Below are 453,483 nucleotides of genomic sequence, written 5' to 3'. Positions count from 1 at the left end.
GGCCCATTACCTGCCTGCGTACGCCGGCAACCTCGACATCATGACCAGCGCCGCCCTCAAGACCGCCGAGCGCATGGCCGAGCGGCACCTCGCCGCGTAAGGAGAAGCACATGTTTGACAAGTCCAAGAAGATCTACATTTCCGACGTCACCCTGCGTGACGGGATGCACGCGATCCGCCACCAGTATTCGCTGGAGCAGGCGGTGCAAATCGCCATGGCGCTCGACGAAGCCCGGGTGGACAGCATCGAGGTGGCCCACGGCGACGGCCTGCAGGGCTCGAGCTTCAACTACGGCTTCGGCGCCCACACCGATCTGGAGTGGATCGAAGCGGTGGCCGGCGTGCTCAAGCACGCCAAGGTCGCCACCCTGCTGTTGCCTGGCATCGGCACCATCCACGACCTGAAGAACGCCTACGACGCCGGCGCGCGCGTGGTGCGCGTGGCCACCCACTGCACCGAGGCCGACATCTCCAGGCAGCACATCGAGTATGCGCGCGAACTGGGCATGGACACGGTTGGCTTTCTGATGATGAGTCACATGACCACGCCGCAGAACCTGGCGCAGGAAGCGAAGAAAATGGAAAGCTACGGCGCCACCACGATCTACGTGGTCGACTCGGGCGGGGCGATGAACATGTACGACATCGCCGACCGTTTCAAGGCGTTCAAGGACGTGCTCAAGCCCGAGACCCACACCGGCATGCACGCGCACCACAACCTGTCGCTGGGCGTGGCCAACTCGATCGTGGCGATCGAAAACGGCTGCGACCGCATCGACGCCAGCCTGACCGGCATGGGCGCCGGCGCCGGCAATGCGCCGCTGGAGGTGTTCATCGCGGCGGTGGACCGCATGGGACTGAACCACGGCTGCGACGTGAAGAAGCTGATCGACGCCGCCGAAGACATCGTGCGCCCGATCCAGGAGCGCCCGGTGCGGGTCGACCGCGAAACGCTGGCGCTCGGCTACGCGGGCGTGTATTCGAGCTTCCTGCGCCACTCGGAAACGGCGGCGTCCAGGTACGGCCTGCCCGCCTTCGACATCCTGGTCGAACTGGGCAAGCGGCGCATGGTCGGCGGGCAGGAGGACATGATCGTGGACGTGGCCCTGGACATGCTCAAGCAGCGCGCATCGCAGGGCGCATGAATCACGTCGGCCCCAGTGCGGGCATTAACGCAGAAAGGAACACCAAGATGGCGGCAAACGCAATCACGTTGAGCGAGGCATCGACCAGCAAGCTGGCGCGCATCAAGCATGGCGATGTGGAGTTGAACATCCACTACAACGATGTCGGCAGCGGCGCCGAGACGGTCGTGATGCTGCACGGCTCCGGCCCGGGCGCGACCGGCTGGGCCAACTTCCACCGCAATATCGAGCCGCTGGTCGGCGCCGGCTACCGGGTCATCCTGATGGATTGCCCGGGCTGGGGCAAGAGCGACTCGATCGTCAACACCGGTTCGCGTTCGGAGCTGAACGCGAGCATCCTCAAGGGCCTGGTCGATGCGCTGGAGCTCGGGCGCGTGCACATCCTGGGCAATTCGATGGGCGCCCACAGCGCGGTGGCGTTCGCGCTCGCGCATCCGGACCGCATCGGCAAGCTGGTGCTGATGGGCGGCGGCACCAGCGGCGCCAGCCTGTACGCGCCGATGCCCACCGAAGGCATCAAGCAGCTCAATGGCGTGTATCGCGAACCGACCATCGAGAACCTGAAACGGCTGATGAACGTGTTCGTGCACGACGCCAGCGCGATCACGGACGACCTGATGCAACAGCGCCTGGACAATATCCTGGCGCGCCGCGACCACCTGGAGAACTTCGTGAAGAGCCTTGCGGCCAATCCGAAGCAGTTCACCGACTACAGCGCGCGCCTTGGCGAAATCAGCGCCCAAACGCTCGTGATCTGGGGGCGCGACGACCGTTTCGTGCCGATGGACACCGGGTTGCGGCTGATCGCCGGCATTCCGAACGCGCAGATGCACATCTTCAGCCGCTGCGGGCACTGGGCCCAATGGGAACATGCGGAGGCGTTCAACCGCATGGTGCTGGACTTCCTGGCACACTGACGCAGGATCGTAGGGTGGGCAGCTTGTCTGCCCACGCGTTCAGGCGGCTTTGACTGACGCCGCGATCGGCTCAAGCTGGTTGAACGCGTGGGCAGAATCTGCCCACCCTACCAAACCGCTTTCCGCCAGCCTCAGATCGTCAGGCCGCCCGTCACTTCCAGCGTGGCGCCGTTGACGTAGCTGGCTTCGTCCGACAGCAGGAACACCACCGCCGACGCGATTTCGCCCGGCTTGCCCAGGCGTTTTTGCGGGACCTTCTGCACCATCTCGTCCATCACGTGCTGCGGCACGTCCTTGATGATCGCGGTGCTGATGAAGCCCGGGCACACGGCGTTGCAGCGCACGCCCTTGCGGCCCAGCTCGCGCGACCAGGTTTTGGTCATGCCCAGCACACCAGCCTTGGCGGCGGCGTAGTTGGTTTGCCCGAAATTGCCCGACAGGCCGACAATCGACGAGATGTTGACGATCGCGCCGGCGCTGGAGATCAGCGCGTCCACCGTGCTGCGGGTGCAGTTGAACACGCCTTTCAGGTTGACGTCGATCACCCGGTCCCACTGCTCTTCGCTCATCTTGGTGAGCTGGGCGTCGGCCACGATGCCGGCGTTGTTGACCAGTCCGTCGATGCGGCCGAACGCGCCCAGGGTACCGGCGGCCGCTTCGCGCACGGCATCCATGTCTGCCACGTTGACCGTGAACCCGGCCACCTTCGCCTGCGGCGCATCGCTGCGCACGGTGTCGATGGCGGCCGTGACCGCATCCTCGCGCAGGTCCCAGATCGCCACATGCGCACCGCTTGCCGCGCAGCGCTGGGCGATGGCCAGGCCGATGCCTTGGGCGCCACCAGTGACGACGATTACCTTTCCAGACAAATCCATTCGAACCTCCACTTTTTCATCGTTTGATGAATTTAATCCAGAGATCTTACACTCAACTGTCACCCTGAACAAGGCAGCGGGAACGGCTGGCGCCCGGCATTTGCCGGCCGGGCAGGCATGCGCCAACCCGGCCGTTCTGCATCATCAGACCCTGGATGCGGCGCCCGAGTTCGCGGGCGCCGGCGCTCAACGAACCTCTGCCGGAACCTGCACCCAGCCGCCGGGGCAGGATGCAATATAGGGGTAGTAAGCGCCGGTGCCCGGGCAGAAATACCAGAACTGGGGCACGGCCGCCACGCCCGGGGGCGGACTTGGCGCCAGCAGCGGGGGAATGTAGGGATTGGGATAGGGATAGACCGGCACACCGTAGGGGTACCAGGTGCCGCCGACCACCCACCACCAGCCGTCGTGGCCGGAGTGCGGGCCGTGGTACCAGTGTCCGCCGCTCCACACATGGCGGTCGTGATCGTTGAAGTGGCGGATGTCGCCGTGCCACGCCGGACCCGGGCCGTGGCCGCCATGCCAGCCGGACGCGCCGCCATGCCAGCCGGGCGCGCCACCGTGCGGGCCGGGGTTACCCCCGTGGCCCGGGGAATGCTGGGCCCAGGCGGGCGCCAGCAGGATGGTGAACAGTTGTGCGGCACACACCAGCCGGAGCAAGGCCGGGCGGCGATCCGCACGGGGCGTGACAGAGTCCTTCATCGGTGCTCCCCGACCACAGGAACAAGCTACATGCTCGCTCGCGCGCGGTGCGGGACACTGCGCTCGATCAAGCGCAGGCGCGAAACAAACCGCGGATCAGAACTCTTCCCAGTCATCCTCGCCGGCCGGGACCGAGGCCGGCTTGCGTGCTGCCGGGCGGGCGGCAGCCGGTGCGGCCGGCTTGGCGGCCGGCTTGGCGGCGCGCGCCACCGGCACCAGCGCCGTGCTGGTCGCTGCAGGGCGGCTGCTTGCCGCCGGCGCCTGCGCCAGCGATGCGTGCAGCTGGAAGGTGCCCACGGCGCGCGCGAGGCGGTCCGCCTCTTCCTGCAGCGACTGGGCCGCGGCCGACGCTTCCTCGACCAGCGCCGCGTTCTGCGAGGTCGCCTGGTCCATCTGCACGATCGCCTGGTTCACCTGCTCGATGCCCGAGGTCTGTTCCTGGCTGGCGGCGGTGATCTCGGCCATGATGTCGGTCACGCGGCTGACGCTCTGCACGATCTCGGCCATCGTGGCGCCGGCCTGATCCACCAGCATCGAGCCGGTGCGCACCTTGTCCACCGAGTCGTCGATCAGGCCCTTGATTTCCTTGGCCGCCGCGGCGCTGCGCTGGGCCAGGTTGCGCACCTCGCCGGCCACCACCGCGAAGCCGCGGCCCTGCTCGCCCGCACGGGCCGCCTCGACCGCCGCGTTCAGCGCCAGGATGTTGGTCTGGAAGGCGATGCCGTCGATGACGGCAATGATGTCCACGATCTTCTTGGCCGACTCGTTGATCGCGCCCATGGTCTCGACCACCTCCGACACCACGGCGCCGCCCTTGCCCGCCACTTCCGAGGCCGACACCGCCAGCACGTTGGCCTGGCGCGCGTTCTCGGCGTTCTGCTTCACGGTCGAGGTCAGTTCTTCCATCGACGAGGCGGTCTCTTCCAGCGAGCTGGCCTGCTGCTCGGTGCGCGAGGACAGGTCCAGGTTGCCGGCGGCGATCTGGCCGGCGGCGGTGGCAATGGTATCGGTGCCGCCGCGCACGTGGCCGACGATCTTGACCAGCCCTTCGTTCATGTCCTTGAGCGCCTGCATCAGGCGGCCGGTCTCGTCCTTGGAGCGGACGTCGATGTCCTGGGTCAGGTCGCCGGCCGCCACCGCGTGGGCGATGCGCACGGCTTCTTCCAGCGGGTTGACGATGCCGCGGATCAGCATGGCGCCGACCACGCCGGCCAGCACCAGGCCAAAGGCCATGCCGGTCAGGCAAACCACCCGCACCAGTTCATACATCGAGCGCGAGTTTTCGTTGAGCTTCTCGGCCTCGTCCATCTGCAGCTTGATCAGCGCGTTGATTTCCTTGCGGATGGCCTGGAACTGCTTGTCCACGTTGCCCTGGACGAGGGCGGTGGCGGCCTGCATGTCGCCGGCACGCACCGCGGCCACGGCCGGGTTCAGGCCGGTTTCGAGGAACTGCGCGCGCGCCTTGGTGAAGCGGTCGGCAATCTGCACCTCTTCCGGCGTCAGCTTGGTCGCCATGTAGGCCTTCCACTGCTCGTCGATGACGGCGCGGTTGTGCTCGATCTCAGCCAGCAGGTTCGGCACGTCCTTGGCGTCGGCGGTGACGGCCTTGGCCACCGCCAGCTGGTTCAGGTTGAAGGCACGGACGACGCGGTCGAGCTGACCCAGGCACACCAGGCGATCGTTGTACATCGAGGTCATGTCGGCATTCGCATGGCCGAGGCTGACCAGGCCGACCACGGCGCCCACGATCAGCTCGAGTCCGAGCAGAACGATGACGAAGATGAGCCGGGTCTTGATCGTGAGGTTCTTGAACATCTGCTGCTCTTTTCCTGTTGGGTTGAATTTCCGTTACCGCAATGCAATCCGGACGATTATAGGAATAACGGATGTCCCGTGGAAACAAAGTGAAGACTTGGCCGCAGAATTTCACGAATTCGTTGTGCTGTGCACACACAGCGACGGTTTTATCGCCAAACTTGATGCGCAGCAAGGAAACGCTGCGCACCGGGAGCCACTCAGTAGCTTGCGGCGGGCAGTGCCCGGGCGGGTGCGCGCGCGCCGACGGCCAGCGGCGAGCGCGCCTGCCCGCCCGCGGCCTGCAGGCGGAAGGTGTCCACCGCGCGCGCCAGCCGGTCCGACTCGTCGCGCAGGGCCTGGGCCGCCGCCGTGGCCTGCTCGACCAGCGCGGCATTCTGCTGGGTGGCCTGGTCCATCTGCGAGATCGCCTTGTTCACCTGCTCGATGCCGGCGGTCTGCTCCTGGCTGGCGGCGCTGATCTCGGCCATGATGTCGGTCACGCGGCTGACGCCCTGGACGATGTCGGCCATGGTGTCGCCGGCCTGGTCCACCAGGGTCGAGCCGGCGCGGATCTTGTCCACCGAATCGTCGATCAGCGCCTTGATTTCCTTGGCCGCGGCGGCGCTGCGCTGGGCCAGGCTGCGCACCTCGCCGGCGACGACGGCAAAGCCGCGCCCCTGCTCGCCGGCGCGGGCGGCCTCGACGGCGGCGTTCAGCGCCAGGATGTTGGTCTGGAAGGCAATACCGTCGATGACGGCGATGATGTCCACGATCTGCCGCGCCGATTCGTTGATCGCGCCCATCGTCTGCACCACCTCGGCAACCACCGCCCCGCCCTTGCCCGCCACCTCCGAGGCCGACACCGCCAGCACGTTAGCCTGGCGCGCGTTCTCGGCGTTCTGCTTCACGGTCGAGGTCAGCTCCTCCATCGACGACGCGGTTTCCTCGAGCGAGCTGGCCTGGTGTTCGGTGCGCGCCGACAGGTCCACGTTGCCGGCCGCGATCTGCCCGGCGGCGGTGGCGATGGTGTCGGTGCCGGCCCGCACCTGGCCGACGATCGTCGCCAGGCCTTCGTTCATGTCCTTCAGCGCCTGCATCAGGCGCCCGGTTTCGTCCTTCGACGTGACCTCGATGCGCTCGGTCAGGTCGCCGGCCGCCACGCTGTCGGCGATGCGAACGGCTTCGTTCAGCGGATTGACGATGCCCCGAATCAGGATCACGCCGATGACGGCGGCCATGGCCAGCCCCAGCAGCAAGCCGCTGATGCACACCACGCGCACCAGCTGGTAGGTGGACTGCGAATGGTTGCGGTTGGCGCTGGCCACGTCCAGCTGCAGCTGGATCAGGTCGTTGATGTCCTGGCGCACCGGCGCGAACAGGGCCGGCATGCGCTTGTGCACCAGCTCGGCCGCCTCGGCGATGTTGCGGGCGCGCACGGCTTCCACCGCCGGCTTCAGCCCTTCCTTGACGAACGCGGTGCGCGCCGCGATGAATCGGTCGGCCAGCGCCTTTTCCTCTGGCGTCATCTCGGTCGCGGCAAACTGGGTCCAGATCTTGCCGATTTCGACGATGTTGCTGTCCACCTCGTTCATCAGCGCGTCCACGTCCACCCCGTCCGACGAGATCGCCTTGGCCACGTTCAGCTGGTTGATGGTCAGCATGCGCACGATGCGGTCGAGCTGGCCCAGCGGGACCAGCCGGTTGTCGTACATCGAGGTCATCGAGCCGTTGGCCGAGCCCAGGTTGTAAATACCGATGGCCGCACCAACGATCAGTTCGGCGGCGAGGAAGGCGATCAGGAAGACCAGCCGCGATCGAATCGAGAAGTTTTTCAGCATGGGATAGGTGGAAAGTTAAACATGGGAGCTGCCCAGCATTGGCGCGGCCGATCTTGTCAGCCCCGTGTAAGCAAATCAATCAGGCAAGCTGGAAAGCGATGTAAGGAAAGTGCGCGAGGTGTCGTAGGGAATTCCTTAGCCGGGTGCCCGCGGCGCTGCAACGCTGCCGCTTTGCCTATAAAATGCTGCGACTGAATTTCTTGAGCGCAAGCCAACCACCGAGGTACCCATGAATCTTCCGCTGATCGTCAACGTGGCCGTCGCGCTCGCCGCCTGCGTGCTGCTGTACTGGCTGCAGGCCAGCCACGTGTCCTTCACCAGGCGCGTCTTTACCGGGCTTGGCCTGGGCGTGCTGTTGGGCGCCGGGATGCAGGCCGTGTACGGGGCGGGCGCACCGGTGCTGGCCGAGACCGGCGCCTACCTGGACATCGCCGGCGAAGGCTATGTGCGCCTGCTGCAGATGATCATCATGCCGCTCATCATGGTCTCGATCATCCAGGCCATCCTCAAGCTGCGCGATGCCGGCTCGCTGGGGAAGATCAGCGTGCTCACGATCGGCACACTGATGGTGACCACGGCAATCGCGGCCGCCATCGGCATTCTGATGGCGAAAACCTTCGGCCTGACCGCGGCCGGACTGGCCTCGTCGGCGGCCGAAGTGGCGCGCGGCCATTACCTCGAGGGCAAGCTGGCCACCGCCCAGCAAATCTCGCTGCCGAGCATGATCCTGTCGTTCATTCCGGCCAACCCCTTCCTCGACCTGACCGGCGCGCGCCAGACCTCGACCATTGCGGTGGTGCTGTTCGCGGTGTTCATCGGCGTCTCGGCCACCGGCATTGCGGGCAAGAAGCCGGAAGTGTTCGAGTCGTTCAGCCAGTTCGTGCACGTCGCGCACGTGATCGTGATGCGGATGGTGACCCTGGTGCTGCGCCTGACGCCGTTCGGGGTGTTCGCGCTGATGGCCAAGATGGTGTCGAACTCGAGCGTGCAGGACATCCTGAACCTGATCAGCTTCGTGCTGGCCTCGTACAGCGCGCTGGCGCTGATGCTGTGCGTGCACCTGCTGATCGTCACCGGGGTCGGCCTGAACCCGCGCCGTTACTTCCGCAAGATCTTCCCGGTGCTGGCCTTCGCCTTCACCTCGCGCACCTCGGCCGGCGCGATCCCGATGAGCGTGCAGACCCAGACCGCGCGCCTGGGCACGCCAGAAGGCATCGCCAACTTCGCCGCCTCGTTCGGCTCGATGATGGGCCAGAACGGCTGCGCCGGCATCTACCCGGCCATGCTGGCGGTGATGATCGCGCCCACCGTCGGCATCGACCCGATGGCGCCGGCCTTCCTGCTGCAGCTGCTGGCGGTGGTGACCTTTGGCTCGGTGGGCGTGGCCGGCGTGGGCGGCGGCGCCACCTTTGCCGCCCTGATCGTGCTGTCGGCCATGAACCTGCCGGTGGCGCTGGCCGGCCTGTTGATCTCGATCGAGCCGCTGATCGACATGGGCCGCACCGCGATCAACGTCAGCGGCTCGATCGCGGCCGGCACCTTTGCCAGCCGCGTGCTGGGCGAAACCGACCTGCAGGTGTTTAACAGCGACGCCGAGGTCAATCTCGACGGCGACGAGCAGGTCGCCTGAGCAGGGATGCCAGCGCCAGCAGGCCGCAACCGGCCGCCAGCGTTGCCGCCTGCTGCGGCGCCGGCACGGCCGACACCAGGTCCAGCCGCACCGCGTAACATTGCCCGTCCTTGCAGGCGCGGCCCGCGACCTGGCCGAGGTCGTTGATGCCGGTCGCGTCCTCGACGACCCAGCCGGTGGCCGGGTCGATCAGCGCATTCAGGTCGGTGAACAGGCCATGCTCGTACAGGAAGCCGTGCGTGCCGTCGCCAAGCTGGCCTCGCCCGACGACTTGCCCCAGGTTGTTGACGTCGCCGGCCCAGCTCCACAGGTCCGGGCCGAAGCTGCCCAGCCGCGCCAGCTTGCCGTCCTGGTACAGGAACGCCTGCCCATAGTAGAAATAGGGCTCGCTCAGGTGGAAGTTGACGACCGTGCCGACCACCTGATCGATGGCATTGATGGCGCTGGCGTAACTGGTCTCCCCCTCGGCGAAGCCGTCATTGCCCAGGTCGGTCATCACGCCGTTGCGGTACAGGATGGGGTTGGACGGCCAGTTCGGCGGGCCGCCCCCGTCCGCCGGTGAGCCGTAGCCGACGACGTGGCCGGCGTCGTTGATGTCCATTCCATAGCTGTACCTGATGCCGGTGCTGGGAACGGTGCCCAGGTCGGTGAACGTGCCGCCCGCCAGCATGTAGGCGTGCCACTCCCCGCCGTCGCCCACATCGGGTATCCAGGCCGTGCCGGTGACCGCGCCCGCGTTGTTAATGCCCTGCACATCGCGCAAATTGGGCCCCTGCACCTGGGCGATCGCGCCGCCGCTGTAAATGAACGGCGCCCACGAGGCGTCGGCGGTGGAGGAGCGGCCGACCACCTGGCCATAGTCGTTCATGCGCGCCGCCTCGCTGCTGCTGCCGCCAAGCGTGCCGATGTCGGTGAGCGTGCCGCCGGAAAACAGGAACGCGTGCGAACCGCCGGAGACGAGCATTGTGCCCGCCACCTGGCCATAGGCATTGATGTCGCTGGCCCAGCTCCCGGCCGGGGCGATCGGCGTGACCGTGTAGCGCGGGTCGGCCAGCGCCAGCAGTGGCACCGTGAGCGCCACGAAGGTGGCGATGGAAAATGATGTTTTGTTTCGCATGATCTTGCCTCCGGATGGGTTGGCCAGCGCTGCTCGCACGTTCCACGAGTGCCAGACTAGGCCAGCCGCGGCGCGCCGGGCTGAGCCTGATCAGGCGTTCTGCTCAGGCCCGCGCTTTCCGTGCGCGGACGCACGTTGTGCCGCGTTTTTGCGACATTGCACTTGCCCGCGACACACAAATAAACCCGGCTGCAACGCTGTTCCGTAACCACAGGAATCGTGCGCGAACGGGCTGACGAATCCGTCTATGATGACGCCGTGTCAATATTTGTCGCGGGCGGGTGATGGAGCAAAAGTGGCCTCAGGAAATCTGGCTGGTGCGGCACGGACAAAGTGCGGGCAACGTCGCGCGCGACGCGGCCGAGGCCGCGGCCGGGCTGCACATCCAGATCGCCGAACGCGACGTGGACGTGCCGCTGTCGGCGCTGGGCGTGCGCCAGTCCGCGGCGCTGGCCACGTGGTTTGCCGCCCTGCCCGCCGCGCGCCAGCCGAACGTGGTGCTGCACTCGCCCTACGTGCGCGCGCGCCAGACCGCGCTCGCGGTGCTCGAGCGGCTCGACCGCAGCGAGCTGCTGGCGGTGCAGGTGGACGAGCGCCTGCGCGAAAAGGAATTCGGCATCCTCGACCGCCTGACCACGCACGGCATCAAGCACAAGTACCCGGAGCTGTACGAGCAGCGCCAGCACGTGGGCAAGTTCTATTTCCGCCCGCCCGGCGGCGAGAGCTGGTGCGACGTGATCCTGCGCCTGCGCAGCGTGCTCGACACGCTCACCCGCGAATACTGCCGCGAGCGGGTGCTGATCGTCGCGCACCAGGTCATCGTCAACTGCTTCCGCTACCTGATCGAGCGGCTCGACGAAGCGGCCATCCTCGAGGCCGACCGCGCCGGCGACGTACCCAACTGCTCGGTCACCGCGTACCGCTTCGACCCGGCGCTGGGCAAGCGCGGCAAGCTGGCGCTGCAGCTGCTGAACTTCGTCGCCCCGCTCGAGGCGGCCGGCGCCCCGGTCACCGTTGGCAAGGACGTGCCCACCGCGGCCAAGGCCTGAACCGATGAGCCACCTGGCCGCCGCACCGCTGGTGCACCAACTCGACGAACGCGCGCTGCGCGCGTGGCCGCTGCCGATGCCCGGCAGCGACGCCGACAAGGAAGCGCGCGGGCACGTGCTGGTGCTGGGCGGCTCGCGCGAGATGCCGGGCGCGGTCATATTGGCCGCCACCGCCGCGCTGCGCGCCGGCGCCGGCAAGCTCACCATCGCCACCGGCAAGAGCGTGGCGCAGCTGGTCGCGCTGGCGATCCCCGAGGCGCGCGTGCTGGGCCTGGCCGAAAACGAGGCCGGCGGCTTTGCGCTGGACGCCGTGGCGCGGCTCGATCCGCTGGCCGACCGCGTCAGCGCGGTGCTGATCGGCCCCGGCATGCAGGACGAGGCCGCCACAGCCACGCTGGTGCACGCGCTGCTGCCGCGGCTGGACGACAGCGCCACCGCGCTGGTGCTGGACGCCTGCGCCATGGGCACGCTGCTGCATGCGGCACCGGGCGCGACGCCGTTTCGCTTCGCCCAGCCGGTGGTGCTCACCCCGCACGCGGGCGAAATGGCGCACCTGACCGGCGCCACCAAGGAAGAGGTGTGCGCCGCACCGGCGCGCTACGCGCAACAGGCGGCCGCGCGCTGGAACGCGGTGGTCGCGCTCAAAGGCGCGGTGACCTGGATCGCCGAGCCGGGCGGGCAATGCTGGCGCCACGAAGGCGGCAACGTCGGGCTGGCCAGCTCCGGTTCCGGGGACGTGCTGGCGGGAATCATCGGCGGCTGCGCGGCGCGCGGGGCGCCGCTGGCGCAGGCCACCTGCTGGGGCGTGGCGATGCATGCGCGCGCCGGCGAGCGGCTGGCGGCGCGCTGCGGCACGCTCGGCTATCTGGCGCGGGAACTGTGCAACGAGATTCCCGCGCTGCTGGACATTGCCGCCGGCCGCAGGGCCGGCGGCGCAACGGCCATCCGGCACGCGCCGGGGGGATGAAGGTCAGGATCAGCTCCTGACCTTCATCAAGTTCCGCTGACTGTATGGCGGATTCAAGCAGGTAGTGCGCAATTTGACGAACTGGCAGCAGCGTCGCCAGTCTAATGTTGACAGTCGGATTCGTGCACTGCGACGGGGCCGCGTATTGCGTCGGTTCCCTGAGGGTCCCACCACCCGGCCGCATCAAGCCTGGGGCGGGGCTGAACTGGCGCCGCTGTGGTCCAGCGCCTCACCTGGGCGCGGCGGCACAAGATAGACGTGAACGAGGAGTATAAACAATGAAAGCATTAACCTACGCACCTAAATTCCTGGTAACCGCAGCCCTGATGGCAAGCCTGGGCGTGTTGGGCGCTTGCAAAAAGAATGAGCCGACCAGCACCACCACCACCACCGACACCACCGCCACCACGCCGAGCACCACCTCCGGCACCAGTGGCACCACGGGCGGCACCACCGGCGGCACCGGCACCACCGGCGACACCGGCACCGCAACCGGCACTGCTGGCGGCACCAGCGGTACCGGCGCCACGGGCGGCACCACGGGCGGCACCAGCGGCGGCACCACGGGCGGCACGTCGGGCACCAGCGGCGAAACCGGCACCAGCAGCAGCACCACCACCACCACCACGACCACGCCGCCGGCCGGTGGCACGTCGGGTTCGTCTGGCGGCGGCCGCTAAGGCCCCGCGCAAAAGGCCAGAGCCCGCGGGGCGGGCTCTGGGGCCGGCGCAGGCCGGCACGAACTTGTTGTTGGGCAGCGGACGCGATGCAGCGCCGCTGTGCCGACGCCTTGGGGCACCAGCCTGGGCTGGCTGCTCGGCTTTGCCGTTTGCGCTGTCCGGTCACGCCGGACAAACGCGCCAGCCGCGCAGTGCGCACGGCGCGCACACCCGCTATCGGTCCCTGTTGCCTCGGAACCCAGACTGCACACCGCATGCCAGCCCCGCAGGGCTGGCCATGCCAGACCGGCTTACGCCGCCTGCGGCGCCGTGCGTCCGGTGAGCTTGCGCCCGCCCTGCACCAGCAGGCGGAACACCAGGCGCACGAAGGTCAGCGTCAGGATCGCTTCGACGAAGGTCGCCACGAACGCCGGCAGCACATGCCAGCGCACGGCGCGGCGCTGGAACTTGGCGAACATGCGGTCACGCGCGATCTCAATGCTGTCGTAGAAGGTGGGCACCACCAGCAGCGTCAGCATGGTCGAGGTGATCGTGCCACCGATGATCGCGATCGCGAGCGGCTGGTAGAACTGGCCGGACTCGCCGTAGGCCATCGCCACCGGCAGCATGCCGGCGATCAGCGCGAAGGTCGTCATCAGGATCGGGCGCAGGCGCGAGCGGCCGGCCGCCATCAGCGCTTCCTCGCGGTCGATGCCGGCGGCCTCGCGTGAGCGGGTTGCATCCAGCAGCAGGATCGCGTTCTTCGCCACCAGGCCCATCAGCATGATGATGCCGATCAGGCTCATCAGGTTAATGGTCCCGTGGGTCAGCAGCAGCGCCAGCACCACGCCGATCAGCGACAGCGGCAGCGACATCATCACCGCCAGCGGCGCCGTGAACGAGCCGAACTGCATCACCAGGATCAGGTACATCAGGCCAATGCCCGACACCAGCGCGATCACCATCTGGGTGAACAGTTCCTGCTGGTCGCGGCCGGCGCCGCCCAGCGACAGACCGTAGCCCGGCGGGAAGTCCATCTGCTTGGCCAGCTTCATCGCGTCGGCCGTCACTTCGCCGTTCGAGCGGCCCTGCACGTTGGCCGACACCGTGATCACGCGCTTGCCGTTCTTGTGCTCGATCGCGGACGGGCCCTTGCCCATCGTGATTTTGGCGATCTGGTCGAGCGGCACCATCATGCTCGAACCGGGCACCGCGATCGGCAGGCGCTCGATGTTCTCGGTGGTCACGCGATCAAGCGGGTCCAGGCGCACCGCCACGTCGCGCGTTTCGCCGCCCGGGTCAACCCAGTCGCCCACCTCGATGCCGGCGAAGGCCACGCGCAGCGCTTGCGCCGCGTCGTTGACCGAGACCCCCATCGAGTTGGCCAGGCCCCGGTCCAGCTCGATCTGCAGCTCGTCCTTCGGATCCTGCTGCGACAGGCTCACGTCCACCGCGCCCGGCACCTGGCGCAGCTTCTCCATGTATTTGCCGGTCAGTTCGGTCAGCTTGCGCGAATCCGGGCCGGTGAACTCGATCTGGACCGGCTTGCCGCCGCCGTTGTTCAGGTCGTCCTGCACCACGTACTCGGCGCCCACCAGGCGGCTGACCTTCTGGCGCAGCTCGATCGCGATCTCCGAGCCGGTACGCTTGCGGGTCTGGCGCATGCCGATGTCCACATAGATGCGTCCACCGGAGGGGGCGATGTTGCTGTTGGTTTCCTTCACTTCCGGAATCGTGCGTGCCAGCGCGGCCGCTTCTTCCATCTTCAGCTTGGCGTATTCGAGCGAGGACGAGGCCGGGGTGCGCACGTCGATCGCCAGGTTGCTGCCGTCCATCTTGGGCAGGAAGGCCGAGCCGCCGAACTTGGCGTGCAGCGCGATCGCACCGATGAAGCTGGCCACGGCAATCGCGCTCATCCAGCGGCGGTGGTGCAGCGCCCAGGCAATCACGTTGCCGTAGCGGTCGGCCTGGCGGTCGAACCACTCGTTAAAGCGCTGCAGCACCTTGGAAATGCCGGTCTTGGGCGCATGGTGGTAGCCCGGCGGGTCGCCCCAGAAGGCCGACAGCAGCGGGTCGAGCGTGAACGAGATGAACAGCGACACCGCCACCGAGCACGCCACGGTCAGCGCGAACGGACGGAACCACTCGCCGGCCACGCCCGGCATGAACGCCACCGGGATGAACACGGCCATGATCGAGAAGGTGGTCGAGGCCACCGCCATGCCGATTTCGGCGGTGCCGTCGAGCGCCGCGGTGCGGCGGTCCTTGCCGCTTTCCATGTGGCGCACGATGTTCTCGCGCACCACGATCGCGTCGTCGATCAGCACGCCGATCGCCAGCGACAGGCCGAGCAGCGTCATGAAGTTCAGCGTGAAGCCGCACAGCCACACGGCGATGAACGCGGCCATCACCGAGGTCGGCAGCGACAGCGCGGTGATCAGGGTCGAACGCCACGAATTGAGGAAGGCGTACACCACGAACACGGTCAGCACGGCGCCGAACACCAGCGACTCGATCACGTTGTTCAGGCTGCGCTGGGCGTCCTTGCCGCCGTCGCGCACCACTTCCAGGTTGGTCCCGGGCGGCAGGTCTTTCTTGATCTCATCGACCATGGCGCGCACCTTGGTCGCGATCGCCACGGTGGAGGCGTCGCGCGAGCGCGACACGTGGATGCCGACGTTCGACTTGCCGCTACGGATCGACATGCTGTTGATGTCGGCGTAGCCATCCTTGATGTCGGCCACCTGGTTCAGGCGCACGATGGTGTCGCCGTTGCGCTTGACCACCACTTGCGAGAAATCCTCGGGTCGCTCGATGCGGCCGACCAGGCGGATGCTCTTCTCGTCCAGCGAGCCGCGCACCTTGCCCACCGGGGCGTTGGTGTTCTGGCTGCGCAGCGCGTTGACCACCTCGCCCACCGACACGTTGTATTCGCGCAGGCGCTGGGCGTGCAGCAGCACCGACAGCTCGCGCTTGAGCGAACCGGTCACCTGCACCGTGGACACGCCATCGATGCCGCGGAACTTGTCGGCCAGCACGTCCTCGGCCAGGCGCGAGATCTCGGCATGCGACAGGGTCGAGGACGACAGCGCCATCGACATCACCGGCATGGCCGACATGTCAAAGCGCGACAGGATCGGCTCGCGCATGTCCACCGGCAGCTTGTAGCGCACCGAGGCGATCGCGTTGCGGATGTCGTCCGAGGCTTCGATCAGGTTGCGCTTGAAGTCGAATTCAAGCCAGAACTGGGCCTGGCTCTCGTTCACGTCCACGCTGATATCGGTCACGCCCTGGATGCTCTGCATCGACTTTTCCAGGCGGTTGACCACCTCGCGCTCGACCGTATCGGGCGAAGCGCCGGGGTACGGGATCGTCACGATGATGAGCGGACGCTCCACGTCCGGGTTCTGGTTCACGCGCAGCTTGTTGAGCGCGAGCAGGCCCAGGCACATCATCGCCAGGATCAGCACGACCGTGGCGACTGGCTTCTTGACACTGAAATTGGACAGGAACATGGCTTACTTCCCCTGCACCGGGTTGCCTGCGCTGGCCACCTTGGCCACCGCCAGCTCCACCGGCTGGCCATCCTTCAGGCTCGAACCAGGGTTGCGCAGCACCGCGTCGCCGCTCTTCAGGCCACCCTTGATCTCCAGCTTGCCGGTGCGCTGGTCGCGCGCGCCCAGCAGCACGTCCACCTTGGCGATGCTCTTGCCGTTCAGGCGCCATGCATAGGTCTTGTCGCCGGCGCGCACCAGGGCGCTTTCCGGCAGCATCAGCGCGTCGGTGGTCTCGGCGTCGATGCGGCCTTCGGCGTACAGGCCGGACACGCGCGGCTGCGCGCTTTGGCCGGCAAAGCTGACCAGCACCTCGACCTGGCGCGTCACGTCGTTGGCGGCCGGGTCGATGCGCTTGACGGTGCCGGCAAACGGCTGGTCGCCGTAGCCGTTGATGCGAAACGCCACCTGCTGGCCCACCTTCACCTGGCTGATCTTGTCAGCCGACACGCGGCCCTCGAAGCGCATGCTGCTCGGGTCGATCACCTTCAGCAGTTCCTTGCCGATCGAGGCGGTGTCACCGTTCGACACCTTGCGGTCGGACACGATGCCGTCGAACGGCGCGCGCACCACGGTGCGGCCGAGCTGCTGGCGCGCCGACACCTCGCGCGCGCGGGCGGCCGACAGGTCGCTCTGGGCGTTGTTGCGGCGCACTTCGGCGTCGTCGAAGGCCTGCTGCGACACCATGCCCGAGGCGCGCAGCGTCTTCAGGCGCTCGACCTGGCGGCTGGCCTGGTCGAATGCCTGGCTCGAGGCGCGCACCGCTTCCTGGGCCGACAGCAGGCTGTCGCGGATCGAGGTCTCGTCCAGCTTGACCAGCACGTCGCCCTTCTTGACCGGCTCGCCATTCTCCTTGAGCACCTGCAACACCACCGCCTGCACCTCGGCGCGCAGGTCGGCGCGGCGCTCGGGCTGGATCGAGCCGGTGATGACCGGGCCGGACACCAGCGAGTTGCTCTGCACCGTCAGCAAGTCCTCCTGCGAGACCAACAGCTGGACCGGCTTCGCATCCTTGCCGTTGGCCGCCTGGGCCGGTTGCGCGGGCCCCTTGCTGCAGGCGGCGAGCGCCGCTCCCATGGCAAGGACGAGAATAGTTTTACGCAGCATTGTCAATCTCCGAGGAATGGACTTTTGGGTTCTTCTGAATATGCGAATAAATACAGCCAGCGCGCAGTATCCTAGAGGCCGCTACAAGCGTCAATTGAAGACGCCGCCGGTTGCCGGAATCGATGGATGAACTGCGTTATAAGGCGACGAACTGCATCCCGGCCGGGATGAAATGCAGGGAAAACTGTCCGGGGTGTCCGCCCCGTCCGCGGACAACCGGCGACGTAGGGTGGGCGGGTCCCCCGCCCACGCGTTCACATCGCGCTTGCCATGATTGAACGCGTGGGCAGGAAACCTGCCCACCCTACCGAGCTGCTCATTTAAACAGGGCGTGGATGAGGAAACCCATCGCGATGCCGGTACAGATACCGCCGCCGATTTCGACCAGCGTGTGCCCCATCCGTTCGCGCAGCCGGGTATGACCGGCGTCATCCCTTGCCAGCCGGTTGATGGCCGCTGCCTGGCGCCCGACGTGCTGGCGCAGGCTGTTGGCGTCGATCATCACAATAAAGGCCAGCGTCACCGCCACCCCGAACGCCGGATGACCGATCCCCTCGCGCAGCGCGATCAGGGTCGCCATGCTGGTGACTACCGAGCTATGGTTGCTCGGAAACCCCCCATTGCCCACCAGGTTGAACGCCCAGCGGCGCTGGCGCGCGCTGTTGATCAGGAATTTGATCGGACCGACCACCACCCAGGTCAGCAGCGGAGTTACCAGATATGCGAAATCCATGCTTGTTCCAGAAAATGTTGAGCGCGCGGCATTATCTCAGAACCCGGCCCCCGCGGCGACCTTCCTTGCGCCACCCGCCGATGGGAGCCAGTAATATTCCTTCCATTGCGAAGGGAGAGCTGATGCAACATTTCAGGCTGTCGTTCATCGTCACCGTGGTGCTGCTGGGGCTGGCGGGCTGGTGGGGCTACCTGCAGGGCGGCGTGCCGGGCTTGCTGCGCGCGCTGTGGATCGCGGCCGTGCTTGGCGTGCTCGAGGTGTCGCTGTCGTTCGACAACGCGGTGGTCAACGCAACCGTGCTGCGCGGCTGGAATGCGTTCTGGCAGCGTTTGTTCCTGACAGTGGGCATCGTCGTGGCCGTGTTCGGCATGCGCCTCGTGTTTCCCCTGGCCATCGTCGCGGTGGCCACCGGGCTCGGGCTGATCGACGTCTGGCACATGGCCGTGGCCACCCCGGACATCTATGCGCGTCACCTGGCTGCGCGCCATGCCGAGGTGGCGGTGTTCGGCGGCGCCTTCCTGCTGCTGGTCTTCCTCAACTTTTTGTTCGACGGTGACAAGGAACTGCACTGGCTCGGCAAGATCGAGGAAAAGATCGGCAAGTACGGCAGCGAGGGCCTGGCCGTGCTGATCGCGCTCTTGGCCGCGTTCGGGGCCATGAACCTGGTCGGGCCGGCGGACCAGCTGCCGGTGCTCATCGCCGGCGTGGTCGGGGTGGCCGTGTACGTGGGCGTGGACTGGATCAGCGGGCTGCTCGAGGAGGAAGAGCACGACCCGGCCATCGGCCAGATCATCGCGCGCGGCAGCATCGGCGGCTTCCTGTACCTGGAGGTGCTGGACGCCTCGTTCAGCTTCGACGGCGTGATCGGCGCGTTTGCCATCTCCAACGACGTGGTCATCATCATGCTGGGGCTGGCCATCGGCGCCATGTTCGTGCGCTCGCTCACCGTGTTCCTGGTCCGGCGCGGCACGCTCGACCAGTTCGTGTTCCTCGAGCACGGCGCGCACTATGCCATCGGCATCCTGGCCCTGATCATGTTTCTCAGCGTGCAGTACGAGATCCCCGAATGGTTCACCGGCCTGTCCGGCGTCGTGTTCATCCTCGTGTCGTTGTGGTCGTCGATCCGCTACCGCAAGCGGATGGCGCGCGCAAACGAGGGCAAGCCGGAGCTGGCCTAGCTCATCCGAGAAAGGAAAGTCCCATGGCGATCAGCCTGAAAAAAGGCGGCAATGTCAGCCTGACCAAGGAAGATCCGGGCGTCAAGCGCGTGATCCTCGGCCTGAACTGGGAGCCGCGCGAGGCCGGCAGCATCGGCGTGGACCTGGACGGCAGCGCGTTCATGCTGCGCGCGGACGGCAAGGTGCGCGACGACGGCGACTTCGTCTTCTACAACAACCTGCGCTCGGAGGACGGCTCGGTCGAGCGCACCACCGACAGCCGCATCGACGTGGCCAGCGGCGACGACGAGCGGCTCGAAGTGGACCTGGCCCACGTGCCGCCGGACATCGCCCGCATCGCGGTGGCGGTCACCATCCACGACCCGGACACGCCCGGACAGACGCTGGGCATGGTCAACCACGCCTTCCTGCGCTGCCTGAACGCCGACACCGAGCGCGAGATCGCCCGCTACGAGCTGCCCGAGGACTGCGCCGACCAGCCCTCGATGGTGGTGGGCGAACTGGTGCGCAGCAACGGCGACTGGCAGTTCCGGGCGGTCGGCCAGGGCTACCGCGGCGGCCTGGCGCCGCTGGCGCGCGCGTATGGCGTGAACGCGTAACAGTTTGACAATCGAGGCGTCCGTGGCAGAATGGACGCGCTTGACCCCGGCGGTGCGGCGCGCCCACCGCCCAACCTGTTACGCCACCCGATTATGCCGATGACCCTGCCAAAGCGCGCCAGCGCGATCCTGCTGTCCCTGCTCGTTGCACTTGCCCTGCTGTTTGCCCTGTATGTCTGGATCGCGCTGTCGTGGTCGTACTCGGAGGGCGAGCGCGCCGGCTACCTGCAGAAGCTGTCGAAAAAAGGCTGGCTGTGCAAGACCTGGGAAGGCGAGATCCTGCTGTCCAGCATGCCCGGCGCCATTCCCGAGCGCTTCGCCTTCACCGTGCGCGACCCGGCCGTGGTACAGCAGATGCTGCCGCTGATGGGCCAGCGCGTGCAGATCAGCTACGCCCAGCACAAGGGCGTGCCCACCACCTGCTTTGGCGAGACCGAATATTTCGTCGAAAAAGTGAGCGGCGGCGGCCAGCGTCCTGCGGGCGCCGGTAATATGTAGCGCGGATCAAACCGGCCTCATCCATTCGAGCGTCATATCACAACATCATGAACCGTTCAGCTGGATACACCTGAGCGCGATCAAACGCGCCCGTCCGCCCTTCCCCTACGCTTCAGGCAAACAAGCGTTCACGGGAGCCTCACATGGATCGACGGGCGTTTATTCGCAGCGCAATGTTCTACACGGTCGCGAGCGCCACTGGCGGCCTGGCGGGCTGCCACGCGGGCGGCAATGACGGCGATGGCGATGGCGGGGGCGGCACGCCGCCACCGCCGGTCAACACCGCCTTCCCGCAGGGCGTGGCCAGCGGCGACCCCAGGGAAGCGAGCATCGTGTTCTGGACCCGCTACCCGGGCACCGGCGCGGCCGGCCCGCGCGCGATCCGGCTCGAGCTCTCGCTGTCCGACACCTTCTCGAGCACCGTGGCCAGCGTGGGGCTGTCCGCCCTGCCCGCGTGGGATTACACGGTGCGCGCCAAGGTCACGGGCCTGGCGCCCGGCACCCAGTACTACTACCGTTTCGTGGCCGGGCGCGACACCAGCCCGGTGGGCATGGCGCGCACTGCGCCGGCGGCAACGAGCACCCCGCAGTCGCTGCGCTTTGCCTGGCTGTCGTGCCAGGACTGGAGCTACAACCACTGGGGCGCGTTCACGCTGCTGGCGCAAGAGCAGCTCGACTTCGTGGTGCACGTGGGCGACTACATCTACGAAGCGGTGGACACCTCTTTCCACCGCGGCCAGGCCGAGCCGGCGCACGGCTACATCACGCTGCCCAATGGCGTGCCCAACCCCGGCAGCACGGCGGGCATCCACGCCACCAGCCTGGAAGACTACCGCACCCTGTACCGCACCTACCGCGGCGACACCCGGCTGCAGGAGGTGCACCGCCGCTTCGCCATGATCGGCGTGTGGGACGACCACGAATTCTCGGACGACTGCTGGCAGGACCACCAGACCTACGACAACAGCAACACGCGCGAGACCCAGCGCCGGCGCAATGCCAACCAGGCCTGGGCCGAATACATGCCGGTGGACTTCGGCGACGTCTCGTTCGACCTGTCCAACCCGGCCTACGACAACATCCGCCTGTACCGCGACTTCCGCTTCGGCACCCTGCTGCACCTGGTGATGACGGACGAGCGCCTGTACCGCGACGACCAGGTGGTGGCCGAGTCGCTGGTGGCCGAGATGCTGGGCCACGACCCGGTGCATGGCGACGACCACATCGGCGCGCGCAGCCTGGTGATCCGCGACGTGCTGCTGGGGGCGGAGCGGGCCGACACCATCGCGCTGGGCCATGTGCCGTCGATCCTCGGCCAGACCCAAGCTGCGTGGTGGAAAAACACCCTGCGCGCCTCGACCGCGCGCTGGAAGGTATGGGGCAACGAGGTCACGCTCAACCGCATGTGGCTGGACCTGCGCGGCAAGGTCCCGGCGCCCTACGACCAGCTGTACGTGCTCAATGCCGACGTGTGGGACGGCTACCCGTCCGCCCGCGCCGAGCTGATGAGCTACCTGAAGGCGCAGAACATTCGCAACGTGGTGGCGGTGTCGGGCGACCTTCACGCCTTCCAGTGCGGCGTGGTGCGCGACAACCCCGACCCCGCGGTGGGCACGCCGGTGATGGTCGATTTCGTCGGCGCGGGCGTGAGCAGCCTGTCGTACTACCACGAGATCCTGCAGCAACTCGGCAAGCTCGGTTCGTCCGCACTCACCGACCTGGCCGCGATCCCGCGCGCGCTCGACCGGCTGCTGCTGGACCACAACCCGGACCTCGTCTATGGCGACCACGACGCGCAGGGCTACGCGGTGGCCACGGTGACGGCGGACAGCTTCGCGGTGGTGTTCAACAAGGTCAAGCCGCTCAATGACAACGGCACGGCGCCGTCGAACCCGCTGGACAAGCAAACGCGGATCACGCTGGCATCGGGATCGGTAGCGCCGGGCGTGGAAGAAAGTCCTGGTTGACCTGCCTCGGTACGGCGAACTAATTGGGTTGTCAGGCCCGTCATGATCTGCACATAAAGAAGCGAACTCGAACGGAATTCGATCTCATCTGGCTGCTTCTCGCAGTTGCTGGGCATCAGACGAAATGCCAAAATAGCAACCACGGCATTGAAGAGGGAGAGAATTTGGGGAAATTTGTCGAAGTTCCCGTTCGTTTCACGGGCCAGGTCACATTGGAGGCAAGCCCCGACATCTTGCCTGTAGAACTGTCCGGCAAAGACATAACGAACGAACTGTGGCGGCTTGCCGGTGCTTTCGACGGCTCGACCTTGCGTGTGAGGAAGGCGGCCTCCTACTCTCGGTCATGCACAACGTTGAGTTTTACTTGAAGAAAGCTTATCGAGGGCAAGGGATTGGAGCGTTTTCTCTCGCGATCGAAGCGATGGCAGCCTCACAACTGGGATTCGCCAAAATTGTCGCGAATGCTGCAAATCACCCCGACGTGGGTTGGGTTGTCTGGCCCAAGCTAGGATACGATGCAGTCGTGGAGCCCGATATTTTGCTAAAAATGAAGGCGGAGCTTGATGCTGCTGGCGTGAACTACGTCGCTGGCCAGTTCCGGATCTCTGATTTGTGGGATAGTGGCCACTACGATCTATGGGAGCGGTTCGGTTGCGGGTGTATCATGGAGTTTGACTTGTCCAGCGAAGAAAGTTGGTCAATGAGGCGTATCGCCGAAGTCATTAGTAACGAGGAGGTGTGATGGCTACGATAAGTTACGGCAAGGGCAAGAACTTGCAGCCAACATCATCGAAAGCGCTCAAGGCCGCTTTGGACGAGAGCACCCGCAATGGCAAGGTCGAGATGCCTGACATTAAGCAGGGAAACAAGACGCCGAATGCAGTGACGGACCTGGGCGCCGACAAAGGTCCCCGTATCTGGTACGTCAAACAGATGCAGCTACGCCAGGGCGTCGTCGCACAATTGAACCAAAAGCCTGCTGCATATCGAGTGCGAAAGTTGAGCGCCGCCGCGAAAGGGATGCAAAAAGTGCGTGTCACGATCGATGCGCCAGACGTCCTTGAGTTCTTCTCAGTCAAGAAGACGAAATCGCATTCGTTCTGAGCGTTCCTACGCTACCCCGGCGCCTTCGGCAGTCGCGACGTCAACTGTCGCTTTAGCTGCGATTGACGGCGCCGGCTCTCCTTTCTCGACCGGCAAGTCGCCGACCTGACGGGGACGAGCGAGAAAGGCTTTCTTGTCCGAATAGCTTGTCGTTTTTCTCCAGCTAGCCGCCCCCCCGAGTCAACTCCGCCGTTGAATGACGGTCGCCAGCCGCTTGGCCGCCTGCGCCGCCGACGGCTGCTTGATCCGGTCGATCACTTCGCGGGTCAGGTCTTCCGACACGGCGCGCTGCTCGGCCTCGGCCTTGCGCTCGCCCAGCGCCTCCTTGGTCGCGGCCAGCTCGGCCACCTGGTCGTCATAGCGGCGGCTCTCGAACTCGGCCAGCTCCTGCTTGGCCTGCGCCATGTCGGCCGTGGCCTGCGCGACCTTGCGCTGCATTTCGGCGTGCGCCTGCGCCTTCTCCAGCAGCGCGCGCTGCGCCTCGCGCTTGTCGATGGCCGCCTGCGCCGCGGCCTGCCCGGCCAGTTCCTGCTGGCGCGCCATCAGCGCCTCTTCTTCCAGCGCTTGCGCCCGTGCCTCGGCGGCGCGCGCGCACGCCAGTTCCGACGCCAGCTTGGCCGCTGCCGCCTGGTTGGCGCGCGCCTCGGCCTCGGCCTGTTCGCGCTGCGCCGTCATCTTCTGCTCGGCCAGCAGCAGCGCTTCGCGCGCCGCCTGCGTCGCCGCGCGTTCGGCCGCGATCGCGTCGTCGAGCAGCGCCAGCTTCTGCTGCTCGGCTGCCGCGCGCTCGGCCTGCACCCGCGCCAGTTCGGCCGCGCGCTGCGCCTGTGCCTGCACGATGGCGGCCGCTGCTTCCTCTTGCTCGGCCTCCTCCAGCGCCTTGGCCGCCGCCACCCGCGTGGCTTCGACTGCCGCCCGCTTCGCTTCTTCGAGGCGACGCTCGGACTGGGCCTTCTCGCGCAAGAGCGCAGTCTCTTCCTGCTCGGCCTGCGCACGCGCCTGCGCCGCGGCGGTGGTCTGGCGCTCGACCTCCAGCTTTTCCTGCAGCTGCGCCAGCGCCGCGGCCTCGGCCTGGGCCCGCTCGCGCTCGGCCTCGACCAGCCGCTCGGCCTCCTCGGCACGGCGCGTCGCCGCCTCGGCCGCCAGCCGCTGCTGCTCGACCTGCTGCGCCATCGCCGCCAGCGCACGCGCTTCGGCATCGTTCTCGGCGGCGCGCGCGTCGGCCTCTTGCTGGGCCAGCGCCGCGCGCTCCTCGGCCAGCTGGCGCTGGCGCTTCTGTTCCTCGGCTTCGCGCTGGGCCGCCTGCGCCGCCGCCTCGTCGGCCGCGGCACGTTCCTTGGCCTGCTGCGCGGCGACCGTCTCGGCGGCCAGCTTGGCCTCCACCTGCATGCCCGCCTCTTCCTCCGCGCGCGCGCGCTCGAACGCCACCTCGCGCAGCTTGCGGTCGGCCTCGATGCGGGCCTCGGTCGCGGCCAGGATGCGCGCTTCCGCTTCGCGCCGCGCTTCGGCTGCGGCCAGCGCGGTCTTTTCCAGGCGCTCGCGGTGCAGCGCGGCGTCGCGCAGTTCTTTCTCGGTCTGCAGGCGCATGCGCAGCGATTGCGCGGCGATGCGCTCGGACTCGGCCTGCGCCAGCGCGGTCGCCTCGCGTTCCTGTTCGATGTGTGCCAGCGCCCTGGCTTCCTCCAGCGCGCGCGCCTCGGCGCCGGCGCGGGCAAAGCTCGAGGCCAGCGCGATCTGGTCCGCGCGCTCGCGCTGGCGGGCCAGCTCCAGCGCCTCGGCTTCGGCCTCGGCCAGCTTCTCGGCGGTCTGGCGCGCCTCCTTCTCGGCGCGCTCGCGTTCGCGCGCCAGGATCGCCACGCGCGCGTCGGCACTGGCGCTGTGCAGCACTTCTTCCTTCGCCGCGTGCACCGCGGCCACCCGTTCGGCCGCCTGCAGGCGCGCCTGCTCGGTCTGGTGCAGCAGCTCGTCGGCCGCCTGCGCGGCCCTGGCCGCCAGTGCGGCTTCGGCTTCGATCTGTTCGGCGGCGCGGCGGCGCGCCTCTTCCTCGCTGCGGGCGCGCGCTTCGGCGGCCAGGCGGATGTGGGTGTCGGCCTCCATGCGCGCGCGCAGTTCGGCGGTTTCGGCGCGCACCGCTTCCAGCCGCTCGGCGGCGGCCTTGGCGGCGGCGCGCAGGGCGTCCACGCGGTCGCGGTTGGCCTCGATCGCCTCTTCCGATGCCTGCACGCTGGCCAGCGCGGCGGCGGCGGCCTCGGCGTCCATCGCCGCGCGCTGCTCGGCCAGCTGGCGCGCCTGCGCCTCGGCCGCGGCGCGGCTGCCGGCGGCGCAATTGGCCTTGGCCTCGGCCTCGACGCGGGCGATGGCCAGCTTGATGTCGTCCATCGCCAGCGGCGCGCGGGTTTCGTGCGCCACGACCGGGCCGTCGGCGGTGGGCGGCAGGTCGATGATCAGGTCGGCGTCGTTCGGCTGGTTCGGCTCAGGGTGCATCAGGGGTCTCGTTGGCGCGCTGGAGGGGGTCTCGCGTCGATTATCCGCCCCCGCCGCGGCCTTCAGCGCCCAAAGGAGACGCGGAAAACCCGCTCAATTCCGGTGTTCAAAAGCAGGAATTGTCAGACCGGCCACAGGGGTGGTTCATCCATCAACGCGACCTGTTCGCGCAGTTCCAGGATGCGGTCCTGCCAGTAACGCTGGGTGTTAAACCACGGGAATGCCACCGGGAACGCCGGGTCGGACCAGCGCATCGCCAGCCAGCCCGAGTAGTGGATCAGGCGCAGCGTGCGCAGCGCCTCGACCAGGTACAGCTCGCGCGGGTCGAAGTCGCAGAAATCCTCGTAGCCGGCCAGCACGTCGGCCATCTGGCGCACCATCTCGCTGCGCTCGCCCGACAGCAGCATCCACAGGTCCTGCACCGCCGGCCCCATGCGGCTGTCATCGAAGTCCACGAAGTGCGGCCCGTCGCCCGTCCACAGCACGTTGCCCGAGTGACAATCGCCGTGCAGCCGCAGCAGTTGCACGTCACCGGCGCGCTCGTAGCAGCGCGCCACGCCATCCAGCGCCTGGTCCACCACGCTCCGGTAGGTGGCCAGCAGGTCGGGCGGAATGAAGCCGTGCTGCAGCAGGTAATCGCGCGGTTGGCGCCCGAAGGTGTCCGGGTCGATGGCCGGGCGCTGCCGGTACGGCGCCACGCCGCCCAGCGCATGGATGCGGCCGATGAAACGCCCGATCCATTCCAGCGTCTTCGGGTCCGACAGCTCCGGCGCGCGCCCGCCCCGGCTGGGGAAAACGGCAAACAGGAAGCCGTCGAACGCGTGCAGCGTCTTGCCGTCCAGCACCCGCGCCGGCACCACTGGCACCTCGCGCTCGGCCAGTTCGGCCACGAACGCGTGCTCTTCCAGAATCTGCGCCTCGCTCCAGCGTCCCGGCCGGTAGAACTTGACCACCACCGGCGCGCCCTCGTCGCGCCCGACCTGGTAGACCCGGTTCTCGTAGCTGTTCAGCGCCAGCAGGCGGCCGTCGCCGTGCAGGCCGACGCTCTCGACGGCGTCCAGCACCCGGTCCGGGTCGAGGCGTTGATAGGGGTGCAGCAAGGGCGATTCCTGGTTGTCGCGGGTAGGTTCCATGGGCGCCATTGTAAGTCCGGCAGCACATTTTCGTGCGCCCGCGAGCTCGCAGGCGTTAAACTGGCGGCTTCACCGCAACAAGAGCATTTCATGCACCTCGACCAGCCCCTGACCGAAAAAGAATTCGACGAACTCGACCGCTTCCTGCTGTCCGACCGCAGCCCGGAAGACGCGATGACCATGGACACCCTGAACGGCTACCTGACCGCGATCGCGATCGGGCCCGAGACCATCATGCCGGCCGAATGGCTGCCGCGCGTGTGGGGCGAGGAAGGCGTCGCGCCGAAATGGAAGAACAACAAGGAAGAAGAGCACATCGTCAACCTGATCATGCGCTTCATGAACGAGGTGCTGGTCACGTTCGAGGTCGCGCCCAAGGAATTCGAGCCGCTGTACTGCGAGCACGAAGTCGGTGGCCAGACGCTGATCGACGCCGAGGCCTGGTGCTGGGGCTTCTGGGAAGGCATGGAGCTGCGCCCCGGCGCGTGGGACGAGATCTGGGACTCGGAAGTGGCCGACCTGATGCGCCCGATCTACCTGCTGGGCGCCGACGAGATCGACGAAGAGGAGCTGCCCGAGGTCGAGGACCCGGTCAAGGCGCACAAGCTGGCGCTCGAGATCGAGGCCAACCTGCCGGCCATCCACCGGTTCTGGCTGGCGCGCAGGAAGCCGGCGGTGGAAACCGTCAAGCGCGATGAAGCCAAGGTCGGACGCAACGACGACTGCCCCTGCGGCAGCGGCAAGAAGTACAAGAAGTGCTGCGGCGCTGACGCGTGACCTGTAGGGTGGGCGGGTTTCCCGCCCACGCGTTCAACCGGCGCTTGCGGGCCAAATCGCTGCACGAAGCCGCAAACCTTGCTTGAACGCGTGGGCAGGAAGACCTGCCCACCCTACCCGCCTCAAGCGGCCCTCAGCCGCACCTCATACATCGCCGCCAGCAGATCCGACTGGCTCACGATCCCGACGAATACCCCGTCCGCATCGACCACCGGAATGTGGTGCAGCCCGCTGTTGGCCATCAGCGGCACCAGTTCCGCGATCGGCTCGTCCGCGCGCACGGTCTTCACGTCGGTGGTCATGATCTGCGCCACCACCTCCGGCCGGTCCGCGCGGTAGCCGAACACGAGGCCCGCCAGCTCGCCCAGGCGCTCGCCCACCGTGCGGTATTCGTCCAGCCCCGCGTGATGCAGGAAATCGCTCTGCCCCACGATCCCCGCCACGCGCCGGTCGCGCCGCAGCACCGGCAGCGCGTGCACACGGTGGCGCCGCAGCAGCCGCCAGGCCAGCGCCAGCGGCGCCGAGGGCTCGATCGTCACCACGTCCCTGGACATGATCTCGCCGCAGGTGATGACGCCGAAACGCCGCCCGTAGGCACGCATCTCGGTCTCGAACAGGATGTGCTCCAGGTCGTCGCGGCTCACGTCCAGCACCTGGCCGTAGCGCGCCAGCGCCGCATCCAGGTCTTCCTTGGCAAAGCCCAGGCGCGCGGTGGGCACGGGGTCGCGCGTGGCATGGGTGTTGGTCATGCTGGAGCGCTGCGGGTGCGGATAGCGGCGCCCGGTCAGGTTGTTGAACGCCAGCGCCACCAGCACCAGCAGCAGCGAATTGAGCATCACCACCGCCAGGTAGGTGCCGGGATGCGCGGCAAAGCCCCACAGCACCGCGTTGAGCGCCACCGCGGCGCCGGGGGGGTGCAGGCAGCGCAGGTAGAACATCACGCCGATCGCTACGCCGCCCGCCAGCGGCGCAGCCAGCAGCGGCGAACCGATCAGGTGGGCGCAAAAAATGCCCACCAGCGCCGACACAAGATTGCCGGCCAGGATAGACCACGGCTGCGCCAGCGGGCTGGCCGGCAGGCAGAACAGCAGCACGGCCGACGCCCCCATCGGAGCGATCAGGTAGGCGCCTTTGCCACCCAACACCATGTGGCTGAGCGCACCGGTCAGCAGCAGCCCGAGCAGCGCGCCGGATGCCGCCCTGCCCCGTTCGGTGGTGCTCGCCGTATTCGGCTGCGGCCAGAATTCGCGCAGCCAGTCTTTCCCCAATACCGCCATCGGCGAAACCGCTTCCAAAATTTCCAGAGGCGCAATTAGACCACAGCCGCGCTGGGCTTGCAGGAGCCACCCCATTCGGGGGGCAAGCGGCGCCGCGCCTGTTCATGTACGATACTCAACAGTGCAAAAAATGCACCGCAACAACAGTGCTGCCGCGTGCAGCGACAAACCCATCGCTCGACAGGATAAGAACATGACCAGCAAATTCAACAAGCACGTCCTCGCCTCCCTTGTGGCCGCCGCTGCGGTGGCCTGCGCCGCCGGCCCGGCCTTCGCCGCCGCGCCGATGGCCAAGACCCCTGCGCCCGGCTACTTCCGGGTGATGCTGGGCAACTTCGAAATCACCCCGCTGTCGGACGGCACCGTGGATCTGCCGGTAGACCAGCTGCTGCACCAGAAGCCCGAGCAGACCCGCGCCGAGCTGGCCAAGTCCTTCCTCAAGGTACCGCTGGAAACCTCGGACAACGCCTACCTGGTCAACACCGGCAGCAAGCTGGTGCTGATCGACACCGGCGCGGGCGCGCTGTTCGGCCCGACCCTGGGCAAGCTGGTGGCCAACCTGAAGGCCGCCGGCTACCAGCCCGAGCAGGTGGACGAGATCTATATCACCCACTTCCACGGCGACCACGTGGGCGGGCTGGCCAGCAACGGCCAGGCCGTATTCCCCAACGCCATCGTGCGCGCGGCCAAGCACGAAGCCGACTTCTGGCTCAGCGAAGAGGTCATGAACAAGGCCCCGGCCGACAAGAAGGGCTACTTCCAGGCCGCCCAGGGTGTGCTGGCGCCGTACGTCAAGGCAGGCAAGCTGCAGACCTTCGACGGCGACGTCGAGCTGGTGCCGGGCGTGCGCGCCAACACCGGCCACGGCCACACGCCGGGCCACACCACCTACACCGTGGAAAGCCAGGGCCAGAAGCTCGTGCTGATCGGCGACCTGATCCACGTGGCCGGCGTGCAGATGGCGCACCCGGAAGTGACGATCGGCTTTGACAGCGACGAGAAGACCGCCGCCGCCGAGCGCAAGAAAACCTTCGATGCGGCAGCCAAGGGCGGCTACCTGATCGGCGGCGCGCACCTGCAATTCCCCGGCATGGGCCACCTGCGCACCGAGGGCAAGGGCTACCGCTATGTGCCGGTGAACTTCACCCAGATGCGCTAAGCAGCATCACGTTAGGGTGGCGGGTTTCCCGCCCACGCGTTCAAGCGGCGTTCGTGTCATTGCACGCTGTGGTTGAACGCATGGGCAGACAGTCTGCCCACCCTACGGTTCCGCCAACAGCACCTCCTCCTGAACTGCCTCAAGTTGCCCCCACCGGGCGACACAGCGCGCCCGCGCCACCCGCTCTAACTGCCAGAACAACAGGCACACCCGTCCGTCGTGGCGCCCGAGATTGCAGATCAGGAGCAGTGATGACTTTCCAACCAAGAATCTGGTGCGCCCGCTTGTGCGCACTCGCCGTGTCCTGCGCATGGGCATCGTCCGGGCATGCCGGCAACAGCGGCCAGGCCCCGGCCGCCGCACAGCCATCGCCGCAGGTCGCGGCCGATGGCCTGCCGGCGCAGATGCAAGGACCGGCAAAGCGGCTCGAAGCCGTGCTCAAAGCCCAGGGCTATGAGGTCGCGCGCGGCGCCACCAAGCTGTTCACCATCGCCGATTGCAGGTACCCGATCGCGGTGATCGGCAACTGCCTCGGCAATAACCCGGCCGCGCCCTACGTGATCCCCACGGTGCCGCTGTGGTCGGACGAGTACGTGGACAACAGCATGCGCAACCTGCTCGGCCCCTTGCCGGACAAGACCTGGGGCACCCACCGCTTCGACAAGCGCGAGGCGGTGCTGGTGGTGGGCCAGCTGCCGCCGCCCGCCAGATACTTCGGCCTGCAAACCTACGTGTTCACCCGCGAAACCCAGGTCAATACCGCCGATCCGATCTACCGCAGCGTGACCGACCCGTACATGCACCAGATCCTGTTCGGCACCTCGGCCGAGCCGTCGCGCCTGGTCATGTTCGCCAGCCTCGGCAACAGCAACAACGACGTGGTCATCAAGCGCCAGTCGGGGGCGGCCTTCAACCAGCGGCGCGCCTTCGTCGTCTCGAGCGACGCCGCGCTGTCGCGCGAACTGACCGCGGCGCTGGTGCGCGCCGGCCTGTGCGACAAGGACAATGTGTTCGCCGAACCGGTGTCCGCGCAGGTCGCGCGGCTCGGGCTGGACCGCGAGGCGGACGATTTCATGACCGTCATCCGCTATGCCCAGCCACTGGACGAGAAGGCCGGCGACCGCTGGCGCCACCGTCCGCCGCTCCTGGTGCTGCGTGTGCGCGACAAGGGAGCCCACGCCAGCGAGCCGTGGCCCAAGCCGGTCTATGACCCGAAGACGGCGCGCCCCGAACTGGCGCTGGCCGGCGACCTGGCAGGACTGGTGACGGCCATCAAGCAGCGCTGGGGGCAACCGTCGGCGCCGAGCACCTCGTTCGAGAGCTTGCAGACCTCGGTCGACCTGATCGGGCAGCACTGCCTGCTGCGGCCGATGAACTGCCTGGGCGACACGCAAGATGCCGACTACCAGGTCAGCCCCACGCTGGTGCCGGACGATCGCCATGTCATCGCGGTGACCGGCACGCTTGGCACCCGGACCGGCAATGCCACCTACGTCGGCCTGTCGGTCAACTGGCTCTCAGTGCTGCAGGGCGTGAGCAACCTGTCGGACCGCGACCTGGCCGGCAGCGCCCGGCCATTCGCGGCGGCGGTCGCCGACAGCGGCAAGTTCTACGTCCAGTATTTTGCGCGCGACTGCAGCGGCATCCGGCCATGCCAGACGATCACCGAGCAAATGGTGCCGCGTGGCGAAGCGGTCAAGGTCATCCAGCGCAACTACGTGGTGCCGGGATCGGCGCGCGGGGCCGATCCGACCCAGGTGCTCAACCCGGTGGCGATCGTGCTCGACCGGGCGGCAATGGCGCGCTGATCGGCGCGCGCGCGGCATCAGCCGGGCGCGTTCGCGCAGGCCACGATCTCGTCCAGCACCTGCGCCAGCCGGTCCATGTCCACCGGCTTGACCAGGTGGTAGCGAAAGCCCGAGGCAAAGGCCTGCTCGCGGTCCTGCTCCTGCCCGTAACCGGTGACGGCGATCAGCACGCTGTCCGCCGTTTCCGGTTGCGCGCGCAGGCGCCGCGCCAGCTCGTTGCCGTCCATGTCGGGCAGGCCGATGTCGAGCAGGCAGGCGTCCGGCCGCTCGGCATGCGCGCGGGCCAGCGCCTTGCGCGAGTCGTGCTCCACCAGCACCTCGTGGCCGCAGGCCTCGAGCAGCATGCCCAGGGTCAGTGCCGCGTCCGCGTTGTCGTCCACCACCAGGAGCTTGAGCGCGCCGCGCGCGCGCTGCGGGCGCGGCGCCTGGCGCCGTTCCTGGCTGGGTGGCGGCTGGACCGCCGGCAGCGCGATCACGAAGGTGCTGCCCTGGCCCGGTCCCGCGCTTTCGCAGGTCACCGAGCCGCCGTGCAGCTCGACCAGGTGCTTGACCAGCGCCAGCCCCAACCCCAGTCCGCCGAGCGCGCGGTCGGACGAGCGCTGCGCCTGCGTGAACAGGTCGAACACCCGCGCGGTCAGCTCCGGCTCCATGCCGATGCCTTCGTCGCGCACCGTCAGCACCAGTTGCCCGTCGCGGCGCGTCGCGCTCACGTCGATGCGGCGGCCGTCGGGCGTGTACTTGGCCGCGTTGCCAAGCACGTTGGCCAGCACCTGCACCAGCCGCGCCTTGTCGCCCATGACGCTGATGGCCTCGTCCTGCACGGTGACCGACAGCTGCTGGCCGCGCGCGCGCACCAGCGGCAGCACCTGTTCGACCGCCTCGTCCACGATGGTGTGCGCCGACACCGGCCCCCTGTCCAGCGTGACCAGCCCGCGCGTCACGCGCGACACGTCCAGCAGGTCGTCCACCAGGCTGATCATGTGCCTGACCTGGCGCCCGATGATGGTGCTGGAGCGGCGCACGCGCTCCTCGTCGAGCCGGCCCAGGTTCAGCAGTTCGGCCGCCGCCGAGATCGGCGCGAGCGGGTTGCGCAGCTCGTGGGCCAGCATCGCCAGGAACTCGTCCTTGCGGCGGTCGGCCTCGCGCAGCTTTTCTTCGGCCAGCTTGCGGTCGGTGATATCGCGGAAGAACGACACGATGCCGTCCTGCGTCGGGTAGCCGCGCACGTCGGACCAGACCACGGTGCCGTCCTGGCGCGTGTGGCGGTACTCGGCGCTGCCCGGTTGGCCGGTGTCCATCACGCGCTGGTACATCCTGCCGGCTTCCGAGTCGCGCGCCTCGGGGAACAGCTCCCAGTGGTTGTGCCCGATCACCTCGGACGCGGCCAGGCCCGCCATGCGCTGGCCCTCGGCGTTCATCTGCAAGATGCGCCAGTCGCGGTCGATCAGCAGGAAGCCCTCGGCAATGGTGTCGAAGATGTACTGGCTGCGGTCGCGCTCCGTGCGCAACTCGGTCTGCGCGCGCGCCGTCTCCAGCGCCGCCCAGGTGCGTTCGGCCGTGCTGCGGGTATAGGCCAGTTCCTGCTCGGTCCAGCGCCAGGGTTCACGCCGGTTCAGGCTCAGGAACGCGGTCAGGCGCCCGGCCTTCACCAAGGGCATCGTCAACACCGAGCGGATCTGGTCCTGCTCCCAGGCGTCGATCGACGCCGCGGTGCGCGGGTCGTGCCGCACGTCGTCCACCAGCACCGCTTCGCCGCGGCTGAGCGCATCGCCGATCGCGGGGCCGAACGCGTCGAGCCGGAACTCCTGGCGTCCCGCGTCGGGCAGCCCCGGCCGCGCAAAGTAGAACGGGATGTGGAAGGTGCCGCGCTCGGCGTCCACCTCGCCGTACACCACCCGGTCCACGCCAAGATGCTCGCCCAGCAGGCGGCTGGCGGTTTCCAGCACCTGCTCGGGCGTGGTCAGGGCCAGCAAGGCGTCCGACAGCTCCAGCTCGAACGCCGCCCGCCGTTCGCCCATCACCCGCTCGGTGGTCTCGATGACGGTGCAGTACATGCCGCCCACGGTGCCGTCGGCGCCGTGCAGGGGCGAATACGAAAACGTGAAATAACTTTGCTCGGGATAGCCGCGCCGCACCACCTTCAGCGGCAGGTCCTCGAAATAAGCCGACTTGCCCGACAGCGCGCGGTCCACGATCGGCGCGATGTCAGCCCAGATTTCAGCCCAGATCGCCTGGAACGACTGGCCCAGCGCGGCCGGGTGCTTGTCGCCCATGATGCGCGCGTAGGCGTCGTTGTAGAGGAACCCCAGTCCGCTGCCCCAGGCGATGAACATCGGGAACGCCGAGTCCAGCACCATGCCAAGCGCGGTGCACAGCGGCGCCGGCCAGGCATCGGGGTCCCCAAGCGGGGACAGGCTCCAGTCGACGGCACGCAGCCTGGCCCGGACCTCCCCGTCCCCTTCGAAGCACAGCTCGCTTTGTGAAATCTGTGACATGGGGCGATTGTCGCACAATTTCTGTTTCCGTCATGCACGATGGGCATGACCCCGGCGAGACGCTTTACAGCTTGATGAAATGCTCCCGGTAGTAGCGCAGTTCTTCCACCGATTCCAGGATGTCGGCCAGCGCGGTGTGCTTCTGGTGCTTCTTGAAACCGGCGGCCAGCTCCGGCTTCCAGCGGCGGCACAGTTCCTTGAGGGTGGACACGTCCAGGTTACGGTAATGGAAGAACGCTTCCAGCTTGGGCATGCCGCGCGCCATGAAGCGGCGGTCCTGGCAGATGGTGTTGCCGCACATTGGCGACTTGCCGGCCGGGACGAAGGTCTTCAGGAACGCGATCAGCGCCGCTTCGGCGTCGGCTTCAGTCACGGTTGACGCACGTACCCGGTCGATCAGGCCCGAGCGCCCGTGCGTGCCCTTGTTCCACGAGTCCATCTTGTCCAGCACCTCGTCGCTCTGGTGGATCGCGAACACCGGGCCTTCGGCCAGCACGTTCAGGTGCGGGTCGGTGACCACGACCGCAACCTCGATGATGCGGTCGTTGTCCGGGTCCAGGCCCGTCATCTCCATGTCCACCCACACCAGGTTGAACTCGTTGGGACGCTGGGCAGGGACTGCTTCGAAATCGGTGGCTTGTGACATAATTCTCTCTTCTTGCCTAATCAATCCTGCATTTTCTCACAGGCACACAATGTCTTCACTCGCGTTTTCGCTGTTGTTCGTGATTTTTTTCTTGCTCACGCTGGGCCTGCGCTTCTGGCTTGCCTCGCGCCATATCCGGCATATCGCGAACAATCGCAACGCGGTCCCGCCCGACTTTGCCGCCAAGGTGGCACTGGCCGCGCACCAGAAGGCGGCCGACTACACCATCGCCAAGACCCGCTTTGGCCTGGCGGCGCTGTTCTGGAATGCGCTGGTGCTGGTTGGCTTTACCCTGCTGGGCGGCCTGCAGGCGCTGTCCACCTGGGTGCTGCACCTGACGGGTCCCGGCATGCTACACCAGATAGGGCTGGTGGTCGCCTTCACCGTCGTCTCCGGTGTGCTCGACCTGCCGTTCAACTGGTACCGCCAGTTCGTGATCGAAGAGCGCTTCGGCTTTAACAAAATGACCCCGGGCCTGTGGATCGTCGACGGCATCAAGGGCGCGCTGCTGGGCGCCGTGATCGGCCTGCCGCTGCTCTGGGTGGTGCTCACCCTCATGGCAAAGACGGGCGACCTGTGGTGGCTGTGGGCATGGGTGGTCTGGAGCGCGTTCCAGCTGCTGCTGATGGTGCTCTACCCCACCGTGATCGCCCCGCTCTTCAACAAGTTCACGCCGCTCGCGGACGAAAGCCTGAAGGGCCGCATCGAGGGCCTGATGGCGCGCGTGGGCTTTGCCGCCAAGGGCCTGTTCGTGATGGACGGCTCCAAGCGCAGCGCGCACGGCAACGCCTACTTCTCCGGCTTTGGCGTCAACAAGCGCATCGTCTTCTTCGACACCCTGCTCGAGCGCCTGGCGCCGCAGGAGATCGAGGCGGTGCTGGCGCACGAGCTGGGGCACTTCAAGCTCAAGCACATCGTCAAGCGCATCGTGGTGCTGTTCGCGGTGTCGCTGGCCATGCTCGCGCTGCTTGGCTACCTGAAGAACCAGGCCTGGTTCTACACCGGCCTTGGCGTGGAGCCGCTGATGGGCGACGCCAACGACGCCATGGCGCTGATCCTGTTCATGCTGGTGCTGCCGGTGTTCACCTTCGTGCTCTCGCCGATCAACTCGATCACCTCGCGCAAGCACGAATTCGAGGCCGACGCCTTCGCCGCGCGCCACACCGACTACCGCGACCTGGTCTCGGCGCTGGTCAAGATGTACGAGGATAACGCCTCGACGCTGACGCCCGACCCGCTGCACTCGGCCTTCTACGATTCGCACCCGCCGGCCTCGGTGCGCGTGCGCCACCTGAACCTGGCGGCGGGGGCGGCATGAACCTGGCCGACCAACGCTGCGTGCACGGCGCGCAAGCCCTCGACCAGGCGGCCATCGCCACGCTGCTCCCCCAGGTGCCCGGCTGGGCCGTACAGGGCAAGCAGCTGGTGCGCTCGTTCGAGTTCAACAACTACCACCAGACCATCGAATTCGTGAACGCGCTGGCGTGGATGATCCACGCGCAGGACCATCACCCGGAGCTGACCGTGCGCTACCGCCACTGCATCGTTGCGTACAGCACGCACACGGCCGGCAACAACATCTCGGAAAACGACTTCATCTGCGCCGCCAGGGCCAACCGGATCTACGACGAGCGGGCCGGCGCATGAAGGAACTGCTCGGCACCATCATCGCGGCGCACGGCCGCCATTACGTGGCCGACGTCGACGGCCGCATCCTCCAGTGCGTCACGCGCGGCAAGAAGACCAACGTGGCAGTCGGCGACATCGTCCACCTGAAGCAAACCTCGGAAGACCAGGCGGTGATCGAGAAGATCGACGAGCGCAAGAGCCTGCTCTACCGCTCGGACCAGTACAAGTCCAAGCTGCTGGCCGCCAACGTGACGCGCCTGTTCATCGTCGTGGCCACCGAACCCAGTTTCGCGGACGACCTGGTCTCGCGCGCGCTGGTGGCGGCAGAAAGCGCGGGCGTAAAAGCCCACCTCATCCTGAACAAGACCGACGTCGAGGAACTGCTGCCGCGCGCCCGCGAGCGCGCCGCGGTCTATGCCAGCCTGGGCTACCCGGTGCACGAGGTATCGGCCAAGCGCGAGCCGCAGCGCACCGTCGAGATCCTGGCGCCGCTGCTGGCGGGCGAATCGTCGATCTTCATCGGCCAGTCGGGCATGGGCAAGTCCTCGCTGGTGAACCTGCTGGTGCCGGACGCCGACATCGCCGTGCGCGAGATCTCGGCAGCGCTTGACACCGGCAAGCACACCACCACCTTCACGCGCCTGTACAAGCTGCCGGGCGGCGGCGCGATCATCGACTCGCCCGGCTTCCAGGAATTCGGCCTGTACCACCTGACCGAGGGCATGCTCGAGCGCGCCTTCGTCGAGTTCGCGCCCTACCTGGGTGGGTGCAAGTTCTACAACTGCCGCCACCTGGCCGAGCCGCAGTGCGCGGTGCTGCAGGCGGTCGAGGATGGCAAGATCGCGCCCATGCGCCACGCGCTGTACGCGCAGCTCGTGCACGAGTCGTCGCAGACGTTGTATTAACAGCCTGTATAGACAAGAGAATCGGCGCCCCGCAAAACGCGCTTTCCCTAAGGGCAAGCAAAACCCCCTATAATCGAAGGTCGAACGTACTACAAGTTACGCTATGCCAGGCAATAAACCCATCAAGCACTTCCTGCAGTTCTCCGATTTCAGCCGCGACGAATACGAGTACCTGATCGAGCGCGCCACGGTCATCAAGCGCAAATTCAAGAACTACGAGGTGTATCACCCGCTGGTCGACCGCACGCTGGTGATGGTGTTCGAAAAGAGCTCGACGCGTACGCGCCTGTCGTTCGAGGCCGGCATGCACCAGCTGGGCGGGGCCGCGATCTACCTGAACACCCGCGACAGCCAGCTTGGCCGCGGCGAGCCGATCGAGGACGCCGGCCAGGTCATGAGCCGCATGTGCGACATCATCATGGTGCGCACCTTCGGCCAGGACATCATCGAGCGCTTCGCCGCCTACTCGCGCGTGCCGGTGATTAACGGCCTGACCAACGAACACCACCCATGCCAGGTGCTGGCCGACATCTTCACCTTCCACGAGCACCGCGGCTCGATCGCCGGCAAGACGGTGGCCTGGATCGGCGACGCCAACAACATGCTGTATTCGTGGCTGCAGGCGGCCGAGGTGTTCGGCTTCCACCTGAACGTGGCCACGGCCAAGGGCTACGAGCTGGACCCGAAACTGGTCACGACGAAGCGCTACACCCTGTTCGACAACCCGTCCGACGCCTGCGCCGGCGCGCACCTGGTCAACACCGACGTGTGGACCAGCATGGGCTACGAGAAGGAAAACGCCGAGCGCCTGAAGGCCTTCGACGGCTTCATCGTGGACGGCGCCAAGATGGCGCGCGCCGCGCCCGACGCCCTGTTCATGCACTGCCTGCCCGCCCACCGCGGCGAGGAAGTGGCGGCCGAAGTGATCGACGGCCCGCAGTCGGTGGTCTGGGACGAAGCCGAGAACCGCCTGCACGTGCAGAAAGCGCTGATCGAATACCTGCTGCTTGGCCGGATCGAAGATAAATAAAATACGAGACATAAGCACTCGTCGTCCCCGCGCAGGCGGGGACCCATGCTGAGCCGGCACGCACGCGGCCTATGGGTTCCCGCCTTCGCGGGAACGACGGCGAATTTAAACACTAGCGACTAGCGGAAAATCCACATGAGCGACATTAAAAAAGTAGTCCTCGCCTACTCCGGCGGCCTCGATACCTCGGTCATCCTCAAATGGCTGCAGGATAACTACAAGTGCGAAATCGTCACCTTCACCGCCGACCTGGGCCAGGGCGAAGAACTGGAGCCGGCACGCGCCAAGGCGCTCAAGTTCGGCATCAAGCCCGAGAACATCTACATCGACGACGTGCGCGAAGAGTTCGTGCGCGACTTCGTGTTCCCGATGTTCCGCGCCAACACCGTGTACGAAGGCGAATACCTGCTGGGCACCTCGATCGCCCGCCCGTTGATCGCCAAGCGCCTGATCGAGATCGCCAACCAGACCGGCGCGGACGCCATCTCGCACGGCGCCACCGGCAAGGGCAATGACCAGGTGCGCTTCGAGCTGGGCGCCTACGCGCTCAAACCGGACGTCAAGATCATCGCCCCGTGGCGTGAATGGGACCTGCTCTCGCGCGAGAAGCTGCTCAAGTACGCCGAGGACGCCGGCATCGAAATCGACATGAAGCACAAGAACGGCGGCGCGCCGTACTCGATGGACGCCAACCTGCTGCACATCTCGTTCGAAGGCCGCCACCTGGAGAACCCGAGCGCCGAAGCCGAGGAATCGATGTGGCGCTGGACCGTGAGCCCGGAAAAAGCGCCGGACGCACCCGAGTACCTCGACATCGAATTCGAAAAGGGCGACATCGTGGCCCTGAACGGCAAGCGCATGACCCCGGCCGCCGTCCTGACCGAGCTGAACCGCCTGGGCGGCAAGCACGGCATCGGCCGGCTGGACCTGGTGGAGAACCGCTACGTCGGCATGAAGTCGCGCGGCTGCTATGAAACGCCGGGCGGCACCATCATGCTCAAGGCGCACCGCGCAATCGAGTCGATCACGCTGGACCGCGAAGTGGCGCACCTGAAGGACGACCTCATGCCGCGCTACGCCAGCATGATCTACAACGGCTACTGGTGGAGCCCGGAGCGCGTTGCGCTGCAGACCCTGATCGACCACACCCAGCAGACCGTGAACGGCCAGGTGCGCGTGAAGCTCTACAAGGGCAACGTGATCGTGGTCTCGCGCGACTCGAAGACCGACTCGCTGTTCGACATGAACATCGCCACCTTCGACGAGGACGGCGGCGCCTACAACCAGGCCGACGCCGGCGGCTTCATCAAGCTCAACGCCCTGCGCATGCGCATCGCCGCCAAAGCCCGCGCCAAGCGCGGCCAATAAGCCTCGGCTGCACCGCGAAAAACCGCCTGCGGGCGGTTTTTTTTCGTCCACGATTCCGGCCCCCCAACGCAGCCGCACGTCGCGCCCTTGCAACGGGACGACGTGCCTGCCTTCGCTCCGCCAACAAAATTCGTTGACTTTATGTTCGATTAAGCTTAGCTTGTCTGTATCGTTTTACTGTAACGATACAGAAACATGGTGATCAGACCCCCACCGGCGTCTTTTCGGCTACGCGCGCGCCAGCAAAATTTTTTTCGCGATTTACTGAAACGATACAGTAAATCGTAGCAGTTCCGATAAAATATAAAATCAAGGAGACATGATGACTGGTAAAAATAGTCCGGGCATGCCGCGCATCGGCCGCCTGCGCCCCATCGCATCCGCCGCCGCCCTGCTGCTGCTCGGCGGCTACTCGCCCGCGCAAGCCCAGCAGCAGGACGCGAGCGCGACCGACCAGCCCAAACTGGAAACGGTGGTGGTCTCGGCCAACCGCCGCATCGAGAAGCTGGAAGACGTGCCCGCCTCGATCACGGTGCTGGGCGAGGAGACCATGCAGCGCAATAACGTGCGCGAGTTCGTGGACGTCGTCAACCTGTCGCCTGCCCTGTCGGTATCGGTCGGCACCCAGGTGGGCACCAACAGCATCAACATGCGCGGCATCGGCACCACCTCCAACAACCTGGGCATCGAGGGCGACGTCGCCATCATCGTGGACGATTTGCCGTATTCGCAGGCGCAGCAGGCGTTCAAGGACATGTCCGACATGGCCCGGGTGGAGGTGCTCAAGGGCCCGCAATCGACCCTGTTCGGCAAGAGCTCGATCGCCGGCGCGGTGGTCATGTCCACCAAGCCGATCGGCGCCGGGCCGATGAAGACCCGCGTCAGCGTGTATGACACCAGCGACCACGAATACCGCGTCAACGCCTCGCTCAGCGGGCGCCTGACCGACCGCGTGGGCCTGCGCCTGTTCGCGGCCAAGACCAACTTCCCCGGCCTGCTGCACAACCTGACCAACGACAGCATGCAGAACGGCTCCGGCAGCAAGACCTTCCTGGCCAAGCTGTCGTGGCAGGTCACGCCCGACCTGGACGTGCTGCTCTCGCCGCACTTCGACCACTCGCTCTCGACCGGCAATACGCCTGCCGTCACCTACATCGACCCGGGCGTGGGCTACCTGTTCAACAAGAACTACACGGCGCTGTCCAACACCGCCGTGCTGCGCGACATTCACATCAGCCGCTGGAACCGCGAGATCCGCAACGATTCACCATCGGGACTGGAGTCCACCGACCGTGGACTGGGCTTGCGCGTGAATTACGCCTTCCCGGGCGACTCGCTGCTGGCCGGCCACTCGCTCACGTCGATCACCTCGCTGGACAACAACCTGTCGAACGACTTCCGCGACAACGACAACATCGACCTGATCTCGACCTTTTACCAGGTCGACGCCAGCGGCAAGCCTTCCGGCATCGCCGACCCGCCGGAAATCAACGGCACCACCGACAGCAAGACCTCGACCCAGGAGCTGCGCCTGACTTCGCCGGACGGCAAGCCGTTCCGCTACATCGTCGGGCTGTGGGCCGCGCGCAATACGGTGTACCGCACCTACTACCGCGGCAACGCGTTCGTGAAGGAGACCAACTTCACGAACTACGACACCAACTCGGGCAGCCTGACGCACGCCATCTACGCCAACAGCAACTGGGACTTCGCCGACAACCAGAGCCTGACGGCCGGCGTGCGCTTCAACCGCGAGTCGAACGACTATTCGTTCCACACCATCGACAGCCTGTCGTCCACCGCGCCGACCAACAAGCACACCGGCGAGTACTACTACGTGGCGCCGCAGCATAAGGAAAACGCGGTCACCGGCAAGGTAGGCTATACCTACCACTTCACGCCCGACGTGATGGTCTACGGCACCGCCTCCACCGGCAGCAAGGGCGTCGCCTACGACATGACCAGCGGCGCGAACAATCCCAACGTGTTCGCCCACCTGCCGCTGGCCTCCGAAAAGGCCAACAGCTACGAGGCCGGCTTCAAGGCCAACCTGCTGAACAACCGCGCGACCATCAACGCGGCCATCTTCCAGACGCGCTTTCGCGACTACCAGACCTCGGCCACCGAGCGCTTCTCGGACGGCAGCCAGGCCAGCGTGTTGTACAGCATCCCGTCGATCCAGACGCGCGGCTTCGAGGCCGACACCCAGCTGCTGGTGGCGCGCGCGCTGCTGCTGAACGCGAACCTGGCCTACACCCGCGCCACCGTGCGTTCGTGGGACCAGGGCCCGTGCTACAGCGGCGCCACCGACTGCAAGATCCCGAACCGCCTGGTGCCGGGCGCCTTCCTGCGCGACGCCAGCGGCGGCACCATGCCGAATGCGCCGAAATGGAAGCTGAGCATGGGCGGCGAATATACGCTGCCGCAGTTCGCCTCGCTGCCGTACGTCGCCGCGATCAACGCCCAATGGCGCACGCAGTCAACGGTGATGGGCGCGATCAGCCAGGACCCGAGCCTGCGCCGCCCCGGCTACGGCATCTTCGACCTGGGCGCCTCGGTCAGCGGCGGCAAGGGCAAGTGGAAACTCGCGTTCGGCGCCAAGAACCTGTTCGACCACCACTACGCTTCGGGGAACGTCGGCACCTTCCTGAACTTCAAGCGAGCCAGCGGCGGCGATGTCAAATCCTACGGGTGGCAACCTGCCCGTGACGCGTTCCGATACACCTACGTCCGCCTGGACGTGGGGTTCTGAGCGCGCGATCTTTAACAAGGAAATCATGAGCGAACCGAAAATTCAGGACGTAGCAAGGCTGGCCGGGGTATCGACCACCAGCATTTCGAATTTTCTGAACAACCGCATGGAGCAGATGCGGCCGGCCACCCAGCGCAAGATCCAGCAGGCGATCGAGCAGCTGGGCTACCGTCCCAACAGCGCCGCGCGCCAGCTGAAAACCGGCGTCGCCTCCATGGTCGGCCTGCTGGTGCCGTCGCTGGCCAACCAGTTCTTCGGTTCGCTCGCCAGCGCGGTGGAAAAGGCGGCCGCCCGCCACCACTGCCACGTGATGACCTTCAGTACCTTCCGTGATCCGGACCGCGAACGCGCCGTGATGGCGGACCTGCTGTCCTACGGCGCGCAGGGCATCATCACCGGTTCGGCGCTGAACGACACCGAGCACCTGGTGGCGATGACCGCGCGCTGCCCGGTGGTGGCGTTCGACATCAAGCGCTCCGACGACAGCCACGAGCGCATCACCACCATCTCGATCGACAACGTGGCGGCGACCACCAAGGCGGTCGAGCACCTGGCGGCGCTGGGCCACCGCTCGGTGGCGCTGGTCACGCCGCCGCCCTACACGCTCAACCGGCTGGACCGCCTGACCGGTTTCCAGCAGGCGGTGGCGGCGGCCGGCATCACCGGCGAGCTGGTGATCGTGGACGCCAGCGAAGCGCCGAGCGATCCGCACGGCGACACCCAGCTGTTCGACCTGGGATGCAAGGCGGCCGCCAAGCTGCTGGCGGCGCCTTCCCGGCCGACGGCGGCGGTGGCCATCAACGACATGATGGCCATCGGCCTGGGCGTGGGCCTGAAGCAGCTCGGCCTGCATCTGCCAAGGGACTTCTCGCTGATCGGCATCGACGACATCTTCTTCTCCGCCGCGCACGACCCGGCGCTGACCACGCTGCGCCAGCCGATCCAGGCCATGGCCGATGCGGCGGTCCAGCGCATCCTTGCGCCGGGTGCTGCCGACACGGTCGGCAGCGAGTTGTTCGCGCCGGAGCTGATCGTCAGGGCGTCCACCGCGGCGCCACCGCAATGAACAACCACCCACTCAACTGAAAAGACAAACAACTATGGAACTGATCGGAAAACGTGCCCTTGTAATGGGCGGTGCATCGGGCATCGGCAAAGCCAGCTCCCTGGCGCTGGCGCAGGCCGGCGCCGACGTGGTGCTGACCTATTGGAGCAGCGCCGACGAAGCGCGGCAAGTGGTGGCCGACATCCGCGCCATGGGCCGCCGCGCCCAGGCTATCAAGGCCGACCTCTCCGACCCGGCCGTGGCCGAGCAGGTGTTCGCGGAAGCGGAAGGCGCGATCGGCGACATCGACATCCTGTTCGCCAACATCGGCGGCCTGATCCAGCGTTCGCGCGTGGCCGACATGCCGCTCTCGCTCTGGAACGAGGCCATGAACCTGAACCTGACCAGCACCTTCCTGATCTGCCAGGCCGCGCTCAAGCGCATGGAGCCGCGCAAGCGCGGCACCATCATCACCATGTCCTCGCTGGCCGCGTTCGATGGCGGCGGCCCGGGTTCGGCCCACTACGCCGCATCCAAGGCGGCGGTCGCCACCTTCACCGGCGCGCTGGCCAAGGAGGTCGGACCGCTGGGCATCCGCGTCAATGGCGTAGCGCCCGGCCTGATCGCCACCCGCTTCCACGACACCTTCAACACGCCCGAAAACCGCAAGGCCATCGCCGAGCGCACCCCGGCGCGGCGCGAGGGCCAGCCTGAAGACGTGGCCAACGTCGTCGTCTTCCTGGCGTCCGAGCGTGCCGCCTTCCTCGCCGGGGAAATCATCCAGGTCAACGGCGGCCTGGGCCTGTACTGATCCAAGCGGAGCGTACTCCATGAACGAACATCTGACACGGCGCCGCTTCCTCGGCGCCGCAGCCCTCGCCTTGCCCGCGTTTTCCGGCAGCGGCGCCTTTGCGCAGGATGCGCGCGAATCGCTAGGCACCATGCAAGGCAAGCCCATGTCCGGCCCGCATCCGCTGGAAACGCTGATGAAGGCCCACCCGGCCACCATGCGCGAGGAGCTGCACGGCGTGCACCCGCGTGTGTACACCACCAGGGCGGGGCTGGAAGAGCTGCGCCAGCGCGCCCGCGGCAGCCACCGAGCGCAATGGCAACAGGCGCTGGCGGGGCTGACCGCATTGCGCGAAGACCCAGCCCCCGCTCCGGCACAAAAGCGCCGCGCGCAGAACAACACGGCGATCGGCATCATGGGCGCGGCGCTGGCCTGGCAGATCGAGGGCGATGCGCGCTACCTGGCAGCGGCCAAGCGCTACATGGACGCGGCGGTCAGCTACCAGGTCTGGGGCTACACCTACAGCAAGCCCGACATCGACCTGGCCGCCGGCCACCTGCTGTACGGCCTGGGGGCCGCCTACGACCTGCTGTACGACGCGCTCACCGAGGAAGAACGCAAGCGCTACCGCGACAAGCTGGTGCGCCAGGCCACCATCCTGGCCAACCACTTCATGCCCAAACCGGGCAAGTCCTACTCGTACAGCCAGAACCACTGCTTCATCCCGGTCGCGGGCCTGGCGGTGGCAGCCTACGCGCTGTGGGACGAAGTGCCGCAGGCTGCAAGCTGGGCCGCGCTGTCGCGCGCCATCTTCAGCCGCGTGCTGGAAGTGGCCTCGCCGGACGGTTACTTCTACGAAGGCGTGGAGTACTGGATCTTCTCGATGCCGTGGATTGTCCACGCGCTGGACGCCTTTGCCCATGCGGCGGGCGACGACATGTACGACACGCCGGCCCTGCGCAGGGCGCACCTGTACATCGCCCATTCGCTCACGCCAAACGGCCAGGACGTGTTCGATTTCGGCGATGTGTTCGAAGGCCCGGTCACGCGCTCGCGCATGGGCGAGGAGCCGGTCCGCACCCACCCCGGCGGCAAGCTCAATTCCAATTTCAACCTGCTGTACCGGCTGGCCGCGCGCTTCGGGAACCCGGAAGCGCAAGGCGTCGCCGACTGGATGGCTTCACTTGGCCATGTGTGCGCGGAAGACTTCTGGACCTTGCTGTGGCGCGACAGCGCGCTGCGCAGCACGCCGATATCGGCGGTGAAGCCCTACCACCACTTCGACGACCTGGGCACGGTGTACTGGCGCAGCGACTGGACCGACAAGGCCACCGCCTTCGCCTTTCGCGCCGGTCCGCCGGAAGGCCACCATGTCGCCACCATCCTGCCCAAGCTGCCGGACTGGCACCTGGAGATGGGCCACTCGCATCCCGATGCCGGCAGCTTCATCCTGTACGGCGGCGGCACCTACCTGACCGGGCCGATGGGCTACGCGGGCATCCCGAGCACCAAGCTCAATAATGCCCCGCTCATCGACGACAAGGGCCAGGCCAACGAAGGCGGCGGGCATGACGCCTTCCGCGATTACCCGTACGCGCGGCTGGACAGCATTCGCATCACCGAGGCCAGGCTGGGGCGCGAGCGCGCCGACATCACGGCCGAACTGGCAGGCGCCTACAAGCCCGAACTGGGCGTGGAGAAGCTGCAGCGCCGCTTCAGCTATGCCAACAAGGCCTGGACCGTGCGCGACACGCTGGTTGCCAGCAAGCCGGTGGCGCTGACCGCGCAGGTGCACGGCGACCGCGCCATCCGCAAATCGGGCGAGCATGGCTTCGTGGTCGAGGGCGAGCCAAGCTCGCTCAAGGTGCAGGCCCAGGCTGCCGCGCTGAAGGCCGACATCGTGCCGGGCGTGGTGATCGCGGCCGGGCCTCCGGGCCATGTGGACCAGGGGCCGCGCGAAGAACGGGGCATGGTGCTGCGCCTGTCGCTCCCTGCCAGCAAACGGGCCAGCCTGACCACCCGGCTGTCGTTCTGAAAGGTGGGCATGCGCGTACCCGACGTTATCACCGTGGGCGAAGCAATGACCCTGCTGATCGCCCGCGAGCCCGGCCCGCTGGAGACAGTGCGCGAGTTCGAACGCGCCACGGCGGGGGCCGAACTGAATGTGGCGGTCGGCCTCTCCCGGCTGGGCTTTCGAGTCGGCTACATCAGCCGCCTGGGTGCGGACAGCCTGGGCCGCAACCTGCGCCACTTCATGGAAGCGGAAGGGCTGGACCTGCGCTGGCTCCGGACCGACGAACATTATCCGACCGGCTTCATGCTCAAGCAGATGGTCAGCGACGGCAGCGATCCGCAGGTCGAGTACTTCCGGCGCGGCTCGGCGGCCAGCCACCTGTCGCCGGCCGACCTGCCGGCGGCGGACAGCGAGGCTCGCCAGGCCCGGCTGGTCCACCTGACCGGCATCTCGCCGGCGCTGTCCTCCAGTTGCCGTGAACTGGTGTTTGCGCTGGCGCGGCAGGCGCGCGCGGAAGGCCGCATCGTCAGCTTCGACCCCAACCTGCGGCCACGCCTGTGGCCCTCGCAGGCGGTGATGATCGAAACCCTGGAGGCGCTGGCCGCACACGCGGACCTGGTGATGCCCGGCTTGTCGGAAGGCCGTCTGCTGACCGGCCGCGAACACCCGGACGACATCGCCCGGTTCTACCTGGCGCGCGGCGCGCGCATGGTGGTAATCAAGCTGGGACCGGAAGGCGCCTACGTCGCCACCGATGGCTACACCGGCCTCGTGCCCGGCATGCCGGTGCAAAACGTGGTGGACACCGTGGGCGCCGGCGACGGCTTTGCGGTGGGTGTCATCAGCGGCCTGCTCGACGGGCTGCCAATCGAGGCGGCAGCGGCCCGCGGCAACGCGATCGGCGCGCGGGTGGTGCAGTTCCGCGGCGATTGCGACGGCCTGCCCACCAGGCGGCAGCTGGGCCTGTAGCAACTACAAGAATCAAGAACAGATGGAGACCAGGCATGAATACAAACACGATCAAGGGCCTGAGATGGCTGGTGATCACGCTCGTGGCCATTGCCACGATCATCAACTACATCGACCGCTCCGCCCTGGCCGTCATGTGGCCCGGCATCGCGTCGGACCTGGGCATGGACAAGCGCGACTACGCCAACATCCTGTCGGTATTCCTGGTCGGTTACGCGGTCGGCCAGTCGCTGTTCGGCAAACTGTTTGACGCGCTGGGCACGCGTATCGGCTTCCTGCTGTCGATTCTGCTCTGGTCCGGCGCCATCGCCCTGCACTTCATGGCGCGCTCGGCGATGTCGTTCGGCTTCTTCCGCGTGCTGCTGGGCGTGGGCGAAGCGGGCAACTGGCCCGGCGCCACCAAGGCCATCGCCGAATGGTTCCCCGTGCGCGAACGGGCGCTGGGACAAGGCATCTTCGGAGCCGGCGCCTCGCTCGGTTCCGTCATCGCGCCGCCGCTGGTCGCTGCCCTGTATGCCTGGGTAGGCTGGAAGAGTACCTTCCTCCTGACCGGCGCGCTGGGCTTCATCTGGATCGTGCCCTGGCTGATCCTGTACAAATCCGGCCCCGGCGCCCATCCGTGGATCAGTGCGGAAGAACGCGCCTACATCCTGGATGGGCAGCGCGCCGCCACGCCGCAGGCCGCCCGCCAACACGACTACGTGCCGACGCTGGGCCAGCTGCTGCGCCACCGCCAGAGCTGGGGCGTGATCGCCGCGCGCTTCTTCATCGATCCCGTGTGGTGGCTGTTCGTCAGCTGGCTGCCCTTGTACCTGAACGAACGCTTCCACTTCGACGTCAAGCAGATCGGCATGTTCGGCTGGGTGCCGTATGTCGGCGCCGCGTTGGGCGCCCTGCTGGGGGGCTGGGTGTGCGGGCGCCTGCTCGAGCGCGGCTGGTCCGTCAACCGTGCGCGCAAGCTGGTGATTGCCTCGGGCCTCTTCATCATGCTGCCCGCCCTGCTGCTGAGCGCCGCCGCAGAGACGCCCCTGCTGGCCGTGCTGTCGATCGGCGTAATCCTGTTCGGCTTCCAGGCCGCGATCACCAACATCCAGACTTTGCCAAGCGATTTCTTCTCCGGGAAAACCGTCGGCACGCTGGCCGGTTTGAGCGGCACGTCGGCGGTCCTGGGCGTCATCATCTGCATGCAGCTGGTGCCGGAGCTGACCGCGGGCGGCAACTACACGCCGTTTTTCGTGCTGGGAGCGCTGCTGCTGCCCCTGGTTTTCATATCGCTCTGGCTGGGCGGCACTGTCGCCCGCGTCCAGGCACCTTGAGGAGCCAAGAATGAAGAGGACCTTCACCACCGCCCTGCTGCTGGCCATTGCATTGGCCGTCGGCCCCACGTACGCGCAAGTCCCGTCCAGGCTCAGCGCCTCGGAAGCCTTCGAAAAGCAGGACAACGGCGTGTTCCTGAAAAAGCACGCCAGCTTCCTCGAGCGCGGCAAGAGCCCGGTCGGCCTGCTGTTCATCGGCGACTCCATCACCGAGCGCTGGCGCGTCGCGCCGCACATCTGGGACCACTATTACGGCAAGTACCAGCCAGCCAATTTCGGCATCGGCGGCGACCGCACGCAAAACGTGATCTGGCAGATCGAACACGGCGAGCTCGATGGCCTGTCGCCCAAGGTCACGGTACTGATGCTGGGAACGAACAACAGTCTCGATTACACGGCCGACGAAATCGCCGCCGCCGACCGCAAGATCGTCGGCATGATCCGCGCCAGGCTGCCGGACACGAAGATCCTCATCCTTGGCGTCTTCCCGCGCGGCCCACGCAATGCCAAGGGAGGCCCGATCACGCCGGAGGCGGTCGAAGAGGCGGCCAAGCGCATGAAGACCATCGCGGCAGTCAACCAGCAGCTGGCCAGCCTGGACGACGGCAGGACTATTCGCTACCTCGACATCACACCGGTCTTCCTGGGCCAGGATGGACGCATCCCGAACTCCATCATGCCGGACCAGCTGCATCCGGGTCCCGCAGGCTACCAGCTGTGGGCCGACGCCATGCAGCCGCTGCTTGAAAGCATGCTCAAATGAAGGCGGTCGCCTGCGCGCTCCTGTCCTGCGCAGTGAGCGCTGCCGCGCAGGATTACACCCCGCAGTCCACGCTGGAACGCCTGTTTGACCTGGAAGGCAAGCCACCCTACCGCGCGCCGGGCACACTGGTATTTAGCGCGCTCGAGTCGAAATACGACTCCGGTCACGGGCACGGCTACCGCAACGAACTGAAGATCGCCGACCGCCTGCGCCACAGCGCCGCCCAAACGCGCGAACACTTCTCTGCCCGCGTCACGCCATCGCTGCCGGACGGCGCCAAGTCCATCGTCGCCCAGTACCACGCAGTGGGTCTGGACACCATCCTGAAAGTCTATGTGCAAGACACGGCCGAGCGCAAAGGCCTGGATGGAAAGGCCAACAACGGCGTGTTCGACATCATCGCGCGCATCACAGGCGCCGCTGGCAAGGAGACGGCGACCGCGCTGGGCACGGTCCGTTCGGGCGAAAGCTTCGATATCGACATTGCACTGAACGCCGGCCAGGCGCAGGTCAGCGTCACCACGGCGGCAGACGGCACCCGGCAGACCGAGCCCACGCAAGTGAAGCAGGACAGCCGCGCCATCTACTTCAAGTTCGGCGACTACCTGCAGGCGCTGGACCCCGCCACGCAAGCCCATACCATCGAGGCGGCCAGATGGGACCAGTACTACCAGCAGCAGCACATCACGGCCGAGCACATCACCTTCAGCCACACCGTCTTCGAACGCAGGGAACAACCATGAACACGACCGTATCGCGCGAAACGCTGACGGCCCTGGCGACGATCGCCACGTCCACCCTCACCACCCTGCTGTACAAGCGCGGCTTGCGCAACGTCTTCGTGCAGGGCGCGCGTCCGCTCAGGACCGGCCAGCGCATGGTCGGCCCGGCCTACACGCTGCGCTACATCCCCGCGCGCGAGGACCTGGACGGTGTGGATGCCTTCCTCGACCCGCGCCATCCGCAGCGCGTGGCGGTGGAGGAAATTCCGGAAGGCGCCGTGCTGGTGATGGACTGCCGGGGCGACACGACGGTGGCGTCGGCCGGCAGCATCCTCGCCACCCGCATGCAGGTGCGCGGCGTGGCCGGCATCGTCACCGACGGCGGCCTGCGCGACGCGACCAGCATCGCCGCCCTGGAGATACCCGCATGGTGCTCCGGCCCCTCCGCGCCGACCAACCTCATACGCCACCATGCGCTTGACATCAATGCGCCGATCGGCTGCGGCGGCGTACCCATCTATCCCGGCGATATCATGGTCGGCGACGATGACGGCGTGGTCTGCATTCCGGCCCACCTGGCGGCCGACATCGCGCGCGACGCCGTCGAGATGAACCGCTACGAGGAGTTCGTGCTCGAGCGCGTGAGAAGCGGGGCCAGCGTCATCGGGCTCTATCCCCTCACCACGGAGGAAAACCGCGCGCTGTACGAGGACTGGCTCAGGCAGGCATCCTGAGGCGCAAGGACAGCTCGCCAGGATTGCGTGCCAACGCCTGGCTTGTGTAAGATCGGCCCACCATGAGCAACCAGGCCGACAATCCCTGCCTGTCGTGCGGCGCCTGCTGCATGACCTACCGCGTCTCGTTCTACTGGGCCGAAGCGGACGAGCGCGGCCTGCCCTCGTCCATGGTCGAACACGTCACCCCGCACATCTCGTGCATGGCCGGCACCAACGCCAGCAGCCCGCGCTGCGTTGCGCTGGGCGCCGGCACTGGGGGCCCGATGGCCTGCGGCGTGTACCAACAGCGGCCGGGCCCGTGCCGCGAGGTGCAGCCGGGTGACGACAAATGCCAGCGGGCCCGCGCCCGCCACGGCCTGGCGCCCCTGGACGGCGCGATTTAACACCGAGCTTACAAAGTCGGCCGCGCCACCGCATATTTGTTGTGCCGTCGCCGCATCGAATGCTTGAGCTGTGCCCGAAAACTGGTACAGTCGCAGGATTCACGACGGAGCATCCATGCCGAAAAACCTGAGTATCAAGAATAAGCTGACCTTTGGCCTGGGCGCGATGGTCGCCAGCATTCTCTTCCTCCTGGCGCTCGCGCTGCACAACTTCCGCAGCCTGTCCGAAGCCGACGACTGGAACCGCCACACGCTCGAAGTGCTGCTCGAAGCGAACCACGTCGCCACCTCCGTACTGCAGGTACAGACCTCCACCCGCGGCTTCCTGCTCACCAGCGACGAAAGCCTGGTCGAGCCGATCACGGCGGAATACCGCAAGGCGATCGACCACCTGTCCCGCGCCATTGCCCTCACCGCCGATAACCCGGGCCAGCAGGCGCGCCTGAAGCAGCTGCAGCCGGTGCTGGACAAATGGATGGACGACGCCATCCTGCCGCAGATCGAGCGCACCCGCTCCGCGGCCAAGGCCGGCCGCTTGCCGGACGCCTCCGGCACCTACAACGCGGTGCTGTCCGGCGCGCGCACGGTCGCCTCGTTACGCGAAATCATCCGCCAGGTCGAGACCGAGGAGCAGCGCCTGATGGCGATCCGCACCCGCAACGCAGAGGAAGTCGAAGCGCAGATGGCGCTGTCCCTGTGGCTCGGCGGCGCCGTGACGATCGTGCTCGCCGTGCTGATCGCATGGGGCCTGCTGCGCGCCCTCGCCCTGCCGCTGCAGCGCCTGACCAGCGCCGCGCGCGAAATCGCCGCCGGCAACCAGGCGGCGCGCGCCGAGGTGAGCTCCAACGACGAACTGGGCCAGGTCGCGCTTGAATTCAACCGCATGGCGCAGGCCATCGAGGACAGCCAGGCCAAGGAACAGGCCAGCACGCGCGAACTGCGCGCCAAGGTCGATGCGCTGCTTGGCGCCGTCTCGCGCGCCGCGTCGGGCGACCTGACCGGGGGCACGGCGATCCGCGGCAGCGACGCCATCGGGCGTTTGGGCGAAGGCCTGGACACCATGTTCAACAACCTGCGCAGCCTGATCAACAATGTGCAGGCCGCCGGCATCCAGGTCACCACCTCGGCTACCCAGATCGCCGCCGCCGCGCGCCAGCAGGAAGCGACCGGCGTCGAACAGGCCCAGACCAGCGTCGAGATCCTGTCCACCACGCGCGAGATCGAGGCCAACACCTCGCAGCTGCTGCGCACGATGGAAGAAGCCACCACCGTGGCCGAATCGACCACCAGCGCCACCGCCGGCGCCCAGGACAACCTGCAGCGCATGGACCAGACCATGCAGAACATGGTGGCGGCAACCGATTCGATCACCGCCAAGCTGGCCGCACTGTCCGAAAAGGCGAACAACATCAACAGCGTGCTCACCACCATCACCAAGGTGGCGGACCAGACCAACATCCTGTCGCTGAACGCCGCGATCGAGGCCGAGCGCGCGGGCGAGGCCGGGCGCGGCTTTGCCGTGGTGGCCACCGAGATCCGGCGCCTGGCCGACCAGACCTCGGTGTCGACCTGGGACATCGAACAGATGCTCAAGGAGATGCAGTCGGCGGTATCGGCCAGCGTCATGGGCATGGACAAGTTCTCGGAGGAGATCCGCCGCAGCGTCGGCGAAGCGCGCCAGGTGGCCCTCCAGCTTGGCTCGGTGATGGAACAGGTGCGCCAGCTCACGCCGCGCTTTGACCTGGTGCTGCAGGGGATGCAATCGCAGGCGGTGGGCGCGCAGCAGATCACCGAAACCATGATGCAGCTGTCGGACGCCACCCAGCAGACGGTCGATTCGCTCAAGGCCACCAGCGAGGCGGTGCACGAGCTGCAATACGCCGCCGGCGAATTGCAGTCGTCGGTCGCGAATTTTTCGGTGAACGCCTGAGCAACCGATGAAGGTACTGGTGTTCCACATTGGCCGCGAGCGCTTCGGGCTGCCCCTGGCGCTGGTGACGCGCGTGCTGCCGGTGGCGCAGCTGGCGCGCCTGCCGCTCGCGCCGGACTACGTGCCGGGCCTGCTGGACCTGCACGGCGAGCCGGTCCCGGTGGTGGACCTGTCGCGCCTTGCCGGCCACACGCCGGACGCGGTGCGCTACGACACGCGCTTCCTGCTGGTCGATTACCCGCCGCCGGGCGGCGCCATGAAAAAGCTGGCGCTCAAGGCTGAATGCGTGTCCGGCGTCGAGGCGCTGGACGAGGCCCGCCTTGCGCCCAGCGGCGTGGCGGCCGCGCCCTTTCTCGGCGTGGTCGCCAGCGGCGAGCGCGGCATGCTGCAACTGGTGGACATCGACGCGCTGCTGCCCGACCACGTGCGCGCCCTGTTGTTCCAGGCCGAGGGAGATGCCGCATGAACGCGCACGACATCCTGCTGCGCGAGACCGGGCTGGACCTGGACGCGGCCACGCTCGAGCGCGCGCTGCGCGAGCGCATGGAATGCCTGGGCATCGCTGGCCGCGCCGAGTACCTGGCACTGCTGGCCGGGCCCGAACTGCACGAGCTTGCCGAGCTGGTGGTGGTCCCGGAATCGTGGATGTTCCGCGACCCGGCCGCGTTCAAGGCCGCGGTGTCGCACGTGACCGCCCAGCTGGCACGCCACCCGGGCCACGTGGCGCGCATCCTGTCCGTCCCCTGCGCCGGCGGCGAGGAGCCGTATTCGATGGCGATGGCGCTGCACGACGCTGGCGTGCCGCCCGCATCCTGGCGCATCGACGCAATCGACCTGTCGGCGGCCTCGGTTGCCCGGGCCCGCGCCGGCCACTACACGCGCAACGCTTTCCGCGGCGCCGGCCTTGGCTTCCGGGACCGCCACTTCAGCCAGGACGGCGGCGGCTACCTGCTGCGCGAGGATATCCGCGCCCATGTCCACATCAGCCAGGGCAATTTGTTCGCGCTGGACATGGCGGCCAACGCCGGGCGCTACGACGTCGTGTTCTGCCGCAACCTGCTGATCTACTTCGACGACGCCGGCATTGCCCGCGCTGCCAATATCCTGGGCCGGCTGCTGTCGCATGCCGGCATGCTGCTTGCCGGCCCGGCGGAAGCACCGGTGCTGTGCCGGCACGGTTTTGCGCAATTGCCGCTGGCGGGCGCGTTCGCGCTGCACAAACAGGGCTGCCCGCCCGCGATTGCGGCGGCGGCCCGTCCCAGGCAGGGCTTGCGGACCATCGCGCCGGTTCCGCTCAAGGCTGCGCCGCGCCCCGCGGCGCCGCCCCTGCCCGCAGCCGCTCCCGCGACCCCAGAGCTGCTCGCGCTCGCGCGCCGGCAGGCCGACGGCGGCCAGCTGCGCGAGGCCGCCGCCACGTGCCAGGCCTTGATCGCGCGCGCCCCGGACGAGCCGGACGCGCACTTCATCCTTGGCCTGGTGAGCCAGTGCCAGCGCGATGCGCGCAGCGCCGAGCGCCACTTGCGCCAATGCCTGTATCTGGCCCCGCGCCATTACGATGCGCTGTGCGCGCTTGCGCTGTTGGCCGAGGAGGCGGGCGAGCCGGCGCAGGCGGCCATCTACCGCCAGCGCGCGGCGCGCTCGCATGCTGGCGCTGACGGGAGCCGGGCAGCATGAACGGCGCCGCCTACCCCGAACACGGCTGCTGGAACCGCGTGGGCGTCGCGGGCGACCGCAGCTGCCCCGAACTGGCGCATCACGCCCACTGCCGCAACTGCCCCGCGTATGCCGAGGCGGCCCAGCGCACCATGCAGCTGCCGGTGGAACCGAGCTACCGCGCGTTCTGGGCCGAACAGCTGCGCCGGCCGCCGGCCCAGGCGCAGAGCGGCAACGCCAGCGCGATCGTGCTGCGCATCGGCCACGAATGGCTCGCCCTGCCTTCGGCCATGGTGCTGTCGGTGGCGCCGCTCGCGCCCGCCCACCGGCTGCCGCACCGCAGCGCCGCCGCTCTGCTGGGCGTGGCCAATGTCGGAGGACGCCTGCTGCCGGCGCTCTCGCTTGCCCCCCTGCTGGGCATCGACGGCGCCACTGCCCCGGAAATTTGCGGCCGCCACGTGTTCGCGCGCTTGCTGATCGTCGATGCGAACGGCCAGGCTTGCGCCGTGCCGGTGGACGAACTGCATGGCATGGTGCGTTACGCCAGCGCGCAACTGGCCGCGCCGGCGGCCACGGTCGAGCGCCCGAGGCCCGCGCACCTGGACGGGGTGCTGGCGTACGATGGCTTGCAGGTGGGCGTACTCAATGGCGAGCAGGTCGCCGCACGCTTGTGGGGGCTGCTGAAATGAGCCCGGACCAGGACCTGAGCGCCTTTTCGCTGTTCGACCTGTTCCGGATGGAGGCCGAGGCCCAGGCCCGCGCGCTCACCGACGGGCTGCTTGCGCTCGAACGCGGCGCGGGTCCCGGCGCGCTCGAACCGCTGATGCGCGCGGCCCATTCGATCAAGGGCGCCGCCGCAATCGTCGGGCTCGATCCGGCCGTGCAACTGGCGCATGCGATGGAAGACGCGCTGCTCGCGTTGAGCCACCAGCAAGTCGTGCCGTCCGGCCGCATCGACGCGCTGCTGGCCGGCGTGGACTTGCTGCTTGGCCTGGCCCAGGTGGACGAAGCCCAGGCGCAGGACTGGCTGGCGGCCAACGAGACCGCGATCGAGCACGCCATCGGCGCGATCGCGCGCGGCGAGACACCCGGCGCCGCCCCGGTCCCAGGCACGGCGCCTGCCGCCCCCCTGCCCCCGGCGCCGCCGGCGCCCGCCGACACGGCCGACGAGCTGCTGGCCCTGGCCAGCCAAAGCCGCCTGCAGGCGCGCCAGCTGCAGCCCTGGATCGATTCGCTGCATCGCTACAAGCGCAGCCAGGCCGGGATGCTGGCCCTGATCGAACAGCTGCATGAAGCCGCGGCCGCCCACGGCGATCCCCGGCTGCTCGCGCTGTCCTCGGCCGCGCTGACCCAGGCGCAGCCGCTCAAGGGCGTCCTGCTGCGCCACATCGCCGAGGCCGAGCAGTACGAGCGCAACGCCAGCGCCGTGTCCACCCGCCTGGTGGACGAGGTGCTGGCGTTGCGCATGTGCCACTTCGGCGACGGCACCCGCGCGTTTGCGCGGCTGGTGCGCGACCTTGCGCGCAGCCTTGGCAAAGAGGCGCGGCTCGAGATCACCGGCGACACCACGCTGGTCGACCGCACCGTCCTGCCCCGCATCGAGAACGCGCTCAACCAGGTGCTGCGCAACGCGCTCGACCACGGGCTGGAATTGCCTGACGAGCGCATGGCGGCCGGCAAGCCGCCCGAAGGCGTGATCCGCATCGATGCGCGTCATCGCGGCGGCATGCTCGTGATCTCGATCGCGGACGACGGCCGCGGGGTGGACCCGGAACGCATCCGCGCCGCCGCCGTGCGCCACCAGCGCGCCACGCCCGCCATCGCCGTCGCGCTGTCGGATGCCGAGCTGATGGAGTTCCTGTTCCTGCCCGGCTTCAGCCTGAAGGAAAGCGCGAACGAACTGTCCGGCCGCGGCGTGGGCCTGGACGTGGTGCACGAGCTGGCGGTCGCGCTCAACGGGTCGCTGCGCGCGCAGTCGCAGCCGGGCCAGGGCTTCGGCCTCGTGCTCACGCTGCCGCTCACGCAGTCGATCGTGCGCGCACTCATCGTCGAGGTGCAGGGTGAACCCTACGCGCTGCCGATCGCGCGCGTCGAGCGCGTGCTCAAGCTGCCGCAGGCGGCGCTGTCCACGCTCGGCGGCAACCAGTTCTTCGAACTCGACGGCCAGCACGTGGGCGTGGTGGCGGCAGCCCAGGTGCTGGCGCTCGGCGCGCCCGAGCCGGCGGACGAGCTCGCGCTGGTGGTCATCGGCACCGGCCGCGAACGCTACGCGCTGGCGGTGGACGCGATCCTGGGCGAGCAGAGCCTCACCGCCCAGCCGCTCGAACCGGTCTTCGGCACCCTGCGCGACATCGCCGCCGGCGCGCTGCTCGACGACGGCGCCCCGGTGCTGATCCTCGACCTGCCCTCGCTGCTGGTCTCGATCGGCAAGCTGCTGTCCGAAGGGGCGCTGCAGCGCGTGGAGCAGCCGCGCGGGAACAAGGCCGGGGTGCGACGCATCCTGGTGGTGGACGATTCGCTCACCGTGCGCGAAATGGAGCGCAAACTGCTCGCGGCGCGCGGCTACCACGTGGACGTGGCGCTGGACGGCATGGACGGCTGGAACATGCTGCGCAGCGCCGACTACGACCTGCTGGTGAGCGACATCGACATGCCGCGCATGGACGGCATCGAACTGGTCACGCTGGTGCGCGCCGACCCGCGCCTGCAGCGCATGCCGGTGATGATCGTCTCGTACAAGGACCGTCCCGAGGACCGCGCGCGCGGCCTGCAGGCCGGAGCCGACTACTATCTGGCCAAGGGCAGCTTCCACGACAGCGCCCTGCTCGACGCCGTGTCCGACCTGATCGGCCCGCCCTGGCGATGAGGATCGCCATCGCCAACGATTCGCGCGCCTCGGCCGAGGCGCTGCGCCGGGTGATCGCCGCCGGAACCGGCCACGAGATAACGTGGATCGCGCGCGACGGCAACGAGGCGCTGCGCCTGTGCCTCGAGGACCGCCCCGACCTGCTGCTGATGGACCTGTTCATGCCGGGCCTGGACGGCATCGAGGCGACGCGCGCAATCATGCGCCGCGCGCCGTGCGCCATCCTGGTCGTGACCGCCGACCCCAAGGACCACGTGGGCCAGGTGTTCCGCGCGCTCGGCGCGGGCGCGCTCGGCGTGACCGCCACGCCAGTGCTGCCGGGGCGCGCGGACGGCGCCGAGCTGCTCGACAGGATCCGCACCATCGGCAAGCTGATCGGGAAGCCCTCGCGCCAGGCGCTGCTGCCGGAAACGGCCAACGGCGTGCGCCGGCTGGTGGCGATCGGCGCCTCCACCGGCGGCCCGCTGGCGATCAGCACCCTGCTCGGCCAATGGCAGGCGCCGGCGGACGTGGCGGTGGTCGTGGTGCAGCACATCGACGCCGCGTTCGCCGGCCAGTTCGTCCACTGGCTCGGCAACCAGCTGGCGATGAAGGTGCGCGCCGCCGAGGAAGGCGACCTGCTGGCCGGCGGCCAGGTGCTGGTCGCGCGCACCAACGACCACCTGCTGCTGTCGCCCGAGCTGCGCCTGCGCTACCACGTCGAACCGCGCGACCTGGTGTACCGGCCGTCGGTGGACGTGTTCTTCGACTCCGTGGCGCAGCACTGGCCGCACGAGGCCATGGCTTTTCTCCTGACCGGCATCGGCCGCGATGGCGCCGCCGGCCTGCTCGCGCTGCGCCGCGCCGGCAAGCACACCATCGCGCAGGACCAGGCCACGAGCGCGGTGTACGGCATGCCGCGCGCCGCCGCCGAACTGGGCGCAGCCGCCCAGATCCTGCCGGTCGGGCACATGAACAGCCTGTTGCAGGCTACAATGCCCGGCCCAGCCTGAAACGATGCGCACCCGCGATACCGTAATGATCGACGCCACCCCACCACAACCCCACGAGCAAGCCGCCAAGGTGCGGGTGCTGCTGGTCGACGACCAGCTCATCATCGTCGAGGCGCTGCGCCGCATGCTCGCCGGCCAGCCCGACATCGAGTTTCACTACGTGACCGACGGCGCCAGGGCGCACGCCACCGCGCGCGAGGTGGCGCCCACCGTGATCCTGCAGGACCTGGTGGTGCCCGGCACCGACGGCTTCGACGTGATCCGTGCCTACCGCGAGGACCCCGTGCTGCGCCATGTCCCGGTGATCGTGCTGTCCGCGCGCGAGGACGCCAAGCTCAAGGCCCACGGGTTCGCGGTCGGCGCCAACGACTACCTGGTCAAGCTGCCCGACCGGATCGAGCTGCTGGCGCGCCTGCGCTACCACTCGGCCGGCTACGTCAGCCGGCTGGAGCGCAACGACGCCTTCCGCCGCCTGGCCGAAAGCCAGGCCGAACTGGAGCGCGCCAACGCGGCGCTGCGCAAGCTGGCCGCGCTGGACGGCCTGACCGGCATCGCCAACCGCCGCCGCTTCGACGAGACCATCGCGGCCGAGTGGCAGCGCGCGCTGCGCAGCAAGATGCCGCTGTCGCTGCTGCTGTGCGACATCGACAACTTCAAGCTGTACAACGACGCGCTGGGCCACCCGGCGGGCGACCTGTGCCTGCAACAGACGGCGGGCGCGCTGGTGGGCTGCCTGAAGCGCCCGGCCGACCTGGCTGCACGTTACGGCGGCGAAGAATTCGCCGTGCTGCTGCCGGACACGAACATCGACGGCGCCGCCCGCCTTGCCGAGAGCTGCCGCGCGCGTGTCGAGCGGCTGGGGCTCGACCATCCGGGGGCAGAGTGCGGCATGGTCACGCTGTCGATCGGCGTGGCCAGCATGGTGCCCGCCAGCGACAGCACCCCCGCCGAGCTGCTCGCCAACGCCGACAAGGCGCTGTATGCGGCCAAGGCGCGTGGCCGCAACCGCGTGATCGCCGCCGCGCACTGACGGCGCCGGCCAGAACGACAACGACAACGAGAGACACCCATGCACAAACCATTCATCCGCGCCGCCTGCTACGCGCTGGGCGCATCGCTGGCCCTCGCCGTCCCCGCCGCGCAGGCCCAGGCCGCCGACCCGGTCCACGTCCTGGTCAGCCAGCTGGACCTGGAACAGTACAAGGCCACGATCAAGGGGCTGACCCGGTTCGGCGACCGCCGCCAGGGCACGCAGCGCAACCGCGATGCGCTCGACTGGATCGAGGCGCAGCTCAAGTCCTACGGCTGCGCCAACATCGAACGGCTGGCCTACGACTTCACGCAACCGGCGCCGCGCCCGGCCAACGCCGCGCCGCGTCCGCAGCCGGAGGGTGGCCGTGGCGGCCCGGCCGGCCAGGGCGGCAGCACGCTGTTCGGCAACCGCGCGCCGACGGGCGTCAACAATGATCCCATGCTGCAGGCGGACGAACGCATCCGCGCGCTCGACGCGGAACCGGCGCCGGCCGGCACATCGAAGCGCCACGACATCTACTGCACCAAGGTTGGCAAGACGCACCCGGAAGAGATGTACATCGTCAGCGCGCACATGGATGGCATGGGCTTTGGCGAGGCGGCCAACGACGACGGCTCGGGCACCGCGCTGGTGATGGAACTGGCGCGCATTTTCAGCGCCGCCGGCGTGGAGACCGAGCGCTCGATCCGCTTCGCGCTGTGGAATAACGAAGAGACGGGCCTGAACGGCTCGCGCGCCTACGTGGAACAGCGCCGCGACTTGCAGGGCCTGGAATCGCCCAAGGGTTCGGGCAAGTATCCGGAACCAAAATGGCTGGGCCTGATCCAGCACGACATGATGTTGTGGGACCACGGCATGCCGGTGCCCAAGCGCGACCCGCAAGGCCGCCCGGTGCTCGATGCGAAGGGCCAGCCTGTGTTCGAGTCGCCGAAAGAGCAGCGGCTGGAGGCGGACGTGAACATCGAGTTCCAGTCCAACTCGAAGCTGGCCGATGGGTCGGCGAAGCTGGCGTGGTTCTTCCATGCCGCCAACGGCAAGTACGCGACCAATTACCCGGCCGTGGTGGGACCGCACATGACCAACACCGACTCCACTCCGTTCATGGACCTGGTGCCGTCAATTTCGCTGCGCGAGAACGAGCGCGGCATGCACATCGGCGCCGGCTGGGACCCGAACTGGCACCAGCCGAGCGACGTGTTCACCACGTACTCGGACAAGGACTTTCTGCTCGGCCTGAACGCGGCGCAGACGACGCTGGCGGCCGTGGCCCAGCTGGCCGGGGCCAAGGTCAGCAAATAGACTACGTCGTTCCGGCGAGCGCCGGGACGACGGCATGAATCAAAGATTGCGCAGGTCCGCCACCGGCTTGCTGCCAAAGCTGGCCGACAGCAGGTAATCGACGACGCCACGCGCGCACTCTTGCGGCGACGTGAGCTGTCCGGCCGCCTTCAGCTGCACGAACCGCTCGCGCATCGGGAAGTTGGCTTCGGGCGTGGCGCGGATCTCGGCCTGCATGCCGGTGTCGATCACGCCCGGCGCCAGGCTGCACATGCGCACGCTGCTGTCGCCATCGAGCTCGGTGGCTTGCGCATGCATGTCCAGCGCGGCCTTGGTCGCGCAGTACACGCTCCAGCCGGGATAGGCGTTGCGCCCCGCTCCGCTCGAGATGTGCACGATCCGCTTCTCGACACCCGCGGCGGCGCGCACCACGGCAGCTGCCAGCGCCATTGGCGCGGCCACGTTCAGCGACACCGCGCGCATCACCGCCTGCGGGTCCTGCCCGGAGAGCGGCCCGACCGGGCTGACCACACCGGCGTTGTTGACCAGCAGCGCAGTGCCGCAGCCCTGCAGGTAGGCCTGCAACGCATTGGACGACAGCCACGCGCCCAGCGCATCGGCGTCGGCCAGGTCGAACAGCATTTGCTCCAGCAGGTCGGGGAAATCGGCAGCCAGCGCATCCGAGCGCCCGCGCGCGATCCCGAGCACGGGCACGCCGCGCCCGAGCAGCTCGCGCGCGATCGCCGCGCCCAGCCCCTTGGTGTGTCCGGTGACAATCGCTTTCACGCCCTCTTCTCCTCTAGACGAAGACCGGTTCCGCTTCGAGCTGCACGCCGTAACGCGCCAGCACATCGGCCTGGATCGCGCGCGCCAGCCGCACCACGTCGTCCCCGGTCGCCCCGCCGTTGTTGACCAGCACCAGCGCCTGCTTCGGATAAACGCCGGCCGCCCCCATGTTCCTGCCCTTCCACCCGCACTGGTCGATCAGCCAGCCGGCGGCCAGTTTTTCGCTGCCGTCCGGCTGCCGGTGGTGGACCAGGTTCGGGAACGCCTGCAGCAGCCGTTCGCACTGCGCGCCCGGCACCACCGGGTTCTTGAAGAAGCTGCCCGCGTTGCCGATCACGGCCGGATCGGGCAGCTTGCGGCGGCGGATCGCGATCACCGCGTCGGCCACCTGGCGCGGGCTCGGCGCCGCGATGCCGGCCAGTTCGTTGGCCAGCTCGGCGTATTTCACGTTCGGCTGCCACGCCGTGGGCAGCGCAAAGGTGACGTCCAGCACGATCAGTCCCGCCCCTTCCGCATGCTTGAACACGCTGTCGCGGTAGCCGAAACGGCAGTCGGCCGCGCGCAGGGTGCGCGTTTGCCCGCTTGCGGTGTCGAACACCGTCAGCGCATGGAACAGGTCCTTGATTTCCGCGCCATACGCACCAATGTTCTGTATTGGCGCCGCGCCCACCGTGCCCGGGATCAGCGACAGGTTCTCGAGCCCGCCCAGGCCCTGCGCCAGCGTCCACTGGACGAAATCATGCCAGTTTTCGCCGGCGGCGGCGCGCACCAGGGTGCAGCCGTCTTCCTCGCCGGCAATCTCGCGGCCGCTGAGGGCCATGTGCAGCACCAGGCCGTCGAAGTCGCGGGTGAACAGCAGGTTGCTGCCGCCGCCGAGCACCAGCCGCGGCAGCGCGGCAAGGTCTGGATCGGCCAGCGCGGCGGCCAGTTGCGGCACCTCGGTCACCCGCAGGTAACGCCGGGCGCGCGCGGCAATGCCGAAGGTGTTCAGGGAAGCGAGCGAAAAGTCGGATGCAATGGGAAGGTCTGGCATGGAATTCGGGATGAAGCGACCGCAAGTGCATCCGATTATAGTGGCAAAAGCGTGCCCGTCCGGCAAAAAAGCCAGCCGCGTTCAAGGCTTGGCGGCGGGTTGTCCGTTAGAATATCGCCATTCATAAATTTGCAAGAGGATTCCCACCATGCCATCTTTTGATGTCGTTTGCGAAGCAAACATGGTCGAAGTGAAGAACGCGGTCGAGCAGACGGACAAGGAAATCACCACCCGCTTCGACCTGAAGGGCACCGGCGCCAGGATCGAGCAGAAGGACCGCGAGCTGACCGTCACCGGCGACTCCGAATTCCAGCTCGGCCAGGTCAAGGACATTCTGGTCAACAAAATGACCAAGCGTAAGGTCGACGTGCGCTTCCTGGACGAAGGCAAGGTCGAGAAGATCGGCGGCGACAAGGTCAAGCAGGTGATCAAGGTGCGTAACGGTATCGAAACCGAGGACGCCAAGAAGATCACCAAGCTGATCAAGGAAAGCAAGATGAAGGTGCAGGCCAGCATCCAGGGCGAATCGGTGCGGGTCTCGGGCGCCAAGCGCGACGACCTGCAGGCCGCGATTGCCATGCTGCGCAAGGATGTGACCGACCTGCCGCTGGAATTCAACAACTTCCGCGATTAGCGATTAAAAGAACGGTCGTTCGCTCAAAACCCTGTCGTTAAAGGGTCACGGCCGCGTTTTGCCCTCTTGCCTTGGGGTAGAATGATGGCCGCGTAAATTTCACCGGCGGGACCTCAAGGACCAAGGGGCAGTTAAGGATAGCAATGAAACGTGTTGATGATTTTCGCCTGCGTTTGGGCAACAAGGAATATGTGCCCATCATGATCGGCGGAATGGGCGTGGACATCTCGACCTCGGAACTGGCGCTGGAAGCGGCGCGCCTGGGCGGTATCGGCCACATTTCCGATGCCATGGTGCCGGACGTGTCGGACCGCAAGTTCGACACCACCTTCGTCAAGGACAAGACCAAGCTCTACAAGTTCAACATCAACAACATGGACAAATCGGTGGTCCAGTTCGACCTGGACCGCCTGGCCGAGGCCACGCGCCTGCACGTGGGCGCGACCATGGAAGCGAAGAAAGGCGACGGCCTGATCTTCGTGAACTGCATGGAAAAGCTGACCATGAACGCACCCAAGGAGACGCTGCGCACGCGCCTGGCCTCCGCGCTGGACGCGGGCATCGACGGCATCACCATGTCGGCCGGCCTGCACCTGGGTTCGTTCGAGCTGATCAAGGATCACCCGCGCTTCCGTGACGCCCAGCTGGGCATCATCGTGTCGTCGGTGCGCGCGCTGCAGCTGTTCCTGAAGAAGGTCGCGCGCCTGAACCGCCTGCCCGACTTCGTGATCGTCGAAGGCCCGCTCGCTGGCGGCCACCTGGGCTTCGGCATGGACTGGGCCCAGTACGACCTGCACACCATCATGGACGAGATCCATGCTTTCCTTGCCAAGGAAGAGCTGTCGATTCCGCTGATCGCAGCGGGCGGCATCTTCACCGGCACCGATGCCGTGGGCTTCCTGGAAAAAGGCGCCGGCGGCGTGCAGGTGGCCACCCGCTTCACCGTCACCCACGAGTGCGGCCTGCCGTACAACGTCAAGCAGGAGTACTTCAAGGCCAGCGAGGAAGACATCATCGTCAACGGCGTGTCGCCGACCGGCTACCCGATGCGCATGCTGCGCCAGACGCCGGCGATCGGCTCGGGCATCCGCCCCGGCTGCGAGTCGTACGGTTACCTGCTGGACGCGACCGGCAACTGCGCCTACATCAACTCGTACAACCGCGAGGTGCTGGCGCATCCGGGCGAGAAGAACATCTCGGTGATGGACAAGACCTGCCTGTGCACGCACATGCGCAACTTCAACTGCTGGACCTGCGGCTCGACCACCTACCGCCTGAAGGACACGACCCACAAGCTGGCCGACGGCAGCTACCAGGTCTTGTCGGCAGAGCACGTGTTCAAGGACTACCAGTTCAGCATCAACAACGAGGTCGCCCTGCCCCCGCGCGAAGACGCCGCGGCGGCCTGAGCCCGCTGCCCCTGACGACATGGCCACGCTTGCGTGGCCATTTTTTTTGGGCACTGCCGTTCCGCATCAGTAGCTCGGTCTTTTTTACCGGCTTTTCCACAACAGGAGGAACGCCGCGGCAACCCCGGTGTCCAAGTGCAAGCGCGGGCACTTCGCCGGAGGGAGATCGCATGTTCAGCACGGAGCCGAGGGAGCGAACCTCCTTTCTCGTCGACCAGGCCGGGAAAATCGTCAGCTGGAACGCGAACTGCGCGGCATTGTTCGGCCTGGCGGCCAGCCAGGCCATCGGGCAAACCGTGTGCACGCTGCTCGATCCGGCCTCGCGCGGCGAATGGTCCGAGCGTTGGGCGCAGCTGGTCGCGGCGGGCCACCCGGGCGAACTCACGGTCCGCATGCCGGCCTGCGGCGGGCCGGTCAGCCTGAACCTTGCCCCGCAATACGGCGCCGCCGCCGCGTTCGAGGGCTGTGTAGCCAGCGTCACCTCGGTCGGGACGCACGAATCGGAAGCGGAGCGCGTGGCCCGCACGCCGATGAGCACGATTGTGGAGATGTTCCCCGGCACTTTCTACGCCCTCAACCGCGACCGCCGCTTTGTGCTGTGGAACCGCAACCTCGAACGCCTGGCCGAGATGACGCCGGACGAACTGGCCGCAGCCAACGCGCTCGAGTTCTTCGACGTCAAGGAGCGTCCCCGCATTGCCGAAGCAATCCGGCAGGTATTCGATGATGGCAAGGAAATCCAGATCGAGGCCGACCACGTGACCCGCAGCGGCCGCGAGATCCCGATGCTGCTGTGCGGCACGCGGGTGCCCTGCATCGGCGGCGACTACCTGTTCGGCATGGGCCTGGACATCACCGACCAGCGCCAGCAGGAGCAGCAGCTGCGCCTGCGCGAACGGGCGCTGCATGCGGCCAGCAACGGCATCGTCATCACCGGCTGCGAGCGCCGCGACCACCCGATCGAGTACGTCAACCCGGCCTTCGAGCGCATCACCGGCTACAGCGCAGCCGAGGTGATGGGGCGCGACCCGCGCTTCATGGCCGTTCCCGACACGGACAGCAACGAGCGCAACCAGGTGCGCGAAGCGCTCGACGGGCGCCGCGCCGTCAACGTAGTGTTTCGCAACAGGCGCAAGAACGGCGAACTGTTCTGGAACGACCTGAACATCACGCCGGTGACCGACGAAACCGGGCACGTGACCCATTTCATTGGTGTCATGAACGACGTAACGGCCACCAAGCAGCGCACCGCGCACCTGGAGCACGAGGTCAACCACGATCCCCTTACCGGCCTGGCCAACCGCAACCTGCTGTGGGACCGGCTGGAACAGTCGCTGCACCTGGCGCAGCGCCACAAATCGCTGGTGGCCGTGGTGCTGATCGACCTGAACAACTTCAAGAGCGTCAACGACACCTTCGGCCACGAGGCCGGCGACGTGGTGCTCAAGGTCGTCGCCAAGCGCCTGCAGGCCTCGGTGCGCGACAGCGACACGGTGTCGCGCCTGTCCGGCGACGAGTTCGTGCTGGTGCTGGTCAACCAGCCCTCGCTGCGCTACGCCCTGCGCATGATCGAGCGCGTGCGCAGCGCCCTGACGATGCCGGTCTCGTTCAACCGCAAGGAAATTCCCGTCGGCGCCAGCCTGGGGGTGTCGGTGTACCCGCACGACGGCGTCACCGCGGCCGACCTGGTGCGCGCGTCCGACGTGGCGATGTACCACGCCAAGGCCAGCGGCCGCAACGAGGTTGCGTTCTTCTCGGCCGACATGAAATCGACCACCGAGGCCAAGCAGCGCCTGGAACACGGCATGCGCGAGGCGCTCGAGCGCGACGAGCTGTTTCTGGTCTACCAGCCGCGCGTCGATCTGCGCTCGGGCAAGGTGCGCGGCTTCGAGGCGCTGCTGCGCTGGCGCCATCCGGAAAACGGGGTGCTGCTGCCGTCCGCGTTCTTGGCCGAGGCCGAGGAAAGCGGCACCATCGTCCCGATCGGCAACCGCGTGCTGGACCAGGCCTGCGCGTTTCTCGACCGGCTCAAGCAGCTCGGTTATGACGAGTTGCCGCTGTCGGTGAACGTGTCGCAGCGCGAGTACTGCCAGCACGACTTCGTGGCCGGCATCGGCGAGCGGCTGCGGCGCTTCGGGCTGTCGCCGCACAACCTGGAAGTGGAGCTGCGCGAGGAGGCGCTGATCCGCAACCCCGGCCTGGGGCGCGACGTGGCCGCGCAGTTGCGCTCGCTGGGCACGCCGCTGACGGTCGATGCGTTTGGTCACGGCATTTCCGACCTGGCCTTCCTGCAGCAGCTGGACGTGGCGCAGGTCAAGCTGGCACGCTCGACCGTGCATGCGGCGGCGGGTGGCAAGCCGGCCGGCAAGCTGGCCAAGACCCTGATCGACATCGGCCACAACCTGGAGATGGCGGTGATCGGCGAGGCGGTGGAGACGCGCGCGCAGATGGAGTTCCTGGCGTCCAACGGCTGCGACCAGATCCAGGGCACGTGGTTCAGCGAACCGCTGCCGGAAGAGCAGGCCTGCGAGCTATTGAAGACGCGGCAATTTGCGTAGACAGCGCATCGCGGCAGCAGGCCGGGATCCATGCGGAGCGTCAGAAGCCCCGAAACACGGCCTGCCCCATTCTTGTGCCGAGGGCCTGTAAGCTCAGCATGGGGCCCGGCTTTCGCCGGGACGACGCGTAGGTTGGCCGGTCGGTCACCCTTCGCTGGTAATCCGCTGGATCAGCGCCCCCAGCACTTCTTCGGCAATCTCGTTGGACACCTGGCAGGTGCCGGCATTCTCGTGCCCGCCCCCGCCGTATTCAAGCATCAGCGCGCCGATGTTGGTCCGGGACGTGTGGTTCAGGATCGACTTGCCGGTCGCGAACACGGTATTCTGGTTCTTCAGTCCCGACAGCACGTGGATCGAAATGTTCGCCTCGGGGAACAGCGCGTAGATCAGGAAGCGGTTGCCGGCGTAGATGGTTTCCTCCGCGCGCAGGTCGAGCACCACCAGGTTCCTGTGCACGGTGGCGCAGCGGCGAATCTGTTCCTGGCAGCGCGCGTTGTGCTCCATGTACATGTTGCTGCGCTCGCGCACGTCCGGCAACTGCATGATGGCATCGATCGACAGGTGCCTGCAGTGGTCGATCAGGTCCATCATCAACTGATAGTTGGAGATGTGGAAGTTCCTGAACCGCCCCAGCCCGGTGCGCGCGTCCATCAGGAAGTTCAGCAAGTCCCAGCCCTTCGGGTCCAGCACCTCGGCGCGCGTAAATTGGGCCGAGTCGCCCTTGTCCACAGCCGCCATCATCTCCTTCCACGCCGCCGGGAACGCCCTGGCCCCACCGTAGTAGTCGTACACCACGCGCGCGGCCGACGGTGCCGTGGGATCGATCACATGGTTCTGGTGGCGGGCGCTATTGCGTATCGTTTCGGACAGGTGGTGGTCGAACACCAGGTGCGCGCCGGCCACGTACGGCAGGTTGGTCGTGATGTCGCGCGGGCCGATTGCGATTTTCCCGTCCTGCATGTCCTTCGGATGCACAAACAGGATGTCGTCGATCAGGTCCAGGTGCTTGAGCAGGACCGCACAGACCAGCCCGTCAAAATCGCTGCGGGTCACAAGGCGGAATTTGGGGGAAACGGCAGTCATCGGCAAACCCTTTCATCGAAAACGAAGCTGGGGGCTGGCGTGGCCAGGACACGTTTCCCCATCATACCTTGCAAAGTTTCCGTTTTACAGGTTTTGCTCGCCCGTTTGCTCGACAGCAATCCGTCCGTGCATTCCAGACCGTGATTCCTGCAGGCTGTCGCACAAGGCTTGGGTTCCGGGCGCGGCAGGCATACAGTTGCATTGTCCCAACAATTGTTCCAGAACCGGCGAACCCGGCTGGGGCGTGGCGGCAACGGCGGGTTACACTGGCCGGTTGCAAGAACACTATGATACGACGACCTTGAACATGCAAGCACGGCAATCCACACCGCAAACGATTTCGAGCATCCTGTCCTGGCTCTACCGTGCCTTCGACCGCGTCGCGACCTGGGTCAGCCAGCTGTCGTGGTGGAAATTCTTCCTGGTTGCCGCGCTCACGCTGATCGCCGCCGCCATCGTTCAGGAAGAGCTGTTCTCGAGCTCGTCGGACGAGGAAATCGTGCGCACCGAACGCCATCCCGGCAAAAAGGCGCAGCAGCCGAGCATCCTGATCGACGACAGCGGCATCCATTTCAACCCGACCAAGAGCCGCCCCGGCGAGCCGGAGGTGCCTGGCGCCGCGCAGTCCGGGCCGGGCGCGGCCCCGGCGCCGGACCTGCCCAAGAAGGGCAACGGCAAGCCCACGGTGCACACCGAGAACGGCGACGAGGTCCACATCGACCTGCCGCCGCAGATCGGCCAGGAGCTGTCCGACGCGATCGAGCAGGCCGTGGACGACGCGGCCGAGGCCAAGGTCAGCCGCTACCACAAGCAGGCCTCGACCTGGTTCACCAGCTTCGTGTGGCTGCTGATGCTGGCCCTGTTCGGCACCAAGGCGCTGGTGGGCGGCAAGAAGCGCGCCGAACTGGCAACCCAGACCGCCACCGCCGCGGCCGAGCGCGAATCGATGCAGCGCCAGCTGTCGGAAGCAAAGATGCAGATGATGCAAGCCCAGGTCGAGCCGCACTTCCTGTTCAATACCCTCGCCTCGGTCGAGCACCTGATCGAGACCAACCCGCCGCGCGCCTCGGCCATGCAGCGCAGCCTGATCCAGTACTTGCGCGCCGTGCTGCCGCAAATGCGCGACTCGAACCTGACCACCAACCTCGGGCGCGAGGTGGACATGGTCACCGCCTACCTTGCCCTGCTCAAGATGCGCATGGAAGAGCGCCTGACGGTCGCCATCGACATTCCCGAGGGCCTGCGCACCGCCGCCTTTCCGCCGATGATGCTGCAGTCTCTGGTCGAGAACGCGATCAAGCACGGGCTGGAATGCAAGCCGGAGGGCGGCACGCTGAAGGTGATGGCCGAGGTGGCCCACAACAAGCTGCGCGTGACGGTGGCCGACAACGGCGTGGGCTTTGGCGTCATGCCCAGCAACGGCACCGGCCTGGGCCTGACCAACATCCGCGAACGCCTCAAGCTGCTGCACGGCGAGGCGGGCCAGCTGCTGATCGCGGCCAACAGCCCGACCGGCGTGATCGCTACCATCGAAATTCCCTACCAGCTCGCCGCCGCGAAGTGATATACGGCATCATCTATTGCACGGCACGCCATTTTTATTGAATAATTAACACTCGACTGATTCGACCGGACTCCAACCATGCCTACCGCGATTATTGCCGACGACGAACGACTGATGCGCGACCAGCTGCGCATGCGCCTTTCCGAAGTGTGGCCGGAGCTGGAAATCCTGGGCGAGGCCAAGAACGGCGAAGAGGCAGTGGAGCTGGTGGCCAAGCTCAAGCCCGACCTGACCTTCCTCGACATCCGCATGCCCGGCAAGACCGGCATGGAGGCAGCGCGCGAAATCGGCGACCAGAGCCACATCGTGTTCGTGACGGCCTACGACCAGTACGCGGTCGAGGCGTTCGAGCGCGGCGCCGTGGACTACCTGCTCAAGCCCACCGAGACCGAGCGCCTGAAGGTGACGGTGGACCGCCTGAAGGAACGCCTGGCCGGGCCCAGGGAGCAGGTCAACGACAGCGTCACCGCGCTGTTGTCGCAGATCGCCGAGAAGGTGGCCGCGCCCAAGCAAAAATACCTGCAATGGATCCAGGCCAGCATCGGCCAGGACCTGCGCATGATCCCGGTCGAGGAGATCCTGTTCTTCCGCTCCGATGAAAAATACACCTGCGTGCAGACCGAAAAGTTTGAAGCGCTGATCAGGAAGCCCGTGCGCGACCTGGCCGAAGAGCTGGACCCGTCGCTGTTCTGGCAGATCCACCGCGCCACCCTGGTCAACGTGAACGCGATCGAGGGCGTCACGCGCGATATCCGCGGCCGCCACCTGGTCATGGTCAAGGGGCGTCCGGAGCGGCTGGAAGTGAGCCGCAGCTTCCTGCACCTGTTCAAGCAGATGTAGGCGAAGGGGCGCCCTGCCCCTTTGTCGCGCATCAATCACTATTGCCTGCCGCCGCCTTAATGTAGAGGTTGCGTCCGCGTTAGCGGGCCAACAACAGGCATTTCACATGAACAAGAAACCCGGAGCCCGTTCTCGTGGGTGGGGCGTGGCCATGTTCGTGCTCGGCTGTGTCGGTGGAGCGTGGTTTGCGCGCCAGGAACGTCGCTCCGGGCCCCGGTTTTCGGCCCACAGCGAGGAAATCGTCAACAACGCCAGCGAGGCCATCATCACGGTGGACGAGGACAACCAGATTGTGCTCGCCAACCCGTCGGCCGCCGGCATGTTTTTGTCCAGCACATGGGAAATGCGCGGCCAGCCCCTGACCCGCTACCTGCACCCGCCAACCGGCGCCAGCGGGGTGGTCACCACCTGGTTCCGCGCCAGCGGCGGCCGGGCCGGCCGGCGCGGCAGCGATTGCGCGGCCACCGGGGTGCGCGGCAGCGGCCAGCTGTTCCCGATCGAAGGTTCCATCTCCACCAGCTACCGCAACGGCCGGCCGCTGCACACCATCATCCTGCGCGACGTGACCGAGCGCCACATGGTCCAGCAAAAGCTGTCGCGCTCGCGCGACCAGCTGCGCCAGCTGTCGGCGGCGCTGCAGACCATCCGCGAGGAAGAACGCGCCTACATCGCGCGCGAGCTGCACGACGACCTGGGCCAGATCCTGGCCTCGCTGCGCATGGACCTGACGCTGTTGCAGCAGGCGGACGGCAACACGCCCGATTCGCTCAAGCTCATGGCCGGCATGGAAAACAACCTGCTGACCGCCATCACGTCGCTGCGCCGCATTGCCACCAACCTGCGCCCGCGCGCGCTCGACGAAGGTGGCCTCTACTTTGCGCTGCAGGGCCTGCGCGACGATTTCGTCGAGCGCCACGGCATTCCGGCCGCGCTGTTCGCGGACGAAGCGGAGCTGCGGCTGGACGACGCTGCCAGCACGGCGATCTTTCGCATCGTGCAAGAGGCGCTGACCAACATCGCGCGCCATGCCAACGCCCACAACGTGACCATGAACCTGTACCGCCTGAACGGGGAACTCCTCATCCAGATCCGCGACGACGGCCGCGGCATTCGCACCGAGGACATGGAAAAGGCCGAATCGCTGGGCCTGATCGGCATGCGCGAGCGCGTGTGGGCCATGAACGGTGAAATCACCATCACCAGCGACGAGCCGCCCGGCACCCGGATCGAGATCGTGCTGCCGCTGGCGGGCCATACGGTGGATTAGGCTCTGCTTTGTCCGTTTCCGCACTGAACGAATTAGCGCCCCGGTGGTATGCTCGGGGTTCTGAATGACGCTTCCCCGCCGCAAATGACCACCCCTGACACCGCGACCACAGCGGTACCGAAGAAAAGACGCCAGACCGCGCGCTTGTCGCTGGCCGCATGGAAGCAGTTCGTCAACGTGGCAAAACCGTATTGGCTCGGGGACGAATGGCGGACGGCGTGGTTCATGCTCTTGCTCCTGATCGTCCTGATGCTGGTCGATACCAAGCTGGCCGTCATGCTCAACAACCAGGCCGGCGAAATGACCTCGGCGCTGGCGGCCAAGGAGGGCGACCGCTTCTGGCACGCGGTGCGCGCCTGCCTGCTCACCCTGGCCTTCGCGGTGCCGACCTATGCCTTCTACTACTACATGCGCGACCTGTTCGCGAACCAGTGGCGGCGCTGGCTGACCGGACGTTTCCTCGATGGCTACCTGAGAGGGCGTAAATACTACGAACTCGGATACGACAGCGAGATCGACAACCCGGACCAGCGCATCAGCGAAGACATCAACACCTTCACCGGCCGCTCCATCCACTTCCTGCTGATCTTCCTGGGATCCATCATGCAGCTGGTGGCCTTCAGCGCCGTGCTGTGGTCGATTTCGCATTTGCTGGTTGGTGTGCTGACGGTGTATGCACTGGTGGGCACCGCCATTGCCCTGTACGCATTCGGCAACCCGCTGATCCACCTGAACTTCTGGCAACTACGGCGCGAGGCGGACTTCCGCTTCAGCCTGATGCGCCTGCGCGAGAACGCCGAATCCATCGCCTTCTACCGTGGCGAAGCCCAGGAGCGGGCGCACATCGACGGCACGTTCCACAAGGTGATCCACAATTTTGCCCAGTTGATTAAAAAGCAGCGTGACCTGAACTTGTTCCAGCGCGGGTTCAGCCAGCTCACGTTGGTACTGCCGGGCATGATCCTCGCCAGCGACGTGCTGTCGGGCGAACTGGAAGTGGGCCGGGCGGTGCAGGCCGCAGGTGCATTCACCGCCGTGCTCGGCGCCGTGGGCGTCATTGTCGATAACTTCGAAAGCCTGAGCCGTTTCGTCGCTGGCATCGGCCGCCTGCAAGCCTTGTCCGACCTCCTGCTCTCCCCCGCGGTGCCCGCGACCGTGGCCGACAACAAGCACCCGCACATCCAGCGGCGTCCGGGCACGCACCTGTCGCTGGAATCGCTGACCCTGTATCCGCCGCAGTACGAACGGGTGCTCATCAAGGACCTGGACCTGGCCATGAAGCCGGGCGATGCGCTGCTGATCACCGGCGACAGCGGTTGTGGCAAAAGCTCGCTGCTGCGCGCGATTGCGGGGCTGTGGAACACCGGCAGCGGCGTGATCTGGCACCCGCCAATGGAAGATTTCTTCTTTCTTCCGCAGCAGCCCTATCTGCAGCCTGGCACCCTGCGCAGCCAGCTCATCTATCCAAGCGCGCGCTCCCACCTCAGCGACGAGCAGCTGCTGGAGATCCTGGAACAGGTGCATCTGCCGCGACTGGCCGACCAGGTGGGTGGGCTGGACGCCGTGCGTGACTGGGAAAAGCTGTTGTCGGTCGGCGAACAGCAGCGCCTGGCCTTTGGCCGCGTGTTGGTGCACCAGCCCAGCATCATCATCCTGGACGAAGCGACCAGCGCGCTCGACAGCGGCAATGAGGCCTCGCTCTACGGACGCCTGCGCGCCAGCGGCGCCACCCTGATCAGCATTGCCCACCGCGCCGCCGTGCTGCGCCACCATACCCATGTGTTGCGGTTCGTGGGCGATGGCGCATGGCAGGTGCATGATGCAAGAGGTTATCAATTTGACGAGCCGTTCGAGGCAGTGGCGGCTACAACGGACCACGGCGCGTAGTTGATCATCGGCCGGCCTCTGCCAGTTCGCCTGCCGCTCCGGTATCATTCTGGGATGAATGCAATTTCTTTCCAACCGTTTGTCATTGGTGTCGCTGGCGGAAGCGGCAGTGGCAAGTCAACGGTGTCCCAGCAAGTGCTGGCTTCGTTCGGCGCTGATATGGTCTCGGTCGTCATGCAGGACGATTACTACTGCGACCAATCCGGCCTGCCCCCGGAAGTGCGCCGCAAGCAGAACTACGACCATCCGCAGGCCTTCGACTGGCCACTGCTGGTGCAGCACGTAGAGGCCCTGCGCAATGGCCGGGCGATCGACATGCCGGTGTACGACTTCACGAGCGACAACCGCTCCAGCAAGACCATTCTGGTCAAACCTGCCCCGGTCATCGTGATCGAAGGCTTGTTTGCCTTGTACGACGCGGACTTGCGCAACATGATGTCGCTGAAGATTTTTGTCGACACCGCCCCCGACGTGCGCTTCATCCGCCGCATGCAAAGGGATATTGCCGAACGCGGCCGCTCGCTGGAGAGCATCGTCAACCAGTACATGGAAACGGTACGCCCGATGCACAAGCAATTCATCGAGCCAACCAAGCGCTACGCCGACGTCATTTTGCCGCACGGCGCGAATGACCCGGCAGTCGATGTGATCACCACCAAGGTAGCGAGCGTGATTGGCCAGTTGCAGCGGCGCTGATCGATCCGCAACTCTTGTCCTGTACGCCTGTGACCGCGATTCAAATCTACAGTAACAGGCGCCGGGTATTCGACGGTGCTGGAAGGCGGGGTCAGAGCTCGTAATTCTCGCCGCCGCGCATCGCCCCTTCGACCATCTTGCGGTTCAGGGTCGGCGCCAGCAGTTCGATGAAGGTGTAGATGTAGCTGCGCAAGTAAGCGCCCTGCTTCACCGCCACGCGCGAAACGTTCATGCCGAACAAATGCCCAACCGGAATCGCGCGCAGGTTGCGGTCGCGCTCGGGGTCGAAAGCCATGCCGGCGATGATGCCGATGCCCATGCCCAGCTCCACGTAGGTCTTGATGACGTCCGCGTCGATCGCTTCCAGCAGCACGTCCGGTTTCAGGTTGCGCAGGCCGAAGGCGTGGTCGATGCGGCTGCGGCCGGCAAAGGCCGAGTCGTAGGTGATGACCGGGTAGCTTGCGATTTCTTCCAGCGACACCGCCTGCGACTTGAGCAAGGGGTGCTCCGGCGGCACCACCACCACGTGCTCCCACTGGTAGGCCGGCAGCGTGATCAGCCCGTCCACGGCCGCGATCGATTCGGTCGCAATGGCCATGTCGGCCTGGTCGTTCTTTACCATCTCCGCGATCTGGCGCGGGTTACCTTGCAACAAAGACAAGCGCACCTTGGGATAGCGGGCCATGAATGCCTGCACGACCTTGGGCAGGATGTAGCGTGCCTGCGTGTGCGTGGTGGCAATGGTAAAGCTGCCGCTGTCCTGGGCCGCATACTCCTTGCCGATGCGCTTGAGGCTGTCGATCTCCTGCATGATCAGCTCGACCGACTGCAGCACCAGCCGCCCCGGCTCGGTCAGCCCGCGAATGCGCTTGCCGTGGCGCGTAAAGATGTCCACCCCCAGCTCTTCCTCGAGCTCGATGATCGCCTTGGACACGCCCGGCTGGGATGTGAACAATGCCTTGGCGGCGTCGGTGAGGTTGAAGTTCTGGCGTACGGCCTCGCGGACGAAGCGAAGTTGGTGGAGGTTCATTGCCGGGTGGATTGATTTGTAGGCTTATGCACATTGTAGCTTGCTTATGCCGAAAGCGAATATAAGCAAATAAATTCTCAGTAGTTGGGAATATAGGAGTGCGTCCGTACCATTGAGCTTAAGTTAACAGCCCCGGCTTTGGCGTGGGCTCAAGGATCGCTCCATGTACCAATACGACCACTACGACCGCCTCATTTACCGCGAACGCATCGCGCAGTACCGCGACCAGGTGCGCCGCCGCCTCGCCGACGAACTGACCGAGGAGGAATTCCTCCCGCTGCGCCTGCAAAACGGCCTGTACATGCAGCGCCATGCCTACATGCTGCGCATCGCGATTCCCTACGGGCTGCTGGCATCGAAGCAGCTGCGCATGCTGGCCCACATCGCGCGCAAGTACGACCGCGGCTACGGCCACTTCACCACCCGCACCAATATCCAGTTCAACTGGATGGAGCTGGAGCGCACCCCGGATATCCTGGAGCACCTGGCCTCGGTCGAGATGCATTCGATCCAGACCTCGGGCAACTGCATCCGCAACACCACTACCGACGAGTTTGCCGGGGTGGCCGCCGACGAGATCGTCGATCCGCGCCCGTACTGCGAGATCATCCGCCAGTGGAGCACCTTCCACCCGGAATTCATCGGCCTGCCGCGCAAGTTCAAGATCGCCGTCAACGGCGCCCTGCAGGATCGCGCGGCCATCGCGATCCACGACATCGGCCTGACCATCCTCAAGAACGAGCAGGGCGAGATCGGTTTCCGCGTCGCCGTCGGTGGCGGCCTGGGCCGCACGCCGATCCTGGCCAGCGTGATCAAGGACTTCCTGCCGTGGCAGCACCTGCTGACCTATATCCAGGCGATCATGCGCGTGTACAACGAGCACGGCCGTCGCGACAACAAGCACAAGGCCCGCATCAAGATCCTGGTCAAGGCGCTGGGCGCCGAGGAATTCGCGCGCCAGGTGGAGGCCGAGTGGGCCGACCTGAAGGGCAACGAAGAGACCCTGACCCAGGAAGAGTTCGACCGCGTGGCCGCCTGGTTCGCGCCGCCGGCCTACGACAAGCTGGACGACATCGACCCCGCGCTGGCGCACCCTGGCAACAAGGCCTTCGCCAATTGGCTCGCCCGCAACGTCAAGCCGCACAAGGTGCCGGGCTACGCCGCCGTGGTGCTCTCGCTCAAGAAGCCGGGCCTGCCGCCGGGCGACGCGACCGCCGAGCAGATGGACTTTGTGGCCGACATGGCCGACCGCTACAGCTTTGGCGAGCTGCGCGTGACGCACGAGCAGAACCTGGTGCTGGCCGACGTCAAGCAATCCGAGCTGTTCGAGGTGTGGCAGCAAGTCAAGGCCCAGGGCCTCGCGACGCCGAACATTGGCCTGCTCACCGACATCATCTCCTGCCCCGGCGGCGACTTCTGCTCGCTGGCCAACGCCAAGTCGATCCCGATCGCCACCGCGATTGCCGAGCGTTTCGAGGACCTGGACTTCCAGCACGACATCGGCGAGTTCGAGCTGAACATCTCGGGCTGCATCAATGCCTGCGGCCACCACCACGTCGGCCACATCGGCATCCTGGGCGTGGACAAGGACGGCAGCGAGTGGTACCAGGTGTCGCTGGGCGGCGCCCAAGGCGACGAGGCGGCGCTGGGCAAGATCATCGGCCCGTCGTTCGCCGCCGCGCAAATGCCGGAAGTGGTGGACCGCCTGCTCAAGGTGTACCTGCGCGAGCGCCACGACGGCGAGCGCTTCGTGGACACCGTGCAGCGCCTGGGCATCGGCCCGTTCAAAGATTTCGTGTACGCCACGCCGATCGAGGCGGGCGAACTGGTTGGGGAAGACGAATATGCTTGAAGTACGCAAACAGATCATCAAGAACCACGCCGTTGTCGACGACGACTGGAGCGTGCTGCGCCTGGATGAAGGCGACACGCCCGAAACCGTGGTGGTCGCGCAAGGCAAGATCATCGTGCCGCTGACCGTGTGGCAGGCCCAGCGCGAGCAGCTGGCGGCGCGCGAGCACATCGCCGTGTGGCTGGCCTCGCACGAGCGCGCGGAGAGCCTGCGCGACGAGCTGGACCGTTTTGCGCTCATCGCCGTTGACTTTCCCAAGTTCAGCGACGGCCGCGGCTATTCGATCGCTTACAATCTGCGCAAACGGCTCGGTTACAAGGGCGAACTGCGCGCGATCGGCGACGTGCTGCGCGACCAGCTGTTCCAGATGCTGCGCACCGGCTTCGATGCCTTCTCCACCCGCCCGGACCGCAACATTCACGACGCACTGAAAGGCCTGACCGTGTTTTCCGAGACCTACCAGGCATCGACCGACACCGCGCTGCCGCTGTTTCGCCGGGTCCAGCGCGGCCTGCCGCCGGAGCCGGACGTCGCTTACGGTATTTAGAGGAGCATCCATGACCCAGCTGGCCGACCTGACCGCCGCCACCCGCGCCACGCTCGCACGCGTGGCTGCCGAATTCTCGCCCGCCGTGTTCGCATCGAGCCTGGCGCTGGAAGACATGGTGCTGACCGACCTGATCCTGCGCGCGGGCCTGCCGATCGGCATTTTCTCGCTCGACACCGGCCGCCTGCACCCGGAAACGCTGGCCGTGCTGGACGCGGTCAAGGCCACCTACGACCATGAGATCGCGGTCTACCGCCCCGATCCGGCGGCGGTGGAAGCCTACGTCTCCGCCAAGGGCCTGAACGCGTTCTACGACAGCGTCGAGCTGCGCCGCGAATGCTGCCACATCCGCAAGGTGGAACCGCTCGGCCGCGCACTGGCCGGCAAGCGGGCCTGGATCACCGGCCAACGCCGCGCCCAGTCGGCCACCCGCGCCGACCTGGCGGTGCAGGAAGACGATCCGGCGCACGGCATGGTCAAGTTCAATCCGCTGGCGGACTGGTCGGAAGAAGACGTCTGGAACTATATCCGCAGCAACAACGTACCGTACAATGTCCTGCACGACCAGGGCTATCCGTCGATCGGCTGCGCGCCCTGCACGCGCGCGATCCAGCCTGGCGAGGATATCCGCGCCGGCCGCTGGTGGTGGGAAAACCCCGAATCGAAGGAATGCGGGCTGCACGTCGTTGACGGCAAGCTCGTTCGCATCAAATCCGTGGCCGCCTAGCCACAACAAGACAAAGCCAAGCTGCCATGACCAACTTTAGCGATACCCCGCGCCTCGTCCCCGAAGTGAACGACGCGCACCTCGACGCGCTCGAATCGGAAGCGATCCACATCCTGCGTGAAGTGGCGGCCGAATGCGCCAACCCTGCCCTGCTGTTCTCGGGCGGCAAAGACTCGGTGGTGCTGCTGCGCCTGGCCGAGAAAGCTTTCCGCCCAGGCAAGTTCCCGTTCCCGCTGGTGCACATCGACACCGGCCACAACTTCGACGAAGTGATCGAATTCCGCGACGCCCGCGTGGCCGAATTGGGCGAGCGCCTGATCGTCGGCAGCGTCGAGGACTCGATCCGGCGCGGCACGGTGCGCCTGCGCAATCCGGATACCGACTCGCGCAACGCGGCCCAGGCCGTGACCCTGCTCGAAACCATCGCCGAACACGGCTTTGACGCCTGCATCGGCGGCGCCCGCCGCGACGAGGAAAAGGCGCGCGCCAAGGAGCGCATCTTCTCGTTCCGCGACGAGTTCGGCCAGTGGGACCCGAAGGCCCAGCGCCCCGAGCTGTGGAGCCTGTACAACACCCGCGTGCACCCGGGCGAGAACATGCGCGTGTTCCCGATCTCGAACTGGACCGAGCTGGACGTGTGGCAGTACATCGGCCGCGAACGGCTGGCCCTGCCCTCGATCTACTTTGCGCACGAGCGCCCGGTGGTCGAGCGCAATGGCCTGCTGGTGCCGGTCACCCGCCTGACGCCGCCGCGCGACGGCGAGACCGTGGACAGCCGCACCGTACGCTTCCGCACCGTGGGCGACATTTCGTGCACCTGCCCGGTGGCGTCAAACGCCAGCAGCGTGGACGCGATCATCGCCGAGACCGCCGTCACCCAGATCACCGAACGCGGGGCCACCCGGATGGACGACCAGACCTCCGAAGCCTCGATGGAAAAACGCAAGAAAGCAGGATACTTCTGATGAACGCCATCACCGACAAACTGGCCGCGCCGGGCCTGTTGCGCTTCATTACCGCCGGCTCGGTGGATGACGGCAAGAGCACGCTGATCGGCCGCCTGCTGTACGACAGCAAGGGCATCTTCGCCGACCAGCTGGCCGCCGTGTCGCGCTCCAAGCACAAGCGCACGGTGGGCGACACGATCGACCTGTCGCTTCTCACCGACGGTCTGGAAGCCGAGCGCGAACAGGGCATCACGATCGACGTGGCCTACCGCTACTTCGCCACCCCGCGCCGCAAGTTCATCATCGCCGACACCCCGGGCCACGAGCAGTACACCCGCAACATGGTCACCGGCGCCTCGACCGCCGACGCGGTCGTGATCCTGGTGGACGTATCGAAGGTCAAGCTGCGCGAGGATGGCGGCGTGGACTTGCTGGTGCAGACCAAGCGCCACTCCACCATTGCGCACCTGCTGCGCATCGAGCATGTGATCGTCGCCGTCAACAAGATGGACCTGGTGGGCTACGACCAGGCCGTGTACGAGCGCATCGTCAAGGCCTACCGCGAATTTGCGGACACGCTGGGCTTGGCCAGCGTGACCACGATCCCGCTGTCGGCGCTGGCCGGCGACAATGTCGTCGAAGGCAGCGAGAACATGCCCTGGTACGAAGGCCCCACGCTGATCGAGCTGCTCGAGACCCTGCCCGTGTACAACGACGCGCACGCCGCGCCGCTGCGCTTCCCGGTGCAGCTGGTGGCGCGCCACAACGGACACGAGGCCAACGACTTCCGCGGCTACATGGGCCGCATCGAGGCGGGCCGCGTGTCGGTGGGCGACAAGCTGCTGGTGCAGCCATCCGGCCAGACCGCCACGGTCAAGGAGATCGTCACCTTCGACGGCAACCTGCAGACGGCCAGCGCCGGCCAGTCGGTCACGCTGCTGCTGGAAGAATACGTGGACGTCTCGCGCGGCGACATGCTGGTGGCAGCCGACCAGCCAGCCACCCTGCTCAAGCAGGTGGTGGCGGACGTGTGCTGGATGGCCGACGAGCCGCTCGACCTGCGCCGCAAATACTGGATCAAGCACGGTACGCGCCAGTGCGCGGCCAAGGTCACCAAAGTGGACACGCTGCTGGACGTGAACACCCAGGAACGCCGCCCGGCCGAGGGCCTGAAGCTGAACGACATCGCGCGCATTGGCCTGACGGTCCAGCAGCCGCTGGCCGCCGACGCCTATGACGACATCCGCGCCACCGGCGCCTTTATCCTGATCGACGAAGTCACCCACCAGACCGTGGCTGCGGGTATGATTCGTATCGACGGATAAAGGATCACTGCATGGCCGCGACAGGCAAGGTTTACCTCATCGGCGCCGGGCCCGGCGCGCCCGACCTCATCACCGTGCGCGGCGCGCGCCTGCTCGCGCAGGCGAACGTGGTGCTGTACGACGCGCTGGTGACGCCGGAGATGCTGGAGCTGTGCCCGCAGGCTGAAAAAATCGCGGTCGGCAAGCGTTCCGGCCAGCGCTCCACCGCGCAGGAAGTCATCAACCGCCTGCTCGTCGAGTGCGCGCACCGGCACGCGATCGTGGTGCGCCTCAAGGGTGGCGACCCCATGCTGTTCGGCCGCGCCGACGAAGAGCTGCGTGCGCTGGAAGAAGCCGACATCGCGGTCGAGATCGTCCCCGGCATCACCACCGCGCTGGCCGCCGCCGCGGCCACCAAACAGCCGCTGACCAAGCGCGGTGTCGCCCGCAGCGTCGCGTTCTTCACGTCCAGCACTGCCCCGGAACAGGCCGACCTCGAAGGTTTGCCGCACACCGACACCATGGTGCAGTACATGGGCGGGCGCGAAGCCATCCAGACGGCGGAACGGCTGCTGGCACAGGGCCGCCCCGCCGACACGCCGGTGGTCATCATCGAAAACTGCAGCCGCGACAACGAGCGCATCACGCGCATCACGCTGGCCGCGCTGGCGCATGGGCTGGACCAGGCGCACGGCCCGGTGCTGGTGATGATTGGCCAAGCGCTGCGCATGCGCACGCACCAGCCGCACGGCTGAACGGCCCGCGCGCTACCGGCCGTAGCGCCGGTCGTGCTCCTCGATTTCCCACTCCAGCCGGTCGGCTGCCAGGTAGGTGTCCGCGGCGATGCGGTTCAGGTTTTCGATCGACGCGCGCAGCATGGCGCCGGCACGGCCGCGGCACTCGCGCGTGTACCACAGCGCAAGGTCGCGCCGGATGCCGTTCAGGTCGGCCTTGAGGTCGGCCAGCATGCCGCGCAGGCTGCGGTCTGCATCCACCGCTGCTCCGGCCTGCTGCGACAGCACATGCGCCGACATGCGGCCGATTTTGCCCTGCATGCGTGTGAGGCGGCGCGCCAGCGCGTCGATGCGGCGCGCGCAGCGCAGCTCGACGAACAGTGCCGACGGCGACAGCGTGCGGCGCATGACGGCCAGGGTCTTGGATCGTTGCAGCGATTGCATGGCGGCGGCAACGAGCTGCTTGATCGACGCAGTCAGCATGATGGATGGCCCGGGTAAGGATCCGAGAACGCCCGGCGCGATGGGCAGCGCCCGGCAAACGTGCATTGCAGTGTGTGCGCGTTCGGCAGGAGTGTCAAACGTCCTGCACGTCCAAATTCATGATCGCGCACAAGCTACGTGCAGATTCACCGAAGCTCAGCCCCAGGGCGTGAACAGGATGCCATCCTGGATGCTGCCGATCACCTGCGCCTGGTTCTCGAGGCTTTCGCTGAAGTGCGCCAGCACCTCGGCGCGCGTGGCGCCGTACTGCTGCAGCGAGGCCATCCAGAAGTCATAACCACCCTGCTCCGCCGGACGGTGCAGCACGTTCTGGTACAGCGCCTGCACGAACTGGCTGTCGCTCGCGTTGGCCCCGTAGCGGCTCGCAAATTCCAGGCTGCCGACGAACTCCTGCGACACCTGGTTCAGGCTCGCGCCGTTATCGAGCATCTTGATCCAGTAGCCCAGCCCCGCCAGGTCCGGTGCGCGGTCGAACGTAGCCTGGTACAGGCGGTATGCCTCGCCGGCCGTGCCGTTGATGTCCAGCGCCAGCGACGCGTCGCTGAACTGCAGGCGCTCCACGTTGACCAGGGCATCCTGGATACCGTTGCCGCTGACGGTGAAGCCGTTCGCGCCCGCCGTGACCGTGATCCCGGCGTGCGGGGTTTGGTACACGACCGTGTCCAGGCCGGCGCCGCCGTCGATCGCATGGCTGCCGCCGTTCGATGCGAACACGTTGGCCGCGCCGGTGCCCGTCACAAGCTCGGGCGCTGGCGCCGGCACCGTCACGCTGCCGCCACCGCCTGTGCCGGAACCGCCGCTGCCGCTGCCGGTCGAACCGGAACCGGTGCTGCCGCCGCTCGACCCGGAGCCGCTGCCGACGGTGTCGCCGCCGCCCGACCCGGTCGAACCGCCCGAGCCCGTGCTCGCCCCGCCGCTGCCGGCCAGTACGCGCGCCTCGATGGTGGAGCCGCCATCCTGCGTGTCCACCCAGGCCGTCGCCACGCCGCCGTTGCCGAGGACCGCCAGCGCCGGGCTGGCCTGGTCGCCGACCGACAGCTGGTTGACCTGGAATTCCTGCGCATCGGCAGGCACGCCGTCCGCGCCAAAGCGGCGCCCGAACACGCCGTTGGCATCGCCGTCGCCGCCCTGTGCCTGCCAGCCGATCACGAAGCCGCCATCGGGCAGCGCCGCCACCGACGCGTCGAAGCGGCCGGTGCCGCCCTGGGCGTTGGCCTGCTCCAGCTGGCCGAGCGCGTGACCCGCATTGTCGTAGCGCTGGAAGAAGATGTCGCTCACCGCAATGCCGAGCGGGTCGTTGCGGTAGCTGTCCCACGCGACGACAAAGCCGCCGCCGGAGAGCGCCGCCACGTGCGGCAGCGGTGCCGCTGTCGAAATGCTGGCGGCCGCGCCGTCGCCGGCCACCTGGATCGCCGTGCCAGGGCTGCTGCCCAGCGCCGCATACACGTTGCCGTCGCCGATCTCGCCCCACGCCACCACGTAGTCGCCGTTGTGCAGCGCCGTCACGCTCGGGCTGTAGGCGGTGCCGAGCAGGCCGGTCACCTGTTCCGCGCCGATCGGGCTACCAAGCGCGCTTTCATGCAGCAGGTGCACCTGGCCGCCGCTGCGCCAGCCGAGCACGAAGGATCCGTCCGCCAGCGCCGTCACGGCCGGCATCGAGGCGTCGCCCGGCGCGCCGGCGGCCAGCTGCTGGCCCACGCTGCCGTTGGCTTCGACGATGCGGTAAGCGACCGCGCTCGCGCCATCCTGCTGCACCGTGTACGCCACCACAAAGCGGCCGTCGGCCAGCGCAGCTACTGCCGGCTGGGCCTCGGCCGCGCTATCGGCGGTGGCGCTGACCGCGAACGGCCCGGCGCTGGCCGTGCCACTGGCGTCGCGCACCTGGGCCCAGATCGCGTTGCCGCTGCCTTGCCACGCGGTGACAAAGCCGCCGCCAGGCAGGGCCGCGATCGCCGGGCTGGCCTGTGCGCCACTGGCCGCGCCGAGCGTCAGGTCAGCGCCGAACGCGGGCAGCGCCTGCGTCGTGCCCTGCATGACCGTGAACACGAGGGTGTCGGTCACGCCCGTGTTCGGGTACGGATTGCCGCTGGGGTCGATCTGGTAGCGGTCGTAGTAGTGCATGGTCACGCTGAGCGCGCCACCCGCCTCCGGCATGGCGCCCGGATTGGCGATCACCAGTTCCGCCGCGCCGGTATTGGGGTCCGTCGTCACGCCGAACAGGCCCGCCTGCGACTGGTCCTGGATCACCCAGCGGCCGCCGTCGGGCGCGCCGGTGTCGATGGGGTGCAAGGCCGCCACCGCGTCGCCTGCCTGCTGGCTCGTGAACACGTAGTTGTGCTCGTACGTCATGCCCACCGGCTGGTTGTCCGGCACCACGCCGGCGTTGCTGCTCACGATGCTGCCATCGGCCAGCTTCCAGTGCATGACGAAGGCTTCCGGGGTGCCGTCGTCGCCCGGCGTCTGGTCCACGAAGCGCCACAGGGTGCCGGCGGCCGGCACGTAGACGCCATCGGTGTCCGACTGCATGGCGTAGGTGGTCCAGCTCCTGCCACCATCCACGCTGTACTGGAAATTGCCGCGGTCAAGCTGCGGTCCGGTGCTGCTGTCAAACGAAAAAGCGACGGCGCTGATGGCCGACGCGCCGATGCTGGCGCCGTTGTAGGTCCAGGTAGTGCTGGTCCATCCGGGGCGGACGTAGATGCTGGTCGATGGGGTGGTCATGTTGCTTCTCTGCTGCCGGGACGATCGCGGCGCGGACGCGCCAGCGGATCGAAAGGTGGAATAAACGCAGAGAAATAATGCCCAACGTCAACTCGGCACGCAACGAAGAAATGCCGTAACGGCGGGCTTTACGCCAAAAACCAACGGAAAATTATCAGGCTGTTTAGCCAGTTCGGCATCTCGGATAACAGGCCTGCAACGAGAAAGTTGCGAACCTGATCAGCCCAGCGTGGAAATGCAGTACTCGGCCATGGCCGCGAGCACCGCTTCGTCTTCGCCGACCGGCCCGGCCACCTTGATCCGCAGGCCAGGATGCGCGCTGCGCAGCCGCTCGACAAGCGCCGGCAGGTCGCGCTGCAGGTGCCCGCCTCTACCCAGAAACACCGGCACCACCGTCACCTCATCGACGCCGCGCGCGGCCAGCGCCGCCACCTCGTCCGGCAGGCTTGGGCTCATCAGTTCGAGGTAGGCCAGCGACACGCTGCGATCGGGCAGGCGCGCCGCCGCCAGCGCGCGCAGGCGCTCGAACGGCGCGGCCCAACCGGGGGCGCGGGCGCCGTGCGCGAACAGGACCAGGGCGCGCGCCATCAGTGCCGCTCCACCCACCACAGCGCGCCCACCGTCAACGCCATGAACAGCAGGCTCGGCGCAATCGCGGTGAGGAAGGCCGGCCATGTGGACAGCAGGCCGATATGCGAGACCAGCGCGTTGATCAGGATGAACGACACCCCGATCATGATGCCGATGAAGATCTTGAGGCTGACGCCACCGCTGCGGGTGTGCAGGTAGGCAAACGGCAGCGCCAGCAGCATCAGCACGAAGATCGCCAGCGGGTCGATCAGCTTTTTCCAGAACGCGATCTTGAAGCGCTCGGTCTCCTGGCGGTTCTCGGCCAGGTGGCGCGTGTACACCGCCAGTTCGTTGGCCGACATCCGGTCCGGGTCCGAGCGCGACACCGACAGGATCTTGGGCGTGATCTCGGACTGCAGGTCGAGCGTGTCCAGGTGCTGCGTCGACACCGACGCCGTGTCCTGTCCAAAGCTGCTCTGGACCGTCATTCCGGGCGGCAGCGGCGCGCCCGGTTCCGGCAACTCGCGCGAGTTGTCAAAGCGCGTTTCCGTCACGTCGGCGAGCTGCCAGGTGTTATTGCCGCTGAAGGTGCCGGTCGCCGCGGTGATCAGCGAGCGCATCCGCATGTTCAGGTCGAATTCGTACAGGCGGATATCGACCAGCTTGCCGTCCGGCTGGATCTGGCGCACGTTGAAAAAGCGCGAGCCGATCGTGGGGCCCTTGACGCCCTCGGCATGCACGATGTCCTTGGTCCACATGCCCGACCGGAACTCGGCCGAAACCGTGCCGCCCTTGGCCGCCAGCCGCAGCCGCTCGGCCAGGGGGGCGGTGCGCGGGGTGATGACTTCGCCGAACAGGAAAGTGATCGCCACGAACACGACACCGGTCTTGAACAGCATGCCGGCCGCCATGCGCGTGGACATCGACGACGCGCGCATGATCGTGAACTCGGAGCTCTGCGCAAATTGCGCCATCGTGTAGATGGTGCCGATCAGCGCCGCCACCGGCATCACCTCGTACACGTGCCCCGGCACCTGCAGCAGCACATACAGGAAGGCGTGCTGGATCATGTAGGTGCCCTTGCCGACCGAAGGCAGCTCCTGCACCAGGTCCATGAAGGCGGTCAGGGCCAGGAAGGCCACCAGCACGAAGGCCACGGCCTGCGTGATGTTGATCGCGAAGTAACGTTGCAGAATCTTCATTATGCCCCCGCCTTGCCGCTCTTGCCCAGGTAGCGGCGGCGCTTGAGCGCATTCCACAGCATCAGCGGGTGGTAACGGTGGTTCACGTTCAGGCGCCAGGCGAACAGCGCCAGCGCGGCCAGCAGCGCGGCCAGGTGCAGCGGCCACCATGCCATGCCGAACTGCAGCTTGCCGGATTTGACGCTGGCTTCCACCACCTTGGTCAGGTTGCTGTAGGTGAAAAAGATCAGCAAGGCCAGGATCAGGTTGGCCGAGCTGCCCGCGCGCGGGTTGACGAAACCCAGCGGAATGGCCAGCAGCATCAGCACCACCACCATGATCGGCGCCGACAGCCGGTACAGCAATTCGGCCATCGTGTCCGGCCGGTGCGGGGCCGCCAGCAACGCCGGCGTGGACATTTCCTCGACCTTGAATCCACTACCCAGCACCGGCGCCTTGGTCGCCACCCGCATGCTGTAACGCTCGAATTCCATCGACTGGAAATCGGGCCGGCCTGGCGTGCCCTGGTAGCGCCGGCCGTTTTTCAACACCAGGAACTGGCCGCCCTTGCCATCCGATTCGATCACCCCCTGTTTGGCCACCACGATCGAATTGGCGTTGTTTTCGATGCTGTTGACGAAGACGTTTTGCACCACGGCCGAACCGGCGGCGCTGCCTTCGACGAAAAACACGCGGTTGGCCGATGCCGATTCGCGGAACTGGCCCGGCGCCACCCGCTTGAGGTCTTCGCGCTTCTGGAAACGCTCGGTATATTCGGTGCGCTTCTGGCTGGCCCACGGAGTGGCCACGAAGGACAGGCCGCCCACCAGCAGCACCAGCGGCAGGCCGAAGGTCAGGACCGGCCGCACCCAGCGCACCAGCGACTGGCCGGAGGCGAACCACACCACCATTTCGGAATCGCGGTAACTGCGCGTGATCGCCACCAGCACGGAAATAAAGCTGGTGAGAATGATCACAGTTGGCAGATAATTCAGGACTGAGAACGCGATCAGCGCCACGACATCGCTCGACGCCACCTGGCCCCCCGCGGCTTTGCTGAGGATGAACATCAGGTTCCAGGTGACGAAAATCGTGAACAGCACCGTGAAGGTTGCGCCGGCCGCACTGGCCATTTCACGTCGAAGGGCGCGTTGGAAAATCATTCGCTCGTTATAATTGCAGGTTAGGCGGTCGCGTCACGAAAAACACTTGGAGAACCAAATGGACTTTAGCATAAAAGCATTCGACACAAAAAACACCCTGGCCACTGCCAAAACCGGCGTCGTCGCGGTGGCGGTGTTCGAAAACAAAAAACTGTCGCAGGCTGCGAAAGCCCTCGATCAACAAGGTGAAATCGCGGCCGCGCTCAAGTCGGGCGACATCAGCGGCAAGCCCGGTTCCACCCTGCTGCTGCGCGGCGTGGCCGGCAATGCGGCGCAACGCGTGCTGCTGGTGGGCATGGGCGCCGACGAGACGGTCAGCGAAAAGAACTTCGCCACCGCCGTTGGCGCGACCATGAAAGCCTTCGGCAGCATCGGCGCGGCGGACGGCATTATCGCATTCCCGCTCACCTCCGTGAAAGGGCGCGACATCAATTGGGCGCTGCGCACGATCGTGCTGGCCGGTTTCGAGGCCGACTTCCGCACCGACGCGCAAAAGAGCAAGAAGGACCCGGCGCCCGCCGGCGTGCGCAAGCTCACCATCGCTGCCGACGCGGCACCGGCCCAGCTCAAGGCCGTGCTGGCCCAGTCGGTCGCGATCGGCAACGGCATGAACCTGACCAAGGAACTGGGCAACCTGTCGCCGAACGTCTGCACCCCGACCTACCTGGCCAACACCGCCCGCAAGATGGCTGGCGAGTTCGGCTTTGACGTCGAGATCCTGGAGCGCAAGCAGCTCGAGGCGCTGAAGATGGGCAGCCTGCTGTCGGTGGCCAAGGGCAGCGACGAGCCGCCCAAGTTCATCGTGCTCAAGCACAACGGCGGCAAGAAGAACGACGCCCCAGTGGTGCTGGTCGGCAAAGGCATTACCTTCGACACCGGCGGCATTTCGCTCAAGCCGGGTCCGAACATGGACGAAATGAAGTACGACATGTGCGGCGCCGGCTCGGTGCTGGGCACCTTCCGCGCGATCGGCGAGATGGGCCTGAAGCTGAACGTGGTCGGCATCGTCGCAGCGTGCGAGAACATGCCGTCGGGCCACGCGTCCAAGCCGGGCGACATCGTCACCTCGATGAGCGGCACCACCATCGAGATCCTGAACACCGACGCCGAAGGCCGCCTGATCCTGGCCGACGCCCTCACCTACGCCGAGCGCTTCAAGCCGGCCGCGGTGGTGGACATTGCGACCCTGACCGGCGCCTGCATCGTCTCGCTGGGCCACCACAAGTCGGGCCTGTTCACGCGCCACGACGACGCCCACGACGCGCTGGCGGACGAGCTGGTCAGCGCCGGCAAGCAGGCTGGCGACACCGCCTGGCGTCTGCCGATCGGCGAGGAGTACAACGAGCAGCTCAAGTCGAACTTTGCCGACCTGGCAAACATCGGCACCCCGGGCGGGGCGTCGATCACGGCAGCGTGCTTCCTGGAGAACTTCACCCGCAAGTACACCTGGGCGCACCTGGACATCGCCGGCACCGCCTGGAAGAGCGGCGCGCAGAAAGGCGCCACCGGCCGCCCGGTGCCGCTGTTGACCACCTTCCTGATCAACCGCGTTTGATCGAGCGCCAACCTCAAAACCGTCGTCCCGGCGCAGGCCGGGACCCATACTGAGCATCCCGCCTCGCGGCCTTGTTTGACTCAGCATGGGTCCCGGCTTTCGCCGGGACGACGTTGATTGGGGCTAGAAAACGCGGTTCCCGGGAGCTTCGACGGTGGCCGGATCCTTCACCGCCACCTGCTTGGGTATCACCACCGTCAGCACCGGCGGATAGGCAAACCCTGCCCCCGAATACGTATCCATCACATACCCCAACCCGCCCGTGGTGAGCACGGTGGTGATGAGGTCATGCGCATCGTAGCGCGCCTCGGCGTATTCGACCGCGCGCCCGACACCCTCGCGCCCGCAATCGATGGTCAGCGCCAGCGGATAGCGCGCCACCGTCACCCGGCCCGGCGCCACCACAAACCAGCGGCCCTTGGCATTGGACAGCGTGCAGCCGACACCGGCAATTTCGCGGTGATCCTGCACGGTGTGCACTTCGACGATCTGGTCGGTCGAATCTTCCGTGAGCGTGGCGCAACCGCCCAGCCCGGCGAGCGTCGCCGCTGCCACTATCTTGCCAATACGCGACATGTGAGGTACCCGAGAATGCATCCTGTTCTGTTAACGACAGGATACACGGGTTCATGAGGGCGCTTAACCGGCGCCGGGTTCACCGACCGGTGCAAAGCGGGGGACCTGGCGCCCGTCCACCTCGACCAGCTCAAAAAAGACGTGCTTCGGACGAATCCAGACCGTGCCATTGGCGGCGCGGTACACGATCATCGGCGTGTGGTCGGACTCCAGCAGCGCTTCGTGCAGCACCTCGTAGAGTCCGCCCTTGTAATGCCGATATTGCATCAGGCCTTTTCGGTGGCCAGTGCGCGCTGCCGGGTGCGCAGGTTCAGGATAACCTTGCGCGCGCCGGCCAGGCCGGCGCCTTCGTCCAGGGTGTTGATGGCGTCGAGGACTTCGTTCAGTACCCGCTCGCGCAGTGCGGCCTCTTCCGGACCAACCGGGGCCTTGGCAACAAATCTGGGCGCCTCCGCCGCCTGTGCGCCGTGCGACAGGGCGGCTTGCCAGATCATCCAGCGGCGCTGGGTCTCGTACACCAGGTATTCGTCGGGCTTGTCTTCGCGGCGGCGGACAATGTGGCCGTCGCGCTGGGCCCAGGCTTCAAATGCGCTACGCATGTCTTTCCTTTGCTAACTGGATACGGGAATTTTGCTCTACGGCAATAGTAGTGCAAAAGTTACCGTACTGCAACTTCTGTGTGCGAAAAAAGTACGATAAGCGATGCCAACCGGACACAGTTCAAACTGTTACACTTCGCTACAATTCACGCTCACTCAGGCGGCGCGTGTGGATTTTTTTACTATTTGAACATTAGCATTTAACCACATTGGTTGTCATTTTATAAAAATGTGTGCGAATTTGGAAGATTTTTGTGTTGCGCGAATGGTAGCCAGCGCTGATACTGCGCCCACTCCAAAACAACGCGCCGACCTATGAAAATCGCAACGTGGAATGTCAATTCGCTCAAGGTGCGCCTGCCGCACCTGCTGCAGTGGCTGGGCGAAAACCCGGTTGATGTGCTCTGCATTCAAGAGACCAAGCTGACCGACGATAAGTTCCCGGAGAAAGAAATTAACGAAGCCGGCTACCAGGTCGTATTTACGGGGCAAAAGACGTACAACGGCGTGGCGATCCTGTCGCGCCACCCGATCGCCGACGTGGTGCGCAACAACCCGCGCTTTCCGGACGAGCAGCAGCGCATCATCGCCGCCACCATCGAGGGCATGCGCGTCGTGTGTGCCTACGTGCCGAACGGCCAGAGCGTAGGCTCGGATAAATATGCCTACAAGCTCTCGTGGCTGGCGGCGCTGCGCGACTGGCTGGCGGAAGAAATGCAGGTCCACGAGCAGCTCGCGCTACTGGGGGACTACAACATCGCCCCGGAGGACCGCGACGTGCACGACCCCGTGGCCTGGGCCGAACAGGTGCACTGCTCGACCCCGGAACGCGCCGCGCTCAACGCGCTGGTCGGGCTTGGCCTGTGCGACTCGTTCCGGCTGTTCGAACAGCCCGACAAGTCGTACAGCTGGTGGGATTACCGGCAGCTCGCGTTCCGCCGCAATTGCGGCCTGCGCATCGACCACATCCTGCTCTCCCCGGCGCTGGCGAAGCGCTGCGTGGGCTGCGCGATCGATCGCGGCCCGCGCAAGTGGGAACAGCCGTCGGACCATGCGCCGGTAATCGCGACCCTGAACTGAGCTCAAGCCGATTTAACGTAGGGTGGGCAGATTTCTGCCCACCCTACAACCTCTAGCGCAACAACTCAGGGACCTGGTGCGCCTCGAGCGGTCGCGCGAACAGGAAGCCCTGCGCCAACTCGCAGCCGTGCTCGCGCAGCAGCTGCAGCTGGGCCTCGGTCTCCACGCCTTCGGCCACCACCGATAGTTGCAGGCTGTTCGCCAGCGCCATCACGGCCGCCACGATCGCGCGGTCCTCGGCGCTGGCTTCGAGCTCGCGCACGAAGGCGCGGTCCACCTTGATCTTGTGGACCGGGAAGCGCTTCAGGTAGGCCAGGCTCGAATAGCCGGTGCCGAAGTCGTCGATCGACAGGCGCACGCCCATCGCGTTGATCTGCTCAAGCACTTCGAGCGTGTGGCCACCCGACTGCATGAGCGTGGTCTCGGTGATTTCCAGCTCCAGCAGCGCCGGGTCGATCCCGGTCTCCTCGACGATCCGCCGCACCGTGCCGGCCAGCCCGCGCTGGGCGAACTGGCGCCCCGACAGGTTGACCGCGACCGGTACCGCCGGCAGCCCCTGGCGCTGCCACGCCACCGCCTGTTCGCAGGCGCTGCGCAGCACCCACTCGCCCACCGCGATGATCATGCCGCTCTCTTCCAGGATGGGAATGAACTCATCCGGCCCGACCAGGCCCAGTCCAGGCCTGCGCCAGCGCAGCAGCGCCTCCAGCGCATGCACGCGGCGCGTGCCGGCCTCGATGACGGGCTGGTAAAAGAGCTCGAACTGGTTCGCGGCCAGCGCGACGCGCAGGCTGCTCTCGAGCTCGAAGTGGCGCGCGGCCGACTCGTTCATGCGCTCGGTGAAGAACTGCCAGGTGTTGCGGCCTGCCCCTTTGGCGTGGTACATCGCCGCGTCGGCATTGCGCATCAGGGTCGCCACGTCCTGTCCATGATCGGGGTACAGGCAGATGCCGATCGACGGCGAAATGTGCAGGATCCGGCCCTCGTGCGGGATCGGGGCTGACAGCACCTCGATGATCTTTTCCGCCACCTGGGTGCAGTCGCGCGGGCCCTCGATCCCGGGGACCAGCACCACGAACTCGTCGCCGCCCAGCCGCGCCACCGTGTCGCTGGCGCGCACCGCGCGGCACAGGCGGTTGGCCACCTCCTTGAGCAGGTGGTCGCCGGCCAGGTGGCCGAGCGAATCGTTGATGGTCTTGAAGCGGTCCAGGTCGATGAACATCACCGCCAGCTTGCGGTCGTTGCGCTGGCTCGACAGCATCGCCCGGTCCAGCCGGTCCGACAGCAGCGAGCGGTTCGGCAGCCCGGTCAGGCTGTCGTGGTAGGCCATGTGGTGCACGCGCGCCTCGGCCTGGCGGCGCTCGACGATTTCAGCCTGCAAGAGCGCGTTGGCGCCCGCCAGTTCGGCGGTGCGTTCCAGCACGCGCAGCTCGAGTTCGTCGCGCGCGCGGGCCACCGCCTGCGCCGCCTCGCGCCGCGCGGTCACGTCGTCCACCAGCCACACGCTGCGCCCCTGCCGCTGGGCCAGGTCGAACAGCCGCCCCGACAGCCGCGCCCAGAAGCGCGTGCCGTCCGCCCGCACCACCTCGTGTTCGGCCATGTGCACGCGCCCGGCCAGGAAGTTGCGCGCGGTTTCGCGGCGCGCGGCCATCCAGCTCGCGCTGTCCGGATACAGCTCGGCGACGGGGATGCCGTTGATGCCGCCCGGCGGATAGCCGAACAGCTCCTCCATCTTGGCATTGCAGTGCAGCGTGCGGCCACGCTCGACCACCGCGATGCCCAGCACCGCGTTGTCCAGGATCGCCTGGTTCTCCAGCAGCGCGTTGCGCAGCGTCTCTTCGGCACGCTTGTTGCGCGTGCGGTCTTCGATGATCCAGATATTGCCCAGCGCCGGGTCGTCGCGCCGGACCGGGTGGCCGATCAGCTGCACCCACATCGGGCTGCCGTCGGCGCGCACCATCCAGGCCTCGGCCTGGAAGCTCTCGCCGCGCGCCAGCAGGTCGGCCGCGGCGTCGCCGATTTCGTGGTAGTGCTCGTCGCTGCCGTAGAGCGAGCGCACCGGCATGCCGAGCGCTTGTTCGGTGCCGAAGCCGAACATTTGCGCAAAGCCGCGGTTGTAACGCACGACGCGGCGATCCCGCGTAAACAAGATGCCGATGCCGGCGTTGTTCATGATCGCCCGGACCTCGATCTCGGCCGCGCGCGCCGCGCTGACATCCTCGACCATCCAGACGGTGCCGGCGGCGCGCCGCCCTGGCTCGACCGATTTGGCGCGCACCCTGCCCCAGAATGTCGAACCGTCGCGCCGGCGCAGGCGCTGCTCGGCCTTTTCGAACAGGCGCCCGTCGTGCAGCGCTGGCGCCGCCTCGGCCAGAAAGTCGTGGTAGTGCTCTTCGGAGGCGAACAGGCACGCGCCGCTGGTGTTGACCAGTTCCTCGGGGGCGTAGCCAAACATCTGGGCCATGCGCGGATTGCAGCGTTTGACCACGCCGGGCTGGGTGAACATGATGCCCATCGGCGCGTGCTCGAAGATGGCGGCGTGTTCGAGCAAGCCGGGATGCAGCATGCTCTCCCCTTCCTCGATCATGTTTGCCGGCTCGCGCGTTCCTCGATCCATGTCACCCGTTCTGTGCCGCAGCCTCTAGCCGGGCTGCTCGAATTGATCTGGATCATAAACCACAATCTCGCGTCCCGGGCAAAAAAACTGAACGGGGCGCCGGCGCTACCCATGCGGCATCAAATCACGTACATACCGACGTAATCGTTGACCGCCATGCGCTCGAGCGCTTCCTGATCCAGCGACGCGGCGAGGATCGCCTCCTGCTGCCGCGGCGGGAAGCGGCGCGCAAGGTTGGCGCGGAACTTCGCAAGCAGCAGCGGCAGGCCTTCGGCACGGCGCCGCGCGTGGCCCAGCGGGTACTCGACCAGCACCTCGTCAAAGCGCGTGCCGTCGCCAAATTCGACCGTGACGCCGTTCGGGATCGCGCGCCGCGCCGGGTCGTGGTACGCGGCAGTGAACGCCGGCTCCTCGACGCACGCGATCTTCGCGCGCAGCGCGTCGATGCGCGGGTCGGCGGCGACATCATCCTCGTAGTCGGCCGCCGTGAGCCTGCCGTGGATCAGCGGCAGCGCCACCATGTACTGGATGCAGTGGTCACGGTCGGCGGGATTGTCGAGTGGGCCGTGCTTGTCGATGATGCGCATGCAGGCCTCGTGGGTGCGAATGGTGATGTGGGCAATGTCGTCGCTGCGCTTGCCGGTCCTGGCCATCGCGGCGTAGATGGTCATCGCCGCCTCCACCGCCGTCTGGGCATGGAACTCGGCGGGGTACGAAATCTTGAAGAGCACGTTCTCCATCACGTACGAGCCGTACGGCCGCTGGAAGCGCAGCGGCTGGCCCTTGAACAACACATCGCAGAAGCCCCAGGTGCGGGCAGTGAGCGCGCTCGGGTAGCCCATCTCGCCCTTTTCGGCGATGAGGGCAAGGCGCACGCCGCGGCTGGTCGCGTCGCCCGCCGCCCACGACTTGCGCGAGCCGGTGTTGGGGGCCTGGCGGTAGGTGCGCAGCGCCTGGCCGTCGACCCAGGCCTGCGACACCGCCGCCAGCATCTCGTTGCGAGACAGTCCAAGCAGCTGCGCCACCACCGCGCAGGTGGCCACCTTGACCAGCACCACGTGGTCCAGGCCGACCTTGTTGAACGAATTTTCGAGCGCGATGCAGCCCTGGATCTCGTGCGCCTTGATCATGGCCGTCAGCACGGCGCGCATCGGGAGCGGCGGCTTGCCGTTGGCGGCCGCGCGCCGCGACAGCCAGTCCGCCACCGCGAGGATGCCGCCCAGGTTGTCCGACGGATGGCCCCATTCGGCAGCCAGCCAGGTGTCGTTGAAGTCGAGCCAGCGCACCATGGCGCCGATGTTGAAAGCCGCCTGCACCGGGTCCAGTTCGAACTGCGTGCCGGGCACGCGGGCGCCGTGCGGCACCACGGTGCCGTGCACGATCGGGCCGAGGAGCTTGGTGCAGGCCGGGTAGCCCAGCGCCTCCAGGCCGCAGCCGAGGGTATCGAGCAGGCAGTGGCGGGCGGTGTCGTACGCGAGCGGCGAAGTGATTTCATAGTCGCGCACATAGTCGACGATGTCGGCAATGACCTCGTCGTAGGGGTGGCCGATGTTGGCAGCTTCGGGCATGGCAAACCTCCACAAGCATGAACGCTGCCCATTCTACTCGCGCCGGTAGGGTGGGCAGCTTGACTGCCCACGCGTTCAAGCGGCTGGCGTGCACTCGCACGGCCAATCACGCCCGCATTGGACGCGTGGGCAGGAGACCTGCCCACCCTGCGATCTACCTCAGAACGCGTCGCCCGGAACGCGCACCCAGCCTTCCATCAGCACGCGCGCGCTGCGGCTCATGATCGCCTTGGTGACGCTCCACTCGCCGTTCGCCTGGTTCGCCTCGGCGCCAACACGCAGCGTGCCGGACGGGTGGCCGAAGCGCACCGCGTTGCGTTCGCCGCCGCCGGCAGCCAGGTTCACCAGCGTGCCGGGAATCGCGGCAGCAGTGCCGATCGCAACCGCCGCCGTGCCCATCATCGCATGGTGCAGCTTACCCATCGACATGGCGCGCACCAGCAGGTCGATATCGCCAGCCTTGACCGGCTTGCCGCTCGATGCCACATAGTCGGCCGGCTTGGCCACGAACGCGACCTTGGGCGTGTGCTGGCGCTTTGCGGCCTCGTCCACATGCTTGATCAGGCCCATGCGCACGGCGCCATGCGCGCGGATGGTCTCGAACATGGCAAGCGCCTTCGGGTCGCCGTTGATCGCTTCCTGCAGCTCCGTACCGGTGTAGCCGATCGCCTCGGCGTTCACAAAAATGGTCGGGATGCCGGCATTGATCATGGTCGCCTTGAGCGTGCCCACGCCCGGCACTTCCAGGTCATCGACCAGGTTCCCGGTCGGGAACATCGAACCGCCGGCGCCCTCTTCCTCGGCCGCCGGGTCCATGAACTCGAGCTGCACTTCGGCGGCCGGGAAGGTCACGCCATCGAGTTCGAAGTCGCCGGTTTCCTGCACCGCGCCGCCGGTCATCGGCACATGCGCGATGATGGTCTTGCCGATGTTGGCCTGCCAGATGCGCACCGTGGCCACGCCATCGGGCGGAATGTTGGCCAGGTCGACCAGGCCATTGGCGATCGCAAACGGGCCGACCGCCGCTGACAGGTTGCCGCAGTTGCCGCTCCAGTCCACGAACGGCTTGTCGATCGAGACCTGGCCGAACAGGTAGTCCACGTCATGGTCCGGCCGGGTGCTCTTCGAGACGATCACGGTCTTGCTGGTGCTCGAGGTGGCGCCGCCCATACCGTCGATCTGCTTGCCGTACGGGTCGGGGCTGCCGATCACGCGCATGAGCAGCTTGTCGCGCGCCTCGCCCGGCACCTGCGCGCGCTCCGGCAGGTCCTGCAGGCGGAAGAACACGCCCTTGCTGGTGCCGCCACGGATGTAGGTGGCGGGGATTTTGATTTGTGCTGCGTGTGCCATATTGTTAGCTCCAATCCGTCGTTCCGGCGAACGCCGGAACCCATGCTGAGCGCGGAGAATCGCTGACGCAAACTCTAACGCAAACTCAGCATGGGTCCCGGCTTGCGCCGGGACGACGGTACAGGTTGCGGGTTAAGCGGCGACCTTCGACGACGCAAGGAAGTCCTGCGCAAAGCGCTGCAGCACGCCGCCCGCTTCGTAGATCGACACTTCCTCGGCCGTATCGAGCCTGCAGGTCACCGGCACTTCGACGGTCTCGCCATTCTTGCGGTGGATGACCAGCGTGAGCGTTGCACGCGGCGTGCGCTCGCCGACCACGTCAAAGGTCTCGGTGCCGTCGATACCCAGAGTGATGCGGTTGGTGCCCGGCTTGAACTCCAGCGGCAGCACGCCCATGCCGACCAGGTTGGTGCGGTGGATGCGCTCGAAGCCCTCGGCCACGATCGCTTCCACGCCCGCCAGGCGCACGCCCTTGGCCGCCCAGTCGCGCGACGAGCCCTGGCCGTAGTCGGCGCCGGCAATGATGATCAGCGGCTGCTTGCGCTCCATGTAGGTCTCGATCGCTTCCCACATGCGCGTGACTTTGCCTTCCGGCTCGACGCGCGCCAGCGAACCCTTCTTGACCTGCCCGTCCACCACGGCCATTTCGTTGATGAGGGTCGGGTTGGCAAAGGTCGCGCGCTGCGCGGTCAGGTGGTCGCCGCGGTGCGTCGCGTACGAGTTGAAGTCTTCTTCCGGCAGGCCCATCTTGGCCAGGTACTCGCCCGCCGCGCTGCTGGCCAAAATGGCGTTGGACGGCGACAGGTGGTCGGTGGTGATGTTGTCGCCCAAAACCGCCAGCGGGCGCATGGCCTTGAGCGTGCGCTCGCCGGCCAGCGCGCCTTCCCAGTACGGCGGACGACGGATGTAGGTGCTCATGGGGCGCCAGTCGTACAGCGGGCTGACCTGCTCGACGCTCTCTTCCTGTTTGGCGAACATCGGCACGTACACCTTGCGGAACTGCTCGGGCTTGACGCTCTTCTCGATCACCGCGTCGATCTCCTCGTCCGTCGGCCAGATGTCGGCCAACGTGACCGGCTTGCCCTGTGCGTCCGTGCCCAGCACGTCCTTCTCGATGTCGAAGCGCACCGTGCCCGCAATCGCGTAGGCGATCACCAGCGGCGGCGAGGCCAGGAAGGCCTGCTTGGCGTACGGGTGGATGCGGCCGTCGAAGTTGCGGTTGCCCGACAGGACAGCGGTGGCGTACAGGTCACGCTCGATGATCTCCTGCTGGATCTTCGGATCGAGCGCGCCGCTCATGCCGTTGCAGGTGGTGCAGGCAAAGGCCACAACGCCAAAGCCCAGCTTTTCCAGCTCCGGCAGCAGCCCGGCTTCTTCCAGGTACAGCGACACCGCTTTGGATCCCGGCGCAAGCGAGCTCTTGACCCAGGGCTGGCGCACCAGGCCGCGCTGGTTGGCATTACGCGCCAGCAGGCCGGCGGCGATCATGTTGCGCGGGTTGTTGGTGTTGGTGCAGCTGGTGATAGCGGCGATGATGACGGCGCCGTCGGGCATCTGCCCCGGCTCGTGCGCCACGTTGCCGTTGGCGATACCGCGCGCGGCCAGCTCGCTGGTCGGCACGCGCTTGTGCGGGTTGGACGGGCCGGCGATGTTGCGCACCACGGTGGACAGGTCGAACTTGAGCACGCGCTCGTACTCGGTGTTTTTCAGCGTGTCGGCCCACAGGCCGGTTTCCTTGGCGTAGGTCTCGACCAGCGCCACCTGCTCGTCGTCGCGGCCAGTGAGCTTGAGGTACTTGATGGTCTGCTCGTCGATGTAGAACATCGCGGCGGTCGCGCCGAATTCCGGCGCCATGTTCGAGATGGTCGCGCGGTCGCCCAGCGTCAGGCTGTCTGCGCCCTCGCCGTAGAACTCCAGGTAGGCCGAGACGACCTTTTCCTTGCGCAGGAACTCGGTCAGCGCCAGCACCACGTCGGTGGCGGTGATGCCCGGCTGCCGCTTGCCCGACAGCTCGACGCCGACGATATCCGGCAGGCGCATGTACGAGGCACGGCCGAGCATCACGCTCTCCGCCTCCAGGCCGCCCACGCCGACCGCAATCACGCCCAGCGCGTCCACCATCGGGGTGTGCGAGTCGGTGCCGACCAGCGTGTCCGGGAACGCCACGCCATCCTTCACCTGGATCACGGGGCTCATGCGCTCCAGGTTAATCTGGTGCAGGATGCCGTTCCCCGGCGGGATCACGTCGACGTTCTTGAACGCCTTCTTGGTCCAGTTGATGAAATCGAAGCGGTCTTCGTTGCGGCGATCCTCGATCGCGCGGTTCTTGGCGAAGGCATCCGGGTCGAAGCCGCCGCACTCCACCGCCAGCGAGTGGTCCACCACCAGCTGCGTCGGCACCACCGGGTTGACCAGCGCCGGGTTGCCGCCTTCGGCAGCGATGGCGTCGCGCAGGCCGGCCAGGTCCACCAGCGCGGTCTGGCCCAGGATGTCGTGGCAGACCACGCGCGCCGGGAACCACGGGAAGTCGAGATCGCGCTTGCGCTCGATGAGCTGTTTGAGCGACGGCACCAGTGCCTGCGGCTCGCAGCGGCGCACCAGGTTCTCGGCCAGCACGCGCGACGTGTACGGCAGCTTGTCGTAGGCGCCCGGCTCGATCGCATCGACCGCAGCGCGCGCATCGAAGTAATGCAGGTTGGTACCGTGCAGGGGTTTGAGGTAGGAGCTATTCATTGTTCGAGTGATCCAGTATGAGTTGCCTGTGCTGTTTGCCGTAATAACGGCCCTCGTGCAGCAAGGCGTCGGGTTCGAGTCCGAATAATTTGAAACCGAAGGCTTCGTACAGGCGTTCCGCGCGCGCGTTCCCATCGGTGAGCGCGAGCGTGATTTGACGGATGGTGCCTAGCGAGCGCGCGAAGTCGACCAGGTGCGCGATCAGCAACCGGCCAACGCCGCGCGACTGCCGGCTGCTGTCCACGATCAGGCTGTTCAAACTGGCCGAATGGCGCAGCCGACTGCCCTCCTGCGTACGTAGCGCGATCGTTCCCACGAGTTCATCGCCATCGAAGGCGCCGAACCAGTAGTCGCCGGCCTTCGCCAGGCGCGCGGCGTGCCACGCTTCGTCCTGCCGCAACGCATCCTCGTAGGCCGGGCCATGCATCAGCTGGAAGTTGCGCAGGCTGGCCAGACGCAGCACGCGGTATCGCGTGGCGTCAGATGCGCCCAGCGGGCGCACCACGATTCCTTCGGCTCCGGGCGTCACTTGCGCTCGGCCAGCGGCACGAACTTCAGGTCTTCCGGACCGACGTAGTTCGCGCTCGGACGGATGATCTTGTTGTCGATGCGCTGCTCGATGATGTGCGCTGCCCAGCCGGAGGTGCGCGAGATCACGAACAGCGGCGTGAACATCGCGGTCGGCACGCCCATCATGTGGTACGACACGGCCGAGAACCAGTCCAGGTTCGGGAACATCTTCTTCACTTCCCACATCACCGACTCCAGGCGCTCGGCGATGTCGAACATCTTCATCGAGCCGGCCTGCTGCGACAGCGTGCGCGCCACTTCCTTGATGACCTTGTTGCGCGGGTCGGAAATCGTGTACACCGGATGGCCGAAGCCGATCACCACTTCCTTGTTCGCCACACGGTTGCGGATGTCGGCTTCCGCCTCGTCCGGGTTCTCGTAGCGCTTCTGGATGTCCAGCGCCACTTCGTTGGCGCCGCCGTGTTTCGGGCCGCGCAGCGCGCCGATCGCGCCGGTGATGGCCGAGTAGATGTCCGAGCCGGTGCCGGCGATCACGCGCGAGGTGAAGGTCGAGGCGTTGAACTCGTGTTCGGCGTACAGGATCAGCGAGGTGTGCATCGCCTTGACCCATTCATCCGACGGCTTTTCGCCGTGCAGCAGATGCAGGAAGTGGCCGCCGATCGAGTCGTCGTCGGTTTCCACGTCGATGCGCTTGCCGTTGTGGCTGAAGTGGTACCAGTACAGCAGCATCGAGCCGAACGATGCCATCAGGCGGTCGGCGATGTCGCGCGCGCCGGCGATGTTGTGGTCGTCCTTCTCGGGCAGCACGCAGCCCAGGGTGGACACGCCGGTGCGCATCACGTCCATCGGGTGGCTCGATGCCGGCAGCGCCTCGAGCGCGGCCTTGACGGCTTGCGGCAGGCCGCGCAGCGCCTTGAGCTTGAGCTTGTAGCCCTTCAGTTCGGCGGCGGTCGGCAGCTTGCCGTGCACGAGCAGGTAGGCGATTTCTTCGAATTCGCAGGTGTCGGCGACGTCGAGGATGTCGTAGCCGCGGTAGTGCAGGTCGTTACCCGAGCGGCCCACCGAGCACAGCGCGGTGTTGCCGGCAGCGACGCCGGACAGGGCAACGGATTTCTTGGGCTTGAAGGTTGGGGTTTCGGACGTGGTTTGGTTGGTCATTGCGGATCTCCTTAGTTATGTGTTGCGTAGGGTGGGCAGATTCTCTGCCCACGCGTTCAACGCCCGGCGCCGCTGTGGCAGCGCAAACCGGAGTTGGACGCGTGGGCAGGAGGACCTGCCCACCCTACGGCTTATTTCGATTTGGCTTGTGCAAACAGCGCATCGAGCTTCTGCTCGTAGCTGTGATAGTCGATGCGGTCGTACAGTTCGGCGCGAGTCTGCATGGTATCGACCACGTTCTTTTGCGTGCCGTCGCGGCGGATCGCGTTGTACACGTTCTCGGCCGCCTTGTTCATCGCGCGGAACGCCGACAGCGGGTACAGCACGATATCCACGTCCGCGCCCCTCAGTTCTTCGGTGGTGAACAGCGGGGTCGCGCCAAATTCGGTGATGTTGGCCAGGATCGGCACCTTCACCGCCTTCTTGAATTGCGCATACATCTCAAGGCTGGTGATCGCCTCGGGGAAGATCATGTCCGCGCCCGCCTCGACGCAGGCCACGGCGCGCTCCACGGCCGCGTCCAGCCCTTCGACGGCCAGCGCGTCGGTGCGCGCCATGATCACGAAGTTCTCGTCGGTGCGGGCGTCGGCGGCGGCCTTGATGCGGTCCACCATCTCCTGCTTGGTCACGATTTCCTTGTTCGGGCGGTGGCCGCAGCGCTTGGCGCCAACCTGGTCCTCGATGTGCACGGCGGCGGCGCCGAACTTGATCATCGAGCGCACGGTGCGCGCCACGTTGAAGGCCGAGGCGCCAAAGCCGGTGTCCACGTCCACCAGCAGCGGCAGGTCGCACACGTCGGTGATGCGGCGCACATCGGTCAGCACGTCGTCCAGGTTCGAGATGCCCAGGTCCGGCAGGCCGAGCGAACCGGCGGCAACCCCGCCACCGGACAGGTAGATGGCCTTGAAGCCGGCACGCTTGGCCAGCAGCGCATGGTTGGCGTTGATCGCGCCGATGACCTGCAGCGGCGATTCTTCCTGGACTGCGCGACGGAACAGCGCGCCTGGTGTTGGTTTCATGTGTAATCCCTTCAGCTGTTTCAAGGTATGGGTGATGGCCACAGTTATGCAAGGCCCATGCCAGCGGGCGCCGGCCTGCGGAAATGCGTTGATTTTCAACGGTTCAGGCAGGGAGCGGCGCGCGCCAGCAGCCGTGCCCCCGCTAAGCCGGCGTCGCACGCGTTTCATGCTGAAACATGACTGCAACGCACGGCGGAACACTCGGAATATTGCCGCGCACGATTGAGACCCCGGTTTGACACGACTTAATACATGAGCAACACTAAATTTCCAGGCCCATCCACTGAAAAATGGACTACCAGCGCGACATTCACAAGTTCTTCAAATCAAGTGCCCCGCACCGCCTCAGCTACCGCCCGGACATCGACGGCCTGCGCGCGGTGGCGGTTTGCCTTGTCGTGCTGTTCCATGCGTGGCCCAACTGGCTGCGGTCCGGCTTCATCGGCGTGGACGTGTTTTTCGTCATCTCGGGCTTCCTGATCACGTCCATCATCCTGGATGACCTGGAACGCGGCAGCTTCAGCATCCGCGAGTTCTATGTGCGCCGCATCCGGCGCATTTTTCCGGCTCTGATCACGGTGGTGGCCGCAACGCTGCTGTTCGGCTGGTACGTGCTGCTGCACCACGAGTTCGCCCAACTGGGCAAGCACATCACCGCCGCCGCCACCTTCTTGTCCAACCTCGTGCTGTGGAACGAGTCCGGGTATTTCGACAACGACCACGCCACCAAGCCGCTGCTGCATTTGTGGTCGTTGGGCGTGGAGGAGCAGTTCTATCTCGTCTGGCCGGTGATGCTGGCCCTGTGCTTCCGCAGGCGCGGCGGCATCCTGGCGTTCCTGACCCTCACCCTCGGTGCCTCGTTCCTGTACGGGCTGTACGCCACCTACAACGCGCCGGCCGAAGCCTACTATTCGCCGGTCACGCGCTTCTGGGAGCTGGCGTCCGGGGGCCTGGTGGCCTACCTGCTGTCCGGGCGCGAACAGCCGATGCCGGCGCGCGCGTTGCTGTCGGCGGGCGGCATCGTCCTGCTCGCACTCGGCTGCGTGTTCATCGACGGGCAGACCGCCTTTCCCGGCGCATGGGCGCTGCTGCCGGTCGCCGGCACCAGCGCGCTGATCATGGCCGGCAACGAGGGCTGGATCAACCGCCGCCTGCTCGGCAATCCGTTGATGGCCAGGATCGGCCTGGTCAGCTACCCGTTCTACCTCTGGCACTGGCCCCTGCTTTCGTTCGGCTACATCATCGAAGGCGAAAAGCCGTCGGCACAGGCAAAGGCCATGCTCGTGCTCGCGTCCTTCCTGCTGGCCGTGCTCACCTGGCGCCTGATCGAGCGGCCGATCCAGAAAAGCCCGAAACGCGTGCGCGCGATCCAGGCGCTGGTGACGGCGATGGTTTGCTTTGGCCTGGCCGGCGCGCTGGCAAACAGCGGTCTGCTGCGCGAGCGCATTCCCGGCAACGGCACGGACAAGTACCTGCGCGCGCTGAACGACCTGGGTTTCCCGCAACCGGCCATGAAATCGCTGCGGTATCACGGCTCGCTGTTCCACACGCTGGCAGGGAACGGTCACGGCACCACGGTGCTGGTGGGCGACTCGGTGATGGAGCAATATGCGCCGCTGGTGGCGGAAGGATTGCGAACCTCGCGCTTTGACCGCAAGTCCGTCATTTTTGCCACGGCCGGCGGCTGCCCGCCGATCCGGGGCGCGGTGCGCCTGCCCAAGATCCGTTTCCCGACTTGCACGCAGACGGTGATCGACGCCTACGACCTGGCGGCCTCGCCAGAGGTGGACACCGTGGTCATCGCCGCCGCCTGGTACGGCTATTTCACGCCTTACCAGGATGAAGTCGAGATGCCGGTGGGCGACAAGCTCGAACAATTCCCGTCCGCGCCCGCGCACGAGGCGGCATACGCGTCGATGCTGCAGGCGATCCGCATGCTGCGCGAAAAAGGCAAGCGCGTGTACCTGGTGCTGCAGCCACCCACCGGCGACAAATTCGATCCGCGCTCGATGATCACCGGCTCGCGTTTCAACGAAATGATGCCGCGTACCGACATGCCGCCCTTCCTGGTCAGCGAGTTCCGGCAAGTGAATGCCGAGCCGATCGCACGGCTGAAGGGGATCGCAAGTCAGACCGGCACGATCGTCGTGGATCCAGTGGACTACCTGTGCAAGGACGGCACCTGCCCCGTGCTGAGCCAGTCCGGCGAGCCGATCTACACAGACCCAGTGCACATGCGGCCGTACTTCGTGCGCACCGTGCGCTACCTCGACGCCGCGCTCTCCAGCCCGGTGCGCCAGGCGCAGGCGCGCTGAAAACAAAAGCGCAATCGCTCGTCCAACAAACGTATTGGCGAACGACGAGGGCGAGCGAACGAATGTCCGTCAGAGACGATCGATGCCAGAGGCCATTCACTTGCTAACCTAAAACGTGCTACGGGACAGGCCCTTACTACCGGACATCTGATACCCGACGTCAGGGCTGAGCGCACGGGAGCGCACCCCGCCTTCATTGTTCGTCTCCCCCAAGGTTCGCAGGCCGTAAAATGCGGGTTTGAACTTTCTCCCTCAGCGTCCGGAATGGAAACTATCGACCAGCGTTACCTCGTCCAGCAAAACAAACTTGGCGAAGACGGCAAGAAACCGCCCGTCTTCGCCAAGGTAATGCGCAGCAAGGAAGGCAAATTCGAAGGTGTGTCCTTTATCAAAAACAAGGAAAAAGCGACCGTGATGACGGTCGCCGAAGCCCAGGAAGTCATCCTCTGGGCTGCAAAGAAGAAAAGCAACGCGCACGAGTATGCGACCAAGATCATTTGCGTCGGCCAATAGTCGGAGCCCGGTTTCCGACGTTTGGCGAGGTGCGTCGTGACGATAGCAATTGATCCAGGCGAGGTCGAGTTCAGCGCCATCCGCGCGCAAGGCCCGGGCGGACAGAACGTCAATAAGGTCTCGTGCGCGGTGCAAGCCCGTTTCGATATCGCCGCGTCCTCACTGCCGCCGCCAGTCAAGGCGCGCCTGCTGGAACTGCGCGACGCGCGCATCACGCAAGGCGGCGTGGTGGTGATCAAGGCGCAGAAGTCGCGCAGCCTGGAGCAAAACAAGGAAGACGCGCTGCGACGCCTGCAGGCGCTCGTCGACACGGCGGCCGAGGTGCCGCTCGTGCGTCGGCCGACCCGGCCCACGCGTGCGTCGCAGCGGCGTCGGCTCGACGCGAAAACGCGCAGCGGTCAGGTCAAAGCGCTGCGCGGCAAGGTTAACGAATAATATTCTCGGGCAATTCATGAAGAGTAGTTCAAACAGCGGTCTGGTCTATTCCACGGATGGCGGGCGCATGTGTCCCGAATGCCGCCGGCCCATGGTGGAGTGCATGTGCAAGGCGAGGACCGCGGCCACAGGCGATGGCGTGGTGCGCGTGACGCGCCAGACCAAGGGGCGAGGCGGCAAGACAGTAACGCTCGTCAAAGGGCTCGCGCTCGATCCCACCGCATTGGCTCTGCTACGCAAGCAGTTGTGCACGGCATGCGGTTCGGGCGGAACCGTGAAGGATGGTGTGATTGAAGTGCAGGGCGACCACTGCGATCTGGTCATGGAGACGCTCAGACGGCACGGCCATCATCCGAAGCGTGCAGGTGGCTAAAGCTCTACAAGGCCGAATGTCTGCGATCGGCCAGAAGCGCACTTACACAAGCAAGGCACAGTAGCAAGCTCGTATTGCTATGCATTCTGAAGCACGGCGCTCCCGGTTGCAGTGCCCTCCTTCTACAAGGCCAACAACGAGTCCGGAAACGACCTGATTGAGGCCACTTGTAACATCAAAGCCGCAAAAGCAAAAAGCCCCGCTTGCGCGGGGCCTGGCTTTGGAGGAAGCCGAAACTTAGTGGGCGCTGGCGGCCGCGGCGCCGATGCCGGTCTCCGAACGCATTTCCTGCGCTTCGTAGCCGGCGCGGTCCACACGCGCACGCTCGCTCTTGTCGGTGATCGAGAACAGCCAGATGCCGACGAAACCGACGATCATCGAGAACAGAGCCGGCGAGGTGTACGGGAAGATCGGGGCTGCGTGGCCCAGCACGTCCACCCACACCGACTTGGACACGACCGTCAGGCCAACCGCGGTGCTCAAGCCCAGGAAGCCGCCGATGGTGGCGCCACGGGTGGTGCAGTCCTTCCACAGCACCGACATGAACAGCACCGGGAAGTTGGCCGAGGCCGCAATCGCAAAGGCCAGCGACACCATGAACGCGATGTTCTGCTTCTCGAACGCGATGCCCAGGCCAACGGCGATGATGCCCAGCGTAATGGTGGTCAGTTTCGAGACCCTGAGCTCATCGGCGTTGGTTGCCTTGCCCTTCTTGATGACGGTTGCGTACAGGTCGTGCGAGACGGCGGTGGCGCCGGACAGGGTCAGGCCAGCGACGACGGCCAGGATGGTCGCGAACGCCACGGCCGACATGAAGCCGAGGAACGCGTTGCCGCCCACGGCGTTGGCCAGGTGCACCGCAGCCATGTTGTTACCGCCCAGCAGCTTACCGGCAGCATCCTTGAAGTCCGGGTTGGTGCCAACCAGCACGATCGCGCCGAAGCCGATGATGAAGGTCAGGATGTAGAAGTAGCCGATCCAGGTGGTTGCCCACAGCACCGACTTGCGCGCTTCCTTGGCGCTCGGCACGGTGAAGAAACGCATCAGGATGTGCGGCAGGCCGGCGGTGCCGAACATGAGCGCCATGCCGAACGAGATCGCCGAGATCGGGTCCTTGATGAAGGTGCCCGGGCCCATGATCGCGGAACCCTTCTTGTGCACTTCGACGGCCTTGGAGAACAGTGCCTCCGGGCTGAAGCCGTAGTTGGCCAGCACCATCAGGGCCATGAACGAGGCGCCGCCCAGCAGCAGCACGGCCTTGATGATCTGCACCCAGGTGGTGGCGGTCATGCCGCCGAACAGCACGTACACCATCATCAGCGTGCCAACCAGCACGACGGCGATCCAGTAGTCCAGGCCGAACAGCAGCTTGATCAGCTGGCCGGCGCCGACCATCTGCGCGATCAGGTAGAACGCCACCACGACCAGCGTGCCGCAAGCCGAGAACACGCGGATCGGGGTCTGCTTGAATCGGTACGCCGCCACGTCGGCGAAGGTGTAGCGGCCCAGGTTGCGCAGGCGCTCGGCCATCAGGAAGGTGATGACCGGCCAGCCGACCAGAAAGCCGATCGCGTAGATCAGGCCGTCGTAGCCGTCCGCGAACACGGCGGCGGAAATGCCCAGGAACGAGGCGGCCGACATGTAGTCGCCCGCGATTGCCAGGCCGTTCTGGAAGCCCGTGATGCCGCCGCCGGCGGTGTAGAAGTCGGCCGCGGAGCGGGTGCGCTTGGCGGCCCACTTGGTAATGAACAGGGTCAGGATCACGAAACCGGCGAACAGCGTGATCGCGGTCCAGTTGGTGGCCTGCTTTTGCGCCTGGCCCAGGTCGGGCGAGGCGAAGGCAACACCGGCGGCGCCCAGCAGCGCGAGCGCGGCCAGGCCGCGTTTGAGGACGGCGGCGTTCATGCTTTCACCTTTGCGCGAATGGCGGCAGTCAGCTCGTCGTACTCATTGTTGGCACGGCGCACGTAAATACCGGTGATGATGACAGTGAACAGGATGACGAACAGGCCAGCCGGGATGCCCCAGGTCATGACTCCTTCACCGATCTTGCCGCCCATCAGCTCCTTGTTGAATGCGATCAGCAGGATGTAGCCGTAGTAAACGGCCATCATGCCCCAAGTGAGGGTCCAGCCGAAGCGCGAGCGCTTGCTCACCAGCTTCTGGTAGTTCGGGTCGCCCTTGATGGTTTGCACCAGGTTTTCCACTTATGTCTCCTATTCATTATCTTTATTTCTGCCAGTTGGCGAATGAATCCTACGGAGGACTTCTTACCCCTCGCTTACGCTCGCTTACGGCAGGCTTACGTAAACTAAACGTTCTCCGGCGTTTCACTGAAACACTCGCGCTGAAAAATGAACTACACTTGAAACATGACCACCTCGCTCCGCTCCCCCACCGACGCTACCGACAAGCCGGTCATCTGGACCGTCTCGGTATCCCGGCTGGCTGACCTGTTCCGCGACATCACGCTCGAATTCGACCACCTGGCCACGATCGAGCCAATCGCGCTTGGCTTCGACGAGGCCGCGCGCCACATCCGCGAGCGCATGGCCACCGAGCGCTGCGACGTGGTCATCGCCGCCGGGTCGAACGCGGCCTACCTGAAAGGCCGGGTGTCGGTGCCGGTGGTGGCGGCCAAGGCCAGCGGCTTCGACGTGATGCAAGCGCTCACGCGCGCGCGCCGCGTGTCCGACAAGATCGCCGTCATCACCTACCAGGAAATGCCGCAGCTGGCCGAATTCGCGGCCACCTTCGGGCTGTCGATCGCGCAGCGCACCTACACCACCGACGAGGATGCGCGCGCCAGCATCAGCGAGCTGAAGGCGGCCGGCGTGAAGGTGATCGTGGGCGCCGGCCTGATCACCGACCTGGCCGAGGAAGCCGGGCTGACCGCCGTGTTCATGTACTCGGCCGCATCGATCCGCCAGGCCTTCGAGGATGCGCTGGAGATGGCGCGCCTGACGCAGCTGGAAGCGTCGCGCCGCCAGAAGGCGCAGGTGCCCGAGACGCTGCGCGCGCGCCGCGGCCTGGCCGACCTGCGCGGCGAATCGGCCGCAATGGAACGGCTGCGCCAGTCGGTGGTGCTGTACGCGCGCTCGCCGGCCACCGTGCTGATCCAGGGAGAGACAGGCAGCGGCAAGGAACTGGTGGCGCAGGCGATCCACCGCGAGGCGCCGCGCAGCCTGGGCGCCAACCGGCCTTTCGTGGCGGTCAACTGCGGCGCGATCGCGGAGTCGCTGCTCGAATCGGAACTGTTCGGGCACGAGGAAGGCGCCTTCACCGGCGCGCGCCGCGGCGGCCATGCCGGGCTGTTCGAGGCGGCCAACAAGGGCACCCTGTTCCTGGACGAGATCGGCGAGATGCCGCTGGCGCTGCAGACGCGCCTGTTGCGGGTGCTGGAAGAGCGCGAGGTGATGCGGGTCGGCGGCACGCGCCCGGTGCCGATCGACGTGCGCGTCATCAGCGCCACCCACTGCGACCTGGAAGCGCGCGTGCGCGAAGGACGCTTTCGCGCCGACCTGTTCTACCGGCTGGCTGTGCTGCGGCTGTCACTGCCGCCGCTGCGCGAACGGACCGGCGACATCGTCGGACTGGCCGAGTGGTCGCTCAAGAACGCGCTGGCCTCGCTGGGCACGCGGCCGCACCCGAACCTGCGGGCCGAGCTGAACGCGTGTGCGCCGCTGCTGGAGCACTACCGCTGGCCAGGCAACGTACGCGAACTGCGCAACCTGATGGAACGGCTGGCGCTGTTCCTGGCGGCCGAGCCGCTGCAGGCGCTCACGCCGAGCTTCTTGCTGTCGATCGCGCCCGAGCTGGCCCGGGCCGAGGCGCCGGCGAGCGGGCCGATCACGGTGTCGCCGGCCCTGGACCACGAGACCGCGGCCGAGGTGCTGGCGCGCTTTGGCGGCCAGCGCGAGGCCGCCGCGCGCTATCTTGGCATCAGCCGCACCACGCTGTGGCGGCGGTTGCGGGATGGGACTTAGACCGCCAACATCAGCCTGTCACCACCATCCTTCGCACGTCGTCCCGGCGAAAGCCGGGACCCATAGACCGCCTGCCGACACCGGCGCGGCAGCGTCACCCGCTCACTCAGCATGGGTCCCGGCGTTCGCCGGGACGACGGTTTACGGAGTGCCTATGGGCAAGCGCCGCATAGTCCATCCACGTCAATACCCCACCCCACCAACGGCGCACAATCCCCCAATTAGCGGCGCGTCCGTCGCCGCCCTGGAGGAGATATGCCACAACAAGCAGCATTGTTCTCGCTCATCGGCAACACGCCCCTGGTCGAGGTCACCCGCATGGACACTGGCCCGTGCCAGCTGTTCCTCAAGCTCGAGTCGCAAAACCCGGGCGGCTCGATCAAGGACCGCATCGGCCGCGCCATGATCGAACAGGCCGAGGCCGACGGCAAGCTGGGCCCAGGCGGCACCGTGGTCGAGGCCACCGCCGGCAATACCGGCATCGGCCTTGCGCTCGTCGCCCGCATCAAAGGCTACCGGGTGGTGCTCGTGGTGCCGGACAAAATGGCCGCCGAAAAGGTGCTGCACCTGAAGGCGCTCGGCGCCGAAATCCACCTCACCCGCTCGGACGTGGGCAAGGGCCATCCCGAGTACTACCAGGACTATGCGGCGCGGCTGGCGCGCGAGATCCCGGGTGCCTGGTACGCGGACCAGTTCAACAACCCGGCCAACCCGCGCGCGCACGAAACCACGACCGGCCCCGAGCTGTGGGAACAGTCCGGGCATGACCTGGACGCGATCGTCGTGGGCGTCGGCTCGGGCGGCACGCTCACCGGCCTGTCGCACTACTTCAGCCGCGTGCAGCCGCACACGGAATTCGTGCTGGCCGACCCGCGCGGCTCAATTTTGGCCGAGTACGTCAACACCGGGCGCTTGTCCAAAGTGTCCGGATCGTGGGCGGTGGAAGGCATCGGCGAGGACTTCATTCCGGCCAACGCCGACCTGTCGCGCGTGCGCACCGCCTACACCATCAGCGACGAAGAAAGCTTCCACACGGCGCGCGCGCTGCTGCGCAGCGAGGGCATTCTGGCCGGCTCGTCCACCGGCACCCTGCTCGCCGCGGCGCTCAAGTACTGCCGCGCGCAGACCATGCCCAAGCGCGTGGCCACCTTCGTGTGCGACACCGGCACCCGCTACCTGACCAAGGTGTACAGCGACGGCTGGATGGTGGACCAGGGCCTGCTCGAGCGGCCCAGGATGGGCGACCTGCGCGACCTGATCGGCCGCCGCTACGACGCCGGCGAGGTCGTCACGGTGGCGCCGTCGGACACCCTGCTTACTGCGTTCAGCCGCATGCGCAGCGCCGACCTGGCCCAGCTTCCGGTCATCGAGAACGGGCGGCTGGCCGGCCTGATCGACGAGTCCGACCTGCTGCTGCACGTGACCAGCGAGGCCGGCCACTTCGGCGCGCCGGTGTCGAGCACCATGACCGCGCAGCTGCGTACGCTGCGGCCATCGGCCAGCATGCAGGAGCTGCGCGACATCCTCGACCACGGGCTCACGGCGGTCGTCTGCGAGGGGGACCGTTTCTATGGCCTGATCACGCGCTACGACCTTCTCAACCACTTGCGCAGGACGCTATCGTGACCGATCGACCGCAACAGCACATCGCCACCCGCGTCATCCACGCGGGCCAGGCGCCCGATCCTTCCACCGGCGCGGTCATGCCGCCGATCTACGCAACCTCGACCTTCGCGCAAGAGAGCCCCGGCGTGCACAAGGGGCTCGACTATGGCCGCTCACACAACCCAACCCGCTGGGCGCTGGAGCGCTGCGTGGCCGACCTCGAAGGCGGCAGCGCGGCGTTCGCGTTCGCCTCGGGGCTTGCCGCAATCTCGGCGGTGCTGGCGCTGCTGCCGGCCGGCTCGCACGTGGTGGCCGGCGACGACATGTATGGCGGCACCTACCGCCTGTTCGAACGCGTGCTGCGCAGCAGTTCGGGACACACGTTCAGCTACGCCAACCTGGCCGACACCGCCTCGCTCACGCGGGCACTGCGTCCAGAGTCGAAGCTCGTGTGGATCGAGTCGCCCACCAACCCCATGCTCAAGCTGGCCGACCTGGCCGCCATTGCATCGCTGTGCCGCGAGCGCGGCATCCTGGCCGCGTGCGACAACACCTTTGCCAGCCCGATCGTGCAGCGTCCGCTGGAACTGGGCATGGACATCGTGGTGCACTCGACCACCAAGTACATGAACGGACACTCGGACGTGATCGGCGGCGTGGCGGTGGTGGGAGCCGAGCCGCGGCACGCGGCCCTGCGCGAGCAGCTCGGCTTCATCCAGAACGCCGTGGGCGCGATCCAGGGGCCGTTCGACAGCTTCCTGGTCCTGCGTGGCATCAAGACCCTCGCGCTGCGAATCGAACGCAGCTGCGCCAACGCGCTGGAACTGGCGCAATGGCTGGAACGCGAGCCCCAGGTGCGCAAGGTGTTTTACCCGGGCCTGGCATCGCACCCGCAACACGCGCTGGCACAGCGCCAGATGAACGGCTACGGCGGCATCATCTCCATCGAGCTGAACACCGACCTGGCCGGGGCGCGGCGCTTTCTCGAGCAGTGCGAAGTGTTCACGCTGGCCGAAAGCCTGGGCGGGGTTGAAAGCCTGATAGAGCATCCCGCGCTGATGACCCACGCAACCATCCCGCCGCAGCAGCGGGCCGAGCTGGGCATCAGCGACACGCTCATCAGGCTGTCTGTGGGCATCGAGCATGTGGATGACCAGCGCGCGGACCTGCGCCGCGCCCTGGCTGCCATCTGAAACCGCGGCCGATCAGGCCTCGGCCATCCCGCGGCCTGGGCGCAGGCTGGCTGCGGTGAGCGTGGCCTGCGCCACGGCCCGCGACGCGCGCGGCGCCGGGGCCCGCGTCACGGCCTGGCGGTCGAAAGGGATCGCGAACGAGCGCTCCCTTCCAGTGGCCGCGCCGCTTGCGGCATGTTCGACCGTGAAGGTACCGACCAGTGCGGCAAGCTGGTGCGCCTGCTCACGCAGCGCATCGGCAGCAGACGTCGCCTGTTCGACCAGCGCCGCATTCTGGCGCGTGGCGTCGTCCATTCCGGCGATCGCTTCGCCCACCTGGGCAATACCCGCCGCCTGCTCCGAGCTGGCGTTGTTGATCGCGCCGAGCAGACTTGTCAGGCGCCGCACGCTGCCGACGATGTCGCGCATGGTGTCGCCCGCCGCGTTCGCAATCCCGGCGCCTGACTCGATTTCGTTGGCCGAATCGGTGATCAGCTTCTTGATGTCCTTGGCCGCCGCTGCCGAACGCTGTGCCAGCGAGCGCACCTCGCCGGCCACCACCGCGAAGCCGCGCCCCTCCTCGCCCGCCCGTGCCGCCTCGACCGCAGCGTTCAGCGCCAGGATATTGGTCTGGAATGCGATCCCGTCGATCACGGCGATGATGTCGACGATGCGGTCGGCCGAGGCGCGGATCGACGCCATCTTGCTGACCATCTGCGCCATCGCCTCGCCGCCCGCCAGTGCAACCGATTGGGCGGACTGCGCCAGCTTGCTCGCCTCGCTCGCGCTGTCGCTGTTCTGGCGCACGGTCGAGGTGAGCTCTTCCATCGAAGAGGCAGTTTCCTCGATCGCGCCGGCCTGGTGTTCGGTGCGCCGCGACAGATCATGGTTACCCTCCGCAATCTGCGCCGAGGCAGCGTCGATCGCGAGCGCGCCGTCCATCACGCGCGCCACCGTATCGGACATGCTGGCGGTCATGCGGTTGAGCGCGTCGAACAGGCGGCCGATTTCGTCATCGCGCTGGTGTTCGATCGTGGCGCGCAAGTCGCCGGCGGCCACCTGCTCGGCCAGCTCGACACCTCGGCGCAACGGGCGCACGATGTGGCGAACCAGCAGCCAGGCCAGCAGGCCGCCGCCGCAGACCGCGAGTGCGCCAAGCGCCATGATCAGTACCAGGCTGGCGCCGAATGCCTGTTCCGACTCGGTCTGCATCGCGCGGGCGCGGGTGGTCTGGAAGGCCAGCAGGCGCGACATGGCGTCCGCGTAGTGCCGGAACGCCGGTTCGAGACGGCCGCCCACCAACTGCTCGACTTCCATCACCTTGCCCATGTCCTTGGCGTCGAACACCGCGCGGCGCACGGCTGCCAGCGCCGCTTTGCGCTCCAGGACAGTCTTCATCAGTTGGCGCTCGGCGTCCTGCATGGGCAGCGCGGCGACCGCCTTCTCGATCTCGGCGGCGCGCTTTTCCCCGCGGGCCAGCTCGGCCTGGTAGTAGTCGCCCAGCTCCAGGCTGTCGCTGCGTGCGATCGAAACGGCCAGCAGCTTGTTGAGCTGTGCTACAGCGAGCATCTCGGAGGTCAGCTGCTCCTTCGCCAGCTTGTCGCGCACGAGATCGGAGGCGATCGCGTCCGCCGTGTACATGCGCCAGATCGACACGCCGGAGATCACGGTGATGACTGCCAGGAGAATGGCAAACGCACCGACGATGATGGTGCCGGCTTGAACTTTGGGTAGGCGCATGTTCAGGAACTCGTTGTCTGGTTGCGCCGATTATGGCGAGCCAATATGACAAGCGTGTTACCTGGACGGTTTGCTGCGCTGGCTCATGCGGTGTTTGCAGCTGTGCTGCCCACGCGGTGATACGCGCCGCCGGTTGAACGCGTGGGCAGCAAAGCTGCCCACCCTACGGATCGTGGTGATCTCAGCGCCGGATCGGCGGGATCTCCACCGGCTTGTGCGGCGTGACCGGTTCTTCCTTGAGCTTCTTCTCCAACATCTGGATCGCCACTTCGAGCTGCCGGTCGCGCCCATTGAAGGTCTCGAACGGCAGGTTGTCCACCTCCACGTCCGGCGACACGCCCACGCCTTCGATCAGCCACTTGCCGTCCGCCGCGTACTGGGTGAACTCGGCCACGCGCGCCATGCCGTTATCGAGCAGGCCGTTGCCGTCGCTGAGCCACACGCCGGCGCCGGCGGTGCGCTTGCCGACCAGCGGCGCGAGCTTGAGCGCCTTGACGCCGGCCGCGAAGGTCTCGCCGTCCGAGTAGGTCAGCTCGTCCACCAGCACGACGAGGTGGCCGCGGAAGGTGTTCTGCATATTCGGCGACGGCTGGCTGCCGTGCGAGGTCCAGAACGCCCACGCCTTGCGCAGCAGCTTTTCGATGATCCAGCTGTCGATGTTGCCGCCATTGTTGCGGCGTACGTCGATGATCAGGCCATCCTTGTTGACGTTGGCGTAGAAGTCGCGAGCGAAGGCGTCGATGTCGCGCGCCACCATCGCGCGCAGGTGCAGGTAGCCGATCTTGCCCTTCGATGCCTCGTCCACCTGGCGCGCGCGGCTTTGTTCCCAGTCGGCGTAGCGCAGGCTGGCCTGGCGCGCCATCGGCACCGGCGTCACGATCACGGCGCGCGGCTGCTTTGCGCCCGGGCTCTTCACCTGCAGCAGGACCTGGCGGCCGGCCTGGTTGAGCAGCAGGTCGGCGATGTCGCGCGCCTCGGCCAGCGACTTGCCGTTGACGGCAACGATGATGTCGCCCTCCTGCACGTTCACGTCGGGCGCGGCGAGCGGGCCGCGTTCTTCCGGCAGCTCGGGCTCGCTGCGGTACACGCGGTCCACGCGGTAGCCGTCGGCCACGCGCGAGAGCACCGCGCCAAGGCCGGCGGGCACGCCTTCTGCCGGAGGACGGCGCAGGTCGCCCGGACGGATCTGCGAGTGCAGCGCGCCGACCTCGCTCACCATCATGCCCAGCACGTCATCCAGCTCGGCGCGGTCGGTAACGCGCTCGACCAGCGGCGCGTAGCGCTTGCGCACGCCGTTCCAGTCCACGCCGCGCATCCTGGTGTCGTACAAGAAGTCGCGGTGCATACGCCAGGCGTCGTTGAACATCTGGGTCCACTCCATGCGCGGGTTCGACACGATGGTCCAGTCGTCGATCTTGATCTTCGCCTTCGACAGGTCGGCCGGCGCCTTGGCTCCCGCCTCCACCATCAGCATCTCGCCCGGGCCGGACGGCGCCGCGGTGCGGTAGAACACGTGCTTGTTGTCGGCGGTGAGGCCGAATTCGCGCACGTTGGGCGCGAAGGTTTCCAGCTGCGGCGAGGTGCGGCTGATCGCCAGCGTCCTGAGCGTGCCCTTGCGCGGCTCGTCGGACTCGAGCAAGTACAGGCGCTTCTCGTCCACCGCCAGCGCGCGGTAGTTGCCCGGCGCGACCGGCACCTCGTACAGGCGGTCCTTCAGGCCCGCGTACATCACCGCCGGAATCGACGGCTTCTTGTCGGCGGGCCTGGCCACGGCCTTGTCCGCGCCCCTGGCGTCGGCGATCGCCGCGGCGACTACCTTCTCAGCCACCGCAACGGTCTCGGACGACTTGCTGTCGGCGGCCGGCTTGTCATCGGGCCGCGAGAGCTCGTCGTCCGGCTTGAACGGGAAGCGCGTACCGCTTTGCAGCGCCAGCGCGAACACGCCCACGCGCTTGTCGAACACCGGGCCCATGTTGCGGTCGCCCCAGGGCGAGGCGTTACCCAGGTTGAAGTGGCGCGCCGACAGGAAGTACAGCCACTTCCCGTCCGGCGAAAACGCCGGCGAGCTGGCGGCATAGCGGTCGGTGGTCACGAACACAAGCTGCTTGCTGTCCAGGTTGAACATGCCGATCTGGTTGCGCTGTTCGGTGCTGCCCACGCGCACGAACGCAAGGTTGCGGCTGTCCGGCGACCATACCACCTGGTCGGAACGGTCGATGCCCAGCTTGCCCGCGTCGTCGATCACGAAGTTCGCCCTGGTGGCCAGGTCGAGCAGCCAGGTGCGGCCGTGCTTGTCGGTGTGCGCCAGCCATTTGCCGTCCGGGGACGGGTACAGCGCCCAGCGGTGGTTGCCGACGCCGTCGCCGGTCAGCATTTCGCCGTGGCCCGAGCCGTCGGCGGCGTAGCGCCAGATCTCGTTCTCGCCGCTGGTGTCGGCGATCGCGTAGATCCACTTGTCGTCGTGGCTGAACACCGCGCCGCGCGCCCGCGCGCCTTCCGGCACCGCGATTTCGACGCGCCGCTGGCTGCCAGTACCGGCCACGGTCACGCGGCCGCGCGCGGTCAGCACGATGCGCTCGGCCTTGCTGGCCACCTCGATACCGGTCAGCGCGTCCAGCGGCGAGCGCACCAGGCGCGTGCGCAGCTGGTCGAAGTCCGATACCAGGCTGGCCTTGACCAGCTTGTCGCTGCCTGATGCGATGTCGTACACGTACAGGTCCGCGCCCAGCTGGTAGGCGATGCGGCCGTCGCCCAGCGATGCGTTCCTGACGTCCCATTCCTTGTGGTGCGTGAGCAGCTTGCGGTCGCTCCCGTCCGGAAGCGCCGACCACAGGTTGTCGCTGCCGCCGTCGTCGCTGATGAAGTACAGGCGGCCGTTCCACCACATGGGGCGCTTGTTGTTGGCCATGTCGCCCTTGAACAGCAGCTCGGCCTCGCGTTTGGCGGACAGGTCGAAGCGCCACAGCTGGGCATGGGCGCCGCCACGGTAGGCCTTCACGTTATCGTTGGTCATGGCCAGGCCCATGCGCGTGAAGTACACGGTGCGGCCGGCGTCGTCGAGCACGGCATCGTTGGCGTCGGCCAGCGGCAGCACGCGCCGCTTCATCGACTGCGGTTCGATCGCGGCGATCACCCGGTGCTTGGCCGGGCCGGTGGTGTTCTCGGTGCTCACCAGGACCTCGCCCTGCGGCGTCCAGCCCAGCACCAGCACGTTGCCGTTCTCGAAGGTCAGGCGCTTGGGCAGGCCGCCGTCCAGCGGCATCGCATAGGCTTCCTGCGCCCCTTCGTACGAGGCGGTGAAGGCGACCAGCTTGCCGTCCTGCGAAATGGCGGCGTTGGTTTCCGCGGCCGGGTGCGTGGTCAGGCGCTGCGCCTTGCCGCCCTCGACCGAGGTGCGCCATATATCGCCTTCGGCAGTGAACACAAGCGCGTCGCCGCGGATGGCGGGGAAGCGAAGATAAGGATCGGCGGCGCTTGCCTGGCTGCCGGCCAGGGCCAGCGACAGTGCGAGGATGGTGCGGGACACGTTCATGTTTCAGTGCAAGATGGGTTGCGCGAAGGCATGAGTTTGCCACAGGCACCATCCGGGTGGCAGGCCCGGAAACGCATTTGTTGGCCATGAGCCCCGAAGGTCTTGGTGTCCTGACATCTACCAGAAATTTGACCGGAGTCATGTTTTTTCTGTTACAAACCTGACTAGACTGACGCCGGCCTGTCAAGGTGACCATTAATGAAAAGAAACGAGTTACGCAAAGTCCTCATCCTGGATGCGAGCGCCGTCGACGCCGCTCGGATGACCTCGGTGATGGAAAGGGATGGATTTGCCTTCGAAGCCAAGCGCGTTGAAGACAGAGCCTCTTTCCAGCAAGCCCTCGAAGGATTCGCGCCGGATCTCGTCCTGGTCGAGCACGGAACACCCGGACTTGACGGGAGGGCCGCCATCGAACTGGCCAGGAAGACCTGTCCCGAGGCGCCGGTCGTTGTCGTCTCGTGCGCGCTGGGCGACGAGCTGGCGACCGAGTTGCTGAAAACCGGGGCGAAGGACTACGTACTCAAATCCAACCTTGGCCGGCTGGTGCCTGTCATCACCCGCGCCCTCAACGAGGAATACGCGATCCGCGAGCGCAAGCGTATCGAGCGGGAACTGAGGGAATCGCATGCGCTCCTGAAAGGGCTCTGCAACGCGATCCCGGTCGGCGTGGTGGTGCGGGACCAGGATGGGGTGATCACCTTCGTCAACAACGAGGCCGAGCGCCTGATCGGGATGAGTTGGCAGGAGCTGATCGGGCAGCGTTCGAAAGTCGCCGAACGCCACGCCACCGATGAGCAAGGACATCCATTGGCCGAGGCGGACATGCCCCACATGACTGTCCTGCGGACCGGCGAACCGGTGCGGGGGTTCCGGATGGAAACCGACGGGCCGGGACACAGGCTGAAACTGCTGGTCAACGCCGCGCCGCTGCAGTTCAAGGACCGCCAGGTCGTATCGGTGGTGACGACGCTGGAAGACGCGACCCAGCTTGGCGACACGCTGCAGCTGCTGGCGCGCCGCGAACAGGAGCTGCACCTGGCGCTTCGGGCCGCACGGATGATCACCTGGGTGCTGATGGTGCCCGGCAGGGAAATATCGCATTCGGAGGAAGCCGCGGAGTTCTTTGAACGGCCTGCCGGCTTTACGGTTCCAAGCCTTGAGCGCTTCCTGGAGATCGTCCACCCGGACGACCGCGAGGAAGTGACGGCATCGCTCGCGCTCGCCATTGCCGAAGGCCCGCAATACAAGTCGGAATGCCGCGTCCAGATGGGCGATGGCAGGTGGCGCTGGTTCTCGATCCAGGGCGACGTGGTGCGCGATGCGGCAGGAACGGCCCTGAAGCTGGTCGGCGTCATTTGGGACAGCCACGAGCGCAAGGAAGACGACATCGCCCTGCGTCGCGCGAACCGGGCATTGCAGGTCATTTCCGCCGTCAACGATGAGCTCATCCACGCAAGCGATGTGCAGGCGCTGCTCGACAGCGTGTGCCGGGTCACCGTGGAAACCGGCGGCTACGCGCTCGCATGGGTCGGCAAACTGGAACACGCCCCCGTCAAACGCGCCCGGCTGGTCTCGCAGTACGGGTGCGCAGGCAACATGGACGACCTCGATATCCGATGGGACGATTCGATCTACGGGCAAGGCCCCACCGGGCAAGCGATCAAGACGCGCCAGGCGCAGGTCGTCAACCAGATTCCCGGCGCGGCCAGTTTTGAACCGTGGCGGGCCGCCGTCGCCGACCGCTTTGGGTCCGGCATTTGGCTTCCCCTGATCCACCAGGACGACGTGCTCGGCACCCTGACCATCTACGCGCGGGAGCAGAACGCCTTTTCACCGACCGAGGTTACGCTGCTGAAGGACCTGGCCGATGACCTGGCATACGGGATGGCCAGCATCGCCGCCAGGACGGAGCGCGACCGCATTCGCATCGAGAACGATAAGTATCAAGCCCAATTGCAGCGCAGCCTGGTCGCGTCCATCCAGACGCTGTCCACCATGCTGGAAATGCGCGATGCCTACACCGCGGGCCACCAGCACCGCGTGGCCATGCTGTCCGAGGCGATCGCCCGCGAACTGGGACTGGACGAACACCGGATCGAAGGGCTGCGCCTTGCCGCCAGCGTGCATGACGTCGGCAAGATCCGGGTCCCCTCGGAAATCCTGAACAAGCCCGGGCGGCTGGAAGACGTCGAGTTCAGCCTGATCAAGCTGCACCCCAAGACCGGCTATGAAATCCTGAAGGATGTCGAGTTCCCGTGGCCGATCGCCCGCATCGTGCTGGAACACCACGAGCGGATGGATGGGACGGGTTATCCGAGGGGGCTGCGGGGCGATGAAACCCTGTTGGAGTCGCGCATCGTGATGGTGGCCGACGTGGTGGAGGCGATGACCTCGCACCGGCCCTATCGGCCGGGCCTCGGCCTGGCGGCGGCGCTGGCGGAGATCCAGGCAAATCGCGGCAGCTGGTATGACCCGACCGTGGTGGACGCCTGCCTGGCGGTGTTCAAGTCAGGAAAATTCAGCTTCGAGGCAGGCCTGGCTACGCCGCCTGATTTGGGTCATCCGTCGTAGGGCGGGCAGGTTTCTGCCCACGCGTTCAGCTATTGCATGCGTATCGCGACGCAGGCACCGTCTGAACGCGTGGGCGGGAAACCCGCCCACCCTACGTCGTTCGGGCGAAAAAAAGCCCGCCATGTTTTTGGCGGGCTCCTGTGGGCAGACAGCCGCTTACTCGATCTCGACCGTTTCGGCCGGGGCCGGCGGCGGCAGTGCGTCGCCTTCCGGGAACTCGAGGATCACGTTGTCCTTGTCGTCCATGTCCACCGTGACCCGTCCACCGTTGACCAGGCGGCCGAACAGCAGCTCGTCGGCCAGCGCCTTGCGGATCATGTCCTGGATCAGGCGGGACATCGGCCGCGCGCCCATCTGCGGGTCGAAGCCTTTCTTGGCCAGGAACTTGCGCAGCTTTTCGCTGAATACCGCCTCGACCTTCTTCTCGTGCAGTTGCTCTTCCAGCTGCATCAGGAATTTGTCGACGACGCGCAGGATGATCTCCTCGTCCAGCGCCTTGAAGCTGATGATCGCATCCAGGCGGTTGCGGAACTCCGGCGTGAACATGCGCTTGATGTCGGCCATCTCGTCGCCCTGCGCACGCGCATCCACGAAGCCCACCGAACGTTTCGTCAGGCTCTCGGCGCCCGCGTTGGTGGTCATGATGATGATCACGTTGCGGAAGTCCGCCTTGCGGCCGTTGTTGTCGGTCAGCGTGCCGTGATCCATCACCTGCAGCAGGATGTTGAAAATGTCCGGGTGGGCCTTTTCAATCTCGTCCAGCAGCAGCACCGCATGCGGCTTCTTGGTGATGGCTTCGGTCAACAGGCCGCCCTGGTCGAAGCCGACGTAGCCCGGCGGCGCACCGATCAGGCGCGACACCGCATGACGCTCCATGTATTCCGACATGTCGAAGCGCACCAGCTCGATGCCCAGTATAAAGGCGAGCTGCTTGGCGACCTCGGTCTTGCCCACGCCGGTAGGACCGGAGAACAGGAACGAACCGATCGGCTTGTCGGTCTTGCCCAGGCCGGCGCGCGCCATCTTGATGGCCGAGGCCAGCGCGTCGATCGCCGGGTCTTGCCCGAACACGACGTTGCGCAGGTCGCGGTCGATCGTCTGCAGCTTGCTGCGGTCGTCCTGGTTGACCGTCTGCGGGGGAATCCGCGCGATTTTCGCGATGATGTCCTCGATCTCGGTCTTGCCGATGGTCTTTTTCTGCTTGGACTTCGGCAGGATGCGCTGCGCCGCGCCCGCTTCGTCGATCACGTCGATCGCCTTGTCCGGCAGGTGGCGGTCGTTGATGAAGCGCGCCGCCAGCTCGGCCGCGGTGGACAGCGCCGACGACGAGTACTTCACGCCGTGGTGCTCTTCGAAGCGCGATTTCAGGCCGCGCAGGATCGCCACGGTCTGCTCGACCGACGGCTCGTTCACGTCCACTTTCTGGAAGCGGCGCGACAATGCATGGTCTTTTTCGAACACGCCGCGAAATTCCGTGAACGTGGTCGCGCCGATGCACTTGAGCTGGCCGTTGGCCAGGGCCGGCTTGAGCAGGTTGGACGCGTCCAGCGTGCCGCCCGAGGCCGAGCCGGCGCCGATGATCGTGTGGATCTCGTCGATGAACAGGATGCCGTTGGGCGTGTCCTTGAGCTGCTTGAGCACGGCCTTCAGGCGCTGCTCGAAGTCGCCGCGGTACTTGGTGCCGGCCAGCAGCGCGCCCATGTCCAGCGAATACACGACGGCATTGCCCAGGATGTCGGGCACGTCTTCCTGGACGATGCGCCATGCCAGGCCCTCCGCGATCGCGGTCTTGCCCACGCCGGCCTCGCCGACCAGCAGCGGGTTGTTCTTGCGGCGGCGGCACAGGATCTGGATCACGCGGTCCACTTCGTCCTCGCGCCCGATCAGCGGGTCGATCTTGCCGTCGGCTGCAGCCTTGTTCAGGTTCTGGGTGAACTGGTCGAGCGGGCTTTCCTTGGTCTGCCCTTCGACCTGCGCTTCTTCCACGCCCTCGGACGCTTTTTGGGTGTCGAGCTGCTGGTCCTTGCGCACGCCGTGCGAGATGAAATTGACCACGTCCAGGCGCGTCACGCCCTGTTGGTGCAGGTAGTACACCGCATGCGAGTCCTTCTCGCCGAAGATGGCAACGAGCACGTTGGCGCCGGTGACTTCCTTCTTGCCGTTCGAGGCCGACTGCACGTGCATGATCGCGCGCTGGATCACGCGCTGAAAGCCGAGCGTCGGCTGGGTGTCCACCTCGCCGGTGCCGGGCACGGTCGGAGTATTGTCACCGATAAAATTGGTCAAGGTCTTGCGCAGGTCTTCGATGTTGACCGCGCAGGCACGCAGGACTTCGGCGGCCGACGGATTGTCGAGCAGCGCCAGCAGCAGGTGCTCGACGGTGATGAACTCGTGCCGAGCCTGCCGCGCTTCGACAAAGGCCATATGTAAGGATACTTCCAGTTCCTGCGCAATCATACTTCCTCCATCACGCATTGCAGGGGATGCCCCGCCTTGCGCGCATGTGTTAAAACAAACTCCACTTTGGTACACGCTACGTCTTTGGAAAACACGCCGCACACGCCCTTGCCGTGGCGGTGTACGGAAAGCATGATTTGCGTTGCGGTTTCGCGATCCTTGTTGAAATACTCCTGGATGATCGCGACCACGAACTCCATCGGTGTGTAATCGTCATTGAGCAGCGCCACCTGGTACAGAGGGGGCGGCTTGAGTGTCTGCCGCTCTAGCAGTTGTTCAGTATCGTGCTTGGTTGCCATGGACGTATTCTAATGCTTTCAAGGATGGTGCAAAGTGTAAACATCAGGAACGTTCTCGTTTGCTTTCCATCTTACGCGTTTTCCGATCACTGCGCAGATGGCGACCCGATTGCCGAAATCAAGAGGCCGTTCACGCCCCTGCCGCACCCCTCCCGCATGGCCATGTGGAAAAATTTGCAACACGCGTTCAAAAGCGCTTGACTTCTCAGATTGTTGCAACAACAATGCAGACATTGACAGGTACTATGTACTTGTTGATAAGAGTGAGCAGGCTGAGGAGGGGGCAAGAAGCTTCTTGCTTTTATGGCTCGTGTGATTTGTTTTTATCTGAAAGTTCTTTTATGGCAACTGGTACTGTAAAGTGGTTCAATGATTCCAAAGGTTTTGGCTTCATCACTCCTGATGATGGCGGTGAGGATCTGTTCGCACACTTCTCCGCAATCAATATGGCCGGTTTTAAGACCCTTAAAGAAGGTCAAAAAGTCCAATTCGAAGTCACGCAAGGCCCTAAAGGCAAGCAAGCTTCCAATATCCAGGGCGTGTAATTCCATCAGGAAGCAAAAAACCCCGCACCAGCGGGGTTTTTTTTCGCCCTTCCCCACCGCAAGCCTACTCGTCCACCGTGTCCAGGTCGGCGATCAGGCCGGCTTCGTCGAATCGTACCACCCACCGCAGCGAGTCGTCCTTGCCGTGCAGCGAACGATAGGTGCGTTGGCGGTTGTCGCTCGAGGTTTGCAGCAGCACAAGCTTCGACAGCGGCGGCAGCGCTCCCAGCTGCAGCGCCAGCATCCCTTCCAGTTCCGCCAGATCGGACTTGAGTTCGCCGCCGAACAGTGCCGGGTCGACCCTGCCCTCGGCGAACTGGGCAAACGCGCGGCGGAAGGCGGCGGTGCGCGCCGGGTCGGCGTCGGCGATGCCGGGTTCGGTCAGGAACGGTGCGGCCGGCAAGACCATGCCGGCGACGCCGCGCGCCAGCACCGGCATCAGCTTGCGCTGGTTGGTGAGCACGATCACGCCCAGCTTTTGCTCGGGGTAGTAGCGCAGGTCCGCCAGTGCCGGCCCGCCGCTGTGGCCGACCTCGCGCAGACCGCGAAAATCGGCGCGGGTCCAGCCCACCGCGAAGGGCGCGTTCTTGCCGCTCATCAGTTGCGTCGGGGTCCACATTTGTTCCAGCAGGCTCGCGCCGAGCAGCTTGCCGCTGCCGATCCCCCGCAGGAACTGCGCCATGTCGTGGACGCTGGAGAATGCGCCGCCGGCGGCAAAGGTGTAGGCCGGGTACAGGTAGCGGTAGCCGTATTGGGCGCCGTCCTTCCACTGGTAGGTAGTCACGCGCCCCGGCACCAGCTCGGTCTGGACGATATCTTTGTTTGGCGAGAACGTGAAACGGGCAAACCGCGTGTCTTCCATCCTCATGGGCCGGGCCAGGCGCTCGGCGAACAGTTGTTCGAGCTTCTTGCCGGTGACCTTCTCAATAATATAGGCGACGATCGAAAAATCGACCGAGCCGTAGGCCGCCACCTCGCCGGGCGCGGCGGCCAGCTTCTGCTTGCTGGCGTATTCGACGGCGGCGCGCGGCGTGGCCAGTTCGGGCGGCGCGGCTACGCGCGGAAGGCCGGAGGTGTGCGAAACGAGATGGCGCAGCGTCATCGTGCTCCACTCGGCCGGCGCATCCTCTATATAGCGCGAGACCGGTGCATCGAGCTCGATCCGGCCCTCGCCCACCAGCTGCATCAGCACCGTGGAAGTGAGCAGCTTGGTGGTGGAGGCGATCTGGAATGCCGAATGCGGGCCCGCCGGCACGCCCTGCTCCACGTCCGCCGTCCCGTAGGACGCCAGTTTGACGATCTTCCCGTCGCGCACCACGGCCACCGCAGCCGCCGGGATGTGGGCGCGTTCCATCTGGGCGCGCATGTACTGGTCGATGCGGTCAGGCGCGGCCAGCGCGGAACCGCAGGACAGAAGCGCGCCGGCAATGACGAGGTCTCGGGCATGACGCATAGCGTTTCCTTATCAAAAAGTAACAATACGCGTATTTATAGAACAAAAAGTCTAGTTGTGCACGCGATTTTCGATGCATACGCGTTTCGTCCCGCCAAAAGAAAAAAGCCCCGCCCCTTGTGCAGGGGCGGGGCTCTTCCGGGGCCGTCCGGTAACCGGCCTGGAAGCCTTACATGTTCTCGATCATGACCTGGCCAAAGCCAGAGCACGACACCTGGGTCGCGCCCTCCATCAGGCGCGCGAAGTCGTAGGTGACGCGCTTGGACAGGATCGCCTTTTCCATGGAGCTGATGACCAGGTCGGCCGCTTCGGTCCAGCCCATGTGGCGCAGCATCATTTCGGCGGACAGGATCAGCGAACCGGGGTTCACGTAATCCTTGCCGGCGTACTTGGGAGCGGTGCCGTGGGTCGCCTCGAACATCGCCACCGAGTCCGACATGTTGGCGCCCGGCGCGATGCCGATGCCGCCCACCTGCGCGGCCAGCGCGTCCGAGATGTAGTCGCCGTTCAGGTTCAGGGTCGCGATCACCGAATACTCGGCCGGGCGCAGCAGGATCTGCTGCAGGAACGCGTCCGCGATCGAATCCTTGACGATGATGTCGCGCCCGGTCCTGGGATTCTTGAACTTGCACCATGGGCCGCCATCGATCATCGCGGCGCCGAACTCGCGCTGCGCCAGCGCGTAGCCCCAGTCGCGGAAACCGCCTTCGGTGTACTTCATGATGTTGCCCTTGTGAACCAGGGTCACCGATGGCTTGTCGTGGTCGATGGCGTACTGCAGCGCCTTGCGCACCAGCCGCTCGGTGCCTTCGCGCGAGACCGGCTTGACGCCGATGCCCGAGCTCTCCGGAAAGCGGATCTTCTTCACGCCCATTTCCTTGACCAGGAAATCGATCAGCTTGCGCGCGCCTTCCGACTCCGCGGCCCATTCGATGCCGGCGTAGATGTCTTCCGAGTTTTCGCGGAAGATCACCATGTCGGTCTTTTCCGGCTGCTTGAGTGGCGACGGCACGCCCTGGAAGTAGCGCACCGGGCGCAGGCAGACGTACAGGTCGAGGTCCTGGCGCAGCGCCACGTTGAGCGAACGGATGCCGCCGCCCACCGGGGTGGTCAGCGGGCCCTTGATCGACACCACGTATTCCTTCAGCACGTCCAGCGTTTCGCCCGGCAGCCACATGTCCGGGCCGTAGACCCGGGTCGCCTTCTCGCCGGCGAAAATCTCCATCCAGCTGATCTTGCGCTGGCCGCCATAGGCCTTCTGCACGGCCGCGTCCACCACCTTCAGCATCACCGGGGTGATGTCCACGCCGGTGCCGTCCCCTTCAATATAGGGAACGATCGGGGTGTCTGGTACATTCAGCGAAAAATCCGGGTTGACGGTGATCTTCCGGCCCTCGGCTGGCACTTTGATATGTTGGTACATCGTGTTCTCCCCCAATGCGTGGCAGGCGGCAATGACGCGGCCCGGGCGGTCCGGCATGGTCTGCGATCTGGATTACAATGTCGGTCTTCTATAAGACACAAGACGTAGCGTTTATTTATTATGCACCAGTATCCGGGCAGGCGCTACGCTGTCGCTGCATTTGCCTCCGGTTTCGGACCTTTCCCATGCCCCTGATCCTCTTTAACAAGCCGTTCCAGGTCCTGTGCCAGTTTACGCCGCAAGCGGGCCGCGAGTCACTCGCCGACTACCTGGACATTCCCAACATCTACCCGGCAGGGCGGCTGGACGCGGACAGCGAGGGCCTGATGCTGCTGACCGACGACGGCAGGCTGCAGCACAAGATCGCGCATCCCGACCACAAGGAAGCCAAGACCTACCTGGTGCAGGTGGACGGTCTTGTGGATGGGGCGGCGCTGACGCGTCTGCAGGCGCCGCTCGACCTGGGCGACTTCGTGACCAGGCCCTGCCGGGCGGTGCGCATCGAGGAGCCGCAATGGCTGTGGCCGCGCAACCCGCCGATCCGCGAACGCAAGGACAAGCCGACGAGCTGGATCGCCATCACACTGGAGGAAGGCAAGAACCGCCAGGTGCGCCGCATGACCGCCGCCGTCGGGCTGCCGACCCTGCGCCTGGTGCGCACCAGCATCGGGCCGTTCTCGCTGGCGACCCATCCCCTGATGCCGGGCGAGTGGATGGAGCTGCCGGCCGACGCGGTGGCGGGCGGCTCGGGCCGAAACGCTTAATCCAGATTAAGTTTTTTGCGGTGCGGCAGAAAAAATCTGTCAACCCGGAAAAAATTCGGCGCGTTAATGGCCCAGATTCATTTGAATCTCACTTAACCGAAAGGAAACCAAAATGTCCAAGATCGTCGCTGCCCTGGTTGCTTCCCTGTTCGCCGTTTCCGCGTTCGCACAGACCCCGGCTGCCACCCCGGCCGCTTCGGCTCCGGCTGCTGCTGTGGCCACCGACGCTGCTGCCGCTCCGGCCAAAGCTCCGAAGAAAGCCAAGAAAGCGAAGAAAGCCAAGAAAGCTGCCGCTGCAGAAGCTGCTTCGACCGAAGCTGCTCCGGCAACCAAGTAAGCAGTTTGGTTCCAGACCAAAGGCAGGCTCGTCCTGCCTTTTTTTTCGTCCGTTAGCGGTAGTGGTAGCGGCAGGAGAGGACGATCAGGTCCTCGGCGGTAACGCGATAGACCAGCCTGTGTTGTTCATCGATACGCCTTGACCAGCAACCAGCCAGGCTGCCCTTCAGCGGCTCGGGCTTTCCCATTCCTTCAAATGGCGTGCGCGCAGCGGCCTCGACCAACTGGTTCAGGCGCTTGAGCGTTTTCCTGTCCTGCGTTTGCCAGTAGAGATAGTCGGCCCAGGCTTCATCCGTGAACTTCAGGTTTCGCATCCGGCTCCTCGGCGTCGCGCACGTCGACCAGCTCCCGGCGCTTTGCCTGGCCCGCATTCGCCTGGACGATCGACTTGCCCAGGTGCGCGGCGTTCGCCGGGGAACTGAGCAAGTGTACGGTTTCGATGAGACTGTTGTACTGATCCAGGGACATCACAACTGCGTCCGGGGCGTCACGACGTGCGATCACCGTCACGTCGGCATCCTCCACAACCTGATCGATGACGGCACGCAGGTTGTTCCGTGCATCTGAAAAGCTGACGATCCTCATGCGGCACCTCGTGAACTTGTCCAATTCATTGTACAAGTATCGGTCGAGGATTGCTTATGCGGGATCGAGCTGCAAGCAGGTGGACCTGTTCAGGCCAAGCGGACACTCTCTGGACGCGAGGGCGGGAAACTTGCCTACCCCGCGACAACATATAAAAAGAGGTTCGTCCGGTAGCGGTATTGATAGCGGCACGACCCAGCGATCATATCCTTGTCGGTGACACGATAAATCAGCCTGAGTTGTTCATCGACGGGTCGTGACCAGCAACCCGCCAGGCTGCCCGTCAGCGGCTCCGGCTTCCACATGCCTGCAGATGGCGTTGATGCAGCAGTCTCGACCAGGTGTCCAAGCTGCTTGTCCAAAAGCCCAGGCGCTTGTGTGCCGTCAACCTGTCTTCGCTCCTGCTGAGCAAAAATGCCTTAGCAGCTTGCTTAACCTCACCAGGAGATCCGCATGGCAATCGACGCATATTTGCAAATTGAAGGCATCAAGGGCGAGTCGATGGACGACAAACACAAGGACTGGATCGAATGCGTGGACGTTCACTTTGGTGTGGAGCAACCGCGCAGTCCGGTGGTTTCGACCAGCGGTGGTCATACCTCGGCGCGGGCGGAGTTTGATGAGATCGTGGTAGCCAAGCTGACGGACCTGTCAACTCCGGTCTTGCTGCAGCACTGTGCGATGGGCAAGACCATTCCGAAGGCAAAATTCGAGTTCTTCCGCGCGGACGGCAACGGAGAGAGGGTCAAGTATTTCGAAATGGTGCTTGAAAATGTATTAATCGGTTCTGTCAAACCGGGCCTTGCCGCTACTGGAGGAATGCAAGAGCACTTGCAATTCAAGTTCGCCAAGGTGACGTGGAAGTATACCCAGCAGAAAATTACCGGTGGCGTTGGTGGTAGCACTATGGGCGGCTGGGACCTGTCGGCCAACAAGGTGGTTGCTTGAGGCTCGGACCATGTCGGACTTCTACAAGTACTTCAAGGAGAACATGGATGCGCTCAATTTGCCTGCACCAGAGAGTTTGTTCGGCTCGACACAAACCGCGCTCGGCACCATAAACGCCATGCTCATCTTTCATGACAAGTTCGGGCCTCGCGTAACCGTTCTGGAAATGATCGGCGCCGGAACGAACCTGGAGCGCCTTGCCACCGTGGGCGCGATGCAAGTCGCTTACTATGCGGGAGCGGCAATAGGTAGCTTGGCCGTAGCAACTGGCCGAACCCTGGCCGGTGGCACGTCGTTAAGCGATGTCTTGTTCGAGGCTTCCCGATTTGGACTTAAACGTCCGTGGCTTGCACCGCTTCTCCACCGCATGCCAGGCATTTACGATGCTCGTGTGTCCCGCCGACGTTACTACAAGCACTACGGAGTTGCCCAATGAAAGATTCGCTCCTGCTCCTGGCTACTGGGCTGGGTTTGGCTCTGACGTCATGGGCATTTTGGAAATACGGCAGCAGTAATGCCGTGTCCGTTTTCGTTACCGTTGGCTTCGTGTGTGTAGTGGCTGACAACGTGAAGCTTCGGCGACAGTTGCGGGAGATGCGCCGTCGCGGTTAAAAAAACCCGCCGGACCGATTGGTCGGGCGGGTTTTGTGTTTGCCTTGCGGCAGTGACGCGATCAGGCTGCCAGCGAAGCCAGGGCGGCGTTGAAGGTCTTGCTCGGACGCATCACTGCCTTCACCTTGGCATCGTCGGCCTTGTAGTAGCCGCCGATGTCCACCGGCTTGCCCTGCACTTCCAGCAGCTCGGCGACGATCTTCTGCTCGTTCTCGGCCAGGGTCTTGGCCAGCGGCGCGAAGTGGGCTGCCAGCGCGGCGTCCTCGGTCTGGGCGGCCAGTTCCTGGGCCCAGTACATGGCCAGGTAGAACTGGCTGCCGCGGTTGTCGAGCTCGCCGGTCTTGGGCGACGGCGACTTGCGGTTGTCCAGCAGCTTGCCGGTGGCGGCATCGAGCGTCTTCGACAGCAGCTTGGCGCGGGCGTTGCCGGTCTTGATCCCCAGGTCTTCCAGCGAGACGGCCAGCGCCAGGAATTCACCCAGCGAGTCCCAGCGCAGGTGGTTCTCCTGCACCAGCTGCTGCACGTGCTTCGGTGCCGAGCCGCCGGCGCCGGTTTCGTACATGCCGCCGCCTGCCATCAGCGGGACGATCGACAGCATCTTGGCGCTGGTGCCCAGTTCCATGATCGGGAACAGGTCGGTCAGGTAGTCGCGCAGGATGTTGCCGGTGACCGAGATGGTGTCCAGGCCGCGGATCACGCGCTCGAGCGTGTAGCGCATCGCGCGCACCTGCGACATGATCTGGATGTCCAGGCCGGTGGTGTCGTGATCCTTCAGGTAGGTCTTGACCTTCTTGATCAGCTCGTTCTCGTGCGGACGGTACGGGTCCAGCCAGAACACGGCCGGCATGCCCGACTGGCGGCAACGGGTGACGGCCAGCTTGACCCAGTCGCGGATCGGGGCGTCCTTCACCTGGCACATGCGCCACAGGTCGCCCTTCTCGACGTTCTGCGACATCAGCACTTCGCCGGTGGCGATGTCGGTGATGTTGGCCACGCCGTCTTCCGGGATCTCGAAGGTCTTGTCGTGCGAGCCGTATTCCTCGGCCTGCTGCGCCATCAGGCCCACGTTCGGCACGGTGCCCATGGTGCGCGGGTCGAATGCGCCGTGCCACTTGCAGAAGTTGATCATCTCCTGGTAGATACGGGCGAAGGTGCTCTCAGGCATGACTGCCTTGACTTCCTTCAGGCGGCCATCGGCGCCGTACATCTTGCCGCCGGCGCGGATCATGGCCGGCATCGATGCGTCAACGATCACATCGTTGGGCGAGTGGAAGTTGGTGATGCCCTTGGCCGAGTCCACCATGGCCAGTTCCGGACGGTGCTCCTGGCAGGCGTGCAGGTCACGGATGATTTCTTCGCGCTGCGAGTCCGGCAGGGTCGCGATCTTGTTGTACAGGTCCGCCATGCCGTTGTTGACGTTCACGCCCAGGCTGTCGAACAGCGCGCCGTGCTTCTCGAACGCTTCCTTGTAGAAGGTGCGCACGCAGTGGCCGAACACGATCGGGTGCGAGACCTTCATCATGGTGGCCTTCACGTGCAGCGAGAACATCACGCCGCTGTTCTTGGCGTCTTCGATCTGCTCTTCGTAGAACGCGAGCAGCGCCTTGCGGCTCATGAACATCGAGTCGATGATTTCTCCGTCCAGCAGCGAGAGCTTCGGCTTGAGCACGATCGCCTGGCCGCTCTTGGTGACCAGTTCCATCTTGACGTCGCGTGCGCGGTCGAGCGTCATCGACTTTTCGCCATGGTAGAAGTCGCCATGGGTCATGTGCGAGACGTGGGTGCGCGAAGCCGGCGACCACGGGGCCATCGAGTGCGGGTTCTTGCGGGCGTATTCCTTGACCGCCTTCGGCGCGCGGCGGTCCGAGTTACCTTCGCGCAGGACCGGGTTCACGGACGAGCCGATGCACTTGCCGTAGCGGGCCTTGATCGCCTTTTCTTCGTCGGTCTTCGGGTCGGCCGGATAGTCGGGGATGTTGTAGCCCTTCGATTGCAGTTCCTTGACCGCATTCACGAGCTGGCTCACCGAGGCGCTGATGTTCGGCAGCTTGATGATGTTTGCGTCGGCCTCGAGCGTCTTCTTGCCCAGTTCGGTGAGCGCATCCGGCACGCGCTGCTCCGGGGTCAGGTAGTCGGCGAAGTTGGCCAGGATACGGGCGGCCACCGAGATGTCGGTCTCCTGGATGCGGATGCCAGCGGGCTTCGTGAAGGTGCTGACGACCGGCAGGAATGCGTGCGTCGCCAACAGCGGCGCCTCGTCAGTTAACGTGTAGATGATGGTCGGTTCACTGCTCATGCGCTTTTCCTTCACGATTCGTAACACTGAATAGATAGTAGCCCGGACGCGGGTCCAGGCATGATGCTCTGCTTGCGGCCAAGTCTTCTATAAGACATAAGACAGGCGGTTCCGCATTATGCACCAGTATTTCGTATGGCGCTACAGGTTTGAGGGGTAATAGTAGGCTGGAAAACGTTCAAAGGGAAGGATTTCGGCACCGGCGGCACAAGCGAAAAAACCCGCCGGACTTCAGAGTCGGGCGGGTCTTCCACGTACTGCTTCTGGCGGCCAGGAAGGCCGCCGCAACGCTTGTCGCTTAGGCCGACAGCGCTTTCAGGGCAGCAGCCAGGCGGCTCTTGTGGCGAGCGGCCTTGTTCTTGTGGATGATTTTCTTGTCAGCGATGCTGTCGATGGTCGACACGGACTGCTGGAAGATCTGGGTAGCGGCAGCTTTGTCGCCAGCCTGGATGGCCTTGCGGACAGCCTTGATTGCGGTGCGCAGGGTCGAGCGCTGGGCCGAGTTGTGCGCGTTTGCCTTAACTGCTTGACGAGCGCGTTTGCGCGCTTGTGCGGTATTTGCCATGGAATTTCCTAAATCGGGGTCAAGTTGCGTTTGCAAACAGGTCGATCGGGCGCATTCCGGTGCCCTGCCGACCATTTAACGTCTGCCAACAGAATTCAGTACAGCCCACGAGTATAGCGGATTATTCCCGACAGGGCAATTTAAAAATCAACTATTTATCCCTGGGCACCCTCGTCCGCTGGGGTTGCCGGGCTATAATTCCGGCCCATGAACCTGCTTAAGACTCTTGCGGCGATCTCCAGCATGACCATGCTGTCCCGCATCACCGGTCTGCTGCGCGAAAGCCTGTTCGCCCGCGCATTCGGCCAGTCCGCCTACACCGACGCCTTCATCGTCGCCTTCCGCATTCCCAACCTGTTGCGCCGCCTGTTCGCCGAAGGCGCGTTCTCGCAGGCTTTCGTGCCGATCCTGTCGGAATACAAGAACCAGCACGGCGAAACCGCCACCAAGGGGCTGGTCGACCACGTGGCCAACTCGCTGGTGTGGGCCACCGTCATCACGAGCATCGTGGGCATCATCGGCAGCCCGGTGCTGCTGATATTCATTGCCAGCGGCATGCGCGACAACCCGCAAGCCTTCGACGCCTCGGTGCTGATGACGCGGATGATGTTCCCGTACATCGCCTGCATGTCCTTCGTTGCGCTGGCCGGCGGCGTGCTCAATACCTGGCGCCAGTTCAAGATCCCGGCCTTCACGCCGGTGCTGCTGAACCTGGCCTCGATCTTCGGCGCGCTGGTGCTGGTGCACTTCTTCCATACCCCGATCTACGCGATGGCGGTGGCGACCATGATCGGCGGCCTGCTGCAGGTCGGTATCCAGATCCCGGCGCTGATGAAGATCGGGATGCTGCCGCGCCTGTCGGCCAATCCGTTCGCCGGCCTGCACGATCCGGGCGTGCGGCGCATCCTGCAGAAGATGGGGCCGGCCGTGTTCGCGGTCTCGGCGGCGCAGATCAGCCTGTTGATTAATACCAGCATTGCCACCAACCTGGGCGAAGGCGCCGTCTCGGCATTGCAGTATGCGGACCGGCTGATGGAGTTCCCGACTGGCCTGCTGGGCGTGGCGCTGGGCACCCTGCTGCTGCCGAACCTGTCCAAGGCCAGCGTCGAGGGCGACACCGCCGAATACTCGGCGCTGCTGAACTGGGGCCTGCGCCTGACCTTCCTGCTGGCGCTGCCGGCCGCGGTGGGGCTGGCGGTGATGGCCAAGCCGCTGATCGCCGCCCTCTTCAACTACGGCAAATTCAATGCCGGCGCGGTGGAGAGCTCGGCCGCGCCGCTGATGGCCTACGCCGCCGGACTGCTGGGCATCATCCTGGTCAAGACGCTGGCGCCGGCGTTCTACGCCCGGCAGGACATCCGCACCCCGGTGAAGATCGCGGTGGGCGTGCTGGTGGCCACCCAGCTGATGAACCTCGTGTTCGTGCCGATCCTGGGCGTGGCCGGCCTGGCGCTGTCGATCGGCATGGGCGCCTGCCTGAACGCGGGATTCCTGTACACCGGGCTGCGCCGCCGCGGCATCTACAACCCGCATGCGGGGTGGACCAGCTTTTTTCTTCGGCTGGTCGTTGCGGTGGCGGTGATGGGCGCGGTGACCTGGTTCGTGCAGTCGCAGCTGGACTGGACCGCCATGCGCGCGCACCCGTGGCTGCGCGTGGGCGCGGTGCTGGGCATTATCTGCGTGGCCGGGGCCACGTATTTCGCGGTGCTGCTCGCGCTTGGGTTCAAGCTGCGCGACTTCAAGCGCAGCGCCAAGTAGCCCTTACTGCCCGTCGGATTGGGCCGGGGGCGGCTGTTCGACGTCCTTCGGCGGCTCGGGCACAGCGGCGGGCTCCGCCACCGGCGCGGCTTGTGCGGGTGCGGCCTCCTGCGGCCTGGCTGTTGCGAGCGGCTGGCCCTGCGGCATAAGGCCCAGCCCGGCCGCCGTGAACTTCCAGTCCGAGATGTGCTCCTTGCCGGCAAAGCCAGCGAAACGCTCATCGAAATTGGCGATCTTCAGCGGTCTGGCCTTCGACAGGCTGTACACCGCGACCACGCCCTTCTCGCCGTTCGCATAGACGATGCCCCACTGCGTCTTGCCGGTGATGGGATCGACAAAGATCTTGCGCAGGTGGCGGCGTGGGTTGGGAAAGCGCGGGTCGCGCAGCAGGTCCTGCAGGGCCGGCGGCTGGGTGGGCTGGCCGCGCGGCGTGGCGGCGGCATAGCTTTGCAGCGCAGCGCTGAAGGCAGCCCCGGTCTCGAGCAGCTCTTCTTCGGCGGCGGCGCGGCGCAGCAGCGCGTCGGCCTTGAGCGTGAGCGCGCCCACCATGCCGATGATCGTCACCAGCACGATGAGCCCAAGGTAGGTAAAGCCGTGCTGGCGGCGCATCACCACTCCTGGTAGGGCTTTCCGTTGCGCCCAGTGCCTGGCGCGCCGCTGTGCAGGTCGGCCACCCCGCCCTGGCTTGCTTCCTCCGGCGGCACGATGATCCAGGTCTCGCTGCTGCCGGTGATCGGGTCGGCCGGCAGCGCCGGCAAGTACTTCTTGTCCACCAGTTGCTGCAGCGAGTCCGGGTAGCGGCCGGTATCGGCGTGGTACTGGTCGATCACGGCGCGGGTGTTGCGCAGGTTGTCGGCCAGGATGGTGTCCTTGGCGCTGTCGATGCTGGGGAAGTAGCGCGGCATCGCCAGCGTGAGCAGCAGCGCGACGATGGCCAGCACCACCAAGAGTTCGATCAGGGTGAATCCACGCTTGTTCATGCTTGCTTACCAGCGGTTGTACGGTACGCCATTGAGACCGGCCCTGGTCGAGAGCGAGTAGACGTCGTACACGTCCTCGCCCTCTTTCGGCTCGTCGGGCTCGCTGGCGTAGCTGCGCTTGCCCCAGGTCTGCGCGTCGGGCAGGCTGGGGTCGGCGTTGAACGGATCGCGCGGCAGGCGGCGCAGGAAGTAGATCTTGGCCTGCTTGGGGCTGCGCTGGTCGCGCACGCCTTCCACCAGCAGCTCCAGGCGCGGCGGGTAGCCGGTGGCGCCGGCCAGCCTGGCGATGCGGCCCTCGTCGCTGGCACGCTTGTAGGCGTCGATCGCCTGGCGAATCTCGCGCAGGTCGCGGCGCAGCTCCTGCTCGTGCCGGCGCTGCGTGGCCACCTGCGCCACCGGCACCACCAGGGTGCCCAGCATGGCAAGGATGGCCAGCGTGGCCAGCAGCTCGATGAGCGTGAAGCCGTTTGCGCGCACGATGATCACTTCACGTCGGCTGCATTCGGCGCGGGCATCTGCGAGACGGGGACCTCCGGCACCGGCGCCGGTTGCGCCGCGCCCGCTGCGCCGCCGGCGGGCCCACGCGGCGCTGGCGCAGGAATCGGGCGGGATGCCGGCACCGCGGCCGGCACCGACGTGGTGACTTCCGGACGATTGCGGAAGCTCGCATCGGTGCCGGCGGCGAAGATGGTGGCGTCCGACGGCGGGCGCACGATGTTGCGCACCAGGTGGGGCGTGATCGACAGGACGATCTCGGTCTTGTCGCTGGAGTCGTTGGTGCTGCCGAACAGGCGGCCGAGCAGCGGCACGTCGCCCAGCAGCGGCAGCTTGCGCCCGCTCTTGCGATCTTCGTTGCGGATCAGGCCCGCCAGCACCTGGTTCTCGCCGTCCTTCAGCTGCAGCAGCGTGGCAGCCGAGCGCTTGCCGATGCGGTACACGGTGCTGCCGGACTTGGTCGACATGGAGTCGATCACGTTGCTCACTTCCAGCGAGATCTTGATCGCCACTTCGTTATCCAGGTGGATGGTCGGCTCCACGTTCAGCGTCAGGCCGACGTCGGCATAAGTCACCGATTCGGAAGCGAAGCCGCCCACGCCGGGCGACACCGTGGTGGTAATGATCGGCAGCTTTTCGCCAATGACGACGTTGGCCTTCTCCTTGTTGCGCACGCGGATGCGCGGGTTGGCCAGGACGTTCGAGTCGCCGTCATCGTTGCGCGCGTTGAGCGTGGCTGAAATGCCGGCCACGCCGATGGTGCTGCCGTTGAGCGCACGCAGCTCGTCCACCGTGATCACCCGGCCGTCGCGTGACGACAGCGGCGCCAGCGACAAGCTGTTCGGCCACGCCACGCCCAGCTCGGTGATGCGGCTGCGCTGCACTTCCATCACCTCCACGTCGAGCATGACCTCCGGTTCCGGCACGTCCAGCAACGCGACCATGCGCGCGGCCAGCTTGATCGCGTCGGGCGAATCGCGCACGATCACCAGGTTGAGCTTTTCGTCCACCACGATGTCGCGCGACTTGAGGATTGGCTTGAGGCTCGCCGCCACGCTCTTGGCCTCGGCATACGCGAGGTAGAAGGTCTTCACGGCCAGCTCCTGGTATTCCTTCACCTTGGCCTGGTTGTTCGGGTAGATCAGGATCGTGTTGCGATCCATGACCTGGCGCTCGAGCTGGTTGGTCATCAAGAGGTAGTACACGGCCGCCTCCACCGTGCTGTCCTTCAGGAAGATCGAGGTGCGCGCGTCGGAACGCACGTCCTTGTCGAACACGAAGTTCAGGCCCGAGTGGCGGGCGATGACCTCGAACACCTGGCGCAACGGGGCGTCGCGGAACTCGAGGCTGATCGGCTTCCTGTACACGGCGGCGAGCCCGGCTTCGGCTGGCGGCACCGCCGTCGCGTCCTTCACCTTGTCCATCAGTGCGAGCGCGCCCGGATGATCGGGCCGCTCGGCGAGGATGTCTTCCAGCTTGCTGCGCGCGCTGTCGTAGTCCTTCCTGGCCATGGCCTCGGCAGCGGCGGCCAGGCCCAGATCCTGGCGCCGCGCGCCTTCCACGCGACGCACGCCGGCGCGGGCGCGCTCGTTGGCTGGCGCGAACGCGAGCACGCGCTGGTAGCTTTGCTGGGCCTCCTTCAGCTTGCCGGCCGCGAGCGCGCGGTCGGCCTGTTCCAGCAGGCGCACGGTGGCCGCATCCCGTGTGTGCAGGTAAGTGAGCTTGTACATGGCGTTGGTGGGATCGGCGGCCACGGCCTCGCGATACTTGAGCAGCGCCTCCTCCACCTGGTCGCGCGCGATCAGGTCATTGCCCTCGCGGTAGGCGCGCTGCGCGGCGCAGCCGGCCAGCACGAGCGCGGCCAGCAGCAGTGCGAAGTAGCGAAAAACAGGATTACGAGCCATTTAATCGAACACTCCAATGTTGACCTGCTGGGCCTGGTTCAGCGGCAGGTAGGTCAGGGTCATCAGCGGGGGCCGGATCGCGTCCACGCGGTAGGCGCCGTCGATCACATCCTTGTCGCGCACCAGATAGGTCTGCTCGCCACGCGCGAGGTACACCTCCCATTTGCCCTCGTCCAGCGACTTGCCGATCACGGTGAACGGCAAGGGCGGCGCCTGCGGCGGGGGCGGCGGGGGCGCCTGCGCCGGCGGAGGTGGCGGCGGTGTCCAGTTGCGCGAGCCGAAGGCGTCGCTGGCGCCGGCGTTGAAGGATTCGCTGGCGCTCCCGATCAGGACGTCGCGCGGCTGCAGCTGCATGATCGCCACTTCGGCCGTGGCCGGACGCGCGGCCCGGCTGGCGACCGGCGCCGCGGTGGCGCGTGCCGCCGGTTCCACCACGTCCGCCGGCGGGCTGCTGTCGCCGAACAGCGCCAGTGCGCCAGCGCCAATGAGCGCGGCGGCGAGGATGGCATGGCGCGGGTTCATCGTCCCTCCCCTTCCGGCGCCTCGCCCAGGTACAGCGTAAAGCGCAGCCGCGCCTCGACATTCGGGTCGCCGACCGCGTCGCGATGAAAACCGATGTCGTCGAGCGATGCGAACGGGATCGCCTGCAGCGACTGGAGCGCAAAATCCCAGATGGCGGCGTAACTGCCCTTGACCGGGAGCGTGACCTGGTAGCTCCACACCCTGGCGTTCGGGTCGAACACCTCGCGGTATTCGCCCTTGCTGAGCACAAGGCCCGCCTTCGACGCGAGGGCGAACAGGGTTCTGACCTGCTCCCCCACATGCCGGCGCTCGCCCAGCGAATGGTAGAACAGCACCATGTTGTCGTTGGCGGGCGCCGGCGCCGCTTTCGGCGCCGGCTTGGGCAGCACGGCCATGCGCTCGGCCAGCTGCTGCCTGCGCTCGACCACGTCGATCGCCTGCGCGAGCCACGCCAGCGCCGCGGCACACGCGAGCAGCAGCACGATGGACACAATGCCAACGGGGCCGATACGGGCAAACAGCAGCCGCGCGCGCAAGCCAAGGCCGGCCATGTCGATGCGGGTCATGGTTGCCTCCACTGCGCGTCGAGCTGGAAGCGGATCGGATGGTTCGGGTCCTGGTCATTGATCTCATGCCGCGTGAGCACCACGGCCACGAACCATTCCTGGGCCTGCATCTGTTCGACGCAGGCGATCATGTCGTCGCTGTTCCTGGTCTCTGCCGTGATGTGCAGCACGCGCTTGCGGGCGTCCGGATCGAGTGCCAGCAACGCAATCGCTGGCGGCGTAGCGGCAGCCACCGCGTCGTGCAAGCCGCGCCAAGGCAGGTTCAGCTGCATGACCGCCGCGTTGATGGCGGCGGCGCGCTCCGGCGTCACCTGGGGCACGCGGGCCGCCGTTTGCAATGGCGCGGGCGACTGCTGGCGTGCGTGCAGGGACGCGGCCAGCAATTCGTAGCGGCGAAGCGCATCGACGTACTTGACGGTGGCGACAGCGACCACGGGCAGCAGGCAAAGCGCCGCCAGCGCCGCGACGCGCGCAATGCGCGGAGTACGGTACACGGCGCGGCGCAGGCTCGGCGCGGCCAGGTCGATGTCCATCTTCCTCATCCTGCGCTCCCGATGCAGGCAATGCGCGCCAGGTCGGATCTGCTACCTGTCCCGCGGTCCAGCAGCGTGCAGACATACTTGAGCTGCCCCTCGTGGCTGGCCCAGCTGTCCGGGGCCGGCCCGCACACCTGCAACCGCTCGGGCCGATCGATGCCGACACGCAGGGCCTCGCGCGCCACATGGCTGTCCAACCAGTCGCGGCCAGCGCCGTGCGGCACGAGCGCCGAGCGCACCGCCGCCAGGGCCGCGTTCTGGTACAGGGCCAGGGTGAGCACCGGTCCCTGCAGCAGGCCGAACCAGGCGCCCGGCGTGCGTACGCGCCGCCACTGGTTGAGCGCGGCGACGAATTGCGGGACGACTTCCACCACGTGGCCGCCGTAGTCACGCACCGCCGCCTCGACCGGGTCGAGCAGCGATTGCGGCGCAGCCACCGCAAGGAACGGGCCGGACAAGTCCCAGTCCGCGGTGATCCTCCACCCGGCCGTGCCGGATCCAAACAAGTGCTGGAAGCGCATGGCTGCCGCCGCCAGCAGGTCCGACATGCGCGCGCAGCCGGCGGGCGGCGCCACCTGCCACATCCGCACCAGGTCGTCGGCCAGCACGATCGACACCGTTGACGCGGTCGGCGCGGCCGCTGTCAGCAGTTCGCGTACGGCGGCCGCGATCTCGGCATCGCCGGCAGCGGCGAGCCTGCGCTCGGCCAGCAGCTCGGCAAGGCCTGGACGCCAGGCACGCTTACGCGCGAGCGCCACGCCGCCACGTGCAACGCCGATGCAAAGGTGTTGTCCGAGGCCCTTAAGCATTGAGCGTCACCCGTTTGATTTCGTCGAGCGTGGTGGCGCCGCGCCGCACCAGGTCGAGCGCGGCCAGGCGCAGGCTGCGCGTGCCGTTGGCCTGCGCGGCCGCCTTGATGCGGCGGATCGGCTGCTTGTCCACGATCAGCTCGCGGATCTCGTCGTTCAGCGTCAGGATTTCGGCAATCGAGCGGCGGCCCTTGTAGCCGGTGCCGCGGCAGTCGCCGCAGCCGGTCCCGCGCATGAAGCGAAAGTCCGCCACATCGGCACGTGCGAGCCGCACGCTGGCCAGCTCGGCATCGGTCGGCATGTACTGGGCGGCGCAGTGCGGGCAGTTCATGCGCACCAGACGCTGCGCCCAGATGCCGTTGAGCGCCGAGACGAACGCGTACGGGTCGATGCCCATGTGGGTGAAGCGGCCGAACACGTCGAACACGTTGTTCGCGTGGACCGTGGTCAGCACCAGGTGGCCGGTGAGCGCGGACTGCACCGCGATCTCGGCAGTCTCGCGGTCGCGGATTTCGCCGACCATGATCTTGTCCGGGTCGTGGCGCAGGATCGAGCGCAGTCCCTTGGCGAAGGTCAGCCCCTTCTTTTCGTTGACCGGGATTTGCAGGATGCCGGGCAGCTGGTACTCGACCGGGTCTTCGATGGTAATGATCTTTTCGCGCCCGGTGTGGATCTCGGTGAGCGCGGCGTACAGCGTGGTGGTCTTGCCCGAGCCGGTCGGCCCGGTCACGAGCAGCATGCCGTACGGCTCCTGCGCAAGCGTGCGCAGGCTGGCCAGCGATGCCTCGTCAAAGCCCAGCGCCTCCAGCGTGAGCGAGCCGTAGGCCTCGATCATGGCGCGCTTGTCGAGGATACGAATGACCGCGTCTTCGCCGTGAATGCTCGGCATGATCGACACGCGCAGGTCGATCTCGCGCCCGCCCGATTCGACGCGGAAGCTGCCGTCCTGCGGCACGCGGCGCTCCGCGATGTCCAGTTCGGCCAGCACCTTCAGGCGCGAGATGATGTGCTCGGCCAGCTCCACGCCGCCCACCGTGGTCACGTGGTCGAGCACGCCGTCCACACGGTACTTGACGGCGATGCCGCCGGCGGTGCTTTCGAGGTGGATGTCCGAGGCGCCGGCCTTGAGCGCGTCGTACAGGGTGGAGTTGACCAGCTTGACCGCCGGGCTCGCGGCCTCGGACACCGAGGCGAACGACAGCACCTGTGCCACATTGCCGTCGCGGCGCGCGTCGAGGTCGCCGCCGTCGAGCGTGTCCACGGCACGTGCGGACTCCTCCTGCTTGGACAGGTAGGCCTGGATGTCGGCCTGTAGCGCCAGGCGCAAGTGCAGCGGATCGCCCGCGCTGGCGCCGGCCTGGGCCGACAGCCAGGTTTGCAGATCGAGGTCGAACGGGTCGGCGATCACGCCGGTGAGCCTGCCTTGCGCGTCGCGCAGCAGCACGCAGTGGCGTGCCAGCGCCGGCGCCAACGGCAGCAGGTCGAATGCCGGCTGTTGGCCAAACATCTCGGCCGTTTCCATCACCGTGAGGCCGAACGGCTCGGCCAGCGCGCGCACCAGCTGGCGCGGCTCCATGCCGCTGGCCGCCAGCAGCTCCACCACCAGCGGGCGCTGCGACTGGCGGCTGCTGGCGCGGGCGCGCTCGATCAGCGAAAGGTCGAGGAGCGGGCTCACGACATGTCCCCCGCAAGGTCGAAGATCGGCATGTACAGCAAAATGACGATCGCGCCTACGACCAGGCCGATCGCGGCCATCAGCAGCGGCTCGAAGGTGCGGGTGAAGCGGTCGATCCAGCGGCTGATTTCGCCATCGTAGAATGCGGCGGACTGCGTGAGCATGGGCCCCATTTCGCCGGTACGCTCGCCCACGCGCAGCATGCGCAGCGAGATCGGCGTGGTCAGGCCATTCGATTCAAAAGCCTCGGAAAGCGGGCGGCCTTCGCGGATCACGCCCCGCGCCGCGGCCAGCGACTGGGCCACCTGCCGCGACACCATCGGCTGGACGGTCTCGATGGCGTTCACGATGGTGATGCCGCCTTCGGTCAGCATGCCAAGCGTGAGGTACAGGCGCGAGAGCTCGTAAATGCGCACACGCTCGCCCACACCGGGCACGCGCGCGAGAAGACGGCCGACACCGCCTTGGCGCAGCACGCGGCGCAGGCCCAGCGCGGCCGCCGTCACGACGCACACGGCAGCCACCGCCACGCCGGCGCCATGCCGCGCCGCGAACTGGCCCCAGTCGAGCATCAGCTGCGACATCCACGGCAGGTTGCGGCCAGCGCCCTGGTACACCTCGGCAAAGCGCGGCACCACGTACATGATCAGGAAGGCGCTCACGCCCGCGCCAACGCCCATCAGGATCAGCGGGTAGATCGATGCGCTGACCACCTTGGATCGCACCAGGTCCACGCGCTGCTGGTATTCGATGTAGCGCGCCAGTGCGCGCGGCAGGTCGCTGGTGCCTTCGGCGGCGCGCACGATGCCCACGTAAAGCGGTGGGAACAGGTCGGGCTGCGCGGCCAGCACGCTGGAAAAGCGCTTCCCTTCGCGCAGGCCGGCGAGCAGCCGTTCGAGCACCCCACGCGAGGCTGGGTTGGCTTCCTTTTCGAGCAGCGCCTCCAGCCCCTCGACAATGCCAAGACCGGCATTGAGCAACGCCAGCAGCTCCTGGCTGAACAGCACGAGCGACAGCTTGCGGCCGCGCGGGCGGGTCAAGCCGGCGGCGCGGGCCGGCTCGATGGCGCTGACGAACAGGCCGCGCGCCTCCACCTGGCGGCGCGCGTCGGCCTCGTCGAGCGCGTCAACGACGACGCTGGCGATGGACATGTCTGGGGCAAGGGTGCGCACTGCAAACTGCATCGGTGCTACAGCCTCACTGCGAGCTGATGTCGGCGTCCTCGCCGGAGCCGCCCGGCTGGCCGTCCTTGCCAGTCGAGATGATGTCGTACTCGCCCTTGCTGCCGGGTGCGCGGTATTGGTACGGGCGGCCCCATGGATCGAGCGGCACGCCCTTCTTCAGGTACGGCCCGTTCCATTTGCCGGCGGCGCTCGCGGGCGCGGCGATCAGGGCGGCCAGCCCCTCCTCGGTGGTCGGGTAGCGGCCGACGTCCAGCCGGTAGGTATCCAGCGACTTTTCGAACGACTCGATCTGCGCCCTGGCAATGGTGACTTCGGACTTGCCCAACTGCGAGAAATACTTGGGACCGACGTAGGCGGCCAGCAGGCCAATGATCACAATGACCACCAGCAATTCGAGCAAGGTGAAGCCGGGCTGCGCGCGGCGGCGGGCGGCAATGGTCGGCATGGCGACTCCTGAATGTTGCTTAAATGAAAAAAACCGAAAGGCTATCACGGCCTGTGACGCCGAGGAAGGCAGCAACGGCAGTTGCGGCCTCAGCTGACTACGAATACCCCAGTTGTGGGGGAAAATAGTTGAGCAACCGCAAATTCTCGCCGCGCTCACGCTGGATGAGCAGCATATTTACAAATGACGACAATCGGTGAAAGGACGAGAAACTTGCGGTCCGCCGCCCTGCGGGGCACGCGGCACGCAAGGAAAACAGGCAGGCACGGGCTCGATTGTTAAAGAACCGTCGCCAGGATGCCACATTGACGTTCAGTTATCTGATTCCGGCTGGAAAACAATTTCCTCAGATCATCGTTCAAAATCCACGATCTGCCGCTATCTGTATTTCAATTGTTCAATATTTCCGTTAAATTAACGAAATAATGGTTGAGCTGCGGAAAATTTCCTGACTACAATGAGCCTCGTTACTGACGAGTTCGCCTCACTGACATCATGAAATTCCTAGCCCACTCCCTTGCTGCCGCCGCCCTTGCCACCCTGCTGACCGCCTGCGGTGGCTCGGACCCCGCCACCGAAACCACCATCGTCCAGACCGCCGCCGCCGTGCAAGCCGTGGAGGTGCCCGCCCAGACCGCCGTCCAGGGCACGCCGCCAGTGTATGGCCCGAACCAGCCGCAGCCGGACTGCGCACCGGAAGGCTGCCGCGGCCTGCGCATCATCGACGCCAATGCCGAGGCTTACCGCCTGGAAGCAATGCAGCGCAAGCAGCTCGAATCGGCCCAGCCAGAAGCATAAACCCCCTCAGCGCCGCCGATACGGCGCGGCCAGCGGTTCGCCGACGAATACCCCCTGCGTCGGCCACGCCACACTCTTCCAATATGCCTCGATCGCGGTGTTGCCCTGCACGTAGTGCTTGAGCAGCACCGCCGGATTGGGGAATTTCTGCCAGTAGTTGCAGGGCTCGGTCACCGTGCCGTAGCTGGCCGTCGCGCCGGCCTGCAGCCAGCGCAGGATGCTCATCTGCCCTTCCCCCAGCAAGTCGCCGCCAAGCGAAGTCAGGTGGTCGGCCAGTGCGCCCGGCAGGAACCGGATCGTATCGAGCTTGTCCACCTGCGCCACGCCGGTCTGGTAGATCATCACGTCGTTCACGCCTTCGAGGGCATCGGCCTGCAGGCGGCGCGTGGCCAGCTTGCGGGAATCGAAGCGGCCCTCGGGCGGAAAGAACGTGGCGCGCGAGTTGCGCGCCTTTTCGGACGTGGTCAGGTAGTAGGCCGTGGCCGGGCGCAGCTTGAAGCCGCTGGCCACGCCGCGGTCGATCAGCGCCTTGGCCTGCTCCACCGATTCGGTCGGCAGCAGCATCGACAGGCGCATGTCCAGGTCGGTGTACGGGCGCGGCGACGTGGAGTTGAAGTAGGGGCTGGGACGGCCGGCGCCGCAGGTGTTCTCGCACTGGGCCGCGTCGTAGCCGAGGGTGTAGGCGGCCGTGATCGAGTTGCAGCGCACCGCATACGGCGCGGTCCAGATCATCAGCACGGCCTGCACATCCTTGCCGAGCTTGCCGTCGATTTCTTCCTTCAATTCCGCGAAGCGCTCCGGGCTGATCTGGCGCGGCTTGCCGGGAATCCTGACGTGCACCACGTTGGCTGCCGGGATGTTGCGGCGCTTGCGGTAGTAGGCGCCGACCGCCACGCTATTGGGCTCGTCGTCGTTGATGACGATGGCCAGTTGCTTCGGCTGCAGCGCCGCGGCGGCGACGAATTGGGCGCGGGCGCCGCCGGCGCAGGAGAACAGGGCAAGGGACAGGATCAGGCAAGTGCGCAGGGTTGGGGTCATGGGCAGTTCTGGTCGCTGGACGAAAAAACGGAAGCGAGCGCTTCCGTTTCATCATGCCACAGCTTGCGGCAAAACCATTACACGCCGGAGTGCCTGCGGCGCCTTGCAAGCGTCGCGATCAATCCCAGGCCAGCCAGCAGCATGCCGGCCGACGCCGGTTCGGGAATCGGCGAGACGGCGAACAGCTGCAGCGCGTCGACGTGGAAGAACTGGCCGCCGACCGAGCGGTCGATGATGCTCTTGCCCTCGTCCAGCGGGTTGCCGTAGCTGACCTGCCAGGACAAGGCGGCATCGAGCCGGTCGTTGACGAACAAGTCCGGACCGGCGCCGAAGGTGGGGCCGTGGTCGGCCGCATTGAAGGTCTGGCGCGACCCCTGGCTGGGCAGCACATAGGTGGCCGGCACCTGACGATACACGGCCGGATCGGTCATGTTGAAAAGGAAGGCAGTGCGTTGCGAGTCAGGCATGGTCACGTGCCAGCCATCGCTGCTGGACCAGCTTTGCGGGTTGTAGCCGCCAATCAGCCACGATCCGCCGGCGGTGTTGCTGACCTGGAGCAGCGTGAAGGTCGGCCCCTTGCCGTCCACGGCGCTGTGGAAATCGAGCGAGGTGTTGCCCGGGTTGCCGGTGAAGATGGCGGTGAAGGCCATGTCGCCCGCGCCCAGCCAGCGTTCGAGCTGCGCCTCGCGGCTCGGGTCGAGCAGGCTGGGGCCGGTGATGCCGGTTTGGGCGGCGGCGCCGCCGCAGGCCAGCGCCATCGCGGCGGCGGCAAGAATCGTCTTCATGATGGGCCTCCCATCGGATCTCGACGATTTCATTGTATCGCCGCGACGGCGGCCGCACCGCACGCTTGGCCGGCGAGCCGGCGAAGACTCAAGCGCGCTTGTAGATGTCCTCGAAGCGCACGATGTCGTCTTCGCCCAGGTAACTGCCCGATTGCACCTCGATGATGTGCAGCGGCACCTTGCCCGGGTTTTCCAGACGGTGGTTCATGCCGATCGGGATGTAGGTCGATTCGTTCTCGGACAGCAGGCTGACCGTCTCGCCACAGGTCACGCGCGCCGTGCCCGAGACCACCACCCAGTGCTCGGCACGGTGGTGGTGCATTTGCAGCGATAGCTTTTCGCCCGGCTTGACCGTGATGCGCTTGACCTGGAAGCGCTCGCCCGCGTCGATGCCCTCGTAGTGGCCCCACGGGCGGTACACGCGGGTGTGGTGCAGGTGCTCGGTGCGCGCCTGCGACTTGAGGTGGTCCACCACCTGCTTGACGCGCTGCACCTGGTCCTTGTGGGCGACCAGCACCGCATCCGGCGTTTCCACCACCACCAGGTCCTTGACGCCGACCACCGCCACGATGCGGCTTTCGGCGCGCACCAGCGAATTGGTCACGTTATCCAGGTACACGTCGCCGCGCTGGGCGTTGCCGTCCGCATCGCGCTGCTGCACTTCCCACAGCGCCGACCACGAGCCGACGTCGTTCCAGCCGATGTCGGCCGGCACCACGACGGCGTCGCGCGTGCGCTCCATCACCGCGTAGTCGATCGAGTCGGACGGGCTGCTGGTGAAGGCCGATTCGTCCAGGCGGCAGAAATCGAGGTCGCGATAGCCGGTGCGCACCGCGGCTTCGGCCGCCGCCGCGATTTCCGGCTTGAAGCGCTCCAGCTCGACCAGGTAGCGCGATGCCTGGAACATGAACATGCCGCTGTTCCAGTAGTAGCCGCCGTCGGCCAGGAAGGCCTCGGCCGTGTCGCGGTCGGGCTTCTCGACGAAGCGTTCCACCGTGTAGCAGTCGTCCACCAGCGGCAGCGGCTCGCCGCGGCGAATGTAGCCGTAGCCGGTTTCCGGGGCGTTGGGCACGATGCCGAAGGTGGCCAGCGAACCGCGCTGCACCAGCGGCCAGGCGCGGCTGACCGCGGCCTGGAAGGCGTCGCGGTCCTCGACCACATGGTCCGCCGGCAACACCAGCATGACCGCATCGGGGTCGATCGACTGCAGGTAATGGGCGGCGGCAGCCACCGCCGGGGCGGTGTTGCGGCCCACCGGCTCGAGCAGAATGCCCAGCGGCGTGACGCCGATTTCGCGCATTTGCTCGGCCACCAGGAAGCGGTGATCGTTGCCGCACACCACGAGCGGGGCCATCAGCCCGGCCCAGCCAGCCACCCTCAGGGCGGTTTCCTGCAGCATGGTCTTGTCCGAGACGAGCGGCAGCAGTTGCTTGGGCAATACTGCGCGCGACAGGGGCCACAGGCGGGTTCCGGCGCCGCCGGAGAGGATGACTGGGTAGATTTTCATGCGGTTGCTTTCTCTAAACTTGCAGAATCGTTGGCGACTTCCTTGCGGCTCATGCGGCGCCGGTCGCGCGCATTGAGCCATTCCTCGGAGCGGTATTCGGACGCGTGCTTCATCTGGCCCGCGCGGTCCACGCTGTAATCTTTAAACACGATCATCTCGTGCAGCGTGACATCGTTCAACACGCGAGTATATTCGAACAACACGCTGCGCACGATTTCCGCGCCTTCACAGATGTGGCTGCCATGGCCGATCCAGGTCGGCCCGACGATGGTCACGCCCGGTTCGATCCTGACGCCCGAACCGATGTACACCGGCCCCTCGATGCGGGTGCCATGCCAGTCGATGCTGGTGTTCAGGCCGACCCACAGGCCCGGTTCGATCTGGATGCCGGGCACGTCGAAATTGTTGATCTCGCCAGTGAGCACGTTCTGCAGCACTTCCCAGTAATCGCCCACGCTGCCGATGTCGAGCCAGTTGAACGGGCGCTTTTGCGCGTAGAACGGCAGGCCCTTTTCGGCCAGCAAGGGGAACAGCTCGGAGCCGATGTCGAACGGCACGCCGGACGGGATCATGTCGATGACTTCGGGCTCGAAAATGTAGATGCCGGTGCTGATGAAATTGGACAACGCTTCTTCCTGCTTCGGCTTTTCCTGGAACCGGGTGATGCGGCCGTCCTCGTCCGCGACCACCACGCCGTAGGACGACACCTTGTCCCACGGCACCTCGCGCGTGATCACGGAGGCCAGCGCGCCCTTGCGGCGGTGCTCGAGCAGCGCGGCCTTCAGGTCCAGGTCGATCAGCGCGTCGCCGCACAGCACGATGGTGGTGTCGTCGAAGAAGCCGCCGAAGTCCTGGATCTTCTTCATGCCGCCGGCCGAACCGATGGGCTCGGCCACGACTTCGCCGCTGTCGGTGGTGTAGCCCTCGAACGAGTAGCCGATCTGCACACCGAACTGGTGGCCCTCGCCGAAATACTCCTCGATCTTTTCGTGCAGGTGGCTGACGTTGACCATGATCTCGGTGACACCATACTTGTGCAGGTGTTCGACCAGGTAGGCCATCACGGGTTTGCCCAGCAGGGGAATCATCGGTTTCGGCAGGTCGTAAGTGAGCGGGCGCACACGGGTGCCCTTGCCTGCCGCAAGAATCATTGCTTTCATTAGACCGTCCTCATGACCATTACTTCGGTGTTGTCTGGTAGTGCCAAACGTCGGCACACATTTGCGCGATATCGCGCTCGGCGGTCCAGCCCAACTCGTCGCGGGCGCGGCTCGGATCGGCGTAGCACTTCGCGATATCGCCCGGACGACGGTCAACGATTTGATAGGGAATCTTGCGGCCTGAAGCTTGTTCGAAAGCGCGCACCATCTCCAGCACGCTGTTGCCGCGCCCGGTCCCCAGATTGTAGGTAACTATGCCAGGACGTGTCGCCAGCTTGTCGAGCGTCTTCACGTGACCGATGGCCAGGTCCACCACGTGGATGTAGTCGCGCATGCCGGTGCCGTCCGGCGTCGGGTAATCGCCGCCGTACACGTTCAGCTTCTCGCGCACGCCGGTCGCCACTTGCGCGATGTACGGCACCAGGTTGTTCGGGATGCCGCTCGGCTCCTCGCCGATCAGGCCGCTCTCGTGCGCGCCCACCGGGTTGAAGTAGCGCAGCAGCGCGATCTGCCAGTCGGGCTCGGCCTTGTGCAGGTCGCGCAGGATGTCCTCGATCATCAGCTTGCTGCGTCCGTAGGGGTTGGTGGCCGACAGCGGGAAGTCCTCGCGGATCGGCACCGAGGCCGGGTCGCCATACACCGTGGCGGACGAGCTGAACACGATGGTCTTCACGCCGTACTTGCCCATGGTTTCGAACAGCACCACGCTGCCCGAGACGTTGTTGTCGTAGTAGCGCAGCGGCTGCTCCACCGATTCGCCCACGGCCTTCAGGCCGGCGAAGTGGATGACGGCATCGATCGGGTACTTGCGAAACACCGCTTCGAGCCCCAAGCGGTCGCGGATGTCGACCTGTTCGAAGACGATGCTCTTGCCGGTGATCTTCTCGACGCGGTCCTTGACCGAGGCCTGGGCGTTGCACAGGTTGTCCACGACCACGACCTCGTGATTGGCGTTGAGCAGTTCGACGCAGGTGTGCGAGCCGATATAGCCCATGCCGCCGGTGACCAGAATTTTCATGTGATTCTCTCTTTTCTGAATTTGGGTAGGGTGGGCAGGTTGCCTGCCCACGCGTGCAAACCATGCATAAATGGCCTGTGCGGCGACGCGAGCCGCCGTGGAACGCGTGGGCGGGAAACCCGCCCACCCTACGGAATGCAGGCGGCTACGGTTTTCGCGCCGCCTCCTTGATGAACAGCCAGATGAAGGCCATGTCGTCGATGAAGTAGCGGCGGAACATGCGGCGCGGCTCCTGCAGGAAGCGGTAGAACCATTCCAGGCCCGACTTCTGCATCCACACGGGCGCGCGCTTGACGCGTCCAATGGCCACGTCGAAGGTGCCGCCGACACCCATCGCGAACGGGATCTTCATCTCGGCCTGGTAGCGGCCGAGAAATTGCTCCTTCTTCGGCGAGCTGATCGCAACGAACAGCAAATCGGCCCTACTGTCGCGGATCTGGCGCGCGACGTCAAGCTCTTCGGCCTCGCCCTTCCAGTAGCCGTTGCGGTAGCCGGCCAGCACCAGGCGCGGATACTTGCGCTGGTAGGTGTCGGCGACCTTGCTCACGACTTCCTCGCGCGCGCCCAGCAGGAACACGCGCCAGCCCTTTTCGCCGGCGCGCCGCATCAGCGCCTCGAACAGGTCGACGCCGGCGACGCGCTCCTTGAGCGGCTTGCCGAGCAGGCGCGAGGCCCACACCACGGGCATGCCGTCGGCGTTGATGAGCGCGCATTCGTTGATGATCTGCCGCAGCCCGGGGTCGCGGCTGGCCTTGACCAGCTTGTCCACGTTCACCACCACATGCTGGTGCGGCTGGCCGGACTGGATGAACTGCTCGATGCGGCCGAGCGTTTCCTCCATCGACAGGTTGTCGACCTGGCAGCCCATCAACGTGATGCGCTCTCCCATCAGACCTCCCCGGCCAGGATGGCGACGATGCGTTCGGCGGCCTTGCCGTCCCACAGGTGGGGGCGGCGGCCCTGCTTGCCTTCGCCGCGCAGCACCTTGCGCGCTTCCCGCACGATGGTGGCCGGGTCGGTGCCGGCCAGCACGTTGGAGCCCTCGTCCACCGTGACCGGGCGCTCGGTGTTCTCGCGTATCGTCACGCACGGCACGCCCAGCGCGGTGGTCTCTTCCTGCAGGCCGCCGCTGTCGGTGAGCACCACCGCCGCGTCTTTCCACAGGTTGAGGAAGGCCATGTAGGCCTGGGGGCCGGCGAGCGTGATGTCGGGACCCAGGTCGATGCCGAACCTGTCGATGTTGGCGCGGGTGCGCGGGTGCACCGGGAACACCAGCGGCAGCTCGGCGGCAATCTCCCTGAGGGCGCCGGCGATGCGGGTGAAGGTGGCGGCGTCGTCCACGTTGCTGGGGCGGTGCAGCGTGACCACGCCGTAGCGGCCACCCTGCTCCGCCTGGCGGGCCTTGAAGGCGCTGGTCTCGAAACCTGAGGTGTCCGAGCGGGACAGTTTGTCGGCCTGGAACAGCACGTTGTCCACCATGACGTGGCCAACGTAGTGGATGGCGGCTTCAGGCTTGCCCTCGCGGCGCAGGTGCTCCACTGCCGACGGCTCGGTAACGAAGAACCAGTCCGAGATGCTGTCCGTGACCAGGCGGTTGATTTCCTCGGGCATGGCCATGTCGCCGCTGCGCAGGCCCGCCTCGACGTGGGCGACGGGGATGTTCAGCTTTTTGGCGACGATCGAACAGGCCAGCGTGGAGTTGACGTCGCCCACCACCAGCACCGCGCCGGGGCGCTCGGCCGTGCACAATTCCTCGAAGCCGACCATGATCCTGGCGGTCTGATGCGCGTGGCTGCCGCCGCCGGCAGCCATGAAGACGTCGGGCTGCGGGATGCCCAGCTCTTCGAAAAACACGTCGTTCATGTCGCGGTCGTAGTGCTGCCCGGTGTGGATGATCTTGAAGGTCAGCCTGTCCTGCGCCTGGAGGGCACGGACGATCGGCGCGATCTTCATGAAGTTGGGACGCGCACCGGCGACGAGGTAGAGTAGCTTGTTATCGTTTGACATTTTCTAGATGAAGTTGATGGTGAAGCGGCATTCAACCGGCACTGCGGACGATACCGTTGTGATACGAAGTACGTCGCACGGTTCCTTTGCCTCATAGCTACGCGAGATCCAGCCGAGCGGCGGATGCTCGGCCGCGCGCACCAGTTCGAGCTTCAGGTCGGCGCCCACGGCCTGCATCTGCAGCGTGAAGCCCTTGCCGCGCGCGGACAGGCCGGTGCTGGTCAGGCGCACGTTCAGTTCCGGCGCAAAATGCCAGAACAATTCGACCTCGTGCGGCCGGCGCGCCGCCACTTCGTCGCGCACCACCAGCGTGTGGCTGGCGCCGTCGAAGCGCACGCTGCGCACGTGGCGCACCGGGTCGGCCAGGCGCTGGTAGCCGTCGTGCGAGCCGCGGAAATCGAAGTCGTGCGGCGACTGCGGCATGCGCTCGATCGCGGCGCCGGCCTTCTTCAGCCACATGAAGCGCCCGCCGGAAACGGACTGGTCCAGGCCGTCGATGCGCACCGTGTTGTGCGCCGCCGTGCCGCGAAAATAATCGCGCCACTTCTGCGCCTGCCAGTACGAATAGGTGCCGGGATCGACCAGGCACTCTTCGCCAGCCACCGACAGCGTGAGCGCGAGCGCGTCGGCGTGGCCGTGGGCGGCAATGCCCAGGTAGCCGAGCGGGCCGCAGTCGAGCATGCCCTTGATTTCGCGCGCGGTGCCGAAGTTGGCCCCGAACAGCAGGTAGCCGCCGTCGGGGAAGGCCCAGCCGGTTTCGGTCTCGTGCGCGTCCGCGTCCGGGCGCGGGCCGGGCAGCGCGTGCAGCAGCCAGCGCGCGCCGGGATGCGCGTGGCTGCCGCCGCCGAACACCGCGTCGCCCAGCGCCAGCAGCTGGGCGGCACGACTGGCGCCAGTGGCGTCGAGCCGGAACACGGCGCCGTCATCGGCGTCGCCCACCATCGGCACGTGGCCGCCCACGTCCATCACCGAACGCAGGAAGCGCAGCGCGCGCTGCAGCACGCCCCAGTAGTTGCGCGAGAACGGCTCGCCGCTGGCCTGGCCGAGCAGGCCCGCGACGAACAGGAATTCGCTCGAAAAGACGTGGTAGGCGAAGGCCTGCTCGCGGTTGACACCGTCGCGCGCAAACTGGGCCTGGGCCTGCGTTTCGAGCTCGCGCCGCGCCTGCTCGCGCCAGCCGTGCGATGCGCGCCAGCACGGCCAGGTGCTCGACGCCACGTACAGGCCCGCCAGTTCGCCGATCAGGTGGTTGTTGGCCGACGAGTGGCGCGACAGGTGGCGCGCGATGCTGCGGCAGTGGGCGTGGATGCTGGCCAGCCAGTCGGCGCGCAGGCGCTCGCCCTCCTCGCCCGCGAACAGCGGCCCGGCCTCGCCGCCGCACAGTTGCCAGGCCAGGCTCCAGTTGATCAGGCGAATGCCCAGCTCCAGCGAACTGGTCCAGTTGGGGCCGGTCGATGGCGGGCACTGGTCGAGCCAGCTCCTGAGCTGGGCGGCCAGCGCCCTGGCCCAGCGCTCTTCGCCGGTGAGCGCCCAGGCCTGGGCCAGCCGCACCAGGTGCAGGTGGCGGTTCAGTTCCCAGATGTGCTTGATGTCGCCCACCTTGTCGCGGTCGGTCACCTGCAGGTCGCCGGCGAAGACGGCCGGCGCGGTAACGCCGCTGTCGGGGTCGCGGTTCCAGGCGGGCGGCGCGCCGACGTCGAAGCGGCGGTCGGCGAACAGCAGCACGTGGCCGGCGAGAATGCGCTCGGCATCGTCCAGCAGCGCCGCGCGCTCGGCCGCATCGAGCGCGGGCGCGCCCTGCAGGCGCAAGGTCAGCGCACGCGGCAGCGGCGGCGGCGCGCCCGCGTCGATGCGCTTGCCCAGTCTGGTCACCGCCGCCTGTTGCACCCGGTAGCCCACCTCGGCCACGGACATGCATCGCAAACGGTTCACCAGCCACGTCATGCGTGCCATACCGCTCATCCTGCCCCCTCGAGTTGATGATAGATCGCGCCCAGGCGCGCGCCGACCGCGTCCAGGCTGTAGTGTTGTTCGACCGTTGCGCGCGCGCGCCGTCCCAGTTGCGCGCACAGCGCGGGATCGTCGAGCAGGCGCGCCAGCGCGGCAGCCAGTGCGTCGGTGTTGCCGGCCGGGATCAGCATCCCGCTCGCGCCGTCCGCCACCGCCTCGGGAATCGCGCCGACGCGGGTGGCGACCACGGCGCGGCCGGCAGCCATCGCTTCGAGCAAGGCCATCGGCAAGCCTTCGGCGTAGGACGGCAGGCAGAACAGCTGAGCGCGCGCCAGCTCGGCGGCGCGGGCCTCGGGGCCGATCCAGCCGGGCAGCTCGACCCTGTCGGCAATGCCCAGCTCGGCTGCGCGCCGGCGTGCGCCGTCGAGGTCGCCGTTGCCGCCCAGCACCAGCCGCAATGCCGGAAAGCGCGGCGCCAGCAGCGCGCAGGCGTGCAGCAGCTCGTTCACGCCCTTGGCTTCTTCTACGCGGCCGAGAAACAGGATGCGGCCGGGCTCGGCCCTGCCCTGGGACACGCGCGGCAGCGGCACCGAGTTGGGCAGCACCGCCACGCAGGCGCGCGGCGCAAACTCGCGCAGGAAGGCAGCCCAGCCTTCGGACAGGGCGATGACGACGGAACTGCGCTCGAGCGTGTGGCGGATCCAGCGCCGCATCAACGGACCGGAATGTTCAGTGGCAAATTCGCGAAAGCCGCCGCCATGCAGGTGGAAGATGGTCTTGCAGCCCGCCGCGCGGGCGATGGCCAGCAGCAGCGACTTGCGCAGGAAGCTGGCGTTGGAGGCCGAGTGCACGTGCACGATGGCCGGGCGCTGGCACAGGCAGATGCGGCCGGCCTGCCAGAACCCGGACAGGGCGCGGCGCGCCTTGGCCATGCCGGAACCGTCGGCGTGGGTGGCGACGTAGCGCACGCGCTCGCGTTCGAACAGGCCGCCCTCGCGCAGCACACTCACCACGGCGGCGACACCGCCCTGCCCCTCGAGCGAGGTGCCGAGCATGAGGACGCGCGCCCGGTCCTTCACGCCTGTCCTTTCGTCACCGCCATCTTGCGCATGGTCTGCATGTCAAGACTCTTATAAATTCAGCAATGTTTCGATGTTACATTACTGTTAAAACAGGGCGCGCACGCTTCACATCAGCGCGCAAAGAAGCGGCTAGGGTGCGGCCTCCTCGACCTCGACGAATTCGAACTTGCCGTTGGGGCCGCGCGGGATCGCGTCCACCTGTTCAACGGCGACCCGCACGCCGGGCACGCGCAGCAGGAACTTGTGGATGAGCGCCGCCTCGTCCGCGCGCGAGAAGCCGGCGGCAGGCACGACGCGCAACACGAAGCGGCCGGCGCCCAGGTAGCGCACCTGCCCTTCCACCACGCGCCGGTCATGGCCCTGGAACACGCGGTCCAGGCGCGCAATCATGCGGCCGTCCGGCAGGGTGACGACCTTTTCCTGGCGACCAATGATCGCCTCGATGGTGGGGAACAGGCGGCCGCAGGGACAGGGTTCGCCGGAACCGGGCACCACCGTGTCGCCGGTGCGGTAATGCTGCAGCGGCATGGCCGCGTTGTTGAGGGTGGTGCCGACCAGTTCGGCCGTGCCGTCGCCGCGCTCGAGCAACGCCACGCCGCTGTAGTCGGTCAGCACGTGGTAGCGGCCGTGCTCGCAGCTGCCGATCGCCGCCACCCGCTCGGCCTGGCCGTACCAGTCGTACACGCGGGTGCCGAAGGCCTGCTCGACCGCGGCGCGCACCGCCGGCTCCAGCGTTTCCGACGAAGTCATGATGCCCTTGAGCGAAGGCCCGCAGTAGCGGCGCCCGGCCGCGTTGAGCCAGGCTGCCAGCGCCCCGATCGACGACGGATACGCCTGCACCAGCACCGGATCGAAGCGTTCGAGCGCGTCGATGTAGCGGCCGATGGTGTCGCTGGACAGGTGGTACGAGGACATCATCAGCGCGTTGCCGATCCAGTCGCGGCACCAGTAGCGGCCGTCGTGCGGGAAGTCGGAGCAGACGATGTCACCGCGAATCCATGCGCGCCGCTGGCCGTGGCGAAAGCCGATCCAGCGCAATTGCCGATAGACGAAAGCTTCCTCGCGGATGATGTTGCCGAGCGATTGCACGAGCGTGAGCGGCGAACCCGAGGTGCCGCTGGTGCGGATGGTGGCGCGCAGCAGCGAGCCCGGCCCGCGCGGGCGCACGAAGCGATCAGGCTGCTGGCGCAGCTGGGCCTTGGCCAGCAGCGGCGTGCCCGGCGCGACCGCCGCCAGCCGGGTGCCGTCGGCATCGACCCGCATCCCGAGCCGGCGCGCGCGCGCCGCGATGTAGCGCGCCAGCGCTTGCGCGTCGTGCTCGTTGGCCGCCAGGCGCGGGTACACGAACAGCCGGCCCCACAGATTGCGCGCCAGTTCCCGGCCCAGCGAGCGCAGCGACAACCGGAGGGAATACGACCACATGGCGCCGCCCTGGGGCAATCAGGCGTTGCGGGACAGGATGTGCTGGTAGGCCTCGGCCACGCGCTGGCCAAGGATGCCGTAGGTGCGGTTCGCGCGCACCCAGGCCGGCCCGCGCGCGGCAAAGGCGGCGGCCAGTTCCTTGTCGCGCAGCAGGCGCAAGGTGGCCTCGGCGAAGTCGTGCGCCTGCATCGGCACGCACAGCCCGGCGCCGCTGTCGTCGATGACGAGCTGCTGGTCGGGGATGTCGTTGGCCACGCTGGGGATGCCCAGCGCCAGGTATTCGACCAGCTTGGTGGGCGAGGACACGTCGTACAGGGTGCCGCGCGGGATCGGCGACAGCCCGACCTCGGCGCGCACCGCGTAGCCGAGCGCGGCGCCCTGCGGCAGCCAGCCGGTGAGCAGCACGTGCTGCGACAAGCCGCGGCGCCCGATCTCGCCGCGCATCCATGCCATTTCGTCATTGGACGGCGCGTCGCCGGCGATGACCAGCAGCACCTCGGGCATGCGCTCGCGCAGCTGCGCGGCCACGTCGAACAGGAACTCGGAGCGGCGCGCCCTGGCCACGCGCCCGAGGTAGATCACCACCCGGCGGCCATTCAGGCGCGCGTCGTCTACCGGGCGGATGCGCGCGCGGTCGAACAGCGCCGCGTCCACGCCCATCGGCACGGCCGTCATGCGGGCCCGGTCGAAGCCCTTGGCGGCCAGCCAGCTTGCCATCGACTCGCTCTGCACGAAGATGTGGCGCGCGCCCGGCAGCACCAGCCGGTAGATGACCAGGCGCGACAGCGCGGCACGCAGCGCGTGGGCCAGCCACAGCAGGCGGTTGCCGCGCGCCAGGTCGTCGCGGCGCGCCTCGAAGCCTTCGACGATCGGGAACGACATCCAGTACACGAAGGGCACGCCGAGCAGCGCGGCGGCCATGCGCCCGAGCAGGCCGCTGGCGATCTTGTCGCGCACCTGGATACAGTCGGGCCGGGCGCGGCGCCAGGCGCGCACCAGGCCAAACAGATCCCATAGCGGCGCCAGCACGCTGGCAAAGCGGCTGGCCAGGCTGCCGACGACGTGCATGCCGCCGGCGTGCCACGGCTGCGGCGCGTTGGAGCCGGACTGGCCGACGAGTTCGGTGGCGATGCCGTAGCGCGGCATTTCGGCGCCGAACAGCGTGAGCACGTCGGCGCGGATTGGCGGCAGCGGGTCGCGTACGATGAAAGCGATGGAAAGCGGCTTGCTGTGCATGTCACCCCTGGCTGGTTGCCCTGCCCCGATTCTAGCGTACCGGACCGCGCGCACGTTTCAACAACTGCAACTGGAACCGCGCTTGTCCATGCTACGCGTGCAGGGGTTCTTCGCGTCTGATGCGCGACAAGATCGGCTCAGGCGGGACGCTTGCGGCTGTCCAGCAGGGTGCGCAGGCGCGGCAGCAGGCCGGCGCTGGCTCGGCTGTCGAGCTTGCGGCAGAAGTGGGCTCGGGCGGCGGCGATGCGCTCGAAGTCGTCTTCGTCGAGGATCTTGGGATTGCGTGCGCCCCGTTCCGGCCACTGAATGTGGCGGAAGTTTTCACCCAGCACGCGCTCGCGCAGTGGCGAGTTCATCACCAGGGTCTGGAAGAACATTTCGTCTGGGCAAAGGACCGTGCGGAAGAAACGCAGCAGGCGGCGGTCCTGCCCGGCCCGCTCGACCAGCATGGCGACGCATGCGCGCGACAGCGCCCACCAGGACGAGCCGCCCCAGGGCTCCAGTCCGCGCGGCAGGCGGCGCTGGCGGCCCAGCAGGCGCAGCACGCGGTTGGCCAGGCCGCAGGCCAGGCGCTCGGGCAGGCTGCCCCCTTCGCGGTAGAAATACTGGTAGCGAAAGGCAACCGGCCAGCCTTCCTGATGCACCGGCATGGCGTCCAGCAGCTCGCGCCCGGCCAGCCGGGCCAGCTCCTGCTTCAGGCGCCCGTTGGGCAGCAAGGGGAAATCCTGCGCGCTCAGGAATACCACCTTGTCGAAATCCGGTACTTCGGCCAGCACCTGGCGCAGCGAGTTCAGGGTCGCCTCGACCTGGCTGAAGCCGCCCCAGCGCACGTCCACGCGCTGCCGGACGAGACGCGCGGCCGGATGCACCCGGGCCGGGTCGATCGCGCACTTGCGGTCGAGGTGGACGTAGATCAGGAAGTCGTCGTCGCGCAGTTGTTCGACCAGGGCGTTGAGCTGGTCGAGGTCCTTGTGGGCGTGGATCAGGAAGACTTCTTTCATCGGTGGCGCGGCATCGGCGTTTGCTTGAACAAAAAAAAATCCTCCGCGGCAGCCGCCGGCGGAGGACTTTGCCGCTGTGCACCGAGTCTAGCACGGTGCCCAGCGGGGCTGGCGCGCGCCAGCGCATCACGTCAGTTCAGGGTCACGCTCTGGCTGCCCACGGTCACGGTCTTGACGCCATTGGTGACGCTGATGCCCACGCCCGGACGGCGGCAGCCGACGTCCAGCAGCACCAGGAACTCGGCGGCGCTGTTGGCCGCGCCCTTCAGGTAGAACGCGCCGTGGTCCTCGGTCACGCCGGACTTGGGCGCGGGGCCGGTCCACTTGCCGAAGGTGGCGCTGTTGTTCAGCGAGCGCACGCACACCGACTGGTTGCCTGCCGCGATCTTCACCGACAGCGGGCTTTCGACCGTCATCACGCTGGGCGCGTGCAGGTTGAACTCATAGGTGTGGGCGGCGGTCGCGGACAGCCTGTCGCGCACCAGGATCGCGTCGTTGGCGCCGCGCAGGTGCCAGACCTGGCGCTTGGCCATCGTCAGCACGCCGGCGTAGGCCGGGGTGGCGTCGCCCTCGGAGTAATCGTAGGCCGCGTTGACCGCAAAGCCGGTGATCCTGGCGTTGTGCTGCAACTGTTCGCGGTAGCCGGCCACGTTCTGGCCCTGCCCGCCGTCGAAGGTGATGGCGTTGGACGAGCGCGTGGTGCGGTACCAGTCGGTCCACAGCGGCGAGCCGTACCAGTCGTACCAGCCGGCCTTGACCAGCAGCGGCTGGCCGGCCACCGACAGCAGCAGGCCGTTCTGGTCGCCGTGGCTGTGGTTGAACGAGCCGTACGGGCTGGACTTGAAGTACAGCGACACGCGCGAGGGGCTGGTGATGTCGCTGTGCATGGAGGCCCAGCCGATGCTCGGGAAATACGCCGAGTTGCCCGGCGCGATCTTGGTCGGGTTGGTCACCAGCGGGTACGGCAGCTGCAGGTAGGACAGCGCGTCCTCGAAGCCCGGGAGCTGGCTCATGTACCACGAAGCGCGCGGATTGACCAGGCGCGAGGCGAACGCGCGCCAGACGCGGTAGTCCGGCTCGGTGTCGTCGCCGTCGCCGAACGCGTGCACCTTCGAACCTGGCGGCACGAACTGCATCGCGTAGTCGAGGAAGCCGATGGCCCACGGCTTGGCGTACAGGTTCACGCCGGACACCTGCGACAGCGGGTCCCACAGCGAGATCGAGTAGCCGGCCGTGTATTCGGCGTAGGCGGTGCCCTGGGCGTAGCCGCCTTCCGGGCCGCTCCACGGCTCGGGAATGTTGGCATAGGCGCGGAACGAGAAGTCGAACCACTTCGGCGCGTCGGCGATGTCGCCCAGCGACAGGGTCGAGATCAGGGTCAGGAACACCATCGCGGTGTTGCCGTGCGAGTCGAACGGGTACTGGTCCAGACGCCCGCTGCCGCCGGACAGGTCGTCATAGATCACGCCGGTGCGCACCTTGACGATGTTCAGCCACTTGGCCTTGCGGGTGGCGTCCAGGTCGCCGGCCAGCAGGTCCACCGACTTGATCAGCGACAGCGCGATCTGGCGCGTGGCCTGGTCCTGGTTGGTGTAGCTGGTGGGGCCGTTCGGGTCCAGGCCGGCGAGCTGGTCGCCGCGCTTGAGCGCTTCGTTCAGGAAGATCGGGTCGCGCTTGACGCGCCACATCAGGCTGGCGGCCTCGAGCTGGCGGCTGGCCTCGTTGATGCGCTGGCGGATGTCGGTCAGCTGGGCGGCCATGGCGGCCGTCAGCGGGGTGCCGATCACCACCGGCCAGCGCGCGTCCGACAGGTCGGGCAGCGCGCCGATCTGCAGCTTGACCTCGTTGGTCAGGCGGCTGGCAAACGGGTCCAGGTCGGTGTGCTTCTGGGCGCTCCAGTCCGAGTACGGACTGAACGAGGACGGCAGCATGCGCGGGTGCGCCTTGGCCGTGATGCGGGCGCGCAGGGTCGCGTTGTCGGGCACCTCCCACACCACCGAGCGGCTGGTGATCGAGAACGCGCGCGGGGTGCTCCAGTCGGTGGTGTTGACCGGGCGCACGCGCCAGGTGTAGTTGCCCAGCGCCAGGGCCTTGGTCGGCAGGTACCAGTTGCGCGTGACCACGGCCTTGGTGGCGGTGCCGCCGACCGGGGTGATTTCGACTTCGTACTGCGCCGGCGCGGTGGGGTGACGCGCCCACGCGAAGCCGGGCGGGTTCTGCGGCTGCACCTGGTTGTTGGACGGGGCCGGCTGGACAACCAGCGGGTCAGTGGACTGGGCCCAGTCGGCGTGCGCGTTCATCGACAGCAGCAGCGACGCCAACGCCACAGCATGGGCCAGGCCTTTCCGGGGAAATTTCATGTGGATACTCCGAGAATCGTTTTGACTGGGCTGGCGGCCAGCGTGCCGGCGGGCGGCACGAATTTGCAATTGACCGCAGCGAACCGGAAGTAGCGCGGCGGCCGTCACCAACGAAAATGATGGTACAGCAAACCCAGTTGATTGGCGGAAAATTCCCCTTAGAAATCAAAGATTTTTCACAGATATCGCACAAATCCCACGCAAAGAAAACAACATTGTTCGGGCAATATTTTCAGTTCGACAAAGCTTGTTTTTGAACCGAAAAGACAAGCTGACAACAAACAGATATTTAACAATCGCGTTGCAGCTCGCGCATGCGCTTCATGTAGCGCAGGCAGTAGATGCCGAAGGCCAGCGGCGCATGGCGCAGGTAGCGGCGGCGCACCCGGAACTCTTCCTGGCGAGCCTTGATCTTGTTGGCCGAGGACACGCTGCCGGCGTGGTCGCGGAAGATCGTCAGCGCGCGGTCGATTGCCGCTGGACGCGCCACGCGGCCCAGGCGCAGCCACAGGTCCACGTCCATCGCATACTTGAGGTTCTCGTCGAACATGCCGACCCGGCGGAACGCGTCGCGCCGCACGAACACGGCCGGGTGCGCCACCCAGGCGCGGCCGGCGGCGAACGAGCGGTAGCTGTACGGCGGCATCGGATACGGCGGCACCAGCTCGCCGTCGCGCAGCACCTGCACCTTGCCAAACACCCAATCGACCTGCTCGCGCTCGAAGCGCTCGGCCACGGTGGCCAGCACGTCGTCGCTGGCGTAGTAGTCGTCCGAGTGCAGGTGCGCGACCACCTCGCCGCGCGCGGCCTCGATGCCCTGGTTCATGGCGCGGCTGATGCCGCCGCCGACGTCGCGCAGCACGCGCTTGTTGCCGGAATAGGCGGCGATCATGTCGAGCGTGGCGTCGGTCGAGCCGCCATCCACGAAAATGTGTTCGACATCCTGGCAGGTCTGGCGCTGCACCGACGCAAGGGTGTCGGCCAGCGTGGCGGCGCTGTTCCAGGTGCAGGTGACGATGGTGAATTTGGGCTTAGCCGGCATAGCACTCCAGTATCTTGGGGATGGTCTGGTACACGTCCATCGGGAATTGGTCGGGAAGCGGCGCCGTGTGCGGCGCGCGCGCGAGCTGCCCGACCAGGTGCGCGACCAGCTCGGGCATGGTGGCGGCCAGCTGCAACTGGCCGGGATAGCAGGCGCAGGCCGCCAGTTCCGGCGTGCCGCCGCGCGCCAGCGCCAGACAGGGCTTGCCCAGCGCGAGCGCCTCGATGACGGTGGTGCCGCAGGGCTCCTCCCACACCGACGGCACCACGCACAGGTGGGCGCGGGCGGCGCGGCGCACCACTTCGTCGTAGGGCCGCCAGCCGAGAAAGCGGATCGCCGGCCCCGCATGGCGCTGTTCCAGGCCGGCCTTGAGCGGGCCGTCGCCGACGATGGCGACGCGACTGCCGGCAGGCAAGTGGCCATCGAGCCAGGACAGGAACTCGCCAAAGCCCTTGCCGGCGTCGATGCGCCCGGCCAGCAGCACTTCGCCCTGCCGCACCTGCCCTGCCGGCACGGCGCGCGCCTTCAAATAGGGATAGCTGACGAAGTTGTGGATCACGCAGGCGCGCGACAGGTCGGCGCCGGGCACCGCGCGCAGGAAGGCGCGGCGCAGGAAATCGGACACAAAAATGGTCTTGTGGCGCGCAAATGCCTCGGCCGTCTCCAGACGATAGCGCCGCACCGCGCGGCCGGACAAGGCGCGCCGCAGCGGGCCAGGGCCGGGATGGATGCAGCCGGCGCACTCGCGCGCAGCGAGCGCCGCGCACGGCTGGCCGTCCTTGAAGCGCAGCGCGATCAGGCATTCGCTGCCCTGGTCGTGGCGGGTCTGCACGAAGTTCAAGGTGCCCGGCAGGTAGCGCCCGGTCATGGGCAGGTGGCCGTGGTAATGCACCACGTCGTAGCGGCCTGCCACGCGCTCGATGGCGCGCGCGATGCGGTGCGCGAACCACGGGCGCTTGAGCGGGTTGAAAAAGCCCAGCTGCGCTTCTTTCCAGCCGGGACGGCGGAACGCAAAACCGGGCAGCACGCGGCCGCGAAAGCCGATTTGCGCGGCGCTGCCCGGGCCGTGGCGGTCACTCCGGCCCATGATGTCCACCGTGTGTCCCAGTTCGAGCAGTGCATTGGCCAGGGTCACGACGTGCTGTCCCAGTCCGCCGATCCGCTCCCCCGGCAAGTCCTCGCTGACCATCAGGATGTTCACGCTGGCCTCTCGACAGCAAGCTTCTCAGCTTGGACAGGGCCAGCGCCTTGTCGTTCCGGTCGAGGACAAACAGGGCGCCGCCAGCGGCCAGCAGCACGCCGGTCAATAGCACGAGCAACACCAGGTCAAGCACGCCCGGCCGCGCCAGCGGGCGCAGCAGCATGGCCGCCAGCGCCACCAGACCCACGCCGAACAGGCTGGGCAGGTAGGCCTGCTTGAGCAGATCGGACAGGCGGCTGGGCACGGTGCGCCCGTGCACCACCACCAGCAGGCCGGCACTGAGCACGGTGGAGGTGGCCAGGTGGCCCCAGGCCGCGCCGTCGATGCCAAAGCGCGTCACGCCCAGCCAGACCAGCAGCGTGCCCAGCACCGCGCGCGCCAGCGCAAACATGCCGGAGATGCGCGGGTGGCCCATGCCGTCGTTGACCAGGGTAGGCAGGTTGGTGAGCGAATCGATGAACTGTGACAGCGCGATCAACTGCAGCACCAGCGCGCCGTTGCGGGCAAAGTCGGCATTCATCCAGTACAACAGGATCGGCTGGGCGAACACCGCCACCAGCACCAGCACCGAGGCGTTGATGAACACGATGTAGCGGTTGGCCTTGAGGTAGATGCGGTTCAGGCGCTCGTGTTCGCCGCGCGCGGCCAGGCTGCTGGCGGCCGGAAAGAACACGCCGGCCAGCCGGTACGTCAGGCTCAGGATGCGGTTGGCCAGCGTGGCGGCCACCGTATACCAGGCCAGCGGGGCCACGCCGGCCAGCGCGCCGACGATCAGCTTGTCGGCGTGGGCATAGGTGAGCGTGGCAAAGCGCGAGAAGAACGAGTAGGCGGAAAAGCCGAGCAGCTCGCGCTTCAGGCGCGCGGTGGGCATGCGCCAGGCCAGGTCGGGCACCAGGTTGCCGATCGCTTGCCACAGCATCAGGCAATTGAGCGCGCTGGCGGCAACCCGCACCAGGATCACTTCCACCAGGCCATAGCCGAACATCAGCACCAGCACGGTGGAGAGCGGCACCAGGATCCCGAACAGCACCTCGAAGCGGCTCGAGATGTCAAAGCGCATCAGCGCCTGCGGCACGCTGGAGAGGTAGTTGTCGAGCTGGGTAATGAAAAAGCCGAGCGCGGCCACTTTGAGCGTGGTCACGGCTTCCTCGTGCAGCGCGGGCGGCACCGCGTAGAGACGGGTGACAAAGGCCTCGGCGCCGAAATACAGCGCCAGCGCGCCGGCCAGGCCCAGCGCCGCATACACCAGCACGCCGAAGGTGATGGTCTCGCTGATGCGCTCGCGCTCGGCGCTGGCGTTGTACTGGGCGATGTACTTGACCGAGCCGGCCGTCACGTTGATGTCGAGCACCGCAAAATAGCCGACGATCGCGGTCACCAGCGAGTACAGGCCGTAGCCGGCATCGCCCAGCCCCTTTACCACCAGCGGCACGGTGAGCAGCGCCACCGCCGCGGGGACCACGGCGCCGGCCAGGTTGGACAGCGCGTTCTTCGCCAGGTCCAGCTTCATGCGGGCACCAGCCTGAGGCGCCGCCCGCTGGTTGCCGGCACGGGCGTGGCCGGCTGGAACACGCCCGCCGCCAGGTAAGGCAGCGCCAGGCAGATCGCAATCATCTGGGTACCGCGCACCTGCGGGATCGGGGTGCCGATCAGCATTTCGGGGATCAGGAAAGCGATCCCCGCGACGCCGGCGGTGGCCAGCGGCAGGTGCTCCGGCGGCAGACTCTTCAATGCGCGGCGGGCGAACACGATGAAGGCCGTGACCAGCCCGGCCAGCAGCACCAGCCCGGGCAAGCCGGTCTTGAGGGCGATGTGCAGCACGCCGCTGTGCACGAACGTGCCGCCGTCGGCATTGTTCTGCCAGCCGATGCGCTCGTAGCCGGTGTAGCGCCCCCAGGCGCCGATCCCGGTGAACGGCTTGGACAGGAAGTCGGCCAGCGCCAGCTTGAGCTCGAGCACGCGCTCGCTCTCGGCGCCGGTGCGACCCGATTGCATGTCGTACAGCAGGCGCGACACCACGCCGTGCGCGCCTTTGGTCTGGCCGAGCCGCTTGGACGCGGCGTACAGCAGGCCGGCGCCGATCAGCGGGCCGACGAACACGGCCACCTTGAGCCGGCGCTCGCGCGGAAAGCGCAGCATCACCACCGCCGCCGCCAGCGCAAAGCCGAGCCAGCCCGAGCGGCGCATCGCCAGCATCACGCACAGCGCGGTGGCGCAGACGGTGGCCCACTGGACGGCAAACCAGAACTGCGACTGGCGCAATCGCCCGGCCTGGCCCAGGCGCACCGCCGCCACGGCGAACGCCAGCGTGCAGACCAGGCTGTCGTTGATGTCGAAGAAGGTGAGCTTGATCGGCACCTCGTTCATGTTGGCATACACGTTGTTGGGGTCGCCACCGAACGCGGCCCAGCGCACCAGCCCGAACAGCGCGCGCGCCAGCCCGACCAGCACGATGAAGTCGCCCAGCTCGCGCGTCTGCTCCGGCGTGCGGAACGACAGCAGCAGCAGCGCCACGAGCGGCCCCATCCACACGACGTTGGAGAAGCCGGCCACCGACAGCGCGTCCACCACCTTCACGCCGGAGAACACGGCGGCCGTGGCGTGCGCCACCAGCAGCAAGAACCAGCCCCAGAACCAGGGCTTGAGGTTGCACGGCGGCTCGCGGTAGCCCTGGTAGCCGGCCGACACGCGCGCGCAGCACCAGGCCCCCAGCACGTAATAGAACACCAGCGGGAACACCAGCACCCCGGAGCCGCGCACGTACACGCTGGACATCACCGGGCTGGTGATGATGCTGCCGTAGCTGGTCGAATTCATGGTGAAGAACACCGCCAGGTACGGGTAGGCCAGAAAGCGCGGCTGCACCACGCCCACGCCGATGCCCACCACCATCAGGAGCGCGATCAGCACGACGATGATGAACGGCAGCGAGGTGTAGATGGCGATCAGGAGCGTGTCCAGGTTCATGATCAGCCCTGTTTGCCGCTGGCGCCGAGCAGGCGCGCCCGGTCGCGCGCGGCCATGGCGCCCAGCATGTCGTTGACGAAGCGGTCCTGCACCTTGTAGGCCTCGGTGGCGCCGGGCTGGATGGTGGACACGCGCACCAGCATGCCGTCGGGGATCTTGCCGGACAGGCCGTAGGCGAGCCGCTGCAGCTTTTGCTCGATGCCCGACAGGACCGCCTTGTCGCCGATCGTGACCCAGTAGGTGATCGGCTCGTTGCGCTGGTCCTGGCGCGCCACCAGGCGCTTGACCGGCAGCGCGCCAAAGCGGGTGGGCAGCGTGCCGCTTTGCTCCTTGACCATCTGGAAGCCCTGGGCCACGTAGCACACCTCGGGCAGGTGCAGCTGCAGCGCCTTGCTCTGGTCGCCGCCGTAGGCGATCGACAGCATCACGCGCTGGCCCTCGGCGTTCACGTAGGTGCGCGCCAGGGTCTGGTCGTAGATCTTCTCGAGCACGGTCTGCTGCTCGGGGTTCGGTTTGAGCGGCACCATGCTGTCGTCCACGCTCCAGCCGCCAAAGCGCTTGGGCACCATCGCCTCAAGACTGAATTGGTCGGCGGCGCTGGCCACGTGGACGGTCGGCGTGAGCGCCCCGGTCAGGGCCGAGGTCAGCGCCATGGCGGCGCCGAGCACGCAGCTGGCGACGAAGCGGCGGTTCATGCCGGCACCTTGTCGCGCACGAGCGCAGCGTCGCGCCGCCGCAGGTACCACTGCAGGCTTGAGTCGACCGACAGGATCAGCGTGAGCGCGGTGAGGAACAGCACCATGCCGGCAAAGCCGTGCAGGAAGCCCTGCCCTGCGGCGTCGCCGAAGTAGTAGGTGATGAGCGTGAGCGCGATCACGCGTATCACGTTGGCCGAGAACGAAATCGGGATGATGAACAGCGCCAGCCCGACGTTGCGGAAGGCCGACGGGTGGCGCATGAAGTTCAGGTAGAACAACCCGAGCGCCTCCAGCGTGAGCAAAGTTTGCAGGCCGGCGCAGGCGTCGGCCACCAGCAGCTGGTACTGGCCGATCTGCAGGATCACCCCGGTGCGGCTGATCGGGTAGCCGGCGGCAAACAGCAGGTGCTCGGTGGCCCACGATACCGCCATCTTCATCGGCAGCGTGACGGCGGCCACGAATTCGCTGGGCAGCGGCACCATGAAGATCATGAAGAAGAACGGGAACCACAGCACGGCCAGCGCGCGCGCGCCGCGCTTGACCAGCAGCACGGCGGCCATCACGGCGATGATCGAGCCGATCTCGAGCATGAGGATGTGCTGCGAGCGCCCCAGCAGGTGCGCCGCCAGGCCAATGGCCAGCACCGGCCAGCCGGCCCAGCTCGCGCGCGGCGGCGTGGTCGCGGCCAGCACCTCGGGCCACTTGCGGAGAATGAGCCACAGCGCCAGGCCGAAGATGATCGGGCCGTGGCCCTGCTCCTCGCCGATCCAGGCCCCGGTGAACAGGTCGTAGAAAGTGGGCACGAACAGGATCGCCAGCCCGGCGAACACCGGCCACCACTCGGGCAGCACGGCGCGCGCGGCCGGCGCCAGCGACATGCGGGGGCGCACCTGGACGTTCATTCAGAACTCCACCACCACCGAGCCGAGCACCTCGGCGCCGGCGTCCACCAGCTGCTCGACCGCGCGGGTGATGGCGGCGACCCGGGTGCGGTGCTTGCGCGCCACCAGCAGCACGCCGCCGGCGCGCCCGGCCACCGCCAGCGCGTCGGCGCCGCGCGCGAACGGCGGCAGGTCGTACAGCACCACGTCGTAGCGGCTTTCGAGCTGGGTGTTGAGGTTGCGGAAGGCTTCGCGCGCCAGCAGTTCCTGCGGGTTGGGCGGCAGCGTCCCGGACGGCATCACCGACAGGTCGACGAAGGCCGGGATGCGCGCGATCACGTCCAGGTCGGCGCGCCCGGCCAGCAGGTCGGACAGGCCCTGGCGCGGCTTCAGGCCGAAGGTTTCCTGTTGCTGCGGGCCGCGCAGGTTGGCGTCCACCAGCAGGGTCTGCTCGCCCAGCTGCGAGAACACCACCGCCAGGTTGGACGCGAACAGGCTGGCGCCGTCGTCCTCGTCCATGCCGACGATGGCCAGCGCACGCCGGCCGCGCGCAAACCAGCGCAGCATCAGCTGGCTGCGCACCGCGCGCAGCGACTCGACCTGGGGCGCGAACGGCTCGTAGGCCGCCACCAGCCGCGGCGACAGGGTGGCCTGGCCCTTCTGCAGATACGGATAGGCGAACTGGCGCGCCAGCGCCTGGGCGATGTCGTCCTCGGAAACCAGCCCGAGGCGCACGGCCGCCTCGCCGAAGCGCAGGCCGAGCTCCTTCTGGGTGCGCAGCACGCGCTCGGCGTTCTCGGGCGTCAGCTTGCCCGAGTCGAGCAGCAAGGCGCCCATGCGCGATTCGGCGGCGGAATGGTCGGCCGACAGCGCCGACAGCACGGGTGAGTTCATGGTCGTGTCCCTTTGGTTAGTTCAGGCGCAGCAGGCGGCGCGGCGCCATCAGGGCGGCCAGCCGGCCGCCCTGGCCGCGTCCGGGCTTCCATTCGATGGTGCCGAGCACGGGAATGCCCAGCATGTCCTTTAGGTCCGAGCTCGAGCGGATCGGGCGGTTGAGCAGCTCGAGCAGCATCGCCAGCCCCACGCCGAGGATGGTTCCCAGCATGATCGACACCAGCGTGTTGAGCAGCACGCGCGGGCCGGACGGGTCCACCGGCGCCACCGCCGGGTTCAGGATCGCCACGTCGGACTGCTCGGACTGGGCCTCGATGCGGGTCTGCGAGAAGCGCTGGCTGGCGGCGTCGAACGCGCGCTGGGCCGAGTCCAGGTCCTTGAGCAGCACGCCGAGCTCGTCGCGTGCACGGTTCAGTTCGAGCACGCGGGTCTTCTGGGCCGCCACCGCATTCTTCAGGTCGGCTTCGCGCTGGCGCAGCACGGCCGCATTGTTGCCCACGCTCCTGGTGACGTTGCCCATCGCGGTGTTGAGCTCGGCGCGCAGCTTGTCCACCTCGGCGCGCGCGGCCTGGTATTGCGGGTGGTTGCGCCCGTAGCGGGCCGAGGTGTCGGCCAGCTTGCCCTCGGCGCTGGCCAGGCCCACGCGCAGGTTCTGCACCAGCGCGTTGTTGGCGACATCGGGCGAGTTGGCGCCGGCGCCGGCCACGTGCTCGCGCGAGTTGGCCTCCATCGCGGCGGCCTGCGCGGCCACCAGCTGCGCCGACAAATCGTTCAGGCGCTGCAGCTCCACGTCCACCCGGTTCATGTCCAGGCTGACGATGCCCTTTTCCTGCTGGTACTTGGACAGGCGCGCCTGGGCCGCCTCGAGGTTGTCGCGCAGCTGCTTGGTCTGCTCGTTGAAGTAGGACGAGGTCTTCTTCATCGGCTCGGTCTTGAGCTGCACCGTCAGCTTCTGGTATTCCTCGGCAAAAGCGTTGGCCACGGCCGCCGCGAACGCCGGGTCGCTGCCCTTGAAGCTGACCTCCACCACCGACGACTCGCGCGCCGGCACGATGTCGAGCTTGCGCAGCAGCAGGTCGGCCAGCCAGTCGCGCACGTCGCCACGGCCGTTGGTGGCGTCGTTGAACTGCTGCACCACGGCCGGGCTTTGGGCCAGGTGCAGCGCATCGACCACGTGCCGCGCCACGTTCTTGCTGCCGATGATGTCGATCTGAGTGGCCATGTAGCCGGGCATCAGCTGGCTCGGCACGGCCATCCCGGTCAGCGGATCGATCCCCTTGTAGTTGAGCAGGACCGAGGCCGTGGCCTTGTAGGTCTTCGGCTGGATCAGGCTCCAGCCAAGGGCCAGCGCGACCGTGGCGGCAAGGGTCCACAGGATGATCTTTTTCCTGGCGTACAGGATCAGCAAGAATTGACGGACGTTCATGGCACGCTTCCTTTATCGGGGGAACAAGAAAACGCTCAGAACCAGCTCTCGCGCACCGTGATCACGTCGTCGGTCTGCACCAGGTCGCTGGCCTTGACGTCGATGGTCTGCACCTGGCCGCTGGGGTCGCGCCGGGTGATGCGCCAGCCGTTGCTGCTGCCGCGCGCGGTCAGGCCGCCGCCGGCCGACACCGCCTGCTGCACGGTCATGCCGCGCTCGACGCGGAACGCGCCCGGCCGCTGCACCTCGCCCATCACGTAGGCACGCGGCGCGCGCTGCACATAGATCACGTCGCCGCCGGTCACTTCGTAGTCGCGGTCCAGCTCGCCCTTGCGCACCATGTCCACGATGTCGATGGTCTCGCGCGTGGTCTTGCCGTCGCGGGTGCGCACCAGGTCCACGGTGTCGCCGCCGTCCACGGCAATGCCGCCGGCCAGCGCCAGCAGGTCGAGCACCTTGCGCTTGCCCTCGACCGGATAGCGGCCCGGGCGGTTGACCTGGCCCAGCACCGACACCTGGTTGCTGGTGAGCGTGGTGATCAGGAGATTGACCTGGGCCTTCTTGAGGTAGCCGCCCTTCTCCAGCGCGTCGCCGATCTTCTTCTCGGCCGCGGCCACCGACAGCCCGCCCACCTTCACCGGACCCAGCAAGGGCACGGTCATCGCGCCGGTTTCGGACACCCGGGTCTCGACCGACATGTCAGGGCTGCCGTACACCGACATCTTGACCACGTCGCCCGGCCCCAGCAGCACCTCGGCGGCCACACCCAGGCCCGCCGCCGTGGCCAGCACGGCCGCCATCATCCATCGCACCATTCGTTTCATGTTCACTCCCTCTCGTTCGGTTTCAAATCACTGCCATCACTTCAGTCCGGCCACGCCACGGTCGAGCGCAGCCTTGTCCACCCCGGCCTGGCCGGCGGCCGGCGCACCCTGCGCCGCGGCGCCAGGCGCCGGCGCCGCCTGCGCTGTGCCGGCCACCGACTGCGCCGGGTTGGCCGCCGGGGCGTTCGGGTCCAGCGCCAGGTCCTTGTTCAGGTATTCGATCCTGGCGTTGGTGCGCAGCCGCTTGATCTCGGCGGCGGCCAGTTCCTTGTTCTTCTCGCCCGCCAGCGCCTGCTCGATCTGCGGGCCGGCCACGTCCAGCGTCACCGGCGCGTCCTTGACGTCGGCGATCGAGATCAGCATCGCGCGGTCGCCCTCGTTGACCACGAAGATCTGGCCCTTGGGCAGCGACAGCAGCTTTTGCGACACCTGCGGCGGCAGGTCGCTGCTGGTGCGCGAGACCTGGCTCTTCGCGTACTTGACCTTGTGCGCGTCCAGCCACACCGCCACCTCCTCGAGCGACCTGGCGCCGTCGGCTGCCTTGCGCAGGTCCGGCGTGAGGCTGGCGGCCGGGATCACCAGCTCGTTCATGTCAAAGCGCTTGCGGTTGGTGAAGAACTCGGGATGCTTGTTGAAGTACTCCTCGACCTCGGTGCTGTTCGGGCGCTGGGTGGCGCCGACCTTCTTGGCCATGTAGGCCTGGGCGATGATCAGGGCGCGCGCACGGTCGATCGCCTGCATCACCTTGGGGTCGCGGTCGAGCTTTTCCTTGGCCGCTTCGTTTTCCAGCAGCTGGCGGTCGATCAGCGCTTGCAACAGTTGCTTGCTGGCGGCCTGCTGCTGGCTGGCCGGCACGCCGGCGCGCGCCAGTTCCTCGTTCAGCTGCAGCACCGTGATTTCGCTGCCGTCCACGCGCGCGAGCGCCTGCCCGGGCTTGGACTCCTTGGCCTTGTCGCCGCAGCCGGCCAGCAGCGCCGCCAGCAGCACCAGCGCCGTGCCGGCGGCGCGCTTGTGGGTGGATTTGGACGTGTTGTTCATGGTGGACAGGGTGTTGTTGTTCAAGATTTTTTCCTCGGACGGTGCGGGCCCGATCAGGCCGCGCTGTTGGGTCGGGAGACATTCATCATTCTGGGATGGGCGCGATTGAGCCTCTGTTCGTGAACTAACGTTGATGAGTCCGCTTCGGTCTGCAACGCCTGGAACGCGGCGTAGGTGCGGCGCAATCCTTCCGGCAACGGCGTGCTGGCCTGCCAGCCGAGCGCCCTGAGCTTGGACACGTCCAGCAGCTTCCTCGGCGTGCCGTCCGGCTTGCTGGTATCGAACACGATGCGCCCGCGGTAGCCGACCGTCTGGCCCACCAGCCGGGCCAGCTCGGCGATGGTGACGTCCTCGCCGGTGCCCACGTTGATGTGCGAGTGCATCGGGTCGGTGGAGGCGGCGTAGGTGCCGTGGTCCAGGCTCATCACGTGCACACAGGCGGCCGCCATGTCGTCCACGAACAGGAATTCGCGCATCGGCTTGCCGCTGCCCCAGATCACCACCTCGGGCGCGTCCTCTTCCATGGCCTCGTGGAAGCGCCGCATCAGGGCCGGGATTACGTGGCTGTTCTCGGGGTGGTAGTTGTCGCCGGGCCCGTACAGGTTGGTCGGCATCACGCTGCGGTAGTCGGTGCCGTACTGCCGGTTGTAGCTCTCGCACAGCTTGATGCCGGCGATCTTGGCCATCGCGTACGGCTCGTTGGTTGGCTCGAGCATGCCGCTCATCAGGTATTCCTCGCGGATCGGCTGCGGCGCCAGGCGCGGGTAGATGCAGGAGGAACCGAGAAACAGCAGCTTGTGCACGCCGGCGCGCCAGGCCTCATGCACCACGTTGGCCTGCACCATCATGTTGTCGTAGATGAATTCGGCCGGGTAGGTGTTGTTGGCGTGGATGCCGCCCACCTTGGCCGCGGCCAGGTACACCTGGTCGATGCGCTCAGTGCGGAAGAACTCGCGCACCTGGGCCTGGTCGGTCAGCTCGAGCTGGGCATGGCTGCGGGTAACGATGTTGGTGTGGCCGCGCGCGGCGAGCGCGCGCACGATGGCTGCGCCGACCAGCCCCTTGTGGCCGGCGACGTAGATGCGGGGCTGTGAGGTATTCAACACTTCACTCCAGAGAAATTGCAACGTCGTAACCATGCGATTTGAGCAGCTTGTGGCGGCGCGCCGTGTCCAGGTCGCACTGCACCATCTCCTGCACCATCGCCTCGAAACTGATGCGCGGCTCCCAGCCCAGGCGGCGCTGCGCCTTGCCGGGGTCACCCAGCAGCGTCTCGACCTCCGTTGGGCGGAAGTATTGGGGATCGACCGCGACGATCGGTTGCCCTACCGCAACCCCTGGCGCTTTATCCCCCTTGATGGACGCGATAACGCCACGTTCGTTGACGCCGCTCCCCTGCCAGGCCAGTTCGATGCCCAGCTCGCGCGCGGCAACTTCGACGAAATGGCGCACCGAATACTGGCGCCCGGTGGCGATCACGAAGTCCTCGGGCGCGTCCTGCTGCAGCATCAGCCACTGCATGTGCACGTAGTCCTTGGCATGGCCCCAGTCGCGCAACGCGTCCAGGTTGCCGAGGAATAGCTGCTGTTCCAGCCCTTGCGCGATGTTGGCCAGCGCGCGCGTGATCTTGCGCGTGACAAAGGTCTCGCCGCGGCGCGGGGATTCGTGGTTGAACAGGATGCCGTTGCAGGCATACATGCCGTAGGCCTCGCGGTAGTTGACCGTGATCCAGTACGCGTACAGTTTGGCCACCGCGTACGGGCTCCTGGGATAGAACGGCGTGTTCTCGCGCTGCGGGGTCTCCTGCACCAGGCCATACAGCTCGGAGGTGGAGGCCTGGTAGAAGCGCGTCTTCTTTTCCAGGCCCAGGAAGCGGACTGCCTCCAGCAGCCGCAGCGTGCCCAGCGCGTCGACGTCGGCGGTGTACTCGGGCGACTCGAACGACACCGCCACGTGGCTCATCGCGCCCAGGTTGTACACCTCGTCCGGCTGCACCTGCTGGATGATGCGGGTGAGGTTGGAGGTGTCGCTCAGGTCGCCGTAGTGGAGGAAGAAATTCTTGTCCGCGGCCTGCGGCGACTGGTAGATGTGGTCGATGCGGTCCGTGTTGAACAGCGAGGCGCGGCGCTTGATGCCGTGGACCTCGTAGCCCTTCTCCAGCAACAACTCGGCGAGGTAGGAACCGTCCTGCCCGGTCACCCCGGTGATCAACGCTTTCTTCATGTTCTCGATCCTTGTTGGGCCCGGGAAAGTGCGCCGGAGCCTGCCTTTAAATATTGCAAACTCAACAAAATTCTACGCAGCGTGGAGTGCTCTGCAACCGATAATCCAATCGTGCGCGCCCTCTTTAAGCCGGTCTTAAGCCGGCAACTCAGCCATCAAACTCAGAAAGCGTTTTCACGCGTCAACACCACCTTGACCGTCTTCAGAATGATCCACAGGTCGAGCCACACCGACCAATTGCGCAGGTAGTCCAGGTCGTACTGGATGCGCGCCTCCATACGGTCGAGCGTTGCGGTTTCGCCGCGCAGGCCGTTGACCTGGGCCCAGCCGGTGATGCCGGGCTTGACCTTGTGGCGCAGCATGTATCCCTTGATCAGCTTGCGGTATTGCTCGTTGTGCGCGACCGCGTGCGGGCGCGGGCCGACAATGCTCATCCGTCCCTGCAGCACGTTGATGAATTGCGGCAGCTCGTCGAGCGAGGTGCGGCGCAGGAAGGCCCCGATCGGCGTCACGCGCTGGTCGCCGCGACTGGCCTGCACCACCTTGTCGCCATCATCCAGCACCGTCATCGAGCGGAACTTGTAGACGATGATTTCCTCGCCATACAGGCCATAGCGGCGCTGGCGGAAGATCACCGGACCGGGCGAAGTCACCCGCACCGCCAGCGCGACCGCCAGCATCAGCGGCGCCAGCAGCAGCAGGATGATGGACGCGAGCACGATGTCGCTGCCGCGCTTGACCATGCTGTTCAGGCCCATGAACGGCGTCTCGCAGATCGCGATCACCGGCATGCCGCCGACGGTATCGAAGCGCGCCTGCATCAGGTCGAAGATGTACACGTCCGGCAAAAAATAGACCGATGCGGTGGTATCCTGCAGCTCGTCGATCAGCTTGCGGATGCGCGGCTGGGCCGAGATCGGCTGGCTGATGAAAATCATCTTGATGTTGTGCTGGCGCACGTAGGCGACGATGTCGCCCATCTTGCCCAGCATCGGGTGGGTGAGCTTGGGCGGGTGGCGCTCGTCGCCGCGGTCGTCGAAGAAGCCGTGGACCTGCATGAACAGGTTCGGGTGCTCGTCGCACACGCGCGCAAAGCGCAGGCCCAGGTCGTTGGCGCCCACCACCAGCACGCTCCTGATCTCCTTGCGCTTGTCGGGCGAGCCGGCGCGGCGCACGGCGATGTGGCTGGTGAGCAGGATCAGCGGCACCGCCACCATCCAGGTGCCGACCACGCGCTCGTCGTAGTAGTACTTCAGGCCGCTGGACGAGCCCAGGAACCACAGCACCGCGATGGTCACGCACCAGCCGAAGATGGTGTCGCGCGCGTAGGCCAGCATGCGGCCGCTGCGCCAGGTGCGGTAGGGGTCGATGTGCTGGTACACCGCCGTCGAGATGAAGAAGGCCAGGATCATCAACACCAGCGAGTAGCCCGAAAACGGCTCGCCGAACAGCAGCGAACACAGGTACAGCGAGCCCATGATGATCAGCGGGTCGAGCACGCGCTGGAAGAACGAAATGATCGGGATGTCGTTGACCGTCATGTTCGTCGTCCGGGTGTCATCCTCAGAACTGCGCGCTTGCGTTGAGGGTAATCATGTTCGAGGTATAGCTGCCGGTCCCGAGCGCGATCGAGCCGCTGCGCGACTGGTGCACGAAGGCCGCCGCCACCTGTACCGCCGGCCGCACGGTCCAGGTGGCGCGCACGGTGGCGGTGCGCAGCGAATCGCTGATGTCCGACGGCGCCACCACGCCCTGGCGCGGGTCGTATTGGCGGTGCTCGTACACGGCGCTGCCCTCCACCTTGAGCTTGGCGGTGGCGTCCCAGATCGCGCCCACGCTGCCGCCCTTGTTGAGGGTGTAGGCCACCAGCGTGCTTTCCAGCGGAGCAAAGTCGCGCCAGATGGCGGCGTTGTAGCCGATCTTGCCGCGCGGCGTGTAGAGCAGCGTGATGCGGCCGTTGGCGCCCTTGGTGGTGCCGCTGCCGAACGAGGGCTGGTCGCGCTTGGCGTAGCCGGCCAGCGCCTGCACCGTGGTCGAGCCGGTGATGATCCAGTTCAGGCGTGCCTTGATCTCGTCCTGGGTGAAATCGTTGTTGACAATGAAAAAGCCGACCGGACGACCATACGGGTAGCGCCCCTTGATCTTGCGCAGCACCAGGCCGACCGTGTTGCCGTTGGCCGGCACGTAGTCGCCTTCCAGCTCGGTCGTATCCTCGGTGCGGTTGTTAAACAGCTGGCTGGTGAGCTCGTAGCTCCACTTCTCGCGCGAGAACGCGGCGCGCGCGCGCCAGCTTGGATGGAAGCTCCACGCGCCATCGACGAAGTTGCGCTTTTGCACGCGCAGGTTGCGCTGGTTGGTGTAGAAGTCGGTGTAAGGTGCCAGCACCTTGGTGTAGGTGCTGCCAGCCTGCCCGGACAGGTGGTTGCCAAGCTGCCAGTACCACGTTGCCGCCAAATCCTTGCCCTGGTAATTCAGCTGCTTGAAATGGGAAAAGCGCACGTCCGACAACTTGGCAACGGCAGTGATGCGCTGCCGGCTGTAGGTATTATCGAAGAGGAAACCCGCGTCGCCCTGCCACCACGAGTCGCCACGCGTGTTGTCGAACGCGGGCGCATTGTCGGGCACGCGCAGCAGGTTGTCGTCATGGCCGTAGCCGACCCCGGCGTACAGATGCCATGCATCAAGTGGCCCGGCCAGGACCGGGGCGGCAAACAGAGCGCCGACGATGAGCGCCAAGGGACGGAGAGGCAACATGTTATTTGTCTTATCGAATCTCATTAGCTGAAAAAAATCACCAGAACGACCAGTTACCGGTCGCCACTACCCACATGCCGAGCATGCCGTTCGTCACCGCATGGGCGGCGATCGGCGACCACAGCGTGCGCTGCCGCTGGTAGAGCCAGCCGTAGGCGAGACCGGCAACAATTCCCGCCAACCACAGGTTGTGCTCAAAGCCGAACAGGACGCTTGTGATAACGAAGCTCTTCAGTCCCAGTTGTGATGGATCAACGGATTGGAAATCCGGGGATGCGATCCACCGCATCAGGAACGAACGCCAGAACAATTCCTCCATGACCGGCACCACCAGCGCCGCCCCGGCGATGCGCACCGCGGCCAGCAGCCAGTCGATGCGGCCATCCGCGCGCGGGTCGTAGCCTTCGGGCGAACCGACGATCATCCAGCCGGCGTCCAGGTTGATCCACAACACCAGCACCAGCGCGCCCGTGGCCACGGCCACCAGCGCCCCCTTCGGACTGAGGCTGGCATGCCTGAGTTCCGCGTAATGCCGCCAGAACACAGCCAGCAGCAGCGCCACCACCGCCACCTTGGCCGGGTACAGCCAGCGCAGCCCGTCAGGCGCGTAGCCCAGCCGTTCCAGCATGTCGCCGGCAAAGATGAACCCGACGTAGGCCAGGAACGGCAGGATGCGCATCCACGCAGCCCGGCTGAGCATGGGAGCATCGACTGGAGCAGGCCGGGGGCCGGAAGCGAACCTCGTGTCGTCGTGCTCGGTCATGTCTCTCCAGGGGCAGTCGAACTGTCTTGATGGAACCGTCCTGACGGCAAATAGTCGTCGGGCCGGTGCCTCGCTCAACTCAACTTTACGCGCCTGCCGCGCACGTTCTGTGCGCTAAATGACATAAGCCTGCTTTTAGTCGAGTCCGCTTGGGATAGGGTTTTCGGTGGGAAAAAGTAGTGTTGCGAAACCATCGGCGGGATGGCTTGTCTGAACCGGGACAGGCGCCCCGGCGCGATGGAAGGAGACCAGATGAACCGCTACTACACCGAGCGTCCCGCATCGGGGGCGGGTTACGTGCTTAGCGCGTTTGCGCTGGGCGCGCTGGCGATGTACCTGCTGGACCCGGTCCAGGGCCGGCGCCGGCGCGCGCTGATCCGCGACAAGGCCTACAGCGCGGGCATCAAGACGCGCAAGATCGCGGATGCGGCTTCGACCGACATCAGCAACCGCGCGCGTGGCGCCGTGGCCGAGCTGCGGCGGGTGGCGCGTGGCATGGGGGTGTGGCCCGAGCAGGGTCGGGAGATGGGGTGGCCGGATGGGCCGGGTTGACTATCCCATGACCCCGTCGTTCCGGCGAGAGCCGGAACCCATGCTGAGGCGGTGTCGTCCGCGCGTCACCCAGCAGGCTCGGCATGGGTCCCGGCTGGCGCCGGGACGACGACGGTGAGGTATAAGGCCTAGCCTTCGCCGCGCGCGCGTGCCTCGATCTGTTCCCAGCGCTCGAGCGCCTCGAGCAGTTGCTCCTCGATCTCGGCGTAGCGCGCTGTCATGCGCTTGGCGTCGGCCGGATTGGTCTTGTAGAAGTCCGGCCCGTTCAGCTGCGCGGTAATGGCCGATTGCTCGTCCTCCAGGCTGGCAATCAGCTGCGGCAGTTCTTCCAGCTCGCGCTGCTCCTTGTAGCTGAGCTTGACCTTCTTGCCAGGCCCGTTCTGGGCCGCCTGCGGCGCCTCGGTCGGCTTGGGCTGGCTCTGCTTGGGCGCCGGCGCGGCAGCAGGCGCTTCGCTGCGCGCGCGCTCCCAATCGCTGTAGCCGCCCACGTACTCGCGCCACACGCCTTGGCCTTCGGCCACGATCACCTGCGTGACCACGTTATCGAGGAAGGTACGGTCGTGGCTGACGAGGAACACGGTGCCGGTGTAGTCCTCCAGCAGTTCTTCCAGCAGCTCGAGCGTGTCGATGTCCAGGTCGTTGGTCGGCTCGTCCAGCACCAGGCAGTTGGCCGGCTTGGCGAACAGGCGCGCCAGCAACAGGCGATTGCGTTCGCCGCCGGACAGCGACTTCACCGGCGAGCGCGCGCGTTCGGGCGCGAACAGGAAGTCGCCCAGGTAGCTCATCACATGCTTCTTCTGCCCGTTGATCTCGACCCAGTCGCTGCCCGGCGAAATCGTGTCCGCCAGCGACGCCTCTTCATTGAGCTGGGCGCGCATCTGGTCGAAGTAGGCCACGTTCAGGCGCGTGCCCAGCTGCACCTTGCCGCTGTCGGCCGGCTCCTCGCCCAGGATGATCTTCAGGAGGGTGGTCTTGCCGGCGCCATTCGGCCCGATCAGGCCCACCTTGTCGCCGCGCAGGATCGTGGTGCTGAAATTCTTGATGATGAGCTTCTCGCCAAACGACTTGGAGACATTTTCCAGTTCCGCCACAATCTTGCCGGAGCGCTCGCCGGCAGCCACGTCCAGCCGCACCTGGCCCTGCTGGTCGCGGCGCGCCACGCGCTGTTCGCGCAGCGCCTCCAGCCGGCGCACGCGGCCCTCGTTGCGGGTACGGCGCGCCTCCACGCCCTTGCGGATCCACACCTCTTCCTGCGCCAGGAACTTGTCGAACTTGGCGTTCTCCACTTCCTCGACGGCGAGCAGCTCGCGCTTGCGCTCCTGGTATTTTGAGAAATTGCCCGGGAACGAAAGCAGCTTGCCGCGATCGAGCTCGATGATGCGGGTGGCCACGTTGTCCAGGAAGCTGCGGTCGTGCGTGATGAACAGCACGGAGCCGCGGAAATCGCGCAGCAGTGCCTCCAGCCACTTGATCGAAGTGAAGTCGAGGTGGTTGGTCGGCTCGTCCAGCAGCAGCACGTCCGGCGCGGAGACCAGCGCCACGGCCAGCGCCACGCGCTTTTGCATGCCGCCCGACAGCGTGCCCATCTTCGCGTCGCGCGCCAGGCCCAGGCGGTCCAGCGTGGTATCGACCTTGTTGGTGAGGTTCCAGGCGTCGGTCGCATCTAACCGGGCTTGGAGCACGTGCATGCGCTCCATCAGCGCCTCGTCGTTGCCCTGCCCGAACTGCCCGGTCAGCGACTCGTACTCGGCCAGCATCGCCTGCTGCTCGCCCATACCGGCGGCCACCGCGTCGAACACGGTGTCGTCCGGGTTGAACACGGGCTCCTGTTCCACATACGCGATGTTGATGCCTTGCTGCATGACCAGCAGGCCATCGTCGAGTTTGGAGCGGCCCGACAGGATCTTCAGGAGCGAGGACTTGCCGGTGCCGTTGCGGCCGATGAGGCCGACGCGCTCGCCCGCTTCGAGCGAAAAATCGGCGTGGTCTAGCAGTGCGACGTGGCCAAAGGCGAGCTGGGCGGAACTGAGGGAGATGACTGCCATAACGTTTACAAGGCGCGGGCGCGCGCGGCTGGAAAACCAAAGAAGCAGCATTGTACCGGTAGTCAAGCCGCTGGGCCTACCGCGATGGGACCAAGGGCCGATTGCGGCCGGGCCGCGTGGGCGTCACACTGCTGACGTCCTATCTGGCGAGGCCATCATGAATCAGCGATTGCTATTGGGGCTCGTGCCCGTTTTCCTGTCCAGCGGCTGCGCCTCCGGGCCGCCCTTTGTCGACAAGATGGAGCCGGAAGCGGTGGCCGCGGCCGAGCGCCGGGGCCAGTTCCAGCTCGATTGCCCGCAAGCGACGGGACAGGTGATCCACCGGCAGGAGCTGCAGCCGCTGGCGTTTGGCGGTTACGTGCGCGCCCAGTATTCGGTGGGCGTATCCGGTTGCGGCAAGCGGATGGTGGTCGAGATCCTGTGCTCGGAGAACAATAACCAGTGCGTCCAGCGGGGCTGACCCGCGCATTTTCCATTGTGCCGGCCCCTCGGCTATAATTGCGGCAGTTCACGATCCCGGGCTGCCACGCAGCGTCCGCTCGCCGAACCGCAGGCCCGTCCTGCCCAGCGCGCCGCGCCTTGCGGCCGCTCGCGTCCTCCCCGTAGCACAATGGATAGTGCACATGCCTCCTAAGCGTGGGATACTGGTTCGATTCCAGTCGGGGGGACCAACCCTTCGCTCCAGGTCGTCTCGCGGTGGTCTCACCGCATCTCAAAATACACCTCCTCTGCTCTGACGCAAACGCCGGCGTCGCCTCAACCAAGCTCATCCTTCATGTTGGCATGTGCGGCGTTCAGTTCGGTCCCCGACGGCGCCGTCGACCAACAGGGGACACGACATGGCCCTGACAGATGTGTTCGTTCGACAATCAAAGTGGTCGGGGGCAAAAGCCAATTGCGTTCGAGAATGCGCGAACTCACGAGCGAGGCGCGTCTTCAAAACGTCAATCTCAATCTGCCACACCCCCTGTCACTCCTGGCGCTTGCCTACTTGGGAGAAGGCTGCACCCCGGACCAACTATGTGAACAGGTGCGTGCCGACATTAAACTGCAAACGGGGCTTTAGAAAGCCGAGCACGCGGGTGCTCGGCTTTCGGTCACGCAGTCGAGTCTATTTGGGCGACCGCTCGGCCGGAAGCGTTGGCCTTTTCCCACGGGTCGCCAACAAGACACAGACCATCAAAATGCAGAATATGACCGGCCACGCGATCGCGCTCGGGACTTGTGGGAACAGCGCATGGTGCACTATCCCAAGGATGATGGCGAAGACACAAAGCGCACGCCCCGCGGGTGTACGCAACCATGCGCTAACACCATCCGCGTGTTTTCTGGCATAGAACGGGCTCACCGCGGTGAACATATGCCGTGCGATTCCGGGCTGTCCACGCTTGATCTCTACGAAGTTCACAGGCCACCCAGTCGGGGCGGTGTCCGCCGCCACCGATCCTGCCTCTTGTATGACCTGAACAAGGTCACCTTCGCCCTCCAAACCGACGACCAGCGCGGGCTTGTCGCTCGCGGACGGGTCATGCATCAAGCAGAGATACGCACCCTTAACGCTAGCATGCCTCGCCATTAGTTTTGCCAGCGCGGTCACCATGGCCGCGGGGTACTCGGCCGGCTGCCCCAGCAGAACCTTCCTCGGTTCGTGCACCTCGTCGACCGCCAGCGTGGAGTTCACGCCGGTTCTCAGCAGCGCTGCGATTTCGTGTGGAGCAAACTCCTTCGCATAGTCCGACGCTGGGTTGATGACCAAACGCGCGCCACTCGTCATCTCAAAAAATGCCCTTGCCGGCATCGCCAGGTACTGCGCTGGCTCTTTTAACGCGCGCTGCAGCGCTTCCATGCTCGCAAAAAAAGGGATCACCGCCGTCCCATCTGCTTTCTTCCACTGCGCAAGCGAAAGGGTTGCGCCGGCGGGCAGCGTTTGCCCTCCCTCACCAGGAGCGTTGGATGACCCGAGTACATAGATCTCGGACTCGAGGAGTATCCGATAAAACTCCGGGCGCGCGGCCGGGTCAGCGGCCGCTGTGGCGAGTGCTGATTCTAGTCGTTCCATGGGGAGCGGCTCCTGTGGTTGAGATATAGCCTGGGGAACGGAGAACGGCCCGCGAGGATTGGGCGCCGGTTAATCCACCATAGCCGGCAGACTGCCAATTAGCTTGCACCCGCACTCGGTTGTGCAGCCCTCAACCGCAACCGGGATGCCGCCGGCCGTAAATGTGCTGTGGGCCGTTATGATCTTGTTTACACCGTGCGGCTTCCCGCCCGGGTACGACTCGGGGCAATCGACTTTATCGCCGAGCCTGGCAATGGAACGCCCCCTGATGTCGTGTGTAGGCGAGCCACTGATGACAGTACCACCGTGATCGGTCCTATCACCGACCGTAATTATTTTCAGCGTCATTCGAGTACGCTCCCTTTGTATCCTAATCCGTCCCTTCAGCCGCATTACCAGTCTTTAAGCAATACCGGCTTCCCGGTACTTCTCTCCAATCTAATCGGGTAGCAAATCATTGTCACGATTGTTTGGACGAATATCTCAACGCCCCAAAGCGTGATAGGAACAGCAAAAAAGCCCAGCACTAAGAACAGCCCGTGGCCGTCACCGAAAATCGGGCTCAATATTCTATTTAAGACAAGGACGAACGGAGCCACGACCATTGCTGCGTAAACATGGTACGACCTGAAGGGGTTACGGTCCGTACGGGCTCGCTCCAAGAGCCCGACAGCCTCTCTACTAAAAGTGATCGATCGACCCTCATCGCAATACATTCGGGCGAGCAGGCCCTTATTACCGCTCAACGCCTTTTCTATGTCTCGGAAAATCGCAAAAGCGCGATGAATTAATAATGACGTAATCCCAACCAACGCGATAACGCGCGCCCAAGAACTCATCGGCGCGAACAGCGGATAGAAATATAACATCGCGAAGCCGAACACCCAAAACATACTAAACAGCATGAACATCGCGAGTAGACCATTCCCAAGAACCCGGTCGGTGTTCCTAAAGGGCAAATAGACCAGCCACACAAGCCCAGAAAGAACGAGATTCAATCCCAACGACGCCTTCCATACAGCAGACGAACAATTAAATGAATCGGTTCCGGCCCAAATGAGTGCAGTGCCAAGCATAGAAATAAAAAGCCCGCCGAGCGAAGCGAACCTAACTAGCACTCTCAAGTGTCCTCCTGGTTGCGCCAGATCTCCTTCCGTCTTCGGCTTTCCCATTTTTCACCTCATGATTGGAAGCACTGGAACAAGTTCATAACGCTGATATCGAACGTCCTTGCTCACCTCAGCAAGATAGCGAGCGGTATCCCGAAATGTTTTCGAACACCAGGTCGTTGAATCAGCTTCGCCCAGCGCACGGCTAATCGCTTTATCGCCTTTCTCGACGGCATATGTCCATGCCGCAGCGACTGCAAGTGTGCCAAGCACTACCAATACCACTGGCGCCGCAATACTTACACCGATGAGCGCCAATCCGGAAAACAAGGCAGCCACGGTGGCAGTTGTTAGAGCCGCCACTAGTCCAGCTTTCATGAGGTCGATCCCGACTTTTGCAAACAGGTCAACAAAGTCTTTTTTTGGCTTTCCGTCCGCCCCAATCTGCGAATAGTCTTTATACCATTCTGCCACGTCAATTGCTATTGTGAAACCAATGGTGATAGCTCCTCCCTTTAATACCATCTTGCCTTCTTCTTTTGCAAAAACCTTAATGGAATCTTTGGCTGCACCTTTAGCCGCGTCCCAAGCCTGCGTGGCCCCGCCAGCCCCACCAGTAATTTTTACAATCTTCGGATGGCTCAGGCCGTATCGCGATGCCGAAACCACCTCACGAATTCTGTTGTTACCGTTGAAAATCATATACACTTTCGGGCCGGCTCGGTGTACGACTCGCTGCAAGTGAAATCTGCAACCGACAAGCTCTTTAACCCAAGCATGATTGTCTAACGCGTATCCCCCTACGCCTGCGAGCTGCCCTATTATCCAGTTTCTCGTAACGATATCTTCGCTGTCTACGTGCAAGGACTCTGCGCCACTTTCAAAGAACTCAAGTATGTATTGCGGGGCGCCGCGCGGCGATACCTCATGCACATGAAGTGAATGCGCAGAATCGTCCATGCTTCCGTGACGCGACTGGCTGTGTGACTCCGGTGCTGTTGGCGCCGCGGGAGAATGGGCGAGTGCGATAATGATTGGGGCAGGTTTCTCTTTCGGATCCTCAGTGTGGCGATGAGTATCCCATTCATTGGGCTTTACTTCAGAGATGACATGGCCATCACATTTAAGGACGAGGGCGCCGCGGAAGCCCCTGCTTACCCATACGTGCATTCGCTCGCCATCTTTGAAAGTTACCTTATCACGGCGCGCGGCATAGACGAGCTTCTTATCCCTGGGATTATAAAAATCCGACTCAGTGGTCTCGAGGGTGTAGGTCTTTCCGTTCCCAAGTTTGATATCGAAAATCACATCCCGGTGCTTACGTAATATAACCTTGAGCTTATCGGTTCCGCCGCCGAGCCAGCACTGGACCGTTTCCCCGGGTAGGTCGATACAATGTTCTTGCACAGCCATCTCGTCATCTGCGTGCTTAACCTCGGTTGGCATCCTTTACCTCGACTATTTTCGTTTGATCTGTTCAGCTCTGAACGAGCCCCTGGAGACGTCGCTAATGGTGGCTTTCCCTTCCGCATCCAACGTCCTGTCATGCATTTGCCCGTCCCAGGCATGTGCTTGAATCGGATCATGCTGCAGGGGGTTGCCGTCAGCATCGACGTACTCCAGATGCAAATCGCGCTTGACGGAGACATCAACTGCATTGCTGTTCAGGCTAGGAGCCGCCATACCTTTTGCTGCAGGGAGGTGGTGGGAAGCGGCATGAGCGACGAAAGTGCCGTTGGTGCCAAATTCGATTCCACCTGCATTGAATTTCGCGTAGCTGCCGCCGCCGTTGATGACAATGTCCTCTTTGGCGCTAATGACGATTCGGTTTGCCGTCTGGGTAATGCTGAGCTTGGCCAGCAGGTTGATACTGTCGGTGAGAGCCTTGACGTCCACATCGCCTGCAGCGGCGATCAGCTTCATGCCGGCCTTTTGCACGAACAGCCGGAACGTCTGCCGGACGCTCGCGAAGAAGCCGTCGCCAGCGGCGATGGAAACGCTCCTGCCCGTGGTGATCGCCGTGTTCAGATCACTGGCGAAGTGGGTGGACTGAGCAGTGGTGGTCGCAATGCCGGCGGGGCTCGCAAGGATTAGCTGTGGTTCGGCCAACTCCGGCGAGCTGGCCTTGTTTGCGCCGGCATCCTTGCCCCGGGTCGCATCGATCTGGGCCTTGAGCGCCTTTGCAACGTCCGACTGTTGTCCCAGCTTCTCTTGGGCGCCATTCTGCTCGGCCAGCTCGGCTTGGCCTTCCTGCATTTCTCGAGCAGCGGTGAGACGTTGAATCGTTTCGCCCATATCCTTGATGTGGCCACGAGCGGAGGTCCGCGCCTCAGTCGTGATCAGCATGCCTTGTGCGGCGCGCGCCACGCCGTGTCCGTCCGTGCGGAGCTCCCAGCCTTCGCCCCGTGCATCCTTGCGCCCGGTCGTGTCCTCGATCCGCGTGATGTGCCCGAGCGAGAGCTGGCTGCACTGGTGGTCGCTCTTGAGCTGCGCCTGGATCTGCTGGTTGGTGTCGTCCAGGATGAGATGGTTACCCCGTGCGCCGCCTCCGGCCAGCTCCCTGCTGCGCAGACCACTCAGCGCTGCTTGCCCCGGCAGGTTCCAGGGCGGCATGTGGCGGCCGTTGTAGAGCGCGCCGAGTATCAGTGGGTGGTCGATGTTCCCGTCCGGGTAGACGACCGCTACCTCCTCGCCCACCCGCGGCAGCCGGACCTGGCCGAACTGGTTGCCCGCGGCCGGCACCATCACCCGCATCCACGGCGAGCTGTTCTCGTCGTAGTTGCCCAGCCGGTCCCAATGGAACTGCACCTTTACGCGCCCCAGGCCATCGGTGTGGATTTCCGACCCGGCCGGCCCGACGACGGTCGCGGTCTGCACGCCCGGGTTGGCGCACGGTTCGCTGTTGTAGCTGGGCCCGGGCCGCCAGTGGATGTCCTTGCGTATGCAGGTAAAACTGTTCTCGTAGTGCGACGGCGCACCGCGACCGGCCAGGTAGTTGTTGCTGGCCTCGTGATCGACAGCGAGGATCAGGTAGTCGCGGTCGGCGATGCTGCGCCGCGGCTCGGGATCGTACTCCACCGACCGCGGATCGGCACTGAAATGGCCACCGAGCTTGAACGTGCGGCCCGGCTGCACCGTCCGGTCGTTCCCGGCCGCTTCAAAGTACTGCGTGTCCTTGTCCTGCTCCACCATGCGCTGCTGCGCGAGCTTCTCGCCATCGATCCGAGTGCGAAAGCCGTAGGCGCCAGTGTTCTCGTAGACCTCGTGCGGGAAGAAATCGCCCTGCTGGTTGGCCGAGCCAACGCTCGCGCGCTGGGGAACCGGGTTCTTGTAGTCGAAGCTGGCCAGCGTGGTCTTGCCCGAACCAAGGCGCCGCACCGCAGTCCACTCGCGGATGCCGTCGTCCTCGAGCGCCCCGCCCTTGTCGCGGAACGGGATCACGTCCGCGTCGTCATGCCGGGTCGCGTCAATCGGCTCGGCCAGCACGCTCCTGTCCGACAAGACGAGCCTGTGGCCGTCGAAGCGGTGTTCGTACCAGTAATGCAGTCCGCGCACCTCCCAGCGCCGGTGCAGGTGGTTGTAGTCGCTCTCGTTGTGCTGGTTGGCGACGGTCAGTCTCGGGTCGTCGTCGAACGTGTTCATGTGCCAGTCGGCCTGGCGGTAGTGCGTCAGCGTCGCCTCGGTGATCTCTCGCACGCTCTTGCCGTGGAAAGACACGTTGTCCTTGCGTAGCCGCGCGAATGCGAGCCACGGTTCCAGCACCATGTGGTAGAACGCGAAGCCGCCGTCGGTGCGCACGAACCTGAATTCGGTCACGTAGCCGTTGAAGTACCGCAGCGAGCCGTCCTCGCGCACCAGCGAGATGGTCACCATCCGCGCCATCATCTTCTTCAGCGGAATGCGCGCATCGTCGGACAGCACCTCCACGTCGAACCTGAAGTCGCGCGAGAGCTCCTCGTGCGCGTGCAGTGTGTTCACGAGCAGGGTGGCAGTGTGCGGCCCGTCCTGGAAGGGGAACTCGAGCCGCATAAAGCGGTTGTGCTGCGAGTCGCCGCTAAACGCCGACAGCGCGGCTCCGGCCGCAATTACCTGGCTCCCGCTCATTACCTGCCTCCACTGGTCGCCCGGTGTGGGCGTAGCGTAAAAGGAAAATTGTGCAGCAGCTACGTTACCGCGCTGTGCTGGCAGCAACCTTGACAGCAGTCAACGCGCGCCGAGCAATCGGAAGTCTCCGACAGCGCTGACTGAGCTTGATCAGTATCAATCCGCCTGTGCTGGCAGCGCCTACAGTTTTGCTCGTATTGCCTCTTTGTCACAACCCGACACGAGGCGGAACGTGCTCAGGCCCTTTGCGTGCTGCCATTTCCTGGCACGGATCAGCGCGGCACGCCGGCACGAAGACGCAGCATCGAGCCGATTTCGGGACATTGCGTAACGCCGGCGGTCCCGGTCAGGAAGGTGTCCCAACCAAGCCGCCTGCGATCGGCGCGCGTCGAGAGCGTCATGCGCTTGACGCAGCTGGGCGCCAGCAACAGGCGAATTTCATAACGCAAGGTGGGCGTGGCGAACAGTGTCACCATCTCTTCCATCGCTCGCCGCGCAGCGCCGCCAGGCAGGAACTCAGCAAGCTGCGCTTCCTCGAGCGGCCCCACATGCAGCCGAACGCGCAGGTCGTGGCGCCACAGCCGCACGCCGAGCGCCGTGCCTGCGCCTAGCGTCGGATTGGTGGTGCCGAGTGTGCTGCGGCGGTTCTCGGGTATCGGATCCCAGCTGCCGACGAACTGCTCCAGCTGGATCGGCACACCGAAGTAGTCGGCCAGAACCCGCTCGACCGTGGCGGCGGACACTGGCCGTGTTCTCAAGAGCGATGCGTAATAGGCCTTGGTTTCAGCCCGTACCCGGCCACTGGCCAATCCGTTCGCGGCATGCGTCCTGACGCCAGCGAGCGCCATCAGCATCGGCAGCAGCCGGTCCTGGCCGCGAACGTCGATCCCATGCTCGACCCGGTACTTCCCCCAGGCCTCGTAGAATAACCCGACCAGCCGGTTCGAGAAGACGTCCATCAGTTCGCGCTGGCTCGCATCGCCGTCCATCGACTGCCGCGCCGCGAGCCGCTCCGTGTCATGCAGCGGCAGCGTGCCGGTAGCGCCGAGCAAACCAACGAATGCGGGAGTGATCCGGATCTTGCGCACCTGGCCGCTTTGCATCGCACGCACGCCATCGCGCTTGTCCAGCGGCGCCTTCGGCTCGACCTCGACCGCGTGGACTTCGCTCGCCGGGAACGCCAGGGACAGGCTGTTTTGAAAGCGCAGCACTTCCTTGAACGCGCGTTCGTAGGGAACGCCGTGGCGCCGGAGGACGCCCAACAGCAGATTCACAAGCTGCACGAACTGGAACCGCTGCGGTTCATCCAGCAGCAGATCGATTACAGCAGACTCATACGTCCGCTTCTGGGCTGGCATCGGAACAGTTCCTTTCCGCTCTGGTGCGACAGGACGACGAGTTCGACAAAGCTGTTCACGTAGGCGAACAGGCTGAAGAAGTGATCGAGGACCTGCGCGAACAGGTGCAGGCCAGCGCCCACAAAGGCCTCCTCGTCCAGCGTGAGGCGTACCTCGGTGCCGTGCGCGAGCGATGCCCCTCGCTTGTACCGAATCCACGCGGTGGTCTCGTTCTGCTCGAGGTCGACGATGCCGCCGATCTGCCGCCGCGACACTGGGGTCTGCGCGAGATCATAAAGGGCGAGCATCTCACGCAGTCCCGCAGCCCCTTCCTGGAATAGTGAGTGGTGATTGAGGGCGAGGTGCGAGATCAGGCGCCAGTCGGTATCGGGTCCCTTCTCCAGCCTGAGTGGACGCGTGGGCCTGCGCAAGAAGCGGATAAGGTCACTGCGCGCGGCGCCTGGCAAAAACAGATCGCCCTCGGGCGCGCCGACCTTGACCGAACATGGCAGGTCACGGTTCGTGCAGCTTAGCTCGACCGAGAGGGAATTTCGTTCAATCTGTTGAGGTTCGCAGTCCGAGTTCACGAGCGTGATCGACTTCTCGTGACCCGGACTGGTCAAGGCTAGCGTTTCGTCATGGCGCATCAGCCAGTAGCGCCCTTTGGGCACATCCACTTCCTCGCCGTGCCGCAGCGAGTAAAAGGGGCAGAACTCGACGGCAGTGGCCCTGCCGCTTCCATCCTGGCGAACCATGTGCACCTTGTCGACCGAGTACACCTCGAACGCCTGCGGACAACCATTGTGGGCCAGCAGCGTGTAGTCGGCGGACATCTGCTCATACGTGATCGGCACGCCCGGCTGGCTGAACAGGTTCACCACCGGTGTGCAGCCCAGCAGCAGGTTCTCCGCCGAGAGGCTAGCCAGCATGCGCGCCTTGTCGCAGTCGGGTCGCACGTCGGCGACCGCAAGGCGCAACGTGACGCGGTTGCAGTCTTCGGGCACACGCGCCAGCACTGCCGCCAAGTCGATGTCGAAGAAGTTGAATTTTTCGGGGAACGCAAAATATTCGGCGAAGATGCGATATGCCGCATGCGACTGCGCCTTGAACGGGATCAGCCCTTCGTCATCCGCAAAGCCGACCGGCTTGATCGGCACTTCCACCAACCGCTGCCACGCACCGTCCTCGCCCACCTGCACGTACGCGCCGGCGGTGTGCATGAACAACACGTCGCGCAGGGTGGCACAGAAAGACGAGTCGCCGTCGACGTACAGCCGCACCGTGCCCGGCTCCTTTGCGGACAACGGCATGCCCGGCTTGATGGACTCCAGGACTAGCGTGAGCGATGATGTCGTCCCCTGCGGCAGGCGCGTTCCGACCGGCGCGCAAATCATCGATTCGAAGCTCGCCGATGCCACCATCACGCCGCCAGGCGCAACGTCATACACTGTCTTGAAGGTGCACGGTACGCCGCGTACCGGCGCGGTCTCGAGCTGCGTCCCGCGCGGCGCCACGGCGATCGCTGCTGCCTGGCCGTCCGCGTCCGGTTCGCCAACGAACCGCGCGATCGCGCACGATGGAAACGGCCTCAAGAAGTGGGGGAACAGCAGGTTGAGCAGCGCTTCGGTAAATTCAGGATACGAGTCGTCCAGCCGCTTGGTGACGCGGGCGCAGAGCAGTGCTACCGCCTGGATCAGCCGCTCGACGTGCGGGTCGTCGCACGCTTCGCCCCCCATCTGCAGCTTGGCCGCTACTTTCGGATAGCGCTGCGCATACTCCCGGCACAGGGACCTGAGGATCACGAGCTCGTGCTCGTACTTCGCAAACAATTCGTCCATGAGAGCGGCGGCCTCGTGTTCTAGTTGGTCCCCTCGACCGAGTACTGCTGCAGAGAGGGGCGAAAGACGGCATTGAAGGACATCGCTCCGGCTTGCGGTGCGCTTTTGAGCTGCGCCGTGATCAGGAAATCGACGCGGTTGATCGCGCCCCTTTTCTGGCACAGCGTCACGGCTACTCTCTGCAGGCGGGGCTCATGGCGCTCGATGGCAACCCGCACCGCAGTGCAGATTTGCTGCTGGTCGGTGTCACTGGTCATGCACATGCCCGCGAAGTCGATCAGGCCGTAGTTGACGATGGAGCCCGCCACCGCTGGGTAGGACGCGAGGTCGGACGGCATCAGCGCCGAGCGGGTGTTGAGAAGCGCTTCCAGGTCGCGCGTGATGCTCCGCCTGCACACCTCCAGCGCGCGCGCCTGTGCTGCGGTCCTGCTGGAAGGAGGCCGTTCGTCATCGTCATCCAGCCTGTCGAACAGGCCCGGTGAAAAGCCGTGCATGCATCCTCCTTGCGATCGTCCACGGCGATTATCGATGGCTTGTTGATCCGCAATTTTGCGCGCTCGCAATAACTGCAAACAGGAACGGAAAAGCGGGTTGATCTGAGCAACATCAATGGTGAGATGGCCGCGTGAAGCCATGCTTTTGGGAATCTGTGCGGCAAACAACACGACGGAGGAAATCATGAGCGCGTCCAAAATCCTGTGGTCGGAAGGCCTGACGTTGGGCCCGCAGCACTTCCAGCGTCAGGACATTTACCACGAGGCGCGGCTGCGCCATATGGCCAAGGCGCTCAACCCGCATTTTTGGGGCATTTGTTCGGTTCAGTGGAACCTCGATGCCCTCGGGCACGGACGCCTGAGCGCCGACGCGATGTCGGTCATTTTCCCGGATGGCGAGATCTACGATGCGCCCGGATCCGACCTGCTGCCCGATCCCGTTGACCTGTCGCGCCTGCCGCCAGAGACACAGACGTTCACGTTCTACATGTCGCTGGCGGTGGTCAAGCCGCACGGGGGGAATGTCGCCGACGACGGGCGCTACGTCCGCTGCGAGTCGGAGGTGCTCGACCTGTACAGCGAGGCGCTGGCGATCGAGGTGCCGTTCCTGAAGACCAAGGCCCGGCTGGTGTCGCAACTCGGGCCGCGCGATCCGCATACCAGCCTCCCGGTGGTCCAGATCCGGCGCACCGCGGAAGGCGGGTTCGAGATCGAACCTTCCTTCATACCCCCGAGCGTGGCAATCACGCCCGTGCTCAAGCGCATGGCAGATGGCTTGATCAGCGCACTAACCGCGAAGATCGAAACGCTGCAGCGCATGCACCGGAAGACCAACGCCGACGTGTACGAGGTATCGACCGGGGATATCTCATCGTGGTGGATGCTCAACATCGTGAGCACCGCGAACGCCTTGCTGATGCACGCCACGCGGTCGGCCGGGCATCACCCGGAAGCGCTGTACGAGAAGCTGTTGGCCCTGGCCGGCGGGCTCATGACATTCTCGGACAGGTACAAGACCGCCGACCTGCCGGCCTACCGGCACGACGCGCTCGGTGATGTCTTCGGCAAGTTGGAGGTCATCATCCGCGACCTGGTCGATACCGTCATCGCGGCGAAGTACTTCCTGATCCCGCTGGCCGCCGACAAGAACCGCCGCTCGTTCTACCGGGGATCACTCGATACTTCCCGTGTGACGCGCGACACCCAGCTGGTCCTGGCCGTCAACGCCGACATGCCGCCGCTGGAACTGGTGGCCGCGGTGCCGGCGCGGCTCAAGCTCGGCGCTCCCGACGACCTGGACAAGATCATCGGCTCGGCGCTGCCGGGTGTGCCGCTCACACACATGCCGCAGGTGCCGCCCGCGGTGCCGGTGCGGCCTAACACCTACTACTTCTCGGTGTCAACAAAGAGCACCCTGTACGAAAACGCGCTGAAGACAGGCGCTATCGCCGTTTACGTCCCCGATGGGATTCCGGGATTGCAGATTGAGCTGATTGCGATTACCTGATAGGCACTGGCGCCCTTCTGATCACTTCCAACGTCCATACCGGACCGGATGCCGGGGTCGCTTCCGGCGGTGCGTGCTCGTCTAATCCTGCCGTTCAACGGGCGGACCGGCGCTGACAGCCGTGTTGGCTTTCATCATCCCATAACGCCCCGGCTGAAGGTTGGGAGCAAAGGTCACGGCATACAGCTTCGGACCATCTACCCAGAGCACTTCCTCGATACGTCGTCCTTGATCGTCGGTGAACACCGTCGAGATTGCGGGCTTGGTGTCATCACTCTACAGTTCGATTCCAGTCGGGGGGACCAACTCTTCGCTTCAGGTCGTCTCGCGGTGTCGCACCGCATCGCCAAGAAGGTACGGCGGCCGCGTCAATGCCCCGCGGCAGCAAGCGGGGCAGTTCCCTGAAGTCGACGCTGCAGCAGGTCCTGGGCCACCGCGAGTGCCTTGTCCGGCGCCGATGCGATATCCGGGATGACGCCCACGCCCTCCCAGTTGGTATGGGTAATTGGACTGATGCTGCGTCGGCCAGGTATCACGGCAAAAAAATGATCGCCAAGGCGATAAGGGCGCGCAGGGTGGGCTCCGCCCCAAGTCCGCTCGCCGATCACCGTGGCGCGTTTCAGTGCCTGCATTGTGTAAGCGAAATCTTCTCCGGCAGACATCGTGTTCGGGCCGGCCAGGATAACGACCGGCTTCTTGCTGCCATAGCGTTTGCCGTCAACTTTATCTCGGGTCCAATGCTGCATACTGACGCCGGTATCGCGATCCCAGATGTCGTTCAGGCGAGTACGCTGGTCAACGAAATAGCTGACCAGTAAGGCTACGGATTCCGGCGCGCCGCCGTGGTTGTCGCGCAGGTCCACGATGAGGCCATCTGTGTCAGCGAGTTGATCCATCGCTTCGCCGTACTTTTCTGCCATGATGAAATCAGGAGGGAAACCGGAAACCTTCAGGTAGCCGATGTTGGGGCTCAGACGATCGACCTTTTCCACGCGCTGGTGTGCCATGCGGCGCATGATCAGCCGCATGACGATGTTGGTGCGTTGCTCCCACTCCGCTTGCGACGCCGGTGGCGGCCCTCCCGCAGTGTCCGACGGAACCGGCTTGGGACTGAACCTCACCCCCATATGCAGGTCATGCGCTACCTCGCGAATATCGTCCGTGAGCTGTTTTGCCAGCTGATTGCCGTCCGTCACCCCATCGTACTTGCCCTCGTGCTGGCGCTGACGCAGGACCGCTTCAATTTGCTTGGCCTTGTCGGGAAAGACATAGTGCTCGTTCAGCCTCGCCACCAGCGTATCGATCGCCTCCACCCGCATTGCGCTGTTGACGACAATCTTTGGCTGCGGCATCTGTTGTTCCCACAACGGCCGCCACAAGGGCATGGTCGCATATGCGCCGATCACGGTCAGCACCAGCAAAGACGGTATGACAATCCATTTCTTTTTCATTTTTTTCCTCTGATTGTGGCACACGGGTTTTGATGTTTGATGGATATATCAGAAACGAACACTTCATCAATGAGGCAACGAAGTGGATTCAGCATAGCACAGAAATTGCTAGATCATAGCAATTATGATTTCCTATTAAGTGCACATCGCTCGAAGGATGATGTGGATCGCCAGAAGCCGCGTGCGTTTCAATTCTGAATCCCTAACCTGGATTATGTTTTTTGCACCGCGGCAACGTTACCATTAGGTCATGGTTTCCCGTCGCCTTACCCGTCAACTCGTCTGCTGGCTGCTCTGCCTGTACGCAGCCGCGCTGTCGATTGCGGCGGCGGCCCCGGTTGTGCTGCCGGCGACCGGGCACCAGGCGACGATGGGAATGCACTGCCACGAGCAGCCGTCGCCCGTCAAACAGCACCACGCCGCCTGCAGCGACAGCTGCCTGCTGGGCTGCCTGCTCGCCACCGCTGTCGGCGCGCCATATGCCGAAATGCGCATCGCGGGCGCCGCATGCCCCGCACCGCTGCACGGCCTTCTCCCTCCTTCCCAGACTGCCCTGCCGGCAGTCGCACTCTGTGCTCCCCTGCCGCCACGCGGCCCGCCAAGCCTGTCCTGATTGCCCACAACCTTACGACTCACCCGATGCTTGCCGTCCCCACGCGGCACGGCACGCATCCGCACAAGCAAACAGGATTAGAAATGAAAGCGACGTTGAATAAACGGCTGCTGGCGGTCGCCATTGCAGCTACCCTCCCCTGCCATGCCGCCTTTGCCGGCAGCGATCCAGCGGGCCTGCCCAAAGTCACCATCACCGGCACCAAGGCCGACGTAACGCAAGTCGATGTCAGCCGCGCGGGCTTCCCCACCGATACCGCGGGCCTGCTGCAGCAAGTGCCTGGCATGAGCATCGTCACCGGCGGCGGCGTCTCCGGCCTGCCTTCGATGCGCGGCCTGGCGGACGACCGCCTGCGCATCCAGGTCGATGGCATGGACATCGTCTCGGCCTGCGCCAACCACATGAACCCGGCCCTGTCGTACATCGCGCCGTCGCAGGTGGACTCGGTCCAGGTGCAGGCCGGGATCACGCCGGTGAGCGCCGGCGGCGACAGCATCGGCGGCACCATCCGCGTACGCTCGGCAGATCCGCGCTTTGCCGCTCCAGGCGCCGAACTGCTGAAGGACGGCCAGGCCTCCTTCTTCTACCGCTCCAACGGCAACGTGCGTGATGCCAGCGTATCCGCCACGCTCGCCACCGAGCGCTTCTCCGCCACCTACAACGGCGAGGCGGTCAAATCCGGCAACTACCACGCGGGTGGCGACTTCAAGCCAGCCACGCTGTCCACTCTCCCGCGCGCGCTGCCGCTCGATGAAGTGGGCTCCTCTGCCTACGAATCGCGCAACCAGTCGGTGACCCTCGCCGTGCGTAGCGAACAGCGGCTGATCGAACTGCGCATGGGCATGCAGCACATCCCGTACGAAGGTTTTGCGAACCAGCGCATGGACCTGACGCGCAACGACAGCCAGCAGTTCAACCTGCGCCTGCAGGAGCGCCGCGACTGGGGCACGCTTGAAGCGCGCGCCTACCACGAGCACACGCGCCACGGCATGAACTTCGGCGACGACAAGCTGTACTGGTACGGCGCCAAGTCCGACATCCCCGGCATGCCGATGGATACGGAAGGACGCAACACCGGTGTGTCGACGAAGGCCAGCGTGCGGCTTTCGGACCCGGACCTGCTGCGCATCGGCGCCGAGTACCAGCGCTACCGCCTGAACGACTGGTGGGCGCCGTCCGGCGGCGGCATGGCGCCGGACACCTTCTGGAACATCCGCGACGGCCAGCGCGACCGTCTCGCGGCCTACGCTGAATGGGACCGCCGCTGGAGCCCCGAGTGGTTCAGCCAGTTCGGCATCCGTGGCGAGAACGTGACCAGCGACGCCGGCGCGGTGCAGGGCTACAACGCCTCGTACGCGGCCGACGCAAAGGCGTTCAACGCCCAGGACCGTCACCGCGAAGACCACAATCTCGACCTGACCGCGCAGGCGCGCTACGCGCCGCACCGCGAGGCCACCTACAAGTTCGGCTACGCCCGCAAGACGCGCTCGCCCAACCTGTACGAGCGCTACAGCTGGTCCACCGGCGGGATGGCGATGAACATGGTGAACATCGCCGGCGACGGCAACGGCTACGTGGGCGACGTCAACCTGCGCCCGGAAGTGGCGCACACGGTCACCGCCAGCGCCGACTGGCACGACGAGGCGCAGGAACGCTGGTTCATCACGGTCGCGCCCTACTACACCTATGTGAAGGACTACGTGGACGCGCGCTGCCTCACGGCGCAATGCGCGCGCAACGCGTTTGTCTTCCTGCGCTTTGCGAACCAGGATGCGCGGCTGTACGGCGCCGAGTTCTCGGGCCGCGCGCTGCTGGCCCGCGGCGCCTACGGCAACCTGAGCGCCAGCGGCCTCGTGAACTACGTGGTCGGCAAAAACAAGACCACGGGCGACAACCTGTACAACATCGCGCCGCTCAACGCGCGCCTGTCGCTGGTACACCAGCTGGGCGCGTGGGGCAACACGGTGGAGCTGCAGGCGACGGCGGCCAAGGACCGCGTCTCGCAGCTGCGCAATGAGCTCAAGACGGGAGGCTTTGCCCTGCTCAACCTGCGCACCAGCTACGCGTGGAAGCACGTGCAGCTCGATGCGGGCGTAGAGAACCTGTTCGATCGCCGCTACGACCTGCCGCTCGGCGGCGCCTACGTGGGCCAGGGCCGCACGATGTCGCAATCGGGCACGCCGTACGGGATCGCGGTGCCGGGCATGGGCCGCTCGGTGTACGCAGGCCTCACGTTCAAGCTCTGACGCGCTTGTGCCGGGCTGGCAGCCGCCGGCCCGGTTAATCGGCGGGAATGTGGATCTTCGCCTTGATGTGCTTGAGGCTCGCGACCATCGTGAAGGTCATGATGACCAGCAGCGACCACGAGCTCCATTTGCTCAGGTGGACAATCGACCACGCGCCCATCTGGTTGGGGTAGCGCCACACGCCCCAGAAGGTGCCGATGTTCTCGGCCAGCCAGATGAAAAAGCCGATGAGCACGAACGCCAGCATCAACGGCATCTGGCGGTCTCGGTCGAGCGGCCGGAAAATCACCGTGGTGCGCGAATACAGCCCGAGCACGCAGGCGGCCAGGTACCAGCGATAGTCACCGATATAGTGGTGGGTGAAGAAGTTCGCGTAGATGAGGATCGCGATGACCGCCGCCATCCAGTATGGCGGATGGTGGCGCACGCGCAGGTCGAACAGCCGCCAGGCCTGCACGATGTAGCTGCCGATGGCCGCGTACATGAAGCCTGCGAACAAGGGCACGCCCAGCACCTTGGTGTAGGCGAAGTCGGGGTAGCTCCAGGACTTGATGCCGCCGGAGACCTTGAAAGCTTCGAGCGCGAAGCCGACCACGTGGAACAGGCACACGGCCTTCAGTTCGTCCATCGTTTCAAGGCCGGCGCGCACCATCCACACCTGGATGGCGATGGCTACCACCAGCAGCAGGTCGTAGCGCGGGATGCCTGCGACGCCGCCGCACGGCACCAGCAGCACCGCCGCGAAAAACAAGGCCACGAACAGGCACGAACGCGCTTCCTTGATCCCGAAGTATAAAAACTCGATGGCGGCGCGCCGCAGGCTGCCCATCTGGCGCGGCCGGTCATCCATCAGGAAGGTGTCGAAGGCGGCGAGCATGACTGGTGTTCAGGCCGCAATCAATCCCACGCCGCCGGATCGACCACGCCCGCGGCACGGAAAGCCGGTTTGCCGAACAGGTAGCCCTGCATCAGGCTCACGCCCGCATCGGACAGGAAGTCGCGCTCCGCACGGGTCTCGATGCCCTCGGCGAGCACGCGGATATCGAGCTCGCTGCAGATCGCCAGCACGCCCTTGACGATCGCCTGCTTCGCCTTGCTGGTGTCGATGCCGCGCACCAGCCCCATGTCCAGCTTGATGATGTCGGGCTGGTACTCGGACAGCAAATCAAGCCCCGCATAGCCCGCGCCGAAGTCGTCGATGGCGGTGCAAAAGCCGAAGCGGTGGTATTCGCGGAAGATGTTCACCAGGTGCGGCCGGTCCTGCACCTTTTCACCTTCGGTCACCTCGAAGATGATGCGCTCGATCGGGAAGCCGTACTCGCGGGCCGCCGCGAAAGTGCTCTGGATGCAGGCGGCCGGCTGGTACACGGCATTGGGCAGGAAGTTGATCGACAAGTGCTCGCGGATGCCCAGCTCCGCCGCGCCCTTGATCGCCTGCACGCGGCAGGCCTGGTCGAACTGGTAGCGGTTTTCGTCCGTGACGCGCGACAGCACCGACCACGCGCCCTCGCCGTTCGGGCCGCGCACCAGGGCCTCGTGCGCGAAGATCGTGCGCGCCTTGACGTCGACGATGGGCTGGTAAGCAAACGCGAACTCGAAGTCGAGTGGCTGCGCGGTCTTGCATTTGCCGCAGGCGCGGTGTTCTGGCGGGACGTCTGGCTGGACAGGGATCATAAACGAGAGAGTCGGGAAAATGGCCCAGTATGCGCTAACTCCGAAGAGCCAGCCACACATTTGCCGGCCGCGCTCAGTTCCTGTCGTTGGCGTCAAGCTGGCGCTTCATCTGCGACAGCAGCTCGATCAGCCGGGCCTTGTCGTCGCCCGGCACGCCCTCCAGCAGTTCCTCGATCCAGCGCTCGTGCACCGCGGCCATCTCGCCGAACGCGCGGCGGCCTTCTTCGGTGAGCCTGACCGCGTAGGCGCGCCGGTCCCTCGGATCGGGCACGCGCACGACCAGCTTTTCCTGCTCCAGCTGGTCGGTGATGCCGGTGACGTTGCCGCCGGTGACCATCATGCGCTTGGAAAGCTCGCCCATGCGCAGCCCGTCGGGGTGGCGTTCGAGCTGCGCCATCAGGTCAAAGCGCGGCAGGGTGATGCCGAAGCTGGCGCGCAGCCGGCTGCGGATCTCGTTCTCGATGCGCACGGTACAGGACAGCATGCGCAGCCACAGTTTGAGCGACTGGTGGTGTTCATGGGTGAGGCGGCTGGCCAGGTCCAGTGCGCCGTCATCGTCATCCCGTTCGTCGTCCGCCATCTCGCCTCACTCGAGTGCCTCAGCCCGTAGTTTGAAACGCTGCAGCTTGCCGGTCTCGGTGCGCGGCAGCGTATCCCTGAATTTTACAGAACGCGGGTACTTGTAGGGCGCGATCTGCTGTTTGACGAAGTCCTGCAGGCCGCACACCAGCGCGTCGGACGGCTCGAACCCGGCCTTGAGCACCACATGCGCCTCGACCAGCTGTCCGCGTTCCTCGTCGGGGCGGCCGATCACGCCGCATTCGGCCACCGCGGGATGGCGCAGCAGCGCTTCTTCGACCTCGGGGCCGGCGATGTTGTAGCCGGCCGAGATGATCATGTCGTCGGTGCGCGAGCGGTAGTAGAAGTAGCCGTCGGCGTCCATCTCGTAGGCGTCGCCGGTCAGGTTCCAGCCGTCGCGCACGTACTCGCGCTGGCGCGGGTCGGCCAGGTAGCGGCAGCCGGTTGGCCCCTTGATCGCCAGGCGCCCGATCACGCCGGGGCCCACGCGCTTGCCGTCCTTGTCCAGGATGCAGGCCTGGTAGCCGGGCACCGGCTTGCCGGTCGCGCCGGGCCGAATGTCCGCGCCCGCCGCCGAGATGAAGATGTGGAGGATCTCGGTGGCGCCGATCCCGTCGATCATGTCCAGGCCGCTCGCCTCGCGCCAGGCATCGCGGGTGGCCAAGGGAAGCGCCTCGCCGGCCGACACGGTGCGCGTCAGGCTGGTCAGGTCATGGCGCGCGGCCAGCGGCGCCATCTGGCGGTAGAAGGTGGGCGCGGTGAAGCACACGGTGGCGCGGTGCTGCTCGATTGCCGCCAGCAGGGATTCGGGCGTGAGCTTTTCCAGCAGGATCGCGCTCGCCCCCACGCGCAGCGGGAACAGCAGCAGCCCGCCCAGGCCAAACGTGAACGCGAGCGGCGGCGTGCCGATGAAAACGTCATCCACTTGCGAGCGCAGCACGTGCGGCGGAAAGCAGTCGCAAATGGCCAGCACGTCGCGGTGGAAGTGCATGGTCCCCTTGGGCACGCCGGTGGTGCCAGAGGTGAAGCTGATCAGGCAAACGTCGTCGGCCGAGGTGTCGACCGCATCGAACGGCTCGCCGTGCGGCCGCATCAGCGCATCCAGCCCTTGCGCATCGGTCTGGTCGCCGAACAGCAGCACCGGCGGGCATTGGTCCAGGGCGTCCAGTTCGGCGCGCAAGGCGGTGGCGCACAGGACCGCGTCTACCCTGGCCTTGTCGATGATCTTGCCCAGCTCGGCGGCGCGCAGCAGCGGCATGGTCGGCACGGCGATCAGGCCGGCCTTCTGCACGGCCAGGATGCAGGCGGCCATCATCGGGCAGTTGGCGCCGCGCAGCAGGACGCGGTTGCCGGTGACGAGCTTGAGGTCGCGCCGCAGGACGTGGGCGATGCGGTCGATGCGGTCAACCAGGTCGCGATAGGTCCAGCGCTCGTTGGCGCCCACCAGCGCGGTGCGCTCGCCCCACCCTTTGGCGATGGCGGCATCGACCAGTTCGGCCACGCAGTTCAGGCGTTCGGGGTACTGCAGGCCGGGCAGGTCGAACAGGAATTCGGGCCACTCGTCAAACGGCGGCAGGTTGGCGCGGGCAAAGCCGTCCACGTAGGCGGAGGGACTCAAGTCTGCAGCGGTCAAGCGTGTCATGGACGCCCCGTGAAAAAGTATCGGCCGAGAACCCGGAAGATACTTTAAATCTAAACAATCGGCTCAGCAAGGGGGATTTGTGTGGGGGGGCTGTAGGGTGGGCGGATTTCCGCCCACGCGTTCAACCTCCGCTTGATTGGCCTGGTGCGCAGGTCTGGGCAGAGCGTTTGAACGCGTGGGCAGGCAAGCTGCCCACCCTACCGATCAGCGGGTGCCGAGTGGGCAATTGCTACCCGTGCGACGAATCACGAGGCGGCCAGCGCGCGCGCCAGCTCGCTCTGGCGCAGCGCGCTCTGGCGGGCCTTGTCCAGCGCGGGCTCGACTTCGCATGGCAACAGCGGGGCGTCCTGCGCTTCGAGTGCCTCGAACGCGGCGGCGGCCCCCAGCAGCCCGAGCGTGCTGCAGCCTTCGCGCAGGCGCGCCAGTTGCGCGCGCGCTTCCGCGGTTTCGCCGCAAGCGAGCAGCTGCTCGATCAAGGGGCTGGCGGCCACCAGCTGCTTGTGCAGGCCGCCCAGATAGAGCAGCAACCGGTTGGCGTCGATGCCAAGCCGGCGCACGGTTTGCGCAGCCGGCTCATCGCCGCCGTCGGCCGGTTCCTGCAGGCCGGCCAGCAATGCGCGCACTTCTTCCACCTGGAACGGCTTGACCAGGTAGGCGTTGGCGCCCATGTCGCTGGCCTGGTCGGCGACGCTGCGCTCGCTGGCGGCGGAGGCCAGCACGAAAGGCATGTGCGCAAGCTGCGGATCGGCCTTCACGCGTGCCAGCAGTTCCATGCCCGACAGGTGCGGCATGCGCAGGTCGCAGAAGGTGATCGCGGGCCGCAGACCGCGTTCGAGCTGGCGCCAGGCGTCCTCGCCGTCCTCGGCTTCGTGGACCTCGAAATGTCCGCTGGTGTCGACCAGGTGCATGAGCACCATGCGCGACACGACGTCGTCGTCCACCACCAAGACCTTCATCCGATCGCTCATGCGCGTCTCCCGCTTTCTGTCACACCATTATACCGGCTGGCCCCACCGCAGCCGGGCACCTCACGTGCATGCCCCGGCAAACGCGTCGAGCATGTCGGCCAGCTGCGGTAAGGCGGCGTCCAGCGCCGTCCAGTCACCGTGGTCGGCGGCCGCCTCCAGTTCCGCGCACAGCTGGTTGAGCGCGATCTCGCCCAGGTAGGCGGCACTGCCGCGCAGGCCGTGCAGCAGGAGCGCGCAGGCTTCGCCGTCGCGGCGCGCCAGCGCCTCGTTCAGCTCGCCGCGGCGGCGCGGCAAATCGGCGGCAAACGCGGCGCGCACGCGCTCGCGCAGGTCGCCGCCGCCCTTCGGTCCGTGTCCGGCCGCCTCGGCCAGCGGCGCAGGTCCGGTGAACACGCCGAACATGGCATCCAGTTCCGCCGTGCTGGGCGGCTTGGCTGCCGCCGGCGACAGCGGGTCGAGCGCGATCCCGCGCGCAAGCTGCACGCCGATCGCGCGCGTCAGCTTGGCGTGCAGCGAGTCCTCGTCGATCGGCTTGCTCAGGAAGCCGTCCATGCCGCTGGCAAGATAGCGCGAACGGTCTTCCTCGCTCGCGTTGGCGGTCAGCGCGACGATCATCACCTGCGGGTCGAGCACCGGGCTGCCCGGCTCGCCGCCGGCGCGGATCAGGCGCGCGGCCGTGATGCCGTCCATCTCGGGCATGCGGCCGTCCATCAGGATCAGGTCATAGCGCTTGCGCGTGCACGCATCCAGCGCCTGGCGCCCGTTTTCGGCGATATCGACGTCGTGCCCCAGCTCCTCGAGCATGGTGCGGATGATGATCTGGTTGGTCGGGAAGTCTTCGGCGCACAGCACCCTGAGCTTGTGCGTGTGCGGCACGCGCGGGGCGCGCGGCTCCTGCGGCGGGCGCACCCCGTCGGCCAGCGGCAGCACGAAGGTGAAGGTGCTGCCCTCCCCTTCGGTGCTCTCGACGCTGATCCAGCCGCCCATCAGCTGCACCAGCTGGCGGCAGATGGCCAGGCCCAGTCCGGTGCCGCCATAGCGGCGGGTGGTGGTGCTGTCGGCCTGTTCGAACTTCTGGAAGATGCGCGGCAGCGCTTCGGCGGCGATGCCGATGCCGGTGTCCTGCACCGAGAACCGGATCATGTTGCGGCCCTGCGCGTCGGCCACCTGGTCTTCCGGCCGGCGCTCGACGCACAGCCTGACCATGCCCTCGTTGGTGAACTTGAAGGCGTTGCCGACCAGGTTGACCAGCACCTGGCGCAGCCGCGTCGGGTCGCCCACCACGAAGCGCGGCAGGCCAGGCGCCATCTCGATCGCAAAGTCCACGCCGCACACGGCGGCCTGCTCCTCGAACAGGCTGACCACGTTCTCGATGGTGGCGTCGAGCGCGAAGTCGATGTTCTCGATGGTGAGCTTGCCGGCCTCGATCTTGGAAAAGTCGAGCAGGTCGTTGATGATCGACAGCAGCGACTGCGCGTTGGCCTGCCCGCGCACGATCTGCTCGCGCGTGGCGTCCTTGAGCTGGGCGTCGCGCAGCGCAAAGCCGAGCATGCCGATCACGCCGGCCAGCGGGGTGCGCATCTCGTGGCTCATGTTGGCCAGGAATTCGGACTTCTGGCGCGTCGCATCCTCGGCGCGCTGCTTGGCCAGCCGCAGCCGCTCCTCGTTCTCGTGCAGCGCGCGGTTGGCCTGGGCCAGCTCGTGGGTATTCTGGCGCACCTGCTGTTCCTGCTCGCGCAGCTCCTCGGTCTGGCGTTCGAGCAGGCGGTTCTGCAGTTCGATCTCCTCGGTACGCGCGCTGACCTGGCGTTCCAGCAGCTCCTTCTGGCGGCGCAGGCCCGACAGGCGCGCGAGGATGATGCCGTAGGTGACGCCCGCCAGCAGGATCACGCCCAGGACGCGGAACCACCAGGTCTTCCAGTACGGCGGCTCGATGATGATTTCGAGGGAGGCCGGGGTGTCGCTCCAGACCCCGTCCTTGTTCGCGGCACGCACCCGGAACACGTAGTAGCCGGGGTCCAGGTTGGTGTAGGTCGCATAGCGCTTGCCGGCATCGGTGCTGACCCAGTCCTGGTCGAAGTTCTCCAGCCTGTAGGCGAAGCGGTTGCGCTGCGGAGCGGCGAAGTGCAGCGCCGAGAATTCGAGCGAGAAGATCGATTCGCCGGCCGACAGCGTGATGCGCCTGGCCTGCTCGATCGGGCCGGACAGCAGGCCCGGATGGACCTGCGCGATCGGCTGGTTGAATATCTGGAAGCCCGTGATGACGGCGCGCGGCGCGACGCTGTTGTCGTGGATCTCACGCGGGTTGAACGCGGTCATGCCGTTGAAGCCGCCGAAGTACAGCGTCCCGTCGGGCATCGCCAGCGCGGACCCGTCGAAGTAGGCGCCGTCCGTCGTGCCGTCGGCCGCACCGTAATTGCGCCAGGCGCCGGTGGCCGGGTCCAGGCACGACAGGCCGATGCTGGTGCTGGCCCAGATGCGGCCGTCCTGATCTTCCAGCATGGCCGCCACGTCGTCGTTGGCCAGGCCTTCGTTGGACGTGTAGCGCACGAAGCTGATCTTGCCGTCCTTGCCCTCGACCATGCGGTTCAGCCCCACCGCGGTGCCGACCCACAGGTTGCCCTTGCGGTCTTCCAGCAGATAGTGGACTTCGTCGTGCGAGAGCGTGGACGGGTCGGCGTCATCGTGGCGGAAGTGGCGGAACTTGCCGGTGGCGCGGTCGAGCAGGCTCAGGCCGCCGAACGAGCCGACCCAGAACCTGCCGCGGCTGTCCTCCAGCACCGGGCGCACGGTGTTGTCCGACAGCGTGGCCGGGTCGGACGGGTCGCGCCGGTAGGTGGTCAGCTTGCCGCTGGCCGGGTCGAGCCGGTGCAGGCCGCCGGTCGTCGAGATCCAGATGATGCCCTCGCGGTCGGTGCGCATGAACCGCACCGTGTTGGCATTGGTATTGCCCGGCACCAGCACATGCCGGGTGAAGCGACCGGTGGCCGGGTCGAAGCGCGTGACGCCGGTGTTCGCGCCGATCCACAACACGCCGTTCTTTTCGACCGCCAGCGCGTTGCCCGCCTGGTCGATCAGGCTGTTCCGGTTGTTCGGCTGGTGCCGGTACACCTGGGTGGTCACGCCGCTCGACGGGTCGTACAGGTTGATGCCATCGTTGGTGGCCATCCAGAGCTTGCCGTCCGGCCCCGCCGCCAGCGCGCGCACCTTGTTGTCGCCCGGGGTCACCCTGGCGTCCGGCTCGCGCAGGATGCGCGCGAAACCGCCACTGCCCAGGTCCACGCGCGACACGCCGCCGTACCAGGTGCCGACCCAGAGCGTGCCCACACGGTCGCGGTACAGCGCGGGCACGCGGTCGTCGGCCAGGCTGTGGCGGTCGGTGACCAGATGCGGGTAGTGGGCAAAGCTGGAGCTGCGCCAGCGCCAGCGATACAGGCCATGTTCGCGCGAACCGATCCACAGCATGCCGTCCTCGTCGCGGTACAGCGAGTCGATCTCGCCCGGCTTGAGCCCTTCGGCCGGCCCGAACAGGTGGCGCTCGCCGCGCGGCGCCTGCGCCCAGCGCACCAGGCCGCCGGCGCTGCCGACCCACAGGCCATGGTCGCGGTCCAGCAGCAGCGCCTGGATCGTCTCGTAGGCGCGGCCGAACGGCGAGCGATAGTGTTCGAAGCTGGCGGCGCCCGGCGCCATGCTGTCCAGCCCGGCCGCGGTGCCGACCCACAGCCGCCCGCCGGCATCGAGCGCAAGCGCGTTGACCAGGTCGTCGGACAGGCTGGACGCGTCGCCCGGCACGCGGTGCCAGGTGCGGAACTTGCCGGTCGCCGGGTCGAAGTGCTGCAGGCCGTCGCCGGTGCCGAGCCACATGCCGCCCTTGCCGTCGTCAAGGATCTTCATGATGCGGCGGTTGGCGTTGCCCTGCCGTCCCGGCTCGTTTGGCGCGACATGGGTGAAGGTCTGGGTCGCCGGTTCGAAGCGATCCAGGCCGCCGTCGGTGCCGATCCACAGCTGGCCCTTGCGATCCACGAACAGTGCGCGCACATAGTTGTGGGCGAGCGTGCGCGGGTCGCCAACCACGTTGCGGTAGTTGGTCATCCGGTAGCCGTCAAAACGCGACAGGCCGGTCTGGGTGCCGAACCACATGAAGCCATCGGCGTCCTGCACGATCGCGAGCACCGTTTCCTGCACCAGGCCGTCGTCGACCGACAGGTGCTCGAAGCGCAGCGTGGGCGCGGGCGCGGCATGCACGCTCGCGCCGAGCAAAACGGCCAGCGCCAGCAGAAGGAGGCGGACCAGGGTTCTCATGATGCGAAGAAGGCCAGCACGTCGTCGCGCCGGGCAAAGGTGTCGCGCCGGCCCAGTTCGACCAGTTCACGGGTGTAGCTGCGTTCGAACAGCAGGTAGGACGACAGCGCCGAGCCGCGCGCCTCGGTCGCGCCGATCCCGGACAGCAGCGTGCGCACCGGTCCCGGCAAGCTTTTGGTGTGGCGTGCGGCGATGTCGTCCAGCCGTTCCGATGGCGCGATGACCAGGAGGCGCACCTGGCGCAGCGGGGTATTCTGGTGGTGCTCGCGCGGCACCATCGACAGGGTCTGGTTGATGCGGTTCAGGCGCTCGACGTCCACCGCCAGGCTGTCGAGGAAGATCGAGGACAGCGCGTGGCCGGCGATCTGCGCCAGGCTCGGGTAGCGCGTCGACGGCGCGGTGGCGCGCGGCGCCTCGCTCATGCGGCCGGCGCCGACCACCAGCACGCGCGAGGCGCCCAGGTGGATCGCCGGCGAAATCGGCGCCAGCTGGCGCATCGAGCCATCGCCGCAGTATTCAAGGCGCCCCGCCAGGTACAGCGGCACGGCCGGGAAGACGAACGGGATCGCGGACGAGGCCAGCAGGTGCTCGACGCCGATCTGGTCGGCCATCGCCACCCGCTGGCTGCGCTGCCACGGCGCGATCTCGGCCGCGCTCTGGTAGAAGGTGATGTGGTGGCCCAGCGTGTACGACGAGGCGGTGACGGCCAGCGCGTGCAGGCGGCCCGAGGCCAGCGCCGCGTCCAGCCGCGGCAGGTCGAGCATGCGGTGCAGCAGGCCCACCAGCGGCGTGTTGTCGAGCAGGGAACTGGGCGGGGCGGCGTGCCACTTGCGCAGCATCCAGCCGAACGACAGCAGCGACAGCCAGCGCGCGCCGGAGCGCAGCACGCCCAGCGGGTCGGCGCGGTACACCTGGTCGGCCGTCACGTTCAGCCACACCTCGAGCAGCTTGCCCACGCCCTCGGCGAAATCGTCCGCGCGGCACGCCAGCGCAGTGGCGTTGAGCGCGCCGGCCGACGTGCCGCAGACGATGTCGAACGGGTTGTGCGCGGCCTTGCGACCCGCGTCGGCCAGGATGCTGCCCACCGCATCCAGCACCCCGGCCTGGTAGGCGGCGCGCGCGCCGCCACCGGTCAGGATCAACCCGGTCTTTTGTTCGATTTCCATCCAACAAGATTAGCAAAGTCTGCCGCTCTTGGGGTGGAATTTCGGCCTCAATCCCCCTTGGCGATGCCTTCGCGGCGCGGATCGGCGCCGCCATACCACAGCGGCACGCCGTGCACGTCGATGCGCTCGATGCCGTGCAGGCCCGAGTTCTGCTCGGTGATGCGGATTGCATGGCCTCTGGCCTTCAGCGCCTCGATCTCGGCGGCCGGAAAACGCCCCACTTCCAGCTCGGTGGGACCATTGCGGCTGCCGAAGTTGGGCAGCGAAATGGCCTGCTGCACGTTCAGGCCCCAATCGAGGGTACCGACCAATACCTTGGCCACGTAGTTGATGATCGCCGGGCCGCCGGGCGAGCCGACGGTGAGCACCAGCTTGCCGGTCTTCTTGTCGAACACCACGGTGGGCGACATGGCGCTGCGTGGCCGCTTGCCCGCTTCGACCCGATTGGCGATCGGGCCGTTGGCGTCGCGCGAGTCGAATGAGAAGTCGGTCAGCTGGTTGTTGAGGATGAAGCCATCGACCATCTGGCGCGAGCCGAAGGCGTCTTCGACCGTGGTGGTCATCGCAAGGCCCGCGCCGTACTGGTCCACCACCGACATGTGCGAAGTCGAATGCGCCTCGATCGAGTTGTCCGTGCCCCAGGCCACGTCCATGCCGGGCGGGTGGCCGGCCGGGGCCACGCCCATCGACTTGGCGCCCACCAGCGCGGCGCGCTGGGCCAGGTAGGTCTTGTCCAGCAGGCTCGGGATGCCGCGCCCCGGCAGCGGCACGAAGTCGGTGTCGGCGGCGTAGCGGTCGCGGTCGGCGTAGGCCAGACGGCCCACTTCCGAGAACACGTGCACGGCATCCACGCCCGGCACGCCGTTCACCGGCGCCAGCGCCTTCATGTTCCTGGTCTCGAACATGCCCAGCATCTGCGCCACCGCGATGCCGCCCGAGGACGGGGGCGGCATGCCGCACACGGTCCACACGCGGTAGTCGCTGCACACCGGCTCGCGCACCTTGGGGCGGTAGCTGGCGATGTCCTGCGCGGTCAACAGGCCCGGGTTGGTCGGATGCGCATGCACCTTGGCGTCGATGTCGCGCGCAATGTGCCCGTTATAGAAGGCGTCGGCGCCGCCGTCGGCGATCTCGCGCAGGGTGCTGGCCAGCTTGGGGTTCTTGAGGATGTGCCCGACCGGCCAGGGCTGGCCGGCGGCGTCGTAGAAGTAGGCGCGCGCGTCCGGGTCCTTGCGGATGTATGGGTCCAGCGCCAGCAGGCGGTGCAGGCGCTCGCTCACCGCAAAGCCGTTCGCGGCAAGATCGATCGCGGGCTGGAACAGCGTCTTCCACGGCAGCTTGCCGTGCTGTTTGTGGGCCAGTTCGAGCATGCGCAGCACGCCCGGCGCACCGGTCGAGCGGCCGCCGACGATGCCTTCGGTGCGCGACATCGGCTTGCCGTCCGGGCGCTGGAACAGGTGCTCGTCGGCTTTGGACGGCGCGGTCTCGCGGCCGTCGAACGCCTGCACCTTCTTGCCATCGTAGTAGACGAGGAAGGCGCCGCCGCCAATGCCGGACGACTGCGGCTCGGCCAGGGTCAGCACCATCTGCGTGGCGATGGCGGCGTCGATCGCGGTGCCGCCTTTTTTCAGCATCTGGTAGCCGGCGTCCACCGCGAGCGGGTTGGCGGCCGCCACCATGTACTTGCTCGCCGGCCACCCTGCCTTCTCCTGGTAGCCGGTCGCCGCTTCGGGCGCCCGCTGCAAGGTATCTTGTGAATAGGCCGGGGCGAGGAACGCGCCGCCAAGGGCGGCAACAAGCGCGAGCAGTCTGAACTTTGACACAAGGATCTCCACAATCAAAAAGGGCGCGCGGCCTGCGCCGGGCGCCCGATACCATGTGGCATCCTACAACAAATCAAAGTGTCAATACGGCATCTTTATTTCGGCTGCATGCGGATGGCGCCGTCCAGGCGGATCGTCTCGCCGTTGAGCATGACGTTTTCGATGATGCTCTTGGCCAGTTGGGCGTACTCGGCCGGCATGCCAAGGCGCGGCGGGAACGGCACCATTTTGCCCAGCGAATCGCGCACTTCCTGCGGCATGCCCATCAGCATCGGGGTCTCGAAGATGCCCGGAGCGATGGTCATCACGCGGATGCCGTTGCGCGACAGGTCGCGCGCCATCGGCAGGGTCATGCCGGCCACGGCAGCCTTGGATGCGCCGTAGGCAGCCTGGCCGATCTGGCCGTCGAATGCCGCCACCGAGGCGGTGTTGATGATGACGCCGCGCTCGCCGGTGTCCACCGCATCGGTCTTGCTCATCGCGTCGGCGGCCAGGCGGCACATGTTGAAGGTGCCGACCAGGTTGATGTTCACGGTGCGCTGGAACACGTCCAGCGGGTGCGGGCCGTCCTTGCCGACCGTCTTGACCGCGGGCGCCACGCCAGCGCAGTTGACCAGGCCGCGCAGCGTGCCCAGCGCCAGCGCTGCCTCGACCACGGCCTTGCCGTCGGCTTCCGAGGTGACGTCGCACTTGACGAATTTGCCGCCCAGTTCCTTGGCCAGCGCTTCGCCCGCCTCGACCTGCACGTCGGCCAGCACCACCTTGCCGCCGGCTGCCACCAGCATGCGCGCGGTGGCCGCGCCGAGACCGGACGCGCCGCCGGTGACGATGAACACGTTGTTTTGAATTTGCATGGTTTTCCCCTTTTGAGTTTGCATTTAACGTTTACGTAAACGTCAACCTCAACGATTGTAGCGAACTTTTGAAGGAAAAAACCACGACCAGGTTAAAAGCATTGCATTGTCGTGCCGTTCCGGTTGCACAGCCGCCCCTTGCTGTCGAGGGCGGCGTTGCCCACGCCGGTCTGGTAGCTGTTGCCGGACGCGTCGGTGCACTGGTTGCCGGTGCAGGTGTTGATCGGGGCCGGTGGCGGCAGGTTGGCCGGCATCGGCGTTTGCGGTGCGGCCGGATGCAGCACCGGGCCGTATGCCTGCGGCGCGGTGGGCGCGGGCATGCTGCCGATGATGGCGGGCACGGCGCGGCGCCTGGGCGGCGCCTTCTTGTCATCCTTGCGCGGCGCCGTGTCTTGCGGGCGGTCCTGCGGCTGGCCCTTCACCGGTTGCTCGCCGGGCTTGCGCTGCGGCTGCTGCGCGGCGTTGCCGGCCTGCTCTTCCTGGGCCTGCGGCGTGCCGTCGCGTTGTTCCTGCGCGGTCCGCGCGGCCTCGTGCGACTGCTGGGCAGCCGCTCCGCCGGCGGCCAGCGCGCCCAGCAGCGCCAGCAGTCCGGCCAGGGGTTGTGCATGCTGTTTCATGTGCCACCTCATGCGAATCGGTTAGAACAGGCACATTATCCGCTGGCGTACAGCCGTCAAGCGCACGCGAGCATTGCAATGGCCGCGCTGACGTGTTGTCATCTACGCGTCAGCTTGGCACGCTAACCTCTCGGGATCGAATTATAAAATTCAGGAGACACAATGCAGACTGCTCAAGAACTCTACCAGTCCAAACGCGGCACGGCGCACGATGCGCTCAATCACCTGCGCGACGGCGACATGATCATCGTGCCGACCGGCGTCGGCGAGCCGCCTGCCCTGCTTGCGGCCCTGTCGGAAGAACGCCGGCGCTTCAACGACATCAAGGTGTCGCAGATCCTGGCCATGCGCAAGTACGGCTACTTCGACCCGGAGACCGCGCACCATGTGCGCCACTCGGCCCTGTTCCTGGGCGGCGCCTCGCGCGCGGGCGGCCAGGCCGGCTGGTGCGAGTACATCCCGAATTATTTTTCCGAGATCCCGACCCTGATCGAGCGCGGCCTGATGCCGTCCGACGTGGTGTTCGCGATGGCTTCGCCGATGAGCCCGCACGGTTTCTTCTCGCTGAGCCTGGGCTGCGACTACACGATGGCCGCGGTGGCCAAGGCGCGCGTGGTGGTGCTGGAGGTGAACCCCAACGTGCCGTTCGCGCACGGCCAGTGCCATGTGCATGTGTCGCAGGTGACTGCACTGGTCGAGACCGAGGATCCGATCATGGAGGTGGGCCTGCCCACCATCGGCCCGGTGCAGGAAGCGATCGGCAAATACGTGGCGGACATGATCGAGGACGGTTCGACGCTGCAGATCGGCTACGGCGGCATTCCCGACGCGGTGGTGATGCAGCTGACCAACAAGCGCGACCTGGGCGTGCACACCGAGATGATCGGCGACGGCATCCTCAAGCTGGTCGAATGCGGCGCGATCAACAACAGCAAGAAGACGCTGGTGCCGGGCAAGATGGTGGCGACCTTTGCGCTGGGCTCGCGCAAGCTGTACGACTTCATGCACAACAACCCGATGATCGAAATGCATCCGTCGGATTTCACCAACGACCCCTACATCGCGGGCCAGAACGACAAGCTGGTATCGATCAACGCCAGCCTGCAGGTGGACCTGCTGGGCCAGTGCGGCAGCGAGAGCATCGGCCACCTGCCCTACTCCGGCACCGGCGGCCAGGTCGATTTCGTGCGCGCGGCCAACCGCTCGCGCGGCGGCAAGTCGTTCATCGTGCTGCCGTCCACCGCCAAGGACGGCGCAATCTCGCGCATCGTGCCTTCGCTCACGGCCGGCACGCACTGCACGACCAGCAAGAACGACGTCAACTACGTGGTGACCGAATACGGCGTGGCCCAGCTGCGCGGCAAGTCGGCGCGCGAGCGCGCCAACGCGCTGATCGCGATCGCGCATCCGGATTTCCGCGGCTGGCTGCGCGAGGAAGCGCAAAAGATATGCATGCTTTGAACGCGTAGCGCATCACGAAACAGTACCTCCCGCACGTCGTCCCGGCGCACGCCGGGACGACGGCGGTTACGTTCCGTCCCGCGGGCCGTTTGCCGCAGGCGGCGGCGCGATCGTGAACGAGGCCAGGTCGGCCAGTCCCATTTCCCCCTCCAGCTCCGCAATATGCTTGAGCGCATCCTCGAACCCATCGTGGCCGAACACCTGCTGTTCGATGTGTTCGAACCGCTCGCCCATTTCCTTGAACGCTGACGCGGACAGCGAATCCTTCCAGGCCGTGAACACCTCGGTATCCTCGCGCGCGGCGTGGTGCGCGTACATGATGGCAAAGTCGTGCAGCGCGCGCCCGAGCGGGCGGGCCGCCAGCGGGTCGATGCGCCCGCGCCGCGTGGTGTCGATGACATAGGCGGTCAGCTCGCGGCCGCGCTCGTGCTGCTGTTGGAGCACGTCCGGCAGCCGCGCCACCCGCCCTTTCAGCTTGCGTACGGCCGGGAAGATGATCTGCTCTTCCAGGCGGCGCTCGTGGTAATCCTCGCCAAACGAACGGAACAGCGAGGCGGTGCGCGCCAGCACGGTCGCCGGCACCGGCCCCTTTTCCCGCAGCAGCCGCTCGGATGCGGCCTCGTAGATGAGGAGCGCGCGCCGCAGCACCCCGTGCTCGCGCATCAGGTCTTCGGTAGCCGACACCTGCCTGCCGCCTTCTTCCGCTCGCGCGGGCGCCGGGACATACACAGCCACCACCGCGCCGCCAGCCTGCGCTGCCGTGCGGATAAACTCACGCCGGTTCGCCATCACCGCCTCCTTTGTCCATGCCAGGCGACTGTACAGCGAACGGCAAAAAGGCAGCGCCCGCCTACTCGGGCGGACGGCCCTCGTGCATCGCCCCCTTGAGCTGCTGGCGCAGCTGCGGCGTGTCCTCGTGCCCGTGCACCTTCACGGCGTGCTGGGCGGCCACGTCGAGCAGCTCGCTTTCGCTGTCGGCCGCGATGGTGACGCTGCACTTCTTCTCGCTCGGAAACTCGCGGCAGTCGATGTATTTGCGTGCCATGATGCCCTCCTGTCAGGCCGGTTCCGCAAGCGCAGTATAGGTCCCGGCGGCGCGACTTCAAGCATCAGGGAGAAACGATGAACGAAGCAGTGACAATCGACGAGCACGATCACCTGCGCGGCCCACGCGAGGCGCAAGTCGTGATCGTGGAGTACGGCGACTTCCAGTGCCCGTTCACCGCGCGTGCGTACGCGGCACTGGACGACCTGGGCGAGCGCCTTGGCGACGACCTGTGCCTGGCCTACCGGCACTTCCCGCTGCCCAAGCATCCGTTCGCCGAACTGGCGGCGGAGGCGGCCGAAGCGGCGGCGGCGCAGGGCAAGTTCTGGGAGATGCACGACGCCCTGTTCGAGCACCAGGACAAGATCAACCCCGAAACGCTGGTCGTGCTGGCCGAGAGCATCGACCTGGACATCAACCGTTTTCGGGACGAGATGCTGGCGCGGCATTACCGGCCGCGGGTGCTGGGCGATGCGGCGCGCGCGCGGCGCGAAGGAGTGGACCAGACGCCGACCCTGTTCATCAACGGGGAGCGCTACCGGGGCGACTCGGACGAGCTGTCGCTGGCCAAAGGGATCGAGCAGGCGCTGGCACGCAGGTAGCGTGGGCGGGTTTCCCGCCCACGCGCTCAACTGGTGCGTGCACGGCCGACAAGGCAACGCCCCTGCCGGCTGGACGCGTGGGCAGCGGAGCTGCCCACCCTACGGATCAGTGCGCGGGTTCAGCAGCCGGCGCAGCCAATACCGCCGTTTCCGGCTTGGCCACCGGCGCCACCTGCGCCGCACGCACCGCGGCCGGCGCGTGCGCCATCTCGGGCGACTTGATCGCGATCCAGCCCGCCGCCGGCAGCAAGGGCACCAGCAGCAACGCGACGATGTTGATGATCTTGATGAGCGGGTTCACCGCTGGCCCCGCCGTGTCCTTGTACGGGTCGCCCACGGTGTCGCCGGTCACGGCCGCCTTGTGCGACTCGGAACCCTTGCCGCCGTAGTTGCCGTCCTCGATATACTTCTTGGCGTTATCCCACGCGCCGCCGCCGGTGGTCATCGAGATCGCAACGAACAGGCCGGTGATGATCGTGCCCATCAAGAGCCCGCCCAGCGCGGCCGGCCCGAGCAGCATGCCGACCAAAATCGGCACCGCGACCGGCAGCAGCGACGGCAGCACCATTTCCTTGATGGCCGAGGCGGTCAGCATGTCCACCGCCTTGTCGTATTCGGGCTTGCCGGTGCCGGCCATGATGCCGATGATTTCCTTGAACTGGCGGCGCACCTCGATCACCACCGCGCCCGCCGCGCGGCCCACCGCTTCCATCGCCAGCGCGCCGAACAGGTAGGGAATCAGGCCGCCGATGAACAGGCCCACGATCACCATCGGGTTGGACAGCTCGAACACGATCGTCTTGCCGGTCGACTCGAGCGCGTGGGTGTAGTCGGCAAACAGCACCAGCGCGGCCAGGCCCGCCGAGCCAATCGCATAGCCCTTGGTGACGGCCTTGGTGGTGTTGCCCACCGCGTCGAGCGGGTCGGTGATGGCGCGCACGGACTCGGGCATGCCGCTCATCTCGGCAATGCCGCCGGCGTTGTCGGTGATGGGACCGTAGGCGTCGAGCGCGACGATGATGCCAGCCATCGACAGCATCGAGGTGGCGGCCACGGCAATGCCGTACAGCTCGCCCAGCTGGTAGGCCAGCAGGATCGCGGCGCACACCACCAGCACAGGATAGGCGGTGGACTTCATCGACACACCCAGGCCGGCGATGATGTTGGTGCCGTGGCCGGTTGTCGAGGCCTCGGCAATGTGGCGCACCGGCTTGAAGTCGGTGCCGGTGTAGTACTCGGTGATGTAGACCATGAGGCCGGTGAGCACGATGCCGACCACCGCGCAGCCCATCATGCGCATGCGCATGGCTTCGTCCTGCCACAGCATCCAGGTGACGACCGCAAAGCCGATCAGGGACAGGCCGGCGGCCCACCACAGCCCGGTGTACAGCGCGGACATGATCTTTTTGCCCGGCTTGGCCTTGACCATCGAGCAGCCGACGATCGAGCCCAGGATCGACACCGCGCCCAGCAGCATCGGGTACAGGATCGCCTCGTTGGAGGCGCCGGTGACCATCAACGCGCCCAGCAGCATGGTGGCGATCAGCGTGACCACGTAGGTCTCGAACAGGTCGGCCGCCATGCCGGCGCAGTCGCCCACGTTGTCGCCCACGTTGTCGGCGATCACGGCCGGGTTGCGCGGGTCATCCTCGGGAATGCCGGCCTCCACCTTGCCGACCAGGTCGGCGCCCACGTCGGCGCCCTTGGTGAAGATGCCGCCGCCCAGGCGGGCGAAAATGGAAATGAGGGACGCGCCGAAGGCCAGGCCGACCAGCGGCTTGATCACGTCATGGCGGGTCACGTTGGGGTCGGTGGCCTGCGCGATCAGCATCCAGTAGAACAGCGTCACGCCCAAGAGGCCCAGGCCGACCACCAGCATGCCGGTGATCGCGCCACCCTTGAACGCGACGTCGAGCGCCTCGTTCATGCCCTTGGAGGCGGCCTGCGCGGTGCGCACGTTGGCGCGCACCGACACGTTCATGCCGATGAAGCCACAGGCGCCGGAGAGCACGGCGCCGATGAAGAAGCCGAGCGCGGTCTGGCCGCCCAACAGCGCATAGATCGCCACCAGCAGCACCACGCCGACAATGCCGATGGTGCGGTACTGGCGTGCCAGGTAGGCCGACGCGCCTTCCTGGATCGCCTGCGAGATTTCCTGCATGCGGGCGTTGCCGCCGTCCTGGCGCAGGATCCAGCTGCGCGACCAGAGCCCATAAAGCACCGCGATGACGCCACAAGCAACCGCAAAACCTAAAAGATTTGCTGCCATTTCGTCCCCTTAGTTCTTTTATCAAGTAACACAAACACACACTTCGACAGACCGCTGCCTCTCTTTCCAGGACCGGCGGCCAACCTTACTGCGTACTGCAACACTTTGATGTCAAAACACTGGTGCGACGGATGGCAGCGGCGTCATCCGGACAAAAAAAAGCGGACAGGTTGTCCGCTTTTTGTTCGCTTACTCGGAAAGCGCGGCAAAAGCCGCGTCGCGTACCTGTTCGACCGGGCCGACGCCCGAGATCTTGCGGTACTTGGGCGCGCCGGGCTGGCCCGATTGCGCCCACTTGTTGTAGTAGCCCAGCAGCACCTCGGTTTGGGTGTGGTAGACCTGCAGGCGCTTCTTGACGGTCTCTTCCTTGTCGTCGTCGCGCTGCACCAGCGGTTCGCCGGTGAGGTCGTCCACGCCATCGACCTTGGGCGGGTTGAACTTGGTGTGGTACACGCGGCCCGACGCCGGGTGGCTGCGGCGGCCGCTCATGCGCTCGATGATCAGGTCGTCGGGCACGTCGATTTCAAGCACGTAGTCGATCGCCACGCCGCTGTCCTTCATGGCGTCGGCCTGGGCGATGGTACGCGGGAAGCCGTCGAACAGGTAGCCGTTGGCGCAATCCGCCTCTTGCAGGCGCGCTTTCACCAGGCCGATGATGATGTCGTCCGACACCAGCTGGCCGGCGTCCATCACCTTTTTGGCAGCCAGGCCCAGCTCGGTGCCGGCCTTGATCGCGGCGCGCAGCATGTCGCCGGTGGAGATCTGCGGGATGTTGTATTTTTCCTTGATAAAGTTCGCCTGGGTGCCTTTGCCGGCGCCGGGAGCCCCTAACAGAATGAGACGCATGAAGATTCCTAAAACGGATTTGAAAAACGGTTAGCTTGTCGCCGCATGGGCGTGATGCATATTTGAATACTTGATACGAAACTTACCACAAAAGTCAGCGAATGAGCACTAGACCACGGTCGGGCATTTTTACTTTTGAGATGCCGCAGGCGTGCTCGAATGTGACTGGAAGTGGCTCAGGATGCAAACTGCAGCCGTACCCGCGCCAGGTCCTCCGGCGTGTCCACCCCGGCCGGCGGGGCGCTCGCGGTCACGTGCACCGCGATCGGATAACCGTGCCAGAGCACGCGCAACTGTTCGAGCGCCTCGATGCGCTCCAGCGGAGCTGGCTCGAGCTTGGGATAGGCCTGCAGAAAAGCGTTGCTGTACGCATACAATCCGATGTGGCGCAGCGGCGCGTAGCCGGGCGGCAGCGCCTCGCGGCTGGCGGCAAAACCGTCGCGATGCCAGGGGATGGTGGCACGCGAGAAGTACAGCGCGCGGCCGGCCTTGTCCAAGACCACCTTGACCACGTTCGGGTTGAACACATCGGCCACGTCGACGATCGGGTGGGCGCAGGTGGCCATCGGCACGTCGGCCGAAATGCGCGCGGCGCAGGCGGCCAGGAGGGCCGGATCGATCAGCGGTTCGTCGCCCTGCAGGTTGACCACCACCGCGTCGGGCGCGAGGCCGATTTTCGCGGCCACCTCGGCGATGCGGTCGCTGCCGGATTCGTGGTCGGCTCGCGTCATGCAGGCCTCTACCCCATGCGCCTCGCATGCGGCGAGGATGTCGGCATGGTCGGTGGCCACGATGACGCGCGCGGCGCCGGAATCGCGTGCGCGTTCGGCCACGCGCACCACCATCGGTTTACCGCCAAGATCCGCCAGCGGCTTGTTCGGCAGCCGGGTCGAGGCCAGGCGCGCCGGGATGATGACGGTGAAACTCATTGTGGCTCGACCCGCCTTGCCTGGTCGGCCCACATGATCGGAATGCCGTCGCGGATCGGATAGGCCAGGCGGTCGGCGCGGCAGATCAGCTCTTGCGCCTTTTTGTCGTATTCGAGCGGTCCCTTGCACAGCGGGCAGACCAGGATATCAAGCAGTCGGGCATCCACGACATTTCTCCACAATTTGTTCGGCCAGCGCGGCATCGATATGCGCCGCCACCGGCACGACCCACAGGCGCGGGTCGTTCTTCAGGTTTTCAATCTGCCCACATTTTACTGCATCCTTCTCGGTGATCAGGATGACATCGGCGCGCACGCCATCGAAAGGCGCATCGCGAAAGTCGTGATGGTCGGGCAGCGGCAGTTCAATGATGGCCAGGCCCGCCGCGCGCAGCATGGCGAAGAAGCGGCCTGGGTTGCCGATGCCGGCGGCGGCGACGATGCGTTGGCCGGACAGCCGGGCCAGCGGCACGCGTTGCGCGGGGTTGGCCAGCTGCTCGGCATACTCGCCCACCAGGCGCATGCGGTGCGGGGCGCCGCCGACGGCGGTCGCCAGCTGTGGCGTGATCTCGGGCGCGTTCACGACCGTGAAATCGCGGCGGCGGGCGCGCGGCTCGCGCAAGGGACCGGCGGGCAGCAGCCAGCCGTTGCCCACGCCGCGGCCATCGAACAGCACGATTTCGATGTCGCGCGCGAGCGCATAGTGCTGCAGGCCGTCGTCGGCAATCAGGACGTCCACCTCGGGGTGGGCCGTCAGCAGTGCCCTTCCCGCCAGCGCGCGTGCGCGGCCGACCACGACCGGGCACCCGGCGCGGCGTGCGATCAGCAGCGGCTCGTCGCCGGCGTCCAGAGCGTCCGATTGCGGCGTCACTTCGCGCGCGTGTTCGGCGCTGGCGCCGTGCCCGCGCGAGATCACGCCAGGCGTGAAGCCGGCGGCGCGCAGCGTCTCGACCAGCCAGATGGTGAGCGGGGTCTTGCCGGTGCCGCCGATGAAGATGTTGCCGACCACGATGACCGGCACCGGAAGGCGCTCGGATTTGAACAGGCCTGCGCCGTACAGGCCCGCGCGCGTGGCGGCGATGGCGCCGAACAGCTGCGAGACGGGCCACAGTGCGCAGGCGAGCGGGCCGCGGTGCAGCCAGGCGCGGGTCAGCATCGATTCAAGCGACATGGGAATCGCCTGATGCAGCAAAACCGTCGTCCCGGCGAAAGCCGGGACCCATGCTGAGGTACCGAAGTCGCACACTCAGCATGGGTCCCGGCGTTCGCCGGGACGACGGGTGGCTGGAGGTCACGGCTACTGCTTCCCGCCCGTCTGCGCCGCAAACGTCAGCTTGTCGTACCCGGCCACGCGCGCCGCCTCCAGCACGTTGATCACCATCTGGTGCATGGCGAACTGGTCGGCATTGACGATGACCACCGGGCTTTGCGCCGGCTGCGCCAGCGGCTTGCCGTCCGGGCCGGTCGCTGCCGCGTGCTTCAGGTCCTCGGCCAGTCCCTGCACGCTGTGAAAGGACACCGGCACGCCGTTGACGGTGTAGTTGCCCTTGGCGTCCACGGTCACGTTGATCTCGAACGGCTTGTCCACCGCCTTCTCGGCCTCGGCCGTGGGCAGCGTGATCTGCAGCTCGGTGAACTTGCTGTAGGTGGTGGTGACCATCAGGAAGATCAGCACCACCAGCAGCACGTCGATGAACGGAATCAGGTTGATCTCGGGGTCCTCGCGCTTGCGGCCCCGGCGAAAGTCCATCATTTGCGGGCACCGTGCACGACATCGACAAACTTCACCGCCTGCAGCTCCATGTCCATGATGAAGGTGTCCACCAGCGCGCGGAAGTGACGGTAGAACACCAGCGCCGGCATGGCGATCGCCAGGCCAAAGCCGGTGTTGTACAGCGCCACCGAAATGCCGTGCGCCAGCTGGGCCGGGTTGGTGCCGGTCGCGTTCTGGGCGCCGAAGATCTCGATCATGCCGACCACCGTACCGAACAGGCCCATCAGCGGGGCGAGCGAGGCGATCGTGCCCAGCGTGGTGAGGAAACGTTCGAGCATGTGCGCCACGCCCCTGCCCGCTTCCTCGATCGATTCCTTCATCACGTCGCGCGGCGCGTCGACGTTGCGCAGTGCCGCTGCCAGCACCGTGCCCAGCGGCGAGTTCTGTTCCAGGCGCTGCACCACCTCGGGCGTTACCTTGCCGTTGTGATAGACGCGGATCACTTCATCGAGCAGCGCGCGCGGCAGGATCTTTTCGCGGCGCAGGTAGATCAGGCGCTCGATGATCAGCGCCAGTGCAACGATCGAGGCAATCAACAACAGCCAGATGGGCCAGCCTGCGGCTTGGAGAATGGCGAGCAAAACGAACTCCTGAGGGGTAAAAAATCCAATTCGGCAATGTAACGTGTTGCCCGCGCGGGAGCAAGACCAGTTCTGCACATCTTTTGTGGATAAGACTGTGACCAAGAACGTGCCATGCGCCAAGCATATTGATTCTTAAAGGAAAATTCTGCGTGCTCGAAATGGAGGCAGGGTCTGGAACGGGAAACGGAACATGCTTTCCGCCCTGCCGGCGGGGTCGCCCGCGGATTTTCCGGTGCGCTGGCGCGGGTCAGAAGTTCTCAGTTGCAAACAACTTCTGTGGATAATGTTGTGAGCAAGGACCGCCGCACAATTGCATCTCCTTGATTTCTCAGGAAAATTCGTTCTCGCCCAAAAATATGGCAGGATTTTTTATCTCCCCCGGGCAGTTTTCAGTTCGCAGGTTTCTCACAATTTTTGTGGACAAGATTGTGAGCAAGGCCCCGCACACGATTCCAAGTTGTTGATTTCTCGCAATAAATCCTTTGAGCTGAAATTTGTGGCAGGATGGCTGGCTGAGCGTTTTCCACCAAAACCGCGGCTTTCTCACAATTTTTGTGGAAAAGACTGTGAGCAAGGACATTGAGCAGGATCAAAGTGTCTGATTCCAAAAGGAAAAACAGCCGCGCTCAAAATTTGTGCAAGCGGCAGTTTTCCACAGTTCGCAGCCTTTCCCATCACCTTTCCCGGCCATATCCATGCTGTTTTTCAAGGCAACCTGGATAACTCATCCCGGTTTTCACACATTCTGTGGAAAAGGATGTGAGCAAGGATTAAGTTCGCGTGACAAGCCATTGATTCAAAAGGAAGAAGTGGCGCAGGCCCAAATTTTGGGCACGTCCCAGGCTGGCTGGCGCCGATGCAGCGGCGCGGCCGCTGTGGACCCTCCCGCGCAACAGCGACGGCGGGCCTGCGCTGCATTCCCCTCTGTACAGACAGGGCTTTTGCACATCTTTTGTGGACAAGATTGTGAGCAACAACCGATGCGTTAGGGCAAGCTCTTGATTCAGTTAGGAAATTTCTCCATGCCCCGTTTTTAGGCATCATGCATGGCGCTGCTCACTTTTTGCGCAAGTCAGGGGTAGCGCACCGGCCGGCCGACCGTCTCCGGTAGCGGAATGAACTCGGTCTCGCCCGGCACCGGCGGAAAAGCCATCTTGCGCCAGTCCTCGCGCGCCTGTTCGATGCGCTCCTCGGAACTGGCCACGAAATTCCAGGACAGGTAGCGCGGGCCATCCATCGGTTCGCCGCCCAGCAGCATGACCCGTGCGGCTTTGCCGCCATGCGCGGCCAGCGTGACCGCGGCCTTCGGCTTGAGCACCAAGAGTTGCCCCGCCGCGAACACGCCGTCGCGCCCCAGATCGAGTTCGCCCTCGACGACGTACAGCGCCTGCTCGCTGTACTCGGCCGGCATGGCGATGCGTGCGCCCGGCTGCAGGTTCAGGTCCACGTAGAACATGTCCGACAGCGTCGGCACCGGCGAGCGCTGCCCGAAAAAGCTGCCGGCAACGATGCGCGCGCTGGCGCCCTCGCCTTCGACCACCGGCAACTCGTGCGCGCCGGTGTGCGAGAACGTGGGCGCGGTTTCCTCGTGCTGGCGCGGCAGCGCCACCCAGCATTGCAGGCCAAACAGCGAGGATCCCGCACCGCGCAGCTCCTGCGCGGTGCGCTCGGAATGGACGATGCCGCGGCCGGCCGTCATCCAGTTCACTTCGCCGGGGCGGATCGGCTGCACGCTGCCCAGGCTGTCGCGGTGCAGGATCTCGCCCTCGAACAAATAGGTGACGGTCGCCAGGCAAATGTGCGGATGCGGACGCACGTCCAGGCCGCGGCCGGGCTGGAACACGTGCGGCCCCATCTGGTCGAGGAACACGAACGGCCCCACCATGCGCTTGTCGCGGCTGGGCAAGGCGCGCCGCACCTTGAACTGATCGCCCAGGTCGTGCACAGGTGGTACCACCACCACGTCGAGTGCGCTTTCATTGTCCATGCCAGCTCCCTTGTATTGTTGGATGATGTAGCAATGTACCGCGAAAACCGGACAGCGCGCTGCCGGCCAAAAAATCCTTGCCGGTTCGGCCCGGATATGACATAAGCACCAGCAAACCATTCGCCCGATACCCATGCAGACGCCCCACGATTCCGACCCCGCCTACGCCGCACCGCAGGTGCTTTCCGTCACCGCGCTCAACCAGCAGGTTGCGCGCCTGCTCGAGCGCAGCTTCCCGCTGGTGTGGATCGGCGGCGAAATTTCCAACTTCACGCGCGCCGCCTCCGGGCACTGGTACTTCACGCTCAAGGACGACGCGGCCCAGGTGCGCGCCGTGATGTTCCGCGGCCGCGCCCAGTTCGCCGGCTTCATCCCGCGCGAGGGCGACAAGGTCGAGGTGCGCGCGCTGGTCACGCTGTACGGCGCGCGCGGCGACTACCAGATCAATGTCGAGGCGATCCGGCGCGCGGGCGTGGGCGAGCTGTACGAAAAATTCCTGCGCCTGAAGGAAAAGCTGGCGGCGCAAGGGCTGTTCGACCAGGACCGCAAGCGCGCGCTGCCGCTCTTCACGCGCAGCATCGGCATCGTCACCAGCCCGCAGGCCGCCGCGCTGCGCGACGTGCTGACCGCGCTGCGCCGCCGCGCGCCGCACGTGAACATCGTGCTCTACCCGGCGCCGGTGCAGGGCCAGTTCGCCGCCGACAAGATCGCGGAAAGCATCATGACCGCCTCGCGCCGCGCCGAGGTGGATGTGCTGCTGGTGTGCCGCGGCGGCGGCTCGATCGAGGACCTGTGGTGCTTTAACGAAGAGTGCGTGGCGCGCGCCATTGCGGCCTGCGCGATTCCCGTGATCTCGGGCGTGGGCCACGAGACCGATTTCACCATCGCCGACTTTGCGGCCGACCTGCGCGCGGCCACGCCCACCGCCGCCGCCGAGCTGGCGGCCACCCCGCGCGCCGACTGGATGGCGTCGCTTGCGGCCGACGCCGGCGACCTGCGGCGCGCCATGCAGCGCATCCTGTCCGAGGCCAACCAGGGCCTGGACAGCTACAGCCGGCGCCTCTTGAGCCCGTCGGCGCAGATCGCGCACCAGCGCCTGAAGCTGCGCTCGATGGCGGCGGCGATGACGCATGCGCTGCACGTGCCGATGAACCGCCAGGGGCTGCAACTGGCCCAGCTGCGCCAGCGCTGGGCGCGCCACCGGCCGGACGTGCGCGCGCTGCGCGAAAAGATCGTGTCCGAACAGCGCCACCTGAACACCAGCATCTGCAACCAGGTCCGGCAGCGGCGCGAGCTGCTGGCCGCGCTGGCCGCGCAGCTGGAACTGCTCAATCCGCAGCGCACGCTCGAACGCGGCTACGCGATCGTGCGCGACGCCAAGGGCCGCATCCTGCGCGACCCGGCCAACATCAAGGTACGCGAAACGCTCACCGTGCGGCTGGCCGACGGCAGTGCCGAGGTCGGCGTGGCCAGCGTGCAGAGCCTGTTGTAGGGAGGGCAGATTCTGCCCACGCGCCCAAACCGTGCATGCGTGACCCCGAACGCCCACCCTGCCCATCCGTTTCCGGCGCGAAGCAAATATGCAACGTTTTCCCATCCGGTTTAGAATATGCCCCGTTTCGGGAGAACCGACTCGTTTCCAACCAATCAAGGACAAGACATGGAACATACTCTGCCGCCGCTTCCTTACGCGAAAAACGCACTCGCCCCGACGATGTCGGAAGAAACGCTGGAATACCACTACGGTAAGCACCACCAGGCGTATGTCACCAACCTGAACAACCTGATCAAGGGCACCGAGTTCGAGAACCTGTCGCTGGAAGAAATCATCAAGAAGTCCTCGGGCGGCGTGTTCAACAACTCGGCCCAGGTCTGGAACCACACCTTCTTCTGGAACTGCATGAAGCCCAACGGCGGCGGCGCGCCGACCGGCCAGGTCGCCGACGCGATCAACGCCAAGTGGGGCTCGTTCGACAAGTTCAAGGAAGAATTCCAGAAGTCGGCCGTGGGCAACTTCGGTTCGGGCTGGACCTGGCTGGTGAAAAAGCCGGACGGCACCGTTGACATCGTCAACACCTCGAACGCCGGCACCCCGCTGACCACCGACAACAAGCCGCTGCTGACCGTGGACGTCTGGGAGCACGCCTACTACATCGACTACCGCAACGCGCGTCCGAAGTTCGTCGAAAGCTGGTGGAACATCGTCAACTGGGACTTCGTGAACCAGAACATGGCCTAAGCTTCGCCGCCGCAGCAGCACCTCGCATACGGCCCGCCTCGGCGGGCCGTGTCGTTTCCGCAGCCCGGCGCGCCAAGCCGCTCACTTCACGTACACTGGCAGCACGTTTGGCCAGATGGCCCGTTTGTCGCGGGCCGCATGCATCCGGGGTGCGAGATGGTGTTTGCAGGCGAACCGCTCGACGTGCTCCCCTTGTGGGCGCTTCTCATCGCGATCATGCTGCTGGTGCTGGTGTCGATCGAAGGCGGCTACCGGCTCGGCAAATTCGTTGGGCGACCCGAACAGGAGAAGGACACTGCGCTCGGGGAAATGGTCGGCGCCACGCTGGGTTTGCTGGCCTTCCTGCTCGCCTTTACCTTCGGCCTGGCGGCCTCGCGCTTCGACACCCGCAGGGAGCTCGTGCTGGACGAAGCCAACGCAATCGGCACAACCTATCTGCGCGCCGCCATGCTGCCCGAAGGCGGCGACGAGCTGCGCGCGCTGCTGCGCCAGTACGTGGACCTGCGGCTGGCCGCGACCGATCCGCATCAGATGCAGCAACTGATCCACCGCTCCGAGCTGCTGCAAACCCGCCTGTGGGAACGGAGCATTCCCATCGCCGCCAGGCACCCCGATTCCATCGTGGCCGGGCTGTTTGTGCAATCGCTCAACGAGATGATCGACATCCATGCCAAGCGGCTGGCCCACGGGCGAAACCGCATTGCGCCGGCGATCTGGGCCGCGCTGTATGGCGTCACCGTGTTGTCGTTCGCGGCGCTGGGCTACCACGCGGGCCTTGCGCGCGGGCGCAGGTCGCCCGCGGTCTTGCCGGTCGCCTTCACGTTCGCCGTCGTGATCGGCCTGATCGCGGACCTGGACCGTCCGCGCGAAGGCGTGCTGACCGTGAGCCAGCAGCCGCTGCTCGACTTGCGCCAGTCGATGAACCCGCCGCCCTGATCCGGGCGCACCCGGTTCATGTTACGCTTGTCACGTTAGCGGCCCGCCCAAGCGCGGGCCGTGTGATTTTTTGTGGAGAAGACGGTATGGTCATTGTGACGCACGGGGGCAAGTTTCACGCGGACGACGCATGGGCAGTGGCGACACTGGCTGTGCTGTTTCCCGATGCGGACGTCGTGCGCACGCGCGACCCGGCCACCGTTGCGGGCGCCGACTTTGCAATCGACGTGGGCGGCATCTGGGACCCCGCCACCGGCCGCTTCGACCATCACCAGAAAGGGTTTTCCGCAACCCGCCAGGACGGCGTGCCCTACGCCAGCGCCGGCCTGGTCTGGAAAGAGTACGGCGCCCGCTGCGTGGTCGCGTTGGCCGCGGCCCACGCCGGCCAGCAACTGTCCGCCGAGACGGCACAACAGATCGCCTACGCCATCGATGCCGACATCGTCCAATACCTCGACCTGGCCGACGTCGGCGCGGCGAAGAGCGCGCCTGGCGGCTACGGGCTGTCGGCGGTGATTTCCGGTTTCAATCCGAACTGGCTGGACGAACAGCGGCTCGGCTACGGCGAGGCGGCCGAGGCGTTCCGGATGAGCCAGTTCAGGCGCGCGATGGCGGTGCTGGTCGACGTGATGGTCAATGCCGTCAAGTACCGGGTCGGCGCGGCGCTCGCGGTCGACCAGGTGCGCCAGGCGCAGGTGCTGGAAGACGGCAGGCTGCTGTTCGTTGCCAACAGCGCGCTGCCGTGGGCCACCGTCGTGCGCAAGGAAATGCCGAAGGTGCTGTTCGTCATCAGCCACAACCTCAGCGAGCAGCGCTACATGCTGCACACGGTGCCGGCAACTGCCGATACCTTCGAGGCGCGCGCCGACCTGCCCGCGCCGTGGGCCGGTCTGCGCGGCGCCGAGCTCGCGGCGGTGACCGGCGTGCCCGATGCCGGCTTCTGCCACAACGGCCGGTTCATTGCCGCGGCCGGCTCGTATGCGGGCATCCTGGCCATGGCCCGTCAGGCCTTACAGAGCGTGCCGGACGCACAGTGACGAGCATTGATCCTTCGCTGAACAGGCCGCCTGAATACGTTGCACACTTCGTCCGGCCCGAGGTCGGGCCAGCGAGCGAACTCATGCACGGCGGGTATTGACGCCCGCAAATGTGTCTTAAAACTGTAACGCTTTGTCCAAGGCGGTCGGCAAATGCGCTTTTTGGTTATTGCTCGCATACAATGACAGGTTCAAGGAGGAGAGCATGTATCGAGTGATGTTGGTCGAGGACGACGCGCGGCTTGCCGAGCTCGTTACTGAATACCTGTCCGGCTACGAATTTGCCGTTGAAGTCGTCACGCGTGGCGATCAGGCGGTCGAGCGCTTCAAGGCGATCGCGCCGGACGTGGTGGTGCTCGACCTCATGCTGCCGGGCCTGGACGGAATGGTGGTGTGCCGCCAGATCCGCGACCAGTCCGAGGTGCCGATCCTGATCCTGACCGCGCGCGAGGATTCGTACGATGAGGTGTCCGGCCTGGAACAGGGCGCGGACGATTTCGTCAACAAGCCGGTGCAGCCGCGCGTGCTGCTGGCGCGCCTGCGCGCCCTGCTGCGGCGCGCCCAGGGCAAGACCAGCGTGGACGCGCGCGTGCTCGAATTCGGCACCCTGCGCATCTCAACCACCGACCGCAGCGTCGCCTGGCGCGGCCAGCCGTGCGTGCTGTCCAATACCGAGTACAAGCTGCTGCTGGTGCTGGCCGAATCGGCCGGCCGTGTGCTGTCGCGCGATGCGCTGCTCAAGAAAATGCGCGGGATCGAGTTCGATGGCCTGGACCGCAGCATCGACAACTCCATCTCCAAGCTGCGCCGCAAGTTCGAAGACGCCGACTCCGAGAAGATCAAGACGGTGTGGGGCGAAGGCTACCTGTTCTCGCCCTCGGCGTGGAACTGAAGGCGCCGAGGGCGCATTCCCAGGGTGGGCTCCTGAGCCCGCCACACTCAAGGGTTCATTCAAACAGCGGCGTGATCGCCACCGGTGCGCTGGCGGTGAGCACTTGCGCGCGCTCGGCGCCAAAGCGGTAGGTCACCCCAGGGAACAATGGGCCGCCGTCGGCGAAGGCCGGCGCCTCGCTGGCGGCCATCATGGCGCTGCTGCCATCGGCCCTGCGCAGGCGCGCGAGCGTGCCCGCGGCCTTGCGGTCGAACACGAAACGCACGCCGGCGCACTGACGCGAGCGCATCGTGCCGTCCACGTAGCGGGCGTAGCCGAGCGCCTGCTCGCAGGCCGCGCGCAGGTCGGCCGTGTCGTAGGCGCCGTCGGGGCGCACGTTGATCGACACCCGCGGGCGCAGCGCGAACTGGGCGTCCTTGCGCGGCAGCGCCAGCACCGCGTTTTCGTCGTACGCGGCCTTGAGCAGCGGGAACACGGCGCGCCCGGTCGGGTCAAGCGCGATCTTCAGGTGGGTGGACTTGCCGTCCAGGTCCAGTTCGGCGGCCTCGCCTTCCCTGGGCACCACCTGCACCTGGTTCTGGACCAGGTTCTTGGCGCCGCCGTATTTTTCGAAACTGACCATCGCCCGGTAGGCGTCGCGATAGCTGACCCACTCGCCTTCCAGCGTGCCGGCTGCCGCCAGGCGGGTAGCCTGGAGCAGGACGAGCAACGCGAGAAGGTGGCGGGAGCGGCGCATGGTCAGAACCGGTAGGCGATGGCGGTCGAGGCCGTCACATTGGTGGGCCGCTCGACGAGCGGGCTGTCCTTGGCGGCGCCCAGCAGGCGCGTGGCCTGCAGGTTGGTGGTCAGCATCCACGACGGCGTCAGCGACCAGTTCCAGCGCACGCCCACGCGCGCCAGTTCCAGGCCGCCGGCGGGCGTGTAGGCGCGGTTGCCGCTGCGTACCGCCTCGGGTACGGTCACGCCGAAAAACGCCTGGTTGTAGTCGCGGTTGACCAGCCTGAGGCCGGCCGAGAACGACAGGCTGTGGTGCGGCGCGATATCGGTGGACAGGCGCTGCACGCCCAAGTCCACGCTGCCGCCGTGGCGCTCGTTGCCGGCGCCCCACAGCAGGCTGCTGGTCAGGCGCCACTGCGGCGCCAAATAGTAGTTGAAGAAAGCGCCGCCCAGAACGCGTGCGCCGATCTTGTCCATGCCGGCCAGGCGGTTGCCGGCCTCGGCCATGCGCGAGGGCGACGGCGGCAACAGCGAGCTGCTGCCAAGGCCGAGCGCGTCATCGATCCCGGTCGGGCCCTTGCTCGAGCCATTTTCGCTGCGCCCCGGCTGGTACTGCAGCAGCGGACCGACCTCGAACGACGGTTCGCTGGTCAGGTGCATGCCAACGCTGGTGCCGGAGATGAATATGCCATTGCTCCACTGAACCTGCAGCACCGGCACCGCGGAGGTCTTGTGCCGCTCTGAGCCGTCGTAGCGCGGAGCCACCTGCACGCCAAGCCCTGCGTACATATCCCGGCTGCCGTCGGGCATCGGATTGATGGCCGGCGTCTGGGCACAGGCGGCGCCGCTTACGGTAGCCAGCGCCAGGGCAAGGAGCTTGTTCATGATAGCTATTTTGAAAGTTGGCTTAACCTAATTTTACCTATTGGCAAGCTTTCTTTCTCAAAAACTTTGCTCGGGGCCCGGAAATTCGGCGACTTCCCGGACAAACTCGACCGGCATGTCGCTGCGCGGGGCGGCAACGATCCAGGCCGGGCTGGTGATGTTTTTCGTGCAAACCGAGGCCGGGCCAGGCACGGTGTCGGTGTAACGCACGGTAATCTTGCTGCCGTTACTGCTGATGCTCTGGATGTCCGTCGTGTAGCATCCGCCGCCGCTTTGGCCGAGGAAGACGCCGACCACCATCCGGGTGCCGAAGTCCACCTGCGGCAGCGCCCGCGAGCTGCCGGCGTGTTGGGCCCACAACGCGGCCCAGCCGGCAGCATCCTTGATGACGACCCTGCGCGGCACGGACACCAGCGAATAGGCCGTGCGGTCCAGCTCCGTGGTCAGCAGGCGCTCGGTGGCATGGCGCACGAAGTCGGCGGGCGCGTCATTGCGATCCAGCACCACCAGTTCCATCGGCGCGGTAACCAGCGGCGGGCACGGCCAATTGGACACGGAGGCGTCCTCGACATCGACCAGCATCCGGCCGTCCTGGGAGCCGATGCGTACCACGCCCATGCTGTTCATGCAGTTGTGGCGGTCGCCCATGAAGACGCCCACCACCATGCTGGTCGAAAAATCCACTGTCGGCATGCCCGGCACCGGGGCGGGCTTCGAAACGTGCTGGCTCCACAGCTGCTCGAAGCCGGCCTGGTCGCGCACCACCACGCTCTGCGCCACGGTCACCCCCGATGTGAACTGGCGCGCCAGCACTCGGAACGGCAAGGCGCTGCCCGACTTGGGCAGGAACGGGATGAACTCGACCTTGTGGCTGGCGTCCAGCCCGAGCGTGGGCGTGCCGATGTTCTTCTGGATCGTCTCGAACAGCGCGCGCATGGCCTCGTTGGCGCAGAAGGTCTTCATGCCGGCCAGCGTGTCGGTAGCCTCGCACAGCACGGTTTGCGGGTTGGCGCCGAACAGGCGCTGGCTGTAGCCATTGTCGGGGCAGGTGCCGGCGCGGTCCCAGAACACCTGCTTGCCGTCGATCAGGTACAGCCGGTTGCGCAGGTCGCCGCACGGTTCCTGCTGGGCCAACCGGACGAAGTCCGCGACCACCGGGGCCTCGCTCGGGCCGCCGCTGCCGGCCTGCCCTGCCTGCCGGGCGGGCGCGTCGGACGCGCCGCCGCCGCAGCTGGCCAGCGCCAGCACGGTGACCAGCGATCCAACCCAACCATGCACCCTGTGCAGACCCATTCCAGCCCCTTGGGGATGCACGTCGTCCACCGTGGACGGCACCCCGCTCGAATAAAAAGACCCACCGACACTCGCGCACCAGGTGGGCAAACGGAAAACCTGATGATGAAAAATCTTACGGCGGCGCCGGGGCGAAATCCGCCTATACATGTCGGGTAATTGTCGTCAATTTGTAGCCCGGATGCTGCAATGCGCAAAGGCCGGCAAAGCCGGCCTCGCTGACCTGAACCACTGGCCATCCCTTGCCACCGGAGCCCCCCCCGGCGGCCCGCGGGGATGGGCCGCGCCCGGTCAATGGCCCAGCTGGCCCGGGCGCATAGTTTCTTTTGTAAATACCACCGGCAGGTCGCTGCGGTCGATCACGAACAGCTGCGACGGATAGGCCACCGTGGCGATGCACATCACGCCCATCGGCGGCAGCATGTGGGTGTAACTCACCCGGATCTGCTTGCCGTCGTTGGTGGCGCCGTCCAGGCGCAGGCTTTCGCAGCTCATGACCGGGCCCAGGAACACTCCCACGACCATCTGCTTGCTGAAGTCCACGGCCGGCAACGCCTTGTCCTTGCCCGCGTGCTCGGACCACAGGGCGGCCCAGCTGGCGGCGTCCTTGACCACGACTTCACGTGCATTCTGCACGCCTGAATTGCCGACGAAGTCGATCAGCTTGACCGGGACGGCATTGGCGTCGTGCGCCACGAATTCCACCGGCGCGTCGCTGCGGGCCACCGTCACCAGGTGCATCTGGTGCTCGACGACTGCGATGCAGGCCGTGTCCGGGGGCGCGTGGCGCCGCTCGTAGTCGACCGTCACCTTGGTCTTGGTCGCGAGGACGTCGACGATCGCCACGCCGCCGCAGGCCACGCTGCTGTCGCCCAGGAAGACCCCGATGACCATGTTCTGGCTAAAGTCCACCGCCGGCATCGGCGGCACCACGCTGTTGTTGGCATAGTTATCGGCCCACAACTGCGCAAAGCTGGACTGGTCACGGATCACGACGTTGAGCGAGCGGGTGATCGCGGAATTCGATTCCTTGGCCAGGGTGGTGAACGGCATGGCGGTGCCGAGCACCGGGCCGTTGTACTGGAACGGGATCGGCTCGACCTTGTGGCTGGCGTCCAGGCCCAGGTTGGGCGCTTCCAGGTTCTTCTGGACGGTGTCGAACAGCGCACGCGCGGTGTCGTTGGCGCAGCTGGTCTGCGGGCCGGCGATCGAGTCGCTGGTCGAGCACAACAGCGCATCCGGGGTGGCGCCGAACAGCTTGCGCGAATAGCTGTTGTCCGGGCAGCGGGCCGAAGCGCGGTCCCAGAACACTTGCTTGCCGTCGATCAGCCACAGGCGGTTCTTCTGGTCGGCGCAGGTTTCGCCCTGCGCCAGCTTGATGAAAGCGGCCGTATCCAGCGCCTGCGGGACCGGCACATTTTCCTTTTGCGACGCAATCTGCACGTCCTTGGCGTCGCCGCCACCGCCGCATCCGGCCAGCAGCAGCGCCAACAGAGCCGGTACCGCCCCGAAAATTCGTTTGTTCATGCTCATCTCTATCCTTGTTGCCCGTGCCAAGGCCGGGTGATTGAACACAAGCGGCCCGTCCAGCCCGGCCGCAAACCAATGTCGCAATGGTAGGCAGCGCACGATTCAAAATCCCCTCGAAGATGTCGGGGAATTGTCCGCAATTTGTATATTGTCGCCATGACAGCATTGCTCCTATACAATTCGGGGATGTACTTGCTTCAACAGATTGGCGACACCATGCAGGGCGGGGCGTTGGCGTGAACCGGATCTTCTTCCGCTTCTTCGTGCTGGTCATGCTCTCGATCACGGCGGCGACCTTCGTGATCTACCTGGCGATCAGCCGCCTGTTCGGCGACCCGGTCGAGGACATCGCGCGCCGCCAGGCCGCCGCGCCGATCGTGCTGCTGCAGGACTATGTGGACCAGGCTGGCGCGGACGAATGGCTCACGCGCCTGAACAAGGTGCGCGAGGTGTCCGAGGTGCGTTACGACCTGATCGACCTGGACGAAGCGCGCCACTCGGTGGCGCCCGGCCAGGTGGCGGACCTGGAGCGCGGCGATGTGGTGCTGGTGCCGGGCGAGAAGACCCTGTACCGGCGCGTGGACCTCAAGGGCGAGCGCTACATCGGCAGCGACCATGACGTGATCCGCGCCAGCAACCTGCCGATCGACCTGGGCGTGCCGGTCAAGATGGAAATCGTGCGCTTCGTGATCGTCGCGCTGGCGCTCCTGGCGCCGATCGCGCTGTGGTCGCGCTCGCACTGGCAGGGACTGCAGGCGCTGTCGCGGGTGGCCGACGAAATCGGGGCCGGCAAGCTGACCGCGCGCGCGCGCATGAAGCCGTCGGCCAGCATCTACCCGCTGGCCGAGCGCATCAACGACATGGCCGGGCGCATCCAGTCGCTGCTCGAATCGCAGCGCAACCTGCTGCACTCGGTATCGCACGAACTGCGCACGCCGATCGCGCGGCTCGAATTCGGCATGGAGCTGCTCGCCGCTCAGGCCGACGACCCGGCCCTGAAGAAGCGGGTGGCGGCGATGGAAGCCGACCTGGCCGAACTGAATTCACTGGTCAACGAACTGCTGGGCATGGCGCGGCTGGATAGCGTGCAGTCGCTGCAACTGGCCCCGTTCGCGGTCGCGCCGATGCTGCGCGAGTGCGTCGACGCGCTGCCGCCGTCCGCGCACAGCGTCGAATGCAGCGCGGACGACAGCCTGGGCAGCGTGGACGCGGACCGCCGCCTGCTCGCGCGCGCGGTCGGGAACCTGGTGCGCAACGCCCAAAAGTATGCCACGCGCCGTATCGCGCTGTCGGCCAGCCGGCCGGCCGCGGGCGGGCTCGAGATCGTGGTCGAGGACGACGGGCCGGGAATTCCGCCGGAGGAGCGCGAGCGGATTTTCGAACCGTTCTACCGGCTCGACCGCAGCCGCGACCGGGCCACCGGCGGCTTTGGGCTGGGCCTGTCGATCGCGCACAAGGCGGTGGCGCTGCACGGCGGCTCGCTGCGGGTGGAAGACGCGCTGCTGGGCGGCGCACGCTTCGTGGTGACGCTGCCGCCGGAGCGGGTGCTGTAGCGGGGTTTCGTAGGGTGGGCGGGTTTCCCGCCCACGCGTTCAGGGAACGCAGGCGCTGTCTGAACGCGTGGGCAGGATCTGCCCACCCTGCGGCGGTACGACAGGCATGGGCAGGCAAAAAAAATCCCGCGGCGGCGTCTGCCACAGCGGGACCACGATCGGTTCGGCCCGCTTACTTCTTGTCCGGTTTCGGCGGCGAGACGTGGGTCACCCCATACCACAGGTGCTCCCACCAGTGGTCGCGCGAATGCACCATCACCAGGCACTGGCGGTCGATCTCGCCCTTGAACAGCGGGTCCGGGCACTTGTTGGTCATGAGCGCGTAGCGCTGGTTTTCCGCGTTGACCAGGGCGATGCACAGCCAGACGACCGCGAACGCGAGCACCACCACCAGCGTCCACGCCAGCTGGTTCACGTTGCTGGTCTCAAACAGGTCCTCGTCGAGGGGCCGCGACCCGTCGTAGATCTTGAGGATTTCCCGTTCAGCGTCACTCATTTCGATTTCTGTACCTTTGCCACCAGTGCGTCAACCACCTGCAGCGTCGCCTGGAACAGCTGCGGCTCGCTCGAAGCCTGCACCGTGCTGCCCACCTGCGCGGGCGAGGTCACGTACTTGCCGTCCACAACGATCGTCGGCACGCTGTCGATCTTGTAGTTGTTGCTGACGATAGCGGGCAAGCGGCGCAGCATGGTCATCACGCCAAACGAATTCCAGGTTTCCATGAACTTGGCCTTGTCGATACCCGGCAGCTTGGTCGCCACGTCGAGGATCATCTGCTCGGTGAACCGCTCCGACCGCTGCTTCCTGACCATGTCGCCGATGACGTCCATGACCTTGGCTTGGTATTCCTCGCTCTTGCCCATCGCTTGCAGCGTCAGGAACAGATGCGCCTCGGGATCGCTGGCCCCCTGGTACGGCATGTGAATACGCTTGAAGATGATGTTGCCGTCCTGCTTTTTGACCCATTGCTCGAGGATAGGTTCCAGCGCATGGCAGTGTGGGCAGTGGTACATGAAGAACTCGATGACCTCGACCTTCTTGCCAGCAGTCTGCGCCGGTTGCGGCGTGGCCAGTACGGTGTATTCAGCACCCTGCTTCGGGTCGGTGGGCGAGGCAAAAGCAGTGGTGACGGCCAGGCTGGCGGCGACAAGGGCGAAACGCAAGGAGCGCATAAGTATCCTTATTGAAATGGTTAAGCGAACGAACGCGAGATTACCACTTTTTGGGTCGGCGGCAGCGGCCAAAGCCGGCTTTTTTACATTTGGTTGCGCCACTTAAGCCTGGTTTAAGGCCGGCGGCGACGCGCCTGGTCGAGCACCTCGCACAGCCGGGCCGCGCCATCGGCGGTGCGCGGGCCCGGGCGGGTCAGCAGCTCGCCATCGAGCGTGAACAGGTTGCCGCGCCGGACCGCGGTCAGCGCGCCGTACGGCTTCCACATGCCCACCCCGCGGTCGCCCGGCGCGTGCTCGTCGCCGGCGATGATCGCTTCCGGGTCCTGCGCCAGCACCGCTTCCACGCTCACCTCGGGCGCGATCACCGGCAACTTGCCGAATACATTGTGCCCGCCGCAGGTGCGGATCGCGTCGCTCACGATCTGCTGGTCGTTGAGGGTGTAGAGCGGCCGGTCCCAGACCTGGTAGAACACGCGCACCGGCGCGGCGCGGCCGTAGCGGCGGGCCAGCAGCGCGATTTTGGCGCGATAGTCGCGCGCCGCAGCCTGCGCCTTGTCGCCGGTGCCCAGCAGCGCGCCGAAGCGCTCGATGCTGGTGGCGACCTGCTCGAGCTTCTTCGGCTCGCTGTGAAAGACCGGGATGCCAAGCCGCGCCAGCTGCTCGATCTGGCGCGCGGTGTTGCCGCTCTCCCAGACGATGATGAGGTCGGGCTTGAGCGCGAGCACGCGCTCCAGGTCGATCTGGCTGTTAGATCCGACCGACGGGATCGACTTCGCCTCGGGCGGGTAATCGCTGTAGTTCATGGCGCCCACGATGCGCCCTCCCCCGCCGGCCGCGAACAGCAGCTCGGTCAGGTTGGGCGCCATCGAGATCACGCGCTGCGCCGGGCGCGCCAGCGTGACCCTGGCGCCGGTGTCGTCCACCACGCTCACTTGCGCGCGCGCGGCGCCGGCGGCCAGCAGCAGCGCCAGCAGGATCTTCTTCATGTGTTCCTCGCTTCGGGAATGAAAATGGTGCGTCCCTGGTGCGGCACCGCCACCACCGGATGGCCCAGGCAGGCGGTCAGGAGCTCGGGACGCATCACCTCGGCCACCGGGCCGGCGCGCCAGCGGCCGTCCTTGAGCAGCAGCAGCGCGTGGGTCGATCCGGCCCAGGCCTGGTTCAGGTCGTGGCCGACCTGGACCACGATCCGGTCCTGCTCGCGGCACAGCAGCGCCAGCAGATCGGTCACGCCGACCGCGTGCGCCAGGTCGAGCGCGCTGGTGGGTTCGTCGAGCAGCAGCAGCGGCGTGTCCTGCGCCAGCAGTGCCGCCAGCGCCACGCGCTGGCGCTCGCCGCCCGAGAGCGTGCGCACGTCGCGCTCGGCCAGGTGCGCCACGTCCAGCAGCGCCAGCGCGCGCCCGGCCGCGTCGATGTCTTCCGCGCTCTCCCAGTCACGTCCGCCCTGGTACGGGTGGCGCGCCACGAGCACGGTATCGATCACGCTGTAGGCGAACGCATCGCCGCGCGCCTGCGGCAGCCAGGCTCGCTCGCGCGCCAGTTCGCCCAGCTTCCACTCCGTCAGCGGCCGGCCGTTCAGGCGCACCTGCCCGCCGTCGGGCGCGCGCAGGCCCGCCAGCGCGCGCAGCAAGGTGCTTTTGCCGGCGCCGTTGGGGCCGATCACGGACCAGGCCTGGCCCGGTTGCGCGCGCCAGTTGAGGTTCTCCAGCAGCAGGCGGCCGCCGGCCTTGAGCGACAGGTTGACGGTCTCGATCATGGCCGGCGCAGGTGCAGCCGGTGCAGCTGCAGCAAAAAGACGGGGACGCCGATCAGCGAGGTGATGACCCCGACCGGCAACTGCTGCGGCGCGAGGACGGTGCGCGCCAGCGTGTCGGCGACGACAAGGAAGCTGCCGCCGGCCAGCGCGGCGGCCGGCAGCAGCAGCCGGTGGTCCGCGCCAAGCGCCAGCCGGCAGGCGTGCGGCACCACCAGGCCAACGAAGCCGATGCTGCCGCCGGTGGTCACGGCGCTGGCGGTGAGCATGCCCGAGCAGGCGAACAGGAAGCGCCGCAGCCCGCCCACGTCCACCCCGAGCGCGGCTGCGCCGTCGGCGTGCAGCGCCATCACGTTGAGCGCGCGCGCGCGGCGCTGCGCCAGCGCAAGCGCGCCGAAGAGCACCAGCCAGGGCAGCACGCGCCAGCTGGCGCCGCCCAGGTCGCCGATCATCCAGAACACCATGCCGCGCAGGCGCGATTCCGGCGCGATCGACAGCAGCAGCGTGACCAGCGCCATGCTGCCCGAGGCCAGCACCACGCCGGTGAGCAGCAGGATGCCGCTGTCGCCGGCCACGTCGCGCTGGGCCGCGCCGCCCAGGTCGCGCCGCGCGAGCGCGTACAGCAGCAGCGAGATGCCGGCCGCGCCGACAAGCGCGCCCAGGTCCACCGCCCACAGCGCCGCGCCGACGAACAGCGCGCCCAGGGCGCCGACCGCCGCCCCGCTGGAGATGCCGAGCACGTAGGGGTCGGCCAGGGGATTGCGCACCAGCGCCTGCATCATCACCCCGGCCAGCGACAGCGCGGCGCCGGTCGCGAACGCGCTGCTGGCGCGGCCCAGGCGCAGGTCGAGCAGGCTGGCGGCCATTCCCTCGACCTTGCCGGTGACCACGCCCAGCAGGGCCGCAGGCAGCTCGGACAGCGGCAGCGCGACCGAACCGGCGATGCCGGCCAGCGCCAGCGACGCGACCGCGCAGGCGGCCAGCAGCGCCAGCACCATGCGCTGGCGCCGCGCCCGTTCGGATGCACGCTGGGTGGGCATGACGACCTTAGAAGTCGTAACGCGCCGACAGCTTCAGCTGGCGGCCGTCGCTCGGGTAGATGCCGGACTGGCAGCCGAACGCATTGCTGTAGTACTTGCGGTCAGCCAGGTTGCTGCCTGCCAGCGCCAGTTCCCACGGACCGAGCTTGCGCGCGTAACGGGCGTCCAGCGTCGCGTAGGACGGGATGCGCGCGGCACAGCTGTTGGTGAAGTCGTTGCCAAAGCGCTGGCTCGACACCCACTGCGCACCCAGGTCCGCAGTTTGCCCGTCGCCCGGCACCCAGGCCAGGCGCGCCGAGATCACGTTGCGCGGCACCAGCACCATTTCACGGCCGTCGTTGGGGCCGTCGGTGAAGGTCGCGTTCACGTGCTGCAGGTGCGCGCTGGCGCGCCAGCCGGCCGCAATCACGGTTTGCGCATCGATCTCGACACCCTGGCGGCGGGTCGGGTCGAGGTTGGTGTTGGTACCCCAGCCGATGGTCGGGTCGAAGAAGATCTCGTTCTTCAGCTGGTGGCGGAACAGGCGCACGGCCAGTTCGTTGGCCGCGCTGCCGAAGGTCGCGCCCAGCTCCAGGTCATGCGAAGTCTGCGCCTTGAGCACGCTCGCGCTGGCGCGGTAGCTGTTCTCGTCCACGTTGGGCATGCGGTAGCTCTGCCCTGCCTTGGCATGCAGGCCCACGCCCGGCAGCACGCTGTAGCTGGCTTGCGCGTCCCATGCGTTCTGCGCCTGCGCGCTGCTCTCCTTGGCGCTGGACATGCCCAGCGGGTCCACGTAATCCTTGTCGAACACTTCGCGGCGCGCGCCCACGGCCAGGCGGCCGTTGTGCTGCGGATCCCAGCGGATCTCATCGCGCACGTAGATGGCCTTGGAGTCCTGGCTGGCGTCGGCCAGCGAAAAATCGGACGCGGTCTTGCGGTTCCAGCGGATCAGGTCCACGCCGGCGACCAGCTCGTTGCGCATGCCGGCCAGGTCGGACAGCTGGCGCACGCGCGGCGAAAACTGGGTCTGGCGGCTGTCGTACTTCACGCGCGAAAAGCCCGACACGCCGCCGTAGTTGTATTCATACGCGGCCTTGACGGTCTTCTCGCGGTGCGACAGTTCGGCGGCCAGCTCGGTGTCGCCGATGCGGTGCTCGGCGAACGCGGTCACGCGGTCGGTATCGAGCGAGCCGAAATCGTTGGGCGTGCCGCTTTGGCGCGGATCGGCCTTGAACTGGGCCTCGGTGAGCGAACCGGGCAGGCGCGACTCCTGGCGCGCGGACTCGACGCGCACGCCGAAGCGGCCGCCCTCATAGGCGTACTGCGCGCCGCCGGCGAAATTGGCCTGCGTGAAGCGGCTGTTGGCGCGGTAGTTGTCGGACTCCTGCTTGCCGGCGGCGCCGTCGAGCGTCAGCTTGCCCAGGCCCGCCGACAGGTTGACGCGCAGGTCATGCGCGTCGAACTGGCCGGCGGTCGCCGTGCCCGAGCCGTGCACGCCCTGGCGCGCGCCGGTCCGGGTGAAGACCTGGATCACGCCGCCGGTCGCGCCGTCGCCGTACAGCACGCTGCTGCCGCCGCGCGTGATCTCGATGCGCTCGACGCTGTCCACCGGGATCGTGGACAGCACCGCGCTGGCCAGTTCGTTCTCGGACAGGCGCACGCCATCGACCATCACCACCAGGTTCTCGCTGCTGTTGGCGCCAAAGCCGCGCAGGTCGAGCGCAAAGTCGGGCGAGCCGTCCAGGCTCTGGCGGCCATACACGCCGCCGATCTTGCGGATCGCTTCGTTGACGTTGCCCGCGCCGGCGCGGCGAATGTCCGCGGCGGTGATCACGGTGGCGCCGATCGGCGCGAGCGCCGGATCGCTGGCAAAGCGCGCGCCGGACACGAAGACCGAAGGCACGCCTTGTTCCTGCGCGAAGGCGCTGGCAGCATTGAGGCAAAGAGAGATGGCGCAGGCAAGCGCGAGCGGTTTGACAGCCGGTGCGGCGCACGGGGCAACACGAATACTCATAGCGATTTCAATGAAAAGAGATGCATCCTCTCTGCGTCCCCGCAGAGGCGGATTCAACGAAAGACGCGCGTGGCGCGCTTCCACCTGTCCTGGCCGGTATCCGGGCTCGCAAGTCAGACCGCCTCACCTTCCTATGCAAACGCACAGTGGTGTACGAGACGGCCAGTCGCCGGCGTGCGGCGACGCTTGTTTACCGTTGCGGGGGCAGCACACGTTGGCCGCCTGCGGGTGGCAGGGGCTTCGTGTTTCCCGTTTAACTGCACGCGTGGCCACGCGTGCGGGCACCAGAACAGCGAGATTATAAGCCTAACAAGGCACATGCCGTCGGCGGACGGCGGTTTTCCCCAACCAGGTCAAGTCATTGCCAGTTTGTTATCAATGCGGCTATAGTTGCCGGAATAAGAACAATGACCTGGACTGGAGGATGCATGAGGAGAAGCACACACCTGCCGCTGGCGGCCCTGCTGCTGGCGTCCGCCCTTGCGGCTGCGGCCGTGGTGCATGAAACGGGGACGCCGGCGCAGCCGGCCGGCGCGCCCCTTGACGCCATCGCGCTCGCCGCGCCGGGCGCTTCCTCGGTCGCGGCGCCCAGCGCGCCCAACGCCTGGGGCGGCCCGCGCACCGGGGCCGAGCCCACCCTGTCGGACCGGGTGGTGCGCTACGACATCGACGCCACCCTCGATCCCGAGCGCCACATCGTCGCGGGCAAGGAGAAGCTCACCTGGCGCAACCGCAGCCAGTCCGAGGTCAGGAGCGTGTACCTGCACCTGTACATGAACGCGTTCGAAGGCAGGAACAGCACGTTCTTCACCGAGATGCGCAACCTGGACACGGGCTTTCGCACCGACGTGCAGCCCAAGAAAGGCGAATGGGGCCACATTGCGCTGGACGCCGTGGCGCAGGGCGGCGCCAGGGTGGCGTGGCAGTTCGTCCATCCCGACAACGGCCCGGCCAGCGACCACACCGTGGTGCGGCTGGACCTGCCGCAGCCGGTGAAAGCCGGCGCTTCGACCACGCTGGACATCGACTTCACCACCCAGCTGCCGCGCGTGATTGCGCGCACCGGCTACTTCGGCAGCTTCCACCTGGTGGGCCAGTGGTTCCCGAAAATCGGCGTGCTGGAACTGCCGGGCGAACGCGGCGCCACCGCGCCCCGCTGGAACGTGCACGAGTTTCACCTGACCTCGGAGTTCTACGCCGACTTCGGCAGCTACGACGTGCGCATCACCGCGCCGAAGGAGTACGTGGTGGGCGCCACCGGCGAGCTGCAGGGCGCGCCCGTCGACAAGGACGGCATGCGCACCCACCGCTACGTGCAGGACGACGTGCACGACTTCGCCTGGACCGCCGACAAGCGCAGCGCCACGCCGCTGGAAGACAGCTGGACCGGCCCGGGCAGCCCCAGGGTCGCGATCAGGGTGCTCTACCCGCCCGAATACGCGGCCAGCGCGGCGCCGGCGCTGAAGGCGGCCAAGGACTCGCTCACCTATTTTTCGACCACGCTCGGCCCCTACCCGTACAAGACGCTGACCGTGGTGATCCCGCCGTATAACGCGACCGAGGCAGGCGGCATGGAATACCCGACCTTCTTCACCGCCGAGGGCTACGCCGGGGTCGAGCCGGACACTTTTGCCGCGGGCGCGCTCGACTTCGTGACCATCCACGAGTTCGGCCACGGCTACTTCTACGGCATCCTGGCCTCCAATGAGTTCGAGGAGCCGATGCTGGACGAAGGCCTGAACGAGTACTGGGACATGCGCATGGTGCGCGAGCGCGGCCAGGCGATGCACCTGACCACGCCGCTGCTCAAGGCGCTCGGCTTCGCCCCCAGGTTCAAGCCGTTCGACTACGAGCGCGGCATCGCGACGACCGCGGAGCCGGCCGACGCGCTGGGCCGCAACGCGTGGGACCGGCTGCATGGCATCGGGCCGGTCTACCATCGCACCGCGACCATGATGCGCGACCTGGAGGAGCGCATCGGCAAGCCGGCGCTCGAGCGCGCATTCAAGGAATACTACCGGCGCTGGAAGTTCCGCCACCCCAGCATCGCCGATCTGCGCGAGACGCTGGCCGAAGCAAGCGGCCAGCGCGAGGCCGTCGAGCAGGTATTCGCGCAGCAGGTGTACGGCGTGACCAAAATCGACGACCGCGTCACCAGCCTGGCAAGCGAAGAGGAATTGCCGCAGCCGGGGACGCGCAGCGTCGCCGGCAAATGGCTCGAATCGACCGGCCATGACGTGGACAAGCAGGTCGAGGACGAGCGCCGCGCGTGGAAAAAGTCGCACCCGGGCGCGAAGGAAGGGACAGGCCCGTTCCCGTTCCGTACCACCGTCACCGTGCGCAGGTACGCCGCCACCGTGCCGCAAACCCTGCTCGTCAAGTTCGCGGACGGCAGCAGCGAAACCGTGCAGTGGAACGCCGACGAGAAGTGGCACAGGTTCACGTGGGTCAAGCCGGCGAAGGCGGTATCGGCCGAACTCGATCCGCAGCGCCGCCACTACCTGGACGCCAGCAAGCTCGATGACAGCCGCACCACCAGGGCCGACGGCAGCGCATCGCGCCGCTGGAGCAGCGAGTTTGCGGCGCTTGTCCAATTCCTCCTTTCCCTGATCGCGACCGTATGATGAACACTGCCATCCAATCCGCTCCGACTGCCGCCGCGCCTGTGGCCGGCTACCGCGCCGCGACCGCCGTGCGCGCCGCGCGCTCTGCCCTGCAGTGGCGTTTGCTGGCGTGGTGGGCCGGCCTGCTGCTGGTGCCGGCCGCCGTGTCCACCCTGCCCGTGTGGCAGCTGCTCTCGGCTGCGCTCGACCACTCGGTGCACGCGTCCGAGCTCGCCGCCGGCCTCGACCTGACCGTGATCGAAGACCTGATGACGGCCAACTCGCGCGCCGGCACCGGCATCGGCAACGGCAACCTGCTGGCCCTGCTGCTCACGCTGCTGCTCTCGCCGCTGCTGTCGGGCATGGCGATGCACGCCGCGCGCGCACCGCAGCAGCCCGGCTTTGGCGCGCTGCTCGCGGGCGGGGTGCAGGAATACATGCGCCTGCTGCGCATGCTGGTGTGGGCCGTGGTGCCGCTCGCACTCATGGGCGGCCTGGCCGGCATCGCCTTCACCGCCGCAAAGAAATATGGCGAGAGCGCGATCCTGGAATCGTCGGCGAACCACGCGCAAATGACCGCGATCGCGGTGGCCGCGCTGCTGTTCGCGCTGGCCGATGCCAGCCTGGACGCCGGCCGCGCGGTGCTCGCCAGCGACCGGCGCCGCAGGTCGGCGGTCAAGGCATGGTGGCAGGGCTTGAAGCTGCTGCTGCGCCGCCCGCTGGCCACGCTCGGCAGCTACCTCGGCATCACCGTCGCGGGCCTGGCGCTGGCCGCGCTGCTGGCCATCGCGCGGCTGAACGTGCCGCCGCTGGGGATCGGCGGCTTCATCGGCGCCTTCGTGCTGACCCAGCTTGCGGTGGTGGCGATCGCATGGATGCGCTGCGCGCGCCTGTTCGCCATGCTCGAGCTGGTGCGCGACAAGCGCGGCTGAAAACGCGGCAGGGAAAAGCGGCGCGGCAGGTCTTGGGCTAAGATGAGGGTGCAACCAAAGGAGCCAAGCACATGACCACCCGCTTTCCCACCTATTTCGTGTCCCACGGCGGCGGCCCGTGGCCGTGGATGAAGGACCAGTTCGGCCACGCCTACGACAAGCTCGAGGCCTCGCTCGTGGACATCAAGCGCCAGGTCGGCGCGCGGCCGAAAGCCGTGCTGGTGGTGACCAGCCACTGGGAGGCGGCGGGCTATCTGGCCTCGTCCGGCGACGCGCCGGGCATGATCTACGACTACGGCGGCTTCCCGCCGCACACCTACCAGATCCGCTACCCGGCGCCGGGACAGCCGCAACTGGCCGAACGGGCGGCGGCGCTGCTGGCGGCCAGCGGCCTGACCAGCGGGGTCGATCCGCAGCGCGGCTTCGACCACGGCACCTTCTCGATGCTGTACCCGATTTATCCCGAGGCGGACATGCCGGTGGTGCAGGTGTCGATCCGCCACGGCTACGACCCGCTCGAACACATCCAGGCCGGGCGCGCGCTGGCGCCGCTCAGGGATGAGGGCGTGCTGATCATCGGCAGCGGGCTGTCGTTCCACAACCTGCGCCAGTTCGGGCCAAGCGGCCAGGCGGCGTCGCACGCGTTCGACGGCTGGCTGCGCCATGCGATGCTCGACTTGCCGCCGCAAGAGCGCAGCGCCGCGCTGCTGCACTGGAACGAGGCGCCGGGCGCGCGCGCGGCGCACCCGCGCGAGGATCACCTGATGCCGCTGATGGTGGCGCTCGGCGCGGCCGAGCAGGAGCCGGCGGCGCTGGTGTACCACGAAGATGACTTCTTCGGGAGCCTGGCGGTGTCGAGCTTCAGGTTTGGCGCGGCGACGGCGTAGGAACTGCCACCGGCCACGGCGCGTCCTTGCGCCCCCGCTCGCAAGCGCGGCTGCGCGCATTGCCCGTTATGGACACGCTCCGTCCTGCGCAGTAGCCGCCGCAGCCGGGGTGGCGCCCAGCTGCTGCATGATCGAGGCAAGATCGATCCACACGTTCTCGCGCCGGATCAGACCGCTTGGATCCATGTCGAACACGTGCAGCAGGCGAAAGCTCAAGCGGCGGCCGCTGCCGGGAATGCCGAACGGCGTTCCCGGCGCAGTCCCTTCCCACAGGCTCTCGTCGACGACAAAGTCCGGCCCGTAGTAGCGTCGCAGCGACGTCACCTTCTCGCCGGAAAGGTCAGCAAACAGCGCGTCGTAGAAACCGCGTGCCTGCGCCCTGCCATGCAGCGGACCGGTGGGCGAGCCCACCACGTCATGCTCGACCTCCGGGACCATCGTACTGAGCACGCCCTCGACGTCGTCCTCCGCCTCGAAGCGGAAATGGCGATCAATCATCCGATCGAACTGCTCCCTGGTAGTCTGTTCCATGGTGCTCCTCTCTTGACGTGAATGAAGTATAATGAGACTGTACTCTATTTATGAGACGCTTGTCTCATTATGAACTTATGAATTCGAATACGTCAAGTGGGGACAGTGTTCCCGCAGCGGCCGGGGAAGGCCGCGCCAATCAACGCCGGCGCACGCGGCGCGCGCTCATCGAGGCGGCGCTCGCGCTCTGCGAGGGCGGCCGCAAGCCCAGCTTCCCCGAAGTGGCCGAGCGCGCAATGGTGTCCCGTGCCACGGCTTATCGCTACTACTCTTCGGTGGAGGACCTGATCAGCGACGCGATGTTCGAACGGGCAGTGCCCGCGCTGGAAAGCTTCTGCAGTCCCGGGCAAGACGATCCGGCCGAGATGGCCGCCCGCGCGGCGCGCACCATGAACAAGCTGTTGCTCGACGATGAGGTGGGACTGCACGCGGTCGAGCGTTCGTTCATGTCCGCATGGTTGGACAACCCGCAGCAATCGCGCCCGCCACGGCCTGCGCGGCGAATGCAGTACATCGGTCCGATCGTCGATTCATTGAAGGGCGAGTTGACGCCGGCGGCGCGCCGCCGGCTGGCCCATGCGTTGGCCACGGTGATGGGAACGGAGGCGGCGCTGTCGCTACGCGATGTGGCCGGCGCCAGTGTCGATGAGGCGCTCGCGGCCTGTGGCTGGGCCGCGCAGGCCCTGGTACGGCAGGCGCTTGCCGAAGCCCGCGAGCGATCCGGCAAGCGCTAGCGAACATCCGCCACCGCGGGGATGCTGGTCAAGGCGCGGGCGCGCCGGGGCCAACGGCTATTCCTGCACCGACCCGCGCTTGCCGCGCGCCGCATCGGCCGCGCGCTGGGCCGCCTTTTCGGCCGCGATGCGCTCCTGCTCCGCCACCTCTTGCTGGTGGCGCGCCAGTGCCACGGCGCGGGTTTCCGGCGTCTCCAGGCTGATGCGCCCGAGCGCCCCGGTGCGGTAGTCCTGCAGCAGCGTGTGCGATGCCTTCTCGTAGTCGAACTCTCCGCCGCGCACGCGAAAACCGCGCCGCGCGGCCACGCCTTCGATCACGGCCACGTTGTCCATGCCCTCGGTCTTCAGGCCATAGCGCGCCGCCAGCAGCTGCGGATAGCGCGCCAGCAGCACCCCGGCCAGGAACTCGGCCACCTCTTCCTCGATCAGCGCGTTCGAGCCGATCGCGTGGCTGGCCGCCAGCATCAGGCCGTCGCTGGCCATCTCGATCTTCGGCCACAGCATGCCCGGCGTATCGACCAGCACGATGTTCTGCCCCAGGTAGAGCTTCTGCTGCGCTTTCGTCACGGCCGGTTCGTCGCCCACCTTGGCCACCCGCTTCTTGAGCAGCGCGTTCATCAGCGTCGATTTGCCGACGTTGGGGATCCCCATGATCATGATGCGCAGCGGCTTTTCGGCCGTGCCGCGGTGCGGGGCCAGCTTCTTGCACATGTCGGGGATGCGCGCGACGTCGGCCGGCTTCTTGGTCGTCATCGCGTACGCGGTCACGCCATCCTGGGCGTCGTAGAAAGCGCTCCACGCGGCGGTGACCACCGGGTCGGCCAGGTCGGCCTTGTTGAGCACCTTCAGGCAAGGCCGGCTGCGCTGCTTGCGCAGCTCCTCGACCATCGGGTTGCGGCTTGCTTCGGGCAGGCGCGCGTCGAGCACCTCGATCACCAGGTCGGTGCTGGCCATCTGCTCCTGCGCCTGCCTGCGCGCGGCGTTCATATGACCCGGAAACCATTGTATCGACATGCTGTGCTCTCGCTTCTTCGTTCAAACCGCTATTTTACGATGCCCGGACGGCCTCGTCGCCCCGGCATCGCCTTGCCCTGGTTGCTAAGGAGTAAGGTTTCTCCTTGATCTTGGGCAAAAACATCCTATGCTTAAAAGGCAAACTGGACTTACCGCCCGACCGGGTGCCTCGCCAAGGAGAGCAAAATGGAAATGTTCAGGAACATGGAAGTGGTGCTGATGCTCTGTTTCGGCCTCATTTGCGCGGCGGCGCTGGTGGTGCAGCCCCGCGGCGACGGCGAGGCGGCCCGGGCGCAGGCGGGCCTGGACGGCGCCCAGGTGCCCGTGGTGATCGTCACCGGCAAGCGGCTGTCGCCGGCACAAAAGGCTTCGCTCGACCGCTGACGACGGCGGCGCCGCGCGCGCACGCCGCGCGCACCCGGGAGCGGGCGCCCTGCCCGCCCCGTCAGTCCAGTTCGGCCAGCGCCTTCAGGTGCGCGACAACGCTGCGGCCCAGCGCCGACAGGTTGTAGCCGCCCTCCAGGCAGCTGACGATGCGCCCCTGCGCGTGCTCCTTTGCCACCTGCATCACCTGGCGCGTAATCCACGCATAGTCCGCCTCCACCAGCGCCATGCCGCCCATGTCGTCGTCGCGGTGCGCGTCAAAGCCCGCCGAGAAGAAGATCATTTGCGGACGGAACGCATGCAGCGCCGGCAGCCACTGCTCCTGCACCACCTTGCGCACCGCCTCGCCGGTGCTGCGCGCCGGCAACGGCACGTTGACGCAGGTGGGGGTGATCGGCTCGGGTTCGGTGTACGGATAGAACGGGTGCTCGAAAAAACTGGCCATCAGCACGCGTGGGTCGCCCTGGAAGGATTCGGCGGTGCCGTTGCCGTGGTGGACGTCGAAATCGACGATGGCCACCCGCTCCAGCCCCCGCACGTCGAGCGCGTGGCGCGCCGCGATGGCGACGTTGTTGAACAGGCAGAAGCCCATCGACGCGCCCGGCCGTGCGTGGTGGCCCGGCGGGCGCACCGAGCAGAAGGCGTTGGCGATCTCGCGATCGATCACCGCGTCGGTCGCCGCCACGGCCGCCCCGGCGGCACGCAGCGCGGCCTGGTAACTGTCGTGGCACAGCGCCGTGTCGGCGTCGATCGGGTAGTAGTTGCCGGGCGGCGGCGTGTGGTCGCGCACCATCGCGATGAGGTCATCGGTGTGGTTGCGGCGGATCGCCTCCAGGCTGGCCAGCGGCGCGCTGCGCTGCTCGAACAGGCCCTCCAGGCGCGCCAGGATGATCTGGTCGTCGATCGCCTGCAGGCGGCCCGGGCACTCCGGGTGCCAGTCTCCCATTTCGTGGCGCAGGCAGTCGGGGTGGCTGTAAATTGCTGTGCTCATCGTGTGGTGCCGCGCCCCGTGCTCATCCATGTGCACGGGAACAACGGTTCTCGCATAGAATCTGTCGGAACGGGCATGACAGAAAGGCTAAAAATATTGCTACCAGCAGTAATCTACCATGCCGCATCCTGCCCTGGCACATTGGCAGCAGCCCACTTTGGATCGACGGAACCGATACATGTTCAATAAATTGCATGCTTGTGCGACGCAAATCAGCCAGATCGTGGTAGGCAAGGACCAGCAGGTGCGGCTGGCACTGACCTGCCTGCTGGCGGGCGGCCACCTGCTGATTGAGGACCTGCCCGGCGTGGGCAAGACCACGCTGGCGCATGCGCTGGCGCTGTCGCTGGGCCTGAAGTTCAACCGCGTGCAGTTCACCAGCGACCTGCTGCCGGCCGACGTGGCCGGCATTTCGGTGTACGAGCGCGAAAAGAACGGCTTCGTGTTCCACCCGGGCCCGATCTTCACCCAGGTGCTGCTGGCCGACGAGATCAACCGCGCCACGCCCAAGACCCAGTCGGGCCTGCTGGAAGCGATGGAGGAGCGCCAGGTCACCGCCGACGGCGTCACGCGCGCGCTGCCCGAGCCGTTCTTCGTGATCGCCACCCAGAACCCGGCGCACCAGGTCGGCACCTTCCCGCTGCCCGAGTCGCAGCTGGACCGCTTTTTGATGTGCCTGTCGCTGGGCTACCCGGACGCGCAGGCCGAGCGTGCGCTCCTGATGGGCGAGGACCGCAGGAGCATGCTCAAGTCGATCGCGCCGGCGATGCACCCCGAGGAGCTGGCCGCGGCCCAGCAATCGCTGCGCGAGCTGCACACCTCCAGCAGCCTGATCGACTACGTTCAGGCGCTGGCGCAGGCATCGCGCCAGGGCGGCCTGTTCGCCGAAGGGCTGTCGCCGCGCGGCGCGATCGCGCTGCTGCAGGCCGGCCGCGCCTGGGCCGCGATGGAGGGCCGCGACCACGTGATCCCCGAGGACATCCAGGCCGTGCTGGTGCCGGTCTGCGCGCACCGCCTGCGGCCGCTCAAGTCGGCGCATGGCATGGCGCTGGCCAGCCGCGACCTGGTGCTGCAGCTGCAAAAGTCGGTGCCGGTGTAAAGCCCCCATGACGGCCGAAACCTGGCTACGCAAGAAGGCCGGCGCCTGGGCCGCGCGCACGACCAGCCGCGACGCCGGCGAAGTGTTCCTTGGCCAGCGCCGCGTGTACATCGTGCCCAGCGGCGCCGGCGTCGGCTTTGCCGCGCTGTTGCTGGTGCTGTTGATCGGCTCGATCAACTACAGCCTGGGCCTGGGCTTTGCGCTCACCTTCACCGCCGGCGCGTGCGCGCTGGTGGACATGATCTCCACCTGGCGCAACCTGGCGCACCTGCACCTGGCCGCCGGCCGCGCGCCCAGCGTGTTCGCGGGCGAGGAGGCGCAGTTCGAGCTGCTGCTGGTGAACCGCACCGGGCGCGAGCGCTACGCGATCGGCGTCGAATTTGACGGCAGCGGCACGGCCGCGCACATGGCCGACGTGCCGGCACGCGGCACCGCCCGTGTGACCCTGTCGATGCCAACCGAGCGGCGTGGCTGGCTGCGCTCGCCGCGGGTGCGGCTGTCCACCCGTTTTCCGCTCGGGCTGTTCCGCGCCTGGTGCTACTGGCAGCCGGAACTCAAGGCGCTGGTCTACCCTGCCCCGGAGGCCGTTGCGCCGCCGCTGCCGACCTCGGGCGCCGGACGCGGCGAAGGGCCGGGCCGCGGCGGCGAGGACGACTTCGCCGGCGTGCGCAGCTACCAGGCCGGCGACCCGCTGCGGCGCCTGGCCTGGCGCCAGATCGCGCGGCTCGACCAGGAACTGGGCGGGCAGCTCGCCACCAAGCATTTCGAGGGTGGCGCGGCCGAACAGCTGGTGATCGACTTTGCGCTGCTGGCGCCCCAGCTCGACCTGGAACTGCGCCTGTCGCGCATGGCGCGCTGGGTGCTGGATGCCGAACAGCGCGCCCTGCCCTACGCGTTTCACCTGGGCGCCGAGCAGTTCGACGCGGCGCTCGGCGCGGCCCACCAGGCGGCCTGCCTGCACGCGCTGGCGCTGTTCGGGGGCGGGCGATGAAGCTGCCGACGCTGGCGACGCCGCTCCCGCGCGACAAGGCCGACACGCTGCTGCTCCTGCTCTCGGCCGTGCTGGTGCTGGCGCCGCACACGCTGCACCTGCCGCTGTGGGTCACGCTGCTGTGCGCAGCCACGCTGGCCTGGCGTGCCGCGATCACGCTGCAGGGGCGGCGCATGCCGTCCTCGCTGCTGTTGCTGCCAGTGGCGGCGCTGGCGATGGCCGGCGTCATGCACAGCTACCACACGCTGCTCGGGCGCGACGCCGGGGTCGCCATGCTGGTGCTGCTGGTCGCGTTCAAGACGCTCGAGATGCACGCCCGGCGCGACCTGTACGTGGTGGTGTTCCTGTGCTTTTTCCTGGTGCTGACGAACTTCTTTTATTCGCAGGCGATCGGCACCGCGCTGATGATGATCGCGTCGGTGGTGGCGCTGCTGACCACCCAGCTGTCGTTCCAGTTCACCGGCAAGGTGCCGCCGCTGTCGGCGCGGCTGCTGATGGGCGGGCGCATGCTGGGCCTGGCCGCGCCGCTTGCGCTCTTGCTGTTCGTGCTGTTCCCGCGCGTGCAGGGGCCGCTATGGGGCATGCCGGGCGATGGCCATGCCAGCGGCCACGGCGGCCTGTCGGACCGCATGGCGCCGGGCCAGATCTCGCACCTGGCGCAGTCCGAGGACACGGCCTTCCGCGTCAAATTCGACGGTCCCGTGCCGGACCAGACGCAGCTTTACTGGCGCGGCCCGGTGCTGGGCGACTTCGACGGCCAGGTCTGGACCCGGGTGCGGTCGCGGCCGGCGCCGGCGCGCTCGCTCGCGCTATCGGTGCGCGGGCGGCCGGTGCGCTACCAGGTCACGCTCGAGCCCTCCAGCGCGCGCTGGCTGTTCGCGCTCGAGATGCCGGATCGCGTGCCCCCGCTCGATGGCAACCTCGCCTTCGTCAGCGCCGAATTCGAGCTGACCGCCGCCTACCCGCTCGAGCAGCGGGTGCGCTACGAGCTGTCCTCGTTCACTCAGTACAGCCTGCAGGCGGGCGAACAGGCCGGCAGGGACGGCGAGTGGCTGCTGCTGCCCTACGGGACCAACCCGCGCGCGCTGGCCGAAGGACAGGCGCTGCGCGCCGAACCCGATCCGCAACAGCGCGTGGCGACGGTGCTGCGCCGCTTTGCGCGCCAAAACTTCGTGTACACGCTCGACCCGCCGCGGCTGGGCGCCGACTCGATCGACGAATTCCTGTACCAGACCCGCGCCGGCTTTTGCGAGCACTACGCCGGCGCGTTCGTGTTCCTGATGCGCGCGGCGGGCGTGCCGGCGCGCGTGGTGACCGGCTACCAGGGCGGCGAGATGAACCCGATCGACGGCTACCTGACGGTGCGCCAGTCCGACGCGCACGCGTGGGCCGAGGTATGGCTGGCCGGGCGCGGCTGGGTGCGCGTGGACCCGACCGCGGCGGTGGCGCCGGAGCGCGTGCGCCGCAGCCTGGCACGGGCGCTGCCGCCGCCGCCCCCGTTCGGGATCGAGGGCCTGGGCCGCCTGATGCAGCTGGACGCCGGCGGCAGCAGCTGGCTGGCGCAGCTGCGCTACGCGGTGAGCGCGGTGAACAACGGCTGGAACCAGTGGGTGCTCAACTACACGCCCGAACGCCAGCGCAGCCTGCTGCAAAACCTGCAATCGGGCCTGCTCGACTGGCGCACTGCTGGCGCGTTCGCGCTCGTGTGCGCGGCGCTGTTTTTCGGCGGGCTGTGGCGCCGGCGCCGCCGCCAGGACCCGGTCGATGCGCTATACTCGGCGCTGTGCAAGCGGCTCGGCCAGCTGGGCCTTGCGCGCGCGATCGACGAAGGCCCGAGCGCCTTTGCCGAGCGCGTGGCCGCCTCCAGCCTGGCGCCCCGCTACCGGGCCGCCGCCGGCGAATTTTTGCGCCGCTACAGCATCTTCCGCTACGGCCGCCATGCGGCCGACGCCAACCTCGTCCCGACACTCAAACGCCTACTCTCGCAGCTCAGATGAAACCGAACGTCCCGCTTTGCCTCGCCCTGCTCGCCCTGGTGGCTGCCAACGCGGGGGCGGTGGCAAAGGACAGCCGCGCGCACCCGCGCGCCAGCGCACAGCACGCCCGCCACGCCAAGCCCGCCCCCGCGATCAGGAAGCCCGCCATCGACTACGAGGGCGAACAGGTCAATTTCAGCGACTGGCAAGCGGTGCGCGAGTTCGAGGACGAGATGGTGGCACGGCACGGATTCGAGCGCGCCAGCCTGGACGCCCTGGTGCGCCAGATGCGCTATGTCGAATCGGCCGTCACCCTGATCAAGCCGGCGCCGCCGGGCAAGCCGAAGAACTGGCACGCCTACCGCGAGCGCTTCATCGAGCCGATCCGCATCAACGCCGGGGTGCGCTTCTGGGACGAGAACGCCGACACGCTGGCGCGCGCCCAGGCCCAATACGGCGTGCCGGCCGAGATCCTGGTGGGCCTGTTGGGCATCGAAACCCTGTATGGCCGCGACACCGGGCGCTTTCGCGTGCTCGATGCGCTTGCCACGCTCGCCTTTGCCTATCCCGAGGCGCCCAACCGGGTCGAGCGCATGGCGTTCTTCCGCAGCGAGCTCGAAAACACGCTGCTGTTCGCGCGCGAGGCCGGGATCGACCCGCTGTCGCTGTCCGGCTCGTTCGCGGGGGCGGTGGGGATGCCCCAGTTCATGCCCGGCAATATCCTGAAGTACGGCGTGGACTTCGACGGCGACGGCCGCATCGACCTGCGCGGCTCGGCGGCCGATGCGATCGGCAGCGTGGCCAACTACCTCGCCCGCCACGGCTGGGACCGCAACGCGGGCGGTCCGCCGGCGATCCCGGCCGAGGTCTCGCCGAGCCGCGCGTGGGAGTCCATGCTCGGTGGCCCGCTGGCGGCGCGCTACAAGCCTTCCGAGCTGGCCGCAGCCGGCGTCAGCATGCAGCTTGCATTACCCGATGACCGACTGTATGGCCTCGTGGACCTGCAGAACGGCGCCGAGCCGACCGAGTACTGGGTGGCCAACGATAACTTCTTTGCTATCACAAACTACAATCGGAGTTTCTTCTACGCCATGTCCGTGATCGAGCTGGGACGTGCCGTAAGGGTTGCCAGAGGTACATAACCGTTGCCGATGCGGAAAGATTTGTAATGATTTGTAACTACAATGTTTCCTGCATAACTCAAAACTCTGGCTTCGCGACACGGATACTACCGGGGAGTACCCTTCCAATGGCCTGAGCATTCTCTAGTGAAATTTCCCTCGCGCCTGAATACTCCCGCCTTTGTTGCCTCTAATGAATTAACTTTTTGAAACGTGCGGCGGTTTCAACGGGATTGCCATACACTTTCATTTACAAAAAAAACAATTATTTTTTCGGTGACTTTGTGAGAGAATTGCATTGCGGCCATTGTTGCGCTAAGACAACGAGACGAGACGATGCTTCATTTTTTTCAACAGTAATCGGACGTTGAAAACCGGAAATTAGTTGTACAATTGAATAGAACTCTTTCAAAAGTGTTACCGGAAGTCGAAACGCCGCCAGCGAGTTCCGCAACCCCAAAATAGGAATGAACGAATCATGACAAACCAAGTCGGCATTGATATGAATAGCGATTCCGAGTCGGATGAGCTGCTGCAGTACAACCCCAACCGCCTGCTGGACACGCTGATCGAGAACCTGCGCCTGAAAAACGACGCTGCCCTGTCGCGCGCGCTGGAAGTGGCACCGCCGGTGATTTCGAAGATCCGCCACCACCGCCTGCCGGTCGGCGCATCGCTGCTGATCCGCATGCACGAAGTCAGCGACCTGTCGATCCGCGACCTGCGCTACCTGATGGGCGACCGCCGCGCCAAGTTCCGCATCAGCGACAAGCAGTTCAAGCCGAAGGAAGGCGCCAAGCCGGCCAGCGGCAACGACGAGCAGGTTTGATCGCCGTGCGCGCCGCCCGGCGCCGCATGACGCGGCGCCATGCGGTGCAATGGCGTTAAGACATCCCGGCCGCCGGCCAGGATGATGATGGTTTAGGCAGGAAACACGCCGGTGGACAGATACCGGTCCCCGCGATCGCAGACGACGAACACGATCGTCGCGTTCTCCACGGTATGGGCGACCCGCAGTGCGACTTCGCACGCGCCCGCGGCCGAGATGCCGCAGAAAATCCCCTCTTCGGCCGCCAGGCGGCGCGCCATGTGCTCGGCGGCAGCCTGGCTGACGTTTTCCATTTGGTCCACACGCGACTTATCGAAAATCCTGGGCAGGTAGGCTTCCGGCCACTTGCGGATGCCCGGAATCGACGATCCCTCTTCCGGCTGGGCGCCAATGATGCGCACCGCCTCGCTTTTCTCCTTCAGGAACTGCGACACGCCCATGATGGTGCCGGTGGTGCCCATGGCGGACACGAAGTGCGTGATGCGCCCGCCGGTATCGCGCCAGATTTCGGGGCCGGTGGTCTCGTAGTGGGCGCGCGGGTTGTCGAAGTTGGAGAACTGGTCGAGGATGACGCCCTGGCCGTCGCGCTGCATCTGCTCGGCCATGTCGCGCGCGTATTCCATGCCGCCGGTCTTGGGCGTGAGGATGATCTGCGCGCCGTACGCGGCCATGCTCTGGCGGCGCTCAACCGACAGGTTGTCGGGCATCAGCAGGATCATCTTGTAGCCGCGGATCGCCGCTGCCATGGCCAGCGCGATGCCGGTATTGCCGCTGGTCGCCTCGATCAGGGTGTCGCCCGGCTTGATCTGGCCGCGCTCCTCGGCGCCCCTGAGCATCGAGATCGCGGCGCGGTCCTTCACCGAGCCGGCCGGATTGTTGCCCTCCAGCTTGCCTAGGATGACGTTGTTGCGCGCGGCGATCTCGGCGCCGGGCAGGCGCACCAGTTGCACCAGCGGGGTATTGCCGATCGTGTCTTCGATGGTCTTGTATGCCATTGCTTGCTCTCTTTGCGTGTCTTGCGGGGTCTGCAAGAAGCCATTCTAATCCGAGACGCAAGATGGCGTATGAGAGGGGTCACGGCCGGCATGGATATACGCGGCCGTTTCGTAGGGTGGGCAGATTTCTGCCCACGCGTTCAACGCCCGGTTGAGCAGACGCAGCGGCGACATACGCCACGCTTGAAACGCGTGGGCAGGAAACCTGCCCACCCTACGGATGCCGATTACCGCTTCGGCATCGGGTAGGTCGCCGGCGACACGTTGCCGTCCTTGTCCACCGCCTGCACGCCGAAGAAGTAGTTGTCCTTCGACAGCTTCAGGCTGGCCTCGGTGACGTTGCCGACGAACTTGGCGCCCTGCCAGAACGGCGCGGTGGTTTCGCGCCACACGATGCGGTAGCCGGCCAGGTCCGGTTCCTTGTTCGGCTCCCACACCAGGGTGGTGTCGTTTTCCAGCTTGTCGGTGCGCGCGCCGACCTTCTGCGGCACGGCCGGGGCCAGCGCCAGCGAGGCCAGCGTGGCCGCGTTCACCTTGGCCACCTTGGCGATGTAGTTATAGTCGTTGAACTCCGGCAGGTCGCCATACACCTTGCCGTTCACGGTGCGCAGGTCCTGGTGCTGGTGGTCGAAATTCTCGTTCGGCTCGGTGAAGCGCACGGCCGCATAGCCATTCGACAGGAACGGGCTGTGGTCGCCGCCGCGCAGGTAGCGGTCGGTGCGGTAGATGACGTTGACCTTGAAGCCCTTCACGTAACGCTCGCCCTGCTCCTTGATGTGGCGCGCGAGCTGGCGGCTGATGGTGTCGTTCTCGCCGCCGGTGGACACCAGCGTGCGCATCGCGTCGCTCATCTCCTTGGCCGGCGGCACCCCCTGTGCGAACAGGCGCACCTGGGTGTCGTCCTTGCGGCCGTCGTCGGCGTGCGAGCTGCCGATGATGTCGTTGTCCAGCATGCCGGCGATGTTCCAGCCGTTCTTCTTCGCTTCCGACGCGTAGTGGTTCGCACCCAGGAGGCCCTGCTCTTCGCCGGCGACCGCCATGAACACCAGGGTCGCGTCGAAGTTGTGCTTGGCCATCACGCAGGCCATCTCCATCACCGCCGCGGTGCCGGATGCGTCGTCGTTGGCGCCCGGTGCGTCGTCGGTGAAGTTCATCACGTCGGTCACGCGCGAATCGTAGTGACCGCTCACCACATACATGCGTTCCTTCGATTCGGCTTGCACGCCCGGCAGCGTCGCGACCACGTTGACCAGCTCGGTCGGGCGCGAAATGCGCGGGCCGCCCTGGTCCATGTAGCTGTCGAACGCGACCTGCATGCGGGTGCCGGCGCCGCAGCGCTCCAGCTCGCTCTTGATCCAGCGGCGCGCAGCGCCGATGCCGCGCGTGTCCGAGGTGGTGTCGGACATCGTGTGGCGGGTGCCGAAGCTGACCAGCTTGCGCACGTACGCCTCGATGCGCTTGGGCGAGATCTCGGAGACGATTTTGTCGATGTCGGCCTGGTGGCGGGTGACGTCGGGCGCTTTGGCGTCGGCAGCGAATGCCGAACCGGCAGCGGCGGCGATCAGGCCGGCCAGCAGGGTCCTGGAAAGGCGGGCGTGGGGCATGAGTATCCTTGTTATCGTTGCGCTTCAATCAAGCCGCAATATCTTCTCATGCAACATGGCAACCCGGATGTCATTACACGCAAAAAAACATATGCATGAATGACAAGATGGTGGGCCGCGGGATCAGGTGGCGGCCCGGGTGCTGCGGAAAAAAGACGCGTCCGGCGCAGGGCCGGACGGCAGGCGGGGGCCAAGCGGCCGCCACGCGGTCTTACATGGCGGCCTTGGCGTCGGCCGGCTTCTTGGCTTCAGGCTTGGCGGGCTTGGCGGCCTTCTCGGTTTTCTCGGTCTTGGCGGTCTTGGTCTCGGTGGTCATCGGCGCACCCTCTTTCGACTTGCCGTTCACCTGCAGCCCGGCGGCGGACAGCTTGGCGGCGTTCTTGTCGCCCACGCCCTTCACGCGCTTCTGGAAATCGGCCCAGTCCTTGAACTCGCCGCCCTTGGTGCGTTCGTCGATGATCTTCTTCGACATTGCCGGGCCCACGCCCTTGACCGAATCCAGCGCGGCGGCATCGGCCTTGTTGACGTCAACCTGGGCAAAAGCGAAGCTCATCGTCGCGACCAGCGTTGCGACTGCCAGCATCAGTTTCTTGATCATTGATTGTCTCCCTGTCGGTAGCGGGACGGCGGGTGCCGGTCCACCGGTACTTAACGAGGCGGACGCGAGCGGCGTTGACAGGGGTTCGCTTGAGCGGGCTCAAGCGATGCCGGGCGGACAGAAGAGTTGCCGAAGAGCAGTGCCAACGCAAAAAACGCCAACACCATCAGCACGTCGTCCCCGCGAAGGCGGGGACCCATGGACAAGTTAAGCAGTGGAAACTTTTGCAGCGGATCTGCACACTCAGCATGGGTCCCCGCCTTCGCGGGGACGACGGTTCAACTGGTGACTAAGAAAGAACCTGCTGCAACTGATTTCGCAGCTCAGCCAAACAACTCCTCGCGCGTGACCGTCGCCGTACCCAGCTTGCCGACCACGATGCCGCCAGCCCGGTTGGCGGTAGCCAGCGCCTCGGCCATCGGCGCGCCGGCGCCCAGCATCACGGCCATGGTCGCGATCACGGTGTCGCCCGCGCCGGACACGTCGTACACCTCGCGCGCGTTGGCGTGCACGTGCAGGATCTCGTCGGCCGTGTACAGGCTCATGCCCTCTTCCGAGCGCGTCAGGAGCAGCGCCTTGAGCCCCAGCTCCTCGCGCAGCGCCTGCGCCTTGGCCGCGAGCTGCTCCTCGCTCTTCCAGCTGCCCACCACGCGCCGCAGCTCGGCCTTGTTGGGCGTGACCAGCGTGGCGCCGGCGTAGGGCGTGAAGTCCTCGCCCTTCGGGTCGACCATCACGATCTTGCCGGCCGCATTGGCCTCCTGGATCATCTCGGCCACGTTCACCAGGCTGCCCTTGCCGTAGTCGGAGAAGATCACCACGTCGCATTGCGGCAGCAGCGCGCGGAACTGCGTCAGCTTGGACTTGAGCACCGTATCGCTGGGCGCGTCCTCGAAGTCGATGCGCACCATCTGCTGCTGGCGCCCGATCACGCGCAGCTTGATGATCGTGGAGTTCCCGGCGTCGCGCTGCAGGTAGCTGTGGATCGACGACTCGGCCAGCAGGCGCTCGACCTGCTCGCCCGCTTCGTCGGCGCCCACCACGCCCAACAGGCCGCAGTTGGCGCCCAGCGCGGCCGCGTTGCGCGCCACGTTGGCGGCCCCGCCCAGGCGCTCTTCGCGTTTTTCGATGCGCACCACCGGCACCGGCGCCTCGGGCGAAATGCGCGAGACGTCGCCGAACCAGTAACGGTCGAGCATGACGTCGCCCACCACCAGCACGCGCACGTCGGACAGCTGTGGCGCGCTGGCCTGCCGGTAGGCGTCGGTATCGAGCAGGCGGCTTGGGATCACGGTCGTCATTTGCGGGTCAGGATGGAACGGCCGATGCCGTGGTATTCGATGCCCTGCTCGGTCATCAGGCGCGGGTCGAACAGGTTGCGCCCGTCGATGATCACCGGCTGCACGAGGCGCGTCTTGATCTCTTCGAAGTCCGGGCTGCGGAACGCCTTCCACTCGGTGACGATCACCAGTGCCTGGGCGCCGTCCAGCGCATCCATCGGCGCATCGACGAAGCGGATGCGCGACAGCTTCTCCGGCGCCAGGTCCAGCGCCAGCACCCGCTTCGCTTCCGGCATGGCCACCGGGTCGTACACGGACACGGTGGCGCCACGCTCGACCAGCTCGGCCAGCAGCACGCGCGAGGGCGCCTCGCGCATGTCGTCGGTGTTCGGCTTGAACGCCAGGCCCCACACCGCGAAGTGCTTGCCCGCCAGGTCGGCGCCGAAGCGCGTCACCACCTTCTCGCCCAGCACGCGCTTCTGGCGGTCGTTGACCGCTTCCACCGCGCGCAGGATCAGGAGCTCACGGTCGTACTGGCGCGCGGTGCGCTCCAGCGCCTGCACGTCCTTGGGGAAGCACGAGCCGCCGTAGCCGGCGCCGGCGTACAGGAAGCTGTAGCCGATGCGCGGGTCCGAGCCGATGCCCTGGCGTACCGCCTCGATGTCCGCGCCCACCTGGTCGGCCAGGTTGGCCAGCTCGTTCATGAACGAGATGCGGGTCGCCAGCATGGCGTTGGCCGCGTACTTGGTGAATTCGGCCGAGCGCACGTCCATCCAGTAGGTGCGCTCGTGATTGCGGTTGAACGGCGCGTACAGCAGCTTCATCATGTCGCGCGCGCGCAGGCCGGCGTGGGTGTCGTCGTGGCCGATCACGATGCGGTCCGGGCGCATGAAGTCCTCGACCGCCGCGCCCTCTTTGAGGAATTCGGGATTGGAGACCACCGAGAACTCGGTGTTGTCGCCGCGCGCGGCCAGCTCTTCGCGCACCGCGGCGGCCACGCGGTCGGCAGTGCCCACCGGGACCGTGGACTTGTCCACGATGACCTTGAAGCCGGTCATGTGGCGGCCGATGTTGCGCGCGGCGGCCAGCACGTACTGCAGGTCGGCCGAGCCGTCTTCGTCGGGCGGCGTGCCCACGGCGATGAACTGCAGCACCCCGTGCGCCACGCTCGCGGCCACGTCGGTGGAGAAGCGGATACGGCCGGCGGCGCGGTTGCGGGCCACGATTTCTTCCAGGCCCGGCTCATGGATCGGGATGCCCCCGCTGTTGAGCAGGTCGATTTTCTTCTGGTCGACGTCCAGGCAAAATACGTCGTTGCCCAGTTCGGCGAGGCAGGCGCCGGTGACCAGGCCCACATAGCCTGTGCCGATGATGGTGATCTTCATTGTTTAGTTCATGACGTTGAGTTCTTCGGTGCGACGCGGCGGGTAGGTTTCCCACCGGTTGCAGCCCGGGCACTGCCAGTAGAACTGGCGCGCCTTGAAACCGCAGTGGCTGCACTGGTAGCGTGCCAGCTTCTGCGTGTAGCCGTGGACGAGGTTCTTGACCATCGACAGCTCTTCCCAGACGTGCGCCGGTGCGTCCATCAGGCGCGCTTCGAGCAGCTTGTCCAGGCCGAGCAAGGTCGGATTGCGACGTAGTTCCTCGACCACAAGTTCTTTGGCAGCTTCCACGCCGTCCAGTTCAATCACGGCCTTGAAAACGACCTCGACCAGATCAATGGATGACGCTTCGGCCAGGTAGGAGCGCAGCAGGTTGACCCCTTCCTGCGCCCGGCCGACCTTGCGGTAGCCGTCCATCAGGCGCGCGGCGACCAGCGCCACGTGCGGCACGCTCTGCTGCTCCACCCGGCGCCAGGCCTTGAGCGCGGCTTCCACATCGCCGTCGGCCAGCAGCGCGTCGCCGTACAGGATCATCGCGCGCACGCTCTTGCGGTCCGAATGCAGGGCTTTCTCGAGCAGCGCCACCGCTTCCTTGGTGTCCATGTGCACCAATGCGTCCTGGGCCAGCTCGCAATAGAACTGGGCAATTTCGCGGTGCATGGCGCCGGCGCCGGATTCCTGCAGGCCCACCGCCGCCTCGATCGCGCGGCGCCACTCCTTTTCGCGCTGGAAGATTTCCAGCAGCGCACGGCGCGCCTGCACGGCATACTGCGTGTCCACCAGCAGGTTGAAGGTTTCCTCGGCGCGGTCGAGCAAGCCGGCCTTCAGGTAGTCCATGCCCAGCTCGTACTGGGCGTGCACCTGCTGCTCGAGCGGCAGGTCGGGACGCGACAGCAGGTTCTGGTGCACGCGGATGGCGCGCTCGGTCTCGCCGCGGCGGCGGAACAGGTTGCCCAGCGCAAAGTGCATGTCGGCCGTTTCCGGGTCGAGCTTGACGATTTCGATAAAGGCGTCGATCGCCTTGTCAGGCTGCTCGTTGAGCAGGAAATTCAAGCCCTTGAAGTACCCGCGCGGCAGGCTGCGCGATTCGGACACCAGTTGTTTGATATCGACCCGGGCCGCGATCCAGCCGAGGGCGAAAAAGACGGGGATGCCGAGCAGCCACCAGATTTCAAATTCCATGCGTTTGTGTTCTTGTGTTTGTGGCGTGTCAGCGCGTGTTCACGGCATCCGGCTGCGGCTGGCTGCTGGCGGTGCCGGCGGCGCTTTGCAGGGCCTGGATGGTGTTCTTGTGCTGCGAGGTCTGGCGGCGCTGGCGGAACACGGTGGGCGTGAGCGCCAGGATGCCCAGCGCGGCGCCGGCCACGAAGAAGGCCAGCAGCATCAGCACCAGCGGGCCGCGCAGCTCGTAATTCAGGAAAAAGTGGAGATCGACTTCCTGCGTGTTCTTCAGGGCGAACCCGAAAAACAGGACGAACAGGATAAATCCAATGATCGTGGTGACAAGTTTCATCAACGGGTCCTGTCGGGTGGTTCAGCAAACATGGCAGTGTCGCATATCTGAGACGATATATCAAAAATGGGGCGCGTCAGGGGCCCCACCCCCGTCGTCCCGGCGAAAGCCGGGACCCATCCCGAGCGTCCGAAGCCGACCAACTCGGCGAAGCCGCACCGCAAGCAACGTCGTCCCCGCGGATGCGGGGCCCATAGACCGCATCCGGTAGCCACGCCGCGTGCAAGCCGGCTCAGCATGGGTCCCGGCCTGCGCCGGGACGACGGTTTTCGGGCTAACGAAGAATATCTTGGGCCAACAATAAAAAAACGGCATCCTGGGATGCCGTTTTCGGTCTGCGCGCGGCAGACGACTCAGTCTTCGATGATCGGTTGCCCGACCATCGCGTCCACCCGCTCACGCAACTGCTTGCCCGGCTTGAAGTGGGGCACCCGTTTTTCGGGCACCATCACCTTGTCGCCGGACTTGGGGTTGCGTCCGATGCGCGGCGGCCGGCTGTTCAGCGCAAAGCTGCCGAAACCGCGGATCTCGATGCGCTGGCCGGTAGCTAGCGCGTTGGTCATCGCATCGAGGATGGTCTTGACAGCAAACTCCGCATCCTTCGCCACCAGCTGCGAATATCTCTCAGCCAGGCGGGCAATCAGCTCGGACTTGGTCATCTGTTCGCCTTAAGGCAAATTAGCCCTTGTTTTCCATCTTGGCTTTCAGCAGCGCGCCCAGGCTGGTGGTGCCCGATGCGGCGCTGGTGTCAGCAGCCAGCTTCTGCATGGCTTCCTGGGTGTCGGCGCTGTCCTTGGCCTTGATCGACAGCTGGATGCTGCGCGATTTGCGGTCCACGTTGATGATCATCGCTTCGACCTTGTCGCCCACTTTCAGGTGGGTGCCGGCATCTTCCACGCGGTCGCGCGAGATTTCCGACGCACGCAGGTAGCCTTCGACTTCGTCGTTCAGCGCGATCACGGCGCCTTTCGGCTCAACCGCTTTGACCGTGCCGGTGACCAGCGAACCCTTGTCGTTCAGGGCAGCGAAGTTGTTGAACGGGTCGCCTTCGAGCTGCTTGACGCCCAGCGAGACACGCTCGCGCTCGACGTCGATGGCCAGCACGACAGCTTCCAGCTCGTCGCCCTTCTTGAACTTGCGCACGGCTTCTTCGCCCGGCTCGGTCCACGACAGGTCCGACAGGTGCACCAGGCCGTCGATGTTGCCCGGCAGGCCGATGAACACGCCGAAGTCGGTGATCGACTTGATCAGGCCCTTGACCTTGTCGCCCTTCTTGTGGGTCATGCCGAACTCGTCCCACGGATTCGGTTTGCACTGCTTCATGCCCAGCGAGATGCGACGACGCTCTTCGTCGATTTCCAGGACCATGACTTCGACTTCGTCGCCCAGCTGCACGACTTTGTTCGGGGCCACGTTCTTGTTGGTCCAGTCCATCTCGGACACGTGCACCAGGCCTTCGATGCCCTGCTCCACTTCCACGAACGCACCGTAGTCGGTCAGGTTGGTGACCTTGCCGAACAGGCGGGTGCCTTGCGGGTAGCGACGCGACAGGCCGGTCCACGGATCGTCGCCCAGTTGCTTGACGCCCAGCGAGACGCGGTTCTTTTCCTGATCGTACTTGAGGACCTTGGCGGTGATCTCCTGGCCAACCGAGAGAACCTCGGACGGGTGACGCACACGGCGCCATGCCAGGTCGGTGATGTGCAGCAGGCCGTCGATGCCGCCCAGGTCAACGAACGCACCGTAGTCGGTGATGTTCTTGACGACGCCGGTGACGACGGTGCCTTCCTTCAGGGTTTCCATCAGCTTGGCGCGCTCTTCGCCCATCGAGGCTTCGATCACGGCGCGGCGCGACAGCACCACGTTGTTGCGCTTGCGGTCCAGCTTGATGACCTTGAATTCCAGGGTCTTGCCCTCGAACGGGGTGGTGTCCTTGACCGGACGGGTGTCAACCAGCGAACCCGGCAGGAATGCGCGGATGCCGTTGGTCAGGACGGTCAGGCCGCCTTTGACTTTACCGTTCACGGTACCGGTGACGATTTCACCGGATTCCATTGCTTTTTCCAGGGCCAGCCACGATGCCAGGCGCTTGGCCTTGTCACGCGACAGGATGGTATCGCCGAAACCGTTTTCCAGCGATTCGATGGCCACGGAAACGAAGTCGCCTACTTTGACTTCCAGTTCGCCCTGGTCATTCTTGAATTCGTCGATGGGGATGAAAGCTTCCGACTTCAGGCCGGCGTTGACGATCACGAAGTTGTGGTCGAGACGCACGACTTCGGCGGAGATCACTTCGCCCGAACGCATGTCCTGGCGCGACAGGGATTCCTCGAAGAGGGCGGCAAAGCTTTCCATACCAGAAGCTTGGGTGGTTGCAGTAGACATGTAAAAAGGTACTTTAAGGTTAGCCAGCAGGCCGGCAATATGCGGCACTGAACTGGGTCAGGGTTAAACAACACCTGCGGGGTTCCGCAGGCACCAAAACAGCGCTTGTGGCGCGAAAACATCCAACTACTTAAGCCGACGTGGTGGCGCAGAAGCAGCCCCCACTTTTACCAGCGTCGTCCCGGCGCAGGCCGGGATCCATGCTGAGCTTACCGACGCCGCCCGGCGGAATCACCGCCAGCGCTTCTGCGACCTCAGCATGGGTCTCCGCCTGCGCGGAGACGACAAGCGCCACTGAGCGGGCTTCCCCCTCAGCGGCGAATTATTGTTTTTCGGCGTACCACCGCAACACCTGCTCCACCGCCTGTTCGGCCGTGATGTTGGAGGAATCGAGGATATACGCATCTGCCGCCGGCGCCAGTGGCGCAACGGCGCGTTTGGTATCGCGCTCGTCGCGTGCCTGCAAATCGGCCAGCAGATCGTCCATATTAGCAGAAAACCCTTTGCCAATCAATTGCTTATACCTGCGTTCGGCGCGCGCAGCAACACTTGCGGTCAAGAACACCTTCAGTTTGGCGGTCGGAAAGATCACGGTGCCCATGTCGCGCCCGTCGGCGACCAGCCCCGGCGCCGTCCGGAAGCGCAGCTGCAGGCCAAACAGCGCCTGGCGCACGGCCGGCAGCGCGGCGATCCTGGACGCGGTATTGCCCACCTCCTCGACGCGGATCGCCTGGGTCACGTTCTCCTGCCCCAGGAACACGTCGTGGCCGACAAAACTGCAGTTCAGGTGCTCGGCCACCTTGGCCAGCGCGTGCTCGTCGGACATGTCGATCGCGCGGCGGATCGCCGACAGCGCGGTCAGGCGGTACAGCGCGCCCGAATCGAGCAGGTGGAAACTGAGCCGTTCGGCCACCTTGGCCGCCACCGTGCCTTTGCCGGACGCGGTCGGGCCATCGATGGCGATCACCGGGATGTTGGAGTTGGGCATTTGTTTTTGTCGGTTCAAGGACGCGGGTCAACGCATCAAAATAACTCGTTTTTCGCGATCTTCGAAAACGTTTCGAAATATTCGGGGAAGGTCTTCGCCACGCACTTGGGATCGTTGATGCGGATCGCATTGCCGCGCCGCGCCTTGCCGTCCAGGGTGGCAAGCGAGAAGCACATCGCCATCCGGTGGTCGTCGTAAGTGTCGATCGTGGCCGGCCGGATCTCGTCGGGCGGCGTAATGCGGATGTAGTCCGCGCCCTCTTCCACGATCGCGCCCAGCTTGCGCAGCTCGGTCGCCATCGCCGCCAGACGGTCGGTCTCCTTCACGCGCCAGCTGGCGATGTTGCGCAGCGTGCTGGTGCCGTCCGCGTACAGCGCGGCCACCGCGATCGTCATCGCCGCGTCGGGAATGTGGTTGAAGTCCGCGTCGATCGCCTTGAGCACGCCGTTCGATTGCGCCTCGATCCAGTTCTCGCCGCGCGTGATGGTCGCCCCCATCTTCTCCAGAGCGTCGGCAAAGCGCACGTCGCCCTGGATGCTGTCGCGGCCCACGCCAACGACACGCACCGGGCCGCCGGCAATCGCGCCGGCCGCCAGGAAGTACGACGCCGACGACGCGTCGCCTTCGACGTGGATGCTGCCCGGACTCTTGTAGCGCTGGCCCGGCTGCACGGTGAACGACTGCCAGCCGTCCTGCTCGACGGTCACGCCAAAGCGGCGCATGAGGTTCAGCGTGATCTCGATGTAGGGCTTGGAGATCAGTTCGCCGACCACGTCGATGCTGACGGCGCGGTCCCTGGCCATCAGCGGCGCGGCCATCAGGAGCGCAGTCAGGAACTGGCTCGACACGTTGCCGCGCACGGACAGCCGCTCGGCCTCGATATGGCCGCGACGGATGTGCAGCGGCGGATAGCCCGGCGTGCCGGTGTACTCGATGCGCGCGCCGACGGCGTTGAGCGCATCGACCAGGTCGCCGATCGGGCGCTCGTGCATGCGCGAGACGCCGTGCAGCTTGTAGTCGCCGCCGATCACCGCCAGCGCCGCCGTCAGCGGCCGGATCGCGGTGCCCGCGTTGCCCATGAAGAGGTCGGCCTCGTGCACCGGCAGCACGCCGGCGCCGCCATGCACGAAATTGGTCCGCTCGTCGACCTCGTCCCACTTGATGCCCAGTGAGCGCAGCGCGCCCAGCATGACCATGGTGTCGTCCGACGCCAGCAGGTCGTGGATGGTGGTGTTGCCCTCGCTGAGCGCGGCCAGCAGCAGCGTGCGGTTGGAGATGCTTTTCGAACCCGGCAGGCGCACCGTGCCTTCCACGTGCATCACCGGCGGCAGGTCGAGGTGCTCGGGGTAGTGTTTTTGCTGCGTCATTTAGTTTCCTGATTCTTGAGCAGGGCGCGGCTCGGCGGCCTCGATCGCCTCGATCCAGTTGCGGCGCGCGCGCTGGGCATTGGCGTACACGCCTTCCAGCGCGGCCGCATCGCTGGCCGCGAGCATGGCCCGCAGCTTGGTCAATTGTGCCAGATACGCGTCCAGCTCCACGAGCAGCGCGTCACGGTTGGCCATGCTGATGTCGCGCCACATCTCCGGCGACGAGCCGGCGATGCGGGTAAAGTCGCGAAAACCGCTGGCCGCATACTGGAACAGCAGGTCGGCGTGCGGCTTGGCGGCGATGTCGTCCACCAGCGCGTAGGCCAGCAGGTGCGGCAGGTGGCTCACGGCGGCGAACACCTTGTCGTGCTCTTCAGGCGCCAAGCGGTGGATGATCGCGCCGCACAGGCGCCAGGCCTGGGCCACGCGCTCGACCGACGCGGCCTGGTTTTCCGGCAGCGCCGTGATCACGGTCTTCTTGCCGCGGTACAGGCCGGCCAGCGCCGCGTCCGGTCCGTTGGACTCGCGGCCGGCGATCGGGTGGCCCGGCACGAACTGGGCGATGCGCTCGCCGAGCACCGCGCGCGCGGCGGCGACCACGTCGGACTTGGTGCTGCCCGCGTCCGTGATGATCGTGTGCGGCTCCAGCCACGGCAGCAGCGTCGCCAGGATCGGGCCGGTCTGCGCGACCGGGGCGGCGATGAGCACCAGGTCGGCGCCTTGCATCGCCGCTTGCGCCGACTGCGCCACCGCATCGATGATGCCCAGCTCCTTTGCGCGCGCCAGCACGCCGGGCGAGCGGCCCATGCCGACCACGGTCCGGACCGCGCCGGCCTGCTTGAGCGCCAGCGCGAACGAGCCACCGATCAGGCCAACGCCAACGATGACAATCTTATCGAACATTCAGCCCAGCGCCCTCTTCAGCGCCGCGATGAAGGTCGCGTTCTCGTCCGGCAGGCCGATCGAGATGCGCAGCCATTGCGGCAGGCCGTAGTTGCCGACCGGGCGCACGATCACGCCCTGCTTGAGCAGCACCAGGTTCACGCGCGCGCCCGCGCCGTCGTCGTTGCCGACCTTGACCAGCACGAAGTTGCCGTACGACGGCACGTATTCCAGCCCCAGCTCGTCGAACGCGGCGGTGAGCTGCTTGTAGCCCTCGGCGTTGTTCTGCGCGCCCTTGGCCAGGAACTCCTTGTCGTTCAGCGCCGCGACCGCGGCAGCCTGCGCCAGCGAGTTCACGTTGAACGGCTGGCGAATGCGGTTCATCAGGTCCGTCACGGCCGGCTGGGCGATGGCAAAGCCCACGCGCAGGCCCGCCAGGCCATACGCCTTGGAGAAGGTGCGCGAGACGATCAGGTTCGGGAACTTGCGCACCCACTGCGACGACTCGAACTGGTTTTCCGGCGCGAGGTATTCGTTGTAGGCCTCATCGAGCACCACGATCACGTTGGCTGGCACCCTGGCCAGGAAGGCTTCGATGCGCGCGGCCGGGATGAAGGTGCCGGTCGGGTTGTTCGGGTTGGCGATGTACACGAGCCTGGTGTCGGCCTCGATGGCGTCGGCCATGGCGTCCAGGTCGTGGCCGTACTCGGCCGCCGGCACCACGATGGCGCGGCCGCCCACGCCTTGCGTGGCCAGCGCGTACACCGCGAACGAGTACTGCGAGAACACCACCGACTCGCCCTTTTGCACGAACGCGTGCGCGGCGATCTCGAGGATGTCGTTGCTGCCGTTGCCCAGCGTGATCCAGTCGGCCGGCACGTCGTAGCGCTTGGACAGCGCGGCCTTGAGTTCGAAACCGTTCGCGTCCGGGTAACGCCCCAGTTCGGCCGCGGCTTGCGCCATCGCTTGCTTGCTCGACTCCGGAATGCCGAACGGGTTCTCATTCGATGCGAGCTTGACGATATTGGCCTCGTCGAGCCCGAACTCGCGGGCGACTTCAGCGATGGGTTTGCCGGCCTGGTAAGGGGCGATGGCGCGAACGTAATCTGGACCGAATTGCGACATAAGTACTCTCGAATGATGGTTTAAAGGCTGACCGGGTAGGAACCGAGGACCTTGAAGAAGGCGGCGTTCTGCTTCAGTTCCTCGAGCGCCCTGGCGACGTTGGCGTCCTGCACATGGCCCTCGACGTCCACGTAGAAGTAGTACTCCCAGGTGCCGATGCGCGCCGGGCGCGACTCGAAGCGCGTCATCGACACGCCGTGCTTTGCCACCGGTGCGAGCAGGTCGTACACGGCGCCGGCCTTGTTGGGCACGGCCAGCACCAGCGAGGTGTGGTCGCGGCCGGACGGGTTGGTGTGCAGCTTGCCGATCACCACAAAGCGGGTGCGGTTGTGCGGGTCGTCCTGGATGTGCGCCTCGACCACGCCGAGCTTGTACTGCTCGCCCGCCATTTCACTGGCGATGGCGGCGATGCTCGGGTCCTGGCTGGCCATGCGGGCCGCCTCGGCGTTCGATGCCACGGCGCGGCGCTCGATGTCCGGGTGGTGCAGGTTGAGCCAGACCTGGCACTGCGCCAGCGCCTGCGAATGCGCGCACACGACGGTGACGCCTTCCATGGTGCCGGTTCGGGTCATCAGGCTGTGGTGCACGGGAATCGACACTTCGCCGCTGATGACGGTGGTGGTACCAAGCAGCAGGTCGAGCGTGCGGTTGATCGCGCCTTCGGACGAATTTTCGACCGGGACCACGCCAAAGTCGGCGGTGCCGGCCTCGGTAGCGCGGAACACCTCGTCGATCGAGGCGCAGGGCATGCCCTCGATGGCGCTGCCGAACTGCTTGTACACGGCTTCTTCGCTGAAGGTGCCGGCCGGGCCGAGGTAGGCCACGGTCACGCGTTTTTCCAGCGCGCGGCAGGCGGACATGATCTCGCGAAAGATGGTCTGCACGTCGCCGTTCTTGAGCGGGCCGGGATTGCGGTCGGCCACGCCGCGCAGCACCTGCGCTTCGCGCTCGGGGCGGAACACGGGGGCGTTGGTTTCGGCCTTCACGTGGCCGACTTCCTGCGCCACGCGGCCACGGCGCGACAGCAGTTCCAGGATTTGCGCGTCGATCTCGTCGATCTGCTGGCGCAGGGGTTTCAGTTTGTCTGTCATCGTTCTGCTTGTCTTATCGATCGTTTGGCGTGCGTTGACCGCGTGGGCAGGAAACCTGCCCACCCTACAAGACACGCTGCGGCCCGCGTAGGGTGGGCAGCTTCGCTGCCCACGCGTCCAACCAGCTCTCGCGTACCGCGCGGCTCAACGCCCCGCAAACTCGTTCAAATAATCGACCAGGGCTTGCACACCCTCGATCGGCATCGCGTTGTAGATCGATGCCCGCATACCGCCGACGGACTTGTGGCCCTTCAGTTGCAGCAGCCCGCGCGCCTTCGCGCCGGCCAGGAATTGTTCGTTCAGTGATTCGTCGCGCAGGTAGAACGGCACGTTCATGCGCGACCTGTACTCTTTGGCCACCCGATTCTGGTAAAAATCGTCGGCGTCCAGCGCCTCGTACAGCAGGCGCGCTTTCTCGATATTGCGCTGTTCCATCGCGGCCACCCCGCCCTGGCGCTTGAGCCAGTCGAACACCAGGCCCGCGATGTAGATCGCGTAGGTCGGCGGGGTGTTGTACATCGACTCGTGTTCGGCCACCGTCTTCCAGTGGAAGGCCGAGGGGCAGATCGGCAGCGCGTGCTCGAGCAGGTCCTCGCGCACGATCACCAGCGTCAAGCCGGCCGGGCCGATGTTCTTTTGCGCGCCGGCGAAGATCACGCCGTACCTGGACACGTCGATCACGCGCGACAGGATGTGCGAGGACATGTCGGCCACGATCGGCACGTCGGCCGACACCTCGGGCACGAAGTTGTACTCGACGCCGTCGATGGTCTCGTTGGTGCAGATGTGCAGGTAGGCCGCATCTTGGGTGAGCTTCCACGACGCTTGCGGCGGCACGGCGGTGAAGCCGTTGTCCTTGGCGCTGGCGGCCACGTTCACGTTGGCGTAGCGGGCCGCTTCCTTGAGCGACTTGCCCGACCACGAACCGGTGTGCACGAAGTCGATGGTGGCCGGCTGCGCGCGCCGCCCGGCCAGGTTGAGCGGCACGATCGCGTTCTGGCCCAGGCCACCGCCCTGCTGGAACAGGATCTTGTAGTTCGGCGGGACGTTCAGCAGTTCGCGCAGGTCGGCCACCGCCTGCTTGTAGATCGAGATGAATTCGGGACCGCGGTGGCTCATCTCCATCACCGACATGCCGCTGCCGTGCCAGTCGAGCATTTCGGACGCGGCTTGTTGAAGGACTTCGCGCGGCAGCACGGCGGGGCCGGCGGAGAAGTTGAAGATGGGAGTGGCGGTCATGGTTTCTACGGTGTTGATGTCGGGCTATGCGATTGATTGTCGCACAAACCTGCACCCTCTACCGTCGCCCCCGCGGAGGCGGGGGCCCATAGACGGTGCGAGTATTCGGGCTGTCCATGGGTTACCGCCTGCGCGGGAACGACGGGGTAAGGCAAACAATGGAGGTTACTGGTCGCCCTGCTCGGTCGGTGCGTCGCCTTCGGCTTCTTCCTCGACGTCGCTCTCCATCACGCGCTGCAGGCCGGACAGCCTGGTGCCGTCCTCCACCGCGATCAGGGTCACGCCCTGGGTGGCGCGGCCCATCTCGCGGATCTCGGACACGCGGGTGCGGATCAGCACACCGCCGGTCGTGATCAGCATGATCTCGTCCTTCTCCTGCACCAGCGTGGCGGCGACGACCTTGCCGTTGCGCTCGCTGGTCTGGATCGCGATCATGCCCTTGGTGCCGCGGCCGTGGCGGGTGTATTCCAGGATCGGGGTGCGTTTGCCGAAGCCGTTCTCGGTGGCGGTGAGCACCGACTGCTGCTCGTTCTCTGCCACCAGCAGCGCGATGACCTGCTGACCATCTTCCAGGTTCATGCCGCGCACGCCGCGCGCGTTGCGGCCCATCGGGCGCACGTCGTTCTCGTCGAAGCGCACGGCCTTGCCGGCATCCGAGAACAGCATCACGTCGTGCTCGCCGTCGGTCAGCGCGGCGCCGATCAGGAAGTCGCCTTCATCCAGGTCCACCGCGATGATGCCGGCCTTGCGCGGGTTGGAGAAGTCCTTCAGCGGGGTCTTCTTCACGGTGCCCAGCGAGGTGGCCATGAACACGTAATGGTCTTCAGGGAACTTGCTGTTCGGGCCAGACAGCGGCAGGACGACGGTGATCTTCTCGTTGTCCTGCAGCGGGAACATGTTCACGATCGGCTTGCCGCGCGAATTGCGCGAGCCCTGCGGCACTTCCCACACCTTCAGCCAGTACATGCGGCCGCGGTTGGAGAAGCACAGGATGTAGTCGTGCGTGTTGGCGATGAACAGCTGGTCGATCCAGTCGTCCTCTTTGGTCGCCATCGCTTGCTTGCCGCGCCCGCCGCGCTTCTGCGCGCGGTATTCGGACACCGGCTGCGCCTTCATGTAACCCGAGTGCGAGAGGGTCACCACCATGTCCTGCGGGGTGATCAGGTCTTCGGTCTCGAGGTCGGTGGCGTTGTGCTCGATGGTCGAGCGGCGGGTGTCCTTGCCGTTCTCGGTGTAGTCCGTCTTGATCTGGGTGAGCTCGTCGCTGATGATCGTGGTCACGCGCTCGGGCTTGGCCAGGATGTCGAGCAGGTCGGCGATGTGCTCCATCACTTCCTTGTACTCGTTGACGATCTTGTCCTGCTCAAGGCCCGTCAGGCGCTGCAGACGCATCTGCAGGATTTCCTGGGCCTGCTCGTCGGACAGCTTGTACAGGCCGTCCGGCTGCATGCCGTAGTGCTTGGGCAGGTGCTCGGGGCGGAACGCCTCGATGCCGCCGGCGGCGCCGGTCTCGGTGCGGGTGAGCATGTTGCGCACCAGGGAAGAATCCCAGGCGCGCTGCATCAGCTCGGTCTTGGCGATCGGCGGCGTCGGCGCGGCCTTGATGATCGCGATGAAGTCGTCGATGTTGGCCAGCGCCACCGCCAGGCCTTCCAGCATGTGGCCGCGCTCGCGCGCCTTGCGTAGCTCGAACACGGTGCGGCGGGTAACCACTTCCCGGCGGTGCGACAGGAAGCACTCGATCATCTGCTTCAGGTTGAGCAGCTTCGGCTGGCCGTTGACCAGCGCCACCATGTTCATGCCGAAGGTATCCTGCAGCTGGGTCTGCTTGTACAGGTTGTTCAGCACCACCTCGGGCACTTCGCCGCGCTTCAGTTCGATCACCACGCGCATGCCCGACTTGTCGGACTCGTCGCGGATGTCGGAGATGCCTTCGAGCTTTTTCTCGCGCACGTTTTCGGCGATGCGCTCGAGCAGCGATTTCTTGTTCACCTGGTACGGCAGCTCGTCCACGATGATCGCGGTGCGGTTGCCGTCGCGGCCCACTTCCTCGAAGTGGGTCTTGGCGCGCATCACCACACGGCCGCGGCCGGTGCGGTAGCCGTCGCGCACGCCCGAGACGCCGTAGATGATGCCGGCGGTCGGGAAGTCCGGCGCCGGGATCAGTTCGATCAGCTCGTCCACCGAGCAGTCCGGCGTGCGCAGCACGTGCAGCGCGCCGTTGATGACCTCTGCCAGGTTGTGCGGAGGAATATTCGTCGCCATGCCCACGGCAATGCCCGACGAACCGTTGATCAAGAGGTTGGGGATCTTGGTCGGCAGGACGGTCGGTTCCTTTTCCTTGCCGTCATAGTTGGGCTGGAAGTCGACCGTGTCCTTGTCGATGTCGGCCAGGATCTCGTTGGAGATGCGATCCAGGCGGCACTCGGTGTAACGCATTGCCGCGGCGCTGTCGCCGTCGATCGAGCCGAAGTTGCCCTGCCCGTCCACCAGCGTGTATCGCAGCGAAAAGTCCTGCGCCATGCGCACCAGCGTGTCGTAGATCGAGGCGTCGCCGTGCGGGTGGTACTTACCCATGGTGTCGCCCACCACGCGCGCGCACTTCACATACGGGCGGTTGTACACCGTATTGCTTTCATGCATCGAATACAGCACGCGCCGGTGCACCGGCTTCAAGCCGTCACGCACGTCCGGAAGGGCGCGCCCCACGATCACGCTCATTGCGTAATCGAGGTAGCTCTTGCGCATCTCTTCTTCGAGGGAAATCGGGACTGTTTCTTTTGCGAATTGATCCATTGGAAGGGTCGACTGCTTTCAGGCTGTGGTTATGAGTTACAAGCGTTCGATTCTACCACGCGCGCTATGGCAACTGCGCAATTCGCTCAGGGCAGCAGCCGGCACAGCACGACGCGCGGGCGAGTTGTCAAGCACCCCCGCGCACGAGTCCGCCATGTTGCGAGGAAACAACGCAGCCGTACTTATGCGCTGGGTTTGATTTAGCGCGAGGCGTGCTGCTCTGGCCGATATGGCAAAATGGCCGAGAACTTAATTGCTTGTTTCACAATGCGAAACAAACACAACAGGCATGGTGTTACCATCCTGAACATGTACGCACCAGTTTTGTGCGGTTTCGCGGGATATCACCGAAAGGAAGAAAAACATGAAAAAAATTGCAACCCTCGTGCTCGCAGCTTCGGCGGCGCTGGCTGGCAGTGCGCTGGCCCAGAACAGCCCGCCGTACGCCCCGCTGACGACCGACATCCAGGCACCGAAGCCATACAGCGCTTACGTGCAGGATGCCCGCGGCGTGATCGCACGCGATCCTTTCGGCCTGTGCTGGCGCACCGGTTACTGGACCCCGGCCGACGCCGTGCCGGGTTGCGACGCGCCGATCTGCGTGCCGCCGGAAAAACTCGAAAACGGCAAGTGCGTCGCCCCGCCGCCGCCGCCGGTTGAAGCTCCGGCCCCTGCCCCGGCTCCGGCCCCGGCACCGGCTCCGGTCCCGACCTCCGAGAAAGTCAGCTACCAGGCTGATGCGTTCTTCGATTTCGACAAAGCCGTGCTCAAGCCGGCCGGCAAGCAGTCGCTGGACGAACTGACCAGCAAGCTGGGCGACATGAACCTGGAAGTGATCATCGCCGTCGGCCACACCGACTCGATCGGTACCGATGCCTACAACCAGAAGCTGTCGGTGCGCCGCGCCGAAGCGGTCAAGGCCTACCTGAAGTCGAAGGGCGTGGACCAGGCCCGCATCTACACCGAAGGCAAGGGCGAGAAGCAGCCGGTCGCCGACAACAAGACCGCCGCCGGCCGTGCCAAGAACCGCCGCGTGGAGATCGAAGTGGTGGGCACCCGCACGGTGACCAAGCCGGCACAGCCGAAGTAATCTGGCTGCATGCCCAACAACCCCGCTGCGGCGGGGTTTTTTTATGACCAAGAATTTTCAATCCGTCGTCCCCGCGGAGGCGGGGACCCATGGACCGTTAGCGTTGTCGCTACAGCTTTAGTAGTGCCATTTTCAAGCTCAGCATGGGTCCCCGCCTTCGCGGGGACGCTGCGGAGCTACGCTCCTTCGCGGTTTCCCGCTATTATTCCGACCTATGACTACGAACGTCGACCAACTCGAAATCAACAAATTCAGCGAACTGGCTCATCGCTGGTGGGATCCCACCTCCGAATTCCGTCCGCTGCACGAAATCAACCCGCTACGCCTTGAATGGATCAACTCGCTGGCCCCGCTTGCCGGCAAGAACGTGATCGACATCGGCTGCGGCGGCGGCGTGCTGACCGAAGCAATGGCGCGCAAGGGCGCCAAAGTCACCGGCATCGACCTGTCCAAGAAGGCCCTGAAAGTGGCCGACCTGCACAGCCTGGAATCGGGGATCGAGGTGCGCTACAAGCTCATCTCCGCCGAGGAAATGGCCGCGCAGGAACCAGGCCAGTTCGACGTCGTCACCTGCATGGAAATGCTCGAACACGTGCCGGACCCGGCATCGGTGGTGCGTGCCGCGGCCGCGCTGGTCAAGCCGGGTGGCAAGGTGTTCTTCTCCACGCTTAACCGCAACCTGAAGTCTTACCTGTTCGCGGTGGTCGGCGCGGAATATGTGCTGCGCATGCTGCCGCGCGGCACCCACGACTACGGCAAATTCATCACCCCGGCGGAACTGTCGCAATTCGTGCGCAGCGCCGGCCTGCAGGTGGACAGCCTGAAGGGCCTGACCTACAACCCGCTCACCAAGTTCTACTCGCTCAACAACGACACCGACGTGAACTACATGGTGGCCTGCAGCAAACCGCTCTGACCTGACATGACTTTTCCTGTCCGCATGCCCGCGCCGCGTGCCGTCCTGTTCGACCTGGACGGCACGCTGGCCGACACCGCGCCCGATTTGGCTGCCGCCGTCAACTGGCTGCGCACGGAGCGCGGGCTGGAGCCCAAGCCCTACGCCGTGCTGCGCCCCACCGCCTCGGCCGGGGCGCGCGGCATGATCGGCGCGGCGTTTGGCCTTGGGCCGGGCGACGACGGCTACGAAGAGCTGCGCCTGCAATGGTTCGACCGTTACCAGTCGGCCATGGCAGTGCACTCGACGCTGTTCGGCGGCGTGGTCGAGCTGCTCGACGGCATTCAGGCGGCGGGCATGGCGTGGGGCATTGTCACCAACAAGCCGGCGCGCTTCACCGACCCCTTGCTCCCGCAGATCGGGCTGGCGCATGCCGGTTGCGTGGTGTCCGGCGACACCACCGGTTTTTCCAAGCCGCACCCTGCCCCGCTGCTGGAAGGCGCGCGCCGCCTGGACATCGCGCCGGAGCACTGCTGGTATGTCGGCGACGACCTGCGCGACGTCGAGGCGGGCCGCGCGGCCGGCATGGTCACGGTGGCCTGTGCCTGGGGCTACTGCGGCGAAATCGATCCAGCCACCTGGGGCGCGGACTACCTGCTCGATACGCCGACCGACCTGCTGGAAACCCTGCGCGGTCTTGCTGGCGCGCCCCTGAAGGCGGCAACCGCCTGAATTCCTTACATCTGATTACGATTGATACAGCAATCCGTCTAGCTCCCGGGTCAGCTGCGCCGTAATCTACTCCTGCACCAACCAACACAGCAGGAGCTAAAGATGGAAGCGATCAAGACCACCACCCGTATTCACCCCCTGATGGCAGCGGCTGCTGTCTCCGTGATCGTCGTCTGCGCGGCGGGCACCGCCGCCATCACCGGCATCCTGCCCAGCTCGCACAGCGCGCCCGAACCGCAGGCCATGCCGGCCGTGAGCCCGTACGCCGCGGCACCGGCCGCTTACACGGCACCGTCGCAGACCGCGTATGGCGTCGGCGCCGCCCCGGCCATGCAAGGCCCGCAGCCGATGGTAGCCCAAGCGGCCCCGGTGCTGGTTCCGGCCAACGCCACCTACGTGCAGCCGGCCCCGGCCGTGCAACAGGCGGCCCCGGTGGTGGAGCAACGTGCCCCGGTCGTCCACAAAGCGGCGCCCAAGCGCGTGGTGCACCACTACACGCAGGACGAACGCTATGACCGCCCGACCTACGCGCAGCAGCCGGCCCCTGCGCCGCGCCAGCCCAACTATGTGGCGATCGGCACCGGCGCCGTGATCGGCGGCCTGGTCGGCAACCAGATCGGCAGCGGTAACGGCCGCAAGCTGGCCACGGTGGCCGGCATCATCGGCGGTGGCATGCTCGGCAACGAGGTGGCCAACCGCAACCAGTAACCCGGGGCGTTTGCCGACCAAGAGGCCTGCAAACGCTGACGGATTGGAGTACAATGGTTTTACTTTCGCTGGGGGCGACCTGGTTTCGACGTGGGTTACAAAGCAGCGCAGGGCATACCGAGGACTGGTTACCTCGTAAATACATCCAGAAACGTAATAACTGCAAACGATAACTCGTACGCACTCGCAGCCTAATCGCTGCTAGCTCTTCAACACCTCGCCCCTGGGGTGTGCCGCAAGGCTGAAGAGTCATTTACAGGGGCTCGGGTTTGACCGGGTTACTTGGTCAGACCCTAAATCTAAGGTAACTCGCCTGTCCAAACCGCGCACGTCCGGGTTGTACGGGTTAAATCAAATGGCGATGCTAAGTATGTAGAACTGCCTGTAGAGGGCTTGCGGACGAGGGTTCAATTCCCTCCGCCTCCACCACTCTATTCAAAGACAAAGGGCCTGTCGGCGTAGCCGGCGGGCCCTTTGTCTTTGAATAGCAGCCGTGAAGCAGAGGAATTGAATCCTCGTCCGGCACGGACGAGGGGTGAGCGGGGGTTTCGAGCCGCATGCGGCGAGCCCGCGAACGGGCTTGCGCTTGCAAGCGCAAGCCCTCTCCAATTCGCCCATTCAAGGAAAATCGCGCAGCGATTTTTTGCCTCACGCCTCCTGTCTACACCTCGCCGAAGCCATCTTCCAGCGAGCAGCAAACCTTCTGACTCAACTCCAGCCCCGCCACTCGTCCAATTGACCCCGCCCAACTTGTCGTAAACCCAGCTCTGCAACGATGTCTCATCCACAAACAACGGAGGGACCATGGCAATCGACGCGTACCTGCAACTAGGGGACATCAAGGGAGAGTCATCGGACAGTGCACACAAAGGCTGGATCGAGTGCGAATCGGTCAATTGGCATATCACCCAGCCGAAGAGCGCAACCGCCTCGACGGCGGGTGGCCACACAGCTGAGCGTGCCGAGCTCTCGGATATCACCTTCCACAAAATGTGCGACCTGTCATCGCCCCTTCTGGCGCAGTACTGCGCGATGGGCAAAACGATTGCAAAAGCACGTTTCGAGTTCTTCCGCGCTGACGGCAACGGCGAGCGCGTTAAGTATTACGAGGTCGAGCTCGAACACGTGTTGATCGGGCACGTCGGCCAGGGCGTGGCCGCCGGCGGGATGACGGACAGCGTGGGCCTGAAGTTCGCCAAGGCCAAGTGGAAGTACACCCAGCAGAAGATCGCGGGCGGTGCCGGCGGCAACACGGCCGGCGGCTGGGACCTGACCAGCAACCGGATTGCGGTATGAGGACCTTACCCGTGATGTTGCTGGGCGCCGCGTTCGGGCTGGCGCAGGCCGCACCCGCCAGCCATCCGTTCCCCTGGATGAGCGGCGCGCAGCTGCTGCGCCAGCTCGATCACCCGGCAAATGCGGCCGAGTCCGCCGAGGCCGTCGCATACCTGAAGGGTGTCATGGATGCGACTGCCGATCGCGAGTGGTGCTACAGCCAGGCGAAGCCGGGTACGGGCCTGCTACAGCCAGCGCTGACCGATGTGCTGCGGACCCTGGAGCCAGCCGCACGGCAGGCAAATGCGGCGCGGCTGGCGGTGCAGGCATGGCAGGCCAAATGGCCGTGCACGGTGGGATGCTGCCATGTATAAGCCCATGTATGCGGTCCTGCGTAGCAAATACCCCGACCGGCGTTCAGTATCCACCGAAGAGCTGTACCAGTGGATCGGCCATCCGGAACACATCGGCATCCCGGCATGGGAGAACACCTGCGCGGTCCGGATGAGCCTGGCATTGATCCGCGCCGGCGTACCGGTACAGGGCGAGCGACTGCTGGTACAGGCGGGAGAATGCCAGGGCAAGCTGCTGCAGCCCAGCCAGACGAAGCTGGCACGCTTCCTGGCGCGCGGATGGGGCGCGCCAGAGCGGTATGCCGGCGGACCGGCGGCACAGAAGGGAATTGGCAACCGGCATGGCGTGATCAGCTTTTACCACCTATGGGGCCCAACCGATCGGCAGGGGCACATCGATCTGGTCGCGCCGTACAGCCTGAACGACCTGGCGTGCGAGGAAGATTGCTACTGGTCGTCCACCGAGGTCTGGTTCTGGTCGTTGAAATGAAGACTAAGAGCTTGCAACGAACCATGCGACCCCTCACCTATGCCTGCGCACTTCTGCTGCCGGCGATCGGCGGCGCACAGCCGTACCAGTTCGACCTGACCGGCGACCAATTCATTGACATGCTGGCCAAGCAGCCGGTGAACGGGCAGGAATACCGGGCCCGGCGAAGTTGCCTGGGAAGGTGACTTTCGACACGACCCTGTCGTTTTCTGGGTGCCCTGCGAAGGTACATTCAGGTACTGCTTCGCATTCAAACAAGACAACAATGGAAGCGCGTTCGTTGTGTCTCCCGATCGTATGCCGTGGCTCGATTGAATCTCTCGATGCTATGACTACTTGGTACAACAAATACGCGGCAATCACTCTCAGCGCTGCTGTCGGCCTTGGCGGCTATGAAACAATTCGTTATTTCAGTGATCTCCACGCCCAAGACTGGGCGGCATGGGTCCAGGCCGTCGGCTCAACCGCTGCTTTAGGTGTGGCCATTTTTGTGATGAGCAGGCAAAACGCCCACGCGGCCCGGCTCAGAGGAACATCGGATGCTATTGCGGATGTGAAGTGCGGCCAGCCGCGGCGCGCTGACTAGATGAATTGTAATCGCCGGGGATGACGGGTAGCTCACCAGGCTAGCGAGATCGATTCTATACCTCGAGCATAAAAAAGCCGCCCGAAGGCGGCCTCAAAAATAAGGGCTATAGCATCCGCTGCCAGATGCGATAGACCTCATCACCATTGCGCTTCCCAATTACCAGGACATCGACCAAGGTATCGGTAGCAATATAAACAACGCGGTATTCACCAACATCCACCCGCTTTTCCCCGTTTTTCGCGCCCTCCATCGCCTCACTGTCCTGGGGCTCGGAGTTGCGCAGCAAAGAGAAAACCTTCTTGCCTACTTGGCGGTACTGCTTTGCATCAAGGCTTGCCAGAAATTTGTCTGCCTGATTCGTGAACTTCAGTTGCTTCATTGTCATTTCCTTCAGAAAAATCACGAAGGAATGCACTGACACGCTCACTACCCGCATAACCCTCGTTGCGAGCGGCATCAGCTTTGGCGAGCCATAGCTGATCTTCAAGATATCGAACGTGCGCTACCATTTTCTCGAACTCCTTCCGAGAAACGATGTAGGCGGTAAGCCTGTCATGCCGGGTAATTCCGACAGGACGACCCAGCGCTTCGTCCAACACCTCGCCAAAACGTGCCTTTGCATCCTTCGCACTAAACGTGGTCAGGGTTGCATCGATCATGGTTTGCTCCAAAAATTACCTTCTCTTGTGGAAAGTGCGGTATTGGCTGTGAACTCCAAATGAACCGCCTCGCTTGTGCCGGGGGCACATCCTGCGCACCCTATAAACACTCACTGCTCGTAGCCGGGAACCGTACTACGCATAGCAGACATTATGACCCATATGACCGAAAAAGTCAAGATGGTACGAAGTGGTCATTTTGTTTCAATTTATTAAAGTCACCACACCCCAAGATGAGGCGTACATCCCCGCTTGATCACTCGAGCGCGCCTAACCAGCTGAGCATAGACCACCACCCGCCCCTCGACCGGCACTGCTTTTGGCGCGTCATGCCCATCCTCGTCATGCCCCCCGACGCGTTGGTGGCGGTTGTGATGGGGCACGCGCACTGTTGAGCAGGGTCACCCAGGTCACCAGTAGTACCGGCGTCGATCGGACGAGATGCACCCAATTTTGCTCACATCGCCTCGCTGGCCGAGATGTTCTGAATTTTCAGCACATCTAGTCAGGCAAAACTAAGACAAGCTCCTCTTAGATATAGGAAGCCCAACTCATCAGGGGGTAACTATTGGGGTAATTCGCGCGGCAGCCAGGCCAAGACCGTGTTACAGCGGATTCTTCGGTAGCCTCCGCCTCCACCACTCTATTCAAAGACAAAGGGCCTGTCGGCGTAGCCGACGGGCCCTTTGTCTTTGAATAGTTTTGCATGCGAGCCGAGGGAATAGAACCCTCGTTCCGCACGGACGAGGGGTGAGCGGGGGTTTCGAGCCTTGCAACGGCGAGCCCGCGAACGGGCTTGCGCTTGCAAGCGCAAGCACTCTCCAATTCGCCCATTCAAGGAAAATCGCGCAGCGATTTTTTGCCTTACGCCTCCCATCTACATCAAGCCGAAGGTCCGAAACAATCGCTACGAGGGCTCCCTCATCACGAACCCGATGACCTCTCGCAGCACTAGCCGTGCGTACGCGTCAACTCCCCCAACAAGCAGTCGACCGCTTTCGCATACTGCTCCCGGATAGCATCCACCTGCAGCGAATCCCCCCGCACGGAAACCACGGCAAGTCCACTGCCGTGCGCATGATCGATCAGGATGTCTCGCCAAAGCAAGGAATACGGTGTAACATTGGCAAGCAAGTCCCCCAGCCGTTCCGTGAGCTGGCGGCTCACTCCCGCAAACGCCCGCGGCTCGGCGAAAATGGCCAAGGTCAGCTGCGGATGCCTGCCCACAGCGTCGTGATAACGAACCAGCAGCGCGCGAACCTGCGCAAGCGGGTCGAGCTCCCCGTCGGCCGCCTCCAACACCTCGCCATAGACCCGGTCTGACAGCGCCCGCAGCAGCCCGGCGCGATCCTCAACATGGTGATAAAGGCTCATTGGCGTCACACCCAGGCGGGACGCCAGTGCCCGCATCGTCAGCCCCTGCCCGCCGCCTTCGTCCAACATCGCCAGCGCGGTCACCAGGATGTCGTCCCGCGCCACTCCGCTCCCTTGGGCCGGACGACCACGTGGCCGATTCACGGCACCACGCGGTAAGTGGACTGCACCAATCCGGAACGAAAGCTGCGGCTGGAAACGAGTGCCAGGTCGACGTCGTGCGGCAGTTCGCCGAACAGGCTTCTCCCGGATCCGATCAACACCGGAACAGTCGTGATCACCATGTCAGCGACGAGCCCATCCCGGAGAAAAGACTGGATCACCTGCCCGCCGTCCACATAAATCCGGCGAATGCCCTGGCGAGCCAGTTCTTCCATCAGCGCCCGCGGTGCGAGATTCGAGAACCTGACCTTACCGTCCAGATGTCCGGGCACAGCGGTTCCCGCCAGTTGCGCCGACAGCACGATGACCGGACGGTCGTAGAGCCAGGGGTCGTAGGCCGCCACCGTTTCAAAGCTCCCCCGCCCCATCACGATCACGTCCTTGTCCTCGATGAAGTCCGTGTAACCGTGATCCTCGGCGGGATCGTCTCTCTGCAACAACCAGGCGATATCGCCGTTGGGCCGGGCGATGAAGCCATCGAGACTGGTGGCGATGAATACGTGTGCGGTGGTCATGGGAGCCCCTTATTTATACACCGTATATTTTAGCAAGGCGGCGTCCAAATACAACTAGTCGCTAGTCGGTCCCCTCCACCCACCGCGGCATCCGCCCAAACCACGGCTGCGCCTGCTCCAACTGGTGCGCCAGCTGCAACAACACATCCTCGCTGCCAAAGCGTCCCACGAACTGCACCCCGAGCGGCAAGCCATCCGCCGTCCAATGCAAGGGAACCGACATCGCCGGCGTCCCGGTCAGGTTGGCCAATTGCGTGAACGGCACATACCGCAAGCTTTCCTGCGCAATGCCATCGATGGCCTTGTCCAGCAAGCCTAGCCGCGCCAGCACGCCCAGCAACCCTGTCGTCTCCAGGAACCCCAGCACCGCCCGCTGCCCGCCCGGCAAGTCCCCGGTCCCGTGCCGCACCGGCGGATGCGCCAGCGTTGGCGTCAGCAGCAAGTCATACCGCGAATGGAACTCCCCCAGCGCCCGCGCAAACACATTCCATTGCCCGAGCTGCTGCGTGAGCTTCGGTGCCGATACCGCCGATCCCATCGAAACCAGCAACCGCGTCATCAGCTCCAGGTCCGCCGACGTCGCCCCGGCTGCCTTGGCCTGCGCCACCATCGCCGGTACCTGTCCAAAATAAATGTGCAGGTAGCTTGCCGCCAGCGCCGCCCCGTCGATGGCTGGCTCGGCTTCTTCCACCTCATGCCCCAGCTTGGCAAGCAGCTGCGCCGCGTGCGTGACCGCCGCCACCGCCTCCGGATGCACTTCCGAACCGATCGGCGAGCGCGTCGTGAAACCAATGCGCAACCGGCCCGGTTCGCGCCGCATCAGCTCCGCATACGCCCCGGAGGGCGGCGCGATCACGAACGGATCGCCCGGCTCGGCGCCCTGCAGCACATCCAGCGCCCGCGCACTGTCGCGCACGCTGCGCGAAAGCACCCCTTCGCTCGACGCACCGAACCACACCTCCGCCGTCGCCGGCCCGGACGACACGCGCCCGCGCGAGGGCCGCAGCCCGAACAAGCCGCAGCACGCCGCCGGAATGCGGATCGATCCGCCGCCATCGTTGCCAGCCGCCATCGGCACGATGCCCGAGGCGATCGCAGCCGCAGCCCCTCCACTCGATCCGCCCGGCGTGTGGTCGAGGTTCCAGGGATTGCTGGTGCGCCCGAACAATTCCGGGTCGGTCACGCCCTTGAGCGCGAACTCGGGCAGGTTGGTCTTGCCGAAAATGACCAGTCCTGCCTCCAGGTAGCGCCGCACCACCGAGGAATGTTGCTGGGGCACGATGCGCTGCATGGACCGGCTGCCGAAACTGGTCGGGATTCCTGCATAGTGGTGCCCGCCGTCCTTGATGAGGAAGGGCACGCCCGCGAACGGTCCCGGCGCCGGGGCGCGGGCCTGGGTGCGCGCCTCCTGCTCCATCAGCATGCAGATCGCATTGACCTGCCCGTGCACACGCTGGTGCTGCGCCAGGGCAAGCTCCAGCAATTCAGACGGCGAGGTGTCCCCGCACGCCACCAGCCGGGCAAGTTCGGTGGCGTCGCAGGCAAGGTATTCGGCAAATTTCATGGGCGATCCTGATGTTGATTGCCTGCAATGAAATATCCGACACGACATCTTGTCAAGACAAACGTGCTGGCTGGCGCCGGAACTCCCCGCCGCTGGCGACGCTCTTACCCGCACATGCTGTCAGCGCATTTCCGATGAACGAGCAGACCCTGGAACGATTCGACGTGGTCGAACTGGTGCCTGGCTTTCGCCCGCCGCCGCAAGCTGCTGGTACGCCCACCGGGGCGGCACTGGCCGACGCAAGCCGCCGCGCCCGCGCCTGGAGCAGCGATGTCCAGGACGAGCTCAAGCCCGGCACCGATCTCCACCGCCGCGAGGTCTGCCGCATGTTCCGCGACACCTTCAACCCCTACCGCCCGGCCGTGCTCGACTGGCCCAGGCTCGACGCCGCCACCCTGCAGCGCATCGTCTCGCTGCCGATCTGGGACATCGCCGTGCAGACCGAAGGCAAGGCACGCCTGCGCATGGCCGCGTACGCGCGCACGCTGGGCGACGCGGACATGCGCGAGGCGCTGGCCCTGAACGCGTGGGAGGAAAACCGCCACAAAGAGGTGCTGTCGAACATGGTGCGTGCCTACGGCATCCGGCTCGCGCCCGAGGCCGCGTACGAGTATCCGGACGACCCCGAGTGGGCCTACCTCGTCACCGGCTACAGCGAGTGCATCGACAGCTTCTTCGCGTTCGGCCTGTTCGAAGCGGCACGGCGCTCCGGCCTGTTCCCGCCCGAGCTGGTCGAGACCTTCGAGCCTGTGATGCAGGAGGAATGCCGCCACATCCTGCTGTTTGCGAACTGGGCGGCATGGCACCGCGCCCGCTTGCCATGGTGGCGGCGCATCCGCTTCGAGCTGAAGGTGCTGGCGGTGTGGGCGTTCCTTGGCTGGGAGCGCATCGGCCTGGCACGTTCGATCGATGCCGAGGGCAACGCGCAGGCGCAGGACAACAACTTCACGGTCAGCGGCGCCAGGTCCGTCACGGATGGTGCGATCAAGGTGCGCGAGCTGCTGGCCTTGTGCCTGGCCGAGAACGAGCGCCGCTTCTCCGGCTACGAAGCGCGGCTGCTGCGCCCCACGGCCATGCCTCGCCTCGCCCGGCTTGCGCTCAGGTGCATGCGCAAGGATGGCTGAGCAGGCCGCATTCGCGCTCGCGACCTTGGCGCTGCTGGCGTGGCTGTGGCTTGCGCTGTTTCGCGGCCAGTTCTGGCATGTGCGCTTCGCGCCAGCCGCGCCGTCGCCCATGTTCTGGCCCGAAGTGGTTGCCATCGTGCCCGCGCGTGACGAAGCGCTGGTCATTGAAAATGCGCTGCAGTCGCTGCTGGAGCAGGCATACGAAGGCCAGTTCCACATCGTCGTGGTGGACGACCATAGCAGCGACCGTACGGCTGCGCTGGCGCGCCAGACGGCCCTGCGGCTCGGCCAGTGCAAGCGCCTGAGTGTGATCACGGCACGCGAGCTGCCACTCGGCTGGGCCGGAAAAGTGTGGGCGCAGGCCGAAGGACTGCGCCTGCAGGTCCGGCGCTTTCCACACGCACGCTATGTCTGGCTGACCGACGCCGACATCCGCCACCACCCGCATGCGCTGCACGAGCTCGTGGCACGGGCGGAATCCGGACAGTTCGCGCTGACCTCGCTGATGGCGCGCCTGCACTGCGTCTCGCTAGCCGAGAACGTCCTGATCCCGGCCTTCGTCTTCTTTTTCGCGATGCTCTATCCGTTCGCGCAAGTGAACGATGTGAAACGGCGCACCGCCGCTGCGGCCGGCGGCTGCATGCTCGCGCGCACGGACGCGCTGGCCGCGATTGGCGGCATTGCGTCGATCAAGGATGCGCTGATCGACGACTGTGCGCTGGCCGCGCAGATGAAGCGTGCCGGACCAATCCATCTGGATCTCGCACGCGACTGCTACTCGTTACGCCCGTGCGACGACTGGCGCTCGGTCTGGAACATGATCGCCCGCAGCGCCTACACGCAGCTGCGCCATTCGCCATCGCTGCTGGGACTTACGGCCGTTGGCATGGTGCTGCTGTACGTGGTGCCGCCCGTGCTGGCGCCCTTTGCGTGGCCGGCCCTGGCGGCGTGGCTGCTGATGACGGGCTTGTATGTGCCGATGCTGCGCTACTACGGGCGCGCGGCAACGTGGGCGCCTGCTCTTCCCTTTGTGGCGATGTTCTACCTTGGCGCGACGCTTGCCTCGGCCTGGCGCCACCACCGCGGCCGGGGCGGCCGCTGGAAAGGGCGAACGCAGGCAACGGTCACCTGAGGTAGCCTTCGCGCGCGAACCAGTCGAGCGCGGCCTGCAAGCCGTGCTGGTGCGCGCGCGGCGCGTAGCCCAGTTCGCGCTGCGCTTTGGCTGACGAAAAATGCATGCGGTTGCGCGACATTTTCAGCCCGTCCGTGGTCAGGAAGGGTTCGCGGCCGGTGATGCGCGCCACCGCCTCTGCGGCGCACGCGAGCGGAAACAGCGACGCCACCGGCAACTGCACACGCGGCGCGCGGCGCCCGGTGAGACCAGCGATCTCGCCAAGAAGCTCGCGCAGGCTCAGGTTGTCGCCGCCCAGGATGTAGCGCTCGCCTACCCGCCCGCGTTCGAGGGCAAGCACATGGCCGAGCGCCACATCCTCCACGTTCACCACGTTCAGGCCGGTCTCCACGAACGCGGGCATGCGGCCACCCGCTGCCTCGACGATGATGCGGCCGGTTGGCGTGGGCCGCACGTCGCGCGCGCCAACCGGCGTGGACGGATTGACGATCACCGCCGGCAGTCCCTCGCGTTCCACCATCTGCTCGACCAGCCGCTCGGCCAGCACCTTGCTGCGCTTGTAGGCGCCAATGGCCTGCGCGGCGGCCAGCGGTTCGTCTTCGGTCGCGGCCACCGTTTGCGCGTCCACCCGCAGCGTGGCAACGCTGCTGGTGTACACAATGCGCTCCACGCCGCGCTGCAGCGCCGCGCGCATCACGTTGCGCGTGCCCTCGACATTGGTGCGTTCGATCGCGGCCGGATCGCGCGACCACAGCCGGTAGTCGGCGGCCACATGGAACACATGGCGCACGCCGTCGAGCGCGCGGGCCAGGCTGGCCTCGTCGCGCAGGTCGCCTTCGACGATCTCGGCGCTCAGGCCCGCCAGGTTGCGGCGCGGGCTGGTGCCGCGCACCAGCAGACGCAAGCGGAACCCACGCTCCTGCAGCGCGCACGCCACCGCCGAGCCGATAAAGCCGCTCGCGCCCGTCACCAGCACCCGGTCCTGGCTTGCCATTGCAGGCTCCCTGTTGCGATGCGGCCGATTGTAGCCTTCAGTCGCGCGCACGGTCGCACACCCGCGGGTGAAACTGGGCAGTACGAACCTGCACGGAAAACAGGCATCAAAGCTTGTTTAGGCTGGAGAATCCGGATGCCGCAGCAAACCAAGGACGGCGCGCAGCCGATGCGCGTGCTCCTGGCGCAGCCACGGGGCTTTTGTGCCGGTGTCGTGCGTGCCATTGAAATCGTCGAACGCTCGCTGCAAAAGTATGGCGCGCCCGTCTATGTGCGGCACGAGATCGTACACAACAAGGCGGTCGTTGACGGGCTCAGGGCCAAGGGCGCGGTGTTCGTCGACGAGCTCGACGTGGTGCCGGCCGGGGCGGTGACGGTGTTCAGTGCCCACGGCGTGGCCCGGCGCGTCGAGGCTGACGCGACGGCGCGCGAGCTGCACGTGCTCAACGCGACCTGCCCGCTGGTCACCAAGGTCCACATCCAGGGACGCAAGTATGCCGCCGCCGGGCGCGTGGTGGTGCTGATCGGCCACGCGGGCCACGCCGAGGTCGAGGGCACGATGGGACAGATCGACGGCCGCGTGGTGCTGGTGCAGAACGTGCAGGAGGCCGAACAGCTCGACCTGCCGGGCGACACGCCGATTGCCTACGTCACGCAAACCACGCTGTCGGTGGACGACACGCGCGACGTGATCGCCGTGCTGCAGCGGCGCTTTCCCGATATCGTCGGCCCCGACGTGCGCGACATCTGCTACGCCACGCAAAACCGCCAGCGCGCGGTGCGCGCCTTGTGCAAGCAGGTGGACGTGCTGCTCATCGTCGGCGCCACCAACAGCTCCAACTCCAACCGCCTGCGCGAGATCGGCACCGAAAGCGGCATCCCCAGCCACCTGCTGGCCGATGGCGGCGAGCTGGACCCGGCATGGGTGCGCGGTGCAGGCGTGGTCGGGATCACGGCCGGGGCTTCCGCGCCAGAGGCCATGGTCGAGCATGTGATCGCGGCGCTGCGCAAGCTCGGCCCGGTCGAGGTGTCATCGATGGACGGGCTGGAGGAACACATCGAGTTCCGGCTGCCGTCTGAACTGGCCGGCGCCCCCGAGGTCGCGGCACCCTGAGGAGTCCTGGCATGGCGATCCCGCTACTGCAAAAAGCGCTGGTCGGCGCCTACATCGCGCGCAAGCACCTCTCGGGACAGACCCGCTATCCGCTCGCGCTGATGCTCGAGCCGCTCTTTCGCTGCAATCTCGCGTGTGCGGGCTGCGGCAAGATCGACTACCCAAACGAGATCCTGGACCAGCGCCTGTCCACGCGGGAGTGCCTGGACGCGGTCGACGAATGTGGCGCGCCAGTGGTCTCGATCGCCGGCGGCGAACCGCTGCTGCACAAGGACATGCCCGAGATCGTGCGCGGCATCGTGGCGCGCCGCAAGTTCGTGTACCTGTGCACCAACGCGCTTTTGATGGACAAGAAGCTGGAGCAGTACCAGCCCAGTCCGTTTTTCATCTGGTCGGTGCACCTGGACGGCGACGCGCAGATGCACGACCGCTCGGTGTGCCAGCCCGGCGTGTATGAGCGCGCGGTAGCGGCCATCGGCCATGCCAAGGAGCGCGGCTTTCGGGTCAACATCAACTGCACGCTGTTCAACGACGCCCAGCCCGAGCGCGTTGCGCGCTTCTTCGACGAGGTGAAGGCCATGGGCGTGGACGGCATCACCGTCTCGCCCGGCTACGCCTACGAACGCGCACCCGAGCAGCAGCACTTCCTGGCACGCGGCGCCACCCGGCGGCTGTTCCGCGACATCCTGCGGCTGGGCGATGGCGGGCGGCGCTGGTCGTTCAGCCAGTCCAGCCTGTTCCTCGACTTCCTGGCCGGGAACCAGACCTATCACTGCACCCCGTGGGGCAACCCGGCGCGCACCGTGTTCGGCTGGCAGCGCCCGTGCTACCTGCTGGGCGAAGGCTACGTGCGCACCTTCCGCGAACTGATGGAAGAGACGCACTGGGATGCTTACGGCACCGGCCACTACGAAAAGTGCGCGAACTGCATGGTCCACAGCGGCTACGAAGCGACCGCGGTCATGGACACGATCAGGCGTCCGCTCACCGCGTGCCGGGTCGCGCTGTCCGGCGTGCGCACCAGCGGCGACATGGCGCCCGACATCGCCCTGGACGGCCAGCGGCCCGCCGAGTACGTTCACGCACACCACGTCGCGATCAAGGTGGCCGAGATTCGCGGGCGCCGCGCGAACGGCGCCTGAAGGAACGACACGACGATGGCCACGCTCGGCAGCATCCTCGTCCTGGTGTCCACGCTGTACGCGCTGGCCGCGCTGCTGTGCCGTGCGCGCACGTGGCGCGGCACGCCGGCGCAGCCGCGGCCGGTCACGATACTGAAGCCGCTGTGTGGCGCCGAGCCGCGCCTGGAAGCCAACCTTGCCATGCTGTGCGAGCAGGATTGGCCCGAGTACCAGATCGTATTCGGCGTGCGCGACCCGAATGACCCCGCCATCGACGTTGTGCGACGCCTGGTGCGGCGCCATCCCGCGTGCGACATCGCCCTGGTGGTGGACGCGCACACGTACGGCACCAACTTCAAGGTGAGCAACCTGATCAACATGGCACGGTATGCACGCCATCCCTGGCTCGTCATTGCCGACAGCGACATCGCCGTGCCGAGCGACTACCTGGCGCAGGTGACGGCGCCGCTGGCCGATGCGCACACCGGCATCGTCACCTGCCTGTACCGTGGCCGCGCATTCGGCGGCTTCTGGAGCCGCGTGGGTGCGCTCTTCATCGACACCTGGTTCGCGCCGTCCGTGCGCGTGGCAAGCGCGTTCGGCAGCACGGCGTTCGGCTTCGGCGCCACGATTGCGCTGCGCGCCGACACGCTGCGGGCGATCGGTGGCTTCGAAGCCTTGCGCAACAGGCTGGCGGACGACTACTGGCTCGGCGCACTCACGCGCGAACTGGGTCTGGCCACCGTGCTGTCGCCGCTGTGCGTGGCCACCGAGGTGGTCGAGCACAGCTTTGCCGAACTATGGACACGCGAACGGCGCTGGCTGCAAACGATCCGCTCGATCAACCCGGCCGGCTATGCGTTCTCGTTCATCACCTTCACCTTTCCCATGATCGCGCTCGGGCTGTGGCTGAGCCCCGGCAGCTGGCCCGCGGCCTTGGTGGCTGGCGTGGCACGCTGCACGCTGCACCTGCGCCGCCCTGCACCACGGCTCGTGCTTTACGCGCCACTGCGCGACTGCCTGCTGCTCGTGGCCTGGTGCGCAGGGTTTGCCGGCGCCACCACGCGCTGGCGCCGCCAGGCGGTGCCGATCGACGCGCCACGCCCGCACCTGACGAGAGGACCGATCCGATGAAGACCCTGTTCCTGCAAGCGCCCTCCTTCGACGGCTTCGACGGCGGCGCCGGCTCGCGCTACCAGGCCAAACGCGAGATCCGCTCGTTCTGGTACCCCACATGGCTGGCCCAGCCCGCCGCGCTGGTGCCCGGCAGCCGCCTGCTCGACGCGCCCGCCGATGGCCTGTCGGTCGCGCAAGCGCTCGCAATCGCCAGCGAGTACGAACTCGTCATCCTGCACACCAGCACGCCGTCGTTCCCCACGGACGCGCGGTTTGCGGAACTGCTCAAGGAGCGCAATGCGGCCACGCTGGTGGGCATGGTCGGCGCCAAGGTTGCCGTCGATGCCGAAGGATCGCTGCGCGCCAGCCGCGCCATCGACTTCGTCGCGCGCGAGGAATTCGACTACACCTGCCGCGACATCGCGCAAGGCATGCCGCTGACGCAGGTTGACGGCATCAGCTACCGCGCGCCGGACGGCGCCATCTGCCACAACCCGCCGCGCGCAATGATCGAAAACATGGACGAGCTGCCCTTCGTCTCGCCGGTGTACAAGCGCGACCTGGACATCCACAACTACTTCATCGGCTACCTCGACTACCCGTACGTGTCGCTGTACACCGGGCGCGGCTGCCGCTCGCGCTGCACCTTCTGCCTGTGGCCGCAGACGGTTGGCGGCCACCGCTACCGCACCCGCTCGCCGGAGAACGTGCTGGAAGAGGTCCGCTGGATCAAGGAGAACATGCCCGAGGTGAAGGAGATCATGTTCGACGACGACACCTTCACCGACTTCAGGCCGCGCGCCGAGGAGATCGCGCGCGGGCTGGGCAAACTGGGCGTGACATGGTCGTGCAATGCCAAGGCCAACGTACCCTACTCCACGCTGAAGGTCATGAAGGACAACGGGCTGCGCCTGCTGCTGGTCGGCTACGAGTCCGGCGACGACCAGATCCTCCTGAACATCAAGAAGGGCCTGCGCACCGACATCGCGCGCCGCTTTGCCGCCGATTGCAAGGCGCTCGGCATCACCGTGCACGGCACATTCATCCTGGGCCTGCCGGGCGAAACGCGCGAGACCATCGCCAAATCGATTGCGTTCGCCAAGGAGATCAACCCGCACACGATCCAGGTGTCGCTGGCGGCGCCCTATCCCGGCACGCGGCTGTACGAGCAGGCGGTCGAGAACGACTGGATTCCGCCCAACAGGACCATCAACCTGGTCAACGAAAGCGGCGTGCAGCTGGCGGCGATCAGCTACCCGCACCTGTCCAGCGAAGAGATCTATCACGGCGTCGAGGCGTTCTACAAGAGCTTCTACTTCCGGCCCACCAAGATCTGGGAGATCGTCAGCGAGATGGTGGGCAGCTGGGACATGACGCGCCGCCGCCTGCGCGAGGGCGTCGAGTTCTTTCACTTCCTGCGCTCGCACGGGGCGACCCACTCGTGAGGAAAAGGTGGCCGCGCGTGATCCGGGCCTGATCATCACGGCCGACGACTTTGGTCTCCACGTGAGCGTGAACCTGGCGGTGGAGCGCGCCTTTCGGGAAGGCGTGCTGACCACGGCCAGCCTCATGGTCGGCGCACCGGCCGCCGCCGACGCGATCGCGCGTGCGAAAGCCAACCCGAGCCTGCGCGTGGGACTGCACCTGGTGCTGGCCGATGGCCGGGCGACACTGCCGCCCCGCGCCATTCCCGACCTCGTGGACGCCGACGGTAACTTCGGCGCCCGGATGGTGCGCGAAGGCTTTCGCTTCTTCCTGCTGCCGGCGGTGCGCCGCCAGCTGGCCGCCGAAATCAGCGCGCAGTTCGAAGCTTTTGCCGCCTCGGGCCTGGCGCTCGATCACGTGAACGCGCACCGGCACTTTCACTTGCATCCCACCATTTTGTCGATGATGATCGATATCGGCCGCCCGTTCGGCCTGCGCGCCATCCGCCTGCCGCGCGAAGCGCACACTCCGGCATGGCTGGCGCCGTGGCTGGCCCTGCTCGCCCGGCGGCTTGCGGCAGCGGGCATCGGGTACAACGACTACACGCTCGGCATCCGCCAGTCCGGCAGGTTCGACGAGCATGCATTGCTGGCCGCGCTGTCGCACCTGCCGGCGCGCGGCATCGGCGAGATCTACCTGCACCCGGCCACCCAGTCCGGCAGCGCGGTGTCGCGTGCCGCGCCCGGTTACCGCCATGCGGACGAGCTGGCGGCGCTTACCTCGCCGCGTGTCCTGCGCGTGCACCACATGCTGCGCCAGCACGGCTTTCGGTTCGGCGGATTTGCGGACCTGGCCCATGCGCCATGAAGCGGCTGGTGGTGTTGGGCGGCATGGCCGGGCTGCTGCTGCTCACGGCACTGGTGCTGTACGAAGGCTGGCCCGCGATCGTCGCCGCGTTCCGCCGCGCCGGCTGGCCGCTGCTGTGGCTTGTGCCGTTCCACGTCGTCCCGCTGCTCTTCGATACCCAAGCCTGGCTCGTGCTGCTGGAGCCGATCAATCGCGCAGGGCACGCCAGCTACGGCTTTCTGCTGTGGGTGGCCTCCGTGCGCGAGGCTGTGGCGCGGCTGCTGCCATCGGTCGGCATCGGCGGCGAAGTGGTCGGGATCCGGCTCGTGCGGCTGCGCCTGTCCGACAGCACGGCCATCGCCGCGACCATCATCGTCGAAGTGATGGTGACGATCACGGTGCTGTACGTATTCAGCGGCGTTGGGTTGCTGCTCATCGTACACCTGGCGTCGGAGCTGGGTCACGTCTGGCTCATTGCCGCCAGCCTGCTGCTGACATTGCCGCTGCCGTTGCTGGCATACTGGATGCTGCGCCGCGGGTCGGTCTTCGCGCGCCTGCAGGACCTGGCCGCGCGGCTGCTGGGCAAACGGAGCCAGATCGCACTCAGGCTCGACGCCGTGGGCCTCGACGCCCAGGTGGCGCACCTGTTCGACCAGCCGCGCCGGCTGCTGCGGGCGCTCGGCTGGCAGTTCCCGGGCTACCTCATCGGCTCGTTCGAGACCTGGTTCGCCCTCGACCTGCTCGGCCACCCGGTTGACATCACCGCGGCGGTGGCAATCGAAGCGCTGACCCAGGCCACGCGCCACGCCGCGTTCCTCGTGCCCGCCGGGCTGGGCGTGCAGGAAGCGGCCGTGGTCCTGTTTGGCTACCTGGCCGGTGTCGGCGGCGACGTGGCGCTGTCGCTCGCATTGGTCAAGCGCATGCGCGAGACACTGTTCGGCGTGCCTGCCCTGCTGTCGTGGCAATGGGTCGAGACGCGCCAGCTGCGCGCACGCAGGGCGGGCAACTAGGCGTTCGCCTCGTTGTGGGCGACCAGGTACTTGATCAGCCCGTCGATCCCGCCCTTTGCCAGCTGGCCAGCAAACTGCTGGCGGTACACCACGATCATCCACGCACCCATCATGTTGATGTCGTAGATCTTCCAGCCGGCGTCGGTCTTGTGCACGCGGTAGTCGATCGGCATCGTATCGCCGCCGCTGACCACCTGGGTACGCACCACGGCATCCGTTGCCGAGGACGGCAAGGCCGCCATCGGCGGGTACTTGAACTGCGTCTGCTGCCCACGGATCTGCATCAGCTGGGTGGCGTAGGTCCGCGCGAGCAAGGTCTGGAACTGCCTGAAGAGTGCGTCGCGCTGCGCCTGCGTCGCCTTGGCCCAGGCCTCCTTGCCCACCGCATACTGGGTGGTGAGCATGAAGTCGGTGTTGGGCAGGAACTTCTGCTGCACGATCCGGTAGATCCTGTCGGCGTCGCCCTTGGCTGCGACCGGGTCGTTGTGGATCGCCGCCATCACGCCGTCGATGGTGGCCCGCACCATGCGGTCGGGCCGGCTTTCGTTCTGCTGGGCTTGAACATGGGACGCGGCGACAACCAGCGCCACCGGTATCCAGACGTAAGGTTTCATGGTGATCCCTCCGCGAACGGCATGCGGCCAAGTATAGCGCGCGCGGTCGCAGTCGCGAGCCGCGTTCGCTGGTCTAACTGGCTTGTCGTGCCCGTGTTCGCCGCACACATGCTGACCACCGCCATCTGCAAAACCATCGACACCTCGGTCCGCCATTCATGGCTGGTGATTGGCGTGTTCGTGGTGCTCGTCGCAGCCAGCGTCGTGTATGTCGCCCGCCATTTCGCCATCAACACGGACGTCGGCACGCTGATCAATCCCGATGCCCAATGGGCGCGGCGCGACGCCATGATCAGCGCCGCCTTCCCGCAGCGCAGCGACACGACACTGGTGGTTGTGCGCGCCCCGGCGCCCGAGTTTGCCTCACAAGCCGCACGCGAGCTGGCACAACGCCTGCGCGCACAGCATGCACTGTTCCGGTCGGTCGGCCTTGGCGCCGACAGCGATTTCTTTGCGCGCAATGGCCTGCTGTTCCTTTCGGTGGAGCAGATCGCCGCACTGCACCAGCAACTGACCGACGCCCGGCCGCTGTTGAACGCGCTGGCACACGACCCGTCGCTGCGCGGGCTGTCCAACCTGCTGGCAGTGACGCTCCTCACGCCGCTGCAAACCGGACAGCTCAAGCTGGCCGACATGGCGCCGCTGCTGGACAAGACCGCCGACGTGGTGGACACAGCGCTGGTGGGCCGGCCGGCCGCCCTGTCGTGGACGGCGCTGGCCAACGCGGCCAACCCCGAGGGCGGCGGCGTGCACAGCCTGGTGGAGGTGGTGCCGGTCCTGCGCTTTGACGAGCTGCAGCCGGGCGCCGCTTCGTCGGACGCGATCCGCGCCGCTGCCAACGAATTGCGGCTCGGGCCGCGCTACGGCGCGACAGTGGGCCTGACCGGCTCGGTCCCGCTGTCCGACGACGAGTTCTCCTCGGTGCAGGAGGGTTCGACAATCAGCACCGCGGTCACGTTCGCGTTCGTCCTGCTGATCCTGTGGCTGGCCCTGCGCTCGATGAAGCTGGTAGCGGCGGTGTTCCTGACCATGCTCGGCGGGCTGGCGCTGACGGCGGCCCTGGGCCTGCTGCTGGTCGGTTCCTTCAACATCATCTCGGTTGCGTTCGCCATGCTGTTCGTCGGCATCGGGGTGGACTTCGGCATCCAGTTCGGGATGCGCTTTCGTGCGCGCCTGCTCGAGATCGGCGACACGCACACCGCACTGCTGGCCGTGTCACGCACGATTTCGCTGCCGCTCACGCTCGCCGCGGTGGCGACTGCCATCGGCTTTTTCGCATTCCTGCCTACGGCCTACCGCGGCGTGGCGGAGCTGGGCGAGATCGCGGGCGTGGGCATCCTGTTCGTCGCCTTCCCCACCTGCTTCACCATCCTGCCGGCGCTGATCAAGGTGCTCAACCCGCCGGGCGCATCCTCGATGCCGGGCTACCGCTGGCTGGCCCCGGTGGACCACACGTTCCAGGCCCATCGCAAGGGCCTCCTGTACGGCACCATCGCGGTGGTGCTGGCCGGCGTTCCGTTGCTGTGGCACCTGCATTTCGACTTCAACCCGCTGCACCTGAAAGACCCTTCGAGCGAATCGATGAAAACGCTGCGTCCGCTGGCTGGCACAGGCGAGATCGGCATCGACAACGTGCAGGTGCTCGCGCCCACGCTTGCCGCGGCCAGCGCGCTCGGCGAGCGCGTCGCCCGGCTGTCCGAGGTCTCGCGTGTGATGACGCTGGCAAGCTTCGTCCCCGAGCGGCAGGACGAAAAGCTGGCCCTGATTGCGACGCTCGCCGCCGCCCTCGACCCTGCACTGGCGCAGCCACCCGCGCCAGCAGCCGGCGATAGCGAGCGGGTGTCGGCCTTGCGCTCGGCGGCGCGCGCGCTGCGCAACGCTGCGCTCGATTATCCCGGCGCGGGCGAGGCGCCTGCCCGGCGCCTCGCGGACAACCTCACCGCGCTGGCCAAGGCGCCGCCACAGGCGCGCGACCGCGCGGAGCACGCGCTGGCCGATCCACTCAGGCTTTCGCTGGCATCGCTGCGGAAAGCGCTGCATCCGCAACGGGTTACGCTGGACAACGTGCCGCCCGAATTGCGGCGCGACTGGGTGGCGCGCGACGGGCGCGCGCTGCTGGACATCGCACCACGCAAGGCGCCAGGCGTCGCCCCCGGCGACGACACCCAACTGCGCAATTTCGCGGACGCCGTGCAGCGCGTGGCCCCAGGCGCGACCGGCGGGCCGATCTCCGTGCTCAACGCCGCGCACGTGGTGGTGCAGGCGTTCATCCACGCGGCGCTGCTGGCCGTGCTGGCAATCACGGTGCTGTTGTGGATCACCTTTCGCCGTGTCGATGACGTGCTGCTCACGATGGTGCCGCTGCTTGTGTCCGGGCTGTTCACGCTCGAGCTGTGTGTTCTCCTGAACATCAAGCTTAACTTCGCCAACATCATTGCGCTGCCCTTGCTGCTCGGCGTGGGCGTCGCCTTCAAAATCTATTACGTGATGGCCTGGCGCGGCGGCGCCACCGAGCTGCTGCAGCACGGGCTGACGCAGGCGATCATCCTGTCGGCCGCCACCACCGGCACGGCCTTCGGCAGCCTGTGGCTGTCCAACCATCCCGGGACCGCCAGCATGGGCAAGCTGCTGGTGCTCGCGCTCGGATGCACGCTGATCGGCGCGGTGTTCTTCCAGCCCATTTTGATGGGCAAGCCGCGAGCCAAACCAAGGAGCAAGTGATGAACAAAAACCGCAGCGCCGGCGCACTCGCCATGGCCGGCCTCCTCGCCATTGGCGGTTGCGCCACGGGGCCGGACCGCAACCCGCAGGATCCGCTCGAGCCGCTCAACCGGGCAACCTACCGCTTCAACGACGCCCTCGACCGCGCCGTCGCCAAGCCGGTGGCCAAGGGCTACAACAAGGTGGTGCCGCAGCCGGTGCGCACGGCGGTCGACAATTTCTTCGCCAACCTGGGCGACGTGACCGTGATGTTCAACGACTTCCTTCAGCTGCGCATCTCCGACGGCATGCAGGACCTGGCGCGGGTGGCGGTCAACACCACCTTCGGCATCCTGGGCACGATCGACATCGCCACGCCGGCTGGCATCGAGCGCCACGACCAGGACTTCGGCCTTACCCTCGCCCATTACGGCATGCCCTCCGGGCCTTACCTGGTGCTGCCGCTGTTTGGCCCGAGCACCTTCCGCGACGCCGCCGGCTTCGGTGTGGACCAGTACATGGCGCCCGTGAACCAGACCGAGCCGGCCACGCGCAATACGCTGTGGGGCGTCGATTTCATCAGCACGCGGGCACGCTACCTGAACGCCACAAACTTGCTGGAAGAAGCGGCACTGGACAAGTACCTTTTCACGCGCGACGCCTGGCTCGGCCACCGGCGCGCGCAGGAACGCGGTGGGCAGGAACAGGAGCTGCCTGAATACGAGCGCGAGGCCGCGCCGGGGCAGCCTCAAGGTAGGTAAGCGAAGAGCGGCCCCGCCAGCGCGCGGGCGCGGACGAGGCCGCGACGCGCGGCGCGTGCGTCCGTCGCCAGCGCGAACACGGCCCCTGCCTGGCCCGGATGCGCCGCAAGCGAACGCAGGAACGGTCCGGCCGCAATGCCGCCGTCCTCCTTCATCGCCGCGATGGCGCACGGCGGCAGGTTGCGTGCGGCCGGATCGACCACCACGCGCAATGCGACGAAAGGCAAGCCGTGTCGGGCCGCGATGCGCGCGACGTGGTGCGACTCCATGTCCGCCGCGCGCGCGCCGCTTGCCGCCCACAGCCGCGACTTCTCCTCCCGGCTGGCCACGGGATCATCGACGCATGCGAGCACACCGCCGTGCGCCGCCGGCAGCCGCTCGCGCAGCGCACGCAGCCAGCGCGGATCCGGTACGAGCGAGCCACCCGGCCACAGCACCTGGTCCGCGAGCAGGCAATCGCCGGGCGCGAGCGCGGGATCGAGGCCGGCAGCGCAGCCAAAGCTGACGATGCCCGCGCAGCCTGCGGCAGCGCGCGCCAGCTCGGGCAGCAGTGCGATCGCGGCGCCCGTTGCGCAAAAGGTTTGCACCCCGGGGCCGCGCGCGATCGCGGCTTCGAAATGAAGGCCGCACACCGCGATCACATGGCGGGCAGGCTGGCTCACATCCCCAGGCCCACGTTGCGGCTGCCCTGCTGCTTCAGCCTCCGATAGCGGGCCAGCGCCCACAGGGGAAAATAGCGCGCATAGCCGTGGTAGCGCAGGTAGAACACGCGCTCGAACCCGGTCGCGGTATGGCACGGTTCGTCCCACAACCCGTCCTTGCGCTGTTCGCGCACCAGCCAGTCGATCCCCCGCGCCACCGCCGCGTGGTCGATGGCCCCGGCCGCGATCAGTCCAAGCACTGCCCAGGCAGTCTGCGACGGCGTACTGGGCGCTGGCCGGTAGCCGTCGTAGTCGAGCGCATAGCTGCTGCCGTCCTCGCCCCAGCCGCCGTCCGGATTCTGCACCGCCGCCAGCCAGGCCGCCGCGCGCGCCACCGGGCGCGCACCGGCATCCACGCCCGCGGCGCCCAGCGCGCACAGGGCACTCCATGTGCCGTAGATGTAATTCATCCCCCAGCGCCCGTACCAGCTGCCGTCCTTCTCCTGCGCGCGCAGCAGCCAGCGCAGCGCGCGCCTGCCCGCTGCCGGCGCGGCGTTGAGCTGGGCCAGCATCGACAGGCAGCGCGCGGACACGTCGGCCGTCGGTGGATCGAGCAGGGCCCCATGGTCGGAAAACGGGATGTTGTTCAGGTAGCGGCAGGTATTGTCCGCGTCGAAGGCGCCCCAGCCGCCGCAGCGGCTTTGCATGCCGACCACCCATTCGCAAGCACGCGCAACCGCATCCCCGTAGGCCGCCGCCGGGTCCATCGACATCGCCCGGTGCATGGCCATTGCCACCACCGCCGTGTCATCCACATCCGGGTAGGCCGGGTTCGCGTACTGGAATGCCCAACCTCCCGGGCGCAGGTCCGGCCGGCGCTCGCTCCAGTCGCCGGCCAGGTCGAGCACTTGCAGCTGGCGCAGCCAGTCCAATGCGCGCCGGGCGGCAGCGCTGGCCGCCGGCTCGCCGCATTCCAGCAGCGCGTGGCACATGAGCGCGGTGTCCCACACGGGCGACAGGCACGGCTGGCAGTAGGTCTCGTCGCCGCGATCGACCAGCAGTCGTTCGACCGCATCGCGCGCGGTGGCCGCACCAGTGCGTTCGCCCAGCACCTCGAACATCAACAGAGCATTGACCATCGCCGGAAAGATGCCGCCCAGCCCGTGCTCGCCGTTCAGGCGCTCGCGGACGAAGGCGGCAGCGGTCTGAATCGCGTGTTCGCGCAGCGAGGCCGCCAGTTGCCGCTCCGCCCACCGCAACTGGGCATCGACCGAGCGGAACAGCGCGTACCAGAACCTGCGCTGGTGCGGGGCGCGCGGCGCCAGGCGCAGCGTGTCCGGCGCCTCGATGAACAGCTCGTCGATGCGCACGCGGCGCGGGTTGCGCGCGCGCGGCCTGAGCGCGGCCAGCACCAGCAGCGGAACCAGCACCGTGCGCGTCCAGTACGAGACCCGCGACAGGTGAAACGGAAACCAGCGCGGCAGCAGCGCAATCTCCACCGGCATGCATGGCACCGACGCCCACGGCACCTGGCCGAACAGGGCCAGCAGCACCCGGGTAAAGACATTGCAGCGCTCCGCGCCACCATGCGCGCGTATCGCTGCACGTGCCCGTCTCATGTGCGGCGCGTGCGGCGAGTCGCCGATCATCTTGAGCGCAAAATAGGCCTTCACGCTCGCGCTCGGGTCATAGGGTCCGCCGTGGAACAGCGGCCAGCCGCCATCCTCGTTCTGGATGCGCCGCAGGTAGCGTGCGATGCGCGCCTCGCGCGCCGCAATGGGCGGCTCGCCAAGGTAGTGCACCATCAGCACGTACTCGGACGGGATGGTCGCGTCGGCTTCCAGCTCGTACACCCAATGGCCGTCGCTCTTTTGCTCTGCCAGCACCGCGGCCAGCGCCCGCTGCACGGCCTGATGCACGGCGACGGACCTGGTCCGGGCGATGGCGGCTGGCAGCGGAGTGGCAAAGTCGGGATGGCGCATGGTCACGGACACGGGCACCGCCGGCGGCAATCACATCAGGTGGCGCAGCAGGATGCCGATCTTCTGCACCCGTGGCACCTTGACCGGCGCGCGTGGCGCCTCCCATCCACGCGCGAGCAGCCGCGCCAGCACCGCCTGGTAGGCCGCACTCATCATGTGCGCGGTGCGGCAACGGCTGTGCCTGAGAATCGCTTCGGCATGACGAAAATGCGCCTGCACCTGCGGGACGACGCGCGCACAGGCATCCGGCAGCGCCGGGTCGTCCACGATACCGGCCGCGCTGCCCGGCGCCACGCCCGCACCGCGCAGCGCCTCGCCTGGCAGGTACACCCGGCCCAGCGCGGCGTCCTCGTCGATGTCGCGCAGGATGTTGGTCAGCTGTAGCGCGCGCCCAAGATGATGGGCCAGCGCGATGCCGTCGGCGCGTGGCATGCCGAACACCTTCACGGACAGGCGGCCGACGGCGCTGGCCACGCGGTCGCAGTACAGGTCGAGCGTGGCGGCGTCGGGCGCGCACAGCGGTTCGCCGCCGGCGTCCATCAGCATCCCGTCGATCACGCTGTGGAAGTCCTCGCGCGCAAGGCCGTACTCTTCGATGTGCCGGCCCAGCACACGCAGCCCTGCCGGCGCCTGGCCGCCGTAGCAGTCGTCGATGTCGCGCCGCCACTGCTCCAGTCCTGCGCGCCGCACGTGGGCAGGCGCCAGGCTGTCGGCAATGTCGTCCACCGCGCGGCAGAATCCGTAAATCGAGAACATGGCGTCGCGCCTGGGCGCCGGCAGCAGCCGCATCGCCAGATAGAACGAGCTGCCTGCCGCAGCCGGCGAGCCCGCGCCCATGGAAAGCGATTGTGCGTGCATGGCCACCCCTTGCCCCGGCTGCTCACCCGTTGCTGACGACAAGGCGCGGCTCGGCCGTGCCGAAGCGCTGCCGGATCGACGCGGCGATTCCCTTGGCGTCCAGGCCGACGCTGGCCAGCAGCAGCGCCGGATCGCCATGCTCGATGAAGCGGTCGGGCAGGCCCAGCATCAACAAGGGCTTCACCACGCCGGCCGCGGCCAGCGCTTCCGCCACCGCCGCCCCGGCCCCACCCATCACGCTCCCCTCCTCCACCGTGACGACCCGCGCGTGCTCGCGCGCCAGTCGCACGGCCAGCTCCACGTCCAGCGGTTTGATGAAGCGCATGTTGGCCACCGTCGCCCCCAGCTCGGCGCCCGCCGCCAGGCTGGGCGCCACCATCGAACCGAACGCGAGAATCGCGATGTCCTTGCCCTGCCGGCGCACCTCGGCCTTGCCCAGTTCAATGGCCGACAGCTCGCGCTCGACAGGCACTCCCGGCCCCGCCCCGCGCGGATAGCGCACCGCAGCCGGGCCGGGATAGTGGAAGGCAGTCGTCAACATGCGCCGGCATTCGTTCTCGTCCGATGCCGCCATCAGCACCATGTGCGGCACGCAACGCACGAAAGCGATGTCGTAGTTCCCCGCGTGCGTGGCGCCGTCCGGCCCTACCAGCCCGGCGCGGTCGAGCGCAAAAGTCACGTCCAGGTTCTGCAGCGCCACGTCGTGGATCAGCTGGTCGTAGGCGCGCTGCAAAAAGGTCGAATAGATCGCCACCACCGGTTTCATCCCTTCCGCCGCGAGGCCGGCGCCGAATGTCACCGCGTGCTGCTCGGCGATGCCAACGTCGAAATACCGCTCGGGGAACCGCTGCTCGAAGCGCACCAGCCCCGAACCTTCGCGCATCGCAGGCGTAATGCCGACCAGGCGCCGGTCCACGGCCGCCATGTCGCACAGCCATTCGCCGAACACTTCGGTGTAGGTCGTGCGCGACTGCGCCGGCACGATGCCCACGCTGGGATTGAACTTGCCGGTGCCGTGGTAGAGGATCGGATCGGCCTCGGCCAGCTTGTAGCCCTGCCCCTTCTTTGTGACCACGTGCAGGAACTGCGGCCCCTTGAGGTCGCGGATATTCTGCAGCGTGGGCACCAGGGCGTCCAGGTCGTGGCCGTCGATGGGGCCGATGTAGTGAAAGCCGAATTCCTCGAACAGCGTGGCCGGCGGCACCACCATGCCCTTGGCGTGCTCCTCGATGCGGCGCGCCAGCTCGCGCACCGGCCCCGGCAACCTGCGGCTCACGTTGCGCGCCGCCGCGTAGAAGCGGCCCGACATCAGCCGCGCCAGGTAGCCGTTCAGGGCCCCCACCGGCGGCGAGATCGACATGTCGTTGTCGTTCAGGACCACCAGCAGGTCCAGGTCCTCATCGATGCCGGCGTTGTTCAGCGCCTCGAACGCCAGCCCCGCGCTCATGGCGCCGTCGCCGATCACCGCGATCGCCTTGCAGTGCTCGCCCTTCAGGCGCGCGGCATGCGCCATGCCCAGCGCGGCCGAGATCGAGGTGGACGAGTGCGCCGTGCCGAAGGTGTCGTAGCGGCTTTCGTCGCGCCGCGGGAAGCCAGAAATGCCGCCCAGCTGGCGCAACGTGTGCATGCGCTCGCGCCGGCCGGTGAGGATTTTATGGGGGTAGGTCTGGTGCCCGACGTCCCATACCAGGCGGTCGCGCGGCGTATCGAACACGTAGTGCAGCGCGATCGTCAGCTCCACCGTTCCCAGGTTCGATGACAGGTGCCCGCCGGTTTGCGACACCGAATCGAGCAGGAACTGGCGCAGTTCGTCCGCCAGCGGCCGCAGTAGCTCCGGAGGCAGCTTGCGCAGCTGTGCCGGATCGTTGATTGACTCGAGAAGATTCATTGCGCCTTCCTCCGCACGATGCTCCGCGCGCGAGCCGGCCTGCGCATCCAGTGCCCCGCCACCGGAATGGATGTGGCGGCATGCGGCGGGCGTGCTGGCCAGTCAAGCACCCATTCTAGAACGATCACACGATGCCGGCATCGCGCGCCAACCCAAGCGTGCACGCAAAAGCACGCGGGAAACAAGGACACCATTTGCGGCTCAGGTGGCGCGCGCTTCGACGATCGCCGGATTGAAGCGCCGCAGCCCTTCCTCGGCGCGCGCGCGTTCGGCGGCATCATGCGTATCGACCGTCACCACATAGCCGCCGCGGCGCACCGCTTCGGCGTAGAGATTGCTGTGCGAGGTATCGCGCGCGCCGAACAGTCCCGTGAACAGGGTCTGCATCTTGAAGCTGACCGAGTTCGGATCGGTGTGCGGCGTGGCGCTGCGCTCTCTCAGCGGTATCTCGTGGTCGGGCACGAGCTGGACCGCGGTCCATGAAAAGCCGGACGCGATCAATTCGTTCTTGGCCGAGAACGCAGGGCCGAACTCCTCGAACACGCCGACGACGGTCGTGGTCATGATGACTTCCCTTTCAAGTGGCAATATGGCTTGGACCGCTGCCACCGCCGGTCGTCACCGCATGGCTCAGCGGCGCCGCTCGCGCAGCCGCGAAATCGCCGCCAGCTGCGCGATAGCCTCGGCCAGCTCGGCCTGCGCCTTGGCGTAGTCCACCGTTGCGGTGCGATTGGCCAGCGTCTCCTCGGCCTGCTTGCGCGCTTCGTTCGCCTTGGCCTCGTCCAGGTCGCGCCCGCGGATCGCGGTCTCGGCCAGCACCGTCACCGCCGTCGGCTGCACGTCCAGGATGCCGCCGGCAACGAACACCAGCTCCTCCTCGCCGCTGCCGGCCAGCTTGATGCGCACCGAGCCGGGCCGGATGCGCGTGATGAGCGGCGTGTGCATCGGGTAGATGCCCAGTTCGCCGGCCTCGCCGGGCAGCGCCACGAACTCGGCGTCGCCGGAAAAGATCTCCTCCTCGGCCGACACGACATCGACGTGCAGCGTTCTCGCTTCGGTTGCCATCGCACCCTCCCGCAGGTTCAGACCGCCGCCGCGCCGGACACGATCTCGGAAATCTCCTTGGTGATCGCAGCCTGGCGGTTTTTGTTGTACAGGAGGTTGAGCTCCCCGATCACGTTGCCGGCGTTGTCGCTCGCGGCCTTCATGGCCATGCGCCGCGCCGACTGCTCGGACGCCATGTTCTCGGCCACCGCGCGATAGATCACCGCCTCCACATAGCGCTGCAGCAGGTCGTCGATGACGGTCTGCGGGTCGGGCTCGTAGATGTATTCCCAGCTGTGCGTGGTCAGCTCGGGGCGCAGCTTTTCGGGCGTGAGCGGCACCAGCTGCTCGGCCACCGGCACCTGGGTCATGCTGTTCACAAAGCGGGTGTAGAAGATGTGCACCTCGTCGATCTCACCCGCGAAGTAGGCGTCCAGCAGCACCTTGATCGGGCCGATCAGGCGGCTCAGGTGCGGCGTGTCGCCCAGCTGGGCGGCCTGCGCCACCACGCGCGCCCCGATACGGTTCAGGAAGCCCAGGCCCTTGTTACCGATCGCGACTGTCGACACGCCCACGTGCGCCGCATCGAGCTCGCGCATCCTGGCCACCAGGTTGCGCAGGATGTTCGTGTTCATGCCGCCGCACAGGCCCTTGTCGGTGGTGACCACCACCAGCCCGGCATTCTTCACCTCGTCGCGGCGGATAATGAATGGGTGGCGGTACTCGGGGTTGGCCTCGGCCAGGTGGCCGGCGATGCGGCGCACCTTGTCGGCATACGGCCGCGCCGAGCGCATCCGCTCCTGCGCCCTGCGCATCTTGGACGCGGCGACCATCTCCATCGCCTTGGTGATCTTGCGGGTGTTCTCGACGCTCCGGATCTTGGTCCGGATGTCCTTGAAGCCAGCCATGACGCGCCTCCTCAGCGCCGCGTGCCGCGCGGCTTGCAGCCATCGTCAGGCCGATCGGGGCAGAACGCAATGAGACCAAAGTCCCATGGAACGTAGGGTGGGCAGGTTTCCTGCCCACGCGTTCAGATGCAGCCGGCAGTCCGAAACGCCAGCTCCGTCTGGACGCGCGGGCAGCCCAGCTGCCCACCCTCCGGCTCAGGCCTGCGCGCCGGTGTTGGCGTTGTCGGCCACCGCCACCAGCTCCTTGAGCATGGCATCGTTGAAGGCCGGGATGTCGTCCGGCTTGCGGCTGGTGATCAGCCTGCCATCCACCACCACCTGCTCGTCGGTCCACTCGGCGCCGGCGTTGGACAGGTCCTGGCGCAGCGTCGGCCAGCTCGTCATGTGCTTGGCTTGTGCCAGGCCGGCGTCGATCAGCGTCCACGGCCCGTGGCAAATCGCGGCGATCGGCTTGTCTTCGTCGCCAAAGTCGCGGATGAAGTTGATCGCCTCTTCGGACAGGCGCAACTGGTCAGGGTTGGCCACGCCCCCCGGCAGCACCAGCATGTCGAAGTCGGACGGACGCGCGTCGCGCACGTCCATCTCGACCCTGAACTTGTCGCCGGGCGTGAGGTGGTTGAAACCCTGGATCTCGTTGCCCGTGCCCTTTGGCGACACCAGCGTGACCTGCGCGCCGTGCTGCTCCAGGAACTTGCGCGGCTCGGTGTATTCAACCTGCTCCACTCCGTCGGTGAGCAGCATTGCCACGTGCTTGCCCTGCAGTTCCTGGCCATTGCCCTGTTGCTGTTCCATGTCATTCTCCCGTTTGTCCTGTGCGACAAATTCTAGGAGCTGGCACGCGGCCGCGGCGCGCGCATGGGAACGGCTGGGCTGCTTACTCCACGCCCAGCGCGCGCATGCGCGCACGCAGCCGGCGGATCTCGTCGCCCAGGTCGATCACCAGCGCGGCCAGCTCTTCGTTGGCGTCGAAATCGCGCTCGATGCGCAGCAGCCGGCGGGCGCGGTCCAGGTCGCCGCTGCGAAAACGCCAGCTGGTCACCTGCACGGAAATCTCGCCGCCCAGCACGCCCGCCTGCACGTGGCGCACCACCCACTCCGGCTCCACATCGACGGCATGCGCCAGCTCTTCCAGGGTGAGGGCGACTTCGTCGAGCAGCACCCCGCTGATCGGTTGGTTCGGTTGCATCGTCATTGCTCCTTAGCGCGGGTTGAAGGCCAGGTCACGCGCCATTTGCTGGTACAGCTCGCGCGCGCGCTCGGTGTTTGCCGGCGGCAGCACGACTTCCAGGATCAGGTACAGGTCGCCCGGCGTGGCGGACGGGATGCCGCGGCCCTTCAGCCTGAGCTTGCGGCCCGGCTGCGAGTTGGGCGGCACCGTCACCTCCACCGGGCCGGACGGCGTTTGCACCGCGATGCCGGCGCCAAGCGCAGCCTCCCACGGCGTGACCGGCACGTTCTGGTACACGTCCGCGCCCTCGATCCGATAGCGCGGATCGGGGTTGAACTGGATTTCCAGGTACAGGTTGCCCGGCGGCCCGCCGCCGATGCCCGGATGCCCCTGCCCGGACAGGCGCAGCTGCTGGCCCGCCGTGACGCCCTTGGGAATGTTCACGTTGAGGGTTTTCTCGCGCATCACCACGTGGCCTTGCGCATCGGCCTCGGGCACGCGCAGGCCGATCGCGCGGGTGGTGCCGCTGTAGGCATCGCCCAGGTCGATGGTGATGGCGGCGTGGATGTCCTCGCCCGGCATCTGGAAGGCGTGCCCGCCGGCGCGCCCCGCCCTGCCCCTGCGCCCCAGGTTGGCAAACAGGTCGGCGAAAATGTCCTCGGTATTGGCGCCCGAGAAATCGTGTTGCGTGCCCCAGTCCGGCGGCGGACGGAACTCCTGGCCTTGCTGGAAACCCTGGCCGAGCTGGTCGTACGCGGTGCGTTTTTCCGCGTCGCCCAGCACACCATAGGCCTCATTGATTTCCTTGGTCTTTTCGTCCGCGTCCTTGTGCTTGCTGACATCAGGGTGGTATTTGCGCACCAGCTTGCGGTACGCCTTCTTGATGTCTTCGGCCGACGCAGTTCGTTCTACGCCAAGAATCTTGTAATAGTCCTTGTATTCCACGCGCGCGCTCCCGATCCGGTGCTCTTGATGGTAACGCCGGGCGGCCTCACCCCTACGCACGGTTCATGCCCGGGATGTTGCAGTCCAGCTACCGAAACTGATAAGTCGTCTACTTTTATCTATCAACAAACAGCAAACAGGTGATAAATTTCTGTCATCAATATTTTGTCCCAACAGGGAAATTTCAAGATGAGCAAATGGGTGAAACGCACCAGCTTCCTGCTGGTCGGGCTGGCCTTGTTGGGCATGGTAACCGCTGTGGTGGGCAAGGCCATCGGCGAGCGCAAAATGGCGCGCGTGGTCGCCTTTCCGCTGCCACCGCTGTCGGTGCCGGTCGACGCCTCGCGCATCGAGCAAGGCCGTTACCTGTACAACACGCGCGGCTGCGCCGAGTGCCACGGCATCAATGGCGCCGGCAAGGTCGTGGTGCGTGACGGCGGCATGTATGTGGTGGCGCCCAACATCACCGGCGGCGAGAACAGCGTCACCCGCGCCTACAAACTGGACGACTGGGTCCGCGTGGTGCGCCACGGCGTGAAGCCCAACGGCAATCCCGTCCAGATGATGCCGAGCGAGGATTACAACCGCCTGACGGACGAAGACATGGCCGCGCTCGTCTCTTTCCTTCAGCAAATGCCCGCTATGGCCGGCGAGCGCGCGCGCATCGACGTGCCGATGCCGGTGAAAGTGCTGTACGGCTTTGGCGTGATCGAGGACGCGGCCGAAAAGATCGACCACCTGAAGCAGCCGCCGCAGCCGGTTCCGGCCGACGTGACGGTGGAATATGGCGCCTACGTGGCCAACACCTGCGTTGGCTGCCACGGCCCGCAACTTTCCGGCGGCAAGATCCCGGGCGGCGCGCCGACGTGGCCGGCGGCTGCGAACCTGACGCCTGGCAAGGGTAGCGCGATGACCCGGTATGCCACGCCGGAACTGTTCATCACGATGCTGCGCACCGGGCGCCGTCCGGACGGGACCGCAATCAGCTCCGTGATGCCGTTCGGCTCGCTGGGCAAGATGAACGAAACGGAGCTGCGCGCGCTGTATGCATACGTGAAGTCGGTGCCGGCGCGCGACGCGGGCCAGCGCTAGGCGGGGTCGCCGTCGTCCCGGCGAAAAGCCGCGACCCATGCCGAGTGTCCCGCCTCGCGCCCTGGCAAGGGTGCGCGATCATGCAACCGGGGTATGGGTTCCGGCTTTCGCCGGAACGACAGCTTGCCATGCACGCTCGTCACGCAGCCTTAGCAATTAATCAGTAAAATCCCGGCTTTCGTCCCCACCGAACCGCCCATGAACGACACCGCCATCACCCGTCCCGCCACGCCCGTCCGCACCGAGATCGCCACGCTCTGGAAGCTGTCGTGGCCGATGCTGGTCGGCCAGCTGGCAACGGTCGGCATGGGCGTGGCCGACGTGGCGATGACCGGCCACGTCAACGCCAAGGAACTGGCCGCCGTCTCGCTCGGCGCATCGGTCTGGTCGATCGTGCTGGTCACCGTCATGGGCACGATGATGGCGATTAACACCGTGGTCGCACACGAAATCGGCGGCGCGCGCTACGACAAGATCCCGCACTCGGTGCGCCAGAGCCTGTGGAAGGGCCTGTTCATCGGCCTGATCGCCTGTGCCTTCGCCAATCTGTGTACCCTGCTGTTCGACCATATCGGGCTCGAACGCGACGTCGCCGACCGCGCCTCCACCTTCCTGCACGTCATCAGCGTGGGCATGCCGGCCTTTGCCTGCTACCGCGCGCTGTATGGCTACACCACCAGCATCAACCAGACCAAGCCGGTGATGATGATCGCCATCTTTGGCCTGCTCTACAACGTGGTGCTCAACTGGCTGCTCGTGTTCGGCCACTTCGGCCTGCCGCGCCTGGGCGCGATCGGCTGCGCGGTGTCCACGGCCAGCGGCATGTGGCTGATGCTGGGCGCCATGCTGTGGTGGATTCGCACCGCGCCCGCCTACCGCATGACCTATCCGTTCGCCCAATGGGACGGGCCGGACTGGGAAGAAATTGGCGCCATGCTCAAGCTCGGCATTCCGATTGGCATCACCTATTTTGCCGAGGTCAGCGCCTTCGGCCTGATCAGCCTGCTGGTGGCGCGTTTCGGGGTGGTGCAGGTGTCGGCGCACCAGATTGCGCTCAACTTCGTGTCGCTGGTGTTCATGGTGCCGCTCAGCTTTGGTATCGGCGTCCTCACCCGCGTGGGACAGGCAATGGGCGAAGGCAATCCGCAGCGCGCCCGCTTCGTCGCCTGGGTGGGCGTGGGCATGTGCATTGCGTTCGGTTTCCTCTCGGCGGCCTTCATTTCGGTGTTCCGCTGGGAGATCGCACGCGCCTACACCTCCGATCCCGCGGTGCAGGCGACCACCGTCACCCTGCTGCTGTTTGCCGCGCTGTTCCAGCTGTCGGACTCGACCCAGGTGGCCGCCGCCTCGGCCATCCGCGGCTACAAGGTCACCCGGCCGCCGATGCTGATCCACATGCTCGCGTTCTGGGTGTTCGCGCTGCCGCTGGGCTGCCTGCTGGGACTGGCCCCGGCGTGGGCGCCGGCCGCGCCCGCCGCACCGCTGGCAGCAAAAGGCTTCTGGATCGCGCTCGTGATCGGTCTCACGGTCGCGGCGGTGTTGCTGACGTGGTTTCTGGCGCGGCTGTCGGCCCACAAGGCGGCCTCGAATTCGTAGGGTGGGCGGGCTTTTCCGCCCATGCGTTCAAGCGGCGTTCGCGTCATTGCACCCTGTGCTTGACCGCGTGGGCAGAGAATCTGCCCACCCTACAGAAGCATCCATATTTACAGCTTTGCGACCTCTTCTCTGGTATCGTCTCGTGGTTGCACAAAACTAACTAAAGAGACACTGCCAATGCGCCTTCTTCTCTGCCTGCTGGCCGCCATCGCGGCCCTGCCTGCTTCCGCCGAAAAACTGACCCTCGACCGCATCTACGCCGACCCGTCCCTGTCCGGCCCGGGCGTGCGCAACCTGCGCGTGTCGCCGGACGGCGAGCGCGTGACCTTCCTGCGCGGCCGCGAGGACAACCAGTTCCAGATGGACCTGTGGGAATTCAACATGAAGGACAAGACCATGCACCGCCTGGTCGACTCCAAGAAACTGGTCCCCAACGAAAACCTGTCGCCGGAAGAACGCGCACGCCGCGAACGCGCACGCGTGGCCAGCCTGTCGGGCATCATCAGCTACAGCTGGGCGCCCAGCGGCAAGCAGCTGCTGGTGCCGATCGCGGGCGACCTGTACCTGGTGGACGTGGCCAACCCGGATCAGGCGCGCAAGGTTGCGTCGGGCAATGTCACCGATCCAAAGATCTCGCCGAAGGGCCGCTACGTCTCTTACGTGCGCGACCAGAACCTGTACGTGATCGACCTGTCCACCGGCAAGGAGCGCCAGCTCACCCTTGATGGCAAGGGCACGATCCACAACGGCGAGGCCGAATTCGTCGCGCAGGAAGAAATGGGCCAGCGCACCGGCTACTACTGGGCGCCGGACGATTCCGCGCTGGCCTACAAGCGCTTCGATGAATCCCAGGTGCCCGTGGCGCGCCGCTTCGAGATCTACGCCGACCGCACCGACGTGATCGACCAGCGCTACCCGGCCGCCGGCGACCCGAACGTGCTGGTGGACCTGATGATCGTCTCGCCCGCAACCGGCGAGCAGAAGAAAGTGGACCTGGGCCCCGAGAAGGACATCTACCTGGTGCGCGCCGACTGGAGCGCCGACAGCAAGACCCTCGTGTACCAGCGCCAGACGCGCGACCAGAAGCGCCTGGACCTGGTGGCGGTGGACGCCGCCACCCTCGCCCAGCGTCCGCTCTTGAGCGAAACCTCGAAGACCTGGGTCAGCATCCATGACGACCTGCGCTTTTTGAAAAGCCGCCCGGCCTTCATCTGGGCCTCGGAGCGCACCGGCCGCAACCACCTGTACCTGTACGACCTGAACGGCAAGCTGCTGCACCCGATCTCGCGCGGCGAATGGGGCGTGGACAACGTGCTGGCCGTGGACGAGCAGGCCGGCAAGGTGTACGTGGCATCGAACCGCGACGCCGTGATCGACAAGCAAGCCTACGCGCTGAACCTGGACGGCAGCAACGCCGACAAGCCGGTGCGCATCACCAAGGCCGACGGCTGGCACGAGGACAGCTTTGCGCAGAACGGCAAGCTGTTCGTCGACACCTTCTCGGACCCGGCCACGCCGCCGCAAGTGTCGATCCGCAAGCCGGACGGCAGCATGGTCGAATGGCTGGAGCACAATGAGCTGAACGCCAAGCATCCGTACGCGCCGTACGTGGCGAGCCACCTGCCGACCGAGTTCGGCACCATCAAGGCGCACGACGGGCAGACGATGTACTACTCGATGATCAAGCCGGCCGGTTTCGATCCGAACAAGCGCTATCCGGTGTTTCTGTTCGTGTACGGCGGCCCGCACTCGCAGCGCGTGACGCGCCAGTGGGGAAGCTCGCTGTTCAACCAGTACATGGCGCAGCAGGGCTTCATCGTGTTCACGCTGGACAACCGCGGCTCGTCGCGCCGCGAGCGCCAGTTCACCGACGTGATCTACGGCCAGCTCGGCAAGCATGAAGTCGAGGACCAGCTGACCGGCATCGAGTGGCTGAGCAAGCAAAGCTACGTCGATCCCAGGCGCGTGGGCGTGTTCGGCTGGAGCTACGGCGGCTTCATGACGCTGCGCATGCTGGCGGCGGCCTCGGACAAGATCGCGATGGGCGTGTCGGTGGCGCCGGTGACGGACTGGGCGCTGTATGACACGCACTACACCGAGCAGTTCGTGGGCGGCACGCCGAAATCGGTGCCCGAGGCGTACCAGCAAAGCGGCGTGTTCGCGCACCTGGACGGGCTCAAGTCGCCGCTGCTGCTGGTGCACGGCATGGCCGACGATAACGTGCTGTTCACCAACAGCACGCGCCTGATCGATTCGCTGGTCAATCGCAACGTGAAGTTCGACCTGATGACCTACCCCGGCGCGAAGCATGGCATTTCGTCGCGGGCCGGACAGCGGCACGTGTATGGGCTGATCGAGGCGTTCTTCAAGAAGAACCTTGGGGGCACCGAGGCAAAGTAACCAGGCATTGCCTTTCCCTGAACGGCCGCCTCGAGCGGCCGTTTTCTCGACATCAAAGCAATCTGACTTTTCGATGGACGCAATCTACAAGCTCTTCACAAACGGCAAGATCGACAATCTCGACCCCACGACCAAACGTCTTGCCAGCGTGCTGTTTTATGTCGCAATCGGCATTATCGTTTTTATCGTGGGCTTGACCGTCGTTGACGTTGCCGGGCATTGGGGAGTGGCTACGCCGCTGGGCACCTTCGGCGATTTCTTCGGCGGGGTGCTCAATCCGATTCTCGCGTTCCTCACGGTGATCGGGTTGGCCGTCACCATTGTGATGCAGCGTGCCACCATCTCGACATCCACGCTGCAGCGGTTTGAGACCACGTTTTTCAACCTGCTCGACCTGCACAACAAGATCGTCGATGAGCTGGTATTCGATTCAAAGATCATTCCCGACAGCGCCGAGCGACGCGAGATGCTGCGCATTGCCAACGTTCCCCCAGAGGAGCCGGAAATAGCGCGCGGGCGGGCCGTATTCGCGGTGATACTTGACCGGATAGCTAAAGCAGAAACGAACACTGTGTCGCGCGTCGAGATTTACCGGGAAAGGCTACAGGTCGAGAACAACCATGTGCTTGGCCACTATTTCCGTAACCTCTACCAGATCCTGCGTTTGGCGGACCGGCTGAAGCATGAATCGATCGACCCGGAGACCATTCAGACCTATACCGCCATCGTACGAGCCCAATTATCGGCAAACGAACTTGCCTTGCTCTTCTATAACTGCCTTCAAGGGATGGTGGACAGGGGTGAGTTCAAACAGCTTGTCATCGACTACAGGATACTGGAACACCTGCCCCTGCGCTACGATCGCTCGGCGAAGGAGCTGTATCACGAGAACCTGCCGACCGAATCGAATTATTTTCGCGAATACCTCGTCGCCGTCCCGCCTGGAGAAACCGCTAAACACCGGGTCCCCGCACCGCTGGCACCCGGGGCGTTTGGTACGAACCCGAAGGTGCACGAATTTCTTCTGGATGCCCAGCTGCCCATCCTGCCGGTGAAAAAATAACGGTGCGCATTTGAAAGGCAGGGACGAATAGGGCTTTTCCGAATAGCTCCGTTAATGCGCGATACTGCACGATTTGATCCGCGATCGCCGCGAAACGATATGATTCCCGCGCGATTCCTCACGCTCTTTGCGCGAAAACAGACGATTCAGTCCCGAAATTGAACGATACACCCGGCCGGCGAATCTAACTCATGTGTAGCGAACGAATCGTTTGAAAGCGTGAACGGTTCGGACGATTTCGGAACGCGAGCGTGCGGTTTCGCGTGAAAATCGCGCGGTCGCGCGTTGATATCGGGCCGATTCGATCAATATCGTGCGAAAGTGAGGCCTGTATGCAAAGAGAGCATCCCGAGCCTGCCATGGCTCTTCCCGTATCGTTGGAGATCTATCAGAAACTTGTGTCAGCCTCGGTGAGGACCGGGTTTCGTCAAGAAATCTGGGAGATCGGTGCCGCCGCAATCCGGGAGTGGCTGTCCAGGCACAATCCTGAATCGTTCCAAATGCCATCACTCTCGGGCTATCAGTGGAAAAACGTTTTTCTGCCGGACGGAACGCTGCTGAGGACCATTTTCAATGGCAGAAATTTCCATTGCCGGGTCGAAGGTGACGCGATCATCTACAACGGGGAGAAAGTCTCCCCGTGCGGCTTCGTCAATGCTGCGGGTGGGGTCAGGCGAAACGCGTGGAAGTCTACGTGGATACTGTTTCCAAATAGCTCGGTGTGGAAGTCGGCAGAGTCGCTACGCACGAAGAAGAAATCACGCAAACCGGCCACTTGAAGGATGCAAAAGCCTGTTTGCTATTCAACGGCTGCTTCGAGTCGGAAGCTGCCGTTCAGAGCCCGGCTGCAGCGGACCTGAAGCCGCCGTTGGCAGTGACAGTTCCTGGGGTCACAATTCGGCCCACTCCTCGTCCCTCGAAGTCCTTGCCGCGGCGATGCGCTTGGCTGGCGGTGCGGAGACCGAGGGTGCGATAGGCGTGCGGCGCCCGACGGCCGCGCCCGACCGGTCGGCCATTGCCTGATTCAGCCGGAACACGCTCACCGCGCGCGCCAGGCTGCCCGCTTGCTCCTGCATGGCCTCCGACGCCGCAGCCGCTTCCTCGACGAGCGACGCGTTTTGCTGGGTCACCTGGTCCATCTGGCTGATCGCCAGGTTGATCTGCTCGATGCCGGCGGTCTGCTCGCGGGTCGCGGCCGTCATTTCGGTCATGATGTCCGTGACCCGCTGCACGCTCTGGACAATTTCCTGCATGGTCACTCCGGCCTGCCCCACCAGCTTGGTACCGTCGTCAACCCGTTCCACGGAATCGTTGATCAGCTCCTTGATTTCCTTTGCGGCAGCAGCCGAGCGCTGCGCCAGATTGCGCACTTCGGACGCGACGACAGCGAAGCCGCGGCCCTGCTCACCGGCGCGCGCCGCTTCCACGGCCGCGTTGAGCGCGAGAATATTGGTCTGGAACGCGATCCCATCGATCACGCCAATGATCTCCTGGATCTTGGACGAAGATTCATTGATCGATGCCATCGTCTGGACGACCTGGCCCACCACCTCGCCGCCCTTGCCGGCAATCTGCGATGCAGCGGCGGCAAGCTGGTTGGCCTGGTGTGCATTCTCCGCGCTCTGCCGGACGGTCGAGGTGAGCTCTTCCATCGACGACGCCGTTTCTTCCAGCGAGCTGGCCTGTTCTTCCGTGCGCGAGGACAGGTCCTGGTTGCCGGCAGCGATCTCGCCAGATGCGGTGGCAATGGTATCGGTACCGGTACGGACCTCGGACACGATCCGCACCAGGCTCTCGTTCATGTGCTTGAGTGCGGTCAGCAGTTGGCCGATTTCGTCCTTGCTGTTGACCTGGATTTGCCGGGTCAGGTCGCCCTGCGCCACTGCTTCTGCTACCTCGACAGCAGTTGCGACCGGTGTCGTAATGGAGCGTGCAACCACAAAGCCGATGAGTGTCGCCGCCACAGCCGCGGCCAGCGCCAGGCCAATCATCAGGATGATCGCCTGGCGGCCGGCTTCCGCGGCATCGGCGCTGTCGCGTTCCATTTGCTGTTCCTGGTATTTGACCATCTTGTCGATGGCATCAAAATAGGCCGCCTGCAACGGCACAAGCTCGGTCGTGAGCAATTGCACGGCCTCCGCCTGCTTCCCTTCCAGATAGAGACTGGCGGTGCGATCGCGTGCCGGCGCGTACTTGGCGCGCGTATCGTTGATCTCCTTGTAGAGCGCTTTTCCGGTCGGCGTGATGTTCAGTTTCTCCAGCCTGGCGAGAATCTCCTGGCTTCCCTTGCGCGTTGTCGTCAGCTGTTCCAGATACTGCTTCGCGGCGGCCGGGTCGGAAAACAACAAGGCGGTGCGCAGGTTCACGGCCCCGGTATTCACGGAATCGCGCAGGCGCGCGCTCAACGCCGCCTTTGTATAGCGATCCTGTACCACTTTGGCCGTGGTTTGATTACTGTCTTGCAGGCGGGTGATGCCGACGAGCGCCACCACGAACAGCAGCACGATCATCAGCGCGAAGCCTGCACCCAGGCGTACCCCGACTTTTAAATCCGCGAATCTCACTTCCAGCACCCCTTGATTTTATAAGTTTCCGTTGGGAAATATTCGTTACTCAGGATACTTACGAAGAAGATATACTGTCAATAGCGCCTTTTTTGTTCCCTGCGGTCTATGGCGTTATGCCGAGATTTAACAAAAGCCAAAAGCCGGAACGCAAAAAAAAACAGCCGCGCTTGCGTGCGCGGCTGCTGTTTGCAAAAAGCTCGCTGGGATCAGCGGTTGCCTTTGTTCACGGCGTCCTTCAGGTCGCCCCACTTCTCTTGCACTTTGCCTTCGGCTTGGTTCGACAGGCCTTCGGTCTGCTGCTGGCTGCTGCCAGTGACCTTGCCGACCTCTTCCTGAATTTTGCCGCCGATGTCTTTGGCTTTGCCTTTGATTTGGTCGTCGTTCATTTGGATTACCTCGCTCTGTCGTTGAAACGAGTCTTTATCCTACGCCGAACGACACATGCGGTCCGTACGCCAGGTAACACTAGCATTTGCGCCAGACGCTGGCGAGCCAGGGCTGCTGGTCGCGAGGTAATCCTGTTGGACGGTAATAGTGATCCACCGGAAGGAAGCCGGCGGTGGTGAGGTAGCGTTCCCAAGTGTCGTAGTCATAGTAACTGCCGTAGCGAGGACCGTTCCAGCCTTCTTCGTTGTGTCCACGAGGATTGGAGCTGAACAGGACGCCGCCAGGCTTCAGCGCGGCATGCAGGTCGGCCAACACCTTGGGCAGCGCGGCACTGGGAACGTGGAACAGGACCGCGTTGGCGAAGATCCCGTCAAAGGTTTCATGGGGCAGCCGCAGGTGCAGCAAGTGCTGGTGCCAGACTTCGCAGCCGCTGAAGCGGCGTGCCATGTGGACGAATTGTTCGCAACCGTCCAGGCCAATGGCGTGGTGGCCGCGTGCGGCGAAGGATTTCAGGTCGCGGCCGGGTCCGCAGCCAAGGTCGAGGATCGTGAAAGGCGGCTCGGCGTCGATGGCGTTCAGGAGCGCATCGATGTTCTGGCTGACGTCGTGGTCGATGGTGCCGGCGAAGAAGGCGTCGGCGTTATGCGCGTAGTGGGCCAGCGTTTTGTTGGTGATGTCGTCGAGAGGATCGTTCATGGCCGTCGTCCCGACGCAAGTCGGGACCCATGCTGAGTTTGCTGGTTAGTTAGCGGTTGCTATATCTGACGCTCAGTTTGGGTCCCGGCTTTTGCCGGGACGACGTGCTGGGGGCAACGCTTACCAGACGCGCACGCGCTGCTCTGGCGGCAGGTACAGCTTCTCGCCAGGCTTGACGTCGAACGCCTTGTACCATGCGTCCAGGTTGCGCACGGTCGCGGTGCGGTATTGCGGCGGGGCGTGGCCGTCGGTCAGGATGCCGCGGCGCTCCGCTGCCTCGCGCATCTTGGTGCGCCAGCTGTGCGCAAAGCCGATGAAGAAGTCACGGTCGGTCGCCTCGTTCGCTTTCGGCCCCATCGCGGCATGGTACGCATCGTACGACGCGGCAATTCCGGCCAGGTCAGCCAGGTTTTCCGACAGCGTCTGCTGGCCGTTTACCGCCAGATCCGGGAACGGTTTGTAGGCCGAATACTGCGCCACCAGCTTTTGCGACGCTTCCTTGAAGTGCTTCTCGTCTTGCGGGGTCCACCAGTTGCGCAGGCGGCCCTGGGCATCGAACTGCGCGCCCTGGTCGTCGAAGCTGTGGCTGATCTCGTGGCCGATGATGGAACCGATCGAGCCATAGTTGGTCGCATCCGATGCATTCGCATCGAAGAACGGCGGCTGCAGGATCGCGGCCGGGAAGTTCAGCGCGTTTTGCAGCGGCAGGTTGACCGCGTTCACCAGCTGCGGCGGCATCGCCCATTCGGTGCGGTCCGGCTTCTTGCCCAGCTTGGCGATCTCGTGCGCGGTCTGGAATTCCTCGGCGTGCACGGCGTTGGCGAAGGCGTCGGTGGGCGACACGGCCAAGCCCTCATACGATTTCCAGTGATCCGGATAGCCCACGCCCACGTACAGGGTCTTGAGCTTTTCCTTGGCCTGCGCGCGCGTGGTCGGCGCCATCCAGTCCAACTTGTCGATGCGCTTGTCGAAGGCGGCGATGATGTTGGTCACCATCTGCTGCACGCGCGTCTTGCTCTCGGCCGGGAAGTATTTCTCGACGTAGATCTTGCCGATCGCTTCGTCCATGGCGCCGTTGGTCGCGGACAGCGCGCGCTTCCAACGCACCGACTGTTGCGGCGTGCCGGTCAGCGCCTTGCCGTAGAACTCGAAGCGCTGATCGGCAAAGGCCTTGGGCAGCACGCTGGCGAAGTGGTTGATTTGATGGAAGGCCAGCCAGTCCTTCCAGGTGGCCAGGTCGGTGCTGCGCACCAGCGAGGCTTCGCCCTTGACGGCGGTTGGGTGCCAGACGATGAACTTCTGCTGGCCGTTCAGGCGCGCGGCCTTGAAGAAGGCGTTCCAGTCCATGCCCGGCGCCTTGGTGGCAAAGTCCTTGGCGGCCCAGGTGTTGTCGGCCTTGAGCACGTCGGCCGACACTTCGCGCGTGGCGTGCGTTTGGGCGATGGCCGATTCCAGCGCGAACACGCGCTTGGCGCGGGCGTCCACGTTGTCGTAGCCGGCCAGCTTGAGCATCGCGGCGATGTGCTTCTGGTACTTGTCGCGCAGATCGTCCATGCGCTGGCTCTTGTCCAGGTAGTAGGCGCGGTCCGGCATGCCCAGGCCGCCCTGCAACAGGTACGGGGTGTTATGCCCCGGGTCGTGCAGGCCCGGGGACACCCACAGGCCGAACAGGTTTTCGGTGTAGAAGTTGGTGGCGTTCAGCGGGTCCACGTCGGCGCGCAGGTTTTCGCCCAGCGCGCGCGTGAGGCCGGCCTTGTCCTTGATCGCGTCGATGCGCGCCAGATAGGGCTTGAGCGGGGCGATGCCCTTCTCTTCGATCGCGCCCTCGTTCATGTAGGCGCTGTAGTAGTCCGATACCTTGCGGGCCTCGGGGCTGAGGTCCTTCTGCCCGGCCAGCCCTTCGATCAGCTTGGCGATGCGCTGGTTGGTCTCTTCCGCCAACTGCCCCATCGCGCCCCAGCCGCTCTTATCGGCCGGAATTTCGGTCTTGGCCAGCCAGTCGCCATTGGCCCAGGCGAAGAAGTCGTCGCCCGGCAGCATGGTCATGGATTTGGTTTCGGCTTGCTTGACCGCTTCCTGCCCGGCGCCGTGCGCGGGCGAAAAGGCGAGCGAGGCGCCGCACAGGGCCAGGGCGATGGCAGTCTTGATCGGTGTCCAGCGAGTGTTCATGGTGTCCCTTCTCGGTTTTATCGATTGCTGCATGCATTATCCGCGCAAGCAAGAGATCTTGCCCACGCGGATGGTAACTCACTTCAGGGCGGCCCCAGCCTGCGGCAACAGGCGCGCCTTTTGTGCCGCACGGATGCGCACGCCATTGCCGACACGCTGGGCTTCGACCAGTGCATCGGGGCCAAAGTTCTGGCGGACATAGTTTTCCATCATGTCCGCATCGGCGGCGCGGTTCGAGGCGCTCACGACCTCGGCAAAGGCACGGTTGCTGCTCATGGCGTCCAGGTTCTTCAGCAGCTGGTCGCGGTGGTCAACGGCAAATTTCCAGGCGAGGTCGAGGTGTTCGCGCGCCACGCCCGGCACGATCACGCTGGCCAGGTGCGGCGGCAGTTGCGGCGACAGCGCCAGCTGCAGGGTGCGCGCGGCCAGCGCCGGGTCTTGCGCGCTCATCAGGGCGCGGCCGAAGCGGTTGCGCTCCTCACCGCTGGTGGTTTCCAGCGCGCGCCTGGTGAGCGCATCGTAGGTGGCGGCGTCGGCGTAGCGGCCGGCCGTGCCAATCACAAAGTCGAGCATGGACGGACTCACCGAGGATGGGTCCTCCAGATAGCGCGCAAAGCGGGTCTTGGCTTCGCGGATCGCTTCCTCGTCGCCCGCACGCGCCAGTGCGGTTGCCAGCAAGGCACGCAGGCGCTTGTCTTCGGTGGGTTCGCCCTGCTTTTCATCCCAGCCCAGTTCGCGGAATTTGGGCTTGGCAAAGCCGATGATGAACTTGCCGATCAGCGCTTGCTGCGGCTCGCCGCGCGAGAGCTGGTACAGATTGCCCAGGTTGCCCGCGATCGACTCCCACACGGCCAGGCGCTGCTCGTCGCGGTACTGGCTCACCAGGTTCAGGTAGCTGTCCAGCTGCATGCGGCCGTCGCTCACCATGGCCCAGGTGTCGGTGAGCAATTTCAGCCGCGTGGGGTCGGGCAGCTTGGGCGCCTGCGCGGCCAGCGCCTGGAAGCTCTGCGGGTCGTACTGGACGCGGAAGAAACCCACGCTGTACGGGTCCACCACCAGCGCGCCGTCGCAGTTGGCCTGGGTCACGGTGGCGCTTGGGGTGGACAGCAGCGTGTACCCGGCCTTGCCGTTGACCGTGCCCACTTGCACCGGCACGTTCCAGACGCGCTTGTCGGTAGCCGGCTCGTCGAGGCGGAACACTTCCTGCGACAGCGTCACGCGGCGCTTGCCGTCCACGCAGGCCTGCTCCACCTTCACCAACGGGAATCCGGCCTGCAGCGTCCAGTCGGACGCGAGCTTGCCGACCGGCTTGCCGGACGCCGCTTCCAGCGCGTTCCACAGGTCTTGCGAGGTGGTGTTGGAATACTGGTGCTTGGCCATGTAGCTGCGGATGCCGCGGCGGAACGAGTCCTCGCCCAGGTAGGCCTCGAGCATGCGCAGGAAGGCTTCGCCCTTCTGGTAGGTGATCGCGTCGAAGGCGTTGGCGGCCTGCGCTTCGTTGTCGATCCGGGTCTGGATCGGGTGCGTGGTCTTGCGCGCATCGAGGTTAAGCACGTATTCGCGCTCGGCAATCGCATCCAGGTAAGGCCGCCATTCCGGGTGGAAGTGGTCCATCGCCTTGGTCGACATCCAGGACGCAAAGCCTTCGTTCAGCCACAGGTTGTCCCACCACGCCATCGTCACCAGGTTGCCGAACCACTGGTGCGCGATCTCGTGCGAGTTGACCATGAAGGTGCCCTTCTTCACCGGCACCGGGCTGCGCTTGGGATCGACCAGCAGCGCCGCCTCGTTGTACACGATGCCGCCCCAGTTCTCCATCGCCCCGTTGAAGCCGCCTGGCACGGCGATCAGGTCGAGCTTGGGCAGCGGGTAGGGCACGCCGAAGTAATTGTTGTAGTAGTGCAGCACTTGCTTGGCATCGGCCAGCGGCAGCGTGGCGCTTTCCTGTTTGCCGGCAGTGGTGACGACGCCGATTTCCACGCCGTCCTGCTTGGCGGCCACGCGTTCGAGCTCGCCGGCGACCAGCACCACCAGGTAGCTTGGCATCTTGGGCGTCGCGGCAAAGGATACGCGCTTCTTGCCGTCCGGTAGCGCCTGCTGCTTGTCCACCGGGGTGTTGGAGTAGGCGCTGAAGGTGGCGGGCACGTCGATCGACAGCTTGAATTTGGCGCGGAACGAGGGCTCGTCCCAGCTGGGCAGCAGGCGGCGCGCGTCGCTCGGTTCCATCGTAGTGCCGATCATTTTCTTGTCAGCACCGGCAACCTTGTAATTCATATGGAACATGCCACGCGGCTCGCGGTTGATCAGGCCGCGGAACTGCAGCGCCAGCTTGTAGCGGCCTGGTTGCAGCGGTTGGGCCAGGTTGAAGGTCACGGTCTGCTGCTGGCGGTCCACCGACGGGACCAGCTTGAGGATGGAGATGCCCTTGCCGGAGAGCGTGGCCGCATCGATGTCGAGGTTGTCGGCGTTGAGCATCAGCGTCGAGGTCTGCTTCCTGACCTCGATCTCCACGGTTTCGTCGCCGCGGAAGGTGTTGGCCTCGATGTCGGGCACGATGTGGGCCAGGTACTGGACCGGCAGCACGTCCTTGGGCAACTTGCCCGGCGTGGCATCGAAGGAAAACGGCGCTTCGGCCAGGGCCAACCCGGCGGTCGTGGTCAAAGTGGCAACAACTGCGGCATGCAGCAGGTGATTCTTCATACTCTCCCCTTCTTTTCTTGTTCTGGACCCGCCCGTCGGCGGGATCTCCCAGCTTCGACTGTAGGGAAAGCGACGGTGGGCCGCATGGCAAATGCGACAGGATGCAGAAATCGCCGCTGGAACGCATTTTTTCGGGAATGGCCGTGCCGGGCGTTGGATGCAGCGAAAAAAAATTAAAAATATTTGCGCGGAACCCTAAAGTTCGCCAAAAGACTGCCGATATGCCCAAGAGAACCGGCAATCCGGCCGGCGTATGCAGTCGAGGTGGGCCATGACCTCCAACGAAGTGCTTTCGATGTACGAAAAAATTGCCGGCCTGACAAGCGGGATGGCAATGGCGGCGCAGGCCGGCGACTGGGAGCGCCTGAGTCAACTGGAAACACGCTGCCTGATCGAACGCGCGGCCGCTTCGTCCGGCATGCCGGCGCTGCAAGGCGCTCAGCGCAGCCGCAAGGTCGAGCTGATCAAGCAGATTCTCGCCAACGACCGCGCCATCCGAGCCGTCACCGAGCCATGGATGAATCGCCTGGACGCGGCCATGTGCGCGCACTGAGCCTTGCCCTTCTCCAACGAAAAAGCGCCCGCGAGGCGCTTTTTGATTTTGTAGGGTGGGCGGGTCTCCCGCCCACGCGTTCAACCCAGACTGGCCACTCGGCGCAACCACTGCACCCCGGTTGAACGCGCGGGCACGCGGCTCGTCGGGCAACAAAAAAGCGCCACACGGGCGCTTTGCGGGAATTCGGGAGAGCGAGCACCAGGTATCTCCTGGCGTCGCCTCGTGCCGGTTGCATCCGGCGTTTGCCGCCACTGTTGGCTAGCAAACCGCTTCCGGACTCAGGCGTTTCCTCAACGATCATCTGTTTTCCGCGCCACGCTATCGGTGGTGGCTGCGCCAGATCCTGAGCCGTTTTTTGCTGTGGTATATACAACCACGGCGCCAGTATAACCAAAAATTTTGACCGTGGGGTAAATTTTTGTACCGTCGTTATCCGGCCGCCTCTTCGCTCGCCTCCGCCTCTTGCGGCTTGGTGTCGGAAGGTTCGACGCGCTTGGCCGGCTTTGCCTTTGCGCCCTTGCGCCTGCTTCGCCACAGCTGCCAGCCACCGACCAGCGCAAACACGGCCGCGCCCAACCCCGCGATCCAAGCCCAGGGCATGCCTGGCTCGGGCGGCGCCGGCTTGTCGGCTGCTGGCTTGCTGACCGCTGGCTTAACGGCCGGCGTCGCTGCCTCTGCAGGCTTGGCCACCTTGGGCTCGGCATGCTGCTCAGCCGGCTGATCCGTTGCGCCGGACGCGCTGTCGTGGCCCGCAGCGGCCTCCTTCTGCGTCGGCGGCGCTGGCTGCTTAGCCGGTTCGGGAGCCGCCTGCGCTTCGGCCTGCAGCGCGCGTACACGGCCTTCCAGCATGAGCAGCTTGGCCTGCAGCTCGGCGTTCTTGCCGTCGAGCGCCGCGCACACGGCTTCGGCCTTGGATGGCCCGCGCCGGCAGGCTGCTTCAGGCTGGGGCCGGGGCCTGGGCAACGGGACGGCTTGTGGACGGGCCGGTTTCGGCTTTGGCCAGGCCAGCGGCGGCGGCGCCGGCTCCCTGCTGACGGCCGGCAGCGGCACCGGAGCCGTCACCGGCACCGGGGGCGTTGGATCGGGAGTGAACCACAAGGTTGCCAGCCGTACTGTCTTCTGGCCGCCTTCAGTCAGCTCCAGGTACACGTGCAGGTGCTCGCCCTCGACCGGCTTGAGCGACGTCAGGTGCAGGAACTGCTTGCCGTCGCGCCGCATCACATTCATGTTCAGCGATGACAGCACAGCGGGCATGTCGATCCCCGCGCCCTGGTACACGTCGCGGCTGGCCAGGCGCGCCTGCACACTGGCGGCCTGGTCCTGGAGCGAGGTCAACTCGATATCGGCGACCAACTGCTGGCCGATGTACGAGTTCACTTTCGCCTCGCCAAGCTCAACAGCACTTGCCTGCGCGGCGGCGCAGGCAAAGATGAAGCTGGCAGTGTGTCGAAAGAGGCGGCGGGCCATGAAAAAGTGTGGTCAATTTGTGTCCTAAGCGTAATTAACGGGCGCTGGAGTAAACTCTTTAGTCCGATTGCACAATTGACAGGATGGCGTGATGGAAACCCGGACCGAAAAAGACAGCTTTGGGCCTATCGAAGTCCCCGCGGATCACCTGTGGGGCGCGCAGACGCAGCGCTCGCTGCACCATTTCCACATATCCACCGAGCGGATGGCGCCAGAGCTGGTTGCCGCGCTGGCGCAAGTCAAGCGGGCGGCCGCGGCCGTCAACCGCTCGCTCGGCAAGCTGGAGCGCGACAAGGCCGACGCCATTATGAAAGCCGCTGACGAGGTGCTCGAAGGTCAGCACGCGGACGAGTTTCCGCTGTCCGTGTGGCAGACGGGCTCGGGCACACAGAGCAACATGAACATGAACGAGGTGCTGGCCAACCGCGCCTCCGAGATCCTGGGCGGGCAGCGCGGCGAGGCGCGGCTGCTGCACCCCAACGATCATGTGAACATGGGCCAGTCGTCCAACGACATGTTCCCGACGGCCATGCACGTGGCGGCCGCCACCGCCGTGTCGCAGCAGGTGCTGCCGGCGCTGGCACGGCTGCGCGGCACGCTGGAGGTAAAGGCACGCGACTTTGCCGGCATCGTCAAGATCGGCCGCACCCACCTGCAGGACGCGACGCCGCTCACGCTCGGGCAGGAATTTTCGGGCTACGTCGCCCAGCTGGAGTTTGCCGAGCACGCGATCCGCACCACCCTGCCCGGCCTGCTGCTGCTGGCCGCCGGCGGCACCGCAGTCGGCACCGGGCTGAACGCACACCCCGAGTTTGCGCCGCGCATTGCGGCCGAGATCGGATCGCGCACCGGGCTGTCGTTCAAGAGCGCGCCCAACAAGTTCGCGGCGCTGGCTGCGCACGATGCGATCGTCTCGGCGCATGGCGCGCTCAAGACGCTGGGCACCGCGCTCATGAAGATCGCCAACGACGTGCGCTGGATGGCGTCTGGCCCGCGCTCGGGCCTGGGCGAGATCACGATTCCCGAAAACGAGCCGGGCAGCTCGATCATGCCGGGCAAGGTCAACCCGACCCAGGCCGAGGCGCTGACGATGCTGTGCTGCCAGGTGTTCGGCAACGATGTGGCGATCACCATCGGCGGCTCACAGGGCAATTTCGAGCTGAACGTGTTCAAGCCGATGATTGCGCACAATTTTTTGCAGAGCTGCCGGCTGCTGGCCGACGGCATGCGCTCGTTCGAGGAGCATTGTGCGCGCGGCATCGAGCCGAACCGCGCCCGCATCGGCGAGCTGATGGAACGCTCGCTGATGCTGGTGACCGCGCTGGCCCCGCATATCGGTTATGATCGCGCGGCTCAGATCGCAAAGGCCGCGCAGCACGAGGGCATCACCTTGCGCGAGGCGGCACTGCAGTCCGGTCACGTGACCGAGCAGCAGTTCAACGAATGGATCGTGCCGATCGAAATGACACGGCCGCATCCGGTGTAAGGGCTTGGCGCGGAATGCCGCCTCAACCGTACGCCGCACATTTTTTACCGGGGATAGAATGGAACAGACAGTTATCGAATTGACATCGGAATTCATCGAACTCAACCAGTTGCTCAAGATCGCCGGGCTGGTCGATAGCGGCGGCGCCGGCAAGCACATGGTCGATAGCGGCGTGGTGTCAGTCGATGGCAAGCAGGAGCTGCGCAAGACCGCGAAGATCCGCGCCGGCCAGGTGGTCACCGTGGGCGACATGCGAATCCGCGTCCAATAAACAGGCTGCCAGCCTGTGCGGCGCACGTTTGCGCCGAGACAAATGCGCCAGGGCTCCCTTGTTTATATTTTAAGTGTGATCAACCGGCTTAAGGTGAGCGCGATGGAAACCCCGGACAACAATTCCCATACGCAGGAACGGCTGATCGGCGACTTAAGGGCCGTCATCGAAAACGCGGAAGAGCTGCTGAAAAACACCGATCAGTACACCAGCGTGCTGTACCAGAACGCGCGGGCCAAGCTGGCCATGGCACTGGACGCCGCCAACGAGGAGCTGGCGCGCTTCGAGGACGCCCAGCTGGCGCGCATGATCGACGCCACGCGCGAGGCAAACGCACGCTTCAACGACCGAACCGGCGAGGCACGCATCCTGCGCGCTTTCCAGGACCTGCATTGACTGACCTGCTCTCAGGACGGGCGGATGTGCCCATGCTAACGCTCATTGGCCTCGCACGCTTGCGCGCGTGGGCACTTCCGCCCGCCCTGTTCCGCCGAAAACACCCCTAACCGCAGCCACTGCCCCAGGTGCGCTGCAACGTCGAATTCCTCGTCGATCGCAAACGCCGCGTCCAACGCCTCGCCGAACGTCTTTCCCTCTGCAAGCGCCGTCACGGCAGCAAAAGCAGATGCCGTGAGCGGCACCAGTTGCGGTTGCCAGCGCGGGCGCACGATCAACGCATAACTGTCCTCCCGCATCCGCTCCGGAAACGGCGGACCATCCGGCTGATGGGCAAGCCACAGCGCCGCCGTCGCCCAGTCGCAGTGATCGAGCGCCGCCGCAGGATGCAGCGTAAAACGCACCGCTTCCACATCCTCAGGCGCCAGTGCGGCGAGTTGGGCCGGGTCCAGTACCGGCGCGTCCGGCGCGTAGTACGAGCGGTGCAGCAACCATTCGAGGCGCGCCATGCCGGGCAGGTACGGATACCGATCCACCGGCGCGAAACCGGCGAGAAATGGCGCGAAGTGCGCGCCGAACAAGTTCAGGTCCGGGTCCTGCGACGGGAATGCTTTGCCGTAGGCGCGGGCAAGACCGGTGAAGAATTCCTCCCCCACCAGTTGCCGCACGACCGGGAAGGCTGCGCCCAGCGATTTTTCCCAGTTGGCGGTGAGGTTGCCGCGGTAGATGGCGAGGCGTTCCATCGCGGCATGCGACTTGACGAGTGCGACGGCGGGCGTTGACTGGTCAGCATCGAAGAGCGCTTCGCCGAAATGCTGCTGGGTCTGGTGAAGCCGCTTATCTGCCAGCCCAGCATGGGTCCCCGCCTTCGCGCGGACGACGAGTTCAGGCGGCGCAGGAAATTCACCCGCGATCGTTTGTGCTTTCGCCGCCTCGGCCAACAACACCTCCAGCTCTGGAATGTCGGTATCCCACTCGATGAGCGTCGGCACACGGCCAAAACGCGCAAGCGCCGCGCGATACAGCTTCCACACCGGTTCGGCAATCGCGGCGCCGTGGTGGTCGATGACGGCGTGCTCGGTCGGCAGGTGGCCCGCCAGGTGGATTTCGCCCACCATCCCAGGTGACAGCGCGGCAATGGCGGCCAGCGCGTCTTCGCCGTGATTGCATTCGTTCACGTAGAGGTTGTTGACGTCCAGCAGGACACCGCAGCCGGTGCGGCGCACCAGCTCTGCAAGGAACTCGGCCTCGCTCATGATGTCGCCGTTAAAGCGCAGGTAGGCCGAGACGTTTTCGACCAGCACCTGCCGGCGCAGCACGTCCTGCATGCGGGAGACGCGCGCAGACACGAGATCGAGCGCCGCGTCGTCGAGCGTGACCGGCAGCAGATCGTTGAGCTGGCGGTCGTGCAGCGCGCCCCAGCTCAGGTGCTCGGACACGAGCGCCGGTTCGATGCGCTCGACCAGCTCGCGTACGCGCTGCAGGTGATGTTCGGGAAAGCCCCGCGCCGAGCCCAGTCCGAGCCCGACGCCATGCAGGCTGAACGGATAGTCGCGCCGCAGATCCTGCAGCACGTGCCAGTCCCATCCGGAGCGGGACAGGTAGTTTTCAGTATGGACCTCGAGCCAGCCAACCTGTGGCCGCTCGTCCAGGAAGCGGCGGTAGTGCGGAACGCGCAGGCCAACGCCGATTCCCAGCGCAGGCCGCTGTCCCGCCGCCACGGCGTTCCTTACTTGGTGTCGGTCAGCTTGCCGCCGACCTTTTCGCACGTGCCCTTGGCGACGTACTTCCATTCCTTGGCGTCGTTATCGACCCTGGCCTGACCCGCGCAGCCGTGGGTGGCGGTACCGCAGTCGTTCTGGCCGGCCTTGGCGACGCCATAGCACTTTTCCTGCTCGCCTTTCGCTGCCATCGTATCCTGGGCGGCCAGCGCGGCGTTGGCGGCGCAGGCGCTCGCGAGGGCGGCGGCGATCATGGCGTGGCGTTTGTTCATGTTTTCTCCTGTGATTGTGTGCGGACGCGACGCTGGCGATTGTACCTGTCCCCAAAACGAAAGCAACCCGGGACCTCAGGCGAGGTGCCGGGTTGCGTTGCCAAAAATGCGAACCGCTCAGGCGGTCGTATTCACATTCTTGCCAAGATGTTCAGGCAGATTCTGGACGGTCGGCGTCGACTTGATGGCGTCGAGCAACTGGGTCGCGGTCGAGCTTTCGATCTCCTGCGCGCGCTTGAGCACGGCGATGTCCACTTCCTGCTTCGTACCCGTTTCGGCGATGCTGGTCGCGCCGCTGGCGATGCCGCTGATGTCCATGTTCTTCTCCTGAAGAGGCTGATCCTCCGTTGACGGCAGTTTTTTGAAGAACTTTAGGAATTTTTTGTTAACCAACTGTTGAGCCAGCCCAGGACCGCTTCCCGGTCGTTCAGGTCCAGCCATGCCAGCCTTGCGGGAGCGTCGGCGGGACGCTGCGCATCCGACGCCACCGCCACGATGTGCGGGTCGTCCAGGTACAGCGCGGGCCGGCCGAGGGAAGGACGGTGCACTTCAAGCTTCGGCATCGGCTCCCATTTGTAGCCCTCGACCAGGGTCAGGTCGGCCGGGGACAGCCGGGACAGCAGCTCACCCAGCGACGGCTCGGCTTGTGCGCGCAGTTCGCGGGCGATCGCAATGCGGTAAGGCGAAACCAGCATCACCTCGCCCGCCCCGGCCCGGCGCAGGCGCGCGCTGTCGGTGTGCGGCGGCTCGAGCACCACGTCGTGGTGGCTGTGCTTGACGGCGTTGACCTTCAGCCCATTGGCGGTAAGTTCCCCGACCAGGTACTCCACCAGCGTGGTCTTGCCGCTGCCGGACCAGCCGCAGATGCCCAGCACGCGGCCGCGATCAGAACGGGACACGATAGCGGTACCCTCTGAAGTTCAGCACCGCCCCCTTCGGCAGCAGCTTTTCCAGCATCAGCCCGGGCGCGACCTCCTCGCCTTCGTGGCGCAGCGTCTTGTCCACCAGGACCAGGCGGTCGGCCGGGTTGGGCGAATACATGTAGCCGCCAAATGCCACCTTTGGCACGTCGCGCCGCACCGCGTCCGGCAGGCCGTTCAGGGTCGGCAGGCCATCGTCAGCCGCCACCACGGCAGGTTTGGCCACCTCCGTCGGCACCGGCGTTGCGGCGGGCCGCGGCTCGGGCGCCTTGCGTGCCGGTTCGGGCGCAGGCGGCCTTGCCGGCTTTGTTGCGGCAGGCGGCGCATCCGGCGCGCCCACGAGCGCGACCGCCGGGGCGGGCGTTGCCGCAGCCGGGGCATGCTGCGCCACGGCGGCATCACGGCCAGGCGCCGGACCGGGAACCACGGCAGGTGCGGCAGCTTGCGCCACCACGGCCGGCGCGGGAGTGGCAGCGTGCTGGCGCCAGGCCAGTATCGCGCCCGCCACCAGCAGCATGCCTGCGGCGGCGCCGATCACGAGCGGCTTGCGGCGCTCCGCTGCCTGTGGCGCGCCGTGCGCGGCCGGCGCATGGATGGTCGGCGCGCTGCCCAGCTGGCGTTCGGCCTGCGCCTTCTTGAGCGCTTCGAGGATATAGGACATCTTATTTCCCGGTCCGGTTAAGCGAGAGCAGGCGCGGCTCTTCCACGCCCGACAGCTGGTTCAGGCGCATGTAGGTGCGCGGCCCGGCCACGCCGTCCGCCTTCAGGTTCTGTTTGGCCTGGAAGTCGCGCAGCAGCCCCTGCATGCGCTTGCCCAGCGGCCGGTCCACCAGCGGCACGTCGATCTTGTTGAGCTGCGCCAGGCGTTCGGCGATCCAGTCCACGTCCGGTCCCTGGTCGCCAATGCCAACCTGGTCGCGGAAAGCGCGCGGCATCTTCCAGAAGGTGGTGTACTCGCCGTCGAACAGGGGCGCGAGCGTGGCCAGGCCCACGGTCTGGCGCTTGCCGTTGGCGGACAAGGTGGCGGTGGCGTCGTCCATGCGGGTCAGGACCGCGTAACCGACATGGGCGCCGTCATGCAGTGTCACGATCGCAGGCCGGTCCAGCAGGCGCAGTTCATACAGCCCTCCCCGGCCCTGGTGGCAGCGCAGGTTGAGCTTGAGCGCCGCCTGGCATGGTTCGCCTTCGGGTAGCGGCTGGCCCCACAGCGCGGCCAGCTCGCGCAGCGCGGCGCCCTGGCTGGCGTGGGCCACCGGCTTGGCGGGCGCGGTGTCTGTCCTGGCCGGCGCCGGTGAGGCAAGCGCCGAGGATACCGGCGTGACCTTGGCGATGGCTGGCGCGGCCTGCTGGCGCGGCAGCAGCTGCCAGGCGGCGGTGGCGCTGATGGCAACGGCCATCAGGACGCCGCCGGCGAACACCGGCCAGCGGCGCCGGCGCGCGTCCAGCTGCTCGCTGCCGAACACCTCGTGCGCGGCGCGGCGCAGGATCGGCCGCGTCACCTCGCGGCTGTTCTCAACGTAGGCGCCGAGCAGCCCGCGGTCGCACAGCAGGTTGATCCGGCGCGGCACGCCGTGCGCGAGCCGGTGGATCAGCGGCGCGAGCGAGACCGGAATCGGCGTCGGCCCGGTCACGCCTGCCACCGCCAGCCGGTGCGCGACATAGGCCCCGGTTTCGGACTCGGACAGCGGCCCGAGGTGGTAGCGCGCGATCACGCGCTGGGCCAGCTGCTCCAGCTCGGGACGCTCGACCATCTGGCGCAGCTCGGGCTGTCCGATCAGGATGATCTGCAGGAGCTTGCGCTCGCTGGTTTCCAGGTTGGTCAGCAGGCGCAGCTGCTCGAGCACGTCGGCCGACAGGTTCTGCGCCTCGTCGATCACCAGCACGTTGTTCAGGCCCCTGGCGTGCGCGTCCAGCAGGTACTGGTTGATCGCGTCCACATACAGCTTGGCGCCCGTGGCGCCGGCCCCGCGCGGCGGCAGCGCAATGCCGAACTCGTCGCATACCGTCAGCAGCAGCTCTTCCACGGTCAGGCGCGGATTGAAGATGTAGGCCAGGCGGCAGTTGCCCGGCACCTGCTCGATGAAGCAGCGGCAGACGGTGGTCTTGCCGGCGCCGATCTCGCCGGTGAGCAGGACAAAGCCGCCGCCGCTGTCGATCCCGTACAGCAGGTGGGCGAGCGCCTCACGGTGGCGCTCGCTCATGAACAGGTAGCGCGGGTCGGGCGCGATCGAGAACGGGGCTTGCTTCAGGCTGAAATAGTTGTTGTACATGTCGAACCGGTCGCCGGCGGCGTTGCAACCTCGCGAAGTATATTTTGGATCGGGTTCCGGCGTGCGCAACAGTGCGGCTGCGGCCGGGCCTACAGCTTGGACAGCCAGTTGCGGTTGGACGCAATCTGCGCCTTGGTGGACGCCGGCAACGCGTCGTAACAGCCAGGGTGCTGCTTGAGTGCGTTTTCCCGCACTTCCTTCTGCATGCCGTTGACCACGAAAACATAAACGGTCACACCTTCGGCATTCTTGCGGGTGCCCATGTATCGAATCACTTCTTATTCCTCCATGCAACTATTATGACATTTCGGAATCAAGCGCTGCCAGCGCCCGGCGCCGGCGCCGCACGGCCGACGGCGCGGTAAGCCGAGATGTTGCTCGCCAGCCACATCGCCGCCAGTGCGCGATTGTCATGTTGCCAAGGATGAAACGACGGCCGCAGGTAGTGCAGGCATGGCAGGAACAAATGCCAGGCCACGCCGCGCCGCCCGAACCACATGCGCGCGGCGCTGGCCCAGGTGCGCGGCTGCCACAGCGCGCCATCGTGCTTCAGATTGAACGCGGTCTGCAGGAACACGTCGAACCAGAACACCAGGCTGGCGTGCACGAACCAAAGCACGCGCCGAACGTAACCGCCACCCGCCGCGCGGTACACGTCGAACGCGACGGCCTTGTGCTCGGTCTCCTCGACCGCGTGCCAGGTCCACACCAGGTGCAGCGCCGGGTCGGCCCCTTCCAGCCACTCGGGGTGGCGCAGCACGCCATCGGCCAGCACCGCCGTGTAGTGCTCCAGCGCGCAGGTGATGGCCACGCGGCTGCGCACGTCCAGCTTTGCAATGCGCCGCACCCGCCGCGCGATCGCCTTTTCCAGCGTGAAGCCGAAGCCCTGCTGCGCCAACTGCGCGTTGTACTGGATGTGAGCAAAGCGGTGGCTCGCCTCCTGCCCCACGAAATCCCTGACCTCGGCCGCCAGGGCCGGGTCGGACAGCCTGGCCGGCGGCACCGCGCGCAAGCTGTCGATGAACATCTGCTCGCCGATGGGAAAGGTCATCGACAACGCATTGAAGAACTGCGTGCGATAGGCGTCGTCCGCCAGCCAGCGGCGGCTGAAACCGCGGGACAGGTCGACGTCGAGCTTGCGGACGGTGAGCGAGGACATACAGATGAATATACACGCGGCGCGGGCAAGTGCAAGAGCACACTTCAACCCCCGGCTTGCGCAGTTGATCCTCGATTTTCGGCGGTCTGTCGTTTTGGCCGTGCAGGCCGGCGGCAGGCGGTCTATTGTGCAGGCTCCCGGCACCGCGCCGCCACCTGATAACAAGACCAATGAAGACAGCTCTCAAACTCACCGCGCTGGCCGCCGCCGTGGCCGTCGGCGCCATCGCCAGCCAGGCCAGCCAGGCCCAGACCCAACGCGCCGGCGTCGTCACCGAACAGCGCGCCGTTGGCGCCTTCACCGCGCTGGAACTGTCCGGCCCCTTCCACGTCGTGGTCCATGCACAGGGCAAGAACGCGCTGGAGCTGTCGGGCGAGCGCAAGGAGCTCGACGAGGTCGAGGTCATCACCCGCGGCGACACGCTGGTGGTGCGCCCGCGCTCGCACGTGACGGGCTTTCACTTCAGTTGGGGCAGGCAGCGCGACCCGGTCCAGGTCACGATCGGCGCGCAAGGCTTGAAACGGCTGTCGATGGGCGGCAGCGGCGACGTCGAGGTGGACCAGCTCTCCGGCGAGAAGGTCGCACTGGAAGTGGACGGCCCTGGCGACCTGCGCGCGTCGGGCGCGGTGCGCGACCTGGCCGTCAAGAGCGGCGGCAGCGGCGACGCCGACCTGCGCCAGCTGGCCGCGGCCAACCTGAGCCTGGCCATGTCCGGTCCGGGCAACGTGCGCCTGTCGGGCGTGGCCAACGATATGAACGCCAGCGTCACCGGCTCGGGCGACCTGAAGGCCGATGGACTGCACCTGGCCCGCCTGCAGCTGCAGATGAGCGGCCCGGGCAACGTCAACCTGGCGGGCAGCGCGCGCGAGCTGCGCGCCGAGGTGACCGGCTCCGGCGACCTGGAAGCCTGCAGCCTGGCGGTACAGGCGGTGCGCACGCTGCAGGGCGGCCCGGGCAGCGCGTGCGTGTCCGGCGCCATCAAACAGTTCGACGCCGAGGTGCACGGCTCGGGCGACCTGACCGCGCGCGGCCTGCAGGCCCAATCGACGCGGGTACGCATGACCGGCCCGGGCAACGTGACGTTGGCCGGCGCCACCACCGAGCTGGTCGCGCAAATGAGCGGTTCGGGCGACCTGAAGGCCGGTTCGCTGCAGGTGGCCAAGGCGCAGGTAGCGAGCCGCGGCCCGGGCGAGGTCGCGCTGGCCACCATCACCGACACACTGGACGCTCAGCTGCGCGGCTCCGGCAACCTGGCCGCCAACATGGCCGGCAAGCGCCTGCTGCTGAAAATCGACGGGCCGGGCGACGCCAGCATCAGCGGCACCGTGGACACGGTCAGCGCCGAGCTGACCGGCTCGGGCAGCCTCGAGGGCCGCGCCCTGACGGCGGCGCACACCGACATCCACGTGCGCGGCCCGGGTAGCGCGACGGTCAACCTGACGCAGCAAGCTGCCCAACAGGCCAACCGCCAGCGCGGCTCGATCCTGGTGGTCGATCGCGAGGGCACGCACCACCTGCCGCAGTGAGTGGCGGCGGCGTCCTGTGCTAATGTAACGCGGCGCTTTCGCGAGCGCCGCGACGCGCTGTATGTACATAGCCGCCTATAAAACCAAGGACGCCAATGAAGTCAACCATCGCCCGCCTCGCGCCGCTCGCCGGCGCGCTTGCGTTTGCCGGTCTCGCGCACGCGCAGGCCGACAAGCCGCTGTATCCGCAACTGCCCACCGAAACACCGGCCGCATTCGCGGCGCCGACGGCGAGCTTCAACTACGTCAAGCGCAGCGTGATGATCCCGATGCGCGACGGCGTCAGGCTCAACACCGTCATCATCATGCCCAAGGGGGCGAAGAACGCGCCGATCCTGCTGACCCGCACGCCCTACGACGCGTCGTCGCTGACCAGCCATGCGGAGAGCAACGACCTGGGCTCGATCCTGCAGGGCTATGACAACGCGGCCGACGTGATCGTCGAAGGCGGCTACATCCGCGTGGTGCAGGACGTGCGCGGCAAGTACGGTTCGGAAGGCGACTATGTGATGAACCGCCCGCTGCAAGGCGCGCTCAACCCCACGCCGGTAGACCATTCGACCGACACCTGGGACACCATCGAATGGCTCACCAAAAACCTCCCCGAGGCCAACGGCAAGGTCGGCATCATCGGCATTTCGTACGATGGCTTCCTACCGCTGATGGCGCTGGTGAACCCGCACCCGGCGCTCAAGGTCGCGGTGCCGATGAACCCAATGGTCGATGGCTGGAAGGGTGACGACTGGTTCCACAACGGCGCCTTCCGCCAGATCAACCTGTCGTACGTGATGGAGCAGGTGGTCTCGCGCAAGAATGAGGCTAAATGGTTTACTTCGAATTACGACGACTACGACATGTACATGCGCGCCGGCACCGCCGGCGAGCTTGGACGCGAGCGCGGCGTCGAGCAGAGCGGCTTCTGGCGCAAGATCCTCGCGCATCCCTCGTACGACAGCTTCTGGCAGCAGCAGGCCATGGACAAGATCCTGGCAAAGCAGCCGGTGACCGTGCCCACGCTGCTGGTGCACAGCCTGTGGGACGCGGAAGACATCTATGGCGCGGTCGCGGTGTACAAGGCTATCAAGCCGAACGACAAGGATGGCAAGGTACACCTGGTGCTGGGCCCGTGGAACCACGGCGGCGGCATCGGCGACGGCAGCAGCCTGGGCGCGCTCAAGTTCGGTTCCGACACCGCCCTGCACTTCCGCCAGGAGATCCTGCGCCCGTTCCTGGACCGCTACCTGAAGGACGACACCTCGGCCGCGCCGATCCCGACCGTGTCGGCATTCGAGACCGGCACCAACAAATGGCGCAGCCTCAATGCGTGGCCGGCCGGCTGCAACAGCGGCTGCGCGATCAAGCCGGTGGCGCTACGCCTGGCCGCCAGCCAGAAGGCGCTGCTGGGCGCGCCGGCCAACGACAAGGGCTATGACGAATACATCTCGGACCCGGCCAAGCCGGTGCCGTTCCGCCAGCGGCCGATCCCGCCGTATGGCTACGACGAAGCCAAGGGCCAAAGCTGGCCGCGCTGGCTGGTGGACGACCAGCGCGAGGCCTCGGGCCGCACCGACGTGCTGACCTTCACCTCGGACGTGCTGACCGCGCCGGTCAAGATCAGCGGCGAGCCGGTGGCGAACCTGATCGCCTCGACCAGCGGGACCGACTCGGACTGGGTGGTCAAGCTGATCGACGTGTACCCTGACCAGGTGGGCAGCCAGCCGGCCATGGGCGGCTACCAGCTGATGGTCTCGGGCGACATCTTCCGCGGCCGCTATCGGGAGAGCCTGGAGGTGCCGCACGCGCTTGCCCCGAACAAGCCGCTCGCCTACCGCTTCGGCCTGCCCACCGCCAACCACGTGTTCCTGCCGGGCCACCGCATCATGGTGCAGGTGCAGTCGAGCTGGTTCCCGCTGTACGACCGCAACCCGCAGACCTTCGTGCCCAACATCTTCTGGGCCAAGCCGGCGGACTTCAGGAAGGCCACGCAGCGCGTCTACCACAGCAGCTTTGTCGAGCTGCCGGTGGTGACGGCGGCGCAGTAAGCGTCACGTCGGCGCCGGCGCGCGCGCACGCCGGCGGCGCAGGCCGATCGCGAACAGCCCGGCCAGCAGCAATGCGCTGGCCTGCGGTTCGGGCACGGCCGCGACGGGCGTCAGCAACGCGTTCTCGCAGAAGAAGCCGTCCGTGCTGCAGATCTCGCCGATGATCTGTCCTTTGTCGTTGATGCCGTTGACCTCGACGAGCGCGTAGTTGAAAGGCAGCTCCAGCGCCGCCGTCAGGTCCACCACCTCGCCTTGGGTGTACAGGAAGCCGCGCCCAAACAGGCCGATCTGTGCCTGGTACCAGCCGATGACGTCGCCGTAGTTATTGATTCCCACCGCGTGGCTATCGACACCGGCCGGACCGATGTCGTGCATTACCCCGTCGCTGAAGAGAAAGGCGTGGCTGACCAGTGTCGCGCCGCCGACGGTACTGTCGCCCACGACCTGGCCGGCATTGTTGATGGCATAGGCCCAGCTGCCCTGGCCGCCCAGGCTGCCGAGATCGATCGTGGTTCCGTTCTGGTACAGGAATGCAGCAGTCGGCTGGTTCACGTCCCGCCACGCGCCGCCCACGATCGCCCCGTGATCGTTGATCCCGTAGGCGGCGGCGCCGAACCCGTACAGGTTGCCCACGCTGGTGATGTGCCCGTTCGAGTAAAGGAACGCTTCGGTCGGGCCGTCGGGGTCCTCCGACCTGCCGACGACCTGTCCGGACGAGTTGATGTCCTTGGCGTAGCTGCTGCCCCAATACGTGAGCGCGCCGACCGAACGGATGTTCCCGTTCTCGTACACGAAGCCGCGCGTGACGTCGCCCGAGGCTGAGTCGCCGATGACCACGCCATTGTCGTTGATGCCGGTAGCCCGGCTCCACGGGCCGCCCAGTGTCGGCAGCTCTGTTATCTGACCGTTGTCCCAGATGAAGCCGCGGCCGCGGTATCCGCCGACGATCTGGCCGGCGTTGTTGATGCCCATGATGTCGCCGTCAATGGGGATGACGGTGATCGTGTAGAGCGGGTCGGCGCTGGCCGCCAGCGGCGCCAGCCCGGACAACAGCAAGAGCGGTCCGAACAAGCGGCGCGCGCGCACGCGCCGGGCCAGGCCTGCCAGCGCCAGCCCGGCCAGCAGCATGGCCCAGGTGGACGGTTCCGGGATCGGCGAAATGAGGTCGAGCCGCACCTTGACGCAGGTGCCCAGCCGGCACGCGGTGCCCAGGATCTGCTGCGCGTCGTTGACATCGTTGGCCGACACCATCTCCCAGCCGCTGGACCTGTCGACCAGCGTGTTCAGGTCCACCATTTTGCCATCCAGATAGATGAAGGCGTGCGAGCCGAAGCCCTCGGTGGTGAGGATGTCGGAGTCGCCGACGATCACGCCGGCACTATTGATGTCCCAGGCGTGGCCCCAGTAGCCACCCAGGGAACCGAGATCGGACATCACCCCGTTCTGGTAGAGGAAAGGATGCGGGATTGTGGCGCTCTCGTCGGGCGAGGTAGTGGACCAGCCGACGATCTGCCCGGCATCGTTGATGGCCCAGGCTTCGCTGAAGTCGCCGGTGCCGAGGGTGCCGAGGTTCTGCATCGCACCGTTCCGGTACACGACCGCGCGCTCCGGGTTACGGAACGCCGGCCCCGGCAGAGATGCGGTTCCGACCGCGACCCCGGCATTGTTGACGTCGTTGAGCCAGCTCCAGTCGCCGCCGAAGGTGCCCATCTCCGTGATGCTGCCGTTGTTGTACACGAAGCCGCGCCACCCTTCGCCGATTTGCGGGAACTGGACGCCGATCGCAACGCCGCTGTCGTTCAGGCCCCGCACGTAGCTGGAGTACCATCCGCCCAGTGCGCCAATGTCGTGCACCACCCCATTGACGTACGAAAACGCGTTGCCGTTCCCCAGGCTCCCGCCGATGTCGTTATGGTTGTTGATGGCGTATCCAACACTGTTCGGAAGCGTGGCACTGAAGCTGATCACCGACGTGCCGGTCCAGATCGCCGCCGCGTCGTTGAAAGTGCCGACGACGTTGCCGGCGTTGTTCATGCGGGTGGCGTCAAAGCCGTCCGGCACGAACAGCATGTTGTAAATCGGATCGGCGGTCGCCGCGAGCGGACAGCACATCAGCGATGCAACGAGTGCTGCCAGCAAAGATTTCTTCGAGCTCATTGCCATCTCCACTGTTGATACATTGAGTAGAGAATGAGGCAAGCCGGGCGGCCCGATCCTGCGCGGGCTCAACCAAACACGGCAGTCAGGACTCCTGCGCCGGCGGCGCGGGGCGATCAGGCAACCGGCAGGGCCTTAAGCGCAGGCACGATCTCGTGCAGGCTGCCGACCTCGTAGTCCGGGACGGCCTCGCTGTCGTTCGCAAGGCGTCCCGGGTTGAACCAGCAGCTGTCGATCCCGAACCGATTGGCGCCCTGGATGTCCGCGTCCAGGCGGTCGCCGATGATGATCGTCTCTTCCTTGGCAAAGGCGCGCGCCATTTTCACCGTGTATTCGAAAAAGCGGACGTCCGGCTTGGCGAAGCCGCATGCTTCCGAGGTGGAGATGAACGAGATGTGATTGCCCAGCCCGGAGCTGGCAATGCGGCGGCCCTGGATGTTGGCCACGCCGTTGGTGATGATGCCCACCTCGCCGATCGCGGCCAGTGTCTCGCACACGTTCTTTGCGCCGTCGATCAGCACCACCGTTTCGGACAGGGACTCGAGATAAAGCGTGCTCGCCGCCTCGGGGTCGAGGTCGAGACGATTGGCGAGGAAGGTGCTGCGAAACCGCTCCACCTTCAGGAAGTCTTTGGTCACCTCGCCGCGTTCGAAGCGCCTCCACAGTTCGACATTGATCTTCTGGTAGTCCGCGAACAGATGGTCGATGCCGTCACGGACACCCAGCTCCTGCACCGTCCTGGCAAAAGAGAGTTTCTCGGACGCCCGGAAATCGAGGAGCGTGTCGTCCAGGTCAAAGAGAAAAAGCTTGTGTTTCATCCGTGCATGATACCACCGACGTACTGTCGTCCCGGCGGACGCCGGGACCCATGCTGACTTCGCGATAAGGCGACATGGTCTTCAGCAGCACACTGCGCATCGGTCCCGGCTCTCGCCGGGACGACGCGCAGGTGCGGTGGCAGATTACAACAGCGCAGAATCACTCACTCAGCAATACCAGCTCAATACCAGCGAATCTACTTTATTTTCAATGACTTACACTCATAACCGCCAGCTATCGGCCCATGCCACCACCCCATAAGTGCATACCAGTTAAATACCTGTTGACAACACACTATGCCCTCCCTATAGTGCCCTGACCTCCCCGGCACTCAATCACTCTCATGATCGACTATCTCATCGGCGTCGATGGCGGCGGCACCGGCACGCGTGTGCGGCTCGCGCGCGCCGACGGCGCGGAACTGGCGCAGTCCACGAGCGGCCCTTCGGGCCTGGCGCACGGCATCGGCAAGGCCTGGGCCGCAGTCAATGACGCGGTGCGCACCGCGTTCGCCGCGATCGGCGTGCTCCCCGCCCCGCTGGAGCGCTGCGCCATCGGGCTTGGACTGGCCGGGGTCCACAACAAGGAATGGGCGGCGCAATTCGCGGCGGCCAATCCCGGCTACGCGGCGCTCGCGCTCGACAACGATGGCGTCACCACGCTGATCGGCGCGCACGCCGGCCGCCCGGGCGTGATCGTGGCCATTGGCACCGGCAGCGTGGGCGAAGCCCTGCTCCCGGACGGCAGCCAGCGCGAAGTCGGCGGCTGGGGCTTCCCGGCCGGTGACGAAGCCAGCGGCGGCTGGATGGGCCTGCGCGCCATGAACCATATCCAGCAGGTGCTCGACGGCCGCAAGCCAGGCAGTCGCTTTGCCGACGCCGTGATCGACGCCTGCGGCGGCAACCGCGCCGCGATCCAGGTCTGGCTTGGCCAGGCCACGCAGACCACTTACGCGGGGCTGGCGCGCATCGTGATGGCGCACGGCGAATCGGACCCGGTGGCCAAGACCATCCTCGAAGACGCGGGACGCGAAGTGGCGCTGATGGCCGCTGCGCTCGACCCGTCCGGTCAGCTGCCGGTGGCGCTGTGCGGCGGCCTGGGCGAACCGCTGCGCCCTTACCTGCCGCAGGCGCTGCTGGCTCGCGTGGTGGCTGCGCAAGGCGACTCGGCCAAGGGCGCGCTGCGCATGATCGAACAGCATTTGAAAAAGGCACACCAATGAAGGGCAACATCCTCACCCCGAACGGCTGGATCGTCGGCGACATCGAATTCGGCGCGCGCATCCTGTCGATCGAAGGCGAGTCGATCAATCCGGAAGCGAACCGCGAAGACTACATCCTGCCCGGCTTTATCGACCTGCACGTGCACGGTGGCGCCGGGCGCGACATGATGGAAGGCGGCGACGCGCCGCACGTGATCGCGGCGCTGCACGCAAAGCACGGCACCACCAGCCTGCTCGCCACCACCATGACCGCCCCGGTGGAAGACATCACCGCCGCGCTTGGCGCGATCGGCAAGGCCTGCGGCGTGCGTGGCAAAAACGAGGCGCGCATCCTCGGCGTGCACCTGGAAGGCCCGTACATCAACCCCGGCAAGCTGGGCGCGCAGCCGGCCTATGCGCGCGAGGCCACGCTGGCCGAAGTGCAGCGTTTCGGCCAGCAGGCGCCGATGAAGCTCATCACCGTGGCGCCCGAAATGGACGGCCACCTGGAGCTGGTGCGCCAGCTCGCCGACGCCGGCATCCGGGTGCAGATCGGCCACACCACCGGCACCTACGAGGATGGCGTCAAGGCGCTGGAACATGGCGCGGCGGGCTTTACCCACCTGTTCAACGCAATGCCGGGCCTGCACCACCGCGACCCGGGCATGGTCGGCGCGGCGCTCGCGCATGCGCAGTACGCCGAGATCATTCCCGACCTGCTGCACGTGCATCCGGGCGCGATCAAGGTGGCGCTGCGCGCGATCCCGCAGCTGTTCTGCGTCACCGACTCCACTGCCGCCGCCGGCATGCCCGATGGCGAATACATGCTGGGCCGCCAGGTGGTCCACAAGTGCATGGGCGGCGTGCGCCTGGCCGACGGCACGCTGGCCGGCAGCACGCTCACCATGGACCAGGCGCTGCGCAACCTGGTCTCGATCGGCCTGCCGCTGGCGGAAGCCTCGCGGCGCGTCTCCACCAACGCCGCCGACTATCTTGGCGAAACCCAGCGCGGGCGCCTGGCGCCGGGCTGCTTCGCCGACCTCGTGGTCCTGGACCGGGACCTGAACATCAAAGCCGTTTATATCGAAGGAGAAGTGTGTGACCTCGCTGATGCTTAAAGAAGCCGTGTCCGCGGCAGAATGCGTCGCTTTCCAACTGTCGAACGACGCCGAACGCTACGCGGAACTGGGCCGCAAGCTGAGGTCCACCAATTTCCACAGCGCCGTCACCGTCGCGCGCGGCAGCTCGGACCATGCATCGGCCTACCTCGCCTACCTGATCATGGCGCGCATGGGGCGCCTGGTGACCTCGCTGCCGATGTCGCTCATCACGCTGTACAAGTCGCCGCTCGTCACGCGCGACACGCTGGCCGTGGCCATCTCGCAGTCGGGCCAGAGCCCGGACGTGGTCGAGCCGATCCGCTACTTCCGCGACGGCGGCGCCACCACGGTTGCGCTGGTCAATGACACCGCCTCGCCGCTGGCCGAATCGGCCGAGTGGACCATGCCGCTGCACGCCGGCAAAGAACAGAGCGTGGCCGCGACCAAGAGCTTCATCACCAGCCTGGTGGCAGGTGCCCGCCTGGTCGCCGAATGGCAGAACGACCCGGAACTGAAGGACGGCATCGCCGCCCTGCCCGAGGTGCTGGCTACCGCCGCGCGTGCCGACTGGTCGGCCGCGATCGACGTGCTGGCGCCGGCCCGCAACATCATGGTGGTCGGCCGCGGCATCAGCTTCCCGGTGGCGCTGGAGTCCGCGCTCAAGTTCAAGGAGACCTCGGCCCTGCAGGCGGAGGCGTTCTCCGGCGCCGAGATCAAGCACGGCCCGATGGCGCTGATCGAGGAAGGCTACCCGCTCCTGATCTTCGCAACGCGCGGCCCGGCCCAGGCCGGCCTGGTGCAGCTGGCGAGCGAAATGCGCGGCCGCGGCGCGCGCGTGCTGCTGGCTGCGCCCGAAGACGTGGCCGAGCGCGACCTGACGATCCCGGTGGCGGCCACCCCTGACCTGGACCCGATCGCCGCGATCCAGTCGTTCTATGTGATGGCGGCGCATCTGTCCAAGGCGCGCGGCATGGACCCGGACCGTCCGCGCCACCTGTCGAAAGTCACCAAGACGAACTAAGACCGATGAACGAGAACCTCCACCAGCTCGCCGGCCAGCTGATCATGGTGCGGCTGTTCGGCACCGAGCTCGACGCCGACACCGCCGCCTTCCTGGCCGAGCACAGCGTACGCGGCGTGTGCCTGTTCCGCCAGAACATGACCGACGCCACGCAGCTCAAGCGCTTCACCGGCGCGCTGCGCGACGTGATGGGCCGCGAGTCGCTGATCGCGCTCGACCAGGAAGGCGGCGCGGTGGTGCGCTCGACCTGGGTGCCAGCGCCGCCGTCGGCGATGGCGCTGGGCGCCGCGAACGATCCGCACCTGGCGCGCGACGTGGGCGCGGCGGTGGCGCGCGCGGTGCGTTCGCTGGGATTCAACTGGAATTTCGCGCCGGTGCTGGACCTGAACAACAACCCGCAGAACCCGGTCATCGCCGAGCGCTCGTTCGGCGCCGACCCGCTGCGCGCGACCGAACTGGCGCTGGCCTGGATGGCGGGCAGCGAGTCCGAGGGCGTGGCCTGCTGCGTCAAGCACTTCCCCGGCCACGGCGACACCCACGTCGATTCGCACCGCGACCTGCCGCTGGTGGACAAGCCGCTCGCAGAGCTGGAACGCTTCGAGTTCGCGCCGTTCCGCATGGCTGCGGCCAGCGCGCCGGCGATGATGACCGCGCATATCGTGTACCCCTCGCTCGACCCGGACAACCCGGCCACGATGTCGCGCCGTATCCTGACCGGCATCTTGCGCGAGCAGTGGAGCTACCGCGGCGTCGTCATCACCGACGGCATGGACATGCACGCGATTGCCCACCGCTACAGCGCGGGCCAGGCAGCGGTGAATGCGCTGGTGGCCGGCGCCGACATGGTGATGGCGATCGGCAGCCGCGAAACGCAGCAGGAGACCATCGACGCGATCGCCGCCGCGATCCGCGACGGCGTGCTGCCGATGGACGAGGTCAAGGCACGCCTTGCGCGCCTGTCCGCGCTGGTGCAAGCGCATCCATGCTGCCAGAGCGAGTACGCGACCGAACAGCAGGACCGTGCGCTGATGGCGCGGGCATGGAAGGCGGGCTTGAGCGCGCTGCGTAGCCCCACGCGCCCGGCCCCCGGCAGCAAGGTGCGCCTGGTGGCGCGCCAGGACGTGGTGAGCGACGGCGTGTCCGAGGCCGGCGTGCCGGCCGCCACCATCGCCGCAATGCTGGGCAAGCTGTACGAGGTGGAGCTGGTGACCTTTGCCGACGCCGAGTGCTTCGACTGGAACGCGCTGCCGCAGGACGGCCGCTTCACGATCCTGGCCTCGACCTCGCGCCGCCGCTACGGTCCCAACGCGCGCGCCACCTGGCGCCCGGACCTGCACCTGGCGCTGTGGAACCCCTATCAGGCGCTCGACTTCGAGGCTCCGGCCCTGATGACCTACGGTTTCGCCCCGCCCGCGCTGGAGGCGGTGAACGCCTGGCTGGCCGGTCAGATCGAGGCGCAAGGCGTGTGCCCGGTGCCGGGTTTTAGCAGTAACTCAATGTAACGACGCGCCGGGTCTGGCAGACTCTGCGGCACAATTGCCAGACCCATCGATGTAGTTTGTGGGACAATGCCGGTTTGTCCGAAAAGGCAATGTTGCTTTGAGCCGACAAAAATGTGCATCGCTCATTTTTTTGCTATTGATTGAAGGATTCTCCATGTCCCAATTTCGTCTTGCCCGTCTCGTCCTGATGCTGGCCGCCCTCGGCGCAGCGCCGGCCCTGATGAACAATGCCATCGCGCAAAAGAAAGAAGACAAACCGGCCGCCGAGCAAAAAGGCCCGACCGTGCGTCCGGAGGTGTTCAAGCTGATCGACGGCGCCCAGCTCAAGGCTTTGATGGACGCCAAGAACTTCACGGAAGTCCAGAACCGGCTCAACCAAGCCGAGGCGGTGCCGAACCTGACGCCGTACGAACACTACGCCATCGACCGCATGAAGCTGTCGCTGGCCGCCACCTCGGGCGCCGACGTGGCCCCGATGCTGACCACGCTGCTCAATTCCGAGTTCGTCACTCCGCAGGAAAAGGACACCTTCCTGCTGGCGCTCGGCAACCAGTACTACAACAACAAGAACTACCCGAAGGCCGCTGAGGTCTTCAAGCGCTACGAGAAGGAAGGCAGCGACCCGGCCAAGGTGCGCGGCCCGCTGATCCGCGCCGAGTACCTGTCCGGCGACTACGCCGCGGCCAAGGCCGGCCTGCTGCCGGTGATCGCCGACGCCGAGAAGGCCGGCAAGGTGCCGGGCGAAGAGGACCTGCGACTGCTCGCGTCCTCGGCCAACAAGACCAAGGATGACGCCACCTATCTGGCCACGATCGACAAGATGATCGCCTACTACCCGAGCGACGAGCTGTGGGCCGACGCGCTCAACCGCGGCGTGTACCGCAAGCCGGGCTACGACGGCAACGCGAACGACGTGAACGTGTACCGCCTTGAATACTCGGCCCAGCAGAAGATGCCGGCCGAGCATTACGCCGACTTTGCCCAGCTGCTGCTGCTGGCCGGCTTCCCGACCGAAGCGAAGAAGGTGCTGGACGCCGGCTTTGCCAACGGCGCGCTGGGCACTGGCGCGGACGCGGCCAAGCACCGCCAGCTGCGCGACAAGGCGACCAAGGGCGCGGCCGACGACGCCAAGAATATCGCCACCGGCGAGGCTTCGGCAGCCAAGTCGAAGAACGGCGCTGGCCTGGTCAACCTGGGTTGGGCATATGTGACGATGGACCAGTTCGACAAGGGCATCGGCTTCATCCAGCAGGGCATCGCCAAGGGCGGCCTGAAGCAGCCGGACGAGGCCAAGCTGCGCCTGGGTATCGCCCAGCTGCGCGCCGGCCACAAGGACGAAGCGATCAAGACCTTCCAGGACGTGAAGGCCGGCGGCGGCCTGTCGGACCTGGCGCGCTACTGGATCGTGTTGGCGAACCACCCGACGCCGGCGACGGCGGCTGCGGCCAAGTAAGCACTACCGGCATCAATGAAAAAATCCCGCAGCGATGCGGGATTTTTTTATGGGGTTTCGTAGGGTGGGCGGGTCTCCCGCCCACGCGTTCTGGCAAAGCGAGCGTGCCTTGAACGCGTGGGCAGGAAGACCTGCCCACCCTACGGTTACAGCGCTGTCAGGCCACCATCGATGGCAAGCTGGTGGCCCGTGACGAACGACGACTGCTCGGAGCACAGCCACATCACGGCATTGGCCACTTCCGCAGGTTCGGCCAGGCGCCCCATCGGGTAGGTGTTCTTGAGCTTTTCTTCCAGTTGCGGGTCGCGCTCGAGCATGCGCGCAAACATCGGCGTGCGCACGGCGCCAGGGCACAGGCTGTTGACGCGAATGCCGGCACGCGCGTATTCGACCGCGGCGCTCTTGGTCAGGCCCACCACCGCGTGCTTGCTGGCCGTGTAGAGCGAGCGCGTGGGCAAGGCCACCAGTCCGGCCACCGACGCCATGTTGACGATCGTGCCCCCGCCCTGCTGCATCATCTGGCGCAGCTCGGCCTTCATGCACAGCCACACGCCCTTGACGTTCACGCCCATGATGCGGTCGTATTGCGCGTCGTCCGTGTCCAGCATGCCGGCCTGCTCTTCCTCGATGGCCGCGTTGTTCACGGCGCAGTCGATGCGGCCGTAGCGGCTGACAGCCTTGTCCACCAGCGCGTCCACCTCGGATGCGCGGCTCACGTTGGCATTCACGTACAGCGCCTTGCCGCCCGCTTCCACGATCATGGCCGCAGTCGCGTGGCCGCCGTCCACCGAGGAATCGGCGACCACGACGCAGGCGCCCGCGCGCCCGAACGCCAGCGCCGTCGCGCGGCCAATGCCGGCCGCCGCTCCCGTCACCAGCACAACCTTGCCGGTAAACGACATGGCTTCCGACTGCTGCTTGTTAGTGCCCTTCACGATCTGCTCCTACGCGATGCCACAGCAAAAGCAACATCATAGCGTGCAGCAGGTCCATCGATCAAACTGCCGGGCAGCGCAGGCCTCATTTCCCTCCATTGGCCTTGTGCTGGTCGCCGGCGATCACCACCGAGAGTTTGGCCGGATCGATCGCCTTGCGGAAGGCCGCGTTCAGCTGCGGCAGGGTCACCGCCATCAGCTTGCGCTCGAACTCGCGCGACCACTCGTAGGTCTTGCCACGATAGAGGTAGGAGGTCCAGCCGGCCGCCACCACCCCGTCTTCCGAACGGTTCTGGATACGCTGCTGCATCAGGCCCGACTTGGCGCCGGCCAGCTCCTGCTGCGTGAAACCGTCCTTGACGGCGCGCGCCAGTTCCTCGCGTACGGCCTTGTCCACGCGGCGCAGGTTCTGCGGCGCGGCGATCGCGCTGATGGCGAAGGTGCCGGCGCGGTCCATCTCGCCGGCCACCAGCTGCGAGCCGCCGCCGTACGACAAGCCTTCCTTCTGGCGGATCCGGTCCATCAGGCGCGAGCGCAGGCCGCCTTCACCGAAGATGTAGTTGGCCAGCATGAGCGCGGGGAAGTCCTCGTCGTCCACGTTCAGGTCCAGGTTTTCGCGCGCGGTGAAGAAGCCGTTCTCCTTGTCTGGCGTATCCAGCGTCTTTTCCATTGGCTTGATGTCGGCATAGCGGCGCAGCACCGGCGCCACATGTTCTTTCGCCTGCCAGTGCCCGAACAGCTCGTCCACCAGCGGCGTGACCTCTTTCGGATCGAAGTCGCCGACGATCGCCATCTGGGCCGGCACGGTGCCGTAGTAGTCGCGGTGGAAGGCTTTCACCTGGTCGAGCGTGGCGGTCTTGATGTCGGCGATGTCTTCGTCCAGCGTGGTCTCGTAGCGCACGTCGCCGCGCGGGTAGATGTTGAAGTGCTCGGCCAGCGCGCGCGATGCCACCTCCTGCGGCTCGCTTCGGCCGGCCTCCAGCCCCACCAGTGCCTGCTGGCGCAGCTGCTCGAACTCGGTGGCCGGGAAGCTCGCTTCCTTGAGCACGTGGGCAACCAGCCTGAGCGCCTCGGGCAGGTTCTCGCGCGTGGTCTGGAAGTGCGTCAGGCCGCCCGAGATCTTGAGCTTGTCGAACGCGTCGGCCAGCTGCACGCGGTTGTACTTGCTCGTCCCGCGCATCAGCATGGCTGCAGTCAGGCCGGGAATCGCGTTCTTGCCGAACAGGTTCTTTTCGTCGCCGATGTGCTGGCGCAGGTCGACCGACACGGTGGCGCCGCGGTTCTTCTTGGGCAGCAGCGCGAGCGTGACGCCGCCCTCGGTCACGAGCGTGGTGCGCTTGAGGATGTTCTCCTGCGTCGGCGCGAATTCCTCGGACACGTAGTTGCCGTTCTGCGGCTTGAAGTCCTTGAGCAGGTCCTGCGCCGTGGGCGCCACCGGGATCTGCGCGCGCTGCGGGTTATCGTCCGGGATGAAGGTGCCGGTCACCCGGTTGTCGCGCCGGAAGTAGCGACCGGCGGCGGCAGCCACCTCGTCGGCCTTGACCTGCTTGACGCGCTCGCGCCCGACGAAGTACAGGCGCCAGTCGCCCAGCGAAATCGACTCGGACAAGGACACGCCGACCTTCTGCGGATCGTTCAGGCTGCGCTCGAAGTCGTTCAGGTAGGCGCGCCGCACGCGCTCCATTTCCTCCGCCGTGGGCGGGTTCTTGTAGAAGCTTTCGACCGCTTCGGTGAGCGCGGCGCGCACCGGTTCGATCGGCGCGCCCTTCTTGACGACCGCGCCGAAGAACTGCAGCCCCGGCGCGTAGCCCGTTTGCGGAAAGGCGAACACCTCGCTCGCCATGCCCGAATCGACCAGCAGCTTGTGCAGGCGGCCGGTGGGCACGTCGCCCATGATGCTGGAAGCGAAATCGAGCACGTCGCTGTCCGGGTGCAGGCCGGACGGGATCTTGTAACCCAGGGCGACGATCTGCACGTCGCCCTGGCGCCGCACGGCGTAGGTGCGCTCGCCGTCCTGGGTCGGCTCCACGGTCCAGAACTTGGGCAGCGTGCGCTTGGGTTTGGGGATCGCGCCGAACAGGCGGCTGATGGTGCCCAGCGTGGCCACCGGGTCGAACTTGCCGGCCACGAGCAGCACCGCGTTATCGGGCTGGTACCAGGTGTGGTAGAAGGCCTGCAGGTTCTCGATCTTCACGTTCTCGATGTCGCTGCGGTTGCCGATGGTCGGGCGGCCGTAGGCGTGCCAGTCGTACGACAGGCTCTGCATGCGCTTCATCAGCACCTGGCCCGGCGAGTTCTCGCCGCTCTCGTACTCGTTGCGCACCACGGTCATCTCGGAGTCCAGGTCCTTCCTGGCGATGAAGGAGTGGACCATGCGGTCCGCTTCCATTTGCAGCGCCCACTGGAGATTGTCGCCCGAGGCGTCGAACACCTCGTAGTAGTTGGTGCGGTCGAACGAGGTGGTGCCGTTGAACTGCATGCCGCGGTCGGCGAACTGGCGCGTGATGTCCGGGTGCTTGGGCGCACCCTTGAACATCAGGTGTTCGAGCAGGTGGGCCATGCCGGTCTCGCCATAGTTCTCGTGACGCGAGCCGACCAGGTAGGTGACATTGACGGTGATGGTCGGGCGCGAGGCGTCCGGGAACAGCAGCACCTTCAGGCCGTTGGGCAGCCGGTATTCGGTGATGCCCTCCACCATCGGGCCCTGCACCACGCCCTTGGGCAGTTGGAACGACCAGGCGGCGCCGGCAGCCAGAAAGGCCGCGCAGCCGACCGCGACAGGCGCGACGAAGCCGCGCGCGATTTTCATCCAATCCATGTCAATCCCGTCAGTGGTGTGGCAAACGACGGGATGGTAACAGACGCTAGTGCCGGGCGCTCTTTTCGTGTGCTTGCTGATGCGAGCTGATGCGCGACAGTTCGCCCATCTCGTCGGCCAGGAACTCGAGCAGGTCGTCGGCGCTGATGATGCCGGTCAGTCCGCCGCCAGCGTTGACCACCGGCACCCGGCGAATGCCGCGAAAGCGCATGCGTTCGATGGTCTCGTAGACGTCGTCGTGTTCGGCAGCGGTCAGCAGGTCGTCGGTCATGATGTCGCCCACCTGCAGGCTGGACGGGTCGAGTCCGAGCGCGATCACGGAAACGACGATGTCGCGGTCGGTGACGATGCCAACCGGGACCTTTTCGCCCTCGGCCTGATCGACCACGACGAGGTCGCCGACATGATGTTTTCGCATCAGCAAAGCTGCGCTTTGAACGCTTTCGTCGCGTTTGCAATACACCGTTTGGACGGTGGAAATTTCCCCGATGTGCATGGCAGTCCCCTCGTTGTTGTGGGCGCGCAGGGCTGCGCGCCGTGAACCACCGTAGCGTGCGCCATCGGCACGGCTTTGACCTTGCTCAAAGCCGCGATGGCGCGGAGCGGGATCAGGGTTTGCGTTCGCCGGGCAGCGGCACGAAGCAGGCGTCAACGACCTGCAGGTCGTTGTCCTTGGCGAAATCGAGGACGAAGTGGTAGGCCAGCGGTTCCAGGTCCTGCAGCGCGCGGCTGACGACCACGGCTTTCAGGCCGTTGACGACGGTCGGGCGCACGTAGGGCGAGTACTTCAGGTGGGCGTTGCGTCCGTCTTCCGGGCGAAAGCAGGACATGGCGCCGCACAGGCGCTCAGCCCAGTCGCTGGGGCGGAATTGCCTTCCGCTGTTGGAAATGCCCAGAATAAAAAACTCGCCGGCGAGTTCTTTCCTGTTTTGCGGTAACTCGGCCATAGTGCTGCTTCGTGAATGCTGCGTGGAAGAGAACTTCAGTATTATATCTTATAGAAGACCTGAGGACGAGGTTTCTGGCGCCCGGATGCGAGGGTATGGGCGAAAAGGTGGAAAACAATGGCGTTCGGGGTAACATGACACACCGACAACGTCGCCCCGGCGAGAGTCGGGGGCCATGCTGAGGTGTGTTTACCTCAGGCCTACGCAAGCATTGTTAGCCGCAAACCGTCGTCCCCGCGCAGGCGGGGCCCCATGCTGAGCCAGCAGGCCAGCGATTTTGCCGTCACCCGAGACGTCTGAACCGTCGTCCCGGCGGGAGCCGGGACGACGGTGTTGCGGGTCGGGGAACAGCGGAGCTGCGTGATAGCCAGCTCAGCATGGGTCTCGGCTTTCGCCGGGACGACGAGTTTGGCTGCCCGGCTTTAGCCCAGCCATACCGCGCTCGAGAGCAGCAGCAGGAGCAGCATCCACAGCAGCAGCGCGCGCCAGACCAGGCCCACCGTGCTTTGCAAGGCGCGCACGTTCGGCTCCTCGCCCGGCAGCACTTCCGCTTCGCTCTCGGACAGGTCCACCGTCGCGGCATCGGCCGGCAGCAGCTGCGGCGCGTTCTCGGCCGGCGTGCCCAGGCGCACGCCCATTGCGCCGCCGCCCGCGGCCAGGATGATGCCCTTGGACTCGTCCGCCCAGCGGTTGGCGAAATTGCGCCACGCGTACACGGCGTCCTCGAAATTGCCGACCACCGCAAAGGCAATCGCGGTCAGGCGCACCGGGATCCAGTCGATCCAGTAGAACGCCCTGGCGGCAAACCTGCCGAACTCTTCGTTACGCATGTGCTCGGGCTCGTTCCACGCGCGCGCCAGGTACTCGGCCACGCGATACATCACCGCGCAGGCCGGGCCGACCGGCATCAGGAACCAGAAGAACACGCCGAATACGTTGCGGTGCGTGGTGACCAGCGATTTTTCCACCGCAATGCGCGCGATCTCGCCACTGTCCATCCCCACCGTGTCCATGCGCGTCCACTCGGCCAGGAGGGCGCGCGCCTGCGCCTCGTCGCCGGCGTTGAGCGCGAACTGGATCGAGGTGAAGTAATGGCTATAGTGGCGGAAACCGAGCGTCAGATAGACGATCAGGACGTTCCATGCGAACACCGCGAACACCAGGTTGTAGTGCAGCAGCACCCAGTAGATGATCGCGGTCGGCAGCATCAGCACCGCCATCATCAAGAGCCAGCCCAGGCGCCCATTGCCCGGCTCGCCGGCGTTGAACCAGCCTTCGATCCGCGCAGCCAGCCGCTTGATCCCACCATACACCTGGTTATCTGCGCGCAGGGGCTTGAGTTGCTCGATCAGCAACGCGCACAGAATGGAGAAAAAAGTCATCGAAGGTCCTTGCTGTTTTTTGTTTATGGCAACTTTATGCTGCCCGCTACGATAGCGCAGAGGACCGCCGGAATCAAATCAAGGCTGTAAGAAAATGTTCCGGTCAGGCACGCAGGAAGTGAAACAGGTTGCGCAGCATGGCCGCTGTGGCGCCCCAGATGAAGTAGCGCTCAAAGGGCATGGCGTAGAAGTGGCGGCGGCCCTTCCCTTCCGGCAGCTCGTAGGAAAGGCGCTGGTGGTTCATGCCGTCCATCAAAAAGGCGAGCGGCACCTCGAAGATCTCGGCCACTTCGTTGGGGTCGGCGGCCAGCTCGAACGGCGGGGCCACGATGCCGACCACGGGCGTGACGCGGTAGCCGGTGCCGGTCACGTGCTCGGGCAGCACGCCGACGATGTCGATGTGGCGGCGCGCCAGGCTGATCTCTTCCTCCGTTTCGCGCAGCGCGGTTTCGATCGGCGAGGAGTCGAATTCTTCCGACCTGCCGCCCGGAAAGCTGATCTGGCCGGCGTGGTTGGTCAGGTTGTCGGTGCGCTGGGTCAGCAGCACGTGCAGGGCGCCATCGCGCGCCACCAGCGGCACCAGCACGGCGGCGCGCTTGAGCCTGGGAAACTGCAGCAGCCAGCTCTCGTCCACCTGTTCCGCCTGCCATTGCGGCGGCGGCGCGGCAAATCGCTGGCGCACCCAGCTGGGCACCAGCCGTTCCGGCGCGAGCGGCGGCTCGCCGGCGTAGCCTTCTACCGGCAGCAGTTGCGGGTCGAAATGAATCTTTGCCAAACGAAATCTCCAGCGGAAAAAGAAAAAGGCACCCGCCAAGGGATGCCTTTTTCAGCCATGCAGACGCGATTACTCGGCAGCAGCGGCTTTGCGGTTCGGCAGTTTTTCCTTGATGCGTGCCGATTTGCCCGAACGCTCGCGCAGGTAGTACAGCTTGGCGCGACGCACGTCACCACGACGCTTCACTTCGATCGAAGCGATCAGCGGCGAGTACAGCTGGAACGTACGCTCCACGCCTTCGCCCGACGAGATCTTGCGAACGATGAAGTTCGAGTTCAGGCCGCGGTTGCGACGCGAGATCACGACGCCTTCGTATGCCTGGGCGCGCTTGCGGTTGCCTTCGACGACGTTGACGTTGACGACCACGGTGTCGCCCGGTGCGAAGTCAGGGATGTTGCGGCCGAGGCGCGCAATCTCTTCTTGCTCGAGTTGCTGGATCAGATCCATTTTTATCACTCCAAAAACCATCTTGCTGGCGCCATCAAGTGCCCAGTAGAGGATGGGGGTTAACAAGCTGGCCTTGCGGCCCGCAGTTTTGCACCAAAATGGTGCGTCTTTTACAACACAGGTTTTGCTAAACCTGCCAAAAACTGTTCGTCCGCCTTGGTCAAGAGCCCGGCGGCGCGCGCCTGCTCCAGCAAATCCGGCCGTTTTGTCGCGGTCGCCTCCAGCATGCGCTGGCGGCGCCACTTCATGATCTCGGCATGGTTGCCACCCAACAGAACGGGCGGCACCGGCATGTCCTCGTACACTTCGGGCCGCGTGTAGTGCGGCGAATCGAGCAGGCCGTTGACGAAACTGTCTTCGACCGCCGAGGCGTCGTCACCCAGTACGCCAGGCAATTGGCGCACCACCGCGTCCATCAGCGCCATCGCCGGCAGCTCGCCGCCGGACAGCACGAAGTCGCCCAGCGAAATTTCTTCGTCCACGCAGCGGTCCAGCAGGCGCTGGTCCACCGCCTCGTAGCGGCCGCACAGCACCACCAGGCCCGGCTCGTCCTTGAGCTGCATGACCCGTTCGTGGGTCAGCGGCTTGCCTTGCGGGGACATGAACACCACGCGCGGCGCCGGCAGGCCCATGGCCACCTGGCGCTCTTTGGCCGCGTTGATCGTCGCTTCGAGCGGGCGCGCCAGCATCACCATGCCGGGGCCGCCGCCGTACGGGCGGTCATCCACGGTGCGGTGGCGGTCCGTGGTGAAATCGCGCGGATTCCACAACGTGAGCCCCCAGCGTTCCTGTTCGAAGCCGCGCCGGGTCACGCCCGACTGCGTCAACGCGGCAAACATCTCGGGAAACAACGTCACGACGTCAAACTGCATCGGGACCTCGCTCCAGGGTGGACGGGCTAATAATCCAGGCCCCAGTCCAGGGTAATCTTCTTGCCGGCCAGGTCGACTTGCTTGACGAACTGATCGACAAACGGCACGAGGCGCTCCTGCGCCTTGGCCTCACCGTCCTCACCTTGCACCGGCATGATGCGCAGGATCGACTGCGCGCCGTTGTGCATCATGTCCGCCACCTTGCCCAGGGCCTCGCCCTGCAGGTTGACGGCGTCCAGTCCGATGAGGTCGGTCCAGTAATACTCGTCGTCGGGCAGCGCGGGAAACTCGCTGCGCGGCACGCTGACCGAAGCGCCCTTGAGCGCTTCCGCCGCGTCGCGGTCCTTGACGTCGACAAGCGTGGCCACCACGTCACCACTGTGCATGCGCACGGTGCGCACCTGCACGGGCCGCAGGGCCGGCTTGTCCAGCCACCAGGTCTTTACCTTGAGCAGCGCGTCCGCGTCCGTCGAATACGGCGTAACGCGGATGCCGCCCATGACGCCGTACGCGCCCGACACGTGACCGACTTGCGCCAGGTCGGCGGGAACAGCGGGTGCGGCGTGATCGGTCAAACCTGGACAGCCTTGTTACTTAGGCAGCTGCCTTCTGCTGGGCGACCAGGCGGGCAACGGTCGGCGACAGTTGTGCGCCAACGCCTTGCCAGTGAGCCAGGCGGTCTGCAGCGATGCGCAGGCCAACGGCGGCGCCCGATGCCATCGGATCGTAGAAACCGATACGCTCGATGAAGCGGCCGTCGCGGCGATTGCGCGAGTCGGTTGCGACGATGTTGAAGAACGGGCGCTTCTTGGCGCCACCACGAGCTAAACGAATAACGACCATATTATTTCCAGAAAAATTGTACTGGGCGGAGAAAGCCGACGATTATAGCGCGAAACGTCGCGCAGCAGCAAGCCTTAACGACAACAGGCATGCTGCCCGGCCGAATTGAGCATTATCGCCGATTTTTCGGCGGCCCGCTACCGCGCAGCACAAGCGTGGTGTGGCCATTGCGCCGGTTTTGAACGATACTGCTGTCTTTCCTTGGAGACATTTCCCGCGCATGGCCAGCCGACACAAGAACAAGACCATCGCTACCCTGCTCGCCCTGATCCTGGGCGGCCTGGGCGCGCACCGCTTCTACATCAAGAACCCGACCGACCGGATCGGCCTGCTGCACCTGTGCAGCGTGCCGGTCGCCGGCCTGGTCTATGGCCTGGGGCACGCGCCCAACCCGTTCTGGGTACTGCTGCCGCTGCTGGTCTCGTACTCGGCCGGCTTCATCGAGGCGCTGGTGATCGGCCTGACCCCGGACGAGAAATGGGACGCGACCTACAACGCCGGCTCCGGCACCCAGTCGCGCTCGAACTGGGTGGTCGTGGTGCTGCTGGTGGCCACCATGCTGGTCGGCACGACGGTCGTGATCGCCACCATGTCGCGCATGTTCGACCTGCTCTACACCGGCGGCGCCTACGGCTGACCAGACCGCACGCGCCGACCGCTGGCCGCGCCGCTACAAGGTTGCCGGCCACACGTACTGCGGCACCACGCCCGGCGATTTGCCGATGATGATCAGGAGCTCGCGATGGCTGACGATCTGTATGGTTGCCGGGTCGCCGGTGAATGGCGTGAGCTTGCCGTTTTCGATGATGTAGTAGTGGATGTCCCCCGTCAGGCCAGCAACGCTGGTTGCCGTCAGCTCCTTGCCCCAGACTGAGAAGAACTGGCCAAAGGTGAAGTTCTTCTTCATGTCCGTCTCGTTGTGCACCACGCCCGTGTGGTCGTGCGTGTGCAGCTCGTAGGCGCAGCCCTTCAGCCCGAGTTCGGCCGGCAGGCTCTGGCGCACCCCATCCTTGTACAGCGAGACCAGCGAATGCACGTGGTAGGACTCGCCTGACGCGCAGTTGACGCCGTCGATGGGCTTGCCGGTGCCGGAGCCGTCCGGCCACTGCGCCGGGCTGTTGGAGATGGTGCCCAGCGGCGTGAGCTTGGTATCGAGACTGACGTCGAGCGGCGCCGGCGTGGGGGCCGGCGTTGGTGCCGGCGTCGGTGCCGGCGTTGGCGCGGGCGTAGGCGCAGGAGTCGGCGCAACGGTCGGTGCCGGGGTGGGGGCCGGTGTGGGAGCCGTGGTTGGCGCGGGGGTGGGCTGGGGTGGATCCTGGCCTGACTGGTTCGGGTCGAGCGATGTGTTGTCGCCGCCGCAGGCAGTGAGCAACAGCAGTGCCGACAGAGCCACATGCGGCACCAATCCAGAGTTCATTTTCCTGTCAGCCATGATGGGCGCTCCTGTAGTGGGTGGTATCGATTAAACCGATGAAACAAATCCACAAGCGGCGGCGCGCACGCGTCATTTGATTTTCTTGGAATGGACGCCCAACCCGGCAGTACGCAGCCTCCAACAGTCGTTCCTGAACATCGCGCTGTAGAGAATTCTAGGGGTGGGACTCAGCCGTTCATTTAGCGCGCATCAAGCAGGCGGTGGCGCGGAAACGAAACTTGGCGGTGGGGGCGCTGTCATTGATGGGAACGCGCCGGAGGGGTTGCGGCAAGCAACAAAAACGTCGTCCCCACCTGCGCGGGGACGACGGGTTTAAGCTGCGGGCTCCGGAAAAATTGGCTCACCGCCAGCTCAGCATGGGTCCCGGCCTGCGCCGGGACGACGGGGCTTAGAACTGGTCTTCAGCCAGCCCCAGCACGCCGGCGCTGCCCTCCACGATCGCAGTGCGCAGGCCGCCGGCTTGCGACAGGATGTGGTCGGCGAAGAAGCGTGCAGTGGTGATCTTCGCGCGCAGGAAAGCGGCGTCGCCCTCGCCTGCCTGCAGTTTCTTGTGCGCCACCAGCGCGGCGCGCGCCATCTGCCAGCCACCCAGCACGATGCCGGCCAGCTTCAGGTACAGCACGCTGCCAGCGAACACGCCCTTGATGTCCGACTTGATGTTGGCCACCATGAAGTCCACCACCTGCTCCAGCGCCGCGCTGCCGGCCGCCAGCTCGCGGCGCATCGCCGCAAACTCGTCGCCCTGCACCTCGGCCAGCTGGGCCTCGGTGGCGCGCACTTGCGCCAGGATCGACTTGGCCACCGCGCCGCCGTCACGCACGGTCTTGCGGCCCACCAGGTCGTTGGCCTGGATCGCGGTGGTGCCTTCGTAGATGGTCAGGATCTTGGCGTCGCGGTAATGCTGGGCCGCGCCGGTCTCTTCGATGAAGCCCATGCCGCCATGGACCTGCACGCCGTCGCGCGCCACGTTTTCGCTCATCTCGGTGGACCAGCCCTTGATGATCGGGACCAGGTATTCGTACACCGCCAGGTTGGCCTTGCGGGTCGCCTCGTCGGGATGGTGGTGCGCCAGGTCCGACAGGCCCGCGCCCACGTACGCCAGTGCGCGCGCGGCCTCGGTCTGGGCGCGCATCGACATCAGCATGCGGCGCACGTCCGGGTGGTGGATGATCGACACCGGGCCGCTTGAACCGGCCAGGTCGCGCGACTGCACGCGGTCTTTCGCGTACGCCACCGCCTTCTGGTAGGCGCGCTCGGCCAGCGCGATGCCCTGCATGCCCACGCCGAAGCGGGCCGCGTTCATCATGATGAACATGTACTCCAGGCCGCGGTTCTCCTCGCCCACCAGGTAGCCGGTCGCGCCGCCGTGGTCGCCGAACTGCAGTACCGCGGTCGGGCTGGCCTTGATGCCCAGCTTGTGCTCGATCGAGACACAGTGCGCGTCGTTGCGCGCGCCCAGCGAGCCGTCCTCGTTGACCAGGAACTTGGGCACGATGAACAGCGAGATGCCCTTCACCCCCGGCGGCGCGTCCGGCGTGCGGGCCAGCACCAGGTGGATGATGTTCTCGGCCATGTCATGCTCGCCGTAGGTGATGAAGATCTTGGTGCCGAACACCTTGTAGGTGCCGTCGCCCTGCGGCACGGCGCGGGTGCGCACGGCAGCCAGGTCCGAGCCGGCCTGCGGCTCGGTCAGGTTCATGGTGCCGGTCCACTTGCCGGTGATGAGCGGCTCGATGAAGCGCGCTTTCTGTTCTTCCGAGCCGGCGGTGAGCAGCGCCTCGATCGCGCCGTCCGTCAAGAGCGCCACCAGCGCAAACGACAGGCTGGACGCGTGCAGCATCTCGATGCATGGCGTGGCCACCAGCTTGGGCAGGCCCTGGCCGCCGAATTCGGCGGGGTGTTGCACACCCTGCCAGCCGGCTTCGACGAAGCCCCTGAAGGCTTCCTTGAAGCCCTTCGAGGTGGTGACGTTGCCGTCGTGCCAGAAGCTCGGCTCCTTGTCGCTCGGGTGGTTCAGCGGGGCAATGACCTCGCCGCAGAATTTCGCGTTTTCCTCCAGCACCGCTTCGACGGTGTCGGGGGTGGCGTCCTCGCAGCCGGGCAACTGGCTGATCTCGGACAGGTTGGCCAGCTCGTTGAGCACGAACTGCATGTCTTTCAGGGGGGCGATGTAGCTCACCTTGGTCTCCTCGTAATTCAATGCGCAGATACAAAAACGTCGTTCCCGCCGCGACGGGAACCCAATCGTGCAAGCGTAGCGGCTGCGGTTGACGCAGCGCTTACGCCAGCACAACGGGTTCCCGCCTGGGCGGGAACGACGTGTGTGGAATGGGCGGAAGGTTTCATCACTTCCGCCGCGTGGCGATCAGCCCAGTTCCTTGACCAGTTCCGGCACGACCTCGAACAGGTCGCCCACCAGGCCGTAGTCGGCCACCGAGAAGATCGGCGCTTCGGGGTCCTTGTTGATGGCCACGATGGTCTTGGAGTCTTTCATGCCGGCCAGGTGCTGGATGGCGCCCGAGATGCCCACCGCGATGTACAGCTGCGGCGCGACGATCTTGCCGGTCTGGCCAACCTGCCAGTCGTTCGGCACGAAGCCCGCGTCCACGGCGGCGCGCGATGCGCCCATGGCCGCGCCCAGCTTGTCGGCCAGCGGCTCCAGGATCTTGAAGTTTTCGCCCGAACCCATGCCACGGCCGCCCGAGACGATGATTTTGGCGGCGGTCAGCTCCGGACGGTCCGACTTGGCCATCTCGCGGCCGACGAAGGACGATTTGCCCGAGTCCGCAGCCGGCGAGAGCTTCTCGACGGCGGCCGAACCGCCGGTGGCGGCGGCGGCGTCAAAGCCGGTGGCGCGCACGGTGATGACCTTCACCTTGTCCGACGACTGCACGGTTGCGATCGCGTTGCCGGCGTAGATCGGGCGCTCGAAGGTGTCGGGCGAATCGACCTTGGTGATTTCCGAGATCTGGGCCACGTCCAGCTTGGCGGCCACGCGCGGCAGCACGTTCTTGCCGAAGGCGGTGGCGGGCGCCAGGATGTGCGAGTACGAAGCGGCGACGGCCAGCGCCTGCTCGGCCACGTTCTCGGCCAGGCCATCGGCAAAGTACGGGGCGTCGGCCAGCAGCACCTTGGACACGCCGGCAATCTGCGCGGCCTGCTCGGCGGCGGCGGCGGCGTTGGCGCCTGCGACCAGCACGTGGACTTCGCCGCCGGCTTGCAGGGCGGCGGTGACGGTGTTGAGGGTGCTGCCCTTGATGGAGGCGTTGTCGTGTTCAGCGATTACTAATGCGACCATGATTCAATCCTTATTGTGTGAGACGGCCAGGCCGATCAGATGACTTTCGCTTCGGTACGCAGCTTCTGCACCAGGGTTGCCACGTCGGGCACCTTGATGCCGGCCGAGCGCTTGGGCGGCTCCACGACTTTCAGCGTCTTCAGGCGGGGGGTGACGTCCACGCCCAGGTCTTCCGGCTTGATGGTCTCGAGCGGCTTCTTCTTGGCCTTCATGATGTTCGGCAGCGTCACGTAGCGCGGCTCGTTCAGACGCAGGTCGGTGGTGATCACGGCCGGCAGCGACAGCGCCACGGTTTCCAGGCCGCCGTCCACTTCGCGGGTCACGGTGACCTTGCCGTCTTCCACCACAACCTTCGAGGCGAAGGTGGCCTGCGGCCAGCCCAGCAGCGCGGCGACCATCTGGCCGGTCTGGTTGGAGTCGTCGTCGATCGCCTGCTTGCCCAGGATGATGAGCTGCGGCTGTTCCTTGTCGGCCAGCGCCTTGATCACCTTGGCCACGCCGAGCGGCTCGGTCTCGACCGCGGTCTCGACCAGGATGCCGCGGTCGGCGCCGATCGCCATGCCGGTGCGCAGGGTTTCCTGGCACTGGGCCACACCCACCGATACCGCCACCACTTCGGTTACCTTGCCGCCTTCCTTCAGGCGCACTGCTTCCTCGAGCGCGATCTCGTCAAACGGATTCATCGACATCTTGACATTGGCGATATCCACGCCACTGCCATCGGACTTGACGCGGACCTTGACGTTGTAGTCGACCACGCGCTTGACCGGTACCAGGACTTTCATATGTTTTGCCTTTGGAATGTGAAAAAGTGTCGGACCAAAATGGTCTAGATTATAAGGGGAAAAATGGTTCAGGACTAAATTAAAGCACGACCGTGCGATTTTCCGCTAGAGCCTTCCTCCTAATTCTTCACCTGGGTCATTGTCGGGAAACAGGCGCGGGCCGCGCCTGTGCAGCCCGCTGTGCCACGCGCCTTTACTTGCGGCGCATGAGGAAGGTGTACTCGCCGTCTTGTTGCGTGTGCGACAGCAGCGTGTTGCCGGTTTGTTTGGCGAAGGCCTGGAAATCGCGCACTGAGCCGGAGTCGGTGGCCACGATGCGCAGCACCTCGCCGGTCTGCATCTCGGCAAGTGCCTTCTTGGCTTTCAGGATCGGGAGCGGGCAATTCAGGCCGCGCGCATCCAGGTCTTTCTGGAATTCCATGGTTTCAAGTTCGCAGAGGGTATCGCTCATGGTGCCTGCAATTCGTCGTGTGAATACTACTCCAAAACGGCGATTATGACGCAGCGCACCAAAAAGGGGTATCTCTGTTGCATAGCAACAACGACAAGTGGGTTGCGAGAAAGTCAATGGGCAAATGACCCATAGGCGACTTCGCCCCAAGCGAGGCCCCCCACACCTCAAGACCGTCATCCCGGCGCAGGCCGGGATCCATAGACCGCTTCCGACGTCGGAAACTCAGCATGGATCCCGGCCTGCGCCGGGATGACGGCTTTAAGGGTAACGATTTGCGGTGGGGGTTGCGGACGACGACGCAGCCCACAAACAAAAAGGTGCGCGGATTGCTCCGCGCACCTCTTCCTTCAAACGCTTAAGCAGCTACGGTTCAGACGCGCTCGGTCACCCAAGCCGCCACGCCTTCCAGCGCCTGCGGCAGGCCGGCCGGATCGGTACCGCCGGCTTGCGCCATGTCCGGGCGGCCGCCGCCCTTGCCGCCAACCTGCTTGGCGACAAAGTTGACCAGCTCGCCAGCCTTGACCTTGGCCGTCGTGTCCGGGGTCACGCCCGCGATCAGGCTGACCTTGCCGTCGGCCACGCTGGCCAGCACGATGGCGGCGGTCTTCAGCTTGTCCTTCAGCTTGTCCATGGTCTCGCGCAGCGCGGCCACGTCGGCGCCGTCCATGGTCGCGGCCAGCACCTTCACGCCGTTCACGTCCACGGCCTTGCCGGCCAGCTCGTCGCCCTGACCCGAGGCCAGCTTCGATTTGAGCTGGGCGACTTCCTTCTCCAGCGTCTTGACCTGGTCCTGCACCTGGCCGATACGGGTCGGCAGCTCCTCCGGCGCGGTCTTGAGCGCGGCGGCCGCTTCCTGCAGCTTGCGGTTGGTCGCCTGCACCCATGCCAGCGCGCCCTCGCCCGTCACCGCCTCGATGCGGCGGATGCCGGCAGCAACGCCGCCCTCGGACACGATCTTGAACAGGCCGATGTCGCCGGTGCGCGTCACGTGCACGCCGCCGCACAGCTCTTTGGACGAGCCGATGTCCAGCACGCGCACGGTGTCGCCGTATTTCTCGCCGAACAGGGCCATGGCGCCATGCTTGATCGCGTCGTCCATCGACATGTGCTGGGCACGGGTCGGGTGGTTCTCGAGGATCTCGGCATTGACGATCTGCTCGACCCTGGCGATTTCCTCCTGGGTGACCGGCGCATTGTGGCTGAAGTCGAAGCGGGTTTTGTCCGGATCGACCAGCGAGCCCTTCTGCTGCACGTGGGCGCCCAGCACTTCGCGCAAGGCCTTGTGCATCAGGTGGGTGGCCGAGTGGTTGCGGATGGTGCGTGCGCGCTTGGCCTTGTCCACCTGCGCATCCACAGCATCGCCCACTTTCAGCGCGCCCGATTGCACCACGCCGTGATGGCCGAACACTTCGGCCTGGATCTTCAGGGTGTCCTCGACTTCGAACACGCCGGCGCTGCCCTTGAGCAGGCCGTGGTCACCCACCTGGCCGCCGGATTCGGCGTAGAACGGGGTGGTGTCGAGCACCACGATGCCGGCCTGGCCGGCTTTCAGTTCCTGCACCGGCACGCCGTCGGCGTACAGCGCGACCACGCGGCTGTTCTGTTCCAGCGACTCGTAGCCGACGAACTTGGTCTTTTCACCCGAGTACTCGACGTTGGCGGCCATCTTGAACTTGCCGGCGGCGCGCGCGGTGCGCTTTTGCTGCTCCATCGCGGCGTCAAAGCCGGCTTCGTCCAGCGTCACGCCGCGCTCGCGGCAGATGTCGGCGGTCAGGTCGAGCGGGAAGCCGTAGGTGTCGTACAGCGTGAAGGCGGTGGCGCCATCCAGGTTCTTCGGATCCTTGGCCAGCTGGGCTTCGAGGATCTTCATGCCGTTTTCCAGCGTTTCGCCAAAGCGCTCTTCCTCGGCCTTGAGCACCTGCTTGACGCGCTCCTTGGCCTCGTGCAGCTCCGGATAGGCCTGGCCCATCTCGATGTCCAGGTCGTCCACCAGCTTGTAGAAGAACGGGCGGGTCTGCCCCAGCTTGTAGCCGTGGCGCAGCGCGCGGCGGATGATGCGACGCAGGACGTAGCCGTGGCCTTCGCTGCTCGGGATGATGCCGTCCACGATCAGGAAGCTCGATGCGCGAATGTGGTCGGCAATGACCTTGAGCGAGTTGTTCGCCAGGTCGGTCGCGCCGGTTTCGCGGGCTGCAGCCTTGATCAGGTTCTGGAACAGGTCGATCTCGTAGTTGCTGTGCACGTGCTGCAGCACGGCGGCCAGGCGCTCCAGGCCCATGCCGGTGTCGATCGACGGTTTCGGCAGCGGGGTCAACACGCCGGCTTCGTCGCGGTTGAACTGCATGAACACCAGGTTCCAGATCTCGATGAAGCGGTCGCCGTCTTCCTCCGCCGAGCCCGGGGGGCCACCCCAGATGTCCGGACCGTGGTCGTAGAAGATCTCGGTGCAGGGGCCGCACGGGCCGGTGTCGGCCATCTGCCAGAAGTTGTCCGATGCGTAGCGCGCGCCCTTGTTGTCGCCAATACGGATGATGCGCTCTTTCGGCACACCGATTTCGTTGGCCCAGATGTCGTAGGCTTCGTCGTCCTCGAAGTACACGGTGACGGTCAGCTTTTCGGCCGGCAGCAGGTACACCTTGGTCAGCAGTTCCCAGGCAAAGTTGATCGCGTCGCGCTTGAAGTAGTCGCCGAAGCTGAAGTTGCCCAGCATCTCGAAGAAGGTGTGGTGGCGCGCGGTGTAGCCGACGTTTTCCAGGTCGTTGTGCTTGCCGCCGGCGCGCACGCAGCGCTGCACGGTGGTGGCGCGCTTGTACGGGCGCGTATCCAGGCCCAGGAACACGTCCTTGAACTGCACCATCCCGCTATTGGTCAGCAACATGGTCGGGTCGTTCCCCGGCACGAGCGGGCTGGACCGGACAATGGTATGGCCTTTGGACTCAAAGAACTTGAGGAACTTTTCGCGAATTTCGGATGATTTCATGTCTTGTGGGCGGAGGATGGCTGCGTTTTCGTTTTATTGCGGTGCACGAAACAGGATTTCCGATTATATCTCAGTCAGGGATCACTTATGCAGAGGGTCAACCCAGCATGTAGGGTGGGCAGCTGTGCTGCCCACGCGTCCGGACAGTACGTGCGTGATCTGAACGCGTGGGCAGGAAACCTGCCCACCCTACCCGATCGGGAAGCCGGGGCCGATCAGGTCGATGCGATCGGTGCAGAAGGCGTCCACGCCCCAGCCGAGCAACTCTCGCGCCCGCGCCGGATCGTTGACGGTGTAGCAAAAAAGCGCCAGCTCCGCCGCCTTCACCTGCGCCGCCTGCCCGGCCGTCAGGTGCCGGTGGTTGGCATGGATCGCCACCGCATCGACTTCCCGCGCGCGGCGCTCCCAGTCGGGCCGCAGCTCGCTCATCAGGCAGGCGCGCGGCACCTGCGGCGCCGCTTCGCGCGCCGACAGCAGCGCCGCGTGGCTGAATGACGATAGCAAGGGCACGCGCTCGCTCTCCCCTGCCGCAATCTCGTCCGCGAACATCGCCGACACGATCCGCGCCACCACAGCGCCCGTCTGCACGTCGTAGCCCGGCGCGGGCTTGATCTCGATATTCATCCACACCCCGTTGGCCTTGCAGAACTGGGCAAACTCGACGAACAGCGGCACCGGCTCGCCCTTGTATTGACGGCCAAACCAGCCGCCCGCATCCATCGCGGCCAGCTCGCGCGCGTCGTAATCGAACACATTGCCTGTGCCGGCCACGGTGCGGCCCAGGCAGGGGTCGTGCATGACGACGGGGACGCCATCGCGCGCCAGCATCACGTCGTACTCGATGGCGCGAAAGCCGCGCGCCATTCCCTGGTGCAGGCCCGCAAGCGTGTTTTCGGGAGCCAGCGTGCCGCCGCCGCGGTGGGCCAGGACGGTCGCAGGATATCGCCACATGATTCGCCCCCCTAGAGATGCGCGGCCACGTATATGAACGCGCCGGCGTTCACCGCCACCGTGACCCAGAACCACGCCTGGAACGATGGCTTGGCCGTCTTGTGCCGCAGCCACTGTTGCGCCAGCACCGCCCCCGGCCAGCCGCCGGCCAGGCCGAGCAGCAGCAAGGTGCGCTCGGGCGTGCGGCGTGCATGCGCACGGGCTGCGGCCTTGTCCAACGCGTAGGCGCCAAAGCAGACGGCGCTGACGACGAGGTAGGCCAGTCCGACCCACACCGGCACATGCCAGAGCAAGCTTGCGGCGGCATAGAACGCGGCGAAGGCGATGACGGCGACGGTGTGCATGGGAAAGGAGCTTACGCCCTGCCCGGACGGCTGTCCATGCGGCAACCGGGGCAACTGGCCATGTTCGTTCGCTACCGAACGGAGCTGCGGGGCTCCACGGCCTACCCTCGACCTTCGACCTGTTTTCATCAGGAGGCCATGATGGGCTTTGATTTGGGAAACCTGTTACAGCAATACATCGGCGGCGCGCAGAACGCGAACACGGCGCAAGCCGCGGACGACTTCGAGCGCGTGGCCCAGAACGCGCCGCGCGAGACCGTGGCCCAGGGCGTCACCCAGGCGCTGCGCTCGGACCAGACGCCGCCGTTCCCGCAAATGGTCAGCCACATGTTCGGGCAGAGCAATCCCGACCAGCGCGCCGGCATGCTCAACCAGATCCTGGCCAGCGTCGGCCCGCAGATCCTGTCGTCGGTGGGCGGTGGCGCGCTTGGCAACATCCTGGGCGGCCACCAGGGCGGGCAGCCGCAGGTGACGCCGGAACAGGCATCGCAAGTCTCGCCCGAACAGGTGCAGGAAATCGCGGCCAAGGCCGAACAGCACAATCCGGGCGTGGTGGACACGATGGGCAATTTCTACGCGCAGCATCCGAACCTGGTCAAGGCGGTCGGCGGCGCGGCGCTGGCCATCGCGCTGGGCCACATCGCGCAAGGCATGCAGCAGCGGCGCCAGTAATCACTCACACAAAGGAACAACCATGGGCATCCTCAGCAATATCTTCCACAAGATTTTCCCGTCATCGCATCCGGCGGTGACCCAGGCACAGGGCAGCGCCAGCGCAGCGTCGCCGGGTTCGGCCAGCGGACAGGCGCAGGTCTCGCAGCAGCGGGCGCCGCAGCAGCCGCAACAGCCGCAGCAACCGCAGGCTGGCGCGCAGCAACCACAGGCGGGGGTGCAGCAACCGCAGGCGGCGTCCATGCCGCAGGTGGATGTCGAGCAAGTGCTGAACAACATGCAAAAGCAGTCAGGCCAGCAGCTGAACTGGCGCACCTCGATCGTGGACCTGCTCAAGCTGCTGGGCCTGGACAGCAGCCTGCAGGCGCGCAAAGAGCTGGCGGCCGAGTTGCACTACACCGGCGACACCAGCGATTCGGCCACCATGAACATCTGGCTGCACAAGCAGGTGATGAACAAGCTGGCCGCCAACGGCGGCAAGGTGCCGGACGACCTGAAGGACTGACGCTTTAGTCGGCCAGGCTGGTATTGGCGGGCGTCCCGCACGAGAAGCAGAAGCGCGAGAAGGCGCTCTTGCGCGTCGTGCAGCGCCCGCAATGGTCAAACAGGCCAATCCCGCAATGCGGGCAGTAATCCAGCGCTTTGTCCTTGAGGTCGAGCGTGCGTTCGCAGCCGGGGCAGACGCTCTTTTCCAGCCGCCTGATGGCGGTGTCGTAGCGCAAGGTTTCGCGTCGCTGCACGTCCGGCAGCGCCTCGGCCGCCTTTTGCCGCTCAAGGTAGCGCTGCAGCGAGACGATCGCATAGCGGCCCACCAGCACGGTCACGACGATGCCGACGATATAGCGCACGTAGCCGCCATAGCTCGGCAGGTAGGGCACCAGTTCAAAGAAGAACGCGAACAGGGCAAAAAAGATGAAGCCCCAGGCAAACGGCCAGTAGCTGCCCTGGCGCTTTTTCGCGAACAGCCAGCCGGCCACCACCAGCAGCGGCAGCGTGAGCGCGAGGCGCAAGCCGAACACGCGCAGCTCGACCATGCGCGCAGCCTTCGCGGCCGCTTCCCGCGCGGGTCCTTCGAGTTCGTCCAGGCGTTGCTGCGCCCGATTGGCCGCCTGCCTGGCATCGAGCATCTTCTGCTCTTCCGCCTGGATCGCGCGCAGCGCATCGCGCTCGGCCCCTTCCAGCGCGTCGAGCGAGCGCGTCCGGTTAATGAGCTCTGTGTCCTGGTCGGGCCGGGCGGTGGCCTGCCGCGTCGCGACCCAGTTGTTGAAGCTCTTGCGCGCTGCCTGCGTGTTCGATACGGCGCTTTCATGCTTCTGCTGGGCCTGCTCCAGCCTGGCGCCGGCTTCGTCGCGCGCCTTCATGGCGGCGGTCAGCTCGCCCTGCGCGCGCGCGGCCTGCTGGGCGTCGATGAACTGCTCGACGGCAGGCGCGGGCTCGACGTCGCGCAGGTTGTCGACGATCTTGCCGCCCAGGCCGATCAGGAAAGCGGCAAATACGAATGCAACGAGCCACAGGGCACGTTGCATCCACACTTCGGTAAGGCGCAGTCCTTTGCTCATGTGACCCTCCATTCTGATGGGGAAGGCCGTTGAGATTGCCACAATTTCAACAAATTGAACAGCGGCAGGGACCGCGCCGGGGTGGTCAGAAGTAGCTCAGCCCCAACGCCTTGCGCACTTCGTCGGTGGTCTGCGCGGCCACTTCGCGCGCCTTGGCAGTGCCTTCCTTCAGGATCTGCATCACCTGGCCCTTGTCCTTGGCGAACTCTTCGCGGCGGGCACGGATCGGCGCCAGCAGATCCTGCAGGATGCCTTCCAGCCGCTTCTTGACCACGCTGTCGCCGAGCCCGCCGCGCACGTAGTGGTCCTTCAGCGCCTGCAGCCCGTCCTTGTCCGGGTCGAACGCGTCGAGGTAAATGAAGGCCACGTTGCCCTCCAGGTGGCCGGGGTCGGACACGCGCAGGTGCAGCGGGTCGGTGTAGACCTGCTTGACGGCAGCGCTGATCTCGGCGGCGGACGCACCCAGGTTGATCGTGTTGCCGAGCGACTTGCTCATCTTGGCCTTGCCATCGATGCCAGGCAGGCGCCCCACTTCCGGCACCAGCGCCTTGGCTTCGACGAGGATGTCGCGCTGGGCCACGCGGTTGAAGCGCCGCACGATCTCGTTGGTCTGCTCGATCATCGGGATCTGGTCTTCACCCACCGGCACCAGGGTCGCCTTGAACGCCGTGATGTCGGCCGCCTGGCTGGCCGGGTAAGTCAGGAAACCGGCCGGGATGTCGCGCTCGAAGCCGCGGTGGATGATCTCCTGCTTCACCGTCGGGTTGCGCTCCAGGCGCGCCACCGTGACCAGGTTCAGGTAGTAGAAGGTCAGCTCGGCCAGCTCCGGAATCTGCGACTGGATCAGGATGGTGGTGCGGGTCGGGTCGATCCCTACCGCGAGGTAATCGAGCGCCACTTCGACCACGTTCCGGTGTACCTTTCCGATGTCCTCCATGTTGTCGGTCAGCGCTTGCGCGTCTGCAAGCATGACGAATTGCCGGTAGCTGTCCTGATAGACAACCCGGTTGCGCAGGCTGCCCACGAAGTGGCCGAGGTGGAGGGGTCCGGTCGGACGGTCTCCCGTCAGGATGACGGGGGCTGGTGCGGTATTGCTTTGCGAGCTCATCGAGTTTCCTTTGTGATGCCTCGATCCTGCCGCGCCAACAAAAAACGCCACCTGAATCGAGGCGGCGTTCATTGAAATTCACATCATATCCAGCGGCCGCGCTCTGTCAGCGGCGCCACCAGCGAAGGAGTGCATGTGGTTTCGTGAAATTCATGGATCGCATGGTTGCAGGTTGACGCGGCGCTGTCAACTTTTCGATGCGGTCCGCTGTCTCAGTTGAAATAACATTAACAATGGTGAGTATGCATAAAAACTCGAGCACGAACAGCCAATCCCGCCCGCTTGAACTATGGGGCGGCCTCGAATGTACCGTCAACCGCGTCCGCGACGACTATTTCAGCCAGCTCGACCGCAACGGGCATGCGAGCCGTTTCGACGACATCGCCCGCTTCGCCGCGCTGGGCATCCGCGCGATCCGCTATCCGGTCCTGTGGGAGCGCACCGCGCCGGACGGCCTGTCCAGGGCCGACTGGAGCTGGGCCGACGAACGCCTGCGCGCGCTGCGCGACGCCGGCGTGACCCCGATTGCGGGCCTGGTCCACCACGGCAGTGGCCCGCGCCACACCAGCCTGCTCGACCCCGCATTTGCGCCGCAGCTGGCCGAATACGCCGGCGCCGTCGCCGCCCGCTATCCCTGGCTCGAGTACTACACCCCGGTCAACGAACCCTGTACCACTGCCCGCTTTGCAGGGCTGTACGGCCTGTGGTACCCGCATGGCCGCGACGACCGCACCTTCATCCAGGCGCTGCTGAACCAGTGCCGCGCGGTGGTGCTGTCGATGCGCGCGATCCGCGCGGTCAACCCCAACGCCAGGCTGGTCCAGACCGATGACCTGGGCAAAACCTACAGCACGCCCGAAATGGCAGACGTCGCCGAGTTCTACAACCTGCGCCGCTGGCTCGCGTGGGACCTGCTGTGCGGAAGGGTCGGGACCGACCACGCGCTGTGGGACTACCTGACGCGCAGCGGCATCGACGCCGCCGAGATCCTCTGGTTCCGCGACAACCCCTGCCCGCCCGACATCGTCGGCGTCAACTACTACGTGACGAGCGAGCGTTGGCTCGACCACCGGCCCGAACGCTACCCGCCGCACCACCGCGGCGTGATCGATGGCCGGCCCTGCGCCGACATCGAAACCTCGCGCGCGCTGGCCACGCCCACGCCCGGCATCGCACCGCTGCTGACCGAGGTGTGGGAGCGCTACCGCCTGCCGATCGCCGTGACCGAAGCGCACATCGACGCCAACCGCGAAGACCAGTTGCGCTGGCTGCTCGAGATTTGGGAGGCGGCGCACGAGGCGCGCCTGAACGGCGTGGACATGCGCGCGGTGACGGTCTGGGCCCTGCTCGGCTCGTTCGACTGGAACAGCCTGGTGACCGAGTGCCGCGGCTACTACGAGCCAGGCCCGTTCGACGTGCGCTCGACGCCGCCGCGCCCGACCGCGGTGGCGGCGATGATGCGCGAGCTGTCGTCCGGCCGGCAGCTGTCGCACCCGGTGCTGCGCGGTCAGGGCTGGTGGCGGCGGCCGGGGCGCTTCCTGTGCCACCCGCCGGTGGCCACGTCCCACGTGCCCGCATCCATTTCGGCGGACGGGCACACGCTGGTCGGCATGGGCACGGCGCCGCTCCTGATCACGGGCGCGACCGGCACTCTCGGCCGCGCGTTCGCGCGCATCTGCGCCAAGCGCAACATCGCCTACCGGCTGCTGTCGCGTCAGGACATGGACATCGCGGATCCCGCCTCGGTGGAACGCGCGTTGGCGCAGCACCGGCCTTGGGCGGTCATCAACACCAGCGGCTACGTGCGCGTGGACGAGGCCGAGATCGACGCCGAGCGCTGCTTTCGCGAGAACGCGGTCGGCCCGGCGGTGCTGGCCGCAGCCTGCGCCCGGCACGGCGTGCACCTGACCACGTTCTCGAGCGACCTGGTGTTCGACGGCGCGCGCCGCGAGCCTTATGTGGAATCCGATCCGGTGGCGCCGCTCAATGTGTACGGCAAGAGCAAAGTGGAAGCAGAAGAGCGCGTGCTGGACGCGAACCCGGACGCACTGGTGGTGCGCACAAGCTCCTTCTTCGGCCCCTGGGACAAGTACAACTTCGTCACGCTGGCACTGGACGCGCTTGGGCGCGGCGAACCGTTCGCTGGCGCGAGCGACATTACGGTGACGCCGACCTACGTGCCGGACCTGGTGCACACCTGCCTGGACCTGGCGATCGACCGCGAGCGCGGTATCTGGCACCTGACCAATGGTCCCCCTGTGACGTGGGCGGGCCTGGCGGTCATGGCGGCCGAGCGCGCAGGGGTGGACGCAAGCCGCGTCGAGGCCAGGCCGGCGCATGCCTGCGGCTTTGCCGCCGCGCGCCCGGCCTACACTGCGCTCACCAGCGAGCGCGCGATCCTGCTGCCGACGCTGGACAACGCGCTCGGCCGCTACCTGGAGCTGCGCAACGAGGCCGATCCGGAAATCGAGGAACTGGAGATGGCCGCCGAAACCCGGCAGCATGTGGCGAGCGATCACCGCCAGCAGGAAGAAGCGCCGGCGGAGGCGTTTCACGTCAAGCGCTTCTAACGCCGCCAGCTTGATGAGTTAGCCTGAGAACGTCGTCCCCGCGAAGGCGGGGACCCATAGACCGTTTGCCGACCGCTTTGCTTCATGCACCGCGCCTCGGCACACTCAGCATGGGTCCCCGCCTGCGCGGGGACGACGTGGTATGTGCTAACGGTTGATCTGACCAGCTGTAGGGTGGCTCTCGAGCCCACGCCGTGTCACGCGCCGCCTGATGAACGCGTGGGCACGAGTGCCCACCCTACCGACGCACCGATCAATGCGGATACTTGCGCAGATACTCCTCCATGTCATGCTCCTTCATGCTGGAGATATCCTTGGCAACCTCTTCCTCCACCATCTTCTGCACTTCCTTGCTCATGTTCTCGCGAATCAGCCCCAGCATGCGCGGCGCCGCCACCACGCGCAGCTTGTCGAAGCGATGCTCGTTGCGGCAGTGGTCCAGGTGATCGGCCACGCGCTTGGAAAAGCGCTCGGCGGCCTTCTGGGTCGGCTCCACGTCCGACTCGGCCGTGTGCCCCATCACCCGCTCGCCCTTGCCGTAAAACCGCCCCTTGGGCTCGGCATTGATCTCTTGGTCCATCAAGCGCCCTTCGGGGTTGAGCATGTCCTCGATTTCCTGCAGGTGGCCGTCGTCTGGCGACAGTTCGAAAATGCGCGCGCGGCTGCTGTCCGCGGTGAGAATCCAGGTCGTTTGCATTCGCTTTTCCTCCTCAAAAAAGACAGGATGCTTCTTCGGGAACGAGTGTAGCGCGGCCTCGTAAAACGCGGAGCCCGCAAGCGGCCGTTATAAAATGGAACGTCTTTCAACGTCTGCAGAGGACCACACACCAGTGCAAGAGCAACACGCCTTTCCCTTTCTCCGCGAGATCCTGCTGTTCCTGACCCTCGCCGGCATCCTGATCCCGACACTGCAGCGCCTGCGCATCAACCAGGTGCTGGGCTTCCTCGCCGTTGGCACGCTGGTCGGCCCGTTCGGGCTCGGGCTGCTGGCGCCGCAGGTGCCGCTGCTGGGCTACCTCACCTTCCCCAGCGGCGAAGGCGTCTCCATGCTGGCCGAGCTGGGCGTGCTGTTCCTGATGTTCATGATCGGGCTTGAACTGTCGGCCGCGCGGCTGTGGGCCATGCGGCGCTGGGTGTTCGGCGCGGGCGCGGCGCAGGTGGTGGCCAGCGCCCTGCTCATCGGCGGCGCGGCATGGCTGCTCGGCCAGGACACGGTGGCCTCGATGATCCTGGGCCTGGTGCTGTCGCTCTCGTCCACCGCGGTCGTGATGCAGCTGATGGGCGAGCAGCAGGCCACCGGCACCCGGCTGGGACAGGCCGCGTTCGCGGTGCTGATGCTGCAGGACCTGGCCGTGGTGCCGATCCTGATCCTGATCGGCGCGCTCGGCACCGGCGGCACCGACGGCGTGCTGATGGCCGCGCTGGGCGCCATGCTCAAGGCCGGCGTGGCGATTGCGCTGATCTACCTGGCGGGCGGCCGCGTCATCCATCCGCTGTTTCGCGCGTTCGCACGGCACCGCCAGCCGGACGTGTTCATGGCGCTCATCCTCCTGTCCACCTTTGGCATTGCCAGCCTGTCGGCCATGTTCGGCCTGTCGATGGCGCTGGGCGCGCTGATCGCCGGCCTGCTGCTGGCCGAGACCGAGTTCAAACACGAAGTCGAGCTGATGGTCGAGCCGTTCAAGGGGCTGCTCATGGGGCTGTTCTTCATGAGCGTCGGCATGAACATGGACGCGCGCCAGATAGTGCAGGCGCCGCTCTGGCTGGCAGGCGCGGTGGTCGGTCTGGTGGCGCTCAAGGCCGTCGTGGTCACGCTGTTGTTTCGCATCGGCCGCCTGTCGTGGGGCCGCGCAATCGAGGGCGGCCTGCTGCTGGGCCAGGGCGGTGAATTCGCGTTCATCGTGATCGGCTACGCGGTCACCTCCAAGCTGCTCGACCCCGGCCTGGGTGCGCGCGTGATGCTGGCGGTTGGCCTGTCGCTGTTCATTACGCCGCTCCTGGCGCGCATTGGCCGTTCCATTGGCGAGCGCTGGGAAAGCAAGGAACACGAGGAGGCAGCGCAGCTCGACGACAGCGCGCTCGAAGGCGCGCGCGGGCGCATCATCATCGCCGGCTTCGGTCGCGTGGGCCAGCAGCTGGCCAAGCTGCTCGCCGACCAGGGCATCGAATACGTCGCGTTCGAGAACAATGCCAAGCTCGTGTCGAAACTGCACGCGCAGGGCATCCCGGTCTATTTCGGCAATGCCGCGCGGTCGGAGCTGCTCAAGCGCGTACACGCCGACGAGGCGCCGGCCATCGTGCTCACCATGGACCATCCGGCATCGGCACTGCAGGCAGTGCGCGGTATCCGGCGCGAGTTCCCGCATGTGCGGCTGTTCGTGCGCTCGCGCGACGAGAAGCACGCCCGCGCGCTCAGGCTGGCCGGTGCGTCGGTGGTCGTGCCCGAGACGCTGGAAGCGAGCCTGCAGCTGTCGGCCTTCGTGCTTGAATCGGTGGGGCTGGAGGAACGGCTGGTTGACCGCATCATCAACCAGGAGCGGGCCGCGCATGAGGCGGCCTTGGTGGCGGAGCCTGGCGCAGCGAAGTAGCCAGCGCAATTTGGACGCGTGGGCAGAGAATCTGCCCACCCTACGGCTGATGCTCTCGTAGGGTGGGCAGGTCTCCTGCCCACGCGTTCAAACCAAAGCGCGCTGCGCGGCTTGTATGCCCCACCACGCCGCTTCTTCGAACACGGAAAAGCCGGACAGGTCGGCGTGCGCAAACACGATCGGCCCGTCCGCCTCGCGCAGCGCGCGCAGTCCCGTGTTGGAGCGGAAGCCCGGCAGCGGCGCGGCCATCGCGTGCCCGCGCAGCGTAATGTCCACCCGCTCCACGCACGGCGCGAACTTCCAGCCATAAGCGGTCTTCAGGTCGCGGCTGGCCAGCTCCACCAGCTCGCCAGCCGTGGCCTTCATCAGCCATTTGCGCGCCTGGTCCGGCGTGCGGTCCGACAGCGCCACGTAGGCCGTAAACACCGACTTTTCCGGCGGCGTCACGCGGATGTCCTGGTGGGTTGAGACCACGTAGCCCAGGCCCGGTTCGTCGTACACCACGTTATCCCAGCACAGCGGCATGGCGGGGCGCTCGGCCGGGAACGCCTTCATCAGGAAGTTTGCCACCATCCAGGGCGCATAGCTTGGCATGTGGCGCTTGGCGTCAAAGCCATAGTCGCCAATCGATTCGACCACGCGCGAGGCCACGTACAGCGGCATCGCGCAGATCGCCTTGCGCGCCCTGGCCAGGTAGGTGCGGGGTTTGCCGCCCTCCAGCGTAAAGCACAGGGCCTCCACGCCCTGCCCGGTGCGCTTGAGCGAGACCGCGGTGCCGGCCCTGCGCGGCGCCTTGGCGCGCCGCGCCATCGCCTCGGCCAGCGGCGACAGGCCACCCGGCCACGTGAGCCAGGCGCCGTTACCCGAGTTGGCCGCCTGCCCCCAACGGCTGCAGTAGTAGTGCAGCCCGGCCCAGGCCGAGACCTTGTCATAGCGCGTACCGTAATCGTCGCGGCAGCAGTAATTCAGGTACCAATGCAGCGTGGACGACTTGTACCCTTCCCGTTCCAGCCATTGCTTGAGCGTGATCCCGTCGAGCGCCTGCCACTCGGGGTCGATCGACGACTGGACCGTCGGGAACACGAACGGCCTGCGCCCGTCGGCGCCGCGCAGGCGCCGCAGCCGTTCCACCTCCGCGAAAAAGCGCCGGTGCTCGGCCAGTTCGTGTTCGGGCACGCCTTCGGTCGGGATGAAGCCGTCCTGCCAGCGGCCATTGAGGAGCAGCCGCTCCTCCGGCGCGTGCAGGATGAAGCGCTCGTCGTAGTACGGCTTTTCCGCGAACGGGTCGCGCTGGATGATCCCCAGGTCGAACAAAATCTCGCGCACGTGCGTCGATTCCGGCGACGGCAGCGGCAGGTAGTGCGCGCCCGTTGGGTAGGCATATTCGCCGAAGTGCCCGCCGGCCGCGTTCCCGAACGGTTGCGGCCCGTCGATCATCAGGAAGTCGCGGTGCCCTTCGTGGTTCAGCTTCCACGCCGCCGACAGGCCGCCGATGCCCGAGCCGAGGATCAGCACGTCGGTGCTCACCTCGCCCGACGGCGGCGGCAGCCGGCGCCGGTCGCGCAGGTAGTGGCCCTCGTCGCGGCCGGGATAGGCCACGCTCGCATCGATCTCCTGCCAGCGCAGGAAGCCGGCAGCGCCGGCCAGTCCCGATACCCCCGCCGCCCCGCCCAACGCCAGGAACGAACGCCGGTCCATCAGCGGATCACCTGCCGCCAGTCCTGCTCGAACTCGCGCACCAGCGACTGGGTGTTCAGGCGGTTGGGCTGCATCTGCAGGCGCTGCATGTCGGGCGGGAAGCTGAACATCTCGCGCGTGGTGTCCGCGTTCAGGTAGCGCATCGGCAGCGCATAGCGCTCAGGCGGCGTGTAGCGCGGCTGGGGCGACGCCAGGATGAAGCCCCATTCGCCGAACGAAGGCACGTAGGCGTGGTAGGGCCAGGTCGACAAGCCAACGTCGCGCAGCGTCGCGTCGATGGTCCAGTAGGCGTGCGGCGCAAAGAAGGGCGATGTGGACTGCACCACCACCAGGCCGTTCTGCGACAAGTGCTTTTTCAGCATGCCGAAGAACGGCACCGAATACAGTTTGCCGAGCGCGAAGCTGGACGGGTCCGGGAAGTCCACCACGGCCGCGTCGAACATGCCGTCGCTGTTCTGCAGCCAGACCGCGGCGTCCGCATTGATCACCTTCACGCGCGGATCGGAAAACGAGCCGTGGTTCAGTTTGACCAGTTCCGGCCGGGTGGTGAATGCACGCGTCATCGCAGGATCGAGGTCCACCAGCGTCACCTGCTTGATGTTCGGGTAGCGCAGGATCTCGCGCAGCGCCAGGCCATCGCCGCCGCCCAGCACCAGCACGCTTTTCGCCCATGGCAGCGCGGTGAGCATCGGGTGCACCAGCGCCTCGTGGTAGCGGTATTCGTCGCGCGACGAGAACTGCAGGTTGCCGTTGATGTACAGGCGCAGGTCGTCCTTCCAGCGCGTGATCACGAGCCGCTGGTAAGGGGTGGTGGTCGAGTAGATCACTTCGTCGCCGAACAGGCCATGCTCGCCCCACTCCACCATGTGGTCGGAAGCGACGAACCCGCCGGCCAGCGCGCACAGCACCAGTGCGGCGCGCATCACGCGCCCGGCCGCGTTGGCCAGCTCCCGGCGGAAGGTGTAGAGCGTCCAGAAGGCGACACCCACGTTGAGCATTCCGAACAAAAAGCCGGTGCGCACCAGACCCAGGTATGGCGCCAGCACCAGCGGGAACAGCAGCGACACGGCCAGCGCGCCAAGGTAGTCGAAGGTCAGCACGCGGCTTACCAGCTCGTTGAATTCGGTGCGGCGCGCGTTCAGGGCGCGCATCACCAGCGGCACTTCCATGCCCACCAGCGCGCCGACCATGAACACCAGCACGTACAGCAGCGTGCGAAACGGCGCGGTCATCCACGAAAAGGTCATGAACAGCAGCGCCGCCGACATGCCGCCGATCAGGCCCACGGCCAGTTCGATGTCGATGAAGCGCGCCAACACGTCTTCGTCGCGCACGTACTTGGAGATGTGCGCACCCACGCCCATCGCAAACAGGTAGCAGCCGATAATGGTCGAGAACTGCAGGATCGAGTCGCCCAGCAGGTAGCTCGACAGAGCGCCGGCGATCAGTTCGTAGGCCAGTCCGCAAGATGCGACAACAAATACCGACAGTATGAGAATTCTTTTGGTCATCAATGTTCTTTTGTTCTAAGATGCGGTGCTGTCATTCTGACTATTTCTTTGGAGAATGCCGTGCCCGCCATCCTAAACTATCTGCTGCATCTTTCGACGGCTGCCGCGCTGGTTTTGGCCTTTTTTGTGGTGTACGTACGGATCACGCCGTTCGACGAAGTGCTGCTGGTGCGCCAGGGGAACGGCGCCGCGGCCCTGTCGCTGGGCGGCACCCTGATCGGCTTTTCCGCCACCATTGCCTCGGCGCTGGTGCACACGAGCGACTACTATCAGTTCACCGGCTGGGCGCTGGGCGCCATGCTGGTGCAGGTGCTGGTGTTCGCGGTCACCACCCGGTTGCTGCGCATGTCCAAGGACCAGATCGAAGCAAACAACTGCGCGTTCGGCGGCCTGCTTGGCGCGATCTCGCTGTCGATCGGCCTGGTCAATGCGGGCTGCATATCCTGACCCAACAACACCCTTTCACGGAGAACCATCATGTCCCTAGGCTCTTTCATCAAGAAGCAGTTCATCGACGTCATCCAGTGGAACGAGGACACGGATGGCGTGCTGGCGTGGCGCTACCCGATGCAGGACTTCGAGATCCAGAATGGCGCGGTGCTCAACGTGCGCGAGTCGCAAATCGCGGTGTTCGTCAACGAGGGTAAGTTCGCCGACGTGTTCGGCCCCGGCACCTACAAGCTCACCACCCAAACGCTGCCGGTGCTGACCAACCTGCAGAACTGGGACAAGCTGTTCGAGTCGCCGTTCAAGTCGGACGTGTACTTCTTCAGCACCCGCGTGCAGACCGGCCGCAAGTGGGGCACGCCGCAGCCGATCACGATCCGCGACAAGGATTTCGACATGATCCGCGTGCGCGCCTTCGGCATGTATTCGTACCGCATCGCCGATCCACGCAAGTTCTTCACCGAGATCAGCGGCACGCGCGAGGCGTACACGCGCGACCAGGCCGAAGAGCAGCTGCGCGGCATCCTGATGGCGACCATGGCCAACTCGCTGGGCGCGTCGCAAATCCCGTTCCTGGACATGGCGGCCAATCAGGCGCTGATGGCGCAGCAGGTGCGCGGCGACCTGGCCAGCGCGTTCGAGCGCTACGGCATCGGCCTTGACGAATTCAACGTGCAGAGCGTGAGCCTGCCGGAAGAGCTGCAGTCGGCGCTGGACGAACGCATCTCGGCCGGCATGAAGGGCGGCCTGTCGGCGGACAAGATGGGCGGCTTCACGCAATTCCAGGTAGCCAGCAGCATTCCGCTCGCGGCGCAGAACGAGGGCGGTCTGGCCGGCATCGGCGCCGGCGTGGGCGCAGGCATGGCGGTGGGCCAGATGATGGCGCAGGGACTGTCCGGCGCGTTCGCCCAGCCGCAGCCGGCCAGCGTGCCCGCGGCCGCCGAATCGATCGAGGATCGGTTGGCCAAGCTGAAAGGCTTGCTGGACAAGGGACTGATCACCGCCGCCGACTACGACAGCACCAAGGCCGAACTGCTCAAGAAGCTGATCGGGTAAGCGCGCCTTGCAGAACGTCTCCTGTCCCAGCTGCGGCGCGCCGGTCGAATTCAAGTCGCACGCTTCCGTCATGGCCGTGTGCGACTACTGCCGCGCGGTGGTCGTCAAGGAGGGCGATGCGGTCGCCAGCCAGGGCAAGATGTCGCAGGTGCTGGAGGACTACTCGCGCATCCAGATCGGCACCACCGGCGTGTTCGGGCGGCGCGACTTCACCGTGGTCGGCCGCATCCAGCTTCGCTACGCCGCCGGAATGTGGAACGAATGGTTCCTCATGTTCGGCGACGGCGCCACTGGCTGGCTGGGCGATTCGTCGGGCCTGTACGTGATTACCACCGAGCGCGAGGCCGGCGCCGCGTCTCCGGAATTCCACGACGTCCGCCCCGGTCGCGAATACACGCTGGGCATGGGCCGCTTCGTCGCATCCGAAAAGCGCGTGGCGCAATGCATCGGCGGCCAGGGCGAGCTGCCGTTCAAGGTAGGCGAAGGCTGGCAGGCCCGCGTGGCGGACTTTCGCAGCGGCGCGCAGTTTGTCACGCTGGATTATTCGGACGGCGAGCAGCCAGTGGTGTATGCGGGCAGCGCCGTCACGCTCGAGCAGCTGCAGTGCCAGCTGCTGCGCGACGATGAACAGATCAAGGCCAGCGCGGGCAAGTACCGCGGCCGGGTGGAAACGCTGGAGTGCCCCTCGTGCGGCACCGCGATCGGCTACCTGCCGGGCGTGACCGCGAGCGTGGTGTGCCAGAGCTGCCATGCGCAGCTGGACGCCGCCAGCCCGCAGGTGCAGGTGCTGGCCAAGGGAGAGCAGCTCGAACGCGTGCGTTTCACGCTGCCGCTTGGCGCCAAGGCGACGATCCATGGTTACCCGTACCAGGTCATCGGTGCGATGCGGCGCAGCGATGACGAATCGAGCAGCTGGACGGAGTATCTGCTGTACAGCACCAACGCATCGTTTTTCTGGCTGGTTGAAACCGACGAGGGCTGGTCGCGTGCCAAGGTGATGGACACCTGGCCTGAGCCGGGCCGCTTCGATGCCGGCGAGGTCGTCTGCGACAAGGTGGAATTCAGCCGCAAGTACGCCTACACCGCGCGCGTGGACTATGCGGCGGGCGCGTTCAACTGGCGCGTTGCCAAGGGCGACCTCGTGCGCGTCGTCGAATACGAGCGGGGCGCGAACCGCCTGGCGGCCGAGCGCACGGACGAGGAGCTCACCTGGTCGCAATCGACCCCGGTGGCGTTCGACCAGATCCGCACCTGGTTCGGCAACGCGGCGCCAGGGCTGGCCGCGCAAGCGCCCAAGCCCGCGCGGTCGCACAAGACGGTGGCGCATGCCTTCATCTGGTGGCTGCTTGCGGCGAACGCGATCCCGCTGATCTTCAATTTCTCCGGCACGATCGGGTGGGTGCTGCTCGGGATCGTTGCATTGCTCATCCCACCCGGCTTTATCACAGGCGACGATTAACAGGATATGAAAAGAAGCTTCTTCGTCTATGCAATCGTGGTCACCGCGTTCTCCACCATCATGAGCTGGACCAACCTGGTCAGCGCATCCTCGGGTGGCGGAGGCAGCAACTGGAGCTCGCATTCGCGCGGCGGCTACAGCGGCGGCTGGTCCGGCGGCGGTGGCCACAAGTGAACCGCGACTTTCGTCCGGCCGGACAGCACCTGCTGGCTGACCTGCAAGGCATCGAGACGGCACTGCTGCAGGACCCAAGCCGGATCGACGACCTGCTGCGCGCGGCTGCGCTGGCGGCCGGCGCACGCGTCCTGCACGGCCACTTCCACACCTTCGGCGAAGGCATGGGCGTGACCGGCGTGCTGCTGCTGGCCGAATCGCACATCTCCATCCACACCTGGCCCGAGAGCCGCTTTGCCGCCGTCGACATCTTCATGTGCGGCCAGGCGCAGCCCGAGCGCGCGCTCCAGGTCATCGACCAGGTCCTGCAACCGCTTGCGCGAAACGTGAGAATCGTCGAGCGCGGCCAGCTATAATCGCCCGCAGTTTTCGATACTGCGGCAACGACGACCATGACCAATCCTGCTTCCACTTCGCCCAAGGCACTGGGCCATATTCGCGTGCTCGACCTGTCGCGCGTGCTGGCCGGGCCCTGGTGCTCGCAAAACCTGGCCGACCTCGGCGCGGACGTGATCAAGATCGAGCGTCCCGGCAGCGGCGACGACACGCGCGCGTGGGGCCCGCCGTACGCCAGGGATGCCGAGGGCCGCGACACCAGCGAGGCGGCATACTACTTGTCCGCCAACCGCGGCAAGCGTTCGGTCACGGTGGACATCGCCTCGGCCGAGGGGCAGGCACTGGTGCGCGAGCTGGCGCGCCATTGCGACGTCGTGCTCGAGAATTTCAAGGTCGGACACCTGAAGCGCTACGGGCTCGATTACGCGTCGCTCAAGGCCATCAAGCCCGACCTGGTGTACTGCTCGATCACCGGCTTCGGACAGGACGGGCCGTACGCGCACCGCGCGGGGTATGACTTCCTCATCCAGGGCATGGGCGGATTGATGTCCGTGACCGGCGAGCGCGACGACCTGCCGGGCGGCGGCCCGCAAAAGGTGGGCGTGGCGCTCACCGACCTCATGACCGGCATGTACGCGACCATTGCGGTGCTGGCCGCCCTCACCCACCGCGACCGCAGCGGCGAGGGCCAGCACATCGACATGGCGCTGCTCGACACGCAGGTGGCGATGCTGGCCAACGTGGGCAGCAACTACCTCAACAGCGGCAAGCCGCCCAAGCGCTGGGGCAATGCGCACCCCAACATCGTCCCGTACCAGACCTTCGCCTGTGCAGACGGCCACATCATCGTCGCGACCGGCAACGACGGCCAGTACCAGAAATTCGTCGAGGCGGGCGGGCGGCCCGAGCTGGCGCGCGACCCGCGCTTTGCCACCAACCCCTTGCGCGTGCAGAACCGCGACGAGCTGGTGCCGATGTTGGCCGAGATGGTACGCTCGCGCCGGCGTGACGAATGGATCGAGATGCTGGAGGCGGTGGGCGTGCCGTGCGGGCCGATCAACGACGTGGGCGAGGTGTTCGCCAACCCGCAGGTGCAGGCGCGCGGGGTGGCGATCGAACTGCCCCACCCGGCCGCCGGCAAGGTCAAGCTGGTGCGCAGCCCGATGAAGATGTCGGCCACGCCCGCAACCAGCGACAAGGCGCCGCCGATGCTCGGCCAGCACACGGACGAAGTGCTGCGCGAGGTGCTGGGCAAGGACGCCGCGCAAATCGACGCGCTGCGCGCCAAGGGCGTCGTCTGACGATCCCGGCGCGCGCCGGGACGACAGCTCAGTGCAGTTTATGCTTGAAGTCGGACAGCTCGCTGTGCACGCGCGTGACCACCGCTTCGAGGTGGGCCGGCATGTGCGACGAGCTGCGCGACAGGCGCTTGACCTCGTCGCCCATCGCTTCCAGGCTGTCCACGCACTCGGTGATGCGCTGCTGGTCGTTTGACTGGATCACGCCTTCCGCCTGCTTGGACTCGCGCGCCAGTTTGGAAATGCAGTCCCTCACCTCGTTCGGCGTGTCCGTCGAATCCTTGCATGCTTTCTCGGCCTCGACGATGGTTTGCTGCAGGTGACTGAACCGCTGCTGGATTTCGGCTTGTTGCAACATGCTTGCCTCCATGGTCTGTTGGATAAAGTTTGATCCGCCGACGCGGCCAAAGTTGCAATCGTAGGGTGGGCAGGTTTCCTGCCCACCCGTTCAACAGACGCGGCCGAGCCACGCGGGCGTTTGTTGAACGCGTGGGCGGGAGACCCGCCCACCCTACGGCCGGGCCTCTTGTGGATTCAGTGGCGGCACGCTGCGCAGCCGCAGCGCAAGCAGCAGGGCCACCACGAGCACGGCCGACAGCAGCGCGACCACGCCGGGCCAGCCGCCATGCGACCACAGATAGCCCGAGATCCAGCCTACCACGCTGGAACCAAGGTAGTACAGGAACAGGTATATTGCCGAGGCCAGCGCCTGCGGCGCCTGCGCGCGCCGGCCAACCCAGCTGCTCGCCACCGAGTGCGACGCGAAAAAGCCGAAGGTGAACAGGCCCATGCCAGCCACGATCATCCACAGGTTGTCGAACAGCGTCAGCAGCAGGCCGGCGAGCATCACCGACATCACCATCCACAGCACGTTGCGGCGCCCGAGCCGGTCCGCCAGCCGCCCTGCCCACACCGACGAGAAGATGCCGAGCAGGTACAGGACCGACAGCGCGCCCACCGCACTTTGGCGCATCGAAAACGGCGGCGCCAGCAGGCGGTAGCCGATGTAGTTGTACATGCTGACCATCGCACCCATCAGCAGGAACGCGAGCGAGAACAGCAGCGGCAGCCCGGCGTCGAACAGGTGCGTGCGCAGGCCGCCAAGCAGGGCGCCCATGCCGCGCGCGCCCGGGCGGAAGTTGCGCGAAGCCGGCAGGCTGCGCCAGAACTCGAAGGCGGCGTACAGCCCAGCCAGTCCCATCGCCGCCAGCGCGACGCGCCATGAATAGAAGTCGCTGATGAACGAGGCGATCACCCGGCCCAGCATGCCGCCGAAAGCACTGCCGCCGATGTAGGTGCCCATCGCCAGGCCCAGCGACCTGCCGTCGATTTCTTCGCTCAGGTAGGCCATCGCCACGGCGGGCATGCCGGCGATGAGCAGGCCGAGCAAGGCGCGCAGCGCCAGCAACTGCGCATAGTCCCGGGCGAAGGCGGCCGCCAGCGTCAATACGGCGCCACTGAGCATGGATGCCGCCATGATGGGCTTGCGGCCGAAGCGGTCCGAGATGACGCTCGACGCGAGCAGCGCGACGGCGAGCGTGCCGGTGGACAGCGACAGTACCAGGCTGCTTTGCGCGGGAGTGAGGTCAAAGTCGCGGGCCAGCAGCGGCATCAGCGGCTGCACGCAGTACAGGAGGGCGAAGGTGGAGAACCCGCCGAAGGCCATGGCCCGGTTGATGCGCTTGAAATCGGGGGTGTCGGCAACGATTGGGGAGTGCTGCATGAATATCCTGGCAATGAGCAGGACATGATACGCTGAACCGGGCGGGGCTGCAGGGGAGCAAGTAGTGTTAGCGCAAGAACCGTCGTTCCCGCGCAGGCGGGAACCCATGCTGAGCGTCCTGACACGCGTTCTATGGGTTCCCGCCTGCGCGGGAACGACGGCTTCAGGTCAGCGCTTGCACTCTATCCCCGAGGGTATCAAGGATAATCCGCCTCGATCTCGGACCCTGCGTAGTTTTCCAGCTCGGTCCACAGCTGTTTGATCGACGCCCTGGTGTACAGCTTTTGCAGCACCGTGCAGTTCTCGCGGTAGGTGGCGATGCGCTCGGCGATGATCGGCTGGTGCGGCGCCGGAATGTGCTCCATCAGCTCGGCCCAGCCGGCCTGGAAATCCGGCTTGTGCTTGCGTACCGACGCAACGAAGCGCTCGAACTCCTTCTGCCCCGCGCGGGCGACGATGCGCCCTCCTCCTTCAGCTGCAAAGATGATCGCCAGCGCGATCACGCCTTCCGCGTTCAGGTCCGGATCCTTGACCGGCCCTTCGGCGTGGTGCCGGCGCAGCCACCGGGCCGCATCCACGATCGCCTGCACCTGCTGCCGCTGCTTGAGCTGGCCGAGGTAGCGCTCATAGCCGGACCAGGTCTCGGCCGGATCGGCGGTGCAGATGTCCACGAACAGCTCCTTGAGCCGCCGCTGCGAATACACCGGGTCGTTGTCGTACTCGCCCACCAGCGTATCCTCGGGCATGGCCGCCAGTTCGCGAATCAGCCGGAAGCCCGCCTGGAACGCCTGCTCGGCGCCGTTCTCGATCAGGTAGTCGAGCGCGGCCATATCGTCCTCGCCCTGCACTGCATGCTCAAGGCCAAGCGACACGCCGCCGATGGTGAGCAGCTGCGCGCGCTGGATGCCCTCGGCGGTGCGGTCGTTGGTGAACTTCTCCGCCACCATCGCCGTGATCCCGGCAAGCTCCTCGGCCAGGATCGCCGCTTCTTCCTCGTCGGCGTTGCCCGGCATGAGCTTGATGGCGCGGATCAGGCGCGGCAGCTTTTCAATGACTATTGCTGGAAGCATGCGTTGGTATCGGTCCTGTTACGAGAAGATGTCCGTGCCCATGCTCTTGCGCGCGCCGCGGCGCGGGGCCGAGCGCACCGAAGGCACCTGCTTGCGCAGCCGGTACAGCAGCTCGCGCGTGGTGCGCTGCATGTGCTTGGGCTCCTCGTCCGGGTCGTCCGAAAATTCGGCATCGGCCAGGTCGGCGCTGTGGCGGAACTCCGGGAACAGCTCGATCAGCGAACGCTCCCAGCCATCTTCGCTGGCCTTGGCCAGTTCCAGCGCCAGCGGCACGATGTCGCTGTCGGAGCTGGTCTGGCCCGTGGTGTATGGCCCCTTGGCGATGATTTCGCCCGCCACCTCGAGGATCTCCCTGGGCGCGAGCGACCACAGGATCGCGAACACGGTGGCGCCATGGTCGGTCGCGGAGGCCTCCGCCAGCAGCTCGTGGCGGCGCTCGATGTCGTCGGTGCCGAACACGATGCCGTGCACGTGGTTGAACAGCCCTTCGGCGATGCGCTCGGGGTCGTCCTCGATCATGTCGTCCGGCCAGGTGGCGGCCATGTAGGCCAGGCTGTCGGCCCATGCCTTGGGCGGCACCAGCAGCGTGGCGAGCGAAGTCTTGGAACCGTCAAAGCCCGCCAGGTGCAGGGCGGTCACGTGCGGCGGCAGCGTCGAGAGCACTTCGGCAACCGCGTAGTCGCCCTGCGCGTCGGCCGCTTGCGACAGCGCTTCCTCGGCGTGCTGCAGCGAGCCGGAGAGCACCAGCTCGCTCACCTGCTTGGTCAGCGCCGGCAGGTAGGTCTTGTCGTCGTCGCTCATTCCTTGTCTCCTTCAGGATCAAACATCTGCATGAACTCGTCCGAGGCGGCGCCCTCCTCTTCGTCCTCGTCGCCTTCGTCGCCCTCTGCCAGCTGGTCGAGCGACTGGTCGTCGTCTTCCCAGCGGTTCTGGTTCTTGTACAGGAATGCGGTGATGATCGCCTTGCGCGCCAGTTCCGGGTATTCGCTGGTGATGGCGTCGTACAGGGCAGCGCCATCGTCGCCATCGCACTGCGCCATCGCGAACACGCGCTCGGGGTCAATACCTTCGTAGTCGGCCGCTTCGCGCACCAGTCCCTTGGGGTCGAGGAAGCGCAGGCGGTCAACCAGCGCAAAGCTCATCATGTTCACGTCGTCGATGCCGCCGCCTTGCGTGTATTCGGAGACGAGCGCATCGACCATGCGCTGGTAGTTGCGGCGGTCGGGCGGGTCGCCCAGCACGCCTTCGATCTGGCCTTCCAGTTCGCGCGACTGGTAGGCGAACTCGGGATGTACTCTCTTCATGGGTAGCTTCTTGAATTTTGAATGCCGGCCATTACGGCGCCAGCGTGACGCCGTGCAGCGCGAACAGCGAGCGCCACAGTTCGTATGCCTCGCCCGCCGCGTCCAGCACGATGCGATGGTTCACGCTCTGGTCGTACTCGGCGCGTTTGGCCGAATCGGACAGGATCTCGTAGGCCTTGGTGACCGCCTTGAAACGCGCTTCCGCGCCCGGGGCCTGGTTGCGGTCCGGGTGGTAGCGCATCGCGAGCGAGCGGTACACCTTCTTGATTTCGTCATCGCTGGCGTTCGGCGCGACGCCGAGGATCGCGTATAGGTTTTCCAATTGGAACTCTCCGGCTTGGGCCGAAACTGGGGAAAAGCGGGATTATCCTACAGAAAACGCCGGGATGTCTCGTGCGAGCCCCAAGCCCGTACCCCGTCGTCCCGGAGCACGCCGGGACCCATACGCAGTTGACAGTACCGGGATCGCTCGCGCTGGCACGGTGCGAGCTCGGCATGGGTCCCGGCCTGCGCCGGGACGACGTTGTTTAGCTGTGCGCTGGCGGCGCCTGCGTCGGCGCAGCCGGCGCCGGGCTGGCTTGCTGCGTCGGCATCTGCAGGCCGCCCTGGGCCAGCAGCCATGCGGTCACGAGGGCGCGGTCGGTAGCGAGGGTTTTCATGGTCGTATCTTGCAACTTGGGACTCTGCCCCCAGTATTGACCATTCATGACCGCCACACCGTGCGTTTCGCCACATAGAAGGCTGTCCTGCATCACGTACGGTAAAATGTCGGCAACTTTACTTATCCATCTCAGTTTTCAATGAGCAACGACAACAACAACGCGGCCGCGAACGCGCCGTCGTCAAATTTCTTGCGCGCAATCGTCGAGAACGATATCGCGACGGGCAAGCACAAGCGCCCGGGCCTGCCGTCGGTGATCACGCGCTTCCCGCCCGAGCCGAACGGCTACCTGCACCTTGGCCACGCCAAGTCGATCTGCGTGAACTTTGGCCTGGCGCGCGACTACGCCGGCCGCTGCCACCTGCGCTTCGACGACACCAATCCGGAGAAGGAAGAGCAGGAATACGTCGACACGATCATGGACAGCGTGAAGTGGCTGGGCTTTTCGTGGGAGCAGGACGGCGAAGCCTGGCTGCACTACGCGAGCGACTACTTCGACAAGCTGTACGAGATGGCCGAGTACCTGATCAAGACCGGCAAAGCCTACGTGGACAGCCAGAGCGCCGAGGAAATGGCGAAGAACCGCGGCAACTTCAGCACGCTGGGCACCAACTCGCCGTTCCGCAACCGCCCCGCGGAGGAATCGCTGCAGCTGTTCCGCGACATGAAGGCCGGCAAGTACAAGGACGGCGAGCACATCCTGCGCGCGAAGATCAGCGAAGACGCGATGTCCTCGCCCAACATGAACATGCGCGACCCGGCCCTGTACCGCATCCGCCACGCGCACCACCACCGCACGGGCGACAAGTGGTGCATCTACCCGATGTACGACTACACGCACCCGATTTCGGACGCGATCGAGAACATCACCCACTCGATCTGCACGCTCGAGTTCCAGGACCACCGTCCGTTCTACGACTGGCTGGTCGATACGCTGGCCGAAGGCGGCTTCTTCCAGCGCCCGGTGCCGCGCCAATACGAATTCGCGCGCCTGAACACGACCTACGTGGTCACCAGCAAGCGCAAGCTGCGCCAGCTGGTGGAGGAAGGCATCGTGTCCGGCTGGGACGATCCGCGCATGCCCACCCTGGTCGGCCTGCGCCGCCGCGGCTTTACGCCCGAATCGATCCAGCTGTTCTGCGAGCGCAGCGGCGTGTCCAAGGCCGACGGCTGGATCGACATGGGCAACCTGGAAATCGCGCTGCGCGACGACCTCGATCCCAAGGCGCCGCGCGGCATCGCCGTGCTGCGGCCGCTCAAGCTCATCGTGGACAACTTCCCCGAGGGAGAATCGGTCGAATGCGCTGCGCCCGTGCACCCGCACCACCCCGAGTGGGGCACCCGCAGCTTCCCGTTCAGCAAAGAGCTGTGGATCGAGGAAGAAGACTTCATGGAAGTGCCCACCAAGGGCTACTTCCGCTTCACCCCGCCAGTGGATGACAAGCCGGGCAGCCGCGTGCGCCTGAAGTACGGCTTCGTGGCCGAGTGCACCGGCTACGACAAGGACGAGAACGGCAAGGCCACCGCGGTGCACGTGAACTACTTCCCGGATTCGAAATCGGGCACGCCGGGCGCGGACAATTACAAGGTCAAGGGCACCATCACCTGGGTCAGCGCGGCCAATGCGCTCCAGGCCGAGGTGCGCCTGTACGACCGCCTGTTCACCGACCCGCATCCGGACGCCGGCGGCAAGGACTTCAAGGCCGCCCTCAACCCGAAAGCGCTGGAGACGATTACCGCCTACCTGGAGCCCGGGCTGGCCAAGGCGAATGCCGAAGACCGCTTCCAGTTCGAGCGCCACGGCTATTTCGTGGCCGACCGCGTCGATTCGCAGCCGGGCAAGCCGGTGTTCAACCGCATTACCACGCTCAAGGATAGTTGGGGCGGCAAGTAAGCTTGTCCTTCTACAAATCCCGCTCCGGCGCATGCCGCAGCGGGATTTTTTTCGTCTTGTCCGCACGCAGAAAACCGTTGCGTTTCCGGCCCACCTATCAATTCAGATAGCTTCGTAAAACCTACAAGATGATTAACGTGACTTGACACAGCATTATTATTTAACCTTCTCCCCGCCAGCGGGGCGGTTGAGAGCACGCCATGCCAATACTGCTTCGTGTCCTGAAAGCGAATCTGGCCAAAACGCGATTTTGGATAGGTGCAGCGCTTTCCTTGTCCGCTGGCGCCGCTCTCTTCTACCTGACGACCACCACGATTGAGGCGGACGCGTCCAGCCGCTTTCGGAGCATGGCGCGCATCGCCAGCTACACGATTGGCTCACGCGTCAAAAGCTACACCGATGTGTTGCGCGGAACCGCAGGCCTGTTCCGAGCCAATCCCAAGACCACTGCGGAACAGTTCCACGACTACGTGGCCCAACTTGGCTTGGCCCAGAACTTCCCGGGCATCGAGGTCATCAATTTCGCCGAATACATCGATGAGAACCGCCGCCCCGCGCTCGAGCAACAGATCAGGGACCGACTGCACGCGTTGGGCGCCGACCGGCCCGACTTCGCGATCAAGTCGCGCGGCCCTGGCAGCACCTACACGGTCCTTACGCTCATTGAACCGATCCAGCCTGCCGCCATTGAGAGATTCGGGATGGATCTGGAATGGCGCAAGTACACGAGCAGGACGCTGGCCGACTCGCGCGACAACAACGCAATTGCCGCCTCCGGCACGCGGATACCGATCCTTTCCGGCCCCAACCGCCATGGCCTGGCCATGCGGTTGCCGGTGTACCGGCCGGGTATGCCAATCGACACGGTTGCACAGCGTCGCGCCGCGTACTTTGGCTCGGTCGGGATCGGATTCGGCGTCAACAATCTGATTGCCGGCGTGCTTGAAACACTCCCGATCAAGGGCACCCGGCTGACCGTCACCGACATGACGCCTGTCCCGGCCGAGCAGAACGCGCCACAACAGCCACTGTTGCTATTCGACAGCAGCTACGGTGATGCGGACGAGCCACCGCCGTGGCTGGTATGGCGCAGCACGGTGTTGCACGTCCGGTTGCCAATCGAGTTCAACAAACGCGTGTGGATGACGGACTTCAGCATTCCGGTCCGTAACCTGTATAGCCGGTTCGACGCGTACTATCCGTGGCTGGCTGCCATGGCCGGCATCATTACCGCCGCCCTTCTCTACGCACTGTTCCAAGCCCTGGCGACGTCGCGCCGCCATGCGATCCAACTGGCCCAGGAGATGACGAGAGAACTGCGCTCCAGCCAGTCCAAACTGCAGGCGTCCCATGAGAAGCTGCGCCGGCTTGCCGCACATACCGAGCAGATCAAGGAGCGGGAGCGCAAGCGCATCGCACGCGAGATCCACGACGACCTCGGCCAGAGCCTGCTGGCGGTGCGCATCGATGCCGAGATGCTTGCCTCGCGAACGCGCTCGCACACTCGCTTGCACACTCGCGCGGAATCAACGCTCCAGCAGATCGACGCAACCATTCAAAGCGTGCGCCATATCATCAATGACCTGCGTCCGAATGTGCTCGATCTTGGCCTGTCCGCCGCCGTCGATTGGCAGGTGGCCGATTTCAGGCGACGCACCGGCATCGCCTGTCATCTGATCGAGAATGAAACCGACCTGAAAGTGGATGACCAGTGCGCGACCGCCCTGTTCCGCATTCTGCAAGAGTCGCTCAGCAATATTTCCCGCCATGCACGCGCCTCTGAGGTACATATTGAATTGCACCTGCATGAGAACGTACTGTCGATGGCGGTTCACGACAATGGCATCGGCCTGCAGCCGGGAAGTCGCAACCGGCCAGGCTCGTTTGGACTCGTCGGAATCGAAGAGCGCGTGAGCATCCTGGGTGGCACGTTCTCCATCACAAGCGAATCGCGCATTGGCACCACGCTACTGGTAAAAGTGCCGGTGTCTTCGCAGCCGTCGCTGTCCCGCCCGCCCTCCAAAGAGGTGCACACGAAGTCGGAAAAATTACCGGTCTAGGCTACGCCTCGTCCGATTACAACCCCTCATTTCGGCCACACGCCACTGTCAGCGTGGGCCGCCCTCTTGTCGGAATTCATCCGGCCAAGTTGATAAGCGTCAAGATTTGCCTTGCCGAAGCGCACGACAATTGACCCACCTGCTTTCAGTCAAACTGGCCAGTTGGCTCCGATCGCAGCAGAGCTGTTTTCCAAAAAAAGGAGGATGCACGGAAAAAGATTTTCAACAATCCGCATGAACGCAAGCTGATTCACTATCAATCCTACATAAAGAGGTGATTCGATGTTGACGAACAAAGATTCTGAAGCGATCGAGGCGCTGGACCTGACTCCCATCAAAATCAAATTGATGCATGGCGAATCAGGAGAGGGTTGGAAGCAAGCAAAAGCAGATGCCGTGGAAGCAGAATACCGGCGCTTTCTTTACCTCGTGAAGAAATATCCGAACGAGCAATTCGCGCCGACCGTGGATGTGGACGTGTTCTGGCACTATCACATCCTCGACACCATGAAGTACGCACAGGACTGCGAAGAATTGTTCGGCTACTTCCTCCACCACGATCCCAACTTGGGGCTCGGTGAAGACTCCTCCCCTGACGACCAAGCCCGCGCCGGGCAACGTATGCATGACCTGTACGAGGCCGAATTCGGTGACGAGAAAACGGCGGCTGCAAGGCGCGCGGGGAGCGCATGGTGCACGGTCACCACCACCGATTTCAAGACCGCTTGGTGTACAGCCAGCTCGCCGGAGGCAACGACGGCATGGTGCACGGTCACTGACTCACAAGCCAGGAGCGCATGGTGCACAGTGGCTGCGCCGAAGGCCAAGACCGCATGGTGCACCGTCACTGCCCCACAAGTCAGGAGCGCATGGTGCACTGTGACTGCGCCGAAGGCCAAGACGGCATGGTGCACAGTCACGGCGCCGCAAGCCAACAGCGCATGGTGCACGGTGACTACGCCGAAGGCCAGGACGGCATGGTGCACATTCGCCGCACCGCGGCCCAATAGCGCATGGTGCACCCGAGCCTTGCCGGCGGCCGAGGCCGCGTGGTGTACGGTCGCGAAAAAAATCGGAAAACAAATTGATGTCGAAACGCCACTACTGTTGGCGGCCTGACTCCCGCCTGGCAAGCAATGTTGCACCCTGGTGGCTTCGCCGACCATTCGTGAAAGTTCTCCTCTTTTTTACAGGACGTACGGGCCAAACTCGTACGTCTCTTTTTTTTCATCTTCGGCTGCGGGATATTCTCGAGGAAAGCACATGATCAGCCTCGATCGGCCGGGCAAAATGTAGGCCTGATCCCACAATTCGTTAGGAATTTTCTGAATGCCCGGGGACCTTGATTTATCTCAAAACCGGGCTCATCCGCAAAGTCGATATTTGATTTGCGTCAACACACATGGCGCCGAAAGCAATATCCAAATCCAATAATCTGACAAATGGAGAATATTCATGAATGTTTCGCGCGACGAGTTTGCGGTGATAGCATCACTGGATTTCGAGCAGATCAAGATGAGGCTGACGACCAGCAAAGCTGGCAAAGGCTGGACCAGGGCACGGGCAGACGCGGCAGAGCGGGAGTACAGGCGCTTCCTGTACCTGATGAAAAAGTACCCGAACGAACTTACCGCACCCTCGCTCGAAGTCGATAGGTTCTGGCACCAGCACATCCTGGACACGGCAAAGTACGCGCGGGATTGCCAAGCCGTGTTCGGATATTTCTTACACCACAACCCGTACCTCGGACTCGGACTGAAAGGCGATGACAACGCCATGCGCCTGAGCGCGGGTCAGCGCATGCGCGAATTGTACGAAGCCGTCTTTGGCGAGCCGGTGCCCGAGGGGGGGACGGCCTACGGGGCCCAGGGGCACGGAAGCAGGACCGCCAGCCCGAAGCGCACCGCCTTCTGCACGGTAAGCGCCGAGCCTGCGTACTGTACCGTAACGTCTGAGCTGGCCTACAGCGCATCAACGAACCTCGCTTTTCGCCTTGCTGCGGAGCCCGCTTTTTGCACTGTCACCGAGGCAAGCCCGGCCCCCCTGCCCGACACGATCCTCGGCACATGGAATCAGGCAGTGGCGAACAAAGCGACGGCACATTAGGCCCAGGAAGGCATGACCGCGCAACGGTCACGACGCTAATGCTTCCATCCGCTTGGCCCGCCAATTCTGGTGCGCAGCGGGGCCAGGCAGCACTCCAGCAAGGCCTGCAAGGTGATTTGCCCAAGGGTAGCTGGAAGGAAGTAAAGCGTCGTGAAGACGCAGTCGTCCCCGCACGTTGACACGACGTGCCAGCCGAGCTGCTGCCGGATTTGTTCCGGCGGCGGTGGCGGCTGGTGCGCGTGTTCGCGTGCGACCATGTAGGCCCGGACCTGTTCTTTGCTTGGATGCGTTACGCGGCGGTTCATCTCAGGCTCCACCACAAAGCAAACTTCCGTTTGCGAACGCTTTCACGATACAAACATCAAGCGGGCCGGGGTTGAGGAGTATCAACCGGAACGAGTACACCGTTTGCAGTGTGGCGTAGACCGTACTGAGCAAAGGCATTAGGTAGCGACCGGTGCTCCCACAACGCGAGCGAGCGCATCGGCCACGGTGCGATAGCGCAGCCGCACGCCGAGCTCGTGCTTGATCCGCTCATTGTCGAGCTTGCGCGACTCCACCATGAACGACAGCGCCGCGGGCGACACCGCCTGGCGCAACTGCTCACCCGGCAAGCGCGGCGGCCTCGGCAGCGCGAACGCGTCGGCCACCGCGTCGAAGTATTCGCCCATCTTCATGCGCGTGTCGTCGCTGGCGTGGTACACCCGCCCCGGCAGGGCGCGAAACAGCGCCAGCGCCACCATGCGCGCCAGGTCGTCGGCGTGGACGTGGTTGGTGTACACGTCTTCCTCCGCCACCAGGGCCGGTGTGCCGGCGCGCAGCCGCTCGAGCGGCAACCGGTCGTTGGCGTAGATGCCGGGCACGCGCAAGATCGACACCTTCCCTGCCCCGCGCCGCGCCCAGGCGCGCAGCGCGCGTTCGGCGTCCACCCTGCGCAGCGCGCGCGGGTTCTTGGGCGCCACCGGGTGCGTCTCGTCGATCAGCTGGCCGCCGCAATCGCCATAGACCCCGCTGGTGCTGACGTAAACGACCTGCGCCCCGTCGGGTAGAATGGCGGTCAAATTGCGTGTACGGCAATCCCGCAGCCCTTGCGGCTGAGGTGGCGCCAGGTGCACGACCCGGCGCGCCAGCCCGGTAAGCCGGTGCAGGCTGTCCTTGCGGTCCAGGTTCGCCACGACCGGCACCGCCCCGGCGGCGCGCAGCTCGGCCCGCCGCCCGGGATCGCTGGTGACTGCGAACACGCGAAAGCGCTCGCGCACCAGCGGCAAAAGCCGCATGCCGACATCGCCGCAGCCAACGATGACAAGGCGCGGCAAATTCAACCTGTGTTTATTGTTCTTCATATCGAGGATTGTATGACGTTCCAGATCACTGTCCAGCCCAGCGGCCACCAATTCGAATGCGAGGAAGGCGATACCGTCCTCGCGGCCGCGATCCGCGCCGGCATCGGCCTGCCCTACGGGTGCAAGAACGGGGCGTGCGGATCGTGCAAGGGCAAGGTCGTCGAGGGCTCGGTGGTTCACAAGGCGCACCAGGAGCGCGCGCTGTCGCCGGACGAGGAAGTGCGCGGCATGTCGCTGTTCTGCTGCGCGGTGCCGCAAGGCGACCTGGTGATCGAGGCGCGCGAAGTGGCCGGCACCGGCGACTACCCGGTGCGCAAGATGCCCACCCGCGTTGCAAGCATTCGCAAGGCCGCGCCGGACGTGGCCATCATCACGCTGCAGCTGCCCGCCAACGAGGCGCTGGCTTACCGCGCCGGCCAGTACATCGAATTCCTGCTCAAGGACGGCAAGCGCCGCGCCTACAGCATCGCCTGTGCGCCGTCCCTGGAGCAGCCGCTGGAACTGCACATCCGCCACATGCCCGGCGGCGCCTTCACCGACCACGTGTTCAACACCATGAAGGAGCGCGAGATCCTGCGCTTTGAAGGCCCGCTCGGCACCTTCTTCCTGCGCGAGGAGTCGGACAAGCCGATCGTGCTGCTCGCCTCGGGCACCGGCTTTGCCCCGGTCAAGGCGCTGGTCGAGCACATGATCCACCTGAAGTCCACGCGACCGGTCTCGCTGTACTGGGGCGGGCGCCGGCCGCAAGACCTGTACATGCACGAGCTGTGCGAGAAATGGGCGGCCGAGCTGCCGCACTTGCGCTACATCCCGGTCATCTCCGACGCGCTGCCGGAGGACAACTGGCAAGGCCGCACCGGCTTCGTGCACCTGGCCGTGATGCAGGACTTCCCGGACCTGTCGGGCTTCCAGGTGTACGCCTGCGGGGCGCCGGTGATGGTCGATGCGGCGCGGCGCGACTACGTGGAGCAGTGCAAGCTGCCGGCCGACGAGTTCTACGCCGACGCGTTCACGACCGAGAAGGACCTGGCGCAGCCGTAAGCGTCGCCAGAAAGGCGGTCACGCGCGCCGCCACCACCGCTTCCTGCTCGCGGTGCGGCACGTGCCGCACTGCCGGCATGATCTGAAGCTCCACGGGTCCCGCAACGCCGCGCGCGATCGCCAACGGGTGCTGCTGCGACCCGTATTCGTCCTCGCTGCCATGCAATACCAGCGCCGGGCAGCGCACCTGCCCCAGCACCGGCGCCAGCGACCAGCCGGCAAATTCGGGCGACAGCCAGGTGTCGATCCATGCCGACAGCACCCAGCGCGCCTTGTCGCCGTGGTAGCGCTGCAGCCGCTCGAACTGCCCGGGCTGCCTGAACAGCTCGCGCGCCTGCATGATGCCCGCGCGCGTGCGGTCCTCCACGAAGGCCTGCGCCGACTCGGTCACCAATGCCTCGCATGCGTCCGGTGCGCGCGCCGCGCAATGCACCGCCATGCCGCCGCCCACGCTGTGGCCAAACGCCACGAAGCGGTCGATCTTCAGCTGCTGGCGCAGCAAAGGCAGGACATGCTCCGCCTCTTCCCCGACAAAGCCGCTGTCGAGCCGGTCGGTGCGCGGCGCCGACTGACCGAAGCCAGGGCGGTCGTAGGCGACCACGCGGCGGCCCGAGCTCAGGGCCAGCGCCTCGGGGAACGAGCGCCACAGTTCGACGCAACCCAGCGAATCGTGAAACAGCAGCACGGGCGCCAGTGCCGGATCGGCCCCGGCCGGCTGCCAGATGCGCGCCAGCAGGCGCCCGCGTGGCGTGTCGATCCAGCGGTCCTGCACGGACAAGGTGAGAGAATCCATTTTCCTGCTTGAACAATGTGCGGTCGGCGGTATTGTCCGGGACTTCACATATGCACGCAAATGTTGATGCTTATGACAACAGTTTCAGGTATGTTATGCAATTCGCGCGCAGCAGCTGCCGCGTTCCCAGATAACCAACCGAAGGGTCAGAACATGCAACAAAAACACCGACTCGCACAAGCCGTCCTCGCCCTGGCCGCCTGTGGCCTGCTGGGCCAGTCCCTGGCCGAACCGGCCGCCGCGCCGCAGGGCCAATCGCAGTACGCACAAGCCATCGCCAGCCCGGCGCGCACCGACGATGACCGCAAGAGCGACGACAAGCGCAAGCCCGCCGAATTCCTGGCCTTTGCCAAGGTCCGTCCGGGGATGAAGGTGCTGGACCTGGCGGCCGGTGGCGGCACCACCTCCGCACTGCTGGCGGCGGCGGTGGCGCCGGGGGGCGAAGTGTGGGCGCAGACGTTCAAGCCGTCGGCGAAGATCGACCAGCGCATCGCCTCGGGCAAGGTGCCGAACCTACACGCGGTGGTCGCGTCGATCGACAACCCGATCGCCAAAGACATGCCGCCGCTCGATCTGGTGACCATCAACATGTCGTACCACGACGTGGTGAACGCGCCGGTGGACCGCGCAGCGATGAACAAGCGCATCTACGACGCGCTCAAGCCAGGCGGGTACTACGTGGTGATCGACAACTCCGCCAAGAACGGCAGCGGCCTGTCGGCAACCAAGACCCTGCACCGCATCGACGAAGCGACCGTGATCGAGGAAGTGACCAAGGCCGGCTTCAAGGTGGACGCCAAGAGCGACTTCCTGCGCGCGCCGTCCGATCCGCGCGAGCAGCCGTTCTGGGAAATGAAGGGCGCACCGGACGACAAGTTTGCGATCCGGTTCGTGAAGTAAGGCCGAAGGGCCGAAGTCGCAACGGCTGCACTTAGCACGCACTCAAACCACGTCATCCCGGCGCAGGCTGGGATCCATAGACCGTCCGCTACTTCGGCGAGTCAGCATGGTCGGCCTGCGCCGGGACGCGTTGTGATGATTTCTGGGTAGTCGTCTGCAACCGGCTTCGGCCTTTTGCCGTAGGTACAGCCTCCCCGCCCCTTTTCCGGCACAATGTCGGGCCGGCGTCCGCCGATCATTGTTCCGAAAGCATTTATGTCAGCATCGTCGTCCCGCGGCCTGGGCGTCCTTCGCAACCGCAATTTCTCGTTCTACCTGTCCTCCCGTTTCCTCGGCACCGTTGCCGTCCAGATGCAGAGCGTCGCCGTCGGCTGGCAGGTGTACCAGCTCACTGGCAGCCTGTTCGACCTGGGCCTGATCGGCCTGGCGCAGTTCGCGCCCTTCCTGCTGCTGATCCTGTGGGCCGGGCACGTGGCCGATACCCACAACCGCCGCGTCATCGTCCAGTTGTGCCAGGCCACCCAGCTGCTGTGCAGCGTGCTGCTGCTCCTGTTCACCTTCAGCGGCAGCCACAATGTCGCGCTCGTGTTCGCCATCCTGGTCGTGTACGGCAGCGCCCGTGCGTTCATGATGCCGGCCTCACAGGCGGTGCTGCGCAACATCGTGCCTACCGAACAATTCGGCGAGGCGGTGGCGCTGTCGTCCTCGACCTTCCATGTAGCAGTGATCGCCGGCCCGGTGCTGGGCGGCCTGCTGTACGTGTTCGGCCCGGCCGCCGTTTACGGCACCTCCACCGCGCTGCTGGTGCTGGCAGTGATTCTGATGGGCGTCACCAAGAGCGCGCCGCAAGCGATGAACAAGAACCCGGTCAGCTGGCACACCCTGCTCGAAGGCCTGCGCTTCGTGTGGTCGCGCCCGATCGTGCTGGGCGCCATTTCGCTCGACCTGTTCGCGGTGCTGTTCGGCGGCGCCACGGCGCTGTTGCCCGCCTACGCGCACGACGTGCTGCACGCCGGTCCGGCCGGGCTTGGCCTGCTGCGTACCGCCCCCGGCGCCGGCGCCGCGCTGTGCTCGGTCGCGCTCGCGTTCTTCCCGATCACGCGCCGGGTCGGCGCCTGGATGTTCGGCGGCGTGGCCGTGTTTGGCGTGGCCACCCTGGTGCTGGGCTGGACCGGCAACACCGTGGTTGCGCTGGCCGCGCTGTTCGCGCTCGGCGCAGGCGACATGATCAGCGTGTACGTACGACACCTGCTGGTGCAGTACGAAACGCCGGACGAGATCCGTGGCCGGGTCTCGGCCGTCAACTCGGTGTTCATCGGCGCGTCCAACGAGCTGGGCGAGTTCGAATCGGGCATCACCGCCGGCTGGTTCGGCCTGGTGCGCGCGATCCTGCTGGGCGGAGCCGCCACGCTGGCGGTCACCGGCATCTGGTCGGTGCTGTTCCCGGTGCTCTCGCGCATGGACCGCTTCCCGCACCACGAGAAAGAGGAAGCGGCGCGCGCTTCCTAGCCGATGTGGAATAATGGCTGAAAGTCAATCTGCCGCCTGTCCACATGATCGGGAATAACCAGCTGCTGCACCGTTTCATCCGGAGCCGCCCCCACCTGTCGCTCGCGATCGCGCTGGGGGTGCTGGTGGGCTTGCTGGTGCCCGACTCGGAACCGCCGCTCACACGCGCCCTGATCGGCTGGAATGTCGCGGTCTGGGTGTACCTGGTGACGGTGGGTGTGCTCATGACCCGCGCCGACCATCGCAAGGTGCGCGCCATCGCCGGCCAGCAGGACGAGAGCGCGGGCCTGGTCCTGTTCAGCCTGACCATCGGCGCGGTGCTGAGCCTGTCGGCCATCGTGTTCGAGCTGGGGCAGATTCCACACCTGCCCGAACACGCGCGCGCGCTGCGCTACGGTTTCACTGCGCTGACAGTGGGCGGTTCCTGGTTCCTGGTCGGCGTGCTGTTCACCTTCCACTACGCCCACATGTTTTACCGCGCGGCCAAAGACCGGCTGCCGCTGCGGTTTCCCGACGACCTCAAGGAACCGGATTACTGGGACTTCCTCTACTTTTCTTTCACCATCGCGGTGGCGGCGCAGACTTCGGACGTGGTGGTGGTGTCGCGCACGATGCGCAAGTTCGTGCTGGGCCAGTCGGTGCTGTCGTTCTTCTTCAACCTGGCCATCCTCGGCTTTTCGATCAACATCGCGGCAGGTATGCTCAACCAGTGATCTGCTTGGGCGCGCTGGAAAAATGGCGAGACGGGTAAGATCGTTCCAAAGGAGGAGCGATCTTATGCAAATCAACGTCAACACCGACAACACCATCAAGAGCAAGCACCAGGGGCTGAACGAGTACGTCCGGTCCGTGGTCGAGGCGTCGATCGAGCGTTTTGGCGAGCACATCCGGCGCGTGGACGTGCACCTCAGCAACGAGAACCGGGAAAAGCGCGTGGACGGCGGCAACTACTGCATGATGGAAGCGCTGGTCACCGGCTACGAGCCGGTCGTGGTGCACGACCATGCGGCCGACCTGCACCAGGCCATCGACAACGCCGGCGGCAAGCTCAAGCGGGCGCTGGACAGCGCGCTGGGCCGGCTCAACGACAAGAAAATGCACGAGCCGCCGCCGGTAGAGGCGGAGTCGTACAAGAACCTGACCAGCTCATCGTAGGGTGGGCGGGTTTGCCGCCGACGCGTTCAACTACTGCATGCTCTGTTTGAACGCGTGGGCAGCAAAGCTGCCCACCCTACCCCAGCATCGCACGTAATTCGCGCAGGTAGCGCACCCCGGCCAGCGCCCGGCTGCCGTACCAGGACATCATCTCCCCGTCCACCAGCACCACCGGTTTGCCGATCTGGCGTTCCAGCGCGTCCGCGTGCTCTTCGGTAAACCGATAGGGTTCGGACGAGAGCAGCACCGCGTCGAGCTGGTCCGCCAGTTCCTGCGACCATGCAAAGCGCGGGTAACGGCTGCCATCCTGCGCCAGCGGCGCGACCTGCCAGCCCAGCTCGTGCAGCATGGCGCCGATGTAGGTGTCGGCCGACACCGTCATCCACGGGTCTTTCCAGATGCAGTAGAGCACCGTGCGCGCGGGCGCCGGCGGCAGCGCGCGCAGCGCGGCCAGCTCGCGCCCGAAGGCCTCGCACCAGCGTGCCGCCGCCTCGTCCGCACCAAAAATGCCGCCGATCAGCCGCGCCAGCGCCAGGTTGTCCTCAGGGACCAGCGGGTGCGTGACCACGACATGCGGCACGAACTGCGCCAGCAGGTCCACGGTCGGCTTCTCGTTTTCGTCGATGTTCACGATCAGGTGCGTGGGCGCGAGCTGGCGGATCTTGTCGATGTTCACGTCCTTGGTCCCGCCGACCTTGGAAATGGCGGCCACAGTGCCTGCCGGGTGAATGCAAAAACCGGTGCGCCCGACGAGCCGGTCGGCCAGCCCAAGGTCGCACAGCAGTTCGGTAATCGACGGCACCAGCGAGACAATGCGCGCATCAGCGCACCGAGTGTGCCGCTGGCCAATGGCGTCAACGAATTCAGGAGTGGTCATAGCCCGTTATTGGACCATTGTTGCCAGCAGAATGCTACCCTGCGCACCACAGTTGCAATCAGGTATGATAGTTGTCACTACCACCCCCGGGGGAACTCCACTTGGAAACGATCGGCACCTTTGGTGCCTCGCGCTATTCGATCCGCGACCTGCAGCTGTTCTGCGAGTCGGACGAACCGGCCGTGCTCGATGCGCTGGCCGGGTGCGAAGTCGTGCGCGTTGCCAAGGGCTGCCGCGTGGAAGACCCCTTCCTGGCGCGCCTGTACATCGTGCTCTCCGGCGCGCTGGCGGTCGAGTCGGACGTCCCGGTCGGCATCCACGACGGCACCGTCACCTTGATCCACCCTGGCGAAAGCGTGGGCGAGCAGGCCGTGCTGGACGAGTCGCCCAACCTGTCGCGCATTTCGGCGGTGGAGGACAGCGAGCTCCTGGTGATCGAGCACGAGCTGGTCTGGCGCCTGATCGACGAATCGGTGGCGCTGCCGCGCGCCCTGCTGCGGCTGCTGTCGTTCCGCGTGCGCGCCGCCAATGCGCTGCTGCGGCGGCGCCAGCGGCTGGGCGAGTTTTACCGCGAACTGTCGCTGAACGACCCGCTCACCGGGCTGTACAACCGCGCCTGGCTCAACGAGATGCTGGGCAAGCTGGTGGCGCGCGCCTGCCAGGACGGCAGGCCGCTGTCGCTGGTGATGATCGACCTGGACCACTTCAAGAAGTTCAACGATACCCACGGCCACTTGGCCGGCGACACGGCACTATGCACCGCGGCCAACGTGCTACGCGCGGCGCTGCGCCCGACCGATTTCGCGGTGCGCTACGGCGGCGAAGAGATGCTGGTGGTGCTGCCCGAGACCGGCGGCAAGGTCGCGCTGTCCGTGGCCGAACGCCTGTGCCGGCGCCTGCGCGCGGCCGTGGTGTTCGACGACATGCGCCTGCCGCTGCCGCACATCACCGGCTCGTTCGGCATCGCCACGCTGGCGCCGGGGCTGGACGAGAACACGCTGCTGGAAGCGGCCGACGCCGCCCTCTATCGCGCCAAGCAAGCCGGGCGCGACACCATTTCGCTTTGAACGATTGACCTATCCCCTGTCCTTTCCGCCCGCGCGTGGCAAGATGCGCAGGCGAGAACCTACCCCATGAGCACGCATACCTTCCTCTGGCACGACTACGAAACCTTCGGCGCAACGCCGCGGCGCGACCGGCCGGCGCAGTTCGCCGCGATCCGTACCGACGCGGACCTGAACGAGATCGGCGACCCGATCATGCTGTACTGCCAGCCGGCGCCGGATTACCTGCCCGATCCGCAGGCTTGCCTGATCACCGGGATCACGCCGCAGCAGTGCCTGGAATATGGCGTGCCGGAGCACACATTCGCGGCCACCATCTGCGAGGCGTTCAGCCAGCCGGGCACCATCGGCGTGGGCTACAACACGATCCGCTTCGACGACGAGGTGACGCGCCACCTGTTCTGGCGCAACCTGATCGACCCGTACGCGCGCGAGTGGCAAAACAACTGCGGACGCTGGGACCTGCTCGACGTGGTGCGCATGACCTACGCGTTGCGGCCGGATGGCATCGAATGGCCGCGCAACGACGAGGGCAAGCCAAGCTTCAGGCTGGAACACCTGACCCGCGCCAACGGCCTGGTGCACGAGGCGGCGCACGACGCGCTGTCCGACGTGCGCGCCACCATCGCCATGGCGCGCCTGATCCGGCAAAAGCAGCCACGCCTGTTCGAGTTCTGCCTGGGGCTGCGCAACAAGGACAAGGTGGCGGCCGAAATGGGCCTGCACCTGGCCCCCGCCGCGCGCCAGCCGTTCCTGCACGTGTCGGGCATGTTCCCGGCCGAGCGCGGCTGCCTGGCGCTGGTGTGGCCGCTGGCGCAGCACCCCACCAACAAGAACGAGATCCTGGTGTGGGATTGCGCGCACGATCCGTCCGAACTGTTCGACCTGGACGTGGACACGATCCGCACGCGCATGTTCACGCGCAGCAGCGAGCTGCCCGAGGGCGTGACGCGGCTGCCGATCAAAAGCGTGCACATCAACAAATCGCCCATGCTGGTGTCCAACCTCAAGACGCTGAGTCCGGAGATGGCCCAGCGCTGGGGCCTGGACCTGGAACGCGGCCGCGCGCATGCGCTGGCGGCGGCGCAGGGTCCGGACATGGCGGCGACCTGGGCGCAGGTGTTCGAGCGGCCGCGCGCCGAGGGTCCGGCGGATGTGGACGAAGACCTGTACGGTGGCTTTGTGGGCAACGGCGACCGGCGCAAGCTGGACTCGCTGCGGCAGGAAGCGCCGGAGCGGCTGGCGCAGTTGCGGCCGGCGTTCGACGATCCGCGGCTGGGCGAGCTGCTGTTCCGCTACCGCGCACGCAACTTTCCGCACACCTTGTCGGAGCAGGAAATGCAGCAGTGGGAAGAGCACCGCGCCGCGCGCCTGTTCGAAGGCGCCGGCGGGGCGCGCACGATCGAGCAGCTGATGGGCGAGATCGATGCGCTGTCCGAAACGGCAAGCGAGCGCGACGAAGAGATTCTTGGTGCGCTGTATGACTACGCGGAGTCCATCGCCCCGACGCGGCGATGAGACGTTCGTAGGGTGGGCGGGTCCCCCGCCCACGCGTTCAAGCGGCGCACGCACTATTTGAACGCGTGGGCAGGAAACCTGCCCACCCTACCGTGAATCCTGTTAGCTCGTGGAGCTCTTGAGCCCACCCTACAAAATATTAGCGGTACTGGTTGATCGCGTCGCGCGTCTCGATCGCCACGCGCCGCGCGGCTGCCGCGAAATCCTCGCCGTCCTTGGGCGTTGCGTACAGGATCGCACGCGAGGAGTTGATCATCATGCCGGTACCAGCTGCCGTGCGCCCGGCCTTGACGGTCGCCTCGATGTCCCCGCCCTGCGCGCCGATTCCCGGCACCAGCAGCGGCATGTCGCCCACGATCTTGCGCACCTGCGCCAGCTCTTCCGGGAAGGTCGCGCCCACCACCAGCGCGCACTGCCCGTTGCGGTTCCACTTTTCCGCCACCAGTCGCGCCACGTGCTGGTACAGCGGCACGCCATCCACTTGCAGGAACTGCAGGTCCGACCCGCCCGGGTTGGACGTACGGCATAGCACGATCACGCCGCGATCCGTCCACTCCATGTACGGTTCCACCGAGTCCGAGCCCATGTACGGGTTGACCGTCACCGCATCGGCCCCGTAGCGGTCGAAGGCCTCGCGCGCGTACTGGTGCGCGGTGGCGCCGATGTCGCCGCGCTTGGCATCCAGCACCAGCGGAATGTGAGGGTAGGTTTCGCGCAGGTAGCGGCACACCGCTTCCAGCTGGGCCTCGGCGCCCAGCGCGGCGAAATACGCGATCTGCGGTTTGAACGCGCAGGCCGCGTCGGCGGTGGCGTCGATGATGGCCTTGCAGAACTGGTAGATGCCATCCGCCTGCCCGCGCAGGTGCGCAGGGAAGCGCGCCAGGTCGGGGTCCAGGCCAACGCAGAGCAGCGAATTGTTGCCCGCCCACGCGGCCGAGAGTTTGTCGATGAAGTTCATGGCGTACCTTTCCAGTTCTGCAAACCCCGCCATTGTACCCGGCAGAAGTGCGGGGTTTGCCCGTTTGGAGTATATTTTGGACATTCAACAACCTTGCTAATGGTGCATCATGACCCGATCCGTTTTTGCGCGCTGGTTCCGCCTGTTCTTTGCCTTCGCTCTCGCCACCACCCTGCTGTCCGGCTGTGGCTACAACGAGTTCCAGCAAAAGGACGAGGCCACCAAGGCAGCGTGGAGCGAAGTGGTGAACCAGTACCAGCGGCGCTCGGACCTGATTCCGAACCTGGTCAACACCGTCAAGGGTTACGCCTCGCACGAGAAGGACACGCTGGAAGCGGTCACGCGCGCCCGCGCGGCTGCCACCAGCATCCAGGTCACGCCTGAAGTGCTGAACGACCCGGCCGCGTTCCAGAAGTTCCAGCAGGCGCAGGGGGAATTGACCAGTGCGCTGTCGCGGCTGATGGCGGTGTCGGAAAACTATCCCAACCTGAAAGCGGACACGAGCTTCCGCGATCTGCAGTCGCAGCTGGAAGGGACCGAGAATCGCATCACCGTGGCCCGCCAGCGCTACATCGCCGCCGTGCAGGACTACAACGTGACGGTGCGCAGCTTCCCGACCAATATCACGGCCAAGGTGTTCGGCTACCAGCCCAAGCCGTCGTTCACGGTGGCAAACGAGGCGGCGATTTCGACGGCGCCCAAAGTCGATTTCGGTAAATAAGACCATGATCCTGTTGCGCTATTTCTGGTGCCTGGCCCTGGCGTTCTGCCTGGCCGGGCCGGCGCATGCACAGTTCAAGCCCGTGCCGCCGCTCACCGCGCACGTGGTGGACCAGGCGGGCATGCTCGACGCCAGCCAGCGCGAGCGGCTGGAATCGGTGCTGGCCGACTACGAGGCCAAGACCGGCAGCCAGATCGCGGTATTGCTGGTCAAGTCCACCGAGCCGGAAGCGATCGAACAGTACAGCATCCGCGTGACCGACCAGTGGAAGCTCGGGCGCAAGGGCGTGGACGACGGCGTGCTGCTGATGGTCGCGCGCGACAACCCGCCCGCCCTGCGGCGCCTGCGCATCGAGGCGGGCCGCGGCGTGCAGGGTGTGCTGACCGACGCCCAGTCCAAGCGCATCCTGCAGGACGTGATTGCGCCATACTTTCGCAACAACCAATATTACGAGGGCCTGGTGGCCGGCGTGGGGGCGATCGCCACCCTGCTGAACCAGGAGCAATTCCCGGCGGCCGCGCAGCAGCGCCAGCAGCCGCAGCCGGATGACGGCGGCGCCCTGCCCGGCCTGTTCTTCACCTTCATCGGCATCATGATCCTGCTCTCGATGTTCCGGCGCGGCGGCCGGTCGCGCCTGTCCGGCGGCGGCTGGGGCAGCGGCGCCACCGGGTTTATCCTCGGCAGCATCCTTTCCGACATGAGCCGCCACCGTGGCGGTGGTGGGTTCGGCGGCGGCGGGTTCGGCGGCGGCGGCGGCGGTGGCGGCTTTTCGGGCGGCGGCGGCAGTTTTGACGGCGGCGGCGCCTCGGGGAACTGGTGATGAAGCACAGCCTGCACCACCGTATCAAGCGCGCCCTGCGCCACGCGCGCAGCAGTGCCGGGCACGCGCGCCGCGCTTTCCCCCCGGACGACTTGAAGGCGTTCGCCGAGGCGATCACCGCCGGCGAGCAGACCCATCGCGGCGAAGTGCGCCTGATCGTCGAGAAAGCATTGCCGCTGGATGCGGCCTGGGGCTGCATGAGCAGCCGCCAGCGCGCGCTCGCCCTGTTCGCCGATCACGGCGTGTGGGATACCGAGGAAAACTGCGGCGTGCTGATCTACGTGAACCTGGCCGAGCACCAGGTGGAGATCGTGGCCGACCGCGGCATCGACCGCAAGATCGGCCAGGCCACCTGGCAGAACGTGTGCCGCACGCTGACCGAGGGCTACGCGCGCGGCGAGTTCCGCAGCAGCACGCTGGACGCGATCGGCCAGGTGAACCAGCTGCTGCGCCAGCATTTCCCGTCCGATGGTCCCCGGCCCAACGAGTTGCCCGACCACCCGGTCATGCTGTAGCGATGGCGCGGCCCCGGCCCGCGCATTCCACCACGAGGAGCCACCATGAGACTAGCCAACAAAATCGCGATCGTCACTGGCGCGAGCCAGGGTATTGGCCTGGCCTGCGCCAGCCGCCTGGTGCAGGAAGGGGCGCGCGTGATGCTGGCCGACGTGCGCGAGACCGAGGGCCACGCGGCTGTGGAACAACTTGGCGCGGCGGCACGCTTTTTTTGCGCGGACGTGAGCCAGAAGGCCGACGTGGACGCACTGGTGGCAGCGACGCTGGAGGCGTTCGGCCAGCTCGATATCCTCGTCAACAACGCCGGCGTGACCCATGCGGCCGAGTTCCTCGACCTGGCCGAGGAGGACTTTGACCGCGTACTGCGGATCAACCTGAAGTCGATGTTCCTGTGCAGCCAGGCGGCGGCGCGCGAGATGATCAAGCGCGGCAGCGGCTGCATCATCAATATGTCGAGCGTGAACGCGGAGCTGGCCATCCCCAACCAGGTGCCCTACGTGGTGTCCAAGGGCGGCGTCAACCAGCTGACGCGGGTGGCGGCGATCAGCCTGGCGTCGCACGGGGTGCGCGTGAACGCCATCGGGCCGGGTACGATCCTGACGGAACTGGCGAAAAAGGCGGTGCTGGGCAGCCCGGAAGCGCGCCATACCATCCTGTCGCGCACCCCGCTGGGACGCTGCGGCGAACCCGAGGAGGTGGCGGCCATCGCGGCCTTCCTGGCCAGCGACGACGCCTCGTACCTGACCGGCCAGACCCTGTACGCGGACGGCGGCCGCATGGCGCTGAACTATACGGTGCCGGTCCAGGAGTGAAAATCAGGGGGCGGGAAGCAGCGCGGCAGTGATATTTCCAAAATGAATGTCTGGTATCGGAAAACGAAATTGGACATATATTTTGCGGCGCAGCATACTTCAGCTGTCTCCACTATTCTCCTCCAAGAAAATAGTTTAAGCCCGCTCTCTACAGCGGGCTTTTTTTTTGTCCGTTCCGCCTGAGCGTGCACGCCAACTGCGGCTGCACGCGTGGGCGCTCGGCTGGGCACTGCCCAGCCTCTCCCTGCCCACCTGATCCCTTAACGCGGCATGGTCTTCACCGGCACGTTCTCGGCCTGGGTCATGCCGCAGCGGAAGCCGCCGCGCCCGTTCCACGCATCATCGATCGCGAAGTGGGCCTCGAACGGCACCTCGACCACGCCGATGGCCGGCGGCGGCAGGTAATCCAGGTAGGTGCCCTTGAGCGCCACCAGCTTGGTCACCGGACCCAGACCCGCCGGGTGCACCTGCCCGGTCACGTTGTTGATGACCTTCTCGTTGTTGGGCGGGGCCACCGCCTGCGTGATCATAGCGTGGCCGGACACCTTGCCGCTACCGGACACCACCACCAGCGAAAAATGCAGCGTTGGCGCACCGGCGACATTTTCGTTGCCGGCAAGACCGTTCACCAGATACGTTCCGAGCGTTTGCATGGTCGATCTCCCCCTTCATGGGCGGGCTTGGGTCAGGAGGCAAGCCCCTCCTCCATTTTGTTTCGCAGGGAAATCATCTTGTGCCGGTTTAATCGGCCGCAACACTGTGCGTGTTGATAGCTTGCGCAATGGCAGGGCCAACGGCGATCCGGCCGAGCTGCAAATGTTCCGCCCGCTGACGCCCAAACGCTTGAGCCACGTCATCCTGCAGTCACATTGGCTGCCTATACTGGGTTCATCTGCGGTACGCGCAACCGATATGCCCGACTCGCAGCCCGGTGTGCCCTGCCCATGCACGGCACACCACCCGAATTTTCGCGTCTCTTGGCCCGATCTTGGGTTGTGCCCGCCTCTACCGGCGGGCATTTTTTTATCCAGTCGAGATTTTTCCTGCAGGAAACCGAGCAAAAAAAGGACGGCGGCCCGTCTTGAAGACGGCTCAGTCTTGGCTATGATGAATTCCGCGCGCCGCGTTTTCGCCACGCCGCGGCGCCAGACAAACGACAAAGGGAGCTGGTCCGATGACTATTCACGTACCTGAAACGATGTCCAATGCACGAGAGAACCCATCTGATTCCGGCCGCCGCCAGCACGGGCCGGAAGACCACCTGATCCTGAGCGAGCTGAACCCAAAAGCAGTGGTGGACGCGCTCGACGAAGGGGTGCCCCTGAACCTGATCACGTTTGGCAACGTGCGCGAGGTCTGCCCCAAATGCAAGCAGCACCTGAAACTGGTGCTGCGCCAGGCGCGGGTGCGCATCGCCCACTTGCTCTGTTCCGGCTGCGACAGCTGCTTTGACGCCCATTACGCCAACGGCGCGCCGGCGCTGACGATCTGAACGCCGGGCAGCCGTGCGTCCGGGCTGCCGGCCGGCATGGTATGGTAGATGTTTTCCGCATTGAACGTCTCCCATGCCTGCCCTGTTAGCAACCCTCGTCTTCGATCCCAAACTGCGCACGCTGCGCCTCGGCTGCGCGATCCTGATGTACCTGACCATCCTGGTGGCCGGCTCGATCCCGGGCGCGCGCGCCGAGATCGGGCACGTCGCCTCCGGCGCGGTGCTGCACTCGATCGCCTACGCGGTGCTGGCCTTCCTATGGTTCACCGGCAGCACCGGCAGCGCGCCGGCGCGCGCCGCCAAGGCGGTGCTGGCGGTGGCGGTGATGGGCGCCGGCGACGAGTTCGTCCAGAGTTTCTTCCCCTACCGCGGACCGGCGGTGGGTGACTGGATCGTCGATTGCTCCGCCGCGCTCGTCACCAGCATGCTGCTGTGGCTGCTGATGCCCGGCCAGGAACGCGCGCGCCGCGGCTGACCTCCACGCGCCAACAACATTCCTTCCTCCCGAGCCAGCTTTGATCTGGCTCATGGTCAAGCCGAGTCAGCTGGAACGCGCCCGCCGTTCGTGCCTCTTACACCAGAGTGGCACGCGGCATCGTCACGCATCTCCAGTAAAACCATTCCAATCGGAAGGAGTTGATCATGAAGCATAGACACCAGAGCTTGCTGCTGGTTGGCTTGCTGGCCATTGCGCTGTCGGCGTGCAGCAACATGCGGCACGGCGGTAGTCAATCCACCGGCGGCGACATGTCGGGCGCCACCAGCAGTGGCGGCGAGTCCGGCACCGGCACCGGCACCGGCAGCAGTGGCGCCGGCGGCTACGGCGGCGGCACCAGCGGCGCCTCGGGCGGCTCGCAATCGGGCACGGGCGCGGCGGGCACGGGCACCTCCGGCTCCTCGGGCTGGGGCGGCACCTCGGGCAGTTCGGGTAGTTCGGGCACTTCCGGCAGCTCGGGCACTTCCGGTTCCTCGGGCAATGACCAGTCTGGCTCCGGCACCTCCGGCACCTCCGGCATGTCGGGCAGCTCGGGCGGCGGCAGCGCCAGCATGGAGGACAGCGGCTCGGCCGGCAGCATGGCCGGCACCGCCGCCGGCAGCCAGGACATGTCGCAGGGTTCCTCGGCGGCAGGCCAGTCCACGGCGGCCAGCTCGGCCCCGAACGCCACGGTGGTGTCGATCGACGTCATCCCGCGCAGCGCCAGCGGCGCCACCGGGGCCGGCAGCATGGCCGGTGCGGCAGTGGGCGGCAGCACTGGCGGCGCCACCGGCAGCGCCACCGACCGCGTGTACCGCGTCACCTTGCGCATGGACGACGGCAGCACCCGTGTCGTCACCCAGGAGACCACTCCCGACTACCGTGCCGGCGACCGCATCAACCTGACCAGCGGGGTCATCTCGCACTGACCGGCTAGTACACCTGTTCGACCAGATAGCCTCGCTGCGCAAGCAGCTGAGGCAATCCGTTTGCGCCCAGCAGGTGCAGCAAGCCTACGGCGATGAAGGTGACGCTCCCCTGACGCATCAGCTGTTCGATGTGGGCGACCATCTCCGGATTGCGCCGGCCCAGCAGCACGCGGCGTGTGAAATCGGCTACCGCGCCGCCGCCCCGGGTGGCGTCCTGCAACAGGGCGTCGCGCGCCTGCGGGTCGCCCGTTGACCAGGCGTCGACCACCGCGTGCGCACGGCGCAATGCGCTGCCATCACGCAAGGCGCGCAGCGTTTCGCGCAGGTAGCGTTCGGATTCGACATCGTTCATCGTGTCGAACAGGGCCAGCTGGTAGTCCGCGCTTTCCAGCTCGGCGACGGGCGCGCCACGGCTTTGCGCATCGGCCAGCAGTACGCTCTCGACGCCGATGCTGCGGCGGTAGCCGTCGCGCTCCAGCGCCATGCTCAGGAGCAGGTTGGCCAGCAGCCAGGGCTTGAAACGGCGCATGCTTGCCACGCTGATGCCCTGGTCGTGCAGCGCTTCGGTGAGCTGGGCGGCCGTGTCCGGGGGCAGGTGGTTGCGCACGTCATCGCCCGGCGCATAGCTGCCGTGCTTGTCCACGGCGTGCGCGAACGCGTCGTTGCCGCGGGTGTCCAGCTCCACCACCAGCCGACTCGCGCTGCGCAGCGCGCGGCCGACTTCGGGGGCGAGCGGATAGAACGCGGTGCTGCCCACATGAATGGTGCCGAACAGGTAGGCGACGCGGCCGTCGCGGCTGATGCGGTACAGCCCGCCCTGATGGTGCGCGGCGACCGGCGCCGGACCTGGCGGCACCGCCGGTTGCGGCAGCATGTGCGTGCTGGCGGCCAGCGCGATGTTGCCGGCGCAGGCCGCGCCGCCGGCCAGCGCCAGCGCGGCGGCCACGGCCATGCGCCATGCCAAACCGACCAGGAACGCGTGCCCAGGACTGTGCCGCGCCGCATTGTATTGGTCACGCGATGTCGAGCTGGCTGGCATGCGGCGTCGCTTTCTGTCACGGTCAATCATCGCTTCCAGCAGCCACGCGAGTCTCACGTAAAGTGGGAGGCGGGCTGGGCAGTGGCCAGCGTTCAGCGGAACACGCGTTGTCTGAACGCGTGGGCGGGAGACCCGCCCACCCTACGGTCTTGCGGCGCCGACATTTCCACGGAGACGGCCAGCGCCGCTACTCCGCCCCAACCTTCTGCGCCCGCGCGCGCTCGGCCATAACGGCTTCAGCCGCCTTCTTGCCGGCGATGAAGGCATGGTCGGAGTTGTAGTACTCCCACTCGCTGTAGCGTCCGGACAGCACGATGTCGTAGCGCGCCAGCCAGGCACGGATGGTTTGTACGTTGGCGGCGCGCTGGTGGTCGTACACCACGTAGGCGTATGGCATGTCCACGATGTTGGCGGTGACGATCTCGTCATCGTCGCGCAGCATGGTCACCTTGCGACAGTCCGCGATGCAGCGCTCGATCAGCGCCTGCCCATCCACCGGCAGCGGTTTCCACGGCGAATACGAAATCTCGCAGGTCAGGCCAAAGCCGCCAGGCGGATTGCAGTACGGGCTGGCGTTCCCCTGCACAAAGATGCGGTGGAAAATGCTGTCCTCCGGATAATAGATCCAGTGCTTGTCGGTGATGTTCTCGCGCCCCACGCCCAGGTTCACGCACTTGATCGAAATGTGCTTGAGGCCCTTGGCGGCCTGGCGCACCTCGTCCGGCGCCTGTTCGCCGATCAGCTTGACGAGCTCGGGCAGCGGCATGGTCGAGACCAGGTGGTCGTAGCGGTAGCGGCTGCCATCGGCCATGACCACCACATGCTCGCGCGGCAGCACCTGCACCACCGAGGCATTCAGTTCGATCCGGCCCTTGATGTGCGCAACGAAGCCGTTCATCAGCGCCTGGAAACCGCCCTTGAGCGGATAGCCGAAACGCGCGTTCGGCCCCATCGGCTTGCCCACTGGCTCGAGCGCGCCTTCGATGATTTCCTCCAGGTTCGGCAGCGGCACCCGCCCGCCCAGCCACGAGGTTTCCATCTCGGTCAGCGGCACGGTCCACAGCTTGCGGTTGTAGGGAATCGCAAAATGCTTGCCGATGCCCTTGCCCCACACGCGGTAGATGAATTCCTCGAAGTTGGCGGCCTCGCGCTTTTTCGGCGCAAGCTGGGTCGCATTGGCCACGTCCGCCGTGCCGTCGCCGCAGCAGTCCTCGACCGGCTTCATCGCACACGCCGCGCCGCCGTCGGCGTTGCCGTAGCGCGCCTCGATCGCGCCCATGATGCACTCGGTGATGACCTGCGGTGGCAGCCCGTACAGTGCGCCCTGGAACGGATAGCGCGTGTAGGTGTTCTTGCTGTACACCCAAGCCTCGCGGTTCTGCCAGTGCATGTTATCGCCCAGCAGGACCTCGTACAGCTTGAGCACGTACGGGTCGTTGGAGAACATGATGTGGCCCGCGTAATCGAAGGTGAAGCCCTTGTCGTCCACCGAACGGCACCAGCCACCGACGGTGGCGTTCTTCTCCAGCAGCACCGTGTTCGCGCCCAGGTGATAGGCGGCCGACAGGCCGGTGGGGCCTGCGCCGATGATCACCGTGCCGGTCTTTTGCGCCGCCCCGCCCTGTGGCGAGCGCAGCGGGTTGACCTTGCTGCCGTCCGCCTTCACCGCCGCGCCCTGCTGCACGAAGCTGGCCTTGGCGTCGCGCCTTGGCGGCGCGCCATCCATCAGCTCGCGCATCTGGCTTGCGGTGGCGTCCCACGAGGTGTGCGCCACAATCTCGCGCATCGCCTCGGCCAGCGCCTCGCGCTGGGCTGGCTCCAATGCCAGCGCAGCCTCGCACGCGGCGATGAACTCGGTTGGGCCTTCGGCGATCGCGACCACGTCGCCGTACGGCGTGGCCACGTCGGCAATTGGCGTGGACACGATCGGCAGCTCGGCCGCCATGTACTCGAGCACCTTGGTCGGGCTGATGAAGCGCGTCGCCTCGTTCAGCGCGAACGGCAACAGGCACACGTCCCAGCCCGCCAGGAACTGCGGCAGCGCCTCATACGGCTGCTGCCCCATGTAGTGGATGTTGGGCTGGCGCGGCAGCTCGTGTTCGCCGATCTTGGCCACCGGCCCGGCCAGCACGATCTGCCATTCGGGATGGGCCTTGGCCACCGCCTCTACCAAGCCGGTATCGAAGCGCTCGTCGATGACGCCGTAGAAACCCAGGCGCGGATGGGGGATCGCGGACTGCGCCGGATGGCTCAGGCGCTTGTCCCTGCCCTGGCCGAAATGGGCCACATCCACGCTGCTCGGGAAACAATGCACGCTGTGGTGGCGCGCGCGCTTCGCTTCGTACAGGCTCGGGCCGCCGGCGAACACCAGGTCGGCCAGGTTCAGCAGCGCCGTCTCGCGCTGCAACAGCTGCTTGGGCGGATTCTTGAACGAGGCCAGCTCGTCCATGCAGTCATACACCACCAGGCTCGGGTTGAGCCCCTGCAGCAGGGGCAGCGCCATCGGCGTGTAGAACCACACGATCGGGCGCTCCCCAGGCGGTAGCAAGTCCGCCAGCAAGGGCTGCAGCAGCGGGATCTGGTCGTCATGAAAGCCCCCCGCCGCGACCTTCGTATGCGCGCGGCATACGGTCACGCCGGGCGCCGGACTGCTTTTGTCGAGATACGGTTCCCCGTCATCATGTTCCGGTTCCTCGACAAACAGGACCGGATAGTGCTGCGCCAGGCGCGTCAGCAGGTGCTGAGGCCGTTGGAAGACGAAATCCCAGCGCAGGTGGCTGAATACAACGATCGAAGGCATGATGACTCCTTTACCGCCCCGCGCTCGCGAGGCGTGCGGTTAATCGGTCTGTGTCGCACATGGGCCGGCCGCCTTGCACCTGGGTGCAGGTCATGCGCCGGGCCCGGTTCCCTCCTCCACATCCTTTTTCTCGAGCGAGACATTGCGTGTGGCGGCGCTGATCACCTCCAGCGGCAGCTTGGGAGTACGGTCCGCATTGAGCAGGCCGTTGGCTTCCTGGAAGGTGTCGGCGAACTGGGTATAGCAAAAGCCGCTGAACATGAAGGTGGTGTTGACCACCTCCAGCAGCCGGCGGTACAGCGAGAGATAGCTCTCGTCCGTGTGGGCTCGCGTGTAGCCCCAGGTCTTGTCATCCGGCGTCGCGTTGGGGTCGAACGCGATGCCGCCGAATTCGGTCAGCACGATCGGCTGGCCGCGGTGCGGAAAGCCATCGAGCGTGAGGATGCGCCCGCCGGGGCGGCGCTGGTCGAACAGCGTGCGCACCGGATCGGACACGGCATAGCGCTCGCACAGCTTTTCGGGATTGCAGTCGTAGTCGTGGATGCCGAGGATGTCGGTGGCCGACGCCTCCCAGCCGTCATTGCCGATCACCGGGCGCGTCGCGTCCAGCGTGCGCGTCAGGTGGTACAACGCCTCGACCGCGTTGCGATGCGCCTGCGTCAGCGTCAGGTTCGGCACGCCCCACGACTCGTTGAACGCGACCCACACCACGATGCACGGGTGGCTGTAGTCGCGGTGGATCGCCTCGGTCCACTCGCGCACCATGCGCGTGATCGCCTTGGGCGAAAAGCGGTAGGCAGACGGCATCTCTTCCCACACCAACAGGCCCAGCCTGTCGGCCCAGTACAGGTAGCGCGGATCTTCGATCTTCTGGTGCTTGCGCACGCCGTTAAAGCCCATCAGCTTGGCCAGCTCGACGTCGCGCTTGAGGTGCTGGTCGGACGGCGCGGTCAGGAACGACTCGGGCCAGTAGCCCTGGTCCAGCACCAGCCGCAGCTGGTAGGGGCGGCCATTGAGCATCAGGCGGTCGCGGTTGATCGCGAACGCGCGCAGCGCCGTGTACGAGCGCACCTTGTCCACCACCTGGCCGTCCACGCGCAGCGTGACCTCGGCGTCGAGCAGGGTCGGCCGCTCCGGGCTCCACAACAGCTCGTTGCGCGAGTCGTCGATGCCGGGGTCCGACAGCGCGATCTTGCGGTTCGCTTCGCCCGACACGACCTTGTAATTGTCGTCCGCCAGCAGCTGCCGGCCATGCCAGATCTTCACCTCCACGAACATATCCTCGGTCGGGATGTCGCCGGCCGCGAACACCTCGCAACCGATCTCGAAAGTCTCGAAGATCGGGGTCCACTTGAGCGTGCCGATGTACGTGTTCGATACCTGCTCCACCCACACCGTCTGCCAGATGCCGGTGGTGCGCGGGTACCAGATCGAGTGCGGCTCGAGCAGCCAGTCCTGCTTGCCACGCGGCTTTTCGAGGTCGAACGGGTCGTCCTCGACATACACCGTGACCACCTGGCGCCCGTCGGCATGCATCGCCATCGTGATGTCTGCGGAGAACGAAGTGTGCCCGCCCGCGTGCTCGGTCACCTGGTGGCCGTTGACCCACACCCGGCATGCGTAATCGACCGCGCCAAAGTGCAGCACCGTGCGCCCGGCGCTGGGCTTGAGCTCGAATTCGCGCTGGTACCAGCAGGCGCGGTGAAAGCCGGTGTCGCCGATGCCCGACAGTTCGGTCTCCGGCGCGAACGGCACATTGATCTCGTGGGTCCAGCCGCTCACCTGGCCGGGCAGCTTGAACTGGCCCTCGTCGTCGTAGCGGAAGCGCCACTTGCCATTCAGGTTCATCCACTGGTCGCGCACCAGCTGCGGGCGGGGATACTCAAACTGGCTCATTGTTTTCCTTTCCTTGCTCTGGCACCGGGATCAGGATCCGGCCGGCCCGTTCATGCTTGTTGTATGCGGAAAGCGCGGCCTGCGCCGCCTGCCTGGCCTGGCCCGCGCGGCACAGCGCGACCACCGCGCCGCCAAAGCCGGCCCCGGTCAGGCGCGCGCCATACACGCCGGGCGCGGCGCGCAGCGCGTCCACCAGCGCGTCGAGCTCGGGAATCGACACCTCGTAGTCGTCGCGCAGGCTGGCGTGCGATGCGTTCATCAGTTCGCCGAAACGCTCGGCCGACACGCCGCGCGTCGCTTCGAGCACGCGCAGGTTCTCGCGCACCACATGGCGCGCGCGCTGGCGCAGCGGCGCCGGCAGCTGCTCGACCGCATCAGGATCGGTCACGTCACGCAGCGAGGCCACGCCGAGCTTGCGCGCGGCCTCCTCGCATTCGGCGCGGCGCTCGTTGTACTTGCTGGCGGCGAGCTTGCGTGGCACGCCCGAATCGAGCACGATGATCTCGGCATCGGGCGGCAGCGGCACCAGCCGGTGCTCGAGCGTGCGCGCATCGATGAACAGCATGTGGCCGCGGTCGGCCAGGCTGGACGCCATCTGGTCCATGATCCCGCAGTTCACCCGCGCGTATTCGATCTCGGCGCGCTGCGCCAGCCGCGCCAGCTTCACGTCGTCCAGCTCGATGCCCAGCAGCTGGCGCAGTGCGCGCAAGGTCGCCACTTCGAGCGCGGCCGAGGACGACAGGCCCGAGCCTACCGGCAGCTCGGTGGAGGCGTACACGCGCAGCGCCGGCACCTTGATGCCCTCGGACTGCAGCAAACGGATGCAGCCCTCGATGTAGCTGCCGAAGCCCGGCGGCGGGCTGCCGCCCTCCGGGAAATCGATGCTGGTGTCGAGCGTGGACGAGTAAAAATAGAAGTGCCCGTCGCCGCTCCTCTTCATCGCCACCGTGGTGTGCTGGGGCGTGGCGACCGGCAGCATGAAGCCGTCGTTGTAGTCGGTGTGCTCGCCCAGCAGGTTCACGCGGCCGGGCGCCGAGGCCACCACGTCGGGCGCGCCGCCGAAAAAGGTATCGCTGCTCGTCATGTCACCTCCAGCCACAGCGGCCGCTTGCTGCCCTGCACTTCCTGCGCCGGCCAGGCCGGGTCGCAGGTCAGGTTTTCCAGCCCATCCGCGCCGAGCACGAAGGTGTCCTCGATCTTGGCGCCCACGAAGCTGGGGTTGAACGCGAACGCCATGCCCGTCTCGAGCTCGGTCGCGGTATAGGGCGTTGCCACGATCTCGCGCGACAGGTAGCCGGTGATGCCGCCCTGGTGGTGCTCGCGGATCGCATCGGGCCGGTTGGCGTGGCGGTAAGCCTGCTCGAACGCGAAGTACACCGCGGACAGCGAATTGCCCGGCTTGATCGCGGCAAGGCCGGTGGCCTCGACCGCCATCAGGTCCCGCTGGTCGCCGCTGGCCGGGCCAAAGCTGACGAAGCGTGTCAGGTTGGCGTACAGGCCGTGGCGGCGCGCGCAGAACACCAGCATGGCGCGCTGGCCGAGGCGCTCGCCGGAAGGGGTGGCGTGGCGGTACAGCGGCAGGCGCCGCTCGCCGGCCGCCAGCACCAGCGCCGGGTGGATGCCGCGCCGCCACAGCGCCTGCGCGCCGGCGCCGGCCAGGTCGTATTCGGTCCAGTCGGGCCGCGCCAGGTGCAAGACCTCGGTCATCGCCTCGGCCGACTCGCGGCCCAGCGCGCGGTAGCGCTCCTGCTCGTCGCTGCCGAGCACCAGGCGACGCTGGCGCAGTGTGGCCGGCAGCGCCTGCTCGGCCGCCACCGGACGGTCCGACAGCACCGGCCGCCCGTCCGCCACCTCGAGCACGTAGCGCTCGCGCAGTTCGAGCTCGGCCCACGGCACCACGTGGAACGCAAAGCCGGGGGGAATCTCCTCGTCGCGCAGGCGCTGCGCCTCGATCTCGTCGGTGAGCACGCAGGCTTCCTCGCGCGAGACCAGCACCTCGGCCACGCCGGTTTCGGCGGCCATCAGCACGGTGTTGGACCCGCCCGCCGTGATCCAGGCGAACCAGTCGGTGCCGCGCAGCCGGATCGCGCCGGCGCCGGCCTGGTCGAGGGCGGCGCGCAGCAGCGCCAGCTTTTCGAGCGCCTCCGCGCTCCTGATTGCCAGTGCCTCGCTCATGCGCTCTCCTCCAGGTTCGCCGGCACCTGCTGCAGCTCGTAGGCGGTGGTCTCGGGCAGCACGTCCATGGCGAACATGCCGGCGCCGATCTCGGTGCCGGCCAGGTACTTGAGCCGGTCGCGCGTGCGGTAAGGCGGGAAGAACTGGGCATGCAGCTGGGTTTCGGGATGCTCGCCGCCGTCGGTCGGGGCCTGGTACCAGGTCATCAGGTACGGGAAAGGGCGGTCCCACAAATGGTCGTACTTGAGCAGCACGATCTTGAGCGCGCGCGCCAGGTCCTCGCGCTGGGGCGGGGTGAGCGCGGCAAAGTCCTTGCACGGCGCAGTCGGCATCACCCACACCTCGTACGGATAGCGCGCGCACGGCGGCACGAATGCGATTGCGTGTTCGCCCTCGTACAGCACGCGCTTGCCGTCGGCGGCCTCGTCGCGCGCCATGTCGCACAACAGGCTGGTGCCGTGCTGCAGGTAGTACTCGCGCTCCTGCGCCAGCATGCGCGCCGGCACGCTCGGCACGAACGGATAGGCGTAGATCTGCCCGTGCGGGTGGTGCAGCGTCACGCCCACCTCGGCGCCGCGGTTCTCGAACGGCAGCACGTAATGGATGTGGTGCTGCCCGCCGATGCGCGTGGTGCGGTCGCCCCACACGGCCAACAGCAGCTCGATGCGCGACAACGGCAGCGCGCCCAGCGACGACACCGGGTCCTGCGTGAACACGACCACCTCACAGTGCCCGTTGGCAGGCGCGGTGGGCACCGTCAGCACCGGCGGGTCGTGCGACTCGAACGACAGCGACGGGAAGCGGTTGTCGAACACCGCGATTTCGTACTCGCCCTGCGGCAGTTCGGTGGGATGCGCGGGGTCAAGCGTGACCGCCAGCGGGTTGTACTGCGGCGGCGGCTGGTAAGTGCGATTCTGGCGATAGGCCGCGTAGGTCACCCATTCGCCTCGCAACGGGTGCCAGCGCAGGTGCGGGTTCGCATGCTGCGGGTCGGCGAACGGGCTCGGGGCCACGATCCCGTCCGGTATGGGCTGGTTGCTGTAGAGAGTGAGATGTCGACCGTCCGGCTTGATTAATTCTTTGAAATGCATGGCATTGTTTGAATGTCGAGCACGTGAAATGGAGGCACGCCGCAAAGACCATCCTTGGCAACGCAGCGCGGCTGGGGACCGATCCTATCATGCAGTTTTCACCACTTTTTCCATGCATAACCATTGCAATTTCTATAGGTAAAGCCGGGTGTGCTACCGCGCGACAACGGAACAGGCCGCGGCCCGCGCCGCCCAGAGGGAAGGCGTTGCACAGCGCGACGTTGCACGCTCCGCTCGGCCAAGGACGTAGTCCTGTGCTTACAAAACGAATGGGCGTTTTTACGGGTTTCCGTGCGGCGGACGCCTACAGGCCAGAGTGCACTACAGATGAGTTAACGGCGTTGGAATCGTCCTTCCCGCTCCGGCAAACGCGCGCGGCTTGGAGTATCGTATTGCCGACGACCCAAGCCACGGAGAACAAGGACATGAGCCAAAGGACCATCAAGCGCGTGCACCCGGCAGTGCGCGACGACATCGGCGACCTGCTGACCCAGCGTCCGCTGCCGAACCCGCACCTGGACCAGATCGATCCTTTCCTGTTCCTGAACCATCACGGCCCGCAGACCTACCCGCCGCACAACCAGGGGCTGCCGTTCGGGCCGCACCCGCACCGCGGTTTCGAGACCGTGACCTTCATCCTGGACGGCATGCTCACGCACCAGGACAGCGCCGGCCACGAGAGCATCATCCGGGCCGGCGGCGTGCAATGGATGACGGCCGGGCGCGGCATCATCCACGCCGAGATCTCGCCGCGCGAATTCCTGCGCCACGGCGGCCCGCTCGAGATCCTGCAGCTGTGGGTGAACCTGCCGCCGCACCTGAAGATGGCCGAGCCGGCCTATGTGGGCCTGCAGCGCGAGGACATCCCCGCGATCGAAGTGGACGATGGACGCGCCGTGGTCAACCTGGTGGCGGGCACGTTCAATGGGGTGACGGGACCGGTGCGGTCGCTGACCGGCGTATTCATGAGCACCATTGCGCTCCGCAAGGGCGCGCGCTTGCTGCTGACGGGCCTGACGGGCCGCAGCGTGTTCCTGTACGTGGTGCGCGGCATGGTCGAGGTGGGGCCGGACAAGGTCGAGCCGCTGCACCTGGCCGAGCTGAATGCGGAAGGCGACGCGCTCGACCTGTCGGCCGAGTCGGACGCGCTGCTGCTGTTCGGGCACGCCGAGGCGATCGGCGCGCCGGTGGTGTCGCACGGTCCGTTCGTGATGAACACGCGCGAGGAAATCATCCAGGCCATCAACGACTACCAGGCCGGGAAGTTCGGCGCGCCAGGCTGAACGCGGCGCGCCGGGGCGCGCGCCTTAGCGCACGGCGACGTTCATCGTCACGTCGGTGGCGAGCGAATCGCTGTTGAAGGCCAGGCGCATCGCGTCGTCGCGCGAGGCGAAACGGTTGGGCGCGACCGGCACGATCTCGGTCTTCTCGCCATCGACTTCGGCGTACAGCTTGCGATGGTCGGCGGTCACGTGCAGCGTGCGGCCGTCTTCCAGCGCGTAAGCGCCCTGCACCGCCTTGAACTGCGACGGATCCAGACGATAGCTGGCGCGGATCGCCGGAGCGGAAACATTGACGGTGGCATCGACGTTGGCGGCCGGGGCGGCGGAAGCGGACAGCGAAACGGTGGCGGCGGCGGCCAGGGTCAGTACATGGGTCAAGCGCATGATGTTCATCCTTTTGGTGAAATTGGAGGGACGGACAGCACGGCGATGCCGCGCGGTCCACGTCTTTCAATTTCGCCGGGCGCGTCGTCAATGGCCTGGCGAATGATGACAGTGTAGCCAGCGCCGCGCCACGCTCAAGCGGCAACCGGCTGAAGTGCGCAAAACGCGGGATGAAGTGCGCGAAATGCGGAACGAGCCGTCGTGGCGGGCGCGCTTGCGCGGCGCTTTGTTCTACAGTGCTTCCCTGCACATCCAGCGAGGCTGCTCCATGCATACGATTCCCCTCGTCGCCACCACGCGCGGTTATCAGGACAGCGCTTACCTGACCGAGAACGTGCATATGGGTTCGGTGGCGGTGGTCGATGCCGGCGGGCGCCTGTTGTGGTCCGCGGGCGATCCGGCATGGCTCACTTTCACGCGCTCGTCGCTCAAGCCGTTCCAGGCCCTCCCCTTCATCCTCGACGGCGGCCTGGATCGCTTTGGCCTGTCGCGCGACGAACTGGCGCTCTTGTGCGCAAGCCATTCCGGCGAAGAGAAGCATGTGCGGGTGGTGCGCACGATCCTGGGCAAGATCGGGCTGGACGAACAGCACCTGGAGTGCGGCTGCCAGGTCCCGCTGTATTACGATGCGGTGAACCTGCCGCCGCCGGCAGACCAGCGCTGGAGCGCGCTGCACCACAACTGCTCCGGCAAGCACAGCGGATTTCTTGCGTGGTGCCGGCTGCACGGCGCGCCCACCGCGCGTTACGTCGATCCGCGCCATCCGCTGCAGCAGGCGATCCGCACGCGGCTGGCCGAGGCCGCGGGCCTGCCGGCGCAGGCGCTGGCGTGTGGCATCGACGGCTGCTCCGCGCCCAACTACGCACTGCCGCTGTCCCGGCTTGCTCACCTGTACGCGCGGCTGGCGCAGGGCGAGCGCGACGGCCGGCTGGGCGCGGCATTCGGTCCGCTGTTCGACGCGATGACGGCGCGGCCCGACCTCGTGTCCGGGGAGGAGCGCAGCGACCTGCACCTGATGACGGCCGGGCGTGGCGACTGGGTCTGCAAGATCGGCGCCGACGGGGTGCAGGCGATCGGCGTGCGCTCGGCAGGGCTTGGCATCGCGATCAAGATCGCCGATGGCGGCAGCCGCGCGCTGCACCCGGCCACCTACCGCGTGCTCGACCAGCTCGGCCTGCTCGACGAACACGCGCGCGCGGTGCTCGAGCGTTATCGCCAACCGCCCATCAAGAATGCGCGCGGCACGGTGGCGGGCGATATCCGGCCGCTGTTCGAGCTCACCCGGGCTCGCCTTTCGTAGGGTGGGCAGGTCTCCTGCCCACGCGTTCGGATCCGGCAGGCCTTAGCTGAACGCGTGGGCGGGAAACCACCCTACGAAAGCCCCCGCAAGGCTGCGACATCCGTCGCCGCTTTGTCACAAAATCAGCTTCCATCCGGCACACATAGCTTACGTTCTTCATTTTCTTGCGGTAAACTAGTTAGCTACCTACCGATTTGATAGTGAATTATGTCCCTTCTACCTGATCCGACGCCGCAGGAGCGCTTTTCCACCGTGCTGCACGCAACCGCGCGCAGCTGGCGCCTGGCGCTGGACGCGCGCCTGAAGGACCTGGGCGTGGGCCAGTCGGGCTGGCTGACGATCGCGATCCTCGCCAAGTCAAAGACTGAACTATCGCAGCGCGCCCTTGCCGACCAGCTGGGCGTGGAAGGCCCGTCCGTGGTTGCCATGCTCGACCGGCTCGAAGCCGCCGGGCTGGTGCTGCGCGCGCCCTGCCCCACCGACCGGCGCGTCAAGCTGGTCCACCTGACCGATGCCGGCCGCGCCCTGTTCGCCAAGGTGCGCAAGCAGGCCGACGCCTTCCGCGCCTCGGTGCTGGACCAGGTGCCGCCAGCCGAACTGGCCGCCGCCACCGCCCTGCTCGAATCGCTGCGCGAACGCATCGAGGAGATGCTGTGAGCGCTGCCGCCGCCACCGCGGCGCCGGGAGCCCCGCCGATCAACCGCACCATGATCACGATCTCGATCATGCTCGCGACCGTGATCCAGGCGCTCGACGGCACCATCGCCAACGTCGCGCTGCCGCACATGCAGGGCAGCCTGTCGGCATCAACGGACCAGATCACGTGGGTGCTGACCTCGTTCATCGTGGCCGCCGCCATCGCCACCCCGCTCAACGGCTGGCTGGTGGACCGCTATGGCCTGAAGAACGTGTTCCTGGCCTCGGTGGCCGGCTTCACCGCGGCTTCGGTGCTGTGCGGGATCTCGGCCACGCTCACCGAAATCGTCATCGCGCGCATGCTGCAGGGCGTGTTCGGCGCGGCCCTGGTGCCGCTGTCGCAGGCGGTCCTGCTCGACATTAACCCGCGCGAAAAGCATGGCTCGGCCATGGCGGTATGGGGCATGGGCGTGATGATCGGCCCGATCCTGGGACCGACGCTGGGCGGCTGGCTGACCGACCAGTACAACTGGCGCTGGGTGTTCTTCATCAACGTGCCGATCGGCGCGATCGCCTTCTACGGCATCTGGCGCTATATCCACGCCACGCCGGCAGCGCGGCGCGTGAAGTTCGACACCTTCGGCTTCGTCACGCTGTCGGTGGCGATCGGCGCGCTGCAGATGCTGCTCGACCGCGGCGAGCAGAACGACTGGTTCGGCTCCACCGAAACCTGGGTCGAGGCGATTCTGCTGGCGCTGAGCGCCGCCTACTTCATCGCCCACACCGCCACGCGCCCGGCCGGGCAGTCGTTCATCGACTACCGGCTGCTGCTCAATTCGAACTACGTTACCGGCCTGCTGTTGATCTTCATCGTCGGCATGGTGCTGTTCGCCACCCGCGCGCTGATGCCGACCATGCTGCAGGGCCTGATGGGCTACCCGGCCATGCTGGCGGGCCTGGTGACGGCGCCATCGGGCCTGGGCACGATGCTGTCGATGCTCGTGGTGGGCAAGCTCACCGGCCGCGTGGACTTTCGCCTGCTGCTGGGCGTGGGCTTTGCGGTGACCGGCTTCTCGCTGTGGCAGATGACCCAGTACACGCTGGTGCTCTCGCAAAGCGACATCGTGTGGCCGGGCGTGATCCAGGGGATCGGCATGGGTCTGGTGTTCGTGCCGCTGTCGGCCGCCACCTTCGCTACGCTGTCGCCGCAGATGCGCGCGGAAGGCACGGCGCTCTACAGCCTGATCCGCAACATCGGCAGCTCGATCGGCATCGCGCTGGTGCAGACCCTGTTGGTGCGCAACACGCAGATCGCCCACAGTTCGCTGGTCGAGCACGTCACCATCGCCAACCCGGAACTGGGCAACCCGGCCGCCGCGCTGGCCGGCTCCGGCGCCGCCGCGCTCAATGCCGAGATCTCGCGCCAGGCATCGATGATCGCCTACGTGGACGACTACTGGCTGATGATGATCCTGACCGCAGCCGTGATCCCGATGCTGCTCCTGATCCGCCCACCCAAGCGCAGCGCCGCGCCTGCCCAGGTGGACCACGCCGCCCTCGAATAACCATGAAAGCCAAAAAAACAGTGCGACATTTACGACTCACGAAAGCGGCGGGCGCGGTGCTGGCGCTTGCCCTGGCCGGCTGCGTTCACGTCCCGGCCGACACCAGCGCCGCCACGGCGCCCGACTTCGCGCGGGCGCAGCACGAAGCGGCGCTCAAGCTGGCGCGCGACGCGTGGCCGGCGCAGCAATGGTGGAAGGAATACGGCGACGCGCAGCTGGACGACCTGGTGGCGCGCGCGCTCACCAACAGCCCGTCGATCGCGGTGGCGCAGGCACGCGTGGCCACCGCGCGCGCCGCGCTGCGCGCCGAGGAAGCGGCCGGCGGCGCGCAGGTGGGCCTGAATGCCGGCCTGAACCGCCAGCGCTACTCGGCCACAGGCCTGTTCCCCGAGCCGATCGGCGGCAACTGGTTCAACGATTCGACGGTGCAGGTCAAGGCCAGCTACGACTTCGACTGGTGGGGCCGGCACCGCGCGCTGGTGGCCGCCGCGCTGGGCGAAACCAGCGCACGCCAGGCAGAAGCCGCGCAGGCGGCGCAGACGCTGTCGGCGGCGGTGGCGCAAAGCTACTTCCGCCTGCAGATGCTGTGGGCGCGCGAGCGCAACGTGGCCGCGCAGCAGGCGGTCCAGCGCGACGTGCTGTCCGGGCGCCAGCAGCGCCTCAAGCAGGGCCTGGTCAACATCGACACCGTGCAAGGCGCCGAACAGGACCTGGCCAGCCTGAACCAGCAGGCGCAGTATTTCGCCACCCAGGCCGCGCGCGAACGCGAGGCGCTGCGCGCCTTGATCGGCGCGGACAGCGATGGCTTGCCCGGGCTGTCGTTCCGGCCGCCGCAAGAGGTGCAGGCCGCGCTGCCGGCGCGGCTGGGCATCGAGCTGCTGGCGCGCCGGCCCGACCTGCAGGCCGCGCGCTGGCGTGTGGAGGCTGCGCTGGGCCGCACGCGCGCCGCCGAAGCCGCGTTCTACCCGGACCTGAACCTGATGGCCGCGGCCGGCCTGAACTCGGTCTCGCTGTCGCGCCTGCTGCAGTACGGCAGCCGCACCATGCTGGCCGGCGCGGCGCTGAACCTGCCGATCTTTGACGCCGGCCGTCTCGAAGCCGGCCTGGGCGAAGCGCGCGCCCAGCGCGACGAGCTGCTGGCCGATTACAACCAGTCGGTACTGGTCGCCGTGCGCGACGTGGCCGAAGAAGCGGCCACGCTTGCCGGCATCGCCCAGCAGCGCCGCGCCTACCAGGAAGCGGTGGACAAGGCCGCCAGCCTGGAAGCGAACGCGCGCGTGCGCCTGAAAGCGGGCCTGGCCGAAAGCGCCGCAGTGCTGCAGGCGCAACTGGCCACGCTGCGCCTGCGCGACGCCGGCCTGCAGCTGCGCGACGCCGAACTGCAGTCGCAGGTCGCCCTCGTCAAGGCACTGGGCGGCGGCTACCGCGCCGCACCGATCCAGACCGCCGCCAACAACCAACAAGACAACCACGCCATCGCCAAATGAGTAACGAAACCATCGCCCCCCATGAAAAGAAGCGCCGCGCGTTCCTGCTGGCGATCACCGCCCTGTTCATCCTTGGCGGCCTGGCTTACGCCGCCTGGTACGTGCTGGTGCTGTCCAAGCGCGTCGAAACCGACAACGCCTACGTCGGTGGCAACCTGGTCAACGTGAGCTCGCAGGTGACCGGCAGCGTGGTCGAGATCCGCGTGGACGAGACCCAGCTGGTGCAGGCCGGCACCGAGATCATCAAGCTCGACCCGTCCGATGCGCAGGTAGCGCTGGCGCAGGCCGAGGCCCGTCTGGGCACCGTGGTGCGCCAGGAACGCGAGCGCTACACCACCGTGCAGCAGCTCGAAGCGGCGGTCGAGCAGCGCAGGGTCGCGCTCAAGACCGCGCAGGAAGACCTGGCGCGCCGCCTGCCGCTGGCCGCAAGCCAGATCGTGTCTGGCGAGGACGTGGCGCACGCGCGCCGCAACGTGGAAGAGGCGCGCGCCGCGCTCGACGTGGCGCAGAAGCAGGCCGCGGCCGCGCGCGTGACCGTGGCTGGCGTGGCGCCGCAACAGCACCCCAACGTGCTGGCCGCAAAGGCCGACTACCTGTCCGCCTGGCTGGCCGCGCGCCGCAACGCCATCGTCGCGCCGGTGACCGGGTACGTCTCCAAGCGCAGCGTGCAGGTAGGCAGCCGCATTGCGCCGGGCACGCCGCTGTTGACGATCGTGCCGCTGAACGACCTGTGGGTGGATGCCAATTTCAAGGAGTCCGAGCTGCGCGACATCCGCGTCGGCCAGCCGGCCACGATCGAGGCGGACATGTACGGCAGCGATATCAAGTTCCACGGCAAGGTGGTGGGCCTGTCGGCCGGCACCGGCAGCGCGTTCTCGCTGCTGCCGGCGCAGAACGCCACCGGCAACTGGATCAAGGTGGTGCAGCGCCTGCCGGTGCGCATCTCGCTCGACCCCAAGGAGCTGGCGGCGCACCCGCTGCGCGTGGGCCTGTCGGCCACGGTCGACATCGACATCAGCAACAAGCAGGGCAGCGCGCTTGGCACCGTGGCCCAGCCCACGGCGCGTTACGAGACCAGCGTGCTGACCCAGCCGCTGCAGGAAGCCCAGGCCGCCACCGACGCGATCGTCGCCAGGAACCTGGCCAAGTGACCCTGCTCTTTCCGCGCTACGCGGATGCGATACGCGCCGTGGACCTGCAACAGGTCGCGGCGCCGTTGCTGATCCCGGACAGCTTCCTGATCAGGAGCGAAGGCAGGCTGTCCACGTACTACATCCCGTTCGAATCGATCAACACGGCGGCGAAAGTGGTCGTGGTCGGCATCACGCCCGGCTTCAACCAGTGGAAGAACGCGGTGGCCGAGGCTCAGCGCCAGCTGGCGCGCGGCGCGGCACAGGACGAGGTGCTGCGGGCGGCGCGCGTGGCCGGCGCCTTCAGCGGCGCGATCCGGCCGAACCTGGTGGCGCTGCTCGATTCGATCGGCGTTGCGCGCTGGCTCGGCATCGACAGCTGCGCCTCGCTGTTCGGCGCGCATGCGGACCTGGTGCAGGTGACCTCGGCGCTGCGCCACGCCGTTTTCGTCAACGGGAAGAACTACAGCGGCACGCCGGCCATGACGCGCACGCCGTTCCTGCAGCAGCAGGTGCTGGAATGGTTTGGGGCGGAAGCGGCGCAACTGCCCGGCGCGCTGTTCATCCCGATGGGCGCTGCCGTCAGCGACGCGCTCGACTGGCTGGCCGCGCGCGGCGTGATCGACCCGGCGCGCATCCTGCACGGCCTGCCCCACCCGTCCGGCGCCAACGCGGAGCGGGTGGCCTACTTCCTGGGCCGCAAGGACAAGGCCACGCTGTCGGCCAACACCAACGGCGACCAGATCGACGCCACCCGCGCCGCGCTCACCGCGCAGGTTGCCGCCATGATCGCCGCGCGCGGTTAAGCCGCGGGAGCCGGCCCCACTTCGAGCTGGAAGCCAGTCACGCCATCGAGCCCGCCGCGCACGCGGTCGCCGGGCGACAGCGGCCCAACGCCAGACGGGGTGCCCGTGAAAATCAGGTCGCCCGGCATGAGCGTGACGTAGCGTGACAGGTGCGCGATCACGTCCGCCACCGGCCAGATCATCTCGTCCAGGTTGCCGTCCTGCTTGACCGTGCCATTCACCTCCAGCCAGATGCGCGCGCCCGACGGATGGCCCACCTGCGCCACCGGATGCAGTTCGCTGCACGGCGCCGACGCGTCGAAGCCCTTGGCCACGTCCCACGGCCGGCTCATCTCTTTGGCGACGGCCTGCAGGTCGCGCCGGGTCAGGTCGATGCCCACGCCATAGCCCCACACCAGCGACAGCGCGTCCGCCGCCGCCACGTTGGCGCCACCCTTGCCCAGCGCGACCACCATCTCGATCTCGTGATGCATGTCGCGCGTGGCCGGCGGATACGGCAGCGTGCCGGCCGCGGGCACCACCGCGTCGGCCGGCTTGGTGAAGAAGAATGGCGGCTCGCGGTCCGGATCGTTGCCCATCTCGCGCGCGTGGGCCGCGTAGTTGCGCCCGACGCAGAACACGCGCCGCAGCGGGAAGCGCTCGGACGATCCGGCAATCGCGAGCGACGGGATGGCGGGAGGGGTGATGGCGAACGTGGTCATGCTTCTCCTTCTGGAAAGAAACTCTTGGACTGCCAGGCGGCAATCAATTAAGGATACCGGCGGCCACCGGGCAATGCAAACGCACGCTTGCTGACGGGCGTCGAACGGCCCTGCCCGGCGCGCGCTTAGTATTGACGGGAGCACACGGATTTTGCCAGGAGCAACATGGGTCGCGCGGAATGGCTGAAGCAGCGGTACTACCGGTGGCGCAAATACGTCCCCGCGCGCCTGCTCTACCATGCCGATTACTTTCGCATCCTGCAGCTGTCCGGCGCGCCGCCACACCTGCTGGATGCAGTCATCGACGAACGGCTGCGCCACGTGCTGCAGGCAGCGGTGCGCCATGTCCCCTTCTATCGCCGCAGCATGCGCTTGTCCGCAGCCGAACTGGCGCACGAACCCGCGCGCGAGCTGCTGGCGCGCTTCCCGTTGATCGACAAGCGCACCGTGATGGCGCAGCAGCGCGATTTCCTCGACGAGCGCTTCCACCCGCGCTGGCTGATCTACACCACCAGCAGCGGCTCGACCGGCGAAGGCATCGGCATGTGGCGCACCAAACGGCTGGCGGACATCGAAAAGGCGTTCTTCGCGCAGGCCTGGTCGCGCTTTGGCTTCAGCTTCGACAAGGCAAGGTACCTGCGCATCGGCGCGGACGCCGTGCGGCCCGGGCATGAAGCGCCGACGCGGGTGTGGGGCAACCGGCTGCTGCTGTCGCCCTACCACCTGACAGATGAGCACAAGTCGGCAATCCGCGACGCGCTCAACCGCTTCCGGCCACGCTTCGTGCACGCTTACCCCAGCACCGTGGCCGCGCTGGCGCACATGCTCGCGCCCGGTGAGCTCGACTTTGAAGTGGGCGCGGTGCTGCTTGGCTCCGAGCCGGTGAAGGCCGGGCAGCTGGGCGCGATCGAAAAGCTGTTCGGCTGCCCGATCTCCATCAGCTACGGCCTGACCGAGCGCACCAACCTCGCGTTCGCCGAAGGTTCGGGCGGCGTGTGCAGCGCCTATCGCTTCAACCGCCTGTATGCGGTCAACGAGAACCGGGTGAACGCGCACGGCGCCGAGATCGTCGGCACCTCGCTATGGAACGACGTGATGCCGCTGATTCGCTACCGCACCGGGGACTACGGCACGATCGGTGCCGACGGCGCCTGCCAGGCGATCGATGGCCGCGAACAGGACTTCCTGATCGACCGGAACGGCCGCCGCATCCCCGGCCTGACCGTGATCATCGACCCCGACACGTGGGACTTCGTGCGTACCTGGCAGATCTGGCAGAGGCGGCCGGGCGCGATCACGATCGCACTGGTGCCCCGCAGCGGCACGCTGACACCCGCGCAGCGGCAGCTGGTGCTGGCACGGCAGCGCGAACGCTGGGGCGAGTCCTTCGACATCTCGGTGCAGGCGGTGCCGGAGGTGCTGCCCGCCCCGGGCGGCAAGCACCGCTTCGTGATCTCCAGCGTGGCACCGTCACGGCCGGCATCGGCGGCCACATCCAGGCCGCAAATGCATTAGACTGGCGCGCATCGCCAACCACAACGCGGCATCATGGAGCTGGACCCGATCGACACCATCGAACAAGCCAACGAAGCAGCCAGGGAAAAGAGCTCGCGCCTGAACATGGCCGTGGCAGTGACCGTCGCGCTGCTGTCGACCTTCATGGGCATCTGCAAGGTCAAGGACGACAACATCGTGCAGGCCATGCAGCAGGCGCAGGCCAACAAGCTCGATCACTGGGCGTTCTACCAGGCGCGCAACGTTCGCGAGGAAGTCGCCAAAGGCACGCTCCTGCAGCTGCAACTGGCCGCGACCGCGGCGCCAGCCGCCACCCGGAGCGACTATGCGCAGGCGGTTGCGCGCTACCAGCAGCTGGTGACCGAGCAGGAGAAGAAAAAAGAGGAATTGCGCGCCCGGGCCGAGCAGGACCAGAAGGAATACGACGCGCAGAACTTCCGCGACGACCAGTTCGACCTGTCCGACGCCTTCCTCGCGATTACGGTGGCGCTGCTGGCGGTGACCTCGCTCACGGGCCAGCGCTGGCTGTTCGGGGTCGCCATGATACCGGCCGCCTTCGGCATCCTGATGGGATGCGCGGGCCTGTTCGGCTGGCCGATCCATCCCTCCTGGCTCACCGCCCTGCTCTCATGACCATGAAAACCCGCTGCGTGCTCGTGGCGCTGGCCACGCTTGGCGCCACCGCCCACGCCCAGAACTTAGCGCCCGTCACGCCCTACCGGCCCTCGGTCTCGACGCCAGCGCAGCTGCCCGCGCTGGGGCAGCTCGAATTCGAATTCGGCGTGCTTGCCGCGCGTGGCGGCCAGCCGCTGCGGGACAGCCTGCCCTACACCTTCAAGCTCGCCTTCGACAAAGACTGGGGCGTGCTGCTTGGCGGCGAAGCGGTGGTGCGCACGCGCGACGGCGGGGCCACGGCCACAGGCATCGGCGATACCTCGCTGGTGCTCAAGCGCGCCTTCATCGTGAATGACACCACCGCCTTCGGGCTCGAGCTGGGCGTGAAAGCGCCGACCGCCAGCAGCGCCATCGGCAGCGGCAAGGCCGACTGGACGATCAACACGATCTACAGCCGCGATTTCGGCGACCTGCACATGGACGCCAACCTGAACGCGACCCGGCTGGGCGCACCCGATCCGGGCGCGGCGCGCATGCAAACCGGCGCCTCGGCCTCGTTCTCGGTGCCGCTCGACGAACGCTGGTCTGCCACCTGGGAGCTATCGGGCCTCTACAACGCGGGCGCGCCTGCCACCGCGCAGATGCTGGCTGCGCTGGGTTACATGCCCGACAAGCGGCTTGCGCTGGACATTGGCTTTACCCGCGGGCTCACCCCTGGCACGGCGCATTGGTCGCTGTTCACCGGGATGGTGGTCCCGCTGGCCAACCTGCGCTGAAACGCTATTTGGGAAAGCCGACCGACTGCGCCAGCATCACGCGCTGCGACGGCCCGAGCCCAAGCGCCTTGGCCAGCGCCGGCCGGTCGATCGATCCGCGCACCACCACCGCCAGGCCTTCGGACGCGCAGAACAGGTACACGTTCTCGCTGATGTGGCCCGCGTCGGCGATGGCGTAGAAGCGCCGGTTCTCGTCGCTGTCGCGCCCCAGCTTGTCCATGTCTGCCACGTACACCAGGTTGAGGGGCGCTTCACCGGCGAACGGCTGTGTGCCGGTGAGCGGACGCAGGTCGCCGGCATGGACGGGCACCAGTTTGTTGGCTGCGGGGTCGTAGCGGTAGCTGGCGCCTGGCAGCACCACGTAGATGCTGATCTCCTGCGCGTTGTGCGCCGATGGCGCCGTGCGCCCGCCGGTATCGGGGCGGTTGATGCCGAAGGCCGCCCACAGCAGGTTGGAGAGCTGCTGTGGCTCTACGGGCTTGTGCGCGAACTCGCGCGTGCTGTGGCGGCGGCGCAGCGCCTGCATCAGCGGCGTGCCGCCCTCCGTTTGCGGGGCGGGCAGGACGATTGCGGGAAGCACCCGATCCTGCGGCTCGCCGGCGGTTTGCCCGGCAGTGAGAAGGCCGGGCACGAGCAGGCCGGCCTTCAGGCTGCGTCCAAGGGACGAATTCATCGCTTGTACCTTCCTTTCCTGCCCTTCTGACCGCGGCCGGACAAGCCGGTTCCGCGGCCCGCGATCAGCTCGCGCGCGGACGGCGCTTGCCAAAGAAGGTCGCGGGATCGAACAGCGACACGTCGAACGCGTCGAGCGTGTTCTTGAACAGCAGGCCCAGCTCGGTGTCACCCTCCAGCGCCAGGCGGCGGCTGAAGAACAGCGTGTCCGGGTCTTCCTCGCGGCGCGCCAGGCGCAGCAGGTCGTGCGCGCAGGCGCCGATGGTCAGGTCGGGGGTACCAACGGTCTTGGACGGCACGAAGGCCGTGCCCTGCCACTTGAAGTCGAACACGATGCGCGCGTCGGAAACGCGCAGGCGCAGCGTGCGGCCGGCCAGCGCCTCGCGCACGTCGGCGGGCAGCTGCGGCGCCAGCACCAGGTTCAGGCCGCGCGTGAACAGCCACGAGCCGGGGTACGCGGGCAGGCGCGCGAACAGGCCGGCAATCGGCGCCGGCATGGTGTAGGTTTGCGTGGTGGTCTGCATATGCATCCTTTCGTCGGTCATTCCTGGCCGGGGTCGCCGTACCAGTAGCCATTGCAGGGCCGTCCCGGCATCAGCGGCTCCAGCTGTTGTTGGGCGCTCTCGCCATCGAGCTCGCCGCGTCGCACCTGGTCGAAGATCCGGATCACCTCTCCGGTGTCGGTGGACTGCGGGCTAATGCGCAGCACGTCCACGCCCAGCTCGCGCATCTCGTCCACCTGGCCCACCAGGCAGTTCACCGAAGCGGACTGGGTCTGGGTGCCGTTCAGGACCAGGAAGGGCTCGCCCTCGCGGGTGGACAGCAGCATGCCGTCCGGGTGCTGCAGGCAGCTGAACTGGCAGTCGTCCTTGGGCAGGTTGCGGTTGCGCGCGGTGAAGCAGCGTGCGGAAAAAGCGAGCGGCATGCGGCCGTAGGCGAACACCTCGGTCTCGAGCAGCTCGGGCATGTCGCGGCGCAGCTCGGCCAGCTGCGTGCGGCCGATCTCGACCGGCATCACCCAGCGGCGCGCGCCCATCCCGGACATCAGCGACAGGGAGGCGCTGTTGTACAGGTTCAGGTGCGCCCCGGCGACGAAATCGCCGCGCCCGGCCACGCGGCGCACCGCGCCCATGTCATTGGCCTCGACGCGGTAGCGGCCATTGGCCGTGATCTTGCGCTGCGTGGACAGCTCGGCGTTGGACTCGATCAGCACCTGGGTGGACATCACCACTTCCTTGCCGCGTTCAGCCAGCATCTCGGCTACATCTTCCCAGTCCGACAGGCGCAGCTCGTGGCGGCGCGAGCAGACGGTCTCGCCGATATACACGATGTCGGCCGGGGTGTCGGCGATCATCTGGTAAAACTCGAAGACGGTCTCGCGCGGCCAGTACGTCAGGATCGGGCCGACCGACAGCTTCAGGGGTCTCTGGTTTACTTCTGCCATGTTACTTCCACTTCCGATGATATGCGCCCAGCGTGTGCTGCTGGCCTTCCGCGACCGCGTTCAACGCGGCCATCCACGACGGCTTGACCGAATAGCGGCCCGCCGGGTCGCTGGCGGCGTCGATCGCGTCGCGCCACACGCGCGTAACCTGCGCCACGTAGGCCGGGCTGCGCTGGCGGCCCTCGATCTTCACCGCGCGCACGCCCATCTGGATCATCTGCGGCAGCACCTCGATGGTGTTCAGGCTGGTGGGCTCTTCCATCGCGTAGTATTCCTCGCCGCCGACCTCGAAGCGGCCCTTGCACAGGGTCGGGTAGCTGGCGTTCTCGCCCTCGGCATAGCGGTCGATCAGCACGCCGTTCAGGCGCGCCTCCAGGCCCTTGGGACCTTCGAACCAGCGCACCGCCTTGGCTGGCGAGCACACGCCGTGGGTGTTGGGCGACTCGCCGGTGCAGTACGACGACAGCGAGCAGCGGCCTTCCACCATCACGCACAGGCTGCCGAAGCCGAACACCTCGATCTCGACCGGCGTGTTGCCGATCAGCTGCTCGACCTGCGCCAGCGACAGCACGCGCGGCAGCACGGCGCGCGCGATGTTAAAGCGCTCGTGGTAGAAGTTGATCGCGTCGTGGTTGGTCGCCGAGGCCTGGACCGACAAGTGCAGGCGCAGCTGCGGATGGCGCTCGGTGGCGTAGGCCATCAGGGCCGGGTCGGCCATGATGATCGCGTCGATGCCGGCGCCGGCGGCCCTGTCCACCGCCGCCTGCCACAGCTTCATGCTGTCAGCCTGCGGGTAGGTGTTCAGGGCCAGCAGCACTTTGCGGCCGGCGTCGTGGGCATAACGAATGCCCTGCTCGATCGCCTTGTCGTCAAAATTCAGGCCGGCGAAATTGCGCGCGTTGGTCGCATCGCGAAAGCCGAGGTAGACACAGTCGGCGCCGTTGTCGATGGCGCCTTTCAGGGCAGGCAGGCTGCCTGCGGGACAAACAAGTTCGAGGGGCTTGGCGGCGCGAGGCGGCGCGGCCATTGGTGCTGAGGCGTTCATGATGCGTTTGGACCGGGAGTTCAGACCCGAAACTATACGAACGCCAGCCCGCCGGCTTCCTTAAACAAAATTAAGAAAAAAAACCCCATCCGGCGAGCTGCACCCCGGCCCGGCCGGTAATTGAAAGTTTATTGATCTGCATCAACCGGGTGATCAACGAGCGCGGCGATATCGCGCAGCGAGGCTGCCACGGACGCGCCCTCTGCGCCGCGCAGCATCTCGTCCATCCTTGCCGCGGCGCGCATCACGAAAGCCATGCGCTGGCTCACGTCGTACAGGTGCGCGTTGGCCAGCGGCGAAAACAGGATGCTGTCGGGGCCGAGCGCGTGGCAGGACGCGTCCAGCGACACGCCCACCTCTTCGAAGTCTGCCGACTGCTGCCCTGCCACGGTGCCGATCTGGTTGCTGTCCAGCGCAAGCCGCATCTTGGGGTCGTTGTACATCACCGTTTGCAGCACGTTGACTTGCTCGTGCCAGGCCAGCTTCGCCACGCTCTCGTGCAGCTGCCCGGCCTCGATGAGCTCAAAGCCCTCCATGATCTCGCGGAAGGGCTTGCCGAACGGGAGCAGCTGGCTTGCCACCGGCCAGTGCACGCGGTCGGCGATCAGGTGGCGCACGCCGATAGCCTTGCGCATGGCGTCGATGCCGTTGCGGATGTAGAAGCGGTGCAGCGGGTAGGCGTCCAGGAACACCGTGAGGTTGCCCAACGAGAGCTGGCCGCGCATGAAGCCCGCACCGGTGCCGACCAGGGCCGGGATCATGACCTTGTACAGCCATTCGAAGCTGTCTGCGGTGTGCGCGGCGCGGATGTCGTCGCCCAGCCGCTGCATGGTGTCGGCGGCGTTTTGCAGGCCGCAGCCGACCTGCTTGGACGCGAAAGCCGCCAGGCCGGCCCACTGGAAGCGATGATCGGCCAGCCACAGGGAGGCGTAGGCGGCGCTGATGCGGCGGTTGCGCAGTGCACGGTCCTCGATCAGCTTGCCGGCGGGGGCGATCCATGCTTCGGCGGCGCGCTGGCATGCCAGCCATTCGTCGAGCGCCTGGTCGAGCTGGGCCGCTGGCTGGGTAATTGAATCGTCCGGCATGCACGCCTCCGTTGGTCGAATGAACCACGAATTGACTGTAACGAGCGATGCGGGGCGGAGCGTTGAGGGCTGACAAAGGGGATGAGTCCGCCTCTCCTCGGCAACTGTCATTGATCTTGCGTTTCGCCAAAATTTGCTGGCTCATGAAAAGCAACAATAGCCCACCACATGTAGCTAGGAGAAGTCCATGGCAACAGACGCATATCTGCAGATTGACGGAATCAAGGGCGAATCGGCCGACGCCGCGCATCAGGGCTGGATTGAAATCACCCGGCTCCATTGGGGCGTGGTGCAGCCACGTAGCGCCACTACGTCGACGGCGGGTGGTCACACTGCAGAGCGCTGCGAACACCGGATCTTGTCGCTCTCCAAGGTCGCCGACCTTGCGTCTCCGATCCTGATGCAGACGTGCTCGATGGGCAGGACCATACCGAAAGTAAAGCTCGAGTTGATGCGGGCCGATGGCGACGGCGCGCGCGTGAAGTATTACGAGGTTGAGATGACCAACGTGATTATCTCGAACATCGACCAGATCCTCGGTGACGGCGGCCTGCTGCACGACGAGATCGGGCTCCGATATGCCAAGGTCGTCTGGCGATACACGCAGCAGAAGATTGGCGGTGGCGCGGGCGGCAACACGGCCGGCGGATGGGATCTCTCCAACAACCGATGCACGATCTGAGGAGCAGCCATGCCCAGCGAAGTGCCGATCCAACCGCACGACAAGCGCGGCTACTTCATGCTGCCGCAGGCCCCGGAGGAAGCCGGGTACTACGTGTACGGGAACGTGGGCGGCGTATCGGGCACAGGCCACTTGGCGCAGTACGCGCATCCATTCCTGCTGTCACTGATCTTCGAAATCGAGCGCGAGTGGCAGGCCATGGACGACCGAAAGTTCGGCATTGGAAACATCAGCCTGGCCGATGGGCGCAAATATGAGCACGCAACACATCAGCTTGGCATCGAGATGGACATCCGCCCGGTGCGAAAGGACATGATGACGGGGCAGGCGGCACACTGTTCCCGGTTTGACAAGGTCTATGACCGCGACGCAACGATCAAGCTGCTTCGCCTGTTTGTGCAACACCCGATGGTCAGCAAGGTTTTCTTCAACGACGGCAAGGTGCAACACGCCTTAGGCGGGCAGGTGCGGTCAATGATCGGCCACGACGATCATATTCACATCGAAATCTGGAAGTGGAGCTTATGGGTTTGAACGTGCGAATTCTGTGCTGGGTCTGCGTGTCGGCAGCCCTTCCCCTCGTCGTCGTTGCGGGCGAGAAAAAAGACGAGGGCCGCTACCTTGCGACGCCACTCAAGGGCGATTATTACCTGTATGGCGGCACCCTCGCGGAGATGACTCCGCCGACTCAGAAGGATCAGAAGGTTGCGTTTATGTTCAAAGGGCAGCTGGCGCAGGATTTGTTCAACCGGATCGGACCGGACGTGAGGAAAGCCGACGCATGCAGTTCCGCCCGTGACTACCGTGAACGGCGCCGAGGCGACCTTCATTGCGTGTTTACCAAGGACGACGGGTTCTCCTGCTATCTCGGCCTGAACGTACCGACGGGCAAAAGTGCGAACGGGTCCATTTGCTAGGGCATGAGCTACAGGCGAACGGTAGCTGCTGTAGCCCTGTTTCTAATAAGCTCGGCAGCCTCCGGTGTCGAAAGCGACAAGCCGCCGCGGTTTTTGACCGTGCCGGTGCTGGGACTGCGCTTACCGCTAGATAAGATCAACGTAGAGGCGTTTCCCGAAGACTTGCGCATAACGTGCCGGCAGCTTAACGATGAGTACGTTACAAGCCGTGTGTGGATTTTTGGGCAGGCGCGGGATGCCGCGAGCACCTATTACGTTTTGACAGGCTACTTCAAGCGCTTGAACAAGGCGCCTGGCCAAAGGCTTTATGAGTACTGGGATAATGGGGCTGTATATACCGTGACAGGCCGAAAATGCGGCGGCGACGATGCGCGCGAGACGTTCGAAGTGTACGATCCCAACGCCGCCAACGACGGCAACGTGCCCGATCCAATTCTCCGCGAGTTAGCCCGTGATCTTGCCGCCCGAACGGTTCGTGCCTTCGGCGGCCCTGACCGGCTGCGCGCTGAAATCACGAGCCAGCGCATCGACTTCAACTCACTTCCTGTGGAGTTGCAAGAAGCCTTTAGCCCATTCTTCGGCAAGTGAGGGACCAGCAAGTGCGGAGATGAGCACAGTTGCTATCTCGGCCTGTGGGAAAACGCCAACGGGGTCAGATCCGGCATTGTGACAAAATCGAACTCCCGGCGCACGCAGCGATGACCGCGCGAAGGCGAGCGTCAAGCTGGCCGAGGTCACTCGTGTACAGAGGGAGTCAACTACATACTCGGCGGCGGAGATGACCCAAATTAAGTTCAAACCTGTCATGTTGCCGGATCTGACCCCGCGGTCGCACCTTCACGGAGGACGACGAGTTCTCCTGTTATTTCGGGCTGAACGTGCCGACCGGCAAAAGTACTAACGGGGCGACCTGCTAGGACATGGCTGCAGACAAACGTCGCTGAAGAGTACCTTGCAGCTTGGCAGCAAGGGCTCGCCCACACCATCGAAACTACGCCTGCCTGAAAGGCGGCGAAATCTCGCAGCAGGTCGCTTAGAGCTTCTCGACCTCTTTAGAAATGCGCCATAGGATCGCCTACCCCGCTGTTTTACCCTAGCGGGGAATGCGTACAGAAAACGCACGCACTCGTTGAAAGTCCAACAACAACAATAGAAATCGACCTTTAACCCCCTTTTTGAATTCGTCCGATAGACGAACCCCTGGGGGGTACTTTGGCAGGGACAAGAAAAATGGACTAGCTGGCCGTTCCTATGCGTGCCGTTGTCCAGCCGCCCGCCGCGTGTAGTCAACAAGCTGTCAGAATGGAAAGCCATTGAAATCCAGTTTTTTCATATGGCAAAGTGAATAGACCAGCACGGGTTCTTGCCATTTAACCAATCAACGACGTACACTTACTTTCTAGGACCGCACTAGCCAAGAGTCGCCTTCAGCCAACAATTTCCATCAACACGAGAATCCGACATAAAAGTGGATACGAACGAACTAAAGATGTTTCTGAACGAAGTGCGCCCTCTACTGATCGATGCGGTCTGCAAAGGGGTGCAAGAACATGTCGCGTCTTTGCGGGCTAGGGGAATCGACTTCTACGGGTATGCACTGTTACCAGGTGAGTTTGCCAATTTGCAGAATATTGTTGCTGTATCGAACGGTCCTGCTGACGTCGCAGTCTCAACCGACGATAGTCAATATTCATACTACCGTTTCTCCGTAGACGGATGGAAACATTGGTATTCTGATGGATTTGCTGCCGCTAACAATGTGCTGCTGGACGCAAATCGACGCTTCGCTGCAGCGCATACCAGTGTCAGCTTTTTGATGGACGACGTTCAAGCTGCATATGCTAATGGTCTGCTTGACTCGATCCTCTGTGGTTTTGATCAGGCCAAACAGCTTGGCACGTTCGATGGGACTAACCCTTTCCTAGCGATCTGGATTTCTGATTCAAGCTCCGAAATTATCGCCGAGTCTGTTCAACGCCTTAATCAGCCAAACGTGATCGCCGATTTCATGGCTGAATTTGGTTGAGATTGTGGGTCGATAGGCGACCGGCGAAACGTAACCGCGAAGGTCTGCTTCGGGTTGAAACGGACCGCCGCAAGAAACTTTGCTGCGTGTCTCTATGCTTTTTTCAGAGCCGTCCTATGCACTTGCCTGCGCTTCGCGGACGCGCTGGGCCAGTCGGGCAAGGGTAGACCGTGAACAGCCTGTAGCGGCGATTACGTGGTTCCAGCTATCGCCCCTGCGTAGCATGGTCATGATCGCTTCGTTGCGTTCTACGTCTTCCTTACGGCCCTTGTAGCCCCCTTCCGCTTTCAGCTTCTCGATGCCCTGCTGTTGACGCCTGCGACGATCCGTATAGTCCTTGCGTGCGATAGCGGCCAGCATATCCAGCATCATCCCGTTCAGAGCGTCCATCATGCGTGCCGTCATTTCATCCGTGGCGCTGGTCATCATCCATGACGTAGGCAAGTCCAGTGCGACGACACGGACCTTGCGCGCCTGAAGTTCCCGTTTCAGGTTTTCCCAATCCTCGGCATCCAAACGCGACAAGCGGTCTACCTGCTCGATCAGCAGCACGTCGCCTGCGTGGCAGTCAGATAGCAAACGGAACAGTTCAGGACGGCGCAGGCTTGCCCCTGATTCGTTCTCGACGTAATACGCTGCGATACGTAGGCCGCGTTCGGATGCGAAGACATCAAGATCGGCCTTGGCGCGGCTGGCGTCTTGTTCTGCTGTAGATGCGCGCAGGTAAGCACGGACAAACATCGTTGGAACCCTTCAGTGCGATTTGGATGGTTCGCATTATGCCAGTTCGATTAGGGTTTGCAAACATGAATTATCGAACCATAACCGGACTATAGTTCCTTGGTTCGCTTGGGGTATACCTTTTGGGAACTTACTCAGCAGCGCCTTAAAAGCATAGAACTTACCCAGTGATAATTTGTTATCTTTCGAACATTCCCTTATGCTAATGTTCCACTACCCGGCGTTTGGCCGTTGAAACCATTCTCGAATTGACGGAGACCAGTTTGGAGCTACATGAGCGGCAGCCACGCGAGCAGGACGGCCGAGACTCGTTCGATCGGTATCGCGCTCAAACGCGTGCCGCCGCGATCGCCGCACTTGCGATCTTAGAGGGGAAAGAGATTGACCGAGTTTACTGTGACCTACATGATGACTTTGTTGTTCGCAAGTCATCGGGCGACGAAAAGCGGTATATCTTCACCCAAGTAAAGACTCGCGCCAAAGCCAACAAGAACTGGACCGCAAACGAACTTTTCGGTTTAAAGGTTGCACGAGGTAAGAAACTTCCCGAACAGGAGCCGGAAAAAATACGTGACAGCTTTGTTGGCAAACTGTTGCTGCATACCCTAACCTTTGACAGCTCATGCGAATCGGCCGTCTTCCAGACGAACATCAACTTGGACGACACCGTATTGGACATAGTTGAAGACATACAAGGCGGTGCTTTTACGAATCAATACTCGGTAGCACTGTTGAATGCTTTCAACGAGTGTTTCAAAGCAGACCTAGACAAGCGCCATCTAACTGATGCTGAGATCAAAAACTGCCTAACCAAGCTATGCTTCGAGCCTGATGTTCAGCACCTAAAGCTAAAGGACCATGGGTTTGGAATGATCGTCCGTGAAAAGATTCACTTCTACAGTGAAGTAGACCTCGGGCGTGGGGAAATAGACGAAATCCTGATGAAGCTTCTTGCGCTAGTCGAGAAAAAATCTAGCGGCCGCATCGAAGAGATCACTGCTGAGTCGATTGAGAAATTTGCAGGCATCGCGATTGGAGACTTGCTCGACATATTAAGCATCTCCAAGGATGCTTATCAGGCTCTCCTCGCGGCGGGAGACGACGAGGCGATAAAGTCTGTCTCGATTATTCAACGCGTACTACAGAAAGCTGGAGCGGATAAAAGCGAGATCGAATTTTGTTCAAGATGTAAAACCGATTGGGATATTTGGCTACGAAACAATCGCCACGTTATTCCAGAATTTGACTTGATTTCGATAGTATCTACGATCCGCCAGAACTTGGGCAGCAATGTTGGCATTGATGGAACGGTTAGGCTGTCAGAGCTAAGGCAGCAAATTCACTCCCTGATAACCACATTGAAGCATAACAACCTGTTATATGACTTGACACCTGAATTAATACTGGGAGCCTTTTTCTCATCTCTGGTAAAACAAAAATGATGAAATTTGATGAGTTCTTTGACAGGGTTGATCAATCCAAGCTGACCCTTCCCGCTAGGCCGGAAGTGCAAACTATGCATTTACTTGGCAATGAAGCGTTGTTTCAACTACCCTTAATTGCGCTAATTATCCTCCTAATGGCAAAGGATCGTCGAAAGCCAAAGATCGCAGAGATTGGTCAACTTGTCGGGGAAAGCATAGAAGCGAGTCTTATAGGCTTCAAAGGTTCCTCTCAACACTTGGGCTGGTCAGCAAACCTTCGGGTACGCACCGTAAAAGCCCTAAATTTTCTTGAACTAACAAATCTTGTCGAGATCCCAAATCGCAAGGCTCGCATCGCAATTACTGAGATGGGTAAGCGCGTCATTGGCAAAGCTCTTGAGAACGATGACGATCTCGCATACAACCTGGCAAAGATCGGGCTAGCCTACCGAAACATCTGTGTTTCAAGACAATTGGATCTCGAATTAACATGAAATTATTGAGCCTAAAGATTTACTCAAACGGTAGAAACGGGCTGGAGTCTGATGAACTGTTCTTTGGCGAACACATCACTCAGCTCTATGGGCCGAACGGTTGTGGGAAGACGCCGACTGTACAGTCTCTTGCCTTTTGCCTCGGTTACCCTGCTGATTTTCGTGAGGAAATCTACAGGCGCTGTTCAAAAGCCGCGTTGACCTTTTCTCTTAACAATGGCGTTTATGAGGTCTCGCGTGTTATCGCAAGTCGGGACGTAGCCATTACTGTGCGCAGCCCCTTAGGCGAGGTGTCAGATTTCTACTCGGAGGGCGATTATTCCGAGTTCATGTTTGAATTGCTCGGACTTCAGTATCCTAATCTCATCTCCACCGGCGATAAGCTCTCCAAACCATTTATCTCAACGTTTTTACCGCTCTTCTATCTCGACCAGGATGATGGATACCGCGACTTCTATAGCCCCAAGGGGAACCAGCGGTTTATCAAAGACCAATTCTCCGAAATGATGCGTCTGCTTTTCGATCAGCCGGTTAAGAACTCCTTTGATGCGAAGAAAGATCGAATTGACACGAAACAGGAACTGGCTCGACTTGACGAACTGGTCCAAAAGAGACAGTCTGATGTAGAGTTCGCACGCCGTAACCTCGACGAATCAGAGGAGTTACAGGAAATCAATGAGAAGATTGATGCGTTGGAGCGCGAGCTGCAAAATTTATCCGTGTCGGGCAACGAACATGACGGAGCAGTTAGCGTTTTTAGCCGACTGATCGCGAACAATCTTGAGCGAATCAGAACCATTCAGACGGATTTGAGCGAGATCGGAAAGCGCGAGCGGAGTGTTAATAGAATAATTAATGAAATCAATTTGGAAATTAATGCGCTCAGTTTGAATGAAGAATCGCGCCGTATTTTTCTCTCATTCAGTGAAATCTGCGAATCCGCAGGCTGTCAATTGTTCTCCGTAAGCTCGTCGTCGTACGCAAAGAATCTATTGTATTTGAAAGACCAGATAAAAGACCTCGAGCGAAATTCCGACGAAGATAGGCGCAAAATTGAAGCACTGACAGCAACCAGAGAAAGCCACGAGAAGCAGAATGAAGAGCTTATTAAGGAGCGCGATTTGTTGCTTAAGAGCAACGAAATGAAGGCCGTTATTGACACAATATCGAGGATTAAATCTGAAATTTTCTCCCTGCAAACCAAGAAGGCCGACTTCGAAAAATATAGCACGCTTCAAACCCGCTACTTCGATGCGATGACTAGTAGAAATAAAGTCTACGAAAAATATCAAGCATTGAGCGGGGAAAGGTCTTTCAGTTCTGAGATAATTAGGCTTCGCTCGGATCTGCGAACCATCCTCTTGAGATGGCTCGATGTTATTAATACGGACAATATTGATAAGAACATTTCATTCAAAGACGACTTTCAGCCTGTTTTCGGAAGCGAAACCGTTAGCCAATTAAAGGGCAGTACAAAGGTTCGCGCCGTGCTTGCTTTTCATGCCGCGTTACTGGAGTTGGCCATGGTAAGGCAGAGAGGAATCTTCCCTTTCTTGATACTCGACACCCCAAAGCAGCATGACATTAACAATGAAGACCTTGGCGCATACGTGAGCGAGCTAAAGGTACTGGCCAAAAGGTTCAATACGCAGATTGTGTTCTCGAATACTGAGTTCCACTATATCGGCGACGAGCAGGACGAAGAGTGGGTTCCCCATTACCCTGGGGAGAAACACAACATGTTCTACAGGAACACGCCGTAACCGATGATAGGCGATTTCCCGCTTGCTCAGTTTCCACTGATGCGGCAGGAAGTCGCCGAGTCCAGCCAACAACTCACTAAGGGGATCGTCGCGCTGTGACGTGCATAAATTCCGCCCGCGTAAAACATTCCGTGGAGCAATTTTTATTGGGTTGGCAAGTATTGTTCTCATTGTGTCAGGATCGGCATTGCATGCCTCAGAAACATCCTCTTTAGTCTTGGCTGCTCGACTACGTTTGCACGCAGCGAGCTAAAACACACCCCTAAGAGAGGGACGAAAGCGCGAAGGCTAAAACCCACACCTAAGAAGAAGGGCCGAAAGATTTTTCCTGTTCTGAGTGTTCGATACCCATCCCTCGTGCCTGCAAAGGATACACTGAGTCCATTATCCCACACTAACTTGAGATGCTAAAGTGGCAACACGGTCAGGATAAGCGAGCCTTTCTGTCGTGCTAGACGAGCACCGAGGCAGACCATGCAGGGTGAGCGCTAGGTAGACCGGCTACTTGCTGAGATCGGGGGGCGTAGGGAGACGCAGCCTGGGGATGAAAAAAGCGTTTTCCGCTACTCCAAACTTCTACTCCAACTCAGGAGGAAATTCAGTGGGAAAACGCTTTAAATACAAGGGCTTAGGTGCCTGATGGGATTCTGGCGGAGAGAGGGGGATTCGAACCCCCGATAGGCTATGAACCTATACACGCTTTCCAGGCGTGCGACTTAAACCACTCATCCATCTCTCCTGATGGGGTCCCGCTTGCACGGGAGCCGCATATTATAGCAAGGATTCTCGGCAGTACAACTGTTTGCCGATGTCGCGTCACGAAGCCAACGGCAGCCCCGGCCTGCGGACCCGTTTTGAAGTGAAGAAAGAGGTCTTCCCGCCGTAACGATTTGGAACAACTTCGTTTCGTGCGCCAGCTCAAGCGTGTATAGCATGAGCCCATGAACTTTACTTTTTTATCACACGAGTTCGGGCTCTGCCGGGTCAGGTTGTGGGCGAGCGGCCGCTACGGATTTTCGCTGCCGAAAAAGGTCGAGATCACCACGCCTACGGGGGAGACCAGCACGTTCTTCTACCTCAATCGTCCGGCCGAATGCACCCTGGAGCTGAGCAACCGCGACATCGTGCGCGTTGCGATTGCCCAGTTTCTGGCCCTTGCCCAGCGCCCTGCGAACTCTGTCGCGGTGGATCACTCGATCGTTCCATTTGCCGGCAAGCTGACGCAGGTCCGTGCCGACACGCCGCGTGGCGCGCCGCTTCGGGTGCGGCCCGGCAAGTCGTACGCCCGGCAGTGCGCGGCACAACCGGCCATCATCGACCAGGCGGCCACTTACCCAAGCCTGGAGTGACGGCAACCATGCGGCCCCAGTTCACCCCATCTCAGGTCACGATGCTCGTTTGCCGAGCGGAACGGCAACTCGAACAGGTAGTGGCCGATACGCTGAAGGTCCAACCGGCAGGCACGAACATCTCCCGTTCTACGCGGTTTGCTTTCGACGAAACCGTTGTATCGCTGATTAAGTTGTTCCGTGAACACATCGAGGGCGGATCTGGCGTGGCAAGCCAGATCGCACGCGAATACGCGATGGGGTTCGACCCGGCGTCTGGCACCACAACCGTCGCGTGCGTGCGCAGGATTGCCGACCTGGTTCGGCATGCGCGCGAGCGCCACCTGGCCGCGTGACCTGAGTGTGAACTGGCCAACGGAGCAAACGGCCCCAGCTGGGGGATACTGCGGCCGAAAGGAGCACTGATGCACACTCGAAGCGGACAAGATCGGCGCAAGGATGGGTTGACGGCAGAGCGGATCAATCTTGCCGCGCTGGCCGCGCGCGCGTTCGACTTGCATGCGGCGAAAAACTACCTGCGGCTCAGTGGCGTCAGGCCCGATCTCGTGAAGCGGTTCGCCACCCAGTATCCGTCGGGCTTGCGCGCGGAAGTGTCGGGGAACGGCGCCGATGGTCGGCGCACGCGGTCCGATCCCGCTGCCGGATGACCCGACAGTCCACATGCGTCCTTCCGGGAAGCCGCGTTCCACCAAGCTCAGCATGGGTCCCGACGTGCGCCGGGACGACGTTTCAGCCTGCGCGCCGCTAACCAGCACGCATTGACTCGTCGCCGGTCCGGTGACAGGATGTCCCGGCAGAGCCGTTCCTTTCAATCGGGGGGCAGTCATGGCACGTGTGGAAGTGTTGATCGTTGGCGCTGGGCCCACCGGACTGGTCCTCGCGCTGTGGCTGGCGCAGCAGGGCATTTGCGCACGTATTGTGGACAAAACGGCGGGGCCGGGCACCACCTCGCGCGCGCTGGCGGTGCAGGCGCGCACGCTCGAGCTGTACAGCCAGCTTGGCCTGGCGGACGAGGTGGTCGCGGCAGGCATGCGCAACCCAGGCTTCAACCTGTGGGTGGGCGGCGAACGCAAGGCGCATCTGTCGTTCGCCCGGGCCGGCGCGCACCTGACGCCCTACTCTTTCCTGCTCGTCTATCCGCAGGACCAGCACGAGGCACTGCTGGTGCGCCGCCTGGAGCAAATGGGCGTGCCGGTCGAGCGCAACACCGAGCTGCTGGACTTCGAGGACAAGGGCGACCACGTGACGGCCCGGCTGCGCATGGCCGATGGCGCCGAGGAGAGGTGCGAAGCGACATTCCTTGCCGGCTGCGACGGCGCGCGCTCGCCGGTTCGGCACCAGCTGGGCGCAAGCTTCGAGGGCGGCACGTACGAGCACATTTTCTATGTGGCCGACGTGAAGATCAGCGGCCCGGCCGCAAATGGTGAGGTGAACATCTCGCTCGACCAGTCGGACTTCGTCGCCATCCTTTCCTACTCAAGCGACGGGCACGCGCGGCTGATCGGCACTGTGCGCGAGGACCGCGCGGGCCAGGCGGAGCAGCTCACGTTCGAGGATGTGAGCCAGCGTGCGATCGCGCGCCTGCGCCTGACGATCGACGAGGTGAAGTGGTTCTCGACCTACCACGTCCACCACCGCGTGACCAACCGCTACCGCCAGGGCCGCGTGTTCCTGCTCGGGGACGCCGCCCACATCCACAGCCCGGCTGGCGGCCAGGGCATGAATACCGGGATCGGCGACGCGATCAACCTGGCATGGAAGCTCAAGGCCGTGCTGCGCGGCGAAGCCGGCGACAGCCTGCTCGACAGCTACGAACCCGAGCGCATCGCGTTTGCCAAGAAGCTGGTGGAGACCACGGACCGTGTCTTCACGTTCGTGACGGCGGAAGGCAGCTTTGCCGATTTCGTCCGCATGCACGTTGCGCCGCTGTTCGCGACCGCTGTGGATCACATCGACGCGGTCAAGGAGTTCATGTTCCGCGTGCTGTCGCAGACGATGGTGAGCTACCACGACAGCCCGTTGAGCGAAGGGACGGCCGGCCACATCAAAGGCGGCGACCGGCTGCCGTGGGTGCGCGTGGACGGAAGCGACAATTACGAGCCGCTCGCTGCGATCGCCTGGCAGGTGCACGTATATGGGCAGGCCTCGAGCGACCTGCGGGCATGGTGCGAGGCACGCGGCATGGCGCTCCACGAATTCGCGTGGCACGAGGCACATGACCAGGCCGGCCTTGCGCGCGATGCGGCTTACCTGCTGCGTCCGGACACCTACGTAGCGCTGGCCGAGCCTGGCGGCTCCGCACAAGCGCTGAACCGCTACTTCAGCGAGCGCGGTTTCACTAAATTCGCTTCCGTTGACGTGGATCGGCGGTAGGGTGGGCAGCTGTGCTGCCCACGCGTTCTAAAGACGCTGATCCTGCCGCCGGCGGAATTTGCCTGCGTTGAACGCGTGGGCAGCAAAGCTGCCCACCCTACCCTTCCTGACTTACAGCCCGGCTGCAAGCCGCTTGGTGATCTCGGCAGCCGATACCGCCGCGCAGCCGGTCGCGTTTTCGCCCGACCACAGCGGCGAGAAGTCGCCCGATCCCTGCGCCTCCGCCTTGGCGCGCAAGGGAGCGATCGCGGACGTCGCGAGTGGGAAGGCTGGAACCTGGTCGTTGACGGGACCAAGCTCGCGCATCACGCGGTTGACGATGCCGCGCGCGGGCCGACCGGTGAACAGGTTGGTGAGGGCCGTGTGGCGCGCCGCCGGGCTGGCGAGGGCCTCGCGGTGGATGGCGCTGATGGTGGACTCGGGGCACAGCAGGTAGGCGGTGCCAACCTGCACACCAGCCGCGCCAAGCGCGATCGCAGCGGTCACGCCCGCGGCGTCCGCAATGCCGCCGGCTGCGATCACCGGCACCTTCACCGCCTGCGCCACCTGGCGCACCAGCGCGAACGTGCCCACCTGCGTGGTCAGGTCGTCGGTGAGGAAGATGCCGCGGTGGCCGCCTGCTTCCAGGCCCTGCGCGATGATCGCGTCCACACCACGCTCCTGCAGCCACAGCGCTTCGTCCACGGTAGTGGCTGAAGCGATGATCTTCGAGCCCATCGACCTGACCTGCTCCATCAGCTGGTCGCTTGGCAGGCCAAAATGGAAGCTCACCACGGGCGGGCTGAATTCGCGCAGGATGTCGGCCACTTCGGCAGAAAACGGATTGCGGCCCGGCCCGGTGGGAATGCCGGCGGGGTCGATGCCGTACTCGCGGTAGAACGGCGTCATGGCCTGGCGCCAGCGCGCTTCGGCCGCCGCGTCGGGATCAGGCTGGGTGTGGCAGAAGAAGTTGACGTTGAAAGGCTTGTCGGTAGCGGCCTTGATGGCGGCCAGCTCCTTGCGCATGGCCTCGGGCGAAAGCATCGCGCATGGCAGCGAGCCAAGGCCGCCCGCATTCGATACCGCGATCGCCATTGCACTACCCTGCGCGCCGGCCATCGGCGCCTGGATGATCGGCAGGGCTATCCCAAACAGTTCTTGCAAGCTCATGTGCGCCTCTACATTATTCGTGATGCAGCCAGTTTACTGCGTGTTGGCGTTTCGGGCACAGCTTGCAATGATTCGCGGCCCGGACTAACGAACAACGGCAACGGCATCGATCTCGATGCGGCAATCGCTGCGCACCAGCCGCGATACCTGGACCAGACTGCTGGCGGGCGGCTCGCCGACGAAGTAGATGTCACGCACTTCGCGGAAGGCCGGCAGGTCGTCCATGTTGGTGAGGTAGACGTTGATCTTCACCACGTCAGTCAGCGATGCTCCGGATGCGGCCAGTGCGGTCTTCAGGTTTTCCAGCGCCTGGCGCACCTGGGCACGGGCGTCGTCGCCGGCCAGCTTGCCATCGGCCGTCAGCGGCAGCTGGCCCGAGACGTACACGGTCGTGCCACCCGCCGCGGCAACAGCGTGCGAGTAGCCGTTGGGCTTGGACAGGCTGAGTGGGTTGAAGCGGGCGGTGTGCGACGGCACTGCGCAGCCAGTGAGGCAGGCTGCGGCCAGCAGGATGGAATAAGCGACCTTCAGACGCATGGCGATCTCCTCGGAAAATTGCGAGGATTATAAGATGCGTGGCTGCTGCTGTGGCCGCATGTCAGAGTCGCTCGGCATGGGTCCCGGCCTTCGCCGGGACGACGGTTTTAGGGTCAACAATGAGCGCGGGAGCGGCCAAACAAAAAAAAGCCGCCCTCGCGGGGCGGCTTTGCCGGCTGACGCAGCGCGTCAGGTCGATTCCTTGAGCTGCTCCAGGATCGCCGGGTTTTCCAGGGTGGAGACGTCCTGCGTGATCGTCTCGCCCTTGGCCAGCACGCGCAGCAGGCGGCGCATGATCTTGCCGGAGCGGGTCTTGGGCAGGTTGTCGCCGAAGCGGATTTCCTTGGGCTTGGCGATCGGGCCGATCTCGTGGGCCACCCAGTTGCGCAGCTGCTGCGCGATCTGCTTGGCTTCGTCGCCGGACGGACGCGCGCGCTTGAGCACGACGAATGCGCAGATCGCTTCGCCGGTGGTGTCGTCCGGCTTGCCGACCACTGCCGCTTCGGCCACCAGCTCGTGCGCCACCAGTGCCGACTCGATCTCCATCGTGCCCATGCGGTGACCCGACACGTTCAGCACGTCGTCGATACGGCCGGTGATGGTGAAGTAGCCGGTGTCCTTGTTGCGGATCGCGCCGTCGCCGGCGAGGTAGTACTTGCCGCCCAGCTCCTCGGGGAAGTAGCCGGCCTTGAAGCGCTGCGGGTTGCCCCAGATGGTGCGCAGCATCGACGGCCACGGACGCTTGACGACCAGGATGCCGCCTTGCCCGTTGGGCACGTCATGCCCTGCTTCGTCCACGATCGCGGCCATGATGCCCGGCAGCGGCAGCGTGCACGAGCCCGGCACTTCCGGGGTGGCGCCCGGCAGCGGGGTGATCATGTGGCCGCCGGTTTCGGTCTGCCAGAAAGTGTCCACGATCGGGCACTGTTCGTTGCCGACGTTACGGTAGTACCACATCCAGGCTTCCGGGTTGATCGGCTCGCCCACCGAGCCGAGCAGGCGCAGCGAGGACAGGTCGAACTTCTTCGGATGCACATTCTCGTCGGCGTTCGATGCCTTGATCAGCGAGCGGATCGCGGTCGGCGCGGTGTAGAAGATCGTTGCCTTGTGCTTGGCGATGGTCTCCCAGAAGCGGCCGGCGTTCGGGAAGGTGGGGATGCCTTCGAACACGATCTGGGTCGCGCCCACGGCCAGCGGGCCGTAGGTGATGTAGGTGTGGCCGGTGACCCAGCCGATGTCGGCGGTGCACCAGAACACGTCGTTCGGCTTGATGTCGAAGGTCCACTTCATCGTCTGCGCGGCCCACAGCAGGTAGCCGCCGGTGGCGTGCTGCACGCCCTTCGGGGTACCGGTCGAGCCGGAGGTGTAGAGGATGAACAGCGGGTGCTCGGCGCCAACCCATTCCGGCTCGCACTCTGCGCTCTGGCCATCGACCAGTTCGTGCATCCAGATGTCGCGGCCCTGCTGGAAGTTGATGTTGCCGCCGGTGCGCTTGTAGATGATCACGTCGCGCACGCTGTCGCAGCCTTCCATCGCGCAGGCTTCGTCGACGATGGCCTTGAGCGGCAGTGCTTTGCCGCCGCGCATTTGCTCGTCGGCGGTGATGACAGCCACGGCGCCGGCGTCGATGATGCGCTCCTGCAGCGACTTGGCCGAGAAGCCGCCGAATACGACCGAGTGGGTTGCGCCGATGCGGGCGCAGGCCTGCATGGCGGTCACACCTTCCACCGACATCGGCATGTAGATGACGACGCGGTCGCCCTTCTTGATGCCACGCGACTTGAGCGCATTGGCAAATTTGCAGACGCGCTCGTGCAGCTGGCGGTAGGTGACGGTAGTGGCCTTGCCGTCGTCCGCCTCGAAGATGATGGCGACCTTGTCGGCGTTGCCGTTGGTCAGGTTACGGTCGAGGCAGTTGTAGGAAGCGTTCAGTTCGCCGTCTTCGAACCAGGTGTAGAACGGTGCGTTCGACTCGTCCAGGACCTTGGTGAACGGCTTGTGCCAGTCGAGCGTCTCGCGCGCCAGGCGCCCCCAGAAACCCTCGTAGTCTTTCTCGGCTTCGGCGCACAGCTTGTTGTATGCGTCCATGCCGGAAATGGCGGCCTGTGCAGCAAAATCGGCGGGCGGCGGGAAAACGCGGTTCTCCTGCAAGCCATTTTGTTGCTGGGAAGTCTCAGTTTCGGCCATGCTAGTCTCCATAGTGTAATTTTGCTAGTTAACTTAGGCGCACACGCTTACTGAGCCCTTACAAGCCGCACACGCCCGCCCCATTCGTTGTGTGATTTTACCAATGCTGCGCAAAGCATTGCAGCTTGTGAACGGGCGTGCCCGGCGGGTGTAGAATGATGGGCTGCACTACAGCCGTACCAGCAGTCGCTGGCCGCCACGGCGCCCGTCTTGATGCGGCGTCCATACGGCCGGCGCACCATTCATCAACGCGAGAACACCCATGACAGTCATTAAACAGGAAGACCTGATCGAGTCCGTTGCGGCCGCGCTTCAGTACATCAGCTACTACCACCCGGCCGACTATATCCAGCACCTGGCGCGCGCCTATGAGGTAGAACAGAGCCCGGCGGCAAAGGACGCGATTGCGCAGATCCTGACCAACTCGCGCATGTGCGCCGAAGGCAAGCGCCCGATCTGCCAGGACACCGGCATGGTCAACGTGTTCCTGAAGATCGGCATGAACGTGCGCTTCGAAGGCTTTACCGGCACCGTCACCGACGCCGTCAACGAAGGCGTGCGCCGCGCGTACAACTTTGCGGACAACAAGCTGCGCGCCTCGATCGTGGCCGACCCGCAGTTCGACCGCAAGAACACCAAGGACAACACCCCGGCCGTGGTGCACATGGAACTGGTCGAAGGCGACAAGGTGGACGTGAGCGTCGCGGCCAAGGGCGGCGGCTCGGAGAACAAGACCAAGTTCGTGATGCTCAACCCGTCCGACTCGCTGGTGGACTGGGTGCTCAAGACCGTGCCGCTGATGGGCGCCGGCTGGTGCCCGCCGGGCATGCTGGGCATCGGCATCGGCGGCTCGGCCGAGAAGGCGATGCTGCTGGCCAAAGAGTCGCTGATGGAAGACATCGACATGTATGAGCTCAAGCAGCGCGGTCCTCAGAACAAGCTGGAAGAGCTGCGCATCGAGCTGTTCGACAAGATCAACGCGCTGGGCATCGGCGCGCAGGGCCTGGGCGGCCTGACCACGGTGCTGGACGTGAAGATCAACATGTACCCGACCCACGCCGCATCCAAGCCGGTGGCGATGATCCCGAACTGCGCCGCCACCCGCCACGCGCACTTCGTGCTCGACGGCTCGGGCCCGTCCTACATCGAGCCGCCGGCGCTGTCGACCTGGCCGGACGTGCACTGGGCCCCGGACACCGAGAAATCGAAGCGCGTGAACCTGGACACCTTGACCCGCGAAGAAGTGGCATCGTGGAAGCCGGGCCAGACCCTCTTGCTCAACGGCAAGATGCTGACCGGCCGCGACGCCGCGCACAAGCGCATCCAGGACATGCTGGCCAAAGGCGAGCAGCTGCCGGTGGACTTCACCAACCGCGTGATCTACTACGTCGGCCCGGTCGATCCGGTACGCGACGAGGTGGTTGGCCCGGCAGGCCCGACGACCGCAACCCGCATGGACAAGTTCACCGACATGATGCTCGAGAAGACCGGCCTGATCGCGATGATCGGCAAGGCCGAGCGCGGCCCGGTGGCGATCGAGTCGATCAAGAACCACAAGTCGGCATACCTGATGGCGGTGGGCGGTTCGGCCTACCTGGTGTCCAAAGCGATCAAGTCGGCCAAGGTGGTCGGCTTTGCGGACCTGGGCATGGAAGCGATCTACGAGTTCGAGGTCAAGGACATGCCGGTGACCGTGGCGGTCGATTCGACCGGCACCTCGGTGCACGAGACCGGTCCGAAGGAGTGGGCAGCCAAGATCGAGGCGCTGAACGTGCCGGTGGTCGTCGCCTAAACCACCACTGCATCACCCCGTCGTCCCGGCGCAGGCCGGGACCCATGCTGACTGCGCGTCATAGTTCCTTCGAACGGAGCGGCAAGGCAGACGGTCTATGGGTCCCGGCCTTCGCCGGGACGACGTTTTTTCACCCGCACGAATGCACGCAGCTCGGCCTTGCCGCCGCCTCCCATGCGCGCTACCATTTCCGCATGAACCTTCCCCTTTCCGCCAACGACGCCCCGGTCGGCATCTTCGACTCCGGCGTAGGCGGCCTGTCGGTACTGCGGCATATCCGCGCGCAGCTGCCACACGAGCACCTGCTGTACTTCGCCGACTCCGGCTTTGCCCCCTACGGCGACAAGCCGGAGCACGTGATCGCGGAGCGGTCGCTGATGGTGGCGCGCTTTCTCATCGAACGTGGCGCAAAGGCGCTGGTGGTGGCCTGCAACACGGCCACCGTGGCCGCCATTGCCCTGCTGCGCGAGCGCTATCCCAAGCTGCCGATTGTGGGCGTGGAGCCGGGCCTGAAGCCGGGCGCGGCCGCCACCCGCAACGGCAAGGTTGGCGTGATGGCGACCGAAGGCACGCTCGCAGGCGACAAGTTCCTGCTGCTGCGCGACCAGATTCGCGCGGCGACCGCCACCGAATTCCTGCTCCAGCCCTGCCATGGCCTGGCCGACCAGATCGAACTGGGCGAGCTGGATTCGGACGCTACCACGCGCCTGCTGGAACACTACATCGTGCCGCTGCTCGATGCCGGGGCCGACACCCTGGTGCTCGGCTGCACCCACTACCCGCTGGTACAAGCCTCCATTGAGCGGGTCATCTCCGATGCGACCGCGCGTGAAGTGGTGCTGATCGACACCGGGGAAGCGGTGGCACGCCAGCTTGCGCGCCGGCTGCAGGCGGCCGGCACCGCAAGGACGGCGGCGGGGCCGGGTACGCTCGACGGCTACACCACGGCCAGCGCCACTGCCCTGTCGGCGGCGTTCAACAGCCTGCTCGGCATCGACCCGCCGGTGCACGAGGTCGCCTTCCCGCCGTTCGCTGGCTGAGCAGCGCATTTAAATTTGCCTGTCTCGCCAGTTCTTTGTATAATCTCGAGCTGTCCCGCTGCTGCGCGGACAAAAAGCAACACCAGTGGTGGCTGTAGCTCAGTTGGTAGAGTCCAGGATTGTGATTCCTGTTGTCGTGGGTTCGAGTCCCATCAGCCACCCCAAAGAATTCAAGCACTTAGCCCAGTTTTCGGACTGGGCTTTGTCGTTTCTGGGCTAGTGAAAGTTGCCGCCAAACCGCCTGGTCATTGGCGGTCTAAAAAGATGGCTGTGCGGGTTGCGAAAGCTTGCTTTACCGTCCACTCGCCGGCAATCTCCCCCCTACGCAACAGCGCAGTCATGCTCGGGTTCGTGTTGCTCCCGTTTGCGCCCTTGGCCAGAAGCCGCTTTTGCCGCTTTACGTTCCTTCCCGCCCACTGCACTTCGATAGCGAACGACCCTGATCCTGTTCGCCTTCAGGGCCTTTTTTGCCTTCCACAAATCATATTGTGTCTGGGAATTCGCCCACACTTCAGCGCTCGTACCAAGCCACTCTCCGAGGCGCACCGCCAACTCCGGGCTGATCGCCGCGTGACCATTCAGGACGCGAGTGAACGCTGAGCGGGACACACCGAGCTGATCGGCCGCCTGCGCCTGGGTCAATCCTAACGACGGAATGACATCCTCCTTCAACACCTCGCCTGGATGCGGCGGGTTGAACATAAGCGACATAGGAACCCCTTAATGATAGTCTTGATAATC

At 65.8% G+C, this 453,483-nt stretch carries 411 protein-coding genes, 3 tRNA genes, 1 other RNA gene and 1 riboswitch (2 of these 416 only partly in view); of the genes, 183 read left to right on the top strand and 232 right to left on the bottom strand.

What is annotated here, in order from left to right:
- The 3 genes in view from NX773_RS11480 to NX773_RS11470 are tightly spaced (at most 47 nt apart) and all read left to right on the top strand, a layout consistent with a single transcriptional unit that may run on beyond the window.
- Positions 1–100, top strand: the 3' end of a protein-coding gene (locus tag NX773_RS11480; protein ID WP_258856457.1) for an acetaldehyde dehydrogenase (acetylating). The gene continues 836 nt to the left of window position 1, outside the view; the window shows 100 of its 936 coding nt (coding positions 837–936); its start codon lies off the left edge, out of view; it ends in the stop codon at positions 98–100.
- 10 nt (positions 101–110) lie between these two features.
- Positions 111–1,145 (top strand): 4-hydroxy-2-oxovalerate aldolase, encoded by a 1,035-nt coding sequence (gene dmpG / locus NX773_RS11475; RefSeq protein ID WP_258856456.1) that lies wholly within the window; start codon positions 111–113, stop codon positions 1,143–1,145.
- 47 nt (positions 1,146–1,192) lie between these two features.
- Entirely contained in the window at positions 1,193–2,062 is an 870-nt protein-coding gene (locus tag NX773_RS11470; RefSeq protein ID WP_258856455.1) for an alpha/beta fold hydrolase, read from the top strand.
- A 131-nt stretch (positions 2,063–2,193) separates the two neighbouring features.
- On the opposite strand, the gene fabG is transcribed toward NX773_RS11470, so the two are convergent.
- The 4 genes from fabG to NX773_RS11450 all read right to left on the bottom strand — a co-directional run bounded on the left by fabG (position 2,194) and on the right by NX773_RS11450 (position 7,274).
- Entirely contained in the window at positions 2,194–2,937 is a 744-nt protein-coding gene (gene fabG, locus NX773_RS11465; protein ID WP_258856454.1) for a 3-oxoacyl-ACP reductase FabG, read from the bottom strand.
- Between the two features lie 186 nt (positions 2,938–3,123).
- Complete coding sequence (locus NX773_RS11460; RefSeq protein ID WP_258856453.1) at positions 3,124–3,639, bottom strand: hypothetical protein; 516 nt, start codon at positions 3,637–3,639, stop codon at positions 3,124–3,126.
- A 96-nt stretch (positions 3,640–3,735) separates the two neighbouring features.
- Complete coding sequence (locus tag NX773_RS11455) at positions 3,736–5,454, bottom strand: methyl-accepting chemotaxis protein (protein ID WP_258856452.1); 1,719 nt, start codon at positions 5,452–5,454, stop codon at positions 3,736–3,738.
- Positions 5,455–5,654: 200 nt separating this feature from the next.
- The gene (locus NX773_RS11450; RefSeq protein WP_258856451.1) at positions 5,655–7,274 is read right to left on the bottom strand and encodes a methyl-accepting chemotaxis protein; all 1,620 of its coding nucleotides are present in this window, start codon (positions 7,272–7,274) and stop codon (positions 5,655–5,657) included.
- Positions 7,275–7,503: 229 nt separating this feature from the next.
- On the opposite strand from NX773_RS11450, the gene NX773_RS11445 reads away from it, so the two are divergent.
- Positions 7,504–8,904 (top strand): L-cystine transporter, encoded by a 1,401-nt coding sequence (locus tag NX773_RS11445; protein WP_258856450.1) that lies wholly within the window; start codon positions 7,504–7,506, stop codon positions 8,902–8,904.
- Here the strand turns inward: NX773_RS11445 and NX773_RS11440 are convergent.
- On the bottom strand, positions 8,873–10,021 hold the full coding sequence (locus NX773_RS11440; protein WP_258856449.1) for a hypothetical protein: 1,149 nt from the start codon (positions 10,019–10,021) through the stop codon (positions 8,873–8,875). The two genes, NX773_RS11445 and NX773_RS11440, sit on opposite strands and share 32 nt — an antisense overlap.
- Positions 10,022–10,338: 317 nt before the next feature.
- Here NX773_RS11440 and NX773_RS11435 point away from each other — a divergent pair, with 317 nt between their 5' ends.
- Positions 10,339–11,070 carry a histidine phosphatase family protein gene (locus tag NX773_RS11435; RefSeq protein ID WP_370662245.1) on the top strand — a complete coding sequence of 244 codons (732 nt, stop codon included), beginning with the start codon at positions 10,339–10,341 and terminating at the stop codon, positions 11,068–11,070.
- A gap of 4 nt (positions 11,071–11,074) precedes the next feature.
- Entirely contained in the window at positions 11,075–12,037 is a 963-nt protein-coding gene (locus NX773_RS11430) for an NAD(P)H-hydrate dehydratase (protein WP_258856447.1), read from the top strand.
- Between the two features lie 292 nt (positions 12,038–12,329).
- On the opposite strand, the gene NX773_RS11425 is transcribed toward NX773_RS11430, so the two are convergent.
- The 4 genes from NX773_RS11425 to NX773_RS11410 form a co-directional block, all read right to left on the bottom strand.
- Positions 12,330–12,689: a hypothetical protein gene (locus tag NX773_RS11425; protein WP_258856446.1), complete on the bottom strand. Its 360-nt coding sequence runs from the start codon at positions 12,687–12,689 to the stop codon at positions 12,330–12,332.
- Between the two features lie 318 nt (positions 12,690–13,007).
- Positions 13,008–16,211: an efflux RND transporter permease subunit gene (locus NX773_RS11420; protein WP_258856445.1), complete on the bottom strand. Its 3,204-nt coding sequence runs from the start codon at positions 16,209–16,211 to the stop codon at positions 13,008–13,010.
- Between the two features lie 3 nt (positions 16,212–16,214).
- Positions 16,215–17,357, bottom strand: a complete 1,143-nt coding sequence (locus tag NX773_RS11415; RefSeq protein WP_258856444.1) for an efflux RND transporter periplasmic adaptor subunit — start codon at positions 17,355–17,357, stop codon at positions 16,215–16,217.
- A 316-nt stretch (positions 17,358–17,673) separates the two neighbouring features.
- Positions 17,674–18,090: a divergent PAP2 family protein gene (locus NX773_RS11410; protein WP_258856443.1), complete on the bottom strand. Its 417-nt coding sequence runs from the start codon at positions 18,088–18,090 to the stop codon at positions 17,674–17,676.
- Between the two features lie 122 nt (positions 18,091–18,212).
- On the opposite strand from NX773_RS11410, the gene NX773_RS11405 reads away from it, so the two are divergent.
- The 6 genes from NX773_RS11405 to NX773_RS11380 all read left to right on the top strand — a co-directional run bounded on the left by NX773_RS11405 (position 18,213) and on the right by NX773_RS11380 (position 23,436).
- Positions 18,213–19,268: a DUF475 domain-containing protein gene (locus NX773_RS11405; protein WP_258856442.1), complete on the top strand. Its 1,056-nt coding sequence runs from the start codon at positions 18,213–18,215 to the stop codon at positions 19,266–19,268.
- A 23-nt stretch (positions 19,269–19,291) separates the two neighbouring features.
- Positions 19,292–19,867, top strand: coding sequence for a TerD family protein (locus tag NX773_RS11400; RefSeq protein ID WP_258856441.1), 576 nt, complete (start codon positions 19,292–19,294; stop codon positions 19,865–19,867).
- 99 nt (positions 19,868–19,966) lie between these two features.
- A complete protein-coding gene (locus NX773_RS11395; RefSeq protein WP_258856440.1) occupies positions 19,967–20,365 on the top strand; it encodes a DUF8785 domain-containing protein in 399 nt (132 codons plus the stop codon).
- A 143-nt stretch (positions 20,366–20,508) separates the two neighbouring features.
- On the top strand, positions 20,509–22,332 hold the full coding sequence (locus NX773_RS11390; RefSeq protein ID WP_258856439.1) for an alkaline phosphatase D family protein: 1,824 nt from the start codon (positions 20,509–20,511) through the stop codon (positions 22,330–22,332).
- Positions 22,333–22,696: 364 nt separating this feature from the next.
- Positions 22,697–23,074 carry a hypothetical protein gene (locus tag NX773_RS11385; RefSeq protein ID WP_258856438.1) on the top strand — a complete coding sequence of 126 codons (378 nt, stop codon included), beginning with the start codon at positions 22,697–22,699 and terminating at the stop codon, positions 23,072–23,074.
- The gene (locus tag NX773_RS11380; protein ID WP_258856437.1) at positions 23,074–23,436 is read left to right on the top strand and encodes a hypothetical protein; all 363 of its coding nucleotides are present in this window, start codon (positions 23,074–23,076) and stop codon (positions 23,434–23,436) included. Before NX773_RS11385 ends, NX773_RS11380 begins: the two co-directional genes overlap by 1 nt.
- Before the next feature lie 180 nt (positions 23,437–23,616).
- On the opposite strand, the gene NX773_RS11375 is transcribed toward NX773_RS11380, so the two are convergent.
- Positions 23,617–25,917, bottom strand: a complete 2,301-nt coding sequence (locus NX773_RS11375) for a coiled-coil domain-containing protein (protein WP_258856436.1) — start codon at positions 25,915–25,917, stop codon at positions 23,617–23,619.
- 122 nt (positions 25,918–26,039) lie between these two features.
- On the bottom strand, positions 26,040–27,050 hold the full coding sequence (locus NX773_RS11370) for a serine/threonine protein kinase (protein ID WP_258856435.1): 1,011 nt from the start codon (positions 27,048–27,050) through the stop codon (positions 26,040–26,042).
- Between the two features lie 90 nt (positions 27,051–27,140).
- On the opposite strand from NX773_RS11370, the gene NX773_RS11365 reads away from it, so the two are divergent.
- Positions 27,141–27,827, top strand: coding sequence for a UPF0149 family protein (locus tag NX773_RS11365; protein WP_258856434.1), 687 nt, complete (start codon positions 27,141–27,143; stop codon positions 27,825–27,827).
- 122 nt (positions 27,828–27,949) lie between these two features.
- On the opposite strand, the gene NX773_RS11360 is transcribed toward NX773_RS11365, so the two are convergent.
- Positions 27,950–29,104: an HPP family protein gene (locus NX773_RS11360; protein ID WP_258856433.1), complete on the bottom strand. Its 1,155-nt coding sequence runs from the start codon at positions 29,102–29,104 to the stop codon at positions 27,950–27,952.
- Between the two features lie 193 nt (positions 29,105–29,297).
- Between NX773_RS11360 and NX773_RS11355 the strand changes: the two genes are divergently transcribed.
- Both NX773_RS11355 and NX773_RS11350 read left to right on the top strand, forming a co-directional pair.
- A complete protein-coding gene (locus tag NX773_RS11355; protein WP_258856432.1) occupies positions 29,298–30,263 on the top strand; it encodes an MBL fold metallo-hydrolase in 966 nt (321 codons plus the stop codon).
- 251 nt (positions 30,264–30,514) lie between these two features.
- The gene (locus NX773_RS11350) at positions 30,515–32,071 is read left to right on the top strand and encodes a hypothetical protein (protein WP_258856431.1); all 1,557 of its coding nucleotides are present in this window, start codon (positions 30,515–30,517) and stop codon (positions 32,069–32,071) included.
- A gap of 17 nt (positions 32,072–32,088) precedes the next feature.
- Here the strand turns inward: NX773_RS11350 and NX773_RS11345 are convergent, their stop codons facing one another.
- Both NX773_RS11345 and orn read right to left on the bottom strand, forming a co-directional pair.
- Positions 32,089–34,566, bottom strand: coding sequence for a hybrid sensor histidine kinase/response regulator (locus tag NX773_RS11345; RefSeq protein WP_258856430.1), 2,478 nt, complete (start codon positions 34,564–34,566; stop codon positions 32,089–32,091).
- Between the two features lie 64 nt (positions 34,567–34,630).
- Positions 34,631–35,212, bottom strand: a complete 582-nt coding sequence (orn, locus tag NX773_RS11340; protein ID WP_258856429.1) for an oligoribonuclease — start codon at positions 35,210–35,212, stop codon at positions 34,631–34,633.
- 49 nt (positions 35,213–35,261) lie between these two features.
- Here orn and NX773_RS11335 point away from each other — a divergent pair, with 49 nt between their 5' ends.
- From NX773_RS11335 to NX773_RS11225, 23 genes are all read left to right on the top strand, one after another.
- Positions 35,262–36,530, top strand: a complete 1,269-nt coding sequence (locus tag NX773_RS11335; protein ID WP_258856428.1) for a M48 family metallopeptidase — start codon at positions 35,262–35,264, stop codon at positions 36,528–36,530.
- Complete coding sequence (locus NX773_RS11330; protein WP_258856427.1) at positions 36,527–36,859, top strand: 4a-hydroxytetrahydrobiopterin dehydratase; 333 nt, start codon at positions 36,527–36,529, stop codon at positions 36,857–36,859. Before NX773_RS11335 ends, NX773_RS11330 begins: the two co-directional genes overlap by 4 nt.
- On the top strand, positions 36,856–37,746 hold the full coding sequence (rsgA, locus tag NX773_RS11325; protein WP_258856426.1) for a ribosome small subunit-dependent GTPase A: 891 nt from the start codon (positions 36,856–36,858) through the stop codon (positions 37,744–37,746). The genes NX773_RS11330 and rsgA overlap by 4 nt, the downstream gene beginning before the upstream one ends.
- Before the next feature lie 103 nt (positions 37,747–37,849).
- Positions 37,850–38,776 (top strand): ornithine carbamoyltransferase, encoded by a 927-nt coding sequence (gene argF, locus NX773_RS11320; RefSeq protein WP_258856425.1) that lies wholly within the window; start codon positions 37,850–37,852, stop codon positions 38,774–38,776.
- A gap of 135 nt (positions 38,777–38,911) precedes the next feature.
- Positions 38,912–40,144: an argininosuccinate synthase gene (locus NX773_RS11315; protein ID WP_258856424.1), complete on the top strand. Its 1,233-nt coding sequence runs from the start codon at positions 38,912–38,914 to the stop codon at positions 40,142–40,144.
- A gap of 319 nt (positions 40,145–40,463) precedes the next feature.
- On the top strand, positions 40,464–42,896 hold the full coding sequence (locus NX773_RS11310; RefSeq protein WP_258856423.1) for a TonB-dependent receptor: 2,433 nt from the start codon (positions 40,464–40,466) through the stop codon (positions 42,894–42,896).
- Positions 42,897–42,921: 25 nt separating this feature from the next.
- Positions 42,922–43,962 carry a LacI family DNA-binding transcriptional regulator gene (locus NX773_RS11305; protein ID WP_258856422.1) on the top strand — a complete coding sequence of 347 codons (1,041 nt, stop codon included), beginning with the start codon at positions 42,922–42,924 and terminating at the stop codon, positions 43,960–43,962.
- 34 nt (positions 43,963–43,996) lie between these two features.
- On the top strand, positions 43,997–44,752 hold the full coding sequence (locus NX773_RS11300) for an SDR family NAD(P)-dependent oxidoreductase (protein WP_258856421.1): 756 nt from the start codon (positions 43,997–43,999) through the stop codon (positions 44,750–44,752).
- Positions 44,753–44,771: 19 nt separating this feature from the next.
- Complete coding sequence (locus NX773_RS11295) at positions 44,772–46,766, top strand: DUF4962 domain-containing protein (protein WP_258856420.1); 1,995 nt, start codon at positions 44,772–44,774, stop codon at positions 46,764–46,766.
- 9 nt (positions 46,767–46,775) lie between these two features.
- Positions 46,776–47,714 (top strand): sugar kinase, encoded by a 939-nt coding sequence (locus NX773_RS11290; protein ID WP_258856419.1) that lies wholly within the window; start codon positions 46,776–46,778, stop codon positions 47,712–47,714.
- A 35-nt stretch (positions 47,715–47,749) separates the two neighbouring features.
- Complete coding sequence (locus NX773_RS11285) at positions 47,750–49,030, top strand: MFS transporter (protein ID WP_258856418.1); 1,281 nt, start codon at positions 47,750–47,752, stop codon at positions 49,028–49,030.
- A 10-nt stretch (positions 49,031–49,040) separates the two neighbouring features.
- Positions 49,041–49,793 carry a GDSL-type esterase/lipase family protein gene (locus NX773_RS11280; protein ID WP_258856417.1) on the top strand — a complete coding sequence of 251 codons (753 nt, stop codon included), beginning with the start codon at positions 49,041–49,043 and terminating at the stop codon, positions 49,791–49,793.
- Positions 49,790–50,536, top strand: coding sequence for a polysaccharide lyase family 7 protein (locus tag NX773_RS11275; RefSeq protein WP_258856416.1), 747 nt, complete (start codon positions 49,790–49,792; stop codon positions 50,534–50,536). Before NX773_RS11280 ends, NX773_RS11275 begins: the two co-directional genes overlap by 4 nt.
- Positions 50,533–51,249, top strand: coding sequence for a ribonuclease activity regulator RraA (locus tag NX773_RS11270; protein ID WP_258856415.1), 717 nt, complete (start codon positions 50,533–50,535; stop codon positions 51,247–51,249). Before NX773_RS11275 ends, NX773_RS11270 begins: the two co-directional genes overlap by 4 nt.
- Before the next feature lie 62 nt (positions 51,250–51,311).
- Positions 51,312–51,635, top strand: coding sequence for a YkgJ family cysteine cluster protein (locus NX773_RS11265; RefSeq protein ID WP_258856414.1), 324 nt, complete (start codon positions 51,312–51,314; stop codon positions 51,633–51,635).
- Positions 51,636–51,750: 115 nt separating this feature from the next.
- Entirely contained in the window at positions 51,751–53,565 is a 1,815-nt protein-coding gene (locus NX773_RS11260; protein ID WP_258856413.1) for a methyl-accepting chemotaxis protein, read from the top strand.
- 7 nt (positions 53,566–53,572) lie between these two features.
- Positions 53,573–54,031, top strand: a complete 459-nt coding sequence (locus tag NX773_RS11255) for a chemotaxis protein CheW (RefSeq protein ID WP_258856412.1) — start codon at positions 53,573–53,575, stop codon at positions 54,029–54,031.
- On the top strand, positions 54,028–55,239 hold the full coding sequence (locus NX773_RS11250) for a CheR family methyltransferase (RefSeq protein ID WP_258856411.1): 1,212 nt from the start codon (positions 54,028–54,030) through the stop codon (positions 55,237–55,239). The genes NX773_RS11255 and NX773_RS11250 overlap by 4 nt, the downstream gene beginning before the upstream one ends.
- The gene (locus tag NX773_RS11245; RefSeq protein WP_258856410.1) at positions 55,236–55,907 is read left to right on the top strand and encodes a chemotaxis protein CheW; all 672 of its coding nucleotides are present in this window, start codon (positions 55,236–55,238) and stop codon (positions 55,905–55,907) included. Before NX773_RS11250 ends, NX773_RS11245 begins: the two co-directional genes overlap by 4 nt.
- Entirely contained in the window at positions 55,904–58,084 is a 2,181-nt protein-coding gene (locus NX773_RS11240) for a hybrid sensor histidine kinase/response regulator (protein WP_258856409.1), read from the top strand. Before NX773_RS11245 ends, NX773_RS11240 begins: the two co-directional genes overlap by 4 nt.
- Positions 58,081–59,076 carry a chemotaxis-specific protein-glutamate methyltransferase CheB gene (gene cheB, locus NX773_RS11235; protein WP_258856408.1) on the top strand — a complete coding sequence of 332 codons (996 nt, stop codon included), beginning with the start codon at positions 58,081–58,083 and terminating at the stop codon, positions 59,074–59,076. The genes NX773_RS11240 and cheB overlap by 4 nt, the downstream gene beginning before the upstream one ends.
- 25 nt (positions 59,077–59,101) lie before the next feature.
- On the top strand, positions 59,102–60,106 hold the full coding sequence (locus NX773_RS11230) for a diguanylate cyclase domain-containing protein (RefSeq protein ID WP_258856407.1): 1,005 nt from the start codon (positions 59,102–59,104) through the stop codon (positions 60,104–60,106).
- A 39-nt stretch (positions 60,107–60,145) separates the two neighbouring features.
- Positions 60,146–61,408, top strand: a complete 1,263-nt coding sequence (locus NX773_RS11225) for a M20/M25/M40 family metallo-hydrolase (RefSeq protein WP_258856406.1) — start codon at positions 60,146–60,148, stop codon at positions 61,406–61,408.
- Between the two features lie 39 nt (positions 61,409–61,447).
- Here NX773_RS11225 and NX773_RS11220 read toward each other — a convergent pair whose 3' ends face one another.
- Together NX773_RS11220 and murB are read right to left on the bottom strand one after the other, a co-directional pair.
- Positions 61,448–62,173 carry an SDR family oxidoreductase gene (locus NX773_RS11220; protein WP_258856405.1) on the bottom strand — a complete coding sequence of 242 codons (726 nt, stop codon included), beginning with the start codon at positions 62,171–62,173 and terminating at the stop codon, positions 61,448–61,450.
- A gap of 13 nt (positions 62,174–62,186) precedes the next feature.
- Complete coding sequence (murB, locus tag NX773_RS11215) at positions 62,187–63,206, bottom strand: UDP-N-acetylmuramate dehydrogenase (RefSeq protein ID WP_258856404.1); 1,020 nt, start codon at positions 63,204–63,206, stop codon at positions 62,187–62,189.
- 148 nt (positions 63,207–63,354) lie between these two features.
- Here murB and NX773_RS11210 point away from each other — a divergent pair, with 148 nt between their 5' ends.
- The 3 genes from NX773_RS11210 (at position 63,355) to NX773_RS11200 (ending at position 67,807) form a co-directional block, all read left to right on the top strand.
- Positions 63,355–63,840 carry a YajQ family cyclic di-GMP-binding protein gene (locus tag NX773_RS11210; RefSeq protein WP_258856403.1) on the top strand — a complete coding sequence of 162 codons (486 nt, stop codon included), beginning with the start codon at positions 63,355–63,357 and terminating at the stop codon, positions 63,838–63,840.
- A gap of 143 nt (positions 63,841–63,983) precedes the next feature.
- Positions 63,984–65,249, top strand: a complete 1,266-nt coding sequence (locus NX773_RS11205) for a nitronate monooxygenase (RefSeq protein ID WP_258822225.1) — start codon at positions 63,984–63,986, stop codon at positions 65,247–65,249.
- Between the two features lie 170 nt (positions 65,250–65,419).
- On the top strand, positions 65,420–67,807 hold the full coding sequence (locus tag NX773_RS11200; protein ID WP_258856402.1) for a sensor domain-containing protein: 2,388 nt from the start codon (positions 65,420–65,422) through the stop codon (positions 67,805–67,807).
- A 144-nt stretch (positions 67,808–67,951) separates the two neighbouring features.
- Here the strand turns inward: NX773_RS11200 and NX773_RS11195 are convergent, their stop codons facing one another.
- Complete coding sequence (locus tag NX773_RS11195; RefSeq protein WP_258856401.1) at positions 67,952–68,890, bottom strand: exopolyphosphatase; 939 nt, start codon at positions 68,888–68,890, stop codon at positions 67,952–67,954.
- A gap of 307 nt (positions 68,891–69,197) precedes the next feature.
- Here NX773_RS11195 and NX773_RS11190 point away from each other — a divergent pair, with 307 nt between their 5' ends.
- The 5 genes from NX773_RS11190 (at position 69,198) to udk (ending at position 75,144) form a co-directional block, all read left to right on the top strand.
- Positions 69,198–70,454, top strand: a complete 1,257-nt coding sequence (locus tag NX773_RS11190; protein WP_258856400.1) for a sensor histidine kinase — start codon at positions 69,198–69,200, stop codon at positions 70,452–70,454.
- A 78-nt stretch (positions 70,455–70,532) separates the two neighbouring features.
- Positions 70,533–71,294: a LytR/AlgR family response regulator transcription factor gene (locus tag NX773_RS11185; RefSeq protein WP_258822229.1), complete on the top strand. Its 762-nt coding sequence runs from the start codon at positions 70,533–70,535 to the stop codon at positions 71,292–71,294.
- A 106-nt stretch (positions 71,295–71,400) separates the two neighbouring features.
- Positions 71,401–72,561: a PAS domain-containing sensor histidine kinase gene (locus NX773_RS11180; protein ID WP_258856399.1), complete on the top strand. Its 1,161-nt coding sequence runs from the start codon at positions 71,401–71,403 to the stop codon at positions 72,559–72,561.
- Positions 72,562–72,645: 84 nt separating this feature from the next.
- Positions 72,646–74,448 carry an ABC transporter ATP-binding protein/permease gene (locus tag NX773_RS11175; RefSeq protein WP_258856398.1) on the top strand — a complete coding sequence of 601 codons (1,803 nt, stop codon included), beginning with the start codon at positions 72,646–72,648 and terminating at the stop codon, positions 74,446–74,448.
- Positions 74,449–75,144 carry a uridine kinase gene (gene udk, locus NX773_RS11170; RefSeq protein WP_258856397.1) on the top strand — a complete coding sequence of 232 codons (696 nt, stop codon included), beginning with the start codon at positions 74,449–74,451 and terminating at the stop codon, positions 75,142–75,144.
- A 91-nt stretch (positions 75,145–75,235) separates the two neighbouring features.
- On the opposite strand, the gene NX773_RS11165 is transcribed toward udk, so the two are convergent.
- Positions 75,236–76,174 carry a CysB family HTH-type transcriptional regulator gene (locus tag NX773_RS11165; RefSeq protein ID WP_258856396.1) on the bottom strand — a complete coding sequence of 313 codons (939 nt, stop codon included), beginning with the start codon at positions 76,172–76,174 and terminating at the stop codon, positions 75,236–75,238.
- Between the two features lie 163 nt (positions 76,175–76,337).
- On the opposite strand from NX773_RS11165, the gene NX773_RS11160 reads away from it, so the two are divergent.
- Genes NX773_RS11160 through cobA form a run of 6 tightly spaced genes read left to right on the top strand, consistent with a single transcriptional unit; the run spans position 76,338 to position 82,306 of the window.
- Positions 76,338–78,026 (top strand): nitrite/sulfite reductase, encoded by a 1,689-nt coding sequence (locus tag NX773_RS11160; protein ID WP_258856395.1) that lies wholly within the window; start codon positions 76,338–76,340, stop codon positions 78,024–78,026.
- Positions 78,019–78,573 carry a DUF934 domain-containing protein gene (locus NX773_RS11155; protein WP_258856394.1) on the top strand — a complete coding sequence of 185 codons (555 nt, stop codon included), beginning with the start codon at positions 78,019–78,021 and terminating at the stop codon, positions 78,571–78,573. Before NX773_RS11160 ends, NX773_RS11155 begins: the two co-directional genes overlap by 8 nt.
- Before the next feature lie 10 nt (positions 78,574–78,583).
- A complete protein-coding gene (locus tag NX773_RS11150; protein WP_258856393.1) occupies positions 78,584–79,300 on the top strand; it encodes a phosphoadenylyl-sulfate reductase in 717 nt (238 codons plus the stop codon).
- A gap of 26 nt (positions 79,301–79,326) precedes the next feature.
- Positions 79,327–80,265 carry a sulfate adenylyltransferase subunit CysD gene (gene cysD / locus NX773_RS11145; protein WP_258856392.1) on the top strand — a complete coding sequence of 313 codons (939 nt, stop codon included), beginning with the start codon at positions 79,327–79,329 and terminating at the stop codon, positions 80,263–80,265.
- Entirely contained in the window at positions 80,265–81,572 is a 1,308-nt protein-coding gene (locus NX773_RS11140) for a sulfate adenylyltransferase subunit 1 (RefSeq protein ID WP_258856391.1), read from the top strand. The genes cysD and NX773_RS11140 overlap by 1 nt, the downstream gene beginning before the upstream one ends.
- A gap of 11 nt (positions 81,573–81,583) precedes the next feature.
- Positions 81,584–82,306, top strand: coding sequence for a uroporphyrinogen-III C-methyltransferase (gene cobA / locus NX773_RS11135; protein ID WP_258856390.1), 723 nt, complete (start codon positions 81,584–81,586; stop codon positions 82,304–82,306).
- 12 nt (positions 82,307–82,318) lie between these two features.
- Here cobA and NX773_RS11130 read toward each other — a convergent pair whose 3' ends face one another.
- From NX773_RS11130 to lptF, 5 genes are all read right to left on the bottom strand, one after another.
- A complete protein-coding gene (locus tag NX773_RS11130; RefSeq protein ID WP_258822242.1) occupies positions 82,319–82,768 on the bottom strand; it encodes a hypothetical protein in 450 nt (149 codons plus the stop codon).
- Between the two features lie 156 nt (positions 82,769–82,924).
- Entirely contained in the window at positions 82,925–85,510 is a 2,586-nt protein-coding gene (locus NX773_RS11125; protein WP_258856389.1) for a DUF4214 domain-containing protein, read from the bottom strand.
- 219 nt (positions 85,511–85,729) lie between these two features.
- Positions 85,730–86,098 carry a sirohydrochlorin chelatase gene (locus tag NX773_RS11120; protein WP_258856388.1) on the bottom strand — a complete coding sequence of 123 codons (369 nt, stop codon included), beginning with the start codon at positions 86,096–86,098 and terminating at the stop codon, positions 85,730–85,732.
- Positions 86,098–87,282, bottom strand: coding sequence for an LPS export ABC transporter permease LptG (gene lptG / locus NX773_RS11115; protein WP_258856387.1), 1,185 nt, complete (start codon positions 87,280–87,282; stop codon positions 86,098–86,100). The genes NX773_RS11120 and lptG overlap by 1 nt, the downstream gene beginning before the upstream one ends.
- On the bottom strand, positions 87,282–88,424 hold the full coding sequence (lptF, locus tag NX773_RS11110; RefSeq protein WP_258856386.1) for an LPS export ABC transporter permease LptF: 1,143 nt from the start codon (positions 88,422–88,424) through the stop codon (positions 87,282–87,284). Before lptF ends, lptG begins: the two co-directional genes overlap by 1 nt.
- Before the next feature lie 58 nt (positions 88,425–88,482).
- Here lptF and NX773_RS11105 point away from each other — a divergent pair, with 58 nt between their 5' ends.
- The gene (locus NX773_RS11105) at positions 88,483–89,979 is read left to right on the top strand and encodes a leucyl aminopeptidase (protein WP_258856385.1); all 1,497 of its coding nucleotides are present in this window, start codon (positions 88,483–88,485) and stop codon (positions 89,977–89,979) included.
- A 123-nt stretch (positions 89,980–90,102) separates the two neighbouring features.
- Here NX773_RS11105 and NX773_RS11100 read toward each other — a convergent pair whose 3' ends face one another.
- From NX773_RS11100 to NX773_RS11090, 3 genes are all read right to left on the bottom strand, one after another.
- A complete protein-coding gene (locus tag NX773_RS11100) occupies positions 90,103–90,555 on the bottom strand; it encodes a hypothetical protein (RefSeq protein ID WP_258856384.1) in 453 nt (150 codons plus the stop codon).
- 63 nt (positions 90,556–90,618) lie between these two features.
- The gene (locus NX773_RS11095) at positions 90,619–90,825 is read right to left on the bottom strand and encodes a DUF1653 domain-containing protein (RefSeq protein WP_370660429.1); all 207 of its coding nucleotides are present in this window, start codon (positions 90,823–90,825) and stop codon (positions 90,619–90,621) included.
- Positions 90,822–91,154 (bottom strand): phiTE_015 family protein, encoded by a 333-nt coding sequence (locus tag NX773_RS11090; RefSeq protein ID WP_258856383.1) that lies wholly within the window; start codon positions 91,152–91,154, stop codon positions 90,822–90,824. Before NX773_RS11090 ends, NX773_RS11095 begins: the two co-directional genes overlap by 4 nt.
- A 315-nt stretch (positions 91,155–91,469) precedes the next feature.
- Here NX773_RS11090 and xth point away from each other — a divergent pair, with 315 nt between their 5' ends.
- Positions 91,470–92,234: an exodeoxyribonuclease III gene (gene xth, locus NX773_RS11085; protein ID WP_258856382.1), complete on the top strand. Its 765-nt coding sequence runs from the start codon at positions 91,470–91,472 to the stop codon at positions 92,232–92,234.
- 52 nt (positions 92,235–92,286) lie between these two features.
- On the opposite strand, the gene NX773_RS11080 is transcribed toward xth, so the two are convergent.
- The 7 genes from NX773_RS11080 to prpB all read right to left on the bottom strand — a co-directional run bounded on the left by NX773_RS11080 (position 92,287) and on the right by prpB (position 103,210).
- Complete coding sequence (locus NX773_RS11080) at positions 92,287–94,851, bottom strand: sensor domain-containing protein (protein WP_258856381.1); 2,565 nt, start codon at positions 94,849–94,851, stop codon at positions 92,287–92,289.
- A 119-nt stretch (positions 94,852–94,970) separates the two neighbouring features.
- Positions 94,971–96,419 (bottom strand): bifunctional 2-methylcitrate dehydratase/aconitate hydratase, encoded by a 1,449-nt coding sequence (locus tag NX773_RS11075; protein WP_258856380.1) that lies wholly within the window; start codon positions 96,417–96,419, stop codon positions 94,971–94,973.
- 159 nt (positions 96,420–96,578) lie between these two features.
- On the bottom strand, positions 96,579–97,769 hold the full coding sequence (gene prpF / locus NX773_RS11070) for a 2-methylaconitate cis-trans isomerase PrpF (RefSeq protein WP_258856379.1): 1,191 nt from the start codon (positions 97,767–97,769) through the stop codon (positions 96,579–96,581).
- Between the two features lie 132 nt (positions 97,770–97,901).
- Positions 97,902–100,502: a Fe/S-dependent 2-methylisocitrate dehydratase AcnD gene (acnD, locus tag NX773_RS11065; protein ID WP_258856378.1), complete on the bottom strand. Its 2,601-nt coding sequence runs from the start codon at positions 100,500–100,502 to the stop codon at positions 97,902–97,904.
- Complete coding sequence (locus NX773_RS11060; protein WP_258856377.1) at positions 100,495–101,031, bottom strand: GNAT family N-acetyltransferase; 537 nt, start codon at positions 101,029–101,031, stop codon at positions 100,495–100,497. The genes acnD and NX773_RS11060 overlap by 8 nt, the downstream gene beginning before the upstream one ends.
- The gene (gene prpC, locus NX773_RS11055) at positions 101,028–102,191 is read right to left on the bottom strand and encodes a bifunctional 2-methylcitrate synthase/citrate synthase (RefSeq protein WP_258822257.1); all 1,164 of its coding nucleotides are present in this window, start codon (positions 102,189–102,191) and stop codon (positions 101,028–101,030) included. Before prpC ends, NX773_RS11060 begins: the two co-directional genes overlap by 4 nt.
- A gap of 131 nt (positions 102,192–102,322) precedes the next feature.
- Positions 102,323–103,210: a methylisocitrate lyase gene (prpB, locus tag NX773_RS11050; RefSeq protein ID WP_258856376.1), complete on the bottom strand. Its 888-nt coding sequence runs from the start codon at positions 103,208–103,210 to the stop codon at positions 102,323–102,325.
- 290 nt (positions 103,211–103,500) lie between these two features.
- On the opposite strand from prpB, the gene NX773_RS11045 reads away from it, so the two are divergent.
- From NX773_RS11045 to NX773_RS11030, 4 genes are all read left to right on the top strand, one after another.
- Entirely contained in the window at positions 103,501–105,525 is a 2,025-nt protein-coding gene (locus NX773_RS11045; protein ID WP_258856375.1) for an acyltransferase family protein, read from the top strand.
- Between the two features lie 264 nt (positions 105,526–105,789).
- A complete protein-coding gene (locus NX773_RS11040; protein WP_258856374.1) occupies positions 105,790–106,038 on the top strand; it encodes a hypothetical protein in 249 nt (82 codons plus the stop codon).
- 36 nt (positions 106,039–106,074) lie between these two features.
- Complete coding sequence (gene arfB, locus NX773_RS11035) at positions 106,075–106,473, top strand: alternative ribosome rescue aminoacyl-tRNA hydrolase ArfB (RefSeq protein ID WP_258856373.1); 399 nt, start codon at positions 106,075–106,077, stop codon at positions 106,471–106,473.
- 16 nt (positions 106,474–106,489) lie between these two features.
- Complete coding sequence (locus NX773_RS11030) at positions 106,490–106,846, top strand: translation initiation factor Sui1 (protein ID WP_258856372.1); 357 nt, start codon at positions 106,490–106,492, stop codon at positions 106,844–106,846.
- A gap of 237 nt (positions 106,847–107,083) precedes the next feature.
- Here the strand turns inward: NX773_RS11030 and NX773_RS11025 are convergent, their stop codons facing one another.
- Together NX773_RS11025 and NX773_RS11020 are read right to left on the bottom strand one after the other, a co-directional pair.
- On the bottom strand, positions 107,084–108,751 hold the full coding sequence (locus NX773_RS11025) for a cation acetate symporter (RefSeq protein WP_258856371.1): 1,668 nt from the start codon (positions 108,749–108,751) through the stop codon (positions 107,084–107,086).
- Positions 108,748–109,053: a DUF485 domain-containing protein gene (locus tag NX773_RS11020; RefSeq protein ID WP_258856370.1), complete on the bottom strand. Its 306-nt coding sequence runs from the start codon at positions 109,051–109,053 to the stop codon at positions 108,748–108,750. Before NX773_RS11020 ends, NX773_RS11025 begins: the two co-directional genes overlap by 4 nt.
- Before the next feature lie 165 nt (positions 109,054–109,218).
- Here NX773_RS11020 and prpR point away from each other — a divergent pair, with 165 nt between their 5' ends.
- The 3 genes from prpR to NX773_RS11005 all read left to right on the top strand — a co-directional run bounded on the left by prpR (position 109,219) and on the right by NX773_RS11005 (position 113,630).
- Positions 109,219–110,832, top strand: coding sequence for a propionate catabolism operon regulatory protein PrpR (prpR, locus tag NX773_RS11015; RefSeq protein WP_258856369.1), 1,614 nt, complete (start codon positions 109,219–109,221; stop codon positions 110,830–110,832).
- Between the two features lie 255 nt (positions 110,833–111,087).
- On the top strand, positions 111,088–112,458 hold the full coding sequence (locus tag NX773_RS11010; protein WP_258856368.1) for a pyridoxal-phosphate dependent enzyme: 1,371 nt from the start codon (positions 111,088–111,090) through the stop codon (positions 112,456–112,458).
- A complete protein-coding gene (locus NX773_RS11005) occupies positions 112,455–113,630 on the top strand; it encodes a trans-sulfuration enzyme family protein (protein ID WP_258856367.1) in 1,176 nt (391 codons plus the stop codon). The genes NX773_RS11010 and NX773_RS11005 overlap by 4 nt, the downstream gene beginning before the upstream one ends.
- A 12-nt stretch (positions 113,631–113,642) precedes the next feature.
- On the opposite strand, the gene NX773_RS11000 is transcribed toward NX773_RS11005, so the two are convergent.
- Positions 113,643–115,349 (bottom strand): methyl-accepting chemotaxis protein, encoded by a 1,707-nt coding sequence (locus NX773_RS11000; RefSeq protein ID WP_258856366.1) that lies wholly within the window; start codon positions 115,347–115,349, stop codon positions 113,643–113,645.
- 181 nt (positions 115,350–115,530) lie between these two features.
- Positions 115,531–118,881 carry a S41 family peptidase gene (locus tag NX773_RS10995; protein WP_258856365.1) on the bottom strand — a complete coding sequence of 1,117 codons (3,351 nt, stop codon included), beginning with the start codon at positions 118,879–118,881 and terminating at the stop codon, positions 115,531–115,533.
- A gap of 198 nt (positions 118,882–119,079) precedes the next feature.
- On the opposite strand from NX773_RS10995, the gene NX773_RS10990 reads away from it, so the two are divergent.
- The gene (locus NX773_RS10990; protein ID WP_258856364.1) at positions 119,080–121,452 is read left to right on the top strand and encodes an HD domain-containing phosphohydrolase; all 2,373 of its coding nucleotides are present in this window, start codon (positions 119,080–119,082) and stop codon (positions 121,450–121,452) included.
- Between the two features lie 156 nt (positions 121,453–121,608).
- Here the strand turns inward: NX773_RS10990 and clpA are convergent, their stop codons facing one another.
- Entirely contained in the window at positions 121,609–123,909 is a 2,301-nt protein-coding gene (clpA, locus tag NX773_RS10985; RefSeq protein ID WP_258822269.1) for an ATP-dependent Clp protease ATP-binding subunit ClpA, read from the bottom strand.
- Positions 123,906–124,208, bottom strand: a complete 303-nt coding sequence (gene clpS, locus NX773_RS10980; protein ID WP_258822270.1) for an ATP-dependent Clp protease adapter ClpS — start codon at positions 124,206–124,208, stop codon at positions 123,906–123,908. The genes clpA and clpS overlap by 4 nt, the downstream gene beginning before the upstream one ends.
- Positions 124,209–124,549: 341 nt before the next feature.
- Between clpS and NX773_RS10975 the strand changes: the two genes are divergently transcribed.
- Positions 124,550–124,753: a cold-shock protein gene (locus NX773_RS10975; protein WP_060566744.1), complete on the top strand. Its 204-nt coding sequence runs from the start codon at positions 124,550–124,552 to the stop codon at positions 124,751–124,753.
- A 64-nt stretch (positions 124,754–124,817) separates the two neighbouring features.
- Here NX773_RS10975 and NX773_RS10970 read toward each other — a convergent pair whose 3' ends face one another.
- Together NX773_RS10970 and icd are read right to left on the bottom strand one after the other, a co-directional pair.
- Positions 124,818–126,206: a serine hydrolase domain-containing protein gene (locus tag NX773_RS10970; RefSeq protein WP_258856363.1), complete on the bottom strand. Its 1,389-nt coding sequence runs from the start codon at positions 126,204–126,206 to the stop codon at positions 124,818–124,820.
- A 169-nt stretch (positions 126,207–126,375) separates the two neighbouring features.
- On the bottom strand, positions 126,376–127,629 hold the full coding sequence (gene icd / locus NX773_RS10965; RefSeq protein ID WP_258856362.1) for an NADP-dependent isocitrate dehydrogenase: 1,254 nt from the start codon (positions 127,627–127,629) through the stop codon (positions 126,376–126,378).
- Between the two features lie 185 nt (positions 127,630–127,814).
- Between icd and NX773_RS10960 the strand changes: the two genes are divergently transcribed.
- Both NX773_RS10960 and NX773_RS10955 read left to right on the top strand, forming a co-directional pair.
- Positions 127,815–128,393: a pseudouridine synthase gene (locus tag NX773_RS10960; protein WP_258856361.1), complete on the top strand. Its 579-nt coding sequence runs from the start codon at positions 127,815–127,817 to the stop codon at positions 128,391–128,393.
- A gap of 112 nt (positions 128,394–128,505) precedes the next feature.
- Positions 128,506–128,730 (top strand): hypothetical protein, encoded by a 225-nt coding sequence (locus tag NX773_RS10955; RefSeq protein ID WP_258856360.1) that lies wholly within the window; start codon positions 128,506–128,508, stop codon positions 128,728–128,730.
- A 52-nt stretch (positions 128,731–128,782) separates the two neighbouring features.
- Here NX773_RS10955 and NX773_RS10950 read toward each other — a convergent pair whose 3' ends face one another.
- From NX773_RS10950 to NX773_RS23610, 3 genes are all read right to left on the bottom strand, one after another.
- Positions 128,783–129,043, bottom strand: coding sequence for a Txe/YoeB family addiction module toxin (locus NX773_RS10950; RefSeq protein ID WP_258856359.1), 261 nt, complete (start codon positions 129,041–129,043; stop codon positions 128,783–128,785).
- Complete coding sequence (locus NX773_RS10945) at positions 129,018–129,314, bottom strand: type II toxin-antitoxin system Phd/YefM family antitoxin (protein ID WP_258856358.1); 297 nt, start codon at positions 129,312–129,314, stop codon at positions 129,018–129,020. The genes NX773_RS10950 and NX773_RS10945 overlap by 26 nt, the downstream gene beginning before the upstream one ends.
- A gap of 134 nt (positions 129,315–129,448) precedes the next feature.
- Positions 129,449–129,676 (bottom strand): type II toxin-antitoxin system YoeB family toxin, encoded by a 228-nt coding sequence (locus tag NX773_RS23610; protein ID WP_370662244.1) that lies wholly within the window; start codon positions 129,674–129,676, stop codon positions 129,449–129,451.
- Between the two features lie 91 nt (positions 129,677–129,767).
- Here NX773_RS23610 and NX773_RS10940 point away from each other — a divergent pair, with 91 nt between their 5' ends.
- A complete protein-coding gene (locus tag NX773_RS10940; RefSeq protein ID WP_258856357.1) occupies positions 129,768–130,262 on the top strand; it encodes an Hcp family type VI secretion system effector in 495 nt (164 codons plus the stop codon).
- 10 nt (positions 130,263–130,272) lie between these two features.
- Positions 130,273–130,698, top strand: a complete 426-nt coding sequence (locus NX773_RS10935) for a hypothetical protein (protein ID WP_258856356.1) — start codon at positions 130,273–130,275, stop codon at positions 130,696–130,698.
- 237 nt (positions 130,699–130,935) lie between these two features.
- Here the strand turns inward: NX773_RS10935 and NX773_RS10930 are convergent, their stop codons facing one another.
- Entirely contained in the window at positions 130,936–133,170 is a 2,235-nt protein-coding gene (locus tag NX773_RS10930) for an NADP-dependent isocitrate dehydrogenase (RefSeq protein WP_258856355.1), read from the bottom strand.
- A gap of 298 nt (positions 133,171–133,468) precedes the next feature.
- On the bottom strand, positions 133,469–133,735 hold the full coding sequence (gene rpsT, locus NX773_RS10925) for a 30S ribosomal protein S20 (RefSeq protein WP_258822277.1): 267 nt from the start codon (positions 133,733–133,735) through the stop codon (positions 133,469–133,471).
- A 207-nt stretch (positions 133,736–133,942) separates the two neighbouring features.
- Here rpsT and murJ point away from each other — a divergent pair, with 207 nt between their 5' ends.
- Positions 133,943–135,493: a murein biosynthesis integral membrane protein MurJ gene (murJ, locus tag NX773_RS10920; RefSeq protein ID WP_258856354.1), complete on the top strand. Its 1,551-nt coding sequence runs from the start codon at positions 133,943–133,945 to the stop codon at positions 135,491–135,493.
- Between the two features lie 3 nt (positions 135,494–135,496).
- Here the strand turns inward: murJ and NX773_RS10915 are convergent, their stop codons facing one another.
- The 11 genes from NX773_RS10915 to gspG are packed head-to-tail and all read right to left on the bottom strand — an operon-like array spanning position 135,497 to position 144,609.
- On the bottom strand, positions 135,497–136,102 hold the full coding sequence (locus NX773_RS10915) for a type II secretion system protein (RefSeq protein ID WP_258856353.1): 606 nt from the start codon (positions 136,100–136,102) through the stop codon (positions 135,497–135,499).
- On the bottom strand, positions 136,102–136,473 hold the full coding sequence (locus NX773_RS10910; protein ID WP_258856352.1) for a type II secretion system protein: 372 nt from the start codon (positions 136,471–136,473) through the stop codon (positions 136,102–136,104). Before NX773_RS10910 ends, NX773_RS10915 begins: the two co-directional genes overlap by 1 nt.
- A gap of 6 nt (positions 136,474–136,479) precedes the next feature.
- Positions 136,480–136,950, bottom strand: coding sequence for a type II secretion system protein (locus tag NX773_RS10905; protein ID WP_370662243.1), 471 nt, complete (start codon positions 136,948–136,950; stop codon positions 136,480–136,482).
- A 5-nt stretch (positions 136,951–136,955) separates the two neighbouring features.
- Complete coding sequence (locus NX773_RS10900) at positions 136,956–138,872, bottom strand: secretin GspD/PilQ domain-containing protein (protein ID WP_258856351.1); 1,917 nt, start codon at positions 138,870–138,872, stop codon at positions 136,956–136,958.
- Positions 138,873–139,394: a hypothetical protein gene (locus NX773_RS10895; protein WP_258856350.1), complete on the bottom strand. Its 522-nt coding sequence runs from the start codon at positions 139,392–139,394 to the stop codon at positions 138,873–138,875. It lies immediately after the preceding gene.
- On the bottom strand, positions 139,391–139,960 hold the full coding sequence (locus NX773_RS10890; protein WP_258856349.1) for a hypothetical protein: 570 nt from the start codon (positions 139,958–139,960) through the stop codon (positions 139,391–139,393). The genes NX773_RS10895 and NX773_RS10890 overlap by 4 nt, the downstream gene beginning before the upstream one ends.
- Positions 139,957–140,502, bottom strand: coding sequence for a hypothetical protein (locus NX773_RS10885; RefSeq protein WP_258856348.1), 546 nt, complete (start codon positions 140,500–140,502; stop codon positions 139,957–139,959). The genes NX773_RS10890 and NX773_RS10885 overlap by 4 nt, the downstream gene beginning before the upstream one ends.
- The gene (locus NX773_RS10880; RefSeq protein WP_258856347.1) at positions 140,499–141,305 is read right to left on the bottom strand and encodes a hypothetical protein; all 807 of its coding nucleotides are present in this window, start codon (positions 141,303–141,305) and stop codon (positions 140,499–140,501) included. The genes NX773_RS10885 and NX773_RS10880 overlap by 4 nt, the downstream gene beginning before the upstream one ends.
- Entirely contained in the window at positions 141,298–142,980 is a 1,683-nt protein-coding gene (locus NX773_RS10875) for a GspE/PulE family protein (RefSeq protein WP_258856346.1), read from the bottom strand. The genes NX773_RS10880 and NX773_RS10875 overlap by 8 nt, the downstream gene beginning before the upstream one ends.
- Positions 142,977–144,164 carry a type II secretion system F family protein gene (locus tag NX773_RS10870; protein ID WP_258856345.1) on the bottom strand — a complete coding sequence of 396 codons (1,188 nt, stop codon included), beginning with the start codon at positions 144,162–144,164 and terminating at the stop codon, positions 142,977–142,979. The genes NX773_RS10875 and NX773_RS10870 overlap by 4 nt, the downstream gene beginning before the upstream one ends.
- A gap of 13 nt (positions 144,165–144,177) precedes the next feature.
- Positions 144,178–144,609, bottom strand: a complete 432-nt coding sequence (gene gspG / locus NX773_RS10865) for a type II secretion system major pseudopilin GspG (protein ID WP_258856344.1) — start codon at positions 144,607–144,609, stop codon at positions 144,178–144,180.
- Between the two features lie 495 nt (positions 144,610–145,104).
- Between gspG and NX773_RS10860 the strand changes: the two genes are divergently transcribed.
- A complete protein-coding gene (locus NX773_RS10860; protein WP_258856343.1) occupies positions 145,105–145,407 on the top strand; it encodes a hypothetical protein in 303 nt (100 codons plus the stop codon).
- A 6-nt stretch (positions 145,408–145,413) separates the two neighbouring features.
- On the opposite strand, the gene NX773_RS10855 is transcribed toward NX773_RS10860, so the two are convergent.
- From NX773_RS10855 to NX773_RS10720, 28 genes are all read right to left on the bottom strand, one after another.
- Complete coding sequence (locus NX773_RS10855) at positions 145,414–146,445, bottom strand: TIGR03790 family protein (protein WP_258856342.1); 1,032 nt, start codon at positions 146,443–146,445, stop codon at positions 145,414–145,416.
- Between the two features lie 77 nt (positions 146,446–146,522).
- Positions 146,523–147,230, bottom strand: a complete 708-nt coding sequence (locus NX773_RS10850) for a PEP_CTERM-anchored TLD domain-containing protein (RefSeq protein WP_258856341.1) — start codon at positions 147,228–147,230, stop codon at positions 146,523–146,525.
- 88 nt (positions 147,231–147,318) lie between these two features.
- Positions 147,319–148,737, bottom strand: coding sequence for a mannose-1-phosphate guanylyltransferase/mannose-6-phosphate isomerase (locus NX773_RS10845; protein WP_258856340.1), 1,419 nt, complete (start codon positions 148,735–148,737; stop codon positions 147,319–147,321).
- Complete coding sequence (locus NX773_RS10840; protein ID WP_258856339.1) at positions 148,734–149,897, bottom strand: nucleotidyltransferase family protein; 1,164 nt, start codon at positions 149,895–149,897, stop codon at positions 148,734–148,736. The genes NX773_RS10845 and NX773_RS10840 overlap by 4 nt, the downstream gene beginning before the upstream one ends.
- Before the next feature lie 19 nt (positions 149,898–149,916).
- Positions 149,917–150,915, bottom strand: coding sequence for a UDP-glucose 4-epimerase GalE (galE, locus tag NX773_RS10835; RefSeq protein ID WP_258856338.1), 999 nt, complete (start codon positions 150,913–150,915; stop codon positions 149,917–149,919).
- A gap of 145 nt (positions 150,916–151,060) precedes the next feature.
- Positions 151,061–151,804, bottom strand: coding sequence for a WecB/TagA/CpsF family glycosyltransferase (locus NX773_RS10830; protein WP_258856337.1), 744 nt, complete (start codon positions 151,802–151,804; stop codon positions 151,061–151,063).
- Positions 151,804–152,922, bottom strand: coding sequence for a non-hydrolyzing UDP-N-acetylglucosamine 2-epimerase (gene wecB / locus NX773_RS10825; RefSeq protein ID WP_258856336.1), 1,119 nt, complete (start codon positions 152,920–152,922; stop codon positions 151,804–151,806). The genes NX773_RS10830 and wecB overlap by 1 nt, the downstream gene beginning before the upstream one ends.
- Positions 152,923–152,925: 3 nt before the next feature.
- Complete coding sequence (locus NX773_RS10820) at positions 152,926–154,875, bottom strand: heparinase II/III family protein (RefSeq protein WP_258856335.1); 1,950 nt, start codon at positions 154,873–154,875, stop codon at positions 152,926–152,928.
- Between the two features lie 5 nt (positions 154,876–154,880).
- Positions 154,881–155,951: a glycosyltransferase family 4 protein gene (locus NX773_RS10815; RefSeq protein WP_258856334.1), complete on the bottom strand. Its 1,071-nt coding sequence runs from the start codon at positions 155,949–155,951 to the stop codon at positions 154,881–154,883.
- A gap of 132 nt (positions 155,952–156,083) precedes the next feature.
- Positions 156,084–157,376, bottom strand: coding sequence for a phenylacetate--CoA ligase family protein (locus tag NX773_RS10810; protein ID WP_258856333.1), 1,293 nt, complete (start codon positions 157,374–157,376; stop codon positions 156,084–156,086).
- Positions 157,377–157,394: 18 nt separating this feature from the next.
- Complete coding sequence (locus tag NX773_RS10805; protein WP_258856332.1) at positions 157,395–158,612, bottom strand: glycosyltransferase; 1,218 nt, start codon at positions 158,610–158,612, stop codon at positions 157,395–157,397.
- A gap of 137 nt (positions 158,613–158,749) precedes the next feature.
- Positions 158,750–159,613 carry a beta-1,6-N-acetylglucosaminyltransferase gene (locus NX773_RS10800; protein ID WP_258856331.1) on the bottom strand — a complete coding sequence of 288 codons (864 nt, stop codon included), beginning with the start codon at positions 159,611–159,613 and terminating at the stop codon, positions 158,750–158,752.
- A 131-nt stretch (positions 159,614–159,744) separates the two neighbouring features.
- Positions 159,745–161,973: a heparinase II/III domain-containing protein gene (locus NX773_RS10795; protein ID WP_258856330.1), complete on the bottom strand. Its 2,229-nt coding sequence runs from the start codon at positions 161,971–161,973 to the stop codon at positions 159,745–159,747.
- Between the two features lie 289 nt (positions 161,974–162,262).
- A complete protein-coding gene (locus NX773_RS10790) occupies positions 162,263–163,015 on the bottom strand; it encodes a glycosyltransferase family 2 protein (RefSeq protein ID WP_258856329.1) in 753 nt (250 codons plus the stop codon).
- Positions 163,005–164,204 (bottom strand): glycosyltransferase family 4 protein, encoded by a 1,200-nt coding sequence (locus NX773_RS10785; RefSeq protein WP_258856730.1) that lies wholly within the window; start codon positions 164,202–164,204, stop codon positions 163,005–163,007. The genes NX773_RS10790 and NX773_RS10785 overlap by 11 nt, the downstream gene beginning before the upstream one ends.
- Positions 164,089–165,726, bottom strand: a complete 1,638-nt coding sequence (locus tag NX773_RS10780; protein ID WP_258856328.1) for a flippase — start codon at positions 165,724–165,726, stop codon at positions 164,089–164,091. Before NX773_RS10780 ends, NX773_RS10785 begins: the two co-directional genes overlap by 116 nt.
- The gene (locus NX773_RS10775; RefSeq protein ID WP_258856327.1) at positions 165,723–167,183 is read right to left on the bottom strand and encodes an O-antigen ligase family protein; all 1,461 of its coding nucleotides are present in this window, start codon (positions 167,181–167,183) and stop codon (positions 165,723–165,725) included. Before NX773_RS10775 ends, NX773_RS10780 begins: the two co-directional genes overlap by 4 nt.
- A gap of 2 nt (positions 167,184–167,185) precedes the next feature.
- Positions 167,186–167,878: an exosortase-associated protein EpsI, B-type gene (gene epsI, locus NX773_RS10770; protein WP_258856326.1), complete on the bottom strand. Its 693-nt coding sequence runs from the start codon at positions 167,876–167,878 to the stop codon at positions 167,186–167,188.
- Positions 167,875–168,783, bottom strand: coding sequence for an exosortase B (xrtB, locus tag NX773_RS10765; protein WP_258856325.1), 909 nt, complete (start codon positions 168,781–168,783; stop codon positions 167,875–167,877). Before xrtB ends, epsI begins: the two co-directional genes overlap by 4 nt.
- The gene (epsG, locus tag NX773_RS10760; protein WP_258856324.1) at positions 168,784–169,656 is read right to left on the bottom strand and encodes a chain length determinant protein tyrosine kinase EpsG; all 873 of its coding nucleotides are present in this window, start codon (positions 169,654–169,656) and stop codon (positions 168,784–168,786) included. It lies immediately after the preceding gene.
- Between the two features lie 16 nt (positions 169,657–169,672).
- Positions 169,673–171,082 (bottom strand): chain length determinant protein EpsF, encoded by a 1,410-nt coding sequence (gene epsF, locus NX773_RS10755; RefSeq protein ID WP_258856323.1) that lies wholly within the window; start codon positions 171,080–171,082, stop codon positions 169,673–169,675.
- 35 nt (positions 171,083–171,117) lie between these two features.
- The gene (gene epsE, locus NX773_RS10750; protein ID WP_258822310.1) at positions 171,118–171,906 is read right to left on the bottom strand and encodes a polysaccharide export protein EpsE; all 789 of its coding nucleotides are present in this window, start codon (positions 171,904–171,906) and stop codon (positions 171,118–171,120) included.
- Positions 171,907–171,942: 36 nt separating this feature from the next.
- A complete protein-coding gene (locus tag NX773_RS10745) occupies positions 171,943–172,968 on the bottom strand; it encodes an EpsD family peptidyl-prolyl cis-trans isomerase (RefSeq protein WP_307728524.1) in 1,026 nt (341 codons plus the stop codon).
- A 29-nt stretch (positions 172,969–172,997) separates the two neighbouring features.
- Positions 172,998–174,047 (bottom strand): GDP-L-fucose synthase, encoded by a 1,050-nt coding sequence (gene fcl, locus NX773_RS10740; RefSeq protein WP_370662242.1) that lies wholly within the window; start codon positions 174,045–174,047, stop codon positions 172,998–173,000.
- 4 nt (positions 174,048–174,051) lie between these two features.
- Positions 174,052–175,167, bottom strand: coding sequence for a GDP-mannose 4,6-dehydratase (gene gmd / locus NX773_RS10735; RefSeq protein WP_258856321.1), 1,116 nt, complete (start codon positions 175,165–175,167; stop codon positions 174,052–174,054).
- Positions 175,168–175,328: 161 nt separating this feature from the next.
- Positions 175,329–176,708: an undecaprenyl-phosphate glucose phosphotransferase gene (locus NX773_RS10730; protein ID WP_258856320.1), complete on the bottom strand. Its 1,380-nt coding sequence runs from the start codon at positions 176,706–176,708 to the stop codon at positions 175,329–175,331.
- Between the two features lie 22 nt (positions 176,709–176,730).
- Positions 176,731–177,921, bottom strand: coding sequence for an XrtB/PEP-CTERM-associated polysaccharide biosynthesis outer membrane protein EpsL (epsL, locus tag NX773_RS10725; protein WP_258856319.1), 1,191 nt, complete (start codon positions 177,919–177,921; stop codon positions 176,731–176,733).
- A 37-nt stretch (positions 177,922–177,958) separates the two neighbouring features.
- Positions 177,959–178,684, bottom strand: coding sequence for a CAAX prenyl protease-related protein (locus NX773_RS10720; RefSeq protein ID WP_258856318.1), 726 nt, complete (start codon positions 178,682–178,684; stop codon positions 177,959–177,961).
- Between the two features lie 252 nt (positions 178,685–178,936).
- Here NX773_RS10720 and NX773_RS10715 point away from each other — a divergent pair, with 252 nt between their 5' ends.
- Entirely contained in the window at positions 178,937–179,236 is a 300-nt protein-coding gene (locus NX773_RS10715; protein WP_258856317.1) for a hypothetical protein, read from the top strand.
- 128 nt (positions 179,237–179,364) lie between these two features.
- Here the strand turns inward: NX773_RS10715 and NX773_RS10710 are convergent, their stop codons facing one another.
- Entirely contained in the window at positions 179,365–181,281 is a 1,917-nt protein-coding gene (locus NX773_RS10710; RefSeq protein ID WP_258856316.1) for an ATP-binding cassette domain-containing protein, read from the bottom strand.
- A gap of 157 nt (positions 181,282–181,438) precedes the next feature.
- On the opposite strand from NX773_RS10710, the gene NX773_RS10705 reads away from it, so the two are divergent.
- Together NX773_RS10705 and NX773_RS10700 are read left to right on the top strand one after the other, a co-directional pair.
- The gene (locus NX773_RS10705) at positions 181,439–181,741 is read left to right on the top strand and encodes a hypothetical protein (protein WP_258856314.1); all 303 of its coding nucleotides are present in this window, start codon (positions 181,439–181,441) and stop codon (positions 181,739–181,741) included.
- 136 nt (positions 181,742–181,877) lie between these two features.
- Positions 181,878–181,952 (top strand) — tRNA-Arg (locus tag NX773_RS10700).
- A 440-nt stretch (positions 181,953–182,392) separates the two neighbouring features.
- Here the strand turns inward: NX773_RS10700 and NX773_RS10695 are convergent.
- From NX773_RS10695 to tssE, 8 genes are all read right to left on the bottom strand, one after another.
- Positions 182,393–183,340 (bottom strand): enhanced serine sensitivity protein SseB C-terminal domain-containing protein, encoded by a 948-nt coding sequence (locus tag NX773_RS10695; RefSeq protein ID WP_258856313.1) that lies wholly within the window; start codon positions 183,338–183,340, stop codon positions 182,393–182,395.
- 69 nt (positions 183,341–183,409) lie between these two features.
- Positions 183,410–183,688: a PAAR domain-containing protein gene (locus tag NX773_RS10690; protein ID WP_258856312.1), complete on the bottom strand. Its 279-nt coding sequence runs from the start codon at positions 183,686–183,688 to the stop codon at positions 183,410–183,412.
- Between the two features lie 44 nt (positions 183,689–183,732).
- Positions 183,733–184,512: a hypothetical protein gene (locus NX773_RS10685; protein WP_258856311.1), complete on the bottom strand. Its 780-nt coding sequence runs from the start codon at positions 184,510–184,512 to the stop codon at positions 183,733–183,735.
- A gap of 3 nt (positions 184,513–184,515) precedes the next feature.
- Complete coding sequence (locus NX773_RS10680) at positions 184,516–185,895, bottom strand: hypothetical protein (protein ID WP_258856310.1); 1,380 nt, start codon at positions 185,893–185,895, stop codon at positions 184,516–184,518.
- Positions 185,896–185,907: 12 nt separating this feature from the next.
- Positions 185,908–188,553: a type VI secretion system Vgr family protein gene (locus NX773_RS10675; protein ID WP_258856309.1), complete on the bottom strand. Its 2,646-nt coding sequence runs from the start codon at positions 188,551–188,553 to the stop codon at positions 185,908–185,910.
- Between the two features lie 272 nt (positions 188,554–188,825).
- Positions 188,826–189,911, bottom strand: coding sequence for a type VI secretion system baseplate subunit TssG (gene tssG, locus NX773_RS10670; RefSeq protein WP_258856308.1), 1,086 nt, complete (start codon positions 189,909–189,911; stop codon positions 188,826–188,828).
- Positions 189,875–191,728: a type VI secretion system baseplate subunit TssF gene (gene tssF / locus NX773_RS10665; protein WP_258856307.1), complete on the bottom strand. Its 1,854-nt coding sequence runs from the start codon at positions 191,726–191,728 to the stop codon at positions 189,875–189,877. The genes tssG and tssF overlap by 37 nt, the downstream gene beginning before the upstream one ends.
- Before the next feature lie 20 nt (positions 191,729–191,748).
- A complete protein-coding gene (tssE, locus tag NX773_RS10660; protein ID WP_258856306.1) occupies positions 191,749–192,408 on the bottom strand; it encodes a type VI secretion system baseplate subunit TssE in 660 nt (219 codons plus the stop codon).
- Between tssE and tssK the strand changes: the two genes are divergently transcribed.
- Positions 192,407–193,729: a type VI secretion system baseplate subunit TssK gene (tssK, locus tag NX773_RS10655; protein WP_258856305.1), complete on the top strand. Its 1,323-nt coding sequence runs from the start codon at positions 192,407–192,409 to the stop codon at positions 193,727–193,729. The two genes, tssE and tssK, sit on opposite strands and share 2 nt — an antisense overlap.
- 368 nt (positions 193,730–194,097) lie before the next feature.
- Here the strand turns inward: tssK and NX773_RS10650 are convergent, their stop codons facing one another.
- Entirely contained in the window at positions 194,098–195,180 is a 1,083-nt protein-coding gene (locus NX773_RS10650; protein WP_258856304.1) for a S41 family peptidase, read from the bottom strand.
- Positions 195,181–195,430: 250 nt separating this feature from the next.
- Here NX773_RS10650 and NX773_RS10645 point away from each other — a divergent pair, with 250 nt between their 5' ends.
- A complete protein-coding gene (locus NX773_RS10645; protein ID WP_258856303.1) occupies positions 195,431–195,793 on the top strand; it encodes a hypothetical protein in 363 nt (120 codons plus the stop codon).
- 83 nt (positions 195,794–195,876) lie between these two features.
- Entirely contained in the window at positions 195,877–198,039 is a 2,163-nt protein-coding gene (locus NX773_RS10640) for a TonB-dependent receptor (RefSeq protein WP_258856302.1), read from the top strand.
- Positions 198,040–198,073: 34 nt separating this feature from the next.
- On the opposite strand, the gene NX773_RS10635 is transcribed toward NX773_RS10640, so the two are convergent.
- From NX773_RS10635 to NX773_RS10590, 10 genes are all read right to left on the bottom strand, one after another.
- On the bottom strand, positions 198,074–198,916 hold the full coding sequence (locus NX773_RS10635) for a DUF817 domain-containing protein (RefSeq protein ID WP_370662241.1): 843 nt from the start codon (positions 198,914–198,916) through the stop codon (positions 198,074–198,076).
- A gap of 20 nt (positions 198,917–198,936) precedes the next feature.
- Positions 198,937–199,713 (bottom strand): EAL domain-containing protein, encoded by a 777-nt coding sequence (locus tag NX773_RS10630; RefSeq protein ID WP_258856301.1) that lies wholly within the window; start codon positions 199,711–199,713, stop codon positions 198,937–198,939.
- Between the two features lie 73 nt (positions 199,714–199,786).
- Positions 199,787–200,293 carry a MarR family winged helix-turn-helix transcriptional regulator gene (locus tag NX773_RS10625; protein ID WP_258856300.1) on the bottom strand — a complete coding sequence of 169 codons (507 nt, stop codon included), beginning with the start codon at positions 200,291–200,293 and terminating at the stop codon, positions 199,787–199,789.
- A gap of 6 nt (positions 200,294–200,299) precedes the next feature.
- Entirely contained in the window at positions 200,300–201,934 is a 1,635-nt protein-coding gene (locus NX773_RS10620; RefSeq protein WP_258856299.1) for an AMP-binding protein, read from the bottom strand.
- 245 nt (positions 201,935–202,179) lie between these two features.
- Positions 202,180–202,902, bottom strand: coding sequence for a response regulator (locus NX773_RS10615; RefSeq protein WP_258856298.1), 723 nt, complete (start codon positions 202,900–202,902; stop codon positions 202,180–202,182).
- A 60-nt stretch (positions 202,903–202,962) separates the two neighbouring features.
- A complete protein-coding gene (locus NX773_RS10610) occupies positions 202,963–207,204 on the bottom strand; it encodes a hybrid sensor histidine kinase/response regulator (protein ID WP_258856297.1) in 4,242 nt (1,413 codons plus the stop codon).
- A complete protein-coding gene (locus NX773_RS10605; RefSeq protein ID WP_258856296.1) occupies positions 207,201–208,370 on the bottom strand; it encodes a patatin-like phospholipase family protein in 1,170 nt (389 codons plus the stop codon). The genes NX773_RS10610 and NX773_RS10605 overlap by 4 nt, the downstream gene beginning before the upstream one ends.
- 47 nt (positions 208,371–208,417) lie before the next feature.
- A complete protein-coding gene (gene ggt, locus NX773_RS10600) occupies positions 208,418–210,193 on the bottom strand; it encodes a gamma-glutamyltransferase (protein WP_258856295.1) in 1,776 nt (591 codons plus the stop codon).
- Positions 210,194–210,288: 95 nt separating this feature from the next.
- The gene (locus NX773_RS10595; protein WP_258856294.1) at positions 210,289–211,047 is read right to left on the bottom strand and encodes a 3-hydroxyacyl-CoA dehydrogenase; all 759 of its coding nucleotides are present in this window, start codon (positions 211,045–211,047) and stop codon (positions 210,289–210,291) included.
- Between the two features lie 92 nt (positions 211,048–211,139).
- Positions 211,140–211,664: a hypothetical protein gene (locus NX773_RS10590; RefSeq protein WP_258856293.1), complete on the bottom strand. Its 525-nt coding sequence runs from the start codon at positions 211,662–211,664 to the stop codon at positions 211,140–211,142.
- A 162-nt stretch (positions 211,665–211,826) separates the two neighbouring features.
- Between NX773_RS10590 and NX773_RS10585 the strand changes: the two genes are divergently transcribed.
- Positions 211,827–213,125 (top strand): acetyl-CoA hydrolase/transferase family protein, encoded by a 1,299-nt coding sequence (locus NX773_RS10585; RefSeq protein ID WP_258856292.1) that lies wholly within the window; start codon positions 211,827–211,829, stop codon positions 213,123–213,125.
- A 66-nt stretch (positions 213,126–213,191) separates the two neighbouring features.
- On the opposite strand, the gene NX773_RS10580 is transcribed toward NX773_RS10585, so the two are convergent.
- Both NX773_RS10580 and NX773_RS10575 read right to left on the bottom strand, forming a co-directional pair.
- A complete protein-coding gene (locus tag NX773_RS10580) occupies positions 213,192–213,914 on the bottom strand; it encodes a hemerythrin domain-containing protein (RefSeq protein ID WP_258856291.1) in 723 nt (240 codons plus the stop codon).
- A 61-nt stretch (positions 213,915–213,975) separates the two neighbouring features.
- A complete protein-coding gene (locus NX773_RS10575) occupies positions 213,976–214,170 on the bottom strand; it encodes a DUF1059 domain-containing protein (protein ID WP_258822343.1) in 195 nt (64 codons plus the stop codon).
- A gap of 77 nt (positions 214,171–214,247) precedes the next feature.
- On the opposite strand from NX773_RS10575, the gene NX773_RS10570 reads away from it, so the two are divergent.
- Positions 214,248–214,772, top strand: coding sequence for a DsbA family protein (locus NX773_RS10570; RefSeq protein WP_258856290.1), 525 nt, complete (start codon positions 214,248–214,250; stop codon positions 214,770–214,772).
- A gap of 106 nt (positions 214,773–214,878) precedes the next feature.
- On the opposite strand, the gene NX773_RS10565 is transcribed toward NX773_RS10570, so the two are convergent.
- The 8 genes from NX773_RS10565 to NX773_RS10530 form a co-directional block, all read right to left on the bottom strand.
- A complete protein-coding gene (locus tag NX773_RS10565) occupies positions 214,879–217,041 on the bottom strand; it encodes a sodium-translocating pyrophosphatase (RefSeq protein WP_258856289.1) in 2,163 nt (720 codons plus the stop codon).
- 189 nt (positions 217,042–217,230) lie between these two features.
- A complete protein-coding gene (gene adk, locus NX773_RS10560; RefSeq protein ID WP_258856288.1) occupies positions 217,231–217,887 on the bottom strand; it encodes an adenylate kinase in 657 nt (218 codons plus the stop codon).
- A 176-nt stretch (positions 217,888–218,063) separates the two neighbouring features.
- Positions 218,064–218,816: a 3-deoxy-manno-octulosonate cytidylyltransferase gene (kdsB, locus tag NX773_RS10555; protein ID WP_258856287.1), complete on the bottom strand. Its 753-nt coding sequence runs from the start codon at positions 218,814–218,816 to the stop codon at positions 218,064–218,066.
- Positions 218,813–218,983 (bottom strand): Trm112 family protein, encoded by a 171-nt coding sequence (locus NX773_RS10550; RefSeq protein WP_258822348.1) that lies wholly within the window; start codon positions 218,981–218,983, stop codon positions 218,813–218,815. The genes kdsB and NX773_RS10550 overlap by 4 nt, the downstream gene beginning before the upstream one ends.
- Positions 218,964–219,986, bottom strand: coding sequence for a tetraacyldisaccharide 4'-kinase (gene lpxK / locus NX773_RS10545; RefSeq protein ID WP_258856286.1), 1,023 nt, complete (start codon positions 219,984–219,986; stop codon positions 218,964–218,966). The genes NX773_RS10550 and lpxK overlap by 20 nt, the downstream gene beginning before the upstream one ends.
- Before the next feature lie 126 nt (positions 219,987–220,112).
- On the bottom strand, positions 220,113–220,565 hold the full coding sequence (locus NX773_RS10540) for an ExbD/TolR family protein (protein WP_258856727.1): 453 nt from the start codon (positions 220,563–220,565) through the stop codon (positions 220,113–220,115).
- Positions 220,565–221,170 (bottom strand): MotA/TolQ/ExbB proton channel family protein, encoded by a 606-nt coding sequence (locus NX773_RS10535; protein WP_258856285.1) that lies wholly within the window; start codon positions 221,168–221,170, stop codon positions 220,565–220,567. Before NX773_RS10535 ends, NX773_RS10540 begins: the two co-directional genes overlap by 1 nt.
- A gap of 1,075 nt (positions 221,171–222,245) precedes the next feature.
- A complete protein-coding gene (locus NX773_RS10530; RefSeq protein ID WP_258856284.1) occupies positions 222,246–223,160 on the bottom strand; it encodes a pirin family protein in 915 nt (304 codons plus the stop codon).
- Positions 223,161–223,293: 133 nt separating this feature from the next.
- Between NX773_RS10530 and xseA the strand changes: the two genes are divergently transcribed.
- The 5 genes from xseA to NX773_RS10505 all read left to right on the top strand — a co-directional run bounded on the left by xseA (position 223,294) and on the right by NX773_RS10505 (position 228,264).
- Entirely contained in the window at positions 223,294–224,652 is a 1,359-nt protein-coding gene (gene xseA / locus NX773_RS10525; RefSeq protein ID WP_258856283.1) for an exodeoxyribonuclease VII large subunit, read from the top strand.
- Between the two features lie 168 nt (positions 224,653–224,820).
- Positions 224,821–225,399, top strand: a complete 579-nt coding sequence (locus tag NX773_RS10520) for a superoxide dismutase (RefSeq protein WP_258856282.1) — start codon at positions 224,821–224,823, stop codon at positions 225,397–225,399.
- 156 nt (positions 225,400–225,555) lie between these two features.
- Positions 225,556–226,335 (top strand): bestrophin-like domain, encoded by a 780-nt coding sequence (locus tag NX773_RS10515; protein ID WP_258856281.1) that lies wholly within the window; start codon positions 225,556–225,558, stop codon positions 226,333–226,335.
- 86 nt (positions 226,336–226,421) lie between these two features.
- A complete protein-coding gene (locus NX773_RS10510) occupies positions 226,422–227,372 on the top strand; it encodes an MYG1 family protein (protein WP_258856280.1) in 951 nt (316 codons plus the stop codon).
- A gap of 205 nt (positions 227,373–227,577) precedes the next feature.
- Positions 227,578–228,264 carry a response regulator gene (locus NX773_RS10505; protein ID WP_258856279.1) on the top strand — a complete coding sequence of 229 codons (687 nt, stop codon included), beginning with the start codon at positions 227,578–227,580 and terminating at the stop codon, positions 228,262–228,264.
- A 55-nt stretch (positions 228,265–228,319) separates the two neighbouring features.
- Here the strand turns inward: NX773_RS10505 and NX773_RS10500 are convergent, their stop codons facing one another.
- From NX773_RS10500 to NX773_RS10485, 4 genes are all read right to left on the bottom strand, one after another.
- Positions 228,320–229,000 (bottom strand): hypothetical protein, encoded by a 681-nt coding sequence (locus NX773_RS10500; protein ID WP_258856278.1) that lies wholly within the window; start codon positions 228,998–229,000, stop codon positions 228,320–228,322.
- Between the two features lie 2 nt (positions 229,001–229,002).
- Complete coding sequence (locus tag NX773_RS10495) at positions 229,003–229,866, bottom strand: MipA/OmpV family protein (protein WP_258856277.1); 864 nt, start codon at positions 229,864–229,866, stop codon at positions 229,003–229,005.
- A 57-nt stretch (positions 229,867–229,923) separates the two neighbouring features.
- Complete coding sequence (locus NX773_RS10490) at positions 229,924–231,159, bottom strand: protease complex subunit PrcB family protein (RefSeq protein ID WP_258856276.1); 1,236 nt, start codon at positions 231,157–231,159, stop codon at positions 229,924–229,926.
- Between the two features lie 291 nt (positions 231,160–231,450).
- Positions 231,451–232,686 (bottom strand): hypothetical protein, encoded by a 1,236-nt coding sequence (locus tag NX773_RS10485; RefSeq protein ID WP_258856275.1) that lies wholly within the window; start codon positions 232,684–232,686, stop codon positions 231,451–231,453.
- A gap of 239 nt (positions 232,687–232,925) precedes the next feature.
- Between NX773_RS10485 and NX773_RS10480 the strand changes: the two genes are divergently transcribed.
- Positions 232,926–234,242: an ATP-binding protein gene (locus NX773_RS10480; protein ID WP_258856274.1), complete on the top strand. Its 1,317-nt coding sequence runs from the start codon at positions 232,926–232,928 to the stop codon at positions 234,240–234,242.
- 172 nt (positions 234,243–234,414) lie between these two features.
- On the opposite strand, the gene NX773_RS10475 is transcribed toward NX773_RS10480, so the two are convergent.
- From NX773_RS10475 to NX773_RS10450, 6 genes are all read right to left on the bottom strand, one after another.
- A complete protein-coding gene (locus tag NX773_RS10475; RefSeq protein ID WP_258856273.1) occupies positions 234,415–234,738 on the bottom strand; it encodes a hypothetical protein in 324 nt (107 codons plus the stop codon).
- Positions 234,735–235,415, bottom strand: a complete 681-nt coding sequence (locus NX773_RS10470; protein ID WP_258856272.1) for a thiol:disulfide interchange protein DsbA/DsbL — start codon at positions 235,413–235,415, stop codon at positions 234,735–234,737. Before NX773_RS10470 ends, NX773_RS10475 begins: the two co-directional genes overlap by 4 nt.
- Positions 235,416–235,528: 113 nt before the next feature.
- A complete protein-coding gene (locus tag NX773_RS10465) occupies positions 235,529–236,401 on the bottom strand; it encodes a cobalamin-binding protein (RefSeq protein ID WP_258856271.1) in 873 nt (290 codons plus the stop codon).
- The gene (locus NX773_RS10460) at positions 236,398–237,171 is read right to left on the bottom strand and encodes an ABC transporter ATP-binding protein (protein ID WP_258856270.1); all 774 of its coding nucleotides are present in this window, start codon (positions 237,169–237,171) and stop codon (positions 236,398–236,400) included. Before NX773_RS10460 ends, NX773_RS10465 begins: the two co-directional genes overlap by 4 nt.
- Complete coding sequence (locus NX773_RS10455) at positions 237,168–238,208, bottom strand: FecCD family ABC transporter permease (RefSeq protein ID WP_258856269.1); 1,041 nt, start codon at positions 238,206–238,208, stop codon at positions 237,168–237,170. Before NX773_RS10455 ends, NX773_RS10460 begins: the two co-directional genes overlap by 4 nt.
- 7 nt (positions 238,209–238,215) lie before the next feature.
- Positions 238,216–240,090, bottom strand: coding sequence for a TonB-dependent receptor (locus NX773_RS10450; protein WP_370662240.1), 1,875 nt, complete (start codon positions 240,088–240,090; stop codon positions 238,216–238,218).
- 185 nt (positions 240,091–240,275) lie between these two features.
- A riboswitch (cobalamin riboswitch) is annotated at positions 240,276–240,505 on the bottom strand.
- A gap of 124 nt (positions 240,506–240,629) precedes the next feature.
- On the opposite strand from NX773_RS10450, the gene NX773_RS10445 reads away from it, so the two are divergent.
- The 3 genes from NX773_RS10445 to NX773_RS10435 all read left to right on the top strand — a co-directional run bounded on the left by NX773_RS10445 (position 240,630) and on the right by NX773_RS10435 (position 244,623).
- Entirely contained in the window at positions 240,630–242,825 is a 2,196-nt protein-coding gene (locus NX773_RS10445; protein WP_258856267.1) for a M1 family metallopeptidase, read from the top strand.
- The gene (locus tag NX773_RS10440) at positions 242,825–243,736 is read left to right on the top strand and encodes a hypothetical protein (protein ID WP_258856266.1); all 912 of its coding nucleotides are present in this window, start codon (positions 242,825–242,827) and stop codon (positions 243,734–243,736) included. Before NX773_RS10445 ends, NX773_RS10440 begins: the two co-directional genes overlap by 1 nt.
- A gap of 71 nt (positions 243,737–243,807) precedes the next feature.
- Complete coding sequence (locus tag NX773_RS10435; RefSeq protein ID WP_258856265.1) at positions 243,808–244,623, top strand: DODA-type extradiol aromatic ring-opening family dioxygenase; 816 nt, start codon at positions 243,808–243,810, stop codon at positions 244,621–244,623.
- Positions 244,624–244,689: 66 nt separating this feature from the next.
- Here NX773_RS10435 and NX773_RS10430 read toward each other — a convergent pair whose 3' ends face one another.
- Positions 244,690–245,154: an ester cyclase gene (locus NX773_RS10430; protein WP_258856264.1), complete on the bottom strand. Its 465-nt coding sequence runs from the start codon at positions 245,152–245,154 to the stop codon at positions 244,690–244,692.
- A gap of 77 nt (positions 245,155–245,231) precedes the next feature.
- Here NX773_RS10430 and NX773_RS10425 point away from each other — a divergent pair, with 77 nt between their 5' ends.
- Positions 245,232–245,888 carry a TetR/AcrR family transcriptional regulator gene (locus NX773_RS10425; protein ID WP_258856263.1) on the top strand — a complete coding sequence of 219 codons (657 nt, stop codon included), beginning with the start codon at positions 245,232–245,234 and terminating at the stop codon, positions 245,886–245,888.
- Between the two features lie 57 nt (positions 245,889–245,945).
- On the opposite strand, the gene ylqF is transcribed toward NX773_RS10425, so the two are convergent.
- Positions 245,946–246,902, bottom strand: coding sequence for a ribosome biogenesis GTPase YlqF (ylqF, locus tag NX773_RS10420; protein WP_258856262.1), 957 nt, complete (start codon positions 246,900–246,902; stop codon positions 245,946–245,948).
- A 186-nt stretch (positions 246,903–247,088) separates the two neighbouring features.
- Between ylqF and NX773_RS10415 the strand changes: the two genes are divergently transcribed.
- Positions 247,089–247,286 carry a hypothetical protein gene (locus NX773_RS10415; RefSeq protein ID WP_258856261.1) on the top strand — a complete coding sequence of 66 codons (198 nt, stop codon included), beginning with the start codon at positions 247,089–247,091 and terminating at the stop codon, positions 247,284–247,286.
- A 61-nt stretch (positions 247,287–247,347) separates the two neighbouring features.
- Here the strand turns inward: NX773_RS10415 and NX773_RS10410 are convergent, their stop codons facing one another.
- Positions 247,348–248,277, bottom strand: a complete 930-nt coding sequence (locus NX773_RS10410) for a histone deacetylase family protein (RefSeq protein ID WP_258856260.1) — start codon at positions 248,275–248,277, stop codon at positions 247,348–247,350.
- Between the two features lie 178 nt (positions 248,278–248,455).
- Between NX773_RS10410 and NX773_RS10405 the strand changes: the two genes are divergently transcribed.
- The 5 genes from NX773_RS10405 (at position 248,456) to NX773_RS10385 (ending at position 254,293) form a co-directional block, all read left to right on the top strand.
- The gene (locus NX773_RS10405; protein ID WP_258856259.1) at positions 248,456–249,376 is read left to right on the top strand and encodes an AAA family ATPase; all 921 of its coding nucleotides are present in this window, start codon (positions 248,456–248,458) and stop codon (positions 249,374–249,376) included.
- Positions 249,377–249,383: 7 nt separating this feature from the next.
- Positions 249,384–250,367: a DUF58 domain-containing protein gene (locus NX773_RS10400; protein WP_258856258.1), complete on the top strand. Its 984-nt coding sequence runs from the start codon at positions 249,384–249,386 to the stop codon at positions 250,365–250,367.
- Positions 250,364–252,364, top strand: coding sequence for a transglutaminase TgpA family protein (locus tag NX773_RS10395; RefSeq protein ID WP_258856257.1), 2,001 nt, complete (start codon positions 250,364–250,366; stop codon positions 252,362–252,364). The genes NX773_RS10400 and NX773_RS10395 overlap by 4 nt, the downstream gene beginning before the upstream one ends.
- Complete coding sequence (mltB, locus tag NX773_RS10390) at positions 252,361–253,485, top strand: lytic murein transglycosylase B (RefSeq protein WP_258856256.1); 1,125 nt, start codon at positions 252,361–252,363, stop codon at positions 253,483–253,485. The genes NX773_RS10395 and mltB overlap by 4 nt, the downstream gene beginning before the upstream one ends.
- A 457-nt stretch (positions 253,486–253,942) precedes the next feature.
- On the top strand, positions 253,943–254,293 hold the full coding sequence (locus tag NX773_RS10385) for a hypothetical protein (protein ID WP_258856255.1): 351 nt from the start codon (positions 253,943–253,945) through the stop codon (positions 254,291–254,293).
- 92 nt (positions 254,294–254,385) lie between these two features.
- Here NX773_RS10385 and cysM read toward each other — a convergent pair whose 3' ends face one another.
- The 16 genes from cysM to gyrA all read right to left on the bottom strand — a co-directional run bounded on the left by cysM (position 254,386) and on the right by gyrA (position 273,535).
- Complete coding sequence (gene cysM / locus NX773_RS10380; protein WP_258856254.1) at positions 254,386–255,288, bottom strand: cysteine synthase CysM; 903 nt, start codon at positions 255,286–255,288, stop codon at positions 254,386–254,388.
- Positions 255,289–255,515: 227 nt separating this feature from the next.
- Positions 255,516–256,892: a M28 family peptidase gene (locus NX773_RS10375; protein ID WP_258856253.1), complete on the bottom strand. Its 1,377-nt coding sequence runs from the start codon at positions 256,890–256,892 to the stop codon at positions 255,516–255,518.
- Between the two features lie 211 nt (positions 256,893–257,103).
- Positions 257,104–257,490 carry a ComEA family DNA-binding protein gene (locus NX773_RS10370; protein WP_258856252.1) on the bottom strand — a complete coding sequence of 129 codons (387 nt, stop codon included), beginning with the start codon at positions 257,488–257,490 and terminating at the stop codon, positions 257,104–257,106.
- Between the two features lie 323 nt (positions 257,491–257,813).
- Complete coding sequence (gene rfaE1 / locus NX773_RS10365) at positions 257,814–258,788, bottom strand: D-glycero-beta-D-manno-heptose-7-phosphate kinase (protein ID WP_258856251.1); 975 nt, start codon at positions 258,786–258,788, stop codon at positions 257,814–257,816.
- A complete protein-coding gene (locus NX773_RS10360; protein WP_258856250.1) occupies positions 258,785–260,152 on the bottom strand; it encodes a UDP-glucose dehydrogenase family protein in 1,368 nt (455 codons plus the stop codon). The genes rfaE1 and NX773_RS10360 overlap by 4 nt, the downstream gene beginning before the upstream one ends.
- A gap of 3 nt (positions 260,153–260,155) precedes the next feature.
- Positions 260,156–261,331, bottom strand: coding sequence for a lipopolysaccharide assembly protein LapB (gene lapB / locus NX773_RS10355; RefSeq protein ID WP_258822388.1), 1,176 nt, complete (start codon positions 261,329–261,331; stop codon positions 260,156–260,158).
- Positions 261,332–261,359: 28 nt separating this feature from the next.
- Positions 261,360–261,662 (bottom strand): LapA family protein, encoded by a 303-nt coding sequence (locus NX773_RS10350; RefSeq protein ID WP_258822389.1) that lies wholly within the window; start codon positions 261,660–261,662, stop codon positions 261,360–261,362.
- 353 nt (positions 261,663–262,015) lie between these two features.
- Positions 262,016–262,321 (bottom strand): integration host factor subunit beta, encoded by a 306-nt coding sequence (locus tag NX773_RS10345; protein ID WP_258856249.1) that lies wholly within the window; start codon positions 262,319–262,321, stop codon positions 262,016–262,018.
- 19 nt (positions 262,322–262,340) lie between these two features.
- Positions 262,341–264,047 (bottom strand): 30S ribosomal protein S1, encoded by a 1,707-nt coding sequence (gene rpsA, locus NX773_RS10340; protein WP_258822391.1) that lies wholly within the window; start codon positions 264,045–264,047, stop codon positions 262,341–262,343.
- Positions 264,048–264,369: 322 nt separating this feature from the next.
- Positions 264,370–265,035, bottom strand: a complete 666-nt coding sequence (gene cmk / locus NX773_RS10335; protein WP_258856248.1) for a (d)CMP kinase — start codon at positions 265,033–265,035, stop codon at positions 264,370–264,372.
- A 35-nt stretch (positions 265,036–265,070) separates the two neighbouring features.
- On the bottom strand, positions 265,071–266,402 hold the full coding sequence (gene aroA, locus NX773_RS10330) for a 3-phosphoshikimate 1-carboxyvinyltransferase (protein ID WP_258856247.1): 1,332 nt from the start codon (positions 266,400–266,402) through the stop codon (positions 265,071–265,073).
- Complete coding sequence (locus NX773_RS10325; protein ID WP_258856246.1) at positions 266,403–267,305, bottom strand: prephenate dehydrogenase; 903 nt, start codon at positions 267,303–267,305, stop codon at positions 266,403–266,405. It lies immediately after the preceding gene.
- Positions 267,306–268,409, bottom strand: a complete 1,104-nt coding sequence (gene hisC / locus NX773_RS10320; RefSeq protein ID WP_258856245.1) for a histidinol-phosphate transaminase — start codon at positions 268,407–268,409, stop codon at positions 267,306–267,308.
- 20 nt (positions 268,410–268,429) lie between these two features.
- The gene (gene pheA / locus NX773_RS10315) at positions 268,430–269,500 is read right to left on the bottom strand and encodes a prephenate dehydratase (RefSeq protein ID WP_258856244.1); all 1,071 of its coding nucleotides are present in this window, start codon (positions 269,498–269,500) and stop codon (positions 268,430–268,432) included.
- A gap of 144 nt (positions 269,501–269,644) precedes the next feature.
- A complete protein-coding gene (gene serC / locus NX773_RS10310) occupies positions 269,645–270,739 on the bottom strand; it encodes a 3-phosphoserine/phosphohydroxythreonine transaminase (protein WP_258856243.1) in 1,095 nt (364 codons plus the stop codon).
- Positions 270,740–270,904: 165 nt separating this feature from the next.
- Complete coding sequence (gene gyrA, locus NX773_RS10305; RefSeq protein ID WP_258856242.1) at positions 270,905–273,535, bottom strand: DNA gyrase subunit A; 2,631 nt, start codon at positions 273,533–273,535, stop codon at positions 270,905–270,907.
- Positions 273,536–273,899: 364 nt separating this feature from the next.
- On the opposite strand from gyrA, the gene ompA reads away from it, so the two are divergent.
- The 10 genes from ompA to NX773_RS10255 all read left to right on the top strand — a co-directional run bounded on the left by ompA (position 273,900) and on the right by NX773_RS10255 (position 279,664).
- Positions 273,900–274,625 carry an outer membrane protein OmpA gene (gene ompA, locus NX773_RS10300; RefSeq protein WP_258856241.1) on the top strand — a complete coding sequence of 242 codons (726 nt, stop codon included), beginning with the start codon at positions 273,900–273,902 and terminating at the stop codon, positions 274,623–274,625.
- 214 nt (positions 274,626–274,839) lie between these two features.
- Complete coding sequence (gene ubiG, locus NX773_RS10295; RefSeq protein WP_258856240.1) at positions 274,840–275,541, top strand: bifunctional 2-polyprenyl-6-hydroxyphenol methylase/3-demethylubiquinol 3-O-methyltransferase UbiG; 702 nt, start codon at positions 274,840–274,842, stop codon at positions 275,539–275,541.
- A 6-nt stretch (positions 275,542–275,547) separates the two neighbouring features.
- The gene (locus NX773_RS10290) at positions 275,548–276,252 is read left to right on the top strand and encodes an HAD family hydrolase (RefSeq protein WP_258856239.1); all 705 of its coding nucleotides are present in this window, start codon (positions 275,548–275,550) and stop codon (positions 276,250–276,252) included.
- A 102-nt stretch (positions 276,253–276,354) separates the two neighbouring features.
- Entirely contained in the window at positions 276,355–276,960 is a 606-nt protein-coding gene (locus NX773_RS23535; RefSeq protein ID WP_307728523.1) for a glycine zipper 2TM domain-containing protein, read from the top strand.
- Between the two features lie 70 nt (positions 276,961–277,030).
- Positions 277,031–277,389, top strand: a transfer-messenger RNA (tmRNA) gene (gene ssrA, locus NX773_RS10280).
- Positions 277,390–277,764: 375 nt separating this feature from the next.
- Complete coding sequence (locus NX773_RS10275) at positions 277,765–278,256, top strand: Hcp family type VI secretion system effector (protein WP_258856238.1); 492 nt, start codon at positions 277,765–277,767, stop codon at positions 278,254–278,256.
- Positions 278,253–278,609: a Rap1a/Tai family immunity protein gene (locus NX773_RS10270; RefSeq protein ID WP_258856237.1), complete on the top strand. Its 357-nt coding sequence runs from the start codon at positions 278,253–278,255 to the stop codon at positions 278,607–278,609. Before NX773_RS10275 ends, NX773_RS10270 begins: the two co-directional genes overlap by 4 nt.
- On the top strand, positions 278,602–279,078 hold the full coding sequence (locus tag NX773_RS10265; RefSeq protein WP_258856236.1) for a T6SS effector amidase Tae4 family protein: 477 nt from the start codon (positions 278,602–278,604) through the stop codon (positions 279,076–279,078). Before NX773_RS10270 ends, NX773_RS10265 begins: the two co-directional genes overlap by 8 nt.
- Before the next feature lie 23 nt (positions 279,079–279,101).
- Entirely contained in the window at positions 279,102–279,263 is a 162-nt protein-coding gene (locus tag NX773_RS10260) for a hypothetical protein (RefSeq protein ID WP_258856235.1), read from the top strand.
- Positions 279,264–279,343: 80 nt separating this feature from the next.
- Positions 279,344–279,664, top strand: a complete 321-nt coding sequence (locus NX773_RS10255) for a hypothetical protein (protein ID WP_258856234.1) — start codon at positions 279,344–279,346, stop codon at positions 279,662–279,664.
- 106 nt (positions 279,665–279,770) lie between these two features.
- On the opposite strand, the gene NX773_RS10250 is transcribed toward NX773_RS10255, so the two are convergent.
- From NX773_RS10250 to NX773_RS10230, 5 genes are all read right to left on the bottom strand, one after another.
- Positions 279,771–280,046, bottom strand: coding sequence for a type II toxin-antitoxin system RelE family toxin (locus tag NX773_RS10250; protein WP_258856233.1), 276 nt, complete (start codon positions 280,044–280,046; stop codon positions 279,771–279,773).
- Positions 279,994–280,326 carry a type II toxin-antitoxin system Phd/YefM family antitoxin gene (locus NX773_RS10245; protein ID WP_258856232.1) on the bottom strand — a complete coding sequence of 111 codons (333 nt, stop codon included), beginning with the start codon at positions 280,324–280,326 and terminating at the stop codon, positions 279,994–279,996. The genes NX773_RS10250 and NX773_RS10245 overlap by 53 nt, the downstream gene beginning before the upstream one ends.
- 951 nt (positions 280,327–281,277) lie before the next feature.
- The gene (locus NX773_RS10240; RefSeq protein ID WP_258856231.1) at positions 281,278–281,805 is read right to left on the bottom strand and encodes a TetR/AcrR family transcriptional regulator; all 528 of its coding nucleotides are present in this window, start codon (positions 281,803–281,805) and stop codon (positions 281,278–281,280) included.
- Positions 281,806–281,840: 35 nt separating this feature from the next.
- Complete coding sequence (locus NX773_RS10235; protein ID WP_258856230.1) at positions 281,841–282,377, bottom strand: dihydrofolate reductase family protein; 537 nt, start codon at positions 282,375–282,377, stop codon at positions 281,841–281,843.
- A 61-nt stretch (positions 282,378–282,438) separates the two neighbouring features.
- Positions 282,439–283,941, bottom strand: a complete 1,503-nt coding sequence (locus NX773_RS10230) for an amidase (protein ID WP_258856229.1) — start codon at positions 283,939–283,941, stop codon at positions 282,439–282,441.
- A gap of 134 nt (positions 283,942–284,075) precedes the next feature.
- On the opposite strand from NX773_RS10230, the gene NX773_RS10225 reads away from it, so the two are divergent.
- Complete coding sequence (locus tag NX773_RS10225) at positions 284,076–285,065, top strand: ferritin-like domain-containing protein (protein WP_258856228.1); 990 nt, start codon at positions 284,076–284,078, stop codon at positions 285,063–285,065.
- Positions 285,058–286,197 (top strand): glycosyltransferase, encoded by a 1,140-nt coding sequence (locus tag NX773_RS10220; RefSeq protein WP_258856227.1) that lies wholly within the window; start codon positions 285,058–285,060, stop codon positions 286,195–286,197. Before NX773_RS10225 ends, NX773_RS10220 begins: the two co-directional genes overlap by 8 nt.
- Here the strand turns inward: NX773_RS10220 and hpnA are convergent.
- A complete protein-coding gene (gene hpnA, locus NX773_RS10215) occupies positions 286,190–287,191 on the bottom strand; it encodes a hopanoid-associated sugar epimerase (protein ID WP_258856226.1) in 1,002 nt (333 codons plus the stop codon). The genes NX773_RS10220 and hpnA overlap by 8 nt on opposite strands.
- Before the next feature lie 168 nt (positions 287,192–287,359).
- Between hpnA and ispH the strand changes: the two genes are divergently transcribed.
- The 6 genes from ispH to NX773_RS10185 are packed head-to-tail and all read left to right on the top strand — an operon-like array spanning position 287,360 to position 293,822.
- Positions 287,360–288,304 (top strand): 4-hydroxy-3-methylbut-2-enyl diphosphate reductase, encoded by a 945-nt coding sequence (gene ispH, locus NX773_RS10210; RefSeq protein ID WP_258856726.1) that lies wholly within the window; start codon positions 287,360–287,362, stop codon positions 288,302–288,304.
- An 11-nt stretch (positions 288,305–288,315) separates the two neighbouring features.
- The gene (gene hpnH, locus NX773_RS10205; protein ID WP_258856225.1) at positions 288,316–289,446 is read left to right on the top strand and encodes an adenosyl-hopene transferase HpnH; all 1,131 of its coding nucleotides are present in this window, start codon (positions 288,316–288,318) and stop codon (positions 289,444–289,446) included.
- Between the two features lie 15 nt (positions 289,447–289,461).
- The gene (gene hpnI, locus NX773_RS10200; protein ID WP_258856224.1) at positions 289,462–290,559 is read left to right on the top strand and encodes a bacteriohopanetetrol glucosamine biosynthesis glycosyltransferase HpnI; all 1,098 of its coding nucleotides are present in this window, start codon (positions 289,462–289,464) and stop codon (positions 290,557–290,559) included.
- Positions 290,556–291,986 (top strand): hopanoid biosynthesis associated radical SAM protein HpnJ, encoded by a 1,431-nt coding sequence (gene hpnJ, locus NX773_RS10195; protein WP_258856223.1) that lies wholly within the window; start codon positions 290,556–290,558, stop codon positions 291,984–291,986. Before hpnI ends, hpnJ begins: the two co-directional genes overlap by 4 nt.
- A gap of 7 nt (positions 291,987–291,993) precedes the next feature.
- Positions 291,994–292,833: a hopanoid biosynthesis-associated protein HpnK gene (gene hpnK, locus NX773_RS10190; RefSeq protein ID WP_258856222.1), complete on the top strand. Its 840-nt coding sequence runs from the start codon at positions 291,994–291,996 to the stop codon at positions 292,831–292,833.
- A complete protein-coding gene (locus NX773_RS10185) occupies positions 292,830–293,822 on the top strand; it encodes a lysylphosphatidylglycerol synthase domain-containing protein (RefSeq protein WP_258856221.1) in 993 nt (330 codons plus the stop codon). Before hpnK ends, NX773_RS10185 begins: the two co-directional genes overlap by 4 nt.
- Here NX773_RS10185 and NX773_RS10180 read toward each other — a convergent pair.
- Positions 293,819–294,436 (bottom strand): MlaC/ttg2D family ABC transporter substrate-binding protein, encoded by a 618-nt coding sequence (locus NX773_RS10180; RefSeq protein ID WP_258856220.1) that lies wholly within the window; start codon positions 294,434–294,436, stop codon positions 293,819–293,821. The two genes, NX773_RS10185 and NX773_RS10180, sit on opposite strands and share 4 nt — an antisense overlap.
- A gap of 108 nt (positions 294,437–294,544) precedes the next feature.
- Here NX773_RS10180 and hpnN point away from each other — a divergent pair, with 108 nt between their 5' ends.
- Complete coding sequence (hpnN, locus tag NX773_RS10175; protein ID WP_258856219.1) at positions 294,545–297,157, top strand: hopanoid transporter HpnN; 2,613 nt, start codon at positions 294,545–294,547, stop codon at positions 297,155–297,157.
- Positions 297,157–297,897, top strand: a complete 741-nt coding sequence (locus NX773_RS10170; RefSeq protein WP_307728522.1) for an MlaA family lipoprotein — start codon at positions 297,157–297,159, stop codon at positions 297,895–297,897. Before hpnN ends, NX773_RS10170 begins: the two co-directional genes overlap by 1 nt.
- Here the strand turns inward: NX773_RS10170 and NX773_RS10165 are convergent.
- The 10 genes from NX773_RS10165 to NX773_RS10120 all read right to left on the bottom strand — a co-directional run bounded on the left by NX773_RS10165 (position 297,885) and on the right by NX773_RS10120 (position 307,331).
- Positions 297,885–298,559, bottom strand: a complete 675-nt coding sequence (locus NX773_RS10165; RefSeq protein ID WP_258856218.1) for a phosphorylase family protein — start codon at positions 298,557–298,559, stop codon at positions 297,885–297,887. The two genes, NX773_RS10170 and NX773_RS10165, sit on opposite strands and share 13 nt — an antisense overlap.
- Positions 298,556–300,520, bottom strand: a complete 1,965-nt coding sequence (gene shc / locus NX773_RS10160) for a squalene--hopene cyclase (RefSeq protein WP_258856725.1) — start codon at positions 300,518–300,520, stop codon at positions 298,556–298,558. Before shc ends, NX773_RS10165 begins: the two co-directional genes overlap by 4 nt.
- Before the next feature lie 30 nt (positions 300,521–300,550).
- Positions 300,551–301,378, bottom strand: coding sequence for a presqualene diphosphate synthase HpnD (hpnD, locus tag NX773_RS10155; RefSeq protein WP_258856217.1), 828 nt, complete (start codon positions 301,376–301,378; stop codon positions 300,551–300,553).
- Between the two features lie 22 nt (positions 301,379–301,400).
- The gene (dxs, locus tag NX773_RS10150; RefSeq protein ID WP_258856216.1) at positions 301,401–303,266 is read right to left on the bottom strand and encodes a 1-deoxy-D-xylulose-5-phosphate synthase; all 1,866 of its coding nucleotides are present in this window, start codon (positions 303,264–303,266) and stop codon (positions 301,401–301,403) included.
- A gap of 201 nt (positions 303,267–303,467) precedes the next feature.
- The gene (locus NX773_RS10145) at positions 303,468–303,830 is read right to left on the bottom strand and encodes a hypothetical protein (RefSeq protein ID WP_258856215.1); all 363 of its coding nucleotides are present in this window, start codon (positions 303,828–303,830) and stop codon (positions 303,468–303,470) included.
- Positions 303,831–303,896: 66 nt separating this feature from the next.
- The gene (locus NX773_RS10140) at positions 303,897–304,331 is read right to left on the bottom strand and encodes a F0F1 ATP synthase subunit epsilon (RefSeq protein WP_258856214.1); all 435 of its coding nucleotides are present in this window, start codon (positions 304,329–304,331) and stop codon (positions 303,897–303,899) included.
- A 17-nt stretch (positions 304,332–304,348) separates the two neighbouring features.
- A complete protein-coding gene (gene atpG, locus NX773_RS10135; RefSeq protein ID WP_258856212.1) occupies positions 304,349–305,218 on the bottom strand; it encodes a F0F1 ATP synthase subunit gamma in 870 nt (289 codons plus the stop codon).
- 195 nt (positions 305,219–305,413) lie between these two features.
- Positions 305,414–306,010: a type 1 glutamine amidotransferase domain-containing protein gene (locus NX773_RS10130; protein ID WP_258856211.1), complete on the bottom strand. Its 597-nt coding sequence runs from the start codon at positions 306,008–306,010 to the stop codon at positions 305,414–305,416.
- A gap of 82 nt (positions 306,011–306,092) precedes the next feature.
- A complete protein-coding gene (locus tag NX773_RS10125; protein WP_258856210.1) occupies positions 306,093–306,404 on the bottom strand; it encodes a chaperone modulator CbpM in 312 nt (103 codons plus the stop codon).
- Positions 306,405–306,416: 12 nt separating this feature from the next.
- Positions 306,417–307,331: a DnaJ C-terminal domain-containing protein gene (locus tag NX773_RS10120; protein WP_258856209.1), complete on the bottom strand. Its 915-nt coding sequence runs from the start codon at positions 307,329–307,331 to the stop codon at positions 306,417–306,419.
- A 201-nt stretch (positions 307,332–307,532) separates the two neighbouring features.
- On the opposite strand from NX773_RS10120, the gene NX773_RS10115 reads away from it, so the two are divergent.
- The 5 genes from NX773_RS10115 (at position 307,533) to NX773_RS10095 (ending at position 314,261) form a co-directional block, all read left to right on the top strand.
- The gene (locus NX773_RS10115) at positions 307,533–308,423 is read left to right on the top strand and encodes a c-type cytochrome (RefSeq protein WP_258856208.1); all 891 of its coding nucleotides are present in this window, start codon (positions 307,533–307,535) and stop codon (positions 308,421–308,423) included.
- 198 nt (positions 308,424–308,621) lie between these two features.
- Positions 308,622–310,019: an MATE family efflux transporter gene (locus NX773_RS10110; RefSeq protein ID WP_258856207.1), complete on the top strand. Its 1,398-nt coding sequence runs from the start codon at positions 308,622–308,624 to the stop codon at positions 310,017–310,019.
- Between the two features lie 177 nt (positions 310,020–310,196).
- Positions 310,197–312,419 (top strand): S9 family peptidase, encoded by a 2,223-nt coding sequence (locus tag NX773_RS10105; RefSeq protein ID WP_258856206.1) that lies wholly within the window; start codon positions 310,197–310,199, stop codon positions 312,417–312,419.
- Positions 312,420–312,492: 73 nt separating this feature from the next.
- Positions 312,493–313,482, top strand: a complete 990-nt coding sequence (locus NX773_RS10100; RefSeq protein ID WP_258856205.1) for a putative phage abortive infection protein — start codon at positions 312,493–312,495, stop codon at positions 313,480–313,482.
- A 359-nt stretch (positions 313,483–313,841) separates the two neighbouring features.
- Positions 313,842–314,261, top strand: coding sequence for a hypothetical protein (locus tag NX773_RS10095; RefSeq protein ID WP_258856204.1), 420 nt, complete (start codon positions 313,842–313,844; stop codon positions 314,259–314,261).
- Between the two features lie 111 nt (positions 314,262–314,372).
- Here NX773_RS10095 and NX773_RS10090 read toward each other — a convergent pair whose 3' ends face one another.
- From NX773_RS10090 to NX773_RS10070, 5 genes are all read right to left on the bottom strand, one after another.
- The gene (locus tag NX773_RS10090; protein ID WP_370662239.1) at positions 314,373–315,992 is read right to left on the bottom strand and encodes a methyl-accepting chemotaxis protein; all 1,620 of its coding nucleotides are present in this window, start codon (positions 315,990–315,992) and stop codon (positions 314,373–314,375) included.
- A gap of 263 nt (positions 315,993–316,255) precedes the next feature.
- The gene (locus tag NX773_RS10085; RefSeq protein ID WP_258822491.1) at positions 316,256–316,435 is read right to left on the bottom strand and encodes a CsbD family protein; all 180 of its coding nucleotides are present in this window, start codon (positions 316,433–316,435) and stop codon (positions 316,256–316,258) included.
- A gap of 79 nt (positions 316,436–316,514) precedes the next feature.
- Positions 316,515–317,132, bottom strand: a complete 618-nt coding sequence (locus tag NX773_RS10080; protein ID WP_258856202.1) for a class I SAM-dependent methyltransferase — start codon at positions 317,130–317,132, stop codon at positions 316,515–316,517.
- Between the two features lie 120 nt (positions 317,133–317,252).
- Complete coding sequence (locus NX773_RS10075) at positions 317,253–319,301, bottom strand: M13 family metallopeptidase (RefSeq protein WP_258856201.1); 2,049 nt, start codon at positions 319,299–319,301, stop codon at positions 317,253–317,255.
- Between the two features lie 78 nt (positions 319,302–319,379).
- Complete coding sequence (locus NX773_RS10070) at positions 319,380–322,001, bottom strand: M1 family metallopeptidase (RefSeq protein WP_258856200.1); 2,622 nt, start codon at positions 321,999–322,001, stop codon at positions 319,380–319,382.
- A 271-nt stretch (positions 322,002–322,272) separates the two neighbouring features.
- On the opposite strand from NX773_RS10070, the gene NX773_RS10065 reads away from it, so the two are divergent.
- A complete protein-coding gene (locus NX773_RS10065) occupies positions 322,273–322,554 on the top strand; it encodes a flagellar protein FliT (protein ID WP_258856199.1) in 282 nt (93 codons plus the stop codon).
- A 432-nt stretch (positions 322,555–322,986) separates the two neighbouring features.
- Here NX773_RS10065 and NX773_RS10060 read toward each other — a convergent pair whose 3' ends face one another.
- Complete coding sequence (locus NX773_RS10060; protein ID WP_258856198.1) at positions 322,987–324,024, bottom strand: FimV/HubP-related protein; 1,038 nt, start codon at positions 324,022–324,024, stop codon at positions 322,987–322,989.
- 91 nt (positions 324,025–324,115) lie between these two features.
- Between NX773_RS10060 and fumC the strand changes: the two genes are divergently transcribed.
- The 3 genes from fumC (at position 324,116) to NX773_RS10045 (ending at position 326,177) form a co-directional block, all read left to right on the top strand.
- Complete coding sequence (gene fumC, locus NX773_RS10055) at positions 324,116–325,510, top strand: class II fumarate hydratase (RefSeq protein ID WP_258856197.1); 1,395 nt, start codon at positions 324,116–324,118, stop codon at positions 325,508–325,510.
- A 58-nt stretch (positions 325,511–325,568) separates the two neighbouring features.
- The gene (locus NX773_RS10050; protein ID WP_258856196.1) at positions 325,569–325,781 is read left to right on the top strand and encodes an RNA-binding S4 domain-containing protein; all 213 of its coding nucleotides are present in this window, start codon (positions 325,569–325,571) and stop codon (positions 325,779–325,781) included.
- A gap of 102 nt (positions 325,782–325,883) precedes the next feature.
- Positions 325,884–326,177, top strand: a complete 294-nt coding sequence (locus NX773_RS10045; RefSeq protein ID WP_258856195.1) for a DUF883 domain-containing protein — start codon at positions 325,884–325,886, stop codon at positions 326,175–326,177.
- Between the two features lie 35 nt (positions 326,178–326,212).
- Here NX773_RS10045 and bufB read toward each other — a convergent pair whose 3' ends face one another.
- The 8 genes from bufB to NX773_RS10005 all read right to left on the bottom strand — a co-directional run bounded on the left by bufB (position 326,213) and on the right by NX773_RS10005 (position 332,519).
- A complete protein-coding gene (gene bufB / locus NX773_RS10040; protein WP_258856194.1) occupies positions 326,213–327,898 on the bottom strand; it encodes an MNIO family bufferin maturase in 1,686 nt (561 codons plus the stop codon).
- Between the two features lie 8 nt (positions 327,899–327,906).
- Positions 327,907–328,170, bottom strand: coding sequence for a BufA1 family periplasmic bufferin-type metallophore (locus NX773_RS10035; RefSeq protein ID WP_258856193.1), 264 nt, complete (start codon positions 328,168–328,170; stop codon positions 327,907–327,909).
- A 117-nt stretch (positions 328,171–328,287) separates the two neighbouring features.
- Positions 328,288–328,488, bottom strand: a complete 201-nt coding sequence (locus tag NX773_RS10030; RefSeq protein WP_258856192.1) for a YjfB family protein — start codon at positions 328,486–328,488, stop codon at positions 328,288–328,290.
- A gap of 53 nt (positions 328,489–328,541) precedes the next feature.
- Complete coding sequence (gene mobB / locus NX773_RS10025) at positions 328,542–329,069, bottom strand: molybdopterin-guanine dinucleotide biosynthesis protein B (protein ID WP_258856191.1); 528 nt, start codon at positions 329,067–329,069, stop codon at positions 328,542–328,544.
- Entirely contained in the window at positions 329,056–329,751 is a 696-nt protein-coding gene (locus NX773_RS10020) for a general secretion pathway protein GspB (protein WP_258856190.1), read from the bottom strand. Before NX773_RS10020 ends, mobB begins: the two co-directional genes overlap by 14 nt.
- 1 nt (position 329,752) lies before the next feature.
- Complete coding sequence (locus NX773_RS10015) at positions 329,753–331,360, bottom strand: ExeA family protein (RefSeq protein WP_258856189.1); 1,608 nt, start codon at positions 331,358–331,360, stop codon at positions 329,753–329,755.
- 89 nt (positions 331,361–331,449) lie between these two features.
- Positions 331,450–331,635, bottom strand: coding sequence for a hypothetical protein (locus NX773_RS10010; protein ID WP_258856188.1), 186 nt, complete (start codon positions 331,633–331,635; stop codon positions 331,450–331,452).
- 38 nt (positions 331,636–331,673) lie between these two features.
- Positions 331,674–332,519, bottom strand: coding sequence for a metal-dependent hydrolase (locus NX773_RS10005; RefSeq protein ID WP_258856187.1), 846 nt, complete (start codon positions 332,517–332,519; stop codon positions 331,674–331,676).
- Positions 332,520–332,689: 170 nt separating this feature from the next.
- Here NX773_RS10005 and NX773_RS10000 point away from each other — a divergent pair, with 170 nt between their 5' ends.
- Both NX773_RS10000 and NX773_RS09995 read left to right on the top strand, forming a co-directional pair.
- The gene (locus NX773_RS10000; RefSeq protein WP_258856186.1) at positions 332,690–334,045 is read left to right on the top strand and encodes a GIN domain-containing protein; all 1,356 of its coding nucleotides are present in this window, start codon (positions 332,690–332,692) and stop codon (positions 334,043–334,045) included.
- Between the two features lie 95 nt (positions 334,046–334,140).
- Positions 334,141–336,087: a CocE/NonD family hydrolase gene (locus tag NX773_RS09995; protein WP_258856185.1), complete on the top strand. Its 1,947-nt coding sequence runs from the start codon at positions 334,141–334,143 to the stop codon at positions 336,085–336,087.
- Between the two features lie 3 nt (positions 336,088–336,090).
- Here NX773_RS09995 and NX773_RS09990 read toward each other — a convergent pair whose 3' ends face one another.
- Positions 336,091–338,244, bottom strand: coding sequence for a PEP-CTERM sorting domain-containing protein (locus tag NX773_RS09990; protein ID WP_258856184.1), 2,154 nt, complete (start codon positions 338,242–338,244; stop codon positions 336,091–336,093).
- Between the two features lie 116 nt (positions 338,245–338,360).
- Positions 338,361–339,062, bottom strand: coding sequence for a YjjG family noncanonical pyrimidine nucleotidase (locus NX773_RS09985; RefSeq protein ID WP_258856183.1), 702 nt, complete (start codon positions 339,060–339,062; stop codon positions 338,361–338,363).
- A 344-nt stretch (positions 339,063–339,406) separates the two neighbouring features.
- Between NX773_RS09985 and NX773_RS09980 the strand changes: the two genes are divergently transcribed.
- The 5 genes from NX773_RS09980 (at position 339,407) to NX773_RS09960 (ending at position 345,340) form a co-directional block, all read left to right on the top strand.
- Positions 339,407–340,285: a glucosamine kinase nucleotide-binding domain-containing protein gene (locus tag NX773_RS09980; protein ID WP_258856182.1), complete on the top strand. Its 879-nt coding sequence runs from the start codon at positions 339,407–339,409 to the stop codon at positions 340,283–340,285.
- Positions 340,282–341,382 carry an N-acetylglucosamine-6-phosphate deacetylase gene (gene nagA, locus NX773_RS09975; protein WP_258856181.1) on the top strand — a complete coding sequence of 367 codons (1,101 nt, stop codon included), beginning with the start codon at positions 340,282–340,284 and terminating at the stop codon, positions 341,380–341,382. Before NX773_RS09980 ends, nagA begins: the two co-directional genes overlap by 4 nt.
- The gene (locus NX773_RS09970) at positions 341,375–342,385 is read left to right on the top strand and encodes an SIS domain-containing protein (RefSeq protein WP_258856724.1); all 1,011 of its coding nucleotides are present in this window, start codon (positions 341,375–341,377) and stop codon (positions 342,383–342,385) included. Before nagA ends, NX773_RS09970 begins: the two co-directional genes overlap by 8 nt.
- A 5-nt stretch (positions 342,386–342,390) precedes the next feature.
- Positions 342,391–343,887, top strand: a complete 1,497-nt coding sequence (gene nagZ, locus NX773_RS09965) for a beta-N-acetylhexosaminidase (RefSeq protein ID WP_258856180.1) — start codon at positions 342,391–342,393, stop codon at positions 343,885–343,887.
- A gap of 154 nt (positions 343,888–344,041) precedes the next feature.
- Positions 344,042–345,340 carry a tetratricopeptide repeat protein gene (locus NX773_RS09960; RefSeq protein WP_258856179.1) on the top strand — a complete coding sequence of 433 codons (1,299 nt, stop codon included), beginning with the start codon at positions 344,042–344,044 and terminating at the stop codon, positions 345,338–345,340.
- Between the two features lie 146 nt (positions 345,341–345,486).
- Here the strand turns inward: NX773_RS09960 and NX773_RS09955 are convergent, their stop codons facing one another.
- From NX773_RS09955 to rpsP, 10 genes are all read right to left on the bottom strand, one after another.
- Positions 345,487–346,275 carry an SDR family oxidoreductase gene (locus NX773_RS09955; protein ID WP_258856178.1) on the bottom strand — a complete coding sequence of 263 codons (789 nt, stop codon included), beginning with the start codon at positions 346,273–346,275 and terminating at the stop codon, positions 345,487–345,489.
- An 85-nt stretch (positions 346,276–346,360) separates the two neighbouring features.
- Positions 346,361–349,093, bottom strand: coding sequence for a M16 family metallopeptidase (locus NX773_RS09950; protein ID WP_370662238.1), 2,733 nt, complete (start codon positions 349,091–349,093; stop codon positions 346,361–346,363).
- Positions 349,094–349,139: 46 nt separating this feature from the next.
- The gene (locus NX773_RS09945; RefSeq protein ID WP_258856177.1) at positions 349,140–349,589 is read right to left on the bottom strand and encodes a CBS domain-containing protein; all 450 of its coding nucleotides are present in this window, start codon (positions 349,587–349,589) and stop codon (positions 349,140–349,142) included.
- Between the two features lie 112 nt (positions 349,590–349,701).
- Positions 349,702–350,040, bottom strand: coding sequence for a DUF3579 domain-containing protein (locus NX773_RS09940; RefSeq protein WP_258822518.1), 339 nt, complete (start codon positions 350,038–350,040; stop codon positions 349,702–349,704).
- Between the two features lie 422 nt (positions 350,041–350,462).
- Positions 350,463–351,422, bottom strand: coding sequence for a CobD/CbiB family protein (locus NX773_RS09935; protein ID WP_258856176.1), 960 nt, complete (start codon positions 351,420–351,422; stop codon positions 350,463–350,465).
- A gap of 103 nt (positions 351,423–351,525) precedes the next feature.
- On the bottom strand, positions 351,526–352,197 hold the full coding sequence (locus tag NX773_RS09930) for a CoA pyrophosphatase (protein ID WP_258856175.1): 672 nt from the start codon (positions 352,195–352,197) through the stop codon (positions 351,526–351,528).
- A gap of 69 nt (positions 352,198–352,266) precedes the next feature.
- The gene (gene rplS / locus NX773_RS09925) at positions 352,267–352,644 is read right to left on the bottom strand and encodes a 50S ribosomal protein L19 (protein ID WP_258822521.1); all 378 of its coding nucleotides are present in this window, start codon (positions 352,642–352,644) and stop codon (positions 352,267–352,269) included.
- Positions 352,645–352,754: 110 nt separating this feature from the next.
- A complete protein-coding gene (trmD, locus tag NX773_RS09920; RefSeq protein WP_258856174.1) occupies positions 352,755–353,516 on the bottom strand; it encodes a tRNA (guanosine(37)-N1)-methyltransferase TrmD in 762 nt (253 codons plus the stop codon).
- A gap of 26 nt (positions 353,517–353,542) precedes the next feature.
- Positions 353,543–354,091 carry a ribosome maturation factor RimM gene (gene rimM / locus NX773_RS09915; protein WP_258856173.1) on the bottom strand — a complete coding sequence of 183 codons (549 nt, stop codon included), beginning with the start codon at positions 354,089–354,091 and terminating at the stop codon, positions 353,543–353,545.
- Positions 354,092–354,110: 19 nt separating this feature from the next.
- A complete protein-coding gene (rpsP, locus tag NX773_RS09910; protein WP_258822524.1) occupies positions 354,111–354,359 on the bottom strand; it encodes a 30S ribosomal protein S16 in 249 nt (82 codons plus the stop codon).
- A gap of 220 nt (positions 354,360–354,579) precedes the next feature.
- Between rpsP and NX773_RS09905 the strand changes: the two genes are divergently transcribed.
- Entirely contained in the window at positions 354,580–354,996 is a 417-nt protein-coding gene (locus NX773_RS09905; protein ID WP_258856172.1) for an NINE protein, read from the top strand.
- A gap of 33 nt (positions 354,997–355,029) precedes the next feature.
- Here the strand turns inward: NX773_RS09905 and NX773_RS09900 are convergent, their stop codons facing one another.
- From NX773_RS09900 to NX773_RS09865, 8 genes are all read right to left on the bottom strand, one after another.
- Positions 355,030–355,791 (bottom strand): hypothetical protein, encoded by a 762-nt coding sequence (locus NX773_RS09900; protein ID WP_258856171.1) that lies wholly within the window; start codon positions 355,789–355,791, stop codon positions 355,030–355,032.
- A gap of 391 nt (positions 355,792–356,182) precedes the next feature.
- A complete protein-coding gene (locus NX773_RS09895) occupies positions 356,183–357,973 on the bottom strand; it encodes an acyl-CoA dehydrogenase (RefSeq protein WP_258856170.1) in 1,791 nt (596 codons plus the stop codon).
- Between the two features lie 186 nt (positions 357,974–358,159).
- Positions 358,160–359,092, bottom strand: coding sequence for an electron transfer flavoprotein subunit alpha/FixB family protein (locus NX773_RS09890; RefSeq protein WP_258856169.1), 933 nt, complete (start codon positions 359,090–359,092; stop codon positions 358,160–358,162).
- Positions 359,093–359,127: 35 nt separating this feature from the next.
- Complete coding sequence (locus tag NX773_RS09885; RefSeq protein WP_258822531.1) at positions 359,128–359,877, bottom strand: electron transfer flavoprotein subunit beta/FixA family protein; 750 nt, start codon at positions 359,875–359,877, stop codon at positions 359,128–359,130.
- 193 nt (positions 359,878–360,070) lie between these two features.
- Positions 360,071–360,298 carry a sulfurtransferase TusA family protein gene (locus NX773_RS09880; RefSeq protein ID WP_258822758.1) on the bottom strand — a complete coding sequence of 76 codons (228 nt, stop codon included), beginning with the start codon at positions 360,296–360,298 and terminating at the stop codon, positions 360,071–360,073.
- Between the two features lie 403 nt (positions 360,299–360,701).
- On the bottom strand, positions 360,702–363,311 hold the full coding sequence (gene alaS, locus NX773_RS09875; protein WP_258856168.1) for an alanine--tRNA ligase: 2,610 nt from the start codon (positions 363,309–363,311) through the stop codon (positions 360,702–360,704).
- 189 nt (positions 363,312–363,500) lie between these two features.
- A complete protein-coding gene (gene ugpQ / locus NX773_RS09870) occupies positions 363,501–364,262 on the bottom strand; it encodes a glycerophosphodiester phosphodiesterase (RefSeq protein ID WP_258856167.1) in 762 nt (253 codons plus the stop codon).
- 11 nt (positions 364,263–364,273) lie between these two features.
- Entirely contained in the window at positions 364,274–364,606 is a 333-nt protein-coding gene (locus NX773_RS09865; RefSeq protein WP_258856166.1) for a DUF1294 domain-containing protein, read from the bottom strand.
- A 138-nt stretch (positions 364,607–364,744) separates the two neighbouring features.
- On the opposite strand from NX773_RS09865, the gene NX773_RS09860 reads away from it, so the two are divergent.
- The gene (locus tag NX773_RS09860) at positions 364,745–365,278 is read left to right on the top strand and encodes a hypothetical protein (RefSeq protein WP_258856165.1); all 534 of its coding nucleotides are present in this window, start codon (positions 364,745–364,747) and stop codon (positions 365,276–365,278) included.
- Between the two features lie 22 nt (positions 365,279–365,300).
- On the top strand, positions 365,301–365,783 hold the full coding sequence (locus tag NX773_RS09855) for a DUF3597 domain-containing protein (protein ID WP_258856164.1): 483 nt from the start codon (positions 365,301–365,303) through the stop codon (positions 365,781–365,783).
- A 4-nt stretch (positions 365,784–365,787) separates the two neighbouring features.
- Here the strand turns inward: NX773_RS09855 and NX773_RS09850 are convergent, their stop codons facing one another.
- Positions 365,788–366,837, bottom strand: coding sequence for a zinc ribbon domain-containing protein (locus NX773_RS09850; protein WP_258856163.1), 1,050 nt, complete (start codon positions 366,835–366,837; stop codon positions 365,788–365,790).
- Positions 366,838–366,922: 85 nt separating this feature from the next.
- Positions 366,923–367,945, bottom strand: coding sequence for a tryptophan--tRNA ligase (gene trpS, locus NX773_RS09845; RefSeq protein ID WP_258856162.1), 1,023 nt, complete (start codon positions 367,943–367,945; stop codon positions 366,923–366,925).
- 242 nt (positions 367,946–368,187) lie between these two features.
- Between trpS and NX773_RS09840 the strand changes: the two genes are divergently transcribed.
- Positions 368,188–370,515, top strand: coding sequence for a family 1 glycosylhydrolase (locus NX773_RS09840; RefSeq protein WP_258856161.1), 2,328 nt, complete (start codon positions 368,188–368,190; stop codon positions 370,513–370,515).
- A gap of 253 nt (positions 370,516–370,768) precedes the next feature.
- Here the strand turns inward: NX773_RS09840 and NX773_RS09835 are convergent, their stop codons facing one another.
- Positions 370,769–371,212: a host attachment protein gene (locus tag NX773_RS09835; RefSeq protein ID WP_258856160.1), complete on the bottom strand. Its 444-nt coding sequence runs from the start codon at positions 371,210–371,212 to the stop codon at positions 370,769–370,771.
- Positions 371,213–371,345: 133 nt separating this feature from the next.
- On the opposite strand from NX773_RS09835, the gene NX773_RS09830 reads away from it, so the two are divergent.
- A complete protein-coding gene (locus tag NX773_RS09830; protein WP_258856159.1) occupies positions 371,346–373,103 on the top strand; it encodes a cation:proton antiporter domain-containing protein in 1,758 nt (585 codons plus the stop codon).
- 87 nt (positions 373,104–373,190) lie between these two features.
- Here NX773_RS09830 and NX773_RS09825 read toward each other — a convergent pair whose 3' ends face one another.
- Positions 373,191–374,801 (bottom strand): NAD(P)-binding protein, encoded by a 1,611-nt coding sequence (locus NX773_RS09825; RefSeq protein ID WP_258856158.1) that lies wholly within the window; start codon positions 374,799–374,801, stop codon positions 373,191–373,193.
- The gene (locus NX773_RS09820; RefSeq protein WP_258856157.1) at positions 374,801–376,312 is read right to left on the bottom strand and encodes a polyamine aminopropyltransferase; all 1,512 of its coding nucleotides are present in this window, start codon (positions 376,310–376,312) and stop codon (positions 374,801–374,803) included. Before NX773_RS09820 ends, NX773_RS09825 begins: the two co-directional genes overlap by 1 nt.
- A gap of 60 nt (positions 376,313–376,372) precedes the next feature.
- On the opposite strand from NX773_RS09820, the gene NX773_RS09815 reads away from it, so the two are divergent.
- From NX773_RS09815 to NX773_RS09790, 6 genes are read left to right on the top strand one after another with little or no spacing between them, the layout of a single operon-like run.
- On the top strand, positions 376,373–376,759 hold the full coding sequence (locus NX773_RS09815; protein WP_258856156.1) for a DUF350 domain-containing protein: 387 nt from the start codon (positions 376,373–376,375) through the stop codon (positions 376,757–376,759).
- 30 nt (positions 376,760–376,789) lie between these two features.
- Positions 376,790–377,815 carry an SPFH domain-containing protein gene (locus NX773_RS09810; RefSeq protein WP_258856155.1) on the top strand — a complete coding sequence of 342 codons (1,026 nt, stop codon included), beginning with the start codon at positions 376,790–376,792 and terminating at the stop codon, positions 377,813–377,815.
- A gap of 7 nt (positions 377,816–377,822) precedes the next feature.
- Positions 377,823–379,274, top strand: a complete 1,452-nt coding sequence (locus tag NX773_RS09805) for a DUF4178 domain-containing protein (RefSeq protein ID WP_258856154.1) — start codon at positions 377,823–377,825, stop codon at positions 379,272–379,274.
- A 6-nt stretch (positions 379,275–379,280) separates the two neighbouring features.
- Positions 379,281–379,448, top strand: coding sequence for a hypothetical protein (locus NX773_RS09800; protein ID WP_258856153.1), 168 nt, complete (start codon positions 379,281–379,283; stop codon positions 379,446–379,448).
- On the top strand, positions 379,445–379,804 hold the full coding sequence (gene speD / locus NX773_RS09795) for an adenosylmethionine decarboxylase (RefSeq protein WP_258856152.1): 360 nt from the start codon (positions 379,445–379,447) through the stop codon (positions 379,802–379,804). The genes NX773_RS09800 and speD overlap by 4 nt, the downstream gene beginning before the upstream one ends.
- A 36-nt stretch (positions 379,805–379,840) precedes the next feature.
- The gene (locus NX773_RS09790; RefSeq protein WP_258856151.1) at positions 379,841–381,085 is read left to right on the top strand and encodes a CaiB/BaiF CoA transferase family protein; all 1,245 of its coding nucleotides are present in this window, start codon (positions 379,841–379,843) and stop codon (positions 381,083–381,085) included.
- Positions 381,086–381,113: 28 nt separating this feature from the next.
- Here NX773_RS09790 and NX773_RS09785 read toward each other — a convergent pair whose 3' ends face one another.
- The 7 genes from NX773_RS09785 to NX773_RS09755 all read right to left on the bottom strand — a co-directional run bounded on the left by NX773_RS09785 (position 381,114) and on the right by NX773_RS09755 (position 385,838).
- Complete coding sequence (locus tag NX773_RS09785) at positions 381,114–381,440, bottom strand: hypothetical protein (RefSeq protein WP_258856150.1); 327 nt, start codon at positions 381,438–381,440, stop codon at positions 381,114–381,116.
- A gap of 153 nt (positions 381,441–381,593) precedes the next feature.
- On the bottom strand, positions 381,594–382,913 hold the full coding sequence (locus tag NX773_RS09780) for an MFS transporter (RefSeq protein WP_441295327.1): 1,320 nt from the start codon (positions 382,911–382,913) through the stop codon (positions 381,594–381,596).
- 89 nt (positions 382,914–383,002) lie between these two features.
- Positions 383,003–383,875 (bottom strand): hypothetical protein, encoded by an 873-nt coding sequence (locus NX773_RS09775; protein ID WP_258856148.1) that lies wholly within the window; start codon positions 383,873–383,875, stop codon positions 383,003–383,005.
- Positions 383,876–383,893: 18 nt separating this feature from the next.
- Complete coding sequence (locus tag NX773_RS09770) at positions 383,894–384,676, bottom strand: hypothetical protein (RefSeq protein WP_258856147.1); 783 nt, start codon at positions 384,674–384,676, stop codon at positions 383,894–383,896.
- Entirely contained in the window at positions 384,673–385,179 is a 507-nt protein-coding gene (locus NX773_RS09765; protein WP_258856146.1) for a hypothetical protein, read from the bottom strand. Before NX773_RS09765 ends, NX773_RS09770 begins: the two co-directional genes overlap by 4 nt.
- 31 nt (positions 385,180–385,210) lie before the next feature.
- Positions 385,211–385,501 (bottom strand): DnaJ domain-containing protein, encoded by a 291-nt coding sequence (locus NX773_RS09760; RefSeq protein ID WP_258856145.1) that lies wholly within the window; start codon positions 385,499–385,501, stop codon positions 385,211–385,213.
- 205 nt (positions 385,502–385,706) lie between these two features.
- Entirely contained in the window at positions 385,707–385,838 is a 132-nt protein-coding gene (locus NX773_RS09755) for a hypothetical protein (RefSeq protein ID WP_258856144.1), read from the bottom strand.
- 141 nt (positions 385,839–385,979) lie between these two features.
- Between NX773_RS09755 and NX773_RS09750 the strand changes: the two genes are divergently transcribed.
- From NX773_RS09750 to NX773_RS09735, 4 genes are all read left to right on the top strand, one after another.
- Positions 385,980–387,734 carry a glutamine--tRNA ligase/YqeY domain fusion protein gene (locus tag NX773_RS09750; RefSeq protein ID WP_258856143.1) on the top strand — a complete coding sequence of 585 codons (1,755 nt, stop codon included), beginning with the start codon at positions 385,980–385,982 and terminating at the stop codon, positions 387,732–387,734.
- Positions 387,735–387,934: 200 nt separating this feature from the next.
- Positions 387,935–389,794, top strand: a complete 1,860-nt coding sequence (locus NX773_RS09745; protein WP_258856142.1) for a sensor histidine kinase — start codon at positions 387,935–387,937, stop codon at positions 389,792–389,794.
- A gap of 282 nt (positions 389,795–390,076) precedes the next feature.
- Positions 390,077–390,913, top strand: coding sequence for a glycine-rich domain-containing protein (locus NX773_RS09740; protein ID WP_258856141.1), 837 nt, complete (start codon positions 390,077–390,079; stop codon positions 390,911–390,913).
- A gap of 336 nt (positions 390,914–391,249) precedes the next feature.
- On the top strand, positions 391,250–391,900 hold the full coding sequence (locus NX773_RS09735) for a glycine-rich domain-containing protein (protein WP_258856140.1): 651 nt from the start codon (positions 391,250–391,252) through the stop codon (positions 391,898–391,900).
- 443 nt (positions 391,901–392,343) lie between these two features.
- Here NX773_RS09735 and NX773_RS09730 read toward each other — a convergent pair whose 3' ends face one another.
- The gene (locus tag NX773_RS09730; protein WP_370662237.1) at positions 392,344–393,243 is read right to left on the bottom strand and encodes an SDR family oxidoreductase; all 900 of its coding nucleotides are present in this window, start codon (positions 393,241–393,243) and stop codon (positions 392,344–392,346) included.
- A gap of 12 nt (positions 393,244–393,255) precedes the next feature.
- On the opposite strand from NX773_RS09730, the gene NX773_RS09725 reads away from it, so the two are divergent.
- The gene (locus tag NX773_RS09725) at positions 393,256–394,284 is read left to right on the top strand and encodes a CDP-6-deoxy-delta-3,4-glucoseen reductase (RefSeq protein ID WP_258856138.1); all 1,029 of its coding nucleotides are present in this window, start codon (positions 393,256–393,258) and stop codon (positions 394,282–394,284) included.
- Here the strand turns inward: NX773_RS09725 and NX773_RS09720 are convergent.
- Entirely contained in the window at positions 394,253–395,077 is an 825-nt protein-coding gene (locus NX773_RS09720) for an alpha/beta fold hydrolase (protein ID WP_258856137.1), read from the bottom strand. The two genes, NX773_RS09725 and NX773_RS09720, sit on opposite strands and share 32 nt — an antisense overlap.
- Positions 395,078–395,230: 153 nt before the next feature.
- Here NX773_RS09720 and NX773_RS09715 point away from each other — a divergent pair, with 153 nt between their 5' ends.
- The 4 genes from NX773_RS09715 to NX773_RS09700 all read left to right on the top strand — a co-directional run bounded on the left by NX773_RS09715 (position 395,231) and on the right by NX773_RS09700 (position 398,641).
- Positions 395,231–395,977, top strand: coding sequence for a class I SAM-dependent methyltransferase (locus tag NX773_RS09715; RefSeq protein WP_258856136.1), 747 nt, complete (start codon positions 395,231–395,233; stop codon positions 395,975–395,977).
- A 255-nt stretch (positions 395,978–396,232) separates the two neighbouring features.
- Positions 396,233–397,486, top strand: a complete 1,254-nt coding sequence (locus tag NX773_RS09710) for an MFS transporter (protein WP_258856135.1) — start codon at positions 396,233–396,235, stop codon at positions 397,484–397,486.
- A gap of 44 nt (positions 397,487–397,530) precedes the next feature.
- Positions 397,531–398,199, top strand: a complete 669-nt coding sequence (locus tag NX773_RS09705; RefSeq protein ID WP_258856134.1) for a DUF1345 domain-containing protein — start codon at positions 397,531–397,533, stop codon at positions 398,197–398,199.
- A 64-nt stretch (positions 398,200–398,263) separates the two neighbouring features.
- Entirely contained in the window at positions 398,264–398,641 is a 378-nt protein-coding gene (locus NX773_RS09700) for an HPF/RaiA family ribosome-associated protein (protein WP_258856133.1), read from the top strand.
- Between the two features lie 76 nt (positions 398,642–398,717).
- Here the strand turns inward: NX773_RS09700 and NX773_RS09695 are convergent, their stop codons facing one another.
- A complete protein-coding gene (locus NX773_RS09695) occupies positions 398,718–399,518 on the bottom strand; it encodes a helical backbone metal receptor (protein ID WP_258856132.1) in 801 nt (266 codons plus the stop codon).
- Positions 399,519–399,619: 101 nt separating this feature from the next.
- Here NX773_RS09695 and NX773_RS09690 point away from each other — a divergent pair, with 101 nt between their 5' ends.
- Complete coding sequence (locus NX773_RS09690; RefSeq protein WP_258856131.1) at positions 399,620–400,585, top strand: GGDEF domain-containing protein; 966 nt, start codon at positions 399,620–399,622, stop codon at positions 400,583–400,585.
- A 66-nt stretch (positions 400,586–400,651) separates the two neighbouring features.
- The gene (sbcB, locus tag NX773_RS09685) at positions 400,652–402,100 is read left to right on the top strand and encodes an exodeoxyribonuclease I (protein WP_258856130.1); all 1,449 of its coding nucleotides are present in this window, start codon (positions 400,652–400,654) and stop codon (positions 402,098–402,100) included.
- A 139-nt stretch (positions 402,101–402,239) separates the two neighbouring features.
- On the opposite strand, the gene pyrF is transcribed toward sbcB, so the two are convergent.
- Positions 402,240–403,058, bottom strand: a complete 819-nt coding sequence (pyrF, locus tag NX773_RS09680) for an orotidine-5'-phosphate decarboxylase (RefSeq protein WP_258856129.1) — start codon at positions 403,056–403,058, stop codon at positions 402,240–402,242.
- A 109-nt stretch (positions 403,059–403,167) separates the two neighbouring features.
- On the opposite strand from pyrF, the gene NX773_RS09675 reads away from it, so the two are divergent.
- From NX773_RS09675 to NX773_RS09660, 4 genes are read left to right on the top strand one after another with little or no spacing between them, the layout of a single operon-like run.
- Positions 403,168–403,779, top strand: coding sequence for a LemA family protein (locus NX773_RS09675; protein ID WP_258856128.1), 612 nt, complete (start codon positions 403,168–403,170; stop codon positions 403,777–403,779).
- A 4-nt stretch (positions 403,780–403,783) separates the two neighbouring features.
- Positions 403,784–404,599, top strand: coding sequence for a TPM domain-containing protein (locus NX773_RS09670; protein WP_258856127.1), 816 nt, complete (start codon positions 403,784–403,786; stop codon positions 404,597–404,599).
- Positions 404,599–405,114 (top strand): TPM domain-containing protein, encoded by a 516-nt coding sequence (locus tag NX773_RS09665; RefSeq protein WP_258856126.1) that lies wholly within the window; start codon positions 404,599–404,601, stop codon positions 405,112–405,114. The genes NX773_RS09670 and NX773_RS09665 overlap by 1 nt, the downstream gene beginning before the upstream one ends.
- A gap of 45 nt (positions 405,115–405,159) precedes the next feature.
- Positions 405,160–405,927: an SDR family NAD(P)-dependent oxidoreductase gene (locus NX773_RS09660; RefSeq protein WP_258856125.1), complete on the top strand. Its 768-nt coding sequence runs from the start codon at positions 405,160–405,162 to the stop codon at positions 405,925–405,927.
- Between the two features lie 260 nt (positions 405,928–406,187).
- On the opposite strand, the gene NX773_RS09655 is transcribed toward NX773_RS09660, so the two are convergent.
- Entirely contained in the window at positions 406,188–406,580 is a 393-nt protein-coding gene (locus tag NX773_RS09655; RefSeq protein ID WP_258856124.1) for a DUF1842 domain-containing protein, read from the bottom strand.
- 545 nt (positions 406,581–407,125) lie between these two features.
- Between NX773_RS09655 and NX773_RS09650 the strand changes: the two genes are divergently transcribed.
- From NX773_RS09650 to NX773_RS09640, 3 genes are all read left to right on the top strand, one after another.
- Entirely contained in the window at positions 407,126–407,419 is a 294-nt protein-coding gene (locus NX773_RS09650) for a hypothetical protein (RefSeq protein ID WP_258856123.1), read from the top strand.
- A 73-nt stretch (positions 407,420–407,492) separates the two neighbouring features.
- A complete protein-coding gene (locus tag NX773_RS09645; protein ID WP_258856122.1) occupies positions 407,493–407,894 on the top strand; it encodes a VanZ family protein in 402 nt (133 codons plus the stop codon).
- Positions 407,895–408,061: 167 nt separating this feature from the next.
- Positions 408,062–408,823, top strand: a complete 762-nt coding sequence (locus NX773_RS09640) for a hypothetical protein (RefSeq protein ID WP_258822580.1) — start codon at positions 408,062–408,064, stop codon at positions 408,821–408,823.
- A gap of 4 nt (positions 408,824–408,827) precedes the next feature.
- Here the strand turns inward: NX773_RS09640 and NX773_RS09635 are convergent, their stop codons facing one another.
- From NX773_RS09635 to galT, 6 genes are all read right to left on the bottom strand, one after another.
- Complete coding sequence (locus NX773_RS09635; protein WP_258856121.1) at positions 408,828–409,775, bottom strand: TraB/GumN family protein; 948 nt, start codon at positions 409,773–409,775, stop codon at positions 408,828–408,830.
- A 274-nt stretch (positions 409,776–410,049) separates the two neighbouring features.
- Positions 410,050–412,662, bottom strand: a complete 2,613-nt coding sequence (locus tag NX773_RS09630; protein ID WP_258856120.1) for an FAD-dependent oxidoreductase — start codon at positions 412,660–412,662, stop codon at positions 410,050–410,052.
- A 90-nt stretch (positions 412,663–412,752) separates the two neighbouring features.
- Positions 412,753–414,558: a glycoside hydrolase family 2 protein gene (locus tag NX773_RS09625; RefSeq protein ID WP_258856119.1), complete on the bottom strand. Its 1,806-nt coding sequence runs from the start codon at positions 414,556–414,558 to the stop codon at positions 412,753–412,755.
- A complete protein-coding gene (galK, locus tag NX773_RS09620; protein ID WP_258856118.1) occupies positions 414,545–415,642 on the bottom strand; it encodes a galactokinase in 1,098 nt (365 codons plus the stop codon). The genes NX773_RS09625 and galK overlap by 14 nt, the downstream gene beginning before the upstream one ends.
- Complete coding sequence (locus tag NX773_RS09615) at positions 415,639–416,733, bottom strand: M24 family metallopeptidase (protein ID WP_258856117.1); 1,095 nt, start codon at positions 416,731–416,733, stop codon at positions 415,639–415,641. The genes galK and NX773_RS09615 overlap by 4 nt, the downstream gene beginning before the upstream one ends.
- Positions 416,730–417,824: a galactose-1-phosphate uridylyltransferase gene (gene galT, locus NX773_RS09610; protein ID WP_258856116.1), complete on the bottom strand. Its 1,095-nt coding sequence runs from the start codon at positions 417,822–417,824 to the stop codon at positions 416,730–416,732. Before galT ends, NX773_RS09615 begins: the two co-directional genes overlap by 4 nt.
- A 425-nt stretch (positions 417,825–418,249) precedes the next feature.
- Here galT and NX773_RS09605 point away from each other — a divergent pair, with 425 nt between their 5' ends.
- Positions 418,250–419,107 (top strand): pirin family protein, encoded by an 858-nt coding sequence (locus tag NX773_RS09605; RefSeq protein WP_258856115.1) that lies wholly within the window; start codon positions 418,250–418,252, stop codon positions 419,105–419,107.
- A gap of 24 nt (positions 419,108–419,131) precedes the next feature.
- On the opposite strand, the gene NX773_RS09600 is transcribed toward NX773_RS09605, so the two are convergent.
- A complete protein-coding gene (locus NX773_RS09600; protein WP_258856114.1) occupies positions 419,132–419,491 on the bottom strand; it encodes a hypothetical protein in 360 nt (119 codons plus the stop codon).
- Between the two features lie 268 nt (positions 419,492–419,759).
- Here NX773_RS09600 and NX773_RS09595 point away from each other — a divergent pair, with 268 nt between their 5' ends.
- From NX773_RS09595 to NX773_RS09570, 6 genes are all read left to right on the top strand, one after another.
- Complete coding sequence (locus tag NX773_RS09595; RefSeq protein WP_258856113.1) at positions 419,760–420,791, top strand: asparaginase; 1,032 nt, start codon at positions 419,760–419,762, stop codon at positions 420,789–420,791.
- 207 nt (positions 420,792–420,998) lie between these two features.
- The gene (locus tag NX773_RS09590; protein WP_258856112.1) at positions 420,999–421,448 is read left to right on the top strand and encodes a MarR family winged helix-turn-helix transcriptional regulator; all 450 of its coding nucleotides are present in this window, start codon (positions 420,999–421,001) and stop codon (positions 421,446–421,448) included.
- Positions 421,449–421,498: 50 nt separating this feature from the next.
- On the top strand, positions 421,499–422,992 hold the full coding sequence (locus NX773_RS09585) for an MDR family MFS transporter (protein ID WP_258856722.1): 1,494 nt from the start codon (positions 421,499–421,501) through the stop codon (positions 422,990–422,992).
- 2 nt (positions 422,993–422,994) lie between these two features.
- Positions 422,995–424,479 (top strand): efflux transporter outer membrane subunit, encoded by a 1,485-nt coding sequence (locus NX773_RS09580; RefSeq protein WP_258856111.1) that lies wholly within the window; start codon positions 422,995–422,997, stop codon positions 424,477–424,479.
- A complete protein-coding gene (locus NX773_RS09575) occupies positions 424,476–425,630 on the top strand; it encodes an HlyD family secretion protein (RefSeq protein ID WP_258856110.1) in 1,155 nt (384 codons plus the stop codon). Before NX773_RS09580 ends, NX773_RS09575 begins: the two co-directional genes overlap by 4 nt.
- A complete protein-coding gene (locus NX773_RS09570; RefSeq protein WP_258856109.1) occupies positions 425,627–426,415 on the top strand; it encodes a hypothetical protein in 789 nt (262 codons plus the stop codon). The genes NX773_RS09575 and NX773_RS09570 overlap by 4 nt, the downstream gene beginning before the upstream one ends.
- Here the strand turns inward: NX773_RS09570 and NX773_RS09565 are convergent.
- Positions 426,412–427,116 (bottom strand): fumarylacetoacetate hydrolase family protein, encoded by a 705-nt coding sequence (locus tag NX773_RS09565; protein ID WP_258856108.1) that lies wholly within the window; start codon positions 427,114–427,116, stop codon positions 426,412–426,414. The two genes, NX773_RS09570 and NX773_RS09565, sit on opposite strands and share 4 nt — an antisense overlap.
- A gap of 165 nt (positions 427,117–427,281) precedes the next feature.
- On the opposite strand from NX773_RS09565, the gene NX773_RS09560 reads away from it, so the two are divergent.
- From NX773_RS09560 to NX773_RS09550, 3 genes are read left to right on the top strand one after another with little or no spacing between them, the layout of a single operon-like run.
- Positions 427,282–428,631 carry a phenylacetate--CoA ligase family protein gene (locus NX773_RS09560; RefSeq protein WP_258856107.1) on the top strand — a complete coding sequence of 450 codons (1,350 nt, stop codon included), beginning with the start codon at positions 427,282–427,284 and terminating at the stop codon, positions 428,629–428,631.
- Between the two features lie 33 nt (positions 428,632–428,664).
- Positions 428,665–429,264 (top strand): DUF4337 domain-containing protein, encoded by a 600-nt coding sequence (locus NX773_RS09555; RefSeq protein ID WP_258856106.1) that lies wholly within the window; start codon positions 428,665–428,667, stop codon positions 429,262–429,264.
- Complete coding sequence (locus tag NX773_RS09550; protein ID WP_258856105.1) at positions 429,261–430,022, top strand: transporter; 762 nt, start codon at positions 429,261–429,263, stop codon at positions 430,020–430,022. Before NX773_RS09555 ends, NX773_RS09550 begins: the two co-directional genes overlap by 4 nt.
- 4 nt (positions 430,023–430,026) lie before the next feature.
- Here NX773_RS09550 and NX773_RS09545 read toward each other — a convergent pair whose 3' ends face one another.
- From NX773_RS09545 to NX773_RS09525, 5 genes are all read right to left on the bottom strand, one after another.
- On the bottom strand, positions 430,027–430,695 hold the full coding sequence (locus tag NX773_RS09545; protein ID WP_258856104.1) for a nitroreductase family protein: 669 nt from the start codon (positions 430,693–430,695) through the stop codon (positions 430,027–430,029).
- Positions 430,696–430,759: 64 nt separating this feature from the next.
- Complete coding sequence (ubiT, locus tag NX773_RS09540) at positions 430,760–431,218, bottom strand: ubiquinone anaerobic biosynthesis accessory factor UbiT (RefSeq protein WP_258856103.1); 459 nt, start codon at positions 431,216–431,218, stop codon at positions 430,760–430,762.
- A 17-nt stretch (positions 431,219–431,235) separates the two neighbouring features.
- Positions 431,236–432,114: a ubiquinone anaerobic biosynthesis protein UbiV gene (ubiV, locus tag NX773_RS09535; protein ID WP_258856721.1), complete on the bottom strand. Its 879-nt coding sequence runs from the start codon at positions 432,112–432,114 to the stop codon at positions 431,236–431,238.
- A 25-nt stretch (positions 432,115–432,139) separates the two neighbouring features.
- Entirely contained in the window at positions 432,140–433,183 is a 1,044-nt protein-coding gene (gene ubiU / locus NX773_RS09530; RefSeq protein ID WP_441295326.1) for a ubiquinone anaerobic biosynthesis protein UbiU, read from the bottom strand.
- A gap of 128 nt (positions 433,184–433,311) precedes the next feature.
- Positions 433,312–434,268, bottom strand: a complete 957-nt coding sequence (locus tag NX773_RS09525; RefSeq protein ID WP_258856102.1) for a DUF2515 family protein — start codon at positions 434,266–434,268, stop codon at positions 433,312–433,314.
- Positions 434,269–434,455: 187 nt separating this feature from the next.
- Between NX773_RS09525 and NX773_RS09520 the strand changes: the two genes are divergently transcribed.
- From NX773_RS09520 to NX773_RS09500, 5 genes are all read left to right on the top strand, one after another.
- Entirely contained in the window at positions 434,456–434,950 is a 495-nt protein-coding gene (locus NX773_RS09520; protein WP_258856101.1) for an Hcp family type VI secretion system effector, read from the top strand.
- Positions 434,951–434,959: 9 nt separating this feature from the next.
- Positions 434,960–435,484, top strand: coding sequence for a penicillin-insensitive murein endopeptidase (locus tag NX773_RS09515; RefSeq protein ID WP_258856100.1), 525 nt, complete (start codon positions 434,960–434,962; stop codon positions 435,482–435,484).
- Positions 435,475–435,867: a hypothetical protein gene (locus NX773_RS09510; protein WP_258856099.1), complete on the top strand. Its 393-nt coding sequence runs from the start codon at positions 435,475–435,477 to the stop codon at positions 435,865–435,867. Before NX773_RS09515 ends, NX773_RS09510 begins: the two co-directional genes overlap by 10 nt.
- 3 nt (positions 435,868–435,870) lie before the next feature.
- Complete coding sequence (locus NX773_RS09505; protein WP_258856098.1) at positions 435,871–436,455, top strand: hypothetical protein; 585 nt, start codon at positions 435,871–435,873, stop codon at positions 436,453–436,455.
- A 901-nt stretch (positions 436,456–437,356) separates the two neighbouring features.
- A complete protein-coding gene (locus tag NX773_RS09500; RefSeq protein ID WP_258856097.1) occupies positions 437,357–437,893 on the top strand; it encodes a DUF4303 domain-containing protein in 537 nt (178 codons plus the stop codon).
- 114 nt (positions 437,894–438,007) lie between these two features.
- Here NX773_RS09500 and NX773_RS09495 read toward each other — a convergent pair whose 3' ends face one another.
- On the bottom strand, positions 438,008–438,634 hold the full coding sequence (locus tag NX773_RS09495; RefSeq protein WP_258856096.1) for a recombinase family protein: 627 nt from the start codon (positions 438,632–438,634) through the stop codon (positions 438,008–438,010).
- 263 nt (positions 438,635–438,897) lie between these two features.
- Between NX773_RS09495 and NX773_RS09490 the strand changes: the two genes are divergently transcribed.
- Genes NX773_RS09490 through NX773_RS09480 form a run of 3 tightly spaced genes read left to right on the top strand, consistent with a single transcriptional unit; the run spans position 438,898 to position 442,315 of the window.
- Positions 438,898–440,076, top strand: coding sequence for a dsDNA nuclease domain-containing protein (locus NX773_RS09490; protein ID WP_258856095.1), 1,179 nt, complete (start codon positions 438,898–438,900; stop codon positions 440,074–440,076).
- Positions 440,073–440,552 carry a hypothetical protein gene (locus NX773_RS09485; RefSeq protein ID WP_258856094.1) on the top strand — a complete coding sequence of 160 codons (480 nt, stop codon included), beginning with the start codon at positions 440,073–440,075 and terminating at the stop codon, positions 440,550–440,552. The genes NX773_RS09490 and NX773_RS09485 overlap by 4 nt, the downstream gene beginning before the upstream one ends.
- Positions 440,549–442,315 (top strand): AAA family ATPase, encoded by a 1,767-nt coding sequence (locus tag NX773_RS09480; RefSeq protein WP_258856093.1) that lies wholly within the window; start codon positions 440,549–440,551, stop codon positions 442,313–442,315. The genes NX773_RS09485 and NX773_RS09480 overlap by 4 nt, the downstream gene beginning before the upstream one ends.
- A gap of 648 nt (positions 442,316–442,963) precedes the next feature.
- Here NX773_RS09480 and NX773_RS09475 read toward each other — a convergent pair.
- Positions 442,964–443,054: transfer RNA gene (locus tag NX773_RS09475), tRNA-Ser, on the bottom strand.
- Positions 443,055–443,256: 202 nt separating this feature from the next.
- On the opposite strand from NX773_RS09475, the gene NX773_RS09470 reads away from it, so the two are divergent.
- The 4 genes from NX773_RS09470 (at position 443,257) to NX773_RS09455 (ending at position 446,037) form a co-directional block, all read left to right on the top strand.
- Positions 443,257–443,664 (top strand): hypothetical protein, encoded by a 408-nt coding sequence (locus NX773_RS09470; protein WP_258856092.1) that lies wholly within the window; start codon positions 443,257–443,259, stop codon positions 443,662–443,664.
- Between the two features lie 80 nt (positions 443,665–443,744).
- On the top strand, positions 443,745–443,999 hold the full coding sequence (locus NX773_RS09465) for a hypothetical protein (RefSeq protein ID WP_258856091.1): 255 nt from the start codon (positions 443,745–443,747) through the stop codon (positions 443,997–443,999).
- Between the two features lie 69 nt (positions 444,000–444,068).
- Positions 444,069–444,311, top strand: a complete 243-nt coding sequence (locus tag NX773_RS09460; protein WP_258856090.1) for a hypothetical protein — start codon at positions 444,069–444,071, stop codon at positions 444,309–444,311.
- A 178-nt stretch (positions 444,312–444,489) separates the two neighbouring features.
- Entirely contained in the window at positions 444,490–446,037 is a 1,548-nt protein-coding gene (locus NX773_RS09455; RefSeq protein WP_258856089.1) for an FAD-dependent monooxygenase, read from the top strand.
- A gap of 111 nt (positions 446,038–446,148) precedes the next feature.
- Here NX773_RS09455 and NX773_RS09450 read toward each other — a convergent pair whose 3' ends face one another.
- The 3 genes from NX773_RS09450 to acs form a co-directional block, all read right to left on the bottom strand.
- Positions 446,149–447,186 carry an NAD(P)H-dependent flavin oxidoreductase gene (locus NX773_RS09450; protein WP_258856088.1) on the bottom strand — a complete coding sequence of 346 codons (1,038 nt, stop codon included), beginning with the start codon at positions 447,184–447,186 and terminating at the stop codon, positions 446,149–446,151.
- 84 nt (positions 447,187–447,270) lie between these two features.
- The gene (locus NX773_RS09445; RefSeq protein WP_258856087.1) at positions 447,271–447,723 is read right to left on the bottom strand and encodes a RidA family protein; all 453 of its coding nucleotides are present in this window, start codon (positions 447,721–447,723) and stop codon (positions 447,271–447,273) included.
- A 189-nt stretch (positions 447,724–447,912) separates the two neighbouring features.
- The gene (gene acs, locus NX773_RS09440; protein WP_258856086.1) at positions 447,913–449,910 is read right to left on the bottom strand and encodes an acetate--CoA ligase; all 1,998 of its coding nucleotides are present in this window, start codon (positions 449,908–449,910) and stop codon (positions 447,913–447,915) included.
- A 262-nt stretch (positions 449,911–450,172) separates the two neighbouring features.
- Here acs and NX773_RS09435 point away from each other — a divergent pair, with 262 nt between their 5' ends.
- The 3 genes from NX773_RS09435 to NX773_RS09425 all read left to right on the top strand — a co-directional run bounded on the left by NX773_RS09435 (position 450,173) and on the right by NX773_RS09425 (position 452,906).
- Complete coding sequence (locus NX773_RS09435) at positions 450,173–451,702, top strand: fumarate hydratase (RefSeq protein ID WP_258856085.1); 1,530 nt, start codon at positions 450,173–450,175, stop codon at positions 451,700–451,702.
- Between the two features lie 194 nt (positions 451,703–451,896).
- Positions 451,897–452,742, top strand: coding sequence for a glutamate racemase (gene murI / locus NX773_RS09430; RefSeq protein ID WP_258856084.1), 846 nt, complete (start codon positions 451,897–451,899; stop codon positions 452,740–452,742).
- A gap of 88 nt (positions 452,743–452,830) precedes the next feature.
- Positions 452,831–452,906: transfer RNA gene (locus NX773_RS09425), tRNA-His, on the top strand.
- A gap of 157 nt (positions 452,907–453,063) precedes the next feature.
- Here the strand turns inward: NX773_RS09425 and NX773_RS09420 are convergent.
- Together NX773_RS09420 and NX773_RS09415 are read right to left on the bottom strand one after the other, a co-directional pair.
- Positions 453,064–453,453 (bottom strand): HigA family addiction module antitoxin, encoded by a 390-nt coding sequence (locus tag NX773_RS09420; protein ID WP_307728519.1) that lies wholly within the window; start codon positions 453,451–453,453, stop codon positions 453,064–453,066.
- A 9-nt stretch (positions 453,454–453,462) separates the two neighbouring features.
- Positions 453,463–453,483, bottom strand: the 3' end of a protein-coding gene (locus NX773_RS09415; RefSeq protein WP_258856083.1) for a type II toxin-antitoxin system RelE/ParE family toxin. 258 nt of this gene lie beyond the right edge of the window; 21 of the gene's 279 nt are visible here — the last part of the coding sequence; its start codon lies beyond the right edge, outside the window; the stop codon is at positions 453,463–453,465.

It is taken from the genome of Massilia solisilvae (genome assembly GCF_024753215.1).
Classification (GTDB): Bacteria; Pseudomonadota; Gammaproteobacteria; order Burkholderiales; family Burkholderiaceae_D; genus Telluria; species Telluria solisilvae.
Note: the sequence above shows the minus strand (reverse complement) of the source record. Positions and strands in the feature narration are given on the sequence as shown.

What these genes read in the sequence shown, in the direction of transcription:
- dmpG (WP_258856456.1), top strand. Translation starts at nt 111, where the DNA reads ATGTTTGACAAGTCCAAGAAGATCTACATTTCCGACGTCACCCTGCGT.
- NX773_RS11470 (WP_258856455.1), top strand. Translation starts at nt 1,193, where the DNA reads ATGGCGGCAAACGCAATCACGTTGAGCGAGGCATCGACCAGCAAGCTG.
- fabG (WP_258856454.1), bottom strand. Translation starts at nt 2,937, where the DNA reads ATGGATTTGTCTGGAAAGGTAATCGTCGTCACTGGTGGCGCCCAAGGC.
- NX773_RS11460 (WP_258856453.1), bottom strand. Translation starts at nt 3,639, where the DNA reads ATGAAGGACTCTGTCACGCCCCGTGCGGATCGCCGCCCGGCCTTGCTC.
- NX773_RS11455 (WP_258856452.1), bottom strand. Translation starts at nt 5,454, where the DNA reads ATGTTCAAGAACCTCACGATCAAGACCCGGCTCATCTTCGTCATCGTT.
- NX773_RS11450 (WP_258856451.1), bottom strand. Translation starts at nt 7,274, where the DNA reads ATGCTGAAAAACTTCTCGATTCGATCGCGGCTGGTCTTCCTGATCGCC.
- NX773_RS11445 (WP_258856450.1), top strand. Translation starts at nt 7,504, where the DNA reads ATGAATCTTCCGCTGATCGTCAACGTGGCCGTCGCGCTCGCCGCCTGC.
- NX773_RS11440 (WP_258856449.1), bottom strand. Translation starts at nt 10,021, where the DNA reads ATGCGAAACAAAACATCATTTTCCATCGCCACCTTCGTGGCGCTCACG.
- NX773_RS11430 (WP_258856447.1), top strand. Translation starts at nt 11,075, where the DNA reads ATGAGCCACCTGGCCGCCGCACCGCTGGTGCACCAACTCGACGAACGC.
- NX773_RS11420 (WP_258856445.1), bottom strand. Translation starts at nt 16,211, where the DNA reads ATGTTCCTGTCCAATTTCAGTGTCAAGAAGCCAGTCGCCACGGTCGTG.
- NX773_RS11415 (WP_258856444.1), bottom strand. Translation starts at nt 17,357, where the DNA reads ATGCTGCGTAAAACTATTCTCGTCCTTGCCATGGGAGCGGCGCTCGCC.
- NX773_RS11410 (WP_258856443.1), bottom strand. Translation starts at nt 18,090, where the DNA reads ATGGATTTCGCATATCTGGTAACTCCGCTGCTGACCTGGGTGGTGGTC.
- NX773_RS11405 (WP_258856442.1), top strand. Translation starts at nt 18,213, where the DNA reads ATGCAACATTTCAGGCTGTCGTTCATCGTCACCGTGGTGCTGCTGGGG.
- NX773_RS11400 (WP_258856441.1), top strand. Translation starts at nt 19,292, where the DNA reads ATGGCGATCAGCCTGAAAAAAGGCGGCAATGTCAGCCTGACCAAGGAA.
- NX773_RS11395 (WP_258856440.1), top strand. Translation starts at nt 19,967, where the DNA reads ATGACCCTGCCAAAGCGCGCCAGCGCGATCCTGCTGTCCCTGCTCGTT.
- NX773_RS11390 (WP_258856439.1), top strand. Translation starts at nt 20,509, where the DNA reads ATGGATCGACGGGCGTTTATTCGCAGCGCAATGTTCTACACGGTCGCG.
- NX773_RS11380 (WP_258856437.1), top strand. Translation starts at nt 23,074, where the DNA reads ATGGCTACGATAAGTTACGGCAAGGGCAAGAACTTGCAGCCAACATCA.
- NX773_RS11375 (WP_258856436.1), bottom strand. Translation starts at nt 25,917, where the DNA reads ATGCACCCTGAGCCGAACCAGCCGAACGACGCCGACCTGATCATCGAC.
- NX773_RS11370 (WP_258856435.1), bottom strand. Translation starts at nt 27,050, where the DNA reads ATGGAACCTACCCGCGACAACCAGGAATCGCCCTTGCTGCACCCCTAT.
- NX773_RS11365 (WP_258856434.1), top strand. Translation starts at nt 27,141, where the DNA reads ATGCACCTCGACCAGCCCCTGACCGAAAAAGAATTCGACGAACTCGAC.
- NX773_RS11360 (WP_258856433.1), bottom strand. Translation starts at nt 29,104, where the DNA reads ATGGCGGTATTGGGGAAAGACTGGCTGCGCGAATTCTGGCCGCAGCCG.
- NX773_RS11355 (WP_258856432.1), top strand. Translation starts at nt 29,298, where the DNA reads ATGACCAGCAAATTCAACAAGCACGTCCTCGCCTCCCTTGTGGCCGCC.
- NX773_RS11350 (WP_258856431.1), top strand. Translation starts at nt 30,515, where the DNA reads ATGACTTTCCAACCAAGAATCTGGTGCGCCCGCTTGTGCGCACTCGCC.
- NX773_RS11345 (WP_258856430.1), bottom strand. Translation starts at nt 34,566, where the DNA reads ATGTCACAGATTTCACAAAGCGAGCTGTGCTTCGAAGGGGACGGGGAG.
- orn (WP_258856429.1), bottom strand. Translation starts at nt 35,212, where the DNA reads ATGTCACAAGCCACCGATTTCGAAGCAGTCCCTGCCCAGCGTCCCAAC.
- NX773_RS11335 (WP_258856428.1), top strand. Translation starts at nt 35,262, where the DNA reads ATGTCTTCACTCGCGTTTTCGCTGTTGTTCGTGATTTTTTTCTTGCTC.
- NX773_RS11330 (WP_258856427.1), top strand. Translation starts at nt 36,527, where the DNA reads ATGAACCTGGCCGACCAACGCTGCGTGCACGGCGCGCAAGCCCTCGAC.
- rsgA (WP_258856426.1), top strand. Translation starts at nt 36,856, where the DNA reads ATGAAGGAACTGCTCGGCACCATCATCGCGGCGCACGGCCGCCATTAC.
- argF (WP_258856425.1), top strand. Translation starts at nt 37,850, where the DNA reads ATGCCAGGCAATAAACCCATCAAGCACTTCCTGCAGTTCTCCGATTTC.
- NX773_RS11315 (WP_258856424.1), top strand. Translation starts at nt 38,912, where the DNA reads ATGAGCGACATTAAAAAAGTAGTCCTCGCCTACTCCGGCGGCCTCGAT.
- NX773_RS11310 (WP_258856423.1), top strand. Translation starts at nt 40,464, where the DNA reads ATGATGACTGGTAAAAATAGTCCGGGCATGCCGCGCATCGGCCGCCTG.
- NX773_RS11305 (WP_258856422.1), top strand. Translation starts at nt 42,922, where the DNA reads ATGAGCGAACCGAAAATTCAGGACGTAGCAAGGCTGGCCGGGGTATCG.
- NX773_RS11300 (WP_258856421.1), top strand. Translation starts at nt 43,997, where the DNA reads ATGGAACTGATCGGAAAACGTGCCCTTGTAATGGGCGGTGCATCGGGC.
- NX773_RS11295 (WP_258856420.1), top strand. Translation starts at nt 44,772, where the DNA reads ATGAACGAACATCTGACACGGCGCCGCTTCCTCGGCGCCGCAGCCCTC.
- NX773_RS11290 (WP_258856419.1), top strand. Translation starts at nt 46,776, where the DNA reads ATGCGCGTACCCGACGTTATCACCGTGGGCGAAGCAATGACCCTGCTG.
- NX773_RS11285 (WP_258856418.1), top strand. Translation starts at nt 47,750, where the DNA reads ATGAATACAAACACGATCAAGGGCCTGAGATGGCTGGTGATCACGCTC.
- NX773_RS11280 (WP_258856417.1), top strand. Translation starts at nt 49,041, where the DNA reads ATGAAGAGGACCTTCACCACCGCCCTGCTGCTGGCCATTGCATTGGCC.
- NX773_RS11275 (WP_258856416.1), top strand. Translation starts at nt 49,790, where the DNA reads ATGAAGGCGGTCGCCTGCGCGCTCCTGTCCTGCGCAGTGAGCGCTGCC.
- NX773_RS11270 (WP_258856415.1), top strand. Translation starts at nt 50,533, where the DNA reads ATGAACACGACCGTATCGCGCGAAACGCTGACGGCCCTGGCGACGATC.
- NX773_RS11265 (WP_258856414.1), top strand. Translation starts at nt 51,312, where the DNA reads ATGAGCAACCAGGCCGACAATCCCTGCCTGTCGTGCGGCGCCTGCTGC.
- NX773_RS11260 (WP_258856413.1), top strand. Translation starts at nt 51,751, where the DNA reads ATGCCGAAAAACCTGAGTATCAAGAATAAGCTGACCTTTGGCCTGGGC.
- NX773_RS11255 (WP_258856412.1), top strand. Translation starts at nt 53,573, where the DNA reads ATGAAGGTACTGGTGTTCCACATTGGCCGCGAGCGCTTCGGGCTGCCC.
- NX773_RS11250 (WP_258856411.1), top strand. Translation starts at nt 54,028, where the DNA reads ATGAACGCGCACGACATCCTGCTGCGCGAGACCGGGCTGGACCTGGAC.
- NX773_RS11245 (WP_258856410.1), top strand. Translation starts at nt 55,236, where the DNA reads ATGAACGGCGCCGCCTACCCCGAACACGGCTGCTGGAACCGCGTGGGC.
- NX773_RS11240 (WP_258856409.1), top strand. Translation starts at nt 55,904, where the DNA reads ATGAGCCCGGACCAGGACCTGAGCGCCTTTTCGCTGTTCGACCTGTTC.
- cheB (WP_258856408.1), top strand. Translation starts at nt 58,081, where the DNA reads ATGAGGATCGCCATCGCCAACGATTCGCGCGCCTCGGCCGAGGCGCTG.
- NX773_RS11230 (WP_258856407.1), top strand. Translation starts at nt 59,102, where the DNA reads ATGATCGACGCCACCCCACCACAACCCCACGAGCAAGCCGCCAAGGTG.
- NX773_RS11225 (WP_258856406.1), top strand. Translation starts at nt 60,146, where the DNA reads ATGCACAAACCATTCATCCGCGCCGCCTGCTACGCGCTGGGCGCATCG.
- murB (WP_258856404.1), bottom strand. Translation starts at nt 63,206, where the DNA reads ATGCCAGACCTTCCCATTGCATCCGACTTTTCGCTCGCTTCCCTGAAC.
- NX773_RS11210 (WP_258856403.1), top strand. Translation starts at nt 63,355, where the DNA reads ATGCCATCTTTTGATGTCGTTTGCGAAGCAAACATGGTCGAAGTGAAG.
- NX773_RS11205 (WP_258822225.1), top strand. Translation starts at nt 63,984, where the DNA reads ATGAAACGTGTTGATGATTTTCGCCTGCGTTTGGGCAACAAGGAATAT.
- NX773_RS11200 (WP_258856402.1), top strand. Translation starts at nt 65,420, where the DNA reads ATGTTCAGCACGGAGCCGAGGGAGCGAACCTCCTTTCTCGTCGACCAG.
- NX773_RS11195 (WP_258856401.1), bottom strand. Translation starts at nt 68,890, where the DNA reads ATGACTGCCGTTTCCCCCAAATTCCGCCTTGTGACCCGCAGCGATTTT.
- NX773_RS11190 (WP_258856400.1), top strand. Translation starts at nt 69,198, where the DNA reads ATGCAAGCACGGCAATCCACACCGCAAACGATTTCGAGCATCCTGTCC.
- NX773_RS11185 (WP_258822229.1), top strand. Translation starts at nt 70,533, where the DNA reads ATGCCTACCGCGATTATTGCCGACGACGAACGACTGATGCGCGACCAG.
- NX773_RS11180 (WP_258856399.1), top strand. Translation starts at nt 71,401, where the DNA reads ATGAACAAGAAACCCGGAGCCCGTTCTCGTGGGTGGGGCGTGGCCATG.
- NX773_RS11175 (WP_258856398.1), top strand. Translation starts at nt 72,646, where the DNA reads ATGACCACCCCTGACACCGCGACCACAGCGGTACCGAAGAAAAGACGC.
- NX773_RS11165 (WP_258856396.1), bottom strand. Translation starts at nt 76,174, where the DNA reads ATGAACCTCCACCAACTTCGCTTCGTCCGCGAGGCCGTACGCCAGAAC.
- NX773_RS11160 (WP_258856395.1), top strand. Translation starts at nt 76,338, where the DNA reads ATGTACCAATACGACCACTACGACCGCCTCATTTACCGCGAACGCATC.
- NX773_RS11155 (WP_258856394.1), top strand. Translation starts at nt 78,019, where the DNA reads ATGCTTGAAGTACGCAAACAGATCATCAAGAACCACGCCGTTGTCGAC.
- NX773_RS11150 (WP_258856393.1), top strand. Translation starts at nt 78,584, where the DNA reads ATGACCCAGCTGGCCGACCTGACCGCCGCCACCCGCGCCACGCTCGCA.
- cysD (WP_258856392.1), top strand. Translation starts at nt 79,327, where the DNA reads ATGACCAACTTTAGCGATACCCCGCGCCTCGTCCCCGAAGTGAACGAC.
- NX773_RS11140 (WP_258856391.1), top strand. Translation starts at nt 80,265, where the DNA reads ATGAACGCCATCACCGACAAACTGGCCGCGCCGGGCCTGTTGCGCTTC.
- cobA (WP_258856390.1), top strand. Translation starts at nt 81,584, where the DNA reads ATGGCCGCGACAGGCAAGGTTTACCTCATCGGCGCCGGGCCCGGCGCG.
- NX773_RS11130 (WP_258822242.1), bottom strand. Translation starts at nt 82,768, where the DNA reads ATGCTGACTGCGTCGATCAAGCAGCTCGTTGCCGCCGCCATGCAATCG.
- NX773_RS11125 (WP_258856389.1), bottom strand. Translation starts at nt 85,510, where the DNA reads ATGACCACCCCATCGACCAGCATCTACGTCCGCCCCGGATGGACCAGC.
- NX773_RS11120 (WP_258856388.1), bottom strand. Translation starts at nt 86,098, where the DNA reads ATGGCGCGCGCCCTGGTCCTGTTCGCGCACGGCGCCCGCGCCCCCGGT.
- lptG (WP_258856387.1), bottom strand. Translation starts at nt 87,282, where the DNA reads ATGAAGATTCTGCAACGTTACTTCGCGATCAACATCACGCAGGCCGTG.
- lptF (WP_258856386.1), bottom strand. Translation starts at nt 88,424, where the DNA reads ATGATTTTCCAACGCGCCCTTCGACGTGAAATGGCCAGTGCGGCCGGC.
- NX773_RS11105 (WP_258856385.1), top strand. Translation starts at nt 88,483, where the DNA reads ATGGACTTTAGCATAAAAGCATTCGACACAAAAAACACCCTGGCCACT.
- NX773_RS11100 (WP_258856384.1), bottom strand. Translation starts at nt 90,555, where the DNA reads ATGTCGCGTATTGGCAAGATAGTGGCAGCGGCGACGCTCGCCGGGCTG.
- NX773_RS11090 (WP_258856383.1), bottom strand. Translation starts at nt 91,154, where the DNA reads ATGCGTAGCGCATTTGAAGCCTGGGCCCAGCGCGACGGCCACATTGTC.
- xth (WP_258856382.1), top strand. Translation starts at nt 91,470, where the DNA reads ATGAAAATCGCAACGTGGAATGTCAATTCGCTCAAGGTGCGCCTGCCG.
- NX773_RS11080 (WP_258856381.1), bottom strand. Translation starts at nt 94,851, where the DNA reads ATGGATCGAGGAACGCGCGAGCCGGCAAACATGATCGAGGAAGGGGAG.
- NX773_RS11075 (WP_258856380.1), bottom strand. Translation starts at nt 96,419, where the DNA reads ATGCCCGAAGCTGCCAACATCGGCCACCCCTACGACGAGGTCATTGCC.
- prpF (WP_258856379.1), bottom strand. Translation starts at nt 97,769, where the DNA reads ATGGCACACGCAGCACAAATCAAAATCCCCGCCACCTACATCCGTGGC.
- acnD (WP_258856378.1), bottom strand. Translation starts at nt 100,502, where the DNA reads ATGAATAGCTCCTACCTCAAACCCCTGCACGGTACCAACCTGCATTAC.
- prpC (WP_258822257.1), bottom strand. Translation starts at nt 102,191, where the DNA reads ATGACCAACCAAACCACGTCCGAAACCCCAACCTTCAAGCCCAAGAAA.
- prpB (WP_258856376.1), bottom strand. Translation starts at nt 103,210, where the DNA reads ATGAAACCAACACCAGGCGCGCTGTTCCGTCGCGCAGTCCAGGAAGAA.
- NX773_RS11045 (WP_258856375.1), top strand. Translation starts at nt 103,501, where the DNA reads ATGGACTACCAGCGCGACATTCACAAGTTCTTCAAATCAAGTGCCCCG.
- NX773_RS11040 (WP_258856374.1), top strand. Translation starts at nt 105,790, where the DNA reads ATGGAAACTATCGACCAGCGTTACCTCGTCCAGCAAAACAAACTTGGC.
- NX773_RS11030 (WP_258856372.1), top strand. Translation starts at nt 106,490, where the DNA reads ATGAAGAGTAGTTCAAACAGCGGTCTGGTCTATTCCACGGATGGCGGG.
- NX773_RS11025 (WP_258856371.1), bottom strand. Translation starts at nt 108,751, where the DNA reads ATGAACGCCGCCGTCCTCAAACGCGGCCTGGCCGCGCTCGCGCTGCTG.
- prpR (WP_258856369.1), top strand. Translation starts at nt 109,219, where the DNA reads ATGACCACCTCGCTCCGCTCCCCCACCGACGCTACCGACAAGCCGGTC.
- NX773_RS11010 (WP_258856368.1), top strand. Translation starts at nt 111,088, where the DNA reads ATGCCACAACAAGCAGCATTGTTCTCGCTCATCGGCAACACGCCCCTG.
- NX773_RS11000 (WP_258856366.1), bottom strand. Translation starts at nt 115,349, where the DNA reads ATGCGCCTACCCAAAGTTCAAGCCGGCACCATCATCGTCGGTGCGTTT.
- NX773_RS10995 (WP_258856365.1), bottom strand. Translation starts at nt 118,881, where the DNA reads ATGAACGTGTCCCGCACCATCCTCGCACTGTCGCTGGCCCTGGCCGGC.
- NX773_RS10990 (WP_258856364.1), top strand. Translation starts at nt 119,080, where the DNA reads ATGAAAAGAAACGAGTTACGCAAAGTCCTCATCCTGGATGCGAGCGCC.
- clpA (WP_258822269.1), bottom strand. Translation starts at nt 123,909, where the DNA reads ATGATTGCGCAGGAACTGGAAGTATCCTTACATATGGCCTTTGTCGAA.
- clpS (WP_258822270.1), bottom strand. Translation starts at nt 124,208, where the DNA reads ATGGCAACCAAGCACGATACTGAACAACTGCTAGAGCGGCAGACACTC.
- NX773_RS10975 (WP_060566744.1), top strand. Translation starts at nt 124,550, where the DNA reads ATGGCAACTGGTACTGTAAAGTGGTTCAATGATTCCAAAGGTTTTGGC.
- NX773_RS10970 (WP_258856363.1), bottom strand. Translation starts at nt 126,206, where the DNA reads ATGCGTCATGCCCGAGACCTCGTCATTGCCGGCGCGCTTCTGTCCTGC.
- icd (WP_258856362.1), bottom strand. Translation starts at nt 127,629, where the DNA reads ATGTACCAACATATCAAAGTGCCAGCCGAGGGCCGGAAGATCACCGTC.
- NX773_RS10960 (WP_258856361.1), top strand. Translation starts at nt 127,815, where the DNA reads ATGCCCCTGATCCTCTTTAACAAGCCGTTCCAGGTCCTGTGCCAGTTT.
- NX773_RS10955 (WP_258856360.1), top strand. Translation starts at nt 128,506, where the DNA reads ATGTCCAAGATCGTCGCTGCCCTGGTTGCTTCCCTGTTCGCCGTTTCC.
- NX773_RS10950 (WP_258856359.1), bottom strand. Translation starts at nt 129,043, where the DNA reads ATGCGAAACCTGAAGTTCACGGATGAAGCCTGGGCCGACTATCTCTAC.
- NX773_RS10945 (WP_258856358.1), bottom strand. Translation starts at nt 129,314, where the DNA reads ATGAGGATCGTCAGCTTTTCAGATGCACGGAACAACCTGCGTGCCGTC.
- NX773_RS10940 (WP_258856357.1), top strand. Translation starts at nt 129,768, where the DNA reads ATGGCAATCGACGCATATTTGCAAATTGAAGGCATCAAGGGCGAGTCG.
- NX773_RS10935 (WP_258856356.1), top strand. Translation starts at nt 130,273, where the DNA reads ATGTCGGACTTCTACAAGTACTTCAAGGAGAACATGGATGCGCTCAAT.
- NX773_RS10930 (WP_258856355.1), bottom strand. Translation starts at nt 133,170, where the DNA reads ATGAGCAGTGAACCGACCATCATCTACACGTTAACTGACGAGGCGCCG.
- rpsT (WP_258822277.1), bottom strand. Translation starts at nt 133,735, where the DNA reads ATGGCAAATACCGCACAAGCGCGCAAACGCGCTCGTCAAGCAGTTAAG.
- murJ (WP_258856354.1), top strand. Translation starts at nt 133,943, where the DNA reads ATGAACCTGCTTAAGACTCTTGCGGCGATCTCCAGCATGACCATGCTG.
- NX773_RS10915 (WP_258856353.1), bottom strand. Translation starts at nt 136,102, where the DNA reads ATGCGCCGCCAGCACGGCTTTACCTACCTTGGGCTCATCGTGCTGGTG.
- NX773_RS10910 (WP_258856352.1), bottom strand. Translation starts at nt 136,473, where the DNA reads ATGAACAAGCGTGGATTCACCCTGATCGAACTCTTGGTGGTGCTGGCC.
- NX773_RS10900 (WP_258856351.1), bottom strand. Translation starts at nt 138,872, where the DNA reads ATGGCTCGTAATCCTGTTTTTCGCTACTTCGCACTGCTGCTGGCCGCG.
- NX773_RS10895 (WP_258856350.1), bottom strand. Translation starts at nt 139,394, where the DNA reads ATGAACCCGCGCCATGCCATCCTCGCCGCCGCGCTCATTGGCGCTGGC.
- NX773_RS10890 (WP_258856349.1), bottom strand. Translation starts at nt 139,960, where the DNA reads ATGACCCGCATCGACATGGCCGGCCTTGGCTTGCGCGCGCGGCTGCTG.
- NX773_RS10885 (WP_258856348.1), bottom strand. Translation starts at nt 140,502, where the DNA reads ATGAGGAAGATGGACATCGACCTGGCCGCGCCGAGCCTGCGCCGCGCC.
- NX773_RS10880 (WP_258856347.1), bottom strand. Translation starts at nt 141,305, where the DNA reads ATGCTTAAGGGCCTCGGACAACACCTTTGCATCGGCGTTGCACGTGGC.
- NX773_RS10870 (WP_258856345.1), bottom strand. Translation starts at nt 144,164, where the DNA reads ATGCAGTTTGCAGTGCGCACCCTTGCCCCAGACATGTCCATCGCCAGC.
- gspG (WP_258856344.1), bottom strand. Translation starts at nt 144,609, where the DNA reads ATGCCGACCATTGCCGCCCGCCGCCGCGCGCAGCCCGGCTTCACCTTG.
- NX773_RS10860 (WP_258856343.1), top strand. Translation starts at nt 145,105, where the DNA reads ATGAAATTCCTAGCCCACTCCCTTGCTGCCGCCGCCCTTGCCACCCTG.
- NX773_RS10855 (WP_258856342.1), bottom strand. Translation starts at nt 146,445, where the DNA reads ATGACCCCAACCCTGCGCACTTGCCTGATCCTGTCCCTTGCCCTGTTC.
- NX773_RS10850 (WP_258856341.1), bottom strand. Translation starts at nt 147,230, where the DNA reads ATGAAGACGATTCTTGCCGCCGCCGCGATGGCGCTGGCCTGCGGCGGC.
- NX773_RS10845 (WP_258856340.1), bottom strand. Translation starts at nt 148,737, where the DNA reads ATGAAAATCTACCCAGTCATCCTCTCCGGCGGCGCCGGAACCCGCCTG.
- NX773_RS10840 (WP_258856339.1), bottom strand. Translation starts at nt 149,897, where the DNA reads ATGAAAGCAATGATTCTTGCGGCAGGCAAGGGCACCCGTGTGCGCCCG.
- galE (WP_258856338.1), bottom strand. Translation starts at nt 150,915, where the DNA reads ATGAAAATTCTGGTCACCGGCGGCATGGGCTATATCGGCTCGCACACC.
- NX773_RS10830 (WP_258856337.1), bottom strand. Translation starts at nt 151,804, where the DNA reads ATGGGAGAGCGCATCACGTTGATGGGCTGCCAGGTCGACAACCTGTCG.
- wecB (WP_258856336.1), bottom strand. Translation starts at nt 152,922, where the DNA reads ATGTCAAACGATAACAAGCTACTCTACCTCGTCGCCGGTGCGCGTCCC.
- NX773_RS10820 (WP_258856335.1), bottom strand. Translation starts at nt 154,875, where the DNA reads ATGGCACGCATGACGTGGCTGGTGAACCGTTTGCGATGCATGTCCGTG.
- NX773_RS10810 (WP_258856333.1), bottom strand. Translation starts at nt 157,376, where the DNA reads ATGTGGTCGTATTCCCTCCGGTTGTCGCTGCGCTCGCTGGGCCGGGAA.
- NX773_RS10805 (WP_258856332.1), bottom strand. Translation starts at nt 158,612, where the DNA reads ATGCACAGCAAGCCGCTTTCCATCGCTTTCATCGTACGCGACCCGCTG.
- NX773_RS10800 (WP_258856331.1), bottom strand. Translation starts at nt 159,613, where the DNA reads ATGAAAGAAGTCTTCCTGATCCACGCCCACAAGGACCTCGACCAGCTC.
- NX773_RS10795 (WP_258856330.1), bottom strand. Translation starts at nt 161,973, where the DNA reads ATGAAATTTCCCCGGAAAGGCCTGGCCCATGCTGTGGCGTTGGCGTCG.
- NX773_RS10790 (WP_258856329.1), bottom strand. Translation starts at nt 163,015, where the DNA reads ATGCCGGCTAAGCCCAAATTCACCATCGTCACCTGCACCTGGAACAGC.
- NX773_RS10785 (WP_258856730.1), bottom strand. Translation starts at nt 164,204, where the DNA reads ATGGTCAGCGAGGACTTGCCGGGGGAGCGGATCGGCGGACTGGGACAG.
- NX773_RS10780 (WP_258856328.1), bottom strand. Translation starts at nt 165,726, where the DNA reads ATGAAGCTGGACCTGGCGAAGAACGCGCTGTCCAACCTGGCCGGCGCC.
- NX773_RS10775 (WP_258856327.1), bottom strand. Translation starts at nt 167,183, where the DNA reads ATGAACCTGGACACGCTCCTGATCGCCATCTACACCTCGCTGCCGTTC.
- epsI (WP_258856326.1), bottom strand. Translation starts at nt 167,878, where the DNA reads ATGAACCGCCGCTTCGTCGCCAGCTGCGTGCTCGGCGCCGCCATGGCG.
- xrtB (WP_258856325.1), bottom strand. Translation starts at nt 168,783, where the DNA reads ATGAACGTCCAGGTGCGCCCCCGCATGTCGCTGGCGCCGGCCGCGCGC.
- epsG (WP_258856324.1), bottom strand. Translation starts at nt 169,656, where the DNA reads ATGAACTCACCCGTGCTGTCGGCGCTGTCGGCCGACCATTCCGCCGCC.
- epsF (WP_258856323.1), bottom strand. Translation starts at nt 171,082, where the DNA reads ATGAACGTCCGTCAATTCTTGCTGATCCTGTACGCCAGGAAAAAGATC.
- epsE (WP_258822310.1), bottom strand. Translation starts at nt 171,906, where the DNA reads ATGAAACGAATGGTGCGATGGATGATGGCGGCCGTGCTGGCCACGGCG.
- gmd (WP_258856321.1), bottom strand. Translation starts at nt 175,167, where the DNA reads ATGAAGAAAGCGTTGATCACCGGGGTGACCGGGCAGGACGGTTCCTAC.
- NX773_RS10730 (WP_258856320.1), bottom strand. Translation starts at nt 176,708, where the DNA reads ATGACGGTCAACGACATCCCGATCATTTCGTTCTTCCAGCGCGTGCTC.
- epsL (WP_258856319.1), bottom strand. Translation starts at nt 177,921, where the DNA reads ATGTTGCCTCTCCGTCCCTTGGCGCTCATCGTCGGCGCTCTGTTTGCC.
- NX773_RS10720 (WP_258856318.1), bottom strand. Translation starts at nt 178,684, where the DNA reads ATGACCGAGCACGACGACACGAGGTTCGCTTCCGGCCCCCGGCCTGCT.
- NX773_RS10715 (WP_258856317.1), top strand. Translation starts at nt 178,937, where the DNA reads ATGAACCGCTACTACACCGAGCGTCCCGCATCGGGGGCGGGTTACGTG.
- NX773_RS10710 (WP_258856316.1), bottom strand. Translation starts at nt 181,281, where the DNA reads ATGGCAGTCATCTCCCTCAGTTCCGCCCAGCTCGCCTTTGGCCACGTC.
- NX773_RS10705 (WP_258856314.1), top strand. Translation starts at nt 181,439, where the DNA reads ATGAATCAGCGATTGCTATTGGGGCTCGTGCCCGTTTTCCTGTCCAGC.
- NX773_RS10695 (WP_258856313.1), bottom strand. Translation starts at nt 183,340, where the DNA reads ATGGAACGACTAGAATCAGCACTCGCCACAGCGGCCGCTGACCCGGCC.
- NX773_RS10690 (WP_258856312.1), bottom strand. Translation starts at nt 183,688, where the DNA reads ATGACGCTGAAAATAATTACGGTCGGTGATAGGACCGATCACGGTGGT.
- NX773_RS10685 (WP_258856311.1), bottom strand. Translation starts at nt 184,512, where the DNA reads ATGGGAAAGCCGAAGACGGAAGGAGATCTGGCGCAACCAGGAGGACAC.
- NX773_RS10680 (WP_258856310.1), bottom strand. Translation starts at nt 185,895, where the DNA reads ATGCCAACCGAGGTTAAGCACGCAGATGACGAGATGGCTGTGCAAGAA.
- NX773_RS10675 (WP_258856309.1), bottom strand. Translation starts at nt 188,553, where the DNA reads ATGAGCGGGAGCCAGGTAATTGCGGCCGGAGCCGCGCTGTCGGCGTTT.
- tssG (WP_258856308.1), bottom strand. Translation starts at nt 189,911, where the DNA reads ATGCCAGCCCAGAAGCGGACGTATGAGTCTGCTGTAATCGATCTGCTG.
- tssF (WP_258856307.1), bottom strand. Translation starts at nt 191,728, where the DNA reads ATGGACGAATTGTTTGCGAAGTACGAGCACGAGCTCGTGATCCTCAGG.
- tssK (WP_258856305.1), top strand. Translation starts at nt 192,407, where the DNA reads ATGAGCGCGTCCAAAATCCTGTGGTCGGAAGGCCTGACGTTGGGCCCG.
- tssE (WP_258856306.1), bottom strand. Translation starts at nt 192,408, where the DNA reads ATGATTTCCTCCGTCGTGTTGTTTGCCGCACAGATTCCCAAAAGCATG.
- NX773_RS10650 (WP_258856304.1), bottom strand. Translation starts at nt 195,180, where the DNA reads ATGAAAAAGAAATGGATTGTCATACCGTCTTTGCTGGTGCTGACCGTG.
- NX773_RS10645 (WP_258856303.1), top strand. Translation starts at nt 195,431, where the DNA reads ATGGTTTCCCGTCGCCTTACCCGTCAACTCGTCTGCTGGCTGCTCTGC.
- NX773_RS10640 (WP_258856302.1), top strand. Translation starts at nt 195,877, where the DNA reads ATGAAAGCGACGTTGAATAAACGGCTGCTGGCGGTCGCCATTGCAGCT.
- NX773_RS10635 (WP_370662241.1), bottom strand. Translation starts at nt 198,916, where the DNA reads ATGCTCGCCGCCTTCGACACCTTCCTGATGGATGACCGGCCGCGCCAG.
- NX773_RS10630 (WP_258856301.1), bottom strand. Translation starts at nt 199,713, where the DNA reads ATGATCCCTGTCCAGCCAGACGTCCCGCCAGAACACCGCGCCTGCGGC.
- NX773_RS10625 (WP_258856300.1), bottom strand. Translation starts at nt 200,293, where the DNA reads ATGGCGGACGACGAACGGGATGACGATGACGGCGCACTGGACCTGGCC.
- NX773_RS10620 (WP_258856299.1), bottom strand. Translation starts at nt 201,934, where the DNA reads ATGACACGCTTGACCGCTGCAGACTTGAGTCCCTCCGCCTACGTGGAC.
- NX773_RS10615 (WP_258856298.1), bottom strand. Translation starts at nt 202,902, where the DNA reads ATGAGCGATCGGATGAAGGTCTTGGTGGTGGACGACGACGTCGTGTCG.
- NX773_RS10610 (WP_258856297.1), bottom strand. Translation starts at nt 207,204, where the DNA reads ATGAGAACCCTGGTCCGCCTCCTTCTGCTGGCGCTGGCCGTTTTGCTC.
- NX773_RS10605 (WP_258856296.1), bottom strand. Translation starts at nt 208,370, where the DNA reads ATGGAAATCGAACAAAAGACCGGGTTGATCCTGACCGGTGGCGGCGCG.
- NX773_RS10595 (WP_258856294.1), bottom strand. Translation starts at nt 211,047, where the DNA reads ATGCAAATTCAAAACAACGTGTTCATCGTCACCGGCGGCGCGTCCGGT.
- NX773_RS10590 (WP_258856293.1), bottom strand. Translation starts at nt 211,664, where the DNA reads ATGAAACAGCATGCACAACCCCTGGCCGGACTGCTGGCGCTGCTGGGC.
- NX773_RS10585 (WP_258856292.1), top strand. Translation starts at nt 211,827, where the DNA reads ATGCAGACTGCTCAAGAACTCTACCAGTCCAAACGCGGCACGGCGCAC.
- NX773_RS10580 (WP_258856291.1), bottom strand. Translation starts at nt 213,914, where the DNA reads ATGGCGAACCGGCGTGAGTTTATCCGCACGGCAGCGCAGGCTGGCGGC.
- NX773_RS10575 (WP_258822343.1), bottom strand. Translation starts at nt 214,170, where the DNA reads ATGGCACGCAAATACATCGACTGCCGCGAGTTTCCGAGCGAGAAGAAG.
- NX773_RS10570 (WP_258856290.1), top strand. Translation starts at nt 214,248, where the DNA reads ATGAACGAAGCAGTGACAATCGACGAGCACGATCACCTGCGCGGCCCA.
- NX773_RS10565 (WP_258856289.1), bottom strand. Translation starts at nt 217,041, where the DNA reads ATGGCAGCAAATCTTTTAGGTTTTGCGGTTGCTTGTGGCGTCATCGCG.
- adk (WP_258856288.1), bottom strand. Translation starts at nt 217,887, where the DNA reads ATGCGTCTCATTCTGTTAGGGGCTCCCGGCGCCGGCAAAGGCACCCAG.
- kdsB (WP_258856287.1), bottom strand. Translation starts at nt 218,816, where the DNA reads ATGAGTTTCACCGTCATCATCCCGGCGCGCCTGGCCTCGACCCGGCTG.
- lpxK (WP_258856286.1), bottom strand. Translation starts at nt 219,986, where the DNA reads ATGTCGCTTGAATCGATGCTGACCCGCGCCTGGCTGCACCGCGGCCCG.
- NX773_RS10540 (WP_258856727.1), bottom strand. Translation starts at nt 220,565, where the DNA reads ATGGACTTTCGCCGGGGCCGCAAGCGCGAGGACCCCGAGATCAACCTG.
- NX773_RS10530 (WP_258856284.1), bottom strand. Translation starts at nt 223,160, where the DNA reads ATGGACAATGAAAGCGCACTCGACGTGGTGGTGGTACCACCTGTGCAC.
- xseA (WP_258856283.1), top strand. Translation starts at nt 223,294, where the DNA reads ATGCAGACGCCCCACGATTCCGACCCCGCCTACGCCGCACCGCAGGTG.
- NX773_RS10520 (WP_258856282.1), top strand. Translation starts at nt 224,821, where the DNA reads ATGGAACATACTCTGCCGCCGCTTCCTTACGCGAAAAACGCACTCGCC.
- NX773_RS10515 (WP_258856281.1), top strand. Translation starts at nt 225,556, where the DNA reads ATGGTGTTTGCAGGCGAACCGCTCGACGTGCTCCCCTTGTGGGCGCTT.
- NX773_RS10510 (WP_258856280.1), top strand. Translation starts at nt 226,422, where the DNA reads ATGGTCATTGTGACGCACGGGGGCAAGTTTCACGCGGACGACGCATGG.
- NX773_RS10505 (WP_258856279.1), top strand. Translation starts at nt 227,578, where the DNA reads ATGTATCGAGTGATGTTGGTCGAGGACGACGCGCGGCTTGCCGAGCTC.
- NX773_RS10500 (WP_258856278.1), bottom strand. Translation starts at nt 229,000, where the DNA reads ATGCGCCGCTCCCGCCACCTTCTCGCGTTGCTCGTCCTGCTCCAGGCT.
- NX773_RS10495 (WP_258856277.1), bottom strand. Translation starts at nt 229,866, where the DNA reads ATGAACAAGCTCCTTGCCCTGGCGCTGGCTACCGTAAGCGGCGCCGCC.
- NX773_RS10490 (WP_258856276.1), bottom strand. Translation starts at nt 231,159, where the DNA reads ATGGGTCTGCACAGGGTGCATGGTTGGGTTGGATCGCTGGTCACCGTG.
- NX773_RS10485 (WP_258856275.1), bottom strand. Translation starts at nt 232,686, where the DNA reads ATGAACAAACGAATTTTCGGGGCGGTACCGGCTCTGTTGGCGCTGCTG.
- NX773_RS10475 (WP_258856273.1), bottom strand. Translation starts at nt 234,738, where the DNA reads ATGAGTGACGCTGAACGGGAAATCCTCAAGATCTACGACGGGTCGCGG.
- NX773_RS10470 (WP_258856272.1), bottom strand. Translation starts at nt 235,415, where the DNA reads ATGCGCTCCTTGCGTTTCGCCCTTGTCGCCGCCAGCCTGGCCGTCACC.
- NX773_RS10465 (WP_258856271.1), bottom strand. Translation starts at nt 236,401, where the DNA reads ATGAAGAAGATCCTGCTGGCGCTGCTGCTGGCCGCCGGCGCCGCGCGC.
- NX773_RS10460 (WP_258856270.1), bottom strand. Translation starts at nt 237,171, where the DNA reads ATGATCGAGACCGTCAACCTGTCGCTCAAGGCCGGCGGCCGCCTGCTG.
- NX773_RS10455 (WP_258856269.1), bottom strand. Translation starts at nt 238,208, where the DNA reads ATGCCCACCCAGCGTGCATCCGAACGGGCGCGGCGCCAGCGCATGGTG.
- NX773_RS10445 (WP_258856267.1), top strand. Translation starts at nt 240,630, where the DNA reads ATGAGGAGAAGCACACACCTGCCGCTGGCGGCCCTGCTGCTGGCGTCC.
- NX773_RS10440 (WP_258856266.1), top strand. Translation starts at nt 242,825, where the DNA reads ATGAACACTGCCATCCAATCCGCTCCGACTGCCGCCGCGCCTGTGGCC.
- NX773_RS10435 (WP_258856265.1), top strand. Translation starts at nt 243,808, where the DNA reads ATGACCACCCGCTTTCCCACCTATTTCGTGTCCCACGGCGGCGGCCCG.
- NX773_RS10430 (WP_258856264.1), bottom strand. Translation starts at nt 245,154, where the DNA reads ATGGAACAGACTACCAGGGAGCAGTTCGATCGGATGATTGATCGCCAT.
- NX773_RS10425 (WP_258856263.1), top strand. Translation starts at nt 245,232, where the DNA reads ATGAATTCGAATACGTCAAGTGGGGACAGTGTTCCCGCAGCGGCCGGG.
- ylqF (WP_258856262.1), bottom strand. Translation starts at nt 246,902, where the DNA reads ATGTCGATACAATGGTTTCCGGGTCATATGAACGCCGCGCGCAGGCAG.
- NX773_RS10415 (WP_258856261.1), top strand. Translation starts at nt 247,089, where the DNA reads ATGGAAATGTTCAGGAACATGGAAGTGGTGCTGATGCTCTGTTTCGGC.
- NX773_RS10410 (WP_258856260.1), bottom strand. Translation starts at nt 248,277, where the DNA reads ATGAGCACAGCAATTTACAGCCACCCCGACTGCCTGCGCCACGAAATG.
- NX773_RS10405 (WP_258856259.1), top strand. Translation starts at nt 248,456, where the DNA reads ATGTTCAATAAATTGCATGCTTGTGCGACGCAAATCAGCCAGATCGTG.
- NX773_RS10400 (WP_258856258.1), top strand. Translation starts at nt 249,384, where the DNA reads ATGACGGCCGAAACCTGGCTACGCAAGAAGGCCGGCGCCTGGGCCGCG.
- NX773_RS10395 (WP_258856257.1), top strand. Translation starts at nt 250,364, where the DNA reads ATGAAGCTGCCGACGCTGGCGACGCCGCTCCCGCGCGACAAGGCCGAC.
- mltB (WP_258856256.1), top strand. Translation starts at nt 252,361, where the DNA reads ATGAAACCGAACGTCCCGCTTTGCCTCGCCCTGCTCGCCCTGGTGGCT.
- NX773_RS10385 (WP_258856255.1), top strand. Translation starts at nt 253,943, where the DNA reads ATGACAAACCAAGTCGGCATTGATATGAATAGCGATTCCGAGTCGGAT.
- cysM (WP_258856254.1), bottom strand. Translation starts at nt 255,288, where the DNA reads ATGGCATACAAGACCATCGAAGACACGATCGGCAATACCCCGCTGGTG.
- NX773_RS10375 (WP_258856253.1), bottom strand. Translation starts at nt 256,892, where the DNA reads ATGCCCCACGCCCGCCTTTCCAGGACCCTGCTGGCCGGCCTGATCGCC.
- NX773_RS10370 (WP_258856252.1), bottom strand. Translation starts at nt 257,490, where the DNA reads ATGATCAAGAAACTGATGCTGGCAGTCGCAACGCTGGTCGCGACGATG.
- rfaE1 (WP_258856251.1), bottom strand. Translation starts at nt 258,788, where the DNA reads ATGACGACCGTGATCCCAAGCCGCCTGCTCGATACCGACGCCTACCGG.
- NX773_RS10360 (WP_258856250.1), bottom strand. Translation starts at nt 260,152, where the DNA reads ATGAAGATCACCATCATCGGCACAGGCTATGTGGGCCTGGTCACCGGC.
- lapB (WP_258822388.1), bottom strand. Translation starts at nt 261,331, where the DNA reads ATGGAATTTGAAATCTGGTGGCTGCTCGGCATCCCCGTCTTTTTCGCC.
- NX773_RS10350 (WP_258822389.1), bottom strand. Translation starts at nt 261,662, where the DNA reads ATGAAACTTGTCACCACGATCATTGGATTTATCCTGTTCGTCCTGTTT.
- NX773_RS10345 (WP_258856249.1), bottom strand. Translation starts at nt 262,321, where the DNA reads ATGACCAAGTCCGAGCTGATTGCCCGCCTGGCTGAGAGATATTCGCAG.
- rpsA (WP_258822391.1), bottom strand. Translation starts at nt 264,047, where the DNA reads ATGTCTACTGCAACCACCCAAGCTTCTGGTATGGAAAGCTTTGCCGCC.
- cmk (WP_258856248.1), bottom strand. Translation starts at nt 265,035, where the DNA reads ATGCCCAACTCCAACATCCCGGTGATCGCCATCGATGGCCCGACCGCG.
- aroA (WP_258856247.1), bottom strand. Translation starts at nt 266,402, where the DNA reads ATGACGCAGCAAAAACACTACCCCGAGCACCTCGACCTGCCGCCGGTG.
- NX773_RS10325 (WP_258856246.1), bottom strand. Translation starts at nt 267,305, where the DNA reads ATGTTCGATAAGATTGTCATCGTTGGCGTTGGCCTGATCGGTGGCTCG.
- hisC (WP_258856245.1), bottom strand. Translation starts at nt 268,409, where the DNA reads ATGTCGCAATTCGGTCCAGATTACGTTCGCGCCATCGCCCCTTACCAG.
- pheA (WP_258856244.1), bottom strand. Translation starts at nt 269,500, where the DNA reads ATGACAGACAAACTGAAACCCCTGCGCCAGCAGATCGACGAGATCGAC.
- serC (WP_258856243.1), bottom strand. Translation starts at nt 270,739, where the DNA reads ATGACCGCCACTCCCATCTTCAACTTCTCCGCCGGCCCCGCCGTGCTG.
- gyrA (WP_258856242.1), bottom strand. Translation starts at nt 273,535, where the DNA reads ATGGATCAATTCGCAAAAGAAACAGTCCCGATTTCCCTCGAAGAAGAG.
- ompA (WP_258856241.1), top strand. Translation starts at nt 273,900, where the DNA reads ATGAAAAAAATTGCAACCCTCGTGCTCGCAGCTTCGGCGGCGCTGGCT.
- ubiG (WP_258856240.1), top strand. Translation starts at nt 274,840, where the DNA reads ATGACTACGAACGTCGACCAACTCGAAATCAACAAATTCAGCGAACTG.
- NX773_RS10290 (WP_258856239.1), top strand. Translation starts at nt 275,548, where the DNA reads ATGACTTTTCCTGTCCGCATGCCCGCGCCGCGTGCCGTCCTGTTCGAC.
- NX773_RS23535 (WP_307728523.1), top strand. Translation starts at nt 276,355, where the DNA reads ATGGAAGCGATCAAGACCACCACCCGTATTCACCCCCTGATGGCAGCG.
- NX773_RS10275 (WP_258856238.1), top strand. Translation starts at nt 277,765, where the DNA reads ATGGCAATCGACGCGTACCTGCAACTAGGGGACATCAAGGGAGAGTCA.
- NX773_RS10270 (WP_258856237.1), top strand. Translation starts at nt 278,253, where the DNA reads ATGAGGACCTTACCCGTGATGTTGCTGGGCGCCGCGTTCGGGCTGGCG.
- NX773_RS10265 (WP_258856236.1), top strand. Translation starts at nt 278,602, where the DNA reads ATGTATAAGCCCATGTATGCGGTCCTGCGTAGCAAATACCCCGACCGG.
- NX773_RS10260 (WP_258856235.1), top strand. Translation starts at nt 279,102, where the DNA reads ATGCGACCCCTCACCTATGCCTGCGCACTTCTGCTGCCGGCGATCGGC.
- NX773_RS10255 (WP_258856234.1), top strand. Translation starts at nt 279,344, where the DNA reads ATGGAAGCGCGTTCGTTGTGTCTCCCGATCGTATGCCGTGGCTCGATT.
- NX773_RS10250 (WP_258856233.1), bottom strand. Translation starts at nt 280,046, where the DNA reads ATGAAGCAACTGAAGTTCACGAATCAGGCAGACAAATTTCTGGCAAGC.
- NX773_RS10245 (WP_258856232.1), bottom strand. Translation starts at nt 280,326, where the DNA reads ATGATCGATGCAACCCTGACCACGTTTAGTGCGAAGGATGCAAAGGCA.
- NX773_RS10235 (WP_258856230.1), bottom strand. Translation starts at nt 282,377, where the DNA reads ATGACCACCGCACACGTATTCATCGCCACCAGTCTCGATGGCTTCATC.
- NX773_RS10230 (WP_258856229.1), bottom strand. Translation starts at nt 283,941, where the DNA reads ATGAAATTTGCCGAATACCTTGCCTGCGACGCCACCGAACTTGCCCGG.
- NX773_RS10225 (WP_258856228.1), top strand. Translation starts at nt 284,076, where the DNA reads ATGAACGAGCAGACCCTGGAACGATTCGACGTGGTCGAACTGGTGCCT.
- NX773_RS10220 (WP_258856227.1), top strand. Translation starts at nt 285,058, where the DNA reads ATGGCTGAGCAGGCCGCATTCGCGCTCGCGACCTTGGCGCTGCTGGCG.
- hpnA (WP_258856226.1), bottom strand. Translation starts at nt 287,191, where the DNA reads ATGGCAAGCCAGGACCGGGTGCTGGTGACGGGCGCGAGCGGCTTTATC.
- ispH (WP_258856726.1), top strand. Translation starts at nt 287,360, where the DNA reads ATGCGCGTGCTCCTGGCGCAGCCACGGGGCTTTTGTGCCGGTGTCGTG.
- hpnH (WP_258856225.1), top strand. Translation starts at nt 288,316, where the DNA reads ATGGCGATCCCGCTACTGCAAAAAGCGCTGGTCGGCGCCTACATCGCG.
- hpnI (WP_258856224.1), top strand. Translation starts at nt 289,462, where the DNA reads ATGGCCACGCTCGGCAGCATCCTCGTCCTGGTGTCCACGCTGTACGCG.
- hpnJ (WP_258856223.1), top strand. Translation starts at nt 290,556, where the DNA reads ATGAAGACCCTGTTCCTGCAAGCGCCCTCCTTCGACGGCTTCGACGGC.
- NX773_RS10185 (WP_258856221.1), top strand. Translation starts at nt 292,830, where the DNA reads ATGAAGCGGCTGGTGGTGTTGGGCGGCATGGCCGGGCTGCTGCTGCTC.
- NX773_RS10180 (WP_258856220.1), bottom strand. Translation starts at nt 294,436, where the DNA reads ATGAAACCTTACGTCTGGATACCGGTGGCGCTGGTTGTCGCCGCGTCC.
- hpnN (WP_258856219.1), top strand. Translation starts at nt 294,545, where the DNA reads ATGCTGACCACCGCCATCTGCAAAACCATCGACACCTCGGTCCGCCAT.
- NX773_RS10170 (WP_307728522.1), top strand. Translation starts at nt 297,157, where the DNA reads ATGAACAAAAACCGCAGCGCCGGCGCACTCGCCATGGCCGGCCTCCTC.
- shc (WP_258856725.1), bottom strand. Translation starts at nt 300,520, where the DNA reads ATGCGCCATCCCGACTTTGCCACTCCGCTGCCAGCCGCCATCGCCCGG.
- hpnD (WP_258856217.1), bottom strand. Translation starts at nt 301,378, where the DNA reads ATGCACGCACAATCGCTTTCCATGGGCGCGGGCTCGCCGGCTGCGGCA.
- dxs (WP_258856216.1), bottom strand. Translation starts at nt 303,266, where the DNA reads ATGAATCTTCTCGAGTCAATCAACGATCCGGCACAGCTGCGCAAGCTG.
- NX773_RS10145 (WP_258856215.1), bottom strand. Translation starts at nt 303,830, where the DNA reads ATGACCACGACCGTCGTCGGCGTGTTCGAGGAGTTCGGCCCTGCGTTC.
- NX773_RS10140 (WP_258856214.1), bottom strand. Translation starts at nt 304,331, where the DNA reads ATGGCAACCGAAGCGAGAACGCTGCACGTCGATGTCGTGTCGGCCGAG.
- atpG (WP_258856212.1), bottom strand. Translation starts at nt 305,218, where the DNA reads ATGGCTGGCTTCAAGGACATCCGGACCAAGATCCGGAGCGTCGAGAAC.
- NX773_RS10130 (WP_258856211.1), bottom strand. Translation starts at nt 306,010, where the DNA reads ATGGAACAGCAACAGGGCAATGGCCAGGAACTGCAGGGCAAGCACGTG.
- NX773_RS10125 (WP_258856210.1), bottom strand. Translation starts at nt 306,404, where the DNA reads ATGCAACCGAACCAACCGATCAGCGGGGTGCTGCTCGACGAAGTCGCC.
- NX773_RS10110 (WP_258856207.1), top strand. Translation starts at nt 308,622, where the DNA reads ATGAACGACACCGCCATCACCCGTCCCGCCACGCCCGTCCGCACCGAG.
- NX773_RS10105 (WP_258856206.1), top strand. Translation starts at nt 310,197, where the DNA reads ATGCGCCTTCTTCTCTGCCTGCTGGCCGCCATCGCGGCCCTGCCTGCT.
- NX773_RS10100 (WP_258856205.1), top strand. Translation starts at nt 312,493, where the DNA reads ATGGACGCAATCTACAAGCTCTTCACAAACGGCAAGATCGACAATCTC.
- NX773_RS10095 (WP_258856204.1), top strand. Translation starts at nt 313,842, where the DNA reads ATGGCTCTTCCCGTATCGTTGGAGATCTATCAGAAACTTGTGTCAGCC.
- NX773_RS10090 (WP_370662239.1), bottom strand. Translation starts at nt 315,992, where the DNA reads ATGATCGTGCTGCTGTTCGTGGTGGCGCTCGTCGGCATCACCCGCCTG.
- NX773_RS10085 (WP_258822491.1), bottom strand. Translation starts at nt 316,435, where the DNA reads ATGAACGACGACCAAATCAAAGGCAAAGCCAAAGACATCGGCGGCAAA.
- NX773_RS10080 (WP_258856202.1), bottom strand. Translation starts at nt 317,132, where the DNA reads ATGAACGATCCTCTCGACGACATCACCAACAAAACGCTGGCCCACTAC.
- NX773_RS10075 (WP_258856201.1), bottom strand. Translation starts at nt 319,301, where the DNA reads ATGAACACTCGCTGGACACCGATCAAGACTGCCATCGCCCTGGCCCTG.
- NX773_RS10070 (WP_258856200.1), bottom strand. Translation starts at nt 322,001, where the DNA reads ATGAAGAATCACCTGCTGCATGCCGCAGTTGTTGCCACTTTGACCACG.
- NX773_RS10065 (WP_258856199.1), top strand. Translation starts at nt 322,273, where the DNA reads ATGACCTCCAACGAAGTGCTTTCGATGTACGAAAAAATTGCCGGCCTG.
- NX773_RS10060 (WP_258856198.1), bottom strand. Translation starts at nt 324,024, where the DNA reads ATGGCCCGCCGCCTCTTTCGACACACTGCCAGCTTCATCTTTGCCTGC.
- fumC (WP_258856197.1), top strand. Translation starts at nt 324,116, where the DNA reads ATGGAAACCCGGACCGAAAAAGACAGCTTTGGGCCTATCGAAGTCCCC.
- NX773_RS10050 (WP_258856196.1), top strand. Translation starts at nt 325,569, where the DNA reads ATGGAACAGACAGTTATCGAATTGACATCGGAATTCATCGAACTCAAC.
- NX773_RS10045 (WP_258856195.1), top strand. Translation starts at nt 325,884, where the DNA reads ATGGAAACCCCGGACAACAATTCCCATACGCAGGAACGGCTGATCGGC.
- NX773_RS10035 (WP_258856193.1), bottom strand. Translation starts at nt 328,170, where the DNA reads ATGAACAAACGCCACGCCATGATCGCCGCCGCCCTCGCGAGCGCCTGC.
- NX773_RS10030 (WP_258856192.1), bottom strand. Translation starts at nt 328,488, where the DNA reads ATGGACATCAGCGGCATCGCCAGCGGCGCGACCAGCATCGCCGAAACG.
- NX773_RS10020 (WP_258856190.1), bottom strand. Translation starts at nt 329,751, where the DNA reads ATGTCCTATATCCTCGAAGCGCTCAAGAAGGCGCAGGCCGAACGCCAG.
- NX773_RS10015 (WP_258856189.1), bottom strand. Translation starts at nt 331,360, where the DNA reads ATGTACAACAACTATTTCAGCCTGAAGCAAGCCCCGTTCTCGATCGCG.
- NX773_RS10005 (WP_258856187.1), bottom strand. Translation starts at nt 332,519, where the DNA reads ATGTCCTCGCTCACCGTCCGCAAGCTCGACGTCGACCTGTCCCGCGGT.
- NX773_RS10000 (WP_258856186.1), top strand. Translation starts at nt 332,690, where the DNA reads ATGAAGACAGCTCTCAAACTCACCGCGCTGGCCGCCGCCGTGGCCGTC.
- NX773_RS09995 (WP_258856185.1), top strand. Translation starts at nt 334,141, where the DNA reads ATGAAGTCAACCATCGCCCGCCTCGCGCCGCTCGCCGGCGCGCTTGCG.
- NX773_RS09990 (WP_258856184.1), bottom strand. Translation starts at nt 338,244, where the DNA reads ATGAGCTCGAAGAAATCTTTGCTGGCAGCACTCGTTGCATCGCTGATG.
- NX773_RS09985 (WP_258856183.1), bottom strand. Translation starts at nt 339,062, where the DNA reads ATGAAACACAAGCTTTTTCTCTTTGACCTGGACGACACGCTCCTCGAT.
- NX773_RS09980 (WP_258856182.1), top strand. Translation starts at nt 339,407, where the DNA reads ATGATCGACTATCTCATCGGCGTCGATGGCGGCGGCACCGGCACGCGT.
- nagA (WP_258856181.1), top strand. Translation starts at nt 340,282, where the DNA reads ATGAAGGGCAACATCCTCACCCCGAACGGCTGGATCGTCGGCGACATC.
- NX773_RS09970 (WP_258856724.1), top strand. Translation starts at nt 341,375, where the DNA reads ATGCTTAAAGAAGCCGTGTCCGCGGCAGAATGCGTCGCTTTCCAACTG.
- nagZ (WP_258856180.1), top strand. Translation starts at nt 342,391, where the DNA reads ATGAACGAGAACCTCCACCAGCTCGCCGGCCAGCTGATCATGGTGCGG.
- NX773_RS09960 (WP_258856179.1), top strand. Translation starts at nt 344,042, where the DNA reads ATGTCCCAATTTCGTCTTGCCCGTCTCGTCCTGATGCTGGCCGCCCTC.
- NX773_RS09950 (WP_370662238.1), bottom strand. Translation starts at nt 349,093, where the DNA reads ATGGATTGGATGAAAATCGCGCGCGGCTTCGTCGCGCCTGTCGCGGTC.
- NX773_RS09945 (WP_258856177.1), bottom strand. Translation starts at nt 349,589, where the DNA reads ATGCACATCGGGGAAATTTCCACCGTCCAAACGGTGTATTGCAAACGC.
- NX773_RS09940 (WP_258822518.1), bottom strand. Translation starts at nt 350,040, where the DNA reads ATGGCCGAGTTACCGCAAAACAGGAAAGAACTCGCCGGCGAGTTTTTT.
- NX773_RS09935 (WP_258856176.1), bottom strand. Translation starts at nt 351,422, where the DNA reads ATGACTTTTTTCTCCATTCTGTGCGCGTTGCTGATCGAGCAACTCAAG.
- rplS (WP_258822521.1), bottom strand. Translation starts at nt 352,644, where the DNA reads ATGGATCTGATCCAGCAACTCGAGCAAGAAGAGATTGCGCGCCTCGGC.
- trmD (WP_258856174.1), bottom strand. Translation starts at nt 353,516, where the DNA reads ATGCAGTTTGACGTCGTGACGTTGTTTCCCGAGATGTTTGCCGCGTTG.
- rpsP (WP_258822524.1), bottom strand. Translation starts at nt 354,359, where the DNA reads ATGGTCGTTATTCGTTTAGCTCGTGGTGGCGCCAAGAAGCGCCCGTTC.
- NX773_RS09905 (WP_258856172.1), top strand. Translation starts at nt 354,580, where the DNA reads ATGGCCAGCCGACACAAGAACAAGACCATCGCTACCCTGCTCGCCCTG.
- NX773_RS09900 (WP_258856171.1), bottom strand. Translation starts at nt 355,791, where the DNA reads ATGGCTGACAGGAAAATGAACTCTGGATTGGTGCCGCATGTGGCTCTG.
- NX773_RS09890 (WP_258856169.1), bottom strand. Translation starts at nt 359,092, where the DNA reads ATGGTCGCATTAGTAATCGCTGAACACGACAACGCCTCCATCAAGGGC.
- NX773_RS09885 (WP_258822531.1), bottom strand. Translation starts at nt 359,877, where the DNA reads ATGAAAGTCCTGGTACCGGTCAAGCGCGTGGTCGACTACAACGTCAAG.
- NX773_RS09880 (WP_258822758.1), bottom strand. Translation starts at nt 360,298, where the DNA reads ATGGAATTCCAGAAAGACCTGGATGCGCGCGGCCTGAATTGCCCGCTC.
- alaS (WP_258856168.1), bottom strand. Translation starts at nt 363,311, where the DNA reads ATGAAATCATCCGAAATTCGCGAAAAGTTCCTCAAGTTCTTTGAGTCC.
- ugpQ (WP_258856167.1), bottom strand. Translation starts at nt 364,262, where the DNA reads ATGTGGCGATATCCTGCGACCGTCCTGGCCCACCGCGGCGGCGGCACG.
- NX773_RS09865 (WP_258856166.1), bottom strand. Translation starts at nt 364,606, where the DNA reads ATGCACACCGTCGCCGTCATCGCCTTCGCCGCGTTCTATGCCGCCGCA.
- NX773_RS09860 (WP_258856165.1), top strand. Translation starts at nt 364,745, where the DNA reads ATGATGGGCTTTGATTTGGGAAACCTGTTACAGCAATACATCGGCGGC.
- NX773_RS09855 (WP_258856164.1), top strand. Translation starts at nt 365,301, where the DNA reads ATGGGCATCCTCAGCAATATCTTCCACAAGATTTTCCCGTCATCGCAT.
- NX773_RS09850 (WP_258856163.1), bottom strand. Translation starts at nt 366,837, where the DNA reads ATGAGCAAAGGACTGCGCCTTACCGAAGTGTGGATGCAACGTGCCCTG.
- trpS (WP_258856162.1), bottom strand. Translation starts at nt 367,945, where the DNA reads ATGAGCTCGCAAAGCAATACCGCACCAGCCCCCGTCATCCTGACGGGA.
- NX773_RS09840 (WP_258856161.1), top strand. Translation starts at nt 368,188, where the DNA reads ATGCATAAAAACTCGAGCACGAACAGCCAATCCCGCCCGCTTGAACTA.
- NX773_RS09835 (WP_258856160.1), bottom strand. Translation starts at nt 371,212, where the DNA reads ATGCAAACGACCTGGATTCTCACCGCGGACAGCAGCCGCGCGCGCATT.
- NX773_RS09825 (WP_258856158.1), bottom strand. Translation starts at nt 374,801, where the DNA reads ATGGACCGGCGTTCGTTCCTGGCGTTGGGCGGGGCGGCGGGGGTATCG.
- NX773_RS09820 (WP_258856157.1), bottom strand. Translation starts at nt 376,312, where the DNA reads ATGACCAAAAGAATTCTCATACTGTCGGTATTTGTTGTCGCATCTTGC.
- NX773_RS09810 (WP_258856155.1), top strand. Translation starts at nt 376,790, where the DNA reads ATGTCCCTAGGCTCTTTCATCAAGAAGCAGTTCATCGACGTCATCCAG.
- NX773_RS09800 (WP_258856153.1), top strand. Translation starts at nt 379,281, where the DNA reads ATGAAAAGAAGCTTCTTCGTCTATGCAATCGTGGTCACCGCGTTCTCC.
- NX773_RS09790 (WP_258856151.1), top strand. Translation starts at nt 379,841, where the DNA reads ATGACCAATCCTGCTTCCACTTCGCCCAAGGCACTGGGCCATATTCGC.
- NX773_RS09785 (WP_258856150.1), bottom strand. Translation starts at nt 381,440, where the DNA reads ATGTTGCAACAAGCCGAAATCCAGCAGCGGTTCAGTCACCTGCAGCAA.
- NX773_RS09780 (WP_441295327.1), bottom strand. Translation starts at nt 382,913, where the DNA reads ATGGGTTCCCGCCTGCGCGGGAACGACGGTTCTTGCGCTAACACTACT.
- NX773_RS09775 (WP_258856148.1), bottom strand. Translation starts at nt 383,875, where the DNA reads ATGCTTCCAGCAATAGTCATTGAAAAGCTGCCGCGCCTGATCCGCGCC.
- NX773_RS09770 (WP_258856147.1), bottom strand. Translation starts at nt 384,676, where the DNA reads ATGAGCGACGACGACAAGACCTACCTGCCGGCGCTGACCAAGCAGGTG.
- NX773_RS09765 (WP_258856146.1), bottom strand. Translation starts at nt 385,179, where the DNA reads ATGAAGAGAGTACATCCCGAGTTCGCCTACCAGTCGCGCGAACTGGAA.
- NX773_RS09755 (WP_258856144.1), bottom strand. Translation starts at nt 385,838, where the DNA reads ATGAAAACCCTCGCTACCGACCGCGCCCTCGTGACCGCATGGCTGCTG.
- NX773_RS09750 (WP_258856143.1), top strand. Translation starts at nt 385,980, where the DNA reads ATGAGCAACGACAACAACAACGCGGCCGCGAACGCGCCGTCGTCAAAT.
- NX773_RS09745 (WP_258856142.1), top strand. Translation starts at nt 387,935, where the DNA reads ATGCCAATACTGCTTCGTGTCCTGAAAGCGAATCTGGCCAAAACGCGA.
- NX773_RS09740 (WP_258856141.1), top strand. Translation starts at nt 390,077, where the DNA reads ATGTTGACGAACAAAGATTCTGAAGCGATCGAGGCGCTGGACCTGACT.
- NX773_RS09735 (WP_258856140.1), top strand. Translation starts at nt 391,250, where the DNA reads ATGAATGTTTCGCGCGACGAGTTTGCGGTGATAGCATCACTGGATTTC.
- NX773_RS09730 (WP_370662237.1), bottom strand. Translation starts at nt 393,243, where the DNA reads ATGAAGAACAATAAACACAGGTTGAATTTGCCGCGCCTTGTCATCGTT.
- NX773_RS09725 (WP_258856138.1), top strand. Translation starts at nt 393,256, where the DNA reads ATGACGTTCCAGATCACTGTCCAGCCCAGCGGCCACCAATTCGAATGC.
- NX773_RS09720 (WP_258856137.1), bottom strand. Translation starts at nt 395,077, where the DNA reads ATGGATTCTCTCACCTTGTCCGTGCAGGACCGCTGGATCGACACGCCA.
- NX773_RS09715 (WP_258856136.1), top strand. Translation starts at nt 395,231, where the DNA reads ATGCAACAAAAACACCGACTCGCACAAGCCGTCCTCGCCCTGGCCGCC.
- NX773_RS09710 (WP_258856135.1), top strand. Translation starts at nt 396,233, where the DNA reads ATGTCAGCATCGTCGTCCCGCGGCCTGGGCGTCCTTCGCAACCGCAAT.
- NX773_RS09705 (WP_258856134.1), top strand. Translation starts at nt 397,531, where the DNA reads ATGATCGGGAATAACCAGCTGCTGCACCGTTTCATCCGGAGCCGCCCC.
- NX773_RS09700 (WP_258856133.1), top strand. Translation starts at nt 398,264, where the DNA reads ATGCAAATCAACGTCAACACCGACAACACCATCAAGAGCAAGCACCAG.
- NX773_RS09695 (WP_258856132.1), bottom strand. Translation starts at nt 399,518, where the DNA reads ATGACCACTCCTGAATTCGTTGACGCCATTGGCCAGCGGCACACTCGG.
- sbcB (WP_258856130.1), top strand. Translation starts at nt 400,652, where the DNA reads ATGAGCACGCATACCTTCCTCTGGCACGACTACGAAACCTTCGGCGCA.
- pyrF (WP_258856129.1), bottom strand. Translation starts at nt 403,058, where the DNA reads ATGAACTTCATCGACAAACTCTCGGCCGCGTGGGCGGGCAACAATTCG.
- NX773_RS09675 (WP_258856128.1), top strand. Translation starts at nt 403,168, where the DNA reads ATGACCCGATCCGTTTTTGCGCGCTGGTTCCGCCTGTTCTTTGCCTTC.
- NX773_RS09670 (WP_258856127.1), top strand. Translation starts at nt 403,784, where the DNA reads ATGATCCTGTTGCGCTATTTCTGGTGCCTGGCCCTGGCGTTCTGCCTG.
- NX773_RS09665 (WP_258856126.1), top strand. Translation starts at nt 404,599, where the DNA reads ATGAAGCACAGCCTGCACCACCGTATCAAGCGCGCCCTGCGCCACGCG.
- NX773_RS09660 (WP_258856125.1), top strand. Translation starts at nt 405,160, where the DNA reads ATGAGACTAGCCAACAAAATCGCGATCGTCACTGGCGCGAGCCAGGGT.
- NX773_RS09655 (WP_258856124.1), bottom strand. Translation starts at nt 406,580, where the DNA reads ATGCAAACGCTCGGAACGTATCTGGTGAACGGTCTTGCCGGCAACGAA.
- NX773_RS09650 (WP_258856123.1), top strand. Translation starts at nt 407,126, where the DNA reads ATGTCCAATGCACGAGAGAACCCATCTGATTCCGGCCGCCGCCAGCAC.
- NX773_RS09645 (WP_258856122.1), top strand. Translation starts at nt 407,493, where the DNA reads ATGCCTGCCCTGTTAGCAACCCTCGTCTTCGATCCCAAACTGCGCACG.
- NX773_RS09640 (WP_258822580.1), top strand. Translation starts at nt 408,062, where the DNA reads ATGAAGCATAGACACCAGAGCTTGCTGCTGGTTGGCTTGCTGGCCATT.
- NX773_RS09635 (WP_258856121.1), bottom strand. Translation starts at nt 409,775, where the DNA reads ATGGCCGTGGCCGCCGCGCTGGCGCTGGCCGGCGGCGCGGCCTGCGCC.
- NX773_RS09630 (WP_258856120.1), bottom strand. Translation starts at nt 412,662, where the DNA reads ATGCCTTCGATCGTTGTATTCAGCCACCTGCGCTGGGATTTCGTCTTC.
- NX773_RS09625 (WP_258856119.1), bottom strand. Translation starts at nt 414,558, where the DNA reads ATGAGCCAGTTTGAGTATCCCCGCCCGCAGCTGGTGCGCGACCAGTGG.
- galK (WP_258856118.1), bottom strand. Translation starts at nt 415,642, where the DNA reads ATGACGAGCAGCGATACCTTTTTCGGCGGCGCGCCCGACGTGGTGGCC.
- NX773_RS09615 (WP_258856117.1), bottom strand. Translation starts at nt 416,733, where the DNA reads ATGAGCGAGGCACTGGCAATCAGGAGCGCGGAGGCGCTCGAAAAGCTG.
- galT (WP_258856116.1), bottom strand. Translation starts at nt 417,824, where the DNA reads ATGCATTTCAAAGAATTAATCAAGCCGGACGGTCGACATCTCACTCTC.
- NX773_RS09605 (WP_258856115.1), top strand. Translation starts at nt 418,250, where the DNA reads ATGAGCCAAAGGACCATCAAGCGCGTGCACCCGGCAGTGCGCGACGAC.
- NX773_RS09600 (WP_258856114.1), bottom strand. Translation starts at nt 419,491, where the DNA reads ATGCGCTTGACCCATGTACTGACCCTGGCCGCCGCCGCCACCGTTTCG.
- NX773_RS09595 (WP_258856113.1), top strand. Translation starts at nt 419,760, where the DNA reads ATGCATACGATTCCCCTCGTCGCCACCACGCGCGGTTATCAGGACAGC.
- NX773_RS09590 (WP_258856112.1), top strand. Translation starts at nt 420,999, where the DNA reads ATGTCCCTTCTACCTGATCCGACGCCGCAGGAGCGCTTTTCCACCGTG.
- NX773_RS09585 (WP_258856722.1), top strand. Translation starts at nt 421,499, where the DNA reads ATGATCACGATCTCGATCATGCTCGCGACCGTGATCCAGGCGCTCGAC.
- NX773_RS09580 (WP_258856111.1), top strand. Translation starts at nt 422,995, where the DNA reads ATGAAAGCCAAAAAAACAGTGCGACATTTACGACTCACGAAAGCGGCG.
- NX773_RS09575 (WP_258856110.1), top strand. Translation starts at nt 424,476, where the DNA reads ATGAGTAACGAAACCATCGCCCCCCATGAAAAGAAGCGCCGCGCGTTC.
- NX773_RS09565 (WP_258856108.1), bottom strand. Translation starts at nt 427,116, where the DNA reads ATGACCACGTTCGCCATCACCCCTCCCGCCATCCCGTCGCTCGCGATT.
- NX773_RS09560 (WP_258856107.1), top strand. Translation starts at nt 427,282, where the DNA reads ATGGGTCGCGCGGAATGGCTGAAGCAGCGGTACTACCGGTGGCGCAAA.
- NX773_RS09555 (WP_258856106.1), top strand. Translation starts at nt 428,665, where the DNA reads ATGGAGCTGGACCCGATCGACACCATCGAACAAGCCAACGAAGCAGCC.
- NX773_RS09550 (WP_258856105.1), top strand. Translation starts at nt 429,261, where the DNA reads ATGACCATGAAAACCCGCTGCGTGCTCGTGGCGCTGGCCACGCTTGGC.
- NX773_RS09545 (WP_258856104.1), bottom strand. Translation starts at nt 430,695, where the DNA reads ATGAATTCGTCCCTTGGACGCAGCCTGAAGGCCGGCCTGCTCGTGCCC.
- ubiT (WP_258856103.1), bottom strand. Translation starts at nt 431,218, where the DNA reads ATGCAGACCACCACGCAAACCTACACCATGCCGGCGCCGATTGCCGGC.
- ubiU (WP_441295326.1), bottom strand. Translation starts at nt 433,183, where the DNA reads ATGAACGCCTCAGCACCAATGGCCGCGCCGCCTCGCGCCGCCAAGCCC.
- NX773_RS09525 (WP_258856102.1), bottom strand. Translation starts at nt 434,268, where the DNA reads ATGCCGGACGATTCAATTACCCAGCCAGCGGCCCAGCTCGACCAGGCG.
- NX773_RS09520 (WP_258856101.1), top strand. Translation starts at nt 434,456, where the DNA reads ATGGCAACAGACGCATATCTGCAGATTGACGGAATCAAGGGCGAATCG.
- NX773_RS09515 (WP_258856100.1), top strand. Translation starts at nt 434,960, where the DNA reads ATGCCCAGCGAAGTGCCGATCCAACCGCACGACAAGCGCGGCTACTTC.
- NX773_RS09510 (WP_258856099.1), top strand. Translation starts at nt 435,475, where the DNA reads ATGGGTTTGAACGTGCGAATTCTGTGCTGGGTCTGCGTGTCGGCAGCC.
- NX773_RS09505 (WP_258856098.1), top strand. Translation starts at nt 435,871, where the DNA reads ATGAGCTACAGGCGAACGGTAGCTGCTGTAGCCCTGTTTCTAATAAGC.
- NX773_RS09500 (WP_258856097.1), top strand. Translation starts at nt 437,357, where the DNA reads ATGTTTCTGAACGAAGTGCGCCCTCTACTGATCGATGCGGTCTGCAAA.
- NX773_RS09495 (WP_258856096.1), bottom strand. Translation starts at nt 438,634, where the DNA reads ATGTTTGTCCGTGCTTACCTGCGCGCATCTACAGCAGAACAAGACGCC.
- NX773_RS09485 (WP_258856094.1), top strand. Translation starts at nt 440,073, where the DNA reads ATGATGAAATTTGATGAGTTCTTTGACAGGGTTGATCAATCCAAGCTG.
- NX773_RS09480 (WP_258856093.1), top strand. Translation starts at nt 440,549, where the DNA reads ATGAAATTATTGAGCCTAAAGATTTACTCAAACGGTAGAAACGGGCTG.
- NX773_RS09470 (WP_258856092.1), top strand. Translation starts at nt 443,257, where the DNA reads ATGAACTTTACTTTTTTATCACACGAGTTCGGGCTCTGCCGGGTCAGG.
- NX773_RS09460 (WP_258856090.1), top strand. Translation starts at nt 444,069, where the DNA reads ATGCACACTCGAAGCGGACAAGATCGGCGCAAGGATGGGTTGACGGCA.
- NX773_RS09455 (WP_258856089.1), top strand. Translation starts at nt 444,490, where the DNA reads ATGGCACGTGTGGAAGTGTTGATCGTTGGCGCTGGGCCCACCGGACTG.
- NX773_RS09450 (WP_258856088.1), bottom strand. Translation starts at nt 447,186, where the DNA reads ATGAGCTTGCAAGAACTGTTTGGGATAGCCCTGCCGATCATCCAGGCG.
- NX773_RS09445 (WP_258856087.1), bottom strand. Translation starts at nt 447,723, where the DNA reads ATGCGTCTGAAGGTCGCTTATTCCATCCTGCTGGCCGCAGCCTGCCTC.
- acs (WP_258856086.1), bottom strand. Translation starts at nt 449,910, where the DNA reads ATGGCCGAAACTGAGACTTCCCAGCAACAAAATGGCTTGCAGGAGAAC.
- NX773_RS09435 (WP_258856085.1), top strand. Translation starts at nt 450,173, where the DNA reads ATGACAGTCATTAAACAGGAAGACCTGATCGAGTCCGTTGCGGCCGCG.
- murI (WP_258856084.1), top strand. Translation starts at nt 451,897, where the DNA reads ATGAACCTTCCCCTTTCCGCCAACGACGCCCCGGTCGGCATCTTCGAC.
- NX773_RS09420 (WP_307728519.1), bottom strand. Translation starts at nt 453,453, where the DNA reads ATGTCGCTTATGTTCAACCCGCCGCATCCAGGCGAGGTGTTGAAGGAG.